Below are 454,396 nucleotides of genomic sequence, written 5' to 3' on the forward strand. Positions count from 1 at the left end.
GCGCCTGGACGATGGGGCTGATGCCGTGCAGCAGATCGAGCAGTCCCGGGTACGCGTCCTCGGCGGCACCGTGGAACCGGACATACAGCACGGCCCGCTCCCGGGTCCCCGGACGGGGTCCGGTGCCGGGGGCGCTTCCCCCGGGCGCCGAGGGGACGGACCCGGGCGCGGTGGCGTCCGGGCTCTCGCCCGCCGGTGGCGTGCCCTGGTCGGCGGAGCCGTCCGCGTCGGTGTCCGGGGGCGCCGAACGGGCGTGCCCGGAGGGTGCGTCCCGCTCCGCCGGGTCCGCTCCGGTGCCCGCGAGGGCCGGGCCGGGCGCCACGGCGGGGGCCGCCGCCGTGGCGCCACCCGTCCCGTCCGGGGCGGGACCGGACGTGCGGGCCGGGGCGGACTGTTCGTGCTCGTTTCCGTGGCCGTGGGGGACGTTGGTGTGGGCGTGGGTGTGGCCACGGCCCGCGCGGTGGCCCGGGCGGCGGTGGCGGTGTTCCGTCGTGGTCATCCGGCGCTCCCCGGGCTGGCGTGCCACAGCTTGCGCGGTCCTGCGGCGTCGCCGGCCGGGCGCAGGTCGGCCCACGGGTGCAGTGCGTACCCTCCCAGCTCGATCGTCCGTCCCCCGCCGCGGGGAGACCGCTCACCCTCCCCGTCCCGCTCCGGACGCGGCGCGAGGCGTTCGGCCACCGCCTCAAGTCCTCCGGTGCGGCGCAGTCCGGCCAGTTCGGCGAGGTCCCAGGCGGCTTCGCCGACCACGCTCAGGCTGCGCGGCCCGCGCCGCTGGACCGTTCCGCGCACCAGCAGCAGCCACGAGTGGAAGACCGTGTGCGCGCACGCCTCGTGGCTGTCGTCGAAGAAGGCCAGGTCCACCAGGCCCGTCAGATCGTCCAGCGTGGCGAAGATGACCCGCTTGCCGGACCGGATCGGCGGCGTCTGGGTGGCGGCCTTGGCGCCGGCGACCAGCACCGTGGTGCCGTGTTCGGCGTCGCGCAGCGCGCGGGCCGGTACCACTCCCAGCTCCCGCAGGAAGTCCTGGTGCCCGGTCATCAGGTGGCCCGAGGCGTCCATGCCCAGCACACCGAGTTCGGCCTCCGTACGTTCCTCCGCGTCCAGGTCGGGCAGGCCGGCCGGGGCGGTGCGCGCCGCGTCCGCCAGTGGCAGCTGCCGCGCGCCGCGCGTCTGGCGGCTCTGCTGCCGGTGGAGTTCGGCGATGTGCAGCAGCAGGTCGCGGCGTCCTGCGCCGAAGGCGTCGAGCGCTCCGGTGCGGGCGAGCCGTTCGGCGGTGGGCCGGGCGGGGCGGGCCCGCGCGTACAGGTCGCTGAGTGAGGCGTACGGCCGCCCGGCCGCGATCCGTTCCGCTTCCGCCCCGGTGATCCCCTGCACCTCGCTCAGCGCGAGCCGTACGCCCAACATCCCTGATTCGCACTCCAGTTCGATTCGATAGTTCGCGTCCGAGTGGTTCACGTCCAGCGGCAGGATCGGCACTCCGCGCCGCCGCGCGTCCGCCAGCAGCAGCCGCTTCGGGTACATCCCGGGATCGTGCTCCAGCAGCCCCGCGTAGAAAGCCGCCGGATGGTGCGTCTTCAGCCACGCCGACTGGTACGTGGGCACCGCGAAGGCCACCGCGTGCGCCTTGCAGAAGCCGTAGCTGCCGAACGCCTCCACGATCTCCCAGGTACGGGCGATCACCTCGGGCGCGTACCCCCGTTTGCCGGCCTCCTCCGCGAACCACGCCCGCACCCGCCCCTGCCGCCGCGGATCGGACAGCGCGCGCCGCCCCTCGTCCGCCATGCCGCGGTCGCAGCCGGTCATCACGCTCAGCACGCCGATGATCTGCTCGTGGAAGACCACCACCCCGTACGTCTCACGCAGCACCGGCTCCAGGTCGCGGTGCGGGTAGCGGGCCGGCTGCTTCCCGTGCCGCGCGGCGATGAAGGGCCGCACCATGTCGGCGGCGACCGGGCCCGGCCGGAAGAGAGAGATGTCCACCACCAGATCGTGGAAGGTGCGCGGCTGGAGCCGGCCGACGAGATCGCGCTGGCCGGGTGATTCGATCTGGAAGCAGCCGAGCGTCTCGGAGGAGCGGATCAGCTCGTAGGTGGCCGGGTCCGGCGGGCCCTGGGTCACGGCGCCGTCGAGGTCGACGTGTTCGCCGGTGGCGCGTTCGATCTCGGTCAGCGCGTACGCCATGGCGGACTGCATCCGTACCCCCAGCACATCGAGCTTGAGCAGCCCCATGTCCTCGACGTCCTCCTTGTCGAACTGCGACATGGCGAAACCCTCGCCGCTGGTGGGGACGACGGGAGTCCGGGCGCGCAGCGAGCGGTCGGAGAGCAGCACGCCGCAGGGGTGCATGGCGACGCCGCGCGGCAGGGCGTCCAGGGACTCCACCAGCTCCCACAGCCGCGGGTCGTGTTCCTCGGCGGCGATGCCGCGCAGCTCCGGCAGTTCGGCGAGGGCGGAACGGGCGTCGCGGGCGCGGATGTGCGGGAACGCCTTGGCGAGGCGGTCGGTCTCGGCCGGGTCGATGCCCAGGGCCAGGCCGACATCGCGGATGGCGTGCCGTACGCGATAGGTCTCGGGCATGGCGACGGTCGCCACCCGCTCCTCGCCGAAGCGGTCGAAGATGGCGCGGTAGGCGTCGAGGCGGCGGGCGGATTCGACGTCGATGTCGATGTCGGGCAGGACGGCGCGGCGGGTGGAGAGGAAGCGCTCCATGAGCAGGCCGTGTTCGACGGGGTCGGCGAGGGAGATGCCCAGGAGGTGGTTGACGAGGGAGCCCGCGCCCGAGCCCCGGGCGGTGACGCGGATGCCGAGGTCGCGGACATCGTCGACGACCTGGGCGACGGTGAGGAAGTAGGAGGCGAAACCGAGCCGGCCGATGGTGTCCAGCTCCTGGTCGAGGCGTTCCCAGCGGGTACGGTCCCGGTCGTAGCGGCGGACGACCATGCCGGCGACGCAGCGGGAGCGCAGCACGCGGTCGGCGGTGCGGGCGTGGGCGCCGACGAGGTGGGGCTCGGGGAAGTGGACGCTGCCGATGCCGAGGTCGTCCTCGGGGTCGACGCGGCACTCGGCGGCGGTGTCGGCGGTCTGCTGGAGAAGGCGGTGGGCGGCGTCGCGGCGCAGGCCGGCGGCCTCGGCGACGCGGAGGGCGGCGTCCGCCATGGCGCCGGGGTCCTTGAGCCAGTGTTCGCCGTTGTCGCGGCCGGCGCCGCGCGGGTCGATGGGGACCAGGCGGCGGGCGGAGTCCAGGACGTCGGCGACCGTGCCCTGGCCGGGGTCGGCGTAGCGGACGGCGTTGGTGAGGACAGGGACGACGCGCTGTTCGAGGGCGAACCCGAGCGTCCTGGCGGCGGCGCGCGTGGTGGCCGAGGCGTCGACTTCGAGCCGGAGTCCGGGGCCGAACCGGTCCCGCCAGGGGGCCAGGAGGCGGGCGGCACGGTCGGGGCGGCCGGCGGCGAGGGCGCGGGCGACCTCGGAGTCGCCGCCGAGGAGAGCCAGGATCGCGCCGTCGGCCGACGCGTCCGCCGCCGTGGCGCTCAGGTCCTCCCGCAGCAGGAAGGGGCGCTTGCCGTCCCGGGCGTGGGCGGCGGTGACCAGCCGGCACAGCTGCGCCCAGCCGGCGGCGCCGTTGCGGGCGAGGAAGAGGGCGCGGGGCGCGGATTCGTCGGTGAAGGCACCGCCCCGGACGGGGGTACGGCGGCGGGCGGCGGCGGGCGTGCGGTCCTGCGCGCCGTCCGGGTGCAGGTGAACGGCCAGATCGACCCCGTACAGCGCCCGCACCCCGGCCCGGCCGCAGGCCTTGGAGAACCGTACGGCGCCGGCCAGGGTGTCCCGGTCGGTGAGGGCGAGGGCGTCCATGCCGCGTTCGGCGGCGCGTTCGGCGAGCCGCTCGGGGTGGGAGGCCCCGTACCGGGCGGAGAACCCGGACACGACGCGCAGCTGTGTGAAGCCGCTGCCGTTCGCCGTCATTCCGCACCTCCTGCCTGCCCGTCCGGTCCACCATAAACCAGACATCGAACAAACGTCCGATTATCGCGAATCGGCAGCTCACGGGGGCTGCGCGGGAGCGGGCCCGTGTCCGAAAACACCTCTTGCGGCGGGGTGAGCCATCCGGCGACGGTGGAGGCGACACCAGAAGAGGGAGGCCATCGCATGGCGCGGGGGCGCGGAAACTACCGCCGTAACGACGATGACCGCGGAGGGCGGGCGGCCCGGGAGCGGCGCGAACGCGAGCGGGACCAGCGGCGGGACCGCGAACAGCGCCGCGACATGGACCGCGGGCGCGAGTGGGACCGTGACCAGGAACGCCGCGCGGACCGCTCCCTGGACCGCGAGCTGGACCGCGACCGCCGCCGGGAGGACGAGCGCGAACGCCGCCTGGACCGCGCCACCCGCCGCGACATCAACCGCGACCGCGACTACGCCCGCGCCGCGCGCCGCACGAGCCGACGCGGCGGAAGCGGCAGCGGCGCCCCGGTGGCGATCGGCCTGGTCCTCTTCCTGGCGGCACTGCTGGCCCTGCTGGGCTGGCTGGTGCTGGGGTAACCCCCGCTCTCGCTTCCCGCGCGCACGGCACCCACCGCACAGCAGCGCACCGCAACCCGATCCTTCCGGGCACAGGATGTCGGGTCCGGCACAGTGGTCCTTTCCTAGCGTGGTCGACACGAAGGAAGGAATCCGGGGTGCTGGAGCGGTTGAATCAGGCGATGGAGTACGTCGAGGGGCATCTCGATCAGCGGATCGAGGTGCCCGAGCTGGCGCGGATCGCGCTGACGTCGGAGTACCACTTCCGGCGGATGTTCTCCGCGCTCGCCGGGATGCCGTTGTCCGAGTACGTACGGCGCCGGCGGCTCACGCTCGCCGGTGCCGAGGTGCTGGCCGGGGAGCGGACCCTGCTCGACATCGCCGTCCGTTACGGCTACGGCTCGGGTGAGGCGTTCGCCCGCGCGTTCCGTGCCCTGCACGGGGTCGGGCCGGGTGAGGCCCGCCGTACCGGGGCCGTGCTGCGCTCACAGCCCCGGATGTCCTTTCGCCTCATTGTCGAAGGGAGCAGCAGCATGCGCTATCGCCTGGTCGGGAAGGACGCGTTCACGGTGGTCGGCCGCAAGGCCCGGGTTCCGCTGGTGTACGAGGGCGTCAATCCGGCGATCGCGACGTTCATCAAGAGCATCGGTGCGGACACCATCGAGCGGCTGGAAGAACTGTCCGATCAGGATCCGGCCGGAATCGTCGCCGTGACGGCCAATTTCGAGGACCGTACCGGGCCGGAGGGTACAGAACTGGACTACTACCACGCGGTGGTGACCAGCGCGGCGGCCCCGCCGGATCTCGATGTCCTCGCCGTACCGGCCGGTACCTGGGCGGTGTTCGAGAGTTCGGGGGCGTTCCCGGCCGCTCTCCAGGTCATGTGGCGGGACATCTACACCCAGTGGTTCCCGTCCAACCCGTACCGGAGCGCGCCGGGGCCCGAGATCCTGCGGACCCGGCTCTCCCCGGACGGCACCACGGCAGACGCCGAGCTGTGGATCCCCGTGGAACACGCCGGCGGCGCCGACGCGGGCACCGGTCAGACGCCGGGCAACGTGTCCTGATCGACCTCGGTCACCCGGGGCCGGGGGGCTCCGCGAAGTCTCAGCTTCTCGCGGCACTCCGGCCCCAGCCCCCACGTACGGGCCTCGCGGCCGGTCAGCGGCCGGCCGCAGAGCCGGCAGAAGACGGGGGACCGTTCCGCACGGGGGTCCACGCCCGGCAGCAGCGGTTCATCACTGGGAGACATGCGACAGGTCTATCACTCCGGTTCCGTGCCCGCCTTGTCCCCCACCTCCCGCGTCTCCTCCCCCACCCGGCGCGGCGGCTCGCCGCGCGCCCGGCGGACGGCCCGGCCCTCGCGCGCGGGCACGGACGAGCCGGTGGCGCAGCGCGCCGGGCGGCCGGGCCACGGGTGTGCCCGCTGAACGGACGACGGAGCACGACCACACGCCCTTTCCTCACCTCCGCACGCCCGCCGATCGTGGGCATGGCAAGACAAGCTGCACGAAGGTGAGGACGATGGCGTACTGGAGGAAGCCCTACCAGCGCAAAGACGGCACACGAGTACGCGGACACTGGGTCACTCAGAACCCCCGGCAGCGGTCAGGCTCTTCCCTGGGGCCGGTTCTCCTGCTGGCGGCGGTGGTCATTCTGTTGCTGGCGGTGGTGGGCTGACGCCGGAAGCAGCGGGTCGGATGCCCGGCAGCGTGCCCTGGTCCCCTCCCGCCCGGCGGGAGCCGGGGCACCACCTGCGCGGCCAACTCCTCACGCTGCTCGGACAAGGACGATCGAGAACGTAAGAACACGTGCGCACCCATACCCCTGAAGGGTGATTTGCCATCCGTTGCGATCCCCGATGGGTTCTGGACACTCTCCACGGGGTACAGTCCTTGATGGAGCCCTTCGGTGGGCTGCCGGGAACCGGCCGGAACCAGGCAACTGGATCCTCCACCCCAGAGGTGGCAGTGGCCCCCGGAGCCCTCCAATGGGCTTCATCCGTGTCAGGCGACCTCCCATTTCTTCCACCAGCAACGGTCGGTCACAAAAGAATCCGCGCCTGTCGGCCCCATGACCTTCACCCCGTAGCCGTGCAGGCGCCCCTGGGGTGAGCGGTACAGCTGATGTTTGACCAACAGCAGGTTCGCCGCACATGCCTCGTCCTCGTAGGCGCCGCTCAAAGCGGCGTTCAGCAGACCGGCGTGCAGGTCGGCAAGCTGGATGCCGTTCCAGTCGGTACCCGACCAGACCGGCGGCCAGGTGATTCTGTCCCACGGGGGCGGTCTCCACTTGTCGTGATGTCCCTGGCGCACCCGATCGAGATAGCTCACGGTCTCGGTGTGGTCCATGCCCTTCACCGCGCCGAGCCGCACTACCGCACGCCGGGGTCCGCCTTCCCACTGTTCCGCCGCCCACGCGACCCGCTCCAGCAGGTAGCGGGTGGTGTAGTTGTAGAAACGGCCTCCATCGGCGAGACCGGGGTAGGAACGTATGGCGTCCTTGGGAACGATGACATGGACAACCTTGGCCGAGGGCATACTCGCAAGCTCGATGGCAGCCATGGACCGGCGTTTCGGATGTTTCTTCTTGAAGTGATCCACCCAGTGGAGAGGGGCCGTGGCTGCGGGGTGCGAGGCGTGAACAGCCGCGCGGAGACCGGCGGCAGTGGCGATGACGCTCCAGTTGTCCTCGAAGGGCACCAATAACCCCGTCATCGCGAAGAACGGCGAGGACTTGGCCGACAGCCCTCGATCGCCGGTCTCATCGATATAAACGTTGAGGCCACGCGGGCCGGAAGCGGAACCCGAAAGGGCGGATCGTCGGCTCATGCCAACCTGCCTCGGCAGGGCGGACCGCACAACACCTCTGGGAATACGCACACCACGGGAGACGCCACGGGAGAGTCAGCCCTTCGATCCAGCCCTCGGGCTCTCCCCCAGGGCACACTTCGTCGTGGTCCGGTTGCTCACACCCCCCGTTCGCGTCCGGACACAGCACGTTACACCCAGCTGCGGGCTTGTCGGGTATTTCATATGCACTGGGCATGGTCACTGCCGTGGTGCGTCTATCATCCCAGGTGAACTGCCCATCCATCACATGGAGTTCACCGTGACTCACATGGTGTGCGCGGTGGCGTGAAAGGACCAGGGGACGGGGGGAAGCACACATGAGGCTGGGGCGGGCGCTCAGGCGGGCGTGGGTGCGGAGTGGGCCGGGGCCCGTGGTCGAGGTGGTGCGCGAGGAGGGCACGGGGCGGGTGTACGAGGTGCGCGGCGCGCCGCTCGTCGCGAGCGCCGCGCGGGGCAGTGCCGCCGACATCCCGTTCGCCAACGCCGAACAGGCGCCCGCCGCCACGGTGATCCGGCGCAAGACGGACGGACACTGGACGGATGTCACCGCCGCCGCCTTCGCCGCCGAGGTGCTGGCCGTCGCCAAGGGGCTGATCGCCACCGGCGTCCGGCCCGGGGACCGCGTCGCGCTCAAGGCGCGCACCCGGTACGAGTGGGCCGTCCTCGACTTCGCCCTCTGGGCAGCCGGCGCCCAGAGCGTTCCCCTCCACCCCGCCACCTCCGACGGGCAGACCGCCCGGATCATGGAGGACAGCGGCGCCGAACTCCTGCTCACCGACGACGATCTCGACGCCGGCCGCCTCGGCGAACTGATACGGCTGGGCGCCGACATCGGCGACGAGGAGGTGCACCGGCGCCGCATCGCGCTCACCCCGGAAGCCACCGCCACCGTCGTCCACACCCCGGGCACCACCGGAGGCCCCCACCTCCACGCCCTCAGCCACGGCCAGTTGCTCGCCGAGGCCGGCAACCTCACCGAACTCCTGGGTCCCGCCCTCGACATGGCCGGACGCCGGCGCCCCACCGCCCTCGTCCTCCTCCCCCTCGCCCACCTCCTGGGCCGGACACTTCAGCTCGCCTGCCTGTCCGCGCGGATCGTCATCGGCCACACGACCGGCGGGCGTCCGGCCGCACTGCGCTCCGAACTCGCCGCCTTCCGCCCCACCTTCCTCGTCGGCGCACCCCAGCTCTTCGAGAACATCCACGCCACCGCCCGCGCCTGGGCCGAACGCCCGAGCCGCGCCCTCTCCTTCGCCCGCGCCGAACGGCCGGCCGTCGCGTACCGGCGGCGACCCCTGCGGTACGGCCTCGGCGGACGCGCGCCGCGCCCGCGCCTGCGGCCGGCCCACGCCGTCCACGACCTGCTCGTCCACCGCCGCGTCCGCGCCGCGCTGGGGGGCCGGCTGCGGTACGCGCTCAGCGGCGGCGCGCCGCTCGACGCCCGCCTCCAGCGCTTCTTCCTCGGCGCCGGTATCACCGTCCACGAGGGGTACGCGCCGACCGAGACCGGCACGGCGGTCACCCTCGTGCCCCCGCTCGCGCCGCGCCCGGGCACGGTCGGGCAGCCGCTGCCCGGCACCGCCGTACGGATCGCCGCCGACGGCGAGATCGAGGTCAAGGGCCCCACCGTCGCCGTGGACGGCTGGCTGGCGACCGGCGACCTCGGCGCACTCGACGCCGACGGCTATCTCACGGTCACCGGACGCAAGAAGGACCTGATCGTCACCAGCGGCGGCAGAACCGTTTCCCCCGCTCTCCTGGAGAACCGGCTGCGCGCCCATCCGCCGCTCGGCCCCTGCCTGGTCATCGGCGACCGGCGCCCCTTCGTCGCGGCGCTGATCACCCTGGACCCCGACGCGCTCACGCACTGGCTGCGCACGCGGCGGCCCCCGTACCCGCCCGACACCCCCTTCGCCACCCTGCGCGAGGACCCCGCCCTGCGGGCCCACGTGCAGCGCGCCGTCGACGCCGCCAACTCCGCCGTCTCCCCCGCCGCGTCGATCCACGCCTTCGTCATCGTCGAGGGCGCCTTCACCGAGGAGAACGGCCTGCTGACCCCGTCGCTGAGGATCCGCCGCCCGGCCGTCGCGAAGGCGTACGCGCGCGACATCGCCCGCCTGTACACGGAGTTTCCGGCCGTGCCCGCTACACGTAACTCCCGGCCGGTTCGATCGCCGTCCAGTCGATGATCTGGACGGCCGCCCCCGCCGCCTCAAGACCGCGGCACCGGGAGTGGTGCCGCTGGTGGATCTCCTCCAGCCGCAGCTGATCACGGAAGGCGGGCAGCGCCAGCAGCCGGCGCGCGTACGCCCACAGCCACGGGTGACCGGCGATCCGCCGCACGGTGTCCGCGCCCAGGTGCCAGCGGTGCACCGTGTCCAACTGCACCAGCGTCACCCACAGATGGACATCGGCTGCGGTGACCGACTCCCCCAGCAGATACGGGCCGCCCGGCTCGGCCAGCCGCTCCTCCACCCGGTCCAGCGCGGCCAGCAGCACCTCGACGGCGCCCGTGCCGGCCTCCCGCTCCCCGGCCCGCTGGGCGGCCCCGTTGATGCCCTCCTCGAACAGCTCGCCCAGCTCCGCGATCTCCGCCTCGGCGGCGGACGGGTACAGCTCGGGAGCGTCGCCGCCCCGGAAGCGGGTGGCGAGATCACGCAGGATGTGCGGCGCATGGTTGCTGACGATTCGCCCGGTCCAGCGGTCGCGCAGCACGGGCGCGACGGCCGGGCCGGTGTGGCCGTGCCGGGTGGCGGTGTACGCGCCGTGCAGCGCCGCGTACCCGCTGCCGGTCCCGTCGGGAACGGCGGGGAGGGTGGTGAGCGCGACGGTGTCCGTCAGGCCCAGCAGTGCGTGGGTGATGGCGACGCGCAGACAGCTGGGACAGGCGAGCGAAAGGTAGAGGTGGTAGCGGTGGGGTGCGGCGTGGAAACCGCTGCGGGCGTCGGAAAAGATCCGGCCCCGGAACTCCGGCGGCGTGTGCGACATGGCTCTCCTCGGGGGCGCGCGGGCATGCGAAGAAGCGGCCACTCACAGGAGGGGCCGCTCGCGGGGAGGGGTTACGCGGCGCTGGAGGTGCGCAGCAGATCGATGTGCCGGCGGGAGGTGAGCGCCGGACGGCGGATGGCGCCGGTGGCGCTGTCCGCGCAGGAAGTGGTCGCGCAGGAAGTGGTCGTGCGGGAAATGGCCGTGCGGGAAATGGCCGTGCGGATGGTGACGCCGGTCGTGGCCGGGCGCGTGGCACAGCCGGCCTCCGGACCACCACCGTTCATGAACAACCCCGCCCGTCCGCTCGTTCCGCCGGTGTGCGTCCTGCGCCGGGACCAGCCCGGCACAGGACCATGACCTCAGTTCACGGCGAGCTGCGCATCGCGCTTGGCCACTTCCTCCCGGACGATCGGGATGACGTGGCGGCCGAAGTCGATGGCGTCGCCGAGCAGGTCGTAACCCCGCGCCGAGATGATGTCCACTCCGAGGTCGTAATAATCCAGCAGGGCCTGGGCAACTGTCTCCGGAGTGCCGACGAGGGCATTGGAGTTGCCGGCACCGCCGGTGGCGGCGGCGGTCGGCGTCCACAGCGCGCGGTCGAAGCGCTCACCGCGCTCGGCGAGGGCGATCAGCCGCTGTGAGCCGGTGTTCTCGGGCGCCTGGCGCAGCGCGCGGTGGGCGCGGATGGCGCCGACCGTACGGTGTGCCTTCTCCCAGGCCAGTTCCTCGGTCGGGGCGATGATCGGCCGGAACGCGACCTGGATGCGGGGCACTTCCTTGCGTCCGGCGGCGGCAGCGGCCTGCCGTACGGACTCGATCTGCTGGGCGGTCTCGGCGAGCGGCTCGCCCCACAGGCAGTAGACGTCGGCCTCGGCGCCACCGGCGGCGTACGCGGCGGGCGACGATCCGCCGAAGGAGACGTCCGGGCGCGGCTGCCGCACCGGGAACACATCGCTCACGTAGTCCCGGAAGCGGTAGAAGTCCCCTTCGTGGTCGAAGGGTTCGCGGCTGGTCCAGATCTTCTTGACGATCCGGATGTACTCGCGGGTGCGGGCGTAGCGTTCGTCCTTGGTGAGGGTGTCGCCCTCGCGCTGCTGCTCGTGGTCGTTGCCGCCGGTGATGAAGTGGACGGTCAGCCGGCCGCCGCTGAGCTGGTCGAGGGAGGCGAACACGCGGGCGGCGTAGGTGGGGTAGGAGATGTTCGGCCGGTGGGCCAGCAGGATCTGGAGCCGGTCGAGCCTGCTCGCGAGCAGCGCGGCGCCGGTGGCGGGGTCGGGTGAGCCGGAGCCGTAGGCGAACAGCACCCGGTCCCACCCGTGATCCTCGTGGGCGCGGGCGAGTCTGAGCGTGTACTCGGGGTCGAACGCGCCGCCGGAACGCGGGGACGTCTCGGAGCCGTCATGGGTCGCGGCGATGCCAAGGAATTCCACGGGCATGGTGAAGAGACCTCTCGGGGAGGGAGAAGACAACGGTGAGGTGAAGGTGGGCTTGTGTGCCGGGGTCCGACCACGCCATCAACAGGCCGCGGACCACACCCGACCGAAGTCGATATGTCCGCGGATCACCAACCGCCGCTGGGGCCTCATCCCCTCAGTCCACCAGCGCCTTCGCTGTCCGTCAACCACTCCACGGCCGGTGCCGACCGCTGGGGGAACTCCTTGGCCGCCTCGTCCCGGGCCTGACAGCCGAAGAGCAGCACGGCGAGACCGGCGGCAATCCACAGGCAGCGCTGGATGAAGAAGTACGTGTCCGTGCGCTCGTGATACTCGGGGTTCCGGTACTTCATGGGGCCGTACACCTTCCACACCCGCCGGGGCCCGATCGCAGCGACAACGAGCACCACGAACCCGACGAAAATGAAGCCGTCCCCGGTCTGCACTCTCTCCCCTGCCCCCCATGACCCTTACGAGGCGCTCAGACTACCGGCCGGCCCGCGGGCTGGACCGGGCTGCTGTTGGCGGTGGTCGCGCATCGGCTCTGATCCACGCCGACGGACCACCCGGGCGCCGGACGGCACCACCACCGGGGCCACCGCCTCCGTCTGCTCGGCGGATGTGCTGCGGCTGTCCGTGGAGGACCCCAACGCCGGGGCCGGCTCGGTGATGTACACGCCGGCGTTCACCAACACCGGTGACAGCGCCTGCACGCTGACCGGCTTCCCCGGGGTGTCGCTGCTGACCGCAGAGGGCGGCGAGCAGATGGGTGCCCCGGCCCTGCGCGGCCCCGAGGGCGGCGAACCAGAGCGGGTGGAGCGGGAGCGTCGGATGACATGAACTACCTCCTGGCACATGAAATGTGGGGGTGTCAGGGTGACGGGACGAGTACGGGGCCCGGCCGGAACCGGGTCAGGGCAGGCCGGGCCGCCGTCTCGTCATGGTCGTGGCGCGTGAACCGTGGGGGGCGTTGGGCGCTCACCGTGTCCTGGTGTGAGCGCGCCGGCAGTCACGCACACCAACCCGCCATGCCTGAAGGGAGTTCGGGATCTCTTCGTGGTACAGCCCGCTGGCAACGCCGCTGACGTGGTGCAAGGGGCTTAGACTCAGCGAATTCTCGGCGTCCGGAAACGCCGTCGGCCGGGCTCAGCAGCTTTCGCAGGTGAAGTACAGCCCCTCCCAGTGGTCGCTCATCTGCGTGAAGTAGTTGCCCATGCCCGTCCAGTACCGGGGCACGTCGTCATCGGGGCGATTCTCTATGAACCTGTAGTTGTTCACCACGAAGTCTTCGAGGCAGCTGTTGAACGAGTAGTCCAGCCGGAAGCCCTCCGCGTGGCTGTAGGGCTCGGACGGGTGGCCGCGTTCCGTGCCGCCGACGATATTGATGTCGCAGCCGCTGCGGAGCTTGAGGACTTGCGCCGCCCGGGCCGTATCCCAGTTGAGCTCCTCGAAGGACGTACACGCCTGGTCTTCACGGTCGGAACAGTTGCCGACGGACGACCAGGTGATGCCCACCTCCTCGAACATCTCCACGGCGCGCTCGTGCGAAATCTTCTCCGGCTCGAACATCACGGCGGCGCGCTCGTGCGACATCTTTTCCGGGTGCACCGTCACCTCAGAGCCGGTGGCCGCCCCGGCCGTGGCCGGGGCGGCGACGAGAGCGGTACCGCTGAGCGCCAGGGCCGCGATAACCGATCGGATACGCATGAGTGGGAAACCTCCTGCTGTGGGGAGCGCCCGAAATGGGCGCGTGTGCGTCAGATGGCCATGTGGCCGATTGGCGTGCAGGTGGTGCCCGGTCATGCTGCCCGAGAGCTCCGGGCATTTGCTATGCCAGCCCGGGCAGTCTGGCGGTGCCGCCCCGGGCAGCCATGCGGGCAATGGCCCCGGGGTGCGTTTGTCGGCCATCGGCCGGTGGTATTGGCCCGCACCGCCGATGGGTCGGCGGCGCCCGGCCCGCTTTCGTCACCCGAAAGCGCGGACGGCCTCAGCAGCCGCCGCAGTTGTAGTAGGTCACGTCCCAGTGGTTGCCCTCACGGGTTCCCAGACGCCGACCGGTGCTGGGCCGCGCCGTCGCTCCGGTTGCCGACGGGTCCGCGACCAGGGCGGCCCCGGTGAGGGCGAGGGTGGCGCCCAGCGCGAGCACCCCGAGTACGCCTACGCGCCCACCGCGCTGGACGCGGTGCGCGGCGCCGATCCGGTCGTGCTCGCCTCCGAGTGGCCCCAGTACACCCGCGACCCCAAGCTGCGCGCCCTGGCCGCCGAACTCGTCGGCTGGCTGGGAGCTGCGCGGCCGCGATGAGCGGCGCTCGCGTCCGGCTACTTCTTCCTGGTGTCCCAGGGGTTGGCGCCGAAGGTGCGCAGCAGGACGATGAGCGCGGCGCCCAGCCGCCAGTCCACCTCCGGGGTGTGCAGATGCAGCTTGTCGCCACGGGTCCGGAACTCCAGCGGCATCCGCCCGCCCGCACGCCACCTGATCCTGCGGGGACCGCGGGCGACGCCGCCCTCGTTGCCGGCGACGCTGTCGAAGATGGTCATCAGCAGGATCATCACTTGCAGCGGCAGCAGCAGCCACCACAGGCACCACCACAGGATCCGGCCCTTGAAGCCGACCACCTCGGGGCCGCCGGCGGGCGTCACCGTCCAGCGGGTACGAACTCCCCTGCCGCGCAGCGCCTTCTCCCGCTTGAACATACCGAGGTGCTCGCCGCCCGCGCCGAGCACCTGGAACGTCGCGACGCCACCGGCGGCGGACCGGGTCACCAGCGTGGCCACACGTTCCCGACGGTGCTCGTCCGCCCACAGGACGAACGAGCGGGTGCCGCTACGGTGCGCCGCCAGGTACGCGGGTACGCCGCCCGGCGGCAGTTCGCGCTCCACGTAGGCGATGACCTGGGCCGGGCCGGATGCGCCGGTGAGCTCGACCACGTTCTTGACGGGTGCGGACGGGTCGCCGCTGTCCAGGTACGGGGAGATCTTCAGCGTCAGTACGTTGCTCATGCGGGCGTCCTCCGTGGTCGGCCGGCTGCTGGATCCGGCCCCACCCACTCGACGCCGTTCGTGAGGGCCGTAGTTGCGGTGTGGTGCGGAAAGCCGAAGGATCCGCCGAGCCGGAGTCCGCCCCTGAAGCGGCCGGGACGGGGCGCGGCGGGACGGTGAGGACCCGTCAGAGGTGGCACGACGCGCGGATGACATCCGTCGGTCTCCGTACGGCGACTGTGGGTCGGGGGTGGAAACCGTGGTTGACCTTCACCTTGGGGCAGCCCGCAGCATCGGTGAGGCCGGGCGACGCGCTCGGTATGAGGAGGAACGAGCATGGGGTTGCTGACCATCGGGGCGTTCGCGAAGGCGTCCCGGCTGTCACCGAAGGCACTGCGTCTTTACGACGAGCTCGGTCTGCTGACCCCCGCCCGTGTCGACCCGGTGACCGGCTACCGCCGCTACGCACCGGAACAGTTGGAACAGGCCCGACTGGTCGCCTGGCTCCGGCACCTGGGCATGCCCCTGGCCCGCATCCAACACGTCTGCGCGCTGGACCCGGGCCCGGCGGGCCAGGAGGTCCGCGCGTTCTGGGCCCAGGTCGAGGCCGACACCGCCGCACGGCGGGACCTGGCCACCTTCCTCATCGACCACTTGTCCCGAAAGGACCCCGCCATGTCCGCGAACGCCACGCCCCTGGCCATCCGTTACGCCGCTCTTTCCGACACCGGCCTGGTCCGCGAGAGCAACCAGGACACCGCCTACGCCGGGCCCCGGCTGCTCGCCGTCGCCGACGGCTGCGGCAGCCGGGGAGGCCCGGCCGGCGCGGCCGCCATCGGCGCGCTCAAGCACCTTGAGACCGGCAGCCTCCCGGCCGGAAATCTCCTCAACGTTCTCGAAGACGTCGTCGACCGGGCCCAGCAGGCCGTCCACTCCGTCGCCGGAAGCGGGTCTTCGGCCGGGGGCACCGGCACGACGCTCACCGCGATGCTCTGGACGGGATCGCAGCTGGCCCTCGTCCACATCGGCGACTCCCGCGTCTACCTCCTGCGTGAGGGAGAACTGTTCCGGATCACCCACGACCACACCCTGGTCCAGTCGATGGTCGACGAAGGACGCCTCAGTCCGGAGGAAGCCGCCTCCCATCCTCAGCGGTCGCTGCTGGCCCGGGCCCTGGGCCAGGGCGCCGATGCCACCCCCGACATGCGCCTTCACGACGCGCGGCGGGAGGACCGGTACCTGCTGTGCTCCGACGGCCTGTCGACCGTCGTGCCGGACCAAGACATCCGCCACGTGCTCGCCGGGATGGGCGAACCCGAACAGGCCGTCCGCGAACTCATCGCCCTCGCGAACGCCTCCGGCGGCCCCGACAACGTCAGCTGCGTGATCGCCGACGTCGTGGAGGAGCAGCGGTAGAAGCGAACCGGCAGCGACCACATATCCGGCAAGGGGGCGAGACGCACGCCCGTGCTCGGCGGTCCTGGCCCTGAGGGCTCAGGGTGTGTGTTCCGTCGTGCGGGTTCCGTCCGGGTGGGCACCCTCGGTACGGGCGTCCGGCGCGCCGGTGTGCGGCGCGCGCCGCTGCTGCCGCACCCGCTGCGTCATGACGACCCCCGGGACGGCAAGCGCGATCAGGAGCGGCAGCGCGGCGGCTATCGCGACCCAGAGAATGAGGGCGAGGTACCCGTAGGCGGCGTTCCCCGTGTCCCGGTCCGCCACCACGAGCAGGACGACGCTCGCCAGGAACGCGACCACCATCAGGGCGCCGAGGGCGATGGCGAGGCCGAGGAGGATGCCCGCCCATCGCCGGTAGGCGTCGCTGACTCCCCCGGCCCGCGGTGTCACGTACGCCACGGGCGCGGCGGTCATCGGGTCGGGGTGCGGGGCTGGCTGCTGGTCGGACATGAAGCCCCATTCTCCTGTGCACTGCCCCCGAACGCCAGCCTCGCCTCTCCGGCCCGTACCGGTGCGCGGGCGGCAGTGGAGCACGCTGCCGCCCGCTGCGCTCACAGCAGGTGGTCGGCCTTGCCGGCCTTGATCTCCCGGATCATCGTGGCGAGGGCCTCGCGTGAGTCCGAGATGGACAGGTGCTCCTGCCCGGCGACCGCTATGTAGGCGTTGCCCTCGCCATCGGTTCCCAGGCGGAAGCAGTTGTTCCCTTCGCCGCAGAACGCCTCTTCCCAAGTGATCTCACTCAACTGAACTCCTCTACAGTTCGCGGATGATGCCGTGAATGAAGTCGCGCGAAGCCTCGGCTGACAGTGTCTCTCTGTCCATCCACCGCAGGTGATCACGGTACTTGGCGAGCTGCGCCTCGCTGTGCAGAAACTCGGGCCCGTGGGCCGAGTCGAGCTGTGCGGTGTCGAGCTGAGGAACCGCCCCTTCCGAGTACAACAGGGCGTGTCCAGCGCCGGGGAAGCTGCCACGCTCAACGGGGATGATCCGAATGGTGACGTTGTCCCGCTCACTCGCTTTGAGCAGCGCGTTGAGCTGATCCAGGGTGGCCTCACGACCGCCGAACCGCATGCGGAGAGCCGCCTCGTGTATGAAGCTCACGTAGGTCATCGGCTGTTCCCGGGCCAGCACCTTCTGTCGGTCCATACGATGGGCGACCCGGAGTTCGATCTCCAGGCGCGGGAGTTCGGGCAATACTGCCGCGAAAATGCTGCGGGCGTAGACCTCGGTCTGCAGCAGTCCCGGTACATGCACCGTCTGAATCGTCTGGATTCCAGCCGAATGCCATTCCAGCTCGGCGATGTCCAGAAGCCCGAGCGAGACCCTCCCCCGGTATTCGTCCCACCAGTACCCACGCGGGTTCTCTGTGAACTCGATCAGGGCCGTCACATAGGCCTCGTCCGTGCATTCCGCATGGGTGGCCAACGTGCGCAGCCGTTCGGGGCTGATGTTGCGGACCCCCGACTCGATGTTGGAGATCTTGCCCCGATCCGTACCGAGCAGCCCCGCTGCGTATTCGGCCGACAGACCCGCGCCCGTACGAATCTTGCGGATCTCTGCTCCGAGTCGCTTCTGCCGCTGACTGGGCATCGTCCGTGGAGGCATGGAGGTCCTTCCTGTGCGCTTCCTGCTCAGTCTGCCGAGCATCACCCTAGCCCAACAGGGGTGGTGTATTTATCCCTCGCTATGTGGCGCATGATGGCCACCATGCTCTACCGTTGGTGATGTGGCGCTCGCGCACAGCGAGCACCGCCTGCGTCCCCCTGCGTATGGGGAAACGATCGGTGATCCGCCGGGTGTCGCAGTGACTCACGCTTTCCACCAGCCATCCAGCAAGCGGAGTTGCCATGTCCGAATCTCAGACCCATGGTCTGGTCGCCGTCCCACCGGGCGGGCTCGTGCCGGTGAGTGTCGGGTGCCCCGTCGCGGGGGCCGATCAGGTGGAGCCCCGGGAAGGGGAGTTGGCCTACGGGTTCACCCTCCCCGCCTCCGCCGCCGCCCCGGCGATCGCACATGAGGCCACCGAGGTCATCCTCGACGTGCACCGGGTGTACGCACTCGCCGATTCCGCACTGGAGCTGGTGCGGGAACTGGTCACCTACGCCTGTCGGTTCAGCGGTGACGGCCAGGAGGTGCACCTTTCCCTGCGGCACCGGGACAGGGTGCTCAGCCTGGCCGTGTACGACCCCCATGTCTGTCACTCCTGCCCCACTCGGCGGCCGGACCGGCTGCGACAGGCGTTGTCCGTCGTGCGCCGGCATGACGGGGCCTGGGGGCTGGAGTCGGGCGCCGGGACCCGGACCTGGGCAACGCTTCCGGACGCCCCGCGCCGCTGGGCCGCCTGAGTCAGCGCAGGCGCAGGCTCTCGGGAGGGCCGAGGTAGCTGGGGCGGAGGCCGCCGGTGTCCGCCACCAGTTTCTGGACGACCATCGTGGGGTCCACCATCCACAGCTTCAGGGTGTGGCGGCCGGCGGTCGTGAGGGTGTGGTCGGTCGCCGTCAGGTTGATGTTGTCCGAGGTGTTGCGCTCCCACCCCTTGTTCATCGCCGTGTCGTCGGCGCCCGTGGCGGCCGTGATGTTCACCGCCTGCGGCGGCTGGTCGTCGAAGGAGACCGCGTACGTCAGGCCGTCCGTCGGCAGGACGTTGTTCCTCGGGGAGGCGTACACCCACAGGCGCAGCCGCCCCGCGCCGAACAGCGTCAGGTCGTACTCCAGGCACGGCCCGGCCCCCGGGGCGAAGCGGGCGGCGGTCACCGGGAAGGGGGTCATCGCGGCGCCGGTACGGCCCGCGTCCGGCAGGCGGTGCCAGCGGACGCCGCCCGCGCCCACCGCGCGGGTGTGGTGGTCGGCCTCCATGGCCACGTAGCCGCCCGCCTCGATGAAGCCCTTCAGCTCGTGCCGGTTGACCTCCGGCCGGTGGACGGGGGCCAGGACGCGGGCCTTCGCGCCGTTCGGGCCGCGCACCGTGATCGAGGCCCGCGTCCGGCCGCGAGGCGCCTTCGCCCAGTCGATCGTCACCGTGACCCGCAGCTGGTCGCCCACCGGTCCGCCGGAGTGGGAGACCTTCAGCCACTTCTCGGACGGCGTCACCGTGCAGGAGAAGGGCCGCTGTCCCCGGTTGAAGATCTCGATGTACTGCTCGGGGGCGGTCTGGTAGGGGGAGAACTCCGGGAGGACCAGCGGTTCCTCCGTATCCGGCCACCACGCGGTCGAGCCGTCCACCGCCACCCCCAGCTCGGCCCGTTCCGGCACGTCGATGCGGCGCGGCGCGGGGTGGATGGCGTCCGGCAGCGCTTGGTGGTCGGGGGTCTGGGGCTGCTGCCAGCCGGCGTCGGGTCCATACCGTTCCACGTCCCCGTAGCCGATCTTCGGCTGGGTCTGGAAGCCGCTCCACTTTCCGTCGGCCAGCGTGGTGTTGTAGTAGTCCGACATCGCGCGGTCGTCCGCGAACCGGGCCTCGGCCGCGTCCGCCAGCGCGTTGGTGGCGGCCCGCCCCTGTCGCGCGTAGAGCAGGCCGGTGAACTGGGCGGCGCGCAGGGCGTACAGGTTCGCCGTGGCCTCCACCTGGTACTGGACCAGCTGGTAGTAGGCGTCGCGCTGTTCGGCCGGGAGGGTGTGCGCGATGCGTTCCGCCCGGTCGTCCAGGTGTTCCCACTCGGCCGTGACGCGTTCCAGTTCGCGGTAGTTCTCCAGGGAGTAGGGGGTGGCCGCGTCGTCGTGGAGCACCTCCCCCGTGTCCGGGTCCACGGTGATGCGCCGGTTCAGCAGTTCCGGCTTGCGGCGGGACTGGAGGACCCCGTACGTGTGCAGGACCTCGGCGATCTCCGCCGCGTGGCGCGGGCCGAAGTTCTCCTCCGCGTAGGCGCGTTCCCACTCCCCCAGCCGGTCCATAGTCCAGCGTCCGGGGTCCCAGGCGTAGTCCAGGAAGAATTGCAGCGGGAGTTCCTCCGCCTTCATGTCGCCGCAGTTGACCACCCACAGGCGGTCGACGCCGTACTGGTGGGCCAGGTGCAGTTGTTCCCAGGTGGAGGCGAGGTTGACGGTGTCGACCCACTTGTAGTTGCGGCCGACGCCGACGTAGTCGAAGTGGTAGTACAGGCCGTAGCCGCCGGAGCGTTCGGGCAGGCTCTGGTCGGGGAGCTTGCGCAGGTTGCCCCAGTTGTCGTCGCAGAAGATGACCGTGACGTCGTCCGGCGGGCGCAGGCCCTGGTCCCAGTAGCGCTGCACTTCCTTGTACAGGGTCTGGACCTGCGGGACGTCCAGGTGGCCGGCGTCCTTCAGGATGGCGCGCTGCGCGGCCAGGATGGATTCCATCAGCTCGATGCCGTCGCCGTCCGGCAGGCTGACGTCGCCGTTGCCGCGCATGCCGAGGGTGACCACGCCCTCGAAGTCCTCCTCCTTCATGCGGCGGATGCCGTCCGCCCAGTAGCGTTCGACCGCCTCACGGTTGCGGCGGTAGCTCCACTCCCCGTTGCCGCCGTACGGGTCGGTGCCGCCGCCGGCGTGCCGGTTCCACTCCTCGATGCCGCGCATCATCGGCCCCTCGTGGGAGGTGCCCATGACGATGCCGTACTCCTTGGCGGTGGCGTGGTTGGCCGGGTCGTCCTCGGCGAAGGCCCGGCCCCACACGGCCGGCCACAGGTAGTTGGCCTTCAGGCGGAGCATGACCTCGAAGACGCGGGCGTAGAAGGCGCTGGTGAAGCCGCCCGGGTGGCCGGGCGCGTGGCCCGGCCCGAAGTGGCGCGGTGCCCAGGTGCCCAGGGCCGGGTTCTCGTCGTTGATGAAGAAGCCCCGGTACTTCACGGCCGGGGTGCCCTGGGTGTGCCGGCCGGGCAGGATGTACGCGCGCTCGCGGCGCCGGGCGGGGACGTCGTTCCACCAGTACCAGGGGGAGACGCCGAGCTGGCGGGAGGTCTCGTACACGCCGTAGATGGTGCCGCGCTGGTCGCTGCCCGCGATGACCAGGGCGCGGTCCACGCCGGGGGCCGGGTCGTCGACGATCTGCTGGAGGCTGGTCTCCCAGCGGCCCTCGATGCCGCTGACGTCGAGCCGGCCGCCGGCGATCAGCCGGTCGACGAAGGGGCTGCGGCCGATGGTGCCGATGATGACGATCTCACGGGCGGCCGTGGCGGGGAGTCCCTCGTGGTGGTCGTGGTGGTCGTGGACGGCGGGTGCGGCGCCGGTGACCCGTTCGATGTCGTCCCGCAGGTCGCCGGTGACGCGCAGCACGCCGGGGTGGTCGGCGGAACTCACCACCAGCGGAGCCGCTTTGCCGCTCGCGGCCAGGGTGAGGGAGCCCGGCTGCCAGGTGGAGGCGATGAAGGTGGCGCTGCGGTGCCCGGTGGCGTGGGCGGGGGTGGCGGCGGGCACGGCGGCGGCTGTCGCCGCGGTCAGCGGAAGCAGGCCCAGAAACGCACGGCGGCTCGTCATGTACGCGATAATTTCCGGAATTCTTCCGGAAGGTAAGGGGGTGGGAGCCCTGAAAGTTTTCCGACGCCGCCCCTCCGGACCCGCGAATCCGGTGTCCACCCGGGACGGCCTGTGCCCGCCCCGCCGCACACCACCGGGCCGGACGGCGGGGCGGCCGGACGGTGGGGGCGGCGGGGCCGCGGGTCAGGGTTCCGACAGCATCGGGAGCGAGGCCAGGTACTCCTCCGGCAGCCCGAACGCGTCTCCCAGACACGCCAGATGAGGGGCGAGCCGGGCGATCGTTCGCTCCACGGCGGCCGGGACATCCCTTACCTGCTCGGCTGTCAGATGGCCGTCCGCCAGCAGTTCCCCGGTTCGGCCCGCGAGGGTCCGCAGCAGGAACAGGCGGCGCAGATCGCTCAGTACGGCCCGGGTCGGGCCGTGCCCGACGGTGGCCTCCGCCGCGGCGAAGGCGTCCGCCGCACGGCCGGCGGCGTGCAGCGCGACGAGTTCGAGGACGGCCCCCGAGGCGCCGTTCCAGCGGGCCAGTGAATCGCCGCGCGGCCCCGACCGCAGATCGGCACGGGCCCGCTCGTGCCAGCACGTCTCCGCCGCCGCCAGCAGCGCCCGCAGCGCGTCCGGGTCCGCCACGTCGCTCGTGCCGGGCGGGGCGGCCGGGAGGACGGAGGGGGTGGGCGCGAACAGCAACTCGGCCCCGGCCTTGCACCAGATCGCCAGATTGTCGCCCTCGGCGGTGATCGCCCCCTCCGTGTTGGCCGCGTGCTCGGCCAGCCCGTTCACAGGGAACAGCCCCCGGGCGCCGCAGCGTTCACGGGCCTCGGTGATGATCTGCCGCGCCTGCCAGGTGATCCAGCCCTTGGCGATGGCCGCCTCCCGCTCGGCCTCGGCCCGTTCCACCGCGGGCGCGTCGATCACGGCGGCGGTCGTCCGGCGGTGCAGGAACGTCATGGCGCAGGCGTGCGCCACCGCCTCCAACAGCCGGCCGGTGTGGCTGCGGTGCGCCGCCAGGGGCACCCGGCGGCCGGCCGCCGGCGCGGAGATGTGGCGCTGGTGGGCGTGGCGGATCGCGATGGCCAGCGCGGCCCGCGCGCCGCCGAGGGTGGCGGCGCTCATGCACAGCTTGCCGGTGGTCACCCGGCCGATGGCCGACAGGAAGCGCCGGCGCGGGCTGCGTACGGCGCTGTCGAACCGGCCGTCGGGGGTGAGCGTGCCGTGGGCGCCCTGGAGGAGCGCGGTGTACGGCAGCCGCACGCCGTCGAAGGTGGTGGCGCAGTGGTCGACCGGGCTGCCGACGCGGTCGGGGAGTTCCTCGATCCGGATGCCGGGCAGCGGGCCGTCGGCGTCCGAGAGCGGGGTGAGGAAGAGGAAGACACCGTGGTCCTCACCGGCGACCAGCAGCCGTGCGGCGACCACGGCACTCTTGGGGCCGCCCGCGGGGCCGGTGTTGGGCATGTACTTGCGCGCGCCCCGGTCCGGGGTGTGCAGCACGAAGCCGTGCGATTCCGGGTCGTGGCGGGCGGTGGTGCGCAGCGCGGCGGCGTCGTTCCCGTGGTCGTACTCGGTGCACAGAAACGTTCCGACACGGTCCATGGCCGTGATGTCCCGCAGGTCCCGGGGAGCGGAGCGGTCATCGTCCAGCAGGCTGCCGAGGAACAGGTTGTAGTGGATGCCGGCCACCGTCGCCAGGGCGCCGTCCGCCACGGCCAGCCACTCGTGGGCGGCGGCCAGCCCGCGCGGGTCCCGGGCGAGCGCGATGGCGTCCCCGTGGCGCTCGTTGACCAGGTGCAGCCGGTCGTAGGTCTCCCGGTGGCGTTCCTCCCGCCGCAGTCGCGGGTGGTGGTGCAGGCGCTCGTCGCGCAGCAGGCCGCGCCAGAACGCGTGGGGGTTCCCCGGGCCGTCCCGCAGCAGCAGGGCGGTCAGCGCCCGGGAGTCGGGGAGACCGGATGCGGTGGGTGCGCGATACGGAGCGGGGACGACGGTGCGGAGCGGGCCCGTGGTGGCGCCGGTCATGGGCAGATCCATTTCACGCAGAGCAGTGGGTTGCTCGCGCTAGGTTAAGGCCATGGGCTGTGTTACCCCAACACGCCCTGGTGGAGGGGGAATCGGGTGCTTCCGCGGCGGGCGGAGGCGCGTCGGCGGAAACGGCCCGTCGCCCGCCGGGCGCGGCTTCACGGGGAGTGGCGGCACGTGGCGGGGTCCGGCCGGCCCATCGTCGAGGTGATGCCCGATGCGGCATGATGGCCGTATGGGACGGGTCACGGAGCGGCGGCGGGTGATACGGATCCGGGACGGGGCGGTCAGTGAGCGCCCCGACACCCTGGTCGGCGAGGAGCCACTGGAGATCCGGGTCAACGGGCGTCCGCTGGCCATCACCATGCGCACGCCGGGCGACGATTTCGCCTTGGCCACCGGCTTTCTGGTGAGCGAGGGCGTGGTGGCGGCGGCCGACGAGGTCACGCGCGTCGCCTACTGCGCCGGGGCCACCGCGGACGGCTCGAACACGTACAACGTGGTGGACGTCCGGCTGGCCGACGGTGTCGCGCCGCCGGACGCGTCCCTGGAGCGGAAGGTGTACACCACCTCCTCCTGCGGGCTGTGCGGCAAGGCGTCGCTGGACGCGGTGCGCACCACGGCCCGCTGGCCGCTGCCGCTGGCCGGCGGCCCGGTGCTCACCCCGGCGCTGCTGTCCGCGCTGCCCGAGCGGCTGCGCGAGCACCAGCGGGTCTTCGAGCGGACCGGCGGGCTGCACGCCGCCGCGCTGTTCGACGGCACGGGTGAGCTGCTGGACGTGCGGGAGGACGTGGGGCGGCACAACGCCGTCGACAAGGTGGTGGGGCGGGCGCTGACCGCTGGGCGGCTGCCGCTGGCGGACACCGTGCTGCTGGTGTCGGGGCGGGCCTCCTTCGAGCTGGTGCAGAAGGCCGTGATGGCCGGGATCCCGGCGCTGGCCGCGGTGTCCGCGCCGTCCGCCCTCGCCGTGGAGCTGGCGGAGGAGGCCGGGCTGACGCTGGTCGGCTTTCTGCGCGGCACCTCGATGAACGTCTACTCGGGGAGTGAACGGCTGGTGCTTCCCGGCGACTCGTCCTCCTCCGACCAGCGGCGGGCCAGGAACGCGCACACCAGCAGCTGAAGCTGGTGGAAGAGCATGAGTGGGAGCACGGCCAGCGCCGTCTGTTCGGGGAAGATCACCCCTGCCATCGGCAGGCCGGCCGCCAGTGACTTCTTGGATCCGGCGAAGGTGATGGCGATCCGGTCGGCCCGTCCGAAGCCCAGGCGGCCGGCGCCGTGGGTGGTCAGCAGCAGCATGATCGTCAGCAGCACCCCCTCGACCGCGAGCAGCGCCAGCAGCCGCCCCCAGCTGGCCTGGGACCAGATGCCCTCGTTCATGCCCTCACTGAACGCGGCGTAGACGACCACCAGGATCGAACCGCGGTCGACGATCTTCACCAGCACCCGGTGGCGGGCGATGAAGCCGCCGATCCAGCGGCGCAGCAGTTGCCCGGCGAGGAACGGCAGGAGCAGCTGGGCACCGATCGACAGCAGCGCGTCGGCGCTGAAGCCCGAGCTCGCGCCGATGAACGCGGCGGCCAGCAGCGGGGTGATGACGATCCCGGCCATCGAGGAGAAGGACCCGGCGGCGATGGCCCCGGCCACGTTGCCGCGCGCGATGGAGGTGAAGGCGATCGAGGACTGCACGGTGGAGGGGACCAGGCACAGGAACAGCAGCCCGGTGTACAGGTCGTCGGTGATCAGCCAGGGGGTGAGGCCGCGGGCGGCGAGACCGAGCAGCGGGAAGATCAGGAACGTGCAGGCCAGGATGGTCACATGGAGTCGCCAGTGGCGTACCCCGTCCATCGTCTCCTGGGTGGACAGCCGGGCTCCGTAGAGGAAGAACAGCAGTCCGATGAAGATCTTGGTCGCCCCGTCCACGGCTTCCGCGGCGGAGCCGCCGACCGGGAACAGCGCGGCCAGGCCGACGGTGGCCATCAGCAGCAGGATGAAGGGGTCGATGAACCGGGTCAATGCACGCACTCGCGCCATTGTGCCCTCCGCCACTGAGGGCTGCGCCGCCGGGCCGGATCATGGACGATAGGCAAACGACTACCAAGTGATCGGCTCTCGATCAGAAGAAGGAATGATTCGTACGTGAGCAGCGTCCCCCATGTCACTCTGAACAACGGCGAAGAGATCCCCCAGCTGGGCTTCGGCGTGTGGCAGGTCCCCGACGACCAGGCGACCGACGTCGTGAGCAGCGCCCTGGAGGCGGGCTACCGCCACATCGACACCGCGGCGAGCTACCACAACGAGGTCGGCACCGGCAAGGCGCTGGCCGCCTCGGGGCTGCCGCGTGAGGAACTGTTCGTCACCACCAAGCTGCGGAACGCCGACCACGGCTACGACGACGCCCTGCGCGCCATCGACGTCTCGCTGGAGAAGCTGGGCCTGGAGTACGTCGACCTCTACCTGATCCACTGGCCGACCCCGATGTACGACCAGTACGTCGAGGCGTGGAAGGCCATGGAGCACATCTACGGCGAAGGCAAGGCCAAGGCCATCGGTGTCTCCAACTTCCGCCCCGCGCACCTGCGCCGGGTCATCGACGAGGGCACCATCGTGCCGGCGATCAACCAGATCGAACTGCACCCGAACTTCTCGCAGGCCGAGTCGCGCGGCGTGCACGCCGAGCTGGGCATCGCCACCGAGGCGTACTCCCCGCTGGGCTCGGGCAAGGGGCTGCTGGATGACCCCAAGCTGGCCGAGATCGGCGCCAAGCACGGCAGGACCCCCGCCCAGGTCGTGCTGCGCTGGCACCTCCAGCTCGGCAACGTCGTCATCCCCAAGTCCGTGACCCCGGCGCGGATCAAGGAGAACATCGACGTCTTCGGCTTCGAGCTGGACGCCGATGACATCGCGGCCATCGCGGCGCTGGACACCAACACCCGCGTCGGTTCCGACCCGGAGACCGCCGCGTTCCGGTAAACGCGGACCCATCCGGGCCGCTTCCGGCTCCGAATGACGGGTGGCATCCGCGTGCGGCGCGGGTGCCACCCGTTCTGTCCGTCTGTCACCGGAGACCACGTATGGAGCCAGTGCCCACCCCCCTGTCCGCTCCGGGCGGGCCCGCCCCCGACCTGGGAGAGCTGCTCACCCAGGTGGCGGCGGGCGACCAGGACGCCTTCGGCGCCGTCTACGACCGGGCCGCCGGCCCGGTCCACGGGCTGGTGCGCAGCGTGCTGCGCGACCCGGCGCAGTCCGAGGAGGTGACCCAGGAGGTCTTGGTCGAGGTCTGGCGCCGGGCCGCGTCCTACGCCCCCGAGCGCGGTTCCGCGATGGCCTGGGTCATGACCCTCGCGCACCGCAGGGCCGTGGACCGGGTGCGCTCCGCGCAGGCCGCCAGCGACCGCGAGCACCGCGCGGCGCTGCTGGACCACACCCCCGCCTACGACGAGGTGACCGAACAGGTCGAGGCCAGCCTGGAGCGCGAACAGGTGCGCCGCTGCATGGGCGGGCTCACCGAACGGCAACGGCAGTCGGTGACCCTCGCCTACTACCGGGGCCTGACCTACCGCGAGGTGGCCGAAGTGCTGTCGCTGCCGCTGGGCACGGTGAAGACCCGGCTGCGCGACGGACTGATCCGGCTGCGCGACTGCCTGGGAGTGACGGCATGAATGTCGAGGATGTGCACACCCTCAGCGGGGCCTACGCGCTGGACGCGCTGCCCCCCGTGGAGCGCGAGGAGTTCACGCGCCATCTGAACCGCTGCGAAGCCTGCGCCCGGGAGGTGAGGGAACTGTCGGAGACCGCGGCCCGGCTGGCCCGTGCGGTGGCCGTCCCCCCGCCGCCCCAGCTGCGCGAGAACGTCATGCGGCGGATCGCGACCGTACGGCAGGACCCGCCGCCCGGCGCCCTGCGCGCGCTGCGCCGCCGGACGCGGCGCGTGCTGCCCGGCTTCGCGCTCGCCGCCGCACTGGCCGCCGCCGTCCTGGGCGGCACCACCGTGTGGCAGTGGCAGTCGGCGCGCGAGATGCAGCAGGAGATGCAGCAGGCCCAGGAACAGGCGGCGCTGCTGGCCCAGGTGATCGCCGCGCCGGACGCCGTGGTGAGCGGCGGCGTGCTGCCGGGTGGCGGAACCGGCACGGTGGTGGTCTCCGCCGGCATGAATCGCGCGGCGTTCGTGACCTCCGGAATGCCGGCCCCGCCGGACGGCATGGTGTACCAGTTGTGGTTCGACGATCACGGTGCGATGCGGCCCGCCGGAATGCTCGACCCGGCGGCCACCGACGAGGCCATGCTGATGGACGGCACGCTGGACGGCGCGGACGGCATGGGCGTCACGCTGGAGCCCGCGGGTGGTTCTCCGCAGCCGACATCCGATCCGCTGGCCGTCATGGAATTCCCGACCACCTAGCGAGGAGCGAGCGGACGATGGATGTCGCCGTGGTTGTGTTCACCAGTGATCTGCGACTGCGCGACCATCCCGCGCTGCACGCGGCCCAACGCGCCGCCGAGGCGGTGGTGCCGCTGTTCGTCCGTGACCGGGGCGTGGACGGAGCCGGCTTCGCCACGCCCAACCGGCTCGCGTTCCTGGCCGACGCGCTCACCGACCTGGACGCCGGGCTGCGCGAGCGCGGCGGCCGGCTCGTGGTGCGCGAGGGGGACGTGGTCGAGGAGGTGTGCGCGGTGGTGCGGGACACCGGCGCGGGCGAGGTGCACCTGTCCGCCGGGGTGAGCGCGTACGCGCGGCGCCGCGAGGAGCGGCTGCGGGCCGCGCTGGAGGAACTGCGCTGCCCGCTGCGGGTGCACGACGGCGCCGTGACGGTGGTGCCGCCGGGCGCGGTCACTCCGGCCGGGCGGGACCACTTCGCGGTGTTCACGCCGTACCACCGCCGCTGGCGGGAGAGCGTACGGGACGCCCCGCTGCCCGCGCCGCGCCGGATCCGGGTGCCGGACACGGCCAAGGGGCAGGGGCCGCCGGAGCGCGGCGGGGTCACCGGGGTCTCCCCCGGCGTCCCGCGCGGTGGTGAGCAGGAGGGCCGCCGGCGGATGACGGCCTGGCTGCGCTCGGACATCGACGCGTACGAGGAGCGGCACGACGACCTGGCGGGCGACGCCACCTCGCGGCTCTCGCCGTACCTGCACTTCGGCTGCCTGTCGGCGTCCGAACTGACCCACCGGGCGCTGCGGCACGGCGGGACGGGCGCGGAGGCGTTCGTACGGCAGCTGGCCTGGCGGGACTTCCACCACCAGGTGCTGGCGGCCCGGCCGGACACGTCGTGGGCCGACTACCGGCCCCGGGGCGACCGGTGGCGGCACGACGAGCGGGAGCTGACCGCCTGGCGCGAGGGCCGCACCGGCTACCCGATCGTGGACGCCGCGATGCGGCAGCTCGCGCACGAGGGATGGATGCACAACCGGGGACGCCTGCTGGCGGGCAGCTTCCTCACCAAGACGCTGTACGCCGACTGGCGCGAGGGCGCCCGGCACTTCCTGCGGCTGCTGGTGGACGGCGACATGGCGAACAACCAGCTGAACTGGCAGTGGGTGGCGGGCACCGGGACGGACACCCGCCCCAACCGGGTGCTCAACCCGGTGACGCAGGGCCGGCGTTACGACCCGGACGGCGCGTATGTGCGGCGCTGGGTGCCGGAACTGGCCGGGGTGGGCGGCTCCGCGGTGCACGAGCCGTGGAAGCTGGACGCCTCACAGCTGCGCGCCGGCGGCTACCCCGCGCCGCTGGTGGACCTGGCCGTCTCCCGGGACCGTTTCCTGACGGCGCGGCACAAGGAATGACACCGCGGCGGCCCGGTACGGCGGAAGGAAATCCACCTCCTCCGCCGTACCGGGCCGCCGGGTTCAGCCGGTCATTCGGTCAGCCGGTCAGCCGGTCACCCGTCCGACGGGGCACGCGGGCCGCGCGGCGGGCGGGGGAAGAATCCGCTGGTGCGGGCGGCGTACGCGGCCCAGCCGGGCCGGTCCGCCATCCGCCGCTCCAGCAGGGCCTTGCCGCTGCCGAAGATCAGCAGCGCGCTCATCACCAGCGGAGCGGGCAGCGCCACCAGCGCCGCCGTCCATCCCGAGCAGGCCAGCAGGTACAGCCCCCACCACACGGCGAAGTCACCGAAGTAGTTGGGGTGCCGGGTCCAGCTCCACAGCCCACGGTCCATCAGCCGGCCCCGGTTCGCCGGATCGGCCCGGAACCGCGCCAACTGCCGGTCCCCGACCGCCTCGAAGAACATCCCCAGCGCCCACAGGGCGATGGCCGCCACGGTGAGCGGCAGCGGCGGTGCCCCCGCGTACAGCGCGATCTGTACCGGCGCCGACACCAGCAGGATCAGCACCCCCTGGAGCAGGTACACCTTGCGCAGCGCGTACACGTGCCGGTTGCCGGGGGCCTTGTCCAGCATCCGGGCGTAGCGCGGGTCCTCCCCGTGTCCCCGGCCGCGCCAGGCGATGTGCGCCGCCAGCCGCAGGCCCCACACCGCCGTGAGCACCGCCACCAGCAGCCGGTGGGCGTCCTCGCCCTGGCCGGTGGAGGCGATCCAGCCCGCCACGGCCAGCGCGGCGAAGCCCAGGCCCCAGGCGCTGTCCACCACCCGGTGCAGCCCGCCCTTCGCCATGGCCACCGCGAAGGTCGCCGCCATGAGGACGAGCAGGACGACGGCCGACAGCGCCGCGTTGCGGGCGAGATCCGCCCAGGGGAGGCCGCTCACCGCTCGCCCGCCCGGTACCAGTCGGCGGGCGTCGGCTCCATGCCGCTGCCGCCGGCGTCCCCGGGGCGCACCGCGAGGATCTGGTCCACACCCATCCGCCGCTGTTCGAACGACAGCGCGGCGCCGGTGAGATACAGCCGCCAGACACGGCAGGTGCGCTCACCCACCAGGGCGGCGAAGTCGGCCCACTCACGCTCCAGGGTGGCGAGCCAGGCGGCCACCGTGCGCACGTAGTGCTCGCGCAGCGCCTCCACCGAGCGCACCTCGAGACCGGCGGACTCCAGCATCCCCACGGTCTGCCCCGCCGGCCGCATGTGCATGTCGGGCGCGATGTAGGTCTCGATGAACGGTCCGCCGGCCGGCACGTGCGACCCCCGCGACATCTGCTGGAGCAGCAGCCGCCCGTGGGGCCGCAGCATGCCGTGCAGCAGGGAGGCGAACCGCGGGTACTCCTCGTCGCCGACATGTTCGCCCATCTCGATCGAGGTGACCGCCTCGTACCAGCCGCCGCGGATGTCGCGCCAGTGGCACAGCCGGACGTCCACCCACTCGGTGAGCCCGCGGCGCTCGACCTCCGCCCGTACGTGCCGCGCCTGTTCGGCGGAGAGCGTGACGGCGGTGACCTGGGCCTTGTACTCCTGCGCGGCGTACAGGCTCAGCGAGCCCCAGCCGCAGCCGACATCGAGCAGCCGCATCCCGGGGCGCAACGCCAGCTTGCGGCAGATCAGTTCGAGTTTGTCGCGCTGGGCGTCGGCGACGCCGTACGCCCGGTCCTCGGGGTCGCCGCGCCAGTAGCCGCACGAGTAGGCCATGGAAGGGTCGAGCAGCCGGGCGTAGAAGTCGTTGGACAGGTCGTAGTGGTGGGCGATCGCCTGGCGGTCGCGCGAGCGGCTGTGCGGGATGCCGCGCAGCCGCGCCCCGCCGGCGGGGGCGGGCGGCCGGGGGCCCAGCGCGCCCAGGGCGGCGAGGGTGCTCACCATCCTCGCCCGGTCGGCCACCGTCAGCCGCGGTGGTGTCAGCCGTTCCTCGCGGGAGGCCGTCCACACGGTGCGCAGGGAGGCTCCGAGGTCGCCCTCCACGTCCAGATCACCGCAGATGTAGGCGTCGGCGAGCCCGAGTTCACCGGGCTGCCACAGCAGTCTGCGCAGCGCCCGGCGATTGCGCAGCACCACCACCGGGGCGTGCGCGGGCCCGGTCTCCGAACCGTCCCAGGCGCGCAGCCGGACGGGCGGCCGGCCGGCGAAGAGCTGGTGCAGCAGCGGGGCGAGGCGGGCTGCGGCGGTCATCGGGGGCCTCCCTTGAGGAGCTGGAACTGCTGGACGTCGAGGTAGCCGGAGCGGAACCCGGCCTCGCAGTAGGCGAGATAGAAGGTCCACATGCGGCGGAACGTGTCGTCGAACCCCAGCCCTTCGACGGCCGGGGCCTGTTCGGTGAAGCGTTCGCGCCACAGCCGCAGGGTCTCGGCGTAGTGCGGGCCGTAGCGCTCGCGGCGGGCGACGGTCAGCCCCGCGTGCCGGGCGGCGCCGTCGGTGATGGCCTCGGTGGAGGGCAGTTGCCCGCCGGGGAAGATGTACTTCTGGATCCAGGTGTGGGTGGTGTGGGAGGCCACCATCCGGTCGTGGGGCATGGTGATGGCCTGCAGGGCGATCCGGCCGCCGGGGGCCAGTACCCGGTCCAGGGCCCGGAAGTAGCCGGGCCAGCCGCGTACGCCGACGGCCTCGATCATCTCGACGCTGACGACGGCGTCGTAGCCCGCGCCGGGAGCGGCGGCCAGGTCTCGGTAGTCCTGGAGCCGGATCTCCACCCGGTCGGCGACGCCGGCCTCGGCCACCTTGCGCAGCGCGAGATCGCGCTGGGCGGCGGACAGCGTGATGGTGTCGACGTGCGCGCCGCGCCGGGCGGCGCGCACGGCCAGTTCGCCCCAGCCGGTGCCGATCTCCAGCAGCCGGGTTCCCGGTCCGGCCCCGGCCAGGTCCAGCAGCCGGTCGATCTTGCGGTGCTGGGCCTGCTCCAGTTGGTCCCAGCGGGCGGGCAGGGTGCGGAAGACGGCCGAGGAGTAGGTGAGGGTGGGGTCGAGGAAGAGGGCGAAGAGGTCGTTGGACAGGTCGTAGTGACGGCGGATGTTCTCGCGCGCGTCGTCGGGGGCGTTGTGCTGCGAGGCCGGCTGGGGCGGGGCCCACCAGCCGCGCAGCCGCTGGAGCGGCGCCGGGATCAGGGCGCCGGCGTGGCCGGCCACCACGGTGAGCGCGGCGACCAGGTCGGGGGCGTCCCACTCTCCGGCGAGGTAGGACTCGCCGAAGCCGATGGTGCCGCCCGTGCCCAGGCGCCGGTGGAACGCCGCGGGGTCGTGGATCTCGATGCGCGGGCCGCCCGGGCCCGGCAGCGGGCCGTCCGGGGTGACGACGCGCAGCGGGAGGCGGGAGACGGCGCGCCGTACCAGTCGTTCGGTGACCGCGACGCGCGGCCGGGAGGCGGCGGGCACGGCGGCGACGTCCGGCCAGGTGACGGGATCGACGGGCAGGGGGTGGGAGGGGGTGAGCCGGTTCATGTGCTGCCTCGCTGGGGACGGCGGGGGTCGGGGTCGTGGGTGTTGTGGGGCGGGCCGGTGCGGTGCCCGGCCGCGCTGCCGCCGGGGGCGGGGCCGTCCGGCGGGCCGGACGCGTGGGATCGCTCCGGTACGGGGTGCTGCCGCTCGGGGACGGGGTCGTGCCGGCGTACCCGCAGCCCGCGCAGGTACAGGGTGATGCCGTGGGCACGGATGGCGGCGGAGACGGCGAGGGTGGACCACGGGTGCCGGACGGCGGCGCGCAGCAGCCCCCGGGCGCCGGCGGGCCGCCGGACTCCGGTGACGGCGGCCGTGAACGGCTTCTCGCCGGGCTGGTCCAGGGTGACGGTCAGCCGCAGCCGGTCGCCGGGCACCGGCAGCCGCATCCGGTACCGTCCGGCGACCGTGAAGAACGGCGAGACGGCGAGCCTCTTGTCCGTCACCGCCCGCCCGGCGCCGTCGGGGTGCAGCAGGTAGGCGTGCCGCTTCCCGTAGGTGTTGTGGACCTCGGCGACGACGCAGGCCAGGGAGCCGTCGCGGTGGTGGCACCAGTAGAGCGTCAGCGGGTTGAACACGTAGCCGAACACCCTGGCGTGGGCGAGCATCAGCGTGGGGCCGCCGGGCGGCGGCTCCCCGTGGTCCGTCAGAAAGCGCTCCAGACCGGCGGCGATGCTGGGGGCCGTCCCGTCGAAGTGATCCCGCGGGTCGAAGCGCGCCAGAGCCCGCAGCCCGCGGGGCGGGACCGGCACGGCCGCCGGGTCGATCAGCCACAGATAGGTGCGGTGCCGCAGCGTGTGCCGCAGCGGGGAGCGCCGGGCATGACGGATCTCGCACCGGTACAGGGCGGGCACCGGCGGGGCCTCGCCCGCCGGGCCGTCGCTCACCAGGACACCCCCTGGGCGGCGGCGGCCAGCACGCCCGACCGGCAGCCGTCCTCGTGGAAGCCCCAGCCGTGGTACGCGCCGGCGTAGGCGGTCACCGGCCCGCTCAGCGCGGGCAGCCGCAGCTGCGCGGAGACCGACTCGGGGGTGTAGACGGGGTGTTCGTACACCATGCCGGCGAGAATCCGGCCGGGGTCGATCCGGTCCTCGGCGTTCAGCGAGACCACGTAGCGTTCCTCGCCGGGCTGCTGCGGCAGGCGCTGCAACCGGGTCATGTCGTAGCTGACCGTCACCCGCTCCGGTCGGGCCCGGCAGCCGGGCAGCAGATAGTTCCAGGACGCCGACGCCGCCCGGCTGCGCGGCAGGACCGAGGTGTCGGTGTGCAGCACCGTGGCGTTGCGGGAGTAGGTGAAGGCGCCCAGCGCCTCGCGTTCGGCACCGGTCGGGTCGGCGAGGAGGCGCAGCGCCTGGTCGGCGTGGGTGGCGATGACGACGGAGTCGAAGGAGTGCGCCGCGCCGTCGGCGGTGGTGATCTCCACGCCCCCGCCGGTGCGGCGCACGGTGCGCACCGGGGTGGCGGTACGGACGGCGTTGATCCGTTTGGCGGCGCGCTCCACGTAGCTGCGCGAGCCGCCGGTGACGGTCCGCCACACCGGTGAGCCGGTGACGGACAGCAGCCCGTGGTGGTCCAGGAACTGGAAGAGGTACCGCGCCGGGTAGCGCAGCGCGGTCTCCGGGGAGCAGGACCACACGGCGGACACCAGCGGGGTCATGAAGTGTCCGGTGAAGTAGGCGGAGAAGCCGCCCGCGCTCAGGAACTCCCCCAGGGTGACGGCGTCACCGGCGGTGGAGCGCAGCACGGCGCGGGCCCGGCGGTGGAAGCGCGGCACCTCCGCGAACATCCGCAGCGCGGCGGGACGCAGTGCCGTACCGGGCCGGGCGAACAGGCCGCGCGGCCCGCGGGCCCCCGCGTACTCCAGGCCGCAGCCCTCGCACCGCACCGACATGCTCATCTCCGACTCCTGCGTGCTCACGCCCAGTTCGCGGAAGAGCCGCAACAGCTGCGGATAGGTGCGGTCGTTGTGGACGATGAATCCGGAGTCCACCGCGTGCATGCGTCCGGGGCCCGCCACGTCGTGGGTGTGCGCGTGGCCGCCGAGCCTGCCGTCCGCCTCGAAGAGCGTCACCTCGTCCCGTTTGCTGAGCACATGGGCGGCGGTGAGTCCGGAGACCCCCGCCCCCACCACCGCGGTACGGCGTGCCGTGCCCGTCATCTCGCTGCCTCCTCGTGCCTCTTCCGAGCAGTTTTCGGGAAGTGTTCGGAACCGGTGCCGACCTGGATGGGTGTGGCCGCCGGATTCACCCGTTGCGGGGAGCCGGCAAGTTTTTTCCGCACCGGACCCATCCGCCGGGGGCCGGGCCGCGAATACGGGATGTGAGCAACGAGCGGACAGCGAATGGGAAGAGGGCCCTCGCCCGGCTGCGGGAGGTCCTCCCGACGGCCGCCGTCGGGAGTGTGGCGGGGCTGCTGGCGGCGTTCACCTCACTGGCAGTCGCCGAGCTGGTGGCCGCCTGGGTGCGGGAGGAAGCCCGGCCGGTGAACGCGGTGGGCGGGGCGGTCATCGACCGCACCCCGGCCGCGGTGAAGGACTGGGCGATCGAGAACTTCGGTACCAACGACAAGCTGGTGCTCCAGCTGGGCATCCTGGTGCTGCTCGCGCTGTTCGCGGTCGCGGTGGGCGCGCTGGCGATGCGGTTCCGCCGCTCCGCATCGCTCGCGGTGCTGGGTTTCGGGCTGTTCGGCGCCGTGGTGGCGGTCGGGCGGCCCGAAGGCGCCGGGGCGGACGCGGTTCCCTCCTTGACAGGAGCGGTCGCGGGGGCCGCGGTGCTGTACGTCCTGACCGGCCAGGGACTGCGGATGGTCCCGGGCCGGTCAGGGCCGGGAGAGCGGGAGGGCCACGACGGCCGCGCCGAGCGGCCGGACACCGCGGCCGCGCGGACCCTGAGCGGCCTGGAACGGCGGCGGTTCGTCGTGGCGGCGACCACGGTGGCCGCGGCCTCGGCCGGGACCGGGCTCCTCGGGCAGCGGCTGAACGCGACGGGACACGCGCAGGCGGCTGCCTCGCGCGCCGCGCTCGGCCTTCCCGCTCCCTCCTCACCGGCCGGCGCGGTCCCGGCCGGCGCCGAACTCGCCGTACCGGGCCTCGAACCGCTCATCACGCCGAATCGTGATTTCTACCGCATCGATACGGCGCTGACCGTCCCCCGGATCGACGCGGAGGGCTGGCGGCTGCGCGTGCACGGCCTCGGAGTCACCAGACCTCTGGAGCTGAGCTTCGACCAGTTGCTGGATCGCGAGCTCATCGAGCGCCGCATCACCCTCACCTGTGTCTCCAATCCGGTCGGCGGACGGTACACGGGGAACGCCGGCTGGATCGGGGTGCGACTGGCCGAGATCCTGGAGGAGGCCGGGGTCCGGCCGCCCTCCCGGGGCGGTCCGGCCGACCAGCTGATCGCCCGTTCGGTGGAGGGCATGACGCTCGGCTCCCCGGTGGAGACCCTCATGGACGGCCGTGACGCGCTCCTTGCCGTCGGCATGAACGGTGAACCGCTGCCGTTCGACCACGGCTTCCCCGTCCGGATGGTCGTGCCCGGCCTGTACGGCTACGTGTCGGCCTGCAAGTGGCTGACCGAACTGGAGCTGACCACGTTCGACCGTTACGACGCCTACTGGGTGGAGCGCGGCTGGTCCGCCGAGGGCCCGGTCAAGACGCAGTCGCGCATCGACACCCCGCGCGGCCTCGCCGAGCTGAGCGCCGGTCCCGTACCGGTCGCCGGCGTCGCCTGGGCACAGCACACCGGGATCGACCGGGTGGAGGTGCGGGTGGACGACGGGCCGTGGTCGCCGGCCGAACTGGCCGAGGAGGACGGCGTGGACGTGTGGCGGCAGTGGGTGTGGATGTGGGACGCCACGCCCGGGCGGCACACGCTCCAGGTTCGGGCCACCGACCGCTCCGGCGAGACCCAGACCGCCGACCGGGTGGATGTCGTGCCCGACGGTGCGACCGGCCGCCATTCGGTGGTGGTCACCGTGGGCTGACCCCGCGCCGCCCAGCCGGCGCTCCCCTCGACCCCTTCGTCCGCGCACAGTCGCCCGGATCAACCGTCACAGACCAGGAGTATCTCCCATGCGTATCAACCGAATCCGCCGCGCCGCCGTCGCCGTCACCGCCGCCGCCGTGCTGCCGCTGAGCCTGTCTGCCTGCTCCTCCGACGACAACTCCTCGGAGAACAGCTCCTCCGGCGACGGCATGACGGAGGACATGACGGACGACGACATGACGGACGACATGACGGACGACGACATGATGGACGACGGCATGGGCAGTGCCGCCCAGACCTTCGGCCCGGCCTGCGCCGCCACTCCGGAAGATGGCCCCGGCAGCTTCGACGGCATGGCGATGGACCCGGTGGCCACGGCGGCGAGCAACAACGAGGCGCTGACCACCCTGGTGAGCGCGGTGGACGCGGCCGGGCTGGTGGACACCCTGAACGACGCGGACGGCATCACCGTCTTCGCCCCCGTCAACGACGCCTTCGCCGCGATCCCCGAGGAGGACCTGAACGCGGTGCTGGCCGACCAGGACATGCTGACCTCGATCCTCACCTACCACGTGGTGGGCGAGCGGATCTCGCCCGACCAGCTGGCGGAAGGCACCTTCGAGACGCTCCAGGGCGGCACCGTCACCACGGCGGGCTCGGGCGAGTCTTTCACCGTCAACAACGAGGCCGCCGTGGTCTGCGGCAATGTGCAGACGGCCAACGCCACGGTCTACCTGATCGACACCGTGCTGATGCCGTAACGGAGCGGGCCCCAGGGGCCTCAGTCCGCAGCGTGGCCCGCCGCGATCTCCTCGATCCGGCGGGCCAGTTGCGCGTCCAGCTCGGTGACCTTGCCGCCCACGCTGTGGGTGTTGAGCGCCACGCCGAGGCGGTTGTAGACCAGCGTCAGTTCGGCGTGGTGGTTCAACTCCTCCTGGGCCACCGAGATGTGGACCAGCAGGGCGACCGCCGCCGGGTGGCCCGGCAGCGTGTACGAGCGCACCAGGTGGTCGTCCTCCGCCCGCCAGCCGGGCATTCCGCTCAGCGTCTCGGCGATCTCCAGCTCGGTCAGCGGCTGCGGCGCCATCGGCGCGCTCCCTTCACCCGGTGCGGTTCGTTCACGGCGATGGCCACCCTAGTGTGCGGCCCGGCCCGATCGGGGGAGGAACGGCCCGGCGGGCGCCGCGCCCACCGGGCCCGTCACGCGGGCGACGGCGCGTCGGTCCGCCCGGACAGCTGCGCCGACTCCGCCAGCCAGCGGCGCAGCACCCGGTGCACCGACTCGGCACCGACGAGCTCGCCGCCGGCCGCCCCCTCCCCGTCACCGGGCAGCGGGTCGGACAGGGCGTGCGGGGAGAGCAGGAACGCGTGGCTCTGCTCCCCGCCGAGGCCGCCGTGCGACCCCACCTGGTCCTCGAAGGCGTGGATGGCGCCGGAGACCGGGTCGACCGACGAATTGATCATCAGATCGGCGGTGTGCGGGAACCGGTCGGTCCGCAGCACCGCTTCCGCCGCGCCCGCCCCGAACGGTGCCAGCGGGTCGGGCCCGATGACCTCCCCGCTGACCAGCCGGTGTTCACCGCCGCCCCCGCCCAGCACCACCGCCCCGTACCGCTGGTCGCGCACCAGCACGAAACCGATCCCCGGATGCTCGGCCAGCGTCGACAGCAGCGCCGGATAGCGGGAGGCGATCTCGGCCCGCGTCGCCCGCCCGGCGATCTCCGGGAAGGACACCAGACCCAGATTGCCGGAACCCAGCACCACCGGCGCCCGCCGCCGCTCCTCCCCGGGAGCGGCCGCCGCACCGGGAACAGGCTCGGGTGGCTCCGGCGGCTCCTCGGGACGGTGCAGCGCGGACCGCGCCACCGCCCGCGCCTCGGCACCGCTCTCCGCCCGCCGCTCGCGCCGCTTGTGCCGCGCCCGCCGCGGTTCCCCCGCCAGCGGCCGACCGCAGCCGATCCGTACCAGCTCCTCCAGCGAGTGGCCGTACGCCGCCTCGAACGGCTCGCCCTGACTCTGCCCGTGGTCGGAGAGCAGCACCAGATGGTACGGGCGCGGTGCGTACGCGATGGCCTGCCCGATCGTGGCCACGCAGTCGTCCAGGCGGCGCAGCACCTGCCGTACGTCGGGCGAGCGCGGCCCGGAGTGGTGCGCCACCTCGTCGTACGCCACGAGATCCGCGTAGACGGCCGTGCGGCCGGTCAGGATGTCCCCGACGACGGACGCGGTGACCACATCCCGCTCGACGACGGTGGCGAACGCCCGGATCATCGGGTATAGGCCGCCGCGCCCCACCCGGGGGGTGACTCCGCGCAGCCGGGCGCGTACCGACTGGAAGACCTCCCGGGCCAGCTCGGCGGCGAAGGACAGCACGGTGCGGGCGGCGTGTGCCGGGTCGGAGAAGTACGCGAAGTACCCGGCACGCGAACGCTCGCCCTTGCCGCGGCGGACGGCGATCGACACCACCAGCGCGGCCTGCCCGGCGCCGCCGGTGAACAGATTGCCGCGGCTGGCCCCGTCCGCCGCGAGCAGCCCCGGATGCCCCGCGCGGGCGGCGGCGCGGCGCTGGAGCTCGGCCGCGCTGGAGGGCCGGTTGCTGACGATGACCTCGCCGCGCTCCTTCTCGTACCAGCGGAAGGCCGGCACGTCCTCGTTGCTGCCGTGCAGGATGCCCAGCTGGGAGGCACCGGTCTGGCTCGACCAGTCGGTGCGCCAGCGGGTGAGCCGGTGGCTGGTGCCGCACAGCGCGGCGACGGATGGCATCAGCGGGCGGTCGCCGGCGATCGCCTCGCGCAGCAGCGCGTGCCCGATGCCGTCGAGCTGGAGGAAAACGGTGCCGGCGGGGCGCGGCACCCCCGCCGCGTCGGGGCCGCCGGCGTCGCGCGCCCTCCCCCAGCCGCCGGCCGTGTGCCCCCACGGGGCCATCCGGTGCAGCCGGCGGCGCTGCGCGCCCTGGTCACGGACCGCGAGCCAGGTGCTCGTGGCGGAGGAGGTCAGCGACATGACGGCGGCCACGATCACGGCCGTCTGCGGACTGGCCTCGCCGCGCCCGTACGGGATGAGGCTGAGCGCGAACAGCAGCAGGGAGCCGTTGAGCAGGAAGACCAGGCAGGCCAGGGCGAGCGCGGGCACCAGCAGCAGGGTGCGCACCAGCCAGGGCCACACCAGGGCGGACAGGATCCCGAAGGCGCCGGCGCCGAGCAGCGCGGTGGCGGCGACCCGGGTGAGACTGTCGCCGTCCGGGGACTGGAGCCGGAAGTCGGGCAGGATCACGGCGAGCACCACCATGGTGGCGGCGCTGACGCCCCACACCACGAGCACCCGCAGCAGCGCCGCGCCGCCGCTTCTCACCCCTGCCACCGTCCGGCCCTCCCTGTCACTGGTGTCGCCGCCTTCTCCGATGTCGCTCACGCCGCTTTCGTCCCGTCCATCCTGCCCGGCCGCTGCGTGTGCACCGGACGGACGTCACCGGGCAAACACACGTAGGCTTCCGGTAACGGAACTACGTCCGGACGGGTGAGAGGAGTTCCTGGTGCCGGTGGAGATCACCTGGTGGGGCCACGCCACCGCCACCATCCGGGACTCCGGCGTCGCGGTGCTGACCGATCCGCTGGTGACCCGGCGCTGCGCCCATCTGTGGCGGCGGCGCGGGGCACTGCCGACGGCCGGGGCGCTGGCGGCCGATGTGGTGCTGATCTCTCATCTGCACGCGGATCATCTGCATCTGCGGTCGCTGGCGCGGCTGCCCTACGGCACCCCGCTGGTGCTGCCGCGCGGCGCGGTGCGGGCGGTGCCGGGGCTGCGGCGGCTGGCGGCGCGGCTGCCGGTGTACGAGATGACGCCCGGCGAGTCGCTGCCGTTCGGCCCGGTCACGATCCGGGCGGTGCCGGCGGCGCACGACGGGCGGCGGCTGCCGGTGGGGCCGCGCCGGGTCTCGGCGCTCGGCTACGTGGTGGAGGGCGCGTCGCGTACGTACTACGCCGGCGACACCGGGCTGTTCGACCAGATGGCGCGGGAGACGGGTCCGGTGGACACCGCGCTGCTGCCGGTGGGGGGCTGGGGCCCCGGTCTTGGCCACGGACATCTGAACGCGGAGCGGGCGGCGCTGGCGCTGGCCCGGCTGCGGCCACGGGACGCGGTGCCGGTGCACTACGGGACGTTCTGGCCGCTGGGGCTGTCGGCGGTGCGGCCCCACGAGTTCCACGCGCCGGGGGACGAATTCGTCCGGCACGCGGCGCGCCTGGCGCCGGAGGTGCGGGTGCACCGGCTGGGGCACGGGGAGCGGGTACGGCTGTCGGCGGGCCCGGTCGGGCCGGCGGTCACCGGGTGAGCCACGCCGCCGCACTGCCCTCGCTGACGCCGCTGTCCTCCCTGGCCTCGTGGTCCCCGCTGGTTCCGCTGGCGGCGACGCCGGGGGTGGTGGCGCAGGAGAGCACGGAGCAGGCGATCGGGCTGCCGTCGCTGTTCCTGCTGGTGCTGGTGGGGTCGCTCATACCGGTCGTGCCGACGGGCGCCCTGGTCAGCTCGGCCGCCGCGGTGGCGTTCCACCACAGCGACCCGGTGGTCTTCTCCGCCCTGGTGTTCGCGGCGGCGTCCCTGGCGGCGTTCAGCGGGGACGTGTTGCTGTACGCGCTGGGCCGGGGCGGCTCACGCTGGCTGGGGCGCCTGCGGGAACAGGCGGCGCCGGGCGCGGTGCGCCGTGCCCAGCGGCAGCTGGCGGAGCGCGGCACGGTGGTGCTGGTGGTGTCCCGGCTGGTACCGGCGGGCCGCATCCCGGTGATGCTGGCGGCGCTGCTGGCACGGATGCCGCTGACGGCGTACATGCGTGGCTGTCTTCCGGCGGCGCTGGCGTGGGCGGCGACGTACCAGCTGATCGGAACGCTGGGCGGGGCCCTGTTCCCGCACGCCTGGCAGGGGGTGCTGGCGGCGGTGGTGCTGGCCCTGCTCTTCGCGGTCACCCCACCCCTGTGGCGCCGCGCGACGGGGCCACGCCCCTGAGCCGTCTCTTCCGGATCCTGGTTCAGCCACCCTAACGGGGTAATGCCTGACAGATCACCGGACAGTACAGTAGGGACGGCACCGAAGAGGACACGTGACTGAGCTTCAGGCATTCCTTCGTCCGAGCACCCCACGCGGTTTGCCCCCGTACCAGTAGCGGAAACGCGAACCAGGGGCTGACATCCCGCTTCTGTTCCCCCTCCCCAGGACATGACCGGCCGCAGGAACACGTAGCCGGATGACAATCGACGTCATGGCGAGCGGTCCGCCAGGCGGTCTTCTTCCGCTCCCCGGTGCGCGGCCGGCCTCAGGTCCACCGGTATCCCTCAACACGCCCGCCCAGCTCGGCTTTCATCCATTGGCCGACGAGCCGGCGCACCACTCCCTCGTGCTCCCACCGCGCCAAGGCCGCATGGCGCACGCGGCCACAGTCACCACCACACCTCACCACAGGAGTTGACCCATGAGTGGATGCGGCTGCGGGCAGTCCCCCATCTCCATCGGCGGCTGTCAGCCCGCCAAGCCGGCCTGTCCCCCCGTCTCTTGCCCCGACACCAAGCCGCGCGAGCACTGCGAGACGACCCCACTGCGCGACTCCGCGCCCTACCGGGTCCCAGCGACCGCGATCAGCACCGACCCGTCGCCGTACTACACCATCGCCAACACCCATGCCGCACTGGACCCTGTCGTCGCTCAGACCATCCTGAACAGCGGCACGGGCACGTTCCCGGCCGACGACGGGACACACAACGGCCAGCACACCTGGCTCGCCGGCATCGTGCACATCGACCCCGCGTCACTGCGCGGCAACCCCACCAGCGTCACGATCAGCGCCTCCGTCCATGTCCGCAACGACGGCGGGAGCACGGCCTGCCGGCTCTACGGCCGCTTCGCCCTGTGGAACGGCACCACCCCGATCCGCACCGATCTCCTGGGCCCACCCGATCTGCCGGCCGGTGGTGACGACAACGGCGTCATCCCGCCGACCACCGTGTCCCTCGCGGACGTCCTCGCGGGAAAGATCGTCGTCGAGCTCAACCTGGAAACAGGCAACGACGACACCTGCCGAGTCGGACCAAAGCAGTGGACCGTCGACAGCTTCGTCCTCACCGTCGAGGCGTCCGCCCCGGGCTGCGGCAGGACGTTCCTCCGTACGACCTGCCGCAACTGCGACGGCGCGGTCACCTGCACGACCGACACCCTCGACGGCTCGACTCCCTACGCCGCGGTCCCGCCGGTCGTCCCGGTCACCTCCTGCGGGGACGGATGCGCCCCCGTCCGCCCCCCGTGCCTCTCCACCGACCGGGGCAACGCCATCACCCGGGGCAGCGACGGATGTCTGTACGTGCCCGACACGCCTGCTCTGGACCCGTCCCCGTGCAACGCCGCGCGGAACACGACCGGTGGCCTGCTCGTGCCGCGGATCGACGTGACGGGTATCGCTCCCGGCGGCAACAGCGGCAGCGAACGGTCGGTGGACATCGATGTCACCGGGACGCCCGGCTGCCCCGAGAGGTGGGAGATCGGCGCCCGCCTCACGCCGGTGAGCGCTTTCCTCAACGCCGAGAGGCAGCACGCCGACCTGCTGGCCAGGGCAGGCACCGACGTGCCGATCCCCGAGTCCGACATCGTGCTCCCGGAAGCCGGGGTGTACCACATCGACAGCGATGTACGGTACGCGCTCGGTTCCGCCACCGGCGGCAGCGGCTACATCATCGGCTGGCTCAGGGACGAGACCACGGACACCCTCCTGACGAGCTTCACCCAGATCGCGGCGATCAACGCGGCGAGGCAGGAGCAGCAGGGCGGAACCACACACATCATGACCGAGTACACGGTCGCCTCCGGCCCCCGGACGGTTCGCCTGCACCTGATGTTCGTCCTCACCGGCGGCAACATCTCCAGCGCCGAGGCCGGCGGCACCGACAGCAATGGCGCAACCCGGATGCGCTTCCTCAAGGTCAGGGATTAGGTCCTCGCTTCGCGAGGTGTGTGGGCGGTGGCCGGGTGACGGTGTCGGGCTCGTGGACGCGGTCGAGCACAAGCCCTCCAGCGGAGCGTTGCGGCGTTCCAGGCAGTGCGGAAGCGGTCTGTCACCGGGGCCCGCGCCGTCCCGGCCGTGGTGGGGCCCGGGGCCGGGGAAGCTTCCCCGGCCCCGCGGCGGGTCCGTACGGCGACGCCGGGGCCCCGGTGCCTCAGGGGCGTCAGGGCCTCAGGGCGTCAGGGCGTCAGGGCGTCAGGGCGTCAGCTCCCAGGCTCGCCGTTCCGCCCCGCGTACGTCCTCCTGTTCGATCCAGCGCGCTCCGATGCGCATCGTGTTCGGGTGATCCCGGGTGTACGGGCGCCAGCCGGGATCGCCGGTCCGGACGAAACGCACCCAGGACCCGTGCGTCCGGCCGGCCAGATCGGCGGGCGGCGGCTGGGTCCCGAGCAGTGCGCGCGGTCCGCGCAGCAGCGCGCCGCCGAGACCGAAGACGAAGGGCAGCTCCGTGGCGTGGGCGGCGCCGAGGGCCCCGTCCAGGGCGTCCGAGCGCCACTCGAAGAGGTAGCTGTACGTCGCCCCGGCGCGGTGCGCGGCGTGCGCCCTGGTCAGGGCACGGGTTCCGGCGCCGAACAGGGCGTCTCCCAGAAGGGCGGAGCGCAGTTCGGCGGGCCCTGCCTGCGGGCGCGCCGCGCGGTACGCCGCCACCAGCGCGTCCGGATCGGGGTGGGCACGGGCGGCCACCGCCCGGACATCGGCGTCGGTCGAGGCGGCGTACGCGCCGGAGGGGACCAGGTAGAGATTGCCCTCCTCCGCGTTGGTGCCCAGGAGCAGGTCGAGGTCCGCGCCCCGCCCGGCGGCGACCGTGTGCGCGGGCTGCTCCGCCAGGACCACGCCCAAGGGGCTGAGCCCCTGCAGCGGGTCGTAGGCGGTCGCCGTACGCAGGTCGAGACCGCCGAGCCCGGCCGCGACGGCCACCAGCCGGTCGTCGGGGACGGCGTCGAAGGCGTCGGCGCGCGGGGCGACGCCCAGCGCGTCGACCGCCGCACGGGTGACCCGCCCGGCCTGTTCCGGAGTGAACGCCCCCAGCCCGCTGCCGCTTTGGATGATCGCGCGGCGCAGCAGCCCTGCCGACTCGGGCGCGGCGATGACGGCCCCGACCAGCGTGCCGCCGGCCGACTGGCCGCCCAGCGTCACGCGGTCCGGGTCGCCGCCGAATCCGGCGATGTTCTGCTGTACCCAGCGCAGCGCGGCGATGACGTCCAGGAGTCCCCGGTTGGGCGGCGCCCCGGGCAGGTGAAGGAAACCGGGAACGCCCAGCCGGTAGTTCACCGTCACCAGCACGACGCCGTCGCGGGCGAACGCGGCCCCGTCGTACAGCCCGCCCCGCGTCGAGCCGGCCACCAGGCCGCCGCCGTGCACGAAGACCAGCACCGGCAGGCTCCGGCCGGCCGATGGGGCGGGGGACCGAATGGTCAGGGTGAGGTAGTCCTCGCCGCGGACCCAGCCGGGGCCGAAGAACGGTGCCATATCGATGGCGCCCAGGTTCCGTTCGGACTGGGGAGCGGTCGGCCCGGGGACGGTGGCGTCCCGGGCACCCGCCCACGGGGCGTGCGGACGTGGTGGGGCGAAGCGCCCGCTGTCGGCCGGGGGCGCCGCGTACGGGATGCCGTGGAAGACGGCCGTGCCGTCCTCGTACCGGATGCCGGTGACCGCTCCCCGGTCGGTCCGCACGCTGCGGGTGGAGGTGGGGACGGAAGCAGCGGGGGAAGTGAAGGGGGCGGTGATGGTCATGCGAACGGCGCCCATTCCCTGATGGCGAACCCGGTGCCGTTCCGCTCGACCTGCGCCGCGCCGTGGCCGCCCAGATGCGCCGGTACGACCAGCGCCCGCTGGTCGGCCGCCCAGCCCAGGACGCGGCGCCGGGTGGCCCGGGCGCGGACGGGGTCCTCGCAGAAGCAGCTGTTGTGGTCCGGCTCCAGTATCTGTACGGGGCTGTGCAGCAGGTCACCGACGAACACCGCCCGGTCCGTGCCGCTCTCCAGGGTGAGCACACAGGAGCCGGGTGTGTGCCCCGGCGCAAGGTCCAGGCGCAGCCGGCTGTCGATGCGGTGGCTGCCCTCCCACAACCGCATCCGTCCGGCGCGGTGGACGGGGGCGACGCTGTCCTCGAAGACGTTCTGGTTGCCGCGTCCCAGTGCCGTGCGGTGGTTGTTCTCCGGGTTCCAGAAGTCGAAGTCGTCCTTGGCGACCAGATAGGTGGCGTTGGGGAAGGTGGGGACCCATTCCCGGTCCTCCAGGCGGGTGTTCCAGCCGACGTGATCCACGTGCAGATGGGTGTTGACGACGAGGTCGACGTCCTCGGGTGTGACGCCGGCCCGCGCCAGGCGGTCCAGGAAGTCGGTCCGCAGGTGGCTCCAGATCGGTGAGTACGGGCGTTCCTTGCCATTGCCCGCGCCCGTGTCGACGAGGATGGTCCGGCCCTCGCTGCGCACCACCCAGGTCTGGACGGCCGCGTTGACGATGCCGGTGTCCGGGTCGAAGAAGTCGGGCGCGAGCCAGGAGGAGTTGGCGTGCCAGGTCTCCTCCGAGTCGGTGGCGAGGAAGGTGGCGGGCGTCATCCCGAGCGGGCCGGCGTACTCCGTCACCCGGGTGATGCCGACGCCGCCCAGCTCCAGGTGATCCGTGCGGTGCGTGCGACCTGTGTGGTCCGTACGGTCCATCGGGTCCGTGTCGTCAGGGGAGTTCATACCGACCACCCTCACCGGGTGCGCCGGAGCGGGCCACACCCTGTGCTGCGTACCCCTGCCAGGGTCAGGCTGACGCCGGTCCGGCCGGGCACACTGGGAGGCATGAGTGCGAGCGAACGCGGTCGGCTCGGCGACTTTCTCCACACCCGGCGTTCCCGGCTGCGACCGGCGGATGTCGGCCTGCGGGACTACGGGGGCCGGCGACGGGTGACCGGACTGCGCCGCGAGGAACTCGCCCAGCTCGCCGGGGTGAGCGCCTCGTACTACACGCGCCTTGAGCAGGGGCAGTCGGTGGGTGCCTCCCCCGAAGTGCTGGACGCCCTGGCCCGTGCGCTGCGGCTGAGCGCGGCGGAACGGCGCCATCTGCACGATCTCGCCGAGGCCGCCAAGCGGCCTGCCCGGGGCCGTACCGCGCACCGTCCGCCCCCTGAGCACGCCGGTCCCGCCACGCTCGCCCTGCTCGCCACCCTGGAGCAGGTCCCGGCGCTGGTCAGCGGGCGGCGGGCCGACGTCCTGGCCTGGAACGGGCTGGGCCACGCCCTGTTCGCCGGCCATCTGGACCGCGGCGCCCCGGGGAACCCGGCCGGGAGGCCCAATCTCGCGCGGCTGATCTTCACCGACCCGCACACCCGGGCGCTGTACGCGGACTGGCCCGCCAAGGCCAGGGCGGTGGTCCGCAATCTGCGCATGGTGGCCGGACGGTACCCCGATGACCCGCTGCTCGCCTCCCTCGTCGGCGAACTCACCGTCAAGAGCCACGAATTCTCGGCGATGTGGAACGACCACGGCGTCGGTCCGTGCGAGCTGGCCAGCTATGAGATGCGGCACCCGCTGGTCGGCTCGCTCACCGTGACCCAGCAGAGCCTGGCGATCCCGCAGGAGGAGGACCAGCTCCTGGTCCTGGCGGTCACCGAACCCGGCTCGCCCTCGCACGAGGCGCTGCGGCTCCTCCCCCACTGCGCCCCGTCCAGGGGCCGGGGTGCGGAGGTCAGGGGCTCTCGGGAGCCGGGGCGGGGGGAGCGGCGTCCTCGGCGGTGACCTCGGCGGTGGCCTGCTGAAGCGCCTCGCCGGTGGCCACGACCCAGCGCCCGATGACCCGCAGCTCCTCCGGGGTGAATCGCTCGGTGACCCGGCTCATGTGCGCGGCCAGGGGTGCCATCGCCTCCGCGGTGGAACGCCGGTGGCCGGTGGTGGGGCGCAGGGTCACCTTTCTGCCGTCGGAGGGGTCACGTTCCCGGCTCACGTGGCCGAGGTGCACCAGCCGGTTGGTGATCTTGGTGATGGCGGCGTGGCTGAGCCCCGTCGCGGTGGCCAGCTGTCCCGGTGTCACGCCGGATCGCGCGCCGATGAGGCCCAGGACCTTGTGCTCCGTGGCGTTGACCCCGAGCCGGGCGGCGACGGCCTCGTGGAAGACCACCACGCGCAGGCTCAGCTCACGGCCCAGCCGGGCTCCCTCGGACAGCTGACCGTGTTCGGAGTCCATGGCAGCTCAGGCTAGCCGTTCCTTCACTCCGGTGAAAAAAACTCTTTCACTTTGGTGAAACACATGGCAGGGTGAACGCCATGACCATCGCCTCCTGGGCCGCCACGCGCCCCCGCGGCCGGCCCTCGCCCACCGCCCTGCTCCGCACCTACGGCGCCGGACTCATCGCTTATCTGCCACTCCTGGTGCTGCTGCTGAGCCCCACCCTGCGCAGCCGGGTCACCTCGGAGACCGCGATGGCGATCAGCGTCACCGTGCTGCTCGTGCTCGTCGTCGCCGCGGTGGTCCTGGCACCCGAGGTCAGCGCCTTCGCCGCCCCGGCGGGTGAGCGATGGCGCCTCGGCCGCGCCCGCGCGGCGACAAGCAGCCTGCTGCGCGGGGCGCGCCGGACCCACCTGTGGCTGCTCGCCGAGTTCGCCGTCCTCTACGGCGCGGCGCAGGGCGCCGGCGCGGTGATCGCGTGGATGATGCCGCACGTCTGGGCCAACCCGGCGCACGCCCTCGACCCGGCCGCGCCCGCCTGGGAGTTCCACTACCCCCACTACGCCGCCCAGGCGGTCACCCTCTATCTGGTGATCTGCTTCGCCGCGGCCTGGTATGCCTGCCGGGTACGGCACGCCGTGCTCGGCGAGCGGCACACTCCCTGACGGATCACCCGGCCCGCGCCGCCGGGCACCCGTGGCCGCACCTAGAAGCCGCGTGCCTCGCGGGCGCCGTCCTCCAGGACCCGGGAGGCGCCGATCGGCAGGTCCCACAGATCCTGGCGGGGCCGCCCGGCTGCCTCCCAGGCCGTGCGTACCCGGTCCAGGGGTTCCAGCGGAGGCTCGGTGGACAGCAGGAACGTGCTCCAGTGCATCGGGGCCATCCGGGTCGCGCCGACGTCCTGGCAGGCGGCGACAGCCTCCTCGGGGTCGGTGTGCACCTGCTGCTGGAGCCGGCGGGGCGCGTACGCCCCGATGGGCAGCAGCGCCAGATCGATCCCCGGGTAGCGGGCGCCGATCTCGGTGAACCAGTGGCCGTAGCCGGTGTCCCCGGCGAAGTACACCCGCCGCCCCGAGCGGGCGGTGAGCACCCAGCCGCCCCACAGCGTGCGGCAGGTGTCGGCCACACCGCGCCGCGACCAGTGGTGGGCGGGCACGAAGTCGAACCGTACGGCGGCGGTACGGCCGTCCGGCGCGGGCAGTTCGGCGGCCTCCCACCAGTCCAGCTCGGTGACCCGGATGAAGCCGCGGCGCCGGCACCAGGGGGCGAGGCCGGCCGGGACGAACAGCGGGGTGGCGCGCGGCAGCCGTTTGAGGGTCGGGGCGTCGAGGTGGTCGTAGTGGTTGTGGGAGATGACGACGGCGTCGACGGGCGGCAGGTCGTCCCAGGCCACCCCGGGCGGGGTGACCCGGGCCGGGGTGCCGAGGATCTTGCGGGACCACACGGGGTCGGTGAGCACGGTGAGGCCGCCGACGCGGATCACCCAGCTGGCGTGGCCGACCCAGGTGACAGCGAGCGCCCCGGCCTCCGCCTCCGGCAGCGGCGCCGGGGCGAACGGCAGCTCGGCGGTCTGCCGCAGGGTGTCCTGACCCGGCCGCAGCCCGCCGTTCTGCCGGGCGGTGCGCAGCAGGGCGGTGAGCCCGGGGCGGGGGCTGGTGAGCCGGTCCATGAAGCTGCGCGGCCAGGTGCGGCGTTCGCCCAGCGGGCGCGGGGCCTGCTGGGCGGGAGCATGCGGTTCGGTCATACGGGGCCTCCCGGGTGCTGTCTCCATACAGGGCGAGGTCGCCCCGGACGGCAATCCCGGTGGGCCGTCACGGTGACCCGACTCCCAGGTCGTCCATATGCCGGACGGATATGGCCCACTATCCGAGACGGCGAGCAGACTGGCCGGCATGGCGAACGACGCGACGTACACCCATGGCCACCACGACTCCGTCCTGCGCTCGCACCGCTGGCGCACCGCCGAGAACTCCGCCGGCTATCTGCTGCCCGAGCTGCGGCCCGGCCGGCGGCTGCTCGATGTGGGCTGCGGGCCGGGAACCATCAGCGCCGACCTGGCGGACCGGGTCGCCGGGGACGGCGGCGAGGTGGTGGCGCTGGACGCGGAACCCGGCGTACTGGACCAGGCGAGGGCCGCCGCCCAGCGGCGCGGCACCGCCAACATCCGCTTCGCCACCGGCGACGCACTGGCCCTGGAGTTCCCCGACGAGGCGTTCGACGTCGTGCACGCTCACCAGGTGCTGCAACACCTCGCCGACCCGGTCACGGCCCTGCGCGAGATGCGCCGCGTGACCCGTCCGGGCGGGGTGGTGGCGGTGCGGGACGCCGACTACGCGGCCATGACCTGGTATCCGCGGGTGCCGGGCCTGGAGGAGTGGCTGACGCTGTACCGGAAGGTGGCCCGGGCCAACGGCGGCGAACCGGACGCCGGACGCCGCCTGCTGTCCTGGGCGCGCCGGGCCGGCTTCACGGACGTGCGGTCCTCCGCCACGGTGTGGACCTTCGCCACCGAGGCCGAACGCTCCTGGTGGAGCGGCCTGTGGGCGGAACGTACCGTCGCCTCCGCCTACGCCGACCGCGCGGTGGAGGGCGGGTACGCCACCCGCGCCCAACTGGAGCGGATCGCGCAGTCCTGGCGGGAGTGGGGCCACGCGGCGGACGGCTGGTTCGCGGTCCTCAACGGTGAGGTGCTGTGCCGGGGCTGAAGGGGAGCCGCGGCCGTGGAGTCGGGCCGTACGCGCGGCGGGCAGCACGGGCGACGGCCCGGTCCCGTACTGCCTCGGGGCTCACGCTTCGTTCCAGGGCGGTCAGGACCGGAGTCCGCCGCCGATAATCTGCTGGGCGCATCGCCCGTCGCACAGAGGAGACGTATGAAACTGTTCATCGGTGCGCTCCTCGTGCTGCCGGCCGTGTTCCTGACCGCCGCCGGGGTGGCCGCCCTCACCCGGGGCCGGGTGCTGCCGACGAGCCGCCGCGCGGTCCGCAGCCCCCGCCGCTACGGCTGGGGCCAGCTGATCGTCGCCGTCGCGCTGTGCTGGCAGGCGGTCTTCCTGCTCCTGGTCGATGACATCGCCACCCGCCAATGGGGCACCCTGTCCGGCAGCGCACTGCTGCTGGCCGGGGTGCTGGTGGCGTTCACGGGCACCCGGCGGACGCAGAACGGGGCCGGGGACGTCCGGGCCGCTCAGAGGTAGTCGGCGACCGGGCCCAGGGTCAGCAGACCGCTGCCCGCGCCGGCCAGTTCGCCGGCGGCGGGGGCGAGTTCGGCCCGGGCCCGACGCAGCGTCTCCCGGTCCCCCAGCAGCGCGGCGGCCCTCGCCGTCAGGCACCACATCGCCTCGTACAGCAGGTCGTAGGGGGGTGGTGGGAGGGCACGCAGCGCCGCGGCGGCCTCGGCGCGGCGGTTGCGGGCCAGCAGGAGCAGCGGGCGGGTCCACGGTGCGTACGGGCCCCAGTCCGCCGCCCGGAACGCCGCGCCGGGCGCCGCCGCCTCCGGCTCCAGCTCCGGCTCCGGCTCCGGGGGAAGGCCGTGCCGTATCCGCAGGCCGAGCAGGGCCAGCGGCAGCAGGCCCGCCGCCAGGCCCGGCATTCCGGCGTCGGGCAGCCCGTCGGCCGCCGCCCGGTACGCCGCCTCCGCCTGGGGTACGGTGCCGGTCTCGGCGAGCTTCAGCGCCCCGTACCACTGCGTGAACACCCCGACCAGCGGTCGGTCGTAGCGTTCGGCGAGCCGTTCGGCCGCCGCAGCCTGGGCGTCCGCCCCGGCGAAGTCGGCCCGGGCGCACCGCGCCTGCAGGCGGATCAGCCGGCCGAGGATCCCGTAGCTGGGCAACGCGTGGCGTTCGCCGAGCGTCACCAGCTCGGCGCCGATCTCCTCCCGCCGGCCGGCGAGCCCCGACCCCCGGCAGCTCTGCATGAACAGGCCGTTCAGCGCGAACGCCAGCAGCGGCGCGTCGCCCAGCTCGCGCGCCAGCCGCACCGCCTCCCCCGCGGCCCGCGGGCCCCGTGCCGACCGTGTTCCGCGCGACTCGACGGCGACGGTGGCCAGCAGCCGGGCCCGCGCGGCCGGGTGCGCGTCCGGCGGCAGGGCGGCCAGGGTGCGCTCGGCGGAGGCCACCACCCGGGCGGCCTGCTCCGGGTCGTCCACCCGGGTCCAGATCGCGGGGACGTCGTACGCGCCGATCACCCGTGCCGTCAGTTCGGGGTCGCCCAGCTCCTCCGCCGCCGCGACGGCGGCCGTCCGCTGATCGCGGGCGGCCTCCAGGCCGCCGCCCCCGGTGACCGCCAGCTCGCGCAGCAGCCCCACCGTCGACTCCAGCCGGACCCGGGAGCCGCCGCCCACCGCGCGGTCGTAGGCGGCGGCCGTGCGTTCCCACACCTGCTCCACCCCGCCCGCCGTGCCCTCCAGGTGCCCGGACTGGGCCAGGATGTCCGCCTCCAGGCGGCGCAGCGCGGGCCCGGGGTCCACCCCCAGTTGCTCGACCAGCAGCGCGCGGGCCCGGCGCAACACGGCCAGCGCTTCGCCCTGGCGGCCGGTGCGGTAGAGGGCCAGGGCCAGCAGCCGCCAGCCGTCCTCGCGCCAGGGGTGCTCGGCGGCGTGGGCGTCCAGGTCGGGGACGGCCTCGGCCGCGCGGCCCCGGTCCAGCAGCAGCGCGGCGCGGCGCTCCACGGCCTGCAACCGCAGTTCGCCCAGCCGGGAGCGTTCGGTACGGGCCCAGGGGGCGTCGGCGACGTCCGCGTAGGCCGGTCCGCGCCACAGGGCCAGGGCCTCGGCCAGCGCGTCGGGGGTGGTGGCGGCGGCGACCGCCGAGGAGAACCGCTCGGCGTCCACCGTCGCCGGGTCGGCGCGCAGCGCGTACCCGGGGCCCTCAGTGATCAGCAGCCGGGCGGGGGTGCGGGGCGGGCGGTCCGGCTCCAGGGCGCGGCGCAGGGCGGCGACGAAGGTGCGCAGGGCCGGTACGGCACCGGCCGGCGGCTCGTCCCACAGGTCGGCGACCAGCCGGGGAACGGGGACGACGCGGCGGCGGGCGACGAGCAGCCGGGCGAGGACAGCGCGGTGGCGCGGCCCCTTGAGGGCGATCGGACGCCCGCTGTCCGCGTCCCGTGCCGTGACCGGCCCCAGTACCTCGAACTCCACCCGCACCCCCTCACGGTACTCACCGGCCGCGCGCCCGCGCCCCGAAGGGTGACGGCACGGGTCCTTCCGAGCCGCGCGCTCGGCTCCACCCGCCGCGCGCCGGGGGACTCAGTCGGCGTCGGGGGTCATCTGGGCGAACGAGGTGACGAATGTGGTGATGAGCCGGGCGAACTCGGACCGGTCGGTGTCGGGCCAGTCCGCCATCACCCGCGCGAAGACCTCCTGCCGGAACCGGTGTGTGCGGTCGAGTTGTTCCTGCCCGGAGCCGGTCAGGGTGATCAGCGTGCGCCGGGCATCGGACGGGTCGGTCCTGCGCTCCAGCAATCCTTCCCCGACGGCACGGAGCACCAGCCGGCTCGCCCTCGGCTGGTCGACGCCGAGCGCGGTGGCGACGTCCGTGACGGAGCACGGTGTGTCACGGTCCTCGATGACATCCAGCACGCTGAACAGCGTGGGGTCGATCGGCCTGCCGCCATCGCGTGGCGCCAGCCGCCCCAGTGACCGGCGGGTCTGGCTGCGGCGGATCGCCACCATCGCCCGTTCGACGGCGGCGACCGCCTCGTCCTGTTCCCTCTTCGACATGCATGCTAGATTACAACAGTTGTCAAAATACATGCATAGGGGTGATGGTCATGACCGGCCTGCCCCAGCAGCCCAACGTTCGCGAGCAGCGGCCGTTCGGCTACTGGCTGAAGCACATCGACAGGGCGATCGAGGAGCACATGAGCCGGCTGTTCGCCAGGGACGGTCTGAACCGGCGGGGGTGGCAGGTACTGAACACCCTCTCGTACGGCCCGATCACCGTCGCCGAACTCGACGACACGATGGCCGCGTTCCTCTCTCCCGACGAGCCGACCACGCGCCCGTGCGTCGACCGGCTTGCCGAGCGTGGCTGGACGTCCACGGCTGAGGACGGGGCTGTGACACTGACCGGCGAGGGCCGACGGGCGCACCAGAGGATCTCCGAGCAGACCGGGGTGCTGAGAGTTCGGATGATGGAAAGTCTCTCGCCCGAGCAGTACACGGTGTTGATGGAACTGCTCCAGAGGGTCGCCACCCATCTCGACGCCCTGGCGGTCGAAACGCCCGGCCGGTAGCCGTCAGCGGTGCGCAGGGCCGGTACGGCACCGGCCGGCGGCTCGTCCCACAGGTCGGCGACCAGCCGGGGGACGGGGACGACGCGGCGGCGGGCGACGAGCAGCCGGGCGAGGACGGCGCGGTGGCGCGGCCCCTTGAGGGCGATCGGACGCCCGCTGTCCGCGTCCCGTGCCGTGACCGGCCCCAGCACTTCGAAGTCGACCCGCACCCGTTCACCGTACTCATTGGCTGCTCGTTCGCGCCGTGGAGGGTCGCAGGGGTCGGCTGGGGTCACTTCATGGCCGAGGAGGCGCCGGCCGGGGTGGCGGCCCGGCTGCGGGAGCGGCTGGCCCGATGGACGCGATGGAGGGGCCCGGCCGGCCCGCCGGGCCCGCGGCGTGTCTCAGCGCGGGTCCTTGCGCATGCACCAGGTGCGGGGGCCGTCGTCGGGCAGGCGGACATCGGCCGTGACCCGGAAACCGAGCCGCTCGTAGAAGGTGACGTTGCGCTCGCTCGATGTCTCCAGGAACACTGGCACTCCCGCCTGTCCGGCTTCCCGGAGCCCTGGGAGCAGCACCGCGCTGCCCAGGCCCCGGCCCTGTGCCTCGGGGGCGGTGGCCACCGTCTCCAGGAACCAGCCCGGTTCCTGCGGCCGGTGGGGTGCGAGGGCCTCTTCCGCCGAGGCGTAGGCGGCGGCCCGGTCGCCGCTGAGTTCGGCGAAGACGGGTGCGAGTGCCTCGAAGGCGGGTGACGGGTCCTGGCCGGGCACCGCCCAGACGGCCACGGCACGGCCGCCGTCGGCGGCCCACACGCGGCCGTACTCCCTGCCGATACGGGTCAGACACAGCTCCTGGAAGCGCCGGACCCGGTCCTCGTGGCCGTCCGCGGCGATGACGTGCCGCGTGAACGGGTAGTCGGCGAAGGCCCGGGCGAGGGTGTCGACGGCGGTGGGGACGTCGGCGTCCGTGAGGGGGCGTACGGAGGCGGAGCGGGGGTCGGGCGAGCTGATCACCGGACCATCCTCACCATGCCTCGTCGCGGCGGCAACCGTTTTTGCCGGCCGTGCCGCAGGCCCGGGTCCGGGTGTCCGGGCCGGGCCCCGGCCGGGCTCGGGGCGCTGTCCGGCGCGCGCCGCTCATCCCGCGCGCCCGGCGGCGGGGCCGCGCGCCCACAGGTACAGGGCGAGGGCCGTCAGCAGGACGGTGAGCGCGCCGAGGACGGCCCGCGCGGTGTTCCAGGCGGTCCAGCGCGGCGCGTAGTCGGCCCACAGCCGCGCGGCGTGCTCGGCCGATTCGGGGGTACCGGCCGCCGCCAGCACGTCGTTCAGCGGAACGTTCACCATCGCGGTGGGGGCGAACGCGCCCAGCACGTACGTCCCCGCCGCCGCGAACAGCGCGAGCGCGGCGCCCCTTTCCCCCAGGAGCAGCAGCACGACGCCGCCGCCCGCCGCCAGCAGCGGCACGCCGACGAAGGCCCCGAGGAAGAGCGGGTTGAGGATGCGTTCGTTGACGCTCTGCATCGCCGTGACCGAGTGCGCGGGGTCCACGGCGTTCAGGCCGGGCATCACCGCCACCGAGAAGGCGAAGAACACGCCCGCCACACAGGCGGCCGTCAACAGGGTCGCGGCCAGCAGGGCCGCCGCCAGGATTGCCATGCCGGCCAGTCAAACGCGCGGAGCCGCGCCTCTCCATCGTCGAGAGGCGCGGCTCCATGCGTGAGCGTCCAGCGCGTTACGGGGTGACCACGATCTTGCGGCCTACGCCCTTCGCGAACTGGTCCAGCGCCTGCGGGTACTGGTCCAGCGGGAGGCGGTCGCTGATGAAGATCTGCGGGTCCAGGATGCCGCTGGCGAACAGGTCGGCGGCCCGCTCGTAGCTGTGCAGCACCGCCATGGAGCCGGTGATGGTGATCTCCTGGTTGTAGATCTTGTACGGCTCGATGGTGGCCGTGGTCGCGTAGTCGGCGACGCCGAACTGGAGGAACGTGCCGGCCTTCGCGACCCGGCCCAGGCCGTCCTGGATGGCGGCGGCGTTGCCGGTGGCGTCGATGACGATCTCCCAGCCCTGCGGCCGGTCCAGCTCGTCCGCCGAGCCGGCCGCCGCGCTGACGCCCAGGGTGCGGGCGGTGGCCAGGCGCTCGGGGTTGATGTCGACGATGTCCACGCCGCTGGCGCCGGTGCGCTTGGCCAGCTCCAGCATCATCAGGCCCATGGTGCCCGAGCCGTAGATGAGCACGCGCGCGCCGAGCACGGAGTTCATCACGTCGTAGCCGCGCACCGCGCAGGACAGCGGCTCGATGAGCGCCGCGTCCTGGGTGCTGACGTGCTCGGGCAGCTTGACGCAGTTGGCGACGGGCGCGACCGCGTACTCGGCGGCCCCGCCCGGCACCGACACGCCGATGGCGCCCCAGCGCTCACACATGTTGGCGTGGCCGTTGCGGCAGAAGCGGCACTCGTAGCAGTACAGCGACGGGTCGACCGCCACCCGGTCGCCGATGGCGACCTCGGTGACGTCCTTGCCGATGCCGACGACCTCGCCCGCGAACTCGTGGCCCGGGACGATCGGCAGGGTCGGGGCGAACTCGCCCTGGAGAATGTGCAGATCGGTGCCGCACAACCCGCAGGCAGCGACCTCCACCACCACATCGCGCGGCCCCGGGGTGGGGTCGGGAACGGTGGTCAGGGAGACCTTGCCCACGGACTCGATGAGTGCGGCTTTCACTTGACTGCTCCTAGCGACAGGCCCTGGACCAGCTTGTCCTGGGCGGCGAAGCCGGCGGCGAGCACCGGCAGGGAGATGGCGAGGGACGCGGCGGACACCTGGGCCAGGAACAGGCCCTGGCTGGTGATGAAGCTGGTCAGGAACACCGGCGCGGTCTCGGCCATGACACCGGTGAGCACCTTGGCGAACAGCATCTCGTTCCAGCTGAAGATGAAGCAGATCAGCGAGGTGGCGGCGATGCCGGGCGCCACGACGGGCCCCACCACCCGGAAGAGGATGACCGGCAGCTTCGCGCCGTCGATCTGCGCCGCCTCGATGAGCGAGGGCGGCACCTCGGCCAGGAAGGACTGGAGCATCCACACCGCGATCGGCAGGTTCATCGAGGTGTACAGCAGGACGAGCAGCCAGATGTTGTCCAGCAGACCGGTGTTCTTGGCGAACAGGTACAGCGGCAGCAGACCCGCGATGGCCGGCAGCATCTTCGTGGACAGGAAGAAGAACATCGCGTCCCGCCACCCCTTCACGGGGCGGATGGACAGCGCGTACGCGGCGGGCAGCGCCAGCAGCAGCACCAGCAGCGTGGAGGAGAGCGACGCGGTGAGCGAGTTGATCAGCGGCGGCCAGGGGCTGGCGCCGTCCGAGCTGAAGAACTCCCGGTAGCTGTCCAGGGTCAGCGGCGCGGTCAGGGCCGGCGGGTTGCTGGCGGCGTCCGACTCCGCGTGGAAGGAGGTGAGCACCATCCAGGCCACGGGGAGGAAGAAGACCAGGCCGGCGAACCAGGCGAGGAACGCCGGGATCGCCGACAACACCCGCCGCGGGCGGCGCGGGGTGCCGGTGGCCGGCTTGCGGGCCGGCGGGGGCGTCTTGGCCGGCGGCGTGACAGTGGTCGGGGTTGTGGTCGTGCTCATGCTCGGCTTCCCTCCTCGCGGAAGAGCGAGGACACCACGCGCAGGGCGAACATGGCGATGATCAGGGAGCCGATGACCACCAGCACACCGGCCGCCGAGGCCACCCCGTACTCCTGCGCCTGGTAGAACTCCTGGTAGATCGCGAACGGCAGGTTGGCCGTGTCCAGGCCGCCCCGGGTGATGGTGTACACCGCGTCGAAGTTCTGCACGATGTAGATGGAGCCGAGCAGCGCTCCCAGTTCCAGGTAGCGCCGCAGGTGCGGCAGCGTCAGGTGGCGGAAGATCTGCCAGTTGTCCGCGCCGTCGAGCCGGGCCGCCTCGTACTGCTCCAGCGGGCGGCTCTGCAGGCCGGCCAGCAGGATCAGCGTCATGAACGGGGTCCACTGCCAGATCAGCGACACCGCGACCGCCGGCAGCGGCATCTCGGAGATCCAGTCGGGCTGCGGCGGGGTGAAGCCCAGCAGGTCGCCGAGCCACACCAGCATGCCGTTGAGCAGGCCGTACTCCGGGTTGTACAGGACGTGCTTCCACATCAGGGCGGCGGCCACCGGCACCAGCAGGAAGGGGGTGATCATCATGGTGCGCACCAGGCCCCGGCCGCGGAACTTGCGGTCCAGCAGCAGGGCGATGGCGAGGCCGAGCACGAGACTGATGAGCACGACGGACGCGGTGAGCACGGCCGTGGTGACGACCGAGGACCGCAGCGCGTCGTCGGACAGCACGGTGGAGAAGTTGCCGAAGCCGTTGAAGGAACGGTCGTCGGGGTAGAGGGCGTTCCAGTCGAAGAGCGAGATCACCAGGGTGGCCACGAAGGGCAGCTGGGTGACCACGATCATGAAGATGAGGGCGGGCAGCAGCGGGGCGCGAAGGGCCCACGCCTTCGCCCGGGAGGAAGCCCCGGGCGAAGGCGTCGCCGCCGTAGCGGTCGGCGTGGTCATCGGTTGCGGTACTCCTCGGCCACTGCGTCGGCCAGGGTCTGGGACTTGGCGAGGGCCTGCTCAACGGTCTGCCGGCCGGCGATCGCGGAGCTGATCTCCTGGGAGACCTTCGTGCCCAGGTCGGCGAACTCCGGGATGGTCACGAACTGGATGCCGGGCACCGGGCGGGGCTGGACACCGGGGTTGATCGGGTCGGCCGCGGCGATGGCGTCGTGGGTCACCTGGTAGAAGGCGGCGGCGTGCTCCTGGTAGTCCGCGTTCTCGTAGGTGGAGGCGCGCTTGCCGGCCGGGACGTTGGACCAGCCGAGGGTCTCACCGACGAGCTCCTCGTACTCCTTGCTGGAGGCCCAGGAGATGAACTCCCAAGCGGTGTCGGCCTTCTGGGAGGCCGCCTGGACGCCCCAGGCCCAGGTGTACAGCCAGCCGGAGGAGTCGGTCTGCTCGACCGGGGCGGGCACGTAGCCGATGTTGCCGGCCACCGGGGAGTCGTCCGCCTCCAGGGAGCCGGCGCCGGCGGTGGCGTCGTACCACATGGCGGTGTTGCCCTGGACCATGTTGTTCAGGCACTCGGCGTAGCCGGCCTGGGCGGCGCCGGACTGGCCGTGCTCGCGCACCAGGTCGACGTAGAACTGGGTGGCCTCGGTGAACTCGGGCGAGTCCAGCTGGGCTTCCCAGTCCTCGGTGAACCAGGTGCCGCCGAAGGTGTTGACGACGGAGGTGAGCGGGGCGATGACCTCGCCCCAACCGGGCAGGCCGCGCAGGCAGATGCCCTTCATGCCGGACTCGGCCGCGTCCACCTCGGCGGCGAGCTCGGCGACCTCGGTCCAGGTGGGCTGCTCGGGCATGGTCAGCCCGTGCTCCTCGAAGACGTCGGTGCGGTACATCAGGAAGGAGGACTCGCCGTAGAACGGCTGGGCGTAGAGCTTGCCGTCCTCACCGGTCAGCGACAGCTGGATGGGGGTGAGGATGTCCTGGACGTCGTAGCCCTCGTCGTCGCGCAGGTACGGGTCCAGCTCGTGGAGCCAGCCGTTGCGGGCGTAGATCGAGGTCTCGTAGTTGCTGATGGTGGCGACGTCGTACTGGCCGGCCTGGTTGGCGAAGTCCTGGCTGATCTTGTCGCGGACCTCGTTCTCCGGGAGGACGGTGAAGTTCACCTTGATCCCGGTGTCCTTGGTGAAGTGGTCCGCGGTGAGGCGTTGCAGCTGCGTCATCTGCGGGTTGTTGACCATCAGGACGTTGATGCTGTCACCGTCGCCCGAGCCGGAGCCTCCTCCGGCTCCGGCGCAGGAGGCGAGGAGGGCCCCGGCCACCGTGACGGCGGCGGCGGTACGGATGGCGCGTCGGCTCTGACTGCGGCGCATGGTCGGTACTCCTGGTGATTCCGGGCGTGCGGCGTTGCACCGCCCGCGGGGGTGTGCGGAGAAGAGAGCGGGGTTCTCGTGGTTCAGACGCGGATGACCTGCGGGCCCTGGAGGGTGTAGCGGTGGGCCTCGGCGGTGGAGAGGCTGTTGCTGGTGACGATCACATCCAGATCGGTGACGGAGGCGAAGCGGCAGAAGCTGGCGGCACCGAACTTGGTGTGCACGCCGGCGAACACGCGGCGCCGGGAGGCGCGTACGGCCTGCTGCTTGACTTCGCTGACGGCCGGATCGGGGGTGGTGAGGCCGTGCTCGCGGGAGATGCCGTTGGCGCCGATGAACGCCAGGTCGATGACGAAGCCGGACAGCATCCGGGTGGTCCAGTGGTCGACGGTGGCCAGGGTCCCGCCGCGCACCCGGCCGCCCAGCAGCAGGACGTTGAAGCCGGGCACGGTGGCGAGGGTGCCGGCGATCGCCAGGGAGGCGGTGACGATGGTCAGGGTGCGGTCCCTGGGCAGGGATTCGGCGATGAGCTGGGGGGTGTAGCCCTCGTCGATGAAGATCGTCTCGGCCTCGCCGGTGAGTTCGGCGGCGGCGGCCGCGATGCGCCGCTTCTCGGGGACGTGCATGGTGGAGCGGAAGGCGAGCGTGGTCTCGAAGCCCGCGCTCTCGACCGGGTAGGCGCCGCCGTGGGTGCGGCGCAGCAGTCCGTGGGCCTCCAGGGCGCGCAGATCGCGGCGTACGGTCTCCTTGGCGACGCCGAGTTCCTCGGCGAGGGCGCCCACTTCGACGGAGCCGGCCCGCCGTGCCGCGCCGACGATGGCGCGCTGGCGTTCCTCAGCGGTCATTGACGTCCACGCTCCTTACCCGCACAGCTGCGTTGCTGTCGCTGCCCGTTCGGGCCGCACGGAGAGTTCTACCGTCGGGAACGGGGCGCGGAACAGAGCAGCTGTTCGGGTTTTCCTGCCCGATTGTGCCCGTTCGGTCGCAGGGGTGGTCGCTTCGGGCCGTTAGCGGACAGCGCTTTCCATGTGCCGTACGGGCGCCCGTACGGGCACGGAGGGATGCCCGTTTCGGGCCCGTACGGCTCGGCGGGACGTGCCCGTACGGTCGTTCAGGCGGGTTCCGGGCTCCCTTCGGAGCGCATCCGGAAGTCGTGGTGAACGGGCAGCGGGTCCTCGGTGAGGGCGGCCCAGGTGGTGTGCAGGGACTCCTCACCCTCGCGCAGATCCGGGATCTCGAAGTCCTCATCGAGGAGGGCGCGCGCGGTGTCGCGTTCGCCGAGGGCGAGCGCGGTGCGGGCGGCCAGCAGCCGCAGCCGGCCGCGGGCGCGTACGGTTTCGGGCAGCCGTTCCAGCAGGGTGCGGGCGGCGTCCGGGCGTCCGGCGGTCAGCAGGGCGGTGACCGCTTCGGTGACCAGGGCGGTCACCGCGGGCCCGGCGGCGCTGTCGGCGGCGGGGCCGGCGGGCGCGGCCAGGGCGAGTTCGGCGGCGGTCAGCGCCCGTTCCGCGGCGCGGTCGTGCTGCCCGGAGCGGGCATCGGCGACGGCCAGGGCGCGCAGCGGCCAGGGGCTGGGGCCTTCGGCCAGGGCCCGTTCCCAGCTGCGGGCGGCCTGGGCCAGGTCGCCGGCGTGCCATTGGGCGATGCCCAGGTGGTAGTCGGTCAGCGGTCCGCCGGGGGTGGCGCATTCGAGCTTCTCGCGCCAGGCGCGGGAGACCAGGGTGGGTCCGGGCGGGGTGGCGGGCAGGGCGTGACCGGGGAGCCGGCCGCTCTCCAGGAGTTCCAGCCAGGGGCACTGCTCGGGGCCGAGGGCGTCGGGGCCGAAGGGGGTGCCGGGCAGCTCGTAGCCGCCGCGGGCGACTTCCAGGGCGCCCCAGCCGCTGCCGGTGTGCAGGAGGTCCGCGGGGTCCAGGTCGGCGTGCGGGAGCCAGGCGGCGTGGGCGGCGTCGAGGGTGGCGGCGGGCAGTGCGGCGTCCAGGGCCCGTTCGGTGTGGGCGCGGGCGTCCGCCCAGTCGGGCCCGTGCGTGTGGGCCGGGTCGGCGTGCAGCGGGCCGTACGCCTCCAGCCAGCTGAGTTCCTCGCCCGCGGGGAGCGGGAGGTGTTCGAGCTGGGTACGGGCGAGGCCGGCCTGGATCTCGGCGTAGCCGGTGGTGCCGGGTTCGGTGAGCCAGCGCTGCCAGCGGCGGCCGCCGGGTCCTGTGCCCCACACGAACAGCTTGCGGCCCGGGAGGGCGGCGGTGGAGGTCTGGACGAGGCCGTGGCCGTCCTCCCGCAGGGCGGCGATCCACTTCCGGGCGGTGGCGGGCACGTCGTAGAAGTAGTCGGCCGGGTGGTGATCGCCGTGGGCGGGGCGGGTGCGGTCCGGCCCGCCCGGGTCGCCGGGGACGGGCACCGTGCGCAGCGCGCGCCGGTAGCCGAAGTGCCAGGCCCGCTCGGCGGGGACCAGGACCCGGGTGCCGGAGTGTTCGGGGACGGCGGTGTTGGACCACCAGTAGACCGGTGTCGTGCCGTCCTGGGGGTTGCGGATGCGAACGCCGACGTAGAGGAAGTCGGATCCCCGCGGGAGCCACAGGTCGACCTGGAAGGGGGTGTCGCGCAGCCGTTCCCACTCCCACAGCCGCAGCATCTGTCCGCCGTCGGGGGCGGGCACGGCGGCGGCGTGCAGCGGGGCGCAGGACAGGGCGGTGTGCCCGGTGGCGCCGATGTTCCATTCGATGCCGCCGGAGAACCAGGCGCCGTTGAGGGCGAAGTTGGCCGGTTGCAGCACCGGGTTGCGGTACAGGAGTTCGCGCCCGGTGGCCTTGTGGAACAGGGAGTGGACGCGCCCGCCCCAGCCGGGCAGCACGGTGGCGCGCAGCCGGTCGTTCTCGATGACGAGGGTGGGGATCCCGGTGGCGGCGCGGGCGCGGCCGTAGCCGTCGTACAGCGGGGCGGGCAGGACGGAGGTCAGCGGCGCGTACGCGGCCTGCCGGGCGGCGTCGGGCGGCAGCACCGCGAACTCCGCCGGGTCGAGGCGGTGGGGCTCGTCCGGCGGGAGCAGCGCGGGCAGCGGATTGGGCGGGCCCAGCGGCGCGGCGGGGAGCGTGAGCGTGCCGCGCCGGACGGTCGTCCCGGGTCCTGCGGCGGCGCCGGCCGTGCTTCCGGTTCCTGTCATGAAACCCCTCGCTCCCCTCACCCCCGGCCGGGTGACCGGCGCTGTGATGACCATGGAACACGGTCACCCACTCGGGTGAAAGAGGGCCCTGGGGGTTTATCTTCTGCGGTGCGTCAGATACATGCCGAGGAATAGGCCGATCAGGGCGGTGGCCAGCAGCGCCAGCCACAGCGGCATGATGACCTCGGGGATGAGGACGCGGATTTTGGTGCGCCCGGTGTTCTGGAAGACGAAGATCAGGACAAGGACGGCGACCACCAGGGCGACGATCCGGCCGGGGGTGAAGAAGTCCCCCAGCGGGGTGCTGCCGCTGGCCTTCCGGGGTCTGGGATTGGATGCCATGCTCCCAGCATGGCCGCCCCCGCCGCCGCCCGCCCGGCGAGCGGCGCGGCGAGGTGCGTCCCGGGGATCTGCCGGGCGGGTGGCTCAGGATGTGGCGTAGACACGCTCGACGAACGTGGCCACCTGGTCGTCGGTGAGCGTCCTGGCCACGTCGGCCTCACTGATCATGCCGACCAGCCGCTTGTCGTCACCGACGACCGGCAGCCGCCGGATCTGGTGCGTCTCCATCTCGGCGAGCGCGTCCTCCGCGCTGGCGTCGGCGGATATCCAGCGCGGAGTGCCCTCGCACAGATCCCCGGCCCGGACCTTGGAGGGGTCGTGGCCGGCGGCCACACACTTCACGACGATGTCGCGGTCGGTGACGATGCCCTGCATGCGCTCGTTCTCGTCGCAGACCGGCAGCGCGCCCACGTTCTGTTCACGCATCAACTGGGCGGCGCGGTCCAGGGTCTCGTTCATCGGGACGCACTGGGCGCCTTGGCTCATGATGTCCGCGGCGGTGGTCATGGCGGGACTCCTTTGCGTTCGCGTTCGCGATGTCGCCACGCGGGCCGCGCGAAATGGGAGCCCATCGCGGCGTTCCCTCCACCGTAGTCCGGCTTGTCCCGGTTCGCTACTCCCCCGTGACACCGTCCGCCAGCTCGCGTACGACATCCAGGTGACCGGCGTGCCGGGCGTACTCCTGGAGCAGGTGGAAGAGGATCCAGCTCAGCGCAGGCGCCGGCGCCTGCCCGGCCGGGTCGAACCGGCCGCCCCCCTTGGCCCGCGTCTCCAGCGCGACGTCCGCGGTGATCGCCCGGGAGTCCGCGACGTACCGCTGGAAGGTCTCCAGCACCTCGGCCGTGCTCACCCCGTCGGGCACCGCCCAGCGCTCCGGGCCCGAGGGCCCGTGGAACCAGTCGGCCCACGGCTCCTCGACCTCCTCGCCCAGAAATCCCCAGCGCAGCCAGCGGCGCTCCACATGGGCCAGATGCCAGATCAGCTCCACCGGGGCCCACCCGGACGGCAGCCGGGAGCTGCGCAGTTCCTCCTCGGAGAGCCCGGCCAGCTTCGACACCACCACCTCGCGGTAGTAGTCGAGGTAGTCGAGCAGCAGCTGACGCGGGTCGGCGATGTGCTTCCCGGGCTCGCTCGGTACCGTCGGATTCTCGCTCATCGTTTCTCTCCTTCGCCGGAAGCCCCGGAGCGGGCCTCGCGGGGAGCGCGGCACACCCGGCCGGAGCCGCACGGATCGTCCACACCCCACCGCCGCCGAGCATACGGACCGCCCTCCCCTCGCCACTCGGACGGGCCCTAGGGTCGGGTCATGGATCACGAGCCGATGCGACGCGTTGCCGAGTTCCGCGAGACGTTCGACGGTCAGGCCGTGGGCGAGCTCCCCGAAACGGCCGAACACCGGCGGACGTTGCTGGACGAGGAAGCACACGAGGCCGCCGAGGCCCTGACCGCCCTCGCGAAGGCCCTGCGCACGGGCGAGGACCCGCTCGGCGCGTACCGCGCCGTGGCCAAGGAACTGGCCGACGTCCTCTACGTCACCTACGGCACCGCGGATGCGCTGGGGATCGACCTGCCCGCCGTGTTCACCGAGGTCCACCGGTCCAACATGAGCAAGGTCGACGCCGAAGGCCGTGTCCTGCGCCGGCCGGACGGCAAGGTACTCAAAGGGCCCGGCTACCAACCGCCGGTCCTCGACGGCCTCGTCGCCTGGCCGCCGGCCGGCTCCTGACCGTCCCATTCCGCACCAGGCCGGGGAGGCCCCCTGTGCACCACCACGAACCCGACGACTACCACTGCCCGTTCTGCCACCTGACCCCGGACCGGGAGCCCGACGTGGTCTACCGCGACGAACGGGTCTTCGCGCTGATCTGCCCCCAGTGGTGGCCGAAGAACGCGGGCCATCTGCTGATCATCCCCCTCGCCCACCACGAGAACCTCTACGACCTCCCCACCGCCGACGGCCACGCGGTCTTCGACGCCACCCGCACCCTGGCCCGCGCCCTGCGCACCGCCTACGACTGCGCCGGGGTCTCCACCCGCCAGCACAACGAGCCCGCCGGTGACCAGCACGTCTGGCACTTCCACCAGCACCTCTTCCCCCGCTACCCCGGCGACGACCTGTACGCCACCCCGCCACAGCCCGACCGGCTCCCCGCCGACCGCCGCCACGCCTACGCCGCACGCCTGCGCGCCGCGCTCAACGCCCAGGCAGCGGGTGTGTGACGGATCAGCCGCCCCCGTGCCCTGTGCTGTGCACCTCCGCACGCCACAAGCAGCGATATTGAGTACGCGCCAGTGAGGCACTCCATCATCGGGAGGGTTCGTGAACCGGATCGGGGAGGACAGGGCCGCCGGGGAAGCAGCAAGCAGAATGAGGACCAGATCATCCGAACTGTTTGTCGAAGTACAGCGCGCTGACGGCAAGGCAGCCGCCCTGTGTGGGCTGGCCGGGGGGTTGCTCGCGGCTGACATCGCGGCGCTGTCGAACTGGGGCAACGCCGCCTGGCCGGCGAAGGCCTCCCTGGTGGTGGCGTGCGGCTTGCTGGTTTCAGCACTCGTTGCGGCTCTGGCCGCCCTTCGGCCATCGCTGCCCCGCCATATCCGCTCAGCGATGGAGGGTCCGGCGCGAGGCGGGTGCGCGCAGGCGCTCGTGACGTCCGTTGTTGCCATGAGCAGCGAGGAGCGGCTGCATGCGGATGCGGTCCGGGTGATACGGCTCGGAACGCTGGCCCACCGGAAATTTCGGGCGGTCAAAGTGGCTGTTGATCTCATAGTGCCGGCCCTGTTCATGGCCGGAATTGGGTTATTGATCGCCTACACGACTTCTTGAGAGCGGCCCGCGTGAAGCGGGCGCCGTGACTCGGGGGGAGCGATGTATCAACCGCGCAGCACGGTCATCGGCGAGCGGCTGCGGCCCAAGTTGTACGGGCTCTCCCCGGTGCGGGTCCGGCAGCCCGCGGCGTCCTTCTGAGGCGGGGGGGACCCAGGGTCCCATGGCACGACACAGACGGCTGCCCCCTTCCGGCGCAGTCTGCGAAGAAGACCTCACGGCACACCGCTCGCGGAGATACCACCGCCGGCGAGGTCGGTGGCACCGGCGCCGGGTCCTGACCGGTCAGGACCCGACGCCACGTCGGCCGCGGTTTCTCGCCGACCGGATAGCGGCGGTCCGTGCGGGGGATGCGGGCCTGCCCGGGTGGTGAGGCCGGGCAGGCCCGGTACGCGAGCCACCGCGGGGGATCCGCGCCCGGGCCGCCGGTGGCCGTGCGGCGGACGGGCCCGGGTCGGAGCGGTCAGAACTGGGTGAAGAACTGCCAGGTCTCGCCGGGGAGCCAGGTCCGGGAGCCGCTCTCACCCGGGGCTCCGTCCTGCGGGGCGGCGATGTGCCCTCCGTCGAAGGCCGCCCAGGTGACGGGCTTCCCGCCGGCGCACCCGGAGTAGGTGGTGGTGATGTGCCCCAGGCTGCCCTGCGCGGGCTCGGGCGGGTTCTGCGCGGCGCAGCCGTTGTTCTGGACGAACCGGTCGCGCAGGGAGCGTCCGGTGGCGATGTTGTCGCCGGTGCCGTGGGCCGCGAAGTAGGCGACGGCCCCGGTCCCGCCGCTGCATCCGCTGATCTGGCCGGGTGCGCCGTAGACGGCGACGGCGCGGAAGGTGTCGGGCCGGGAGCAGGCCAGGGAGTAGCTCATGGCACCGCCGTAGCTGAAGCCGAGGGCGAATCGCCTTTCGGTGTCGACGCAGAGGTCCGCCTCGATGTGCCGCAGCAGGTCGTCGACGAAGGTGACGTCCTCGCCGCCGGTGTTGGGCCAGCCGTTGTCGATGCCCTGGGGTGCGACGAAGACGGTGCTGTCGCCGGCCAGTCGCTTGAGGCCGTAGTAGGACCAGACGTCCCGTTCCACGGTCTGGCCCGTGGCGACATCGGTGGCGGTGCCGCCCCACCAGTGGAAGCCGAGGACCAGCCGGTGGGGGCGGTTGGGGTCGTAGCCGTCGGGGACGTCCAGGATGAAGCTGCGGTTCTTGCCGCCGCTTTGGATGGTGTGGTTGCCGTCGCCCAGCGTGGGCGCCTGGCCGCATCCGGCGGAAGCCGCGGCGGGGGTCGTGGAGGTGCCGTGGCTTTGCCCGCCGCCCACCGCTGGGCCGCCCGTGGCCATGACGAGTGCTGCCGCGAGGGCGACTGGGGTGAGGAGAAGGGTGCGCAGGGACATCGGATGACTCCGTGGGGGTGTGGGGGGACAGGGGGGTGCGGGGGGACAGGGGGTGCGGGGGGTGTCTCCTGGTCAGGGGGTGGTGAGTTCGAAGCGGTTGACGGTGACCGCGCCGCCGAGGGCCTGCGTGGCGTGGTTGAAGATGGCGTAGCGGTAGCCCATGAAGAACTGCCAGGCGTTGTTGAGCGTGAAGGCGGGTCCGAGGCCGGTGAAGGTGATGCCGTCGGTGCTGTAGGAGAAACGCGCCTGGCGGCCCGCGCCCGGGCGGATGTCCGCGGTGGCTCGCAGCTGGATCCGGGTCCCGGTGACAGGGGCGGTGGCGCGTTCGCTGCCGGTGCCGGTGGTGTTCCAGTTGGAGTCCATGGTGAGGCCGTCGACCATGACGAGACGGGTGGCCCCGTTGTCGCGTTTGAGGCCGATCCAGGCGGACGCGTCGCGGAGCATGGCCAGGCCGGCGCGGTCGCCGTCACGCATCTGCTGGTGGTCGAGGGTGATGGTCGCGGTGGACGTGGGGCCGGGCACACGGTGGGTGAGCGTGTTGCGGGCGGAGTAGAGGTCGCCGGTGACGGTGGCGGCGCGCAGGGTCAGCCCGTTGTTGACGGTGTAGTGGGCGGGGTCGGGGTTGTGGTTCCACTCCCACTTGGGTGTGAGGGTGGTGCCGGGGAAGGTGTCGACACCGGTGAGGGGCTCGACCTGGCGGGGCGGGGGCGGGAGGTTCGGCACGGGGTAGGCGGCGCCCCAGGCGCCGCCCACGAGCTGGAGCTGGGGCCAGCCGTCGCCGGTCCAGGTGATGGGGGCCAGAGCCGGGACGCGCCCGCCGGGGTAGGCGTCGATGAAGGCGAGGTAGTACCAGTCGCCGTTCTGGGTCTGCACGAGACCGCCCTGGTGGGGGACGCCGCCGCCGGGGATGGGCCCGGGCAGGTCGAGCAGGATCTGGCGCAGGGTGTAGGGGCCGAAGGGCCCGCTGGTGGAGCGCAGGATGTACTGGCCGTTGGCCGGACGGGTCAGGAAGATGTAGTAGGCACCGTTGATCTTGTAGAAGCGGGCGCCCTCCAGCGTGCCGATGCCGGACGGGGTGGAGAACACCTGCTGGGAGCGGACCTGGCTTCTTCCGTCCGGGGACAACTGGGCGACGTGGATCTGGGTGTTGCCATGGGCGACGTACATCGTGTCGTCGGAGTCGACGAGCAGCCCGGCGTCGAAGTAGACCTGCGGGAGTTCGGCGTGCCGGCTCCAGGGGCCCTCGACGGAGGTGGCGGTGTAGATGTAGGTGCGGGCGAAGTCGATCTGGCCCAGCCAGTAGAAGGTGCGGTTGCTCGGCCGGTAGGCCAGGGACGAGGCCCAGACGCCCCGGACATAGCCGCGGCCACCGCTGAGGTCGTACTTGGCGCCGAAGTCCAGGCGTGGCACCGAGTGGCCGGCGAACTCCCAGTTCACCAGGTCGTAGGAGCGCAGGATCGGTGCGCCGGGCGAGTAGTGCATCGTCGAGGCCGAGTAGTAGTACGTGTCCCCGACGCGGATCACGTCGATGTCGGCGAAGTCCTGCCAGAAGAGCGGGTTCGTGAACGACGCCGCGGTGCCCGGAGGTTCCTGGGCAGCCGCGCCGGGTAACCCGGCCGCAGCGGCGTGGGCGCCGGCCAGGGGCAGTGAGGTTCCCGCGACCAGAGCGGTCGCCGTGGTCAGCAGCCGCCGCCGGCTCGGGTGGTGCGGATCTCCAGAAGCGGACATGGGGTCACCTTTCTCTGTGCGGGGGTGCGCGATCGCGGTCGCCGCCGGAGCGGCCCGCCGCGCCGACCGGCACACGACGCGGGACCAACGGCGCGGGAGCGCTCCCATCGCGGCCCGCGCGTGGGGAGACCGCTCGTCAGCGCGACGGTCCTGTCCGCGTGATTCCGGGATGCGTTCCACCGGTCGTCGGGGCGGTGAGGGGACCGTAGAACCACCCTCCGGCGCCGTCAACCCTCGCCGCCGGACGGCGTGGGTACGGTACGGTCTCCCGCTTCCCGCCGCGCGCACCTCCGAGTGCGGTGGGGCTCCATGCAGGGCGCGTGGCCCGGCCTGCCACCTCGCCGACAGCTCGGGGCAGTTTGGGGTCTCGGGCCGCGGCAGGACCGGATCGTGAGGACGGGCAGCAAGGCGAAGGAGGAGCAGCGGGCGGGAGGACCCACCCGGCCGGCCGCGTCGGTCCGCGTGCTGGCACCATGCCCGGGATGGAGCTGACGATCACTTCCCAGGGGGTAGGGCTTCCCGCCACCCTGACGCTGCCGAAGGGTCCTGTGCGCGGCGGTGTCGTCCCGCTGCACGGGTCGCACGCCGGTTCACGGGATTTCCTTCTCTATGAGCATCTCGCGCAGGTCCTGCCCGCTCGCGGAATCGCGGTGCTGCGCTACGACCGGCGGCCGTCCCGCTCCGGCCGTTCCGTTCCGTTCGCCGAACAGGCCGCCGACGCGCGGGCCGCGATGGCCGTGCTGCGCCGGCACATCCCCGAGATGCCGGTCGGACTGTGGGGGTACAGCCAGGGTGGCTGGGTCGCGCCACTGGCTGCCGCGAACCGGCCGGACGAGGTGGCGTTCCTGACGCTGGTCTCACCGGTCGGCGTCACTCCCGGGGCACAGATGCGCTACGGCCTGGCGCAGCAACTCCGTCAGAACGGCTTCGCCGACCGGCTCGGAGAGCTGAGCCGCTTCCAGGACGCGCTGGAGGCGTATGTGCGGGGGACCAGTGACGCGGACACCCTGCGCGAGGAGTTCGCGGCGGCGGGACGACAGCCGTGGTGGCCACTGCTCGGCTACGACGCGGGCGCCGCCGACCTGTTCAGTGTGCCGCCGCGGGAGTTGTGGGTGGACATGGATGCCGATCTGAGTGACGCGTACGAGGCGGTGCGCTGCCCGGTCCTCACCCTCTACGGGGAGACCGACCAGTGGCTGTCCATCGAGGACAGCACGCGCCTGTGGCGCGAGGCCGCCGGGCGGGCGGGCAGGCCGGCGCCGGATGTCGTGCGGTTGGCCGGCTGTGACCACTCCCCCACCATCGCCGCCGAAGGTGCCGAGGGGGGCACCGTCCGGATCAGTCCCGGGTATGAACAGGCGCTGCTGGAGTGGCTGGACGGGGCACTGAGGGGGTGACCGGAGTCAGCGGCGGTGGGGGCGCGGTGCAGGCGGATTCCGTGCCCGTGGTCCGTCGCCCATCCGCCGAACCGGCGGCGCGTCACGGTGCCTCAGCGATCGGGCCCGGGTGGACGGGAGGGCTGTCCGGCGGGCGGGCCCGAGGGGCGGAACGCGAGATGTGACGTGCCCCGGCCCGGTCCCGGCCGGGGTACGTATCGTCGGCGTATCGGGAATCCCATACGGGCGGGCAACACCGCTCCGCCTTGACTGCCGGTGTGAACGACAGAGAACCCAACCGGGCAACCCTCCGCCGCAGCCGGTCACCGGCCGTTTCCCCGTCCTCGGCACCGGGCGTCACCGTCTACGGCTGCGACGCGGACGAGGCCGCTCTGTTCCGGGAACTGGCGCCGCGTTTCGGTGTGACACCGACCATCACCGGGGCACCGGTCTCCGGGGCCACCGCCGGGTCGGTGAACGGAAACCGCTGCGTCAGCGTCGGTCACCGGCACCGGATCAGCCGGCCCGCCCTCGCGGCACTGAGCCGGGCGGGCGTGAGGTACATCTCGACCCGGAGCATCGGATACGACCACATCGATGTGGAGTACGCCGCGCGTCTCGGCCTGTCCGTGGAGAATGTCCGCTACGCGCCCGACGGCGTGGCCGACTACACCCTGATGCTGATCCTGATGGCGGTGCGCGGCGCGGCGCCCATGGTCCGGCGCACGGACCGCCACGATTACCGGCTGCCCGACAGGCGCGGACGGGATCTGCGCGATCTGACCGTCGGGGTCCTGGGCGCCGGGCGCATCGGGACGGCGGTGCTGGACCGGCTGCGGGGCTTCGGCTGCCGGGTCCTCACGCACACCAACGGCGGCGCCGTGGCCGGCAACGTCCCGCTCACCGAAGTGCTCCGGCACAGCGATGTGGTCACGCTCCACACACCGCTCACCGCCGCGACCCACCACCTGCTGGACCGCGACCGTATCGGACTCCTGAAACACGGCGCGTTCGTCATCAACACCGGACGCGGAGCGCTCATCGACACCGATGCCCTGGTGTCCGCGCTGGAAAGCGGCCGGGTGGGCGGCGCGGCCCTGGACGTGGTCGAGGGCGAAGAAGGAATCTTCTACGCCGATCACCGGGACCGGCCGCCGGACACCGCCTCGCTGGTCCGGCTGCAACGGCTGCAGCGCATGCCGAATGTGCTGATCAGTCCGCATTCCGCCTACTACACGGAGCGCGCCCTGCGCGACACCGTGGAGAACTCGCTCATCAACTGTCTGACGTTCGAAAGCGACCACCACCATGACTGAAGTGAAACTCGGCATCGTCTTCGGAGGCCGCTCCGAAGAACACGACGTCTCCGTCAAGTCCGCCCGGGAAGTGGCGAAGCATATCGACCCCGCCCGGTACGAACCGTTCTTCATCGGCATCACCAGGAGCGGCGCCTGGAAGCTCTGCGCCGATCCCGGCCCGGGCTGGGACCAGGGCGAGGGCCCCGGCGCGGTGCTGTCGCCCGATGGCACCGCCGGCGGACTGCTCGTCCTGGAGCGGGGCCGGTACGGCACCGTCGCCCTGGACGCGGTGCTGCCGGTTCTGCACGGCACCCACGGTGAGGACGGTGCGATCCAGGGGCTGCTGGAGCTCTCCGGCATTCCCTACGCCGGCTGCGACATCCAGAGTTCCGCGCTGTGCATGGACAAATCCCTCACCTACCTCGTCGCCCGGAGCGCGGGCATCGCCACCCCGGAATTCCGGGTCGTGACCGCGGGTGAGTCCGTGGACGCCGACCGGCTGGGGTATCCCGTCTTCGTGAAGCCGGCCCGGTCGGGGTCGTCTTTCGGCGTCAGCAAGGTGACCCGCGCGGACGAACTGCCGGCGGCCGTGGAGACCGCTCGGCGGTACGACTCCAAGGTGCTGATCGAAGAGGCTGTCGTCGGTGGAGAGGTCGGCTGCGCGGTCCTCGGCAACGGCCCGGAACCGATCACGGGCGAGGTGGACCGGATGGCGCTCTCCCACGGCTTCTTCAGAATCCACCAGGAGGAGGATCCGGAAAGCGGCTCCGAGAACTCCACTCCCCTGGTGCCCGCCGACATCCCGGCGGCCTCGCGCGACCTCGTCCGGGAGACCGCGAAGAGGGTCTACCGTGCCCTGGGATGCCGGGGACTCGCCCGGGTGGACATGTTCCTCACCGACGAGGGCACGGTGGTGCTCAACGAGGTGAACACCCTGCCCGGCCTGACCTCCTACAGTCGTTACCCGAGAATGATGGAAGCCGCCGGGATCCCGCTCTCGGCCGTGATCGACCGCGTGGTCTCCCTGGCGCTGTCGGGAGAAGCCCGTGCGTGAGGACTTCGTCTTCCTGGACGAGTACATCCCCGGCATCCGCTGGGACGCCAAGTACGCCACCTGGGACAACTTCACCGGTAAACCGGTGGACGGGTACCTGGCCAACCGCGTCGCCGGTACCACGGCGCTGTGCGCGGCCCTGACGCGGGCACAGCAGGAGGCGGCCTCCCTCGGCCTCGGGCTGCTCCTGTGGGACGCCTACCGTCCCCAGCGCGCCGTGGACGGCTTCGTCCGCTGGTCACGGCAGCCGGAGGACGGCCGGACCAAGGCCCGGCACTATCCGAACATCGACCGGGCTGACATGTTCGAGCACGGCTATGTGGCCACCAGGTCGGGTCACAGTCGCGGCAGTACGGTCGATCTGACGCTCTACCATCTGACCACCGGTGAGCTCCTGTCCATGGGCGGCGACCACGACCTCATGGATCCGCTCTCCCATCACGGGGCGGTCGGGGTCACCCGGGCCGCGGCGGGGAACCGGCGGCGGCTGCGTTCCCTGATGGAGTCCTGCGGCTTCCAGCCGTACGCGAGCGAATGGTGGCACTACACCCTCAGGGACGAGCCGTACCCGGACACCTACTTCGACTTCCCGCTGGTGCCCGGGGTTGCCGTCATCGCCCGCGGCTCCGTCGCCGCATGACGAGGTCGAAGGCCCGGTAGACCGCCGGCCGCAGCGGCAGGTCCCACTCGCCCACGTACCGCACCGCCTGGCCACCGGTGCCGGTCTTGAACTGGATCAGCCCGGCCTGCGGGTCGTCCGTGTCCAGGGTCGAGGTGATGCCGCGCAGGTCGTAGACCTCGCAGCCGCCCGCCAGCGCGTCCCGGATCATCGCCCACTGGCAGGCGTTGGAGCCGCGCACCTCGCGCTTCACCGTGGAGGAGGCGCCGTAGGTGTACCAGGCGTGGGTACCGACCCGCACCAGGATCGCCCCGGCCACCGGGTCGCCCCGGTGGCGCGCCATGTAGAGCCTGATCCGTTCGGGGTCCTCGGCGTTCAGCTCGGCGAACATGGCGGTGAAGTAGTCCAGCGGCCGGGGGGTGAAGCGGTCCCGCTCGGCGGTGTGGAGGTACAGCTCGTGGAAGGCCGCCAGGTCCCTGGCCGCCGCGGCCCCGGCGGAGGTGACGTCCACACCTTCCCTGTCCGCCTTCTTGATGTTGCGGCGCCAGAGCTGGTTCATGCCGCGCAGCAGGTCCGCCTCGCTCCGCCCGGCCAGCGGAATCTCGTACGTGTACTGCGGCTGGCCGGCTCCGAAACCGTCCGCCGGGCTCTGCGGCAGCCAGCCGGCCGCCGCCAGCCGGTCGCTCACCGTGGTGCCGAGCGGGTCCTTCCGCCGGGCGGAGAGGTCGGTGAGCCGCTTGACGCCCGGGGCGGCGATGCCCTGCTTGACCTCCTGGGCGCTCCAGGTGTCCGTGCGCAGCGGCGGGCCGAGTCGTATCGCGAACGCGCCGTGTGCCTTCAGATGGGCGGCGAGCGGGTCCAGCCAGGGGCCGAGTGCGCCGTTCCACTCGATCGCCGGGCCCTGGGCGAGATAGGCGAGTGTCCAGCGTTGGAGGCGTGGCACGGGGCGGTGCAGGACGAGGCCGGCGCCGACCAGGCGTCCGTTCTCGTACCAGCCCAGTGACTCGCTGCGCCACTCGCTCTTGAGGCGGCCCCAGGCCGGGGTCTGGAGGAAACTCACCGACGTCCTGGCCCGGATGAAGGCGAGGTGCTCGGTCGTGGTGATCGGCGCGACGGTCAGCCGTCGTGCTGGTTCGCGTTGGGGGGAGGTCATGCCGCCCAGTCAAGGCAGTGCTGTGTTACGCGCTCGTATGCGGTTTTCGATATGCGGACGACAGGCGGTGCGCGGGGGACAGTTCCACGGTGACGCGCAGCCCGCCGGCCGGGCGCGGGGTGAGGGTGAGGCGGCCGTCGTGCGCCTGGGTGATGGTGCTGGCGATGGCCAGGCCGAGTCCGACGCCGCCGTGGCCGGCGGAGACGCGGTCGGTGCCGCGTCGGAAGGGTTCGGTGAGGGTCGCGGCCAGTTGGGGGGTGATGTGCTCGCCGGTGTTCTCGACCGTGAGCGTCACGGCATCGGAACAGGCATGGGTACGGACCCAGACGCGGCCGCCCTTTGGCAGGTTGTGGACGACCGCGTTGTGCACGAGGTTGGTGGTCAGCTGGAGCAGCAGCGCCGGAGATCCGGTGGTGGGGGCGACATCGCCGCCGGTTTCGAGGGTGACGCCGTGCTGCTCGGCGAAGGGCAGCAGTGTTTCGGTGGCTTCTTCCGCCAGCAGGGACAGGTCGAGGTGTTCGCGGGCGAAGGCCCGCCCCTCGGCGCGGCTGAGCAGGAGCAGGGCCTCGGTGAGGTCGATCGCCCGGGTGTTCACGGTGCGGAGACGTTCGACGAGTTCTCCGGTGACACGGTCAGGATCGGTGTGGGCCACGTCGAGGAGGGATTTCGAGATCGCCAGCGGGGTGCGCAACTCGTGCGAGGCGTTGGCCGCGAACCTCTGCTGTTCGGCGACGTGCGCCTCGACCCGTGCCAGCATCGTGTCGAAGGCGTCGGCGAGTTCGGCGAACTCGTTCTGGCGGCCCGGGAGCCGGATGCGGTGCGAGAGCGATCCCGTGGCGGCCGTGCGGGTGGCGTGGGTGATGCGATCCAGCGGGGCCAGCATCCGGCCTGCGAGGATCCAGCCGCCCACGAGGCCGAACAGGAGCAGGAACACCATGACGGCGGCCGCCACCGGCGCGAAGCCGCGCACGAAGTCGGTGCCCGGAGTCACCCGCCACGCGCCTTCGTCATTGGTCTGCAACCACCCCTCGCGCACCAGGAATGCCCCCACGGCGGCGAGCAGCAGCCCGCCGGCCAGCATCAGGAACCCCGCGTAACTGAGGGTGAGCTTGAAGCGGACACTCAGCCCGGGCGCTCTATCCACGGTGCGGTTCCTCGCGTCCGCCCCGGGGCAGCACGTCGATGCGGTAGCCGACGCCCGGGACGGTGGCGATGATCCAGGGTTCGCCCAGGCGCTTGCGCAGGGCCGAGACGGTGATGCGTACGGCGTTGGTGAACGGGTCGGCGTTTTCGTCCCAGGCCCGTTCGAGGAGTTCTTCGGCGCTGATGACGCCGCCCTCGGCCGCGACGAGGACTTCGAGTACGGCGAATTGTTTTCTGGTCAGTGCGACATAGCGGTCGTCGCGATAAACCTCGCGGCGGAAGGGATCCACACGCAGTCCGGCGATTTCCCGTACCGGGGGCCGGCTGTGGGCCCGCCTGCGGTCGAGTGCTCTGAGCCGCAGGACGAGTTCCTGCATGTCGAAGGGTTTGGTCAGATAGTCGTCGGCGCCGAGTCCGAAGCCGGACGCCTTGTCGTCGATTCGATCGGCGGCGGTGAGCATGACGATCGGCGTTCCGCTGCCCGAGGCCACCATGCGTCTGGCGACCTCGTCCCCGGAAGGGCCGGGAATGTCCCGGTCGAGGACGGCCATGTCGTAGGCGTTCGTGCCCAGCAATTCCAGCGCGGTATTTCCGTCACCCGCGATATCGGCGGAGATCGCCTCCAGACGCAGACCATCACGGATCGCCTCCGCCAGATAGAGCTCGTCCTCCACGATCAGTACACGCATACGATTGATGTTACAAGCCAGCACATATGGTCCTCGTATCGGAAAATTCATACCCGCCGGCAACAGCCCGCCTCCTTGACTGGCGGCATGAACCACTCCTCGCCGTCGGCACCGCCCCGCCGGGCGTCGCGACCGCAGATCTGGACACGCGGGCCGGTGCTCACGGCGCTGGCCCTGCTGCTCGGCCTCTTCCTGCTTCTGCATTCCTGGATCCCCGACCGGCCCGGGGGCCTGGGCAGCCTGGTGGAGACCTTCCTGCCCTGGTTCGGCCTGTTCGTCCCGGTGCTGCTGGCCGGGGCGCTGTGGCGCCGCTCCGCCCCGGCGGTGATCGCGCTGCTGTTGCCCGCCCTGGTGTGGCTGAACCTCTTCGGCGGCCTGCTGGGCGACAGATCCTGGGCCACCGGCGCGGCGGAGGGCCTCACCGTCGTCAGTCACAACGTCGACGCCGACAACCCCGACCCGGCGGCCACCGCCCGCGAGCTGGCCGCCTCCGGAGCGGACATCCTGGCGCTCCAGGAACTGACCGAGCAGGCCAGGGCCGGCTACGAACAGGAGCTGGCCTCCGGCTACCCCTACCACGAGGTCCGGGGCACGGTGGGGCTGTGGAGCAGGCTGCCGCTGTCGGACACCGAGGCCGTGGACATCGGCATGCTCCCGGCCCGGGCGCTGCGCACCACGGTGGCGACGGACCGGGGGCCGCTGGCCGTGTACGTCGCCCATCTGGGGTCGGTACGCGTCGTCCCCGGGAGCGGCTTCCGGACGGGCACCCGGGACGTGGGGGCGCGGGCGCTGGGTGAAGCGGTCACAGCGGAAGGGGTCGAGCGGGTGGTGCTGCTGGGCGATCTGAACGGCACCATGGACGACCGTGCCTTCGGCGCTCTGACCGAGCAGTTGGACTCGGCTCAGGAACAGGCCGGGGCGGGCTTCGGCTTCAGCTGGCCGGCGCGCTTCCCGGTGGTGCGGCCCGACCAGATTCTGGTGCGGGGCGTGGAGACGAGCAGCGCGTGGGTGCTGCCGGCCACCGCGAGCGACCACCGCCCCGTGGCGGCCCATGTCGTCTGGTGAACCCCTCAGGGGGGTACCGGACGTGTCCTGCGACACCACGTCGCCGCACCGCACGCCGGTCGGGCCGGCGGGTTCCGTGGCCGTGCCCGGGTGAGGGTCCCGCCGGTGAGCCGGTGGCCAGGTGTACGGATCACGAGTGTGAACAACGCTCGTGGTCCCTCCACCTGGCTCGGGGAGGGCGAACGCCCCGCCGGGGTGCCGGACCGGTCCGGGGAACGCTGCTGATAGAACTTCCAACAGGCCGCTCCATCGCGGCAGTTGATGTCATCGACGAGGCTCGCGAACCCGAGGGAAGGACAGCAGATCCATGACGGACGACGCCGAGAGCAGTGTGCCGCCCGCCCCGTGCCCGGGCACCCCCCAGGAGTGGCGGGCATATCTGGCCGAGTACAGCGAGTGGTATCTGAGCAGCCTCGACGAGGACGAGCCGGGCGAGGTGACGCAGGAGCAGCTCGACGCGCGCTGGCTCGGGCACGACCCGGCGGACGAGCGGGCGATCGCCGCGGCGGAGGAGCGCCTCGGGGTGGCGCTGCCGCCGAGTCTGCGATCCTTCCTGCTCACCAGTGACGGCTGGGGGCGCGTGGCGGAATGGATCGACGCGCTGCGTCCGTGCGCCGAGTTCGCGTGGTTCCGCGACGAACACACGGGCTGGGTGAGCGAGGACGGTGGCGAGGAGGAGGACGTCTTCCGGTACGGCCTCCAAATCACCCGGGGTGAGGATGTCTTCCTGCTGGACACCAGCGATGTCCTGGAGAACGGCGAGTACCGGGCCTACCTCCTCGCGGTGAAGTACGGCGAGCTGTCGGACCCCTGCGACAGCTTCAGCGAACTGCTCACTGTGGGCCGGGAGGAGATCCAGGAACTCATGGACTAGCGGCCCGCGTCACCGGGTCGGCGGGCGGGTCCGGGGTCAGGGTCCCCCTTGCGGCGTCCAGGGTGGCCGGGACGCCGAGGGGGATCGTCCAGGGCTGGGGGCCGTGACCGAAGCCCAGTTCCTCCACCACCGGCACGCCGAGCGGCACCAGCCGGTCCGCCAGGACGGCACGGACCTCCTCGTACGGGCCGCACTCCCGCCAGGAGCCGAGGGCGATGCCGGCCACCCCGTCCAGCCAGCCGGCGTTCAGGAGTTGGGTCAGCGCCCGGTCCAGCCGGTAGGGCTCCTCGCCGGTGTCCTCCAGCAGCAGGATGCCGCCGGCCGCCGAGGGTCTGACGTAAGGGGTGCCGATCCCGGACGCCAGCAGGCTCGCGCACCCTCCCAGCGTGATCCCGCGCGCGGTCCCGGGGACCAGGGCACGGGCCGCCGGGGAGCCGATCGGTCGGGGGTCGTGCGGGGTGAACAGGGCGCGGCGCAGGCGCTCCTGGGCCACCGCGTCGTCGGTGAACGCCGCGGTGCCCGGCATCGGGCCGTGCCAGGCGGGTACGCCCAGGCGGAGCGCGAACGCCTCGTGCAGTGCGGTGATGTCGCTGTAGCCGAGCAGGATCTTCGGCGCTGCGGCGGCCAGCGCGTCCCAGTCGAGCAGGGGCAGCAGCCGCTGGGTGCCGTAGCCGCCCCTGGCGCAGATCACCGCCGCGTTGTCCGGGTCGCACCAGGCCCACTCGAGGTCACGGGCCCGGTGGGCGTCGGCGGCGGACAGGTGGGGCAGGGGGGCCGGGCCGCCGTCCAGGGCGGAGGGGGCGATACGGACCATCAGTCCCCAGCCGCGCAGGATCTCGGTGCCCGCCATGAGGACGTCCCGTTCCACCGGGCCCGCCGGGGCCACCACCGTGACCGTGTCACCGGGGCGCAGCGCCGGGATCACCGGCGCAGTTCCAGCAGCGGCGCGTCCGGTCGGGTGATGCCGAAGGCGTCCAGGTACAGGGCCAGTTCGGACTCGATGGCGGTCACGATGGTGTTGGCGCGGCGGAAGCCGTGGCCCTCGCCCTCGAAGGTGAGGTAGGCGTGCGGCACGGCGGGCCCGGGGCGCTGGGCGAGCGCGGCCAGCAGCCGGTCGGCCTGCTCGGGCGGGCAGATCACGTCGTCCAGTCCCTGCAGCAGCAGGAACGGTACGGTGATCCGCTCGGCGTGGTGCACCGGCGAGCGGTCGTGGTAGCGCTCGGGGACCTCGTCGTAGGGGCCGATCAGTGAGTCGAGGTAGCGGGATTCGAAGTCGTGGGTGCCCGCCCCCGTCCAGCTCGTCAGGTCGAGGATCGGGTAGCTGATGGTGCCGCAGCGGTAAAGACCGGCGGTGCCGGTGTCGGTGAGGGAGGCGGCGGCGGTCCAGCCGCCGGCGCTGCCGCCCCGGATGGCGAGCCGGTGCGGGTCGGCGGTGCCCTCGGCGGCGAGTCCGCGGGCGACGGCGGCGCAGTCCTCGACGTCGACCACGCCCCACTGTTCGCGCAGCCGCTCGCGGTAGGCGCGGCCGAAGCCGGTGGAGCCGCCGTAGTTGACCTCGGCGACGCCGATGCCGCGCGAGGTGAAGTAGGCGATCTCCAGGTCGAGGACGACGGGGGCGCGGGAGGTGGGGCCGCCGTGCGCCCAGATGACGTACGGCGGCAGTTCGTCCTGCGGCTGCGGGACGGCGGCCAGCGGATGGGCGGGCGGGTAGACGGTGGCGTGGATCTCCCGCCCGTCCGGGCCGGTGAAGGTACGGGCGGCCGGCTGCGGGTAGTAGGCGGGGTCGACGGGGTCGTGGTGGCGTTCGGCGAGCACCCTGGTGCGTCCGGTGGCGGTGTCCAGTTGCACGATCTCCCAGCCGGTGTGCGCTCCGGCGGCGATGCCGGTGACCCGGCTGCCCTGTACGGCCAGTCCGGGCGCCCATTCGCCGTGGCTGCCGGGGGCGTCGGCGAGTTCACCGGTGGCGGGGTCCAGGATGCCCAGCCGCAGCCCGCCGCGCCCGTGCAGGACGGCGACCAGCCCGCCGTCCAGCGGCGCGAACCAGCGCCAGCCGATGCGCCACAGCCCTTCGGCGAACTCCTCCTGGCGGGCGCACAGCGGCACGGCGGTGCCGGAGTCGGGGTCGACGCGGTGCGGGTTCCACCAGCCAGTGCGGTCGGTGGTGGCCAGCAGGGTGCCGTCCGGGGCCCATTCGGCCTGGGCGATGGCCTCGTCGGGGCCGCCGGCCAGGGTGCGCGCCCCGGTCAGGCGGCCGTCCTCGCCCAGGTCGGCGATCAGCAGTTCGGTGCCTTCCCAGGGCATCCGGGGGTGGTCCCAGGCCAGCCACACGGCGCGGCGTCCGTCCGGGGAGGGCCGGGGGGTGGTGACGAACCGGTGGGCGGCGGGGGTGAGTTCGCGCAGCGCGTCCGGGTCCTGGGCGGCGGATCCGTCCAGCGGTACGGCGACGGCCACGCGCCGTACGGTGCCCGCCCGGTGCTCTTCCAGGACGGCCCACACCTCGCCGCGCCCGGGGCGCGGGAGCAGGTCGCACCAGCGCAGCTCGCGGTCGGCGGTGGAGGGCGGGGTGAGCGCGCGCGGCGCCGGGCCGCCGGGGGCGTCGGGTTCGACGGCGTGGATCCGCTGGTCGCCGTGGTCGGTGAAGACCACCAGCGGGCCGCCGGCCGGGCGGGCGATGCCCGCCCAGGGATGGCCGCCGTACTCGATGACGCGGTTGCGGACGTTCCACGGCGCGGGCAGGACCGTTTCGGCCACGCCGTCCCCGTCCGGGCGCAGCCGCACCAGGGCGCGGCGGCCGCCCTCGGCGGGGCGGGGCGCCGTCCACCACAGTTCCTCGCCGACCGCGCCCAGGAACTCGGGCTTGCCGTCGTGGGCGGCGACCAGGGCGGCGTCGATCGGCGAGGGCCAGGTTCCGTAGCGGTCGTGCGCCATCAGCTGCCTCCAGGGCGGTGTCGGTGGGGTCTTCACCAGCTCACCCGGGGATCGTTCCACGACCTCGGCCGGTGCTCCAGGCACCGGCCGGGTGTGTTTCGCCCGGAGTGGGCGCGGGACGACGGGCGTGCGGCGGAGGCGAGTTGGGGCCCGGGCCCGTCAGGTCAGGCTCCGGGGCCCGCGGCGAGGCCGGCCCGCAGCAGCTGGAGGTAGGCGTCGGTGGCCGCCGGGCGGCGCTCCTCGGGGTGCTCGCTGATGGCGTGGATCAGCCCGCAGAACAGTTTCAGCAGGTTCTCGCCGGTCAGCGCCGGGGCCGGGTCGATCCGTCCGAGCAACTGTGTCGCCCTGGCGGCCAGTTCTCCCTTGGCCTCGCGCAGCGAGTCCGTTTCGTCGGTGAGGGTGATCAGGACGGTGAACAGGCCCGGCCTGGCGAGCGCGGCGGCCAGCGCGGAGCGCAGGAACTCCTCCAGCGCCCGGTGCGGGTCGGATTCGGTCCCGGCCTCCTCGGCGAGCCGGATGAGGTCGCGGGCGGAGACCTCCAGGACGGCTTCGAGCATCGCCCGCTGGGTGGGGAAGAGCCGGTAGACGGTCCCGACGCCGACCCCGGAGCGGCGGGCGAGTTCGTTCAGGGTCAGGTCGGTCTCCCCGGCGGCGATCGCGCGGTGCGCCTCGTCGAAGATCCGCTGTCTGTTCCGCGCCGCGTCGGCCCGCATGTGTCTCCCCTCGCTCCAGCAAGTGGATAGGTTATCAACTTTACTGCTACGGTGAAGTGGATAGCTTATCCACTTCACCTCATGGAGCAGCCATGACCGTTGTGTTCGTGCACGGAGTGCCCGAGACGCCCGCCCTGTGGAACGCCCTGCGCAACCACCTCGACCGGCCCAGCACGGCCCTGCGCCTGCCCGGCTTCGGCAGCCCGCGCCCGGCCGGGCCACGGGGCAAGGAGGCGTACGCCTCCTGGCTGGCCGACGAGCTGCGTGCCATCGGCGGCCCCATCGACCTGGTGGGCCACGACTGGGGGTCGCACCTGACCATGCGGGTCGTCTCGGCCCACGACGTGCCGGTGCGCAGCTGGGTCGCCGACGTCGCGCACGGCTGGCACCCCGACTACCAGTGGCACGAGGCGGGCGCGCTGTGGCAGCGCAGCCCGGAGGGCGAGGAGTCACTGGCCGGACTGCGGGAGTCGGCCTCCGGCAGCGGGCACACCTTCGGCGACCTGCTCCAGCCCCGGGGCATGACACCGGAGCTGGGCAAGGAGGTCGACGCGATCCACGACGAGGAGATGAGCGCCGCCGTCCTGGACCTCTACCGCTCGGCGTGGCCCAACTTCGCCGCCGACTGGGGCAAGGACTTCGACCGTCCCGCCGCCGCGCCCGGCATGGTCCTGGTACCGACCGGGGACCCCATGGCACGGCCGGCCATGGACGCCGAGGTGGCGCGGCCCCTGGGGGCCCGGGTGGTCGAGCTGGAGGGCCTGACCCACTACTGGATGCTCCAGGACCCCGGGCGCGGCGCCCGTGTACTGCGCGAGTTCTGGGACGGCCTCGGCGGGTGACCCGCCGCCCCTCCCCCGCCGCGGGCCGGACATGGCGGGGGAGGAGGACCGGGAACGGGCACCGGCCCGCCCGCGCCTACAGGGCCAGCAGCGTACGGTCCAGAACGCGGGTGCCGAAGTGCAGCGCGTCGACGGGGACCCGCTCGTCCACGCCGTGGAACATCGCCTGGTAGTCGAAGCCCTCGGGCAGCCGCAGCGGCATGAAGCCGTAGCCCTGGATGCCCAGCCGGGCGAACTGCTTGGCGTCGGTTCCGCCGTACATGCAGTACGGGATGACGTGCGCGCCGGGGTCGAAGTGCTGGAGTGCTTCACGCATGACGGCGAACGCGGGCGTGTCCACCGGGGCCTCCAGGGGCGGCTCGTGGTGGTAGAAGTCCCAGTCCACGTCGGGTCCCGTGAGCTTGTCGAGGGTGGCCGCGAACTCCTCCTCGGTGCCCGGCAGCAGCCGCCCGTCGATGTGGGCGGTGGCCGATCCGGGGATCACGTTCACCTTGTAACCGGCGTCCAGCATGGTGGGGTTGGTGCTGTTGCGCAGCGCGCCGGCCACCAGCGTGCCGGCCCGGCCCAGCTCGGCGACCAGGCGTTCGACGGCGGCGTCGTCGTCGAGGTCGGGCAGCGGCAGCCCGTACAGCGCCGCGAGTTCGGCGAGCGCGGCGCGCACCGTCGCGCTCAGGCGCAGCGGCCAGCGGTGTTCGCCGATGCGCGTGACGGCGGCGGTGAGCCGGGAGACGGCGTTCTCGTGATTGATGCGCGAGCCGTGCCCGGCCCGGCCGGCGGCGGTGAGCCGCAGCCAGCCGGTGCCGCGCTCGCCGGCCGCGACCGGGTAGATGCGGCGGCCGTCGCCCGGGTGGAAGGTGTACGCGCCGGACTCGCTCAGGCCGATGGTGCAACCGTCGAAGAGCTCGGGGCGGTGGTCGGCGAGGAAGCCGGAACCGACATCGGCCGAGTCCTCCTCGTCGGCGGTGAAGGCGAGCACGACATCGCGGCGCGGACGGACGCCCGCGCGGGCCCAGGCCCGTACGGTGGCCAGCACCATGGCGTCGGCGTCCTTCATGTCGACGGCCCCGCGGCCCCACACGACGCCGTCCCTGATCTCCCCGGAGAAGGGGTGGACGGACCACTCGGTGGGGTCGGCGGGCACCACGTCCAGGTGACCGTGGACCAGGACCGCGTCGGCGGACGGGTCGGTGCCCTCGATGCGGGCCACCACATTGGTGCGCCCCGGGGCCTTCTCCAGCAGTATCGGGTCGATCCCGGCCTCGGTCAGCCGCTCGGCGACGTATTCGGCCGCCGGGCGCTCATGGCCGTCGCCCTGCCCCCGGTTGGTGGTGTCGATCCTGATCAGGTCGCTGGTGAAGGTGACGGCCTCCTCCAGCGCGATCTGGTCGATGTGGTGCGAGGCGCCGGGGGTGTGCGGGGCGCGGGGGGCGCGTGGTGCGTGCGGTGCCTGTGGGTGGTGCTCAGCCATACCATTCCTCAACTGCGTTGGATACCAGCGTGGTCAGCGCCTTGAAGCAGCGGATGCCCTCGTACATGGTGGGGGCGGTGTAGCCGACCCGGCGCGGCCCGATCCGCTCCACGCCGGGGATGAAGGTGGCGGCCCCGGCCAGCTGTTCGGCGTCGAACTCCACCTCGATCGTCCGGTCCCTGGGCGGGGCCGGGTCGTGCCGGTGCGCCAGCACGGCGCCGCGCGCGGCGGCCGTCCGGATGTCGGCGGCGGTGCGGGCGGGGGTACGGCAGATCGCGGCGTACCGCGAGACGTGGTCCTTGACGGCGACGGCGGGCGCCCGCGGGGCGTACCCCTGGGCGTCGACGCAGGTGAGGTCATCGCCGGTGACCAGCACCACGGGGGTGCCGTACTCGGCGACGATCAGGGAGTTGAGCAGGCCCTCGCTGGCGCGCACCCCGTCGACGAAGACGCCGGTGATGCAGCTGCCGAGGTAGGTGTGGGCGAGTACGCCCTCGGCGCCGGCGGCGCAGTGGTAGCCGACGAACGCGATGCCGTCGACATCGCCGCGCTGGACGCCCTCGACCATGCCCAGTTCCTTGTGGCGGCCGGTGAGCAGGACGGCGCGGTCATCGAGCTGCTCGACCAGGAGGTTGCGCATGGTCATGTGCGCCTCGTTGACGATGACCTCGTCGGCGCCGCCGTCGAAGAACCCGGCGACGGCCGCGTTCACATCGGAGGTGAAGACCGGCCGGAACCGCTGCCACTCGGGCCGCCCGGGCAGACAGTCGGCGGGCCAGGTGACGCCGGTGGCCCCCTCCATGTCGGCGGAGATCAAGATCTTCATGCCGCGTCAGGCTACGCGGTCGCCCTGTCCGGGGGAAGGCACTTTCACGCGACCGGCCCGCGATGGCGCCCGACCGGCGCAGGGGAGGGAGAGGGCCCGGGGACGAGACGCCGGCGCGGTGGGGTGGAGGTACGGCGGTGCGGCGCGGGACGCCCCGGCCGGGGGCCCGGGGCCCGGGGCCTGCCGGCCGAGCTCCAGGACGGGGCGCTCCAGGCCGAGAGGCGTTCGACGATGACGCCGCTCTCCAGCGGGACCGTACCGGGCGTGGTCTCCGGCGGGCCGGGGGCGAGGTCCTGGGCGCGGGCGACGCCGGTGTGCCGGGGGGCGCGGGGCCCGCGCCGGCACTCGACGAGTGATCACGAACACATGTTCGATTGCGCGGCCGTTCGCCGCGCACGATGCGCTGCCTGTGGTTAGCGTGGAAGAGGAGGATTATCTCGATTTTGCACGCCCATACTTCCTTGTGGAGGCGGTACCGATGGCGGAATTCCCCGAAGGAGCACCGATCTGGGCCGATTGCGTGGTGAACGATCTCGGCGCGGGAAAGACCTTTTACCGGGAGATGTTCGGCTGGGACTTCATGAGCGCGGGTCCGGATTACGGCGGATACACGATGGCCACCCTGGACGGGAAGCCGGTGGCCGCACTCATGCCCCCGATGCCGGGCCAGGAGCTGACCCCGACCTGGACGCTGTACTTCGCCACCTCCGATGTGCAGGCGACCGCCGGGCGCATCCGGGAGAACGGCGGCACGCTGCTGATGGAGCCGATGAGCGTCGGTGAATTCGGCCGGATGCTGATCGCCCAGAGCCCGGACGGGCTCACCTTCGGCTGCTGGCAGCCCGGCACCCACGAGGGCTTCGGCCTGATGGGCCAGGAGGGCTCGGTGTGCTGGAGCGAGGTGGTGACCCGGGACGCGGCGGCGTTCGACACGTTCTTCAGCGCGGTCTTCCCGGTGGAGATGCACGCGGTGGGCGATCCCGCGTCCTTCGACTACAAGACCGTGCGGGCGGCGGGCGAGTCGGTGGCGGGGCGGATGCCCATGCCCAGCGGCACGCCGGCCGGCAGCGAGACGTACGCGCGGCTGTACTTCGGCGTCGACCACTGCGACGACGCGGCGGCCACGGCGGAGAAGCTCGGCGGCCAGGTCGTCAGCGAGCCGCAGGACAGCCCGTTCGGCCGGTGGGCCGAGTGCGCGGACGACAACGGCGCGCGGTTTACGGTGATCGACATGTCGACCACGAAGGGCGAGAAGCCCGCGATGTGAGCCGGGCCGGTACGGCACGCGCACGCCCTGCCGCACGGACGGCGGAACGGACCAGCGGAAAGGCGGTGGTGGGATGACCAGAGCGAAGCGTCCACGCCCGCCGGAGCCGGACTACCCGGTGTATGTGGGCTCCTTCGGCGACGACCACCGCTACCGGCTGGTCTGGCTGCGCGGGATCGGCTGGGAGCCGTTGTCCGAGGAGGAGTTCGAGCCGCGTATCCGGCAGGTCTTCCCCGACATCGACCTGGAGGACCCGGAGCAGGTGCACTGGGCCGACCACCCCCAGGAGTGGCCGGCCTGGCACCCGGGCGCCGCGTAGGGCGCCCGCGCGGGGCGCGGCCGGGCGCTTCCGGCCGGGGCGGGCGCGGACCGTCGGACGGAACCGGGGGCAGCGGGACAGGTCACAGCGCGCGGGGCGCACCGCGCGCCCCGCACACGGTCGCCGCCCGCCTGGCCGGCGGGCGGCGCGGTCGCGTGGCGGCGACCACTGGCTACTTGCCGCCGGTCTCCACTTCCTTGGCCAGATTGGCCAGGATCTGCTCGTAGAAGCCGTTCAGGCCACGCGGCGCGAAGATCCGCTCGAAGAACCCGCCGATGCCGGGCGCCCCGTCCCAGGTGCTGCGGATCGTCACGCTGGAGGTGTTCTTCACCGAACCGGGAACAGCGGTGAAGGTGGTGACCAGGGTGGAGTTGCGGTCCGTCTCCACCACGGTGTGATCGTCCGGCTCGGTGACCTCCATCAGGCACTCCCGGACCCGTTTGGCCGTGGCGTGCAGCCGGAAGAAGACCACCGTCCCCTCACCGTCGCCCCCCTCCCGGACCTCGTAGTCGGTGAACTGCTCGGGAAGCAGCCGGGGGTGCACCTCCCGGTAGTCCGCGATCGCGTCCAGCACATCGTCCGGCTCCGCATTGATCTCACGCTGAGTAACCACTTCAACCTGCGCCACTGCAATCCTCCTGGCGATCTACGGACTTGGCGGCAAGCCAACCATCTGGGCGGCCCTCCCCCAAAATCCGCGCTTGACAGACCGGAATCGAACCGGTGTTCTATTTACATGCGCTGGAACAACCTGAGCGAGGACGGCCGGGCCGCCAGCCCTGCCCTCTTCGGCTCCGAAGTCGTCACCAGGACGTTCGACACCCCGGAGTTCCGGGGGATCACCTTCCACGAGGTGCGGGCGCGTTCGATCCTCAACCGGGTGCCGGGCGCGTCCCGGATGCCGTTCGAATGGACGGTGAACCCCTACCGGGGTTGCTCCCATGCCTGTGTCTACTGCTTCGCCCGCAAGACCCACAGCTACCTCGACCTGGACACCGGCATCGGTTTCGACTCACAGATCGTGGTCAAGGTGAACGCCCCGCACCTGCTGCGCAAGGAACTGGGCGGGCGGCGCTGGCAGGGCGAGCACGTCGCGATGGGCACCAACGTCGATTGTTATCAGCGTGCGGAAGGCAAGTACCGGTTGATGCCGGGGATCATCTCGGCGCTGCGCGACTACGCCAACCCCTTCTCGATCCTCACCAAGGGCACACTGATTCTGCGCGATCTCCCCCTGCTGCGGGAGGCCGCCGCCGTCACCGAGGTCGGCGTCTCGGTCTCGGTCGGCTTCACCGACCCCGAGCTGTGGCGCACCGTGGAGCCGGGCACCCCGGCACCGCAGCGCCGCCTGGACGTGGTGCGGGCGCTCGCCGACCACGGCATCGGCTGCTCGGTGCTGATGGCCCCGGTCATCCCCTACCTGGCCGACTCCCCCGAGCAGCTGCGCGCCACCGTACGGGCGATCGCCGCCGCCGGAGCCACCTCGGTGACCCCGTTGGCGCTGCATCTGCGCCCCGGCGCGCGCGAGTGGTTCATGAGCTGGCTGGCGCGGCACCACCCGGGCCTCGTACGGCGCTACGAGGTGCTCTACGAGGGCGGCGCGTACGCCCCCACCTGGTACCAGCGGCGGATCACCCGGCAGGTGCACGAACTGGCCGCCGAGTACGGCATCGGCCCGGCCGGGCGGGGCGCCGCGCGGCGCCTCACCCCGGCGCCCCGGGCCGTGCCCGTACCCGGTCAGGAACATGGGGCGGCGGCCGGAACGGAGCCGGCCGCCACTCAGCTGACCCTGCTGTGAGCGGCGGTCAGCCGCGCACCGGGGCGAGTTCGAGGCGGTCGATGTCGGGGGCGTGGGCGGTGGGGTTGGACAGGGTGAGGGTGTGGGTGCCCGCGCTCAGCTCGATGGGGACGGCCTTGCCCCAGAAGTTCTGCCAGCCGTAGGAGTTGCGGAACGTCGCCGAGGTGGTGGCGCCGTCCACCTGGATCTCCAGGGTGCGGGAGATGACGTCGGAGTTGTAGGCGTGCCCGTTGTCGGCGCGCTCGTCGTTGGCGTAGTGCACGATCAGCAGGTGCGGCCCCGCCTGCTCGGCCCGCACGGTGAAGGCCGCGGTGTTGTCCGCCCCGTCGCCGAGCCAGCGCAGATACGTTCCCTCGCTCGCGTGCGGGCCGGCCGCCAGCTCGGTCGTGCCCGCGAGCCGGGCATCGGCCGCCTGGTAGGTGGCCAGGCCCGTCCGCTCCCCCGCGCCGGCCACCTCCAGGGCCGTCAGCGCGACGTGCCCGGCGGCGGTGGCGGTGATCCGGTTGTTGCCGGCCGCCAGCAGCACCCGCTGCTCCTGGCCGGCCGGAGCGGTGAATCGCTCTCCGTGCGCCTCCAGGGTCACCGTGCCCCCGCCGGTGTGGCGCGGGGTCAGCCGGTAGTAGCCATCACGTGGCGCGTACACGTCGAAGACCGCGCCGTCCGCCGCTCCGTCCAGCACCAGGGCGCCGGTGCCGGTGCCCGCCGCCGAGGCGTAGTCGTACCCGGGGGCGCCGGTGGTGTCCGCGAGCGTCGCCTCGTACGCGGTGAACGGCTCGGCGGCCTCGGTCAGCTCGATCTTGTCCAGGGTGACCTCGCCGTCGCCCTTGGCGAGGGTGAGGGTGTGCCGGCCGGCGCTCAGCGTCAGCGGCACGGTCACGGTGCCGCGATAGGTCCAGTTGAGGGTGGCCGGGTAGGTGACGGGGGCGGGCTCGCCGCCGTCCACCGTCAGCAGTTGGGTGGCCGGCGCGTCGCTCTGATTGCCGTGGAAGACGGTGAGGTCGTACGTGCCGTCCGCGGGCACCTCGACGGTGAACTCCACCTGGCTGTCCTCGCGGTTGAGCGAGCCGACGTCCCGGGTGCCCGAGGTGGCGTAGCCATTGGCGTCGGCGACGGTGCCGTGGGTGCGGATCTCCCCGCCGGTGATACGGGCGTCCTCCGCCTCGTACGTGCCGCGCCAGCGCTCGGCCGGCTGGTCCGGGGCGCCGGTGCCGGCCGGGGTGAGCACCACGCGGTAGGCGGACATCCGCTCCAGGCCGGTGAGCGGGACCGTGACGGTGCCGTCCGCGCCGACCGGCGCCGTGGCGCGGCCGATCACCCGAGGGGCGGGGTGCGCGCCCTCGTAGCCCGACCAGCGGGTCTCGGCGACGGTGACGCTGACGCGGTCTCCGAAGAGGGCCGGGTCGATCTGCTGGAAGACGACATCGGCGGGGCCGTCCGCGCCGCCGAGGAGGGCCTGGGCCTGGCGCTTGGCGGTGTCGAGGGAGGCGAGGCCCTGGAGGGTGTCGATGGTGTCGGGGCTCGGCGGGGTGACGCGTACGGTGTCGCCGGTCAGCGCCGCGTACCAGCGGAAGAACCACCAGCCGCCGTTGGGGATGTTGTCGCGGACCACATTGCCGTCGAGGTTGCCGGCCATGTCCCAGTACGCCTGGTCGGCGAAGACCTTGTTGCGTTCGAACATGCCGACCCACTGGACGAGTTGTCCCGGCACCGACAGATCGCGGCGGTTGGCGTACTCGTCGATGTTGACGGGCAGCGGGCCGAAGCCGATCTCCCGTTCCAGGGCGCGGTAGTGGTCGTGGTTGCCCTGGAAGTCACGCAGCGAGTCGGGGGACAGCTCGTGCCAGGTGGTGACGTCGGGCAGCACGTCGTGGTCGTACGCGTAGCGGTAGAAGTCGGGCAGGAAGCGGCGGTCGTAGCATGCCTCGTTGGGCCCGGCGATGCGCAGGGTGGGGCTGATGGCGCGGATCCGGTCGTGGACGGTGGACCAGTCGGCGAGGAAGCGGTCCCGGTTGCGCTCGTACTGGGCGGTGTCGGCGACATCCAGCCGGTACCAGATCTGGTCGGGCTCGTTGAAGGGGACCACGACGAAGCGGTCGGCGCGCGGGTGGGCGGCGATCTCCTCGATGATGCTGTCGACCTTGGGGAGGTAGTCGTCCAGGCCGAGGTCCTCGTACGGCCACTCGGCGTAGATGTCCTGCATCATCACGTAGATGTCGCCGCCGCCGTTGCGGAAGAAGGAGTCGGAGACGGTGAGGGCGTCGCCGTTGGGGTGCTGGGCGCCGCCCTCGGGCTTCTGGGTGATGGTGGAGAGCTTGAGCGGGGCGAGGATGGCGTCGCTGGGGACGCCGTCGTCGCTCAGGCCGTACAGCGCCCCGTTGGCCCCGTACAGCAGCGGGCCCTCGGAGGCGCCGAGGTCGACGGTGAGGGCGGGGACGGCGGCCGGTTCGCCGGCGTCGCCCCGGTCCGGGGCGGCGGCGGCACCCAGGGTGGCCGCGGTGACGGCGGCGGCGATGGTCATGCGGAGGAGTTTCCTTTTCGCTCGGGGTGCGCCCGCGGTTCCGTGCCGTGCCGTGGACATGCTCATGTGGGGTGAGGTCCTTTCCTTCGCGGCGGCTTACTTGACGGCTCCACTGGTGATTCCGGACACGATCTTTCGCTGGGCGACCAGGAAGACCACGATCATCGGCAGGCTCATCAGCACCACGTAGGCGAAGATGAGGTGCCAGTTGTTGAGGTACAGCTGGGCGCTGGCGACCTGGAAGAGCTTGATCGGCAGCGTGGCGGCGTCGCCTCCGCCGAGCACGAAGAAGGAGTAGAAGACGTCGCTCCAGGCGTAGAGCATCACCATGATGGTGGCGGTGGCGATGACCGGGCGGAGCAGCGGCAGCACGATCCGGGTGAAGATCCGCAGCGGCCCGGCGCCGTCCATCCGGGCGGCCTCCTCCAGTTCGTGGGGGATGGCCCGGATGAAGCCCGTCATGAAGAAGATGGCCGTGGACAGGTACATGGCGGTGTAGACGGCGATCATGCCGGGGCGGGTGCCGGCCAGGCCGAGCTGCCGCAGTTGCAGCACGATGGTGATGATGGCCGGGGGTAGCAGCAGTCCGCTGATGCACACGGTGTACGCGGCGGTGACCAGCCGGCCCCGGCGGCGCGCGAACACCCAGGCGGCGGCCGCCCCCAGCACGAGGACCAGGACCACGGCCGGGACGATGACCAGCAGGCTGTTGAGCAGGCCGCGCAGCATCTCGCCCTGGCTGAGGGCGTCCGCGTAGTTCTGGCCCGTCTGCCACTGCCCGGGCGGCGCCAGGTCGGGGCGTACGGCCTCGCCCTGCGGCTTGGCGGCGGTGGCGATCACCAGCCACAGCGGTACGCCCACGGCGAGCGCGGCGAGCACGATCACCAGGACCGGCCGGCCCCAGCGCCAGACGTTGGCAGAGGCGTTCACAGCAGTTGCTCCCTCTTGCGCAATCCGGTCACCAGGGGGATGGCCAGGGCGACGACCACCAGGAACAGCACCAGGCTCATGGCGGAGGCCTGCGCGTACAGGCCTTGGCCGAAAACGCGGAACATGTAGATGTTCATCACCTCGGTGGCGGCGGCCGGGCCGCCGCCGGTGGTGGCCTGGACGATGTCGAAGGTGTTCATCGAGCCGAGCAGCGAGGTGGTGACGTTGAAGGTGACCGCGGGCGCCAGCAGCGGGAAGCGGATGGCCCAGAACAGCCGCCACGGTCCGGCCCCGTCCGCCCGGGCCGCCTCCAGGGTGTCGCCGGGGATGCCCTTGAGCCCGGCGAGGTAGATCAGCATGGCCAGGCCCATCCACTTCCAGCCGTGGACGGCGGCGACCAGGACGACGGTCCAGGTGGTGCTGCCCAGCCAGGGGATGGTGGTGCCCAGTGCGCTGTTGAGGGCCCCGTCGGTGTTGAGCAGGGCTTGGAAGATGTAGCCGACGGCGAGCGCGGAGATGAGGACGGGGAGGAAGAAGACGGTGCGGAAGAAGCGGTTGAAGCGGGTGTCCCGCTCCAGCAGCAGGGCGAGCAGCAGCCCGAAGAGGTTCTGGAAGAACGCGGCGAGCAGGGCGTAGACCAAGGTGGTGCGGATCGCCCGGAAGAGGGTGCCGTTGTCGATGATGCGGCGGAAGTTGTCGAGCCCCGCGTAGGAGATGTCGCTGTGGTATGCGGACCAGTCGGTGAAGGGGTAGACGAAGTTCAGCAGATTGGGCAGCAGGAAGAAGCCGCCGAAGACGAGGACGGCGGGCAGCGCGAACCACCAGGGGTGGTGGACGGCCGCCCCGGATATCCGGCCGGGGGCACGGGCCACGGTGTCGGCCTCCTTTCTCAGAAGCCTGCTGCGCCCTGGGCCTGGGCGATCTCGGAGAATTGGTCGTCGACGAACTGCGCCACCGCTTCGGGGGACTTCTGTCCGTAGATCAGCTCGGCGAGCCCGGTGTGCAGTTCGGGGGCGACAATGGCCTTGGCCTGGAAGACCCCGTGGGCCTGGGGCAGCGCGGCGAGTTGGTCGAGGGCGATGCGCGGCAGTCCGTCGGGGGTGGGGACGGCGGGCTGTACGGAGGTGATCTTGCGGGCGTCGAGATAGTCCGGGTAGCCGGGGCCGAGCCAGTACGCGAGGAACTGGCGGGCGGCGTTCTGCCGCGTCTCGTCGCCGGTGCGGAAGGCGACGACGCCGTTGGCCTGGTCGGGCGAGTACAGGCCGCGGGCGTCGGAGTTGGCCACCGGGAACCAGCCGATGGTCGCGTCGATCTCCGCCGTGGTGTGCTGGGCCTGGAAGAGGGTCTGGAGGGCGGTGACGTTGAGCGCCATGGCGGCGTCGCCCTCCCACAGCGCCTCGGCCTGGCCGGTGAAGGTGCCGGTGCGGTAGTCGTCCTGGGCGAGGCCCGCGCCGAGGAGTTCGTCGCGGTAGGTGGTGATGGCGTCGACGACGACGGGGTCGGTCCAGTGTTCCTCGTTGCGGTTCAGGCCCTCCCACCAGTTGTCGGGGAGGTCGGTGAGCTGGGCCTGCACCTGCCATTGCAGCGGCCACTGGTCGCCGCCCGCCTCGTAGAAGGGCGCCGCGTCCGTACGGTCGCGGACCGTGTGGCCCAGCTGGAGGAGTTCGTCGTAGCTGTGCGGGAAGTCGGCCTCGCTCAGGCCGGCTTCGGCGAAGACCGCCTTGTTGTAGTAGACGCCGAGCATGGCGGGGCTGGAGACGACGGCGGCGAAGCGGGTGCCGTCCAGGACGCCCAGGGATGCCTCGGTGGGGCCGAGTTCGGCCACCCAGGGCTCGTTGTCCAGTGGCAGCAGATGGCGCTGCGGGTGGATGAAGGGCAGCGTGGAGATGCTGGGCTGCCAGAACAGCAGGTCGGGCATGTCGCCGGCGGCGAGCCGGGTGGGCACGTTCTGTTCGTACAGGTCGGGGATGGCCTCGGTGCGTACGCTCGCCCCGGTCGCCGCCTCGAACGCCTCGATGACGGGGGCGGCCGTCGTGGCGGTGGACTGGGCCGTCCAGAGGGTGAGGGTGACGCCGGACAGATCGCCGAGCGGGTCGACCGGCGTCATGCGGGCCGCCTCGTCGGCGTGGTCGATGACGGAGCTGTCGGAGCAGCCGGCGGTCAGGGTCAGGGCTCCGGCACAGATGAGCGCCAGGGCGGCGGATGTCCTCTTCATCGTGGACTCCTGGGGGCGGGCGGTGGTGCCGGGCGGGCGGCGCCGTACGTCAGCGGGGCGGTCGGGGTGCGGGTCCGGTGCTCTCGCGGATGATCAGCTCGGGCGGGGCGACGGGGTGCGGGGTGACGGGCTCGCCCGCCTCCAGCAGGCCGTGCAGCAGCGCGAAGGTGGCGCGGCCCAGGCCGGTGAAGTCGAGCCGGACGGTGGTGAGTGCGGGGGTCAGATACGCGGAGTGCGGGGCGTCATCGAAGCCGGCGACGCTGATGTCGCGCGGCACGTCGCGGCCGGCCTCGCGCAGGGCGCGCAGCACGCCGAGTGCCAGGGCGTCGTTGCCGCACAGCACGGCGGTCACCTCCGGGTCGCGTGCCAGGAGGTGACCGGCAGCGTATCCGTCGGCGGGTTCCCAGCCGGCCGGGCGCGGTTCGGGGATCGGCCGCCCGGCCTCGCGCAGCGCGTCGCGCCAGCCGGCGGCGCGCTGGGCACCGTCGCCGGTGCCGGTGCTGGTGGTGGAGGCGCTGGAGGTGTCAGTGATGGAGGGGATGGCGAGGTAGTGGACGGTGTGGTGGCCCAGGTCGAGCAGATGGCGCGTCATGCGGTGGGCGGCGGCGCGGTCATCGGTCCACACCCACGGGCTGCCGGGCGGCGGGGTGCTGGCCGGGGTCTCCACGGCGGCCACCATCCGGGCGTCGTCGGGGACGTGTCGCAGGGCGCGGACGCCGGGGCGGTCGTAGGCGATGACGATCAGCCCGCCGCCGGAGTCGGTGGCCCGGCGCACCGTATCGCGTACCACCGCGTCCTCGTCCGATTCCAGGACGGAGATGCCCACGGCGAAGGAGGCGGCGCGGGCGGCCTCCTCGATGCCCTGGAGCGCGGCGGCGTAGCCGTAGTGGGTGGTGTTGGAGGTGAGGACGGTCAGCGCCCTGGTCCGGCCGCTGGCCAGGGCGTGGGCGGTGGCGCTGCGCCGGAAGCCGAGCGCGGCGACGGCGGCTTCGACCCGGGCGCGGGTGGCGGGGCGCACGCTGGGGTGTCCGTTGATGACCCGGGAGACGGTCTGGTACGACACCCCGGCGGCGTCGGCGACGTCGCGGATGCTGGCGGGGCGGCGGCCGCTCCTTGTGTGACCGGTCACAGACATGCCAGGATTGTGACCGGTCACACAGGGGCCGTCAAGACATGGGGAAACCGGGAATTCACCAGGGGGAGCACTGTGTCGAGCGATGAGCGGACCACTGCCGCCGCCACCGAAACCACCATCAGGTGGGGCCACTCGGCGCTGAGCGCGGAGTTCGCGGCAGGGCCGGACGGGGTGCTGCGGACGGTACGTGTGGGGCCGCCGGACGACGACGTGCCGCCGGCTCCGCTCGCCGCCGCGCTGCCGGTGGTGGAGTTGCTGGCGGCCGGCACCGGCACCGAGCGGTCGGGACAGCGCGGCATCGACACGGCGGTGGGCCGGCGGCTGCGGCTGCGCTCGCACCGGACGGAGACCGTGGGGCCCTGGCACCGGCTGCGTCTGAACCTGGCGGACGAAGTGAGCGGACTGGCCGTCACCTTGCTGCTGGAGTCCCCCGAGGGGACGGCGGTGCTGCGCGGCTCGGTCACGGTGACCAATGAGTCGGACGGGGTGCGCACGCTGTACGCGGTCTCCTCGCTGGCCCTGGGCGGGCTGCCGGACCCCGGCGAACTGGAGCTGCACTGGGCCGAGAACGACTGGCTGGCCGAGTGCCGCTGGCGGCGCGAGCCGCTGCGCCGCCGGGTGCCGGACCTCAACCACGCGCTGCACCAGCAGGATTCGCGCGGTCGGGTGGCGTACAGCAGCCGCGGCAGCTGGCCGACGGACGGTCATCTGCCGATGGGCGCGCTGACCTCCGGCTCGGACCGAGGTCAGGGGGCGGCGTGGCTGTGGCAGATCGAGTCGCCCACCGGCTGGACCTGGGAGACGGGTGAACGCGGCGCCGCCGGCTATCTGGCGCTGTGGGGCCCGACCGACACCGAGCACCAGTGGAGTGAACGGCTCGCCGCCGGAGCCTCGTTCACGACCGTGCCGACCGCGCTCGCCCTCTCGCGCGCCGGGTTCGAGGGCGCGCTGGCCGAACTGACCGCGTACCGGCGCTTGGTACGCCGGCCGCATCCGGACCACGCCGCACTGCCCGTCGTCTTCAACGACTACATGAACACGCTGAACGGTGATCCGACGACCGCGAAGCTGCTGCCGCTCGTCGACGCGGCGGCCTCGGCGGGCGCCGAGTACTTCGTCATCGACGCCGGCTGGTACGACGGCGACGCCGGGGGCTGGTGGGACACGGTGGGCGCCTGGCAGCCGGCCGCCGCCCGGTTCCCCGGCGAACGCGGCATCCACGAGGTGCTGGACCGCGTCCGCGCCCACGGCATGGTGCCCGGGCTGTGGCTGGAGCCCGAAGTGGTCGGCGTGCGCAGCCCCATCGCCCCGACCCTGCCGGACGCCGCGTACTTCGCGCGGGACGGCGTACGGGTGCGGGAGAACGGCCGCTTCCAGCTCGACCTGCGCCACCCGGCGGCGCGCCACCACCTGGACGCGACGGTGGACCGGATCGTCGGCGCGTGGGGAGTGGGGTACCTCAAGCTGGACTACAACATCTCCGTCCCACCCGGCACCGACACCGGAGGCACCACCAGCCCGGGGGCCGGTCTGCTGGCACACGCCCGGGCGTATCAGGACTGGCTGCGCGCCGTACTGGAGCGCCATCCGCGTCTGGTGATCGAGAACTGCGCCTCGGGCGGCATGCGGATGGACGGCTCGTCGCTCGCGCTGACACAGCTGCAATCCACCAGCGACCAGCAGGACTTCCTGCGCTACCCGCCGATCGCGGCGAGCGCCCCCACGGCCGTGCCGCCGGAACAGGGCGCGGTGTGGGCCTATCCGCAGCCGGAGTTCACGGACGACGAGATCGCCTTCACGCTGGCCGGGGCACTGCTGGGCCGGATCCATCTGTCCGGCCACCTGAACCGGATGACCTCCGGTCAACTCGCCCTGGTGCGGGAGGCGGTAGGGGTCTACCAGGGACTGCGGGCCGACCTGCCCGGGGCGGTGCCGTTCTGGCCGCTCGGTCTGCCGGACTGGGAGGAGCCCTGGCCCGCGCTCGGCCTGCGCGCGGCCGACGGCACCACGTACCTGACGGTGTGGCGCCGCGGCGGCGGCCCGGTGCGGACCCTGCCGCTCCCCGCGTGGCGGGGCCGCGCGGTCGAGCCGGAGGTCCTGTACCCGGCCGTCACCGCGGGCACGGTCGACTGGTCGGCTCCGGAGGGCGAACTGACCGTCACCCTCCCCCGCTCCCCGGCCGCGCTGCTGCTGCGCCTGCGGGCGCGATGACCACGGTGCTGGTCAACGGCCTCCCGGGCGCGGGCAAGACCATCCTTGCCCGGGAGCCGGCCGGGTACCTCGGGCTGCCCCTGTTCAGCAAGGACACCGTGAAGGAGACCCTCGCCGACAGCCTCGCCCCGCTGCGCCCGGCCGTTACAGGCGAGCGGTGAGTTTCAGCTCGACCAGCAGTTCGGGGAAGGCCAGGCGGGGGGTGCCGATCATGGTGCTGGCCACCTGGGGGTCGGGGCGGCCGTACGCCTCCTTGCGCACCGGTCCCGCGGCGGCGTCGGCGGCGGGCACGTCGACGGCGTAGATGACCTCGTCCACGACGTCGTCCAGGGACGCGCCGAAACGCTCCAGCAGGCGCGCCGCGTTGGTGTAGCACTGGCGCAATTGGGCGCCGGTGTTGGTGACATCGGTGACCTTTCCGGCGGCGTCCACCGGGGCCGGGGCGACGAGTTCCGGTCCGTCGTGCGCGACCTGTCCGGAGAGGTAAATCGTGTCACCGTGCTGGACCGCCTGGACGTATCCGTAACTCTCCTCCCAGGGGACGTGGTGGATTTCGGTGCGGCGTGCGGGAGTCATGAGGGCTCCGATCGTGCGGACGGAATCGCTTCGGGATGTACGGAAACCGTAGGAGCGCCGGGTCGGGGCGCACCAGGGGCGGCCGTGCCACAGGGCGCAAGGATCGTGCCGCGCTCCGGGGCTGTCGCCCCTCCCCCGTACGCTGGGCCCTGGGTGGGCTGACCTGGGAGGATCGTTGGGGACCACGGACGAGGGGCGGAGCGTGGCGATCCTCGCGGTGCCGCGCGCGTACACGCTGGACATCGGCATCGCCACGCATGTCTTCGGCCGGCACCCGGGTTACCGGGTCCTGGCCTGCGCCGAGGACGCCGGCCCCGGCACGCCGGCCGCAGGAACGGTCACCGACCTCGGCCCCGCACACCCGCTCTCCGCGGCGGAGAGCGCCGATGTCCTCGTCGTACCGGGTTATGACGATCCGCTGCGTCCCCTTCCCTCCGCCTATGCGAGAACCCTGCGCGTCGCGACGGAGAAGGGAGCGCGCGTCCTTGCGATCTGCACCGGGGTTTTCGCTCTCGCGGACATCGGGGCGCTGAACGGAAGGACCGCGACGACGCACTGGCGGCACACCGCCGAACTGCGGGAGAGGTACCCGGAGGTCGGCGTGGTCGAGAACCGGCTGTTCGTGGAGGACGGCCCGTTTCTCACCTCGGCCGGCGCGGGCGCGGGAATCGACGCCTGCCTCCACGTCGTACGCGGTGACTTCGGCTCGGCGGTCGCGGACGGGGTGACGAAGGAGGTGGTGCTCCCGGCCGCCCGTGGGGCGCAGGAGCCGCAGTACGTGGACGGGCCCGCCGCCTCCCGCGAGGATCTGCGGGCGACCCGGGAGTGGGTGCTGGCGCATCTCGGATCGCCGCTCACCGTGCAGGGGCTGGCGGAGCGCAGCCTGCTGTCCCGCAGGACCTTCATCCGGCGGTTCGCGCGCGAGACCGGGATGCCGCCGATGCACTGGGTCGCCGTGCAGCGGATCCTGCGGGCGCGCCGGCTGCTGGAGACCTCCGGCTGGACCGTGGAGAGGATCGCCCGGGAGACGGGGTTCGGGTCGGCGGCGAACTTCCGCACGGCCTTCCGCCGGGAACTGGGCATGACCCCGAGCGCGTACCGCGCGGCACACGGTGGCCGGCAGGACTCCGGCGTCCCCAGCAGGTCAACCCGTTGACGCGAGGGATCCCGTGCAGGTGAACCACGCCGGGAATGGCACGTCCGGTGTCCGCGCGATCACTAGGCTCGGGGGTATGGCCAAGCGCTGGGACTTCGAACTCGAACCGGAAGTGCTGGAGTGGGTGCACGCCCTCCCTCCCTCGCAGCATCGTGTGGTCGAGCGGCAGGCCGATCGTCTCGCCGACGCCCCGACCGCGCTGGGGGACCCGTACACCCGGCATCTGGGCGGTTCCCTGCGCGAGTTGCGGTTCGTCCTGGGCAACGAGCCGGTGCGGCTGACCTACTGGCTCGCCCCGGGCCGCCGCATCGTCTTCCTGACGGTCTTCCGCAGGGCCAGGCTGCGCGAGGAGGACCAGATCCGGCGCGCCCGGCAGAAGCAGAAGGAGTGCGGCACCGAGCATCCGCGCTCGCGGCGTTCGGTCATCGCGTGGACGCGGACCGACGCCGGCGGGGGACGCGGATACCACGGGAGCTGGCGCATCCCCGACGAGCACCGCGCCGATCCCGCCTATGTGGAGGCCGGGGCGGCGGTCGCGCTGGGGCAGGCCGTGTACGACCGCCGTACGCAACTGGGTCTGAGCCCGGCCGAGCTGGCGGTCCGCGCGGGTCTGTCGGAGGCGGACATCGAGTGCATCGAGGGCGGCGCGATCGCTCCGGCCGTGTCCTCGCTGCGCACCCTGACGACGGCCCTGGACGCCCGGCTGGATCTGCGCATCGTCTCCGACATGACGACGGTGGAGTTCATCACGCGGGCGGTGTGATCCCCACCCGTCCCGGGACGGCGGCGGCGGCCTCCGCCAGCGCCTTCAGGCCGTGCTGGATCAGCGGGTGGTCCCGGCTGCCCTCGCGGACGCAGGTGAGGATGCGCCGGGTGAGGGCCGGTTCGCCGGTCAGGGGCAGCCTGACCACCGCGTGCTCGGGCGGGGTCGGGGCCATCCTGGGGACCAGGGAGACGCCGAGTCCGGCGCCGACCATCGCCGAGATCGCCATCCAGTCCCGGACGTAGTGCGCGACCTTGGGGGTGAACCCGGCCACCGCGCAGAAGACCACCACCCGCTGATGGTGGTCGCAGCTGCCCGGCGCCGCCAGGATCCACTCCTCGCGCGCGGTGTCCTCCAGCCGTACGCCCTGGGCCCCGCCCCGGGTGCGCCCCACCAGCGGGTGGCCGGCGGGGACGAGCAGATCCAGCGGCTCATCCAGCAGGGTGCGCTGGTCGAAGCGGGCGTCGCCGGGGTGCGGGAAGTCCTCGGAGGGGGCGAGTACGGCGATGTCGGCGTCGGTGGCCAGCAGCAGATCGAAACCGGTGGGGGTCTCGCACTCACTGACCTCGATCGTCAGCTCGGGGTTCGAGGCACGCAGCAGGGCGGCGGCCGGGGCGATCAGCGCGGCGACGGCGCTGGGGAAGCCGCACATCCGCAGCAGCCCCGCGGTCCCGGAGCGGTAGGACTCCAGCGCGGCTTCGGCCCGCTCCCAGCGCGCGACCATGGCGTCCCCGTGCTCGATGACCACGTGCGCCGCCCCGGTGAGCCGGATGCGGCGGCCCTGCGGCTCGATGAGCCGGACCTTCAGTTCGCGGGAGAGTTCACGCAGATGGTGCGAGACGGCCGAAGGGGTCAGATGCAGGGCCGCCGCTGCGGCGGTGACCGTGCCGTGCTGGTGGACCGCCCTGAGCACCTGGACCCGCCGCAGATCAATCATGCAGCGATTGTGCACATACACCCGGGGAAACATTCAATGGACGCGAACGGTCGAACCGTCCAACACTGGTGCCATGACCACCTCAGTGAACCGTGCGACACAGGCCGAAGAGACCGTGATCTCCCGCCACCTGACCAGCGAGGGCACCGTCGTGTGGACCCGCGACACCGAGGGCCACCCCCGCATGACGCTCTACCCGCACTCCCCCGGCGCCCGCCCCCGCACCACCGCCGGCGGCGCCGCGCGCGACGGCGGCCGGCGCCGCTGAGCCCTCAGCCGCCCAGCCGCGCCAGCAGTCCGGGCAGGGCGCTCAGGGTGGTGATCCGGTGCGGGGGCACCTCGGCGGCCGTGCCGGACTCCCCGCGATCCAGCCAGATCCCGCACAGCCCGGCCGCCGTCGCGGCCTGCGCGTCCGTGATCCGCTGGTCCCCGACGTACGCCACCTCCCCCGCAGACAGGCCCAGCGCCTCGCAGGCCGCCGCGAACGCCTCGGGCGCCGGCTTGGCGTGGCCCAGTTCCTCCGAACACAGCAGCATCTCGAACCGGTCCCTGACGCCCAGCCTGCGCAGCTTGTCGTCCTGGTGGGCGAGGTTGGAGTTGGACAGCAGCCCGTGCCGGTAGCCCGGCGTGAGCGCGTCCAGCGCCGGCAGCACGTCCGGGTACAGCCGCCAGGCCGCCCGCATCCGTGCGCTGAACCGGTCGAACCACTCCTGCGCCGCCCCGTCCGGAAGGCCGGGGTCGCGCAGGAAGGCGCGCACCCGCTCCCGGCGCTGCTCGGCGAAGGCCAGTTCGCCCGCCAGATAGCGGTCGTAGTGCTCGCGCATCAGCGCCGTCCACCGCGCCACCTCGGCCGCGGTGGCGGGCAGCCCCTCGGCCGCGAAATGGGCGAGCGCGCCCGCCTCGTTGGCGCCGGTGTAGTCGAAGATCGTGTCGTCGATGTCCCACACGACGGCCCGGATGCCCGCACCTGTCAGCATGTCCGGGACCGTACCATCGGCTTGTGCGCTTCCTGACGTGGAATCTGTGGTGGAGGTTCGGTCCCTGGGAGCGGCGGCAGGCGGCGATCACGGCCGTGCTGCGCGCCGAACAACCCGATGTGTGCGGGCTCCAGGAGGTGTGGAGCACCGCGGAGGGGCATCTGGCGGAACAGCTCGCGGCGGAGCTGGGCCTGCATCTGGCCTGGGCCCCGGCGGCGCTGCCGCCGCACTGGAGCGAGCGGATCCCGGCGTCCGCGCCGCCCGGCCTCGGGGTGGGGCTCGCCGTGCTCAGCCGGTGGCCGATCGAGGAGTCGGCGGTGGTGCCGCTGCCGCGCGGGGACGGCCCCGACGAGGGGCGGGTGGCGCTGTACGCGCGGATCGCCGCGCCCGGCGGCCCGGTGCCGTTCTTCACCACCCATCTGCACTCGGGCCCAGCCGGGTCCGGGGTGCGGTGCGCGCAGGTACGGGCGCTGGCCCGGATGGTGGCGGACCGGCGCGGCGGCGGGGCGTTCCCGCCGGTCATCACGGGCGACTTCAACGCGGAGCCGGACTCGGACGAGATCCGGCTGTTCGGCGGGCGGCTGACGGCGCCCGCGGTGCCGGGGCAGATGCTGCTCGACGCCTGGCGGTACGCCGATCCGGGGCAGCCCTCGGCCACCTGGGACACGGCCAACCCCTATCTGGCGGGCGGTCTGGGGCTGAACATCCGGGTCGACTACATCCACACCGGGCTGCCGGCCGCGGACGGCACCGGCCGGGTCCGCTCGGTGCGCCGGGCGGGGGACGGGCCGGTGGACGGGGTGTGGCCCTCGGATCATCTCGCGGTGGTGGCCGAGCTGGAGGCGTAGGCGGCCGGGGGGTGCCCAGGGTGGCGTCCCGTACGGTCCCGATCCGGGACCCGGCCCGGCACCGGCCCGCGCGCACCTCAAGAATGGTCAGATGACCGTATCGATACGGGAAATGACCGAGGCCGACACCGACGACGTCGCCCGGCTCCGGGTTCTGGGCTGGCGGCACGCCTACCGGGGCATCATGCCGCGGCCCTACCTCGACGCCCTGGACCCGCTGCCGTTCGCGGCGGGGCTGCGGCGGGGACTCGCCGGGCCCACGGCGCGCACCGGCCATCTGGTGGCGTCGGGGCCCTCGGAGCCCGGCCGGATCATCGGCTGGGCCTGCCAGGGCCCCTACCGCCCGCACGAGGCCGGCTGGGGCGAGGTACGCGCCCTGTACGTCCACCCCGGGTTCATCGGCACGGGCGTCGGCCGGGCCCTGCTGGAGGCCGCCACGGCCCGGCTGTCCGCCGACGGGCTCCCCCGCGTCCGGCTGTGGGTGGTGCGCGGCAACATGCGGGCGCTCCGCTTCTACGAACGCGCCGGTTTCGCCCCCGACGGCGCCGAACAGTCCGAGGAGATCCAGGGCGTCAGCGTCACCGAACTGCGGTACGCGCGGGGCTGACGGCACCGCATCGGCAATGGTCAGCGGGGGGCGGGGGGATGGAGTACGTTCGCTTGCATGGTTCAGCCCGTGAAGTCCGACCGTCCGCAGATCTCCCAGCGCCTGAAGGTGCGCCGGGCGCTGGCCGCCGCCGCCATGGAGCTGTTCGCGACGAAAGGGTACGCGGCCACCACCGTCGACGAGATCGCCGCGACCGCCGGAGTGGCCCGCAGAACCTTCTTCCGGCACTTCCGTTCCAAGGAAGAGGCCATCTTCCCGGACCACGACGACACCCTGGTGCGTGCCGAGGAGGTCCTGGAGGCGGCCCCCGAGCGGGAGAACCCGATCGACACGATCTGCCGGGGCATCAAAGAGGTCATGAAGATGTACGCGGCCTCCCCCGCCCTGTCGGTCGAGCGCTACAAGCTGACCCGGGAGGTCCCGGCGCTGCGCGAACGCGAGATCGCCTCGGTCGCCCGGTACGAGCGGCTGTTCACCCGCTATCTGCTGGCCCGGTTCGACGAGAACTCGCACAACGGCGACGAACCGCTGCTCGCCGAGGTGGCCGCCTCCTCCGTGGTGACGGCGCACAACCACGTACTGCGGCGCTGGCTGCGCCGGGGCGGGCAGGGCGATGTGGAGGCGGAGCTGGAGCACGCCTTCACGATCGTGCGCAGTACCTTCGGCGCGCTGCCGGTGTTCGCCGGCGGTGCCACGGCCGCGCCCGCGCCCCCGGTGGCGGCGGCCGAGGTGGCACCGGCGGGCGGGGGCGGCGGCGAGGTGCTGGTCACGGTGGCCCGTACCGACGCACCGCTGAACGAGGTCATGCGCACCATCGAGCAGGCCCTGCGCGACTGCCGCCGCTGACCCCTCCCCTCCTTTCCCCGCCGCACGTCCTCGTCCCGTCCCCCGCTCTGGAGGCCCGTATGACCGTCCCCGGCTCCCCGGGGCAGCGCCCCTCGCGCTCCCGCCGCTCCGTGCTGGCCGTTCCGGGCAGCAACCCGCGCTTCCTGGAGAAGGCGCAGGGCCTGCCGGCCGACGCGGTCTTCCTGGACCTGGAGGACGCGGTGGCGCCGCTGGCCAAGGAGCGGGCCCGGGACGCCGTCGTCGAGGCGCTCAACGAGGGCGACTGGAGTGGCAGGACGCGCGTGGTGCGGGTGAACGACTGGACCACGCCGTGGACATACCGGGACGTGATCACGGTGGTGGAGGGTGCGGGTGCCCGGCTGGACGCGCTGCTGCTGCCGAAGACACAGAACGCCGAGCAGGTGAAGGCGCTGGACCTGCTGCTGACCCAGGTCGAGCGGACGGCCGGCCTGGAGGTGGGGCGGATCGGCATCGAGGCGCAGATCGAGGACGCCGGCGGACTGGTGAACGCGGACACGATCGCAGCGGCCTCACCCCGGCTGGAGAGCCTGGTGTTCGGCCCCGCCGACTTCATGGCATCCATCAATATGAAGTCACTGGTGGTCGGCGAACAGCCGCCCGGCTATCCGGCGGACGCCTATCACTACATCCTCATGCGGATTCTGATGGCGGCCCGCGCGCACGGACTCCAGGCGATCGACGGCCCCTATCTCCAGATCCGCAATCCCGACGGGTTCCGTGAGGTGGCCGGGCGGTCGGCGGCGCTGGGCTTCGACGGGAAGTGGGTGCTGCATCCGGACCAGATCGCGGCGGCGAACGCGATCTACTCGCCCTCCCAGGAGGATTACGACCACGCCGAGCTGATTCTGGACGCGTACGACTACTGGACCTCGGCGGCCGGCGGGGCACGGGGCGCGGCGATGCTCGGCGAGGAGATGATCGACGAGGCGAGCCGGAAGATGGCACTGGTCCTCGCGGGCAAGGGCCGGGCCGCCGGCCTGGCCCGCACCTCGGCCTTCACCCCGCCCTCCCCCTGAGCACACGGCCGGCGACGGCGGGTGACGAGGGCCCGACCGGCGTTGGCCGAGGTTTTACCAAATGATGGCGGGCCGGACCCGCGCCGGCCGCGCATCACGTTGCGCGTGTGGAAACTCACGCTGTGCCGTGGTACATCTCGGAATTCGCCGGGCGATCCAGATTCCCCTCTCCCGTTCGGGCGAGTTCTCCCGTATGGTGGCCAGGGCTGAATGTCCTCTATCTGGGCATTATTGAGACACGCAGATCGACGCCAGAACAGGACTTATGGCCGTACTCGGCCTGCTGGCTTGCCGAGTTACCGTCCGAAGCCGCTAGCATCGGCTTAGTCGCGCCGCTTCGGGATGCGCGGCTTTCCCCGCTACGAAGGTCTCCCATGCCGCTCCGCTCCTCGTCCGTACGCCTCGCCCGCGGCGCCTCGCCGTGGCTGCTGCCGACGGTCGCCACGGCCGCCGTTTCGCTCGCCAAGGCCCGCCACTCCGGACGCTGGGCGGCGGCCGCCGTCCCGGCCACCGCGCTGGCCGCGGGCATGCTGTGGTTCTTCCGTGACCCGGAGCGGGAGATCGGACAGGGGCGGGTGATCTGTCCGGCGGACGGCGTGGTGCAGAGCATCGTGCCGTGGGAGGACGGGCGCACCCGGGTCGCGATCTTCATGAGCCCGCTGAACGTCCACGTGAACCGCGCGCCGGTCGCCGGCACCGTGGCCTCCGTGGAGCACGTGCCGGGCGGTTACGTTCCGGCGTTCGACAAGGAGAGCGAGTTCAACGAGCGCGTCGTGTGGCGCTTCGACAGCGAGCTGGGCGACATCGAGATGGTGCAGATCGCCGGCGCCGTCGCGCGGCGGATCGTGCCGTACGTGCCGCAGGGCTGCAAGGTCGAGCAGGGTGAGCGCATCGGGCTGATCCGGTTCGGCTCGCGGGTGGATGTCTATCTTCCCGAGGGCATCGAGCCGGCGGTCGAGGTCGGCGAGAAGACCACAGCGGGGGTGACACGTCTTGACCGTGATTGACCGCGGCGCGCAGAGCGCCTGGGTACCGGAGGCGGACGAGGACGAAGCGGATGAGCTTCCGCTGTCGATGCGACTGTCAATAGCGGACACCCTGACCCTGTCGAACGCCATCTGTGGCTTCCTCGCGGTCTACTTCACCACCACCGGCGTCCTGATCCCGCACCTGACGGGCAGCGGCGACGTCGGAGTGGTACGCAACAACGCGGCCACCGCCGTCCTGCTGATGCTGCTGGCCTCGGTCTTCGACCTGTTCGACGGCCTGGTGGCGCGCAAGCTGCGCAGCTCGCCGATGGGTGCGGAACTGGACAATCTGTCGGACCTGATCAGCTTCGGTCTCGCCCCCGCCTACTTCGTTCTCGTCTGGGGCATGGTGGTGGGCGACGCCCACGAGCCGGTCGCGGCGCTGGCGGCGATCACCGTACTGCTGGCGGTGGTGCTGCGGCTCGCGCGGTTCTCCTGCGTGACCATGCCCGACGGGGTCTTCCAGGGCATGCCCAGCCCCTTCGGGGCGCTGACGGTGGTCTCCATCGTGCTGCTCGAGCTGCCGTTCTGGCCGACGCTGCTGGCGATCGTCGGGGTGGCCTGGCTGATGGTGAGCCGGGTCGAGTACCCCAAGCCGCGCGGGCCGCTGGCGGGGGCGATGCTCGCCTGGATCGTGCTGAGCATGGCGCTGCTGACCGCGTGGGCCTTCGACGCGCCGGGCGGTGAGCTGATGCTCCAGACCGGCTGCTCGCTCCAGCTGGTGCTGGGGGCGGTGATCCCGCTGTTCGCCATGGTGCGGCGGGTGTACAACTTCCGCGATCTGCGGCGCGAGGCGCGGGCCGAGGCCCAGTCCTAGCGGACGGCCGGCCGCGCGCGCAGAGCGGGTCCAGGGGCCCGGGTGACGTCACCGTCACCCGGGCCCCTGGCGTTCGCCGGGTACGGGGCGGCGCGGGGCGCGGTGGTCCGGGGAGCGTCGCGGCTGCCGCTGTCAGTGGGCCGTAGCACAATGGCGGGCATGCAGCTCACCAAGAAGGGCCACTCCTGCGTACGGCTCACCCGGGACGACGGGCGGGTTCTCGTCATCGATCCCGGGCGGTTCAGCGAGGAGGACGCGGCGCTGGGCGCCGACGCCGTCCTGGTCACCCACGAGCACCCGGACCACTTCGACGAGGAGCGGCTGCGCACGGCCCTGGAGGCGAACCCCGCCGCCGAGGTGTGGACGCTGCGCAGCGTCGCCGAGCAGCTGGGCGCGGCCTTCCCCGGCCGGGTGCGCACCGTGGGGCACGGCGACAGCTTCACCGCCGCCGGCTTCGGGGTCGAGGTGCACGGGGAGCTGCACGCGGTGATCCACCCCGACATGCCGCGGGTCACCAACATCGGCTTCCTGGTGGACGGCGAGGTCTTCCACCCCGGCGACGCGCTCACCGTGCCGGACCGTCCCGTGCACACACTGCTGCTGCCCGTCCACGCTCCGTGGAACAAGTTCTCGGAGATCGTGGACTACGCCCGCGAGGTCGGCGCCCAGCGGGCGCTGGCGATCCATGACGGGCTGCTGAGCGACACCGGCCTGGGCGTCTACGGCCGCAATCTGGGGCCGCAGGGTCCGGGCATCGGCGGCACCGCCTACACCCGGATGACCCCCGGCGATTCCACCACCGTCTAAGAGTCTGAGAGATCCCGAGCCGATGCGCATCGCCACCTGGAACATCAACTCGATCACGGCGCGCCTGCCGAGGCTGCTCGCCTGGCTGGAGAGCAGCGGCACCGACGTGCTGTGCCTCCAGGAGCTGAAGTGCGCCGCCGAGGCGTTCCCCACCGAGCAGCTGCGGGCGCTGGGGTACGAGGCGGCCGTGCACGCGGACGGCCGCTGGAACGGGGTCGCGGTGGTCTCCCGGATCGGGATCTCCGAGCCGGTGACCGGGCTGCCGGGCGGCCCCGACTACGACGGGCTCAACGAGCCGCGCGCGGTCGCCGCCAGCTGTGACGGGGTGCGGGTGTGGTCGGTGTACGTGCCCAACGGGCGCGAGGTCGGGCATCCGCACTACGACTACAAGCTGCGCTGGCTGGCGGCGCTGCGCGAGGCGGTGCGCGCGGACGCGGCGGCGGGGCGGCCGTTCGCGGTGCTCGGCGACTTCAACATCGCGCCGGCGGACGAGGACGTGTGGGACATCTCGGCGTTCGAGGGGGCCACGCATGTGACGGCGGCGGAGCGGGAGGCACTGGCCTCGCTGCGCGGCACGGGGCTGAGCGATGTGCGGCCGCGCCCGCTGAAGTACGACCACCCGTTCACGTACTGGGACTACCGGCAGCTGGGCTTCCCGAAGAACCGGGGCATGCGCATCGATCTGGTGCTGGGCAACGCGGCGTTCGCGGGCGGGGTCAAGGACGCGTACGTGGACCGCGAGGAGCGCAAAGGCAAGGGCGCCTCCGACCACGCGCCGGTCGTGGTCGACCTGGAGGTGTAGGGCGCCCGGGGGCGAAATTCCGCCACGAACAAGAAGACGGGTGTGGCCCTGTAGTGCCCCGCGGGCCCGGGGTGGGACGCTGAAACGCATGAACATCCCTTTCCTGGACAACTGGCGCAAGCGGGCCGAACCGCGGCTGGGGGCCCCTCCGGGTCAGCGGGCGGGGGACGGCGCGCAGGGCGCCTGGGCCGACCCCGAGGGCGTGGCGCAACTGCTGTCCGAATGCGAGCTGCTGCGGGCCAGGGCGCTGGCCGCCGGGGTGGTGCTCGGGGACACGCCGGAATCGCTGGAGGCGCTGGACCAGTTGCTGCCCCGGTGGCGGGACGACCCGGAGGAGCTGGCCGGTCTGGGCACGGACGCGGGCCTGTACCTGGGCACGGTGCTGGTCCGTACGGTGCTGGGGGCCCGGTGGGTGCCGGGGGCGCACGGCGGGCCGGTGGTGGCGATGGGTTCGGGGCGGCGGGTGGATGTACTGACGGCCGGTCACGACTGGGCGGACACCGGAGTGCCCGAGCTGTCCCAGGTGTACGCGGAGAGCGCCGGGTTCTGAGCCGGTGCGCGCGCCGGCGGCTTTCTCGGCCGCCGAGGCTCAGCCGCCGGGAGTCAGCCGCCGAAGCCGATGGCGTACTCCAGGCGCCAGCGATCGCCCCGCAGGACGGTGTCGGAGGTCTCCACGGCGCGGTCGTGTTCGTCGTAGTGGGTGCGCTGGACGGCGGTGAGGCACTGGCCGGGCGAACAGCCCAGCGCGTCGGCCTCGGCCCCGGTGGCGGGCCGGGAGGCGACGGTCTCGGTGGCGCGGACGATCCGGATGCCGATCGCCGCGAACCGGCCGCGGACACCGCGCCGGGCATAGGGGCCGCGTTCCGGGTGCAGGACGTCGGTGCCCTTGGTGAGGGCCAGCGGCTCCCAGCTGGTGGCGAGTTGCAGGGGGCGGCGGTCCGCCAGGTACTCGTACTGGGTGCACATCAGCGGTTCGCCGACGCCGACGCCGAGGCGGGCGGCGATCTCCGGCGGTGCGGCGACGGCCGTGGAGGTGGCCTCCCACATCAGGTCGGGCTGTTCGCCGGCCGGGCCCTCCTGGTGCCCCTCCCCCGGGCCGTGACCGTGGCCATGGGCGTGCTCGCGACCGCCGGACAGGATCTGGATGCGGGCGGCGAGCGGGCTGTCGACGGCCCCGGTGGAGCGGAGGAGAACGCCGAGCGGTTCGCGGTCGCTGACGAAGACGCCGCGCCCGAACTGGCCGGTGGCGTATCCGGCGGCCTTCAGCACCCGTACGGCGCGGTCCACCGTCTGGTCGCTGGCGGTGTAGGTGCGTTTGAGCTCGGCGCGGGAGGGGATTCGCGCGCCCACCGCAAGCGTGCCCTCGTCGATCTGCTGCCGCAGATCGTCCGCGATGCGCTGGTATACCGGCCGGGCGTCGCCCATCCTCATCATCCTTTCCGCCGACGTCCAGGCTACGTCACTATGTCACGCGCGGTCAGAGGTCCTTACTCCTGGTGAGCTTGGGCTGGGGCACGGTCGCCACGCGGGTGACGTCCTTGACCAGTTCGACGACATCGGGACCGTACGCCTGGGAGTTGACCACCTTCAGCAGCAGGACGAAGGTGCCGCCCGAGCCGTATTTGCGGCTGAGGCGGGCGTTGTGGCGGGCGAGGTAGCGGGCGGCGGCCTGGTGGGTGATGGAGCGCTGGCCGCAGGCGAGGAAGACGGGGCGGCCCTCCTGCCCGGCGGTGAGGCGGGCGAGCAGGACGTGTTCGACGGAGCCGTTCTCCAGCCGGAAGCGCTCGCTGCCGATGACGAACGCCCCCCGGTCGGGTCCAGGGTCGGCGTCCGTGTTGACGGAGACCCCCGGCAGCAGGCTGTGGAGGTGCGCGGCGGAGCGGCGATTGGCCACCGGCGAGCCGAGGCAGAACTCGGTGCGCTCGCCGAAGCCCTGCCGGGCGGTCTCCCCGGATATCAGCTGGGCGCGGGCCCCGCAGTTGCGTATGACGGCGGAGAGTTCCAGCAGGGCCATCACATCGTTGCGGGCCACGGCGCCGTCCGTGCCGGTGTCGCGGCTGACCACCAGCATGCACTCGGAGTTGTCCGGCAGGCCGAAGAACTCCTGGCGGCGGCGGTGGGCGAGCGTGCTGAGCCGGCTGCGGGCGAACCAGCCCAGGGCGAGAGCGGCGAGGGCGGTCACGGCGATCGCGATCGCGAGGGTACGGGCGTCTTCGGTCATGGGCGGGGACTCTACCGGCGGGGTGTGACGTCCTCGACCCCCCTGAACGCCACGGCCCGCTCCCGGCGGGGCGGGAATCGCGGTGGGGTGGCAATCGCGGTGGATTCGGCGACGTAACGCTGATGCCCTTGCCACGGTGCGTGACGGATCCTACCGTCGCAACGGATCCGCTCCGCGTGTCCATCGCCCCATCCACAGGAGCAGCTGATGGCTGATGCTGATGTCGTACGCGCCGCGTTGGTGCAGGCCACCTGGACCGGCGACACCGAATCGATGATCACCAAGCATGAGGAGTACGCGAGGCAGGCGGCCCGGTCCGGGGCGCGGGTGATCGGGTTCCAGGAGGTGTTCAACGCCCCGTACTTCTGTCAGGTGCAGGAGGCCGAGCACTACCGGTGGGCCGAACCGGTGCCGCAGGGGCCGACCGTCGAACGGCTGCGGTCGCTGGCCCGCGAGACGGGCCTGGTGATCGTGGCGCCGCTCTTCGAGGTGGAGGACGCCGGGCACTACTACAACACGGCGGCGGTGATCGACGCCGACGGCACGGTCCTCGGCAGGTACCGCAAGCACCACATCCCGCAGCTGCCGGGCTTCTGGGAGAAGTTCTACTTCCGCCCCGGGAATCTGGGATGGCCGGTCTTCGACACGGCGGCGGGCCGGATCGGTGTCTCCATCTGCTACGACCGGCACTTCCCCGAGGGCTGGCGGGCGCTGGGGCTGGCCGGGGCCCAGCTGGTGTTCAACCCGTCGGCCACCTCGCGGGGTCTGTCGGCGCATCTGTGGCAGCTGGAGCAGCCGGCGGCGGCCGTGGCCAACGGCTACTTCGTGGCGGCGATCAACCGGGTGGGTACGGAGGAGTACGGCGACAACGACTTCTACGGCACCAGCTACTTCGTGGATCCGCGCGGGCGGTTCGTGGGCGAGGTGGCGAGCGACCAGGAGGAGGAACTGCTGGTGCGGGATCTGGACTTCGCGGCGATCGGGGAGGTGCGGCGGCAGTGGGCGTTCTACCGGGACCGGCGGCCGGACGCGTACGAGGGGCTGGTGCGGCCATGAGCGCGCGGACCGGCTCCCTGCACGAGCGGCACCGGGCCGTCCTGCCGCGGTGGCTCACGCTCTACTACGAGCGGCCGCTGGAGCTCACGCACGGCGCGGGCCGGCATGTGTGGGACGCGGACGGCAACCGCTACCTGGACTTCTTCGGCGGCATCCTGACGACGATGACGGCGCACGCGCTGCCGGAGGTGGCCAAGGCGGTCGGGGAGCAGGCGCAGCGCCTGGTGCACTCCTCGACGCTGTATCTGAGCCGTCCGATGGTGGAACTGGCGGAGCGGATCGCGGATCTGTCGGGGATCGAGGACGCCCGGGTGTTCTTCACGACGTCGGGCACCGAGGCGAACGACGCGGCGCTGCTGCTGGCCTCGGCGTACCGCGGGGGCGCCAACCAGGTGCTGGCGATGCGCAACAGCTACCACGGGCGGTCCTTCTCCACGGTGGGGATCACCGGTAACGCGGCCTGGTCGCCGACCACCCTCTCGCCGCTGCAGACCCTGTACGTGCACGGCGGTGTGCGCACGCGTGGCCCGTACGCCGCCTTGCCGGACGAGGAGTTCATCGCGGCGGCGGTGGCCGACCTGGAGGACATGCTGGCGCACACCCGCCCGGCCGGGGTGGCGGCGCTGATCGCCGAACCCGTGCAGGGGGTGGGCGGTTTCACCTCCGGGCCCGACGGGCTGTTCGCGGCCTTCCGTGAGGTGCTGGCGCGGGAGGGGATCGTGTGGATCAGCGACGAGGTGCAGACGGGGTGGGGCCGTACCGGTGACCACTTCTGGGGCTGGCAGGCGCACGCGGCGGCCGGGCCGCCCGACCTGCTGACGTTCGCGAAGGGCATCGGCAACGGGATGTCGATCGGGGGCGTGGTGGGGCGCGCGGAGATCATGGACGCGCTGGACGCGAACTCCATCTCGACGTTCGGCGGCAGCCCGGTGACGATGGCGGCCGGGCTGGCGAACCTGGGGTATCTGCTGGAACACGACCTCCAGTCGAACGCCCGCCGGGTGGGGGCGGAACTCCGCGAACGCCTGGTGGCGGGCGCGGAACACCTCGCGCTGGTACGGGAGGTACGCGGGCGCGGTCTGATGATCGCCGTCGAGGTGGTGCGGCCGGGGACCGGTGAGCCGGATCCGGCGGTGGCGGCCCTGGTCCTGGAGCGGGCCCGGGAGGCGGGGCTGCTGATCGGCAAGGGCGGCGGGCCCGGCGGGAGTGTCCTGCGGATCGCGCCGCCGCTGAGCCTGACCGGGGAGGAGGCGCGCGAGGGCGCGGAACTGCTGGTGGCCGCCCTGGCCGGGGTGGACGCGGAACTGGCCGGGCGGAACGGGTAGGAGGCAGCGGGGCGCCGCCGTAGGGTGTGCGCCCATGGATCAGTTGGTGGAACAGGAAGTCTCCGGCGGTCTGGGGCGGCTGACACTGAACCGGCCGGCCGCGCTGAACGCGCTGACGGCGGAGATGGTGGCGGCGATGGCGGGGGCGCTGGCGCGCTGGGAGGACGATCCGGAGGTCGGCGGGGTGCTGCTGCGCAGCGCCTCGCCCCGGGCGTTCTGCGTGGGTGGTGATGTGCGGGCGGCGCGCGAGGCGGTGCTGGCGGGGACGCCGGAGGTGGCGGACGCCTTCTACGCCGCCGAGTACGCGCTCAACGGCCTCATCGCGCGGTTCCCCAAGCCGTACGTGTCGCTGATCGACGGCCTGGTGATGGGCGGCGGGCTGGGGATCTCGGTGCACGGTTCGGTGCGGGTGGTGACCGAGCGGGCGGTGTTCGCGATGCCGGAGACCAGGATCGGGTTCTTCCCCGATGTCGGGGCGAGCTGGTTCCTGCCCGGGCTGGGGCTGCCGCTGGGCCGGTATCTGGGGCTGACCGGGGCCCGGCTGGACGCCGCGCGGGCGTTGGAGTGCGGCCTGGCCACCCACTTCGTCCCGCGGGAGGAACTCCCGGAATTGGAGGGGGCGTTGCGCACGCCGGCCGAGGGTGTGGTGGCGACGGTGGAGCGGTTCGCCCGGCCGGCGCCGCCGGCCGGAACGCAGTGGGCGGAGCAGCGCGAGCTGATCGGGCGGTGCTTCGCGGACGCCGACCCGCGACGGATTCTGGAGCGGCTGGCCGCCGAGCCCGGTGCGTGGGCGCGGGAGACCCGGCGGGAGCTGGCCGGGTTCTCCCCCACCAGTCTGTGGCTGACCTGCGAGCTGCTGGAGCGGGGCGCGGCGAGCGAGGACCTGGCGGTGTGTCTGGAGCGGGAGTTGCTGCTGGCGTGCCGGGTGGCGCGCGGCGCGGACTTCGCGGAGGGGGTGCGGGCGCTGCTGGTCGACAAGGATCAGCGTCCGCGCTGGCGGCCGGAGCGGCTGGATCAGGTCGATGTGGCGGGGTGGACGGCGGGCGTTCCCTGGTAGCGCGGCGGGCGGGCGCGGGCTGCGGGGCTTGCCCGTTCGTGCAGCGGACCGTGCCCTCGCCCCGTGCGGGCCGGGGTGCGGTGTCCCTGGACGGCGGCGGCCGGGGCGCCGACGCTGGAGAGGACGACGAGAGCCGACGAGGGCTGACGAGGGCCGAGGAGCCGGCAATGCGCGCGCATGAGCAGGGGAACGAGTTCGACGACGGGGCGGCGGAGGCCCGGCGGGAGACGCCGTGGCACCAGGAGGCGCTGCCGAAGCTGTACGGGGCGGCGGTCGCCGGGCGCCCGGACGTGGTCGGGACGGGTGGTGTGGGCGCCCTGCAGCGCGCCGTGGGCAACCAGGCGGTGGGGGCGATGCTGCAGCGGGACGCGGACCGCTCGGGCGAGGAGGAGAGCGGCCTCACGGGCGGCGGCCGGTCCTCGGTGCACGACGTGGTGGGTTCGGGCGGTGGCCAGGCGCTGGACACGGACACCCGCTCGGACATGGAGGCGCGGCTGGGTGCCGACTTCTCCGACGTCCGGGTGCACACCGACTCCCGGGCGCACGACTCGGCGAAGGAGGTGGGCGCGCACGCGTACACGGTCGGCAACGACGTGGTGTTCCAGCGCGACGCCTACGCCCCCGGTTCGGACGAGGGCCGCACCATGCTGGCGCACGAGCTGACCCATGTGATCCAGCAGCGCAGCGGCCCGGTGGAGGGTACGGAGGCGCCCGGCGGGATCCGGGTGAGCGATCCCTCGGACCGGTACGAGCGGGAGGCGGTGGCCAACGCCGAGCGGGCGATGGCGGAACCGGTGCCCTCCTCCCCCGCCGGGGCGGAGGCCGCCGCACCGGTGTCCGCGCCGGCCCCGGCGACGTCCGCGGCCGTGCAGCGGACGGAGGAGGACGAGGGCGAGGACGAGGAACCGGCGGACGTCCAGGGTGCCTTCGTCCAGCGGGAGGCCGAGGAGGAGGAAGAGGAGGAGGCGACCGGGGACGCCCCGTAGCCTCCCGAACGGGCTGGATCCGGCTGGATCGGGCTGAGTCGGGCTGGATCGCGGCCCGGGCCGGGTGAGGTCACCTCGGCCCGGCGCGTACGCCTCAGCTCGTTCGGCCCGGCGCGCCCCGGTGATCTCGTCCCCGGTCGGCGCGCCCCGGCCGCCCCTCGTCGCCTCAGCCCTCCGGCGGCGCGGTGAGCGTGCCCGACAGGAACAGCGCCTCGGAGCACTCCGAGGGCGCGCTGCTGGCCACCGGCCGCCCCACCTCGCGGCAGTTGAGCGTGATGGTGATCTCCTCGCCCGCCGGCACCGCGATCGGGGTGACGAAGTGGTAGTCGGTGTCGCGGAAGTTCTCCAGGGCCAGGGTGAGCAGCGGCGCGCCCTGACTGGAGATGGTCAGGTCGCCGGCGTCGCCCTGCGGGTTCTGCACCACGATGTCGGTCAGCTGGAACGTCATGCCGGACGGCACCTCGTACGCGCTGCGGGTGGTGGCGCCGCCGCCCGGGCCGTCCCGTACCTCCACGCGGGCGCTGGTGGGCAGGCCGGGGCCGCCCGGCTCGCCGGCGGCTGGTGAGCCGCTGCCCCCGCCCGCTCCGTCGGCGCCGCCGTCCGCGCCTCCGGCGCCCTGACCGGCCGGGTCACCGCCGCCGCCCGCGCCGCCCGCCCCCGCGTCGGGCCCGCCGTCCTGACCCTGGGTCAGTCCGCCGTCGCGGGACGCGTCGATCTCCTCCACGGCGTCCTGGACGGCGTCGGGCACCGCGTCCCGCGCGGCGGACTGCACGGTGGGCCGCAGCACGGTGAACCACAGCCCGGTGAGCAGCGCGCCGATGAGCACCGCGGCGATCAGGGCGCGGGGCAGCCACTGCGGGATGATGGCCTGCTGCTCGTACACCCCGTCCAGGACGACGGGTTCGGCGCCGGTGGGTGGCGGGTCCGTGCTCCCTGCCTCCTCGGCTGCGGCCGGGGCGGTGCTGACGACCGCATGGAAGGGGTGGGTGACGGCGGCGCCGCGCCACACGCGCTTGGCGGGCTTGACCTTCAGCGTGGCGAACTGCGCCTGGCCCGGCGGGATCCGCAGGGTCGCGGGCTCGAAGACGGGGCGCACCCGGTCGGTGGACTGCTGGGTGGTGAGGTCGAGGGTGCTGGGGGTGTTGCCCCGGTTGTCGACGGCGATCCGGTGCCGGCCGCGCAGCCTGCCCTGCGAACCGCGCGGCAGCAGTTCGGCCGTGACCTCGGCGTACGGCTCGACGGTGACGGTGCGTTCGGGCACCTGGGGGTGACCGTCGTCGCTGGTGTGGGTGACCCGCAGGCCGAGCGGGACGGTTCCGGGGGTGATGCCGGGTTCGCGGGGCGGGCGCAGACGGAGCACGGCGGTGCCCGTGGATCCCGGGTACAGGGAGAGGGTTTCCGGTTCGACCGTGGTCCAGGCGGCACACGGCCCGACCACCTCGAATCGGACCTCTTCGACGATGGTGCCGGAGTTCAGCACCCGTACGGGGAGGCCGGCCTCGTCTCCGGGTGACACGGAGAGGGGCGACTCGTCCAAGCTCGCTGACACGGTCATAACGGGCACGGTAGGGGGCGGTGAACGCTCGGGGAGCGGCCGTACAGGAACACTTTTGGGCAAGATGTGGTTCTCTCCCAGCCATCGTGACTGCGCCGGGGATTACCCCTCCTGGCCCGGAAGCACCTCTTATGGGGGTGGGTGGGGCAATCTCCCGATTGGCATATGACGCGATCATGACATGACTTAATTCAACAGGGGGAGGACGACGCGACGTGCAACAAACAGTCACGGACCGCATCACCGTGGACCTGCGGGCCCAGGATCCGATCTCACAGGCCGGCATCGCCAGCCACCTCAGGACCCGGCCGGAGGTACGCATCGTCGACCGGGACGGATCCTGCGACACCGCGCAGGTGGTGGTCGTCGTGGTCGACCTCATCGACGACGGCGCCCTGCGGATCCTGCGACAGGCACAACGGACCGGCACCCCGCGCGGGGTGCTGGTGGTCACCCAGATCGACGAACAGCAACTGGTGAGCGCCGCCGAGTGCGGCTTCGTGGGGGTGGTACGGCGCACGGAGGCCACCCCCGAACGGCTGGTCGCGGTGATCGGCGCGGTGGCCAAGGGCGAGGGGTACGTGCCACCGGATCTGCTGGGCGGCCTGCTGACGCAGGTCGGCCGCGTACAGGGCCAGCTCCTCGCCCCGCGCGGACTGAACTTCACCGGACTCGCGGCGCGCGAGATCGAGGTCCTGCGGCTGGTCGCGGAAGGGTTCGACACGGCCGACATCGCCGTACGCCTGGCCTATTCCGAACGGACGATCAAGAACGTGCTGCACGCGGTCATGACCCGGCTCAATCTGCGCAACCGCTCCCACGCGGTGGCGTACGCGCTGCGCCAGGGCCTGATCTGAGACCGGAGGCGCAAACGGCCTTTCGGGAAGGAGCCCCTTCCCGAAAGGCTGGCTCCGCTCTCGCTGCGCCGCCCACGCGCGCGGGAGACGGTGGGGACCCAAGCGATCTCGAGTGAGGTGGACCGTGCGGGGGCTGGCACTGGGGCAGTGGGCGGCGGGGCGGCCGGGGGGCGGCGACGGCCGGTGGCGGGTGGCACTGAGTACGGTCCTGATCCTGCTGGCGGCATCGATCTCCGGCTCGGCGGCGGGCGGCGCGGCGTACGCCGCCGCGGTGGACCCCGGCCCGGGCACGGCCCCGGGCGGCGTGACGCGCGAGGCCGACCCCGGCGAGACGATCGAGGCGGACAAGGAGATCCGCACCCCGGTGGTGCCCCCGCGGCCCGATGTGGTGCTGCTGGTCGACGGCACGGGGAGCATGCAGCCGACCATCGACCGGCTGCGCGAGACCCTGACGGTGGTCACCGACCGGGTACGGCAGGAACAGCCCGATTCCCGGTTCGCGGTGATCAGCTTCGGCGACGACAACGATGAGACGGACGGCAGCCGGACCTTCGAGGTGCACACTCCGCTGACGTACGACCTGACGGCCGTCCAGGACGGTGTCGACGACATCGAGGCCGACCGGGGAGGGTGGAGCGGCGGACCGGCCGAGGACTGGATCAACGCCCTGTGGCAGATCGGCACGGGCGCGGGCGGGGCCACCGAATTCCGGGACGGCGCGAGCCCCATCGTCGTCCTGATCGGCGACGCGTCCAGCCACGACCCGAGCATGGGCCACCACCTCAGCGATGTGATCACCCTCCTGCGGAACATCGGCGCGCGCACCGTGGCCGTGGACATCGACACACCCGACGGCGACGGGCTCAACGGCGACGGCACCCACCCCGATTGGGGAACCGACCCGCCGCACCCGCCGGGCCAGGCCGACGCCCTCGTGGCGGCGACGGACGGGCAGCTCATCGAGGGCATCGACGCGAACCGGGTGAGTGAGGCCATCGTGCAGGGGCTCACCAACCTCTCCACCACCGTCACCCATCAGTCGCTCGTCTGCGACCCGGCGCTGACCGTGGTCCTGACACCCGAGGCCCGTACGGTGACGAGCGGCGCATCCGCGGCGTTCGCCGAGACCATCACCGTCGCCGGGGGAGCCCCGCAGGGCGCCACGCTGACCTGCGTCGTCCAGTTCCTGCTCAACGGCCGGGCGCCGAACGGCATTCCACCGGAACTCCTCGACCCGGACGCCCCGCCCCCGGCGGCCCCCGAGGACGACGAGGAGACCGACCCGGACTACCGCCAGACCATCACCATCACGGTCAACGACCTCGGCGCGCCCGTCGTGACCATCGACGACCGCACGGTGCGGGCCACCGAGGAGGACGGGGTCCGGATCGAGTACACCGCCACGGCGGAGGACGCGGTGGACGGCGCACTGCCGGTGGAGTGCGAGCCGCCGTCCGGGGCGGTGTTCCCGGTCGGCACCACGGAGGTGGTGTGCACCGCCACCGACTCGGCGGGCAACACCGGCACCGGTACGGCGACGTTCACGGTCCTGCCGGTCCTGCCCGACCCGCCGGCACCGCCCCCGCCGCCCTCGGCCGATGTCGCGGTGACGGCGGCGGTGGACCCCGTACCGGGGTCCACCGGCCTGCCGGTCACCACCGAGTTCACCCTCACCAACGCCGGCCCCGACACGGCCGAGGGCCTGGTCCTGGCGACGGCCTGGCCGCGCCGCCCGGACCCCGCCGACCGCACGGTGGAGATCCAGTCCGCCTGCACGGTGGCCGCCCCCTGCACGGTGGCACCGGGCGAACGCATGACGGTGACCCAGACGGCGACGTACGGCCTGCCGCTCAGCGGCGAACTGCGCGCCACCGTCAGCGGGACGACCGCCGACCCGGCCGGCGCCGACAACGCGACGACCGCGCGGATCGACATCGTCCAGCCGGAACTGACCGTCACCCCCGAGGTCGGCACCCCCGGCTCGGTGGCGATCGTGCGCGGCGAGAACTTTCCGCCCGGCACGGACGTGGCGCTGAGCTGGGAGCCCGGCATCACGGCGGCACAGGCACCCGTCCGGGCTGCGGCCGACGGAACGTTCGAGACGCAGGTGCTGGTGCTGCGCAAGGACCAGTTGGGCGCGCGCGTCCTGCGGGCGGAAACGGCGGAGTTCGAACCCTTCGAAGAGGACTTCCTGGTGGTGCAGCGGACGCTGCGTCCGCCGGACTTCATCGGGCGCAGCTGACGGCGGACGGGCGGAGCACACGATGATCCATGAGGTGGACGAGGCCCTGCGCGGCATGCTGCGGACGGATGTGATCGCGGGTGCGCAGATCGCGATCGTCTTCGAGGCGCCGACGCGCGAGTGGGCGGCGAGGGTCAACGCCCCGACGGTGAACCTGTACCTGTACGACATCCGCGAGGACATGCGGCGGCGGGAACGCGGGCTGCACAACGAGTACAACGAGGCGGGTGTTGTCGTGGCCCGGCGCCGGCCGCCGCGCTACTTCAAGCTCTCGTACCTGATCACCGCCTGGACCAAGCGCCCGGAGGACGAGCACCGGCTGCTGTCCTCGCTGCTCATCTCGCTGCTGCGCCAGGACGCGCTGCCGGCCGTCCATCTGACGGGCGCGCTGGCGGAGTTGGGTATCGCGATTCCGATGACGATCGCGCTGCCGCCGCCGGAGGACCGGTCGTTCGCGGATGTGTGGAGCGCGCTGGGGGGCGAGTTGAAGCCGTCCCTGGACCTGGTGATCAGCGTGCCGGTGACCGAGTCCCCGGTGTACCCGGCGGGCCCGCCGGTCACGGACGGCGGGGTCAGCGTGGGCATGACGAACACGGCGGAAGCCGGCGGCGGGGCATGACGGCCGGGCATCTGCTGCACCGGGCCCGCCGGGTGGAGCAGCGCATCCGGGCGGCGGTGGCGGAGCGCAGGCGGACCGACCCGGACCCGGACGATGCCTTCCGGGGCCTGTACCTGAGTGAGGAACGGATCCAGTGGCTGCTGGACGAGGGCCGCCCGGCGGGCGGATCCGCTCCCGGCGACATCGACGAGGACGACGAGCCCGCCGAACCCTCCCGACTGAACGCGCTGCGGGCGACGTTCGGTTTGTCCCGCCGGGACGTGGACATCCTGCTGATCGCGCTCCTGCCCGACCTGGACGACCGCTTCGAGGCGTTCTACGGCTATCTGAACGACGACGTGACGCGCCGCCGCCCGTCGATCGGCCTGGCACTGGGCCTGTGCGGTGTCTCACCGGCGGACGCGACGGCACGGGACCATTTCGCGTCCGGGTCCCCCTTGATAGACGGCGGCCTGCTGCTGACGGAGGACACGGACCGCCCGTTTCTGACCCGGGCGCTGCGGGTCCCGGACCGCGTGACGTCCCACCTGCTGGGGAGCGACACCCCGGACCCGCGCATCGCGCACCTGCTGACGCGGGAGGACGCGCCCTTTCCCGGCGACGCGGCGGACGCGCTGACAACGGCCCTGACCCGGGGCGTGCGCCTGGTCCACCTGAAGTCGCCCCTGGGCGGGGCCGCCCACTCCATGGCCACACAGGCGCTGCGGAACGCGGGCAAGTCCACCCTGACGGTGAACCTGCACCGGCTGGCTGAGGACCCGGCACCGTCCCAGGCCGTCCGCACCCTGATCCGCGAGGCACGGCTGACGGACGCGGGCCTGATCTGCTCACCCCTGGAGGCCTTGCTCCCGCACCACGTCCCCACGCTGCGGTTGCTCACGCAGAGCGGGCCGCCCCTGATCCTGACGGGATCGATCCCGTGGGACGCGGACTGGTCGAGCGACCAGCCGCTGCACCTCGCCGCCCCCCGGGTCGAACCGTCCCAGCGCGCCGACATCTGGACGGCGGCGCACGGACGCCCGGTCCCGGCGGACCTGAACCTGACGGACCTGCTGTCCCCGTTCCTCCTCACCCCGTCCCAACTGGCGGGCGCGGCCCGCACCGCGGCGCAGTCGGCGCTCCTGACGGACGGCGTACTGCGACCGGAGCACATCAGCGCGGGTGCCCGGGCCCAGAATGCGGCCGGGCTCGATCGCCTGGCCCGGCGCATCGAACCGTCCGTCACCTGGGATGACCTGGTGCTGCCGGCGGACGCCCTGACCCAGCTCCACGAACTGGCGGCCCGCGCCCGGCACCGCGACCAGGTCCTGGGCACCTGGTCCATGCGCCCGGGCGGTGGCCGGGGCCGCGGGGTGTCGGCGCTGTTCGCGGGCGACTCGGGGACGGGCAAGACGATGTCCGCGGAGGTCATCGCGGCCGATCTCGGCCTGGACCTCTACACGGTGGATCTCGCCACGGTGATCGACAAGTACGTCGGCGAGACGGAGAAGAACCTGGAACGCATCTTCACGGAAGCGGCCGGAATCAACGGCGTCCTGCTCTTCGACGAGGCGGATGCCATCTTCGGCAAACGCTCGGAGGTCAAGGACGCCCACGACCGCTACGCGAATGTGGAGAGCGCCTACCTGCTGCAACGCATGGAATCCTTCGACGGCCTGGCCATCCTGTCGACCAACCTCCGGGCCAACCTGGACGACGCGTTCACCCGGCGCCTGGACCTGGTCATCGACTTCCCGTTGCCGGACGCCGAGGATCGCAGACGCCTGTGGACCAAGTCCCTGGGCACCCACGTCCCGCTCTCCCCCGACCTGGACCTGGACTTCTGCGCCGAGTCCTTCGAACTGGCCGGCGGCAACATCCGCTCGATCGCCATCACGGCGGCCTACCTGGCCGCGACAGCGGGCACCGAGATCACGATGCCCCTGCTGATCCGCGCCACCCAACGCGAATACCAGAAGCTGGGCCGCCTGACCCTGGCCTCGGAGTTCGGCTCTTACATGAACCTGCTTGGAAGTCAGAACGACATCAGTCCATAAGACGGACGACGTGCCATTGACCTACTCCAATACCCGGGTCAGACTGGCAAAGTTCCGCACTTCGTCGGTGCCAACCCTGTGCTAGCGACGAAAGGCCCACCGGATGGATCTAGGACTGGTCACGACGCTCGGGGCTATCGGAGCAGGTGGAGTCGCCTTGCTCGCCAAGATTCTTCATAGACGCCGATCTGGACTGCAACAAGGGCCAGAACAAGAAGTCTTGGTCGATTATCCAGACCATGACGATCTCATTTCATATGCGCAGAACTACAGAGGCTGCCTCACCAACCTCCGCAAAGCATACATTGAAATCACTCTAGTCGATGATGAGACTGGCGAAGAAATCTCCGAACTTCTCGCTAATGCAAGACGCCTCTGGGATGAATCATCCGAGGGGCTAAAAAAGTCCGACAGCGCCATGCTTCTGCAACGGCCTGAGACAGTGAGAGAAATGGCCACCGAAGCGTCGAGCAAACTGAGCGACTATAGCATTGCCATACATAGGGCAATTGATTCCATCGCAATCAGGGAAACATCACGCGAGAATCACATGCAAGCCGCCAAGGAGATGTACATCCTGGCATACAGAGCCTATCTCGATTTTCTCTACGTGGCAGCAGAAATATATGGAGACGATGAAATTCTCCGCCTGCAAATATGAGCATCGCATTCAGGGGAGCGAGGACTTCCCGCCTCGCGGAATTCTGAGCATAGTCCTTTCTATGGCGCTACCCAGGGATATTCCAATGTCTTCCAGTGCCGACTCTCCCTCGCGGAACCTGCGCATCTCGCCCTTAGGGATGAGGGGAACTGATTCCCTGTCCACCACTTGGCTCAACCATTCTCTCACCATTGAATTGGCATGCAGGGAAGCCACCTCAACACGCTCGGCGTTAAGCACATGATCATCCCCCCAGTCCGCTCCATAATATCGGGATAAGCCGAGAGCAAGCGATGTCATCGCATCTCTCGCACCTTTAGATCTCTCGCCGTAGGCTCTCGAGTGCTCGTCACCGTCCGCCCCCTGGTAGCCGCCGCCCTTTCGAACTACGATCTCAGGTATACCTCGCGCCGTCGCATGGGCACTCTCCAAAGAGACGACAAGATTGACTACGGGAGTCTTATCCACATGCCCCACCTCACCCGAAACAACCTGATGGATTTCGAGCAATGTTCCGGAAAGCCCGAGAGCAAAAACGTGATCACCTCGCTTCGGGCCATTATTTTGCCCAGTTCTCCTGTCGCGCGGATTGACCGCTCCGTCAATTATGTAATATTGCCTACCCTCTGAGTCGCAATCAACCGTCAGTGCCAGTTCTGTCATTCGATGGCGCTGTTTTATTGCAGGAATATGCTGGCGCACTTCACTTTCATGCATGCCCTTTTTGAAAAGGCCCTCAGTTGCATTGAGGCCAGCATTTAGATCCCGCTTCTTCTCTCCCTCTGTCCGCCCCCCGGTGACACTATCGCGACCATTACCCTCTCCGTTCTTTTGATTTCTTATCTTCCTCCAAAGTTTCTTACCAGCCCGGGCAATTCGGTCGATGATTTTGTCGATGGCGCGGCCGACCGGGCGGGAGACCTTTTGGAAGACGTTGCGGACCTTGTTGGCCAGGCTCCCGATGCCCAGGAGGGCGGCCAGGAAGCCTAGGAGGACCGGGATGCTCGTCGAGAGGGCTGATTCGATGAGTTTGGGGACGCCCGCTGCCGCGCCGTCGGCGATGGCGATGACCGCGTCGAGGATCGCGTTCATGAAGTCGGTGATCTGGGCGGCCTGGGTCACGATGAAGGTGACGATGTCGATGATTCCCTTGACCGCGCGCACGAAGGCCGAGGCGGGGGTCAGGAGGGAGACGATCCAGGCGATGCCGGCCACGATGACCGTGGGGATCAGGTAGGACTTCAGGTCGTCCAGGATGGTTTTCTTCAGGTCACCCGATTCGCCGGTGATCTCCTTGGTGAGGCCGGCGGGGCCCTCGCGTTGCAGGGCCTGGGCTTCCGGGATCGTCTTCTCGACGGTCGCCATGGCCTTGTCCGGGACGCCCTTGCGGACGATCTTGGCGCGGATGGTGTCCCAGGTGAGGCCGAGGAGGGAGGCCAGGAGCTGGACGATGCCCTTCGCGTCGAACTTCGCCGGGATCTCCAGGCCGGTCTTGACGGCCGTGCCGAGCAGCCAGGAGACCAGGCCGGTCTTGAGGTGCTGCTCGATGTTCGCGGTGAACAGGTTCAGGCCGTCTCCGACGAAGCGGACCACGTTGCCGAGGAAGCCGATCGGGTCCTTGATGATCTTGGAGACGGCAGTGGCCGCCTTGGCCAAGATGCCCATCAGCGCGTTGGTCAGCTCGATGATCGTCTGGATGACGCCGACCACCGCGTCCTTGATCCGGTCCCACAGGCCCTTGTTCGCCTCCTGGAGTTCCTTGATCTCCTCGTCGATCGCGTCCAGCGCCTCGGTGTACTTCTGGGCGAGGTCCTGGACGAGCTGCTCGGACTTCTCGTCGACCGTCGTCTCCAGGTCGTCGAACTTGCCCGAGAAGTCCGCCGCCGCTTCCTCGCCGAACCGGCGCAGGTCCGCCGGGAGCTTCTCCACCTCCGCCTGGAGCTCCGTGCGCCCGCGCTCGATGCGGCTCTTGGCGCGGCCCAGTTCGCGGCCGATCGTGTCGGCGATGTCGGAGATGACGCCCTGCATCCGGTTGACGTAGAGCTTCCTGGACTCCTGGTAGAGGTCATTCGCCTCATCGGGGAGGCCCGCGAACTTGTCCTTCACCCAGCGGGCCTTGCCCCGCAGGCCTGAGTAGCGCTTGTCCTTGTACGCCTTCATCCGGCGTTCGTGGTCCGCGGTGAAGTCGTCCCTGGCGCGTTTCTCGCCGTTCGTGAACTGGGTGTCGACCTTGCCGTCGAGGCCGTCCAGCGTCTTCTCCACGTCGGTCTTCGTGTCGTCGAAGACCTTCTGGAGCTTGGCCGTGACCTGTTCGCGTTTCTTCTCGTCCGCCGACTTGGTCTCGGTCTTGCCCGAGTCGACCTGCGCGCCCGTCTCCTGGCGGGTGGCCGTCAGGCCGGCCATGGCCTGGGCGCCCGCTGCCGCCGCGCCCGACTTCGCAGTCTGGATCTCGGCGTTCTCCGCGGCTCTCGCCTGGCCGGGCGCCGCAGCGGTCTCCTCCTCGCCCTGTTTCTTCTCCGACAGGGCGTTGTCGAAGTCCGGTTCGTTGCCCCTGGCCAGCTGCTCCTCGGTGACGTCGGCGTCGGCCATCTGCTGCTCGGCGTCGCGTTGGCCCTCCGAGAAGTCGGTGACCTCCTCGGGCTGACGCGCGGGAACCGCGTCCGAGGCGCTCGGGGCACCCGGGTTACCAGGTGGCTGGTCCGCGGTGAGCGGGGTGACCTCTTTGTCCGTGGTGTTGGAGGTGTCCGGGGCCTCTCCTGTCGTGGTCGCGATGTCCTCCGCCGAGGACTCGGCCCCGTCCGTGACCTGGCCGTCGACCTCGTCCTTGATCCGGTCGGCGTTGCCGGAGTCGGAGAAGTTGTCCGCCTCGTCGAGGTTCTTGGGCGCCTGTGCCTCGACCGCCTGGTTCACCGCCGTGATGAAGGCCGCCTTGTCGAAGTCGCCCGGCTCGGCGGCGTTCATCTTCTCGGCCTGCTGGGTCTTGGCCTGCGCCTGTTTGTCGTCCGGCGGGGCGACGGCCGCGTCCTGGGCCGCGCGGGACTCGGCAACCGGCGCGGGGTGCGCGGAGAGTTTCTGCCGCTTCGCCCCGATGTCCGCGTTCACCCGGCGCAGTCCGGGCGCCTGCGCCGGCGAGGGCTTCACGGGCGGCGTGTAGCGCTGCGCCACCAGCCGCGCGACCGCCGCGTTCCCCGCGCTGCGTTGCAGTTGGTGCAGGGCCGCGGCGGGAAGCGGTGCGGATGTGGCTGCTGGGGTTCTGGTGTGCTGCTGTTCCGGGAGGGGCTGTTTCCCGCTCTCCGTCCGCGCCATGTCCTCCACCGTGCCGCTCGGCGGCGGGGAGCGACAGACCGGCACGGTGACGCGTTTCTTTCACCATGGGGCAGCCTCCTGTGCGCGCTTGGGCGGCCGTTTGGACGTTCCGCAAGATCCCTCGGACGGCGAAAAATCGGTGCTCCCCGGCCGAGGAGAGTGGCATGCCGTCGTACCTGTCCCCGGGTGTGTACGTCGAAGAGGTGGAGTCAGGGAGCCGGCCGATCGAAGGGGTCGGCACGGCTGTGGCCGCCTTTATCGGGTTCGCCCAGAAGGGGCCGTTCAACGAGCCCACGCTGGTCTCCAACTGGAGTCAGTTCGTCAGCGTCTTCGGTGATTTCGTTGAGGGCACCTATCTCGCGTCGTCCGTGTACGGCTACTTCGCCAACGGTGGCGGTGTGGCGTATGTGGTGCGCATCGGGCAGGGCGGTGAGAGCGCCGAGCCGGCGCAGGCCGAGCTCGGGCCCTACACGGTGCGGGTCCTGCCGGGGGTGACCGGGGAGATCGGCGTCGAGGTCGTGCATCCCGAGGGCGAGGACGCCGATGACGGCCTGTTCACGCTCGTGGTGAGGAAGGATGGCGAGGCCGCCGAGACCTATCCCGGGGTCAGCACGAAGCGGAACAAGGACAACGTCGCCACCCAGGTCAAGGCCCGGTCCGCGCTGATCCGGCTGGAGATCGCCCAGCGCGGGGCCGTGGCCGTACGCCCCGAGGCGCAGTCCGTGACGCTGCCGGTCGCGTCGGCGGATCCTCCGCGGGAACTGTCCGCCGACTCCTTCGTCGGCGACCCCGACACCCGCACCGGCTTCGGCGGTCTGGAGGCCGTCGAAGAGGTCACGATGGTGGCCGTTCCGGATCTCATGAGCGCCTACCAGCGGGGCGTACTGGATCTGGAGTCGGTGGTCGCCGTTCAGCAGGGCCTCATCGCCCACTGCGAGGCGATGGGCGACCGGGTCGCGATCCTCGACGCGCTGCCGGGGCTGAGCCCGCAGCAGGTCAAGACGTGGCGGACGGAGACCACCGGATTCGACTCCAAGTACGCCGCGCTGTACTACCCCTGGATCAAGGTGCTCGACCTGGGGCAGGGACGGAACGTCTTCGTGCCGCCGAGCGGGCACATCGCCGGGGTGTGGGCCCGCAACGACGACTCGCGCGGGGTGCACAAGGCGCCCGCCAACGAGGTGATCCGGGGCGCCGTGGCCCTGCAGACGCAGCTCACCAAGGGCGAGCAGGATCTGCTGAACCCCGTCGGTGTGAACTGCGTGCGGTTCTTCGCCGGCCGGGGCATCCGGGTGTGGGGCGCGCGGACGCTCTCCAGTGACCCGGCCTGGCGCTATCTGAATGTGCGCCGGCTGTTCAACTACCTGGAGGAGTCGATTCTCGCGGGCACCCAGTGGGTGGTGTTCGAGCCGAACGACGACGCGCTGTGGGCGCGGGTGCGGCGCACGATCCAGGCGTTCTTGACGAACGAGTGGCGCAAGGGCGCCCTGTTCGGGCTGACGCCGGACGACGCGTTCTACGTGAAGTGTGACCGCGAGACCAATCCGCCGGAGAGCATCGACGCCGGACAGGTCATCTGCGAGGTCGGGGTGGCCCCGGTGAAACCCGCCGAGTTCGTGGTGTTCCGGCTCGCGCAGTTGTCGGGTGGTTCCGGCGCCGTGGACGAGTGATGTGAGGGGAGGAGACCGTTATGCCGCTGCCTGATCTTGACAGTTCCGTGGGGCATTCGTTCGGCCTGGAGTTCGACAGTGTGCTGATCCGGCAGATCACCGAGGTGAGTGGTCTGAAGATGGAACAGGACGTCATCGAGCTGAAGCAGAACACCGCCGACGGCAAGTACGCCATCAAGAAGCTGCCCGGCCGCCCCAAGGCCGGGGAGGTCACCGTCACCCGGGGTCTGACGGAGGACAACAGTTTCGAGCGGTGGGTGAAGGACTCGCGCTTCGGGCAGATGAGCAGCGCCCGGCGCAACGGCTCGATCATCGTGTACGACTACGAGGGCATTCCGATCAAACGGTACAAGCTGGTCAACGCCTGGCCGAAGTCGCTGGAGATCAGTGCCCTGAAGGCCGGGGACACCTCGGTACTGACCGAGAAACTCTCCATCACCTACGAGAGCCTGGACGTCGAGTGATGCGGCGCGGCATTCCCGCCGTGTCGGGTGGCACGTCCTCCCCCACGGCGGTGCGGGAGCGGGAGCGGGACGAGGGCCTGTTGCGGACGGAGTTCGCGTTCGAGCTGCCCCGGGGGTACGTGGACGGGTCCGGGACCGTGCACCGGTCCGGGGTGATGCGGCTGGCGACGGCCCGCGACGAGTTGGTGCCGCTGCGGGACGACCGGGTGCGGGAGAACTCCGCCTATCTGTCGGTGGTGCTCATCTCCCGGGTGATCACGCGGCTCGGGTCCATCGAGGACATCCACCCGGGGGTGGTGGAGGACCTGTTCGCCTCGGATCTGGCGTTCCTCCAGGACTTCTACCGGCGGATCAACTCCGAGGGGCACACTCGGGCGTCCGTGACGTGCCCGTCCTGTCAGGAGAACTTCGCCGTGGATCTGGCCGGCGGCGGCGGTGGTCGCCTGGGGGAATCGTGACGTACGCGGCCGATCGTCTCCACGAGGAGGTCGCGTACCTGGCCTATCACTTCCACTGGCCGCTGGATCAGATCCTCGATCTGGAGCATGCCGACCGGTTGAGGTATGTCGCGCAGGTCGCCCGGCTGGGCGGGAAGTGAGGCGGGCTCGTCGTGGGGCTGTTGTCGTGGCTGGGGTGGGGCCGGGGCCGGGAGAAGAGCGGGCTGGGCGGGGTGCCGGAAGCGGGGGCACCGTCGGCAGTCGCCTCCGGCGGTGGGTGGCGCGAGGTGCCGCCCGTGCAGCGGATGACGGGCGCGGGCGTGCCGCTGGTGACCGATCCCACGGCATTCCGGGGCTCGTTGAGCACCTGGCAGAACGTCTCGGTGACCGGGGAGCTGGGGCATCACGTCGATGAGGCGGCCCCGGGCGGGGTGGGACACGCTCTCGCCACTCCGTCCGTGCAGACGTTCGCTCCCCGGGCTCCGCACGTTCCGGACCGGGCGGGCGGGGGCGAGGACAGCTCGGGGGCGATGGCGACTCCGGGGTTCGGTTCTGCTCCTGGTGGTGCGGCCGGGTCCGTGGTGAGTGCCGAGTCCGGTGAGGGTGCTCCGCCTGTCCCCGTCCAGCGGCTCGCCGACACGTCGACGTCGGCGGGGGAGGTGCCGCTGCCGGTCCTGCGGCGGCTGGCCGTGGTCCAGCCCGATCCGTCCGTGGCGCCCCAGGATCCGGGGTCGCCGCCCACGGTCGAGCGGGGCGGGCTCGGACTGGGTGAGCCGCTCACCGCGCTGCCGCCCACCGCCCAGCGGGATGTGGTCGCCCGGAGCACCGCCCCCGGCTCCGAGATCGGTTCCCGTGCCGGATCCGACCCCGATGCCGGGGTGGTCTCCGATGGGCGGGAAGGGGAGACCACCGCTCCCCTGCTCGGGGATGCGCCGTCCCTCTCCGTTCAGGGGCTCGGGTGGGAGGAGGGTGGCGGGGCGGAAGCGCCGCAGTCGGGGGAGGCTGCCGCCGGTGGGCTGGAAGGGCTCGGTGCCGGGCCGTCCGGATCACTCAGCGTCTCCCGTTCGTCCGGTTCGTCCGGCGCGTTCGGCTCGATCGGTTCCGGGGGTTCCTCCGGGCCCGCCGGTCCTCCCGGCTCGGTCGGCGGCACGTCGTCCTTCTCCCCCGTGCCCCTGCAACGGCACGCCGACGACGACGCCACCCCGGAACACGCACCCGCCGTACTGCCGTTGGTCGCCCAGCGCTCCGTGACCGTCCTGCCGTCCTGGGAACACCCCGCCGCCGAGCCCTCCCCCACCCCGCCCTCCGTACCCGTGCGGTGGTTGGACGAGGGAGGGGACGCGGAGCGTACGCCGACCGTCGAGAGCGCGCTCCGCAGGGCGAACCCCGCGCCGGCCGTGCAGCGGTCCTCGCCCGCCCCGGCCACTCCCCCGCCGGTGCCGGCCGATGCCGGGTCCGTGGCGGTCACCGCCGGGATCGCGCAGCGGATGGCGGACGGTTCCGTGGTGTTCCGGTCCTCCCCGTCCCCGGGCCCCTCCGCCGTGCCGGCCCCTCCGCCCGCATCACCGGGACCGGCCGTCCAGCGAGATGCCGACACCGCGGAACCGCCCGTGCCCGAGGCGGAGTTCACGCCCAGCTTCAACACCTCGGAGCAGCCCGAGCCCGTAGCCGATCCCACCCCCGAGACCACCACCGCGTCCGGCACCGGGCCGTCCGCGCCCCCGGACGACGGCGCCGGCGGCGATGCGTCGCCCAAGGTCACCGACGAGCTGGTCCGTGCCCTGTTCGCCCCGCTGAGCCGCCTGCTGCGCGCCGAGCTGCGACTGGAGCGGGAGCGCTCCGGCCATCTCATCAACACCCGGCACTGACGTACCGAAAGACCGAGCCACCGAAGGTCCGAACGACCGAACCGACGAAGCGACATATGAGAAAGAGAGGTCCCGCCCATGGCCGCGAGCGACGAGGATCCGGCGGTCAGTGTCTGTTTCGTCGTCACCATCGACGGGATCGAGCTGGGCTCGTTCAACACCTGCGACGGACTGGGCTGCGAGGTCGTCCTCGAACAGCGCGAGGAGGGCGGCAACAACGGCCACCTGTGGCAGCTGCCGACCCGTCTCAAGTACTCCAACGTCAAGCTCTCGCGCCCGCTCACCCGGGAGACGGAGAAGGTCGCCCGCTGGTTCGCGAGCATGACCACCGGCTTCACCCGCAAGACCGCGCACATCGAGGCCCGCAGTCCCGACGGCCGCACCGTCGCCCAGTGGGGCCTGCTGGAGGTCGTCCCGGTGCGCTGGACCGGCCCCTCCTTCAGCCCCGAGTCGCCCAAGGTCGCCATCGAGACGATCGAGATCGCCCATCACGGCTATGTGCTGGGGGACTGATCGGGGCCATGAGTTCACCCATCGCGTTCAGTGCGGCAGGCACCGGGACCGGGAACACCGGCGGGGCGGGCGGCGGCGTGCGGCCCAAGCTGGAGCACGCGTACCTGGAGTTGCGCACCCCGCCGCCCGGCGGCAGTCTCACCCCGGGCGCGCCGTGCGGCCGGATCGATTTCCAGTTCAATCCGAAGGAACTCAGTCTCACCAAGGCCGCCGCCTGGAAACGCACCCCGGCCAAGGGCGCCAAGAGCGCGGGCCCGCCGGAGTACCAGGGGCCGCAGCCCAGCAAGCTCACGGTGGAGATGTTCTTCGACGCCAGCGCCACTCAGGACACGAGCGTGGTGACCGCCGTGGAGCAGTTGTTCGCGTGCTGCGTGCCCACCAGTGAGACGCGGCAGGCGCAGCGCGCCTCGCCGCCGTGGGTGGTCTTCCACTGGGGCGGGCTCACGGGCTTTCCCGGGTATGTGGGCCAGGTGCAGGTGAAGTACACCCTGTTCACCACCTCCGGGGTGCCGATCCGCGCGACCTGCCAGGTGACGGTCGAGGAGATCAGCGGCGAGACGCCCGGGCAGAACCCCACCTCCGGATCGCTGCGTCCGCGCCGCGTGCACCGGGTGCTGTCCGGTGACACGCTCCAGGCGCTGGCCTGGCGGGAGTACGGGGATCCGGCGGCCTGGCGGCTGATCGCGGAGGCCAACGGCATCGACGATCCGCTGCGGCTGACGCTCGGGCGGGAACTGCTGCTGCCCGCGCGCGACGAAGCGGGGCGGTGAGGAGGGCCGATGGCGGGTCAGGGTGTGGCGAAGGCACTGGTGGTGGAGTTCGGGGGCGCGCCGCTGTCGGCGGCGCTCACGAACACGCTGGTCGACGGGTACGTGGACGACAGCCGTACGTTGCCGGATCTGTTCGTGCTGCGTTTCCGTGACCCCTCGCGGGTGCTGCTGGAGCAGACGGGGCTGACGGTGGGGACGCCCGTACGGCTGCTGGCCTCGGCCGGGGACGGCGGCTCGGTGGCGGCGCGGCCGCTGCTGACCGGGAGTGTCACCGCGCTGGAGATCGAGATCGATGACATGGGGACGTTCACGGTGGTGCGCGGCCTGGACGAGTCGCACCGGCTGCTGCGCGGGCGGCGGGTGGCGAGCTACCAGAACATGACGCTGGCCGACATCTGCGCGCAGGTCGCGCGGCGGGCCGGTCTCAAGCCGGGGACGGTCGATGTCGCCGGCCCGGTACTGGAGCACGTGGCGCAGCCCAACTGCACCGACTGGGAGTTCCTGCGCGCGCTGGCCGCCGATGCCGGGGCGCAGGTGTACGTGGCGGACGGCATGCTGCACGTGGTGCGTCCCGCGGAGGCGGGCGGGGCGCCGGATCCCTCGGCGCGGGCGCGGCACAGTCCGCTGGTGCTGGAGGCCGGGGACAACCTGCTGCGCTGCCGGGCGGGGATCTCGGCCGCCGAGCAGGTGTCGGCGGTGGAGGTGCGGGGCTGGGACGTGCGCACCAAACAGCCGCTGGTGGCACGGGCGGAGGCGGGCACGGCGGCGACGCTGGACCTGGGGGTGACGGCGGGGCAGGTGAGCGAGCCGTTCGGGGCGGCGGAGTTCGTGGTGGCGGGGGCCTCGTACGGGACGCAGGCGCAGGTGGATCAGGTGGCGAAGGCGCTGGCGGCGACGATCGCGGGGTCGTTCGCGGAGCTGGAGGCGGTGATCCGCGGGAATCCGGAGGTACGGGCGGGGAGCGCGGTGACGCTGACGGGGGTCGGGGCGCCGTTCGAGGGCCGGTACACGGTGACGACGTCGCGGCATGTCTTCGATCCGCTGCGCGGGTACGAGACGTGGCTGACCGTCTCGGGGCAGCAGGAGCGGTCGCTGTTCTGGCTCACCGGTGGTGGCGCGGGCGGGGACGGCGTTCCGAGCGGTGAGAGTGCCGGGGGCCTGGTCAGCGGGACGGTGACGGACACCAAGGACCCGGAGGGGCTGGGCCGGGTGAAGGTGTGTTTCCCGTGGCTGTCGCAGGAGTACGCGAGCGATTGGGCGCGCACCGCGCAGACGGGCGGCACGGGGGGCGGGGACGGCTTCATCCCGGAGGTGGGGGACGAGGTCCTGGTGGGGTTCGAGCAGGGCCGGCTGGACCGTCCGTACGTGCTGGGCTCGCTGTACAACGGGCAGGACCGTCCCTCGGGAGGCGGTGCGGGTGACGGTGCCGGCGGCGTGAGCGGCGACGGGGATTCGGGCGCGATCGACGAGGCGAGCGGCGCGGTCACCAAGCGTTCCTTCGGGTCGAAGGGCGGCAACAAGCTGGAGCTGCGGGACGCGGCGAACGGCCCGCAGGGCGTCCGGCTGCTGACCGGGGACGGCAAGTTGCTGATCGATCTCGACAAGAAGGGCACGACGATCGTCATCGACAGCGAGGGCAACGTCGAGATCACGGCCGGGCAGCAGGTCACCGTCACCGCGGGCAGCGGCGCCAGCATCGACGCCGGCGACGGTGTGCTCGAACTCAGCGGCGCGGGCGTCCGGCTGACGGCCCGCCGGGACGGCGTGGAGGTGGACGGCGGCGAGGGCAGCCTGCGGCTGGCCACCGGCGGCGCGGTGGAGGTGCGGGGCGGGCGGGTGGAGGTCAGGGGCACCCAGCGCACCGAGGTGCGCAGCGACGGGTCGCTCACCGTGCAGTCCCCGATGGTGCGGATCAACTAGAGCGACGAGGCGTTACCCAGGGAGGGTTCATCATGTCCGCAGCAGGTGGCGGGAGCGCGGCGCCCGCCGCGCAGGCCGCACGCGTCGGCGATCCGACCGGCCACCCGGGGACCGTCGGGCCGCCGGGACACGGCACGGTCCTCATCGGGGGGCGCCCCGCCGCCACCGTCGGCACCGCCCACCAGTGCGCCTCCCCCGCCGCGCACCCGGCGTCGGTGATCACCGGGCCCGGCAGCCGCAGCGTCCTGATCGGCGGCCGTCCCGCCGCCCGGGCCGGTGACCGGGCGGGCTGCGGCGCCACGATCACCACCGGCTGCGCGACCGTACTGATCGGCGGGTGAGGGCGCGTCATGGGGCAGCAATTCGTCGGCTCGGGCTGGGCGTTCCCGCCGCGCACCGACGCCACCGGCAGCATCGCCCTGGTCAGCGGGGCGCAGGAGATCGAGGAGTCGATCCGGCTGATCCTGGCCACCTCGCCCGGCGAGCGGCCGATGCGCCCGGAGTTCGGCTGCGCGCTGAACGACTACGTCTTCGCCCCGGCGGACGCGGGCACGGCCGGGCAACTGGCGTACGAGGTGCGGCTGGCCCTCGAACGCTGGGAACCGCGCGTCACGGTGGCGGACGTGGCGGTGCGCTTCGACCGGGTGCACGACGGGGTGCTCTACATCGACATCAGCTACTCGGTGCGGGACGCGAACGACCCGCGCAACCTCGTCTTCCCCTTCTATGTCATCCCGCAGCACGAGGAGCACGAGGAGAGCGCATGACGTCGTTGCCGAGCCCGAACCTCGATGACCGGCGGTTCCAGGGGCTGGTGGACGAGGCCAAGCGCCTGGTGCAGCAGCGCTGCCCGGAGTGGAGCGACCACAACGTCTCCGATCCGGGGGTGACGCTGATCGAGGCGTTCGCGACGATGGTCGACCAGCTCGTCTACCGGCTCAACCGCGTCCCCGACAAGAACTATCTGACCTTTCTCGACCTGATCGGGGTGCGCCTGTATCCGCCGACGGCGGCGCGCGTCCCGGTGACCTTCACGCTGTCGGCGCCGCAGCCCGAGCCGGTACGGATCCGGGCGGGTACGGAGGTGGCGACCGTGCGCGGGGAGACCGAGGAGGCGGTCGTCTTCACGACCGTCCGGGAATTGTCGGTGCCACCGTGCACCCTGGAACACCTGGTGACCTGGCAGGCCGGAGGGGAGGCGATCGATCGCACCGGGGAGCTGGCGCTGGAGCGCGACGTGCCCTGCTTCAGCGGCTCGGTGACGGCGGGCGGAAGCGGGGGCGGGGCCACCGGGGTGGCGCCGACGCCCGGCGACTGCCTGTATCTGGGGCTGTCGGGGCCGGTGCCGGGCGGCGTGGTGGTGCTGCGCCTGGACTGCCGGGTGGACGGGGTCGGCGTCGATCCGCGCCGGCCGCCGCTGCGCTGGGAGGCGTGGGACGGCTCGGCGTGGGCGGGGTGCGAGGTGGAGCGGGACGGGACGGGAGGGTTCAACAAGGCGGGCGACATCGTCCTGCATCTGCCGGATGTGCACGCGCGCTCGCGGGTGGCGCGGCACGAGGGCGGCTGGCTGCGCTGCCGGCTGATCGAGGCGGCGGAGAACCAGCCCGCGTACCGGGCCTCGCCGACCGTGCGCGGCGCCAGGGCGTTCACCATCGGCGGGCGGGTGGAGGCCGTGCACGCGGAGACCGTCGGCGAGGAACTGCTCGGCATCTCGGACGGGCTGCCCGGGCAGAGCTTCCAGGTGGCCAGGCCACCGGTGGTGCCCGGCGAGGAGCCGTTCGTGCTGGAGGTGTCGGAGGGCACCGAGTGGCGTCAGTGGCAGCTGGTGGAGAGCTTCGCGCACTCCACGGTGTACGACCGGCACGTCACCCTGGACCGCAACGCGGGCCGGGTCGACTTCGGCCCGGCGGTGCGTGAGGCGACGGGCGGGCTGCGGCTGTTCGGCGCGATCCCGCCGAAGGGCGGCGGGATCCGGGTGCGTTCGTACCGCACCGGCGGCGGCCGGCGCGGCAATGTGGCGCGCGGCGCGCTGCGGGTGCTGCGCAGCTCGCTGCCGTACGTGGCGCGGGTGACCAACCGCGCGCCGGCGGTCGGCGGGGTGGACGGCGAGAGCGTGGAGAACGCCCGGGTGCGCGGCCCGCTCACGCTGCGCACGCTGCACCGTGCGGTGGTGCCCCGGGACTACGAGCAGTTGGCGCGTGAGGTGGCGCCGGAGGCGGCGCGGGTGCACTGCGTACGGGCCGGGGAGCAGGAGAGCGAGGCGCTGCGGCTGCTGGTGGTGCCGGGCGGGCACAGCGACGAGCAGGGGCGGGTGGGCTTCGACCAGCTGAGGCCAGGACAGGAGACGCTGACGGCGATCACCGATCACTTGAACGAGCGGCGGCCGGTGGGCAGCAGGCTGCTGGTGCAGCCGCCGCTGTACCAGGGGCTGACGATCGTCGCGTCGCTGCAGTCGGTACGGGGCGCGGCGCTGGAGCGGCTGCGGGAGGCGGCGCTGACCGCGCTGTACACGTACTTCAACCCGCTGATCGGCGGCCCGGAGGGGCAGGGCTGGCCGTTCGGGCGGCCGGTGCAGTCCGGCGAGGTGTTCGCGGTGCTGCAACGGGTGGCCGGGGTGGACCTGGTGGAGGACATCCGGCTCTTCCCGGCGGACCCGCTGACCGGGGAGCGGGCCGAGCCGGTGTCGCGGATCGAACTCGACGCCCATGCCCTGGTGTTCAGCTACGAGCATCAGCTGCGGGTCCGGGAGGGCGGCTGAGATGCGCGGCGCGTACCCGCGGCTGCCGACGCCGCATCCGCTGGTGGACCTGCTGCCGGCCGTCTACCAGGACCAGGACTTCGTGCGGCGGTTCACCGGCGCCCTGGACGAGGTGCTGGCGCCGGTGCTGCTGTCGCTCGACAATCTGCCCGCCCATCTGCATCCGCGCACCGCGCCGGAGGACTTCCTGCGCTGGCTCGCCGGGTGGGTGGCGGTCGAGGTGGACGAGGAACGCCCCGTCAACCAGCGCCGGGCGGTGGTGGCCGGCGCCGTGTCCCGGCACGGCCGGCGCGGGACGCGGGCGGGGCTCGCGGCGGCGGTACGGATCGAGACCGGGGCGGAACCGGAGATCGAGGAGAGCGGGGCGGCCGGGTGGTCCCCGTACCCGGGCGGCCCGGTGCCGGGAGCGGAACGGGCGACGGTGACGGTGCGGCTGCGGGTGCCGGACCCGGACGGGTTCGACCGGGTGGGGCTGGAGAAGCTGATCGCGCAGGAGGTCCCGGCGCATGTGCCGTTCCGGCTGGAGGTCCTGCCCGCGGCGGGGCCGGACGGAGCGGCGGGGCGGGCGCGGGAGGGCGGTGGGGGCACGTGACCACCTGCCCGGAGTGCGGACACCGCAACGCGGAGGGGGCGCGGTTCTGTGACGCCTGCCATGTCTTCCTGGACTGGCAGAGCGACACGCAGGCGGAGGCGGCGGCGGAGGGCGGGGGCGGTGGCCTGGCGGCGGCCCGGGGCACGGGGCAATCGGCGGCGCCGGGCGCCCCGTACGCACCACCCGGACCGACCACCCCCACCCATCCGCCTTCCGTGCCCGCCCCGGGGCCCGCCCCGGGCGCGGGACACCACGCCCCGGGAGTGCTCGACCCGCCTCCCGGGCCGGCGGGGGCACCGGGACAACCGGCCGGCACGGGGGCGGCGGCGTGGTCGCCACAAACCCCGCACCGGCCGGGAGAGGCCACCGGCACCGGGCCACCGGCACCGCCCGGGACGGCCCCCACGGCTGCGCAGCCGCCGCCCCCCGGCCAACACGCCGCGCCACCCCACGCCGCGCCGCCTCCCCCGGTGGGCGGGCCCGCCCCACCACCGTGGCCGCCGCCCCCGCCGGACCGGCCGGGGCCGGAAGCAGGTGCGGCATCGCGTCCACCCGGCGGCCCGGGAACGGCACGCCCGCCCGGGGACCCGGACGCCCCCCGCGACACGTCCTCACCCCGACCCCCCGCCCGGCCACCGTGGCCGGCGCGGGGAGAAGGTTCGGAGAGTTCGGCGGCCGACCGCGAGAGGCAAGTACCGCCGCCGGTACCGGACGGCCGCGCGGGTGAGCCGCCGCGGCCAGGGCCGTCGTGGGCGCGGGCGGACGACGGCGAGGCGGCGAAGGCCGCGCCGCGGCGGCCGGGCGAGCGGGAGGAACGGCCCGTCGACCGGGGTGCCGACGCCCCCGAACCCGAGGCACCGGCCGAGGCGGCCCCCGAGCAGGTCGCCGCCCCGCCCCGGGACTGTCCGAGCTGTTCGGCGCGGAACGAGGCGGGGCGCCGGCTGTGCGAGCGGTGCGGAACCCTGCTGACCGAGGCGCCGCCCGAGGCTGTCGTGGCGCCGCCGCCCTGGTGGCGGCGGATCTTCCGGCGCGGGCCGCACGCGCCGCTGGAGGCCGGTACCCGCCCCGCCGGACGCCGCAGGCGGCGGCCCCGGCTGCTGATCCCGGTCCTGATCGTCCTGCTGGCTCTGTCGGCCTGGTTCGGACGCGACCAGATCGCCGAACTGTTCGACTCGGCCCGCGACCGTACCGGGGAGCCCGAAGCCCTGCACCCCACCGCCGTGCGTGCCTCCAGCGAGGCCCCCGCCCACCCCGCGACCGACGCCTTCGACGGGTTCAGCAACCGTCACTGGTCGCCCGCCGCGACGGGTTCGGGCGAGGGGGAGTATCTGGAGGTCGATTTCGGTGATCCGGTCCGGCTGACCCATGTGCTGATCACTCCCGGTGCCTCCGCCCACCAGGACGAGTTCCTCGCCCAGGGCCGGCCCGAGAGCATCACCGTCGCCCTCACCGACACGGACGGTACGACGCACGAGCAGACGATCAGCCTGCGCGACGAGCCCGGCGGGCAGAGCTTCGAGGTGACCGGCTCGGATGTCGTCGTCCTCCGCCTGACCACGGAATCCGCGCACGGGACGCGGGATGACACCCGGCTGGCCATCGCGGAGGTGGAACTCTTCGGCCGCCGCTGACCCCTGCCCGCCACTCCCACCCCACGGCTGCGGGCGGGCGGACGGCGGTGTGCCACGGCGATGGTGGTGTCGTACCGGGCGCGGGGCGGCGCGCGCCGGACATTCCCGGCGCACGTTTCCCCGCGCCGCTCCGGCGGAATGAAACGTTTAACACACTGCGCCGTACACGCATGCCCTGCCCCGCCGTGCACAACCCCCGGCGCGGCCGACCGCCCCGAACCGTGCCGCCCTCCGCAACCCGACCCCTTCCCACCCGGGGCACACCGACCAACCCCTCCCGAAAGGTGATGACTTGACCTCCGATACCCGCACAGCACTGGTGGTGCGCGGTGGCTGGGACGGCCACCGCCCCGTGGAGACCACGGACCTCTTCCTCCCGTTCCTGCGGCAGCACGGCTTCCGGGTGCGGACCGCGCAGTCCCTCGACGTCTACGAGGACGCCGAACACCTGGCCGCCACCGACCTGATCGTCCAGTGCTGGACCATGGGCGAGATCAGCCGGGAGCAGTGCGCGGGCCTGGCCGCCGCCGTGCACGCCGGGACGGGCCTGGCCGGCTGGCACGGCGGCATCGTCGACGCCTTCCGGGGGACCCCGGAGTACGCCCTGCTGACCGGCGGCCAGTTCCTCATGCACCCGCCCGGCTTCAGCGACCACCGCGTCAGCCCGGTCGCCGCCCGTGCCGACCACCCGGTGATCGCCGGCCTGGACGCCTTCGACGTGCACACCGAGAAGTACTGGGTCGCCACCGACCCGCTGAACGACGTGCTGGCCACCGTCACCTTCGACGCGGACACCACCCGGCCACGCGCCGCCGTCGTCCCCGCCGTGTGGACCAGGGAGTGGGGCCAGGGCCGGGTGTTCGTCTCCACCATCGGCCACAAGCCGGACGACTTCGACGTCCCGCAGGTCCGCACCCTCACCGAGAGGGGCCTGCTGTGGGCAAGCCGCTGAACATCGGCGTCATCGGGGCCGGAGCGATCAGCGGCGCCTACGCCGCGACCCTGAAGGACCTGGACTGCCTGCGCGTGGCGGCCGTCACCGACCTCGACCGGGCGCGGGCCGAGCGGCTGGCCGGCACGCTCCCCGGAGAGGTCGCCGTCGCCGGCACGGCCGACGCCCTGCTGGCCCGTGACGATGTGGACGCCGTCCTCAATCTCACCCTCCCCGCGGTCCACGCGACGGTGAGCCTGGCCGCGCTGCGGGCCGGCAAGCACGTCTACAGCGAGAAGCCCCTGGCCGGCCGCCGGGAAGAGGCCGATGTCCTGCTGGCGGAGTCCCGTGCGCGCGGGCTGCGGGTGGGGTGCGCTCCGGACACGGTGCTCGGTACCGGCATCCAGACCGCCCGCCGGGCGGTGGACGACGGGGAGATCGGTACGCCCGTGGCGGCCACGGCGTTCATGACCACGGCCGGGCACGAGAGATGGCATCCGGACCCGGAGTTCTACTACCGGCCCGGGGGCGGCCCGCTGCTGGACATGGGTCCGTACTATCTCTCCGCCCTCGTCCACCTGCTGGGCCCGGTCGCCCGGGTCGCCGGGGCGGCGTCACGGTCCCGGACGGAGCGCCTCATCGGCAGCGGCCCGCGCGCCGGAACCCGCTTCCCGGTCGAGGTCGACACCCATGTGACCGGCCTGCTGCACCACGTGGGCGGCGCCGTGACCACGCTCGTCATGAGCTTCGACATCCAGGCCGCGCGGCTGCCCCATATCGAGGTCTACGGGACGACGGGCTCGCTGTCCGTCCCGGACCCGAACACCTTCGACGGGGTCACCTCCCTCAGCCGGGGCACCGGGGAGTGGGAGCCGCTGCCCACCTCCGCCGGATACCGGCCCGGCGCGCGCGGAGCCGGTCTCGCTGACCTGGCGGACGCGCTGGCGACGGGCCGCCCCCACCTCGCCTCGGCCGAACTCGCCGCCCACGTACTGGATGTGATGCTCACGCTCCTGGATGCCGCCGAGCAGGGCGGCACCCTGCCCGTCACCCGCGCCACCGGCCGCCCGGACGCCGTCCCGGGGCCGGTCACCACCTTCCGGTCGGCGGACTGAGCGGCGGCGGCACTGTTTCCCGGCGTCCGTGGTGGGTGCGCCCCCGGGGAACGCACCCACCGGCGGCCGGGTCGCTCAGGGGGTGCAGACGTTGGTCAGCTCGCCCGCCGCGTCCCGCAGGGGCGTCATGTCGGGCGAGGTGTCCCCCTCGGCGACCGCCGTCTGCATGTTGTTCACGGCCTCCTTCAGGTTCTCGACCGCCTGGGAGACATCGGCGTCACTCGTCTTGTCGCCGAGGTCGGCGAGGGTCCCGTCGATCTCGGTGAGCGAGGTGTCGAGCTGGGTGGGGTCGTCCGACACCTGCTCGACGCTGCGCTGGAGGTCATCCACCTGCCCCGCGATGGTGTCGGCGGCCCGGACACAGTCCATGGCCTTGTCGACGGCGGCGCAGCCGGTGGTGGTGAGGGCTGCGACGAGCGCGGCGCCGGCCGCGAACGTCAGAGCAACGGGACGGGTCATTCGCTTCACCATGGATACCTCGATCCGGTCAGGTGTGATCACGATGGCGGCAGCGTGACGGACGGACCGCCGCTGCCGCTGTGGGGAGTGGTGTGGAGTGGTGTGGACTGCTGCGGACGGCCCCGCGAAGCTCCGTGCACGGCACGGGAGTTCGTGAAGGGATACCCGGGGCGGCCCCGGTTCCCGTCACGGTCCACGACGCGGCGGGCGGGGCGGGAGAGCGGAACGGAGTCACCCGGAATCCCCGGGGCCCCTCCTGCGGCCGGGCGGGTTCAGCAGCGCATGACCCGGGTTCCGGCGAGGGGCGGCCGCTCGGTCGCGGAAGAGGGCGCCGGCCGGGCCTGTGCCGGGAAGGTGGCATGGAAGGACGCGCCCGTGGGCTCGGCGGCGCCCTGGTCCTCGATCGAAGCGGCGTTGTCGTCGCTCGTCTCGCGGTACCTGCGGTGTGCCGCGCCGTCCTTGTCGGTGCTCTGCGACTGGAGCAGATCCAGGTCGCCGTGCCGGGGAGCGGAGCCGGCCGGGAAGGATGACGCGGACTCGCCCGGCTGAAGCGTCGAGCTCATCCCGCCGAACAGGAACACGGCGAACATGAAGAGCGCGGCCAAACCCCCGCACAGCGTGCGTGCTCCGCGCGCGTTCGCCTTCATGGCCGCCCGTCTTTTCGATCCGGTTCCGCTGCCGCCGGCAGCAAGACTTCCCGAGTCCTCCGGAATGTGCCTGGACAGGATATGCACCGGTTCTGAAGCCCACCTGAACAAGAGGTGTACAAACCGTGTGGGAGTCGCCCCGCGGCGTCACCGCCGTGATCTGCGGCCCCTCGGCACGGTGAGACGGCCGGCGAGCGGTACGGCGGTGCATCGGGGCGACTCGCCGCAGTTCGAGACGGTGCTGGAAGGCATCCGGTTGCCCCGGCTCGGGCTGGGACGGCCGCGTAACCGGCCTCGCCGGGTACGCGCGGACAAGGCGTACGCCTCTGCCAAGAACCGCGCCTACCTGTGCCGACGTGGGATCCGCTGCACCATCCCGGACAAGGCCGACCAGGCGGCCAACCGCAAGAAGCGCGGCTCGCGCGGCGGTCGGCCGCCCAGGTTCGACAAGGCCGACTCCAAGGAGAGGCAGGCGGTGGAGTGCGGCATCAACCGCCTGAAAAGACACCGCGCCATCGCCACGAGGTACGACAAGCTCGCTGTCCGCTACGAGGTGACCGTCCTCGTCGCCGCCATCAACGAACGGCTGTGACCAGCACTTTCGAAGTTCGGCAGACCTGGGCAGTTGGACTTCCCTACTCGCTCAGCCGGCGTGGAGGATCCGAAAGCGGTCGGGTTCCGCCGGGTCCCGATCAACGACTTGGATTGGTGTCCAGGCCCATTGCCAAACGCTGATGCCCGGCGTGCGGGAGAACTGGATCGTCCTGCGGGTGCCCTCGACCGCCACGCGCGGCCATGACTCGGCGATGGCCGCCCGGTCCGTGCCGTGGGAACGCAGCACCGCAGCGAGGACGGCGACGGTGTCCCAGCCCTCGAAGGCGACGAAGGAGGGCGCTTCGCCAAGCCGCTCGCGGAGCTCCTTCCCGACGCGTTCACCGAGCGGACCGAGGCGCTCGGGCAGGTAGCGCAGGAACGGGATCCCGGCGCCGTCCTCACCCAGCGCCGCGGCCCATTCGGCGAACTCCGGTTGTCCGGCCGGAGCGCCGATAAGGATCTCCGCGAGCCGCCGGTCGCCCCGGACGGCCCGGACGATCGGCACCGCCGGCTCCGGATGGCCGACCAGCAGCAGGAGCGCCGTCGCGCCATGGTCGACGAGCGCGTCGCACAGAGCCTCGGGCGTGAGCGTCGCGTCGAGTTCGAGGACGGTGCCGCCGCGGGGAGCGAGGTGGTCCCGCAGGACGCGGGTCCCGGACGCCCAGTAGACGCTCGGCTGGGTCGCCACGGCGATCCGCCGCCGGCCCGCGTGGAGGAGGAAGTCCGCGTAGATCCGCCAGCCGTAGGACTGGGCCGGGGCCAGACGCGCAACCCACTCCGTCGGTTCCTCGGTGAGCGCGTCGAGCACCGCGGACGAGCAGAGAAACGGCACGCCGAGGGCGTCGGCTCGGGCGGCGGCGGCGCGGGCGACCACGCTGTGATACTCACCCACCACGGCGGCCACGCCCAGGTGGGCCAGTTCGTCCACGGCCGCCGCAGCCCGCTCCGGATCGGCCGCGGTGTCCCGGACCACCAACTCCAGTGGTCTGCCGTCGATCCCGCCGGCGTCGTTGACCTCGCGAACGGCCAGGTCGAGTCCTGCGAGCAGGTGTCGGCCCGCCTCGACCCAGCCGGGCCGCGTCAGCGGGACGAGAGCACCCAGGCGGATGGATGACCCGTCGGTGTGCTCCGCCCCGTACGGCGATGGTGGCGTGTTCATCGGGTGGCGTCTCCCCTGGGACGATGCGGTCGCGGTCCGCCCGGATCGCGCGCCGGCCGCTGACGGTGCGCGATCATCACATCCCGCCGAGGCAGGCGCGCCCGGGTGACCATGCCGGCCATTGGATCCAACACCCGCGCCCCTAGGCAACCGAGATGTCGCTCGCTGAGCCGCCAAACTTCATCGTCATCGGCACCAGCGAGGGCCTGCACCCAGAAGGTCACTTCCGCAACACGCTCTGGTTGCGGACCGAGATGGTCCGGCTGCTGGAGGAGCCGGAGAAGAAGCGGGTGTCGGAGCTGGAGCGGCTGCGGTTGGGCCCGATGCGGGTGTCTGGCAAGGCTATGGAACCGGCCCTGGACCGCGCCCGCGAGGTGCGGGATCTGAGGGCTGGCGCGGTGGACGCCGGACGGGTTCCGGCCGCGCGGACGACCGGGCCGGTCCGGTACGGGCTGACCTCGAAGGCGCCGTCGAAGCTGGCGCTCCCGTCGTTCAGGCCCTCAAACGGCCCCTGGATCTGATCGGCCGCAAGAAGGTCGGCGCCGAAGAGGTTGCCGCCGATCTGGTGACGGGCTCGTGGCGGCGGCTGGTGTTCGCCAACCCCAACGTGCCGCCCGGCTTGGTCGACAAGGCCGCGTACTCGTTCTGCGTCTTGGAGCATCTGCACCGCCCGCTGCGCCGGCGGGACGTGTTCGCCAAGGACGGCGACCGCTGGGGCGACCCCCGCGCCAGGCTGCTGGCCGGGGAGAAGTGGACAGCCGCCGAGCCGGAGGTGCTCACCGCGCTCGGTCTGGAGAGCGAACCGGCCGGACACCTCGCCGAACTCGCCTCCGCTCTGCACGCCGCGTACGTCCAGGTCGCTGCCGGGCAACACGGCGCTGGAGGCAGTGGGCAGGAAGTTGAAGCTGGGCAAGCTCGACAAGGCGGAGGAGCCCAAGCTCATGCGGCCGTTCCGGCAACTGGTCAACGGCATGCTGCCGAAGGTCACCGAGTTGACCGGGATGGCGGACGCGTTCACGCACATCTCCGGCGCCGACTCCCGTGGGGAAGGCTTCACCACCGGTTTGTGCGCCGTCCTGCTGACGGAAGCGTGCAACGTCGGATTCACCCCGGTCATCAAGCCGGACGTTGCGGCGCCCGGCCGGGGTCGTCTGGTTCACGTCGATCAGGGCTACTTCCGGGCGGAGAACATTTCGGTGGCGAACGGCCTGTTCATCGAGGCCCGGGCAAAGATGGACGTCGTGCGGGCGTGGGATGGCGGCCTGGTCGCCCCGGCTGACGGGGTCCGCTTCACCCTGCAGACCTGGTACGCGGGTTCGAACCCCCGGATTTCGGGTTGCGGCACAAGGGCGCCACCTGGCTGAACGTGGTAAACGACCAGGTGACGGGGCTGGGCGGTTGGTCGTGCCGGGCACGCTGCGCGGCTCGCTGTTCATCCTGGACGCCATCCACGCCCGCGGAGGCGGCCCCAATCCGGAGACCGTCATCACCGACACCGCGTCGTACTCCGACATCGTCTTCGGCCTGTTCGCGATCTGCGGCTACCAGTTCTCGCCCAGGATCGCCGACATCTCCGACGCCCGGCTGTGGCGGACGAACACCGCAGCCGACTACGGGCCGCTCCAGCCGGTCTCCCACCACACCATCCGCCTGGACCGGATACGCGCCCACTGGGGCGACATGCTCCGCGTGGCAGGGTCCCTGGCCCTGGGCGAGGTCCGCGGACACGACCTGATCCGCATGCTCTCCCGCGACGGCAAGCCCACCGGGCTCGCCGACGCGTTCGTCCACTACGGACGGATTTTCAAGACCCTGCATCTTCTCCAGTTCGTCTCCGACGAGGGATACCGCCGGATGATCGGCGCCCAGCTCAACGTCACCGAGGCCCGCCTCCGCCTCGCCCGGAAGATCTTCTGCGGACAGCGAGGCGAACTACGGCAGCATTACAGCGAGGGCATGGAAGACCAGCTCGGCGCCCTCGGACTGGCCCTCAACTGCGTAGTCGTGTTCAACAGCCGTTACATCGACGCCGCCGTCAAACGGCTGGCCGCTGATGGCTTCCCCGTCACCGACGAACTGCTCCCCCGGCTCTCCCCACTCCAGTACGACCACATCAACTTTTATCTGGCCGATTTTCCGTGTGGGGGACTGGCTCAACTTCAAGTGCCCTTGATCGAGACCAGCTCCGGCACCTACCGCCTCCAAGCCACCGAGGCCGAGCGTTGGGACGCCAGGTCGAGGGCGGGCCGGACCGCTCGCTCCGTTGCAGCTCGGTCGTGACGCCCCGCGGTCACCGACCTGACCGGTGCCCGCCGTCGCGCTGATCCACGAGGCGGACGGTCAGGTCGGGCCAGCGCTCCGACCACCGCGCCAAATCACCCGCAGTCAACGACCATCGCGGACGCAGGGCTTCGTCCGGCAGGAAGTGGACGCAGGTTCCTGTGGTCCCGTCGGCCTCGACGGGCTCCAGGTCGGTCACCGGGACGCCGTGCTCATAGCGCTGGCTCCAGGATCCGTTGAGACGGCGGTTGGTATGAATCAGCCACTTGCTGAGCGCTGCGACGACGGACATGCCGCGACGCGGGTGTCCGTCCGGAAGCCGTTCCGTCTCCGGGAGGTCGAAGAACCGAAGGTCCTTCGTGGCCATGACCGGCTTCTTCACCACCCGGCCATGCTCGTCGGCCCGAGTGTCGGTGCCCCGTCCATTATCTCTCACCGAAACAGAGCCATCGGTATGCAGCGTGACCACACACCGTCCGCCGCCCCGGCTCGCTGCCTCGTCAGCGGCATAAGCAACGACCTCAAGAACGAGGTGTCCCGGCCCGCCCGGAGCGAACTGGGCAGATTCCTGGCGGATCTGACCGAGATGGTCTGCGTCCACGGTGTCGGCCCAATCGTGCGTGGTGTTGGCCCAAGAGGCCCTTGATCCGTCCATTCGACAAGTATCAGGCGGGCTCTCGTTCAGGCTGCCGAAGGCAACCGCTCAGCAGTGATCGTGAGGGCCGGGCTCGGCGCTCTCTCCGAGATCGGCGAGGAGGCCGCGGATCCGTTCGGCGATGGCGTTGTGCCGTTCGATCTCGCGGGGCCAACCGCGTTCAACGGCGTCCTGGACGAGTTGCTGTTCACGGGCGAGCCGGGACCGCAGTCGCGGTGCGTACTCGCTCGTGGTGAGGAACTTCGGGCAGCGGAGGTAGAGGTCGCACTCGCAGTACCCCTCAGCGGGGTGCCCGCAGGCAGTGGCCGAGTTCGAGTTCTGTCTTGAAGAGATTGGTCTTGAGCCTGTTCAGGGTGTCCTCCCCGATCCGGCTGGTCAGCAGTTCCTCCGCGGCCGGGCCAGCGATCCGTCCACCGGCGGCGATGACCTTCTCGTACTGCTCCTTCAGGACGGGATCGCTGATGTGGGAGTACGTTGCCGACATCTGCGCGTTGCGGTGCCCTAGGATCGCAATGATCGTCTGAATCTGGGCGCCGCTCTCGGCGAGCTGCGTGCCGACCGTGTGGCGAAACCGGTGGGCGGTCACGGTGGGATTGCCGTCGCCGTCGACGAGCCCGGCCTTGCGGCAGGCGATCTCCAGGGCTTCCTCATAGAGAAAGTGACGGCCCATGGGTTGCCCCGCCGCATGAAAAGGTAGCGGACCGACCGCTGGGCCCATGCATCATGGCGGGCTGCGGCGTTCGCGGCCTTGGCAGCGTCGATCAGTTCGCGGAGCGCGTCCGCTGCTTGGGGGTGCAGGGGGACCATGCGCTCGGTGTACGTCTTGCCGACCGGGATCCGCAACCGCGGATAGCCGTCGGGGGTAGGCGTCCAGGCAGTCCAGGGTCAGCCGTGCGCCGTCGTACTCCTCGGCGACCACCGCCCAGTCGTAGAAGCTGGCGACCGCGGCCAGAATCCGGTTCACCGTCGCCGGCGCGAGCAGACTGCCTGGCGCCTCCGGACCGCCGACCACCGTCGTCAGACCGAGCCGCTGGGCCGGGCGGCGCGAGGGCGCCCGCCGCGGGAACGCCAGCAGCCGCAAGGCATCCGGGCCCCGGAACCCGCGCCAGTCCATGCCCTCAGCAGCGAGAAAGGTGAACAGGCGCCGCAGGTCGTACGCGTACGCGCAGATCGTGTGTGGCGAGAAGCCCCGGTCGAGCAGGTGATCCAGGAACCGGCAGGCAGCCGTGACCTGTTCACCATCGTCGTCGACCAACCGAACTCGCCGTAGGACACTGCCATCGCGTTCCTTGACCACCCGCACACCGCCGGCATCCCCGCCCCTGCAACTCGGGTGGCCCAACGAACCCCGCACCGCGATCGCCACGGCGCCGGTTCAGGTGTTACTCGAAGGTGTCCAGATGAGGAGATCCTCGGCCGCTACACCTTCACCCGGCCGGCTGCGCCGGGCCTGCGGCAGCTGCGTCACCCGCACACCGATGACGAGGACGACGGCGGCGAGCAGGACTGAGCGTCCCCGATCCGAAGGCTGACCGGAGTGCTGCCCGCCACCGCTTTCGTCAGCCGCTTCGCGGCGGTCACAGCCGGTACGTGGCCGGTGCGTTCGCGCCGATCACGCCCTCACCCGGCTTGAGGTGCGCTTCAGGAGAACGTGTACCCGGCGAAGTCGGCGATGTGGGCATACCCAAGGCGCTGGTAGAGGGCGTTGCTGGTGGGGTTGTCCGGGTCCGTGAACAGGACGACGTCCGTCGCGCCCGCGGCCAGCGCTGCCCGGCTCGCCTGGACCGTCACGGCGCCCGCGTAGCCGCGGCCCCGGAGGTGGGCCGGGGTGTAGACGGGGTCGATCCGGACCATGCCGCCGATGACTGAGGTCGCGGCTGCCATCGAGACGGGGGTGCCGTCCGGGGTCTCCCAGAAGGTGAAGTGCCGGTCGCCGAAGCGTGAGTTGTCCCAGGAGCCGGCGTCGATCAAGTCGATGGAGGACTGCTCCCCGACATCGACACAGAACTCGCGGCACCAGCGCACGACGTGTTCGCGGTCTGTCCCGTCCGTGAGACGACCCCGGCCGTCCGGGTGCTGCTGCGGCGGGGTGAGTGTGCCGAGACGGTAGAGATGCGTCCGCCAGAGGAGTGCCGGCGCCGCGCCCGTGTGCCGCTGCCAGGAGTCAGCGAATGCGGTGGCGGTGTCGTGGTCCGCGATGACGTTGGCGGGCGAGTGGCCGAGGACAGTCAGATGGGCGGCGAGGGCATCGGTCTGCTCGACGGACAGAGGAGTGAGCCCCAGGCGGCCGCGCGAAGTGAGATAGAAGACCGCGTGGACCTCGCCTCCGGCCTCCAGCCGGCCGAAGACCGCGGTGACGGGTCCGTGTGCGCCCGGCCTGCGTATCCGCAGCTTCTCGATGTCCGTCAGCGGCGTGTTGTGCAGGGCGGGGCGCGAGCGCAGGAAGCCCCCGGCTCGGGCGAGGAAGTCGTCAACGTCGTGGGTGAGGTGCCAGTCATCCGGGAGCATGCTCCATGATCCCGGGTCTCCTAGACTCGGGGGGCACTTGCTCAACTCCTTTCAGCCACGTGACATGGCTGCCCCGGTCAGCCGCAGGCTCTTGTCGGCAAAGGATCGTTTGACGACAGGCAGGCGGCGCGTCCGATGAACCCATCCAATCCGCGAACTGCTCATCTACGCGCGCCCCGGCGACACCGTGCACATCTGCGAGACGTTCCGCCTCGTACGCGGCGCCCGCCACATCCTCGACGTGCTCGATGTCCTCCACCGCGACCGCCTCGCGCTGCGCATCCACGACGGCGCGTTCTCCGCGATGGACCTCACCGCCCGCCACCCGCGCACGGGCGAGCCGCTGTCCACCGTGAAGTTCATGGTGCAGAACCTCGCCGCCGGCGGCGAACTCCAACCGCGTCAGCGCCCTCATCTCGACCGGACCATGATCCGGGTCGGCGGCTACCGTCGATTTCCGTTCGGCCCCGAGGGCCGGCCTGGCTCCGCGCGGACACGGCGGACTTGCCCCTGACGCCGACGTCAGGTTCTAGGGTGACCGGCGTCGGCGCCCACCGACCGTCTCACGCCCCCTTGACCTTGCGAAACGGCCGGTCCCGGCCGCGCGGAGAGGCAGGATGTCATGCGCGCAGTCCGCTATCACGAGTACGGCGGTGTGGAGACCCTCGTGGTCGAGCACGTGCCGGACCCCCATCCAGGGCCGGGCGAGATCCGCGTCCGCGTCACGGCGGCCAGTGTCAATCCGATCGACTGGAAGGTGCGTTCCGGCGCGGCGCGCGAGCTGCTTCCCCTTGACCTGCCCGCGATTCCCGGGCGGGACGCCGTCGGTGTGGTCGACGAGATCGGTGCGGGGGTGCGCGGAGTGAGCGTCGGCGACCGCGTCTTCGGGCTGGGCGGCGTCACCGGCGCGACGGCGGAGCTGGCCGTGCTCTCGGCCTGGGCCCACGCTCCCACCACGTGGACCGACGAGGAGGCCGCCGGTGCCGGGCTGGCGTCCGTGACCGCGCTCGGCGGACTGAACGCGCTCGGCGGACTGCGAGGGCGCACCCTGCTCATCGAGGGCGCCGCCGGAGGTGTGGGCAGCGCCGCCGCCGAGATCGCCGTGGCCCGGGGCGCCACCGTGATCGGGACGGCCGGCGAGCGCAACCACGCGTTCCTCACCTCTTTGGGAGCCGTCGCGACCACCTACGGCACCGGCCTCGCCGAACGCCTCGTCGCCTTGGCTCCCGGCGGTGTCGATGCCGCCCTCGATACCGCGGCCTCCGGATCCCTTGCCGATCTCGTCGCGATCGTGGGCGACCCGGCTCGCGTGTCGACGGTCGCCGACCACGCGAACGCGGAGCGCCTGGGCGTGCGCGTGGTCAACGCGGAGAACGACTCCTCGCTCCTCGCCGAAGCGGGCGAACTCGGACGGGAGGGCCGCTACACACCGCGCGTCGAATACAGCTATTCCCTCGACCGGATCGCGGAAGCGCACGCGTACGCCGAGCTCGGACACACCCGGGGGAAGATCGTGATCCGCCTCTGAGCCGGCCCGCTCCCTCCGCGAGGGCCTCGGTGCTCCCGGCGGCCCACCTCCTGCCGGGCGGTCACCGGTGGCGGCCCCGGCTCGGGTGAGCCGGGGCCGCCGGTGGCTCAGAGGAACAGGTCCTTGCGCCGGAACAGATGGACCGAGACGGCCGAGACCGCCACGGAGGCGGCGGTCAGACCCAGCACCACGGCCGCGAAGACCCCGGTGTTGCCGACGTGACGGTCGACGTCGAACAGGGAGAAGACCGTGAAGTACCGCAGGAAGGACAGGTGCGGGCTCAGCGGCTCCACCATGCTCAGGAAGTACTGGAATATGACCAGCCCGGTGGAGCCCGCGAGCGCCTCGACACCGGTGTTCGTCAGCATCCGGATCAGGAAGACGACCGAGCCCAGGAAGAGGAACAGCACCAGCAGATTGACGTTGAGCACGACCATGCCCCGCCATTCGATGGGCGAGCCCCAGTCGAAGACCAACTGGCCCAGCACCATGGAGGCCAGCGAGACCACGGCGATCCCCACCGACGCGAGCAGGAAGAACACCAGACGGGCGATCAGGTAGGAGGCCCTGGGCAGGGCCCCGTTGAGGAAATAGTTCAAGGAGGTGTCGTCGATCGGCTTGGACACCAGCCGGTGCCCCAGCAGCAGGACGAGCGCCATCATGAAGTAAAGGTGCAGCGAGTTGTAGTAGTTGGCCGTCAGAAACCCGAAATACTGGGTCTGGTCCCCCGATACCCCCAGCGCCTGCCGCAGCTGCTCGGGGATCGTGTCCAGCATCTCCGTGTAGGTGGCGTCGGCGGAGAGCAGCGGGAAGAGCCACGCCAGCGACAGCACCATCGAGCCGATCACCACCGCGGCGGCGGCCAGCAGCGGCGCGTTGGTGAGGAACGAATACCTCAGAACGGTCCGGTTCATCACGCCACCTCTCCTCGGTACGCCTCACGGAAGTAGTCGCGGAAGGACTGGCGTTCGGTCTCCACGTCGGCAACGGGGTGCGGTGCCAGGGCTCTGACGATCTCCCCGGTGTCGCCGCGGGGCTGGAAGACCAGGGTGCGCGGGCCCGCCTGTTCCACCGCGAAGCCCGCGAAGGACGCGGCGCTCACCTTCTCCGTGAACGTCACCTTCAGGGCGGTCCGCAGGGCGGTGCGGACCGATTCCATCGTCTGGGTGGAGACGATGCGCCCGTCCCGGATGATGCTGATGCGGTCCGCGACGGCCTCCACCTCCTCGAAGATGTGGGAGGAGAGCAGGATCGTGGTGCCCGCCCGCTTCGCCTCGACGAGCAGCGCGATCAGCTCGTCCTGCATGAGCGGGTCGAGACCGCTGGCGGGTTCGTCGAGGATGACGACCTCGGGGTCGGTCATGAAGGTCGCGATGATGGCGAGCTTCTGCTTCATGCCCTTGGACATCTTGCCGATCGGCGTGTCCAGGCGCAGCCGGAGCCGGTCGACGAGTTCGTCCCGCCGCCGGGTGTCCGTGTGCCCGCGCAACTCCCCCTGCATGCGCAGGAAGGTCCGGGCCGAGACGCCCTGGGGGAAGCCGATCTCACCCGGGAGGTAGCCCAGGCGTGCCTTGGCGGCCACCGGCTCGTGCCAGCAGTCGTGGCCGTCGATCTCGGCGCGCCCGGCGTCCTGTTGGAGGTACCCCATCAGATGGCGGATGGTGGTGGACTTGCCGGCTCCGTTCGGGCCGATGAATCCCAGCACCTCCCCCCGTCCCACCTCAAGGTTGACCTCGAACACGCCCTGGAAGGGTGTGAAGCGCTTGGTCAGCCCTTCGACCTTGATCATCGTGTCTCCTTTCCCTGCTGTCGTGTCCGGCCGCCGGCGAGGGCACCCGGACGGTGTACGGCTGTCCTCGCCGGGCCGGTCCGGGCCGGCGAGCGCGGTGTGCGGCTCGCCGGCCCGGCGCGTCACCGTGGGGCGCCGCAGTGTTCGTCGAGGAGCCTGGCGACCTCGGTGACGTGCGGCGAGCGCAGCATCGAGGCGTGGTCGCCGGGGATGTCGACGAAGGTGACCTCCCGGGTGGTGTACCGGGACCAGTCGGAGAACAGGCCCGCGACGTCGCTCGCGTGCTGTCCGGTGCGGAAGACGAAGACCGGGATGTCCAGCTTCCGGTCCGGCAGGGCCACGTCGCGCGAGTACATCAACTGGTGCATCTGCAACCGCAGGAACCGGTCCAGGTACTCCGCGCTCAGGAACGCCGCGACCCGGGGGTCCTTGCGTGCCCGGTCGAGCAGGACCCGCTTGGCCTCCTCGTACGGAAGCTTCCGCAGGAGGTCGCGGTCCTGGTCGAGCATGCCGCCGATGCCCATCGCGAGGATGAAGACGCGGGTCTCCTCCTCCGTCAGGTCGGCGTCCGCGACCGGAATGTCCCCCAGGTTCGGCGGGGTGTCGAGGATGATCAGCCCCTTGGGCTTCACTCCCTTGTCGATGAGCGTCGCGGCCAGGTGGAAGGCGATGTGGCCGCCCAGCGAGTGCCCCCCGACGTATCCGCCGTCGCCGAGCACGTCCTCCGCCGCCTCGAAGCAGAAGTCGACCGCTTCCTCGAAGCTCGGCAGGACCAGGGACTCACCGGCCGCGAGACCGGGTGCCTCCACCCCGTGGACCGCCCCGAACCCCCGCAGGTGGCGGGCGAGTTCGATGTAGCCGAGCACCGTTCCGCCGGCCGGCGGGGCGAAGACGATGTCCGGACCGTCCCCCGGGGTGGGCCGCAGCCGCACCAGCTTGGCGGCCGGCCGCCCGCCACGGGCGGTGACCTGCTGCTCGTGGTCCTCCAGGGCCGCGGCGAGGGTGCGCACGTCCGGGTAGAGGAACACCTGCTTGGGGTCGACCAGGACGTCTTCCTCCCGGAGCAGTGCCACCAGCTTGATGGTGAGCAGCGAGTCGCCGCCCAGTTCGAAGAAGGAGTCGTCCGGGCCGACCCGCGGGAGGTTCAGCACCGACGCGTAGGCGGCCAGCAGGCGCTCCGCGCGCGGGGCGAGGGGCTCGGTGGAGGCAGCCGCCGGCTCGGCCGCCGGGGTGTCGGCGGCGGTGCGCAGCAGCGACACGTCCACCTTGCCGCTGCTCTTGAGCGGCAGCGCGTCGTAGACCTGGATCACGGAGGGCACCGCGTACGGGGGGAGCAGTCCGCGCACCCTGGTGCGCAGTTCGGCGGGGTCCGTCCCGTCGGCGGCGACGTGCGCGGTGAGCGCGCCGCCGGCCTCGGCGACGCTGAGGACGAACGCGTCGCGGACCCCCGGCAGGGAGCACAGCGCGGCCCGTACCGCGTCCAGTTCCACCCGGTGGCCGCGGACCTTGACCTGCCCGTCGCGGCGGCCCCGGTAGTGGACCACGCCGTCGGCGTCGAGCGTCGCGAAGTCGCCGGTGCGGTACAGGCGTTCCCCCGGAAGGGCCGGGATCTCGGTGAACCGCCGCGCGGTCTCTTCGGCGTTGCCGACATAGCCCAGGGCCAGTCCTTCGCCGCCGACGTACAGCTCGCCCTGGACGCCGAACGGCACCACCTCGCCGTGGTCGTCGACGACGAGGGCGGTACGGCCCCGGATCGGCCGGCCGACGGGCACGGCGCCGTGCACGGGAGCGGTCATGGTGTGCGTGGTGGTGAACGTGGTGTTCTCCGTGGGCCCGTAGCCGTTGGTGATCCGCGTTCCGGGGCACCGTTCCAGCACCCGGTTGACGTGCTCGGGCGCGACCACGTCCCCGCCCACCAGCAGGTCCGCCACGCCGGCGAACAGCGCGGGGTCGGCGTCGGTCAGCTGGTGGAACAGCGGGGCGCTCACCCACATGAGGGTGGGACGCGAGCGCTCGATCTCCGCGCGAAGCCGGGTGACATCGAGGATGTTCTCCTTGTCCGTCAGGACCAGGGTGCCGCCGTTGAGCAGCGGCGCCCACACCTCCAGGGTGGCCGCGTCGAAGGACAGCGACCCGGTCTGCAGGACCCGTGTTCCCTCGTCGAAGGTGATCCAGTCCGGATCGCGGACCAGGCCCACGATGCTGGAGTTGGCGATGGCGACGCCCTTGGGCACCCCGGTGGTGCCGGAGGTGAACATCACGTACGCCTCGCAGGACCCGGCGATGTCGCGGTCCGGGGCGGTGTCCGTGGTGGAGCGGAACGGGATCTCCCGTACTTCTCCTTCGGGTTCGCCCGCCGCGTCGACGGCGACCCAGCCGGTGGCGGTGAGGTGGCCGCGGATCTCGCCGGCCCGCAGGACGGCCGAGGTCACCGACGCCGGCTGGTCGGGGTCGACCGGGACGTAGGAGGCGCCCAGGCGCAGGATGCCGAGCATCCCCACGACCGTCTCGACCCGCTTGGCCGCGTCGAGCGCCACCCGGTCGCCGGCCGTCACGCCGTGCGCGGCGAGGTGCGCCGCGACGCCGGCGCTGTGCGCGTCCAGCTCGCGGTAGGTGAGCGTCTGTTCGCCGTGGACCAGTGCGGTGCGGTCGGCGAAGGTGCGCGCCGTGGAGGCGAACGCGACGGCCACCGAGCCCTGTTCGGGCCTCTCGCGGGTGTTGCGGCCCAGCCGCAGGGCGGCTTCCCGTTCCCCGGCGGGGATGGCGGGCAGCCGGGAGACCGTCCGCCGCGGGTCCTCGGCCATGGCCTCCAGCAGGGTGCGGAACGCCCGCTGCCAGCCGAGTACGGTCTCTTCCCGGAAGAGCGCGGTGGCGTACTCGAAGGCGAGAACCAGTCCGTCCTCCCGCTCGTAGGCGTGCAGCGACAGCTCGAAGCGGGCGATGCGGTGCCGCAGTTCCAGCGGGGACCTGGTGGTGCCGGCGAACTGCGGGAAGTCCTCCGTGGGCACGTAGTTGAACATGGTCTGGGCCAGCGGCGGGCGGGAGGTGTCCCGTTCGGGGGCGAAGTTCGCCACCATGTGGTCGAACGGGTAGTCCTGGTGCCGCAGCAGCTCCGTCATGCCCTGCCGGACCGCCGCGCACTGCTCGTGCACCGTCCGGTCGGCGGGCACCGACATCGGGTACGGGAGGGTGTTGACGAACATGCCGACGGCCTCGGCCAGTCCCGGGTCGTCGCGGCGCATCGCGGGCATCCCGAGGAGGAAGTCCTGCCGCCCGGTGAGCCGGGACAGCAGCACACCGAAGGCGGTGGCCAGCCAGACCGCCGTGGAGACGCCGACGCCTGCCGCCGCGGCGCTGATCCGCCGCACCTCGCGCGGATCGAGCCGGAGGAAGAGGGTGTCCCCCGCGTAGGACTGCATCTGCGGCCGGGGGTGGTCCAGGGGCAGTTCCAGCGGGGCGATGTCCCGTTCCAGCAGTTGCCGCCAGTGGTGCGCGGAGCTGTCGGAGGCGGCGCCGGCCGCGTCCTGGCGGCGCACCGCCGCCGGGACGTCCGCCGGGACCGCCGGCAGGTCCGGCATGTCCTGTGCCGCCAGCGCGTTGTAGACCAGGACGAGGTCGCGCATGAAGACGCCCAGCGACCAGCCGTCGGAGGCCAGATGGTGGTGCGAGACGATCAGCACCGACCGTTCGCGCGGCAGTTGGGCGAGGGTGCAGCGGGCCAGCGGGGCGGCGGCGAGGTCGTACTTGTGCCGCAGTTCCGCGTCGAGGACCTCCGACAGCCGGGCCCGCGCCTCCTCCTCGTCCAGTTCCGCGAGCGGGGCCCGGTGCAGCGTGACGTCGGGCCGCTCCACGACGCGGGTGACGGGGGTGCCGCCGACCGTGTCGAAGACCGTCCGCAGCGCCTCGTGCCGGCGGGTGACGAAGGCCAGGGCCTTCTCCAGCAGGCCGGCGTCGATGCCGCCGGTCAGCTCCCAGGCCGCCACGATGTTGTACAGGGCCAGGCCGGGTTCGACGTTCTCCGCGAAGAAGATGCGGCGCTGGGCTGCGGACGGTCCGTCCCCGGGCTCCGTGCCGGGCGCGGTGGCGGATCCGGGGTCCGGTGCGGGGCGCGCCGACTTCTCGTCGATCACCCGGGCGATGGCCGACAGGGTCGGGTCGTCGAACACCTCGTGCAGGGCGAGGGTGACGCCGAACTCGGCGCGGATGTCGTTCCCGAGCCGGGCCGCCATCAGCGAGTGCCCGCCGAGGGAGAAGAAGTCGTCGTCCCGTGCCAGGTCCTCGGTGCCCAGGATGCGTTCCCACACGGCCGCGAGCCGGCGTTCCGTCTCCGTCGCGGGGCGGTCGCCGGTGGCGCGGGTGCCGGCCGACTGGAGCAGCCGGACGGTGTCCACCTGCCCGTCGCGCCGCCGGGGGATCTGCGGCACCAGCGCGCTCTCGGTCCCGGGCGCGAGGGCGGCGATCTCGGCGGCGGGTATCTCGCCGTCCGCCGCGTAGTAGTAGGTGGGGACCAGCCGCCAGCCGGGCTTGTGCCGTACCTGCGCGGCGATGTCGGTGTGGGCACCGTCCAGGCCGACGTAGGTGACCGTGCGGTCGTGGCCGAGCGCGAGGAGCAGGGACTCCAGGGCCAGGTCGGGGTCCAGGGACAGGAAGCCGCGCCGTTCGATCGGCACGGTGTTGCCCTTCGACATGCCCAGGTCCGTCCACGCGCTCCAGCCGAGCGAGACCGCCGCACGGTGGCCCTGGGCGCGCAGGACGCGCACCGCCTCGTTGAGCGCGCTGTTGGAGGCGGAGTACTCGGTGTGCCCGACGCCGCCGAAGTAGGCATTGACGGAGCTGAAGGCGATCAGCGGGGCGGCCGGTCCCGCCACCGCCGCCAGCGCGAACAGGCCGCCCACCTTCACCGCCGTGTACCGGGCGAGGCGTTCGGCGTCGACCGTCCGCTGCCCGTCGAGGCCCTCCAGCGTCTGGGCGCCGAAGGTGCCCAGACCGGCGAGGTGGAACGCCCCGTCGACGGCCCCGGGTCCCGCGGCCTCCCGCAGCCGCGCGGCGGCGTCGGGCGCGGCCAGGTCCACGGCGAGGTAACGCACCTCGGTCCGGGCCGCCAACGCGTCCAGTTCCCGGCGGCGTTCGGCGTCGAGACGTTCCAGGGGGGTACTGCCCACCAGAAGGAGGCGGGCCTGGTGGCGGTCGGCGAGGAAGCGGCTCACCTCGCGGCCCACCCCGCCCAGTCCGCCGCTGACCAGGTACGTGCCGCCGGCCGTGAGGACCGGTGCGGCGGCCCCGGGCGTGCCGGGGGCGACGGCGGGTGCGGGGGCCAGGGCGCGCTCGGAGCGGACGCCGGCGCGGTGGGCGACCACCGCCGCTCCCGAGGGGGCGGTCAGTTCGGCGGCCAGCGCCGCCGTGTTCGCCTCATCGAGGGTGTCGAGATCGCACCAGATGACCGCCGGGTCGTGGGCGTCGCCGTGCACGCTGCGCACATAGCCCTGGAGGGCGCCGAGGTGGGCGCGGGCGGCGGCGTCGCGGCCCCGGTCGCCGACGCTCACCAGCAGGATCTTCCGTGCCCGGCCCGCCGGTTCGGCGGCCTGCCGCTCGGCGGTGGCGGTGATCAGCCGGAGCACGTCCGAGGCGTCCCAGCCGTCCCGGGTCAGCGTCAGGTCGACCACGGCGTCGAGGGTCTCGGCGGGCTGTTCGGCGGCCGGGCCCGAGACCACGGTCAGCGTCTGCGCCAGGGCGCGGCCGACCGCTTCCCGGTCGGCCGGGGAGCCGCCGGTCAGGGTCAGGTCCACCGGCCGCCCCGCGGGGGCCGGCAGGACACGCGGGTGGCTGGTCTCGGTGAAGAACCACGGCGGGATCACGCGCTGCCGGGCACCGCGCAGCTGGGCGGTCGCCCGCAGCTCCTCGTCGTACTCCCCGGCGGCGAGCCGGGAGACGAGCTTGCCGCGCTGGATCTTGCCGATGCTCGTCTTGGGGATCCGCTCGGTGCCCAGCGGCACGACGTAGCGCGCCGACAGGCCGAACTCGCGCCGCAGGACGGACTGGATCTCCTTGATCTGCGCGGTGACGCGGGCGGGGCCGGTGTCCTGGGGGACGTAGAAGACGGCCAGGTGGTCGGTCACATCGTCCGCGTCGCGCACCGAGCAGGCCGCGGCGAAGGTGGGGACCACCCCGGGGACGGTTTCGACCAGCGCCTCCAGGTCGACGTTCTGGTAGTTGAGGCCGTTGACGATGATCCGGTCGGCGCCGCGTCCGGTGAAGGTGATCTTCCGGTCGCGGACGAACGCCAGGTCGCCGGTGTCGAACCAGCCGTCCTCGCGGAAGAACCGCGCGTTGGCCTCCGGGTTGTTGAAGTACTCCAGCAGCCGGGTGGCGCCACGGACCTGGAAGGTGCCGATGCGGCCCTCCGGCACGAGGGCGCCCTCCTCGTCGACCACCCGGGCCTCCACGCCGGGGTACACCCGTCCGCACTCGACGAACCGGCCGGCGGTTCCGCCGGGGCGGTCGGCGAAGTCCAGGGCGCCGTCCGGGTGGATGCGGCGCACGTCCTGCACGCCGGTGGTCCGGCCCCGCTCCAGGGTGTCGGAGACGATCACCATGTTGCAGGTCTCCGACATGCCCCACTCGGGCTTGATGGCGCCCGCCGGCAGACCATGGGGTTCCAGCAGCGTCAGCAGGCGCTGGCAGGTGCCGTAGTGCACCTGCTCGCCGGCGTTGATCCAGCGGCGCACGGCCGACAGGTCCCACCGCCGCTCGCCGCCGTCCGCCACCGCGTCGGCGAGCAGCGCGAGCATGGAGTTGGGGCCCCAGGTGTTCGTGGCCCGGTGGGCGCTGGCCAGTTCGGCCCACCGGGTGGGCTCGCCCAGCACGTACGCGGTCGCGGCGTGCACCTGGGCGGCGCCCAGGTAGACGGGCAGCAGATGGGCGTGGACCAGACCCACCACGTGCTCGATCGCGAGCCAGTTGAGGAAGACGTCGTCGGCCGCGTAGCCGCTGTGCTGCACCGCGGCCCGCTGCTTGTTCAGGAGGTTCGCGTGCGACTGCACCACCCCCTTGGGGGTGCCGGTGCTTCCGGAGGTGAACAGGATCAGCGCGGGCGACGCGGGCTCGATGTCGACCGGCCGGGGCGACCCGTCGTACGCCTCGGCCTCGGACAGGGACAGCGGCGTGGCGCCCTGAAGCAGCCGCTCCGCCTCCGGGAGCAGGCCCGCGGTGGCCAGCACCCGGGGCCGGTGCGCGGTGGTCCAGATCCGGCGCAGGGCCTCGGCCTCGGTGCGCCGCTCCCGGTAGTCGGCGGAGGGGGTCACCGGTACGGCGGTCGCGCCGCACAGCAGCGTCCCCCACAGGGCGACGGTGAACTCCTCCTGGCTGCCGGCCAGCAGCAGCACGAGGTCACCGGCGGCCACCCCGCCCGACTGGAGCCGGGCGGCGACCCGCTCGGCCCGTGTCAGCAGGCGGGCGTAGGAGACGAAGACGGTGTCCCCCGCGGCGTCCACGAAGTGGCAGCCGGTGTCCTCGCCGGCGCGTGCCGCGCGGTGCAGCGTGGCGGGCAGCGTCCTGGCGTCGCCGGGTACCTCCAGCAGGGGCGGGCCCTGGACGTAGGCGGGGACGGCCTGGCGCGGGCTCGCCTGCGGGGCCGTACCTCCCGGGGCGCCGTCGCCGGCCGCCGGGGCGGACGGCGTCACCGGGGAGCCGTGGTCGTACACCTCGCGGTGGAGCAGGACGCTCTCGCGCAGCCCGTGCGCCTCCCGCCAGCGGGCCTCGCGTTCGCGCAGCGGCTCGCGGTCCAGGACGGCGGCCTGGCGCAGCAGCGGGTAGTCGACCCGCCCGTGCCGGTCCAGCGGCAGGCTCGTGACGGTGATGACCTCGTCCACCGGCACGCCGGGCAGGTCATCGGCCGTGACGGCACGGCCGGAGGAGGTGCGCACGAAGGCGACGGCCCGCGGGGAGCCGTCCGCCGTGCGGCACTGGACGGCGGCGCACTCGGCGACGTCCGCGGCCCGCAGGGCGGCGGCCTCCACGGTGGCGACCGGGTAGCGGCGCCCCCGGTGGCGGATCAGTTCGGACGCTCTCTTGGCATGACGTGTGGTCATGGTGAATCCCCCGATTCCTGGTGATCAGTCGTCCAGCTTGATGGTGGTGCCGTCCACCCACATGCCACCGTCTCCGGTGGGGTAGAGGAACGGGCTGGGTGAGGGGAAGCCGGGTGCGATGACGCCCTCGGCCATCCACTGCGCCCACTCCCCGTCGGCCGGCAGCGCGGCCGGGGAGTCGGCTCCGGCGTAGATCTCGCCCCGGACGCCTGCCGGGCACGGGCGCCCCTGCGGGTCCAGCACGTAGACCGGGCCGGTGAAGCGGGCGAAGAACTCCCGCTGGTCCTCGTGTGCGGCGATCACCGTCGGCGTGTTCTCCGAGCGGCGCAGCAGTTCGGCCACCTCGCCGGGGTCGCTGCCGTCGATGTCGGCCACGGTGGCCCGTCCTTCCGCGATCTGCGACAGGCAGGAGCGGAAGACGCGGGCGAACACGGCGACCCACTCGGGGTCGACGGTTCCGGTCGTCGAGGAGAACCGGACGGTGAGTTCGTCGCCGGGTACCGCGACGACGGTGAGCCGGTAGTTGGTGCGCTCGTGGCTGGCGAACTCCCCGATGCCCAGGCGCTGCGAGCTGAGGTGCTCGGGGCCCAGCGGGTAGTTCTCCAGGATGAAGAGCACGTCGAACAGGGAGCGTCCGGTGCCGACGCCGGCGCTCTCCAGGATGTGGGTGGTGGCCAGGTCACCGTGTTCCATCGCGGCGAAGCCGTCGCGCTGGAGCCGGTGGAGCAGTTCGCCGACCTTCTCGTCGCCGATGGTCTCCACCCGGACCGGCAGGGTGTTGATGAGCAGGCCCACGATGCGTTCCACGTCCGGCACCTCGGGGGTGCGTCCGGAGACGGTGGTCCCGAAGATCACCTCGTCGGCGCCGGAGACGATGCGCAGGGACAGTGCCAGCGCGGCCTGGAGCACCGTGCCCAGTGTGCAACTGGAGGCGGCTGCGAACGTCCGGACGGCGCTCGTCTCCTCGGAGCCGAGGACCAGGTTCAGCTGGCTGAAGCGGTCCTCTCCCCCGCCCTGCGGGGCGGCTTCCGGCGGCAGGGCCGAGGCCTTGGCGCCGTTGAGGTGTTCCGCCCAGTAGGCGCGTGCCGCGCTCAGGTCCACGCCGTGCTGCCAGCGGACGAAGTGCCGGAAGCCGGGTGCCGGGGCGGGGAGGGCCTCGGTGGTGTCGGCGTCGTAGAGCTCCATGGCCCGGCTGAGCATCCGGAAGACGCTCCAGCCGTCCAGGGACAGATGGGGGAAGCTCAGGACGAACGTGTGCTCCTGGGGGCCGGTCCGCAGCAGGGCGATGCGCAGCAGCGGTCCGCTCGCGAGGTCGAAGCCGCGGGCGATGTCCTCGGCCAGGGCCCGGTCGACCGCCGCGCGCGGCCCGGCGGGGTCGCCGTGGGCCGTCAGGTCGCGGTGGGTGACCTCGATGTCCGGGTCGCGCAGGACGACCTGGACGGGCCGGGGCAGGTTCTCCCAGCTGTAGACGGTCCGCAGCATCTCGTTCTCGGCGACGACCGTGCGCCACGCGGCCTCGAACTGATCCCGCCGCAGGTCGCCGCTGAGGGTGGTGACGATCTGCCCGAAGTAGTCGCTGCCGCCGGGGTTCATCAGCTCGTGGTAGAGCAGCCCTTCCTGGGTGGTGGTCAGCGGCAGCACGTGCTCGACGCGGTCGCCGTACCGTTCGCGCAGCAGTTCCCGCTCGGTGTCGCCGAGGGCCGGTTCCCCGGCGGGCTGCCCGGGGTGGGCCCCGGTGGGGGTCTCCTCCAGCAGCCGGGCGAGGTCGAACAGGCCCTGCTCGTAGCCGGCCAGCAGCCGGGCCACCTCCGGCCGGTCCGCGAAGCGCCGGTCCACCCGTACGGAGACCTTCAGTTCGTCGCCGTAGCGGAAGATGTTGACCTCGATGGCGCACTCGCGCCGCGAGTCGGGGGCGCGGAAGAGGCCGTAGGCGGCGTCCGCCAGGACCATTCCGGCCGGCATGGCGCCCAGGTAGTTGAACGCGACGGGGATCGCGGCGGCGGGGTGGCGGACCGCGCCGGTGAGGAAGGCGAGGGCCCCGTAGTCGCGGCCACCGGCCGGGATGCCGTCCAGGTGGGCGCGGCAGGCCAGGACGGCGGCGATCGGGTCCTGCCGGGGGCCGGTGGGCAGCACCGTGGGATAGATGCTGGTGAACCAGCCGACGGTGCCGGACAGGTCGAGGTCGTCCACGACGTCGGCCCGGCCGTGGCCCTCCAGCAGCACCGGCAGTTCCCGCGTGCCGAACGCCTCGCCGTACGCGGTGGCCAGCGTCGCCAGCAGCGCGTGCTGGAGTTCGGCGCCGGGGAAGCCGCGCCCGATGCGCGACAGGGTCTCGGTGGCCCGCTCCGGGAGGTGGAACTCCCGGTCCACGGTGGCCTCTTCGGTGAGCACCACGTGGGGGAACGGGCTGCGGACCCGGTCGGTGACGTCGGACCAGTAGGCCACCTGGTCCTGTCGCGGTGCGGAGTCGGCGTGCAGGTGGGTGGCGGCGATCCACGAGGAGTAGGTGGCCGTGCCGGTGGTGGCGGGCGGCGTGCCGGTCTCCTCCCGCAGGGCCGTGCGCAGGTCGCGGGCCAGGATGCGCAGCGAGACGCCGTCGCTGATCAGGTGGTGCACCGCCAGGACGAGCTTGTGCCCCTCCCCCGTGGTCACCTTGGCCGCCTGGAGCATCCGCCCGCGGGCCGGGTCCAGTGTCCGCTGGAGTTCGGTCAGTTCGCCGGTGATCTCCGCGAGGTCGGTCACCGCCCAGGCCCGGACGGGGACCTCGGCGGCGGGCAGGTCCTCCTCGTAGTGCCAGACGCCGTCCACCCGGTGCAGCCGGGAGCGCAGCGCGGGATGCTGGGCGGCCACCGCGTGCAGCGCCGCGGCGATGCGCCGCGGGGGGTGGTCCTCGTCGAGGTCCAGCACCAGCGGGAGGTTCCAGTGGTCCAGCCATTCCTCCTCGCCCAGGGCGTCGAGGATCCAGGCGTGCATCGGCGCCAGTTGCGCGGTGTCCTGCCGTTCGACGACGGCCGCCGCCGTCCGGCCCGGGCGCAGGACGCGGGCCAGCTTGCGGATCGTCTGGTTCTCGAAGACGTCCTTGGCGGAGAGGTGGTAGCCGGAGCCGCGCAGCCGGTTGGTCATCTGGATGACCTGGATGGAGTCGCCGCCGAGGCTGAAGAAGGTGTCGTCGGCGCCGAACGCCTCGGTTCCCAGGAGTTCGGCCCACACCCGGCGCAGTTCGGCGGCCTCGGGGCCCAGTTCGTCCACGGCCGGCCGGTCGCCGGTGGCGCCCTCGGGCCGGGCGGGAGCGATCTCGACGCCGGCCAGCGCACGGCGGTCGACCTTGCCGTTGCGGTCCAGCGGCAGCCGCTCCAGCGGCACCAGGACCGAGGGGACCATGTAGTCGGGCAGCAGTCGTTCCAGGTCGGCGCGGAGGTCCCGGTCGCTCTCACCGGACCAGAACCCGACCAGCCGCAGTCCGCCGCTCGCGCCCTCGCGGGCCTCGACGACGATCTCCCGCACGTACGCAAGGGAGCGCGCGACGCGTTCGATCTCCGGCAGTTCGACCCGGAAGCCGCGGATCTTGACCTGGTGGTCGACCCGTCCGATGAACTCGATGTCGAGGTCCTCGTTGAGCCGCACCAGGTCACCGGTGCGGTACATGCGCCCGTTCGCGGTGAAGGGGTCCCGGGAGAACGCGGCGGCGGTGAGGTCGGGGCGGTTCAGGTAGCCCAGCGCCACCCCCCGGCCGCCCACGTACAGTTCGCCGGGGACGCCGACGGGCTGGAGCCGGCCGGAGCCGCTGAGCACGTACGCCGAGGATCCGCCGATGGGGCGCCCGATGGGGACGGGCCGGTCATCGGGGTGGTCGGCGGGGATGGGGTGCGTGGTGGAGAAGGTGGTGTTCTCGGTCGGGCCGTAGCCGTTGATGACGCGCACGCCGGGGTCGGCGTCGAGGACGGCGCGGATGTGCCGCGGTGACAGCACGTCGCCGCCGACCAGCAGTTGCCGCAGCCCGGTGAAGGCGGCCGGGTCGGCGTCCACGATCTGGTTGAACAGCGGGGCGCTCGCCCACATCACGGTGGCGCCCGTGTCCCGGACGGCGGCCCGCAGGGTGGTCGCGTCCAGCAGCACGTGCTCGTCCACCAGGTGCAGTCGCGCCCCGTTCAGCAGCGCTCCCCACACCTCCAGGGTGGAGGCGTCGAAGGTGAGCGATCCGGTCTGGAGCACCACGTCCCGCTCGCCGAGGGTGACGAAGGTGGGTGCGTGCACCAGGCGCAGGATGTTCTCGGCGGAGACCACCACGCCCTTGGGACGCCCGGTGCTGCCGGAGGTGTACATGACGTAGGCGGCCGTGGTGGCCGCGTCGCCGGCGTGGTCGGGCCGGGCGGCGGCGCCGTCGCCCGGCGGCACGTCGTAGACGCCCAGCGTCAGCTGCGGCACGGCGGTGTCCGGGTGCTCCGCCTCGTCGAGCAGGAGCACCGCCTCGGAGTCCGCCAGTACCAGGTCACGGCGCTCGGCCGGGTCCGAGGGGCGCAGCGGTACGTAGGCGGCGCCCAGGCGCAGCGCGGCGACCATGGCGATGATCACGTGCGGCGAGCGGCGGGCCATGACCGCCACCCGGCTGCCGGCCCGTACGCCCCGGGCGCGCAGCCGCTCGGCGCAGGCGCCCGAGCGGTCCCACAGCTCCGCGTAGGTGAACCGCTCCGCGCCCATCACCAGTGCCGTCGCGTCCGGCCGCGCCCGTACCACCTCGGCCAGCCGGGCCGGGATGGACGCGGGCAGCGGGCCGTCGAGCGGGCCGTTGATGGACAGGGCGCGCCGCCGTTCGGCGGGGCCGGCGATCTCGATGCCGCCGACCCGCGGGTCGCGCAGGCCGGGGAGGTCGCCGAGCACCGTCAGATAGGCCTCGCTCCAGCGCTCGACGTCGCGGCGGGCGAACAGGTCGCGGCGGTACTCGAAGACCAGGTCGAGACGCCCTTCCCGCTCGAACGCCTGGACCGACAGGTCGAATTTGGCGGTCTCGCTCTCCCAGATCCGCAGCCGCCACGACGCCTCGGGGGTGGTCACCTGCTCGATCTGGGCGTTCTGCAGCGCGAACAGCACCTGGAAGAGCGGGTTCCTGTTGTGCGCCCGCTCCGGCTGCAGCACCTGCACCAGGGAGTCGAACTGCACGTCCTGGTTGTCGTGGAGGCCGATCACCTTGCGCTTGACCTGGTCCAGCAGCGCCGAGAAGGGCTCCGTGTCATCGACCCGGAGGTCCAGCGGCAGCGTGTTGGCCAGGAACCCGACCATTCCCGCGGTGTCGCCGAGGCCCCGGTTGGCGACGAGTGTGCCGAGCCGGACGTGGTCGCTCAGGGTCAGCCGCTGGTGCAGCACCGCGTAGGCGGCGAGCAGCAGCACATAGAGCGAGACGCCGTGCTCGCGCGCCAGCCGGCGCAGGCCGGCCAGGACCTCGGGGTCCACGACGGTGGTGATGTGGTCGCCCGCCGAGCCGGCCGGCTCGCCGCCGGTCACCCGGCCGGGCAGCTCCGCCGGGACGGTGACGTCCCCGAGCTGCTCGGTCCAGTAGTCGAGCTGTTCACGGTGGGCCGGGGACCCCTCGTACGCGGTCACCTCCGTGACGTACCGGGGGTAGAGACCGCGGATCGGGTCCAGCCGCACCACGCCGTGGGCCAGCAGGTCGCCGTGGATCGCGGCCAGGTCGGACAGGATGACGCCCATCGACCAGCCGTCGGAGACGATGTGGTGGATCGTCAGCACGATGGTCGCCCGGTCCTCGCTCTCCCGGACGACGGCGGCCCGCACCGGCGGCTCGGCCGGCAGGTCGAAGGGGATCGCGGCGCAATCCGCGATGATCCGCTCCACCCGCGCCGCGCGTTCCGCCTGCGGCATCGCGCGCAGGTCGTGCTCGGTGAGCTCCAGGCCCAGTTCCTCCACGGGGACGAGGCGCTGGACGATCTCGCCGTCCTCGCCGGCGCCGAACCGTACCCGCAGTGCCTCGTGCCGGTCGATCAGCTGCATCACCGCGACCTTGAGCAGCGGCGCCGCGACCTCGCCGGTCACCGTGATGGACACGGTGTTGTTGTAGTACGGGCTCTGCGGGTCGGCCTCGAAGAGGAACCACAGGCGGCGCTGCTGCGGGGTCAGCGGGCTGTCGCCGTCCGCCCCGCTGCGCGGCGGTGCGGGCTCGCCGGCGCGCTCGGGCGCGGTGTGCTCCGCCCCGGCCACCGCCTGCTCCGCCAGGTGCCGGATCGTGGGCTCCGCGTAGAACGCCTGGTGGGAGACCTGGACGACGTTCTCGTCACGCAGCCGCGCCAGCAGCTGGATGGTGGCGATGGAGTCGGCGCCGACATCGAAGAGGTTCTCGGTGACGCCGATGGTGTCCACCCGGAAGACCGCGCGGCAGATGTCGCGGATGCGCTCCTCCAGGGGGCCGCGCGGGCCCTCGACGGTCACCTCGCCGCGCAGCACGTCCAGCCGGCTGAGCACGGCGGAGCGGTCGACGGCGCCGTTGCGGTCCAGCGGCATCTCGTCGAGGAGCGCGTAGCGCGGGGGCCGGTCGCCGTGGTCGGGCCGCAGCACGTCGGCGAACTCCGCCGCGCGGGGGGCGAACACCTCCTCGAAGGTGGCGAAGTCGGTGACCACGCACACGTCGTCCAGGTCGGGACGGTCTTCCCGCACGGGCAGCGAGGACGGCAACCGGGCCCCGTCCACCCCCAGATGGACGCCTGAGGCGTCGGTGCCGACGGCGCGGGACAGTGCGAGCAGGGCCCGCAGCGGGTCCATCGTCGCGATGCCGCGGCGGCTCAGCGACCGGTTGACGCGCAGGTTGCGGCTCATGCCGGTCTCGTCCCACACGCCCCAGGCCACAGAGGTGGCCGCCAGCCCGCGCGAACGCAGGTGGGCGGCGTGGTGGGCCGCGAAGTCCGAGGCGGAGACGTAGCCGGAGACGGTGGTGCCCGGGGCCAGGCTCCGGGCGCTGGCGAAGGCGACCAGGAACGCGTCCGGGTGCCGCTCCAGCAGCAGTTCGCCCAGCAGGTGCAGGGCGCGGACCTTCGGTGCGTACACCGCCCGCAGATCGGCGACCGACTGCTCGGCGATCAGGGCCTCGTGGATCACCCCGGCGAGGTGGAACACGCCCTGAAGGGGCAGCCCCGAGGACGCGGCGTGTCCATCGACCGCCGCCCGCAGCGCGCTCGCGTCGCCCAGGTCGCACCGGCGGTAGGTGAACGCGCCCCCGTGCTCGCGCGCGAGCGCCCGCAGTTCGGCGATCTCCCGCTCCGCCCGCTCCGGGTCGCGCCGCCCCAGCACCAGGACGTCCCGTCCGAAGTGCCGCAGCAGGAACGCGGTCAGCAGCCGGCCGATGCCGCCCAGACCACCGCTCACCACGACGAAGCCGTCCCGCAGCGCCAGCGGTGAGGGACCCTCGGGCAGCGGCAGCGCCTCAAGTCCCTGGAGGTGGCGGACACCGTCCACGTACGCCACCGACGTGCCGTCCGCGGCCGTGGTCTCCTCGCGGCGGACGGCCTCCACCACATCGCCGCCCGTTCCGGACAGGTCGATGTGCACGGCGGTGTGCCCCTCGGCCACGGCACCGCGCACGAACGCGGAGACCGCGGCGGCCCGGTACCCCGGGTTGGCGTCCAGCGGGCCCAGCGCGGCGCGGGTGACCACGGTGGTGCGGGTGAGGGTGATCCCGGCCTCGGGCAGCAGCCGCCACAGGTTCTGCAGGCTGAAGACGCCCCGGTCCTGCGCGTCGAGCACGTCACGGTGCCCGTCGTCCCCGGTGTCCATGGCCCACAGGTGCGCCACGGCGACGGTGTCGGCGCCGGCCGCGCGCAGCGTCGAGCCGAGCGAGCGGTACGCCTCCTCGTCGCGGGGGTCGACCTCGGTCACCAGGACGCCGGGCGGCACCACGGCCGAGTCCGCCCCGGGTGCCTGCGGGGTGTGCGCCCAGACCACGGTGCGTGCCGGGTCGGCGGCGAACCGCCCGGCCACGGTGGGGTCGTCGGTGAGGACGAGCAGCGTCCTCGCCTCGTCGGGCGCCGCCTGCTCGGGCGGGCCGGACGGTACCAGGATGTCGCGGTAGGCGCCGATCGGCGCGGGGACCGCGGGGACGAGCGGGCCCGGGGCGCCGGGTGTGGTGAGCGCGGTGAGCAGATCGCCGTCCGGGTGGTCCGCCAGACCGCTCCCGAAGGCCATCTCGTGGACGGTCACACCGGAGCGCCTGAGCCGGCGGGCGAGGCGTTCGCGGACCGCCTCGCGGTAGTCGGGGTGGTCGAGCCGGGTCTCCACGGCGGCCAGCGCGCCGCGCGTCCCGGGCAGCAGCACCTCGGAGGTCCACACCCGTACGTCCACCACGCCGGGCAGAGCGCGTACGGCGGCCTCGAGAGCCTCGTCGCGGGTCCATGCGCCGCCAAGACCGCCCAGCACAGGTGCGGGCGCCGGCCCTGGGGGTACGGAGCGGCCCGCCTCCGCCTCCTGCGGGGAGGCCGTCAGATAGCGTCCGGGGCCGACCAGGGAGGCCAGCGTCTCACCGGCGCGCGCCCGGCCGCCGCCGGACTCGCCCACGGCGCGGTCGGCGAACTCGCCGTCCCGGAACCGGGCGCCGAGCTTGGCGCGCTGGATCTTGCCGAGGTTGGTCTTGGGGATGTCGCGGCGCCGTACGGGGACGACCGCGTGCAGCCGTACGCCGATCCTGCGCAGCACCTGGGCGCGGATCTCCTCGACGGGCGGGTCCTCCATGCGCTCCTCGCGCGGCACGAAGAAGACGATCGCCCGGTCCTCGCCCGAGGTGGGGTCGGTGTGCGCCCAGGCGGCGGTGAAGCTGGTCTCCACGCCGGGCAGTTCCTCGATCGCCGCCTCGACCTCGGAGAGGTCCACGTTGAGGCCGTTGACGACGAGGATCTGCTTGGCCCGGCCGGTCATGGTGACCTCGCCGTCCAGGATCCGGGCGAGGTCACCGGTGCGGAACCACCCCTCGGTGGTGAACGCCTCGTGGTTGACCTCGGGGTTGCGGAAGTACGCGGGGGTCACGCACGCGCCCCTGACCACCAGGTGGCCCACCTCGCTCTCGGGGAGGATGTCACCGGCCGCGTCGAGAACGGCGACCTCCAGTCCGGGAATGGGGCGCCCCAGGGAGACGAACTGCGCGGTGCGCGCGCCGTCTTCGCCGTCCGCACCGGGCGCGGCGCCGGCGAGCGGGCGGAAGTTCCGGTTGTAGAGCACCCCGGAGCAGGTCTCGGCCATGCCCCAGACCGGCACGAAGACATCGGGCCGCAGTCCGTGGCCGGCCAGCGCCTCGCACAGCAGGCCGGTCAGCCGTGCGTTCACCATCTCACCGGCGTTGATGACCTGGCGCAGGCAGGACAGGTCCCAGTCGGCGTGTTCGCGGGCCCGTACCAGGTTGTTGAGGAGTGAGTAGGCGAACTGCGGCGCCCAGGTGTAGGTGACGCGGTGCCGGTCGACGAGGTCGAGCAGGGTGAGCGGGTCGGCCAGGATGTGCCCGGGCGCGACCTGTACCTGTTCGGCCAGCCGGAACACGCCCCGCAGATGGGACATGAGGATGCCCGCGGCGTGCTCCAGCGGCATCCAGTTGAGCTGGATGTCGGTCGCCGGGCCGTCGTCCTGCAGGACGGCGGCCTCCCGCGCGAGCATCGAGCGGTGCGTCTGCACGGCGCCCTTCGGTGTCCCGGTGCTGCCGGAGGTGAAGAAGATGACCGCGGCGTCGTCCCCGGGCGCGGTGGCCGGCCCGGTCTCCGGGTCGGGGACGGCGGGCAGTTCGGCGGCCGGAGGGAAGGTCAGGACCGATCCGGGGTCGTGTCCCAGGAGCTCCAGGACCGGGGGGTACTCCTCGGCGATGGCCGTGCCCACCAGGATCCGGCCGGTGCCGAGCGTCTCCAGGACCCGGGAGACCCCTTCGAGGGTCTCGCGCCGCAGGACCGGGGGGACGCTCATCGGCACGGCGACGACGCCGGCGTGCATCGCCGCCCAGAACAGGGGCAGATATTCGTGGCCGTCGGGTATCTGGAGGACCAGATGGTCACCGGGCCGCAGACCGGCCTCGCCGGTCAGCCACCGGGACAGCCGCAGTGCCTCGTCGCGCAGACCCGCGTAGGTCGTACTGCGGTACGCGCCCCCGGCGTCGTAGAAATGAATCGTGGTGTCCGGCGCCCGGTGGGCCGCGTCCCGCAGTGCCGCGAAGACATGGGTCCAATTCGGCGCATGAAGAATCTCGCCGCCCGAGACATGTGACATCCCGGCGACGCTGAAGTGATCAGCCATCTTTCTTTTGTTCCCCCGAACTTGTTTTACGTTCTCGCCGCTATCAGTTGAGTGATGCTGTGGAGATTCTCGTCGATGAAGAAATGACCGCCGGAATACATGCGGAAGTCAACGACGGATGAGGAGATCCGGAGCCAGTCGGCATGACATACCGCGTTGGCGGTGTCGTCGTCCTCGCCGTTGAGAACGGTGACGGGGCTGCGGACCGGAACGGTTTCGTCGGCCGTCGCCGCGCCGTCCTCGAGAAGCCGGAAATCGGCCCGGATGACGGGCAGGAACAGCGTGGACATGAGGTCGTGCTCCGCGAGGGAGGCCGGCAGGCCGCCGAAGGCCGCCAGCTCCGACAGCAGACGCGCGTCGTCCAGCGCGCTCACGGGCGCGCCGAGCACGTCGCGGTACCGCGGTGAACCGCGCCCGGAGAGGTAGAGGTGCCGGGCCCGCAGTCCCATGGACTCCAGGCGCCGTTCCAGCTCCAGCGCGAGGTAGGCGCCCATGCTGTGCCCGAACAGGGCGAAGGGCTGTCCGGTGGCGAGCAACGGCAGGGTGCGGTGGGTGAGATCGTCCAGCGCCTCGGCGAACGAGGCGTACAGGGGTTCGCCGACGCGGTCGCCGCGTCCGTTCAGCTCCAGCGGTACGACATCGAGGTGTGCCGGCAGCAGGGCACGCCAGCGGTGGTACCGACTCGCACTGCCCCCGGCGTGGGGCAGGCATATCAATTTCACGTTCATGAACGAAAGACCCCCGTTGCCGCACGCCGTCGGCGTACCGCAGTCTTTGCACCCCCGAAGGGCGCGACCGCCCCATTCATCAAACAGCGCGGTAGAGCCCTGCGAGGCCCCGCATCCGGCTGGATACGGCTCACAGGAAACCCCACGGTGAGGTCCGCGGTAATTCCCCACCGCGTTCCGCTTGCGCCGTGACGGATACTAACAGAGCCCCGCTTCGGAGCGCCAGCGTCAGTTTTCCGGGCCCCCGGCACCGCCGCCCACCTGCACGGAAGAACTACTCCGGACGCATTCTTTACCAGCGAGTAACCAATAGCCGCGCGAAATAAAAGCAATGCCCACCGCAATACGCGAACGGGTGTCTTATTCGGCCGGGGGGTCGCTTGCCATGCCCGGCACCATGACCGGGTGGATGAGCACGGTCACGGCGCCCGGCGGGCAGCACGGGACCCGCGGCAACGCGCCGCGCGGGCCCGCCGGCTGACCGCCCGGCATCTCTGCCTTCACACACGCTTGATCACCCGTCACCGGTTCCCGCCGTTCCGCACTCCTTCCGCACTCCTTCTGCACCGGCCCGGTCCCCGGCGGAACGGAGCACGCCACCGGCCGGTACGGGGAGTTCACCCGGGGTGGCGCGTCCCCCGGCGTCGCGGCAGGTCGCCCTCCGCCCGCCCGGAGAGATCCCCGGCACCGCCCCACGGGTGGGCGTTCAGCGTTCTCCCAGTACCGCCAGTGCCGCGTCGAGCGCGACCGGCGTGGTGGTGGCGTGCACGCTGAAGCGGATGCGGTCCGCCCCGTGGGCGGTCGCGCTCACCCCCGCCGCCCGCAGCCGCTCGTTGACCGCCGGGGCGTCGCCGCCCGCAATCCCCGCCACCACCAGGCCCGCGCGGTCCCGGGGAGCGACGGGCGACAGGACCGGCACGCCCGCGGCGCGGAGCCGGTCGATGAACACGGTCACCGTGTCCTCGATACGGCGCCGCACGGTGGCGACCCCGACCGACTCCAGCTGGGCGAGCGCCGTCGCGAGCGCCCCGGAGGCGAACGGTGATCCGTTGGTGACCGACAGACCCGGTGCGCCGGGAAGCGGCTCATGGAGCACACCGTCGTACCGGGAGGGGTTCTCGACACCGGTCCAGCCGCCGAGTACGGGCCGCAGGCGCTCCGTGCCCCGGGGGGACAGCGCCACGAAGCCCGTGCCCCACCCGGCCCGCAGCCACTTCTGGCCGCCGACCACCAGGGCGTCGGTCACGGTCCAGTCGGTGTCCAGGACACCGAACCCCTGAATGCCGTCCACCACGAGGAGCCGGTCGCCGATCACCGCACGGATGCCGGCCAGATCCGCGCGGAACCCGGTACGGAAGTCGACCGCGCTGACCGCCACCGCGACCGTGTCCGGGGTGAGGGAGGCCGCGACACGGTCCGGTGTCACCGGGGCCAACGCGTCGCCGGGCACGGCGGGCAGGGTGCGCACGGTGGTGAGCCCCGCGTCCTGGGCGCGCCACCACGCGTAGAGATTCGAGGGGAACTCGGCGCTGCTGACGAGCACCGCGCCGCGCGGCAGGCCGAAGGCGACCTGCAGCAGGCCGAACGAGGTGCTGGACGTCAGCACCAGTGCGTCACGGTCGAAGCCGGTCAGGCGCGCGAGTGAGGCGAGGGCGTTCTCGTCCTCCGCGTGCAGTCCCACCGAGGGGATACCGGCGGCTGCGTCCGCCGCGAGGCGGCCCATGGTCTCCACGACGGCGCGCGAGGGCGGCCCGTAGCTGCCGAAGTTCAGGTAGCCGGCCGGCTCGGAGAAGGAGGCGAGATAAGCGTCGAACTCCGCCGTCATGAAGGTACCTTCCGCGTCATCGGTGCCGCGGTGGCGGCCGGAGCACCCGCACCCGCGGATCCGGCCGGCCGCCGCCGGCGATCGTCAGCAGGGTGATGTCCGTGCACGCGCCGATGCTACGTGCCGCCCCCTCACCCGCCCAGGGCCGGCCAACATCCGGCGGGTGACCGGCGGGTTCTCGGTGCGGCCGGAGCCCCGCGGGGGGTACGGGGCACCGGCGGGACGCTCACCGCAGCGGCGGCAGCACCACCCGCTGGACCTCCGTGGTGTTCCCGGCCCGGTCGGTGGCGCTGAACTCCAGGGTCTGCGGTTCCTCGCGCAACGCCCGGGTGAACGGCTCCTGATAGACGCCCCAGAACGTCTCCGGGGTGCGCCACCGCACGCGGTCCACGCCGGAGACGTCGTCCTCGGCGTAGAGGGTCACCTCGACATTGCTCGGGCCCAGCGGACGGACCTCGGCCCGTACCGACGGGGGCCTGGTGTCCACGGCGACCTCGCGGGTGGCGTGGACGGTGCGGCCGGCGGAGTCGGTGGCCCGGCCCCGGATCACCTGCCGCCCCTCCCGGACCGGGGTGCTCGCGCCCGTCGCGGGCTGCCACGGGCCCCCGCCCACCGCGACCTCCACGGTGGCGGACCCGACCGAGGTCACCACGCATCCCGGCTCCCGGGTGTACCACCCGGACGGGGCCCGGTCGCCGGTCACCTCCACCCGGACCACCGGCAGCGGATCCCCGCGTCCGATGTCCGGCGGCAGCGACCAGTGGACGACGTCCTCCACCGGCTGCCCTGTCGCGGAGGTCAGCCGGGTCACGCGCGGCGCGTCCGCCGCGTTGGGGCCGAGCACGCCGCGGCGGGGCACGGTGGGGTCGTCGAGGGTGCTGGAGGCCGCCGCCATGAGCACGGCCACCGCCTCCTCCCGGCTCAGCAGCCCGGAGCGGGCCGCCCGCACCACTCCCCGGTGCACGGCGGTGAAGAACGCGTCGATGTCGGCGTAACCGCCGTCCGCCCACAGGCCGGTGAGGAAGGACCAGCCCTCGGCGTCCTTGCGGTCGGGGACCCCGGGCGCGCTGCCGGGGAAGGCGATCTCCGGCTCGGCCAGCCGCAGATACATGTGGTGCCGGTGGTCGCCGCCGGACCAGGCGGGTTCGAAGGTCCGGCCGAACACCGAGACCAGGTCGCCCTCGGCGGTGTGGCCGGCGATGGTGCCGTCCAGGCGCCGGTGGGCGGCCGCCGCGACCGGCAGCGTGGTGGTGGCGTCGTCGCGGGCCAGCAGCACCGTGGGGCCGAGCTCCACGCTCACCAGGGTGGGGTCGTCGGGGGTGGGCACCAGCCGCAGTGGCAGCGGCAGTTCGAGTGCGACGGTGTCGCCGGGGCGGAAGTCGCGCCGCAGGGCAACGAATCCGGACGCCGGCACCGGCACGGCCACCCCGTCGATCCGGGCACCGGCGGCCCACGGCGGTATGCGCAGGCACAGTTCGCCCGAGAAGGCGGTGCCGAACTCGACCGCCACCCTCCCGTCGCGCGGATAGCGGGTCCGCAGTGTCACCTCCCCGCCGGCCAGGCGCAGCCGGGAGGGCACGTACTGCGTCACGTACAGCTTCCCGGGCGCGTGGAACCACACCGATTCCTGGTGTTTGACGTGGCTCTCCAGGCCCGTGCCGCCGCAGCAGGTGCCGGCGTTGTCGTACTCGCGGACCGCGCCCGGGTCCACCGGGTACATGTACAGGACCTCGGGGCTGGTGTCCGAGGAGAGGTCCGCGCGGGAGCCGACGATGTGGTTGAGCGAGGCGCGCTCGGCGTAGTCGGCGTACCGGGCGTCCCGGGTGTGCCCGAACAGCGAACGGGCGATCTTCAGAAGGTTGTAGGTGGCGCAGGTCTCGGCGTTGCGCCGTTTGACGAAGCCCGCCACGGTGTCGGCGGGGCCCCATAGTTCGCCCTCGCCGGTGCCGCCGTGCGCGAAGGTCCGGCCGGGCACGATCCGGTCCCACAGGGCGAGGACCGCGTCGAGGTAGCGGCGCTCGCCGGTGGCCTCGTACTGGCGCAGATGGCCGACGAGCATGGGCAGGTGCTGGTTGGCGTGCATCCCGTCGAGCACGTCGCGGCCCGCGAGGGCGGCGTCCAGCAGGCTGTCGAGCTCGAAGGCCCCGGCGGCGCGCAGGAACGAGGGGTCGCCGGTGATCCGGTGCAGGGCCGCCATGGTCTCGTTCATGCCGCCGAACTCGCCGGCGATGTACAGCGACCACATGCGCTGCAGGTGTGCCCGCTCCAGCCGCAGCACCCGTCCCGCCACCCAGTGGCCCATGCCGGTGACGAGGTCCAGCGCCTGCGCGGAGCCGGTCAGCTCGTACGCGTCCAGCAGCCCGGCCATGATCTTGTGACAGGTGTAGTACGGCGCCCAGATCTCGCCGTAGGGGGCCAGGTCCTCCAGGCGGGCGAACTGCCACTCGCCGTACGCCGCCAGGAATCCGGGGTGGCTGTACCGCCCGGTCGCCGCCAGCGCGTTGCGGACCTCGGCCAGGCCGGCGACCATCTCGTCCGTCTTCTTCCGCAGGGCCTCCTCGCCGGTCGAGGCGTACGCCAGCGACAGCATCGACAGGAAGTGCCCCGCGTAGTGTCCGCGCAGCAGGCTCGCGGTGGGGGCCACGCCCGGGCCCGGGTAGTCCTCCCCCGACCACGCGCGCTCGTCGGGATGGCCGAAGTCCTCCCAGGTGCCCGGCGGCAGGGCCCCGCGGGTGTCGAGTCCGGCGTTGGCCCGGAAGACGGCGAGGAGCCGGTCCACCGGGAACTCCCGTGCCAGGTGCAGCATCTGGTCCCGGGTCCGGGAGTGCACCCCCGCCAGGAGGTCGACGTCGCGCAGGGGGAAGGGATGTGCGCGGGTCATCGGGCGGCCCATTTCTCGAGCCCGGCGGCGTCGATCGGCAGCGCGCCCGACAGCACCTCGTGTCCGGTGCCGGTGACCAGCAGGTCATCCTCCAGGCGTACGCCGATGCCGCGCAGTTCGGGGGGCAGGGTCTCGTCGTGGGCGTGGAAGTAGAGGCCGGGCTCGACGGTGAGCACCATGCCGGGCCGCAACGGGGCACCCTGGTACCGCTCGTACGCGGAGGAGCCGCAGTCGTGGACGTCCAGGCCGAGGTGGTGGCCGATCCCGCAGACGAGGTACCGGCGGTGCTGCTGGCCCTGGGGGGCGAGCGCCTCGTCGACGGAGACCGGCAGCAGCCCCCAGTCGTGCAGGCCGCGGGCGAGCACTTCCATGGCGGCGAAGTGGAAGTCGGTGTAGGTGACTCCGGGGCGTACCTGCTCCATGCCGGCCCGGTGCGCGGCCTCGACCAGGTCGTGCACGCGGCGCTGGGCGGGGGTGAAGGTGCCGCCGACCGGGATCGTGCGGGTCACGTCGGCGGTGTACAGCGAGTTCGCCTCGACGCCCATGTCCAGCAGCAGCGTCTCGCCGGGCAGCACCGGGCCGTCGCAGCGGACCCAGTGCAGGATCGGCGCGTGCGCGCCGGAGCCGACGATGGTGCTGTAGCCGGGCCCGTTGCCGAAGGTGCGGGCATGCCGGTCGAAGGTGCCCTGGAGCCAGCGTTCCCCCAGGCCCTCGGCGACGGCGCGCGGTATCTCGTCGGCGACGGCGGCGAATCCAGTGACCGTGTGGTCCACGGCCTCGCGCAGTTGCCCGATCTCCCAGTCGTCCTTGATCATGCGCAGGTCGGAGAGGACCGCGCGGAGGTCATCGGGTGGGCCGGGGTGCGGGTCGCCGAGGTCGCCGATCGGCCGCACCGGCAGGTCCAGCGCCGCCGACCACGCCGCGAGGCCGGCCGAGGGGCCGACCCACAGCTCGCCGTGCGTCGCACTGGCGTGGAAGTCGCGTTCGCCGGGCCGGGCCGGGGCGGGCAGATACAGCACCGCGTCGTGGCCGCCCGGACGGGGCGTCATCACCAGGACGGCGCCCTCGGCCTGGCACGAGGTGGCCCACAGGAAGTCGCTGTCCACCCGGAACGCGTAGTCCGCGTCGCCGTTGCGGCGCGGGGCCCGGCCGGCGGCCAGGACCACGGTACGGTCCGGCAGCCGGTCGCTGAGCCGGGCCCGGTGTTCGGCCGCCGCCCGCGCGGCGGCCCGCGTCACCGGTGCCGGGATGTCGCGCTCGGCCCAGCCCTGCCCGATGCGGGCCAGGAAGCCGGGGCTCTGGTCGGCCAGCCGCGGCGGCCTGGTCCCGGCGTACGGCGCTCTGGTCGGCTCGGTCAACGCCTTTCGCCTCCTTGGTCGCGGATCATCTCCCGCAGCCGGCGGAAGACCCGGCCGTCGGTGATGCCGTCGTGTTCGTACTCGTTGGTCACCCAGGTGTGCGTGTTGCCGACCCGGGCCAGGGTGTCGCGCTGCAGCCCGGCGTCGACGAACACGTCGTCGGCGTACACGGCGGCGGCCAGCGGGACGTCGTTGGCCGCGAGCCGGGCCGGATCGTAGAGCGGGCTCCACACCCGCTGTTCGGCGAGTTCGGCCATGGCGGGCGCGAACGGCCGCAGGGCGCGGATCTCCTCGAACATCCACGGGAACGTCATCTCGGAGGTGAACAGCAGCGGCCGGCGGTCCTCGGCGAACTGCGGGCGCCTGTCCCGTTCGCGCTGGGCGGCCCAGCGGAAGGGGCCGTTGGCGCCGTCGCCGTAGATCGACTCCTGGAGCGTCCAGAACAGCGGGTTCCCGGCGGTGGACGTCCGCACCAGCGCGGTCTCCAGGAACGCGTCGGAGAGCCTGCCGTCCGGGCGGACGGCCTCGCCGACCAGCCAGTGCAGGCGCTGGTGGCCGGCTCCGAAGCCGAGGTCCCCGCCCAGGGTCTGGAACCGGCGCACCGACAGCGGCGAGCCGTCGGGCAGCGTCACGCCACCGGCGGCGAGCCGGTCGGCGATCGCGGCCACCGCGGCGACGTCCTGGGGGTAGCGCCGGTAGAAGTCGGCGGTCTTGCCGGCCACCCGGTCGAACGTGCGCCGGTAGACCTCCTCGGGGTCGGGCGGGGTGCCGGGGATCCCGCCGCACACGTAACAGGCCGTCAGCGCCTCGGGGGCGTGGGACAGATAGGTGAGGGTGATCCAGCCGCCGAAGCTCTGCCCGAGGGTGGCCCATCGCCTGCCGCCGTAGTGGTGGGTCCGCACGTGTTCGAGGTCGCGCACGATGGAGTCGGCGCGGAAGCGCAGCAGGTGGTCCGCCGCCGCCCGCGCGTCGGGGAAGGCCGCGATGGCGGTTCCGTCGAGCGGGGTGCTGCGGCCGGTGCCGCGCTGGTCGACCATGACGACCCGGTAGCGCGCCAGGGCTTCGGCCAGCCAGCCGCCCACCGGGGCGGGCCGCGGGTTGGCGCCGCCCGGGCCGCCCTGGAGGTAGGTCAGCAGCGGCAGGTCCTCGTCGCGGCGTTCGGGGTCGCTGAACTCCCGGACGAACAGCTCGATGCTCTCGCCGCCGGGAGCCGACCAGTCCAGTGGCACGGTGACGGTGAACTCCCGGACCCAGGCTCCGGGCAGCGGGTAGGCGACCGCGTTCATGCGCGTGCTCCTTTCGCCCTGCGCCGGCGCGCCTCCCACTCGGGACGGATCCGCGGCACGGCGGCCAGCAGGGTGCGGGTGTACTCGTGCTGCGGATTCTCGAACACGGCGTCCCGCTCGCCGGCCTCCACCACGCGGCCGGCCGTCATCACCGCGACGCTGGTGGCGATCTGCCGCACCACGGCGAGGTCATGGGCGATGAACAGGCACCCGAAGCCCTCCTCGCGCTGGAGTTCGCGCAGCAGATTGATGATCTGCGCCTGGACCGAGACGTCGAGCGCCGAGACCGCCTCGTCGCAGACCAGGACGCGCGGGCCCACCGCGAGCGCGCGGGCGATGCCGATGCGCTGCGCCTGCCCGCCGGAGAACTGCGCGGGGTAGCGGTCGATGTGATCGGGGTCGAGCCCGACCCGTTCCATGAGCGTGCGGGCGACCGTCCGGGGGCCGCCGGGGATCGGGCGTTTCTGGTAGCGCAGGGGCGCGGTGACGATCCGTTCGACGGTGTGCCGGGGGTTGAGCGAGGAGAACGGGTCCTGGAAGACGACCTGGACCTGGCGGCGTACCTCGCGCAGCCCGGGCCCGCGCAGGGCGGTGATGTCGCGGCCGTCGAGGTGGACGGTGCCCGAGGTGACGTCGATGAGGCGGGCGGCGAGCCGCGCGGTGGTCGACTTGCCGGAACCGGACTCCCCCACCAGGGCGAGGGTGCGGCCCGCGTGCAGGTCGAAGGAGACGGAGTCCACGGCGGTGAACCTGCGCGCGGGGCGCAGCAGGCCGGCCGTGCCGGCGATGGGGAATTCCTTGACCAGGTCCCGGGCCCGCAGCAGTGGTTCGGGGCTCATGTGTCCTCTCCCAGGGTCTGGAGCGCGCCGATCTCGTCGTCGATCCGCGGGACCGCGTCGAGCAGCGCCCGGGTGTACGGGTGGCGCGGGTCGGAGAAGATCTGCTCGGCGGTGCCGGACTCGGCCACCTTGCCGTGCCGCATGACGATGAGGCTGTCGGCGACCTCGCTGACCACGGCGAGGTCGTGGGTGATGAGGATGAGGGCGGCCCCGGTGTCGCGGCGTACCTCGGCGAGCAGATCGAGGATCTGGGCCTGGACGGTGACATCCAGGGCGGTGGTCGGCTCGTCGGCGATGATCAGGTCGGGCTCGGTGCTGAGCGCCATCGCGATCATGACGCGCTGGCGCATGCCGCCGGAGAACTGGTGCGGGTATTCGTCCACGCGGCGGGCCGCGTCGCGGATGTGGACGCGTTCCATCGCCTCGATCGCCGCCCTGCGGGCCGCCTTGCGGGTGACGCCGGAGCGGTGCGCGCGGTAGGCCTCGGTGATCTGGGCGCCCACCGTGTAATAGGGGTTGAGCGAGGAGAGCGGGTCCTGGAAGACCATCGCGATCTTGTCGCCGCGCACGGCGCGCATCCCGCGTTCGTTCAGGGCGGTGAGTTCGCCGCCGTCGAAGGTGACGCTGCCGGCGCGGGTGGCGCCCTTGGGCAGCAGCCCCATGATGGCGAGGCTGGTCATCGACTTGCCCGAGCCGGATTCGCCGACGATGCCGAGGGCGCCGCCGCGCGGCACGGTGAAGTCGATGGCGTCGACCACGGGCACGCCGTCGAAGGCGACGGTCAGTCCGCGCACGCGCAGCAGGTCGCTCATGCGGCCACTCCCACCCTGACCCGCGGGTCGATCGCCGAATAGACCAGGTCCACGAGCATGTTGCCGACCACGACGAAGAACGCCGCGAGCAGCGTCACCGCCAGAATCACCGGCTGGTCGTTCTTGGTGATGGAGTCCGCCGCGAGTTTGCCGACGCCGTTGATCCCGAAGACCGATTCGGTGATCAGCGCGCCGCCGAGCAGGCCGGCGAAGTCCATGCCCGCGATCGTGACGACCGGGGTGAGCGCCGGGCGCAGCGCGTGCCGGCGCCACACCAGGTGCGGGCGCAGGCCCTTGGCCCGCGCGGTGCGTACGAAGTTCTCGTCCAGGGTCTCGATCACGTTGGCGCGGGTGAGCCGGGTGTACGCGGAGGCGTAGCCGATCGCCAGGACCGTCCAGGGCATGATGAAGTTGAGGAACCACTGGCCGGGGTCGTCGGCGAACCGTACGGTCTGCGGGAACGGCAGCCACTGGAGCCACACCACGAGCACGTACTGCATCGCCAGGGCGAGCACGTAGTTGGGGACGGCCATGCCGCCCAGGGTGAGCCCGGTGATGAACCGGTCGGTGAACCGGCCCTCGCGCACCGCGCTGAGCAGCCCGCCGATCACCCCCATGAGCAGCCAGAGCACGGCCGCGCCGAGGGCGACCACGGCGGTCACCGGCAGCCGCTGCGCGATCATGTCGGTGACGAACTGCGAGGTCTGGAACGAGTAGCCCAGGCAGGGCGCCTCGCAGAAGACGGTGGCCGGTCCGCTGCCGTACTCCCGGCCCACGAACAGCCCTTGCAGGAAGTGCAGGAACTGGGTGAGGAACGGGTCGCTCAGGCCGAGGTTCTCGCGGATCCGGTCGATGCGCTCGGGGGTGCAGTTCTTGCCACAGATCTGTACGGCCGGGTCCGGCGAGAGGGCGAAGAAGATGATGTAGGTGAACAGGCAGACCAGGAAGAGCACCAGCACCATGCCCAGGAGGCGGTGCACGACGTAGCGGGTCATGAGCGGCCCCCCGGCTCGACGGCGGTCCGCAGGCGGTCACCGAGGACCATGAAGGAGAGCACCAGCAGCGCCAGGAAGGCGCCCGGCACCAGGAAGTAGGTGGGGACCACCGCGTACCAGTTCACCGAACTCGCGATCATCTGGCCCCAGGACGGGGTGGGCGGTGCCAGTCCGACGCCGAGGAAGGACAGCCCGGCCTCGGTGCCGATGTACCCGGGTATCGCCAGGGTCACCATGACCAGGATCGTCGAACGCAGGTTGGGCAGGATCTCGGTGAACACGATGGTGGTGCGGGAGGCGCCGGAGGCGCGGGCCGCCTCGACGAACTCGCGTTCCTTGAGCGACATGGTCTGTCCGCGCACGATCCGGGCCAGATAGGGCCAGCCGAAGACGGAGATGACCACGATCAGCAGGTACCGCCGGTCCTCGGCGGGCAGTGCGGACAGCACGGCGATCATGAAGATGAGCGCGGGGAACGCCATCAGGAACTCCATGACGCGCGAGATCAGCATGTCGGTCCGGCCGCCGAAGTAGCCTGCCAGCAGGCCGAACACGACACCGAGCGCCGTGGTGAGCACGGTCGCGCCCAGGGCGATGACCAGGGAGGAGCGGGCGCCGTACACGATCCGGGCGAACACGTCCCGGCCGCTGCCGGGTTCGACACCGAGCCAGTGCGATCCGGAGATGCCGCCCCAGGACCCGGCGGGGATGCCGCCGAGGTCGGAGTCGATGGCGCTCTGGTCGAACTCGTAGGGGTTCCATCCGCTGATCCGGACGATGAGCGGTGCGCACACGGCCATCAGGACGATCAGGGCGATGTAGCCGAGGCAGGCCGCGGCGACCGGGTCGCGCAGCAGGGTACGGGTCACGCCGCGGCGGGGGTCGGGGGCCGCCCCGGCGGTGCCCGGTGGGGACACCGCCGAGGGCCGCGGGCCGGTTGACGGGAGCGTCATGTCAGCCCTTCGCCGGGTCCTTGAGACCGATGATCCCGTAGTCGAGGTCGCCGCTGGGCGCGACCGCGCCGGCCACGTTGGTGCCCGGCAGGTAGATGCGGTTGTCGACGTTCAGCGGGACGATGGGGGCCAGGGTCATGATCGTCTTGTCGAGTTCGCCCCAGGCCGCGTTGGCCTCGGTCAGGTCGGTCATCGCGCCGATCCGGTCGATCTCGGCGTTGATGGCGTCGTCGTCGAGCTGGGCGAGGTTCTGGTTGCCCTTGTCGGTGATGTCCCGGCCGTCGAACAGGGGCGGCAGGAAGGTGGAGGCGCTGGACGCCCAGTCCGGGCACCAGCCGGTGATCGCCGCGTCGTGCTGCTGCGAGGGGGTGCCGATCGTCTCGTAATAGGTCGCGGCGTCGATCACGTTCAGCTCGACCGTGATGCCGGCCCGCCCGAGCGCCTGCTGGATGGCCTCGCCCTTGCGCTGCTCGACGTCGCGCGCGCGGACGTCCACCGTCATCGTGAATCCGTCGGGGAGACCCGCTTCGGCGAGCAGCCGCTTGGCCTCGGCGACGTCACCTGCGTCGTCCTCGCTGGGGTAGGGGTTGTAGTCGGTGTGTCCGGAGACGGTGTGCGGCAGGATGCTGTGCGAGATCGTCGTGAACTGGCTGCCACCGGTGGCGTTGAGCACCGAGCCCTTGTCCACCGCGTAGTTGACGGCCTGGCGCACCCGGACGTCGTCCAGCGGCGCCTTCGTCGTGTTGAGCCCCATGTAGGTGAGGCAGGTCGAGGGCGCCTTGAGGATCCGCTCCTGGAGCTGCGGTGTCTGCAGGCGGGCGATGGTGGCCGGCTGCACGCTGCCGGCGATCGCGTTGATGTCGGTGCCCTGGCCGGCGATGAGCCGTTCGTCGATGGTGGCGCCCTCGACGCCGATGGTGAAGCGCCACGCGTCCGGGTAGGCCTTGCGGACCGGGTCGGTCCCCGCGTCCCAGTGCGGGTTGCGGGTGAGCTGGATGAGGCTGCCCGGGGTGAACTCCGCCAGGTCGTAGGGGCCGGAGGAGACGACGTCGTTGATGAACTCGTCGCCCGCGCCGGTGCCGACCGGGAAGGGGGTGCCGCTCGGCTGGGAGAGCGCGGCGTCGAACTCGGGGAAAGGGGCCTTGAGATGGAAGACGATGGTGCGCTCGTCCGGGGTCTCGATGGTCGGCAGGTCGCCCGACCGGTAGGGCCCCTCGTAGTCGTCCGGGGCGTCGATGAGCTGCTTCATGTACGGCGAGCCGATGCCTATCTCCGGATCCCAGCTGCGGCTGATGCCGAACTTGACGTCCTGGGCGGTGATCGGGGCGCCGGTGTCGAACGTGATGCCGTCCTTGAGCCGGTAGGTCCAGGTGAGGCCGTCGTCGGAGACCTCGCCGAGGCTCTCGGCGAGGTCGGGGACCATCGCGTTGGGGTCCTCGGCGTCGTTGGGGGCCTTGGTGACCAGCTGGCGGTACAGCAGGCGGTACAGCGCGTTGACGCCGCCGTCCCAGCCGCGGGCGGGGTCGAGGTAGGAGAAGTCGGTCGACTGCAGGACCTGGACGGTCCCGCCCCTGACCGCGTTCCCATCGCCGCTGCCGGAGCCGGAGCCGGTGGGCGAGGTGCCGCCCCCGGAACAGGCCGTGAGGGTGAGTACGCCGGCCACCAGCCCAGCGAGTGCCGCTGAAGACGGGGTTCTCTTCATGGGGTCCTACCTTCCGGTCGGGTGCGGGCAGCCGCGCCGTCCGGGAAGGGGACGGGGAACGGGCCGGCGGGCCAGCGACGATGAGGCGAAGCGGGGAGCAGATGCACTGCGGGTCCGGTGGGCCGGCGGGCGGAGCGGCCACGACCGGGACCACGGAGCGGTCACGATCTCTGCGATCCCGACCACGAGAGGGACAGTAGTATGTGACACCTCTCTGGAGAAGAGTTTGCGCGAGAATTTACCGCGCCGACATTCCGGCCCGGAGCAGCACGAAGCCCGCCCGGCACAGCCGGGCGGGCTCGTTCACAACAGTGGCTCAGTCCTCCGAGCGGCCGTTCCACCACCCGAGCACGTGACCGATGTGAGCGGTGAGCAGCGTTTCCGCACCCCGCCCGTCACGCGCCTCCAACAGGTCGACCAGGCTGTGGTGTTCGGCGGCCGAACGGGCCAGCTCGGCGGTACCGATCATGTCGGCCAGGCCCACCATGCGCGTCTGCTGCCGCAGATCCTTCACCATCGCGACCAGCCGGTGGTTGCCGTGCAGTTCGAGCAGCCGCAGGTGGAAGGCCATGTCGGCGGCGAGGTAGGCCGGCAGATCGGCCGCCGCCGCGGCGTCGACGATGCTCTGGGCCCTGCCCCGCAGGTCGGCGACGGCCTCCGGTTGCAGTACCCGCGCGATCTCGCGCATCGGCGGCGCCTCCAGCATCTGGCGCAGCCGCACGATCTCCCACAGGTCCTGCTCGCTGACCTCGGTGACCCGGAAGCCCTTGTTGCGCACCACGTCGACGAAGCCACGCTCCTGCAAATTGAGCAGGGCCTCGCGGACCGGCGTGGCGGAGATGCCGAACCGGGTGGCCAGCGTCGGCGCGGTGACCAGGGTCCCCGGGGGGAGTTCGCCCGAGACGATGGCCGCGGCCACCGCGTCCTCCACCGTGCCGCGCAGGCTGGCCCCCACCGACACCGGGCCGATGATGAATGAACTCATCCTGCGCCGCCCTCCCAGGACTGGAATGTCACACCCCACCGGTCCTCGTCGGCCGATGCGGTGCTGAAGTATCGCATTCGACGGTCGTCGCGCGTGCGGGGGACATCGGCAGTGGTGTCCACTGCCGTGTCACCGGCTGCTGGAGGCACGCGTGGCGGTGCGTGGCGGTGCCGATCGGAACGACCTGCGCCCAGCGTAACCCGGCGGCCGAGAGCCGCGCGACGTCCGTCATCGCTCTCAGAACTCGAAACCGGCCGGGTAGGGATCGGTCGGATCCAGCATGTACTGGCCGATCCCGGTCACCCAGGCCCGGCCGGTGATGGTCGGCAGCACCGCGGGCCGGCCGGCCACCGTGGTCTCCCCCACCAGACGGCCGGTGAACCGGCTGCCGATGAACGACTCGTTGACGAAATCCTGGTGCAGCCCCAGCTCGCCCCGGGCGTGCAGTTCGGCCATCCGGGCGGACGTGCCGGTGCCGCACGGCGACCGGTCGAACCACCCGGGGTGGATGGCCATGGCGTGCCGTGAGTGCGCGGCGTCCGAGCCGGGCGCGATGAACTCCACGTGGTGGCAGTGCCCGACACCCTCGATCTCCGGGTGTTCGGGCGGCGCCGACGCGTTGATCGCCCGCATGATGGCCAGTCCGGCGCTCAGGATCTCGTCCTTGCGCGCCCGGTCGAACGGCAGCCGCACCGCGTCGAGGTCCACCATCGCGTAGAAGTTCCCGCCGAACGCCAGGCTGTACCCGATCCCGCCGAGGCCGGGCACCTCGACGGTCGCGTCCAGCCGCTCGCAGTAGGCGGGCACGTTCTCCAGCGTGACGCTCTCGGCGTGCCCGTCCCTGACCGCCACCCGGGCCACCACAAGACCGGCCGGGGTGTCCAGCCGGATCGTGGTCACCGGCTCGAGGACCTCCACCATCCCGGTCTCCACCAGCACCGTGGCCACCCCGATGGTGCCGTGCCCGCACATCGGCAGGCATCCGGAGACCTCGATGTACAGCACGCCGAAGTCCGCGTCGGGGCGGGTCGGCGGCTGCAGGATCGCGCCGCTCATCGCGGAGTGGCCGCGCGGCTCGTTCACCAGCAGCCTGCGGACGTGGTCCAGGTGCTCGACGAAGTACAGCCGCCGCTCGTTCATGGTGGCGCCGGGGATCACCCCGATGCCGCCGGTCACCACCCGCGTCGGCATGCCCTCGGTGTGCGAGTCGACGGCGGAGAACAACCGTGACGTGCGCATCTCAGGCCGCCACCGCGCGGCGCGCCTCCAGGGCGGAGACGGCCCGCCGCATGTCGGCGCGCACCTGGGCGTCGTGCTCGGCGGACAGCGGACCGCGCGGGGGGCGGCACGGGCCGCCGTACCGGCCGACCATGTCCATGCCGAGCTTGATGGCCTGCACGAACTCGGTGCGCGAGTCCCAGCGGAACACCGCGACGAGCTGCTTGTACAGCTCACGGGCCTCCTCGAAGCGGCCGGCCACCATGTGGTCGTAGATCTCCACCGACTCGGCGGGGAAGGTGTTGGGGAAGCCGGCGAACCAGCCGACCGCCCCGTCGGCCATCAGCTCGAAGAGCACATCGTCGGCCCCGGCCACCACGTCGATGTCGCACCGCTCGGTGATCTCGAACAGCCGCCGCACGTCCCCGCTGAACTCCTTGATCGCGCTGACGTGGGGCAGCCGGGCGATCTCGGCCACCAGATCGGGGACGAGATCGACCTTGGTGTCGATCGGGTTGTTGTAGATCATGATGGGCAGACCCACCTCGTCGATCTTCGTGAAGTGCTCGACGACCTGTGCGCGGTTGGCCCGGTACATCGTGGGGGGCAGCGCCAGCACGGCGTCCGCGCCGTCCTCGGCGGCCAGTTCGGCCCAGCGCCTGGCCTGGTGCCACCCGGGCCCGTGCACCCCGGCGACCACGACGCCGCGCCCGCCGACCGTCTCGACGGCCACCTGGACGACCTTGCGGCGCTCCTCATCCGTCAGCGCGGAGTACTCACCGAGCGATCCGTTGGGGCCCACGCCGCGGCAGCCGGAGGCGATGAGCCAGTCGCAGTGCTCCGCGTACCGGTCGTAGTCGACCTCGAGGCCGGCCGGGGCCGAGGGGTTCTCCTTGAAGGGCAGCGCGGTGGCGACGATCACGCCGCGCAGGTCGGTCGGTGCGGTACTCATGGGAGGTCCTCTCGGTTGCGGGTCCTGGTCGAATCGGAGAGTTCACCCAGGCGTACGGGGATGGCGATCGGCCGGTGGGCGGTGCGGCCCGGGTCGAGCAGCTCCACCCCGTTCGCGCCGGTGAGCAGGTCCTCGACCGTGCGGCCACAGGTACGGCCCTGGCACAGGCCCAGGCCGGCCCGGGTGGTCAGTTTGAGCGAGCGCAGCCCGCGGGATCCGGTCAGCTCGGCGGTCCGGCGCAGCGCCCCGGCGGTGACGTCCTCGCAGCGGCACACCACGGTCCCGTCGTCCACCCAGGCCTGCCAGCCGGGGCGGATGCCGTGCGCGGCGGCGAGCCGTGCGGCGAACCTCCGGAAGACCGCCCGCTCGCGGACCGCGCCCGGTGCGGGCGTGCCGCCGGCGGCGACGCTTCCGGCGATCTCGCCCTCGGCCAGGGCCAGGTCGACCCCGCCGATGCCGGTCAGCTCACCGGCCGTCAGGACCCCGGGCACGGAGGTCAGCTGCCGCGCGTCGACGGTGACGGCGCCGTCGGCGCCCACCGCGCAGCCGGCCGCGGTGGCCAGCTCGGTGCGCGGGAGGAAACCGTGGCTCACGCAGACGGCGTCGACCTCGATCCGCCGTTCGGTGCCGGGGACCGGCGCCCACTGGCGGGTCAGACGTGCCACGGTCACCGCCTCCACCCGATCGGTGCCGTGCGCCGCGACGACGGCCGCCCCCGTCCGGTAGGGAATCCGGCGGGCGGCCAACTCGCGTGCGTAGCCGGCCAGCTCACCGGCCTTGCGCCGGGCGGCGAGCAACTCCCAGGGCCGGGTCGCCCAGCCCGCGGCGAGCTGCGCGGGGCGGGCCGCCTCGGCCACCTCCGCGACCTCGGCGCCGACGCGCAGCAGACTGGAGACGACGGGCAGCAGGAACGGTCCGGCGCCGGCCACCAGGACGCGGCGGCCCACGGCCACCCGCTCGCCCTTGGCCAGCGCCTGCGCCGCCCCGGCGGTGAAGACGCCCGGCAGGTCCCAGCCGGGGAACGGCAGGGTGCGCTCGTACGCCCCGGTCGCCAGCACCAGGGCCGCCGGGTCGTAGGTACGCGGCTCGCGCCCCTGCCCGTCCGGCTCGCCGACGACCACGTGCACCAGCGGCGGGGCACCGTCGCGCCGGTCGACCGACCAGACATGGGCGCCGGTGACGATCTCGCAGTCCGCGTCGTCCCGCAGCGCCGCGCGCAGGGCGAGGAAGCGGTCCCAGCCGTGGTGCCAGTGCCGCTCGCCGGCGTCGGCGCGCCCGGCCGGCAGATGCCGCCAGTACTGGCCGCCGATGTCGTCGCCCGCTTCGAGGAGGACGACGCGGGCGCCGTGCCGGCGGGCGGCCAGCGCCGCGGCCATCCCGGCGGGCCCGCCGCCCACCACGAGTACCTCAGTCACGATCGTCCTCCTGCAGGTCGACCTTGTCGCCGTCCGCGGCGCGCCGCTGACAGGCCCGCACATCGCGCAGCCCATTGACCGTCACCAGGCAGTCGAAGCAGGCGCCGATCCCGCAGAAGACCCCGCGGGGGCGGCCGGTGCGGGTACGCCGCCAGGCCGCCCGCCCGTCCGCGAGCAGCACCGCGGCGATGGTCTGCCCGGCCAGGCCGGGGACCGGGTCGCCGTCGACCTCGATCCGTATCCGCGTCATGGGGCGCTCCCTTCGAGGTACGGCAGCAGGGTGGGGCGGTCCGGGCGGAACTCGGCGGCCGCCGGGTCCAGGTCACCGTCCGCGGTGCCGAGCAACTGGTCGCGCAGCAGGTCGGCGGTGGCCAGGCTCAGTCCGATCCCGGCCCCCTCGTGCCCGGTCGCGTGCCAGAGCCCCGGCAGCCTCGGGTCGGCGCCGATCACCGGCAGATGGTCGGGGACGAACGGGCGGAACCCCCCGTACGCCCGCATCGCCTGCACGTCGGCCAGGAAGGGGAACAGCAGCAGCGCCTTGGCGGCCAGCGCGGCGAGCACCCGGGCCTCGATCCGCTCGTCGAAGCCGCGGCGCTCGCGGGAGGAGCCGATCAGCACGGTCCCGGCGGCGGTGGACTCGACGACGCTGGAGACCTGCAGGTCGGCGGAGCCGGAGCCGACCGCGCCCACGTAGTCCGCGTCGTACACCTTGTGCCGGATGCGCGCCGGCATCCGCGAGGTGACCAGCACCGTGCCGCGCCGGGGGCGCACCGGGAGGACGACGCCGAGCCGCTCGGCGACCAGGCCGGACCAGGGTCCCGCGGCCACGACGACGGCGTCGGCGGGCAGGGTGGTGGAACCGGCCCGGACGCCCACCAGCCGGCCCGAGGAGAGCACAGGGCCGGTGACCTCGACGCCCTGCCGCACGCGTGCCCCGTGCCGGCGGGCCGCCGCCAGCAGCGCCTCCGTCGCGGCCACCGGCTGCACCTGAAGGTCCTCCGGGTAGTACACGGCACTTGTGTGATCGGGCGTCAGATCGGGTTCGAGCTCCTGGGCGCGGCCCTCGTCCACGGTCTCGGCCCGCACTCCGGCGGCCCGCTGGGTGTCGGCGAAGGCCAGCAGGTTACGCGCGCCCGCCTCGGTCGTGGCGACCACCAGGCCGCCCTTGCGCTCCAGTTCGAGGCCGGGGAACCCGGCGGGGAGCTCGTCGCGCAGTTCGTCCCCGATGCGCGCCCAGGCGGCGAGCGAACGCTGCGCCAGCCGCAGTTCGGGGCCCGGCTCCTTGTCGGAGACGAGCAGATTGCCTTCACCGCCGGCGGACGTGCCCCCGGCCGTGGCGCCGCGGTCGACGACGGTCACCTCGCAGCCGGCCCGGGCGAGGACGCGGGCGACCGCCGCGCCGACGATGCCGGCGCCCACGACGACGACTCTCAGAGCGGTGGACACGCGCAGTACTATGTCACATGTTGCTCGCGAGCGGGAGACCCCTGATTCACGGATCCCCGCCGGTTGTTCCCGGGGCCGAGACGGGTTCGGCACCGGTCATCGCGGTCGCAGGCGGACCACGTCCGAACCGCCCGCACGCCTGTCCCGCACACCGCCCCGTCGCAGCGGCCCGGACACAAGTTCCCGGCACCTCATCGGAACTTCGCCGCCGGTGCTCCCGACGATTCCCCCATGAGCTTCCGCACGATCCCGTCAACCGCTGCCCTGTGCCTGCTGGGACTGACCGCAGCGTGCTCGAACGGCACCACCGGCCCGGACACCACCGCGACGCCCACGCCCCAGGGCCCCGCGTCCCGCACGGCCTACCCCCTGACGATCGACAACTGCGGCCACCCGATCACCTTCGAGGAACCGCCCAGCCGCGTGCTGCTGCTCAACGGCACTTCCGTCGCCGAGGTCGAGTCCTTCATCGCTCTCGGTCTTGAGGACCGGATCCTCGCCAACAGCCAGTCCTACGGGGTCTCCGACGACCCCGAGATGGTGGAGAGGATCGCGGCCCTGCCCACCGGCGGTCTGAGCCTGAACGAGAACTTCGAGGTGCCCCGGGAGCAGGTACTGGCCCTGGAGCCCGATCTGGTGATCTCCACCTGGGCCGGCGGCTTCGACGCCGCGACGGGATCGGCCACCCGCGACCAGCTCGACGCGGCCGGCATCAACAGCCTCGTCACCCCGGTCAACTGCGCCTACGGCAACCCCGCGGCGCGGCCCGAGGACCAGCAGCGCTACGACGCGCAGTCGGTGGAGTCCTCCTTCGAGCTGCTGTACGCCCTCGCGGAGATCTTCGACGTGCCCGACCGCGCGGCGGCCCATGTGGAGCGGACCCGTGCCGAACTGGCGGACATCGCCGAGGCGGTGGAGGGGGTGGAGCCGGTCAGCGTCCTGGTCGTCTATCCGGGCATGGCGATGATGAACAACAACGGGCTGCCGGCCGTCTTCGCCGGCGGCCTCTTCGACGACATCGTCGAACGCGCGGGAGGCGTCAACGTCTTCGCGGGCCGCACCGGCCCGGAGCTGGCCGACATCAACGTCGAGGCGCTGGCCACCGCCGATGTCGATGTCCTGGTCATCGGCCTCTTCGAGGAGGACGAGGACGGTGAGCGATACGCCCGGGACCTGTTCGAGCGGTTCCCCGCCTGGAACGCCTCCCGGACCGGGACGTACACGACCGTCTCCGACAGCTTCTACCTCGGCCCGCTGAACGCCCTCGCCGTCGCCAGGATCGCCGATGCCGCGCACGACCTCCCGTAGCCCCCACCTGATCTCGGGCCGCAGCTATCCGCCGGCCCTCGCCGTACTGTCGGGTGCGCTGCTGCTCTGCGTCGCGGTGGCGATCTCGGTGGGCACCGTGCACGTCCCTCTCGCTCAGGTCCTCGACGTCCTGGCCGCCAACCTCACCGGCGGCGGCCGGGCGCAGGATCCGCTCACCCAGCAGATCGTCTGGGACTTCCGTACGCCGCGCGTGCTGCTGGCGGCGCTCGCCGGGGCCGGACTGAGCCTGGCCGGGGTGTGCCTGCAAGCACTGGTGCGCAACCCGCTCGCCGATCCATACGTCTTTGGGGTCTCCGCCGGGGCCTCGCTCGGCGCGGTCCTCGCCATGACCACAGGGGTTACCGCCGTGGCCGGGCTCGGCGTGAGCGGCGCCGCCTTCGCGGGTTCGCTGCTGAGCCTGCTCGTGGTGTTCGCGCTGGCCCAGCACAGCGGGCGGCTGCTGGGCTCCAGCCTGATCCTGGCCGGCGTGGCCATCGCCTACCTCGGCAACGCCGTCACCGGCTACCTCCAACTCCAGGCCAACCCCTCGGAACTGCGCGCCGTGATGTTCTGGCTGCTGGGGTCCGTGGCGGGCGCCTCCTGGCCGGACCTGACCCTTCCGGCTGTGGCCGTCGCCGTGTGCACCGTGGTGCTGCTGACCCAGGCCCGCCCCATGAACGCCCTGGCCACCGGCGACGACACCGCCGCCGGGCTCGGCGTCGGCGTGCACCGGTTGCGCTTGCTGCTGCTGATCGTCTCCTCGCTGCTGACCGCCGTCATCGTCAGCGTCGCCGGCGGCATCGGCTTCGTCGGCCTGATCGTCCCGCACGCCGTGCGGCTCCTCGTCGGTCCCGACCACCGCAAGGTCATCCCCGTCTCGCTGCTGCTGGGAGCCCTCTTCCTCGTCCTCGTGGACCTGCTCAGCCGCACCCTGGACCGACCCAACGAGATCCCCATCGGCATCGTCACCGCCATCCTCGGCGCCCCCTTCTTCCTTGCCCTGCTCCGCGGCCGAAAGCGGGTCCTGCGATGAGAGTCGACATCCACGGACTGACCGTGCGGATCGAGGACCGCGCCCTCCTCGGCGACGTGTCCCTGACCGCCGCCCCTGGCACCGTGACCGGCCTGATCGGGCCCAACGGCTCCGGCAAGAGCACGCTGCTGCGCTGCGTCTACCGCGCGCTGCGTCCCACCGGCGGGCGGGTCCTGATCGATGACGACGAGGTGTGGAAGCTGTCCTCCCGGGCCGCGGGGCAGCGGACGGCGGTGGTCACCCAGGACCACGACCTGGACAACAGCTTCTCGGTGGAGGAGATCGTCGCCATGGGACGCCTGCCCCACAAGCGGTTCCTGGAGCGCGACAGCGTCGCGGACCACGACACCGTCCGCGCCGCACTGGCCGGGGTCGGGATGGAGTGGGCCGCCGGCCGGGTGTTCGCCGGGCTGTCCGGCGGCGAGCGGCAACGCGTCCTGCTCGCCCGTGCGCTGACGCAGCGGACACCGGTGCTGCTGCTGGACGAGCCGACCAACCATCTGGACATCGGCTCCCAGCTGGAACTGCTGGAGCTGGTCCGCGCGCTGGACCTCACGGTCGTGCTCGCGATCCACGACCTGGGGCACGCGGTGGCGTACTGCGACCAGTTGGTGCTGCTGCACGAAGGGCGGCTCCGCGCGGCCGGGTCCCCGCGCGAGGTACTCGATCCCGACACGGTGGCCGAGGTGTTCGGCGTGCGCAGCGCCATCGTCCCGCACCCGCTGACCGGCCGGCCGCACCTGGTGACCGCGCCTTTGGCCCCCTGAGGACGGCGGCGGGCCGACGCCCGCCGCCGTCCAACTCCTCGCCCAGCGGTCGGCGTCCTCGCCCCGGTCAGCACCAGGAGCGCGAAGCGAACGGGGACGCCTTCCCCTGGCTCCGCAGGTCACAGAGGATGGCGCGATGCGGCATGGTGGCTCCTCCCCCTCCGGCACCTCCCCCAGCACCCCACGCCGGATCGCCGACGCCTACGTCGACCAGCCCGTCGAGCTCAACCCCCTGATCGGCGCCCTGTTCGGTGTCAGCCCCGGTGCGGACGGTCTTCCCGACTGCTCGCCGGACGGCCACGCCGCACTCGAACGCGCCACCCTGGCGACGTGGACGAGCGGCGCGCGGCCCGGCTGCTGCGCGAACATCTCGGCGCCTCGCTCGCCCTGGAGGAGACGGGGGAGAATCTGCGGGATCAACAACGTCTTCTGCCCGGTGCACCAGCAGCGTGCCGTCTTTCAGCTGAATGCCCACCGCCACCGACGAGGACGGGGCGGTGGTCGGCCGCCGACTCCGTAACGCCCCCGCCGCGCTGCGCGGGGCGAGGCATTCGACCTGAAGGCGTGGCACATGGCCGCCCTGTCCCTCGGCTCGCTCGGCCCGGACGATCCGGCGGACGAGCTCGCCGCGCTGTGACGGTGCCGGTGACCACGCCCTGACCCCCGCCCAAGGTGACCCGGTGCGGGTCCGCTCGGGCAGGGTGCCCGGCTGGGTGAGCGGTGCCGGCGGACCGGGGTTGCTCTTCGCGACCCCCTGCGGATGTCCCTGTACGCGTCGTGGGGTTGCCCGGCCGAGTTCCCGGCCCGGGCCATCACACGGCTTACGTACGAAGCGCGCCGTGGCCGGTGGGGCCGCCCGCCGAAGCCGGTGAGAGCATGAGCGCACCATGCGATTGGACGGCGCGGTGCGCGGCATCAGGGCGGCGGTGTTCGCCGGTGTCTGTGTCGTGCTCGCTCTGGTCGGCCACGTCCAGGCGTCCGGCGCGCCGGTCCCGGCGCTCGTCGCCCTGGCGGCCTTCGCTGCCGTCGCCGGCGCCGCCTGGTGCTGTGCCGGTACGGACCGCGGGCCGCTCACGGTCACCTTGGCGGCCCTCGGCGTCCAGGGCGGCCTCCACCTGGCCTTCTCCGCGGGCCAACAGGCCGCATCACCGATGGCAGGAGCGCCGGCCCCCTCCGCGGTTCAGGAGCTCGCGCGGACGCTGCTCTGCGGTGACGCCCTGTGGGCCCGGTTGTCGCACGACGAAGCCGCGGATGTGGTCGCGGCCGCGGGCCTCACCGTGCCGGGGGCCGGTCACGGCGCCCTGGGCCACCACGCGGTGGAGGCGGGCGCGCATGTCGCGCACAGTGCTCAGAACCACCACTCCGGCTGGATGCTCCTGGCACACCTGGGGGCGGCCCTGGTCTCGGGCCTGTGGCTGGCGTGGGGCGAGCGGGCGGCCTGCGCCGTGCTGGGGCTGCTCGGCCTGTGGCTGGTCGCGCCCCTGTGGCTCGCCCGGCTGTGGTCGGTGCCCGTCCCCCACCTTCCCGGGCCGGTCTGTGTGCCTTCGGTGGAGGTGCCGGTACTCCGGGCGCGCCTGTTGCTGCACACCTTGATCTCACGGGGTCCGCCCCGTCACGGGGCTGTCGTCTGACGACAGCGGGCATCCACGACGCCCCCGACCGCGTCGTGAGGCCGGGCCGCACCACGGCCCGGCGGACACCCGACGAGCCGCGCACCGGTTCGTCCTCCTCTTGCACGAGTGACGAGGTCATCCCATGCTCACCCCTGCCCTGACCGGAAGACCGTCAGGCCCTCCCCCACCGGTCGCCCCCTCCCCTGGTCACCGCACCACCGGGAACGGCGCCACACCGGCCGCTGCTCCCGTTCCCGATGACGCCAGGACGCTTCTGGCGCTGGCGGCGGCCCGTTCGGGATCTCCCGAGGACACGGCCCGGTTCGTCGCCGCCTTCGAGTCCGATGTCACCCGCTACATCACGTTCCTGCGCCCCGACACCGACAGTGTGGAGGACTTGGTCCAGGAGACGATGCTGCGCGCGATCGTGGCGCTGCGGCGGTTCGAGGGCCGCTCGTCGGCGCGCACCTGGCTGCTCTCCATCGCCCGCCGCACTGTGGTGGACAGCGTCCGCCGGGCCGCCGCCCGGCCCAGGATCACCGACGGTGAGGACTGGGAACGGGAAGCGGAACACCGTCAGACGCGTGGCGTCCCGGGCCTCGACGAGGGCATAGCGCTGCGGAATCTGCTCGGCGCGCTCGCCGAGGAACGGCGCGACGCCTTCATCGCGACGCAGTTGTGGGGCATGTCCTACGAGCACTGCGCTTCGCTCAGCGGCTGCGCGGTGGGAACCGTCCGTTCCCGGGTCTCCAGGGCCAGGGCCGATCTGGCGAAGATGCTGCGCGCCGCCGAGCGCGCCTGAAAGAGGGTGGGGCGGGTGCCGGCCGGCACCCGCCCCACCCTTCCGCCCGGGAGTCGCACGCGGTGGTGACGCTCCGTGCGACTCCCGCGTCCTTCCTCAGCTGCCGGGTGGCACCACCACGGCGGACACCGGGATCTCGCCGGACTGGCGGAAGCGCAGGACGAAGTCGATCCGTTCCCCCTCGATCAGGGGGCGGTCCGGGGACAGCATCACGTTGGGTGTGAAAGGGCTCATGTCCAGCGTGCTGCCAGCGGGTACGGTGATCCGCGGAATCATGATCATCCGGCCGGCTCCGGTGGTCAGCTCGCGGTCGGAGAACATCGCCCGCCCACGCTCCGTGCTGACCTCCAGGAGTTGTTCGTCCGAACCGCCGGTGTTCGTGACCTCGAAGAAGACCCCGGTCGTGTCCTGGGTGTCGAGGATGGGCAGGAACACCCGGCCCTCGGCGACCTCGATCTCGGCGGGGCTTCCCGCCCGGCCGGTCCCGGTCCACAGGATCAGGCACAGCAGCGTCAGCGATCCCGCCGCCAGCGGCACGAGGGCCGCGCGCAGCGCGCCGGTCCAGCGGGAACGGAGGGAGGAACGCGCACCCCGCGGTGCGGCGATCGCCTCATCGGTGGGGCGCGGGTTCATCCGATGCTCCTCGGGCCGGGGCGGCGGTCGCGTGCGGGGGCCGGGGTCCAGGCGCGCAGCCGCAGACTGTTGAGGACGACGAGCAGCGAGCTGAGCGACATCGCGGCCGCGGCGACCATGGGGTTGAGCCAGCCGGTGGCGGCCAGGGGAAGCATCAGGGCGTTGTAGGCGAACGCCCACACCAGGTTGGCCCGGATGGTGGACAGGGTACGGCGGGCCAGCGCGGCGGCGTCGGCGAGCGCCGCCAGGTCGCGCCGTACCAGGGTGACATCGGCGGCGCCGATCGCGGCGTCCGTGCCGCTGCCCATGGCGATCCCCAGATCGGCGGAGGCGAGCGCGACGGTGTCGTTCACCCCGTCGCCCACGACCGCCACGCGCCGTCCCCGTTGCCGCAAGTCGGCCACCAGGCGGGCCTTGTCCTGCGGGGTGCACCGCGCGTGCACCTCCTCGATGCGGAGCTCGGCGGCCACGGCGCGCGCCGTTCCCTCCACGTCCCCCGTCGCGAGGACCGGGCGCAGGCCCAGGCGCCGCAACCGGTCCACGGCCCGGTAGGCGCCGCTGCGGACGACATCGCCGATGCCCACCACCGCCTGCGGAACACCGTCCACGACGATCACGACCGGGGTCAGCGCCTGGGCCTCCGCCCGCGACACCGCCGTCTCCAGTTCCGGCGGGAGGCAGCCCGCGACGGGCGCCGCACACACCTGGACCCGGTGTCCTTCCACCCGTGCGGTGACGCCATGACCGGGGACGGCGGTGAACTCCCGTGCCTCGGGCAGGTTCTCGCGAAGACCCGCGACATGCGACACCAGGGCCCGGCCCAAGGGGTGTTCCGAGGGCCGTTCCGCGGCGGCGGCCAGCCGCAGCACCTCCGTCTCCCCGGCACCGCCCTCCCGCACCACACAGCGCACCACCGTCATCCGGCCGGTGGTCAGCGTCCCCGTCTTGTCGAGGACGACGGTGTCCACCTGCCGCAGTGCCTCCAGGGCCTGGGGGCCCGAGATGAGCACGCCCAGTTGGGCCCCGCGCCCGGTGGCCGCCAGCAAGGCGGTGGGGGTGGCCAGACCCAAGGCGCACGGACACGCCACGACCAGGACCGCGACCGCGGCGGTGAGCGCGGCCTGCGGGTCGGCGCCCGCACCGGCCCAGAAGCCGAGCACCGTGACCGCGATGGCCAGGACCGCGGGCACGAAGCCGCCCGCCACCTGGTCGGCCACCCGCTGGGCCCGCGCCTTGCCGGCCTGCGCGTCGGCGACAAGGCGGGCGATGCGGGCCAGTTGCGTCTCGTTCCCGACGGCGGTCGCCCGCACCCGTACCAGGCCGCCGCTGTTCACGGCGCCGCCGAGCACCGGCGACCCGGGGGCCACCTCGGTCGGCTTGCTCTCGCCGGTCATCAGCGAAGCGTCCACGGCGGACCGGCCATGGACGACGACCCCGTCACCTGCGACGTGCTGGCCCGGGCGGACCACGAACACGTCCCCCACCGCGAGCCGGTCCGGGGTGACGGTCCGTTCGCTCCCGTCGGCGGCCCGGATCGTCACCTGAGCGGGAGCCAGGTCGGCCAGCGCCCGGAGCGCGGCACCGGTCCCGGCTTTCGCACGGCTTTCCAACGACCGCCCCAGCAGGACGAACAGCGGCACCGCGACGGCCGCCTCCAGGTAGATGTGGGCGACGCCGTCGGAGGCCGAGGGCAGGAAGCTGAACGGCATCCGCATGCCAGGCTCCCCGGCCCCTCCGAAGAAGAGGGCGTACGCCGACCACAGGAAGGACGCCGTCACCCCGAGGGAGACCAGGGTGTCCATCGAGGCGGAGGAATGCCGCAGCCCTCGCAGCGTCGCCGCGTGGAAGGGATGGGCGCTCCACACCACGACCGGTGCGCTCAGCGCGAAGCACAGCCACTGCCAGTTGGTGAACTGCCAGGCCGGAACCATCGACAGGACGATCACCGGCAGCGAGAGCGCCGCGGTGACGGCGAGCCGGCGCAGCTCACCGTCCCGGCCGGACGCGGTGGCGGGCGGCGCCGCTTCCTCGGTGACCGGTGTCGCCGTGTAGCCGGCGCCCTCGACCTGACGGACCAGATCCTCGGGGCCGATGTCCTCGGGGTGGGTCACCCGGGTGACACCGGTGGCGAGGTTCACCGTCGCGCGCACGCCGTCCAGTTCGGCCAGCCGCTTCTCGACCCGGTTCACGCAGGCCGCGCAGGTCATGCCCGTCACGGTCAGGTCGGTCGTCACCGTGGTCCGCGTGGTCACCGGGCCTCCCCGTGACCGTGCCCGCCGCCCTCGCCGACGGTCGCGGGGGTTCCCGCGCCGGGGTGCATCCCCGGTGCCACGGGGCCCAGTTGGGAGCCGGTGGCGTACGCCACGGCGAACAGAGCGAGGAGCAGCGCGGCGAAGCCCGCGGCCGGGGCGCGGCGCGCCCCGGCCCGGGAGGCCGGGCGGCGGGTGGTGAGCAGGTTCATGGACGGTCTCTCGGAACGAGGTCAGGTTGCACCGGCACGGACGCCGGACGGCCCCGAGGCACGTCCGGCACCCGAGTGACCCGGCCTTGAGTGGGTCGGGGCGTGGCCTCACCGGGTTCCCGGTGACCCGCCGTCGCAGGGCGGGTCGGTGGACGGACCCCGTTCCCGTGATGTTTCGGGCCGGGCGGGGCGGGCTCAATCGCGGACGAAGACCGACCAGACCATGCGGATCGGCCGCAGCCGGGAGATGAAGTGCAGTTTGTGCCGCGCGGCGGCCGGTTCGGTGGTGAGCGCCAGGTCGTGGCGGTGCTCGGCCACGGCCTGGGCCGCCTGGCTGGTGGAGTCCGCGGTGGCGACCTCGGACACCCGGTAGGTGTCGGGCAGCAGTTGGTCCAGCAGGGGGCGCGGTGAGGGGTGGGTCACCACGCTCGGGCGGTCGGGCAGCGGACCGCCGCCGGCGCGCCGGGCGACGCCGTACAGCGGGGTGTCCATGACGAAGATGCTGGCCAGTGCGATGTCGTCGGCCATGTAGAAGTGGTGGATGTCCCGGTAGGCGTTGGCGACGACCACATGGCTGACCGTGCCGGCCGTCACATCCTCCAGGGCCTGTTCGTAGGTCTTCCTGAGCACGATCGGCGCTCTGCCGGTCAAGCGGGTCCGCAGCAGCCGCGCGGCCTGCTCGCTGCTCGTGCCCTCGGGGCCGAGGGTTCCGATGGCGGGCGACCCCGCCGGTGCGGGCCGGACGTCGATCCAGCCCAACTCGACGGTCATGTCTCACTCCTCGATGTCTGCGACGACCCAGGTGCTGATGGCGCTCCACAGGGCCGCGGATTGCTGGTGGAAGGGATGGTCCAGATAACGGCGCAGGGTGTCCTGGTCGGGCAGCAGGCCGATCGCGGCGAAGTCGTAGGCGATCGGCCGGTCGGCGGTGTTGCGGCCGACCTGCCAGTGCAGAAGGCCGGGCACGCGTTCGCCGACCAGTTGTGAGGACCGCTCGGCGGCGAGGGCCGCGGGGTCCCGCCAGTGGACGCCGGGCTTGAATTTGAACAGCACGATGTGTCTGATCATCGCCATCCTTTTCGGGGTGCGGGGGCGGCGCGTCACCGTGTGACGGCGCGCGGGCGGTCCGGGGAGGCGCAGGGCGATTCCGTACCCGCCCACGTCTCCGTCGGGTCGGCTATCGGGTGTGCTCGCGTGTTCACCCGGACGACGGTGCCCGGATCGGCGTTCCGGCCGGGGCGGAGGCCGGCTGTCAGGCGGCGGAACCGGCGGCCCGGGGCTCGGCCGTCACGAAGGAGGCCAACCGGTCGAGTCCTTCGTCGATGGACGCGTCGTCGAGCAGGCTGAAGGACAGCCGGATCTGGTGCGAGAAGGTCATGCCGTGGTGGAAGTGGTGCATGGGGGTCCAGAGGACGCCGTGCTCGCGCGCCGATCTGCGCAGCGCGTCGTCGTCCACGGTGAACGGCACGGTGAGGACGACGAAGAACCCGCCGGAGGGGGTGTTCCACGTCACCGGGCCACTGTCCCCGAACCGCGCGGTGAGGCCGGCCAGCATGCGCCGCAGGTTGGCGCGGTACACCTCGATCTCACGCTTGTTCGCGGCGATCATGCTGCATCCGTGGCGCAGGAGTTTGCCGCCGATGACGGCCTGGGCGACGGGTGAGGTGTTCAGCGTGACGTTGCTCTTGATCAGCGACAACTGGTCCGCGAGCGTGCCCGCGGGACGTCCGCCCCTGACGACGGGCTGGTCGGCCACGACGAATCCGACGCGGGCGCCGGGCAGTCCGGTCTTGGCGAAGGAGCCGACGTGGACGACCTGGTGGCGGGTGTCGAGCGCCTTGAGGTTCGGGGGTCTGGTGCCGGGGTCGGCCTGGAAGACGCCGTACGGGTTGTCCTCGATGATCAGCAGATCGAGGTCGGCCGCGAGGTCGAGCAGGGCGATCCGGGTGGCCAGGTCCAGACTCACTCCGGTGGGGTTGGAGAAGTCGGGGACGAGGTACAGGGCGCGCGGTCGCTGCCCTTGGGCGCGCGCCGCTGTCACCCGACGCTCCAGGTCGCCGAGGTCGAGGCCGCCCTCCGCGTCCCCGACGTCGAGCACGGGCATGTCCAGCAGGCGCGCGGCACCGGTCAGCCCGAAATACGTGGGCGCGACGGCCAGGACGACGTCCTGCGGGGTGGCGCGCAGGGACCGCAGCGTCAGGAACACCGCCTCCTGGCTGCCGACGGTCACCACGATCGCGTCGGGGTCGACGGCGATGCCCTCGTCGATCTCCAGGTAGCGCGCGACCAGCTCGTGGATGATGCCCTTCGTCCGCCCGTACTGGAAGACGGTCCTGCGGGCCTGCTCATCCGTCAGTCCCACCACGTCGGTGAGGTGGGCGACGAAGGTGCCCAGATAGTCGTGAAGCTGCTCGACCCGGAAGAAGTTCTCGTACGGCCGGCCGGCGGCGAAGGACACCGCCCGCGGGTGGTCCGAGGCGATGTCGTTCAGCAGATTCATCGAGAGCAGGACGGGATCGTCCAGTGAGGGGTGCAGCTGGGTCAGAGCTAATGCGGCCACGTCGGTGAGTTCCCTTTCCTCTCGCGTGCGCGCGCTGCGTGCTCGGGCGGGTCTCCGCCGACAGGGCCGTACGCGTCCGTCCGCGCAACGGCACCTGAGTCCGGGTCATGTCACTGAGCATCGGCTGCGTCGCTTCACGCATCGGTGCGGCCCCCGCGTCGCGGTGGCGACCCCGCACCGGTCAAGTAGTTGACTTATCATCTACATTACCGCAAGCCGTTGATGCGTCAACTTATGCACGGGCGGGGTGGCAGCGCGGCGTTCCCGGACCGTTGATCACGGGCCGTCAGCCGGTGCGGCGGGCGCGCGCAGCCGTCATCAGCGGCCGGCGGATCGGCGGAGGACCTCGATGTGGTCGCTGAAGCCCTGCACGGACACCCTCCCGGCCGGACCGTGCCGGTCAGGAACTGGAGCGCGTGACCAGTTCGGTGGGCAGGATCAGGGAGTTGGCCTCCTCGCCCGCGACGAGCCGCACGAGCAGGGCCGCCATCTCGCGCCCCAGAGCCTGGATGGGCTGGTGGACCGTGGTCAGCGATGGTTCGGTGATCTTCGCGATGTCCAGGTCGTCGAAGCCCACGACGGCGACGTCACCGGGGACGGAGCGGCCCATCTCGCGCAACGCGCGCAGGGCGTCGGACGCCATGTTGTCGTTCGCGGCGAAGACCCCGTCGAGATCCGGCTGCCGGTCCAGCAGTTCGGCCATGGCGACGGCGCCGCTGGATCGGGTGAAGTCGCCGCACTCCGGCGGGAGAGGGTCGAGCCCGGCGAGGACCATGGCCTCCCGGTAGCCGCGGTACCGTGCTCGGCCGACCTGGGTGTCCAGGGGACCGCAGATCATGACCACCCGCCTCCGACCACGGGCGATCAGGTGTTCCACGGCCTGGCGCGCACCACCGACGTTGTCGACATCCACGTACCACGGCGCTTCGAACCCCACCGGGCGCCCGCCGAAGACCACGGGCAGCTCCGTCTCACCGACGATGCGCAGCACCGGGTCGTTCTCCCGCACCGCCATCAGCATGACGCCGTCGACGCCACGGGCGCGCAGAAGTTCCTCCAGGCGCCGTCGGCTGCGCTCTGCGGCCGCGAGACACAGCATCAGATGCAGACCGGCTTCCTCCAGGGCGGCGGACGCGCCGACGATCACCCTGGCGAAGAACGGGTCCGCGAAGATCGACGGGGTCTCCCCCGAGATCACGAGAGCCGCCACGTTCCGCCGGCTGGTCGCCAGCGCCCGGGCGGTGGTGTCCGGAACGTAGTCGAGTTCCCTGATGGCACGCTGGACGGCCTCGCGCTTGTCGCGCCTGACGTGGGGCGCGTTGTTGAGCGCCCGGGAGGCCGCCGAACGGGAGACGCCGGCACGCTCGGCCACCTCGTCGAGAGTGGGCCTGCGGCGCGGCGCGGCTGTCATGGGTCGCGGGACCTTCCCTCTGCGTCGCGAAGCACCCCGAAAAACTGGGAGCGCTTCCAGTTATCGGCCCCAAGCCTGCCACCAGAGCCCCGCCGAGGGTAGCCCCGCGACAGCTCTTGACAGTCTTCAACAGCGCACACACCATACCGAGGAAGCTACCTCGGAGCGCTCTTCGATCTGGGAGCGCTCCCAGAACCAGCGGCACGTCCCGGCGCGCCACTTGGGTCCGGATGCCGCAGCCCCGGCGCCACCACACGCTCAGGACGAGAGCGGCGTGGCGCCTCCCGCCCACACGAAGTGAGGTACATCCGTGCGCAAGCTTCTCCGCGGGGCCGTGGCGGCCCTCTTCGCCCTGCCACTCTTCCTGACCTCGTCGCCCGCGCAGGCGGCACCGGCGGCCGACCCGATCACGATGACCAGCGGCTTCTACGTCGACCCCAACTCCAGCCCCGCCGCCTGGGCAGCCGCCAACCCCGGTGACGGACGGGCCTCCGCGATCCGGGACTCCATCGCGCGTACCCCCATGGCCCGCTGGTTCGGCTCCTGGAGCGGCGACATCCGCTCCGCGGTCAACTCCTACACCGCCGCGGCCCAGTCGGCCGACAAACTGCCGATCCTCGTCGCCTACAACATGTACGGCCGCGATGCCTGCGGCGGACACTCGGGAGGCGGCGCCCCGTCCCCGTCCGCGTACGCGAGCTGGGTCTCCGCCTTCGCCGGTGGGATAGGCAACCGTCCGGCCGTCGTCGTGCTGGAGCCCGATGCCCTCGGCGACTACAGCTGCATGTCCCAGGGCCAGATCGTCGAGCGGCAGAACATGCTCATCAACGCCCTCACGCAGTTCCGCTCCGCCGCGCCGAACGCCTGGGTCTACCTCGACGGGGGCAACCCGGGCTGGATCGACGCCTCGACGATGGCCGATCGGCTCAACTCCTCCGGGCTGAGCCTGGCGAGGGGCTTCTCCCTCAACGTCTCGAACTTCTACCGCACCGATGAGGCCGCGTCCTACGCCGGCCGCGTCAACCAGACCCTGAGCCAGCGCTACGGCTACTCCAGGGCGTTCGTCGTGGACACCAGCCGCAACGGCAACGGCTCCAACGGCGAGTGGTGCAACCCGGCCGGCCGCAGGATCGGGACGCCCACTCAGCAGGGCGGCAACGGCGCCGAGATGCTCCTGTGGATCAAGACGCCGGGTGAGTCCGACGGCAACTGCGGCGTCGGGGCGGGCTCCACCGCCGGGCAGTTCCTGCCGGAGGTCGCCTACCGGATGGTCTACGGCTACTGACCCCGCACGCCGGTTACCCGGCTCCGGCACGCCCCGCCGGAGCCGGGCCCGGTCGCAGGACGCCCGGAGCCGGTGGCCACCGCCCGCCCTTCCGTGCACGCCGGCCCCGCCATCGGCGACCTGCCACCACCTCGCCCGCGGCCGGCCGCGGCGCTGGGGATCGACCGGCCGTCGACCGGCTCCCCTCCGACAGCGCCACGAGGTGTGCACGCCCCGCGGCCTGCCGGCACGCTTTCCGGCACCCGAGCCGACATCGCCTGTGGGCCGGCGGCAACACGCCCATCCCCTCATGGGACGTGACATCGTTGCCACACTCAGTGACATCGGTCTACGGTCGTCCCCTTCCATGCCGACAGCGGTGAGGGAAAGGTGAGGCACGTGGGACGGACGATCGTCCGCGGCGGGCTGGTGGTCACCGCCGCCGATGAGATCGAGGCCGATGTCCTCATCGAGGACGAGAAGATCGCCGCCCTCGCCACCCGGGACAGCGCCGCCGGCGAGAGCTGGAGCGCCGAACACGTCATCGACGCCACCGGCAAGTACGTCATCCCCGGCGGCGTCGACGTCCACACCCACATGGAACTGCCCTTCGGCGGCACCGCGGCCTCCGACACCTTCGCCACCGGCACCGTCGCCGCCGCCTGGGGCGGGACCACCACCATCGTCGACTTCGCCGTCCAGGGGCGGGGGCAGGCGCTGCGCGAGGGGCTGGACACCTGGTTCGCCAAGGCCGAGGGGCAGTGCGCCGTCGACTACGCCTTCCACATGATCCTCTCCGACGTGAACGACGCCTCCCTCCGGGAGATGGACCGTCTGGTCGCCGAGGGCATCACCTCGTTCAAGCTCTTCATGGCCTACCCGGGGGTGTTCTACAGCGACGACGGCCAGATCCTGCGCGCCATGCAGCAGGCCGCCGGCAACGGCGCGCTGATCATGACGCACGCCGAGAACGGCATCGCCATCGATGTCCTCGTCGCCCAGGCACTGGCCGCCGGCCGCACCGACCCCCGGCACCACGGTGAGGTGCGCGCGGCCCTGCTGGAGGCCGAGGCCACCCACCGCGCCATCGCGCTGGCCCGGGTCGCCGGCGCCCCGCTGTACGTGGTGCACGTCTCCGCCCGGGAGGCCGTCGCCGAACTGGCGCGCGCCCGCGACCTGGGGCTGCCCGTCTTCGGCGAGACCTGCCCGCAGTACCTGTTCCTGAGCACCGATCAGCTCGCCGAACCCGGCTTCGAGGGCGCCAAGTACGTGTGCAGCACCCCGCTGCGGCCCCGCGAGCACCAGGCGGCGCTGTGGCGCGCGCTGCGCACCGACGATCTCCAGGTGGTGTCCACGGACCACTGCCCGTTCTGCTTCAGCGGCCAGAAGGACCTCGGCCGCGGCGACTTCTCGAAGATCCCCAACGGCCTGCCCGGCGTGGAGAACCGCATGGACCTGCTCCACCAGGCCGTCCTCGACGGGCACCTGACCCGGCGCCGCTGGATCGACCTCGCCTGCGCCGCGCCGGCCCGGATGTTCGGGCTGTACGGACGCAAGGGCACCCTCGCCCCCGGTGCCGACGCCGACCTCGTCGTCTATGACCCCGCCGCCGTCCAGACGCTCTCGGCCGCCACCCACCACATGAACGTCGACTACTCCGCGTACGAGGGCCGCCGGGTCACCGGCCGGGCCGAGACCGTGCTCTGCCGGGGATCGGTCGTCGTGGACCAACGCCGCTTCACGGGCCGGGCCGGGCACGGCCGGTTCCAGCCGCGCGGCCTGAGCCAGTACACGGAGCACTGAATGGACTTCGGACTCGTCCTGCAGACCGACCCGCCCGCCACCGAGACCGTCTCCCTCATGCGGCGCGCCGAGCGGCACGGCTTCCGCCACGGCTGGACCTTCGACTCCGCCGTCCTGTGGCAGGAGCCGTTCGTCATCCACAGCCGGATCCTGGCCGAGACCGAGCGGCTGATCGTCGGCCCGATGGTCACCAACCCGGGCACCCGCACGTGGGAGGTCACCGCCTCCACCTTCGCCACGCTGAACGAGATGTACGGGCCGCGCACCGTGTGCGGCATCGGGCGCGGCGACTCGGCGATGCGGGTGGCGGGGCGCAGCCCGAACACCCTGGCCCGGCTGGGCGAGGCGATGACGGTGATCCGCGATCTCGCCGAGGGCCGGGAGGCGGTGGTGGACGGTGTGCCGCTGCGGCTGCCGTGGGTACGGGGCGGCCCGGCGGCGCGGCTGCCGGTGTGGATGGCCGCGTACGGGCCCAAGGCCCTGAAGCTGGCCGGTGAACGGGCCGACGGGTTCATTCTCCAGCTCGCCGATCCGTTTCTGGCCGAGTGGATGATCAAGGCCGTGAAGTCGGCGGCGGCGGAGGCCGGGCGTGATCCGGACGCGGTGACGGTCTGTGTGGCGGCCCCGGCGTACGTCACCCCTGACGCGTCCGGTGCCGCGCTGGAGTACGCCCGCGAGCAGTGCCGGTGGTTCGGCGGCATGGTCGGCAACCACGTCGCGGACCTGGTGGCGCGCTACGGGGAGCGCTCCGGGATGGTGCCCGAGGAGCTGACCGCGTACGTCAGGGAGCGGCAGGGCTACGACTACGCGCACCACGGCCGTTCGGGGAACCCGGACGCCGCGTTCGTCCCCGACGAGATCGTGGACCGCTTCTGTCTGATCGGGCCGGTGGAGGCGCACGTGGCGAAGCTGCGGCGGCTGCGCGATCTGGGCGTGGACCAGTTCGCGGTGTACGCCATGCACGACGCCCGCGAGGAGGTCATCGACGCCTACGGCCGGGCCGTGATCCCCGCCCTGGGCTGAACCGCGCTCCCCGGGACCGCCCGGTGCCGCGCGGCCCTGCGCGTACGCTTCGCCGCATGGTCACCACACGCCCCACCCTGCAAGGCACCTTCGGCATGGTCTCCAGCACCCACTGGCTGGCCTCCTCGTGCGCCATGGCGGTCCTGGAAGACGGCGGCAACGCCTTCGACGCCGCCGTGGCGGCCGGCTTCGTGCTGCACGTCGTCGAGCCGCATCTCAACGGCCCCGCCGGGGACGTCCCCATCATCCTGGCGCCGGCGGGTGGCCGGATACAGGTGCTGTGCGGGCAGGGTCCGGCGCCCGCCGGTGCCACCATCGGCCACTACCGGGACGCGCTCGGCCTGGACCTGGTGCCCGGCACGGGGCCGCTGGCCGCCGTCGTGCCCGGCGCGGTGGACGCCTGGCTGACGCTGCTGCGCGACCACGGCACCAAGAGCCTGGCGCAGGTGCTGACGTACGCCATCGGCTACGCGGAGGACGGCCACCCGGCGGTGGACCGGATCGGCCTGACCGTGGAGTCGGTGCGGGAGCTGTTCGAGAAGGAGTGGACGTCCTCGGCGCAGGTGTACCTGCCCGGCGGCGCCGCGCCGAAGGCGGGCGGCATGCTGCGCAACCCGGCGCTGGCCGCCACCTGGCGCCGGCTGCTGAAGGAGGCGGCGGGACCGGGACGCGGCCGGGAGGCGGAGATCGAGACGGCGCGGCGGATCTGGCGCGAGGGCTTCATCGGCGAGGCGATCGCCGCGCACGCCGCCCGCCCCGCGATGGACTCCTCGGGGGAACGCCACGCCGGCGTCCTGACGGGCGACGATCTGACCGGCTGGTCGGCCGAGTACGAGGAGCCGGTCAGCTACGACTGGCGGGGCTGGACGGTGTGCAAGGCCGGGCCTTGGACCCAGGGCCCGGTGCTGCTCCAGCAGTTGGCGCTGCTGGACCCCGGGCTCGACGCGGCGGCGTACGGCACCCCGGAGTATGTCCACACGCTGATCGAGGGCGGCAAGCTCGCGATGGCCGACCGTGAGGCGTGGTACGGGGACAGCGGTGAGGTGCCGCTGGAGTCGCTGCTGTCGGCGGAGTACAACGCGCGGCGGCGCGAGCTGGTCGGCGAGCGCGCCTCGTTCGAGCTGCGGCCGGGGGCGCCCGGTGGCCGCAGGCCGCGGATCGCGGCGGCGGCGCTGGCCGGCGCGGAGCGCTCCGGTGGCGCGCCGGTGGCCGGCTCCGGCGAGCCGACCGTGGACCGCAGCGGGGAGACCCGGGGCGACACCTGCCACGTCGATGTCGTGGACCGCTGGGGCAACATGATCAGCGCCACGCCCAGCGGCGGCTGGCTCCAGTCGAGCCCGGTGATCGAGGAACTCGGCTTCCCGCTGGGCACCCGGCTCCAGATGACGTGGCTGGAGGAGGGCCTGCCCGCCTCGCTGACGCCAGGACGCCGGCCCCGCACCACGCTCAGCCCTTCGCTGGCGCTGCGCGACGGCGAGCCGGTGCTGGCGTTCGGCACCCCGGGCGGGGACCAGCAGGACCAGTGGCAGCTGCATTTCTTCCTGGCGGCGGCGCTGCGGCCCGCGGTGCGCGGCGGGCTCGACCTGCAGGGCGCGATGGACGCCCCCAACTGGCATCAGGACAGCTTCCCCAGCTCCTTCTACCCGCGCGGCACCCGGCCGGGCAGCGTCACCGTCGAATCGCGGATCGGCGAGGAGACGATCGCCGAACTGCGGCGGCGCGGGCACGAGGTGACGGTGGGCGGGCCCTGGACGGAGGGCCGGCTGTGCGCGGTGGGCCGCGATCCGGAGCGCGGAGTGCTGCTGGCGGCGGCGAATCCGCGCGGCGCGCAGGGGTACGCCGTGGGCCGCTGAGTCCGGCGGGCACCGGCCGGGGCCGGCCGGGGGCCCCGGTCGGACCGGGGCGTTCCGGGCACGGGGCGCACCGCAGAGAGCGATCGGAAAAACTCCCGTAGCGCGCCGGTAACACGATCCGTAACACGGTTGGATTCAGTAGCGGCTATGGCAGATGCGCCCATGGCCCAGCGGGAAGCGGCGGCCGGACTGGCCGCGTTCACCGGCGAGCTGCGGAGGATCACCGCCGCGCTCGACCCGGCAGCCGGATGGTACGCGGCCTTCTCCAGACGCGGACCCGAGGAGTTGGCCGGCTGGCTGGCGGGCCGGGAGCTGCCGCCGTGGGACGTGGTCGCCGATCTGCTGCAGGATCTGGCGGTGCGCAGCGGTACGGACGCCGCCGAGCGCACCGGCGGCCGGCTGCGGGCGCGGTACGAGAGCGCGGTGCGCGCGCTGGACGCGCTGCCCGGCGGCCGGGCCGCGCTGGAACGGGCGCTGGCGGCGGCGGACACGGCGCGGCGGGCCGCCGCCGGCCGCTCCGCGCAGTTGTCCGACGCGCTGCATCTGGCCCGCCGGGTGGGGCAGAGCGGCGAGGAGGAGCGGCTGGCCGCGCAGCGGCTGTGGGCCAGGGACGACGAGCACCGGGCGCGGGCCCGGGAGGCCGAACTGCTCTCCCGGCTGGCGGCGCTGCCCGCCCCGCGCCCGGCGGCCGCCGCGCCCGGGACGTCCGGCGCACCCGTGGTGAGGGCGAGGAAACGCCCGCCGCGCGGGGCGCGGTTCGCCGGGATCGAGGCGCAGGACGAGGTGGTGGTGCCCGCGCCGCAGGCCGCAGGTGACGCCGTGGAGCCACCGGCGGCGCCGCCGGGCGGCTCGCGGTTCGCGGGGGCGCTGCACGAGTCCCGGCAGGAGCGGCGGCAGCGGCTGACCGAGGAGGACCAGCAGGCGGCCCTGGCGATGGCCGCGCGGCTGGCGGAACTGCGTGCGGCGGGGGCCAGCGGCCCGGCGCACATCGTGCTGAGCGAGGCCGTGGGGGGCCCGGCGGCTCGGCTGCCGGTCATGCTGGAGGCGCTCGCCCGCATGGGCCTGGCCTCGGACGTGGCCACGTTGCTGTGGGAGGCGGCGTCGCTGCCGCCGGGGCCGCTGGCGGCGGTGGCGGAGGCGCTGGCCGGCGCGGGCCGCGAACGCGACTGCGCCGCCCTGCTGCGCCAGGCCGCGGCCCGCCCGGCGGCCGAGGCCGGAGTGATCGCGGCGGAGTTGTGGCAGGCGGGCCGCTCCGAGGAGGCGGTCACCCTGCTGACGGCGCTGGTGGGGGCCCGCTCGGCGGAGGAGGCGGCGGGGGCGGCACTGTCCTCGCCCGAGGTGGTGGTGCCGTTGCTGGTGACGGCGGCTCAGGCGCTGTCCCCCCGCCACCACTACGCGATCACCAGCGAGCTGCGCCGCGCGAACCTGGCCTGACCAGGGCCCTCCCGGCACCCCCCAGTAGGCTGCTCGGCATGGCTGCTTGGGGGGCGGCGGGGTTCCGTCGCGTGGTGGGGCGCGGGCTCGGGCCCGTGGTGTCGCTGGCGTTGCTGCTGCCGATGGGGGTGGTGCTGTGGCGGGCGGAGCCGACGCGCGCCTGCTGGGACGTTCCGGAGGAGATCGCCGCGCTCGCCGATGACCCGCCGGCCGCCACCGCCCATCTCGACCCCGGCCCCGACACGGGCACCGGTACCGGAGCGGTGGCCGAGCTACTGGCGCCCCGGCACTGGGTCACCTGCGCGGGACCTTCGGGCCCCGAGCTGCTCGGCTCCATCCTGGTGGCCGCCACCACGGGCCAGACCGTGGACGACCAGGACGGTCCGGCCCTCGTGCACACCGAGGCCATGGCGTCCGTGCTCTACGACATAGTGGAGGTGCTCGGCGCGCCCGGGGACGACGCGGTCGCGCCACCGCGCCTGCGGTCCTGGGGCGGCCCCGGCCCCGTCGTTCCGCACGGTCTGGAGCCCTATGTGGCCACGGTGCTGGCCGCCTATGTGACGGACCTGGCCGATCCGCTGGAGAGCGGGCTGCCGCTGCGCACCCTGGCCGACGGCGAGACGGGCGAAGCCCGGTCCCTGTTCCCCCTCATCGGTACCGACCTGGTCGAGGTCGACGCGGAGGACGGGACGACCCTCCAGTCCTGGCATGCCGCGCTGCCCACCCTCGTGGAGCGGATCGCGTCCCACCCGCGGGCCTTCGCCATCCTGCACGACGCCTACCGCGCCTACGCCGCGCATTATCTGGACCATCTGACGGTGGCCGGCAGCGGTGAGCTGGTGGCCGGTGTCGGCCTTCCGCCGGGCGCGGCTGCCTTCGACGTCCTCCCGGAGATGACCACCGGCCTCGCGGAACTTGCCTATCTGCGCGGCCGGTTCTTCGAGGACGGCACCATCGGGGACCCCGCCGCGTTCGACGCCGCCGTGCGTGAACACAGCCGGGGAACCTATCTCGCCGTCGCCGATCCGCCCGCCCTGCCGGTGGCCACCGGTGATCTGGCCCGCCGCGCCCCCGCCGCCGAGACCGGCGACGTGCCGGTCCTGGAGGGGCGGGAGCACCTGCTGAGCGTGCTGGAGCGGTGGGCGGAGCTGCGCGGGCTCCCCGAAGCCGAGCGGGTCCCGCTGCGTGCCCTGCTGAGATACGGCTTCACGCGCGGCCTGGGGTGGACGCAGTGGAGCTGGTCCTACTCCTGAGCGGCCGGCAGTACGGGCGGCTCGCAGCCGCGCCGTCCGGCCTGGTCGATGGCGAAGGCGGTCACGATCGCCCGTAGCTGCTCCCGGGTCAGTATCAGGGGCCCCTCCGCCCCGGCACGTGCCTGGAAGTACGCGAACTCGCCGTCACAGGTGGTGAAGGCGTTCGCCTGCACGTCATCCGCCCGGGGCTGCCACCGCTCGGACAGCGGGGCGTGCGGCCTGTCGGGCTGCTCCTCGTCGATCCACCCCGACCAGTTCCGTATTACGTTCTCGGACTCCGCCCGGGAGCTGTAGGAGGCGTGGACCACCAGTGTGTCGTCGCCCGGTCCGAAGGGCACCGCACAGACCCCGAACGGGCCATGGTCAGGGGCGGCCTCGTGGACGCGCCAACCGCCGTCCGGGGCATCCGGCGGCAGCTCCGGCAGGAGCACGGTGCACGCGGAGTCCGGTGCCAGCAGGGCCGCCGGGACGCCGTCGTCATGGCGGCGGATCGGGTCCTCGGGAAACGGCAGGGACGGCTCACCGCAGCCGAGTAGCACCGAGGCGGTGTTGGCGGCGCTCACGGCCGCGCGCAGCATCTCCTCGTCGTGGCCGCGGGCCCGCTGGGTCTCCAGGCTCACCAGCAGGCCGCGCTCCGGCGCTGCGCAGGGCGGCAGCAGCACGATCCGTGACGTCGTCCGTGATTCCTCGAAGAACAGCCCGGGCAGTGCCTGCGGCAACATCGCCCAGCGGGTCGAGGGCTCCCAGCTCACGGCCCCGAGCAGCGCGACGTCCATGTCCTCGAGTCGGCTGGTCACCGACAGACTCAGCCACTCCTCCTCCCCACCCACGCTCTCGCGCAGCAGGGTGCAGGTGAGCCGGTGCAGGTGCGGGGTGTGGGCGAGGTGCTGGGAGCGGACCTCGTCCCAGCCGGACATGGCGCTCAGCTCCGCGCGGGGCAGGAGCCCCGCGCAGGGCTGGAGACGGATGGCGTCGGCGGCGGAGTACCGTCCGCCGGTGCCGGTTTGCAGGCCGGCGAGCAGGATCACCACCAGGCCGAGCGTGATCCAGCGTTCCCGTGCCGAGCGGCACATTTCCCGTACGCGTCCCATGGCCCCGCCCCCGATGCGGCCTCGTGTCCCGTCCCCGACCTGCCTCAGTGTGCCCTCCGCCACGGGACGCTGACGCTCCGGGGTGGCCGGTGGCGTGCTTCGATGGGGGACATGATCGATGAACAGCTCGCCCTGAAGGTGGAAGAGGCCATCCGCACCGTTGCCGCCGAGGAGATCATGCCGCGCTGGCGGCGGCTCGCCGCCGATGAGGTGGAGACCAAGTCGGCGCCGCACGATCTGGTCACCGTCGCGGACCGCCGGGCCGAGGAGCGGCTGACGGAGATACTGGCGCAGTTGCTGCCGGGGTCCGTGGTGGTGGGCGAGGAGGCGGTGGCGGCCGACCCGGCCGTGTACGGGGCGCTGGCCGGTGACGCGCCGGTGTGGATCGTGGACCCGGTGGACGGGACGCGGCAGTTCGTGGAGGGGGACGAGGGCTTCTGCACGCTGGTGGGGCTGGCCCACCGGGGGGTGCTGGAGGCGTCGTGGACGCACGCTCCGGCGCTCGCGCTCACCGCGCACGCCCGGCGCGGGGTGGGGGCGTTCGTGGACGGGGAGCGGGTGTTCGCGGGTTCGCCCGAGCCGGGCAGGCCGCTGACGGTGGCGCACGCGCACCCGAACTACACCTCGGAGGAGGAGAAGCGGGTGCTGGCCCGGCTGGAGGTGGCGGGGGTCGCGCCGCGCGAGTGCGGTTCCGCCGGCCTGGAGTACGTCCGTGTCGCCCGTGGCGAGCTGGACGCGGTGGCGTTCAACTGGGAGTCGGCCTGGGACCACGCGGCGGGGCTGCTGATGGTGCTGGAGGCGGGAGGGACGCACGAGACGGTGGCGGGGGTTCCGTTCGCGATCGCGGGCGGCAACGCGCTGCCGTTCACCGCGGCGCGGGACGAGCTGACGGCGCGGCGTATTCTCTCCTTGCTGAACGGAGCGTGAACTCACCGGCGAGGGGAGCCGTAACGTGCCGACCATGCGGGACGCGGTGGTGGTGGGAGCCGGCCCGAACGGGCTGACCGCCGCCGTGGAACTGGCCCGACGGGGGATGTCCGTCGAGGTCTTCGAGGCCAAGGAGACGGTGGGCGGCGGGTCGCGCACCGAGGAGCTGACGCTGCCGGGCTTCCGGCACGACCCCTGCTCGGCGGTGCATCCGATGGGCGCGGGGTCACCGGCGTTCAAGGCGATGCCGCTGGAGCGGTACGGCCTGGAGTGGCTGCACGCGGAGCTGGCGCTGGCGCACCCGTTCCCGGACGGCAGTGCGGCGGTCCTCGCCCGGGAGGTGGGGGTGACGGCGGCGTCGTTCGGGCCGCGCGACGCGGAGGCGTACCGGCGGTTGATGGCCCCGTATCTGGGCCGGTGGGACGCGCTGGCCGGGGACTTCCTGAAGGTGCCGTGGGACGGGCTGCCCCAGGGGCCGCTCACGCTGGCGCGGTTCGGGCTGACGGGTATGCAGCCGGCGGCGTGGGTGGCACGGACCCGGTTCAGGGACGAGAAGGCGCGGGCGCTGTTCCACGGTCTGGCGGCACACGTGATCTCGCCGGCCGCCACGACGCCGGCGACCGCCGCGATCGCGATGGTGTTCGCGCTGGCGGCGCACGAGGGCGGCTGGCCGATCGCCCGGGGCGGTTCGCAGTCGATCGCGGACGCGCTGGCGGGATATCTGGCGGCGCTGGGCGGCACCGTGCACACGGGGGTCGAGGTGCGGCGGCTGGACGAGCTGCCGCCGGCCAGGGCGTACATCTTCGACACCTCCCCCACGGCGATGGCGCGGATCGCGGGCCTGGGGCAGGCGTATCCGCGGTTCCGTTACGGGGCGGCCTCGTTCAAGATCGATTTCGCGATGGACGGTCCGGTGCCGTGGACGGCGCCGGAGGCGCACCGCGCGGGGACGGTACATCTGGGGGCGACCAGCGCGGAGATCGAGACGGCGCTGCGGGCGGCCACGGTGCGGGGGGAGGGACCGGAGGTGCCGTTCATGATCACCTCGCAGCCCACGCTCGTGGACCCGTCCCGGGCGCCGGCCGGCAAGCACGTCTTCTGGGCGTACGGCCATGTGCCCAACGGCTGGGACGGGGACCTGACGGAGGCGCTGGAGGCGCAGATCGAGCGGTTCGCGCCGGGGTTCCGGGACCGGGTGCTGGCGCGTGCGGTGGCGGGCCCGGCCGAGCTGATGCGGCGCAACGCCAACTATGTGGGCGGGGACACCGCGTGCGGGGCGTTCAGCGGCTTGCAGACGATGTTCCGCCCGCGCCCGGCGTGGTCCCCGTACACCACCGCGCATCCGGCGGTCTTCCTGTGCTCGCAGGCGGCCTGGCCGGGGCCCGGGGTGCACGGGATGTCGGGGCACAACGCGGCGAAGGCCGTGTGGCGGCGGCTGCGGCAGCGCTGAGGGGAGGACGGGGCGGCCCGGTGGCCGCCCCGTCGCCTCACTGGTCCTGCGGCGGGTTCTCGGGAGGCCGGCCCGTGCCGTCCTGCCGGTCGAGCACATTGCCGGCGGTCCGGCGCAGCCGCCAGTGCCGTGGCCCGCGGGCGCGTTCCTCGACGGCCTCCCCGACCATCGTGCGGACGGCCTCGCGCAGCCCGTGCAGCGGCATGTTGCGGGGGGCTCCGGCGCCGGGGTCGGTGCGCAGTTCGGTCACCAGCGCCCAGCACATGGCGAGCATGACCACCACGAACGGCAGCGCCACCAGGATGGTGCCCGAGCGCAGGGCGTCCAGGCCCCCGGCCACCAGCAGGACGGCGGCCACCGCGCCCATCAGCACGCCCCAGGCGACGACCAGCCATTTGCGCGGCTGCAGCGCGCCGCGGCTGGTGAGGGAACCCATCACCAGGGAGGCGGAGTCGGCGCTGGTGATGAAGTAGAGCATCACCAGGATCATCGCGACGAAGGCGGTGAGGGTGCCCAGCGGCAGCGCGTCGAGCAGGGCGAACAGGGCGGATTCCTCACCGTTGTTGTTCACCTCACCGGTCAGGTCGGCGCCGCCGGTGGAGTCGATCCGCAGGGCGCTGCCGCCCAGGATCGAGAACCAGAGGACGGAGGCGCCGGAGGGGATGAGCAGCACCCCGATGAGGAACTCCCGGATGGTGCGGCCGCGGGAGATCCGGGCGATGAAGGTGCCGACGAAGGGCGCCCAGGACATCCACCAGGCCCAGTAGAAGATGGTCCAGGTGCCCAGCCACTCCTCATTGCCGAACGCCCCGGTGCGCGAGGAGAGCACCAGCAGTTCTTCGAGGTAGATGCCGACACCGGCCGGTACGACGCCCAGGATGTACACGGTGGGCCCGAGCACGAAGATGAACAGCGCGAGCGAGATGGCCAGCACGATGTTGATGTTGCTGAGCCATTTGACGCCCTTGTGCAGCCCGCTGGAGGCGGAGACGACGAAGGCGGCGCCGAGCGCGCCGATGATGATCATCCGCAGGGTGAGGGTGTCGTCGATGTCGGTGGTGATGTTGAGGCCCTTGGAGACCTGGAGGGCGCCGAGCCCCAGGCTGGTGGCGGTGCCGAAGACGGTGGCGAAGACGGCGAGCAGATCGATGAGCCGGCCCGGCCAGCCGGCGCTGAGCCGGGCACCGAGGAGCGGGACGAAGACGGAACTGATCTGGTTGCCGCGCCCCTTGCGGAAGGTGGCGTACGCGAGGCCGAGCGCGGCGACGCCGTAGATGGCCCAGGGGTGCAGGGTCCAGTGGAAGAAGGAGTACTCGAGGGCAGCGCGGGCCGCTTCGGGGCTGCCGGGCTCGATGTCGCCGAAGGGGGGTGGGTCGGCGAAGTGGAGCAGGGGTTCGCCCACGCCGAAGAACATCAGGCCGATGCCCATGCCGGCGGCGAACATCATGGCGATCCAGGACAGGGAGGAGAACTCCGGCTCGTCGTCGTCCCGGCCGAGGCGGATCCGGCCGAAGCGGCTGAAGGCGATGACGAGACAGGTCACCAGGAAGACGTTGCCGGCGATGATGAACAGCCAGGAGAAGTTCCCGAGGACCCAGTTCAGGGAGTGGTCGGTGACGGAGGAGAAGTTGTCCTTGCCGAACGCCGCCCAGGCCACCACCCCGAGGACGGCGGCCATCCCGAGGACGATGACCGTGGCGTCGGGTGGTGGGTCGGGCCGTCTCCGCTCCCCGGTCCCGGCGTCCGGGGGCTGGGGCGGGGAGTGCGCATCCGTGGTCATAGTGCACCACTATGTGGTGGATCGCTGCGTTCACCCGGTCGGCACGCCGCGATGTGACCGTCCCGGCAGCGGACAGGCATGGTCCCCGGCGGCGCACGGCGGGTAGGGTCGCCCGGGCATGACCGCCCGGACAACATGCACCGAAGCGACCACAACAGGGGCAGAACATGGCTCAGACGCCGCGCGTACTCATCGCCGCGGACAAGTTCAAGGGCTCACTCACCGCGGCGGAGGTCGCCGCCCATGTGGCGGTAGGGCTGCGCCGGGCCAGGCCCGGCGTGACGGTGGAGGCCCTGCCGGTGGCCGACGGGGGCGACGGTACGGTCGCGGCGGCCGTGGAGGCCGGGTTCACGCTCCACGAGGTGGAGGTGACGGGCCCGCTGGGCACCCCGGTGACCGCCGGGTTCGCGATGCGCGGCACGACCGCGATCGTGGAGATGGCCGAAGCGTCGGGGCTGCGGCATCTGCCGCCCGGGGTCTTCGCCCCGCTGATCGCCACCACGTTCGGCACCGGCGAGCTGCTGAGCGCGGCGCTGGACACGGGCGCGCGCACCATCGTGCTGGGGGTGGGCGGTTCGGCCACCACGGACGGCGGGGCCGGGATGCTGGTGGCGCTGGGGGCGAAACTGCTGGACGTGGACGGCGACCCGCTGGCGTACGGGGGCGGGCCGCTGCGTGAGCTGGTGAGCGCCGATCTGACCGGGCTCGACCCGCGGTTGAAGGACACCGAGATCATTCTGGCCAGCGATGTCGACAATCCGCTGACCGGTCCGCAGGGCGCGGCGGCGGTGTACGGGCCGCAGAAGGGCGCGGACGCGCAGGCCGTCGAGGCGCTGGACGCGGCGCTCGGTCACTTCGCCGAGGTGCTGGGCCGTACCGATCTGGCCGGCGCGCCGGGCGCGGGCGCGGCGGGCGGCGTGGGCTACGGCGCGCTGCTCGGCCTGAACGCCGTCTTCCGGCCCGGTATCGAGGTGCTGCTGGAGGTGCTGGGCTTCGCCGCGGCGCTGGAGCGGGCCACGCTGGTGATCACGGGCGAGGGTTCGCTGGACGAGCAGACCCTGCGCGGCAAGGCACCGGCGGGTGTGGCGGCGGCCAGCCGCGCGGCGGGCCGCCCGGTGGTCGCGGTGTGCGGCCGGCTGGCCATCGACGCCGCGAGCCTGCGGGCGGCGGGCATCGAGCGGGCGTACCCGCTCTCCGCGCTGGAGCCCGATCCCGCCACCTCGATGCGCAACGCGGGCCCGCTGCTGGAGCGCGCGGCGGAACAGCTGGCCCGGGACCAGCTGTAACCGCCGCGCGCGACCGCCGGATTCAGCCGGACCGTACCCGCCCCGCCCGGGGCAGCAGGGCGAGACCGGCCGCGAACACCGCGGCCGACACCGCCCAGGCGGCCTCGTCCCCGGGCGGCATCAGGAGCACCGTCCAGGGGTAGGGGTGGCCGAGGCTGCTGTACCCGACGAGGGTGATCAGCACGAGCCACAGCACGGGTACGGCGCCGGCCGAGCGCTCGTCGGCGAGGCCCCGGGCCAGCAGCATCAGTCCGCACAGGAACAGCAGGGTGCGGCCGGTGGCCGCCAGCGGTGGGAAGTCCAGCCACTCGGCGAGGCGATACCCCAGCGGCGCGGCCGGTGCGACGGCGGCGGCGCACAGCACCATGTCGTACCGCCACGTGCGCCGTACGCCCGTGCGTTCCTGACCGTGCAGCCCTTTGCCGAGGCAGTGCAGCAGGGTGAGAACGATCAGCAGCGGTACGAACAGCGCCAGCGCGGTGGCGGGCGGGGAACCGGAGAGCCCCGGCAGCGGTACCCGGCGGTCGTTCAGGAGCACGAGGCCGAGCGCGTACAGCGGGAGCGCGAGGGCGAGCAGCCACAGCTGCCGGGCCCGGGCCCAGAGCATCACATGACCTCCGGCACGCAGGTGGTCAGCGGCTTCTTGAGCTCCTGGAACCAGGCCTGTTGCTCCGCGGCGGGGAGCTTGCGGATCTCCTCGGCCACGGCGAGGGTCTCCTCCTCGTACCGGTCAGAGGTGCGCGGCGCGCCGGCGGTGAGCCACAGCCAGGCCCGCGCCAGTTTCTCCGCCTCCCAGTCGGTGGCCATGCCGGAGGCGCAGCGGGCATGCGGCGGCAGCGGGCTGTGGGCGATCGATATCCGGTGCTCCTCGTCGGTCAGGTGGGGGTAGGAGTGGAAGAGCCAGGTGTTTGCGGGCAGCGGCGCCCGCTCGGACTGCATCACGATCCGCTCCGGGACGGTGAATCCGGCCGCGGCCAGCAGCGGCACGACCTCGTCGGCGGCCTGCCGGGCGCCGGGCAGCGTCGCGCGGAACTCGGGCGGCACACAGACGGCGGGTGCCTCCCCCGCGCACACCGGGGTGACGGCGCGCGGCACCGTCGGGGGGTGGTACTCCCAGTCCGCGACGATGGCGTACGCGCCCAGGGCGGCGGCGGTGACGCAGCCGGCCGCGGCCGGCGCGCGGACCGCCACGCCCCGCAGGACCGGGGCGACCGCCGCCATGGTGCCGGCGATCAGGCCGAGAGCGAGCAGTCCGGGGGCGGTCCAGCTGCCCACGGCGAAGGACTCCGTCACCCAGATCGATTCGATCGGCAGGCCGTTGAGATAGCGCAGCGGCGGCTCCATCGCGCCGGGGAGGCCCATCCACAGATAGCTCGCCAGCAGCATCAGCGGGGTGGAGAGGAGGCCGGGCAGCAGGCTGCCGAGCAGAAACCCGACCGCGCTGTGGGAGGCGAGAACGAGGACACCGGTGAGCAGCATGGGCACGCTGGCGAGGTCGGGCACCGCACGCAGCTCCACCCACGCGGAGGCCAGCGACACGAGCAGGCCGGCGGCACCGAGGAAGGCCACCGGGGCGAGGGCGTTGGCCGCGATGAGATAGCGGCCGCGCCCGTGCGGCAGCCGCCAGATCCCGGCCCGGCGCAGCCGCCACGCCTCCCAGGCCGCGCAGCCGGCGCAGGCGGCGGCGGGCACGAAGATCGCCTCCAGTGCGGAGTTGGCCGCGGCGGCCCCGTACCCCTGGACGGCGAACCGGGTGCGGTCCTCGGTCATGATCCAGGAGGCCAGCAGGGTCGGCAGCAGCGCCCAGGCGACGCTGGAGATCCGCAGCGAGGTCAGGAAGCGCATGCCGGCTCCGGTGCGGTGAGGGCGTGGAAGGCTTCCTCCGCGCGGCGGGCGGCGGGGGTGCCGGCCGGCGCGTGGTCGAGGAAGCCGGCGACGGGTCCGGTGAACAGCACCTCACCGGCGTCGAGTACGACGACCTGCTCGAAGTCGGTCTCGACGTCGGCCACGTCGTGGGTGGAGACGATGGCGTGCACATGCGGGGGCAGCTGGTGCAGGACGTCCTGGAAGACCCGGCGCTGGCGCAGGTCCAGCCCGGCGGTGGGTTCGTCCAGGAGCAGCACCTCGGCGTCGTGGACGAGGGCCTGGGCGATGGCGACGCGGCGCAGTTGTCCGCCGGACAGCTGGGTGGTCCGGTGGTCCGCGAACTCCTCCATCTCGACCTGGGCCAGCGCCTGCGGCGCCCGCTGCCGGGCGTCCCCCTGGCGCATGCCCTTGAGCCAGCCGGCGTAGGCGACCTGTTCACGGACGGTCAGTCCGGGCACCGGGCTCACCTGCTGCGGCAGCCAGGCGACCTGGCGCCGGTACGTGCGCAGATCGGCGCGGCGGTCGGTGCGCAGCGCGCCGTGCCGGACGTGGCCTGCGGCGGGCCGCAGGACGGTGGCGGCGAGGGAGAGAACCGTGCTCTTGCCCGCGCCGTTGACGCCGAGGAACACGGTGCGCCCGGTGGGGAAGGTGAGCGTGAGGTCATGGAGGACGGGGCGGTTCCGGCGGTAGCCGAAGGCGCAGTCCTGAAAGGTGATCGGCATGATCACCAGACCTTATGATCAACCTGTCCATGCTTCAACACGCGCTGCACACAGGCGAGTTGACATCGTGGAGGGCTCAGGTACACATCGTGGAGGCGGCGGCGAACCCGGCGGAGTCCCGTCGTGGGTGCGGGTCCACGGCGATCGTCCGTTGGGCACCCCCGCCTCTTCCGCCCCACCGCACGGCCGCGCGGGTCGGTCGTGGAAGCGCTGGGCGCCCCCGCCGGTACGGGCCCCGGCCGATGACCCGGCGGAACGTGCCCCGAGTCCATCCTCAGACGGTATTCCGAGTGGTCGTCCGGTGGTTGAGTAGGGGCCCGGGCGAGTGGACCCGGGGGTGTTCGGCACGAGGAGGGGGTCGCGATGGAGCCGCTGGCGGCGGGGGATCCACGGCGGATCGGCGGGTTCGTGCTGCGGGGCCGGCTGGGTGCCGGGGGCATGGGCGAGGTGTTCCTGGGCCGGTCGCCCGGCGGGCGGGCGGTGGCGGTGAAGGTCGTTCACCCGCATCTGGCCCGACAGCCGGAGTTCCGGCGGCGCTTCGCCCGGGAGGTACGGGCGGCACGGGCGGTCAGCGGGGCGTTCACCGCACCCGTGGTGGCCGCCGGACCGTCGGACGATCCGCCGTGGTTCGCCACCCTCTACATCCCCGGGCCTGATCTGGCCACAGCCGTGACCAGCGCCGGGAGACTGCCGGAAGGAGCGGTGTGGCCGCTGATGGCCGGACTGGCCGAGGCGTTGCAGACCGTCCATGCCGCGGGCCTGCTCCACCGGGACCTCAAGCCCTCGAACGTGCTGCTGGCCACGGACGGTCCCCGCGTGATCGACTTCGGGATCGCCCGGACCCTGGAGAGCACCGCACTGACCGGAACCGGTCAGATCATCGGAACGGCCGGCTTCATCTCTCCCGAGCACATCGAGGACCGGCCGGTGGGGCCGGCCAGTGACGTCTTCGCGCTCGGAGCCGTCATCGCCTTCGCCGCGACCGGCTCCGAGCCGTTCGGCCAGGGGATGCCGCTGGCGGTTCTGCATCGCGTCCTCCACAACGCCCCGGGCCTGGCCGGCCTGCACGGAGCGCTCCACGAACTGACCGCCGCATGCCTGGCCAAGAACCCGGACGACCGCCCCACACTCTCCGAACTGCTGGACCGGATTCCCTCCCACTGGGATCCACCGGAGGACGTCCGCATCGTCTCCCCGTGGCCGGACGCCGTCACCACCTTCATCCATCACCGCGCCGTACCTCCCACCGCCGCCTACACCCAACCGGCCGGCCCCGTCCCGGATCACGCCGCGCCGACCCTCACCGCCCCGCGCCGGGAAGACCCGGCAGGCGACGCGGCACACCCTCCTCCCCCGGGTGGCGGCGAGGACCCCGGCGACACCACACGCCGGATGACAGAGCTGATCGCCGACCGGGAACGTGACCTGGGACCCGACCACCCCAAGACGTTCACCGCCCGGTACGACCACGCCTTCCACCTCGGCGAAACGGGAAGGCCGGCCGAAGCCGCCGCGCTCTTCGCGCAGCTGGCCGAGGACCACGCGCGTGCCCTGGGCCCCGACCACCCCGACCCTCTCGTGGCCCGCAGCGCCCACGCCTACTACCTCGCTCTGGCGGGGAGCGACGTCGAGGCCACGCCTGTGCTGGCCCAGCTGATCACCGACCGCGAACGCCTCCTGGGGCCCGACCACCCCGAGACACTCGCGGACCGTCTCGTCCACGCCCACTGCCGCGCCCGGACCGCGGACGCCGCAGAAATCGCCGCGCTCTTCGGCCGGCTGGCCGAGGACCACGCACGCGTCCTGGGGCCCGACCACCCCGACACCCTGGCCGTCCGCAGCGCCTTCGCTCTCCACCTGGGGAGGGCCGGAGACGCGGTGGCGTGCCTGCGTCTGCTGTCCGAGGTCGTCACCGACGAGGAACGTGTCCTGGGCCCCGACCACCCCGACACCCTCGAACACCGCATCCTGATGGCCGAGTTCACCAGCGGGCTCCGTGGCCCGGCAGCCGGGCTCGCCGCGTTCACGGACCTGCTCACCGCCTGTGAACGCGCGCTGGGGCCGGACCATCATCAGACGCTGAAGGTGCGCGGCGAGCTGGCGCGCTTGCGGGGGCAGACGGGCGACGCCACCGGCGCGGTCGCCGAACTCGCCGCCCTCCTCACCGATCACCTGCGCGTACTGGGCCCCGACGACCCCCGCACCCTCGTGCTGCGCGAGCGGCTCGGCTCGATGAGGGCGCTGGCGGGGGACCACGCGGGCGCCCGGGCGGATTACGAGGACCTCGTCACGGCCCACCTGCGGGAGGGCGGCCCCGACCACCCAGAGGCGCTCCGGGCACGCCGCCACCTTCTCGACCTCGAAGGGGAGCTGGCCTGGCTGCGGAACGAGGAGGATGCCCCCCGCCGGATGATGCGGGAGTACGCCCGCCTGCTCTCCGACCACCAGCGCGTGCTGGGCCGCGACCACCTCGACAGCCTCGACCTGTGGGGAACGCTCATCTCGCTGAGGAGCGAGGCGGGTGACCCCGTCGGAGCGGTCCTCGCCTACCGCGACTTCCTCGACAGGGTGGCCCATGTGGCGGGAGAGGACCACTTCGCCACGGTCAAGGCCCGCTCCGAGTTCGCCGACCTGCTCCTGAAAGCAGGCGAGTTCGAGGAAGCGGCCACGGTGTACGAGGAAACGCTCGCCTTTGCCCGCCGCATGTGGGAGGGCGAGCATCTCCTCACGCTCATCTGCCGTGCCGGCCTGGCCGACGCACGGGGACGGGCGGGCGAGGACGTGGCCGTGACCACCGCACTGTTCGAGGAACTGCTCACCGACTGCCTGCGGCTCGTCGACGCGGACAGCCCCCTCGTCCCCGCCGTCCGGGACTGTCTCCAGGGCCTGCGCGAGCACGCCGAGGACCCGGGCACGCACCGCCACCCCGCGTTCGACAAGCTCTACGAGTTCCACGACCGGGCCGCTCGTCTCCGGGCCGAAGGGCCCCCGCCCCCGACGTGAGGGATGTGCGCGGGCCCGCGCCGGTGAGGACCCGGCCGGTCGTTCCCCCGGCAGCCGGGGGCCGCCGCCCCGCTCCGCGAAGCCCGGCGTGCCACGCGCGGCGGGGCCGGTCACTGTCCGCGGGGGTGCGCCCCGTGCCTCGGCGGCCGCCCGCGGACGGGCGCGCCGGTGGTGGGCCGGGTCAGGGTTCGGTCGTGGAGACCACGTACACGCGGGGGTTCTCGTCCTTGGTGATGTCCACCGTGATCGTCACCTCGGGCTCGGAGGCGGAGCCCGGGATCACCGTGCTCGCGAAGGTACGGCCCGGGTCGTCGAAGGACCAGCCGATCACGTCCGCCTGGCTGGGGGCGATGGCGATGGTGCCCTCCCGCAACGCCGCCCGCTCGGTGCCGGCCTCCTCCAGGAAGACCGCCAGCTGGCCGGGCGTGGTGCGGAACTGCACGTACATCGTGCTGCGCTGCCAGGCGTTGGTCTCGTAGTAGCCGACATAGGTGGAGCCGTCCGGGATCGGGACGTCGTAGATCCGGCGCTGGACCTTGCTCGGCCACTCGTAGATCAGCGCCCGCGCGGACGCCGATCTGGCCTTGTCCTCGCCGCTCTCCCGGCTCTGCCACGCCGACATCGCGAGATAGCCCGCCGGGATCGCGATCAGCAGCACCACCACGATCGCCGTCAGCCAGCGGTGCCGAGGGCGGTGCGGCGGGCGCTCGGTGTCGGTCGCCGTGCTCATGAGCTGATCGACCACGATCGTGGCAGGCTCAGGTCGAAGCCGCCGCCCCGGTGGATGCGCTCCGCCCGGCGGCGGTTGGCGCGGCGGAAGCGGCGGGCCACCAGGCGGGCCAGGTCGGCGGCGCCGACCATGCCGGCGTCGGTGCCCAGCTGGGCCCGGACGATCCGCGCCTCCGGGCGGTAGCCGCGCCCGGTGAGCTGGCGGCGGAACGCGTCCCGCGCCGGCCCGATCAGCAGATCGTCCGCCTCGCTCACGCCTCCCCCGATGACGAAACAGGACGGGTCGAGGGCGGCGGCGAGGTTGGCGATACCCACCCCGAGCCAGTGCCCGATGTCCTGGAGCAGCTCCACGCACATCGCGTCGCCGTCCCGGGCCAGCTCGGTGATCATCGGCCCGGTGATCTCGCTGATCTGGCCGCTGACCCGCTCCAGCGTGTGGTGCGCCACCGGGGAGTCGGCGGCGGCCAGCTCGCGGGCCTCACGCACCAGCGCGTTGCCCGAGCTGTACTGCTCCCAGCAGCCGCGGTTGCCGCACGGGCAGCGGTGCCCGCCCGGCACCACCTGCATGTGACCGAACTCCCCCGCCACCCCGTACTGGCCCCGCTTGACCCGGCCGCCCTCCAGTATGGCGCCGCCGATACCGGTACCCAGCGTGATCATGACCAGCTGGTCCTGGCCGCGCCCGGCGCCGAAGCGCCACTCCGCCCAGGCCGCGGTGTTGGCGTCGTTGTCCACCATGACCGGGACCGCCAGGCGCGCGGTCAGCGCGTCGCGCAGCGGCTCGTTGCGCCACGCCAGGTGCGGGGCGAACAGCACCTTGGAGCGGTCCGCGTCCACCCACCCGGCCGCGCCGATGCCCACCGCGTGCACATCGTGCCGGTCGGACAGGTCCAGCACCAGCTCGGCGATGGTGTCCTCGACGACCTTGGGGCTCTTGGACTTGTCCGGGGTCTCGGTGCGCACCCGCTCCAGCACGGTCCCGTCCGCGTCCACGACCCCGGCCATCACCTTCGTGCCGCCGATGTCGATACCGACGGTGGGCACCCTGGGCGCCGACAGATGCGAGCGGCGCTCTCGGGTGGCGATGGTGCGCAGCACCGTCGCCCTCGCCGATGACCGGTGCACTCGCTCACGGTAGGTACTCATCGGCTTGATTCTGCCTTACCGCGCCCTAGGCGGCGTCCGTGGGATCTCCCCGCCGCAGTTCGTGCCCCAGCTCCGCCAGCTCCGCGCCGCCCGCCATCTGCCGGGTCAGCTCGTCCAGGGTGATCTCGTCCGCCCGGTGGCTGCCGGCCATCGTGCCGCGCTTGAGCAGCACGAACCGGTCCGCCACCAGATGGGCGTGGTGCGGGTTGTGGGTGATCAGGACGACCCCCAGGCCCGCGTCGCGGGCGGCGGCCACGTACCGCAGGACGACTCCGGCCTGCTTGACGCCGAGCGCGGCGGTCGGCTCGTCCAGCACCAGCACGCGGGCGCCGAAGTGCACGGCGCGGGCGATGGCCACGCACTGCCGCTCACCGCCGGACAGGGTGCCGATCGGCTGGTCCACGTCCCGCAGGTCGATGCCCATCCGCGCCAGGGCCGTACGGGTGGTGGCGCGCATGGTCGCCACGTCCAGGCGGCGCAGCGGGCCGCGGCCCTTCACCGGCTCCGAGCCGAGGAAGAAGTTACGCCAGATGGGCATCAGCGGAACGACGGCGAGGTCCTGGTAGACGGTGGCGATACCGCGGTCCAGGGCGTCGCGCGGGGAGCCCAGGTGCAGCTCGGTGCCCTCCAGGCGGTACGCGCCGGAGTCGTGCCGGTGCAGCCCGGAGATGATCTTGATGAGGGTGGACTTGCCGGCGCCGTTGTCCCCCAGGACACAGCTCACCCGGCCCGCCTCGACGGTCAGCGAGACATCGGTGAGCGCCCGGATGTTGCCGTACAGCTTGCTGACCCGCTCCAGCTCCAGCAGAGGTGCGTGGTCCGTCATGGGGTGGCCTCCGCCCGCTTGCGGATCCAGGCGTTCAGCAGCGTGGCCAGCAGCAGCATCGCGCCCAGGAAGAACTTGAACCAGTTGGGGTCCCACTGGGCGAAGACGATGCCCTTGTTGGTCATCCCGAAGATGAACGCGCCCACCGCGGCGCCGATCGCCGAGCCGTAGCCGCCGGTGAGCAGACAGCCGCCGATGACGGCCGCCGCGATGTAGATCAGCTCGTTGCCGATGCCCTCGCTGGACTGGATGACGTCGTAGCTGAAGAGCAGGTGCTGCCCGGAGATCCAGGCGGCGAACGCCACGCCCAGGTAGAGGCCGATCTTGGTACGGGTCACCGGGACGCCGACCGCGCGGGCCGCCTCGGGCGCTCCGCCGACCGCGAAGATCCAGTTGCCGGCGCGGGTGCGCAGCAGGATCCAGGTGGCGAGGGCGATCAGGCCCAGCCACCACAGGACGGTGACGTTGATGCTGGCGCCGCCCACCTCGTAGCGGGCGGCGAAGACGGAGCGGGCGGAGTCGAAGCCGTCCATGTCGCCGATGCTGCGGGTGGTGACGGTGCCGCTGATGACCTTGGTCAGGCCCAGGTTGATGCCGGTGAGCATCAGGAAGGTGCCCAGCGTGATGATGAAGGAGGGCAGCTTGGTGCGCACCAGCATGAAGCCGTTGAACAGGCCCACGGCGAGGGTGACCAGGAGCGAGACCCCCACGCCGACCCACACGTTCGCGGTGAGCTGGTAGCTGACCATCGAGGAGACCAGCGCCGAGGAGGTGACCAGCACGCCGGTCGACAGGTCGAACTCGCCGCCGATCATCAGCAGCGCCACCGGGACGGCCATGATGCCGATGGTGGAGGACGCGTAGACGATCGTGGACAGCGAGCCGAGCTTCAGGAAGCTGTCGGCGACGATCGCGAAGAAGACGAACAGGGCGGCGGCGCCGATCACCGCGCCCAGTTCGGGGCGGCCCAGCAGCCGGCGCGGCAGCGAGCGGCGTATGAGGCGGTCGTCCCCGTCCGGGCGGCCCGCGGCGGGCGGCGGGGTGGCTGCGGTCGTGGTCTCGGTCACCGGGTGCCTCGCTGGGCGTACTCGATCAGGGCCTCGGCCTCGTCCTGGGTGACGATCTGCGGTCCGGTCAGGACCGGCTCGCCGCCGCCGAGCATGTTGCCGTTGGTCAGGTGCAGCCACAGCAGGTCCACCGACTCGTACCCCTGGAGGTAGGGCTGCTGGTCCACGGCGAAGGCGATGGAACCGTCCTGGAGGCCGACCGCGACCTGGGCGTTCAGGTCGAAGGTGACGATCTCGGCGTCGCTGCCGGCCTGCCGGGCGGCCTTGGCGGCCACCGGCGCGAACGGGGCGCCGAGGGTGATGACGGTGTCGAGCGAGGGGTCGGTGATCAGCTGGGCCTCCAGGGTGGACTCCACCGCGGGCATGTTGGTGCCGTCCGCGTAGAGGTTCTCCACGCTCCCCTCGAACGTGTTCCGGACACCGTCGCAGCGCTGTTCGTGGCCGACATTGCCCTGCTCGTGGAAGAGGCAGACGGCCTTGCTGGCGCCGCGTTCGTTCAGCTGCTCGCCGACCGCCTCGCCGGCCAGCACCTCGTCCTGGCCGATGTGGGCCAGCGCCCCGTAGCCGGCCGAGACCTCCTGGCCGGAGTTGACGGTGATCACCGGGATGCCGGCGGCGACGGCACGCCGTACGACGTCCTCCATGGCCTCCGGCTTGGCGAGGGTGACGATCAGCCCGTCGACGCCCTGGTCGATGGCGGTCTGCACCAGCTGGGCCTGCTGCCCGGCGTCGCTGTCGTGGGAGTAGAGGAAGTTGACGTTGTCCTTCTCGGCCGCCACCTCGGCACCGCTGCGCACGATGTCCCAGTAGGTGTCGCCGTCGCCGGAGTGCGTGACCATGGCCAGGGTGTAGCCGCCCGCGCCGGTACCGGCGGCGCTCCCGCCGCCACCACCGCCGCCACCGCCGGAAGCGGTGCCGGCGTCCGCGGTGGGATCGGCGTTCTCCGCCCGCCGGCCGCCCGTGGAACTGCATCCGGCCGTCGCCAGCAGAATCGAGGTGAGCAGCAGCACGGCGGTGGCGGCCCGGCCCGTGTGCCTGCCTCGTCGTCGGCTCATCCGCACCTCACCACGCGGCCCCGTCTCCTTCATCGTCTGTTTCATCCGGCATGTATCCGGCTGAGGGTCCCGGCCAAGTATCCGCCACGCCGTCCGGAACGCTACCGGCGGGATCCCGCCATGCGCATGCCCGCCCCCGCAGCCGCCCTCACGCGGGCGGGGAGCCCGCCGGGAGCAGGCGGTTCACCAGGGCCTCGATCGGCTCCCGCTCACGGTGTCCGGCGAGCGGTTCGGGGACGGTCGGTTCGTCGACCATGAGCCCGAGCATGACCAGGCACAGCGGGCACGCCCCGCCGCGCCCGCCGAGCGCCGCAGCTCCCGTACGCCGGCGGCTGCCCCGGCAGGCCCGGTGGGGGCATCCACCGGTGAACGGACCGTTCAGACCGCCCCCGGCCCGACCGCGTCCGGCGCGCCGCCTCCGCCCACGTACGTCCCGCGCCACTTCGCGTAAGCGCGCCGGCGCCGGGCGCGGACCAGCCGTTCGAGGAGGAGGGCCGCCGGGGGCCAGGGCGCTCCCGGTGCCCGGCCCGCACCGAGGCGGGCGAGCTGCCGCGACGTGGCGGCCTGAACGGCCGCGGCGGCCAGCGCCTTGTTCCGGATACGAGTGCGCGGCGGACGGGCGTGCGCATCACCGCCCGCGAGCCACAGGCGCGGCAGCGTGGGGTCGATGGCCAGCGCCGTGGCCACGCCGACGACGGCGATACCGGAGTCGAGCACCCGCTCGGCGACCTCCCGGCGCCGGATCCCTCCCGTCAGCAGCAGCGGCAACGGCGCGGTGGCGGTGAGCTGCTCGGCGAGGCCGAGGAAGTACGCCTCCCGGGCGAGGGTGCGGCCGTCCGCCGGGGAGCCCGCCGTCGCCAGGCTCTCGATGCTGCCGCCGGAGAGTTCGACCAGGTCGGCCCCCACGCCGGCGAGCAGGGTGATCACCGCACCCGCGTCAGCGGTGTCGAACCCGCCGCGCTGGAAATCCGCCGAGTTCAGTTTCACCCCCACCGCGAAGCCGGTGCCCACCCGCTCGCGCACCGCGCCCACCACATCGAGGAGGAAACGGGCGCGGTGGTGGAGGCTGCCGCCCCAGCGGTCCTCGCGGCGATTCACCAGGGGCGAGAGGAACTGGGAGAGGAAGTAGCCGTGGGCCGCGTGGATCTGGACCCCGTCGAAACCGGCCTGCTGGGCGCGGAGCGCCGTCACGGCGAAGCGTTCCACCGTCTCCTCGATATCCCGGGCACTCATCGGCCGGGGCGTCGGGTACATGCGGGAGAAGCCGCCGGCGTCGATCGGTACCGCCGAGGGGCCCCAGGTGATGTCGGCGAGGTCTTTGGGGACGACCCGGCCGGGGTGGTTGAGCTGCATCCATATCCGTCCGCCCGCCGATCGCCCGGCCGCCGCCCAGCGCCGGAACGGTTCCAGCGGCGTCCCGCGTTCCAGGACGACATCGCCCGGCTGGGCGACGGCTGCGCCATCGATCATGACGTGGCCGGTGATCAGCAGCCCGGCCCCGCCCGCGGCCCAGCGGCGGTACAGCGCGAACAGTCGGTCACCCGGCAACTGGCCGGGCGCCGCGAGCAGTTCCTCCATCGCGGCCTTCGCGATGCGGTGGGGCAGCGAAGCGCCGTGCGGCAGGCGCAGCGGTTCGTTCAGTGCGGTCATGTCCGTCTCCGGGGCAGGGGTCCGAGTGGTACCGGTGGGGCTGTCGTCGCCGGCGTCCGTTGTCGCGCGGCGGGCCCCGTCACGTGGTGGCCGGGCCGAGGTCGCTCACGTCGTCGAACCCGGCTCTGCGGTTGAGGCGGCCGGTGATGCGGGCCACTGTGGTGCGCGGCAGCAGGCGTGACACCCAGGTGCCGGCGCGGTGCGAGGCACGTCCGGGGAAGGAGCGGGACCGGCCGCGGGCGAAGTCGTCGAGTGTTCCGGCGGCGACAGTGGCGGGCGAATCCGTGTGCCTCGGGTCCATGGAGGCGGTCGTGCCGTCGAAGAACCCGGTGGCGGTGGCTCCCGGATGGGCTGCCATGACGCGTACGCCGGTGCCGCGGAGCTCCTCGGCGAGCGCCTCGGTGAACGAGAGCACGAAGGCTTTGGTGGCCGCGTAACCCGCCTGGTACGGCATGGGCTGGAAGGCGGCGGTGGAGGCGATGTTGATGATGCCGCCGCGACCGCGTTCGAGCATGCCGGCGCCCAGGACGTGGACCAGACCGGTCAGCGCGGTGACGTTCACGTCGACGGACCGGAGATGGGGTTCCAGGGGACGGCCGAGGAAGGGGCCCACCGAGCCCGTTCCGGCGTTGTTGACCAGGAGGTCCACCTCCAGGCCGAGGGCGCCGATGGCGTCGGCGACCGCCTGCGAGGCGTGCCGCTCCGTCAGGTCAGCGGTGATGACGTCGACGCGGACGGCGTGTGCCTGCCGGAGTTCCCCGGCGAGGGCGTGGAGCGCGCGGGCCGAGCGGGCGACCAGGACGAGGTGCGCGCCCCGGGAGGCAAGTTCCCGCGCGTATGCCGCGCCCAGTCCCTTCGAGGCACCGGTGACCACTGCGGTGATGTGCTGGTAGCCGTCCATGAGTGCGGGCGTCCTTTCGGGTCGGCCGCCAGGCACGGCGCGCCATTTACTTCGAGTCTCGAACGAAGGTAACACTTCGAGTATCGAAGTACATGGCGCTAGGGTGAGGCCATGACGCGAAGCGATCTCGAAGCGGTGGTGGTGGCGAACCACGAGATCTTCCTGCGGACCAGCGACCGGATCGAGGCCGTCCTGGCCGAACACGGGCTGACCCACTCCACCGCTCAGGCGCTGTGGGCCATCGACCCGGACGAGGCGCCACCCCCGATGAAGGAGCTGGCCGGCCGCCTGTACTGCAACGCCCCCAACCTCAGCTTCATCGTCAACCAGCTCACCCGCCGGGGGCTCGTCGAACGCTCCGCCGACCCCGCCGACCGCCGGTCACGCGTCGTGGCGCTGACGGACAGCGGACGACGCGTACGGTCCGCCGTGATCGGGGGAACGCTGGCGCTCACCCCTTTCGCCCGACTGGAGCCGGACGATCTGCTCACGCTCGCGGGCCTCTTGGGGAAAGCCCTCGCACCGACGGAAGAACCGGACGCGGCGGACGGCAGCACCGCCCCCGGGTAGGCGGCTCCGCCCGGTCGGCCGGCCATCGCCCCGCCGCCGATGGCCGCCCGGCCGGCCGGGCGGTCACCCGGCCCGGTGCACCGGCGGCTTCCAGCGGACCGGGAGCCGTACCGGGCCGCGGACCAGGGACCCGTCCCGCCAGGCGATGGCGGCCGGGTGGATGTCCAGGGTGAGATCGGGGGCGCGGTCGAGCAGCAGGGCGCGCAGCGCGATCCGGCCCTCCATGCGGGCCAGCGGGGCGCCCAGGCAGTGGTGGATGCCGTGCCCGAACGCGAGATGCCCTCCGCTGTCGCGCCGCCTGATGTCGAACCGGTCCGGGTCGGCGAAGCGTTCGGGGTCCCGCCCCGCGTCGGCGATGGCCGGCAGCACCACTTCGCCGCCGCCCGGAATGACGGTTCCCCCGATCTCGTACGGCTCGCGGGTGAAGCGGTACGTGGGGGTGCTGATCGGGCCCTCGTACCGCAGGATCTCCTCCACCGCACCGTCCAGCAGGGTGGGATCCTCGCGCAGCAGGGCCAGCTGATCGGGGTGCTGGAGCAGCGTCAGCACGCCGTTGCCGATCAGATTGACGGTGGTCTCGTGCCCGGCGATCAGCAGCAGCCAGGCCATGCCGATGAGTTCGGCGTGCGTGAGCCGGTCGCCGTCCTCGTCGGCGGCGTGGATCAGCCCGCTCATCAGATCGTCGCCGGGATCCTCGCGTTTGGCGTCGATGAGCCCCTGGAGATAGCGGCTCATCAGCGACACCGTCTCCTGCTTGGCCTCCTGGTCGAGCGTGGCGCCGAGCAACTGGTTCGACCAGCCGCGGAACCGCTCGCGGTCCAGGGAGGGCACGCCCAGCAGTTCGCAGATCACGGTGATGGGCAGCGGGAAGCAGAACGCGTCCACCAGATCCGTGGCGCCGTCCGGAGCGGCCAGCATCGTGTCGAGGAGTTCATCGGTGATGGCCTGGACGCGCGGTGCCAGGGCCGCGACCCGGCGCGGGGTGAACTCCCGCGCCACCAGGGCGCGCATCCGGGTGTGGTCCGGCGGGTCGGCGCCGAGCATGTGGGTGGCCGGGGAGACCCTGGCCCCGCGCAGCCGCGGGTGGGCGTACTGCCACTGCTTGGTGAGGCGGCTGTCGGACAGCACGGCGCGGGCGTGCCGGTGGCCGACCACCAGCCAGCCGTCCGTGCCCTCGGGGAAACGCACGTGGTGGACGGGGCCGCGTTCGCGCAACGCGGCGAAGACGGCGTACGGATCGCGGGTGAAGTCGGCGCCCACGGCCTGCTGATCGACGAGATCGATGACGTCATCGTCTGGGGTCATGCCTGAGACTTCACTGTCGCACACGGCCGTAAACGTTTTTTTTCCGGCCGGAGTGACAGCGCCGGGGCGCCGCGCAGATGTGGGGTACGCGGGCCCCGGCGCCGTCTGTGGGGGGACGGCGGTCCTAGGGGTACGGCCCGGTTCAGCAGCCGTAGTTGATCAGGCGGAAGGAGGCGTAGTGGTCGGCGGTGTAGTAGTCCTCGCGCGTGGAGTTCCCGGTGACGATGCGCCGGGCACCGCGCGTGCTGCTGCCGGGCGTGATGACCGTGTACTCCTTGTAATACCCACTCGACTGGGGCGGCAGCAGTCCTTCACGGTTGTAGAAGGTCGTGCCGTCCTGCGGGAAGGGGTACGGGCCGCCGCGGGCGATGAGGTTGAGGGTGTCGTACGCCTGGGCGGGCAGCGCGCTGTAGCAGACGTTGCCCACGGCGGTGGGGGCGATGTCGGACGCGGTGGGGGTGGTGGGGGGTGTGGGGGAAGCGGTGGCGCCGGCCGTGGCCGCGCCGCCGCCGATGAGCAGCCCGGTGGCGAGGGCGCCCATGGCACCGGTCCGGACGATCCTGGAGATGAGGTTCATGCCCATGCCAATAGTGTGACGCGCGTAGCGTGACCGCCGTCAACCACGCCTGCCGTAATTTTCCCAGGAGTTCACAAGCGGGCCGGGCAACTCCACAGCATCTCCCGGTCAGGTGAGCGAACCGTACAGACGGAGTCTGGCGACACCGCCGTCCGGGAAGACGTCGAGCCGGGCGTGAGTGGCGGCCGGCACGCCGGACAGGACGAACCGGTGCACGGAGTCCGGCAGCAGCGCCGTACGCGGCAGTGCCTCACGCCACTCCCCCGTCTCCCCCTCCCGGACCGAAAGCGCCGCGTGGCCGGGCGCGTTGCCCTTGTAGCAGCCGGTGTCGATCTCCACGGCACGCACCACGGACCGCCCGGCGAGCCGGTAGCGCACCCAGTCGTGCCCGTCGTCGCGGCGCCGTCGGGTCTCCCAGCCCTCGGCCATGGTGCGTGAGCGGCCGGGGGTGATGGTGTTCAGCGGCGAGGAGTAGAAGCGGTCGGAGGCGTCCTCGGCGAACCCGCCGTTCTCCAGCGCCACCAGGTCGAACGTACCCAGGGCGGCCAGCCACGCCGGGTCGGGCCGGACCTCGCCGAACACCCGCAGCCGCGCGATGCCGCCGTCGGGATACTGCCGCAGCCGCAGATGCGTGAACCGCCGCCCCCGGGCGGCGGCGTCGACCGCGAAGACGTTGGCGGCGTGCCCGCCCACCTCGGTGCGCGGCACCAGATCGGTCCACCGGGTGGAGCCGGCGAGCAGCGTCGCCGCGTCCGGATGCCCGTCGACCTCGGCGGCCTCCACCCGGACGGCCTGCGGATGGTTGCCCCGGAAGTGGGCGGTGTCCACCAGCACTCCGTGCACCACACCGGGCGCGCCGAGCCGGATCAGCGCCCAGTCGTGCTCGCCGGGGACGGCGGTGCGGCGGCGCCGGGACTCCCAGCCGTCCATGATCTTGCCGCGGACGCCGAAGGCCGCCGGGTCGAAGTGGGCCGGCTCCGGAGCGAGCAGATGGTCGCGTTCGGCGAAGAACTCGTCGGAGGCCGCCAGGACGGTGCCACCGATCCGCCGGTCGGCGAGATCGGCGAGATCGGTGAACGGCAGCGCGGCCGGGTCGGGGGCGCGGTAGTCGGCGTACGGGTCGCCGCCGGCGTACGGGGCGGCGGGGCCGGTGAAGTGGACGGGGTTCATGGGGTGACGGTGCTCCTCACGGGGATGTCGGCCGGTTCCCGGGGACGTTCGATGAGCTCTCCGGTTCTGGCCAGGACGCGGCCGCGCACGGCGATGAGTTCGCCGCGCAGCCAGGTCTCCCGTACCACCCCGTGCAGGGTGCGGCCGGCGTAGGCGGTGACGGGGTTGCGGTGGTGCAGGGCGGTGGGGTCGACGGTGAAGGCGGCCTCGGGGTCGAGCACGGTGAGGTCGGCGTCCATGCCGGGGGCGAGCGCGCCCTTGCGGCTGCTCAGACCGGCCAGGTGGGCCGGCCCGGCCGCCATCCAGCGGGCGACGTCGGCCAGGCCGTACCCGCGGGCCCTGGCGGCGGTCCACACGGCGGGGAGGGTGAGCTGGAGCGAGGAGATCCCGCCCCAGGCGGCGCCGAAGTCGGGCACCTTGAGGTCGGCGGTGGACGGTGAGTGGTCGGAGACGACGGCGTCGATGGTGCCGGCGGCGAGCGCGGCCCACAGCGCGTCCTGGTTGGCGGTGTCCCTGATGGGCGGGCAGCACTTGAACTCGGTGGCTCCGTCGGGGATCTCCTCCGCACTGAGGGTGAGGAAGTGCGGGCAGGTCTCGACGGTGACCCGCGCTCCCCCGGCGCGGGCGGCGGCGATGGCGGGCAGGGCGGTCGCGGCGGACAGATGGAGGATGTGGATGCGGGCGTCGTAGCGGCGGGCGAGGGTCAGCAGCAGCTCGACGGCGGCGTGTTCGGCGGCGGGCGGGCGGGAGGCCAGGAAGTCGGCGTACCGGCGGCTGCCGTCCGGCGCGGGTGCGGCGGCGAGGTGGTGCGGGTCCTCGGCGTGCACGATGAGCAGCGCGCCGAGGGCGGCGGTCTCGCGTACGGCGGCCTCCAGCGCCACCGGGTCCAGGTGCGGGAACTCCTCGACGCCGGACGGTGACAGGAAGCACTTGAACCCGAACACCCCGGCGGCGTGCAGCGGCGCCAGCGAGCCGAGGTTGCCGGGCACCGCCCCGCCCCAGAAGCCGACGTCGACGTGGGCCTGTTCGCGCGCGGTGGCGCGTTTGACCGCGAGGGCGGCCGGATCGGTGGTGGGCGGCAGGCTGTTGAGCGGCATGTCCACGAGCGTGGTGATGCCGCCGGCGGCCGCCGCCGAGGTGGCTGTGGTGAAGCCCTCCCAGGCGGTACGGCCGGGGTCGTTGACATGGACGTGGGTGTCCACGAGCCCCGGCAGCAGGGCGGCGTCGCCGTAGTCGCGCAGCACGGCGCCGGGGGCGAGGGCTGCGGCGTGGTCCCGTACGGCACGGATCCGCCCGCCGGCCACCTCCACGGCGGCGGGCCGCACTCCGTCGGGCAGGACGACGCGGGTGGAGCGCAGCACGAGACCGGGACCGGCGCGCACACCGGTGACGCCGGGCATCCGGGGGACAGCGGACAAGGGGCATCCCTTCGCCGTGGCCTGCTTCAACGCTTTGTTGAAGAGATCTTCGGCGGGCCCGGGCGGCGCGTCAAGGACGGGTAGGCTGCGGTCATCGGCTGGGAAAGGAACGCGACGTGCCGCCGTCCGACGTGCGCAAGCCCTCCGCCAACAGTGGCGGGGTCCAATCCCTCGAACGGGCTTTCGGCCTCCTTGAGCACATGGCCGACGCGGGCGGAGAGATCGGACTGAGCGAGCTGGCCACCACCAGCGGGCTGCCGCTGCCCACCATCCACCGCCTGATGCGGACGCTGGTGAGCTGCGGATACGTACGGCAGCAGGCCAATCGCCGTTACGCGCTGGGACCGCGGCTGATCCGGCTGGGTGAGAGCGCCGCGCGCCCGCTGGCCACCTGGGCGCGCCCGCAGCTGGCCCGGCTGGTCGAGGAGACCGGCGAGACCGCGAACATGGCGCTGCTGGACGGCGACGAGGTGGTGTACGTGGCGCAGGTGCCCTCGCGGCACTCGATGCGGATGTTCACGGAGGTGGGCCGCCGGGTGCTGCCGCACACCACCGGGGTGGGCAAGGCGCTGCTGGCGGATCTGCCGGAGGATCAGGTGCGGGCCCTGCTGGCGCGCACCGGGATGCCGGCCTCGACGGAGCGGACGATCACCACGCCGGAGGCGTTCGTGGCGGCGCTGCGCACGGTGCGGGAGCGGGGCTACGCGGTGGACGACAACGAGCAGGAGATAGGGGTGCGGTGCATCGCGGTGCGCGTCCCGGACTCCCCGACCGCGACCGCCATCTCCATCTCGGGCCCGGCGGGGCGGGTGACGGAGCACTCGACGGAGCGCTTCGCCCCGATCCTGAGAACGGTGGCCGCCGAGCTGTCGTCGGCGCTGGCCGGTCCGTAAACCGGTAGATCGCGATGACCCGATCGGCTGACAAAACCACGCAGTATCGATTCGCCTTCGCACCCGGTCCGTAGCGTTCGGATGGGTCGCTTGCCCGCGACCGACCGACCGCCCAGACTACGGAGGAGGTGTCCCGTGACGACCGCACTCACTTTGGAGGCCCCGGTGAACGTTCCGACAACGGAACCCCCGGAAGCGAGCCTTGCCGAAGCGCTGTGGCAGGCGTGGATCTCCCTGGAACTCCCCGAGGGCTACCGCGCCGAGATCATCGAGGAGTCCATCGAGGTGTCCCCCACCGGCCGTTTCCGCCACGCCGCGGTCAGCAACCGCCTGCGGCGGGCCCTGGAGGACTACCTCCCCGCCCCCCATGTCGTGTACACCGACGTCAATGTCATCCACGACCTGCAGGTCTTCATCCCGGACCTGGTCATCGCTCCCGAGGACGGCACGGCGGAGCTCGCCGCCGAGGGACTCGGACTCGATGTGTCCTGCGTGGAGCTCGTGGTGGAGGTCGTGTCGCCGGGGCGGGCGGGCACCGTGCGCGACCGGGAACGCAAGCGGGCCGCCTACGCCCGCGCGGGGATTCCGGTCTACGTCCTCATCGATGACCACGACATCCACGGCACCGTCTCGATCCTGACCTCCCCCTCCCCCACCGAGGCCGTCTATCAGGCGTCGATCCGCGTGCCCTACGGGGCGGAGGCCGTGATCCCCGACGGACCGGCGAAGGGCTTCGCCATCACCGAGGCCATCACCGGGCCGGCCCGGGACTGAGGAAGAGAGCGCCTGCCCTGAACGGTGTCATCGGTGTCCTGCTCGCCGCAGGTGGTGGCAGGCGGCTGGGCGGGAGTGGGAAGGCGCTGCTGCGCGTCGGAGGGCTGCCGCTGGTGGAGCGGGGGGTGCGGGCGCTGCGGGACGGGGGGTGCCGGCCGGTGGTGGTCGTCCTGGGGGCGCGCGGAGATGAGGTGCGGCGGCTTCCGGCGCTGCGCGACGCCGTGCTGGCCGACAACCCCGACTGGGAGACGGGGATGGGTTCCTCCCTGCGCGCCGGGCTCGACGCCGTCACCGCCGCCGGCGGGGCGGCCGCCCTCGTCACGCTCGTGGATCAGCCCGGCATCGGGGCCGCGGCCGTCGCACGGGTGCGCGCCGCCCACCGGTCCGCCGCCACACTGGCCTGTGCCGCGTACGGGGGGCGGCGCGGGCATCCGGTGCTCCTCGGCGCCGATCACTTCGCCGGGGTGCGGGCCGCCGCGGTCGGCGACCGGGGCGCCCGGGACCATCTGCGGTCCCACGCGGCCGCGCTCACGCTCGTCGAGTGCGGTGACATCGCCGACCCCGCCGACATCGACACCCCCGGGGATCTGGCGGTGTTCGAGAGACATCATTGAGGTTCCGCGATGAGGAAACTAGTATCCGTTTTCCACGCTGGGAGCTCGTCGAAGGAGTGAACGCCATGGCCGTCACCGCTGTTGTCGACCGGCAGGAGGAGGTGCTGACCGGCGAAGCCCTGGCCTTCCTCACCGAGCTGCACCGCAGGTTCACCCCCCGGCGGGACGAACTGCTCGCCGCGCGGGCCGAACGGCGGGCCGAGATCGCCCGCACCGGCACGCTCGACTTCCTGCCCGAGACCGCCCACATCCGGCAGGGCGAGTGGCAGGTCGCGCCCGCCCCCGAGGCGCTGCTGGACCGGCGGGTGGAGATCACCGGCCCCACCGACCGCAAGATGACCATCAACGCCCTCAACTCGGGGGCGCGGATCTGGCTCGCCGACTTCGAGGACGCCTCCTCCCCCACCTGGGCGAATGTGATCGGCGGTCAGCTCAGCCTCGCCGACGCCTACCGCCGCCGCATCGACTTCACCGACGAGCGCGGCAAGCGCTACGCGCTCAAGCCGGAGGCCGAGCTGGCCACGGTCGTGGCGCGCCCGCGAGGCTGGCATCTGGACGAGCGTCATCTCGTCCTGGACGACCGCCCCGTGCCCGGCGCGCTGGTCGACTTCGGCCTGTACTTCTTCCACAACGCGGAACTGCTGCTCGAACTCGGCAAGGGCCCGTACTTCTACCTCGCCAAGCTGGAGTCGCACCGCGAGGCACGGCTGTGGGACGACGTGTTCACCTTCGCCGAGGAGTACATCGGCATCGACCGCGGCTCGATCCGGGCCACCGTCCTCATCGAGACGATCACCGCCGCGTTCGAGATGGAGGAGATCCTCTACGAACTGCGCGCGCACGCCTCGGGCCTGAACGCCGGACGCTGGGACTACCTCTTCTCCCTCATCAAGAACTTCCGGGACGCCGGCCCCGCGTTCGTGCTGCCCGACCGCAACGCCGTGACGATGACAGCCCCCTTCATGCGCGCCTACACCGAACTGCTGGTGCGCACCTGCCACAAGCGCGGGGCCCACGCGATCGGCGGCATGGCGGCGTTCATCCCGGCCAAGGACGCGGAGGCGAACGCCGTCGCCTTCGACAAGGTCAAGGGCGACAAGGACCGCGAGGCCGCCGACGGCTTCGACGGCTCCTGGGTGGCGCACCCGGGCCTGGTGCCGGTGGCCCGCGCCTCCTTCGACGCCGTGCTCGGGGACCGTCCGCACCAGAAGGACCGGCTGCGCGAGGACGTGAAGGTGAGCGCGGCCGATCTGCTGGACATCGGCTCGCTCGACGCCCGCCCCACCGAGGCCGGAGTGCGCAACGCCGTTCAGGTGGGCACCCGTTACCTGCAGGCCTGGCTGGCGGGCCGGGGCGCGGTCGCCGTCTTCAATCTCATGGAGGATGTCGCCACCGCCGAGATCTCCCGCTCGCAGCTGTGGCAGTGGATCGACGCGGGCGTGGAGCTGGCGGACGGGCAGCGGGTCACCCGCGACTACGTGCGGACGGTCGCCGGTCAGGAACTGGCCGCCATCCGCGAGGAGGTGGGTGAGGAGGGCTTCGCCTCGGGCGGCTGGCAGCGGGCCTTCGATCTGCTGCTGCGCATCGCCCTGGACGAGACCTACGTGGACTTCCTGACGCTGCCCGCCTACGAACTGCTCGACTGACGCCCACTGTTGCGGGTATCGCTTGGCGGGTACACATCACGCCATGCGTATCACCGTTCCCCTCGCCGCACTCCTGGCGCTCGCGATGACCGCGCTGCTGACCGTCACGGCCGCTCCCCCGGCGGCCGGGGCGGCAGCGGCCGTCGGCTCGTACACCGTCTTCAACATGCCGGCCGACGGTCAGCCCGACCACACCATCGAGAACCATCTCGTGGACCTGATCGACGGCGCTCCCGCCGGATCCTCGATCCACGGCGCGATGTACACCTGGACGCGTACACCGGTGGCCGAGGCGCTGGCCCGCGCCCAGGCGCGCGGCGTCGCCGTGCGGCTGGCCGTGGACAAGGAGGGCGAGGGCGGCAGCAACTCCGCCCCCGACAACGCCGCCATCGGCGTCCTGAAGAACGCCGGGCTGACCCGTCTCGTGCTGTGCGGCAACAGCGCCGCCGGCAACTCCTCCTGCATCGCCAACCGCTCCAACTCCCTCAACCACAACAAGTTCTTCACCTTCTCCGCGACCGGCGACCTGTCGCAGGTGGTGTTCGTCAGCTCGGCCAATATCACCAACCCGCAGCTGCGGCTGTTCAACAACGCGGTGGTGATCCACGGGGACGCGGAACTGCGCGGCGCGTTCCTGCGGCACATGGACAACCTGCTCGCCCAGCGCCGGAACAACAACTACTCCGCCTCCGCCGACGGGTACTTCGCCTCACCCGTGAGCGACATCCGGGTCTTCTTCCCGCCGCGCGCCGACTCCTCGGGCGGCACCGGGGCCGAGGCGTCCACCGACCTGGTCGTCGGACGGCTGCGCTACATCACCCGCTATCAGTCCGGCTGCTCCCTGGATGTGGCGCACGCCCAGTTCACCGGGCCGCGCGCACCGGTCGCCGACGAGCTGATCCGGATCGCGAACCTCGGCTGCCGGGTGCGCGTGGTCGGCGGCGACAACATGACCGACTACATCCGGGACCGGCTGGCCGGCCACGCCAACATCACGGTGCGCGGACTGGACAGCCTGCACTCGAAGTACATCGTCTACACCGGCAACTACAACGGGGCGGCCGGCCGCTCCCTGGTCTTCACCGGCTCGCACAACCTCACCGGCCCGTCGCTGCGCGCGCACGACGAGACGATGATCCGGGTGGAGCTGCCCGGCATCGCCGACAGCTACCGGGCCAACTTCACCCAGCTGTGGTCCCGGGCCGGCTGACCGGCCACCGCGGTCCTCGGCCCTCGGCCGGTCAGGCGACCGTCACGGGATGGCGTACCACCGCGTCGAAGAGATAGCCCTGGGTGTTGTGCGCGGTGCGCTCCGGCTGGGTGGTGCCGTCCACGTCGGTGGCCCTGGCCAGCAGTTCGGTGCGGCCCGGGGTGCGCGGGGTCCAGCGCAGGGACCAGCGCACCCAGCCGCCGGGGCGCGGCGCGTCGTGGAGGGTGGCGGGGCGCCACGCGGTGCCGCCGTCGACGCTGATCTCCACGGAGCGAACCCCGCGCCCGCCCGACCACGAGCGGCCGGTGAGCACCTGGGCGCGGCCGGCGCTCAGCGGCGCCTCCCACGGGAGTTCGAAGGCGCTCTTGAGGGTCTGCCGGCTCAGCGGCGCGCTGCCCTCCTCGGGGTGGCCGGGGCCGAAGAGGCGGTAGAGGTCGGTGTTCCAGGGCGAGTAGAGCGGGGTGGCCGACACCTCGATGTCGCCCAGCCATTTGATCGAGGAGATGCCGATCCAGGACGGCACCAGCAGCCGTACGGGGTGGCCGTGGTCGGGCGGCAGCGGCGCGCCGTTCATCTCGTACGCCAGCAGGACGTCGTCCAGCGCCTTCGCGACGGGCAGCGGGCGGCGTACCCGGCCCAGGTTCACGCCGCCGGAGAAGAACGCGTCGTCCAGGCCGCGCGGCTGGATGTCCACGGCGTGCGGGGACAGGCCGGCCCGGCGCAGCACCTGCGCCAGCCGGACGCCGCGCCAGCGGGCCATGCCGATGGCGCCCAGCGACCAGGCGGTGCCGGAGACCGGCTCGCCCTGCTGGCGGTCGAAGAAGCTGCGGCCGTTGCCCGCGCACTCGAGGAAGACGGAGCGCTCGACGGCGGGCAGGGCGCGCAGGTCCTCCAGGGAGAACTCGGCGGGCCGGGCGCCGCGCAGCCCGTCGCCCCAGATCCGCAGCCGCCAGGTGGCGGCGTCGAGGGCGGGGGTGACGGTGTGGTTGCGGACGAAGAACAGGTCGTTGGGGGTGTGGTAGCCGGTGCCGCGCAGCGCGGACCAGCGGGTTTCGGCGTTGGTGCCGTGGATGACGAACCGGTCCGGGGGCAGGGGCTTGACGATCCCCGCCGCCCTCGCGCCGGGCGCCGCCGCGGCCGGTGGTGCCGCCGCGCCGACCGTGGCCGTCCCCACTCCGGCCGCCGCCAGCAGCCGCAGCAGATCGCGCCGTTCGATGCCCTCGGCCCGCGCCGTACCGGCCAGCCACTGGCCGAGCCGCCCGCGGTCGTACGCCCGCTCGTCGTTTGTCATGGGACCGATCCTGGTGGTGATCGGCCACCCTCACCATTGACGCACTATGAACAATCCGCCAGCCGCCGGGATTCGGTGCGCGCGGCGCGGGCGATCTCGTGCTCGTCGGCGGTGAGGAGCCGCCCGTGTTCGACGACCGGCCGGCCGCCGATGAGGGAGAGGGTGACGGGGGCGGGCGGGCCGAGTACCAGGGCGGCGACCGGGTCGGCGATGGTGGAGTGGCCGAGCCCGTCCAGTTGCCACAGCACGACGTCGGCGAGCTTGCCGGGCTCCAGCGAGCCGGTCCCGTCGGTGCGGCCGAGCACCTGGGCGCCGCCGTAGGTGGCCAGCCGCAGTGCCTGGCGGGCGCTCAGGGCGGCTTCGCGGTGCGGCCCGAGGCGGTTGATCAGCAGGGCGTTGCGCAGTTCGGTGTGGAGTTCGCCGGATTCGTTGGAGGCGGTGCCGTCCACGCCGAGGCCGACCGGGACGCCGGCCGCCAGCAGATCGGGGACGCGGGCGATGCCGGCGGCGAGCCGCGCGTTGGAGGAGGGGCAGTGGGCCACGCCGGTGCCGGTGCGGGCGAAGGCCGCCACGTCGGCGTCGGTCATGTGGACGCAGTGCGCCATCCACACGTCCTCGCCGAGCCAGCCGGTGGACTCGAAGTAGTCGGTGGGGCCCATGCCGAACCGTTCGTGGCAGAACGCCTCCTCCTCCACGGTCTCCGAGCCGTGGGTGTGCAGCCGCACCCCCTTGCGGCGGGCGAGTTCGGCGGCCTGCCGCAGCAGCTCGGTGGACACGGAGAACGGTGAGCACGGCGCGACCGCGATCCGCAGCATGGCGGAGAACCCGGGGTCGTGGTGGGTGTCGATGGCCGCCTCGGTCGCGGCGAGGGCCTCGTCCGTGCTCTCCACGGCGAAATCCGGGGGCAGTCCGCCGTCGGAGGCGCCCAGGTCCATCGAGCCGCGGGCGGCGGTGAAGCGTACGCCGATCTCCCGGGCGGCGGCGATCTCGGCGCCGAGCAGGTCCCCGGTGCCGCGCGGGAAGATGTAGTGGTGGTCCACGGCGCTGGTGACCCCGCCCCTGACCATCATGGCGAGGGAGGCGCGGGCGGCGGTGTGCACCATCCGCTCGTCGATGCGGGACCACCAGGGGTAGAGGGCGACCAGCCAGTCGAAGAGGTGGGCGTCCTGGGCCAGGCCGCGGGTCAGCCACTGGTAGAAGTGGTGATGGGTGTTGACCAGTCCGGGTGTGGCGAGCGCCCCCGAGGCGTCGACGCGGCGCAGCGGGCTCCCGTCGTCGGGGAGTTCGCGGGGTGCGGGGCCCGGGCCGACCGCCTTGATCCGGTCGCCGGCGATCACCAGGTGACCGTCGGCGTACTCGGTGCCGGCCGCGTCCACGGTGGCGATGGCGCAGTGCTCGATGACCGTCGTCATGGCGGTGGCGTCCTCAGAGGTTGGTGGCGTCGACGGGGATGCGGGCGGTGGCGCCCTCGCGCAGCACGGTCGCCTCGATCAGGCCGTAGGGGCGGTCGGCGGCGAAGTAGACGGCCCCCTCCGCGGTCTCGTTCTCCATCCCGAAGGGGGTGAGGTCCGCGAGGAAGTGGTGCTTGTTGGGCAGGGAGAGGCGGATCTCGTCGATCTCGGGACGGTGGTCTATCACCCGGGAGCCCATCGCGAACAGCGTCTGCTGGAGCGAGTAGGAGTACGTGCGGGCGAAGGCGTCCAGCAGATGGCCGCGGGCGGCGGCGTGGCTGGCGTCCCAGTCGGGGGTCGCTTCCTGCGGGCCGCTCCAGCGGTGCCGCCACAGCGCGGTGACGTCGGTTGCCAGGACGCGGTCCCGGGTCTCGGGGAGTGTGGTGTAGCGGTCCTTGAGGAAGCCGTGGAACTCGGAGTCGGTGGAGTTCAGCACGGTGAGCGCGGTCAGTCCCGACAGGGCCTCCCAGCCCTCTTCCCGGTCGTGGGTGATCTGCGCGGTGCGCACCCCGCGTCCGTCGCGCAGGAAGGAGTGTTCGCCCTCGCCCGGGGTGGCGATCCGTTCCCAGGCGTAGCTCTCCATGCGGATCCGGGCCCGGGTGACGGTGGGCTGGGACTCGGTGAAGTGCCGGGCGAGCAGGGTGCCGAAACGTTCCGGGGAGCCGATGCCGTACTCCTTGGCGAAGGCGAACACCGTGTTCTTGGTGGCGTCGGTCGTCAGCACGGTGGCGTTGGAGCCCGAGTAGTGCACCTCGTCCATGTCGCCCGACAGGGCCACGGAGACCTTGAGGTCCTCCAGGTGGTGGGTGGTGCCCTCCCGGGTCACCTTGACGATCCGGGTCTCCGCCTTGCCGTACTGGTTCTGGCCGAGTGTGGGCATGGCGGGTCAGCTCCCTCGGTAGACGGAGTAGCCGAACGGGCTCAGCAGCAGGGGTACGTGGTGGTGCTCGCCGGGGCGCAGCGAGAACGTGGTGGTGACCTCGGGGAAGAAGGGGCCGCTGACCGCGAAGCGCAGCCGGGCGGCGGTGACGCTCCCGGGCAGCGGGGGGAGTTCCTTGCAGCGGCCGTCCGGGTCGGTGACGGCCGTGGCGTGCACCGTCCAGCGGGTGCCGGTGCCGGTGGCCGCGTGCTCCCCGTCGTCGTCAGGTACCGACAGTTCCACCGTGACGCCGGCGGCCGGGCGGCCGGCGGCGGTATCGAGGATGTGGGTGGAGACGGTGGTGGCGGCGGGGGCCGGGGTGGCCAGCAGCCGGGTGAGCCGGAGCCGGTTGATTTTCGCCAGCTCGGTCCGTACCGTCTCGCCCTCCTCCCCCGAGGTGTGGTCGAGCCGGGCGCGGAGCGCGTCCCGCAATTGTTCACCGCTCAGTCCGGTGGCGCAGATGAGGAAGACCTGGCCGAACCGGTCCTGGTAGGCGAGGTTCAGCTCGTGCATCTCGGCGGCGAGTTCGGGCGTGGCACCGGCCATGCCGCGCTGTTCGCGCGCCGAGGTGGGATCGCCCGGGGCGGGTGCGCCGATCGGGGGGTGCGCGGCGAGCGCCTGGCCGATGCCGGTGGCGTCCAGCTCCGCGGTGGCGGCGTCGGAGGCCGCCAGCAGCCGGTCCACCCCGGGGTACGGGCGCCCCGACACCAGTGCCCCGGCCCACGACGGCGCGGCACAGATGTCGTGCAGCGCGTCGAGCGCGGTGCGCTCCGGCGCGTTGTTGAACCAGTCGAGGCGCGTGGGAGGCGCGGACGGCGAGGGGAGGGGCATGGCCCCAGCTAACCGGCCACTCCGAGTGACGTCAACAGTTTGTTGAGCTTCCCCCTTGTGGGGGACGTCTGCCGACGTCAGCCGCCCTGCTCGCGGTTGAGGTAGTTGTATACGGTGAAGCGGCTCACGCCGAGGGCGCCCGCCACCGTCTCCACCCCGTGCCGCATCGCGAACGCGCCCCGCGCCTCCAGAGTCCGCACCACCTGCTGCTTGGTCGAGCGGTCCAGATCCGCCAGTGGCATGCCGTGCCGCCGGCGCAGCTCGGACAGCAGATGGTCCAGCGAGCCGGACAGAGCGGGCAGCCGTACGGCCACCGCCTCCCGCCCCGCCCAGGACAGCACCACGTCCTCGGGCCCCGCCCCGGCAGGGGCGATGAGCTCCCCGCCAATGGCGTCCACCAGGGGCGCGACCCCGGCTATGAAGGCGTCGGCGTCGGCGTCGGCGGCACCGCGGTCAGTCATGAGGCGGAGCCCTCCGGGGCGCGGGGACCACTGCCCTCGACCACATTCAGCTGGAGCGAGATCCGGGTGGCGCCGACGGCCAGGGACTTGCTGAGCAGCTCGCCGACCAGGGTGAGCACCTCGTCGGCGGAGCCCTCGACCGTGTTGCCGAACGGGCCGACGTCCACGGTGTCCAGCGCGGCGCCCAGGGCCACCTCGCGCGCCATCACGGCATGCGCCGGGGGCTCGTCCAGATCGAAGGGCTCGGTGGTGAACTCAAGTTTCAGTCGCACCCCGCCAACCTAACCCGGCCGAGCCCTCCGACCGTGGGTCAGGAGGCGCCGTGCCGCACGTGCGGCAGCACCCGGTGACGCGGAACGCCGAACAGCTCGACCGCCTCCCGCAGCTGGCTCACGGCCGGTGCCAGCGCGCTGACCGATCCCGCGGCCGCCGCGATCCGCAGCAGCGCGGTGCTCAGCGGGGCGTCCTCGGGAACCCCCGCGTCCAGCAGTCCGAGCAGGCCCGTCAGCTCACGCTCGGCCACCTCCCGGTCCGCCAGCGGGGCCTGATAACCGCTCAGATCCGCCCACAGCCGCTCCACGGCGGCACGCAGGGACATGAGGCGGGGATCTTCCCCGTCGGCCACCGCGCCCGCGGTGACCCGCGCGACCTCAGCTTCGCCTGTCGCCACTCGGCCCTCCCCTGCCGTCCACACCACCCAATGCGCCCGCGCCCGCCGGGGCGCATGCTTGGCGCCCGACCGCAACGAACGACGACAGTAAATATCACTGTCCGCACATTGCGCCATACGGAGGGCGAAAGTCCCGGTCACATTCACATGAACGCTCGCGACACCTTCGGCGCACCCGGATGACGTACAGCCACCAACGGTGAGCATACTCCTGCGTGATCAAGGGGCCGTAAGGAACACTGAGATGGCCCAGTGCCGGCCCGGGAGCGATCCATGACGAACAGCAGGCCCGTACGGTGCCCGGCGTGTCGCCGTGAACACGTCTATGTGCCCCCGGAGTACCCATGCTCCTGCGGGGCACCTGTGTCCGTGCCGGTCCAGTGGGACGGTGCCCCCGCCCAGATACACCACCGGTCGTGGGAGGCGTCCTGGGCCCAGCTGGACTGCCCTGCCTGCGGGCGGTCGGGGCAGTGGCCGCAGCCGGAGTTCGACTGCCCGTGCGGGGTCACGGTGCGGCTGTCCGCCGACCGCCCGGAGCCGGGCGCCGGGCGCGAGGAGTCCGGCGACCGGCCGCCGTTCCAGCCGCTGACCATCAGGACCGGGTACGACGCCGTGGCCTGCGCGGCGCAGTTCCTGCGCTGGCTGGGATTCCGGAACGTGCGCACCGCCATGCCGCGCCCGGAGTCGGGGGTGGATCTGCACGGCGCCGGTGTGGTGGGCCTGGTGGACACCACCACCGAGCCGACCGGGCCCCGGGAGATCGAGACGCTGTGGATGCACGGACTGCTGGAACCGGCCCGCGCGGTGGCCTTCTCGCTGGCCGGGTACGACCGGCGGGCCCGGGCCCGCGCCGATGAGCTGCGACTGCCGCTGTTCGTCCTGGATCTGACGGGTACGCCGCAGCCGGTGAACGATCCGGCGGCCGGGCTGCTGCGGGACGGCGCGGGGACCGACTGACCGGCCGCCCCGCCGACGGGACCCGCGCACCGCACCGCACCGGGAACCGTCGATGAGAATGGCCGGAACCGGACGGTCCCCCGCTGCGTCGCGTCGCCCCGGCCTCCCCGCGCGCACCCCCGGAGCCGGCACGGCGCGGCCTTCAACCCGTGCGCAGCGTCCGGTGGATGCGGGGCGCGTGACCACCGGTCAGCGGATGGCCCGAGGCGCGTTCGCGGGTGGCCACGATCTCGGCCGTGATGGACAGCGCCGTCTCCTGCGGGGTGCGGGCCCCGATGTCCAGGCCGATCGGGGAGCGCAGCCGGTCGAGTTCGCGCTCGGTGAGCCCGGCCTCCCGCAGCCGGTCCATCCGGTCGGCGTGGGTACGGCGCGACCCCATCGCCCCGATGTACGCGACGGGCAGCCGCAGCGCGATCTCCAGCAGCGGTACGTCGAACTTGGCGTCATGCGTCAGCACGCACACCGCCGTCCGCTCATCGAGCCGCCCGGCGGCCGCCTCGCCGGCCAGGTAGGTGTGCGGCCAGCGGACCACCACCTCGTCCGCGCCGGGGAACCGGGCCGGCGTGGCGAAGACCGGGCGGGCGTCGCACACGGTCACCCGGTGTCCGAGGAAGGACCCGGCGGTGGCCAGCGCCGCCGCGAAGTCCACCGCGCCGAACACCAGCAGCCGTGGCGGCGGCACCCGGCTCTCCACCAGCAGCGTCAGCTCCGCGCCCAGCCGCAGCACCCCGGTGCGCCCGGCCCGCAGCATCGCACCGGCGCGGGCCGCGGCCGTACGGTCGGTCTGCGCGCCGTGCCCCAGCGACCCGCACGCATCACCGCGGGCCGGTACGTACAGCGCGCCACGGCCCGTCAGCGGGCGGACCAGCGCGCCGTGCTCCGCCGTCACCGCCCGCGTCAGCGGCGTGCGCAGCGCGGAGCACTCCGGGACCGGCGTGACCAGCACCTCGATACTGCCGCCGCAGGTCAGCCCGGCCGCGAAGCCCTCCGCGTCGCTGTAGCCGAAGCGCTCCACCCGCACCGCGCCGTCCGCCAGGGCGGCGCGGCACAGCTCGTACACCGCGCCCTCCACGCAGCCCCCGGAGACGCTGCCGATCACGGTGCCCGCGCCGTCCACGGCCAGCGCCGCGCCGGGCGGGCGCGGGGCGCTGCCGTGCACCGCGCTCACCGTGGCCACCGCGAACGCCCGCCCGTCCGCCAGCCACTCCCCCAGTTCCCGGGCGATCTCCAGCATGCCGCTACGCCGTACCGGTGAGGTGTTCCGGGCGCACCGGCACCCGGACCAGGTCGAGCCCGGTGGCCTGCCGGACGGCGGCCACGATCGCCGGGGTGGCGGAGAGGGTGGGTGCCTCGCCCACGCCGCGCAGACCGTACGGGGCGTGTTCGTCGGCCAGTTCGAGGATGTCCAGCGGCATGCTGGGCACGTCCAGGATGGTGGGGATCAGATAGTCGGTGAAGGAGGGGTTGCGGACCCGGCCGTCCGGGCCGACCACGATCTCCTCCAGGACGGCGAGGCCGAGCCCCTGGGCGCTGCCGCCGTGGATCTGCCCGGCGACCGACAGGGGGTTGAGCGCCTTGCCGACGTCCTGGGCGGCGGCCAGCTCGATGACCTTCACCAGGCCGAGTTCGGTGTCCACCTCCACCACGGCACGGTGCGCGCAGAAGGAGTACTGCACATGGCCGTGGCCCTGCCCGGTGCGCGGGTGGAAGGGCCGGGTGGGCCGGTGCCGGAACTCCCGTTCCAGCTCGATCGCCCCCTCGCCCAGCACCTCCGCCAGGGTGGCGATCACCTCGCCGTCGGCCGCCACCACCTTGCCCGCCTCCAGGCGGACCGCCGCCGCGCCGAAGCGTTCCCGCGCCCGGTCCAGGACCTGCTCCCGTACCGCCTCGCAGGTGTGTTTCACCGCGCCGCCGGTCATGTACGTCTGGCGGGAGGCGGAGGTGGAGCCGGCCGAGCCGACCGTGGTGTCGGCGGGGAGCAGGGTGACGCGGGTGACGCCGAGTTCGGTGCGGGCGATCTGGGCCTGGACGGTGACTCCCCCCTGGCCGACCTCGGCCGCCGCCGTGTGCACCACGGCCACCGGTTCGCCGGCCACCACCTCCAGGCGGACGCGGGCGGTGGAGTAGTCGTCGAAGCCCTCGGAGAAACCGACGTTCTTGATGCCGACGGCGTAGCCGACGCCCCGCACGACGCCCTCCCCGTGGGTGGTGTTGGACAGTCCGCCGGGCAGTTCCCGTACGTCGGCGGTGCCGGTCGCGTTCTCCCAGCGCCGGGGCGGCGGGAGCGGCCGGGCGGCGACCGCGGCGAGCAGGGCGGCGACCGGGGCCGGGGAGTCCACCGGCTGTCCGGTGGGCATCACGGTGCCCTGCCGCATGGCGTTGTGCTGCCGCAGCGTCACCGGGTCCATGTCCAGTGCGGCGGCGAGCTTGTCCATCTGGGCCTCGTAGGCGAAGCACGCCTGCACCGCGCCGAAACCGCGCATGGCGCCGCAGGGCGGGTTGTTGGTGTAGAGCGCCAGGGCCTCGATGTCGGCGTTCGGGATCTCGTAAGGGCCCAGGCCCAGTGAGGCGGCGTTGCCCACGACGGCCGGTGAGGAGGAGGCGTAGGCGCCGCCGTCCAGGACGATGCGGCAGGTGACGTACAGCAGGGTGCCGTCGCGCAGCGCGCCGTGCTCGTAGCTGAGCCTCGCCGGGTGGCGGTGGACATGCCCGAAGAAGGATTCCTCCCGGTTGTAGACCATCTTGACGGGGCGCCCGGTGCGCAGGGCCAGCAGGCAGGCGTGGGCCTGCATGGACAGGTCCTCGCGGGCACCGAAGGCGCCGCCGACGCCGGAGAGGGTCAGCCGTACCTTCTCGGCCGGCAGGCCCAGGACGGGGGCGATCTGCTTCTGGTCCACGTGCAGCCACTGGGTGGCGACGTAGAGGTCGATGCCACCGTCCTCGGCGGGAACGGCGAGCCCGGACTCGGGGCCCAGGAACGCCTGGTCCTGCATGCCGACCTGGTAGGTGCCGCGCACCACGACCTCGGCGCGGGCGCGGGCGGCGGCCACGTCGCCGTGCCGGACGGGCTGGCGGTGCACGATGTTGGGGTGCGGGCTGTCGGCGGCGTGGTGGTCGGTGCGGTCCGGGTGGAGCAGCGGAGCGCCGGGGGCGGTGGCGGAGGTCTCGTCATGGACGACGGGCAGTTCGCGGTACGCGACGGCGATGGCGGCGGCGGCGCGGCGGGCGGTCTCGGGGTGGTCGGCGGCGACGACGGCCACCGCCTCGCCCTGGTAGCGCACCACGTCCCGAGCGAGGACGGGCTGGTCGGAGAACTCCAGGCCGTAGTGGGTGGCGGCGGGCAGGTCGTGGTGGGTGAGGACGGCGTGCACGCCGGGGAGCGCGAGGGCGGCGGCGACATCGATGCCGAGGATCTCGGCGTGCGGGTGCGGGCTGCGCAGCGTGTGGCCCCACAGCATGTCCTCGTGCCACAGGTCGGAGGAGTAGGCGAACTCGCCGGTGACCTTGAGGGTGCCGTCCGGGCGGCCGGTGGATTCGCCGACGCCGCCGGCGGTGCCGCGTGCACTGCGCTGGCTGAGGGTTCCGGGACGGAGCGTCATGCCGGTCGGCCCTCCACAGCGGTGCGGCGGGCGGCGGCCAGCCGGACCGCGTCCATGATGTGCTCATAGCCGGTGCAGCGGCACAGATTGCCGGAGAGCGCCTCGCGGATGTCGGCGTCGGAGGGCTCGGGGACCCGTTCGAGGAGTTCCTCGGTGGCCATCAGCAGACCGGGGGTGCAGAAGCCGCACTGCACGGCGCCCGCGTCCAGGAAGGCGCGCTGGACGGGGGCGAGCGCGCCGTCCTCACCGGCCAGTCCCTCGACGGTCCGCAGGTCGGCGCCCTCGGCCTGGCCGGCGGCGACCAGGCAGGCACACACAAGGTCGCCGTCCATCCGGATGGTGCAGGAGCCGCATTCGCCCTGTTCGCAGGCGTTCTTGGAGCCGGGCAGGCCGAGCCGCTCGCGCAGCACGTACAGCAGGCTCTCGCCCTCCCATACGTTGTCGGCCACGCACGGCCGGCCGTTGACGGTGCAGGTCACGCGCACGGTGTCAGCCCCTTCCGGTAGGCGTCCCAGGTCCAGTCCAGGGTGCGGCGGGCGAGTACGCCGATGGCGTGCACCCGGTAGCGGGCGGTGCCGCGTACGTCGTCGATCGGGCGGCAGGCGGCGCCGGCCAGTTCGGCGAAGCGGCGCACCACCTCGGGCGCCAGCGGCCCGGGGCGCTCCCACGCCCCGGCGCCGGCCAGCGCGCCGGCGAGGAAGTCCTCCGCGTCGTGGGCGCGGACGGGGGTGGGGGCGGCGGAGCCGATGCCGGTGCGGACGGTGCCGGCGCCGGGGTGCAGCGCGAGCGCGAAGGCGCACACGGCGATGACCATGGCGTTGCGGGTGCCGACCTTGGCGAACTGCTGCGGCCCGGTGGCCCGTTCGATGTGGATGGCGCGGATGAGTTCGTCGGGGGCGAGGGCGTTGCGTTTGACGCCGGTGTAGAAGGCGTCGATGGGGATGCGGCGGGTGCCGCGCACGGAGGCGGCCTCCACCTCGGCACCGGCTGCCAGCAGCGCGGGGTGGCTGTCGCCGGCCGGGGAGGCCGCCCCGAGGTTCCCGCCGACGCTGCCGCGGTTGCGGATCTGCGGGGAGCCGACGGTGCGGGCGGCGAGCGCGAGCGCGGGCAGTTCGGTGGCCAGGTGCTCGATGACGGCGGCGTAGGGGACGGCGGCGCCGAGCCGTACGGTGCGCTCGCCGGTCTCCCAGGTACGCAGTTCGGGGATGCGGGACAGGTCGAGGAGCCGTTCGGGGCGGCGCCGGTCGAAGGTCAGCTCGACCATCACGTCGGTGCCGCCGGTGAGGGGCACGGCGTCGGGGTGGGCGGCCTTGGCGGCCAGCGCCTCGGACCAGCCGGCCGGGCGGAGGAAGTCCATGCGGCGGTTCTCCCTGTCTGGTGGTGCAGCCAGTACAACGGTCGTTGCGCGCCGGGGGCAGTCACGGAAGGGCCGAAGCACCCATTCGCCGGACCCCCCCACATCTTGTAGGTTCGTACGAGGAAGCGGCGCGGGCAATGGGGCGGCAGCCCCCGGGCAACACGGACGACATCGGCGGACGGACATGCGACTGCGCACACTGCTGGCGGACGACGCACTCGGGTTGCGGCTGCTGCACGGCGCGGGCCGCCTGGAGGCCCGGGTGCGCGGGGTGATGACGACCGATCTGCGCGACCCCAGCCGCTATCTGCACGGCGGCGAACTGGTGCTGACCGGGCTCGCCTGGTGGCGCGGCCCCCAGGACTCCGAGCCCTTCGTACGGATCCTGTCCCGGGCGGGCGTGACCGCGCTGGCGGCGGGCGAGGCCGAACTCGGCTCGGTCCCCGACGATCTGGCCGCCGCCTGTGCCCGGCACGGGCTGCCGCTGTTCGCCGTGGCGCAGGAGGTAGCGTTCGCCGAGATCACCGAGCGGGTGGTGCGGCGGATCTCCGGGCACCGGGCCGGGGACCTGGCGGCCGTCGTGGACCGGCACCGGCGGCTGATGGCCGCCGGTCCCGCCGGGGGCGGGCCGCAGGGCGTGCTCGATCTGCTGGGCGCCGAGCTGGATCTGCCGGCCTGGCTGCTGTCGGCCACCGGCCGGGTGATCGCCGGTTCGGGGCGGGTGCCGCTGCCCGGCGCGGTGGCGGCGGAGTTGGCCGCCCACCGGATGACGGCGGCGCTCGCCGGCCGTCCGGGCCCGTACCGGGTGCCGTCCGGCGCCGGTGACCAAAGCGGGTACGCGCTCTTCCCGGTGCCCGGCGACGCCCGGGGGCGGGCCGCCGCGCTCACCGGCCGGCAACTGGTGGTACGCGCCGATGGCGGCGAGTGGCCGGACGAGCGGCGCGATCTGCTGGCGGGCGTGGCGGAGCTGATCGCGGCGGAGCACGACCGGCACGAGGCGTCCCGTACGGTACGGCGCCGCCTGGCCCGGGAGATCGTGCGGCTGCTGCGGGACGGGGCGGTGCCCGCCGAGGTGGCGGCGCGGCTGCGGGTGGCCGGTCCGGTCCTGGGTCACTCGCTCGCCGACCCGCGCTGGCAGGTGGTGGTGGCCCGGGTGGAGGGCGTCGACGGGGGCGGAGCCGGGGACGAGGGGGCAGACGCGGGTGGCGGGGTGGCGGCGGCGCTGCTGGAGGAACTGCTGACCGGTCCCGGCGGCACCGAGCCGGCCCTGGTGGCGGGCGCGCCGCCCGACGGCGGGGCGGTGGCCCTCGTCCCGCTGCCCGCGCTGCCCGGCGAGGGCGCCGCGCTGCGGGCCGAGAGCGTCCTGGCACCGGTGCGTGGGGTCCTGTCCGCGGGGCTCCGCGACGGCGGCCGGCTGACGCTGGGGGTGAGCGCCCCGGTCGGGACGGCCGGCGGGCTGCGCGGCGCGCTGGAGGAGGCGCGGCACGCTCAGCGGGTGGCCGCCGCCGGGAACGGGGCGGTGCGCGGGGCCGGTCACGACGAACTGGCCTCGCACGTCCTGCTGCTGCCGTTCGTCCCGGAGGAGGTGCGGCTCGCCTTCACCGCGCGGCTGCTGGATCCGTTGCGCGCCTACGACCGGCGGCACCGTGCGCGGCTGATCCCCACCCTGGAGGCGTTCTTGGCGGCCGACGGCTCCTGGACGCGGTGCGCGGCCCACCTGCACCTGCACGTCAATACGCTGCGCTACCGGATCGGCCGGATCGAGGCGCTCACCGGCCGGGACCTGAACCGGCTGGAGGACAAACTGGACTTCCTCCTCGCGCTGCGGCTGAGCCGGTGAGGGGGCGGGCCGGGCGCCGTGGCGGATGGCCCGCGGCGCGCGGTCAGCGCGTCCAGGGCCGGATGCCGAGGAAACCGCCGTCCGAGACGGTGCGGTAGGGCATCTCCTCGTTCCATCTGCGGCGCCCGCCCAGCAGCGAGGCGAGGAGCGTCACCACCACCCCGGCCACCGCCCAGATGCCCAGCACCACCAGCGGGTTGGTGAGGGCATGACCCTGGAAGTACGCGATGGACCGGGTCGCCCACGTTCCGGCGCCCGGGATCATCGCCGAGCCGATGCCGCGCCAGAAGGTGGGCAGCAGGGAGGTGCCGATCGCGCCGCCCGCGCTCGGATTGCCGAGGACCACCACGATCAGCAGCGTCAGCCCGATGCCGGCGGCCCCCAGCAGCGCCTGCAGCGCCAGGGTCACCGCCCCGGTCGCGAACACCACCAGCGCGCCCACCAGCGCCAGCGCCACCAGCCGCCCGGGCAGCGCGTCCAGGACCGGGCCCACGATCACCGCGCCGCCGAGCCCGGACAGCAGCGAGAAGATCAGCAGCGCGCCCAGCCGGAACAGCGCGCGCGACACGGTGGAGGCCCGGCTCCCGGCGCTGATGGCGAGCACGGCCGCGCACAGATAGCCGCCCACCACCCAGCCGATGACCAGGAAGAAGGAGGTCAGGCCGCGCGCGTCACCGGCCGCCGTGGGGGCGACGTCCCGCACGTCCAGGGTGCGGTTCTGCGCGGCCTCCAAGGACAGCATCAGCTGCGCCAGCACCTCCGCGGTCGAGGTGCCGCCACCGGTCGCCACCAGCAGGGTGTCCTGGGTGCCGGAGCCGTCCACGATCAGCGCGCCGTCCACGTCCCGGTGCCGCACCATGCGCAGCCCGTCCGCCTCCTCGGTCGAGGTGTGCTTGACGTGGAGCGGGTCACCCGGCAGCCCGTCCAGCTGGGAGACCAGCTGACCGGCCATCTCCTGCGGGGCCACCAGCGCGATCGGGATGCGGTGCGGCTCGGGACGGTGCAGCGCCCCCACGTACGAGGCGATGAACGCCCACTGCAAGAGCAGGGCGCCCAGCACCAGCAGCGCGGCGCGCGGTGTCACGGCGCCGCGCAGCGAGGTCCACAAGCCGCCGCGCGCGTATCCGGATATCGGCTCCATACCTCGCATCGTGCGGGCGCGGCGGGGCGGACGCCCAGCGGGAATGGGCCATTGGGTGGCCGCCTAGGGCCTGTCGTCAAAGTCCCGCCTGCCCCACAGCGCCTGGCACGGCACCTCGCTGCGTTGTCGCATCGCCCGAATAACCCGCTATGAGGGCGACCCTCCGCCTTGCGATGCACCGCACCAGACACCGCGGGGCCCGCCCTTCGGGCGGACGGCGCTACTTTGACGACAGGCCCTAGGGGCCCGGCCCGGATTTGTGAACTGATTCACGCACGCCTCTTGGCCGGGCCCGGTGGCCCGTGCTGAGATTCCTCCACAGTCACGTACGCACATGCACGAGTGCACCATCGGCTCAATGACGCGCCTGGAGGGCAATGTGGCGGACACCGCCATACCACCGACCGTTCCCCTGGACAGCGCGGTATGGCGGCTTCGGTCGCGTGGCTGCTGGCAGGACGCGGCGGCGCTGCTGGAGACGACCGCGGCCGCCTCACCGGCGGCGGCGTTGCACCGCACCACACTGCTGGTGGAGTGCTGCATGTTCACCGGCGAGGGGTGGGAGCGGGCGGAGGACGCGCTGCGCGCGGTCGAGTCGATGCCGCTGACGGACGAGGAGCGGGGCGCGGCGGCGGGTGAGCGCGGGTACCTGGCGTACGCCTCGACGTTATTGCGGGTGCGCGATCGTACGGATGAGGCACGGGCCGCGCTGGGCCGCGCCGCCGCGCTGCTGGCCCCCGACTCGCCGGGGCGGGCCCTGCTGGATTTCCGGCGCGGGCTGATGGCCCAGCATGTGAGCGGCAACGCGGAGGCGGCGGAGGCCGCTTTCCGGCGGGCGCACGTCGAGGCGGTGGCGCGCGGGGACGCGCTGCTCAGCTCGTACACCTGGCGGCATCTGGCGGCGCTGGCGCAGGAGAAGGGCGATCTCGACCGGGCCAGGGAGGGTTTCACCCACAGTCTGCGGCTGCGCGAGGAGACCGGGTTCCTGGTGGGGATCGCCCCGGCCCTGGTGGCGCTGGCGGAGGTTCAGCCGGAACCGGAGGCGGCCCGGCTGCGTACCGAGGCGAGCCGCCTGTTCCACCTGCTGGACCGGGTGCCCCGCTGGCTGGCCCCCCACTTCGCACCCCGTGCGGCGGCGGACTGAGCCGCCGCGCCCGGGTGACCCGGTGCTCCGCGCGCAGGCGCCCCGGCTGTGTCACCGGTCCTGGACGCCGGTGAAGTGCTCGGTTGCCAGTTGCTGCGCCGCCGGCACGTCGTGGCGGCGCAGCGCGTCCAGCAGGGCGGCGTGTTCCAGGGCGTCGGCCAGGAGTTCGGCGGTGCCCGGCAGCGGGCCCTGCGAGGCGGGGCTCTGGGAGCGCCGGTGCAGATCCTCGGCTATCAGCACCAGTTGGCGGTTGCCGGTCAGATGCAGCAGGGCGCGGTGGAAGCAGCGGTCGGCCTCCGCGTAGGCGGCGCGGTCCCCGCGGGTGGCGGCGGTGACGGTCGCCTCGGCCAGCGGGCGCAGCTCGTCCCAGCGTTCGGGGGGCAGGGTGTGGGCCAGCCGCATGATGGCGGGCACTTCGAGGGCGGCGCGCACCTCGGCGAGTTCGGCGGCGTCGCGCGGGGTGTGGCCCGCGATCCGGAAGCCCCGGTTGGGGACCGTCTCCACGGCGCCCTCGCTGGCGAGTTGCTGCATCGCCTCGCGCACCGGGGTCGCCGAGACGCCGTACCGCTCGGCGAGCACCGGCGCCGAGTACACCTCGCCCGGCGCGAGTTGGCCGCTGGCCAGCGCGTCGCGCAGCGCGGCGAGCACCTGGGCGCGCACGGAGTGGCGTTCGGGCAGCGACCGGGGCCGTACGGGAAGGGGCGGCCGGTCGGGGCGCACCACCGGCGCGGCAGGGGCCGTCGCTATGTACGCATCCACGCGGGCGCCCCCTCCACCGGAAAAAGTGATGCCGAGCACCCTAGGCCGATATGGGCCGAGATCAAACCCCCTCCGTAATCGGGTAAGGTAAGCCTTACCTCTCCGTTTCGCCCTTGCACTTGATTCGGTGGCACCATGCACGTCTCCGCTCTCGCCCCGGCCCATCCGCTGGCACCCGCACTCGATCGTGCGAATGATGTCCTGAGCACCCTCCGGTTCACCCAGGAGGAGCCGCGCGGCGGCCCGGGCTGGGTGCGCGGCAGCGATCTCGCCGAGGCGGGGCCGGTGCTGGAGGACTTCCTGACCTGGGACGACGAACGCATTCTCGCCGACTACGGACAGCGGGGCCGGCCACAGGTCGTGGCCAGTTTCGCACTGCACCGGTACGCGTGGCCCGCCGCCGTCCTGTTCACGCTCCCCTACTTCCTGCTGCGCCGGGTGCCGTGGCTGGCGCCGGAGGATGTCGCATTCCATCGCGCCGATGGCCTGATCACGGCAGCCGCCCGCACCTTCAGCTGTCTGCCCGACGATCCGCTGGCCGGTCATCCGGATGCCCGGGTGGTCGCGGACGAGGAGGCGCTGCGGGCGGCGGTGCGCGAGGCGGCGGCCGCCCATCTGGGGCCGGTGCTCGAGGGGTTCCGGCCGCGGATGCGCCGGGGCAGCCGGGCGCTGTGGGGCATGGCGACCGATGAACTCACCGAGAGCCTTTGGTACCTGGGTTCGCTGCTCGGTGAGGAGGAGCGCGCGCTCGCCGAGGCGCAGTTGCTGCTGCCCGGTGGCACCACCCCCTATCCGGGTGGTGCCGCGTTCCGGGACCTCACCGGTCCGGATGGCGCGGTGCTGCGCACCCGCGACCGGGTGAGCTGCTGCCTCTTCTACACACTGCGCCCCGAGTCCACGTGTGTGACCTGCCCGCGCATGTGTGACAGCGAACGGGTCGAACGGTTGACAGCCGTTCGCTAAAGGTTTCGCAACAAATAGCACAACCCCTTTCCGCGCCTCACCCATTGGTGGGGCCGGGTTGTCAACCCCACCAGCGCAGCCCTCCGTTGACGCAGGATGCTGGCGGAAACACAGCCGCGAAAGACGGCCTCCCGAGCCGGGTAAGGTGCTCCGCTATGACCGACATAGAGTTCAGCTGGGTGATCGCAGGAGCCGTGCTCCTGGCGGGTGCCCTTGTCGCGGTGACCCTGATGAGCAAGGGACGCAAACCTGCGGCAGCGGCTGCCGACGGGGGGCAGAGCGACTCGTGGGAAGTGATGGAGGAGCGCCGCCGGCGCAAGGAGCGCGCGTACGCGACCGCCTCCTACCTTCTGCTCTTCTGCTGCGCCGGAGTGGCGGCGGCGCTGTCCTTCCAGGGGCTGGTCGGCTTCGGCCGGGAGAACCTGAACCTCTCGGGCGGCTGGGAGTACCTGGTCCCGTTCGGCCTGGACGGCGCGGCCATGTTCTGTGCGGTGATCGCGGTGCGCGAGGCGAGCCAGGGCGACGCGTCGCTGGGCTCGCGGATGCTGGTGTGGCTGTTCGCCGGTGCCGCCGCCTGGTTCAACTGGGTGCACGCGCCGCGCGGTGAGATGCACGCCGGTGCCCCGCAGTTCTTCGCCGGGATGTCGCTCTCCGCGGCCATCCTCTTCGACCGCGCCCTCAAGCAGACCCGCAGGGCGGCGCTGCGTGAGCAGGGCCTGGTGCCGCGTCCGCTGCCGCAGATCCGGTTCGTCCGGTGGATGCGGGCGCCGCGCGAGACGTTCGGTGCCTGGTCGCTGATGCTGCTGGAGAACGTCCGCACCCTGGACGAGGCGGTGGAGGAGGTCCGCGAGGACCGCCGTACCAAGGAGTTGGAGAAGGCGCGCCGCAAGGAGCAGCGCAAGCTGGAGAAGGCGCGGATCAAGGCGCTGGGCCGCAACCAGCGGGTCGAGGTCGCGGTGGAGCAGGCCGGCGGGGACCGTACGGAGCCGGCGGCGCTGGAGTCCGGTCAGACTCCCGGCGGACGGCGGGCGCTGGACGCCCCGGGCAGCGGCGGCACCGCCACCGCGACGGCCGCGTCCTCCCGTACCGATCTGTCCGGTGCGGACGGCCGGCTCAACTCTCTTGAGGAGAAACTGGCCCAGATCGAGCGTCAGTTCGGCTGAACCTTGACCCGGATGCGGCGCCGCTGATCGATATGCGGCAGCCTGGGGCCCATGGGGATATGGCAGCTGTCGCTGGTGGGCCTGGTGATGCTGTTGGGTCTGCTGGGCATCATGGTGCCCGGGGTGCCGGGATCACTGGCGGTGTGGGCGGCGGTGTTCTGGTGGAGTTCCGCCGAGGGCACCTCGCAGGCGTGGTGGGTGCTGGTCACCGCCACCGCGTTATTACTGGTTCATCAAGTGGTGCAGTGGCTGCTTCCGGCCGCCGGCCGGCGGGAGGCCGGGGTACGGAAGCGTCAGCTGCTGTTCGCCGGGGGGACGGGGATCGTCGGTTTCTTCGTCCTGCCGGTGGTCGGGGTGGTACCGGGGTTCATCGGGGCCCTGTACGGGTGGGAGCGGGCCCGGCTCGGTGACCACGGCGCGGCGGTGTCCTCCACCCGCGTCATCATGCGCTCGGTCGGGCGCCGGATGCTGGTCGAACTGGCGGCATGTCTGCTGGTGACGGGGTTGTGGCTCGGCGTGCTGCGGTGGGGCTGAGGCCGGGCCGTGGCAGGCTGCCGCCATGAAGGAGCAGGTTGAGTTCAGCCCCGCCGAGCGCGCCTACCTGGCCACCCAGCGGCTGGCCCGGCTGGCCACGGTGGATCCCGCCGGACGCCCGCAGGCCAAGCCGGTGGGCTTCTTCGCACAGGTCGACGGCACGCTGCTGATCGGCGGCCAGGCGATGGGCGCCTCGGTCAAGTGGCGCAACCTGACGGTCAATCCCCATCTGTCGCTGGTCGTGGACGACCTGGCGAGCGTCACCCCCTGGCGGGTGCGCGGGGTGGAGATCCGCGGGATCGCCCAACTGCTGGTGGGCGAGGTGGATCTGGGCCCCGGCTTCAGCCCGGAGGTCATCCGGGTGCATCCGCGCCGCATCCTCAGCTGGGGACTGCCCGACTGAACCCGACGGAACCCGGCTGATACGGTCCCGCCCGGTCCGCTCGCCCGCCGCCCCGGGCCGGCGTCAGTCGCGATCGCCGGTCCGCGCCGCCGGGGTGACCTGCCACAGATGGTGGACCGCGTACGAGCGCCACGGCCGCCAGCCCTCGGCGTCGGCCGCGGTGGCGCCGATACCCGCCAGACCGTGCCGCACCCCCGCGTCCCCCGGCAGAAAGACATCCGGATCGCCCAGCGCCCGCATCCGCAGATAGCCGGCGGTCCACGGGCCGATCCCGGGCAGCGCGAGCAGCGCGGCCTCCGTCGCGTCACGGTCGGCGCCGGGGTCGAGGGTCACGGTGCCGTCGGCGAGCGCGGCGCACAGCGTGCGCAGGGTGCGGCGCCTGGCCCCGGGCATGCCCAGCTCGCCGAGCGGGGCGCCGGCGAGGGCGTCGGCGGTGGGGAAGACATGGGTGAGAGCACCGTCGGGGGCCGGCAGCGGCTTGCCGTACGCCGCGACCAGGGTGCCGCCCAGGGTCCGGGCACCGGCCACCGTGATCTGCTGGCCGAGGACGGCGCGCACCGCCAGTTCGTGCGGCTGGGCGGCGCCGGGGGACCGCAGCCCGGGGCGGGCGGCGGCGAGCGGCCCCAGATGCGGATCGGCGGCGAACCGCTCGGCGACCGCGTACGGATCGGCGTCCAGGTCGAACAGCCGGCGCAGCCGCTGCACGGCCGTGGTGAGATCCCGCAGGTCCGTCAGCATGAGCCGGGCGGGCAGCCAGCCCTTCCCGTCGTGCTCGCCCACCTCGGCGATGCCGCTGCCGTGCGGCAGGTCGAGGGAACGGCGGTAGAGACGGTCGCCCGGCTCCCCCGTCATCTCCTCGATGCCCGTGATGGCACGGCGGCCGAGGAAGTCGAAGATCTCCCGGGCGGCGTACGGACCCCGGTGGGCCAGCCGCAGCGGGACGCCGGCCCGGTCCTGGGGCGGGGCGGTGCGGCCGCCGCGCACCTCGGTGGGGGTGCGGGCGTAGACCTGCCGGATCGTGTCGTTGAACTGCCGGACGCTGGAGAAGCCGGCCGCGAAGGCGATCTCGGTGATCGGCAGCGCGGTGCTCTGGAGCAGGATGCGGGCGCTGTGCGCGCGCTGGGCGCGGGCCAGCGCGACGGGTCCCGCGCCGAGTTCGGTGGTGAGCTGGCGCTGCACCTGGCGGGGGCTGTAGCCGAGCCGGGTGGCGAGCCCGGTGACGCCGTCGCGGTCCACGACACCGTCGGCGATCATGCGCATGGCGCGCCCGACCGCGTCGGCGCGGACGTTCCACTCCGCCGATCCGGGGACGGCGTCGGGGCGGCAGCGCCGGCAGGCCCGGTAGCCGGCGGCCTGGGCGGCGGCGGCCGAGGGGTGGAAGGTGACGTGGGCACGTTTGGGGGTGACGGCCGGGCAGCTGGGCCGGCAGTAGATGCCGGTGGTGCGCACGGCCGTGTAGAAGACCCCGTCGAACCGCTCGTCGCGGCTGCGGACCGCCTCGTACCTGCTGTCGTCGTCCATCACACTGCCCAGTGTGCGCCCGGCGCGGGCCCTCCACTGGCGGAAAACGGACACGGCCGTCGGGGGCCGGAAACGCTGCGGGTCGCGGCGGGCGGGGCCCGCGCCGGAGGCGGTGGGGTCCACTCCGGGACGGCGTGTACGGGCTACTGCCCGGCGGGCGCACCGGGGTGCGGGGGGCGGTGGTGCTCGTGCAGGACGGTGAGCAGGTGCGTGAATTCGTCCCGCTGGCCGGGGGTGAGGGGGGCGAGGAGTTCCTGCTGGGCGTCGGCGATGAGCTGTTCGAGGCGCTCCAGCCTGCGGCTGCCGGCCGGCGTGAGGGTGATGACATTGCGGCGGCGGTCGGCGGGATCGGGTTCGCGGTGGATGTACGCGGCGGCGGCGAGGTCGTTGAGGACGGCGACCATGTCGCTGCGGTAGATGCCGGTGCGGCGACTGAGTCCGGCCTGGCTGGCGGCGCCGGGCTCGGAAAGTGCGGCGAGCACGGCGAAGTGCCACTTGTGAGCGCCTTCGGCCGCCAGGCGCTCACCGACGAGCCGGTCGGCAACGATCGTGATCCCGGCGAGCAGGCGGCTGGGGATCGCGCGCAGGCGGGTCGGCGTGGGTTCTGGGGTCGGGCTCATCCATCCTCCTTGCGTTAGTGACACTAACGGTCTAATTTCGTTAGTGGCACTAACGTTCATGTCGCACGTGATTCCTCATGGAGTGAAGATCATGATCCAGCCGTTTCGCATCGACATACCCCAGAGCGACCTCGACGATCTGATGGATCGTCTCTCCCGCACCCGTTGGCCCAACGAGGTCGCCGATGCCGGGACGGACTACGGCTTTCCGCTGGCACGGCTGAGGGAGCTCGCCGAGTACTGGCGCACCGGCTACGACTGGCGCGCGCAGGAGGCCGCGCTCAACGAACTTCCCCATTTCACCACCGAGATCGACGGCCAGAACATTCATTTCGTCCACGTCCGGTCCACGAAGCCGGACGCGCTCGCGCTGATTCTCACCCATGGCTGGCCCGGATCGTTCCTGGAATTCCTCGATGTGATCGAGCCGCTCTCGCGCGACTTCCACCTGGTGATCCCGTCCCTCCCCGGCTACGGCTTCTCGGGACCGACCCACGAACGGGGCTGGGACATCGTGCGCGTGGCCCGGGCCTGGGCCGAGCTGATGCGCCGTCTCGGCCACCAGCGCTACGGTGCGCAGGGCGGCGACTTCGGCTCGGCCATCTCGCTCGCCCTCGGTGCGGTGGCACCCGAGCGGGTCGTCGGCGTCCACGTCAACTACCTGCCGACCGCGCCGGACCCGGATGCCGGGATCGCGTTGACGGACGGGGAGGAAGCCCGGCTCGACCGGGTGCGGCAACTGATGGCCGCCCGTCCCCCGTACCAGGCCCTGCAGGCCACCACTCCGCAGACCCTCGGCTACGCCCTGACCGACTCCCCGGTCGGTCAGCTCGCCTGGATCGCGGAGCGCTTCGCCCAGTGGTGCGACCCGCGCACGCCGGTCGGCGACGAGCGGATGCTCACCGACATCTCCCTGTACTGGCTGACCGCGACCGCGGCCTCCTCGGCGCGGCTGCACCGCGAGGCGCCGCGGCGGATCCCGTCGTGTCCGGTGCCGCTCGGCGTCGCGGTGTTCGCCCACGACATCACGCAGTCGGTGCGACCGCTGGCCGAGCGGCGGTACGACATCAGGCACTGGTCGGAGTTCGAGCGCGGCGGCCACTTCGCCGCGATGGAGGTGCCCGAGCTGTTCGCCCGGGACGTCCGGGACTTCTTCCTCACCCGCATCGCGCCCTGACCGGGCACATCTCCCGGACCGCACGAGGCGACCGGGGTCAGGCCGGCCGGGCCGGGAAGCCGCCGGTGGCGATCGGGCCCCAGTGGGTGGGGGTGATCCGGATCAGGGACTTGCCCTGCTTGGTCATCGCCGCGCGGTACTCGTCCCAGTCCGGGTGCTCGCCGGCGATGTTGCGGTAGTAGGTGACCAGCGGCTCCAATGCCTCGGGCAGGTCCAGCACCTCGGCGGTGCCGTCGACCTGGACCCAGGGGCCGTTCCAGTCGTCGGACAGGACGATCAGGGAGACCCGCTCGTCACGGCGGGCGTTCCGCGTCTTGGCGCGCTCGGGATACGTGGAGACCACGATCCGTCCGTCGTCGTCCACCCCGCAGGTCAGCGGGGAGCCCTGCGGGGTGCCGTCCGCGCGCCGGGTGAGCAGGATGGCGCGGTGCCTGGGGCGGACGAACTCCAGCAGTTCAGGAAGTTCGACACGGGTGTTGGTGGCGATGGAGGGACTCATGGCGCCCGACCCTAGTCCGTCTCTTCTGGATCTTCGAGGGCCGCGCCGCCGGCTGCGGCACCTCGCTGCGTTGCCGAACTGCCCGAAGGACACCACCCTGAGGGCAGCCCGGCGCCTTGCGATGCACCGCATCCGACAACGCGGACTGATCCACGAAGATCCAAAAGAGACGTCCTGGTCCACCAGTGGCCCCTCCCCCGGCGGGCGCCGGGGGAGGGCGTGGCATCAGGCGGCCATCGCCACCTCGGTGCCGGCCGGGGTCAGCGCCAGCTCCAGCACCTGGCGGACATCGGTGACCGGGTGCACCTCAAGGTCCGCCAGCACCTCGCGGGGCACATCGTCCAGATCGGGCTCGTTGCGCTGCGGGATGATCACCGTGGTGATGCCGGCCCGGTGCGCGGCGAGCAGCTTCTGCTTGACGCCGCCGATCGGCAGCACCCGGCCGGTCAGCGAGACCTCACCGGTCATCGCCACGTCCGGCCGCACCTGGCGCCCGGACAGCAGCGAGGCCAGCGCGGTGGTCATGGTGATGCCGGCGCTGGGGCCGTCCTTGGGCACCGCCCCGGCGGGGATGTGCAGATGGACGCCGCGTTCCTTGAGGTCACCGACCGGCAGTTCCAGTTCGGCGCCGCGCGAACGCAGGTAGGACAGGGCGATCTGGCCGGACTCCTTCATGACGTCGCCCAGCTGGCCCGTGAGGCTCAGCCCGGCGCCGCCGGTCTCCGCGTCCGCCAGCGACGCCTCGATGTAGAGCACGTCGCCGCCGGCGCCGGTGACCGCGAGCCCGGTGGCCACGCCGGGGACCGCCGTACGCCGCTGCTCGGGCGACTGGGCCGCCTCCGGCGTGTGGTGCGGACGGCCGATGAGGCCGCGCAGATCGTCCTCGGTGACGGTGTGCGGCAGCGTCAGTTCGCCCAGCTCGTTGCGGGCGGCGACCTTGCGCAGCAGCCTGGCCAGGGAGCGTTCCAGGGAACGCACGCCCGCCTCGCGGGTGTACTCGCCGGCCAGCTTGCGCAGCACGCCGTCGGTCACCCCCACCTCGGCGGGGTCCAGGCCCGCCCGCTCCAGCTGGCGGCGCAGCAGGTGCTCCCGGGCGATGGTGACCTTCTCGTCCTCGGTGTAGCCGTCGAGCTGCACCAGTTCCATCCGGTCCAGCAGCGGCTGCGGGATGCCCTCCAGCATGTTGGCGGTGGCCAGGAAGACCACGTCGCTCAGGTCGAGTTCGACCTCCAGGTAGTGGTCGCGGAAGGTGTGGTTCTGGGCCGGGTCCAGCACTTCGAGCAGCGCGGCGGAGGGGTCGCCCCGGTAGTCGCTGCCGACCTTGTCGATCTCGTCCAGCAGGATGACGGGGTTCATCGACCCGGCTTCCTTGATGGCGCGCACGACGCGTCCGGGCATGGCGCCCACGTACGTACGGCGGTGGCCGCGGATCTCGGCCTCGTCGCGGACGCCGCCCAGCGCGACCCGGACGAAGCTGCGGCCCATGGCGCGGGCCACGGACTCGCCCAGCGAGGTCTTGCCGACGCCGGGCGGGCCGACCAGGGCGAGGACGGCGCCGCCGCGCCGGCCGCCGATGACGCCCAGGCCCTTGTCGGAGCGGCGCTTGCGCACGGCCAGGTACTCGGTGATGCGTTCCTTGACGTCGGTGAGCCCGGCGTGGTCGGCGTCCAGGACGGCCTTGGCGCCGGTGATGTCGTAGGCGTCCTCGGTGCGGTGGTTCCAGGGCAGTTCGAGAACGGTGTCCAGCCAGGTGCGGATCCAGCTGCCCTCGGGGGAGGCGTCGGAGGAGCGCTCCAGCTTGTCGACCTCCTTCAGGGCCGCCTCGCGGACCTTCTCGGGGAGGTCGGCGGACTCCACGCGGGCGCGGTAGTCCTCGCCCTCGTCCGCGGCGTCGCCGTTCAGTTCGGCCAGTTCCTTGCGGACGGCCTCCAGCTGGCGGCGCAGCAGGAATTCGCGCTGCTGCTTGTCGACGCCCTCCTGGACGTCCTTGGCGATGGACTCGGCGACATCCTGTTCGGCCAGGTGGTCGCTGAGCAGGCGCACGGCCAGCCGCAGCCGTTCGACCGGCTCGGTGGTCTCCAGCAGGGTCAGGCGCTGCTCGGTGGTGAGGAACGGGGAGTAGCCGGCGTTGTCGGCCAGGGCTCCGGGGTCCTCGATCTGCTGGAGCCGGTCGACGACCTCCCAGGCGCCGCGCTGGCGCAGCCAGGCGGTGGCCAGGGCCTTGTACTCCTTCATCAGCTCGGTGACGGCGCCGGGCAGCGGGGTGGGCTGCTCCTCGGCGACGGGGGTGCCCTCGACCCACAGGGCGGCGCCGGGTCCTGTGGTGCCGGAGCCGATCCGCACCCGGCGCAGGCCGCGGATGAGGGCGCCGGGGCCGCCCTCGGAGAGCCGGCCGACCTGTTCGACGCGGCCGGCTACGCCGGTCGCGGCGTAGGAGCCCTCGATCCGCGGCACCAGCAGGACGCGGGGCTTCTCACCGGCGGGGGCCGCCGCCTGGGCGGCCTCGACCGCGGCGCGGACCTCGGGGTCGGACAGTTCCAGCGGGACGACCATGCCGGGCAGCACGACCTCGTCGTCCAGGGGCAGCACGGGCAGGGTGAGTGTGTCGGATGACGATGTCGGTGCCATGACCTCTCCCTCAGCAGACAAGTTGAGTTCACTGCACTCAATGCCGGAGGGCGGCGGGATGTTCCCCGGAGGCCGGACGTTCGCTGTGAGCGATCAGAGCGGGACCGTACGCGTCCCCGCACGGGCACGCGCCGGGGAACCGCGCGGGTGACCGTGCCCGGACGCGCGGGCCGGTCAGCTCTCCCGCAGCAGCCGCTCCAGGAAGGCGGCGGTGGCGGCCGGCGGCTCGGCCTGGAGCACGACCTGGTTCATCACGTGCCGGTACTGCTCTATCTCGGCGGGCTTGTCCGGGTAGACACCGCCGTTCAGCTGCTCCAGGTACACCACGTCGGGCAGCTCGGCGCCCGGCGGGCGCAGCACCGTCACCGGGCCGCCCACCGCCGCGTGCCCGCCGGCCGAGAACGGCAGCACCTGGATGCTGACGTGCGCCAGCCGGGAGATCTCCAGCAGATGCCCCAGCTGCTCGCGCATCATCGCCGCGCTGCCCATGGAGCGGCGCAGCGCCGCCTCGTCGATCACCGCCCACAGATGGGGCGGGCCCGGCCGGTGCAGAATGCGCTGCCTGGCCATCCGCAGCTCGACCCGGCGTTCCAGCAGCCCGTCCTGCGGCTCGGGGGTGAGCCGGTGCACGGCGCGGCTGTATCCCTCGGTCTGGAGCAGTCCCGGGATGAACTGCTGCTCATACGTACGGATGACCACGGCCGCCTGCTCCAGGCCGAGGAAGACGTTCAGCCAGCTGGGCACCACATCGTGGTACGCGTGCCACCAGCCGGGGGTGTTGGACTGCCGGGCCAGTGCCAGCAGGGTGGCGCGCTCGGCGGAGTCGGTCACCCCGTACAACGTCAGCAGGTCATCCACGTCGCGCAGCTTGAACCCGGTGCGGCCCATCTCCAGCCGGCTGATCTTGGAGTGCGAGGCGCGGATCACCTCGCCCGCCTCCGCGCCGGTGATCCGGCGGGCCTCGCGCAGCTTGCGCAGCCTGGCGCCCAGGATCATGCGGGGGACGGTGGGCCCGGATCTGCGGTCGTCCAGGGGTCCCCCGACGCGCTCACTCACGGCTCTTGTCACGCCCATGTCCGCTCCCATGCCGTAGCCGCGAACGCCTCACTGTACTAGAACCCTTACCCCGCGATCCGGCGCGCACCGTGACGGACTTGGCGCCCCGGCGGTCGGTGCCCCGGATGCGCCGGCGGCGGTCGTCGCCCGCCCGGCGCATGCGCTCCAGCTCCTCCCGCAGCTCCCCGCGCTGCCACGCCTTCGCCCAGCGGCGCGCGGTCACCATGGGATCGTCCGGCTCCGGGATGCCCTGTGCCTCGGCCCGCGAACGGCGGGACTTGACGGCCGCCACCATCGCCGCCGCGGCTGCGGCGCGGGCGCGCTCGCTCTCGGCACGGGCCGCGGCGATGGTGGCGGTGGGCCAGATCCGGTCCACGGCGGCGTTCAGCGCGGCGCCGACCAGCACGGCGAAGGCGGACAGGGCCAGCCACAGCAGGATCGCGACCGGCACCGCCAGCGACCCGTACATGCTGGGCCCCTCGACCGTCGCGCGCAGATACGCCTTGAGGGCGTACGCGCACGCCGCCCAGATGGTCAGCGCCACCAGCGCGCCGGGGATGTCTTCGCGCCAGGGCGACCGCACCGGCACCGACACGTGGTACAGCGTGGTGAGGAAGGAGACGCACAGCAGCAGCAGGAGCGGCCAGTACGTGTAGCGCAGCGCCCCGGACAGCTGCGGCACCCACTCGGCGACCATGCCGGGGCCGATCACCATGGCGGGCACGGCGATCGCGCCGACCACCATGCTGACCACGTACATGGAGAACGCCAGCAGCCGGGTGGTGGCCGGGTTGCGGTGGCCGTCGAGCCCGTACATCACGGTGATGGTGCCGACGAAGACGTTCATCGCCCGCGAGCCCGACCACAGGGCGACGATGAAGCCGAAGGACATCACGTCGGGGCGGGGCCCGGAGACCAGATCGTTGATCAGCGGCGTGATGACCTCGTCCACGCCCCGGTCGGAGAGCATCGCCCCGGACAGCTCCAGGATGTGGCCGCGCACGGTGGGCAGCGCCGTGGTGCCGGCCACCGCGTCCAGGCTGGAGAGCAGCCCGATCAGGCCCAGCAGCAGCGGGGGCAGGGAGAGCAGGGTGAAGAACGCCGCCTCGGCGGCCATGCCCATCACCCGGTGCTCCGAGCAGGAGGTGATGGTGTCCTTCAGCAGCAGCCAGGAGAGCCTGCCCTTGGGAATGTTGCGGTAGACGGCGCTGCGCGAGGGGCGTCCGAGGCGTCTGCGCTCCTGTTTCTCCCGCTTCTTCTCCTGCTTTGTGTCGCGTCTGTCCTGTCTGTCGTGCTCCGTGCCGGGCCCGGGGTCCGGCGTCCGGCCCCGCGCCCCGTCCCCGGTCGTCCCCCGTGGTGCTTCCCCCCGCTCCGCCGCGCGCTGCCTGCGCTGTCCCTCCGGTATGGGTGCTGACTGTTCGGCGTTCACGCGCATAACGTAACCGCATGACCTCCACCTCCAGCACGCACCGGGTGACCAACCAAGTTCCGCCCCTGGTGGGCCACGACGTCTTCGGCGCGGACGCCGCGCTGCGGGAGGCGGTGGAGCGCCACAGCGGTGACCCCGGGCAGGAGGCGCGCAGCGCGGCGGAGTTGAGCGAGCTGGGCCGGGCGGCCGGCTCGCGGGAGGCGCAGGAGTGGGGGCGGCTGGCCAACGAGAATCCCCCGGTGCTGCGCACCCACGACCGCTACGGCGAGCGGATCGACGAGGTGGAGTTCCACCCGTCCTGGCACCGGCTGCTGGAGCGCGGGGTGGCCGCCGGCCTGACGGCGGCGTGGCCGCGTACGGACGGCCATCTGCGGCGCGCCGCCGCGTTCGTGGTGTGGTCGCAGGTGGAGGCGGGGCACGGCTGTCCGCTGTCGATGACGCACGCCGCGGTGCCCGCGCTGCGCGCCGAGCCCGCACTGGCCGCCGCGTGGGAGCCGCTGCTGACCTCCACGGTGTACGAGCCGGGGCTGCGCCCGCCGGCCGGCAAGGCGGGGGTGCTGGCCGGGATGGGGATGACGGAGAAGCAGGGCGGCTCGGACGTCCGGGCCAACACGACCGAGGCCGTACCGCTCCAGGAGGACGGGGCCTACGCGCTGCGCGGTCACAAGTGGTTCTGCTCGGCGCCGATGTCGGACGTGTTCCTGGTGCTGGCGCAGGCGCCCGGCGGCCTCACCTGTTTCCTGCTGCCCCGGGTGCTGCCGGACGGCAGCCGCAACACCTTCCTCGTCCAGCGGCTGAAGGACAAGCTGGGCAACCGTTCCAACGCCTCCGCCGAGGTGGAGTTCGACGGTTCCACGCTGGCGTGGCGGGTCGGCGAGGAGGGGCGCGGGGTGGCCACCATCATCGGGATGGTGGCGGCGACCCGGCTGGACTGTGTGGCCGGGTCCGCGGCGATCATGCGGCAGGCGGTGACCCAGGCGGTGCATCACGCGGAGCACCGTTCGGCGTTCGGCGGCGCGCTGATCGACAAGCCGCTCATGCGCAACGTCCTGGCGGATCTGGCGCTGGAGTCGGAGGCGGCGACCGTGCTGACGATGCGGCTGGCCGCGGCGTACGACCGGGCGGCGGCGGGCAGCGCCTCGGAGCGGCATCTGCTGCGGCTCGCGGTGCCGGCGGCCAAGTACTGGGTGACCAAGCGCTGTACCCCGCTGACGGTGGAGGCGCTGGAGTGCCTGGGCGGCAACGGCTACGTGGAGGAGTCCGGGATGCCGCGGCTGCTGCGCGAGTCGCCGCTGAACTCGATCTGGGAGGGGGCGGGCAATGTGCAGTCCCTCGACGTACTGCGGGCGTTGCAGCGTGAGCCGATGGCGCTGAACGCGTTCCTGACCGAGGTGGGGCACTCCTCGGGCGCCGACCACCGGCTGGACGCGGCGATCAAGGACGTGCTGACGGAGCTGTCGGACCTGGAGGGCATCGAGGGGCGTGCGCGCCGGCTGGTGGAGCGGCTGGCGCTGGTGCTGCAGGGGTCGCTGCTGGTCCGGTACGCCCCGGCGGCGGTGGCCGACGCGTTCTGCGCCTCGCGGCTGGGCGGGGAGGGCGGGCTCGCCTTCGGGACGCTGCCGAAGGGGCTCGACCTGGAGGCGGTGGTGGAGCGGGCGCTGCCCCGGTAGGGGTGGGGCGCCTGTGATGGAATGACGGGAATGAGCACCTCGCCGCCCCCGGACCCCGCCCGCGACGCCGGCGCCCCCGCCGCCCGTGTCACCGTCACCACCTGGTACCTGGAGCAGACGGAGCCGCGGGAGCCGGGCCCGGCCCGCCGTCCGGCGCCCGGCGCGGAGGTCCGGATCGAGCGGGCGGCGGTGCCCAGCCCCGAGTTCAGCCGCTTTCTGTACACGGCGGTGGGCCAGGACGTCGCCTGGACCGACCGGCTGCCGTGGGACCTGGCCCGGTGGCGGGCGCATCTGGAGCGGCCGGGGGTGGAGACCTGGGTGGTGTACGAGTGCGGCACCCCCGGCGGCTTCGTCGAACTGACCGCCCAGGACGCCGGGGTGGTGGAGATCAGCTACTTCGGGCTGCTGCCCGCCTTCCGGGGCCGTGGCCTGGGCGGGCTGCTGCTCGCCGAGGGCACCGCCCGCGCCTGGGATCTGGCCGGGCGGTGGCCGGACCGCGAGCCGACCCGGCGGGTGTGGGTGCACACCTGCTCGCAGGACGGGGAGCACGCCCTGGAGAACTACCGGCGGCGCGGTTTCCGGCTGTACGACACCCAGGTCGGCCAGGAACCGTACGCGGCGCAGCCCGGGCCCTGGCCGGGCGCATAACGGGGCTCTCACCAGCACGTCTCTGCATATGAGACTCATCCGTCCACATCACGGACGACTCTGGACTGCCCGACAGCGCCCGTGCGACGCTGACCGGCATGTCGCGAGCTGGAACCGCCCTGGTGAGCAGGCGCCACATCGACCTCGGTCGCATGTGCAGCGCCATGTGTCCGCACTGCTGAGCGCCACCGCGCGCCGGCCGCCCTTCCCCGGTGTGTCTCCCTGACAACCGGCTGCCCGACGTCGACTCTGCCCCGTTCCGCCGCTTTCGCGCGGCCCCTTGTGGGTCAGAGCCTCTTTGCCGCCTGCCGAAGGACGAACGAAGCATGTCCGAGCCCGCGAAGAAGTCCGCTGCCCCCAACCGCCGCAAAGCCGGACGCCACCGCGGCGAAGGCCAGTGGGCCGCAGGACATTTCACCCCGCTCAACCCGAACGAGCAGACCAAGAAGGACGACGACGGTCTCAACGTACGGACGCGCATCGAGACCATTTACGCGCAGCGCGGGTTCGACTCCATCGACGGCGCCGACCTGCGCGGCCGGATGCGCTGGTGGGGGCTGTACACGCAGCGCCGCCCCGGCATCGACGGCGGCAAGACCGCTGTCCTGGAGCCGGAGGAGCTGGACGACGAGTACTTCATGCTGCGGGTGCGCATCGACGGCGGCCGGCTGACCACCGCCCAGCTGCGCGTGATCGCCGAGGTCTCGCAGGAGTTCGCCCGCGGCACGGCCGACATCACCGACCGGCAGAACATCCAGTACCACTGGATCCGCATCGAGGACATGCCGGAGATCTGGCGCCGCCTGGAGGGCGTGGGCCTGTCCACCACCGAGGCCTGCGGCGACACCCCGCGCGTCATCGTCGGCTCCCCGGTGGCCGGCATCGCCGCCGACGAGATCCTCGACGGCACCCCCGCCATCGAGGAGATCCAGCGCCGCGTCATCGGCAACAAGGCGTTCTCCAACCTCCCGCGCAAGTTCAAGGCCGCCATCTCCGGCTCCCCGCAGCAGGACGTGGCCCACGAGGTCAACGACATCGCGTTCGTCGGCGTCCAGCACCCCGAACGCGGCCCCGGCTTCGACCTGTGGGTGGGCGGTGGACTGTCCACCAACCCCAAGATCGGGGTGCGGCTGGGCGCCTGGGTGCCGCTGGAAGAAGTCGCCGACGTGTACGAGGGAGTCGTGGGCCTCTTCCGCGACTACGGCTACCGGCGGCTGCGTACCCGGGCCCGGATCAAGTTCCTGATCGCCGACTGGGGTCCGGAGAAGTTCCGGCGGGTGCTGGAGGACGAGTACCTGCTGCGCCGGATGGCCGACGGCCCCGCCCCCGCCGCCCCGGTGGACCAGTGGCGCGACCACATCGGGGTGCACCCGCAGCGCGACGGCCGGTACTACGTCGGCTTCGCCCCCCGGGTGGGCCGGGTGGACGGGACGACCCTGGCGAAGATCGCCGACCTCGCCGAGTCGCACGGCTCCGGCCGCGTGCGGACCACCGTGCAGCAGAAGATGCTGATCCTCGATGTCCCAAAGGACCGCGTCACCTCGCTGACCGAGGGCCTGGCGGCGCTGGACCTGACCGCGCGGCCCTCCCCGTTCCGGCGCGGCACCATGGCCTGCACCGGCATCGAGTTCTGCAAGCTGGCGATCGTGGAGACCAAGGGCCGCGGCGCCTCGCTGATCGACGAACTGGAGCGCCGGCTGCCGGGCTTCACCGAGCCGCTCACCATCAACATCAACGGCTGCCCCAACTCCTGCGCCCGCATCCAGATCGCCGACATCGGGCTCAAGGGCCAGCTGGTGACGGACGCCGAGGGCCGGCAGGTCGAGGGATTCCAGGTGCACCTGGGCGGATCGCTGGGTCTGGAGCCCGGCTTCGGCCGCAAGGTGCGCGGCCTGAAGGTCACCTCCGCCGAACTCCCGGACTACATCGAGCGGGTGCTGCGCGCCTTCGAGGAACAGCGCGCCGAGGGCGAGTCCTTCGCGACGTGGGCGGCGCGGGCCGACGCGGAGGCGCTGTCATGAGCGAGCGGGCCGCCCCGTACTACTGCCCCTACTGCGGCGACGAGGACCTGCGCCCCTCCGAGGAAGGGCACGGCGCCTGGGAGTGCGCGGCCTGCAACCGCGCCTTCCGGCTGTCGTTCCTGGGACTGCTGGCGAGCGGGCTGCGGCAGCGACCGCCGGGAGAGGAACCGATATGAGCGCCCCCCGTACCGCCACCGAACTGCGCGCGCTCGCCGAACGGGCGGGCCGGGAACTGGAGGAGGCCCCGGCACTGGAGATCCTGCGCTGGGCCACCGGCACCTTCGGCCCGCGGTTCTGCGTGACCTCCTCCATGGAGGACGCCGTCGTCGCCCATCTCGCCTCCCGGGCGCACCCGGGCGTCGACGTGGTCTTCCTCGACACCGGCTACCACTTCCCGGAGACCATCGGCACCCGCGACGCGGTCGAAGCGGTGATGGACGTCCGCCTCATCACCCTCACCCCGCTGCGCACCGTCGCCGAACAGGACGCCGAGTTCGGCCCCGCGCTGCACGACCGCGACCCCGACCGCTGCTGCGCGCTGCGCAAGGTGGCCCCGCTGGAGCGGGGGCTGGCCGGGTACGACGCGTGGGCCACCGGGCTGCGCCGCGACGAGTCCCCCACCCGGGCCGGCACCCCGGTCGTCGGCTGGGACGAGCGCCGCGGCAAGGTCAAGGTCTCCCCCATCGCCCGCTGGACCCAGGACGACGTGGACCGTTACGTCGCCGAACACGGGGTGCTCACCAACCCGCTGCTCCAGGACGGCTACACCTCCATCGGCTGCGCGCCGTGCACCCGCCGGGTGCGGGCCGGCGAGGACGCCCGCGCCGGGCGCTGGGCCGGGCGCGCCAAGACCGAATGCGGACTGCACGGCTGATGGCGCAGTTGAACACAGATGACAGCGGACGTCCGGGAGTGGGAGAAAAGGACTCGATGAGCGAGCAGGGTCAGGGCAGTGGCGGCGCCACCGTGTGGCTGACCGGGTTGCCCAGCGCCGGAAAAACCACCATCGCCCGGGCGCTGGGCGCCCGGCTGGAGCACGAGGGCCATCGGGTGGAGGTGCTGGACGGTGACGAGATCCGCGAATTCCTGTCCGCCGGGCTCGGCTTCGGACGCACGGACCGCGACACCAATGTGCGGCGCATCGGCTTCGTCGCCGAACTCCTGGCCTCGCACGGGGTGCTGGCCTTGGTCCCGGTGATCGCCCCGTACGCGGACACCCGGGCGGAGGTGCGCCGGCGGCACGAGGAAGGCGGCACGGCGTACCTGGAGGTGCATGTGGCCACGCCGGTCGAGGTCTGCTCACGGCGTGATGTGAAGGGCCTGTACGCGCGGCAGGCCGCGGGCGAACTCTCCGGGCTGACCGGGGTCGACGACCCCTACGAGGAACCCGCCGCCCCCGATCTGCGGCTGGCCACCCAGGACCGCGGCGTGAGCGAGTCGGCGGACGCCGTGTACGAGCTGCTGACGGAACGGGGGCTGCTGGCATGAGCGTCGGCGAATCGTACGCGCTGACCCACCTGGACGTGCTGGAGTCGGAGTCGGTCCACATCTTCCGGGAGGTGGCCGGGGAGTTCGAACGCCCGGTGATCCTGTTCTCGGGTGGCAAGGACTCCATCGTCATGCTGCATCTGGCGCTGAAGGCGTTCGCCCCGGCGCCGGTGCCGTTCACCCTGCTGCACGTGGACACCGGGCACAACTTCCCCGAGGTTCTGGACTACCGCGACCGGATCGTCGCCCAGCACGGACTGCGGCTGCACATCGCCTCCGTACAGGAGTTCATCGACCGCGGCGAACTGCGCGAGCGCGCCGACGGCACCCGCAACCCGCTGCAGACGGTGCCGCTGCTGCACGCCATCCGCGCGCACCGCTTCGACGCCGTGTTCGGCGGTGGCCGGCGCGACGAGGAGAAGGCCCGCGCCAAGGAACGGGTGTTCTCGCTGCGCGACGAGTTCGGCGGCTGGGACCCGCGCCGCCAGCGCCCCGAGCTGTGGCAGCTGTACAACGGACGGCACGCGCCCGGCGAACACGTACGGGTCTTCCCGCTGTCCAACTGGACCGAGCTGGACGTGTGGCAGTACATCGGCCGGGAGAAGATCGAGATCCCCGCCATCTACTACGCCCACGAGCGGGAGGTGTTCGCCCGCTCCGGCATGTGGCTGGCGCCGGGCCACTGGGGCGGGCCGCGCGACGGCGAACGCACCGAACGCCGCCGGGTCCGCTACCGCACCGTCGGCGACATGTCGTGCACCGGCGCCGTCGAGTCGGACGCCGAGACCATCGAGCAGGTCATCGCCGAGATCGCCGCCTCCCGCCTCACCGAGCGCGGCGCCACCCGCGCCGACGACAAGCTGTCCGAGGCCGCCATGGAGGACCGCAAACGCGAGGGGTACTTCTGATGACCGACACCACCTCCCTGCTGCGCTTCGCCACCGCCGGATCCGTCGACGACGGCAAGTCCACCCTGGTGGGCAGGCTGCTGCACGACTCCAAGTCGGTGCTCTCCGACCAGCTCGCCGCCGTCGAGGCCGCCTCCCGCAACCGGGGACAGCAGACCCCCGACCTGGCGCTGCTCACCGACGGGCTGCGCGCCGAGCGCGAACAGGGCATCACCATCGATGTCGCCTACCGCTACTTCGCCACACCCCGGCGCCGGTTCATCCTGGCCGACACCCCGGGGCACGTGCAGTACACCCGCAACATGGTGACCGGCGCCTCCACCGCCGATCTCGCCGTCGTCCTGGTCGACGCCCGCAACGGCGTCGTCGAGCAGACCCGAAGGCACGCCGCCGTGGCCGCCCTGCTGCGGGTCCCCCACGTCGTGCTGGCCGTCAACAAGATGGACCTCGTCGGCTACGCCGAGCGGGTCTTCGCGGACATCACCGGTGAGTTCGGCGCGTACGCCGCCTCGCTGCGCATCCCCCACGTGACCGCGATCCCCATCTCGGCGCTCGCCGGGGACAACGTGGTCACCCCCTCGGCGCACATGGACTGGTACGGCGGCCCCACCGTGCTGGAGCACCTGGAGACCGTGCCGGTGGACCACGGGCCCGCCACCGGGCCGGCCCGCTTCCCGGTCCAGTACGTGATCCGGCCACAGACCGCCGAGCACCCCGACTACCGCGGGTACGCGGGGCGGCTGGCCGCCGGAGTGCTGCGGGTCGGCGAGCCGGTCACCGTCCTGCCCGCCGGTCGCACCAGCACGGTCGCGGGCATCGACGCGCTGGGCACCACGGTGGACGAGGCCAGGGCGCCGCAATCGGTCACCGTCACGCTCGCCGACGACCTGGACATCTCACGCGGTGACGTCCTGGTGCCGGCCGGCGAAGGGCCGCTGCCCACCCAGGACATCACCGCCACCGTGTGCCATCTGCACGACCGGCCGCTGACCCCGGGAGCGCGGGTGCTGCTCAAGCACACCACCCGCACCGTGAAGGCGATCGTCAAGGAGATCCCCTCGCGGCTCACCCTGAACGACCTCTCCCCGCACCCGGTGCCGGGCGAGCTGGCCGCCAACGACATCGGCCGGGTGGTGCTGCGCACCTCGGAGCCGCTGCCGCTGGACCCGTACGCCGTCTCCCGGACCACCGGATCGTTTCTGCTGATCGACCCCGCGGACGGCTCCACCCTCACCGCCGGCATGGCGGGCGACGCCTTCGCGGCCCCGGCGGCGGACGGTGCCGGCGCCCCCGGCACGCCCGCCGACCACGAGGGGTGGGACTTCTGATCATGCTCAAGGATGTCTTCTCGACCTTCGCGAAGGAGGGCGGCCGGGTCGGCAGCGGCGCGCTGGGCGCCGGCCACGGCGGGATCGCGCGATGTGCGGACCACTGAGCTCCCACGCCGCCCGTCCCGTACGACCCTCCCGCTGCCTCCGGCCGGGAGGCGACCCCAACCGGCCGGTGCCGCCCCGGCACGCCGTCCGGTCTCGCGAGAGGACTCCCCCTTGACCACCGCGCGCCGCTCCCTGCTGACCGCCGCCGTCGTCGCCCCGCTGCTCATCGGCGCGACCGCCTGCGGCTACGGCTCCAACTCCTCCGACGAGGGCAAGAAGACCTCGCAGGAGAGAACCGGTGAGAAGCTGTCCACCGACAACGTCAACATCGGCTACTTCGCCAACATCACCCACGCCACCGCCGTCATCGGACTCCAGGACGGCGGGCTGATCGCCCAGGAGCTGGGCGGTACCGGCTTCACCCCCTCCGTCTTCAACGCCGGCCCCTCCGCCATCGAGGCGCTCAACGGCGACTCCATCGACGTGACCTTCATCGGCCCCAACCCGGCCATCAACGGCTGGGCCCAGTCCGGCGGCCGCAACCTGCGGATCGTCTCCGGGGCGGCCTCCGGCGGCGCCTCCCTGGTCGTCAACCCCGACCGGGTCTCCGGGCTGGATGACCTGGCCGGCAAGACCCTGGCCACCCCGCAGCTGGGCAACACCCAGGACGTCGCGCTGCTGAGCTACCTCGCGGACCAGGGCTTCGAGGTCGACGCGAGCACCGGCGCCGGCGACGTGGACGTCGTCCGTGTCCCCAACGCCGAGATCCCGGCCGCCTTCGAGGGCGGCGACATCGACGGCGCGTGGGTGCCCGAGCCGACCGCCGCCCGGCTGGTCGCCCAGGGCGCGGTGGAGATCCTGGACGAGGGCGAGCTGTGGGAGAACGGCCAGTACGTCGTCACCCATGTCATCGCCTCGCAGAGCTTCCTGGAGGAGCACCCGGACGTCGTGGAGGCCATCATCCGCGGGGTGGTGCGGACCAACGCCTGGATCAACGAGCACCCCGAGGAGGCCAGGGAGCAGTTCAACACCGCCATCGCCGCCCTGCCCGGCGGCAGTGAGCTGCCCCAGGAGGTCCTCGACCCGGCCTTCGACCACGTGGAGTTCCTGAACGACCCGCTGGCCGACTCGCTGCGCGTCAGCGCCGAGAGCACGGTCAACGCCGGGCTGCTGGACGAGGTCGACCTGAACGGGATCTACGACCTCTCGCTGCTGAACAAGGTGCTGGCCGAGGAGGGCCAGGACCCGGTCGGCGACGGCGGCCTCGGTGTCGAGTGACGACCTCTCCCGCAGATTCGACGACCACGAGGTGACAGCGATGGCCACCGCACTCAACACATCGGACGCACCGGCCCCCACGGGCCGGGAGGGGGCCGCGGACACCCCGGCCGTACGGCTGGACCAGGTGTCGAAGTCCTTCGGCCGGGCGGGACGGGCGCAGCTCGTCCTGGACACCATCTCGCTCGATGTCGCACCCGGCGAGTTCGTGACCCTGCTCGGGGCGTCCGGCTGCGGCAAGTCGACGCTGCTGAACCTGGTCGCCGGGCTCGACGCGCCGACCTCCGGGACCATCTCGGTCCCGGGGGGCCGGCCGGCCCTGATGTTCCAGGAACACGCGCTGTTCCCGTGGCTGACGGCCGGCAAGAACATCGAGCTGGCGCTGCGGCTGCGCGGTCTGCCCAAGGCGGAGCGGCGTCCGGAGGCCGAACGGCTGCTGGAACTGGTGCGGCTGACCGGCTCCTACGGCAAGCGGGTGCACGAACTGTCCGGCGGCATGCGGCAGCGGGTGGCGCTGGCGCGGGCACTGGCCCAGGACAGCAGCCTGCTGCTGATGGACGAGCCGTTCGCGGCGCTGGACGCCATCACCCGCGACGTGCTGCACGAGGAGCTGACCCGGATCTGGTCCGAGACCGGCGTCTCGGTGCTGTTCGTGACGCACAACGTACGGGAGGCGGTGCGGCTGGCGCAGCGCGTCGTGCTGCTGTCCTCCCGGCCCGGGCGGATCGCCCGTACCTGGCGGGTGGACATCCCGCAGCCGCGGCGGATCGAGGACGCCGCGGTGTCGGCGCTGTCCGTGGACATCACCGACCAGCTGAGGGGGGAGATCCGGCGCCATGGTCAGCACTGAGAAGACGGACGGGACCGGGAAAACCGCGAAGACCGCGCAGACCGCCGAACCGGCGGAGCCGGCCGGGGGCCACCACGGGGACCTGGCGGGCCTCGAAGCGGGCCTGGACGCCCTGGAGACCAGGGCGGCGGACGAACGGCTCCCGCTGGGGCGGCTGCTGCTGAGCAAGCTGGTGCCCCCGCTGGTGGCGGTGGCGCTGGTGCTGGCGGTGTGGCAGCTGGCGTACGCGGCGGAGATCAAGCCGGACTACATCCTGCCGGGCCCGCTGGACGTGTGGGCCGCCATCGAGAAGATGTGGCTGGACGGGGTCCTGCTGGGATACATCTGGACCAGCGTCTCGCGCGGCGTGCTGGGCTTCGCCATCGCCATCGCGGTCGGCACCCCGCTGGGGCTGCTGGTGGCGCGGGTGAAGGTGGTGCGGGCGGCGATCGGGCCGATCCTCACCGGGCTCCAGTCGCTGCCGTCCATCGCCTGGGTGCCGGCCGCGCTGATCTGGTTCGGGTTCACCGACGCCACGATCTACACGGTGGTGCTGCTGGGCGCGGTGCCCTCGATCGCGAACGGCATCGTGGCGGGCGTGGACCAGATCCCGCCGCTGTATCTGCGGGCCGGACGGATGCTGGGCGCGCGCGGGCTGACCAGTGTGCGGCACATCCTGCTGCCGGCCGCGCTGCCCGGCTATCTGGCCGGCCTCAAGCAGGGCTGGGCGTTCTCCTGGCGCTCGCTGATGGCGGCGGAGCTGATCGTGAACTCGGCGAAGCTGGGCACCGGGCTCGGTCAGCTGATGGACGGCTTCCGGCAGATGCAGAACATGTCCGGGGTGCTGGCCACCATCATCCTGATCCTGCTGGTGGGGATCGCGATCGATCTGCTGTTCTTCTCCCCGCTGGAGCGGCGCGTGCTGCGCAGCCGCGGTCTGCTGGCGAGGAACAACTGACCGGCGCGGCCCCGCTGCTGCTGATCGCCCACGGCAGCCGGGACCCGGGGCACGCGGCGACCGTGCACGCGCTCGCGGCGCGGATACGGTCGCTGCGCCCCGGGCTCCGGGTGACGGTGGGCTTCCTGGAGTTCAACGGCCCCCGGGTGCGGGAGGCGCTGGCGGGTCTGTACGGGGACGGCGAGCGGGAGGTGACCGCGGTGCCGCTGCTGCTGACCCGGGCCTACCACGCGAAGACGGACATCCCGGCCGCCCTGGCCGCCTGTGCCGGGGCGCTGCCGGGCATGACGGTCCGCCGGGCGGAGGTGCTGGGGGGCGATCCCCTGCTGCTCGCGGCGCTGGAACGCCGGCTGGCCCGGGCCGAGGTGCTGGACCACGGCGCGCGGGTGCCGGACGTCACCGGCGCCGGGATCCCCGGTGCGCGGTGGCCCGGGCCGCTGTCGGCCCCGGCCACCGCGCGGTGCCCCTCGCCCGGTCATCGCGCGCGGTCCCGCACGGGCGTCGTGCTGGCCGCCGCCGGGTCCTCCGATCCGGCGGCGATCGAGGCGGTGGGATCCCTGGCGCGCCGGTGGGCGCGTGCCGGAGGCTGGGGCGCCGTGCGGCCCGCGTTCGCGGCCGGTGCGCCGCCCGGCACGGCCGATGCCGTCCGCGCGCTGCGCGCGGACGGCATCGAACGGGTGCTGGTCGCCCCGCTGGTGATCGCGCCGGGCCGGCTGCCGGCCCGGATCGCCGCCGGGGCCCGGGAGGCCGGCGCGGACGCCCTGGCGCCGGTGCTGGGCGCCGCCCCGGAGCTGGCGGCCCTGCTGCTGCGGCGGTACGACGAGGCGAACGCGGTCGCCTACCGCGCGGCGGGCACGTACTTGTAGCCCACCCGCCGGACCGTCACGATCCGCTCCCGGTACGCCGCGCCGAGCTTGCGGCGCAGCCGCGCGACGTGCACGTCCACGGTCCGCTGGTCGCCGACCGGGCCGTAGCCCCAGATGGTGGAGACCAACTGCTCGCGGCTGTACACGCGGTGCGGGTGCCGCATCAGATGGGACAGCAGCTCGAACTCCAGGTAGGTGAGCTCCAGCGGTGTCCCGTCCACGCGGGCGGTGCGCTCGTCCTCGTCGATGGTGATGCCCGGGCCGCGCTCGGCCCGGCCGGCGGGCGCGGCGGCGTGGGCGGCGGGCGCGGCGGCGTGGGCGGCGGGCAGCGAGATCAGCTCGGACAGCTGGGTGCCCGCGGGAGCGAGGACCAGATAGCCGACCAGCGGTACGGAGCTGTCCACGCCTTCGGGGACAACGGTGATGGTCATGTCGGACAGGTCTGACAGGGGTGTGGTCAGCTGCGGCATGATCGGCTCCTGCACGGATATGGGGCGGTCGAAGCCTTGGACGGTCATGCGGTCGGTGCCTTTCCGGAGGTCACTGAGGTCACTGCGGCAAGGGCGCGGAACCGGCGGCGGTGGACGCGGGGAGCGCTTCGATGAAGTCGTCGATCGCGTCGAACAGGCGCAGTTCGGCCTCGGGACGGATCTGCGCGGATCCGTCGGGGCGGCGGGCTATGTCGTCCTCCAGCTGGTAACAGCCGCCGACGACGTGCCGGGCGCGCAGTGCGGTGAGCACCGGGCGCAGCGCGTAGTCGATGGCCAGGACGTGGGCGTAGCCGCCCCCGGTGGCCAGCGGCAGCACCGTCTTGCCCGCGAGACCCGACTGCGGCAGCAGATCGAGGAAGGTCTTCAGCAGGCCGGTGTAGGCCGCCTTGTACACGGGGGTGGCGACGATCAGCCCGTCCGCGACGGCGACATCCTCCAGCGCGCGCCGCAGCACGGCGCCCGGCCGGCGGATGCCCAGCAGTTCCTCGGCCGGCAGTTCCCGCAGTACCAGGTGCCCCGCGTCGAATCCGGTGAGCGAGAGCCGGTCGATGGCGTGCTGCACCAGTGCGGCGGTGCGCGATTCCCTGGTCGGACTGGCCGATACCGCGAGAATGTGCGTCATGAATCACTCCGGGTTCATCGAAAACCAGATTAGGGCCGGGGAAATCGGGCATGGCGGGGCAGGGCCGGGTGGTGCGGTGGCGCGATTTCCGGATGGAGCCGCGGGAATGACGGGATACCGCCCGCCGGCGGTGGGGATTCAAAGACGCGGCTGGTGCCGGAGATTCACGGCCGCTGCGGGCCGGAGAAGGTCAGCTGTGCTGTGTTCAGTGGCCGTTGGCACAGATAGCGCTGGCCTGCCGTCGCAGATCGACGTGCAGGCGCGTCACGAGAACGTCAGCTTGACTCACAGTACGTGAGCTTGCCAGCAACCTCCGGTCGCCGTCAAGGTATTGCCGCTCCGTCTCAATTGCTGGAACAACGGCAAACGGGAGTGGGTCATATTTCGCCGGATGACGTCCGTGAAAAGTCGGGGCCGCTTGACCGGGGCGCGGGTGGGCTGCCAATGTGACCCCCATGTCGACCGGCAAGCGCTTCTTTACCAGGCAGCACGTGGACTTTGTCCGCGTGGCCAGCGCGCTGTGTCGCCGCGGCCGTCCCTGACGGTCGCGCCCGGTGTCAGCCGTGGGCGCGGCGTCCCGCATTCCGCCCACCGCATCCGGCACCGCGCAAGAGGTCATCCATGTCTGTTTTCTCCGCCCCGCCCCGTTCGTCCGCGGCCACCGAGGTCCCCTTCTCCCCCGCCCGGCTGGCCGAGACCGTGCGCCGGGTCGCCGCCCGGCCCGAGTCGTGGCGGGCGCTGGCCCGCTTCACCTCGCCCGAGCGCTGGTACCACCGGCTGCACCGCGCCGAGGGGTACGAGGTGTGGCTGCTGACGTGGCTGCCGGGACAGGGCACCGAGATCCACGACCACGGCGGCTCGGCCGGGGCGTTCACGGTGGTGGAGGGGACGCTGAGCGAGGAGACCTTTCCGGGGGCGCGACGGCTTCCGGTGGGCGGGCTGCGGTCGTTCGGCCCGCGCTATGCGCACCGGGTGAGCAACCGCGGCACCGAGCCGGCGCTCAGCGTCCACGCGTACGGGCCGGCGCTGGCCTCGCAGAACTACTACCGGCTGGGGGCGGACGGCGCGCTGCTGCTGGACCGCACCGACACGATCGACGACTGAGACCGGGAACGCACGGGGAGTTGAGGCTGAGCCATGACGACGATCGATGAGCATCTGACCGCGGTGCGCGCGGGCCTGGACCGGCTCGATCCGCACGCGGCGCAGGCGGCGCGGCGGGCGGGCGCGGTCCTGGTGGACACCAGGCCCGCCTTCCAGCGGGAGGCGGACGGCACCATCCCGGGCGCGCTGATCATCGAGCGCAATCATCTGGAGTGGCGCTGCGACCCGGCCAGTGGCGCGTCGGTGCCGGAGGCCACGGGGCGTGATGTGCACTGGATCGTGCTGTGCGACGAGGGGTACGCCTCCTCGCTGGCGGCGGTCTCGCTGCGGGCGATCGGGCTGCGCAGGGCCACCGATCTGATCGGCGGTTTCCAGGCGTGGCGGCGGGCCGGGCTGCCCGTGACCGTCCCAGACCCGACCGGCGATTCCCCCCTACGCGGCGACACGCAGCTCAACCACCGGCCGGGTCCCTCTCCCACCCCGGCGGGTCCGTCATCGTAAATGGTACAGACCGATTACCGCCAGTGGGCGCCCTGATACAGACGGAACGGGCAGGATGACCGGCATGCCCGCGCTAGCCGAACCCCTGCCCTTCTTCGTCTACGGCACCCTGCGCGCCGGGCAGCGCCACTACGCGTGGACGCTGCGCGGCCGCACCGCCCGGGAGGAGCCCGCCGTCCTGGCGGGCGCGATGCTGTACGAGGGGCCCGGCTTCCCGTACGCGGTGGCCGTCCCGGACGGCGGGCACGAGGCCTCCCCCGCCCGAGGGGCCCGGGCCACGATCACCGGGGAGCTGATGTACGTCGCGGAGCCGGCCTTCGCCGAGGTGCTGGCCACTCTGGACCGGCTGGAGGGCCCGGACTACGACCGGCTGGTGGTGCGCGTCCTGGACGGCACCCGGGCCTGGACGTACCTGGCGGCGGACCCCCTGGCCACCCGGCTGCGCACGACGGGCACCCCGATCCCGAGCGGCGACTGGCTCGCCCGCTGACGCCGGAACGGGGTCAGCCCGGCTCCTCCCCCGCCAGCTCCAGCAGCTTCTGAACGGTGCGCCAGTTCCGCCCGGTGGCCACATGGCCCTTCAGCGCGCCGGTGAGGGCGTCGCCGAGCTTGCTGCGCCCCATGCCGTCCGGGAAGTACGCGAAGACCTCCCGCTCACCGGCCCGGAAGGTGTCGGGCGCGTAGCGCCCGGGGTCGAGGCGGTCCAGGGCTGCGGGGTCGGGGGCGCGGTCGAGGAAGAGCACCAGCAGCTTGGCCGGGTCGAGCCCGTCGGTGTCGTACGGGCAGCGCCGTACGGTGGCGCGCAGTTGTTCCGCGCTGAGCACGAGGGTGTCCACGGCGAACTCGAACCGCCGCTCCAGCGCCGCCGCCAACTCCTGGCCCAGTGCCCGGGGGTCGGCGCCCGGCGCCGTTGTGAAGACCGCGTTGCCGCTCTGCAGATGTGTGCGCGGTGCCCCGTACCCCAGCTCGGTGAGCACCGCCCGCAGGTCGGCCATCGGGACCTTGCGGTGTCCGCCGACATTGATCCCGCGCAGCAGCGCCACGAACCGGGCGGGCCGCGCTTCGGTACCTTCCGTCATGCCCGCAGCTTAGGAGCCGCCACCGACAGTGCCCCGCAGCCGGACGAGCGCCCTGCCGTACCCGGCCAGCCAGATCACCCACAGCAGCCAGCCGATGAGGCCGAGCAGGCCCAGCGGACCGTCGCCGCCCGTGATCAGCGGGGTGAGGGTGGCCGAGGCGAAGTGGAGGGTGGCGGCCAGCAGTCCGAGCCCGCCCAGCCGGCGCCCGATCACCGCGGCGCGCACTCCGGCGAGGGAGAAGCCGGTGAGCGCGAGGCCCAGGAAGGTGCCGTTGAGGAGGAAGAGCGCGTCCTGGAGCGCCCACAGTCCGCCGGTGCCGGCGCCCCCGTCGGCCAGGGCCAGGCGCAGCGCGGTGACCGCCGCGAAGGTGCCGTTCTGCAGGAGGACACCGGCGAGGCCGACCAGTGACCAGGCGGTGGCGTGGACGTGCTCGGCGCGCCACAGCACGGCGACGGCCGCCGCCGCGAAGACGGTCGACAGCGCCCAGGTCAGGGGCCCCAGGGCCAGGACGGCCGGCAGCGCGGCCGGGGCGGACCCGTAGAAGTCGCGCGCTTCCGCGAGCCCGGCGCCGGGGGTGGGCAGTCCCATGGGGACCAGCACCGCGTTACTGAGGACGATCATGGTGGCGAAGCCGAGGGCGGCGAACCCACCGAGCCGGGAGAAGGGCAGGGCGCGGCGCCGTCGGCCAATATTCACTAGAGTAGCCATATATTCAATATAGACAGCGACAACCCAAGGAGGCTCCACCCCCATGGCCAGCGAACCGGCCAAGCGCCGCTACGCGTCCCTGCACCGCACCGCCCAGGCCCACCGCACCCGGGCCCGGATCGCCGAGGCCGCGCGCCGGCTGTTCACCGGCCAGGGCTGGGCCGCCACCACCGTGCGGGCGGTGGCGGACGAGGCGGGGGTCTCCGTGCCGACCGTCTACGCGGCCTACGGCGACAAGACGGGGCTGATCCGGGCGGTCGCGGACGCCGCCGACCTCTCCGCCGGGGTGGACCGCCTGGTGGCCGAACTGGAGGCGGCGGAGGGCGATCCCGTAGGGCAGCTGGCGGCGATGGCCGCCTACGACCGGCGGCTGTACGAGCGGGCCGGTGAGGTGATCCTCCTGCTGCGCGAGGCGGGCCGCACCGAGCCCGAGCTGGCGACGGCGTACGAGGAGGGGCGGCGGCGCGGGGACGCGACCCGGGCGCAGGTGTTCGCCGCGTGGCCCGACGGCACGCTGCGCGCGGACCTCGACATCCCGTCGGCCATCGACATCTACGCCGCGCTGTGCACCATCGACGTGTACACCACGCTCACCGCCGAGCGCGGCTGGCCGCCCGGGCGGATCGAGGAGTGGTGGGGCGCGGCCCTGGTCAGGGAGTTGCTGGCAGCTCCGCCTCGATGAGGTCGGCGGCGTGCGGGGCGCCGCCCTCGGCGGCCATCCCCCGCCGGATCTCCCGCAGCCGGGCCGCGACCTGCGGATCACCGGCGAGGCCGAGCACGGCGGCACGCAGGGCCTCGGCACTCGCCTCGGCCTTGGGGAGGTGCCGGGCCACGCCGAGTCCGGCCAGCAGCTCGGCGTTGCCGAACTGGTCGGCGCCCTGGGGCACCGCGACCATCGGGACGGCGTTGGCCAGTCCTTCCTGACTGCCGCCCATGCCCGCGTGGGTGATGAACGCGTCGGCCTGCCGCAGGATGGACAGCTGCGGCACCCAGGAGTGGGTCTCGATGTTCCCCGGGAGCCGCTCCCCCTCGTCCACCAGTTGCTCCGCGCTCACCCTGGAGCCGATCTGGAGCACCACGTACCAGTCGGGCAGATCGCCGAACGCCCGCACACAGGCGCGGTAGAACTCCGGCTCGTCGGTGTAGGAGGAGCCGAGGGAGATCAGCAGCAGCCGCTTGCCCGCGGCCGCCGCCGGGCGCACCCACTCCTGCTGATGGGCGCGGGTTCCCTGGCAGGCGCCGACGAAGGTGGCGACGTCCGTGTCCACGAGGTCGGCGTTCGGCTGCATGGCCCGGGGGATGAGCGCGAGCGTACGGCCGGGGCGCGCCATGAACTCCAGCGGTGCGAGACCGGCGAAGCCGTTCGCGTCCAGCCAGCCCTGGAAGCGGTCCAGGTAGGCGCGACCGCGCTCACTGCCCCTCATGTCCTTCTCCTGCTGGGCCACGACCTCCTCCAGGCCCTTCCAGCCGACCATGCACGGGGAGAGCTGGACGGTCGGCACCTGCCAGCGGCGCGCGAGTATCCGGGCGCAGAACGGGGCGATGTCGAACAGCACCAGATCGGGCTCGTCGCCCGCGTACGCCTTTGCCAGCTGGGGCAGCATCCGGATGTTGTCCTCCAGGAAGGGCTCCACCTGGTCCAGGTACTCCTCGCCCCACTCCTGTTCGACGCCGAGGAGCGAGGAGTACGTCTTCGGCTCGGCCCCGGTTTCCGCGACGGTGTCGGCGAAGGACTCGGGGATGGCGTAGGTGACACGGTGGCCCCGGGCGACGAGTTCACGGATGACCTCAAGGCTCGGGAAGATGTGGCCCGGGGCCGGGATGCTGAACATGGCGATGTGGGCGCGGCGGGCCGGCGCGGCTGCGGTCATGCCGCCAGCGTAGCGAGACGATACGTCTCGTGCAACTGGAAGGGGGCGCGGTCGCTCAGCCGGCCACCGGTGCGCCGGACTCCGCGGCTTCCTCCTCCTGGGCGCGCCGCCGGCTCTCGGCCGCGTCGAAGGAGTCCAGGGTGCGGGCGAAGTCCCGGGTGGACAGGAGCAGCTTGTAGATGATCGCCAGCTCGAAGACGAGCAGCAGCACGCCCGCGCCGATGGTCACCGGGACCACGGCGTTCAGCGCCGGGGCGACGATGAACACCGCCATCTGGAACTCGATGCCGCTCACCAGGTGGGTACGGATCCGGTGCCGCAGGAGGAAGGCACGCAGGCGCAGATAGCCGGGGAACCGGGAACGGAACTCGCGGTGCAGATCGACGATGGCGGTCACCGGACGGCCGGGCCGGGCGTCCCCCTGCGGGGCGGGAACGGTGACCGGGACGACGGCGGAGACGGAGGGGGAGGCGGAGGCGCGCTGGGCGGGCACCCCGCGCTCCTCGGCGGCCTCGGCCGCCGTGTCCGTTTCGCCTCCGTGATGGGCGGCGACGGCATCGGCGTCGGCCTCCGGATTCTCTCGCAGGAGATCTTCCATGAAAGCCAGTTCGGTGGCGTTCTCGGCTTCCCTGGCGCGGCGGGCCCGGGCCTTGATCTGCTTGCGCATCCCGTGCCGGATCTTGAAGATCTGGAGCGCGTCGATATACCGCAGCATGTCGAGGAAGACCACCGCGAGCGCCAGCCAGAGATAGATCACATCATCGGTGCGGGAGAATTGGCCACCCATCAGGGCGACCGCGCACACCAATACCCTGATCCGGTCAAACACATAATCGAGCCAGGCGCCGAATACTGAGCCGGTCCCGGTCAGCCGGGCGAGTTTCCCGTCCATGCAGTCCAGGACGAAACTCACGTGATAGAGCAGGGCGCCGACCAGCAGCCAGTTCCAGGTGCCGAAGGCAAAACAGCCGGCGGCACCGAGACCGAAGAACAGGGCCAGCCAGGTGATCTGATTCGGCGTGATCCTGGTCCACAGCGCGGTCCAGCGCACCAGGGGGGTGGCGAGCGGGTCCACCAGCAGGACGGTCCACCACGCGTCCCGTTTCTTCTGCGTGGTCCGGCGCACCTCTGTCAGGGGGGGAATGTCGTGACGCATGGTCTGCTTCCAGGCGGAAATAGGACCCGAAAGACGCTACCACTTTCACACGGAGCGCGATGTCACGAAACCGGCCGGGAATTCTCCCAGGCCCATTCGAACTCTTCACGGTAGGTTTCGAAAAGCGTGATTTCGCCATCCGCGGCCGCGTCCGTTCGGTGCGGTATCTCCCGGCCCGTGCGCCGGAGAACGAGAACCGGGGTTTCCATTCCCCGTATTCTCCTTAGATATGACTGAACCACGGCCACCCCGTCCGGGCTGTCACCGTCCACGAAATAAGCACTGAATCGGGGGATCTCATCGAACACATGAATGTCGAAAGCCTCGGGATCGCGCACCTTGCTGCGCACCCGGCGCACCTGGAGGATGTTGGTCTCCACCGAGCGCCCCAACTCCCCCCGCTTGAGCCCCAGCTCGCGCTCCCGGCGCCGCATCGCCCCGCTCGCCGGGTTCAGGAACAGCAGCCGCACCCGGCACCCCGAGGCCGCCAGATGCGCCAGCCGCCGCCCCGGATAGTTCTGCACCAGCAGCCCCAGCGCCGTCCCCATCGCGTCCAGCCGCCTGGCGCCCCCGAACAGTTCCTCCGGCGGCAGCTGCCGCTGCAACCGCACCCGGTCCGGATGCACCCCCGCCACATCCGTGAACCGGTCCCCCACCAGCCGCTCCACCGCGTCCGCCGGCAACCGTCCGGCCTCCGCGGGCGCCCCGGAGTCCAGCAGCCGCAGCAGCCGGGCGCAGCCGCGCTCGGCCTGCTCCAGCACGGCCCGGCTCATCCCCCGGTTGCGGCTGACCGCGCTGCGCGCCACCTCCAGCTCGTCCAGCGTCAGTTCCAGCTCGCGACGATTGTCCAAATACGGGGCGAAACAGGGCCAGTGCTGCACCATGAGTTCACGCAACTGAGGCAGCGTCAGGAAGGCGAGCACCGTGTCATCGGCCGGATCAAGCACCAGCCCCTTGCGGCGGCTCACCTCCCGCAGCGCCGCCGCCCGCTGCACCCACTCCTGTCCGGCGGGGCCCGCCGCCGCGATCTCCCACTCCTCGCCGTGCACCGGCTCGTACACCGGGCGCAGCACCGCGGCCACCACCGAGCGCAGGCGCTGTTCGACCAGATTGAGCCAGACATATGCCCGCCCGGCACGCTCCACCCGGGTGCGTACCTCGGACCAGTCCGCCTCGCTCCAGCCCAGATCGGCCCCGATCTCCACGGGACGCGGCACGGGCACCGCCTGGGTGGGCGCCTCCGCGGTCTCACCCCCGTTCCCCGAGGGCAGCTCAAGCCCGGACGAGCTCACCGCCTGCACCGCCTTCCACCCCGCCGTTGGATCAAGGAAGCCTACTGCGCGCGCGGTCGGCCGCGCAGCACGGTACGGACTCAACCACGCCGTGGGACACGGCAGTCGGAGCGGGCGGCGGTCATGACACAGGTGCCCAGAACCCCCACCGCGACCTACCGCCTCCAGCTGGAGCCCGGCGCCGGATTCGACGCCGCGACCCGGCTCCTGCCGTACGTCGCCTCGCTCGGCGTCTCCCACCTGCACCTGTCGCCGGTCCTTGAGGCCGTGCCCGGCTCCCGGCACGGCTACGACGTGACCGACCACACCCGGGTGCGCGCCGAACTCGGCGGCGAGGCCGGCCTGCGCGACCTGGCCGAAAAGGCCCGGGCCCGCGGGCTGGGAATCATCGCCGACATCGTGCCCAACCACATGGCCTTCCCCGCCGACACCCGGCTCAACGCCCCGCTGTGGCAGCTCCTGCGGGACGGCCCCGGCTCCCCCGCCGCCGCCTGGTTCGACATCGACTGGGCGGCGGGCGGCGGACGGCTGCCCCTGCCGGTACTGGGCGCACCCCTGCGGGAGGAGTGGGACGCGCTGCGGGTGGAGGGCGGCACGCTGCGCCACGGCGACCACCACCGTTTCCCGCTGCGCCCCGGCACCGAGTCCCTGCCGCTGCCGGCGCTGCTGGACGCGCAGCACTACCGGCTGGGCTGGTGGCGCACCGGCCTCGCACAGCTGACGTACCGCCGGTTCTTCACCGTCAGCGACCTGATCGCGGTACGCGTGGAGGACCCGGCCGTCTTCGAGGCCACCCACGCGACGGTGCTGCGGCTGGTCGCGGAGGGCGTGATCGGCGGACTGCGCGTCGACCACCCCGACGGGCTGGCCGACCCCGAGGGCTACCTGCGCCGGCTGCGGCAGCGGGCCGGCCCGGACGTGTGGGTGGTGGCCGAGAAGATCCTGGCCACCGGCGAACACCTCCCCACCGGCTGGCCGGTGGCCGGCACCACCGGCTACGACGCACTGCGCCACGTGGACGCCGTCCTCACCGACCCGGTGGGCGCGGACCGGCTCACGGCCGACCACCGCCGGTTCACCGCCGCCCCGGCCGATCTCGGCGGCGCCTGGGAACCGACCGTACGGCGCGCCGCACGCGAGATCCTCGCCGAGGAGCTGTGCGCCGAACGCGACCGCCTCCTGCGCACCGCGCACCGCCTGTGCGGCGACCTGCACACGCCGGAGGCGCTGCGCACCGCCCTGAGCGAACTCCTGGTGCACCTCCCGGTCTACCGGCCCTACCTCGCGGCGGACCGCCCGCCCTCGCGGCAGGACACGACCCTGCTCGCGCGCACGGCCGACCTCGCCCGGTGCGCCGTCACCACCGCGGCGGAGGCCCGGGCGGTGGACGCGCTCCACGCGCTGCTCCAGGGTCCCGACACCGCTGCGGCCGACCCGGCCCGGTCCCCGGGACGGACCGCGCCCGGCGCCCCGTGCGACCCGGTGGGCCCCGCGGACCCGGCCGGCCGCTCCGCCGAAGGGCCGGCACGGACGGCCGGAACCACCGGGGATCAGGCGCTCCGTGACCGGGGTGACGCCGGACTCCGTACGGCGGATGCGACAGGCGGCGGAACCCCGGCGCGGGAAGGGGCCGGGTCGCCTCCGGAGCCGGACGCGACCGCACGGGCACGGACCGCCGGCCGGGTGGCCCCGGACGAGGGCGGGTCAGGCGCCGACCCGGCCCTGCGGGTCCGGACGGCTGTGCCCGACGCCACGTCACCCGCCATCGCGGACACCGGCTTCCACCTCCTCGCCGAGAGCACCGCGGACACCGGCCCCGGCGCCTGCGCCACGAGCGACGCGCAGGACTTCCGGGCGCGGTTCGGCCAGGTGAGTTCCGCCCTGCGGGCCAAGGCCGTCGAGGACTGTGCCGGATACCGCTTCACCCCGCTGCTGTCCGCCGCCGAGGTCGGCGGTGATGCGGGCGAACCCGCCCTGCCGGTGTCCGCCTTCCACGCGCACTGCGCCCGGATCCAGCACGCGTGGCCGCTCACCGGCACTGTGTACGCCACCCACGACACCAAGCGCAGCGGTGACGTCCGCGCCGCCCTCACCACGCTCACCGAACATCCGCTCGGGTGGGCGGAACTGCTCACCGAGGTGACGGAACGCGCCGCGCACGCCGGGGTGTCCGCCCCCGACCCGCACCTGGCGTGGAGTTGCTGGCAGACGGCGTTCGCGCTCGCGCCGGACCCCGACCCGTCCCGGCTGCTGGACGCCACCCTCAAGGCCGCACGCGAGGTAGCCCTGCGCACCACCTGGACGGACCCCGACGCCGATTACGAGGCGGCGGCGGACCGCTTCGTACGGGGCGGCCCCTGCGGCGCGCCCGGATACGCGGTGGCCCGGTTCGCCGAGGAACTGGCGCCGCAGATCCGGGCCAACGTTCTGGGGGCCGCGCTGCTGCATCTGACGATGCCCGGGGTCCCCGACCTCTACCGGGGCGGTGAGAGCGTCTACCGGGCCCTCGTGGACCCCGACAACCGCCGCCCGCCGCGGCTCCCGGAGCGCCCGCTGTCCGGCGCGGCCGACCCCGGCTCCGCCCCCGCCCCGGGGGCCGGCGCCGGCCTGCCCGCCGAGAAGCTGTGGCTGACCGCGGTGGCGCTGCGGCTGCGCCGCGCACACCCCGAGTGGTTCGGCGCGCACGCCGGCTACGAGCCGCTGACCGCCGAGGGGCCCACCGGGGACCACGCGCTGGCGTTCACCCGGTCCGGGCAGGTGCTCACCGCCGTCAGCCGGCTCACCAGGACGCTGGAGGCCGCCGGCGGCTGGGACAGCACCGTGCTGCCGCTGCCGCCCGGGCGCTGGGACGACGCGCTGGCCGGCCGGGACACGGGCCGGACGGCGCGGCGGCCGGCGTTCCAGGGCAAGGCCCGGCTCGCCGAGATGTTCGCCGACCGCCCGGTCGCCCTGCTGGTGCGCCGGGACGGGTTCTGACGCGCCGTCTTTACAAGCCGTTGCTCTGCCCGCACACTGGGAGCGCTCCCACGGGCACGATCACCCACGGAACTCCGGTCTGCCGACCCACACCACCAGCCCCCGCTCGGGCGGCAGACCGGCTTCCGCGGCGGGGTCGGGCCCCGGCGCCACCGGCCTGCCGGGCGCGGGCTCAGTACCCGCTCACCGCAGGCTCAACCGGTACGAGACGGCGCCGAAGCGCACCTCGTCCCCCGGCCGCACGGGCAGCGTGTCGGTCACCCGCCGGCCGTTCACCCAGGTCCCGTTCGCCGAGCCCAGATCCCGTATCAGCCACCCGCCCACGTCGGCCGTCAGCTGGGCGTGGAAGCGCGAGACACTCCCGTCGTTGAGCCGCAGCGCCGAGCCCGGCGCCCGGCCGATCGACAGCGGGTGCGGCCCCGGGGTGGGCAGCACCAGCTGCGGCAGCCGCTCGGCCCGCCACGCCGCGGACATCCGGTGCTGGAAGGAGGCGATCCGGCCCACCGTCTGCACCAGCCAGCCGGTGCGTTCGGCCGGGCCCTCGCAGGCGGGCAGGTCCCGCAGCGCCAGGGCGAGCTCCTCCGGACGCCGGGCCCCCATGACCTGTTCCATCCGCCGCTCGAAGGTGTCGTGGGACAACCTTCCGTCCACCATGCCCTCGCGCAGCGCGCCGAGGGCACGCTCACGATCCGCGTCGGATATCCGCGGAGAGGGCACACCGGACTCGATCGAGGTCATGAAACAAAGTTTCCGGGACGGGAGTTGGTTCTGTCCAGATAACTCGTTGGCCCTCCCCCGCTGCACCGGGGTACGGTGCTGGCACGCCCACGGACCGGGAAGGAGGCGTTTGCCATGTGTGTCACCGCATCGCGCGTGTCCCGCTTCCGCCTCCTCGTTCCCGGGCGTGTTCTCTGACCGGACGGAAGCCGCGCGCACTCCGTATCCGGAAGGACCCCTTTCCCTCATGACCGATCTGGTCTTCCGCTGCCTCGCCGAGGGCGAGAGCAGCACCCTTTTCACCTCGCTCCCCGACGCCGGTCTGGTCGGCCGCGCGCTGCTCGACCCGCCGCACAACGTGGTCCGTACGATCGCCGAGGGCGGCGAGTACCGCCCCGAGTGGGTATGGCTGGCGCTGCGCGACGGGGAGGTCGTGGCCCGCGCCGCCTACTGGGGCGGGCCGGACGACACCAAGCCGGTCGCCCTGGACTGGTTCGACTTCACCGACCCCGAAGCGGGCACCGCCCTGCTGCGGGCCAGCGGTCTGCGCCCCGGGTACGAGCTGATCCTGCCGCCCGGCTGGCGCTCCGACCCGCTCGCCCGGGCGGCCGGCGGGGCACGGATCTCGGCGGCGGTCGAGGCCGGCTACGAGCCGCTGGTGGAACGTTTCCGCTACACCTGGACCCCCGAGTGCGGGATCCCCGACGCGCCGGGGCGCCTGGTGTTCCGGCCCGAGCCGGACGACGACGTGGTCCTGGACGTCCTGCGCCGCATCCACAGCACCACGCTGGACGCCCACGCGCTGCGGGCGATCGCGCAGGACGGCCCCGACGGGGCCGCCCGGCAGGAGCTGGAGTTCCTGAACTGGTGTCCCTCGCCGCGTGAGTGGTGGCGTATGGCGTACACCCCTGCGGGTGAGCTGGTCGGCTTCCAGGCGCCGGCCCACAATCCGAGCAGCCCGGTGGTCGGCCTCATCGGCGTGGTACCGGAGCAGCGCGGTCACGGCTACGCGTACGACCTGCTGGTGGAGTGCACCCGGCAGCTGGCGGCGGAGGGCGCGGAGCGGATCCACGCCGCCACCGACCAGGGCAATGTGCCGATGGCCAAGGCGTTCGCCCGGGCGGGCTATCCGGTGACACAGCACCGCTACTGCCTGGCGTGAGGCCGGGGCGGGCCCGAGCATGGTGTCCATGCGCTTCGAGGTGTGGGCACCACGGGCCCGCCGGGTCTGGCTGTGGCTGGAGGGTGCGCGGCTGCCGCTGCGTGAGGACGCGGGCGGCTGGTGGCGTACGGACGCGGCGGCCGGGCCAGGTGCCCGCTACGGCTTCGTGCTGGACGACCCCCAGGGCCCGGTGCTGCCCGACCCCCGGGCCCGCCGGCTGCCGGAGGGCCCCGAGGGCCCGGCGGCGGTGACGGACCCGGGGGCGTACCTCTGGCGGCATCCGTGGGCGGGGCGCGGACTGCCGGGGGCGGTGCTGTACGAGCTGCACATCGGTACGTTCACGGCCGAGGGCACGTTCGACGCGGCGGCGGAGCGGCTGGAACGCCTGGCGGAGCTGGGCATCACCCATGTGCAGCTGATGCCGGTGAGCCCGTTCCCCGGCCGGCACGGCTGGGGGTACGACGGGGTGGCGCCGTGGGCGGTGCACGAGCCGTACGGGGGCCCGGAGGGGCTGGCGCGGCTGGTGGACGCGGCGCACGGGGCGGGTCTCGGCGTGGTCCTCGACGTGGTGCACAACCATCTGGGGCCCTCGGGCAACCGGCTGCCGGAGTTCGGCCCGTACTTCACCGACCGGCACCACACGCCGTGGGGTTCGGCGGTGAACCTGGACGGGCGCGGTTCGGACGAGGTACGGGCGTACTTCGCGGGCAGCGCGCTGGCGTTCCTGCGGGACTTCCGGCTGGACGGGCTGCGGCTGGACGCGGTGCACGAGCTGGCGGACGACCGGGCGCTGCCGTTCCTGGCGGAGCTGTCGGCGGCGGTGGACGCGCTGGCGCTGGAGGTGGGCCGGCCGCTGTTCCTGATCGCCGAGTCGGACCGCAACGACCCGCGGACGGTCGCGCCGCGCGAGCGCAACGGTCTGGGCCTGCACGCGCAGTGGACCGACGACTTCCACCACGCGCTGCACGTGGCGCTGACGGGTGAGGCGGGAGGCTACTACGCGGACTTCGCACGGACCCCGATGGCCGCGCTGGCCAAGACCCTGACCGGGGGTTTCTTCCACGACGGCGGCTACTCGGCGTTCCGGGGCCGGGGGCACGGACGGGCGCTGGAGCGGGCGGCGACGCCGGCGTACCGGCTGGTGGGGTACGCGCAGACGCACGATCAGATCGGCAACCGGGCGCTGGGCGACCGGCTGACGGCCCAGGCCGGGCCGGCGCGGGCGGCGCTGGGGGCGGCGCTGGTGCTGTGCGGGCCGCTGACGCCGATGCTGTTCATGGGCGAGGAGTGGGGGGCCGGCTCCCCGTGGCAGTTCTTCACCGACCATCAGGACCCGGCGCTGGCGGAGGCGGTGCGGCAGGGCCGGCGCGCGGAGTTCGCGGCGCACGGCTGGGCGGCCGGGGACATCCCGGACCCGCAGGACCCGGCGACCCGCGACCGTTCCGTGCTGCGGCATCCTGCGGCGGAGGACCACCGGGAGCTCACGCGGTGGCACCGGCGGCTGATCAGGATCCGCCGCGCGCTGCTGACGCCGGGGCAGCCGCTGTCGGCGGTGACGGTCCGGTACGACGAGGACGAGCGGTGGCTGACGGTGTGCCACGGTCCGCTGGTGGTGGCGGTGAACTTCTCGCCCGACCGCCCGGCGACCGTGGCCGTCCCCCCGTGCCTGCTCACGCTGCTGGCGGCCACCCACCCCGTACCCCCGACCGCCCCGGAGGCGGGCCTGCGGCTGCCGCCGGAGTCGGCGGCGGTCCTGACCCCGGCCGACGGCCGGGACGTGTCCGGCGCGTGGTGAGCACGCCCGGCGATGGGCCGGCGGTGTAGCGAAGGTCCCGGACGCCGTGGCCCGTTGGCTTGCGCACCCGTTGCAGGACCTCCGGCGACTCCGCTTCGCGGGTCGGCGCCCGGGCGAGTGCCAGGCGTTCCTCCGGCGCCTCCGTCCACGGGAACGCTGTTCGGCGCCGTGACCTGGCCGTCACGGCGACCGAGCGGCATTCCGGACCTCCGGCCGGCACCGCCGGGGTGGGGGGCTCTCCACCGCCGCACCCCCGCCGCCGCTCCCCCGGTCGAGCCGTTTCGCTGGCATCATCGGTGCCATGGGCCACACGAACGAACCCTCGTACGACGTCCTGGTGGTGGGTGCCGCCGGGGTGGACACGATCGTGCGGGTGCCGCGTCTGGAGGTGCCGGACGCCGACCTGCTGCACGTCCCGCCGATCCGCGACTACGTGGCGCACACCGGTACCGGGGCCGCGCTGGGTTTCCACGCGCTGGGGCTGCGCACCCACTTCCTGGACTTCCTCGGCGAGGATCTCCAGGGCGACCTGATCCGGCGCCGCTTCACCTCCGCCGGGCTCGGCTTCGATGTGCTGCCCGCGCCCAACGGCACCCCGCGCAGCGTCAACCTGGTGGACGAGGCGGGGCGCAGGTTCTCCTTCTACGACGGCCGGCATCCGGCGGATCTGCTGCTGCCCCCGGAGTTCGTGGGGCCGCATCTGGACCGGGCGCGCCATGTGCACGTGTGCCGTTCCGGGTTCAACCGGGAGCTGTTCGGTGAGCTGGAGCGCCGAGGTCTGCCGTCCTCGACCGATCTGCACGCCTGGGACGGGGTCAATCCGGACAGCCATCCCTGGGCGTTCCGCACCGACTACGTGTTCCTGAGCGCGGCCGGGGTGCGGGGCCGGATCGAGGAGACGCTGCGGCTGATCCTGGAGCGGGGGAAGGCGCGGCTGGCGGTGGCCACGGACGGGGAGCGCGGCTGCCATCTGCTGAGCCGGGAGGGGGACGGGGCCGTACAGCACTTTCCGGCGGTGACCCCGGCGGCGCCGGTGGTGGACAGCAACGGGGCGGGCGACGCGTTCGTGACGGCGTTCCTGTACACGCTGTTCGCGGGCGGGGATCTCGGTGAGTGTGCGCGGGCGGGCACCGTCTCGGGGGCGTTCGCGTGTACCCAGGTGGGCACCCACGAGCGGCAGATGACCGCTGCCGAGCTCGCGGCGGAGCTGGCCGGTGCGGGCGGCGGGGACGGCGCGGCGGCCGTCAGTCCAGCGTGAACACCCGGCCGCGCGCGCTGCCCTCCACGGCCTCCAGGTAGCACACGGCGACCTCGTCCAGCGGGGTACCGGGGGCCGGGTCCATGTCCAGGGAGATCAGCGTCTCGCGGATCCAGCCGGGGCTGACGGTGTTGAGCCGTACGCCGCGCGGCAGTTCCCTGGCGGCTGCGGGGACGAAGGCCTCGATACCGGCGTTGATGAGGCGGCCGAGCGCCGCGTCGCGCAGCGTGTCCGGGATGGTGCCGCTGGTGAGGGTGATCGAGCCGCCGTCGCGCAGCTGGGGCAGGGCCCTGCGGACCAGCTCGACCTGCCCGGTGAGCTTGCCGTCCAGGCCGCTGAAGAACGCGGCGTCGGTGGAGCCGGCCACCGGGGCCGTGCCGCCGCTGGCCGCGCAGCACACCACGGCGTCCACCGGCCCGTGCGCGGCGAGCAGCGCGTCGACGGTGGCGGGCTCGGTGAGATCGACGCGCGCCGGGCCGCGCCGGGAGGCACGGACCACCCGGTGGCCGTGTGCCTCCAGCGCGCCGGCGACGGCGGCACCCACGGTGCCGCCCGCGCCGATCACGATGACGTCGAGCGTCACCCGGCCTCCGTCCCCGGCTCCGCCTCCACGTGCCGGATGGCGATGGAGTTGATGCAGTACCGCAGGTCGGTGGGGGTGCCGTAGCCCTCGCCCTCGAAGACGTGGCCCAGGTGCGAGCCGCAGGTGGCGCACAGCACCTCGGTGCGCGGGCGGCCCGGCAGGGAGGTGTCGATCCTGGTCTCCACGGCGTCGCTGTCGGCCGGGTCGTAGAACGAGGGCCAGCCGCAGTGCGACTCGAACTTGGTTCCGGAGCGGAACAGCTCGGCGCCGCAGGCGCGGCAGTTGTAGACGCCGACGGTCTTGGTGTCGGTGTACTCGCCGGTGAAGGCCCGCTCGGTGCCCGCCTCGCGCAGGACCCGGTACTCCTCGTCGCTCAGTTCCTCGCGCCACTGCGCGTCGGTCTTCTCGACCTCGTAACCCATGGTTCCGCTCTCCTCATTCACAACGATTACCGCGCCAGCCGGTCCAGGATCTTCGGTCCCAGGTCGGTGACGTCCCCGGCCCCCATGGTGAGAACGAGATCGCCGGGCCCGGCCATTCCCGCGATGACCTCGGGCACGGCGTCCTTGCCGCCCTCCGGTTCGGAGTGCACCCGAGCGCCGTGCCGGGTGGCGGCGTCGGTGATCAGCGCGCTGGTGACGCCGGGGATGGGGTCCTCGCGGGCGGGATAGATCTCCAGCACCACGGAGGCGTCGGCCAGGGCGAGGGCCTGGCCCATCTCGGTGCCCAGTTCCCGGGTGCGGCTGAACAGGTGCGGCTGGAAGACCACCAGCACCCGGCCCTCGCCCGCCGCGCCGCGCACCGCTTCCAGGTCGGCGGTCATCTCGGTGGGGTGGTGGGCGTAGGAGTCGATGACCTGTACCCCGGCCGCCTCGCCCTTGAGCTGGAGGCGGCGTCCGACGCCGGTGTAGGAGCCGAGCGCCGTGGCCAGTGCGGCGGCCGGGACCCCGGCCGCGACGCCGGCGGCGAGCGCGGCCACCGCGTTGTGGGCGTAGTGGCGGCCGGGTACGGAGACGCCGAAGGCCAGCTCGGAGCCGTCGGCCAGTCGCACGGTGACGGTGCTGGTCAGGCCGTGCGGGACGACGTCCAGGACACGGACGTCCGCCTCGGCCGACTCGCCGTAGGTGACGATCCGCAGGTCGGCGCGGCCGCGCAGTCGGGCGGTGAGGACGCGGGCGCCGTCCTGGTCGGCGTTGATGATCAGGGTGCCGCCGGGGCGCACGGCGGCGGTGAACGTCTCGAAGGACTCGTAGATCTCGTCCATCGAGGCGTAGTTGGCGTGGTGGTCCAGCTCGACGTTGAGGATCACCGCGACCTCGGGGGTGTAGCGGTGGAAGCTGCGGTCGCTCTCGTCCGCCTCGGCGACGAACAGCTCGCCCTTGCCGTGGTGCGCGTTGCTGCCCGGGCCGTCCAGGTCGCCGCCGATGGCGTAGGAGGGGTGCAGGTCCAGGGTGCCGAGCGCGACGGCGAGCATGGAGGTGGTGGTGGTCTTGCCGTGGGTGCCGGCCACCGCGATGGCGCGGCTGTCGGTCATCAGGGCGGCGAGTGCCTCGGAGCGGTGCACCACGGGGATGCCCTGGGAGCGGGCGGCGGCCAGCTCGGGGTTGTCGTCGCGGATGGCGCTGGAGATGATCACGCAGCTGGTGCCGTCAGCGAGGTGTGCGGCGTCGTGGCCGATGCGGACGGTGGCGCCGAGCTCGCGCAGGGCGGCGGCGGTGGCCGATTCACGGAAGTCGCTGCCGGCCACGAGGGCGCCGCGCTGGGTGAGGATCTTCGCGATGCCCGACATGCCCGCGCCGCCGATGCCGATGAAGTGGGGCCGTTCCATGGCGGGCGGGATCGCCGGTGTCATGCGTGTGTCTCCCTTGTCCCTGGTCATCCCTGGTCTGCGCCGATCATCCCTGGTCTGCGCTGCCGCTCGATTGTCGCACTCCGGTCCGGGGGCGGGCGCACCGCGCGGGTCACTCCGCGTGGGCGAAGAGTTTGAGGACCGGCACGTCGACCTTGTGCCGGGCGCGGGAGGCCCAGTCGCGGTGGAAGAACTCCTCGACCAGGTGCGGTGCGGTCAGGACGATGACCTCGTCGGCCGAGGTCTCGGCCACGACGGCGGTGAGCAGTTGCAGCGGGTGGCTGTCGACGAGTTGCCCGACCGCGTGCGCGCCGGCCTCGCGCAGGGCGGCGACGGAGTGGGTCAGCGCCCGTTCGGCCGGTTCGCGGGCGGCCTCGTCCTCGGGTTCGTCGGCCTCGCGTCCGGCGTCGCCGAATTCGCCGAGGGCCACGTCGTCGAGGGCGCGCAGCAGCCGGTCCTGGTCACCGCGTGGCTGCATGAGGACGATGAAGGACATCTCCTCGTCCCCGTGGAGCGTGGTGACGAGCTCGACGTCGGTGGGCACCAGTGGCTTTTCGATCATGAGGATGCTCGTGAACATGGTCAGCGCCCTTCTTCGCGGCCGGGTCCCGCCCGGTGCAGCAGAAACCATCCTTCCCCGTGGACGCACGGGGTGTCGCGCCATCAGTCTGCCCACATCAGGATAAGCGGAACGTTCCATTCCGCAGATTGTCAGACCCTCCGGTATCGCCCGAACAGAAAGCCGGACTCCTCCAGCAGCGAGGTCAGCTCCAGCTCGCGCGGCACCTCGATCCCCGGGCCGCTCATCACCCGCCCGGCGGTACCCACCGCGTACCGCGGCGAGGTGGTCAGACACAGCTCGTCCAGCGCCCCGGCCTCGGCGAAGGCCCCCAGCAACCGCGGACCGCCCTCGGTCAGCAGCCGGGTATAGCCCCGCCTGACCAGCTCGGCCTTCACCCGCAGCGGATCCACCTCGGCCCCCTCCCCCACCGTGATCACCTCCGCGCCGGCCGCCCGGGCGGCGTCCAGGCCGTGCCGCGGGGCGGCGGGACCGGTGATCAGCATCGTGGGCACCACCGGCTCCGTGAACAGCGGCAGCGAGAAATCCAGGTGCAGGCTCGCCGAGACCACCGCGATCGCCGCCACCGGCGTCTGCCCCTCCTCCGCCCGGCGCGCGGCGAACTCCGCACGCTCCCGCGCGGGCCGGTAGCGCTCCTGCCGTACGGTCTCGGCGCCCACGATCACCACATCGGCCAGCGCCCGCAGCACCCCGAAGATCCGCATGTCCGCCGGGTGCGACAGCGGCTGGGAGCGACCGCCGTGATGGGCCGCGCCGTCCACCGAGGTGACCATGTTGGCGCGCAGCCAGCCCTGCCCGTGCAGATGCTCCTGCGGGTAGGCGTAGACCCCGGCCAGCTCGGCCGGCTCCCAGGGACGGTCGAGGGCGTCATCCGGAACATCGAGGGCGGGAGGCAGCAGGCGTCGCATGGGGCGCAGTGTGACATACGGTCCCACCACGGCCGGCGCGCACGCCCCGTAAAATGGAGGATTGTGTCCAGCACCGCCATACCCGAGTCCAGCAGCGGGACGACCGCCCCCGCCGCGCTTGCCGACCGAGCGCCCCAGGTGCCCGCCGACCGGCTGGTGGCCGAGCTCGTCCCGCCGCCGCGCTTCGACGCGGTGCGCTTCGCCACCTACGTACCGGACCCCGGGCAGCCCTCCCAGGCCGCTGCGGTGGAGGCGCTGAGCGGCTTCGCCGCCGGTCTCGGCGCACCGGCCGCCAAGGCCGGCGGGCGGCGCGGCCTGTGGCGGCGCGCTCCGCGCACCCCCGCGCCCTCCGGCGCCCGCGGCATGTACCTGGACGGCGGCTACGGCGTCGGCAAGACCCATCTGCTCGCCTCCCTGTGGCACGCCACCGACGCCCCCACCGAGCTGAAGGCGTTCGGCACCTTCGTGGAGCTGACCAACCTGGTGGGCGCGCTCGGCTTCCAGCAGACGGTGAAGACCCTGTCCGGGCACCGGCTGCTGTGCATCGACGAGTTCGAGCTGGACGACCCGGGCGACACCGTGCTGGTGTCCTCACTGCTGGGCAAGCTGGTCGCCGAGGGTGTGGCGCTGGCCGCCACCTCCAACACGCTGCCCGGCAAGCTGGGCGAGGGCCGGTTCGCCGCGGCCGACTTCCTGCGCGAGATCCAGGGCCTGTCCGCGCACTTCACGCCGCTGCGCATCGACGGCGAGGACTACCGGCACCGCGGGCTGCCCAAGGCACCGGAGCCACGCACCGACGACGAGGTGACGCGGGCCGCGTACGCCACCCCCGGCGCCTCGCTGGACGACTTCGGCGATCTGCTGGACCACCTGGCCCGGGTGCACCCCAGCCGGTACGGGGCGATGTGCGAGGAGCTGACGGCGGTGGCGCTGACCGGCGTACGGCCGGTGGCCGACCAGTCCACCGCGCTGCGCCTGGTGGTGCTCGCCGACCGGCTGTACGACCGGGAGGTCCCGGTGCTGGCGTCCGGAGTGCCGTTCGACGAGCTGTTCGGCGAGGAGATGCTGCGCGGCGGGTACCGCAAGAAGTACTTCCGGGCCATCTCCCGGCTGACCGCCCTGGCCCGCGACGCCGGGCGGCTGGTGCCCGCCCCCTGACCGCCACCGACTGATCCCCACCGCCCGACCCCGGTGGCGGGCCCGCCCGGGCGGGCCCATCATCGGGACATGGCGACCGAGCTGCGTGACCTGCTGCGGGTGACGCCGGGCGGCAAGGCGGAGCTGACCGGCCGCGACCCGGACGACACCCCCGGATTCAAGGGCAAGAAGGCCAAGGCCCGCACCGAGCTGGACGCGATGGCGCCGGTCCTGGCCGACCTCCAGGAACGCCTGTTCGCGGCGAGCACCGGCGGCGACCGGCACCGGGTACTGCTGGTGCTCCAGGGCATGGACACCGCGGGCAAGGGCGGCACCGTCAAGCATGTGATCGGGCACCTCAACCCGGCCGGCTGCCGGATCAGGGCGTTCAAGGCACCCACCCCGCAGGAGCTGGGGCACCACTTCCTGTGGCGGATCAGCAACGGCCTGCCGGGCGCCGGGGAGGTCGGCATCTTCGACCGCTCGCACTACGAGGACGTGCTGGCGGTGCGGGTGCACCATCTGGTCGACAAGGAGGTCTGGTCGCGGCGGTACGCGGAGATCAACGCCTGGGAGGAGGCGCTGACCCGCGACGGCCTGGTGCTGGTGAAGGTCTTCCTGCACATCGGACGGGACGAGCAGCGCGACCGGCTGCTGCGCCGCCTGGACCGCAGCGACAAGCACTGGAAGTTCAGCCGCAACGACATCACCGAGCGCGCCCTGTGGCCGCACTACCGCAAGGCGTACGAGGCGGCGCTGGAACGCTGCTCGACCCGGGCCGCACCCTGGTACGTCGTGCCAGCCAACCACCGCTGGTACCGCAACTGGGCGGTCAGCCGGCTGCTGCTGGAACATCTGCGCGAGATCGACCCGCGCTTCCCGCCCGGCGACTTCGACGTGGAGGACGCCCGGCGCCGGCTGCTCGCCGAGTGAGACGGGGCGTCCGGTTCAGCCGGGGCGCCGCGCGGCGCCCCGGGCCACCGCCGCGAACACCGCCGCGGTGATCAGCGCCGCGATCAGCCGCAGCAGGGGTGGACTTGCCGCTCCGGTTCCACCCTCGATGCGGATCAACGCGCCCGCCGGCAGGGCCAGTTCGACCTCACGCAGGGTCCAGGGCCCCACGCGTCCCCGGCGGCGCCCCACCCCATCGGGTCGCATGGCGGGACGGTACGCCATCGCGCTGCCCCGCCTACACTTTCCCCTCGTGCAGGAGATCGAATATCAGCTGCGGCAGCGCCGGTCCTCACTGATCATCGCCTGGGTGCTCGGCGGCGCCGGGCTGCTGTCGCTCGCGGTGATCACCGTGCTGCTGGCCACGGGGCGGGAGCGGGAGTGGCCGGTGCTCCTGGTCATGTGCAGCTTCCCGGTGATGATGAGCCCGGCGATCCCGTGGATCATCTGGCTCGCGCACGGCCGCACCGTCGTCGACGCCCACGGCATCCGCACCTCACGCCCGCTGCGGCACCGCTCCTGCCCCTGGCAGGACGTCGCCCACATAGGGATCAGGCGCAGCGGATTGCCGGGCCAGGAGGAGCTGAAGATCGTCGTCACCCGCACGGACGGCCGGCCGCTGAAACTTCCGGCGCCGCGCGACTACACCGCCGCGCCCGATCCCGGTTTCCCGCAGGCGTTCCACGAGATCGTCCAGCGGTGGCGGACGGCCACCAACCCGTACCGGCGGCCGTCCCCCTGACGTACGCCGCTCAGGCGAGCGAGGCCACCAGTTCGGAGACCGACTTGCGGCGCCCGGTGTAGAACGGGATCTCCTCCCGCACGTACAGCCGCGCCTTCGAGCCGCGCAGGTGGCGCATCAGGTCGACGATGCGGTGCAGTTCGTCCGCCTCGAAGGCCAGGATCCACTCGTAGTCGCCGAGCGAGAACGAGGCGACGGTGTTCGCCCGGACGTCGGGGTAGCCGCGCGCCATCTTGCCGTGCTCGGCCAGCAGCGTGCGCCGCTCCTCGTCCGGCAGCAGGTACCAGTCGTAGGAGCGCACGAACGGGTAGACGCTCACGTAGTCGCGGGCCTGCTCGTCGGCGAGGAACGCCGGGATGTGCGACTTGTTGAACTCGGCGGGGCGGTGCAGCGCCATGTTCGACCACACCGGCTCCAGCGCGCGGCCCAGGCGGGTGCGGCGGAAGAGGTTGTACGCGTCCTGGAGGGCGTCCGAGGTCTCCGCGTGCCACCAGATCATCACGTCGGCGTCGGCGCGCAGCCCGGAGACGTCGTACGTGCCGCGTACGGTGATGTCCTTGCCGGCCAGCTGCTCGAACAGCTCCGTGACTTCCTCCGCGATACCGTCGCGGTCCTCGGGCAGCACGTCGCGCAGCCGGAACACCGACCACAGCGTGTAGCGGATGACCTCGTTCAGGTCCTTGGCCCGCTTGCCGGCGTTGGGGGTCTTGTCGGATGCAGTCGTCATGTCCGTCATCTCCTACTCTCCTGTGTCCTCGCGCGGGCCCGGAGCCACGGTGCGCAGCAGTTCCTCGGCGGCCCGTGTCCCGCCCGCCACGCATGCCGGGATGCCGATCCCGTCGTACGAGGCGCCGCACAGCCGCACTGCGGGCAGTGCCGCCAGATATCCGCGCACCCGGGCCGCCCAGGCCACATGGCCGACCTGGTACTGCGGCAGCCCGTCGTACCAGCGGGTGACCACCGAGTCGACGGGTTCGGCCGCCAGGCCGGTCGCCTCGCCGAGGTCGGCGAGGGCGGCGCGGACCAGTTCGGCGTCCTCCCACTGGAGCGGGGTGCTCTCCCCGTAGCGGCCGATGGAGGCGCGCAGGACGAACAGTCCGGGGTCCGCCGCGGCGGCCCAGCCCCACTTGGCGCTGGTGAAGGTGGCGGCCTTGATGGTGCGGCCCTCGACGGCGGGCACCAGGAAGCCGCTGCCGCGCGGCAGCCGGGCCAGGTCGGCGCGCCGGAAGGCGAGGGTGACCAGGGCCATCGACGCGTAGTCCAGGGCGGCGAGTTCACGGCCCGCGGCGGGTGCCTCGGCCGCCAGCAGCCGGGCGGCGGCGCTCGCGGGCACGGCCAGGATCACGCCGTCCGCCGTCAGCGAGCGGCCGTCGGCCAGCTGGGCGGCCCAGCCGCGCGCGGTACGGCGCAGGCCGGTCACCGCGACGCCGCTCTCCAGGGTGGCGCCGGCCGCCCGGCAGGCGGCGGCGACGGCTTCGGGGAGCCGGCCGATGCCGCCCTCGATGCCGTTGAAGACCGGGCCCGCGGGCTTGCCCTCGCGGGCCTCCTCCTGCTGCCGCTGCACGGCGCGCACGGCGGCCAGCAGCGAGTCGTGGGTGCGGGCGGCCTCGTAGAGGTGGGGGACGGCGGCGCGCAGCGAGATGCGGTAGGCGTCGCCCGCGTAGACGCCGCCGAGCAGCGGCTCGACCAGCCGGTCCACGACCTCGTGGCCCATCCGTTCGGCGACCAGGGCGCCGATGCCGATGTCCTCGCCGACCCGCAGCGGCGGCAGTTCGCTGTCCCGGGCGATGCGGGCCACACCGGTGTCGGAGAGCACTCCGGTGAGGGCGGCGGCGGTGCCGGGCACGCCCATCACATGGCCCTTGGGCATGGGGCGCAGCGCGCCGCCGGTCCAGATCGCGGCGCCGACGGGGGCCGGCGGGTGCAGCGCGCCGCCCAGGCCGGCCGCCTCGGCGAGGTCGATGGCCTCGGGGCGGCGGGCGAGGATGGATTCGGCGCCCAGGTCGACGCGCAGGCCGGCCACCTCGCCGGTGCGCAGTTTGCCGCCGAAGCGGCGCTCCGCCTCCAGGACGGTGACGCGGACGCCGGATCCGGTGAGCCGGTGGGCGGCGGCGAGTCCGGCGATGCCGCCGCCGATGACGATCACCTGCATGGTCAGCGGGCGGTGCGCTCGTGGACGTACTCGGTCAGCCGGGTCAGGGCGTCCGGGTCGGTGTCCGGCAGGACACCGTGGCCGAGGTTGAAGATGTGGCCGGGCAGTGCGGCGGCGGCGTCCAGCACCCGCTGCGCCTGGGCCTCGACGGCGGCGCGCGGGGCGAACAGCACGGCGGGGTCGAGGTTGCCCTGGACGGCCTTGCCGCCGCCGATGCGGCGGGACGCCTCGTCCAGCGGGATGCGCCAGTCGGCGCCGACGACATCGGCGCCCGCCTCGCTCATCAGCCCGAGCAGTTCGCCGGTGCCGACGCCGAAGTGGATGCGGGGCACGCCGTGGTGCTCGACGGACCGGAAGACCCTGGCGGAGTGCGGCAGCACGTGGGCGCGGTAGTCGGCGGGGGCCAGCGCGCCCACCCAGGAGTCGAAGAGCTGGACGGCGGAGGCGCCGGCCTTGATCTGCACGTCGAGGAAGGCGGAGGCGATACCGGCGAGCCGGTCCAGCAGCGCGTGGAACAGCTGCGGGTCGCCGTACATCATGGCCTTGGTGTGCTCGTGGTTGCGGGAGGGCCCGCCCTCGATGAGGTAGCTGGCGAGGGTGAACGGCGCTCCGGCGAAGCCGATCAGCGGGGTGGCGCCGAGCTCGGCGGTGGTGAGCCCGATGGCCTCGGTGATGTACGGGACGTCGTCGGGCTCCAGGGGCCGCAGCTGCTCCAGGTCGGAACGGTCGCGGATGGGGCGGGCCACCACGGGGCCCACGCCCGGCTTGATGTCGAGGTCGACGCCGATGGCCTTCAGCGGGACGACGATGTCGCTGAAGAAGACGGCGGCGTCCACGCCGTGCCGGCGCACCGGCTGGAGGGTGATCTCGGTGACCATGTCGGGCCGTGTGCAGGAGTCGAGCATCGTGGTGCCGGCCCGCAGCTTGCGGTACTCGGGCAGCGAGCGCCCGGCCTGGCGCATGAACCACACCGGGGTGTGCGGCACCGGTTCCCGGCGGCAGGCCCGCAGAAACGGGGAATCGGTCAGGGCGCGGTCCTGCGACTGGCTGCTGTGGGTCACACGGGAAAGTTTCGCACGACGCGCGGATTGACCCGCACCCCCGGGGTGTGCTTCGCGGTACGGGGCCCGGGCGGCGTGGCCTCGCGGTGATCGGCGCGGCGAGGACCTAGGGTTACCGGCCATGGCAGCGTCACGAATTGAGCCGACGGAGGATTCCGGAGACATGAACGGCCCCGGCGCTGAGGCTCCTTACGCGTTCCGGCGGGCGGTGGCGGCGCTCGGCGCCGCACGGCCGCGGCCCGAGGTGCGGCTGGCACCGATGCCGGCCCCGCGCCGGCTGGCCCCGTACGCGCACGCTCTGGAGGCGGAGGTGACGGTCGACGGCGCGGAGCTGGCGGACGGCCGGTTCATCCTGCTGCACAGCCCGCAGGGCGACGAGACCTGGCGCGGGGACTTCCGGGTGGTGACCTTGGCCCGTGCCGATCTGGACCCGGAGCTGGGCGCCGATCCGCTGCTGCCCGAGGTGGCCTGGTCGTGGCTGATGGAGGCGCTGGAGGGGCGGGGTCTGGCCCCGCTGGAGGAGAGCGGCACGGTGACCCGGGCCGGCTCGTACTTCTTCGGCGGGCTCGGTGACCGGCCACCGCGTACCGAGGTGGAGCTGCGGGCGTCGTGGACCCCGCGCGACCCGGAGGAGGCGGGCGGCCATCTCCTGGCCTGGTGCGCGCTGTTGGCGCAGTGCGCGGGGCTGCCTCCGGAGACGGCGGGGGGCACGGTGGCGGCTTTTCCCCGCCGGCGGGGGCCCCGGCCGGTGTAGGGAGGCAGGAAAGCGCACAACGGGCCGTATGACAAGGAGAACCGAAGGAGAAACCTACGAATCACCGGTTCGTGATCATTCTCTAAAGGCCCAAGGAGTTCATGCCGAAGGAGTCAATGACCCTTCCATCCGGATCGCCCCGGCTTCACCAGATAAGTCGGCTCCGTCCCCATCCAGCCCGGAGGCCCGGTGTCAGTTCTCCTCGAGCACCCCACAAGCCTGGTGGCGTACCGCCCCAACAAGCCCACCGCGATGGTCGTCGTCGCCGACCCGCGTGTGCGTTCCACCGTGACCCGCCATCTGTGGGCGCTGGGGGTGCGCGACGTGATCGAGGCGTCGTCCATCGCGGAGGCGCGCCCGCGGGTGGCCAATCCCCGTGACATCTGCGTCGCCGATGTCCACCTGCCCGACGGTTCGGGGCTGACCCTGCTGTCGGAGACCCGGGCGGCGGGCTGGCCCAATGGGCTCGCGCTGTCCGCCGCCGACGACATCGGCGCCGTCCGCAACGCGCTGGCCGGCGGCGTCAAGGGGTACGTCGTCACCGGTACCCGCAACAACCTGGGCCCGCCGGCCCGGCACGGCGCGGCGCAGATCGGCGCCGCCGCCCGGATGCACCACCACCGCCGTCCGCCGGGCGCGCCCGCCCACCAGGGTGGCTACCGCGAGCTGTCCGGGCGGGAGGTGGAGGTGCTGCGACTGGTGGCGGAGGGCCAGTCCAACAAGGCCATCGGGGTCTCGATGGGCCTGTCGGCGCTGACGGTCAAGAGCCATCTGGCGCGGATCGCCCGCAAGCTCGGCACGGGCGACCGGGCCGGGATGGTGGCGGTGGCGCTGCGCACCGGCATCATTCACTGAACGTCCGGCGGCCCGGCCGCCGGCCTTCGCCCCGCTGCCCGCGGTGTCCCGGTCGGGACGCCGGCGGGCAGCGGGGCGTTTGCGGTCGGATACGGTCCGACACCGCGCACCGTACGCACACCGTTACCCTTGATGGGTGACCGACGCTCAGCAAACCGCCGATGACGCCGCCCCACCGACCACCGAGGAGACCGGTCCGGCGGCGGTACCGTTGCTGGCCCCCCGGGAGGGCGTTCCCGAGGTCACGGCCGAGGACGCGGCGCTGGAGTCGGTGGTGGCCGCCTTCGCGGCCGGGAGCGGGCCGGTGGCGGTGGACGCGGAGCGGGCGTCCGGCTACCGGTACGGGCAGCGCGCGTATCTGGTGCAGCTGCGGCGCGAGGGCGCGGGTACGGTCCTGATCGACCCGGTGGCCTGCCCCGATCTGAGCGCGCTGGGCTCGGCGCTGTCCGGTACGGAGTGGGTGCTGCACGCCGCGACGCAGGACCTGCCGTGCCTGCGTGACATAGGGATGGTTCCCGAGCAGCTGTTCGACACCGAGCTGGCGGGCCGGCTGGCCGGGTTCGCCCGGGTGGGCCTGGGCGTCATGGTGGAGAACGTGCTCGGCTACAGCCTGGAGAAGGGGCACTCGGCGGTGGACTGGTCCTCCCGTCCGCTGCCCGAGCCGTGGCTGCGGTACGCGGCGCTGGACGTGGAGCTGCTGGTCGATCTCCGCGACGCGCTGGAGGAGGAGCTGACCAAGCAGGGGAAGCTGGAGTGGGCGCACCAGGAGTTCGCGGCGATCGTCGCCGCTCCCCCGGCGCCGCCGCGCAAGGACCCCTGGCGGCGCACCTCGGGGGTGCACAAGGTGCGGCGCCGCAGACAGCTGGCGGTGGTGCGGGAGCTGTGGACCACCCGCGACCACGTGGCGCAGCGGCGTGATCTGTCCCCGGGCAAGGTGCTGGCGGACGCGGCGATCGTGGCGGCGGCGCTGGCGGTGCCGGCCGATGTGACGGCGCTTGCGGCGCTGCCCGGTTTCGGGCACCGGATGGGGCGGCGGCAGCTGCAGCAGTGGCAGGCGGCGGTCGACCGGGCGAAGCGGCTGCCGGAGTCGCAGCTGCCGCAGCCGGGGCAGCCGGTGACGGGTCCCCCGCCGCCCCGGTCGTGGGCGGACAAGGATCCGGCGGCGGCGGCGCGGCTGGCGGCGGCGCGGGCGGCGGTGACGGCGCACGCGGAGGAGCTGCGGCTGCCGCAGGAGAATCTGCTGGCGCCCGACACGGTGCGCCGGCTGTGCTGGGAGCCGCCGGCGGGTGCCGAGCCGGAGCTGGTGGCCCAGTCGCTGCGCTCGCTGGGCGCGCGGGAGTGGCAGATCGAGCAGACGGTGCCGTTGCTGACCCAGGCGCTGGCGGCCGACGCCTGACCGGCGCGTGCGCCCGGCGCGTACGGCTCTGACGGCGCCCGAACGTGCTCCCGCACCCCGGGAGGTGTCGCCGGCCCGGCGCTCCCGGGGATCGCGGATTCCGTGGGCATTGAGGTGCGGATCGCCCTTGCCAGGCAGTTACCCACGAGTAGCATGGGTGGTGGACCGCACACTCCCGCCGGGGCACGTCGCCGAGCCCCGTACTGGCTGACCCCGGCCGGGATCCCACGCGTGGAGGAGAGCCAACGTGCCCCGTACCGTCAGGGATGTCGTCTTCGTCGACGGCGTCCGCACCCCGTTCGGCAAGGCGGGCCCGAAAGGGATCTACCACGAGACCCGCGCCGATGACCTGGTGATCAAGTGCATCAGGGAACTGCTGCGGCGCAACCCCGGACTGCCTCCCGAGCGGGTGGAGGAGGTGGCGATCGCCGCCACCACGCAGATCGGCGACCAGGGGCTGACGCTGGGCCGCAGCGCCGCGATCCTGGCCGGGCTGCCCTCGTCCGTACCCGGCTACTCGATCGACCGCATGTGCGCGGGCGCGATGACGGCGGTGACCACGGCGGCCGGGGCGATCGCGTTCGGCTCCGCCGACGTGGCGGTGGCCGGCGGCGTGGAGCACATGGGCCGGCACCCGATGGGTGAGGGCGTGGACCCCAACCCGCGGTTCGTCTCCGAGCGGCTGGTCGACGAGTCGGCGCTGTTCATGGGCATGACGGCGGAGAACCTGCACGACCGCTTCCCGCACCTCACCAGGGCGCGGGCGGACGAGTACGCGGTGCGCAGCCAGGAGAAGGCGGCCAAGGCGTACGCGGACGGAAAGATCCAGGACTCCCTGGTGCCGGTCTCGGTGCGCCGCACCAGCCCTGAGGGCGGCGAGCTGGGCTGGGGCCTGGCCACCGAGGACGAGCCGATGCGCCCGGGCACCACGCTGGAGGGGCTGGCCGGGCTCAAGACGCCGTTCCGCCCGCACGGCCGGGTCACCGCGGGCAACTCGGCGGGCCTGAACGACGGGGCGACCGCCTCGCTGCTGGCCGACGAGGACACCGCGCGGGAGCTGGGGCTGACCACGCGGATGCGGCTGGTGTCGTACGCCTTCGCCGGGGTGGATCCCGAGGTGATGGGCGTGGGCCCGGTCCCGGCGACCGAGAAGGCGCTGGCCAGGGCGGGCCTGTCCATCGGGGACATCGGGCTGTTCGAGGTCAACGAGGCGTTCGCGGTGCAGGTGCTGGCGCTGCTGGACCACTTCGGGATCGCGGACGACGACCCGCGGGTCAATCAGTACGGCGGGGCGATCGCCTACGGTCACCCGCTGGCGTCCTCGGGCGTCCGGCTGATGAACCAGCTCGCCCGGCAGTTCGAGGACCAGCCGCAGGTCCGGTACGGGCTGACCACCATGTGCGTGGGGCTCGGCATGGGCGGCACCGTGATCTGGGAGAACCCGCTGTGGGAGGGCAAATGAGCACCACCGTCGCCACGTCCGAGCTGCTGAAGGGCGCCGCGGAGCGGTTTCCGGGTGAAGTGGTCACCCAGGCGCAGGTACGTCATCTGGATCTGCCGTCGAACGGCGGCAGGTTCGCGCTGATCACGCTCGAAAACGGCTTCGACCACAAGAAGCCCACCACCTTCGGGCCGCGTTCGCTGGCGAACATCGACGCGGCCATCGACCAGGTCGCGGCGGAGGCCGCCGACGGCTCGATCGTGGGGGTCGGGATCACCGGCAAGCCGTTCGTGTTCGCGGTGGGCGCCGACCTCAAGGGCGTGAGCGAGCTGCGCACCCACGAGGAGGCGCTGGCGATCGGACGCGGCGGACACGAGGTGTTCAAGCGGCTGTCCGCGCTGCCGGTGCCGACCTTCACCTACTACAACGGCGCCGCGATGGGCGGCGGGGTCGAGATCGGGCTGCACTGCACCTATCGCACGGTCTCCCGCTCGATCGGCGCGTTCGCGCTGCCCGAGGTGTTCCTCGGTCTGGTGCCCGGCTGGGGCGGCTGCACGCTGCTGCCGCAGCTGATCGGCGCCGAGCGGGCCGTCTCGGTGATCATCGGCAACGCCCTCAACCAGAACCGGCAGCTGAAGGGCCCCCAGGTCCACGAGCTGGGGATCGCGGACGCCCTGTTCGACGCGGCGGACTTCCTGGAGCAGTCGCTGGTGTGGACCTCGGCGGTGCTGCGCGGCGAGCTGGTGGTGGCGCGCCAGGAGCCGGACCGCGGCGAGGCCTGGGACGAGGCGGTGGCGGGGGGCCGGGCGCTGGCCGACTCCAAGGTGCACGGGGCGGCACCCGCCGCCTACCGGGCGCTGGACATCATCGACCAGGTGCGCGACGGCGACATCGCCGCCGGGTTCGACGCCGAGGACCGGGCGCTGGCCGACCTCATCCAGGGCGACGAGCTGCGCAGCGGGATCTACGCCTTCAACCTGGTGCAGGGCCGCGCCAAGCGCCCGGCCGGGGCACCGGACAAGTCGCTCGCCCGGCCGGTCACCAAGGTCGGCGTGGTGGGTGCGGGGCTGATGGCCTCGCAGCTCGCGCTGCTGTTCGCCCGCCGTCTCGAGGTGCCGGTGGTGCTCACCGACATCGACCAGGAGCGGGTGGACAAGGGTGTCGGCTGGGTGCACGAGCAGATCGACATGCTGCTGCTCAAGGGCCGGATCAAGCAGGACCGGGCGAACCGGCTGAAGGCCTCGGTCACCGGATCGCTGGACAAGGCCGCCGCCTTCGCGGACGCGGACTTCGTCATCGAGGCGGTCTTCGAGGAGATGGGCCTCAAGCAGCAGGTCTTCGCGGAGCTGGAGGCGGTGGTGCCGCCGCACGCGATCCTGGCCACCAACACCTCCTCGCTGTCGGTCACCGAGATGGCCGCCAAGCTGGAGCACCCCGAGCGGGTGGTGGGCTTCCACTTCTTCAACCCGGTCGCCATCCTGCCGCTGCTGGAGATCGTGCGGGCGGAGCGTACCGATGACGCGGCGCTGGCGACGGCGTTCGCGGTCAGCCGGAAGCTGAAGAAGACCTCGGTGCTGGTGAAGGACGCGCCGGCGTTCGTGGTGAACCGCATCCTGACCCGGTTCATGGGTGAGGTGCTGCGGGCGATCGACGAGGGCACCGAGGTGCCGGTGGCCGACCGGGCGCTGGCGCCGCTGGGGCTGCCGATGTCGCCGATCGAGCTGCTGGAGCTGGTGGGCCCCGCGGTGGCGCACCATGTGGCGGGCACCCTGGAGCGGGCGTATCCGGACCGGTTCACGGTCTCGGCGAACCTGGGCCGGGTGGTGGAGGCCGGGAAGAAGACCTTCTACCGCCACGAGTCGGGCAGCCCGGAGCTGGACCCGGAGGTGCTGGCCCTGTTCGAGGTGGCCGACGCGGCGCTGACGGAGGAGCAGGTACGGGACCGGGCGCTGGACGCCATCGCCGAGGAGATCGGGCTGATGCTCGACGAGGGTGTGGTGGCCGAGCCGCAGGACATCGATCTGTGCCTGATCACGGGTGCGGGCTGGCCGTTCCACCTGGGCGGCATCACCCCCTACCTGGACCGGGCCGGGGTGTCCGAGCGGGTACTGGGGCGGCGGCTGCTGCCCCGGGGCGTCGCCTCGGTACCGCAGTAGCGGGAACGTGGGGGGCGCCCGGCGGTCTGCGGACCGGCCGGGCGCCTTCGCGCGTGGGGCCTGGCAATCCGGCGAGCCGGACATATCATCGGTTGACATGCCATACCTCACGTTCCGTCTGTCGCGCAGGCTGCGTCACATCCTCGGCTGGTCCCTGGCCGGGCTGCTGGTGGTCGCCGCAGGCACGGGGTTCTGGTTCTACCGCCAGATCAACGGCAATCTGCGCAGTGTCGACATCAACGCCGAGCTCGGCGAACAGGACCGGCCGCAGCCCGACCCGGAACAGCCCGCTCAGGACGTCCTCGTGCTCAGCACGGACTCCGAGGCCGGCCAGCAGTCCGCCATGGTGGTGCACCTGCCCGACGACGGCGGCGCGGTCACCGTCGTCGCCCTGCCGGGCGACGCCCCGGTCCCCCTGCCGCGCTGCGCCGGAACGGACGGGGAGGCGGCCGGCGGGGAACTGGCGTTCGGGGACATCTACGCACTTGGCGGCCCCAGCTGCGTGGTCCGCAGCGTCGAGAAGATGAGCGACATCCGGATGGACCACTATCTGGAAGTCGATTTCGCGCGCTTCGGCCAGCTCGCCGACGCGGTCGGCGGAGTGACGCTCAGCCTCCCCGAGCCGGTGTACGCGGCGGACGGCGGCCTCGTCCTCGACAGCGGCACCCACACCCTCAGCGGCGCGCAGGCGCTGGAGGCGGCGCGCGCCGCGCAGCCGGCCGAAGGCGACCCGGAGCTGCGCGAACGGATGCTGCTCGCGCTGCTCACCGAGGTCGACTCCGAGGGCATGCTCTCCAGCCCCGCCAAGCTCTACCGGCTGGCGGACGCCGCCACCAAATCGCTGACCACCGACGCGGAGCTGGGCTCGCTCACCGACCTGCTGGACTTCGCCCAGCGGCTGAGCGGGGCGAACACCGGCGAGCTGCGGACCGTCGCCCTGCCCGCCCCCGGCGCGGCGGCCGACAGCGTGTGGGAGGCGCTGCGCACGGGGACCCCGGTGGAGGAGGACGCCGCAGGACAGGCGCCGTGACCCCGGCGCCCCGTGTCGGTGGAGCCGTCCGGGCGAACGTCGGCGGAGGGTGACGCGGGCCCGAGCGGGGCGGAGCGGTGGTTGCGGGACCGGCTGCGGGGTACCCGCCGCCGGTGGCCGGGGTGCTGGTCCTCGCGGGCACCGCCCGCGCCGTGGCCCCGGGCCGAACCGCGCGGGGCGGGCGGGCCGACCGGCCTGTCAGGCCCGGGAGACGGACCCGGGCACCGACGTGGGCTGCCCCGTCGTACGGAGTTCCGGCCGGTCCCGGGAGGGCGGCCGGCATTCCCCCGCCGCGCGGCGATGAGTTCCGCGCTCCGCCCGGGTCTGTACTCACGAGGGGGCCGCACCGCGGCACCGCGACCGTACGATTCAGGAGGCAACGGCCATGGCCAACACGAACATCTTCGTCAATCTCCCGGTCCAGGATCTCGACCGCTCCAAGGAGTTCTACAGCCGGCTCGGCTTCACCCAGAACGAGCAGTTCTCGGACGAGAACGCCGCCTGCTTCGTGATCGAGGAGAACAGCATCTACGTGATGCTGCTGGTCAAGCCGTTCTTCGCGAAGTTCACCGACAAGGAACTCGCGGACACCGAGCGGACCGCGGCGGTGATCACCGCACTGTCGGCCGACACCCGGCAGGGCGTGGACGACCTGGCCGACCGGGCACTGGCGGCCGGCGGGAAGCACTCGAAGGACCCGATGGAGGAGGGCCCGATGTACGGGCGCAGCTTCCAGGACCCCGACGGTCACCTGTGGGAGGTCATGTGGATGGACCCGGCGGCCCTGCAGAACGGCTGAACCGGATCACCCGCGACGGGGGGCGGGAGGCTCGCGGTGGGCAGTCCGGCCAGGGACGACCGCGAGCCTCCCGAACAGCTCAGGCCCCGGCCCCGGCCGGGTCGTAACGGCCGTCCACGCGCGCCACCAGGCCGGTGACCTGCCGGGCGATGTCCGGCCCGGTCAGCCCGATCTCGGCCAGGATCTCCTTGCGCGAGGCGTGGTCCAGGAAACGCTCGGGGATGCCGAAGTCGCGCAGCGGGATGTCCACGTCGGCGTCGCGCAGCGCCTGCGCGATCGCCGAACCGACACCCGCCGAGCGGCTGTTGTCCTCGACCGTGACGACCACCCGGTGCTCGGCCGCCAGGCCGGGCAGCGCCGCGTCCACCGGCTTGACCCAGCGCGGGTCGACCACGGTGGAGGTGATGCCCTGCTGCTCCAGCAGTGCCGCCGCCTCCAGGGCGACCGGGGCCAGCGCGCCGATGGACACCAGCAGCACATCGGGGCGGTCGGTGCCCGCGTGCCGCAGCACGTCCATGCCGCCGACGGTGCCCACGGCGGGCACGTTCTTGCCGACCGAGCCCTTGGAGTAACGGACCACGGTGGGCGCGTCGGAGACCTGCACCGCCTCGCGCAGCTGGCGGCGCACCTCCTCGGCGTCGCGCGGGGCCGCGATCCGCAGCCCGGGCACCACCTGGAGGATCGACATGTCCCACATGCCGTTGTGCGAACCGCCGTCGGTGCCGGTGACCCCGGCGCGGTCCAGCACGAAGGTGACCCCGAGCTTGTGCAGCGCCACGTCCATCAGCAGCTGGTCGAAGGCGCGGTTCAAGAAGGTCGCGTACACGGCGAACACCGGGTGCAGTCCGCCGGTGGCCAGGCCGGCGGCGGAGACCGCGGCGTGCTGCTCGGCGATGCCGACGTCGAAGACCCGGTCCGGGAACTCCTCGGCGAACGCCTGGAGGCCGACGGGGCGCAGCATCGCGGCGGTGATGGCCACGATGTCCTCGCGCTCGCGGCCGAGCTTGACGATCTCCTCGCCGAAGACGGAGGTCCAGTCGGCGCCGGGGGCGGCCACCGGCAGGCCGGTGTCGGGGTGGATGACGCCCACCGCGTGGAACTGGTCGGCCTCGTCGTCACGGGCGGGCTGGTAGCCGCGGCCCTTCTCGGTGATGCAGTGCACGATCACCGGGCCGCCGAACCGCTTGGCGCTCTTGAGGGCCGATTCCAGCGCGGCGATGTCGTGGCCGTCGATGGGGCCGACGTACTTCAGGCCGAGGTCCTCGAACATGCCCTGCGGGGCGATGACGTCCTTGAGGCCCTTCTTGGCGCCGTGCAGCGTGTCGTACAGCGGCTTGCCGACCACCGGGGTGCGGTTGAGCATCTCCTTGCCACGGGCCAGGAAACGCTCGTAGCCCTCGGTGGTGCGCAGCGTGGCGAGGTGGTTGGCGAGGCCGCCGATGGTCGGGGAGTACGAGCGTTCGTTGTCGTTGACGACGATGACCAGCGGGCGGTCCTGGGCGGAGGCGATGTTGTTCAGCGCCTCCCAGGCCATGCCGCCGGTGAGCGCCCCGTCGCCGGTGACGGCCACCACGTGCTGGTCGCGGCCGCGCAGCTCGTTGGCCTTGGCCAGGCCGTCCGCCCAGCCCAGCACCGTGGAGGCGTGGCTGTTCTCGATGATGTCGTGCGGGGATTCCTCGCGCGAGGGGTAGCCCGACAGGCCGCCCTTGGCGCGCAGCCTGGAGAAGTCCTGGCGGCCGGTGAGCAGTTTGTGCACGTAGGACTGGTGCCCCGTGTCGAACAGGATCGAGTCCGCCGGCGAGTCGAAGACCCGGTGCAGCGCGATGGTGAGTTCCACGACGCCCAGGTTGGGGCCGAGGTGACCGCCGGTTCTGGCGACGGACTCGATGAGGAAGGTGCGGATCTCCTGAGCCAGCTGGTCCAGCTGCTCGGGAGTGAGCCCGTCCAGATCGCGCGGTCCCGTCAGACGGGTCAGCAGCGCCACCGTTCCTCCTAGCTGTCGAGCGTTCGACGGTTCGGCCTGATGCCGGTACGTCAAGCAGTTTATGGTCCCCTGCCCGCAGGCAGGGGTCTCAGTATGCGAGATACGTCACCGGGCCCCGGGGCTGATCGTCCATGGGGCGTACCGACCGCGCAGAGCCCGGTGATGATCCGCTCACCTTACGGCGTCAGGTGCGCCCCGCGGTGCGCTGGGTGCGCCGGGACACGGAGTCGAGCACGACCGCCAGCAGCAGCACCGCGCCGGTGATCATGTACTGGATCTCCGCGGCCATGCCCAGCAGGTTCAGTCCGGTGGTGATGGACTGGATCACCAGGGTGCCCAGCAGGGCCGACCACACCCAGCCGCGACCTCCGAAGAGGCTGGTGCCGCCGATGACGGCGGCGGCGATGACGTTCATCAGGAGGTTGCCCGAGCCCAGGGACTTGGACGCACCGCCGGCCTGCGCCGCCCAGAACAAACCGCCGAGAGCGGCCAGCGAGCTGGCGATGGTGAAGACGGTCATCCGGACCCGGACGACGTTGATGCCGGCCCGGCGGGCGGCCTCGGCGTTGCCGCCGACCGCGTAGATCTGCCGGCCATAGGTGGTGTGCCGCAGCACGAAGTGGCCGGCGAACAGGATGCCCAGGAAGATCACCAGGGCCAGCGGCAGGCCGCGGTGCTGGTTGAGGGTGTACGCGACGGTGAAGGAGGCCAGCGCCACCAGAGCGCCGCGCAGCACGATCTCGGCGACCGGGCGGGTGGCCAGGGCGGCGCGCTCACGGCGGCGTTCGGTGCGCAGCAGGGCCAGGACGTAGCCGGCGGTTATGAGCGCGGCGAGCCCGTACGCGAAGGCGATGTCCGAGAAGTAGTGGGTGGTGAAGTCGCGCACCAGGGAGTCGCGCGGGATGTTGATGGTGCCCTCGTTGCCCATCACCCAGATCTGCAGGCCGCTCCAGCCGAGGAAGCCGGCGAGGGTGACGACGAACGCGGGGACGCCGATCTTGGCGAAGAAGAAGCCGTGGAGGGTGCCGACGGCGGCACCGGCCGCGATGGCCAGGGCGATGGCGAGCAGGTCGTTCACGCCGTGGGTGACGGACAGGACGGCCCACAGGGCGGCGGACAGGCCGGCCATGGAGCCGATGGACAGATCGATCTCACCCAGCAGCAGCACCAGCACGATGCCGACCGCCATGATGCCGGGGCCGGCGATGTAGACGGAGATGTTGCTGAGGTTGCCGGGGGTGAGGAAGGTGCCGGTCTGGATCTCGAAGACGACGGCGATGATGACGAGGCCGACGACGACGGGCAGCGAGCCGAGTTCGCCGCCGCTGATGCGGCGGCGGAAGTCGGTGAGGTAGCCGGCCAGGCCGCGTTCGCGCACCAGCAGCCGGGGGTCGGGGGCGGGCTCGGTCATGACTGTTCCTCCTGCGGCCGCTCATCCGGCTCGGGCGTGGCGAGGCGGTCGCGGCGGCGGCTGACCGCGTTGTCGGCGGCGCCGGTGATGGCGGCGATGATCGTCTCGTGCGAGGTGCCGGACACCGGGAAGACCCCGTTGTTGCGGCCCAGGCGCAGCACCGCCACCCGGTCGGCGACGGCCTGGACATCGGCCATGTTGTGGCTGATGAGGATGACGGCGAGGCCGCGTTCGCGCAGCCGCTCCACCAGATCCAGGACCTGCGCGGTCTGTTCGACGCCGAGGGCGGCGGTGGGCTCGTCCAGGATGACCACCTCGGGCGAACCGATCAGGGCCCGGGCGATGGCGACCACCTGCCGCTGGCCACCCGAGAGGGAGGCGACCGGGATCCGTACCGAGGGGATGCGGATGGAGAGGGTGTCCAGCAGTTCGCGGGAGCGCTGCTCCATGGTGACGTGGTCGAGCGTCCCGTGGCGGCGGATCTCGCGGCCCAGGAAGAGGTTGGCGACCACATCGAGGTTGTCGCACAGCGCCAGGTCCTGGTAGACGGTGGCGATGCCGAGTTCCTGGGCGTCGTGCGGCCGGGCGATCCGCACCGGCTGGCCGCGGAAGTGGATGGCACCGGAGTCGATGGGGTGCACCCCGGCGATGGTCTTGACGAGCGTGGACTTTCCGGCACCGTTGTCGCCCACCAGGGCGGTCACCTCGCCGGGGCGTATCTCCAGTTCGACATCGGTGAGCGCCTGTACGGCGCCGAACCGCTTGGAGACACCGCGCAACTCCAGTACGGGGGCGGCGGTCATGTGAGGGTCGTTCTCCTTGGTGATGGGGCCGGGCGCGGGTGCGGCCCGGCCCCGGGGGTGGGGGTGGGGCGGGAACGGTCAGCCGATGCCGGCGGCGGCGCAGGCGTCGGCGTAGTCCCCGGTGCAGATCGACTCGGCGGCGTAGAACCCGTCCGCGATGACCGTGTCGTTGATGTTCTCGACGGTGACGGTGACCGGGGTCAGCAGCGCGCTGGGAACGCCCTCGGTGGTGGGCGAGTCGATGGCGTCCGGAGTGAGGTCGGAGAAGTCCTCGCCGCGCAGCACCCGGACCGCCACCTCGGCGGTCAGCTCACCCTGCGGGACGAGCGCCTTGTAGATGGTGAAGGTCTGCTCACCGGCGATGATCCGCTGGAGGCCCGCCAGTTCGGCGTCCTGGCCGCCGACCACGACGTCGTGCAGGTTGGCGGCGTGCAGGGCGGTGATGATGCCGGCCGCCATGCCGTCGTTGGCGGAGTACACCGCGTCGATGGCGTCGCCGCCCAGGGACTCCACGGCGCCGGTCACGTCCTCGTTCGCCAGGGCGGCGTCCCAGCCGTCCACGTCCGACTCGTAGACGATGTCCACGACCCCGTGCAGGACCTCGTGGGCGCCCGCCTTGAACATGGCGGCGTTGGGGTCGGTGGGCGAGCCGTTGATCATCACCACGCCGGCGCCCTCGGCGTCGTCGCCCAGCGCCTCGATCAGCGCCTGGCCCTGGAGGCGGCCGACCTCGAAGTTGTCGTAGGAGACATAGGCGGCCACGTCGCCCTCGGCGAGCCGGTCGTAGGCCACCACGGGAACGTCCTGGGCGGCGGCCTCCTCCACCCACGAGGCGGTGCTCGCGGAGTCCACCGCGTCCAGGATGATCACGTCGACGCCCTGGGTGAGCATCGCGTCGAACTGCTGCTTCTGGAGCGCGGTGTCCTCGTTGGCGTTGTTGTACTGGACCTTGCAGTCCGGACACAGCTCGGCGATCTTGCCCTCGATGGACGGCCGGTCGAAGGACTCGTAGCGGGTGGTGGAGTTCTCCGGCAGCAGCAGTCCGATGGTGCCGGACTCCTTGCCCTCCCCGCCGCCCTTGCCGTCGCCGTCGCTTGAGCCACCGCCGCCGCCCGCTTCGCCGCAGGCGGTCAGGGCCGCCGCAAGACCGAGGGACACGATGCCCACGGCTATCGGGCGCAACTGCATACGCATGATGTTCTCGCCTCCTGTCCCGGCTGCCACGGTGCGGCCGGTGTCGGCGACAGAGATAACTCCGCGAATTCGCCGCCGTCAATACTTAAAACAGGCATCTCGCAAAACGATACGGATTCGCCGTCCAGCCTGCGGGCGTGCTTTCAAGAGGTGAACGCGGATTGCCCGTTCGGGCGATTTTCCGGCCTCTTTCTGTGGTTTTCCGGACCGCTTTCTCAGCGGTCCACCCATGCCGCGTCGCCCACTTCGCTCAGCGCCAGGGCCAGCGCGCCGAGGACTTCCGCGCGCCCGCCGAGCGCACCGGGGACGAGAGTGAGGTTACGGGCGGCGGAGGGGATCGAGTAGCGGCTGACCGAATCGCGGATCGGGGTGAGCGCGACCTCGCCCGCCTCGGCCAGATCGCCGCCGAGCACGACGCGCGAGGGGTTGAGGAGGTTGCACAGATGGGCGACGCCCGAGCCGATGTGGCGGCCGATGTCGGCGACCACCCGGCGGCAGCCCGGATCCCCCTCGCGGGCCAGCTGCACCACCCGGCGCATCGTCAGATCGGGGCCGTGGCTGGCGTGCAGCAGCGGCAGGACGTGGCGGGCGGCGGTGAAGGTCTCCAGGCAGCCGCGGTTGCCGCAGCGGCACACCGGGCCCGATTCGTCCAGCGTGATGTGGCCTATCTCCCCGGCGGTGCCGCCGGGGCCCCGGTAGATGCGGCCGTCCATGACCAGGCCGGCGCCGACCCCGGAGGCCACCTTGATGTAGGCGAGGTCGTCGCAGCCGCGCCCGGAGCCCCACACGAGTTCGCCGAGCGCGCCGAGGTTGGCGTCGTTGTCGACATGGACCGGTACGCCGGTCCTGGCGGCGAGTTCCTCGCGCGGGTTGGTGCCGCGCCAGCCCGGCAGGATGGCGGTGGAGCCCAGGATGCCGGTCGCCACGTCGATGGGCCCGGGCACGCCCAGGCCCATCCCGAGGATCTTGGCCCGGTCCACCCCGGCGGTGCCCAGCAGCCGGGCCACCAGCTTCTCGGCCCGGTCGAACCCCTCTGCGGCGGAGGCGTCCACGTCGAAGGGCTCGGCCTCCTCGGCGAGCACCTGGTGGGAGAGGTTGCCCACGGCCACCCGCAGATGCGAGTGGCCGAAGTCGATGCCCACCACGATGCCGGCGTCGGCGGCCAGCGAGACGCTGCGGGCCCGGCGGCCGCCCGCCGAGGTGGTGCGCACCTCGACGTGCCCGCCGTCCTTCAGTTCCCGCACGATGTTGGACACGGTGGCCGCCGACAGCCCCGTGGTCCGGGCGATGTCCGCCTGGGTCAGGGCTCCGGCGGTACGCACCGCGCGCACCACCCGTTCCAGGTTGGCACGGTGCAGTGACGACTGCGACCCCGGAGTCTGCACGGCTCACGCTCCCCTTGTCTCACCGCCCGCGTACACTATTTGACCGCATGCGGGGCCGGAGGGGAAGCGGCCGGTTACCGCACGGCTCCGGCGGTAAGGCCGGACTGCACCTGCCGCTGGAAGGTCACATAGACCACCAGGACCGGCAGCATCGCCATCGAGACGCCCGCGTACAGGGCTCCCCAGTCGCCCTCGTACTGCTGTTGCACCATCAGGGCTGCCAGGCCCTGCGGGAGCACCGCGTCCTCCGGGGAGCCGATGTTGAGCACCTTGGGCAGCACGAACTGGTTCCACTGCCCGAGGAAGTTGAAGATCCCGATGCTGATCAGCCCCGGTCTGGCCATCGGCATCATGATCTGGAAGAAGATCCGCGTGTGGGAGGCACCGTCCAGCAGGGCGGCCTCCTGGACGGCGCCGGGCAGGGTGCGGAAGAACGACACCAGAAAGAAGACGGTGAACGGGAGGGAATAGGCGATATAGACCAGAATCAGGCCCTGCCGCGTGTTCAGCAGTCCGAAATTGTCGAGGACGAAGAACAGCGGCACCAGGGCGAGAAAGACGGGGAACATCAGGCCGCCGGTGAACAGCAGATGCACCGCCCGGTTGCCGCGGAAGTCGTAGCGGGCGATCACATAGGCGGCCATCGCACCCAGCAGCATGGTGCCGGTGAGCGAACCGGAGAGGATGATCAGCGAATTGAGGGTGTAGCGGCCGATGTTGGCGGTGGTCCAGGCGTTGGTGAAATTCTCCCAGTGCAGCGCGGTGGGCCACCCGAAGGGGTCGGAGACGATGTCCACGTGCGGGCGGAAGGCCGCCAGCAGCACCCAGATGAGCGGGCCGGCCGCCAGCAGGGTCCACAGCACCAGGAAGGAGTGGGCGAAGACATTGAGCGCCCCGCCCTCGGCGCGGCGGGTGTCGCCGCGGGTTCGGCTCATGCTCTGAGGCTCCTTCACAGTTCGATCCGCTCCCTCCGCGCCAGGCGCATCATGAGGCCGGCGAACAGCAGGGTGACGGCGAACAGCACGACCCCGACGGCGGTGGCGTAGCCGGCCTGGCCGTCCCGGAACGCCTTGTCGTACAGGTAGCTGGGCAGCACGTCCATGCCGTGTTCGGGGACCATGATGGAGACCAGCGCGAAGGCGTCCAGGGCCTGGATGCCCATGTAGATCCAGCCGGTGCGCACGGTGCCCCAGGTCAGCGGCAGGGTGATGCGGAAGAACGTCACCGGCCGGGTCGCCCCGTCCAGCAGCGACGCCTCGTAGATCTCGTGCGGGATGGAGCTCATCGCGGCGGAGAACAGCACCACGTAGAAGCCGACGAAGGCCCAGCACAGCACGGCCAGAACGCAGTACACCGCGAATCTGCCGCCGAGCCAGTCGCTCTGCCGCAGCGAGTCCAGACCGACCGTGCGCAGCCCCTCGTTGAGGATGCCGCTGCGCGGCGAGTAGATCCGGGACCAGATCACGGCGATGATCGCGATGGACAGCACCTGCGGGAAGAAGTAGAAGATCTTGTACAGGCGGGTGCCGGACACCCCGGCGATGGCCTGCCCGCCGCGCCTGCGTCCGCCCGCGTTGAGCATGAAGGCGAAGAACAGGCCCAGCGACAGGGTGATCAGCGGGGCGAGCACGAGCAGCAGCAGGCTGTTGCGCAGCGCGTCCCAGAACTTGGCGTCGTTCCACAGCCGTTCGTAGTTCTCGGTGCCGGTGAAGGTGAACTCGGCGCTGTAGCCGGTCCAGTCGGTCATCGAGTAGAAGAACGCCTGGGCGAACGGCGAGACCACGAAGACCGCGAACACCAGCACCGGGGCGGCCAGGAACCAGCCGATGAAGCGGTACTGGTCGATGGTGCGGTAGTGCCGGCTGCCGCGTATCCGCCGCGGGGTCAGGCGGGGCGGCAGGAAGAGCGCCGCCCCCAGCAGCAGCCGGTCCCCCCACCCCATCAGATGTGCTCGAACTTGACGAGGGAGTCGTCCGCGGCGGCGGCGTCCGCCGCGCGCTGGCAGCGGGTGATCGCCTCGTCGGGGTCGATGTCGCCGGCCATCATGGCGGCGATGGCGCCGCCGATCTCCTCGTTGTTGAGCTGCCGGTACCAGTCGGGCATCCGCGGGGTGACGAGGTGGTCGCCGGCGGCGGCCAGGGTGTCGTTGGCGGAGGTGAGGCCGGGCGGCAGGTCCAGGCCGTCGACCGAGTCGCGGACGCAGGTGAGGGAGGACACCAGCTGGGTGAAGTTCCGGGCGGACTCGCGGCCCAGCATGATGCGCAGGAACTCCATGCCCCCGGCGACGTTGGCGGCGTCGGCGGGGACGAAGAAGGGCTCGCCCGGGGAGGCCCAGATGGTCTCGAAGGGCATGGCGTCGGAGGCGTCCAGCGAGGTGGGCGGGCCGACTGCCATGTCGAAGTCGGCCGGGGTGTTCTTGGCGGCCTCGTTCTCCACCCAGGAGCCGTTGGGGATGAACAGGGCGCGCCCGGCGCACCACTCGTCCTGGGACTCCTCGTGGCTGAGCCCCGGGCTGCCCTCCAGCACGAAACCGCGCGCGGTCAGTTCGTGGTACGCCTCGAAGGCGGCGCGGACCGCCTCGTGGCGCCAGGCGTTGGGCTCCAGGTTGTCGATGGCGCGCAGTACGTCGGCGCCGCCGATCTTGGCGATGAACGGGTACAGCGTGAAGTTGAAGTAGTACGGGTACTGCCCGGCGTACGTCCAGCCGGCCATGCCGGCGCGCTTGGCCTTCTCGCAGACCGCGATCATTTCGTCCCAGGTGCGCGGGTACTCGGCGTCCAGGCGGTCCAGGGCGGTGCGGGAGTACCACTGGCCGTATACGTGGTACGCGTAGTTGATGCGGTAGACGGCCTGGGTGCCGAACTGGCCCATCTCCACGGTGCCGGGCTGCAGGGTGTCGCGGACGGTGACGGACGGGTCGTCCAGCGAGGGGGCGTCCAGGAGTTCGGTGAGGTCGTGCACCTGGTCGTTGCGGATGAGCGCGGCGATGTCCATGGCCTCGGCGCCGGAGTTGTCGATGACGTCCGGCGGATCGCCCTTGACCATGCGCGGCTGGATCCGGGACTGGATCTCCTGGGTCTTGACGTGGGTGACGGTGCCGAAGCGCTCCTCGTAGAGCTTCTCGGCGTCGATGGCGTACTGGTCGCCGAAGCCGCCGTCGAAGATGACGACCTCGATCTCCCCGTCGGGGTGGGCGCCCAGCGGGTTGTCGGCGGTGGGGTCGACGCGTTCCACGTTCGTGTTGCCGCCGCTGCCGCTGCCGCCGCTGGCGCAGGAGGTCAGGGCGCCGAGCGCGGGGATGCCGAACAGGGAGGCGGCCGCGGTACGGGTCAGCAGGGTGCGGCGGCCGACGTACCGGGGGTGGGGGGTGTGCGGACTGTGCGGACGTGACGTCATGGCTCAAGTCCTCGCCTTCATACGGAACTCGGGCGGCGGGCCCCGCCCGGGTGCCGACAGGTATAGTCCACTCGCCGCGGCCGGGGAAGGTCGCCAACGGTGCTTGTGGGAAGGCTTTTCCGAGTTGAGATCTGCGGGATACACGCGAAAGGGCCGTCCTTCCCCCGATCGGGGGGAAGGACGGCCCGTCGACGCGTGGCCCTCGTGGGTCACTTGCGCAGCAGCGACCTCAGCACGTACTGCATGATCCCGCCATTGCGGTAGTAGTCCGCCTCGCCGGGGGTGTCGATCCGGACGGTGGCGTCGAACTCCACGCCGGTGTCCGTGGTGACCTTGACGGTCGCCGGGACGCGGCCCTCGTTCAGCTCGGTGACACCGGTGAAGGAGAAGGTCTCCTCACCGGTCAGCCCCAGCGACTCGGCGCTGGCGCCGGCCGGGAACTGGAGCGGGAGGACGCCCATGCCGATGAGGTTCGAGCGGTGGATGCGCTCGTAGGACTCGGCGATGACGGCGCGCACGCCCAGCAGCGCGGTGCCCTTGGCGGCCCAGTCGCGGGAGGAGCCGGAACCGTACTCCTTGCCGGCCAGGATGGCCAGCGGGACGCCGGCGGCCTGGTAGTTCTGGGAGGCGTCGTAGATGAAGGAGACCGGCCCGTCCGCCTGGGTGAAGTCGCGGGTGTAGCCGCCCTCGGTGCCCGGCGCGATCTGGTTGCGCAGCCGGATGTTGGCGAAGGTGCCGCGGATCATCACCTCGTGGTTGCCGCGGCGCGAGCCGTAGGAGTTGAAGTCACGGCGGGTCACGCCGTGCTCCGTGAGGTACTTGCCCGCCGGGGTGTCGGCCTTGATGGCGCCGGCCGGCGAGATGTGGTCGGTGGTGACCGAGTCGCCCAGCTTGGCCAGGACCCGGGCACCGGTGATGTCGGAGACCGGGGTCGGGTCCATCGTCAGGCCCTCGAAGTACGGGGGCTTGCGGACGTAGGTGGACTCCGGGTCCCACTCGAAGGTGGAACCGGTGGGGATCGACAGGGAGTTCCACTGGGCGTCGCCGGCGAAGACGTCGGCGTAGCTCTGGCCGAACATCTCCTGGCCGATCGCGGACGCCACGACGTCCTCGATCTCCTTCTCCGTGGGCCAGATGTCGGCCAGGTAGACCGGCTTGCCCTCGGAGTCGGTGCCCAGCGGCTCGGTGGTGATGTCGATCTTCATCGAGCCGGCCAGCGCGTAGGCGACCACCAGCGGCGGGGAGGCCAGGTAGTTCATCTTGACGTCGGGGTTGATCCGGCCCTCGAAGTTGCGGTTGCCGGAGAGCACCGAGACGACGGCGAGGTCGTTGTCGTTGACGGCCTGCGAGATTTCCTCGGGCAGCGGGCCCGAGTTGCCGATGCAGGTGGTGCAGCCGTACCCGACCAGGTTGAAGCCGAGCTTGTCCAGGTACGGGGTGAGGCCGGCCCGGTCGTAGTAGTCCATGACGACCTTGGACCCGGGCGCCAGGGTGGTCTTGACCCAGGGCTTGCGGGTGAGGCCGCGCTCGACCGCCTTCTTGGCCAGCAGCGCCGCGCCGACCATGACGGACGGGTTGGAGGTGTTGGTGCAGGAGGTGATGGCGGCGACCGTGACGGCGCCGTGGTCCAGTTCGAAGGTCGAACCGTCGGCGGTGGTCACGGTGACCGGCTTGGAGGGCACGCCGTTGGAGACGGCGGGGGCGTCGGAGGCCGGGAAGGACTCCTTGCCCGCCTCGTCGATGTCGGCGGCCGAGACGTAGTTGCGCACGTCCGCGCCGAACTTCTGCTTGGCGTCGGCCAGCGCGATGCGGTCCTGGGGGCGCTTGGGGCCGGCGATCGAGGGGACGACCGTGGCCAGGTCCAGCTCCAGGTACTCGGAGAAGACCGGCTCATTGTCGGTGTCCAGCCACAGGCCCTGCTCCTTGGCGTACGCCTCGACGAGCGCCAGCTGCTGGGCGTCGCGGCCGGTGAGCCGCAGGTAGCTGATGGTCTCCTCGTCGATCGGGAAGATCGCCGCGGTGGAGCCGAACTCCGGCGACATGTTGCCGATGGTGGCGCGGTTGGCCAGCGGGATGGAGGAGACGCCCTCGCCGTAGAACTCGACGAACTTGCCGACCACACCGTGCTTGCGCAGCATCTCGGTGATGGTGAGCACCAGGTCGGTGGCGGTGGTGCCGGTGGGCAGCGCGCCGGTGAGCTTGAAGCCGACCACGCGCGGGATCAGCATGGAGACCGGCTGGCCGAGCATGGCCGCCTCGGCCTCGATGCCGCCGACGCCCCAGCCCAGCACGCCCAGGCCGTTGACCATGGTGGTGTGCGAGTCGGTGCCGACCAGGGTGTCGGGGTACGCCTGGCCGTTGCGGACCATGACGGTGCGGGCCAGGTGCTCGATGTTGACCTGGTGCACGATGCCGGTGCCGGGCGGGACGACCTTGAACTCGTCGAAGGCGGTCTGGCCCCAGCGCAGGAACTGGTAGCGCTCGCGGTTGCGGCCGTACTCCAGTTCCACGTTCTGCTGGAAGGCGTCGGGGGTGCCGAACTTGTCGGCGATGACCGAGTGGTCGATGACCAGCTCGGCGGGAGCCAGCGGGTTGATCCGGGCCGGGTCGCCGCCCAGCTCGCGGACCGCCTCGCGCATGGTGGCGAGGTCCACCACACAGGGCACGCCGGTGAAGTCCTGCATGATCACCCGGGCGGGGGTGAACTGGATCTCCTGGCTGGGCTGGGCGTTCGGGTCCCAGGAACCGAGCGCGGTGATGTGCTCGGCGGTGATGTTCGCCCCGTCCTCGGTGCGGAGCAGGTTCTCCAGGAGCACCTTGAGGCTGTACGGGAGGCGGGCGGCGCCCTCCACCTTGTCCAGCCGGAAGATCTCATACGACTCGTCGCCCACTCGCAGCGTGGCGCGGGCGTCGAAGGTGTTGGCCGACACGACTTTCTCCTTCAGGGACCCTACTAGATATCTCGATGTCGAGATAACTCTAGTACATCGGGCCTGGGCCCACACGTTGAGGGGCCCGTGTTGAGCGGTCCCGGGTGCGGACACGCCGAAGAGACGGCCCGGTCGGGGCCGCCTGAAGGCTGCGGAGAAGGGGGCGTGAGGGTCGGCGCGCTACAGGCCCGTCCTCCCCGTAGCCCAGTACGGCTGGGTGCGGATGCTGCGGCGGTCCAGCCCGTGGACGGTGCGCAGCAGGTCGCGCTGGACCTGGACGGACTGGCCGCGCCCGGCGAGGTACACGGCGCCGGGGGCGAGCCGGGACACCACGTCAATCGCCTCCACCATGGCCAGGCCGGGGGCGTCCGCCCGCCCGTGGCGGCGGAAGAGGACGGTGGCGCGGCCCGCGGCGGGATCCAGCGCCTCGGGGGTGCCGTGCCGGAAGTCGCGGGCGGCGATCCGGAAGGCGGTGACGTCGCAGGGCCCGGGCTGCACGGCCCGCGGCCCCTCACCGGCCGGCTCGACCCCGTCCACCCGGGTGACGAAGCCCCGCCGTTCCGCGTAGTCGGCGAAGAACGTCGGGATGCGCGCCATCGATGATCTCCCACGATCGGCCGGACAGTGAAACGAAGGTTAGCCTCACCTAACTATCTGAACGACCCCCGGCCCCCCGATCCGGGCACGGACCGGCGTTTCGCCGGGCCATGGCGGGCCCCTCACCCGAATGGCCCCCGCCCGGATGCCTCATCTCATATCTGAGATAGGGTCGCTCACATGACCGATGACTACCTCGCCCGGATCGGGCAGCTCATCCGGGACGCCCGCCAACATCGTGGCTGGACGCAACTGCAACTCGCGGACGCGCTCGGCACTTCGCAGAGCGCCGTTAACCGGATCGAGCGAGGGAACCAGAACATCAGCCTTGAGATGATCGCGCGCATCGGGGAAGCCCTCGACAGCGAGATCGTCTCCCTCGGCTACGCCGGGCCGATGCATCTGCGAGTGGTGGGCGGACGCCGGCTCTCCGGGAGCATCGACGTCAAAACGAGCAAGAACGCGTGCGTCGCACTGCTGTGCGCCTCGCTGCTCAACTCCGGCCGCACCGTACTGCGACGGGTCGCCAGGATCGAAGAGGTCTTCCGCATCCTGGAGGTCCTCAACTCCATCGGCGTCCGCACCCGCTGGATCAACGGCGGCGCCGACCTGGAGATCCAGCCCCCGGCCCAGCTCGACCTGAACGGCATGGACGCGGACGCGGCCCGCCGCACCCGCAGCATCATCATGTTCCTCGGGCCCCTGCTGCACCGCGAGACCCACTTCAAGCTCCCCTACGCGGGCGGCTGCGACCTGGGCACCCGCACCATCGAGCCGCACATGACCGCGCTGCGCCGCTTCGGCCTCGAGATCACCGCCACCGAGGGCATGTACCACGCCACGGTCAACCGGCAGATCAACCCCGAGCGCCCGATCGTCCTGACCGAGCGCGGCGACACCGCCACCGAGAACGCCGTCCTGGCCGCCGCCCGGCGCGACGGCGTCACGGTCATCCGCAACGCCTCCTCCAACTACATGGTCCAGGACCTGTGCTTCTTCCTGGAGGAACTGGGCGTCCGCGTCGAGGGCGTGGGCACCACCACCCTCACCGTGCACGGCGTACCCGACATCGACCGCGACGTCGACTACTCCCCCTCCGAGGACCCGGTCGAGGCCATGAGCCTGATCGCCGCCGCCGTCATCACCGAATCGGAACTGACCATCCGGCGGGTGCCGGTGGAGTTCCTGGAGGTCGAACTGGCGGTCCTGGAGGGCATGGGCCTCAACCACGACCTGTCCGCCGAGTACCCGGCCGACAACGGCCGCACCCGGCTCGCCGATCTGACCGTACGGCCCTCCAAGCTGGAGGCGCCCATCGACAAGATCCACCCGATGCCGTTCCCCGGCCTGAACATCGACAACGTCCCGTTCTTCGCGGCCATCGCGGCCTCGGCGCACGGCTCGACCCTCATCCACGACTGGGTCTACGACAACCGCGCCATCTACCTCACCGACCTCAACCGCCTCGGCGGCCGCCTCCAACTCCTGGACCCGCACCGGGTCCTGGTCGAGGGCACCACCCGCTGGCGCGCCGCCGAGATGATGTGCCCACCGGCCCTGCGCCCGGCCGTGGTCGTCCTCCTGGCGATGATGGCGGCCGAGGGCACCTCGGTCCTGCGCAACGTGTACGTGATCAACCGCGGCTACGAAGACCTGGCCGAACGCCTCAACTCGGTCGGCGCCCAGATCGAAACCTTCCGCGACATCTGACCACCGACTGCCCCGCGCCTCGTCCGACCCACCACGTGGGCTCGGACACGGGGCGCGGCGTCATTGGGCGCCGGGCCCGTGCGTGGGCAGACCGTCCCCGCGTGTGCGGGGACCACAGCGCGGGCACGTGAAATCCCCATGGATCACGAGGACCATCCCCGCGTGTGCGGGGCCTACGTCATGCGCTGGCATGCCGCGTGTGTCGAAGTCGGACCATCCCCGAGTGTGCGGGGCCTACGTGGGTTTGCCGATTCCGGACCCTATTCGGGGGGGACCATCCCCGCGTGTGCGGGGCCTACCTTGGCCATGTCGCGAAGAGAGGTGAAATCCTCGGACCATCCCCGCGTGTGCGGGGCCTACCCGTACGGCGCTCACCGCCGGCCCCAACGGCGGGGACCATCCCCGCGTGTGCGGGGCCTACCTGCGGCGGGGCCTCAAGCCGGTGGTCGTGAAGGGACCATCCCCGCGTGTGCGGGGCCTACCCTTTTGGAGCTGAGGGTTTATCGGGGGGAGGGGTCGTTTTCATTCGGTTGGGATCGGGTGGGGTCAGCGGCGGTTGCGGGCGGAGAGGATGAGGCCGTCGTAGTCCACCGGGCGCCAGCGGTCCCGGCCGGCGGTTCGGACAGCCCAGCCCTGCTCGTTGTTGGCCCGCTCCACGAGAACCGCTTGGCCGTCGCCGATCCGGGTGGCGAGGAGTTCCCACAGGCGATCGCGCACCCGACTGCTCGGGTTGCCGACAAAGACACCTGCGTCAACTTCCACCATCCAGCGTGTGAGGTGGCCCCGCAGCCCCTCCGGGGCGGCGATGAGAACAATAACGGTCATCGTGGGGGCTCCGGAGGGTCGGCCGGCTCGTCGAACTCGGGGCCGATGACGGCGATGTGTTCGTCGCCCATGTCCGCCGTGCGGGGAGCCGCGTCCGGCGGTGCGTCGCCGTCCCGCGGGAACGCGCCGCTCCCGTCCGCCCAGTTGACGCCGGAGGGCACGGCGCCCAGGCGTTCGTCCCACAGTTCACCGACAGCCGGCGCGTCGATGTCCGCTCCGTCTGCCGCGATCAGAGCCTTGATGTCCGTCACGATGCGGCCCAGGAGTTTGGTCTCGGCGATGCTGTCCCGGAGACCGAGCCGTGCGTCCCGTTCCTCTCTCAGCCCCTTTGCCGCCAGGTCGAAGGCGAGCGGGATGGTGTAGTCGGCCTTGTAGAGGTCGGCGATGTCGAGGACGAAGGAGATCGCCGAGCCGGTGTGCACGAAGCCCAGGCCTGGGCTGGCCCCGATGCCCACGATGACGGCGTGGCAGATCCCGTAGAGGGCCGCGTTGGCGGCGGAGAGCATGCGGTTGAGGTCGTCACCGGCCGCGAACGCGTCTCCGGCCTTGTAGACGCGTCCGTCCCAGGGCACACCGGTCCGGCGGGCGTGTTCCCGGTACAGCCTGCGGATGCGGGTCCCCTCACGTCCGCGCAGTTGTTGCATGGTGGCGGTCGACACGTCCTCGCCGGGGAAGCGCATCCCGTACATGGCGCGGGCGACCGACAGGCGCTCCTTGGGCCGGGTGACGAGCCAGGCCTGCCGGTGGAGCAGCCCGGCACCCCTGGCCGGCCCAAGACCGGCGGCGTACATGCGTACGCCCTGTTCCCCGACCCAGCACACGGCCGTGCCCGAGTCGGCGAGCAGCCGTATCGCGCCGTGGGTCACCCGGGTGCCGGGGCCGAGGAGCACGACGGCGATCATCGCGGCCGGGAGGCGCACCGTCTGTTTCTTGTTGACGATGACGACGGCGTTCTCGTCACGGTCGAGGTGGCTGCGTTCGATGTAGACGCTGGAGACCCGGTCCACGACGCGATGCAGGTCGTGGGGGTCGGCCTTCCACCAGATGTCGCCCATGGCGTCAGCGGCTCCCTTCGGGCAGCGGGGCCAGGGTGAGCAGTCCGCAGCCGTACGCCTTGGCCGGGCCGATGCCGTTGAGCAGCCGGTCGGTGAAGAGCGCCGGGTCGGTGACGCGCAGCCGGCCCTCGAAGGTCGCGGTGGTGAGCGTGACACGCGGTCCGCCGCGGGCGCTCTGTTCTTCCTTCTTCGTGAAGGAGTGGCGGCGCCGTTCGGTGATGCGCAGGTCACGCGGTACGTCGGTTTCCGGGGACGTCGCGATGTCCTCCTCCGAACCAGGCGGCACGTGCCGGGCCGGCGGAACGGTGAAGCCCCACCGCTCGGTCCGCTCGAGGAACCATCGCAGCTGCGCGTTCGCCGTGCGGTGGCCGATACGGAATCCGCGCGGCCGCGTGGTCTGCTCCGAGGCCGCCGCGGCGTCCAGCCGACGCTGCTGCTCCGGGGTGGCCCGGAGCGGCTTGAGCGTGTTCTGCACCGGGTTGGCGGTCAACCGGAAGGCGAACTCGCGCCCGAGCGCGATGCGTTCGAAGAGAGCGGTGTAATCGCGGACCGCGGCGTGTTCGCCGTCCGCGTCGGGCCATCCGGCGCTCTCGACGATGTGTGTCCAGTCCGGCTTGGAGCGGGTGAGGACGAAGAGATGAGGACGGTGGGGATTGTCGGCGTCGAGTCGCCACAGCACCCGCTCGGAGTCGGGGCCTCCCGGGATGCCGCCGGCCACCGCACCGTGCGTGGCGCGGGGGCTGGCCAGGAGGGTGCGGCCCATGGCCCGCAGGGGGTTGACGCGGATGCGAGAGAGGTAGGTCATGGTGTCACCAGCCGAGGAGCGCGAAGGGGTCGTGCCCGGTGGCGTCTTCCGGGCTGTCAGGGGTACCGGACCCGGGCCGGCCCGGGAAGCCGGTGGGGACGGAGAACCAGTCGTGACGCACCCTGCGGTCGGCGAAGGAGCGGCGCAGCGGGTCGAACGAGAGCGGAACGTCGTTGAGTACGTCGGGGCCCTCGGGGTCGTCGAGGGTGACCGGGCAGGGAACGGTCGCCGGCACGGCGGAGCGTGCCGCCCCGTGCTCGCGGCGCCACCGGGCGGCGTACCGTTCCCGGGCCTGCCGGGACACCTGCCACGGTGTCTCGCGCAGTGCCGTTTCCGTGTCGGTGTCCCGGATGCCCAGGCAGAGCGGCTGGGTGGGCGGGCACGACCGGCGTCCCAGGGCCAGCGGGAACGCCGGGTTGCGGACCGCGTGCTGCAGGCCGTGGAGGAGTTCCGCTGGGCCCGCTACGGCGGCGAGGAACACCGCGTCCTGCAGGTAGTACCGGATGGTCACATGGGTGTGCTTGGCGGGCGAAGTGGGTTTCTGGATGCCCTTGGCCGAGACGCCCGCCTGCGGCAACGGTGTTCCCCGGTAGTCGCTCACCGTGTGGTAGTCGCGCAGCAGGCTTCCCGGCTGGTCCACACGGATGCCGAGCCCCAGGTGGGACAGGTCATCGACGGGGTCCTGGCGGGCCCGGCCGGCCGCGGCGGCGAGCAGGCCGATGACTCCTGACTTGGTGGGTGTGGGGCGGGTCTCGCGCCGGTTGAAGGTGCTCCGGTCACCCCACGCCTGGAGGGGGCCGGCGAGCCGCAGGAGGAGTACCGCCTCGGCCCGGGGAGGCGTGGTGGCCATCAGGCGTCACCACCGGTGAGGTGGGTGCGCACGTCGGTCAGCAGCGCGTCGAAGGACCGGGGCGTGCCGAACGCTTCCTCCAGGGCGCCGACGGTCTCGCCGTGCTCGGGGGCGAGGGTGTGGCAGTGGGCGGTGAAGGCGGGCGCGTTGCCCCAGGCGCGGACGGCGGTGAGCTGTTCGCGCGCCAGGCGCTGGATGGAGGCCGGGGCGATGCCGGCGCGGGTCTCGGTGGCGGGGGTGACCGGTTCCTCGAAGGCGGAGACGAGGTTGACCGGCTGATCGGTGCGGACCGTGACGGCGACCAGGCGGGGAAGGGTGTGGTGGGCGAAGGAGTTCTGGTAGCCGGTGGGCATGGAGCGGGCGAAGGAGGTCAGGAACTGGACGACCGCGTCGGCGGCGCTCTTCTCGTCGGAGAGGTTGTCCACGAGTTGGTGCATGCCGACGGTGGCGTAGCGGTAGAGCGTGGCGGAGTTGAAGCCGATGGTGCCGATCATGCCGGCTCCGGTCTCCTCCTTCTCGTTCTCGTCGTCGACGGCCGTGTAGTAGTCGAACTCCAGCTCCGTGGTGTGGGTGGACAGCGCGTGGGCGACCTGCACGGCGGCGTCGACGTTGAGGGCGGGGATGTCGGCGACCATCCGGCCGAAGAGCGCGACGTCGATGGGGTGTCCGGTGCGGAAGGTGTCCCGTACCGGCAGTTGCTTGATCTCGGCGGCCAGCTTCTCGTCGTCGAGGGCGGCGAGTTCGGTGGCCCGGTCCCCGACGAGGGCGGCCACGGCGTCGAGCTGTCGCCGGCCGTAGAAGAAGAGGTAGGCGGTGTCTCCCTCCTTCCGTCCCGCCGTGATCCCCAGGGGGGTGAGGAGGGCGCCGGTGAGGCGGGCCGCGGTGGCGGTGTCCACCTGGGCGATGTCGCCGATGCGTTCGGTGAGCTTGCCGGCGATGCGCTTGGTGCGGGTGCCGAGGTCCTGCGGGGAGATGCGTTCGGTGAAGTGCAGGCGGGTGGCGCGCTTCCATGCCTGGGAGGACACCCGGGAACGGCGGGTGCCGCCGAAGTGGGCTTCCTTGGGGTTGCCCTGGTCGTCGCGGTTGAGGTTGGCCGGCGGGACGGTCTGGATGATGTGCACGTCGATGTACTGGCGCGAGGTCATGGTGGTCTCCGGTACGGGGTTTCGTTGAGCTGTCATGAAGGCGGGAACGGCGGGAAAGCGCCCCCGCCGCGAGGGGGTACGGGTCAGCCGCGCGGTTCGGGCCGGCCGGCGTAGTACTCGAGTCCCCACCTGCGGCGCACGCGGCGGCGCCGATCGGGCAGGCGCCAGTCGTGGAGATCGCCGAGGAGCATGTCGTAGTCCAGGGGCTGCCCGCCGGTGCGCAGTTGGGTGACGAGCCCGCGCAGTTGATGGCGCAGGGCAGCCACGGAGGTGGCGTTGGCGGCGGCGTCGACTCGCCGGTCGAGTGCCTCGGCCCCGAATCGTCCGGAGTGCCGGAGGTTGGCCAGGGCGGTGCCGAGGCCGACCCGGGGCCGGTGCATGGGGTCGCGGCGGCTCTGCTGGTGCAAGCCGTAGAGGGCGAGGGCGGCGTGCTCGGCTTCCAGCAGTGCGGGAATGCGTCCGTCGCAGGGCGTCGTGTAGAAGGGCCACAGGGAGAAGACCTCGCCGACGGACTGGGCGAGACCGAGCCGCATGGTGGCCAGGTCCTCGCCCGGAGGGCTCGTCGGCCGGCCGGCGGAGTGGCGTCGCCAGGTACCACCGGCGGTGACGTAGCGGTTCCAGTAGCGGACGGTCTGCTCGGTGGTGTCCCCGGCCGCTGGTGCGGCGGTGTCGGCCGCTCCCGACGCTGGGGACGGCAGGGTGAGGGCGTGGGGGGTGTCTGTGGCGTCGGGGACGCCCGCGATGTTGGTGGCGTCTGTGGTCACAGGTTCGGTCGTCCTTCGCTGTCGGGGAGTTCGGCGTCCGGGGAGGCGGTGGTGGCCGCGGCTCGGCGGGCGGCGGTCCAGCGGGGCAGCACGACCGCCATGCGGGCGCGGAAGCTCTGCTCGGCCGTGGCCAGGCGGTAGACGCGCTCGGTCTTGTCCCTGGTCACCCTGCGTCCGGAGAAGACCCCGGGGGCGGTGGTGGCGAGCGTCTGCTCGGCGACCTTCCAGGTGTGCGCGGCGGCGTTGCGCTCCCACTTCTCCAGCGCGCGCTCGGTGGCCTCGAAGTCCTCCGGGGCGGCGCGGAGATCGAGCAGCAGCAGACGGGCCGGGGCGTCCAGGGCGTACAGGAGGGTTTCGCCGGGCCGTTGGCCCTTGTCCCACGGGATGGGTTCGCTGCCGGCCGCGCGCATCAGGTCGCCGGAGAGGTGGTTGAGGGCCGAGGCGAGTTGTTCGGCCTGTTCGGTCGCCTCCAGCAGTGAGGTACGCAGGGGGCCATCCGGATCGAGGGCGACGAGCGGAAGCGGGATGGCGTCGGCGTAGAGGTCCTCCACCACGGCGGACTGGTTGCCGTACGCGATCCCGGTCAGTTCCACGCGCAGCGGATAGTCGGCGGGCAGTCGGTCCCGCACTCCGCCGAGTTGATCCAGCAGGACGCTGGTACGGAAGCCGGATCGCTCGCCCCGCGCGTCGCGTTGCTCACGCTCCACCGCGAGGAACGCCTCCAGCCCTCGCCAGCCCGCCTTGCCGGTCTGGTGACGGCGGGGCAGTGCGGCGGGAACGGGCCGCTTCGCCGCGGCTCCCGTCCTCGGTCGCTTCGGCGCCGGGGGCAGTCTCCAGGCGGTGTGCGGTTCGTGGTCGGGGGTGGCGACCAGCCGGTCCCCGGCGGAGACGACGACCCGGGTCACCCGGGTACCGGCCGGGGTGTCCTCGGGGATCAGCCGTACGCGGCGGGACTGCCAGGTCCACAGGTCCAGGGGGCCGCGGGAGGCCCGTTCCTGCCAGGCCGGGAGGGCACAGGAGAGGGTGTCCTCGACGCGTCCTTCGGTCCGGCGCTGGCGCCACTGGGGGCGATCGTCGGAGAGGGGTGCCCGGCCGAAGGGGATGTTGAGCACGAGCGTTTCGAACAGCGTCCGGCCCAGGGGCATGACCACGCCCAGCTGCCCGAGGGGGCCGGTGGGGTTGCCGGTTGTCTTGCCCGCTTTGACGCGGGGGTCCCCCACCGCGCCGGTTTTGATGGCGGCGGTGTCCCAGCAGTGGGTGTGCAGCAGCCAGCGCGCCGCCTGGGCGGGGGTGAGTTCGAGCGGGTCGCCCTCGGTCCGGGAGGCGAACAGCGGCACGTTGTTTCCCGTGGCGGCGGTGGCCACCAGCAGGGCGGACCCCTTGGTCTCGCCCTTCGCGGTGCGCAGTCCGGCCACCTGCCCGAAGGGATCGTCCGGGTCGAAGAGGTCGAAGCGGGCCCGGTGCTCCTCCAGGTAGGCGGTGAGGAGGTCGCGGTGGGCGGGAGTCAGGGACCCGGCCCGTAACAGGGCCAATCCGTCGCCGACGTCGGCGGGGTACCCCAGAGCATCCACGAGGATCGGCAGGAGCACCTGCCGGAAGATGGCCGGCTTCTGGGTGGGGATGTCCACCACCAGGTCGCGGTAGCGCTCGGCGTGCAGCAGCAGTTCGCGCAGGCCGACCTCGACGGTGCCGCCCGGACCCGTGGCGTGGGGTCCCCCCGGGTCCACGACCTGGACGGACAGCCATGGTGCGTCGAGGAGGTTGAACGACGTCACGTTGCCCCCCTCTTCTCTGTCTGGTGCCACATCTCTCCTTGCGTCTCTCTTTCGTTCGGTGGGTACGTGGGAGAAGTCCTCCTGCCCACGCGAGGAACGCGCCTTTTCCTGGGCGCTGAGTGTCCCGGCGAGGGGCGCTCCTGGTTGTCCCGGCTCCCGGCGGCCCTGTCGCTCTCGGAGCGAAAGAGACGGGGCGGTGCCGGTCTCGGGCGGGGCCGTCAGGTGGCGGTGAGCTGTCGCTGCAGCAACCCCAACGCGCGGTCGTAGGTCACCTCGTACTCCCCCAGGACGGCCGTGCGGCGGTGATCCAGCTCCAGGGCCGGGCAGTACCGCAGGCGGGCATGGCCGTGCCAGCCCGGAAGCGGGCGCAGTTCCCGCAGCGCGGCCTCGGTGAGGGACTGGGGCAGGCGGACGGTGCCGGCGAGGAGATCGTCCAGCAACTCCTCCCCGACATCACCGTTCACGGACAGGGCCCGGCCGTTCAGGGTGTGGGGTACGGATCCCTCCCGCACCACCAGGATCACCTCGACCGTCGGCGCACCGTCCCGCACCAGCCACTCCGCCGTGGCGTCGTCGCCGTTCTCGGCCCGTCCCGCGACATGCAGGCCCGCCAGGGTGCGCGCCTCGCGGTCGCCACGTCTGGTCAGCAGGGACGCGCTCGCCGTCTCCGCGCGTTGCCGCTCGGTCGCCTCCCACTTCATGCGGGCGGTTTCGGCCGCCTCCCGCCACCGGGGAGGCAGAGCGGCGTCCGACGTCTCGTATCCGGTGGCGACCAGGTCCGGTACCTGCCCCGGTACGCGCCAGCCCGCCGCCCCGTCCCCTGCCTGCGGACCGTTGAGCGCCTGGCGCACCTGGGCTGCCGACCGCAGCAGAAGGAAGCGTCCGTACACGGCTTCCGAGACGCCCGGGAACCTGGGCGCTCCGGAGTCCAGTGCGGTCACCCCGGTGACCACCACCCGAGGTTCGGCCAGCCGGTCCGGGCGCTGGACTCCGTCGTGCCGGTGCAGGCGCCCGATTCGCTGGAGGAGCAGGTCAACGGGAGCCAGATCGGTCACCAGCAGATCGGCGTCCACGTCGAAGGACTGCTCCGCGAGTTGCGTGGCCACCAGGATCAACCGCCTGGGCCGCTCCTCCCCCGTCTCGCGCACGGAACCCAGCAGGCGCAGACACCGCGCCGTCCGGTCCGCCCGGTCACCGGCGGCGAGCCGTCCGTGCAACAGGTGCACCTCCGCGCCGTACCGCTTGCGCAGCAGCGTGTGGAGCTTCTGGGCCCGGGCCACGCTGTTGCGGATGACCAGGGCGCAACCGCCGGTGGCGAGTTCCCGTTCCAGCAGATCGGCGACGGCTCGGGCCGCCGCTTCTTCGGCCTCGTCCCGTTCCTTTCGCTGCGCGTGGGGCGGGGGCACGGCCTCGGGGAGGATGTCGAGGGCCACGGAGAGGTCGGTGCGCCACCCGGGGCAGTGTTCGACCAGGTAACGGGGTTCGGGGCTGCCGTCCACCTCCGCGGGGTGCCCCGCCCGGACGGCCGGCCATGCGGCGGTCACCGAGGGGTATCCACCGGGCTCGGGCAGGCCGTCCGCCGTGTACTCCTCGCGGGACAGGGCTCCGGCCAGGTAGGAGCTGACGAGGTCCTGCCGCTGCCGGGGCGGCAGGGTCGCGGACAGGAGCACCACCGGAACCCCCGCCTGCCCCAGCCAGCGCAGCCCCTCCATGAGGAACTGAGACATGTGGATGTCGGCCGCGTGCACCTCGTCGAGGATCACGACCTTGCCCATCAGGCCGGCCATACGCAGCATCACGTGCTTCGTCCTGGTTGCGGCGAGCAGCAGTTGATCGATGGTTCCGACGACGAACGGACAGAGCAGTCCGCGTTTGCGTCCGAGGAACCACTCGGCGGGGCCACGCGCTCCCGGCCCCGCAGGCGGGCTCGCCCCGCCCCAGCCATCGGAGGTGACTCCGTACGGATCGTCGTCCCAGCAGTCCCCGTACTCGTCCACTCCGCCGAACCGGGAGGCGTCGTCGTCGTTCTCGGAACCCGCCACCATCGCGCGCCATTCGGGATTGAACATCCGCTTGCCGTGCAACAGCGCCACCCGGGGCGGCAGTTCCTCGTCGATCCGGCCCAGCCACGTGCGGACCTGACCGAACATCGGGTCGCTGGTGGCCTGGGTGGGCATGCCGACGAAGACCCCGTCGGCCCCGAACCGGGCCGCGAGGATCTCCGCCGCCACCAGCGCGGACTTGGTCTTCCCCTCGCCCATCGGCGCCTCGACCACCAGGAGACCCGGCGCGGTCATGCGCCGTGCCGCCTCGATCACCATCGTCTGAGAGGGGCGGGGGTGCTGGCCGAACCGGTCGTGGAAGGCCTCGGGACCGGGGAGATCGTGGCGCCCCCAGCCCCGGTGCAGCCCCAGGGCGGACCATGCCTTCGCGGCCCGGTCGCGGGCGGCCTCGAACGTCACCAGGCGCGGATCGTCCACCCCGGCGAAGTGCTGCTCGTCGCTGGCGATCCAGTCCGCCATCACGATCAGGCCGCTCAGGTGCAGCTGAACGGCACGGCTGGGCATGCGGGCGGGAGCGGCGGCCGCGATGTTCTCGAAGCCCAACTCCGTTGTGAAGCGCTCCAGGAGAGCACGCTGTACGAGGGGCCAGGAGCCGGTGCCGGCCAGGTGGCCCCTCGCGGTACGGGCGGGGGTGAGTTCCCTTCGGGTGGGAAACCTGCCGTGGTGTCCGGCGATGAGCGGCCAGAGCCAGTCGATCTGCTGCTCCGTCCAGCCCGCCGCGGCCAGATCGCGGCACAACAGGTGCCCGCCGGCGCGGTCGTGACGCCACGTCTTGCGTAACAGGAGGTGGTCGTACCAGGTCAGCCCGGTTTTCCGTACGGTCTCGGCGCCCTCGGGCCACATGCGTTGGAAGGCGGGCGTGGCCTTGCCGTAGTCGTGCACGCCACAGAGCCACGAGAAGAACCTCCGCCCCTTCCCCGGCCCGCCCGCGATCTCGTCAAGCACCAGCTGGGTGGACGGCGCCAGAAACCCTTCCCACAGGCGCTCGGCCACGGCGGCGGTATCGAGGAGGTGCGAGAGCAGCACGTTTCTCCTGCCCCCGGCCTTCTCGGCCGACTTCCCCCACAGGGCGCCCACCATGTCCTCGATGCCGGGGTCCACCGCCCCGCCCCACTCATCACTCAACGTGCCACCCCTGGTACAACTAGCAACTCTGCTTGGGTTGCAGACCTTAGAGCAAGGCACTGACAATCGACGGCGATTCCGCTGAACCGGGTCCGTTCCGCCACCGAGCGGGGAACGCCAACCGGAGGGGCCACGAAAACGTACCGAATGAAAACCCGCCCCCTGCCCGGCAAACCAGCAGGTCAAGAAGTGTCGTCCCCGCACCTGCGGGGGTGTTTCGCGGGTGCAGCAGGCGAACTCCGACTCGCGGAAGTCGTCCCCGCACCTGCGGGGGTGTTTCCTCCATCGACCGCCGCATCACCGGCGTCACCGTGTCGTCCCCGCACCTGCGGGGGTGTTTCTCCATAGATCCGGCTGCGCCCGCCGGGGCCCTGGTCGTCCCCGCACCTGCGGGGGTGTTTCGCGGCGGCCGGTGACGCGGCAGGTGTCGGCGTCGTCGTCCCCGCACCTGCGGGGGTGTTTCGCCGTCGCTGGTGGCGGTGCGGGCGACGGCGAGGTCGTCCCCGCACCTGCGGGGGTGTTTCTGCCCCTGCCGAGGGCACCGAGGTCGTCCTGGCGTCGTCCCCGCACCTGCGGGGGTGTTTCCAGCTCGCCGACGTAGTTGGGGAGGTTGAAGGTGTCGTCCCCGCACCTGCGGGGGTGTTTCCGTCCGACAGCACGACTGCGTTGCGTCTGCCGCGTCGTCCCCGCACCTGCGGGGGTGTTTCAGTCCCACACGTGGCAACAGATCTGGGACTTCAAGTCGTCCCCGCACCTGCGGGGGTGTTTCGAAGGCCGCGACTCAGGCCGCGAAGGATGCCGCGTCGTCCCCGCACCTGCGGGGGTGTTTCGCGCCATCGGGAGGTACCCGCGCTGCCGGAGCGGTCGTCCCCGCACCTGCGGGGGTGTTTCGGCCCGCCAGCGCAACCCCCGCGTCCGCAGCCGGTCGTCCCCGCACCTGCGGGGGTGTTTCCTCCCGCACCGGGTCAGGTTCCGGGGCGGGTTCGTCGTCCCCGCACCTGCGGGGGTGTTTCGCTGGCGCAGTCACCGCTCTTGTTCGGCATTGTGTCGTCCCCGCACCTGCGGGGGTGTTTCGCCGCGCCTTCCGGACAGGTGCGCGTCTGAGAGGTCGTCCCCGCACCTGCGGGGGTGTTTCCGGCACGTGGCGCGGTCGGCGGTGTCCGGGCGGGTCGTCCCCGCACCTGCGGGGGTGTTCCTCGGTTCTGGAACTCTGCCCAGGGGGCGTGCGTGTCGTCCCCGCACCTGCGGGGGTGTTCCGGTGATGCCGGGCATGGCGGGCGCGTCGTACTTGTCGTCCCCGCACCTGCGGGGGTGTTCCGGGCTTCACCGCGGGCGATGGTCCACCACCAGCGTCGTCCCCGCACCTGCGGGGATGTTCCAGCCGACCAGGGCGCCACCTTCACCGCGCTTCGCGTCGTCCCCGCACCTGCGGGGGTGTTCCGCGCCGGGGCGGCTTCAGTTAACGGTTGCCGCGGTCGTCCCCGCACCTGCGGGGGTGTTCCGTCCGAGCCGGGCAGAGCCGGGCTGTCCTGCTGGTCGTCCCCGCACCTGCGGGGGTGTTCCCGGCGTCGTCCCCCAGCAGGCGGCCCACGCGCTGTCGTCCCCGCACCTGCGGGGGTGTTCCCACGACCTGCGCCGGCCAGCCCGTGAAAACGGTGTGGTCCCCGCACCTGCGGGGGTGTTCCCTCTCCGGGCTGGACCTCATCCGTACGCTCAACGTCGTCCCCGCACCTGGGGTGTTCCCAGCGGGCCGGCTTCCGGATGTCCGAGGACGGCGTCGTCCCCGCGCCTGCAGGGGTGTTCCGTTTACGAACAGACGATTCAAGCGCCTGACTGTGTCGTCCCCGCGCCTGCAGGGGTGTTCCCTCCAGGCCGATCGCCCGCAGCACCCGCGCGTAGTCGGCCCCGCACCTGCGGGGATGTTCCGGGATACGACGCGACCGCCGTCCAGTTCTTCGGGTCACCCCGCCACGGGCGCTAACGTGCGCCTCTTGGCTGTCCGGGCCCGGGGTTTCCGGGCGGCGGGCGGGCCGAGCCGTCTGTTCAGTGCTGGGCCGCGAACCGTACGAACGGGGCCCAGGCTGGGCGGCTGATGGTGAAGGGCGGGTGGGTGGTGTCCTTGGAGTCCCTGATGTGGATGGCTTGTTCGGTGATCGCGATCTCCACACAGTCGTCGCCCTGCGTGCCGCTGTAGCTGGACTTGAACCAGGCGAGTTCTTTCGCGCCGCTGCTCATAGTTCTCCTCGCAGTCGCTCCAGCAGGTCCCGCGATTCGTTGGGGTTGAGGGCCTGCGAGCGCAGTGTGTCATAGCGTCGGCACAGCACACTCATCTCTTTCAGGTCGGAGATGAGCCTCCCGTTCTGTTGCCCCTCGGAGTACCCGAGTCGCCGTCCCTCAACGGTTTCCAGGATGCGCATGGGTCCGTCCAAACAGCCGTGAAGCTCTGCCTCCAACGGCACCACTTGCAGGGTCACGTTGCGGGAGGCGGTGAGGTCCAGCACGTGGTCGAGCATGGACGCCTGCACCTGGACTCCGCCCAGCCTGCGCCGGAAGACAGACTCCTCCACGATGAAGTCGAATGGCACGGTGGGCCTGTCCCGCAACATGTCTTGTCGCGTCATGCGAGCCGCGAGCTGCGCCTCTGCCTGCTCATCCGTCAGCAACGGAATGCTGTTGTGAAACACCGCCCGCGCGTACGTATCCGACTGCAACAAGCCCGGCACCAGTCGACATTCGTACGTGCACAGGCTCACCGCCTCGCGTTCCAGCCGTGCCCAGCGGCGGAACCATGCCGCCAACCCGGCCTCGCCCCGGGTGAGGTGGCGGGCGGCGCGGCGGAGGGCGCCGGTGTTGCCGAGGGCTTCTTCCGCGCGTTCCACGAACGCCTCGTCCGGCATCCGGCGGCCCAGTTCCACGGATTCGACGGTGTGCCGGGAGTACCGCACCCGCTCGGCCAGTTCGACGCGGCTGAGTCCGGCGTGTTCGCGCAGGGCCTGGACGACCGCGCCGAAGGTGCGCAGACTGTCGGAGGGGTGGGGTTCGCGTTCGTACTCCCCCGCCGGGGCCGGAAGTGCTTCCGCGACCGTGGCCGGGGCCGTGTTCTCTTCGGCGATGTCCATGCGCCGCCTTCCTCTCCGCGCCGCTCCGCGACGTGCTCCGAGCGCTGTCCCACGCGCCTCCAGCCTGCTGACACCGCCCGCGTACTGTCCACTCCGCGTGTGCGTACGTTGACGCCGTGTACGGGGCGAAGGGATCGCGGAGGGGCGGAACGGCCGCCAATCTGGCGGCATGAACCAAGCGACTCCACACGTCGGCGCCACCGTCCGCACCTCCACCCAGCTGTTCTCGTCCACCTGGCGCGGCGCCCGGCTCGCACGGCTGCTGGGTGTGGACGAACTGCGCTGCTGGGGCGCACCGGAGGATTTGGTCGAGCGGGCCGAGATCGTCATCGCGGAACTCGCCACCAACGCCGTGCTGCACGGCCGGGAGCCAGGACGTGATTTCCGGTTCGGGATGGTCTTCGCCCCCTCGGCCGGCTGTCTGCGGGTCGAGGTCACGGACGCCCGGGGGGATGTCTTTCCGCAGGCTCCCCCGGTGTGCGCGACGGTCGATGAGCTGCTGCCGTCAGGGCGTGGTCTGGCGCTGGTCGCGGCGCTCAGCGACCACTGGGATGCCGTTCCGTATCCCCCGAGTGGGAAGACCGTCCGGGCAGTGCTCTCGACGAGGAGTGGCGGGTGACGCGGGTGCCCGCCGGGCGGGGAGCGGGGTGCTCCTGCCCGGCGGGGGTGGTCGGTTGTGTCGCGGCGCTGGGTGTCACCCGATGGCGTGCGCTGCCGCGAGCGGTCAGGCGTCGCTTAAAGGTCTTAAGCGATGGGTTCCCTCGTGGCTGATCTGTCGGGGGCTGCCGCCGCGTTGTTCTCCGGTGTGCGCGGGCCGTTCGCCGCGAGGCGGGCGGCGAGGGCCTCGCCCTCGACGTCCACGGTGGGGATGAGGCGGTTCATCGCGCGGGGCATCCACCAGATGTGCCGGCCGATGATGAACATGACGGCCGGGACGATGAGCATGCGGACCAGGAACGCGTCGACCAGGACACCGACGGCGAGGGCGAATCCGATGGTCTTGAGGATGATGTCGTCGGTCAGGGTGAAGCCCGCGAAGACGCCGACCATGATGAGGGCGGCGGCCCCCACGACGCGGGCGCTGTGGGTGAATCCGTCGATGACGGCCTGAGGTGCCGGGGTGCCGTGGACGTACGCCTCCCGCATGCGGGTGACGAGGAAGACCTCGTAGTCCATCGCCAGGCCGAACAGGATGCCGGTCAGCAGGATCGGCAGCAGGAAGAGCACCGGGCCGGTGGCGTCGAGTCCGACGAGTTGGTTGAGCCAGCCCCACTGGAAGACCGCGACGGTCGCGCCCAGGGCGGCGCCGACGGAGAAGAGGAAGCCGAGGGCGGCCTTCAGCGGTACCCAGAGGGAACGGAAGACCGCGATCAGGAGGATAACGGCCAGTCCCACGACGACGGCGAGGTAGAGCGGGAACACGTCGATGAGTGCGTTGGAGATGTCGACGTCGACGGCGGTGAGGCCGGTGACCATCGCACGGGCGCCGGTCTGCTCGGGCAGGTCCGCCAGGGTGGTGCGGAGGTCGGCGACGAGGTCCTTGGTGGACTGGTGCGAGGGCCCGGCGACGGGAATCACCGTGAGGGTCGCGAGGCGGGCCGTGCTGAGCTGCTGCGTGTAGGCCTGTACCGCTTCGGGGTTGTCGCTGGTGAGCGCCGGGATGACGGCGGCGATGGAGGAGTCGGGGCGGGCGGCCAGCGTCGCCAGGGTCTGCGTGGCGGTGTCGACCGCCGAGGCAGGGTCCGGGGCCTGGTCGGTGTCGATGACGATGAGCAGCGGGCCGTTGGCTCCGGCGCCGAACTCGTCGGAGATGAGGTCGTAGGCGACGCGGGCGTCGCTGTCGGCGGGCTTGGTGCTGTCGCCGGGAAGCGCGAGTTGCAGGGAGGCCGCGGGGAGGGCGGCGACGGCGGCGATCGCGATCCCGGCCACGAGTGCGGGCCAGCGGTACCGGGCGAGGCCTTCGACCCAGCGGCGGCCGAGGGTACGGGGGCGGGTGGCGGGGGTGTCGTCGGCGTCGGACGCGGCGGTGGGCTTCTTCGGGGAGCGTCGTCCGGTGACGCGGGTGCCGGCGAAGCCGAGGAGTGCGGGCAGCAGGGTGAGGGCGACAAGTACGGCGATGGCCACGGTGAACGCCCCGCCCAGGCCCATCTCGGTGAGGAAGCCGATGCCGCACACGGAGAGGCCGACGAGCGCGATGATGACGGTGAGTCCGGCGAAGACCACCGCCGATCCGGCGGTGCCCACGGCGCGGCCCGCCGCCTCCTCCAGCGGGCGGCCCTGGCGCGCCTCGCTCTGGTAGCGGGAGAGGATGAACAGCGCGTAGTCGATGCCGACGGCCAGGCCGAGCATCGTGCCGAGCGCGGGGGTCGTGGTGCTCAGCTCGGTGAAGCCGGTCAGGGTGGCGATGGCGGTGACGCCGATGCCGACGCCGACCAGTGCGGTGAGCAGCGGCATGCCGGCCGCGAGGAGCGATCCGAAGGTCAGGGCGAGCACTACGAGGGCGATGGCGATGCCCATCAGTTCGGCGAGGGCCCCGTCCATCTCCACGCCGAGTACGTCGCCGCCGACGGTGGCCGTCAGGCCGGCCCGCTCGGCGATGTCGCGGGCGGTTTCGAGGGCTTCGCGGTCGGCCGGGGACAGGTCGGCGGCGCTGTGGGCGTAGCTGACCGAGGCGTAGCCGGTGCGGCCGTCCTCGGTGATCGCGCCGAGGGTGAACGGGTCGAGGACCGCGTGGACGTTGTCCGTCGTCAGGGCGGCGAGGGCTTCGGTCACCGCCTGTTGGCCGGCCGGGTCCGTCAGGGAGGTGTTCTCCGGTGCCTGGAAGACGATCCTGGCGGTGGCGCCGTCGGGGGCGGCCCCGGGGTCGCGTTCCTTGATGAGGTCGAAGGCCTGGGTCGATTCGAGGCCGGACAGCTCGAAGTTGTCGTTCGTCCTGCCGGAGAGGCTGGTCGCTCCGACGGCGAGGGTGAGGAGCAGCAGGGTCCAGATTCCCACCACGGTCCAGCGGTGCCGGAACGACCAGCGTCCGAGCCTGAACAACTGCCATGCCATGGCCATTCCTCCTGTGTGTGCTCGTCCGCGCCGCGTCGGGTGGGTGCGGTTTCCCGTGGAGTCACCTGCGTGAGCGGTCGCTGGAACGACCGTACCGTAAAAATATCCAGGTGGATATTTTCGTGGTCGCGGTCATAGGATCGGGCGGGCCGCGCCGCACCGGCCCGGCGAGCGCAGTGGAGGTGTGCCATGACCGACCAGGGCCCATCGGGCGACCGGCCGCCCCGGCAGGACGGCGAGGCCAAGCGGGGAAAGTACGCGAAGGGCCTCGCCCGGCGGCAGCAGATCATCGACGAAGTGCTGGCGGTCTACGACCGGCTGGGGTTCGAGGGAACGTCGCTGCGCGCCGTCGCGGAGGCGATCGGCGTGACGCATCCGGTGCTCAAGCACCACTTCGGCACCCGCGAACAGCTCTTCCTGGAAGTGCTCCAGGAGTACGACCGGCGCTTCCTCGACACCACCGAGCGGGACGCCGGCTCCTTCATCGACCTCGTCCAGCGCTCGGCCGAGCACAGCATGCGGGTACCGGGGCTGATGGCCCTGCTGAACAGCATGGTGGCGCACGCGCTGGAGGCCGGGAACGACCGCTCACGGGCGCACTTCTCCGAGCGGTACGCCCATCTGCGGGGCGAGATCCAGACGCTCCTCGAAGAGGGCCGGGCGGCCGGAACCGTCCGGTCCGACATCCCTCTGGACGAGGCGGCCTCCCTGGTCCTCGCCGTGGCCGACGGGCTCAGCACCCAGTGGCTGCTCGACGAGAGCGCCGACCTCAAGAGCGGTCTGCTGCTGCTGGAACGTCTTCTCCAGCCGCCGGACGTTCAGGCGCCGGCGTCCTGATCCGCCGCACGGCGCCGTTCACCGGGACCGGGCCGGGGCACCGGGGGTGGTGACGGAGTGGGCCGCACGCGGGGCCCGTCGTTCACAGGGTGGCGAACAGCTCCTCCAGCGGGGCGGGGACCTCGCGTGGCCCCAGGGCCTCGACCAGGACCCGGCCGTAGTGGATCTTGCGCCCCTTCTTCGTGCCGAGGAAGCGGCGTACTTGCTGATGCGCGGTGCGCTCGCGCTGGGCGGGCTGGCGTTCGAAGGTCTCCAGGGCCCGAAGGTCGCCCTCCGCCCGGATCAGCTCGCGCACCCGGGGCACGCCCAGCGCGCGGATCAGCTCGTCCTCCAGGTCGGCGGCGCAGACGAAGAACGAGCGCGGCGAGGCGGCCGTGGGCGCCAGCGCCTTCTCGTAGAAGGGGCGCTCCCGCGCGTCGCACAGCCCGGTCAGGCGCAGGCCCAGACCGTCAGGACCGAGCAGGCGGGCGAAGCGCCCGACGCTCATCGCGCCGCCGATGGGCAGGACGCAGACCCCCTCGGCGTCCAGCTTCCGGCCCCGGCCGGCGGCCAGCGCCTCGACCGCCGCGACATCGCTCGGGCCCTCCAGCAGGACGGCCGCCCGTACGGGCAGGCGCGCGGCCAGCTCGGCCGCCACGTCGCCGGGGCCACCGGCCGCCCACGCGATGACCGCCTCCCGGAAGGACTCCATGTCAGCCATGTCTCCGAGTCTCCTCCCCCACCGGGCGGCAGGACAGAGGTTTTCCCCGGGCACACCCATGTGTGGGAACTGTGCGATCCGGGCGCCCATCGGTGCATGATCGTGTGCGCGACGGGGGAAACACTTCCTCACGGACGGTCAACCATCTGACTGCGCTGAGGAGTTCCGTCATGAACCAGACGACGCATCAGGCATCAGGTCGTGCGATGGAGCACCGGACAGCCCGCTGGACACTGTTCCTGTTCGCCGCCACCGGCCTGCTCGCCCTGCTCGCCTCCCCCGTCATCGCCCTGTACGGGCTGCTGTTCGGCGCGGGTGGGCTGGTCGCCACCGGGGTGCTGGCGCGGCGGCACGACAGTGTCGCGACGACGGCCGCCACCGTGATCTTCGCCGGGCTGCTGGCGGGGAGCCTGCCCTATCTGCTGGCCGGGGCCTTCCTGCCCTGACCCGCACGGCCCCGCGCCCCGTGGGCGTCACAGCCAGTCGTTGCGGCGGAAGAGCACGAACAGCAGCACGGTGATGCCCACGATCAGTGTGCTGGAGGTGATCAGCCCGAAATGATCGCTGAAACCGGGGTACGGGACGTTCTGCCCGTAGAACCCCGTGATCGCGGTGGGCACGGCGATGATCGCCGCCCAGCTGGTCACCTTCTTCATGATGAGGTTCATCCGGTTGCTCTGGACGGACAGGTTCGTCTCCATCACCGAGGCCACCATGTCGCGCAGTGACTCGGTCCACTCGGCGGCCCGCAGCACGTGGTCGTAGATGTCCTGGTAGTACGGCATGAGCGGGCCGGTCACCAACCCCAGCCCGGGCCGCATCAGAGTGTTGACGACCTCGCGCATCGGCAGCACCACCCGGCGCAGCCCCACCAGGGATTTGCGCAGCTCGTACGCGTCGCGCTGCACCTGCCGGATCCGCCCCGGGTCCTCGGCGAACAGCAGCTCCTCCAGCTCCTCGATGGCGTCGTCCATCTGCTGGACGGCCTGGAAGTGCCCGTCCACCAGATGGTCCAGGAGCCCGTGCAGCAGAAAGCCCACGCCCTGGTCCGCGAGGTCGGGGCTGTCGTCCCAGCGGGCGACGACGTCATCGATGTCGAACCCGTCGTCCTGGCGCACGGTGATCAGCGCCTGGCCGGTGATGAAAGCGGCGATCTCGGTGGTGCGCAGCCCGCCGCCCGGCTCGACGGTGACCGCGTAGCCGCTGAAGAATTCGTGCGCCCGGTAGCGGTCGAGCTTGGGGCGCTGGCCGGCCTTGGCGGCGTCTTCCAGGGCCAGCTCGTGCAGGCCGAACTCCTGGCCGACCCGGGCGAGCTTCTCCGCGCTGGGTTGGAGCAGGTCCAGCCAGATCAGCGTGGCGGGATCGGCCAGATGATCGGAGATCTCCTGGACCGGGAAGTCCTCCCGGATCAGCGATCCGCCACGGTACAGCCTGCTGCGCGCCATGTTCCGACACTATGGGCCATCGGCCCGGAGCACACGGCGCCCCGGCCCGGGACACGGGCCCGCCCGCCCGCGCGGGCTGTCAGGAACCTGATCGCGCAACGGGAGGGGCAGCACGGGACGGATGACGCAGGATGGGGACATGACCTTCCATGTCGACTCCGAGACCGGGCGGCTGCGCCGCGTCATCCTGCACCGGCCCGGTCTTGAACTGAAGCGGCTCACCCCGAGCAACAAGAACGATCTGCTCTTCGATGACGTGCTGTGGGTGCGCAGGGCGCAGCAGGAGCACGACACCTTCGCCGACCTGCTGCGCGAGCGCGGTGTCACCGTGCATCTGTTCGGGGAGCTGCTCGCCGAGTCGCTGGCGATCCCGGCGGCCCGGGGCCTGGTGCTCGACCGGGTCTTCGACGAGCGCGAGTACGGGCCGCTGGCCACCGACGAACTGCGTTCGGTGTTCGAGGGGCTGCCGGACGAGGAGCTGGCCGAGGCGCTGATCGGGGGCATGACCAAGCGGGAGTACCTGTCCGCGCACCGCGAGCCGTCCTCGGTGCGGTTCCACGTGATGGAGCAGGACGACTTCCTGCTCCAGCCGCTGCCCAACCACCTGTTCACCCGGGACACCTCGGCGTGGGTGTACGACGGGGTGGCCATCAACGCGATGCGCTGGCCGGCCAGGCAGCGCGAGAGCGTGCACTTCGAGGCGATCTACGGGCACCACCCGCTGTTCGCCGGGCCCGGGGCCGGGGCGTTCCACCGGTGGTCGGAGGGGCAGGGCGGGCATCCGTCCACCATCGAGGGCGGGGACGTGCTGGTCATCGGCGGCGGCGCCGTGCTGGTGGGGATGAGCGAGCGGACCACGCCGCAGGCGGTGGAGCTGCTGGCGCGGCGGCTGTTCGCGACCGGTTCTGCGCGCGTGATCGTGGCGCTGGACATGCCCAAGCGGCGGGCGTTCATGCACCTGGACACGGTGCTGACGATGGTGGACGCGGAGAGCTTCACCCAGTACGCGGGGCTGGGGATGCTGCGCTCGTACACCATCGAGCCGGGCTCGGACGACGGCGGGCTGAAGGTGACCGACCATCCGCCGGAGCACATGCACCGGGCGATCGCGGCGGCGCTGGGCCTGGACTCCATCCGGGTGCTGACCGCGACCCAGGACGTGCACGCGGCGGAGCGGGAGCAGTGGGACGACGGCTGCAACGTGCTGGCGGTGGAGCCGGGCGTGGTGGTGACGTACGAGCGCAACGTGACGACCAATACGTATCTGCGGCGCAGTGGCATCGAGGTGCTGGAGATCCCGGGCAGTGAGCTGGGGCGGGGGCGGGGCGGGCCGCGCTGCATGAGCTGCCCGGTGGAGCGGGATCCGGTGAGCTGAGCCGGCCGGGCCCGACAGGCCTTGCATAGCCATGAGAGGGCCCGTATAGAATTCCAGCCATCGAACACCGTCAGTCATCTTTTCGGATCAGGAGCCCCTCATGGCGACAGAACTCACCGGCCGCCACTTGCTCAAGGAACTGGACCTCACCCCGGAGGAGTTCCGTTCCCTGGTCACCCTGGCCGCCGAGCTGAAGGCCGCCCGGCGCGCCGGGGCCGAGGAGCGGCGGCTGGTGGGCAAGAACATCGCGCTGATCTTCGAGAAGGCGTCCACCCGTACCCGCTGTTCGTTCGAGGTGGCGGCGGCCGACCAGGGGGCCGCCACCACCTATCTGGACCCCTCGGGCACCCACGTCGGGTACAAGGAGTCGGCCAAGGACACCGCGCGGGTGCTCGGCCGGATGTTCGACGCGATCCAGTACCGGGGCTCCGCCCAGCAGACGGTGGAGGAGCTGGCCGCGCACGCCGGGGTCCCGGTGTACAACGGCCTCACCGACGACTGGCACCCCACCCAGATGCTCGCCGACGTGCTGACCATGACCGAGCACAGCGACCGGCCGCTGGAGGAGATCGCCTACGCCTACCTCGGCGACGCCCGCAACAACATGGGCAACTCCTACCTGGCCACCGGCGCGCTGCTCGGCATGGACGTACGGATCGTCGCGCCGCGCGTGCTGTGGCCCGAGGACGCGGTGGTCGCCGCGGCGCGGGAGCTGGCGGAGCGCACCGGGGCCCGGATCACGCTGACCGAGGATGTCGCCCAGGGCGTGGCGGGCGCGGACTTCGTGGCCACCGATGTGTGGGTCTCGATGGGTGAGCCGGTCGAGGCGTGGGAGGAGCGGATCGGGCTGCTGACCCCGTACGCCGTCACCATGGACGTGCTGCGCGCCACCGGAAACCCGGACGTCCGTTTCCTGCACTGCCTGCCCGCCTTCCACGACCTGGGCACCCAGGTGGGCCGTGAGCTGCACGAACGCTACGGCCTCAGCTCGCTGGAGGTCACCGACGAGGTCTTCGAGTCGCAGCACTCGGTGGTCTTCGACCAGGCCGAGAACCGGATGCACACCATCAAGGCAGTGATGGTGGCGACCCTGGGCTGACGCCCCGGGTGACCGCCCGCGCCGGGAAATGCGTTGAGCGCGGGCGGGGTTGGCTGGTATCTGTCAGGGATGCTGACCGGAGATCTTGTACGACTGCGGGCGATGGAGCCCGACGATGCCGAAGCCCTGTGGCGTTGGAACCACGACCCGCAGGTGATGCGCTGGCTGGACACCTCCTATCCCCAATCGCTGGCGCAGACCCGCCGCCGGATCGAGGAACGGGAACCCAACAGCAGCTACGAACGGCTGCTGCTGGCCGTCGAGACCCGGGACGAGGGCCGGCTGATCGGGGTGACCGATCTGCGCGACTTCGAGGCCGAGAACGGCATGGCCGTGCTGGACATCTACCTGGGCGAGAAGGACTCCTGGGGCCAGGGCTACGGCACGGACGCCGTCCGCACGCTGTGCCGTTACGGCTTCGACCAGCTGCGGCTGCACTCCATCACGCTGTGGGTGGCGGCCGACAACGCCGCCGCCCGCCGCGCGTACGCCAAGGCCGGTTTCACCGAGGACGGCCGGCAGCGCGACGGCTTCCGCCGCGACGGGCGCTGGTACGACCTGATCCTCATGACCGTGCTGGAGAACGAGCTGCGGCCCCCGGAGCACACCGGCTGAGCCACCGCCGGGCGGCGGACGGGGGCCCTCGTGGCGCCCCTCCGCCGCACTGCGCCGCAGGACAGATCGCCATATTCTCCCGGTATCGCTTCCCGTGGAGGTGCCCATGTCCTATGGATCGATCGCCGGGCCCGGCGGAACCCTCGCCGCCACCGGGCTGGCCGCCGGACAGCTGTGGCTGGTGGTGGCCAGCGCCGCCTTCGTCCTGATGGGGGCGCTCGTGGTGCGGGTGTCCTTCCGGCGGCGGCGCGGGGCGCTCTCGCCGTGACACACCGGGCCCCGGGGGGCGGCCGCTGGCCGGGCGTCCCCGTACTGCACCGGGCCTGGCACCGTTCCCCCTGGCTGCTCGTCCCGCTGGGCCTGGTGCTGCTGACCGGCTTCGCCGCGTGGGTCATCGCGCACGCCGTGACCACCGTGCGCGAACTGCTGGGAGCGCACCCGGGCGGCCTCGCCGTTCCCTGGCTCGTCTCCTTCGTCCTGCTGTGGTGGGTGCCGCTCTCCTGGCTCGAACGCCCCAGGAGACCGGCCCCCGCCGCCGGCCATCACCCGGATGCCCTCACGGTGACGGTGCAGATCCCGGTCTACAACGAGGACCCGGCCATCCTGCGCGCCTGCCTGCACTCGGTGCTCGTGCAGTCCAGGCCGGTCACCCGGATCCGCGTCGTCGACGACGGATCGGCGCACCCGGACGGCACTCCCCTCACCTACGACGGCGTCCGCGAGACGTTCCTGCGGCGCGCGGCGGCCCGCGGCATCACCGCGACCTGGGACCGGACCCCCAACCGGGGCAAGCGGCACGCCCAGATGCACGTCCTGGCGCAGGACGACGCCGACATCTTCGTCACCCTCGACAGCGACTCCGTCCTGGACCCGGACGCCGTGGCCGAAGGGCTCAAGCCCTTCGCCGACCCAGCCGTGCAGTCCGTGGCGGGCCAGGTGCTGGTGCTCAACCACGACGCCAACGCGCTGACCCGGCTGATCACCCTGCTCTACCTGCCGTTCACCCGCGGCCTGCGCAGCGCCCAGTCGGTGCTGCGCCGGGTCACCATCAACTCGGGCACCCTCGCCTTCTACCGCGCCGGCCCGGTGCGCGCCGCCGCGGGCGTCTACGAAAACGAGCGGTTTCGCGGGCGGCCGATGCAGATGAACGACGACTCGATGCTCACCTTCTACGCGCTGCTCGCCGGGGACACCGTCCACCAGCCGTCCGCGCTGGTCTTCACCCTCGTTCCGCAGCGCTGGTCGCACTATCTGCGCCAGCAGATGCGGTGGATGCGCGGCACCACGGTGCGGCATCTGTGGTGGCTGCGCTACATGCCGGCCGGTGGCGTGGTGTTCTGGACCACGGTCGCCGAGTATCTGCACATCCTGCTCGGCCTCGTCATCCCGGTGGCCCTGCTCGCGCACCCCGGCTACCGGCCCCACCTGGGCACGATCGTGACGCTGGGCCTGCTCATCGGCGTCGCCATGAGCTATCTGATGGCCCTGCGCCTGTTCACGGTCGGGCGCACCGACATGACCGGGTGGCAGACCGCGCTGCTGTTCGCCGCCGCCCCGCTCGCCGCCGCCTGGCGCACGGTGGTGCTGCGTCCGCTGTATCTGTACGCCATGGCCACCTGCCACCGGGTGAACCGCTGGGGCACCCGCTCCGCGGTGGAGGTCGACCTCGTCACTCGCCGGGAGACGGCCGGGACCGGCGCCTAGGAGATGTCCGACGGCCGGCGCCGGGTGCCCACCACGGTGGCCAGGTCGGGGGCCAGGCGCAGTTCGGTGGCGCGCAGGGCGGGGTGGGTGAGCCAGTGCAGGCGGGCGTGGTCGACCGCTCCCCCGTGGGTGGGCGGCCAGGTGGTGGACGGTGTGAAGTCGTCGATGACCACCGTGCCGTGCGGGGTGAGCAGTTCCCGCGGGTCGGCCGGGGTGTCCCCGGGTGCCTTGCCCTGGCCGCCGCCATCCAGCACCAGCAGGTCGAACGGGCCGTGCGCGGCGAGGGCGGTCCACTCGGCGTGCACCACGGTGACCCGAGCGTCGTCCGCGAACACCTCGGCCGCCAGGGCGGCCCGCCGCGCGTCGCGTTCCACACTCACCAGCCGCACCCCGGGCCCCGCCCCGGCGGCCAGCCAGGCCAGCCCGACACCGCAGCCCGTACCGGTCTCCCCGATCGCCGCGCCGGCCCCGCCCGCCAGCGCGTACAGCAGCCGGCCCTGCTCCGGGCGGCACGAGAAGGCGAAGCCCGCCGCCCGTGCCGCCCGCAGGGCCCGCGCCACCGGCGGGGGCACATCGGTGAGTTGCTTGTAGGCGTTTGTCCCACGCTCCGTCATGGGGTGATGATGTCCCTGACCTACTCCTCGTGAACGAGGGGATTCACAGGGTTCCGCAACGAAGGAATCGGATGAGCCACCCTTATCTCTCCCATGATGTTGCAGGAGAAGGACCGGCGGTGCTGTTGCTGCACTCCTCGGTCTGCGACCGCCGGATGTGGGACCCGCAGTGGCGGGTCCTGATCGACGCGGGCTTCCGGCTGATCCGGCCCGACTTCCGGGGGCACGGCGACAGCGCGGCCCCGCTCGGTCCGCACAGTGACGCGGAGGACGTCCGGGATCTGCTCGATGAGCTGACCGTGGACCGGGTGGCCGTGGTCGGCTCCTCCTTCGGGGGGCGGGTGGCGCTGGAGTTCGCCGCCCGCTGGCCCGAACGGGTCGCCTCGCTCGCCCTGCTGTGCGCGGGCGCCCCCGGCCACCGGCCCTCGCCGTCGCTGGCCGCCTTCGACGACAAGGAGGACCAGCTGATCGAGGCGGATGACATCGCCGGAGCGGTCGAGCTGAACGTGAGCACCTGGCTGGGCCCGGACGCCGACGGCAACACCCGGGCGATGGTGCGGCTGATGCAGCGGCGGGCGTTCGATGTGCAGCTGGCGGCCGAGGAGTTCGACGCGCTGCCGCCGCCGGAGCCGCTGCGGCCGGCCCGGATCGGCGCCATCCCCGTGCTGGCGGTCTCCGGAGCCCATGACTTCGCCGACTTCCGCGAGATCGCCGCGTCCCTGCCGCACCAGCTGCCCAACGCCCGCCATCTGGAGCTGCCCTGGGCCGGCCATCTGCCGTCCCTGGAGCGCCCGGCGGAGGTGGCCGACCTGCTGGTGGGTTTTCTGCGCAACCCCTTGTGAGGAGGGCCGGAGCGCGGGCCGGACGGGCGGGGAAGCGATGGCCGGCGCGCGCTCCGGAGGTGGCGGCGCACCTCTGCCCTGCACGGCGGAGGTTCGCGGCACCGGTGCGATTCTGCCGGAGTTCCGCACGGCCCGCGCACCGCGACACCGTGATCAAGTCACGATGCGTAGCGCGACAGCTACATTCTGTTAAAGATTCAAGCTCATAGGTACGGTGCTCACCTGGGCCTTTGTCCGCCCGGGCATCACCACCGGGCCGCCGGGCGCCCCCACAACACGGCTGGAATTCACACCCGCAACACGGCTGCCAGCTCGGCGATCCTGGCCGGCCCCACCCGGCAGCAGCCACCGATCAGCCCGGCCCCCGCCGCCCGCCACTCCACGGCCAGCGCCGGATCGAACCGGTCGGGGCCGTACCAGCCGCCCCACGCCGCGTCCCACAGCTCACCGCTGTTGGGATAAGCGATCGCCGGTTTGCCGGTGAGCCGCACCGCCAGCCGTACCGCGTCCGTCACCTCCTCCGGCGCGCAGCAGTTCACCCCGGTGGCCACCACCTGCTCCTCCCCCGCCGCCAGCGCGAACGCCTCCGCCAGCGGCTGGCCGGCCCGGGTGCGCCCGCCGGCCACCGTGTACGACAGCCACACCGGAATGCCGCAGCCGCGGGCCGCCCGCAGCATGGCCCGGGCCTCGGTCACCTCCGGCACCGTCTCCAGCGCCAGCAGATCGGGCCCGGCCGACGCCAGCGCCTCGATGCGGCGCCGGTGGAAGGCGGTCAGCTCCGCCTCGGTCAGCCCGTACCCGCCCCGGTACTCGCTGCCGTCCCCCAGCACCGCCCCGTACGGGCCCACCGACGCGGCCACCCGCACCCCCGGGCCGGCCGCCTCGCGGGCCAGGGCCACGCTGTCGCGCAGCAGCCCGGCCGCCGCCGGAGCCGCGATCCCCCGGCGTGCGAAGCCCTCGAAGGACGCCTGATAGCTCGCGGTGATCAGCACTCGCGCCCCGGCCCGTACGTAGGCGCGGTGTGCCGCCAGCAGCTGCCCCGGACCGTCCGCCAGCAGCCGCGCCGTCCACAGCTCCCCGGACAGCTCGCACCCCTGGTCCCGGAGCCGGTCGGAGAGACCGCCGTCGAGAACCAGGGGCGCGGGGGGCGGCATCAGAGCTGGCTCTGCACCTGGGAGGCGATCAGCTCCAGATGGTCCAGGTCGGACAGGTCCAGGATCTGGAAGTAGATCCGGGTGGCGCCGAGTTCGGCGTAGCGGCCGATCTTGTCGACCACCTCGGCCGGCGAGCCGGCCAGTCCGTTCTCGCGCAGCTCGTCCGGCTGGCGGCCGATCGCCGCCGCACGGCGGGCGACCTCGGCGTCGTCCCGGCCGACACAGGCCACCAGGGCGTTGGAGTAGACCAGCTCGCCCGGGTCCCGGCCGATCTCGGTGGCGGCCGCCCGCACCCGGTCGAACTGGGCCGCGCTGTCGGCGACCGAGGCGAAGGGGATGTTGAACTCGTCCGCGTAGCGGGCCGCCAGCGCCGGGGTCCGCTTGGGGCCCAGGCCGCCGAGCAGCACCGGCACCTTCGCCTGCGCGGGCTTGGGCAGCGCGGGCGAGTCGGCCAGCTGGTAGTAGGCGCCGTCGTAGGAGAAGGTGTCGCCCGGCTGGGTCTCCCACAGGCCGGTCACGATGGCCAGCTGCTCCTCCAGGCGGGGGAACTTCTCCTTCGGGAACGGGATGCCGTACGCGGTGTGCTCCTCCTCGAACCACCCCGCGCCGAGCCCCAGTTCGACCCGGCCGCCGGACATGGCGTCCACCTGGGCCACCTGGATGGCCAGCACGCCGGGCAGTCGGAAGGTGCCCGCGGTCATCAGGGTGCCCAGACGGATACGGCTGGTCTCGCGCGCCAGGCCGGCCAGCGTGATCCACGCGTCGGTCGGGCCGGGCAGCCCGTCCACACTGCCCATCTTCAGATAGTGATCGGACCGGAAGAAGGCGTCGAAGCCGTATTCCTCCGTGGCCTTGGCGACGGACAGCAGGGTCTCGTAGCTGGCGCCCTGCTGCGGTTCGGTGAAGATACGCAGATCCATGGCCCCATTGTGTCCCCTGGAGATCACTGAACGGGAAAGCGCTCCTCGTTGCGGTCGATCTTGGCGTCGAGCGCGGCCAGCGGATCCACGCCCAGCACCGTGCACAGCTGCAGCAGGTAGGCGAGCACGTCGGCGATCTCGTCCTCGACCCGGGCGGCGCTCTCGGAGTCCTCCATGACGGTCGCGGACAGCTCGGGGGTGAGCCACTGGAAGATCTCCAGCAACTCCCCGGCCTCCACGTTCAGGGCGGCCGCCAGGTTCTTCGGCGTGTGGTACTGCCCCCAGTTACGGGCGGCGGCGAAGGCCGCCAGCCGGTCCTGGAGGGCGGCGATCCGGTGAGGGTGTGCGGAGTCGGTCACGCCCATGGGTTTATCACCGTCCGGGCGGGTGGCGGGCACCGGGCCCGCCACCCGGGCGGTACGGAACGCGCGGACGCGGCCCCTCAGCCGCCGCGCCGTGCCGCCGGTGCCCCCGGGGTCAGCAGCGCGGTCTCCCCCGGCGACACATCGGGGCGCAGCACCTCCGCGGTGCCTGCGGCGGGCCGGAACAGGGCGATCTGCCCCGGCGTCAGGGACGCGGCGAGCCGGCCCGCCTCCTCGCCCAGCACCCGGGCGGCCATCGGGGCGAACTGGGCGTCCAGCGCGAGGACGGCGTCCGCCCCGCCCCAGAAGGCCGAGTGCCGCGGCACCGCGCGGGTCACATGGAGCACGGTGCGCCACGGGCCCGCGGCGCACGCCACGGGCGGCGGGCGGCGGCGATCGCTGATCAGGGCCTGCGGACCGGCCTCCACGGTGGGCGGGGCGGGGGTGTGGGCGGGCCAGTCACCGGCGCCCTCGCCCTCCGTGAACTCCAGCCGGTCACCGGCGGCGTGGCGCACCCCGGACCACTGGTCCGGCACCCGGGTGCTCGCGGTGACCCGGGCACCGGCCGCCAGCAGCCGCAACGCGAAGAGCCGGCCGAACAGCGACTCGCCCAGCACCCCGATCCGGATGCCGGTGGCGCCGAGAGCGGGCACCGACACCGGCTGCCCGGCGTGGTCGGTCCCCAGGTGGATCCCGGCCCGTACCGGGAGCGGGTGAATCCCGCCGCGGCCCTCGTCCCGCCACCGCTGGGCGGGGATGACCGCCGGGGTGGCCCCCTGACTGCGCACGGCCTGCTCCTTTCGCTTCGTCCCGGTCACCGCGCGGCCCCCGACGGGACCAGACCCGCCGCCTCCCACACGGAGCGGGCGGGGTGGGCCAGGGGCAGGGTGGCCATCAGGCCGGCCCGCTGGTCCGCCGCAGGGGGGCCGACGACGCCGGTACGTACCAGGCGGTCGCGTTCGGCCGCGGCGTGCTGGGCGACGGTGGACACCAGCCGTACCGCCGTGCGCACCCGGATGCCGTCGTCGTGGGTGAGGGTGGCGGCCGTCACCACCCGGTCCGCCGCGCAGCCGCCCAGCGCGGTGATCAGCCGGGCCCAGTCGGCGGCGGCTGCGACCGGCACGGTCATGGTGCAGTGGGTGGCGCCCTTCCCCGCCCAGCTGCCGGGCAGCGCCCGGCCCTCGCCGGTGGCGTCGCCCATCTGCCGCAGCAGGGCGGCGGTCTCCTGCGGGCCCAGCGGATCGGAACGCATCCCCTGGGCCGCCAGCCGGGCCCGGAGCCGGGCCAGCGCCGCCACCACCGCGGCCCGTCCGCCGGCCGCGCCGCCGCCGCGGCGCAGCGCCGCCTGCGGCGCGTCCAGCGGCTCGTAGCGCAGCACCAGATAGGCCCGCACCGCGACCGGCCGTCCTCCTGAGGGCAGTTGCCGGTAGGCGACGGTGGGCTGGTAGCGGTAGTGGAAGTCCCATGGCGGCACCCCGAACTGCTCCACCAGGATCTGTGCGGCGGCCGGCCGCGCCGGGTCCTCGGTGAGCGCCCGCGCGATGAGGTCCACCGGCAGCGAGGGCACCGTGCCGCCGGGGAAGGCCAGCACGGCGGCGTGGCCCCGGCCGTCCGCGAGCACCCCCACCGGCGGGCCGTTGCGGTCCGCGACCGCGCTGATGTCCAGGGCGGGCAGCAGCGTCCGGGCCAGGCCCAGCGTCCCGCGCCCGTACGGCGCGTCCGGGTGGCCCTGCCCGGGGGCATCGCCCCCGGCCGTGACGTGGTGCCCGGTGTCCTGCCGCAGCCGGGCGGTGACCAGTTGGTCGGCCCACCGGCCGCGCCGCCGCAGCAGTGCGCCGGTCAGGGCCACGACGCCGCCGCCCACCAGCGCGCCGCCGGCGATGCCACCGACAGCGACGCCGGTCGCCGCCGCGCCGAGGCCGGCCTGGACGGCCACCCAGCGGGCCCTGCCGAATCCCCTGATCATTCCTGGTTTCCCTTCTGCTCGACCACGGCGGCGAGCGGGTCGAGCACGGGCCCGGCGGGCAGCAGCCCGACGAAACTGGCCGGCACGGTGGGCGCGGCACCCGGCGCGTACCGCAGCCGTTCCACCGCCTCGGGCGAGACGAACGGGTACGCCAGTCCGCCGTCGGTCACCAGGGTGTACGTGCCGCCCGCCCCGGCGGAGGTGGTGGCGCGCACGACCGCGCCCGACCCGGCCGGTACGTAGATCTCGTCCAGCGGTCCGAGCCGTCCGTCCCCGGCCCGGACCGGGGTGAGACCGCCGGGCTCGGGCAGGGTGGCGGGCAGGTGCACGGTGGCCTGCCACGGCGCGTCGCCGGGCTGGCCGCCGGGCGGGGTGCTGACACACACGGGCTGGTTGCGGCCGGGGTCGGTCGCCACGGGGCGGGCGTCGGGCCACGAGCGGTCACCGGGGGCGGATTCCGCCGAGCGCGGTGCCCGGGCGGCGGCGGTGGCGGTGATGGTGTGGTCGGTGGTGGCGTGCGCGCCCAGCAGGGTGTGCACGAGTTCCGGTACGGAGACCAGGCCGTCGGGACGGACCAGGAAGTACTGCGGGCTGCCGCCGCCGGGGTCGGTGTGCGCGAGGTCGTTGACGCCGGCGGGGAAGGGCAGTTCGACGTCGGGGGCGTCCCCGGTGCCGCTGCCCGGCTCGGGGATGGTGATCCCGGGGCCCTCGGGCAGGGTCGCGATGATCCGCAGCGGCAGCGGGACGGGGTCCCGGGTGAGGCTCAGCAGATCGCGGATGCCCTGTTCCAGGGAGTGGCGCCGGCCCTCGGTGAGGAGCCACAGGGCGCCCTCCTCGTCCTCGGCAAGCACCGTCGCGGGCTGCTCGGCGGTGGCGGCCGCCTCGGGGACGGAGACGTACAGGGCCGTGCGGGCCGGGTCGCCGCCGTTCTCGGCGGGGACGGCGCACAGCGTCCACACCTCGTCGACGAGTGCGTCGGCGCCGGGCAGCGCGTCGGGCGCGCCGGGGATGCCGACCGGGAGTCCGCGGGGGGCGGCGTCCAGGACGGACTGGCGTACCGAGGTGACCTCCCCGCCGCCCGCCAGCAGCGCGGAGGCGAGGTTGAGCGCCGGGTGGACGGTGCCGTCGCTGACGACGTAGCGGTCACCGCTGCCGCCCGCGACCACGGCTCCGGTGGCGGGCAGTCCGGGGCCGCGTCCCGCGCCGAGCATGCCGGCGATGCCGAAGCCGGCCATGATGAGAACGCCGATCGCGACGCCGCTGCCCAGCGCGCGGTTGAGGCGGCGGCGGGGGTCGGTTCTGGCCTCGTCGGTGCCCCGGAAGAGGCTGGTGGTGCGGCGGCGGTTGTCGTAGGCGTACGCCTCGGCCTGTTCGCGTGTGGTGGCCATGTATCAGGTCCGGTTCCGGGTGGAGGGCGGGGCGGTGGTGGCGTGCCTGCCGCGGGGGAGGCGGCCGGCCGGGGTGCCGGTGGAACGGGCGGCGGCCGGTGGGAGGTCGGTGCCGTCCAGCCAGTCGAGCCGGGTCCCGGCCGGGGGGCGGGGCGGGGGGTGGCCGGCGGGCGGTCCCTCGGTGGCGGTGTCGAGCGGTCCCGGGTGCCAGCCGCGGCGGGCGGCGCGGCGGACCGCGGGCGCCGCCAGCAGACCGAGCACCACGGACAGCAGCAGCCCGCCGCTGACCGCCAGCGCGGTGACGGCGGTGCCCGAGAGCGCGGGCTCGGGGCGCGGCACCGCCTGGACGGGGATACGGCCGGGGGTCGGCTCTCCGGTGTCGCCGGCCGCGGCGCCCCCTTCCAGACCGATACCGGTCACGGCGCCGAACGGGTCGACGATGCCCGCGCCCGTGAGGTCGTTGCGTCCGCCGCCGACCGGCGAGGCGGAGGCGATGAGCCGCTGGGCGACCTCGTCGGCGCTCAGGTCGGGGAAGCGGGACAGGACCAGGGCGGCGGCGCCGGAGACCTGCGCGGCGGCGAAGCTGGTGCCCGACTCGGCCCGGTAGCCGGAGCCGCCGGGCGCCACCACGGGCAGGTTCTCGCCGTAGGCCGCCAGGTCGACCCATTCGGCGGCGTTGGAGGACTGCATGGGCGCGCCCGTGCCGTCGACGGCGGCCACCGCGAGCACACCGTCGTAGGCGGCGGGGTACATGGACTGGGACGGATCGCGGTTGCCCTCGTTGCCGGCCGCGGCGATCACCAGCACCCCGGCGTCGACCGCCCGCTCGACGGCTTCGCGCACGGGTTCGCGGTCGCCGGGGATGGCGAAGGAGAGATTGACGACGGCGGCGCCGGAGTCCACCGCGTCGTCGATGGCGGCGGCCAGCGTCTCGAAACTGGCCCGGTCCACGCCGTCGGCCACCCGTACCGGGTAGACGGCGGCGTCGGGGGCGACGCCTGACATCCGGTCCCCCTCGGTGCGGTCGGCGGCGATCAGTCCGGCGACGGCGGTGCCGTGCCCCTCGCAGTCCTGTTCCGGCGCGGGGGTGGAGCGTGCGAAGCCCTGCTCGGCGGGGACCATGACGTACTCGCTGCCGGTGACGACGGCGTCCGCGAGGTCCGGATGGCGGGCGTCCACGCCGGAGTCGACGACGGCCACGGTCACCCCCGCGCCGGTGGCCAGGTCCCAGGTCTGGCGCAGGCCGAGCAGATCGATCAGCGGGTGGGGGCCGCCGTCGGGCAGGTCGGCCCCGGTGACCTCCTGCCGGCACGGTTCGGCGGCCAGCGCCGTGCCCGCCGTGCCGGGCGGGGCGAGCGGGGTCAGGGGGGCCAGGGTGAGCGCGGCGGTAAGGGTGAGCAGCACGGCCGCCCGGCGCCGTGCCGCTGCCGCCGCGGTGCCACCCCGGGCCGGGTGAGCGCTGGTCATCCGGGCCCTCACACCTTGAGGTCGAGCAGGGTGGAGTAGACCTGCCAGACCGCCAGCACCAGCGGCACCACGGACACCAGGACGACCGTTTCCAGCATGTCCAGGCCGCGCAGCAGCCTCGGGTTGACCCGGACCCGGCCGGCGGCGACCGCGACGCTGCCCGCCACCAGGGCGGTGACCAGGGCCAGCGGCAGGGCGATGCCCAGCAGCGCCAGGGTGTCGCCGGCCTGTCCCAGGACGAGGGCGGCGGCGCCGCCCAGCGTGACCAGCAGGGCGGTGACCAGGGAAACCGCCGCCTGGCGGGTCTCCTTGAACAGCCGGGCCCGCAGCATCATCAACAGCACCAGCACGCCGCCGAGCACGGTCGGGTAGACCCCGCCGGAGGCGAACAGCACCAGGGAACCGGCACCGGCCACCAGGTGACTGCCCAGCAGCATGCCGAGCAGCAGCCGGCGGGCCTGTTCGATCCGGGCCCGCAGCCGTTCGTGCTCCAGCTGGCTGGGCAGCTCCTCCAGGTCCTCGGCCGAGGCGGCCACGTACGGGGCGGGGATCCGGGCGAACCGCAGCGCGAGCGTGGGCCACACGGTGGTCAGGGCGAGGGCGAGGGGCGCGGCGACGGCGGCGCCCCGGGCGGGCTCGGCGTCCCACAGCACCGCGGCGAGCGGGGCGACGGCCCCCAGCGGACCGGCCGTGACCAGGGCGGTGAAGGTGCCCTCGCCGCCACCGACGAGCAGCGGCCCCACGGCGCCGATGACCGCGATGGTGGCGCAGCCGAGCAGCACATGGCCGGCGCCGAGACCGCCGAGGCCCGGATCGGTGCCCAGCAGCCGGACGGCGCCGAGAACGGCGAGCGGCGTGGCGAGGGCCGCGGCGAAAGTGCCCGCCTCCCGGTCGGCGAAGGCCCGGGACATCAGCACGCCGACCGCCAGCGCGAGCAGCGCCGTGGCCAGCCCGAGCCAGCCCGGCAGCCGGCCGGGGGCGGCGACCAGCGCGCCGCATGCGGCGAGGGTGGCGACGACCGCCATCCCGGCGGCGGTGCGCCGGGTGGCGGAGGACGGCCAGGGCCCGCGCACCCCGTGGTCGCCGATGACCTCGACCACGTCGTCGTACAGCGGCGGAGTGGTGTCGTCGTGGCCGTGCCCGAGGAACAGCAGGTCGCCCTCGCGCACGCCCTGCGCGGTGAGCGAGTCGGCGGCGTCCAGGGCGCTGCCGTCGTCCCGGCGCAGGATCCAGCCGCCGTGCCGCACCCCGCCGTCGGCTCCCGGCTCCTCGCCGGTGTGCCGCAGGAGCGTGGGCAGCAGCCGGGCCAGCGGCACGGTGGCGGGGACCGCCAGGTCGGCGCGGCCGGCGGGACCGGCCAGGCCGATGCGGACGAACTCGGTGGTACGGGCGGTGGGGGACGGCGCGTGCCGGGGCGTCACGGTCGCCGGGCGCTGGGTGGTGGGGACGCTCATGGCTGCTTCCCGGGGGTGGTGTCGTCGGTGGCCGGGGCGAGGGGTGAGGGGGTATGGATCAGCTGGACGGGGGTGTTGCCGAGCCGGCGGTGCAGCAGCAGGCCGCGGCCCTTCTTGCGCTGGGCGGGACGCACGCCCCAGATCGGCATCTCGTCCTTGGGGACGCTCATCAGCACGGCGGGGAAGTTGAGCTCCTTCATGCGGCCCAGCACCGGGTCGCCGACGGCGCGGGAGGCGCCGCCCGCCTGCCGGGTGACGTACAGGTGCAGCCCCATCTGCCGGGCCTGCGGCAGGTAGTCGATCAGGGGGCGCAGCGGATTGCCCCGGGAGGTGGCGACCAGGTCGTAGTCGTCGACCAGGACGTAGATCTCGGCGCCCTTCCACCACGAGCGGTCGCGCAGTTGCTCCGGGGTGACGTCGGTGCCCGGGATCCGCTTCTTCAGCCCTTCGGCCACCCCGCCCATGACCTCCGTGGAGCGTTCGTGGGTGGTGGAGTAGCCGAGCATGTGCGGGCCGTCGAACTCCCGCAGCAGGGACATCCGGTGGTCCAGGATGATCAGCCGGGCCTCGTCGGGGGTGCGGGTGGTCACGATCTGGCGGGCGATGGCGCGCAGCAGAGAAGTCTTGCCGGATTCGGTGTCGCCGACGGCGATCAGTCCGGGGTCCTCGCCGGGGCTGAAGACCACCGGCTCCAGGCGGTTGCCCTCCAGCGCCACGGTGACTCCGGGGCGGTCGGGGGCCGTTGCCTCGGCCAGGGTGAAGGACGTGGGCAGCAGCCGTACGCGGCGGGCCCGTTCGCCCTGCCACGCGCCGTCGATCCGGCGGACGAGGTCGGCGACGCCGTCCGAGACGCCCTCGTCGGAGTGGACGCCGTCCACGCGCGGCACGGCCGTGAGGAAGTGCAGCTTCTCGGCGGTGATGCCGCGGCCGGGACGCCCGGCGGGGATGCCGCGCTGCGCCTTGCGGTCGACCTCGGAGTCCAGGGCGTCGCCGAGCTTCAGCTCCACCTTGGTGCCGATGAGGTCGCGCAGGCCCATGCGCATGTCCAGCCAGCGGTTTCCGGTGATGACGAGGTGCACGCCGTAGGTGAGCATCCGGGCGGCGGCACCCATCAGGGCCGCCTCCAGGTCGGGGTAGCTCTGCCGCAGCACCTGCCATCCGTCGACGACCAGGAAGACGTCGCCGAACGGGTCGTCCGTGATGGTGCCCTCGGCGCGGGCCCGCCGGTAGTCGGCCATCGACTCCACGCCCAGGTCCCGGAAGCGGCCCTCGCGGCTCTCCATGACTTCCAGCACCTCGGCGACCGTGCGGTTCACGGACTCCGAGTCGAGCCGGGAGGCCACGCCACCGGTGTGCGGCAGCCTGGCGAAGGGAAACAGGGTGCCGCTGAAGTCCAGGCAGTAGAACTGCGCTTCGGCGGGGGTGTGGCGCAGGGCGAGCGAGGCGATGAGATTGCGTACGGCCGTCGACTTGCCGCTGTGCGGGCCGCCGACGACGGCCACGTGACCGCCGGCCCCGGCCAGGTTCAGCTCCAGGGGGTCGCGGCGCTGGTGGAAGGGGCGGTCCACGATGCCGATGAGCGCGGTGAGTTCGGGGCGCGCGGGCGAGCTGCCGAAGCCACGGCCGGGGCGTACCGCCAGGTCGCCGTGCAGGACGTCCAGTGGCTCCGGGTGGTCCAGCGGCGGCATCCACACCTGGTGGGCGCGCGGGCCCTGGCCGGTCATCTGCTCGACCATGACACCGAGCACGGTGCTGCCCAGCTCCTCGCTCTCCGCGAACTCATCCGCGCCGCGCTCCGGTTCGGGCTCCGCAGGGCGTTCGTCGGCGGGGACCGGTACGTAGCCGGCGGGGAACTCCCGCACGCCGGTCGTGCCGCCGAGGGCCGGGCCGCCGCCCTGATCCTCGCTGCGGTAGGGGCCGGAGACATAGGCGGCCCGGAACCGCTTGAGGGTGGCGGTGTCGGTCTTGAGATAGCCGTGACCGGGGGCGCTGGGCAGATGGTTGGCGTCGGGTACCCCGATGGCGGTGCGGCTCTCGGACTCGGAGAAGGTGCGCAGGCCCACGCGGTAGGACAGATGGGCCTCCAGGCCGCGCAGCCGGCCTTCCTCCAGCCGCTGGGAGGCCAGCAGCAGATGCAGCCCCAGGGACCGGCCGAGCCGCCCGATCTGGACGAACAGCTCGGCGAAGTCCGGCTTCTGGGTGAGCAGTTCGGAGAACTCGTCGACGACCACGAACAGGCTGGGCAGCGGCGGCAGATCGGCGCCGCGCTGCCGGGCCCGCTCGTAGTCCCGCACCGAGACGAGGTTGCCCGCGTCCCGCAGCACCTCCTGGCGGCGGTTCATCTCGCCGGAGAGGGCCTCCTTCATGCGGTCCACGAGGCTGAGGTCGTCCTCCAGGTTGGTGATGACGGCGGCGACGTGCGGCAGTTCCGCCATGCCGGCGAAGGTGGCGCCGCCCTTGAAGTCGACGAGCAGGAGGTTGAGCTGCTCGGAGGAGTGGGTGGCGGCCATCCCGAGGACGACGGTGCGCAGCAGCTCCGACTTGCCTGAGCCGGTGGCGCCGACCAGCAGCCCGTGCGGGCCCATGCCGTTCTGCGCCGATTCCTTGATGTCCAGGCTCAGGAGCCCGCCGTCGGCCGAGACACCGATGGGCACCTGCAGCCGGTCGCGCATCGGGCGCGGGCGCCACAGGGTGTCCAGGTCGAGCCGTCCGGGGTCGGGGATGTTCAGCAGGGCGGGCAGGGTATTGACGGCCGTGTCCAGGTCCTGGCTGTCGGCGACCGGGGAGGCCGTGTCCATCCGGTAGGGCGCGATCGAGCGGGCGAGCGCCTCGGTCTCGGGGAGGGACAGGCCGTCCGTTTGGCCCAGCACGTCCCGGGTCTCGCCCGCGAGCACGGCCAGTTCGTCGCCGTCGATGTCGAGCCGTACGCCGTGCGCGTCGGCCAGGGCCAGGGCCCGGCCGTCGAGGTCGAGGACCGTGACGCCCTGCATGCCGTGCGGGTCCAGCAGGGCTTCGCCGCCGGTGACGAGGCCGCCGTCGAGGACCACCAGCAGGTGCGGTACGTCCGGGTCGGGTTCGGCTGCTCGCTGGAAGCGGGTCCTGCGGGTCAGGTCGGCCCCGAGCCAGTCCTCCAGGACGGCCAGGCTGGTGTGGGTCATCCGGACGGGGCCCACGTGGTCGAGCTCCTCGGGGTGCTGGGCGTGCGGAAGCCACTTGGCCCAGCCCCACTCCTCCCCCTCGATGTCCCGGGTGCACACCAGGACCCGCAGGTCCTTCGGTGAGTGGAACGTCACGGCCTGGGCGATCACCGCGCGCAGCAGAGCGCGGGCACGGTGGCCGTCCTCGGTGTCGGTGACGGACACGGCGGCGAACCGGCGCAGGGCCAGCTGCACCGGCAGGTCGGGCACGACCGAGTGGGTGTCGACAAAGCGCTTGAGCGCCACGGAGGAGAGCGGGTCCAGATCCTCGACCGGCGCGGATTCCCCCGGCACCAGCGGGGTCGCCAGATAGCGGGGGCCGGACCCGACCCGTACCACTCCGAAGTCGGCGTCGGCGCTGCGGCGTTCCCACAGCCGGCGGCTGGCGGCGACACCCCACAGCAAGGCGGGGGCCGGCGCGTCCCACTCCAGCGCCTCACGCTGAGCGCGCGCCGTGCGGCGCACATCGGAGCGGGTGCGCTCCAGATACCGCAGGTACTCGCGCCGCTCATTGCGGGCCTGGCTCTTCCCGGCGCCGCGCTGCCGCACGACGGAGCCGATGACCATGGCGAGGCAGGAAACCAGGAACATCGAGCCCACGACGTACCCGATGGCACCGCGCCCCATGGTGAGCATGTACAGCACGGAGCCGAGCCCGCTGAGCGCGGGCAGCGCCGTCATCCAGACATTGGCGTCCTCGGGCTTGGGCAACTCGGGCGGTGCCTGGAGCACCAGTTCGTTCTGGGGAACGGCGGGGGCCGGCACCCGTGCGGGACGGCGGAACACCGTCGTGGGACTGCTCACGTATCCGTTCTCTCTTCTCGGCCGAGCCGGGGACAGCCGGCGCTAGAGACCGCGTCCTCGGTTGAACCCGTCCGTCAACTCGGAGGCGTAGTCGCCGTAGGCCTCGCTCCGGATGTCGATCACCGCGTTGTTGACCTCGGAAGGGGTGTAGTCCGACGTGGCCGGGTCGGGCAGCGTCGAGGTGCCGTACTTGTCCTCGACGATCTCGCGGGCCGACCGGTTGTCGGATGACCCCTGGAAGTCAGCCGCCGCAGCAGCGTTGGCGACGATGTAGTGCACGTTCGCGTCACCGGTCTCGATGGACTCAAGACGGGCGAGGTCGATTTCCTCGCCCGTGCCCACCATGTGCCGGCTGGCCTCGGCCACGACCCAGGAGCCCGCGGTCAGGGGGAGACTGGCCGGCCCGCTGAACCCGGCGAGCGAGTTGGCCACACCGGCCGCGGTGGTGAGGCCGCTCAGAACCGAGGTCTTCAGCGTGTCCTCGTCCATACCGTTCTCGATCGCCCGCAGATCAGCGGCTTCCTGAATGCCGCTGATCCTGCCCACCGCTCCCAGCACCGAGCCGATGTTCTCGCCCGTCTCGAAGGCGTTGTACGCGGTGACGGCCTGCCAGGCGGCGACCCCACCCCGGAATTCGTCGCGGACATGGTCGTCCGCCTCCGTCATGTACAGCATGACGTTCTCCCTCTCCTCCCGGGACAGCTCGAAGCCGTACCGGTGGTCCTGGCCGAAGAGATCCGCGAAGACCCGGGCCGCCGGGTCGTCGGAGTCACCCGGTTCGAGGAACCCGGAACCGTTCTCGTCGGAGAACTGCGAGATGAAGTCCATGTACCGAAGGGTCGTCTCTCCGATGGCCTGCTGCAGGTCGGATGTGTCCACAGAGGCCAGGTCGTTGAGACTGCTCATCCGGGGACCGTGCTCCCCTGTGTAGGAGAGCACGTTGTAGGCGGCTTCGAAGTACTTCCTGGCCTCGTCGCTGTTCGGATCGACGCCGTCGGGCACGGTCGTTCCGCTGCGGACCAGGCTCCCGGCTCCTGTCGAGTCGCTCCACTCGGCACGGAAGAGGTCGTCCCGGTAGTCCTCGTCGTTGAGCAGTTCCGCCGAGACGCCGGTGTTCAGGGAGACCGCTTCCAGGAGACCGCTGCTGCCGGTGTTGACCACCTCCGTGCTGTCCTCGTCGTAGAACCGCAGCTGGGCGAACTCCTGCCAGTCGATCGCGGCATGGCCCATATCCGTGGCGAAGGTGTCGGCGGGCGGCACGGAGGCATGGCCCATGATGTCGCCGAAGCCGTTGAACAGCTTCAGGTCCTCCGCGCCACGCTCGTTGCCGTTCTCCCAGTCGGGATACACGAAGGTGGAGATCGAATCGGGCACACGTCCGCGCTCCTCCGCCGGATCGATGCCGCCGATGTCCGGGTTGGTGAGCAGATTGATGCCATTGGCGAGGGCGATCCTGGCGTTCTCGAAGCCGGCGTTGCGCAGGGCCTCGTTCTCCGCCGCCATTCCCACGTCGGCACCGCCGCCCGGCCCCCCCTGTCCGGAGAGCAGCGCGAACGCCTCAGGGCTGAGCGTGTTGTAGAACTCCTCCAGGTAGGCCGCTTCCTCCGGGGAGAGGTTCCGGAGCGGATCGCCGGGGTTGTGCGGGTCCCCGTAAACGTTCTCGGCGATCTTGGCCAGTCCGGCCGTGTACCGCTCGACGATGTCCGGGTCCGGGTTGGGCTTGTTCAGCTCGATTTCGAGTTGCTCGGCCTCGTGGGCCGCCCGGCCCTCGGTGTACCAGAAGCCCACCGGGGAGCCGGCGACGTCGTAGCCGTACTCGTTCAGCTCTCCTTCCTTCTGGTGCAGGATCCCGTAGTAGTCGTCGATGCGCTCGAACATGCCGTCGTAGACGATTGATGCGAAGGAGGCGGCCAGGTCCAGGTGGGTCTTCCGCACGTGCTCCTCGACAGCGTTCATGGGAAAGGTGCCCTGGGCCCCGGTGAAGGTCTCCCCGTAGATCGTGTAGGACATCAGCTCTTCGGCTTTGGCGCCCTGCTCGCCGAGCCATGCCACGAAGGTGTCGTAGTCGCCGTTCGCCGAACTCTCGTGCCGTTCGACCTGCCAGTCCAGTCCGGTGGCGTGGGTGAGGGCGTTCTCGTTCGCCTCCAGGACCGTTTCCGCCTCGGTCGCCACCTGGTCGAGGATGCGGGAGATGTTCTCCAGGTTCTCGGCCCCGAGGTCCTCGTAGGTGCTCTGGAGATGCACGGCCGCCGAACCGTAGATCGGCTCGCCCCCCGCCGCGCCCGAGGACTCCTCCAGGGCGGACGCGTACGCCGCGACGCCGCCCGCCTCGTCTGCCTCGCCCGCGCCGGTCTTGAACACGCCCGACAGGGCCGTCATGGATTCCAGGTCGGTGTCCGAGGCGAAGTCGCTCTGGAGTTCCCAGGGATCGCATCCCGCGGCCTCGACCACGTCGTCCTTGGTGATGCTGATGTCGCCCATGCCTGAAGAAGCCCCCGGTGCGCGGTGATCGGTGGTGCGGTCGGTCAGATGCTGTCGGCGATGCCGCGGCTGTAGTCGGTGTTGGCGGCCGTGAACAGGTAGGAGTCGGCGAGCGCCTCCGTCTCGTCACCCATGTCCGCGGCGCCCAGCGCCCCCTCCCCGATGGCGTCCCGGCCGTCGCCGGCCCGCTGGGAGAGGTGGGAGCGGTCGGCTGCCGCCGCGGTGAGCGCGGTACTGAAGCCCGCCGCGCCATCCCCGCCGAACTGCGAGGCCGTGGCGCCGACGTTGCCGAGGCGGCGCGAGACGACTCCGGCGGAGTCCGCCGCGTCGTGGTGGTGCCGCGCGCTCTCCCGGAACTGCTCCGGGAGGTACTGCAGACTGTCCTCGCCGTTCATGCGAGCTTCTCCTGTTCTCCGAGGACACCGCCGAGTGCGTCCCGCCGCGAGGACCACACCGAGGGGTCCTCGGTCAGCCGGCTGGGCCGGCTCTCGCCGCTGTTGCGGTCGGGGCGGTTGCCCGCGGGCTTCGCGGCCGCCGCGCCGGGCGATGCCTGCTGTGCCAGCCGGCCGGCGGTGTCCGCCGCGCGGGAACCGCGCCACGTCGCGGCCGGCTCCCGCAGAGCGGTGCCCGCGCCCCGGCCGGCGGTGGTGCGCTGTCCCGGCCGGCCCGCCGAGCCGGGCGCCGGGGGCGCGGGCCGGGCCCCGCCCAGGCGGTCGGCGGCGCGGCCCGCCGAGGCCACCGCCGGGTTCGGCCGTACCGTCGAGGCCGGCGGGACGAGCCGGCCGGCCGCCTGGGTACCGCCCTGTTTCCCCACCCGGGTGGCGGCCGCGGCTCCCCGCTGCGCCGCCGCGCCGGGCGGCGGGCTGTACGGGCGGCCTCCCATGGCCGCTTCCCGCGCGGCGAAACCGCTGGCCACCGAGGCCCGGTGACTCAGATTACGCAACGCCTGCTGCATCATCGGGCCGCGCGCCGGGCCGGTGTGCCCGACGCTGGGCGGCATGGTGCCGCCGTAGAGCCCCGCCAGCCCTGCGGCGGCAGCGCCGCCCCCGACCGCTGCGAGCCCGCTGCCGGTGACGATCGCGCCCGGTCCGGTGCCCAGCCCGGAGAGCCGGGCGGAGTACTCGGTGACTTCGCCGAACGGCCGGCCCGTGACCGGATCGATCCAGCGGCCCGTCACCGGGTCGAACTCCCGGCCGGTCGCAGGATCGACAAGGAAGCCGGTGCTGGGGCTCTGCACCCAGCCCGCGAAATCACCCCGGTCGGGTCCCAGCACCCGGGCGTCCGGGTAGGTCCCCGGACCGACCTGGCCGCCGTTGGCCGTCGCGACCATCGCGGAGCCTTGACCCGTAGGGGCGGCGGCGACCGGCCCCCCCGAGCCGGCCGCCCCACTCCCACCCGCGGCGCCGGCGGAGATCCCCCCGCCACCGGCGCCGCCCCCGGCCCCTCCTCCGGGTGCTGTTACCTCTCCCCCGGTCACCTTGGAGAAGTCCGCCCCGAGGTCGCTCAACACGCGTGCGGCCTCGGTGATCAGACGGCGCTTCTCCTCCAGTTGCCGCTCGTAGAAGGCGTTCGCGGCCATCCCCACGTCCGATCCGGCAGGATCACCGCTGGTCTCCTCGTACTCGAAGAGCAGCACCAGCGCCTCTTCGGTTGCCTGCGCCGACGCGTCGCCGGCGGACTGGAGCTGCCCCGCGACCCGCCCCGCGAGCACCGCGATCTCCTGTGCGGTGGCCGCGCTGTTCTCCATCCGCTCGGCCAGCTCGATCAAGCCCACGCCCGGCTCGGCCGCTGTCTCCGCCGCCGCCCCGCTGAGCCAGTCGTCGGATGAGGCGGACAGGGAGGCCATCGCCAGCCACGCCCCGGCCGCACCGTAGATCTGCAGGTGCTCGGCGCTGAAGATCGTGACCAGCAGCTCTCTGAATTCACCGTCGGTCGACATGAGAAACCGTCAGTTCCCTTCCCATGGATGCACGGTCACCGTGGTCAGCTCCTCGCCCTCCAGCATCCGCTCGGTGTAGTCGAGGGATGTTCCGGCCGCTTCGCCGGTGAGGAGGAAGGTGTGCGCCGCCTCGTCCGTCTCGTCGGCGATGTCGGCCACCCCCGAGGCGCTGGCGCTGATGTCCTCGACCGTCACCTCGTTGGCGATCCACGCGTCCAGGACGCAGGCCGCGGCCGACGCCAGCGCGCTCTCGGCCGCTGCCCCCTCCGGCACGGAACCGAACAGCCCCTGGGCCGAGGCGATCCGGATCAGCGCGTCGCGGGCCGACTCCCCCTCGCCGCCCCCTCCGGTGGTCTCGGCGGCCCGGCGTGCAGCCGGGGCGTTGAGGATCTCCTCGCCGTCAGACACGTCGTCTCCCCGTTACCTTCCGCTTCCGCTTCCGCTCCCCGCCCGGCCCGCGCTCAGCGGCCCGCGGCCCGCTGGCGCATCAGCGCGCCGCCCTCGATGCCGCACTCCCGCACATTGCGGACGGCCTGGTTCTGCGAGGTGACGCCCTGGTCGTAGCAATCGGACTGCTGACGGAACTCGCGGTCCCGCTCGTCGATCACCTCGCCGAGCGAGGCGTCGACGAGACCCTGGTCGATCAGTCCGCGCAACTGGGCGCGGACTTCTTCCCAGATCTCCTGGTACTTCTGCTGCTGCCCCGCGGTCGAGGACTGGATGGTGTCGAGGTCCGCGGACCGGAACGTCACAACTCCGTCAAACATGGTGGTCTCTCTTCCTGTCCGAGTGAATCGCGCTGGGGTGTGTGGCCGGCGACGTGCTCAGCCGAAGACGGTGTTGTTCGCGATGGCCGGGTCGCTCTGCACCCGGGTGAGGATGGACGCGGCCTCGGCGTCGGTCTCCCGGCCCTGCGCGGAGGTGAGCCCGAGGTCCCGGGACAGCCCTTCGAGCGCGTCGGCGAGGGCCTGGCCGTTGCGTCCCAGGTTCTCGTAGTTCTCGACGCCCTGCGCGGTACCGCCGCCCCGGTAGCCGACGCTCAGCGCCTCGCCCTGCCCGCCGATGCCCCGCGCGACGTCCTGCATGTCCTGGAACGCCTGGTCGATGATCAACTCGACCCGGTCGACCTCTTCGGGGGAAAGCTTGACTTCGTCACTCATGAGATCCCTCCCTGTCCGCACTGTTCGCGTGTGCGACGCGCTGGAAGTGCGCAACGCTCCGACACATCGTGGCACCGCGGCCTGTTCCCGCGTAGGCAGAGCGCGTAGCAGCGGCGTATCAGATCGGTGGGAGCAACCGACCGGGGTGGATGTGCGCCTCTCGCCAGGTCAGCCGATCGCGTACCGCTCCTCGACCCGCACCCGCAAGTGCAGGTTCTCGCGGCTGTTCAGATCGTCGAGCACGGCTTTCGCCCGTGATTCCTCGGCCCGCGCGGGCTCTTCACGCCCGAGCCCACGCAGCGCCGCCGCCAGCCAGGTGCGCTGCTGCGCGGCCACGAAGGGGTCGAAGGGCTGCTCCGTGGCGTGCCGCAGGGCCCGGTCCGCCCAGCGCGCGGCTTCCTCGAACTCCCCGACCTCCAGGTGGTACTCGGCCAGCAGCCCGGCCGCGATGGTGCGCTCGTACGGCACCGTGACCGTCTCGTAGTTGGACGTGAACAACCGGTACGCCTGACCGTGCTCCCCGAGATAGAGGTGGCAGCGCCCGAGGTTGTTGATGATCTGGGCGCGGGAGTCCGTGTTCTCCAGATCCTCCGCCTCGGCCAGCACGCGGCGCCCCACCTCCACCGCCTCCGCCAGCCGGCCCGCCGAACCGAGGGTGGGCACCATGTTCATCATCGTGCCCAGCGCCTCCTCGCGCTCCCCCAGCGAACGGAACAGCGCCGTGGCACGCTCCAGCAGTGCCATCCCGCGCGACGCCTCGCCCTGCTGGCCCGCGGCCTTGCCCAACTGCCCGTGGGCCACCCCCTGCGCGAACACATCGCCCTGCCGCTCGCCCACCGCCAGGGCCAGTTCGCACAGCCGCCGCTGGGCCCGCCAGCTCAGCCGCAGCCCGAAGTACGTCTCCAGCGCCCGGACACTCTCCAGCGCGAAGCACGACAGCGGGCGCCCGGCGAGCTCCCGCCCCGTGTCGAACTCCGGCGCCGACAACTGGTCGGCCAGTGCCAGGACATCCTCCAGCACCTCGTCCGTCCACGGCAGCGACTCGTCGACGGAACGGAACGTGCGGCCCTGCGTGAAGCGCGCCTCCCCCCGCGCGTACCGCTTGGCGAAGCTCTGTGCCAGTGCCAGCGGGGCGTTCGAGCGGTGCAGGGATCCCACACACCACCCGGCCAGCCCGGCCAGCGCCTCCCGCGACCGCCCCGGCGGCAGCCGGTCCGCCTGCCAGGCCGCCGCCGACCGCACGAGATCGTGCAGGACGTACACCCCGGGTCTGGGGCAGGTGGCGATCTGGGCGTCGGTGAGCCGCTCCAGTGCCTCCCGGGCACGGCGGACATCGCAGCCGGCCAGTTCCGCCACCGACTCCGGGCTGTAGGAGAGCACGGCGGCCGCGCCCAGCAGCGGGAAGATCCGGGCGGCCGGTGCGTCCCCCAGCTGATCGATGCTCACCATCACACTGGTGCGCAGGTCCAGGTCGTCCACGGACAGTTCGTCCGTCCGCCGCCGCTCGTCGCGCAGGACCGCCGTCCAGTCCGCGACGCTCCACCGGGGCCTGGCGGCCATCCGGTTGGCGATGATGCGCAGCGCCAGGGGCAGATGTCCGCACAGCGTGACCAGTTCTTCCCACTGCGCCGGGGTGCCGCGCTCGGCGGCCCCCTCGGCGATGGACTGGACGAAGGTGATGGCGTCCGCCGTGGTCAGGGTGGACAGATGCAGATGGTGCCCGCCGTGCACCCCGGTCAGCGCGGCGCGGCTGGTGACCAGCGCGGCGCAGCCGGGTTCGGTGGGGAGCAAGTCGGTGACCTGCGCGGCGTCCAGCGCGTTGTCCAGCAGGACCAGCACCCGGCGGCCGGTGAACCACTCCTGGTAGTACGCGGCCGCCGCCTCCGGGTCGGCCGGGATCTCCTTGCCCGCGGCGCCCAGCGACGCCAGCAGCCGCTGCCGCGCCTCGGCGGGCGCCAGCGGCGCGTTGCGCGGATCGGCGCCGCGCAGGTCCACGTACAGCAGTCCGTCGGGGAACCGGTCGGCCACCTCCCGGGCGGCGCGCACCGCCAGCGCGGACTTGCCGACCCCGCCGGGGCCGTCGATCAGGCAGACGGCCGGCGCGGCCACCGCGTCGCTCAACCGGGCACGGATCCGGCCCAGTTCGACGGCGCGGGCGACAAAGGTGGCGATGGCCGGCGGGAACGCCGCCCGGCCACGCGCGGGAAAGGCCGCCGGGGCCGGGGCCGGCGGGGCCGCCGCCGGGGTGGGTTCCGGCACGGGCGCGGGAACCGCCAGCCGCGCGTCGCCGCGCAGGATCAGCCCTTCCAGCTCCCGCAGTTCGCCGCCCGGCTCGATACCCAGTTCGTCCACCAGCCGGCGGCGCGCCTCCCGGTAGACCGACAGCGCCTCCGCCGTGCGCCCGCCCCGGTACAGCGCGAGCATCAACTGCCGCACCAGCCGTTCACGCAGCGGATGGGCGCGCGCCGCGGCGGCGATGTCGTCCACGACGACGCCGTGCTCCCCGAGGTCCAGCTTCAGCCCGAACCGCTCCTCCACCGCGGTGAGATACAGCTCCGTCAGCCGGGTCCGCTCCACGGTGCGCAGCGGACAGTCCGGCAGATCGGACAGCGGGGTGCCGCGCCACAGCCGCACCGCCCCGTCCAGCAGGGCCGCCGCGCCGTCCGGCTCTTGCCCGGCCAGTTCACGGGCCCTGCCCAGCGCGGCGCGCAGCCGACCCAGGTCGGTCTCCTCGTCCCGGACGTCCAGCTGATAGCCGCCGGACACGGTGCGCAGCCGCTCCCCGGGGAGGGCCTTGCGCAGCCGCATGACGTAATTGCGCAGCGTGGTACGGGCGCTGGGCGGTACGTGGTCGCCCCACAGCCCCCGCGCCAGTTCGTCCACCGGAACCACCTGCCCGGCACGCAGCGCCAGGGCGGCGAGCGTGGCGCGCAGCATCGGGGCACTCACGCCGATCTCGGAACCATCGTCGGCCCGCACCTCCAGCGGACCGAGCAGCCGGATGTCCATGGAGCCCCCAAGCGGTCACCCCCGCCGCGTCAGCCGGACGCGGCGGAGCCTGCTGCCGTACCGGACCATTGTCCCGTACCCCGGTGGCAACACCACCCCCGTCCCGGCGCGGTGGCCACCGGCTCCGCCATGACCGGGGTGAACCGTGGGGCGTCAAGGGGTTCTTCGGCCGCCCGGCCGGGTGGGGGACGCCCGGATCTTCGAAGGAGCGCCACGGCCCCGCTGCCGGTGGCCCCGGCGGACGGTCACCATCACCGTGCGCACGGCGGCGCCCCGGGACGCGGGTGACGGGGCACCCTCGTCTCAAGCCTCGCCCGGCGAGCCGGGTGGGCCGGCGGCGCGGCGGTGTTCGGCGTTGATGCGCTGGGCCTCTTCGAGCTGGTCTTCCAGGATGACGATGCGGCAGGCGGCCTCGACGGGGGTCCCCTGATCGACGAGTTCCCGGGCGCGGGCCGCGATGCGCAGCTGGTAGCGGGAGTAGCGCCGGTGACCGCCCTCCGAGCGGAGCGGGGTGATCAGCCGGGCCTCACCGATGGCGCGGAGGAACTGGGGAGTGGTGCCGAGCATCGCGGCAGCCCGGCCCATGGTGTAAGCGGGGTAATCGTCGTCGTCGAGACGGCCGAAGGAGTCGTCCGCTGTCATCTTGCCTCTCTGTGGAACGCCTGGAGGGCCCTGGTGCCATACCGGCACCAGGGCCCTGAAGGAACTGCTACACCATCTGCCGGCCTCTGTTCCGCACCGGCCTTCTTGTTCCGCAGGTCCACCCGGGAGAGGGCGGGAAATGCGGAGATCGCGGATGTGTGACCGGGGATCACCTGGCTCGCGGTGTCCTGCGGTACCGGGCTCATGCCTGCCGCCCGGGCGATCTCGATGGCGCCGAGGTCCTCCGTTCTTCCCTCTGTAACCCTGACTCGTCAAACGGGCACTGCGTACTGTGCTGTGCTGCTGCAGCGGCGACGCCGAGGATGAAGCGCCGCCGCTCAGCCAATTTACCGCTCGCGGTGGCCCCTGATCACCGCGGGCCACCCGGTCCGGTCGTCAGCCCCGTCGCCCTGCGACAACTCCGGCTCCGACGCTCCACCACCGCACCGTCCTGCGAACTGCGTGTACTGCTGCCCGGCAGTTCGTGTCTGCCGGGCTTCCCTGATCTCCGCTACAAGAGAAACCATAACGGCACTGCCGTCGAAAAGCTACTCCAGACGACATAGATTTCTGCCTGCCCGAAGGTGAGAAACCCGCTTCCCGGTCCCGGGGCGCGAAGCTGCTTCGCGCCCGGACAGTTGCGGCCCTCGGAATACCGACCCGCACCGGCTCGAAAGGGCCCCTGGCCCCGGGCCGGTGCACGCGATGTGCACATGCCGAAGCCCGGCACACCGCTGATCGACATGGTCGATCCGGCAGGCCGGGCTGGGAGGCAGGGGCGGGGGCGTCCCGCGCCCCGGTCCCTTACGGGAGCGGGGCGCTCGTGGTCGCGGGCACCGCGTCGGGAAGAGAGCGGCAGGTGAAGCCGAGCCGCGTCATGGCCCGGAGGACCTCACCCGCGCTGAAGTCACGGCGGTCCTGGCGGGTGATGACCTGGCCGACCTGCTTGACCGGGTAGTGGCGGCGGCCGATGATCACCGATTCGCCGGTGATCGGTTCGGGCTTGACGCCCTTCATCGATGCCAGCACGCCGTCCTTGGTGAGCTCGAAGGGGAAACGGGCGATGACGCAGCGCATGTGACCTCACAGCGAGAAGGAGTGGGAAGGGGGTCCGACCGGAGACGTGACGGATCAGTGAGAACGGAGGAGCCCGCCCGGGGCACCGGCCCGCGGGCCGGTGCCCCGGCAGGAGCCCGCGGCGCGCTCGGTCACCGCCGCGGCGGTCATGGCTGAGGGAAACGCCCCGTGGTCACCGATGATGTCGCGCAGGCGGACGCGGTCCGTATACGCGGAGCATTCCCGCACGGCGGCGAGTTCGGCCCGGGTCACCGAGCCGGTGCCCTGGTCGTCCTGGTCACAGACGACCAGTCGGCCCGTGCCCGCGGCGGCCATGACGGCCCAGGCCACCTCGACACTCATGTCGTCACAGACCTGCGGCCCCGCCGGGTCCAGGTCCTGGTCCGGTGTCCTGCGCGCCGGGGCGGGGCTCGCCGGAGCGTACTGCGTCTGAATCGGCGTCACGGGTTCCTCCCAAGGGAAAGGGTCGGTTTCCTGATCAGGAGGTCCTGGCTAGGGCTTGCGTGCGGACGCGCGCCGGGCCGCCGCGGTGGGACGGCGCCTTCCCCGGGAAGAAGCGCTGCTCCTGGGGCGTTCGGTCGCCACCGGTGCCGCGACCACGACCGGGATGCCGGACGGGGCCTGGGCTCCGGTGATCTGGCTCAGGGCCGCGTCGCCCGAGCGGACCTGGGTGGTCTGCGGCTGGATTCCGGCGTCCGCCATGAGCCTGGCCATGGAGCGGCGCTGGTTCGGCGTGACGAGGGTGACGACACTGCCGGACTCGCCGGCGCGGGCGGTACGGCCGCCCCGGTGGAGGTAGTCCTTGTGGTCGGCCGGCGGATCGACGTTCACGACGAGGTCGAGGTTGTCCACGTGGATGCCACGCGCCGCGACGTTGGTCGCCACCAGCGCACTGACGTCCCCCGCCTTGAACTGCGCCAGCGTGCGGGTCCGCTGCGACTGTGACTTGCCACCGTGCAGCGCGGCGGCACGGACTCCGCTCCTGAGCAGATCCCGGGTCAGCCGGTCCACGGCGTGCTTGGTGTCCAGGAACATGATCACGCGGCCGTCACGGGCGGCGATCTCGGTCGTGGCCGCGTGCTTGTCTGCACCGTGGACGTGCAGGATGTGGTGCTCCATGGTCGTCACCGCCCCGGCCGAGGGATCGACCGAGTGCACGACCGGGTCGGTCAGATAGCGGCGCACCAGCAGATCGACGTTGCGGTCCAGGGTGGCGGAGAACAGCATCCGCTGCCCCTCCGGGCGTACCTGGTTGAGCAGCGCGGTGACCTGCGGCATGAACCCCATGTCGGCCATCTGGTCGGCCTCGTCCAGCACCGTGATGTCCACCTGGTTCAGTCGACAGTCGCCCCGGGTGATGAGGTCCTTGAGCCGGCCGGGGGTCGCGACGACGACCTCGGCCCCACCACGCAGGGCGCCGGCCTGCCTGCCGATCGACATCCCGCCCACCACCGTGGCCAGCCGCAGCTTGACGGAGCGGGCGTACGGGGTGAGCGCGTCGGTCACCTGCTGCGCCAGCTCACGCGTCGGCACGAGGATCAGCCCCAGCGGCTGGCGCGGCTCGGCACGCCGGCCGACGGTGCGGGCGAGCAGGGCGAGACCGAACGCGAGCGTCTTGCCGGAACCGGTGCGACCGCGCCCCAGCACGTCGCGGCCGGCGAGCGAGTTCGGCAGCGTCGCGCTCTGGATCGGGAACGGGGCGGTCACACCCTGCTTCCCGAGTTCGGCCAGGAGCTGCTGCGGCATGTCGAGATCGGCGAAGGCCGCGGCGGCGGGCAGCGCGGGGGTGACCGTCTTGGGGAGAGCGAACTCACCCTGCACCGCGGCGTTCCGGTGGCCGTGACCACCCGAGCGAGCGGGCCTTTCGGAACGGCGCGGCGCGGACGCTCCGAAGCGGCCGCCTCCCTTTCCGGCGCCCGCACCGGTGTGACGGGTGCTGACAGAACGGTCTTTCGTACGGGTGCGGTTCATGCGGAACCCTCCTTGATACGGCACATATCAAGGAATCCCGCGGCTATGAGCAGCCCGGAGAATACAAGTATGGACCGATGACAGATAAAGCCCTGACAGGGCCGGATGACGTTTATACCGGTGCGGTTCGAAATACGTGAGGCAATGGAGGCTTCATATCGGCGCGCCCAGCATTCTGGGAAATCATGCGCATTGCTCCGGTTCGCCGAACGAATGAGCACCGGATCACAAAACGCACGGAGCTGGGCTCGTACCCCGAAGGGTACGACCCCAGCTGCGTAACGTGCGTCAGCGTCAGGCCGGAACGATGTTCTCGGCCGTCGGGCCCTTCTGGCCCTGCGCGATGTCGAAGCTCACCTTCTGACCTTCGAGCAGCTCACGGAAGCCCTGGGCCGAGATGTTCGAGTAGTGGGCGAACACATCGGCGCCGCCACCGTCCTGCTCGATGAATCCGAAGCCCTTTTCCGCGTTGAACCACTTCACGGTGCCAGTAGCCATTTCATATCTCCTTTGAGGCAGTATATCGAGGCCCGCATTGCACGAACCCCGTATTGCCGCAATGATCAACCCGCCCGGAAATGACCGGAAATACAAAAGAGCTCTCGACCGGCGAAGCCGGCGAGGGCACTTGAAGTTTCGGGAACCACAACTGCAACTGAGACCGACAGTAGCACACGGGAACAGCGCCTGCCCGGTGAATAATTTCCCGTCACCCGCCACGGAAAAAGCCTCGCCGCACGGCCCGTGAAATTCTTACCTCACGGACACAGATATTGGTTCACGCGGAGTGCAACGTCGCGGTGACAGCGATCGCGCGGAAGCCACCACCGGGAGAACGGCCCGTGCGGCGACAACCGTGCGGAGTCCACGCGGGCGCGCGGCGGACCCCGGCCGTCACCGCTGCTCAGGCGCCTTTGGCCGCGGGCTCCAGGATCGCCACGCACTCCATGTGATGCGTCATCGGGAACAGGTCGAACGCCCGCAGGAAGCGCGGGACGTAGCCGACCGCGCGGAAGTGCGCCAGGTCACGGGCGAGGGCGGCCGGGTCGCAGGCGACGTAGCCGATGCGGCGGGCGCCCAGGGTGGCCAGGTGTTCCACCGTGCGCTTGCCGGCGCCCGCCCGGGGCGGGTCCAGCACGATCAGGTCGGCGCGGGTGATTCCGGTGCGCGGCAGCACCTGCTCGACCCGGCCGTGCTCGATCCGGACGCGGGGGGCGTCCGCCAGGTTGTGCCGGGCGTCCTCCACCGCGCGCTTGGAGGACTCGATGCCGACGACCGCGCCGGTCTCACCGACGCGTGCGGCCAGCGCGCCCGCGAACAGGCCCACGCCGCAGTACAGATCGAGCGCCGTCTCGCCCTTGCGCGGGGTGAGCCCGCGCATGAGGGCGTCCACCAGCAGCTCGGCGGCCTGCGGGTGCACCTGCCAGAAGCCGCCCTCGCCGACCCGCCAGGTACGGCCGTCGGCCCGCTCCCGTACGAAGGTCCGCCCGTGCACCGGGTGCAGGGTGCGCTGCCCGGGGCCACCGCCCTTGCCGCGCTTCTCCTGGGCGCGCATCACGGACACCGGCCGGTCCAGCTCGACCAGCGGCAGCCGCCCGCCGGGGCGCGGGGTGAGCACCACCATGCGGTCGTTGGAGCCGGTCGCGGCGATCGCGTCCACGGAGGCGATCTGCGGCCAGCTGCGTGCCTCGACGCCCAGCTCGCTGACGCCCTCGGCCGCGATCAGGCAGCGGTCGATCGGCTCCACCTCGTGGGAGCGGCTGCGGCGCAGTCCGGCGCGGCCCTCGGCGTCGATCGCGTACTGCACGCGGGTGCGCCAGGCGGGCACCTCGCCGGGGGCGACCTTGTCACCGGGGGCGGGCTCGACCGTGCCGTCCCAGCTGACCTCCTCGGGGGTGACCCCGGCCAGCTGGCCCAGCAGCTCGGTGAGGACCGCGGCCTTGAGCTTGCGCTGGGCGCCCGGTTTCACGTGCTGCCAGTCGCAGCCTCCGCAGCGCCCGGGGCCGGAGAAGGGGCAGGGCGCCTCGATGCGTTCCTTGGCGGGGTCGAGCACGGTGACGGCGTCGGCGCGCAGGAAGCGCGAGTCGGCACGCCCGTCGGTGACGCGGGCGATGACCCGCTCGCCGGGGAAGGTGTGCCGTACGAAGAGGACCTGGCCGCCGGGGGTGCGTGCCACGCAGTGGCCGCCGTGGGCGACCGGGCCGATCTCGACCTCGTACTCCTCGCCGACCAGCGACGCCGCCGTGGGGGTGGATTCAGGCATGGTGGCGACGGCTCCAGAGCGCGAAGAGGGGGTGAGGGAAACAACGGCCGCCCAGTCTACGGGCTCCCCCGCCGCCCGCCGAACGGCAGTGTCCCGCCTCACCGGCCCCCGGCCGGGCACCGTCGCCGTGCCCGGCGGCCCGTAGGCGGGCGGCGCACCGCGTGCCGGGCGCCCGGCCGGACAGTGCGGGGGCGGCCGGGTAGCGTGGTGCCGACGGGCCGGGTAACGGGTACCGGCCGGCGGAGAGAAGGTGCGGGCGCAACGGCTATGCACATCGTGATCATGGGCTGCGGACGCGTCGGTGCGACCCTCGCGCAGACCCTTGAGGAACGGGGGCATTCGGTCGCGGTCATCGACCAGGATCCCAAGGCGTTCCGCCGGCTGGGCTCCGGGTTCGGCGGCCAGCGGGTGACCGGCCCCGGCTTCGACCGGGACATCCTGGCCGAGGCCGGGATGGCGGACGCGGGGGCGTTCGCCGCCGTCAGCAGCGGCGACAACTCCAACATCATCGCCGCCCGGGTGGCCCGCGAGGTGTTCGGTGTGGAGAACGTGACCGCCCGGATCTACGATCCGCGCCGCGCCGAGGTGTTCGAGCGGTTCGGCATCCCGACGGTGGCCACCGTGCGCTGGACGGCGCACCAGATGCTGCGGCGGCTGCTGCCCGCCGGCGCCGAGCCGCTGTGGCGCGACCCCAGCGGCGGGGTACAGCTGTCCGAGGTGCACATCACTCCGGCGTGGGTGGGGCACAAGGTGAGCCACTTCCAGGAACGCACCGGTGTCCGGGTCGCCTTCCTCACCCGGATGGGTGAGGCGATGCTGCCGACGTCGCGCACCGTTCTCCAGGAGGGCGATCTGGTGCACGTGATGATGTACAGCGATCAGGTGGCCGATGTCGAGGCGGCCTGCCTCCAGGGTCCCGACGAGGGGCGGCAGCCATGAGGGTGGTGATCGCCGGGGCCGGCGCGGTGGGCCGTTCCATCGCCGGGGAGCTGCTGGAGAACGGCCACGAGGTGCTGCTGATCGACAACGCGCCCGAGGCGGTCGCGGTGGAACGGGTCCCGGAGGCCGAGTGGCTGCTGGCCGACGCCTGTGAGATCGCCACCCTGGACGAGGCGGCCCTGGAGCGCTGCCAGGTGGTGATCGCCGCCAGCGGCGACGACAAGGTCAACCTGGTGGTCTCGCTGCTGGCCAAGACGGAGTACGGGGTGCCACGGGTGGTGGCCCGGGTCAACAACCCCAAGAACGAGTGGCTGTTCAACGACGCCTGGGGCGTCGATGTGGCGGTCTCCACGCCGCGGCTGATGTCGGCGCTGGTGGAGGAGGCGGTGAGCGTCGGCGATCTGGTGCGGCTGCTGCGCTTCAGCCAGGGCGAGGCCAGCCTGGTGGAGCTCACCCTGCCGCAGGGCGCGGCGCTGGTGGGCACCCGGGTGGGCGAGGTGGCCTGGCCGCAGGACACCGCGCTGGTGACGATCATCCGCGGGGTGAAGGTGCTGATCCCGGATCCGGACGACGCGCTGGCGGCGGGCGACGAGCTGCTGTTCGTCGCCGCACCCGCCCGCGAGGCCCAGCTGCAGGCCCTGCTGTCGCCGCGCCCGCCCAAGGAGGGCGGGAAGAACACCGGGTGAACCGGGGGTTCTGTCCCGGCCGGGACAGAACGGGCGGAGCCGGGAAGGCTAGGGCATCTTCTCCGCGGCGGCCGCCCGCTTGCGCTCCGCCTCGCGCTCCTTCTCGGCCCTCTCCTCGGCCTCCATCTCGGCGACCACATCGATCGGCGCCGGGGCCTTCACCAGGATGATCCAGGTCAGATAGACGGCCAGCAGGAAGGGCGGGATGCCCAGCGCCACCCGCAGCCAGCCCAGCTGTGTGGCGTCCCCCCAGAAGTAGATGGGGAAGGTGATCGCCGACTTGGCCAGCAGGATCGCGCCCCACACATAGCTCGCCTTGACGTAGGCGGCCTTGCGCCCCGGGTTGCGGGTGCGCCAGGAGAGCATCTCGCGGAACACCGGGCCCAGGACCAGCCCGAGCAGGGGCACGCCCGCCGCCGCCGTGGCCACATAGGCGATGCCCAGGCCCAGGGTGTAGAGCATCCCGGGCAGGTAGAAGTTCTTGGCGTCGCCCGACATCATCGCGAAGACCGCGCCGAACGCCACCCCGAAGACGCCGCTGAAGGCGTGCTTGACGGTGTCGCGCTGGATCAGCCGGCTCACCGCGAGCACCGCGGAGATCGTCAGGGCGGCGATCGCGGAGATCTTGATGTCGCGGTTGATCGTGTAGCTGAGGACGAACACCAGGCCGGGCACCGTGGTCTCCACCATGCCGCGCACGCCGCCGAACGCCTCGAAGAACGCCGCCTTGGTGGCCGCCTGATCGGGTGCCTGCGGGGCCATGGGCGGTCGTCCGTCCGGGGACTGCTGGTCAGGTGGGGTCACCTGGCTACTCCTTGTCGAGGGGTCGCAGCTGGTATCGGGGGTTGAACAGCACCGGACGGCCGTGCGCCAGCGCGATCCGTCCGGAGGCGACCAGCTCCCGGCCGGGCACGATTCCGGCGATGGCGGCCCGGCCCAGCCAGACCACCTCGAGCCGGGCGGAGCCGTCGTCCAGCTCGGCGGCCAGGGCGGGCAGCCCCGCCACCGTCCGTTCACTCACCGAGCGCAGCGTACCGGTCACGCTGACCACCGGGCGGCCCGCCGGGCCCTCGGCGCAGTCCCTGATGGGGGTGCAGCGTGCCCGCTCGGCCTCGTCGGCCGCCCGCTCGGCGCCCTCGGCGGCGGCGTGTGCCTCGGCGGCCGACCTGCCGGGCCACCACCGTGGCCGGCCCCGCCGCCTGCCGGGGTGTTCCCCGGCCCTTTCACCCGCGCTCATGCCTTCAGCGTAACGTCCCGCTCCTCCCGCTCAGCGTTCGAAGCGGTAACCCATGCCCGGCTCGGTGACGAAGTGCCGGGGGTGGGCGGGGTCGGCCTCCAGCTTGCGGCGCAGCTGGGCCATGTAGACGCGCAGATAGTTGGTCTCGGTGCCGTACGCCGGGCCCCACACCTCCTGGAGCAGCTGCCGCTGGCTGACCAGCCGGCCGCTGTGCCGGATCAGGACCTCCAGCAGATGCCATTCGGTGGGGGTGAGCCTGATGTCGCGGCCCTCCCGGTGGATCTTGCGGGCGGCGAGGTCGACGGTGAAGTCGGCGGTGTGGATGACGGTGTCCTCCTCGGCGGCGGCCGGCTCCGCTCGGCGTACGGCGGCCCGCAGCCGTGCCAGCAGCTCGTCCATGCCGAACGGCTTGGTGACGTAGTCGTCCGCGCCCGCGTCCAGCGCCTGGACCTTCTCGTCGGAGGTGTGCCGGGCGGAGAGCACGATGATCGGCATCCGCGTCCAGCCGCGGAGCCGGGCGATGACCTCGGTGCCGTCCATGTCCGGCAGCCCCAGGTCCAGGATGACCGCGTCGGGGTGCCGCTCGTGGGCCAGCCGCAGCGCGGTGGCACCGTCCGGGGCGGTGTCCACCTCGTACTGGCGCGCCTTGAGGCTGATCACCAGGGCACGGAGTATCTGCGGCTCGTCATCGACCACGAGTACCCGGTGCATGGGCTCCCCCCTGTTCCCCTTGTTCGGATTCTCGTTCTGCGGGTGTCCCGGCTCCCGCGGCGGCCGGGGCCGGGATGTCGGTGGGCAGGGTGAGCACCATCGTCATCCCACCGCCCGGGGTGTCCTCGGCGTCCAGAGTGCCGCCCATGGCCTCGGTGAAGCCGCGGGCGACGGCCAGGCCGAGCCCCACGCCGTTGCCGCGCGGAATGTCACCGTGCCGCTGGAAGGGCTCGAAGATCCGGCCCTTGTCGGCGTCCGGGACACCGGGGCCGCGGTCGACCACACGCAGTTCGACCTGGTTGCCCAGCGCGCTGCCGCGCACCAGCACCCGGGTGTCCGGCGGGCGGTACTTCACCGCGTTCTCCACGATGTTGGCCACCGAGCGCTCCAGCAGCCCCGGGTCGGCGGCCACCCACGGCAGCGACTCGGGGACGTCCAGGTCCACGACGTCCACGGGCACCCCGGCCAGGGCCCGCAGCACCACCTCGTCCAGGCCGGTGCGGCGGATCAGCGGCCGTACGGTGCCGGTGTGCAGGCGGGACATGTCCAGCAGGTTGCCCACCAGCTGGTCCAGGCGGTCGGCGCCGTCCTCGATGCTCTCCAGCAGTCCGGCGCGATCCTGCGGGGACCACTCCACGTCGTCCGAGCGCAGCGAGGACACCGAGGCCTTGATGGCCGCCAGCGGGGTGCGCAGATCGTGCGAGACGGCGGCCAGCAGCGCGGTACGGATGCGGTTGCCCTCGGCGAGCTTGTGTGCGCGGGCGGCCTCGGTCAGCAGCCGCTGCCGGTCCAGGATGGTGGCGGCCTGCGCGGCGAACGCGCTGAGCACCCGCCGGTCCTCGGCGGGCAGCACCCGGCCGGAGAGCACGAGCATGGTGTGCTCGCCCACCGGCACGTCGACGTCGGCGTCCTGGGGCCGCAGCAGCGGGCGGGGGTTGTCGGCGATGGCGGAGACACTTCCCACACAGCGCCAACGACCGCCGTCGTGATCGCGTTCCAGCAGCGCGGCGCAGTCCATGCCGAAGGTCTCCCTGGCGCGGCCCAGCAGGGCGCGCAGGGTGTCCTCGCCGCGCAGCACGCTGCCGGCGAGCACGGTGAGGGTCTCGGACTCGGCGCGCAGCCTGGCGGCCTGCTGGGTGCGCTGGGCGGACATGTCGACCACCGAGGCGACGGCCAGGGCGATGGCGAAGAAGATCACGACGGTGATCACGTCGTGGCCGCTGCCCACGCCCCATTCACGCAGCGGTTCGGTGAAGAAGTAGTCGAGCAGCAAGGTGGCCAGCGCGGCGGAGACCAGGCCCGGGTAGAAGCCGCCGACCAGGGCGGCCAGCACGGTCACCGACAGGAACAGCAGCACGTCGCTGGCGAACTCGGCCAGCGGCCGCGGGGGCGCGGCCAGCAGCACGGTCAGCAGGGGCGGGCCGGCCAGGCCGATGAGCCAGCCGGCGACGGTACGGGAGCGGCCGAGCCGGGCGCCCCGGGCGTTGGGCAGGCCGCGCCCGCGCGCCACCTCGGCGTGGGTGACGATGTGAACGTCGAGGTCGGGTCCGCTGTCGCGGGCGACGCTGGCGCCCACGCCGGGCCCGAAGGCGTACTGCCAGGTCTTGCGGCGGGAGGAGCCGAGCACGATCTGATTGGCGTTGACGCCGCGGGCGAAGTCCAGCAGGGCGCTGGATATGTCGTCGCCGATGACGTGGTGAAAGGTTCCGCCGAGCTGTTCCACCAGGGTGCGCTGGCTGGCCAGTTCGCGCGGCGAGACGGCGGTGAGCCGGTCGGCGCGCGAGACGTGGACGGCCAGGATCTCGCCGCCGGAGCTCTTGGCGGCCATCCGGGCGGCCCGCCGGATGAGGGTGGAGCCCTCGGGCCCGCCGGTCAGCGCCACGACGATGCGTTCACGGGCGTACCAGGTGGAGCGGATGCCCTGCTCGGTGCGGTAGCGCTGGAGGTACGCGTCGACCCGGTCCGCGGTCCACAGCAGCGCGAGTTCGCGCAGAGCGGTGAGGTTGCCGGGACGGAAGTAGTGCGAGAGGGCCGCGTCCACCTTGTCCGGGGCGTAGATGTTGCCGTGTGCCATCCGGCGGCGCAGCGCCTCGGGGGTCATGTCGACCAGTTCGATCTGGTCGGCACGGCGCACCACGGCGTCGGGCACGGTCTCGCGCTGCCGTACCCCGGTGATGGCGGCCACCACGTCGGCCAGGGACTCCAGGTGCTGGATGTTGACGGTGGAGATGACGTCGATGCCGGCGTCCAGCAGGGTGTCGATGTCGCGCCAGCGCTTGTCGTGCCGGGAGCCGGGGGCGTTGCTGTGGGCGAGTTCGTCGACGCAGGCCACGGCCGGGGCGCGGCGCAGGACGGCCTCGGTGTCCATCTCGCCGCGGCCGGCCCCGGGGGGCGGGCGGCGCGGGACGGTCTCCAGGCCGCGCAGCAGGGCCTCGGTGCGGGGCCGGTCGTGGGTCTCGACGAAGCCGACGACGATGTCGGTGCCCCGCTCGGCGCGGCGGTGGGCCTCGCTGAGCATGGCGTACGTCTTGCCGACCCCTGGGGCCGCCCCCAGGTAGATGCGCAGTGTGCCGCGGCGTGCCATGGATCCATTGTCCGTGTCCGGCCGGAAAGCACGGCCGGGCAGGTGGGTGGGGCGTGGTGCGGGTGGTCAGCGGCGGGCGGCGCGCTCCTCGCGTCTGCGGCGCCTGATGATCAGCAGGTCGAGGAACGCGATCAGGGTCAGGACGCCGCAGACGACCGCCAGGGTGATGAGCGCGGGGCGTCCCGGGCTGGAGCCGGAGGTGGAGTTGCCGGCCCAGATCGCGAACAGCACGGTGGCCGCGGCGAACACCGGGATGAAGATCGTCGACAGCAGCTGGCGCAGCGGCAGATCGCTTTGGGCGGTGACCGGCTCGGTGCCGGAGCGCCGCCGCGGATCGCGGTTGTCCATGGTTCGGCCTCCTCGCAGTCCCGTGGCGGGTACCCGCGAGGAGGCCGGTGACACGGACGTCCGCGGCCTCGGCCCGGCCGTCGGACCAGGCCCTAGCGGACCTCGGAGATCTCCGGGCCGCGGCGCAGGTGGTCGAGGCCGCCGGCGAAGCGGGAGGTCTCGGTGGGCTCGCCCGCCGGCTCCTGCTTGACGCCGTCCGGCACCATCTGGGCGTTCTCCGGCAGCTTGAGGACGATCGGGTCGCGCGGAGCCATCGGGCCGTCGCCGCGCGCCACGACCGTGTCGCGGAAGATCTGCTCCAGGACCCCGGCGGCCTGCGGCTGCACGGCACCCTGGCCGGAGATCACGCCGCGCAGGAACCAGCGGGGGCCGTCCACGCCGACGAACCGCACGGTCTGCATGCCGCGCTTGCCGTCGGGCAGCTGGACGGGCACCTGCGCGCGCAGTTCCCAGCCCAGCGGGCCCTCGGTCTCGTCGATGACGCCGCCCTGCTGGGTGATGCCGGAGGCGATCTCCTCGCGGACCTCGGACCAGATGCCTTCCCGCTTGGGCGCGGCGAACGCCTGGAGCTGGACGGCGCTGTCCTTGAGGACGACGGTGGCGGCGACGATGGCGTCCCCGGCGACCTCGACCCGCAGCTCCATGCCCTGGACACCGGGGACGTACAGACCGCCCAGGTCGACCCGGCCCTCGGCGGGGCTGCCGACCTCGCTCAGATCCCAGGGCCCCTCGGGGCGGGGCGCGGGCTCCAGCTTGACCCGCCGCACCTCGGCCTCGTCGGGTGCCTCCTGCGCGGTCGCCTCGACCGCGTCCTCGGGCTCCTCGTTCTTGCGACGACGTCCGAACACGTCACTGTCCTTTCCGGCCGGCGATCCCGCCGGAGCCGACCGCAGCATAGGGGTTGTCCAGGCCGGAATGACCGCCCGTGGAGCCGAAACCCCCCGTGGCACGTACGGATTCCGGCAGCTGATCGACCTCGTGGAACCGCACGGTCTCGACCCGCTGGACGACCAGTTGTGCGATGCGGTCGAATCGTTCGAACCGCACGCTCTCCCGCGGATCGAGATTGATCGCGATGACCTTGATCTCACCACGGTACCCGGCGTCGATGGTGCCGGGGGAGTTCACCATGGACACCCCGCACCGGGCGGCGAGACCTGAACGTGGGTGCACGAAGGCCGCGTACCCCTCGGGGAGGGCCAGGGAAACCCCGGTGGGCAGGACGGCACGCTCGCCGGGGGCCAGTTCCGCGGGCTCGGTGGTGACCAGGTCGACGCCCGCGTCCCCGGGGTGCGCCCGGGAGGGGATCGGGACCTCCGGATCGATACGCCTCAGGGGGATGTCCAGGGCGGCTGGGTTCACAGGGTCACCTCGGGGAGGGTACGGCGAGCACTCACGGTGCAGACCCTACCGCCGCCCGCGACCGCCGGTGGCTGCCTGCCATGCTTGGCCGTATGAAGCCGTACGACGAACGACTGACCGTGCCCCGTTCCTGGTGGCTGATGGCCGCCGGGGTGGTGGCACTGCTGGCCATCTCGCTGCTTCCGCTGGGCACGGCGGGGCTCATCGCCGGTCTGGTGGTGGGGGTTGCGGTGGCGGGGGTGGCGCTGAGCAGCTACGGGGCCGCGCGGATCCGGGTGGTGTCCGGTGCACTGGTGGCGGGCGATGCCCGGATTCCGCTGTCGGCCCTGGGTGAGGCCCGGGCGCTCGACGCCGATGAGGCGCGCGAGTGGCGCACCCATCGTGCGGATGCCCGGGCTCATATGCTGCTGCGCGCCTACATCCCCACGGCGGTCCGGGTCGAGGTGACGGACCCCGAGGACCCGACGCCGTATCTCTATCTGTCGACCCGGCGGCCGGATCGACTCGCCGCGGCGCTTTCGGCCCGCCCGGACGTGGCCTGACGCCTGGGTCCGGGCGGACACTCACTCGCAGTCGCGGCAGATCGGCTGACCGTTGCGCTCACTGGCGAGCTGCGAACGGTGGTGCACCAGGAAGCAGCTCATGCAGGTGAACTCGTCGGCCTGCCGCGGCAGCACCCGGACGGACAACTCCTCGTTGGAAAGGTCCGCTCCGGGCAGCTCCAGGCCCTCGGCCTGCTCGAACTCGTCGACGTCGACCGTGGAGGCCGACTTGTCGTTCCGCCGGGCCTTGAGTTCCTCGATGCTGTCTTCGTTGACATCGTCATCAGTCTTGCGTGGACTGTCGTAATCCGTAGCCATGATTCTCTCCCCCTCTGGGTTCTGTGGTCTCTCCAGCGCGGTAACGCGGGAGGGTCGAACTTTGTGCCCGACCCGAGGCGGAGATTTTGCCTCACATCAAGTCCTGTTACTCAATCGACACCCGATCGAACGCCTGAAGAGGTGATCATCTCCGCCCGCCGACCGGGCTCAGGGCAGCGGACAAGCCAGTAATAACCGCCGCTATCCCCGAAAAATGGGGCTTGCTTATGCGATATATCACATATGGCTTATTTCCGCTCAATGCCGACCGAGATCCCGCCCGTGCATGATCTCAGACCGGCAGGGTCACCCGCATCACGAGCCCCCCACTCTCCCGGGGCACGGCCACCACATGGCCGCCGTGTGCCCGGGCCACCGAGCGGACGATCGACAGGCCGAGCCCGACTCCCTTGTCGCTGCCGGTGCGGTCCTTGCCGAGCCGCCGGAAAGGCTCGAACATATTATCGACCTCATAGGCGGGCACCATCGGCCCGCTGTTCTCGACGATCAGCACCGCCTGTCCCGGCCGGGCTTCCGTGTCCACCCGGACCCAGCCGCCCTCGGCGAGATTGTGCCGCACCGCGTTCTGCAGCAGGTTCAGCGCCACCCGCTCCAGCAGCACGCCGTTGCCCTGGACGTACACCGGGGGCCGTACCCCCGACAGCTCCACGCCCTTGGCCTGCGCCTCGCCACGGGTCTGCTCCAGCGCCTGTCCCGCCACCTCGGCGAGGTCCACCGGCTTGCGCTCCACGATCTGGTTGTCGCTGCGGGCCAGCAGCAGCAGGCCCTCCACCAGCTGCTCGCTGCGCCGGTTGGTGGCCAGCAGCGTGTTGCCCAGCTGCACCACCTCGGGAGACGCCTGCGGATCGGAGAGCTGCACCTCCAGCAGTGTGCGGTTGATCGCCAGCGGGGTGCGCAGTTCGTGCGAGGCGTTCGCGACGAACCGCTGCTGGGCGGTGAAGGCCCGGTCGAGGCGGTCCAGCATCTCGTCGAAGGTGTCCGCCAGCTCCTTCAGCTCGTCGTCCGGACCGTCCAGCTCGATCCGCCGGTGCAGATCCGACCCGGCCACCTGACGGGCGGTACGGGTGATCCGGCCCAGCGGGGACAGCACCCGCCCGGCCATCACGTAGCCGAACGCGAACGCCGCCACCGCGAGCCCCAGCAGCGCCATCAGTGACCGCCGCAGCAGCGCCTTGAGCGCCACGTCCCGCTGGATGTCCACACAGCCCGACAGCCAGTCCTTGAACTGGTCGCTGGTGACGTTCCCCGAGATCCCCTGGCAGGAGTCGGAGGTGATCTGCACCCGGGTGTCGCTGGTGATCAGGAACGGCAGCGCGTTCCCCTTGTGCAGTGCCTCGGCCGCCAGCAGATAGATGATCGTCAGCAGCAGCATCCCGGCGAACAGGAACATCCCGCCGTACAGCAGCGTCAGCCGGATCCGGATCGTGGGCCGCAGCCAGCTGCGCTGCGGATCGGCCTCCGGCGGGTCGAAGTCGGGGCGGGGCGGCGCGGTCGGCCGTCTGGGCGCCGGACGGCCGGAGGCGTACGGCGGCTGGGAGGGTGGTGGCGGTGGCGGCGGGGAGGAGGGCGAGGAAGCGGCGGCCATGGCGGTCAGATCCGGTATCCGGCGCCCGGCACGGTGGTGATCACCGGAGGCTCGCCCAGCTTGCGCCGCAGGGTCATCACCGTCACCCGGACGACATTGGTGAACGGGTCCGCGTTCTCGTCCCAGGCCTTCTCCAGCAGTTGCTCGGCGGAGATCACCGTGCCCTCGCCGCGCATCAGGACCTCCAGCACGGCGAACTCCTTGGGCGCCAGATGGATCTCCCGGCCGTCCCGGAAGACCTCCCGGCGGTTGGGGTCGAGCCGGATGCCGGACTGCTCCAGCACCGGCGGCAGCGCGGCCACCGAACGGCGCCCCAGCGCCCGCACCCGGGCCACCAGCTCGGTGAAGGCGAACGGCTTGGGCAGATAGTCGTCCGCCCCCAGTTCCAGGCCCGACACGCGGTCACTGACGTCGCCCGAGGCGGTCAGCATCAGCACCCGGGTGGGCAGCCCGAGCTCCACTATCCGCCGGCACACGTCGTCGCCGTGCACCAGGGGCAGGTCGCGGTCCAGGACGACCACGTCGTAGTCGTTGAGATCGATGCGCTCACCGGCCGCGGCGCCGTCGTACACCACGTCCACCGCCATGGCCTCCCGGCGCAGCCCGGTGGCCACCGCGTCCGCGAGCAGTTGCTCGTCCTCCACGACGAGTACGCGCACGTCCTTGATCCTTCCCTCGCACAGCCCCGACGGGACCCCGACGGGGCTCCCCGCTCCATCCTGCCTCGCCCGCCGGTAAACCGGTGGTAAGGGAACCCGGCCGCCCCCGGTGGCACGCGGGCGACCCGCGGGCGAATCCGGGATGGCCTCCGGGCGGCGCGAGGACTTTTCCGGGGGCACAGGTTTCCGGGCGGCGGGCGCCGGGGAAAAGCCCTCCAACCCCGCGATCACCCCCTGCAGGCAGCAAGCCCACGCGTGCTGCTGACCGGTCGGGCCCGCTGTGACCGCACCCACTCGGCACCTCCCCAGTGCCGCCGATCGAAGACGAGGGGGCGCATCATGGACGCGTTCACCGCTGGAATCCTGCAGCGCATCGAGAGCACCGAGTCCGATCTGTACCACGCTCGCGCGGCAGGAGATGTGTTCACCGTGGATGTCGAGCAGGCCGAGCTGGACGACCTTCGCCGGCTGGCCGCGGAACACGGTGTGCAGGTCGGCTCCGCCGTCTGACATCGGACAGGGCGAGGGCCCCGGGAGCTGCTGCTCCCGGGGCCCTCGTTCGTGCCGGTGCCGCACGGGTGACGCTGACGGTGACCGTACGGCTGCCCCGTGCCGGTGAGGGCCGGTCCCACGGGCTCAGTCGTGCCAGGCGCCCAGTTCCTCCAGCAGCGGCTGGAGCAGGTCGAAGACCGCCGGGGTGGCCGCCACCGTGAGCTCGCCGTCCGGGCCCTGCCCCGGTCGTCCGCCGGTACGGGCGCCACTCTCCCGGGCGATCAGGTCACCGGCCGCCAGGTCCCAGGGGAACAGGCCGCGCTCGTAGAACCCGTCGAGCCGGCCGCCGCCGACATCGCACAGATCGATGGCCGCGGAGCCCGAGCGCCGGATGTCGCGGACCTGCGGGATCAATCGCTGGGCCAAGGCGGCCTGAGCGGTGCGCACGGCGGTCACGTAGTTGAACCCGGTGCCGATCAGCGCCTGTTCGAGCGGGGCCGCCGGACGGCAGTACATCTGTTCGGGGTTGTTCCCGGTGCGCACCCGGAAGGCGCCACCGCCCCGTACCGCGTAGTACGCCTCGCCGCGCATCGGCGCCTCCACGGCGGCGGCCACCACCTCGCCGTCCAGCTCGGCGGCGATGGACACCGCCCACTGGGGCAGCCCGTAGAGGTAGTTGACGGTTCCGTCCAGCGGATCGATGATCCAGCGCACCCCGCTGGTGCCGGTGCTGGTGCCGCCCTCCTCACCGAGGAAGGCGTCCTCGGGCCGGTGCTCGGACAGATAGCCGGTGATCAGCTTCTCCGCGGCGATGTCCATCTCGGTGACCACGTCGATGGGGCTGGACTTGGTGGCGGCCACCCCCAGATCGGCGGGCCGCCCGTCCCGCAGCAGCAGACCGGCGCGCCGCCCGGCCTCCCGGGCGAGGGCGAGCAGTTCGGTCGGGGACACGGACTCGGGCATGGGCCGGGGCTCCTTGGTGGGTCGGTGATCAGGCATAGGGGCTGTCGGCTCCCGCGGCGGCCGGGCGCGGGGTGCGGGCGGCGCAGCAGCCGACCGGGCACAGGTCGTGGCCGGGGCCCAGCGTGCCGAGCGCGCAGCGCCGCGGGGCCTCCCCCCGCTCGGTTGCGGCCCGCTCCAGCACCAGGTCGCGGACGCCCTCGACGAACCGGGGGTCGGTGCCGACGGTGGCGGAGCGCACGGCGGGCAGGCCAAGCTCCGCGGCGACCGCCAGCGCCTCGGTGTCGAGGTCGTACAGGACCTCCATGTGGTCGGAGACGAACCCGATCGGCACCATCACCACGGCGGGGGCACCCTTGCCGTGCAGGGTGCGCAGGTGGTCGCAGATGTCCGGCTCCAGCCAGGGGATGTGCGGGGCGCCACTGCGGGACTGGTAGACGAGCTCCCAGTCGCGGGTGACGCCGGTGCGTTCGGCCACGGCGTCGGCGATCCAGCGGGCGGCGTCCAGGTGTTCGGCGACGTAGGCGCCGCCCGGGCCGTGCCCCCCGGGCGGGCCCGAGGTGTCGGCGGCCGCGGTGGGAATGGAGTGGGTGCTGAAGGCGAGGACGGCCCCGTCCCGCACCCCGGCGGGCAGCGCGTCCAGGGCGGTGAGCACCCCGTCGGCCATGGTCTCCAGGAAACCGGGGTGGTTGTAGTACACCCGCAGCTTGTCCACGCGCGGCAGCTCCAGGCCCTCCTCGGCGAGCGTGCCCAGCGCGGCGGCGAGGTCCTCGCGGTACTGGCGGCAGCTGGAGTACGAGGAGTAGGCGCTGGTGGCCAGGGTGAGCACCCGGCGGTGGCCGTCCCGGACGATCTCGCGCAGGGTGTCGGTCACGTAGGGCGCCCAGTTGCGGTTGCCCCAGTAGACCGGGAGGTCCAGGCCGTGGGCGGCGAAGTCGGCGCGCAGCGCGGCCAGCAGGTCGCGGTTGTGGCCGTTGATCGGGCTGACGCCGTCGAAGAGGTGGTAGTGGGCGCCGACTTCGGCCAGCCGTTCGCGGGGGATGCCGCGGCCCCGGGTGACGTTCTCCAGAAACGGCAGTACGTCGTCCGGGCCCTCCGGACCGCCGAAGGAGAGCAGCAGCAGGGCGTCATAGGGGCGGGGGTCGGTCGCGCGATCCATGCACCCGATCCTGCCACCCACCCGGCAGGATCGGGGGCCGAGGTTCCCCCGGGTGCCGCACAACGGTGTACTCCACCCGGGAAGACGGGGGACGGCCGGCGGGACCGGCCGCGCGGGCCATCCGATTTCACCGTCTTGGAGTGGATGACATCCGGAATGCCATGTTTTGCTCGGCGACCAACTCCCTTGTCCCGGGAGAACTTCCACGGCGCGGCGCCCCACTCCCATGGCCCAAATGGAGTAGTGTGAACATTCCTGGCCTCAGCTGCTGTCCGGACCGCTCGGATCGCCACATCCGCGCCGGTCACCACACGTGGCAAAGTGGTGACTGTGCCACAACGGACGTGTCGGGCCGTGGCCCGACACGCCGGGCGGGTCGGCAAGGTTGTGGCAGGCTGCACCCGGGCAGGTCACACTCGTCCAGCGGGAGCAGCGACGTACGTGACGTCGGCAGGCACCACCGGGAGGTCCTCGTGCCCGAACTGCGTGTCGTGGCCGTGAGCAATGACGGCACACGTCTGGTGCTCAAGGCTGCCGACAACACGGAATACACCCTGCCGATCGACGAACGGCTGCGCGCCGCGGTGCGCAACGACCGGGCGCGGCTGGGGCAGATCGAGATCGAGGTGGAGAACCACCTCCGCCCCCGGGACATCCAGGCCCGCATACGAGCCGGGGCCACGGCGGAAGAAGTGGCCCAGCTCGCCGGCATCCCGGTGGACCGGGTGCGGCGCTTCGAGGGTCCCGTGCTGGCCGAGCGCGCCTTCATGGCGGAGCGCGCCCGCAAGACCCCCGTACGGCGGCCCGGCGAGAGCGCGGGGCCGCAGCTGGGCGACGCGGTCGCCGAGCGGCTGATGCTGCGCGGCGCGGACAAGGACGCGGTGCGCTGGGACTCGTGGCGCAGGGACGACGGCACCTGGGAGGTGCTGCTGGTCTACCGGGTTGCCGGGGAGATGCACTCCGCGAGCTGGATGTACGACCCGCCGCGCCGGCTGGTGCAGGCCGTGGACGACGAGGCGCGGGCCCTGCTCGGCGAGAGCGAGGATCCGCCGGAGCCCAGCACCCCGTTCGTGCCGCGGATCGCGCGGCTCCCCCGGGAGGGCAGTGCCCCGCCCCGGCAGCAGCCGGAGAGCGAGCCGGACTCGCTGACCAGCCTGCTGGAGGCGGTGCCGAGCTTCCGCGGCGATCTGGTGGTGCCCGAGCTGACCTCGGGCACCGAGGACCCGCCGCTGGAGGCCGAGGCCGAGGAGACGGCCGTGGAACCGGCGGCCCCGGCGGCGAGCGCCGGTTCGGCGTACGCGGATGTGCTGATGCCACGCACGGTGGCCGGTCACCGCGACCGGCTGACGGGCAGCACGGACCGGCAGGCGGAGGCGGACGGCGTCCGCCCGGGCCGCCGGGCGGCCGTCCCCAGCTGGGACGAGATCGTCTTCGGCACCCGCCGCAAGAAGAAGGACTGACCGGGGCGGGCGGTCTGTCCCCCGGACAGGCCGCCCGTTGCACCGGTACCGACGGCGCGTAGGGGGTACGGGGGCCGTGCAGAGCCGTGCCGACCCATCCCGTTGGCGCTGCGGCCGGGATCCGCTGGCGCCGGCCGTCCGTCGACCGCGACCGGTGGCACCTGCGCCGCACGGTGCCGCGGCCGGGCGACGCCCCAGGCGGACCTGCCACCGTGCTCAGCCGGGGAGCGGGCCCGTCGCCACCGGGCGGGCGGGGTCGGCCGTCCACGCGCTCCAGGAGCCGGCGTACAGGGCGGCCTCGACGCCCGCGGTGGCCAGGGCCAGCACCGTGTGCGCGCCCGAGACCCCGGAGCCGCAGTAGACCCCCACCGCTGTGCCGTCCGCCGCGCCCAGGGCCGCGAAGCGCTCCCGCAGTTCCCGGGGCGCGCGCAGCAGCCCCGAGGCCGCCACGTTCTCGGTCGTCGGCGCCGACACCGCGCCGGGGATATGGCCTCCCACCGGGTCGATCGGTTCCACCTCGCCGCGATACCGCTCCCCCGCCCTGGCGTCCAGCAGCACTCCCTCGCGGGCCAGCCGGGCGGCGCCCTCCGCGTCCAGCAGCGGCAGCCCGCCGGGACGCGGCGTGAAGTCGCCGGGGGTCGGTCGCGGCACCTCGCGCGTCAGCTCGCCCTCCCAGGCGGCGAGCCCGCCGTCCAGCACCCGCACCCGCGGATGACCGGCCCAGCGCAGCAGCCACCAGGCACGCGCCGCGGCCCAGCCCTGCCCGCCGTCGTACACCACCACCGGCCGGTCCGCCCGTACCCCAGCCCGCCGCATCGCGGCGCCGAAGTCCGCCGGGTCCGGCAGCGGATGCCGCCCGCCGCTGCCCGCCGGCCCCGCCAGCTCGGTGTCCAGGTCCACGTACACCGCGCCCGGCAGATGTCCGGCCTCGTAGGCGGGCCGTCCGGGCGGTCCGCCCAGTTGCCAGCGCACATCGAGCAGGGTGGGGGTGTGAAGGTCTGCGGCGAGCTCCGTCGCCGTGATCAGCACGCTCATACGGCCATTCTCGCGCCCATCAGGCATGGCGAGGCGCCATAGCGGTAGGGACCTTGATCAGGGGACACTGGAAGTGAGCGGCACCGGCGTACGCCGGACCGCATCGATGAGGGTCACAAGGAGACGAGCATGACCGTAGGAACGCCGCCACCGAGACCGGGTACCCCGTGCTGGGCCAGTCTGATGGTGCACGACCTGGCAGGCAGCCAGGAGTTCTACCGGAGCCTGTTCGGATGGGAGTTCGAGGAAGGGCCCCAGCAGCTGGGCCTGTATGTCCGGGCGCTGCACGAGGGGCGTCCGGTCGCCGGGGTCGGGGAGATCGCCGCCGATCTCCGGCGTCCGTCCGCCTGGCTGCCGTACATCGCCACCGGCAACGCCGACGCCACCACCGCCATGATCCGGGACTGCGGCGGGACGCTGGCGGTCGGGCCGATGGACGCCCAGCAGGTCGGTCGGCTGGCCATCGCCGCGGATGTGTGCGGCGGCGCGTTCGGCATCTGGGAGGGGCGCACGTACCACGGTGCGCCGTTCCGGGAGACCCCGGGCGCCCCGGCCTGGACGGAGCTGATCACCCCGGAGACCTCGCTGGTCAGCAAGTTCTACTCGATGGTCTTCGGCTATGAGGCGGTGCCCACCCAGGCACTGCCCGCGGGCTCGGACCACCTGACCCTGCGGCTCGACGGCCGCTCGGTGGCCGGGATCGCCGGTGTGGGCTCCGACCTGCCGCACGACCGCGGGCCGCACTGGATGACGTACTTCTCGGTGCGCGACATCGACCGGGACGCGGTGCGGGTCGGCGAACTGGGCGGGCGGCTGCTGAAGGAGCCGCACGACACCCCGTTCGGGATCGTGGCGGCGGTGGAGGACCCGGAGGGCGCGCCGTTCGCCCTGGTGGACCCGAGCCGCCGGAAGAACGGCTAGCGACTGCCGGTGTGGGCGCTGTCGACCGGAAGGACCTCGGGAGACAGCGCCCCCGCGCCGGCCGTGGCCGCGGTCAGGCGGCGCCGGTGATGGCGCCGGCACAGCACCTCGTAGCCGATCTCGCCGCGCGTCCCCGCCGGGTCGCCGACGTCACCGACCACCACCTGGGCGCCCTCGATCACCATCCGGCCGCCCACCGTACGGGCGTTGTGGGTGGCTCTGGCGCCGCACCAGCACAGCGCCTCCACCTGGAGCACCTCCACCCGGTCCGCGAGCTCGATCAGCCGCTGCGAGCCGGGAAAGAGCCGGGTGCGGAAGTCCGTGGTGATGCCGAACGCGAAGACGTCGATGCCCAGATCGTCCACCACCCGGCCCAGCTGGTCGACCTGGTCCGGGGAGAGGAACTGGGCCTCGTCCGCGATCACGTAGTCGACCCGGCCACCGGCCGTGAGGTGCTTCACCAGATGCACGTGGAAGTCGAACTTCTCGTCCGCCTCGACGGCGTCCGTCACCAGACCGAGCCGGGAGGAGAGCCGCCCCTCCCCCGCCCGGTCGTTGCGGGTGAAGATCATGCCCGACAGCCCGCGCGCGGACCGGTTGTGCTGGATCTGGAGTGCGAGCGTGCTCTTCCCGCAGTCCATCGTGCCGGAGAAGAAGGCGAGTTCAGCCACGGATCAGTAGTTTCCCGTCAGGTGCGTACTTCAAGGAGCGGAACGAACTGCTCGGCGGCCGTGAGTGAGCCGTGCATCCCGGTCAGTGCGGACTCCTTGGGTTCGGTGAGCGTGGCCGTGACGGCGTGGTCGCCGGTCATCGCCACCACCACATCGCCTATCCGGCCGGCGACGCGCGGCGGAATCGGCTCGCCCGGCGGCCCGAACCAGCCCAGCTCCACGGCCTCCTCGCGGGTGACGACCCAGGCCTGATCGGCGAGCACCTCGCGCCACACGGCGTGCACGTCGCTGGCGGCGCCGGGCACCGCGTACAGATGGCGGGCCCGGGGCTCCCCGCCCAGCTGCGCCACTCCGGCGCGCAGTTCCCAGTCCTCGTCGAAGTCGTGCCGGAACTCCTCGCCGGGGGGCACGTCCACCATGCCGTGGTCGGCGGTGATGTACAGCGCGCTGCGCGGCGGGAGTTGCTCGGCGAGCCGCTGGGCGAGCGAGTCGGCGTAGCGCAGCTGACCGCGCCATGCCTCGGAGTCCATGCCGAACGGGTGTCCCGCGCCGTCCAGTTCGGCGTAGTAGGTGTACACCAGCGTGCGGTCGGCCGCCGCCAGCCGCTGGGCCGCGACATCCATCCGCTCCCCGGCGTCGACCCTGCCGAGGAAGGTGCCGCCACTGAGCGCCACCTGGGTGAGCGGGGTGTGCTCGAAGTGCGGTGCGGACACCTGGGAGGTGACCACCCCGGCGTCCTGGGCCCGTTGGAAGGCCGTGGGGTGCGGCTGCCAGTGGGTGGGCTCGGTCCAGGGGTTCCAGCGCAGCTGGTTCATCAGGACCCCGCGGTCGGGATCGCGCACCTTGTAGCCGGCCAGACCGTGCGCGGCCGGTGTCAGCCCAGTGCCCACCGAGGCCAGCGAGGTGGCCGTGGTGGAGGGGAAACCCGCGGTGATGGGCGCGCCGGTGCCACCGCGGGAGGAGGGCAGCAGGGAGGTGAGGAACGGCGCGAGATGCGGGTGGTCGCGCAGCGCCTGCCAGCCGAGGCCGTCGATGAGGAAGACGGCGACCCGGTCGGCGGGCTCCAGCGCGAAGTCCCCGCCGGCGGCACCGGAGGCCAGCTCCAGGACGGCGGCCGGCAGCAGATCGGCGAGAGACCCCGCGCCGTACGCCGGGGCAGGAGCCTGCCGCGGGTCCAGCGGGACCGGGTCCGGCGCGTGCTGATGGACGGGGACGCGCGTCACCTGCCGGCCGCCGCGGTGGCCTCCGACAGCGCCTGGGCGAACTCCAGGGTCTGCCGGACGGTTTCCGGGCCGTCCCCCGCCTCGCTGATCCGCAGCGAGAGATCATCGGCGGTGGTCGAGCCCGTATAGCCGTGGTCGGCCTCGCAGTTGGGATCGCCGCAGTTGGCGGGCTCCATGTCGATCCGGGAGACGGCGCCCCACCCGATGGTGAGCACCACCTCGCGGGGCAGGGTGCCCGGCTTGTAGGACTGCGGGTCGGAGACGACCCGGCTGAGCACCACGGAGGAGATCCGGTCGAGCTTCACGGACTCGGTGGAGGTGGTGGCGTAGGGCGCGGGTGCGGTGCTGTCGGCGGACTGCTCGTCGGTGTGGCTGACGATGAACCGGGTCCCGGTCAGCACCAGGACGGTGGCGTGCCGGCGCACCTCGTTGCTGTCGAACGTCGTTTCCTGGTGCACCACATAGGAGGCCACGGCCTCCCGGCCGACGGCGGCCTCCACCGCGTCGGCGACCAGCGCCGGGTAGTAGCCGCTGCGCTCGATCGCCTCCCGCAACCCCTGGGATGTCGTACCGGTCTTCGCCATGGAGTCCATCCTACGGGGCGCCACCGACACCCATGGGCCCCTTGCCCGGGTACGTGCCCGGGTGCGTGCCCCGGGCCCGGGCGCCGCGTCAGTACGCGGGAAGCCGGCGCGGGGCCAGGTCCGGGCTCGGAGGCGGCGGCGCCAGCGCGACGGTGGCGGCGAGCACACTCAGTCCGCGCGGGGCGACGACCACCGGTTCCAGGGTCACGGCGGCGATCTCGGGATGGTCCTCGACCAGCCGGCCGAGCCGCAGCAGGAGTTCCTCCAGGGCGTCGGTGTCCACCGGGCTGGCGCCGCGCCAGCCGAACAGCATCGGGGCGGCCCTGATGGACCGCACCAGGGCCGCGACGTCGCGGTCGGTGACCGGCAGCAGCCGGTGCGCGATGTCGCCCAGCAGCTCGGAGGCGGGACCGGCCAGGCCGAAGGAGAGGACGGCGCCGATCGCCGGGTCGGCGACGGCGCGCACGACGGTGTCCACACCGCGCGGGGCCATCGCCTGGACGACGGGGCGGGGCGCGTCGTGCGAGCCGAGTGCCACCAGTTCGGCGTGGGCCCGGCGCAGTTCGCCCTCGGTGGCGAGACCCAGCCGGACGCCGTCGAGGTCGGCGCGGTGCCGCAGCCCGGGGGCGGTGGCCTTCAGGGCGACCGGGAAGCCGAGACGGCGGGCGGCGCGGACGGCGGCGTCCGGGCCGGGGGCGGCCAGGGCGGGCAGCACGGTGATGCCGTAGGTGGCGAGCAGCCGCTGCGCGCGGTCGGTGGCCAGGGGGTGCCGGCCGGCCGCCTCACCCGCGCTCGCGGCGGCGATGATCCGGGTGGCGGCGTGTTCGTCGATGTCGTCGAAGGCCGGGACCGATCCGGGGACGGCGGCGTCGGCGCGCCAGCGGGCGTGCCGCACGGCGTGCGCCAGCGCGCGGACGGCGCGCTCGGCGGAGGGGTAGCCGGGGATGCCCCGGGCGCTGAGGGCGGTGGCGAGCCCGTCGATGGCCAGATGGGCGACCACCACGGGTATCCGGCGCCCGGGCACGGCGGTGATCGCGGCGTGCAGGGCGTCGGTGAGGGCGGGTGCGGTGAGCCCGGCACCGCCGGTGGGGACGGCGGTGACCACGACGGCGTCGGTGTCGGGGTCGGCGAGTGCGGCGCCGAGCGCGTGCCGGTAGTCCTCGGGTCCGGCGTCCGGGGGCAGCGCGGTGGTGGGCAGCGGGCTGAGGTCCTGGGCCCGGCAGGCGTCGTGGGCGACCAGGCCCAGGGCCTCCGCGTTGCCGAGGACGGCGATCCGGTGTCCGGGGGGCAGCGGCTGTCCGGCGAGCAGGACGCCGGTGTCCACGAGTTCGGTGACGGTGTCCGCCTCGATCACCCCGGCCTGCCGGATGAGGGCGGCGGCGGTGTCCTCGGGGGTGCTGGTGACGGGGACGACGTGGCCCGGTGGCAGCGCGCCGCCGCTGTGCCGGCCGCCGCGCACCACGACCACGGGCTTTCCTGCGGCGGCGGTGCGGCGGGCGAGACGGGTGAACTTGCGCGGGTTGCCCAACGACTCCAGGTACATCAGCACCACATGGGTGTCCGGGTCCTCGTCCCAGAACTGGAGGGCGTCGTTGCCGGACAGGTCGGCGCGGTTGCCGGCCGAGATGAAGCTGGAGAGTCCGGCGCCGGAGCCCTCCAGTTCCTCGAGGACGGTGATGGCGATGGCGGCGGACTGGGTGAAGACCCCGATCCGTCCGGGCGGCGGCAGGTACGGGGCGGGGCTGGCGTTGAGCCGGACGCCGGGGGCGGTGTTGAGCACCCCGAAGGCGCCGGGGCCGATCAGCCGCATCCCGTACGAGCGGGCTCTGCGCACCAGTGCGCGCTGGGCCTGTTCGGTGTGGCCGGTGGAGAGCACCAGCAGGCCCTGGACACCGTGCTCCCCGCAGTCGGTGAGCACCTGGTCAACCCGGTCGGCGGGCACCGCGAGCACGGCGAGGTCCACGGGCCCGGGTATCTCGCGCAGCGAGCGGTGCGCGGGGATGCCGTCGATCTCGGTGGCGTCCTCGGGCAGGGCGCGGTTGACGGCGTACAGCGGCCCGGCGAAGCCGCCCGCCCGCAGCCGGTCGAGGACCAGCCGGCCGGCGCCGCCCGGGGCGCGGCCGGCGCCGACGACGGCGACCGAGCGGGGGGCGAGCAGCCGCTGGAGGGAGCGGGCCTCGGCGCGCTGCTCACGGGCCCGCATGACGGCGAGCGAGGCGGCGGTGGGTTCGAGGTCGAGGGTGAGGTGGACGGACCCGCCGGCGAAGCTGCGCCGCTGGGAGTAGCCGGCGTCGGTGAACACCTTGATCATCTTGCTGTTGGCGGGCAGCACCTCGGCCTCGAACCGGCGGATGCCGCGCTCGCGGGCGACGGCGGCGATGTGCTCCAGCAGGACGGAGGCCAGTCCCCGGCCCTGGTGGGCGTCCTCGACGAGGAAGGCCACCTCGGCACGGTCGGCGACGGGGGCGTCCCCGGCCGGGGGGTGGGAACGGGAGGCGGGGCTGCCGTGCCGGTCGACGCGGTCGTAGCGGACGGTGGCCAGGAAGTCGTCGCCCACGGTGGCGGCGAGACCGACCCGGTCGTCGTAGTCGTGATGGGTGAAGCGGTGCACGTCCTTGTCGGACAGCCGGGGGTGGGGGGCGAAGAAGCGGTAGTACTTCGCCTCGTCCGAGACCCGCTCGTAGAAGCGGACGAGCCGCTCGGCGTCGGCGGGGGTGATGGGCCTGATCCGCGCCGTGCCGCCGTCCCGCAGCACGACGTCGGCCTCCCAGTGCGCGGGATAGACAGGCTGTTCGGGTGTCCGCATGGCTTCACAGTACGGTTGAGGGCAGCCGTGCGGGATGCCGAACGTCCTCGGGCGGCCTTGATCCACGCATGACAGGCCCGCGAGGGCCGTTCCGAGCTTGAAGGGCAACACCATGGCTGAGCGCCGCGTCACCATCGGCTGGGCGGAAGGGCTCCACGCCCGGCCCGCCTCGATCTTCGTCCGTGCCACGACGGCCGCCGGCGTCCCGGTCACCATCGCCAAGAAGGACGGTGCCCCGGTGAACGCCGCCTCGATGCTGGCGGTGCTGAGCCTGGGCGCCGAGGGCGGCGACGAGGTCGTGCTGACCTCGGAGGCGGACGACGCCGAGGCGGTGCTCGACCGGCTGGCGAAGCTGGTCGCCGAAGGGCTCGAGGAGCTCCCGGAAACCGTCTGAAGATTTGCCTTCTTTTTGCGGCGGAGCGGTTTTCGCGCAGGATGCGCGTGCCGCTCCGCCGACTTTTGTGACCGGGATATGAAATCCGGGCAGCAGAAAGGCGTCCCGGGAATATCACCGAGGGAATTCCGAGACTGACGACCAGGTGTATACGGCCGCTGTTAAATCTGGCCGCGTCCCGTGTTGACGGCAGGTTTCAGGACCCGCGCACCGGCGGCGCGCGTGACCTTGCGGGCCGGCGCCGTACGCTCCAGCTGCGTCGCCGTCAGCGCCCGCGCCCGCTCCGCGTCCCCCCGCGCGATCGCGTCCACCAGCGCGCCCCGCTCCTGCCAGGAGACCACCGCCCGGCCCACCGGCTCCGCCGCGTACAGCCAGGTGATCTTGCGGCGCAGCTGCACCAGCATCGAGGTGAGACCGGGGCTTCCGGTGGCCTGGGCGACCGTCTCGTGGAACCAGTCCCCCAGCGACCGCAGGTCCGCCTCCTGCCCCTGACCTGCGCGCTGCCTCCCCAGCCTGACCAGCCCCCGCAGCACCTTCAGGTGCGCCTCGGTGCGCCGCTGGGCCGCCCGCGCCGCCCCCAGCGGCTCCACCAGTGCCCTGATGTCCAGCAGGTCGGCGGCCTCCCGCTCGCCCGGCTGCGCCACACACGCCCCGGCATGCCGCTTGGAGACCACGAACCCCTCGGACTCCAGGGTGCGCAGCGCCTCGCGCACCGGCACCCGGGAGACCCCGTAGCGCTGCGCCAGCTGCTCCTCGGCCAGCCGGGATCCCGGCGGCAGCACACCGTTGACAATGTCGTCACGAATCGCCGTGCATACCGTGTGCGCGGAGATACGCATCAAAACCCCCATTGCCATTTCCGGCAAAGCCTTCTGCATTGCCACCGGTACTCAACCGAACTGTATGACAAGGGCGTCGGAATGCCGATAGGGCCCCGGGTGAAGGTGGTGCCTTTCGGCCCGCCACAGGGGAATTCAGGACACGGAACGGCCCCGGCGCCGTGCGGGCCGCCGGGGCCGTCCTGCCTGCTGTGTGCCGCCCCGGGCGGGGTCAGGCCTCGCCGTCGGCCTCGGCGCCGCCGTCGCTGAGGACGGTGACCTCGCCGATGCCCAGCTCCCGTACCGGTCCCTCGATCTGCTCGCGGTCGCCGACCAGGACGGTGACCAGGCGGTCCGCCGGGAAGGCGTTCACCACGGCGGCGGACGCCTCCACGGTGCCGGTCTCCGCCAGCCGCAGGTACAGCTGCGCCTGGAAGTCGTCCGGCAGCTCCTGCTCGACCTGGTCGGCCAGGGTGTTGGCCACCGCGCCGGCCGTCTCGTAGCGCAGCGGGGCCACGCCGACCAGGTTCTGCACGGCCTGGTCGCGCTCCTCGTCGGTGAGTCCCTCGGCGGCCAGGGTGCGCAGCACCTGCCACAGGTCCGCCAGCGCGGGCCCGGTGACATCGCTGGCCACCGAGCCGTGGATGGCCAGCAGCGAGAGCCCGGTGCCGTCCGCGGCCGAGCGCAGCACCTGGGCGCTGGCGCGCACGCCGTACGTGTAGCCCTTCTCCTCGCGCAGCACGCGGTCGAGCCGGGAGGTGAGGGTGCCGCCCAGGCAGTAGGTGCCGAGCTGCTGGGCGGGCCACACCCGGTCGTGCCGGTCGGTGCCGATCCGGCCCAGCAGCAGCTGGGTCTGCACCGATCCGGGGCGGTCCACGATGACGACCCGGCCGGTGTCGTCCGCGGTGACCGGCGGGATGGCGAACGGTACGGCGGGCTCCGCCTGCCAGGCGCCCAGCGTGTCGGCCAGCACCGCGTCCAGGTCGATGCCGGTCAGGTCGCCGACCACCACGGCCGTGGTGGAGGAGGGGCGCACATGGGTCTCGTAGAAGGCCCGTACCGCCTTGGCGTCGATCCGGCGCACGCTCTGCGCCGTGCCCTGCCGGGGCCGCGACATGCGGTGCTCGGCCGGGAACAGCGAGGCGGACAGCGCCATGGCGGCCCGCCGCGACGGGTTGGCCAGCTCGTGCGGGATCTCATCGAGCCGGTTGCGCACCAGCCGCTCGATCTCGTGCTCGGGGAAGGCGGGGACGCGCAGCGCGTCGGCGAGCAGCCCCAGCGCCTTCACCAGCCGGGAGGCCGGCACCTCCAGGGAGACCCGTACGCCGGGGTGGTCGGCGTAGGCGTCCAGGTTGGCGCCGCAGCGCTCCAGCTCGGCGGCGAACTCCTCGGCGCTGAGCGTGTCGGTGCCCTCGGACAGGGCGCGGGCCATGATGGTGGCCACGCCCTCCTGCCCGGCGGGCTCCGCGGTCAGCGGGGCGAGGAGGTTGACCTCGACCGCGATGACCTGCTGGCCGGGGCGGTGGCTGCGCAGCACGGTGAGCCCGTTGGGCAGCGTGGAGCGCTCGGGGGCCGGGAAGGCCCAGGGCTTCGGCTCACCGCCGGCGGGCTGGGGGTGCTGGTCCATGGTGGGAGTGATCGCGTCCGTCACCGGTCCGCCCCTTCGCTGTCGTCGTCGCTGTCCGCCCGGTCGGTGGTGGGCTCGTACACCAGCACGCCCCGGTTGTCGCGGCGCAGCCAGGCGGCGGCCGCCTCCCGCACCTCCTCGGGGGTGATCTCCAGCATCCGCTGCACGCCGCTGAGCGCCAGCTGGGGGTCACCGAACAGCACGGCGTACTTGCACAGTTCGTCGGCGCGCCCGCCGACGGTGGCCAGCCGGTCCAGCCATTCGCGCTCCAGCTGAGCCTGGGCGCGCTCCATCTCCTCGGGCGTGGGGCCCTCCTCGGCGAAGCGGGCCAGCTCCTCGTCGACGGCCGCCTCGATCTCGGCGATCCGCGCGTCGCCCGAGGTCTTCACGTCCAGCCAGCCGAGCGAGGGCGCGCCGGCCAGCCGCATCATGCCGAAGCTGGCGGCGACGGCGGTGCGGTCGCGGCGCACCAGCCGGTTGTGCAGCCGGGAGGACTCGCCGCCACCGAGCGCGGTGAGCGCCAGATCGGCGGCGTCGGCGGCCCGACCGCCGTCCTGCGGCAGCCGGTAGGCGGCCATCAGGGCGCGCGAGGGCACGTCCTCGTGGAGGGTCTCGCGCAGCTCGGTGCCGATGACACCCTCCAGCGCCCCGTCGCGCGGCGGCTGCTTGCCGTCGTGCGGCGGGATGGAGCCGAAGTACTTCTCGATCCAGGCGAGCGTCTGCGCGGAGTCGATGTCACCGACCACCGAGAGCACCGCGTTGCCCGGCGCGTAGTAGGTGCGGAAGAACTCCCGGGCGTCCTCCAGGGAGGCGGCGTCCAGGTCGGCCATGGAGCCGATGGGGGTGTGGTGGTACGGGTGACCCTCGGGGTAGATCTTGGCGACCAGCCGCTCGAACGCCGTGCCGTAGGGCACGTTGTCGTACCGCTGGCGGCGTTCGTTCTTGACGACGTCGCGCTGGTTCTCCATGGACTCCTCGTCCAGCGCGGTCAGCAGGGTGCCCATGCGGTCGGCCTCCAGCCACAGGGCCAGTTCGACCTGGTGGGCGGGCATGGTCTCGAAGTAGTTGGTGCGTTCGAAGCTGGTGGTGCCGTTCAGCGAGCCGCCCGCGCCCTGGACGAGCTCGAAGTGGCCGTTGCCCTTGACCTGCGCGGAGCCCTGGAACATGAGGTGCTCGAAGAGGTGGGCGAGACCGGTACGGCCGGGGACCTCGTGGCGGGAGCCGACGTCGTACCAGAGGCAGACCGCGGCGACCGGGGTGAGCCGGTCCTCGGAGAGCACCACCCTGAGCCCGTTGGCCAGCTTGTGCTCGGTCGCTGTCAGCCCGCCTGTGGTGTCCTGCGGGATGGCCGTGTGGCCCATGGGCATGAGGTCCCTTCGCTGTCGAGGGTGGAGACATGTGTCACCTTATGCAAGGTAGGCCGCGAGGTGTGAAGTTCCCGTACGGTACGGGACCGGCGGCCGGGTCGGATTCGGGCTGTCGGTGGGTCGGGCCACAATGGTCCGCAGCACCATGCCTGTTCACGGCCCGTTTGGTCGTTGGTTCGTACGTTCTGTTCAGTTCACACTAAGGAGCCCGCGCCCGATGGCCCGCCGCAGTTCGAAGACCCCGCCCGGCAGGGGTTCCGCCGGAACATCGTCCGGGGCCGATGTGGAGGAGCGCATCCTCGACATCGATGTCGTCGACGAGATGCAGGGCTCGTTCCTTGAGTACGCGTACTCGGTGATCTACTCCCGGGCGCTGCCCGACGCCCGGGACGGTCTCAAGCCGGTCCACCGCCGGATCCTGTACCAGATGCACGACATGGGGCTGCGCCCCGAGCGCTCGTACGTGAAGTGCGCCCGCGTCGTCGGCGAGGTGATGGGCAAGCTGCACCCGCACGGGGACTCGGCGATCTACGACGCGCTGGTGCGGATGGCGCAGCCGTTCTCCATGCGGCTGCCCCTGGTGGACGGCCACGGCAACTTCGGCTCGCTCGGCAACGACGACCCGCCCGCCGCGATGCGGTACACCGAGTGCCGCTCGGCGCCGGCCTCCTCGCTGATGGTGGAGTCCATCGACGAGGACACCGTCGACTTCGCGCCCAACTACGACGGCAGCGAGCAGGAGCCGGTGGCGCTGCCCGCCGCGTACCCGAATCTGCTGGTCAACGGCTCCAGCGGGATCGCCGTGGGCATGGCCACCAACATGCCGCCGCACAACCTGGTCGAGGTGATCCAGGCCGCCCGGCACCTGATCCGGTACCCGAACGCCGACCTGGACGCGCTCATGCGCTTCGTGCCGGGGCCCGACCTGCCGACCGGCGGTCTGATCACCGGCCTCGACGGCATCCGCGACGCCTACGAGAAGGGCCGGGGCACCTTCCGGATCCGGGCCACGGTCGCGGTGGAGACGGTGACGGCCCGCCGCAAGGGACTGGTGGTCACCGAGCTGCCGTTCGCGGTGGGCCCGGAGAAGGTCATCGCCAAGATCAAGGACCTGGTCAACGCGAAGAAACTCCAGGGCATCGCGGATGTGAAGGACCTGACCGACCGTGAGCACGGGCTGCGGCTGGTCATCGAGGTCAAGAACGGCTTCAACCCCGAGGCCGTGCTCGCCCAGCTGTACAAGCTGACGCCGATGGAGGAGACCTTCGGCATCAACAACGTGGCGCTGGTGGACGGGCAGCCGCTCACCATGGGCCTCAAGGAGCTGCTCGAGGTCTACGTCGACCACCGCTTCGAAGTGGTCCGCCGGCGCAGCGAGTTCCGCCGCACCAAGCGGCGCGACCGGCTGCATCTGGTGGAGGGCCTGCTGGTGGCCCTCATCGACATCGACGAGGTCATCCGGATCATCCGGTCCAGCGACAACGCAGCCCAGGCCAAGGACGCGCTGATGGAGCGGTTCGGGCTGAGCGAGATCCAGACCCAGTACATCCTGGACACCCCGCTGCGCCGGCTGACCCGGTTCGACCGTGTCGAGCTGGAGTCGGAACGGGACCGGCTGCGCGAGGAGATCGAAGAGCTGACGCGGATCCTGGACTCGGACTCCGAACTGCGCAAGCTGGTCTCCAACGAACTGGCCCAGGTCTCCAAGAAGTACGGCACACCGCGCCGCACCCAGCTGCTGGAGGGTGACGGCGCGCCGGCCCAGGCCGTGCCGCTGGAGGTCGCGGACGATCCGTGCCGGGTGCTGCTGTCCTCCACCGGGCTGCTGGCCCGTACCGCCGACGGGGACACCGACTTCGCCGAGCCGGCCGGGCGTGCCAAGCACGATGTCATCGTCTCCTCGGTGTCCTCCACGGCACGGGCCGAGATCGGGGTGGTGACCTCGACCGGGCGGCTGCTGCGGGTGGCGGTGATCGATCTGCCGCAGCTGCCGGCGTCCGCCACCGCGCCCGCGCTGGCGGGCGGCGCCCAGGTGTCGGAGTTCGTGTCGCTGGCCTCGGACGAGCGGGTGATCTGCCTGACCACCCTGGACGAGTCCTCGCCGGGGCTGGCCATCGGCACCGAGTCGGGTGTGGTGAAACGGGTGGTGCCCGACTTCCCGTCGAACAAGGAGGAGCTGGAGGTCATCGCGCTGCGTGAGGGCGATGTCATCGTGGGCGCGGTGGAGCTGCGCACGGGTGAGGAGGACCTGGTCTTCATCACCAACGAGGCACAGCTGCTGCGCTATCAGGCCGCGCAGGTACGGCCGCAGGGCCGGCAGGCGGGCGGCATGACCGGGATCAAGCTGGGCGAGGGCGCCCGGGTGCTCTCCTTCACGGCGGTCGATCCGGCCGCCGAGGCCGTGGTGTTCACGGTCGCGGGCGGCGAGGAGACGCTGGACGGCTCGCACGGCTCGGCCAAGGTGACGCCGCTCGACCAGTATCCGCGCAAGGGCCGGGCGACCGGCGGGGTGCGCTGTCAGCGCTTCCTCAAGGGCGAGGACCAGTTGGTCTTCGCCTGGGCGGGGGCGACCCCGGCCAGGGCGGCGTCCAGGACCGGCGCGCCGCTGTCGCTGCCGGAGATCGACCCGCGCAGGGACGGCTCCGGGGTGCCGCTGGAGAAGGCCGTGGCGGTCGTGGCCGGCCCCATGTGATCTCCCCCGGCTCACGCTGGGCGGCGCCCCGATGGGGGCGCCGCCGTCCGATGAACCGCGCACCGCGACCGGCCGGGATCCCTCGTGGAGGGGCCCCGGCCGGTCGCGTGGGGCCCTCGCCGGCCGCACGGGCTCCGGTGGCCCCCGGGCCGGGCGCGGCGGGAAAGGTTAGGCTCACCTGTGTGAGCATGTGCGCGACCGCGTCCTGGACGCGGGAGGAACCGCTGGCGGGCACCGCCGCCACCGCCATCACCTGGCTGCTGCTGGAACAGCCGGGGCCCTGGGGCCCGCAGGCGCTGACCGGCAGCCGGCTCGACCCCGTGCTCGGCGACGCGCTGGAGTCGGCTGCCCGGGGCACCGGTGTCAGGGTGGCGCTGATCCGCCGCCCCGGCCGCCCCGCGGCCGATGCCGCCGACCGGCCGCGCCGGGTTTATCTGGCCCACACCCGCCCCGGGCGCTCCTGGCTGCGCGAGCTGTGCGTCCGGGACCCGCGGCAACTGCTCGCCCTCGACTTCACCCGGCTGGGTGCCGGAGAACACGACGGCACGGGAGACCCGTACCACGGTGATCCGCTCGCCCTGGTGTGTACCAATGGCCGCCGGGACCGCTGCTGCGCCCTGCTGGGCAGGCCGCTGGCCGCCGAGCTGGCGGCCGGCGGCGGCGTCTCCGCCTGGGAGATCACCCATATCGGCGGCCACCGGTTCGCCCCGACCCTGCTGATGCTGCCCCACGGGTACGCCTACGGCCGGGCTTCGGCGCCGCTGGTCAAGGAGGTGGCCACCGCCCTGCGCGAGGGCCGGGTGGTGACCCGGCACTGCCGTGGCCGCTCCGTCTGGGACCGCCCGGGCCAGGCCGCCGAGCTGGCGGTGCGCGAACTGACCGGCGAGGAAGACCCGGACGCGCTCACCGTCGAAGCGGGCGGTACCCAGGGGGCGGCCGCCGCGGTGACCGTACGGCACACCGACGGCCGCCGCTGGGCCGTCACGGTCGATCAGGCGGCGGACGGTCCCGCGCTGCCCGCGAGCTGCGGGGCGGCGCCGCAGCCGCAGAGCCGGATGACCGTCACCGCCGTCCGTCCGCTGCCCTGATCTCCCCCGGTCAGGTGTCGATCCGCGACCGGTCCAAGGTGGCCGCCGAATTGGTGATGAACTCGCGGCGCGGCGCCACCTCGTTGCCCATCAGCAGGCTGAACGCCGTCTCCGCCGCCTCCAGGTCGGAGATGTTGATCCGCCGCAGCGTACGGAAGCGCGGGTCCATGGTGGTCTCCGCCAGCTGGTCGGCATCCATCTCGCCGAGCCCCTTGTAGCGCTGGATGGCGTCCTTGTACCGCGTCCCGCGCCGCTCCAGATCCAGCAGGGTCTGGCGCAGCTCGTTGTCCGAGTAGGTGTACAGGTACTTGTCCTGGCCCTTCTTCGGATTGCTCAGCTCGATGCGGTGCAGCGGCGGCACCGCGGAGAAGACCCGGCCCTGCTCGACCATGGGCCGCATGTAGCGCTGGAAGAGTGTCAGCAGCAGACAGCGGATGTGGGCGCCGTCGACGTCGGCGTCCGCGAGGAAGATCACCTTGCCGTAGCGGGCCTGGTCGATGTCGAAGGTGCGCCCGGACCCCGCTCCTATCACCTGGATGATGGCGGAGCACTCGGCGTTCTTCAGCATGTCGGAGACCGAGGACTTCTGGACATTGAGGATCTTGCCCCGGATCGGCAGCAGCGCCTGGAACTCGGAGTTGCGGGCCAGCTTGGCGGTGCCCAGCGCGCTGTCCCCCTCGACGATGAACAGCTCACTGCGGTCCACGTCGTCACTGCGGCAGTCGGCGAGCTTGGCGGGCAGCGCGGAGGACTCCAGGGCGGTCTTGCGGCGCTGCGCCTCCTTGTGCTGCCGGGCGGCGATCCGGGTCCTGGAGGCCGCGACGACCTTCTCCAGGACGGTACGGGACTGCTGCTTGTCGTCCCGCTTGGTGGAGGTCAGGAACGCCTTGAGCTCCTTGGAGACCACCTGGAGCACGATCCGGGCGGCGGCCGAGGTGCCCAGTACCTCCTTGGTCTGGCCCTCGAACTGCGGCTCGGCCAGCCGTACGGTGACCACCGCCGTGAGGCCCTCCAGGGCATCGTCCTTGACGACGTTGTCCTCGGCCACCCGCAGCAGCTTGGTGGCCCGCAGCACCTCGTTCACCGTCTGGGTGACGGCGCGCTCGAAGCCGGAGACGTGGGTGCCACCCTTGGGGGTGGCGATGATGTTGACGAAGGACTTGACCGTGGTGTCGTAGCCGGTGCCCCAGCGCAGCGCGACATCGACGTCCAGGTCGCGCTTGACCTCGGTCGGGATCATGTGGCCCAGGTCGTCCAGGACGGGGACGGTCTCCTTGAAGGTCCCGGAGCCGCGCAGCCGCTGGACGTCGCAGATCGGCTTGTCCTGCGCCAGGTACTCGCAGAACTCGCTGATGCCGCCCTCGTAGTGGAAGGTCTCCTCGGTGGGGGCCGCACCGTCGATGCCGCGCTCGTCCCGGACGACGAGGGTGAGCCCCGGGACCAGGAAGGCGGTCTGCCGGGCGCGGGCGTGCAGGGTCTCCAGGGACAGCTTGGCGTCCTTGAGGAAGATCTGCCGGTCGGCCCAGTAGCGCACCCGGGTTCCCGTCCTGCTCTTCGGGATCTTCTTGCCCTTGAGCAGGCCGCTGCCCGGGTCGAAGGGGGCCTCGGAGCCGGACTCGGTGAAGATGCCCGGGGTGCCGCGCCGGAAGCTGATGCTGTGGGTGGCCCCTCCCAGGTCGACCTCGACGTCCAGGCGGGCGGACAGGGCGTTGACGACGGAGGCGCCGACGCCGTGCAGGCCGCCGGAGGCCGCGTACGCGCCGCCGCCGAACTTTCCGCCGGCGTGCAGCTTGGTCATCACGACCTCGACGCCGGACAGGCCGGTCTTGGGCTCGATGTCGACGGGGATGCCGCGGCCGTTGTCGCGGACCTCCACCGAGCCGTCCTCGTGGAGGATGACCTCGATCCGGTCGCCGTGGCCCCCCAATGCCTCGTCCACGGAGTTGTCGATGATCTCCCACAGGCAGTGCATGAGCCCGCGGCTGTCGGTGGAGCCGATGTACATGCCGGGGCGCTTGCGCACCGCCTCAAGGCCCTCAAGAACGAGCAGGTGCCGCGCGGTGTAGTTGCCACCGGTGTCACTTCCGGTCAACAGTGCGGTGGACGGCACGGACGTGTCGGCGGTCACGCAGTTCGCTCCTCGCTGAATTCTTCTTTCGTGGCGGGTTCGCCGCACAGAGCGTACCGAGGCCCTGTAGAGCGGTTGTGCACTCCCCGGGGGAGTGTCCGGAACCGTCCGAAATCGATCCCCTGTTCGATAACTCTATCGGGTGACGTGTACATCACGTTCCCTTCGGGGCATGAACCATTTAGGCTCCGGGCACGTCCTCCTGAACAGAGCAGGACCCGATACACCGAAGCGGCCGACCACCATCCACGACTGTCCACACGCACTGCAATCCGGCCCATTCGCCGCCACCCGGCAGCGTTCGGCCACCTCGACCGGCGAATTTCGGGGAAGAAAGCCGCGAGCGGGAACGTTTTCGGCCTGGTTGGATGTTGACCCTGGTACGACAGCTCGTCGAGCTAGAGAAGAGGCGACGTGACTACTGTTCTGACTCCCGCGACCCCGCTGACGGCTGGGGACCGCTGCGACCGCTGCGGGGCCCAGGCGTATCTGCGCGTGGTCCTCACCAGCGGTGGCGATCTTCTGTTCTGCGCCCACCACGGCCGCAAGTTCGAGCCCGAGCTCAAGAAGATCGCGGCGGAAATACAGGACGAGACGGAGAAGCTCACCGCGACTCCGGGCACCGCGGGCGACGACGAGCGCTGACTCGTACGCCGTATCGCGTCCCCTGCCCTCACGACGGGCCGGTCCGGCCCCCGGCCGGACCACGGGCGGCCTTCCCGGTGACACCGGGAAGGCCGCCCGTTCCTGTCATGAATCCGTTCAATCGCTGACGCGGCCCTCCTGGTCGAGCAGGTCCGCGATCAACGACCCCCTGGTGTACACGCCGGGGTAGGCGGGATCCCCGCAACCGTTGCCCCAGGACACCAGGCCCACCAGCGCGCCGGCCGCCACCAGCGGGCCGCCGCTGTCGCCCTGGCAGGCGTCCTGGCCGCCCTGCGGGGCCGCCGCACACACCATCGACTCCGCATCGAAGCCGCCGCCCACGGCCTCGTAGGCGCGGGCACAGTCGTCGTCGGCGAGCATCCGCACGTCGGCGGCCCGCAGCAGATTCTCGTAGCCGCCGCTCCCGGTCGTGTCGCCCCAGCCGTGTACCAGGGCCTCGGTACCGGGGGTGTAGCCGGGGTGCCCGGCGCCGGCCACCCGGATGGCGTCGTCGGCGGGCAGCGATTCGGTGAGCGTGAGCACGGCGAGGTCACCGGCATTGGTGGCGGGGTTGTAGTCCGGATTGATCCGGACCTCACGCACCGCCACCTCGCGACCCGCGTCCTGAGCGAGATCGTCACGGCCGGCGATCACCGTCAGATCGCCGGGATCGTCGGCGTTGCGGCCCAGCACCTGGGGGCTCACACAGTGCGCCGCGGTGACCACCGTGTCCGGGCCGACCAGGGCGCCGCCGCAGAACTGCCCGGAGCGTGCCTCGCCGTACCGGTCCCGGCTGGCCAGGGCGACCACCCAGGGGTGATCGGTCACCGAGACGGGAGAGCCGCCGACGATGTGTTCGTCGGCGGCGGCATGGGCGGGCAGCAGGGCGGCGGACAGGGCCGTGAGCGTGGAGAGCAACAGCGGCCGATGAAAGTACGACATGGGGACTCCTGACCGTACGAGGTCGTTTCGTCGCCCAGCGTCATCGCGGTGGCCCGTTCGCGCATCCGGAACGGGCCACCGGGCGGTGTGTCAGTCGAGGTAGTCGCGCAGCACCTGGGACCGGGAGGGGTGCCGCAGCTTCGACATGGTCTTGGACTCGATCTGGCGGATCCGCTCCCTGGTCACGCCGTAGACCTTGCCGATCTCGTCCAGCGTCTTGGGCTGGCCGTCGGTGAGGCCGAAGCGCATGGAGACCACGCCGGCCTCGCGCTCGCTGAGGGTGTCCAGGACGGAGTGCAGCTGTTCCTGCAACAGGGTGAAGCTGACGGCGTCGGCGGGGACCACGGCCTCGGAGTCCTCGATGAGGTCACCGAACTCGCTGTCGCCGTCTTCGCCCAGCGGGGTGTGCAGGGAGATCGGCTCGCGCCCGTACTTCTGGACCTCGACGACCTTCTCGGGCGTCATGTCCAGTTCCTTGGCCAGCTCCTCCGGGGTGGGCTCGCGGCCCAGGTCCTGGAGCATCTGCCGCTGGACGCGGGCGAGCTTGTTGATGACCTCGACCATGTGCACCGGGATACGGATGGTGCGGGCCTGGTCGGCCATGGCGCGGGTGATGGCCTGCCGGATCCACCAGGTGGCGTACGTGGAGAACTTGTAGCCCTTGGTGTAGTCGAACTTCTCCACCGCGCGGATCAGACCGAGGTTGCCCTCCTGGATCAGGTCCAGGAAGAGCATGCCGCGGCCGGTGTAGCGCTTGGCGAGCGAGACGACCAGCCGGAGGTTGGCCTCCAGCAGGTGGTTCTTGGCGCGCCTGCCGTCCTCGGAGATGATCTCCAGCTCGTGCTTGAGCTTGGGGGCGATCTTGTCGGACCCGGCGAGCTTGTCCTCGGCGAAGAGACCGGCCTCGATGCGCTTGGCCAGCTCCACCTCCTGCTCCGCGTTGAGGAGGGGGACCTTGCCGATCTGCTTGAGGTAGTCCTTGACCGGGTCGGCGGTGGCACCGGCGGCGGCGACCTGCTGGGCGGGGGCGTCGTCCTCGTCCTCGTCGGAGAGCACGAAACCCTCGTTCTCGGGCTTGCCGTCGGGGCCCTCGACGAGCTTGCCGCCCTTGGCCGCGCGCTCGGCCGCCGACTCCTCCAGACCTTCCTCGTCGCCCTCGAGAAGCTCGTCGACGACCTCCTTCTTGGCGGAGGTCTTCTTCGCCGCGGTCTTCTTGGCGGTGGTCTTCTTCGCGGGCGCCTTCTTGGCGGCGACCTTCTTCGCGGTGGTCTTCTTCGCCGCGGCCTTCTTGGCGGCGGCCTTCTTCACACCGGCCGGGGACTCGTCCACGGAGTCGGCACCCTCGGTGTCGGTGACCGTGGCACCCGGGCGGGCGGTGGCGGTGGCCTGGTGGACGGAGACGGTCTTGGCGGCGACCGTCTTGGTCGCCGTGCGCTTGGCCGACGTCTTCGCGGCGGCACTCTTCCGGGTGCGCTTGGGGGCCTCGGCGGCACTCACCATCAGCGTCACGCCCTCCTCGTCGAGGATCTGGTTGAGGCTGCGCAGAACGTTCTTCCACTGGGTTGACGGAATCTGGTCGGCCTCGAAGGCCCGGCGCACGTCATCGCCGGCGATCTGCCCCTCGGCCTTTCCCCGCTCGATGAGCGCCATCACAGAATTGGATTCGGCGATCTCCGCGGGGAGAGTACGGGAAGTGCTGGCCGACACGAACAACCTCTCGGAAACTCTGGAAAACGGCTTGGGCACCACTCACGGGAAGCGGAGGCCCGACCGGCGGCCGGACGGGCCACCGGTGGCGGAAGCGGGGCGGTCCTGGAGACCGGCCACCGCTGCTACCTCTTGAATCATCGCGCTGCTTCCCGAAGTGTTACGCCGCTTTCGCGTGTCCCGAGTCACATCGCACACCCGACTGTATCGGGCGGAGGCCGCGACGGCGCCGGTGGCCTGCCCGGAAGGGCCCCGGAGGGCCCGTCCGACACCTGTCCCCGGCCGGACGGGGCGCGCCGGACAGGCCCTGCACCCGTTCAGTGCTCGCGGGGGGCGGGCACCACATGATCCGCGGATCCGGCCGGTGCGGCCGTCTCGGAGTGCACGGCGAGGAGCTGCCGCATGGCGGACTCGGCGGCGACGGGTTCTCCGGCGCTGATCGCGTCCAGGATCCGCTGGTGCAGGAGGAGGGACGCCTCGGTGGGGTGCTCGCATCCGGAGAGCGCTCCGCCGGAGACCTGCAGGGCGGCGCCCACGATGCCGGACAGGTGTTCCAGCATGCGGTTGCCCGCACCCTGGAGCAGCAGCGAGTGGAACTCGGCGTCGGCCCGCGAGAAGGTGAGCGCGTCACCCTGGCCGAGCGCGTGGTTCATGATCTCCACCATGTCGGCGAGCCGCTGGCGCACCTCCTCCCGGATGTCACCGGCGGCCAGCCGGGCGGCCAGCGGCTCGATGGTGAGCCGCAGCTCGCACAGCTCGCGGCGCTGGTCCTCGCGCTGCGGGCCGAAGGCGCGCCACTCGATGATGTCGGGGTCGAGCAGATTCCAGTCGCCCACCGGGCGGACCCGGGTGCCCACGTTGGGCCGGGCGCTGACCAGCCCCTTGGCCTCCAGGACCCGCAGGGACTCGCGCACCACCGTGCGGGAGACCTCGAACCGCTGCCCGATCTCCTCGGGCACCAGCGGACGGTCGGCGCCCAGGTCGCCGGAGACGATCATCTGGCCGAGCTGCTGCACGAGTTGACCGTGCAGCCCGCGGCCCCTGCTGCCGGCGGCGCGGCGGCCGACACGGCCGAGATCGGGGTCAGTTCCTTCCCACACGGGGGCGTTGGTGGTGCGGGCCGAGCCGGTGGACTCGGCGTAGGAGTAGCGGTCGAGGCCACCGGGACCGGCCGGGCCGGAGTCGGTGGAACGGGTGGCGGTCATCATCGAGTGCGCAAGGGTAGTCATGCCTCCTTTGTCGGCGGACCCCGCAACCACCTTGAGGTCTTTGGTGAAAAGCACACGAAAGGGTGATCGGCGACTCCCGCATAATTGACGCCTAATCGGACGGAAATGGACTTCTCGCTGGCAATGCCGGGTGGCTCCGACCAGTTGGGCGCACGCCCGGCGCCGTGCACGTCCCCAGGAGCGGGCCAACTCCCCGTCCCCCGCGGCCCGGGGTGTTGTTCCGGAACAGCCGTCCTAGACCTCGGGACGCAGCATCGGGGGGTTGAGGATGGTGGCGCCGCCGGCCCTGAACAGCTGGGCGGGACGCCCTCCCTGGCGCGTGGTGGTGCCGCCGACCGGCACCAGGAAGCCGGGGGTGCCGGTCACCTTGCGGTGGAAGTTCCTGGGATCCAGGGAGACTCCCCACACGGCCTCGTAGATCCTGCGCAGCTCACCCACGGTGAACTCGGCAGGGCAGAACGCGGCGGCGAGCGAGGAGTATTCGATCTTCGAACGGGCTCGCTCCACTCCGTCGGCGAGGATGCGCGCGTGGTCGAAGGCCAATTCCTCATCGGGGCCGCCGCTCGCGTCGCCGAGCAGCGAACGCACCGGCTTCCACTCGGCGCCGCCCGCGTCACCGCCGGCGACCGGGGCCGGCAGGTCGGGAGCCAGCACCAGATGCGCCACGCTGACCACCCGCATGCGCGGATCGCGGTCCGGATCGCCGTAGGTGGCCAGCTGTTCCAGATGCGCGCCGGCCAGCCGGCTCCCCTCGCCGTGCGCCCGCAGACCGGTCTCCTCGGACAGCTCACGGGCCGCCGCCGAGTCGAGGCATTCACCGGTTCTGACGAACCCGCCGGGCAGCGCCCATCTGCCCCGGTACGGTTCCTCGCCACGCCGCACGGTGAGCGCGCACAGCGCGTGCCTGCGGACCGTGAGCACGACCAGATCGACGGTGACGGCGAACGGCGGGAAGTCGGACGGGTCGTAGGGCATGCCGTGATCATAGGGCTCCCCATGACGCCACATCAGAGCCTTGGGACGGAGCGCTGCCCGCGCATGCAGCGGCGCAGCGGCTCGGGGTCCATGCCCTCGTTCATCGCCTGGTGCAGCAGTGCGGCGAACAGGTACTCCGGGTCCGTCTCCAGGGCCTTCATCAGGGCGATCCGGGCTCCCACCGTGTCCCCGGCGCACCAGGAGACCCAGCCGGCCAGGGTGAGCGGCGGGGCGGCGTGCCCTTCGTAGGCCGCGACGCAGCGGCGAGCCAGTGCCCGCCACAGCCGTAGGGCCGGCGCGGCGTCGGGGCCCTCCATCCACTCGGCGAGTGCGTCGCGCACGGTCAGGTCCTGGAGTCCGAGGATCATCCGGGCGGCTTCGTCCGAGGTGATGAGCGCGTCGTCGCGGTCGTCCGGACGGGCCGGCCGGTCCTTCTCGGGACGCTGCTCGTGCTCACCGCCCGCGGTCCGCTGGGCGGGGACGAGGGCCGGGCCCGGGGCCCGGCGCAGCCGGCTCACCAGCCGGCGGGCCAGCTCCAGCGTCTCCTGGCGTACCGCGGCCGCCTCGGGACCCAGCAGCCGGGGCATCAGCGTCCGCGCCGCCGCGTCCAGCTCCCTGATCTGGCGGGCGGCCGCCGGTCCGCGCAGTGGACGGAGCCGGCCCTCCAGTTCGCGCTGGGTGCCCTGGACCCGGATGCCGCTGACGGCCGAGGCCGCGGCCAGTTCGGTGGAACCGGCCTCGGGCAGCGGGGTGCCGTCGGCGTCGCAGCAGCCGCCACGGACGCAGAGATAGGACCAGAACCGGCGGTCGGTGATGAACAGGGCCTCGCACACCGGGATCTCCCGGGCCCCGCAGGCGGTGCGGAGCAACTGGGCCAGGGGACGCAGCCGTTCCATGCCCTCGCGTGCGGTGCCGGGGTCATCGGCGTTCGGGCACAGGTAGACGACGGCGCCGGTGAGCGGCTCGGGGCCGACCGGACCGCCGCTCACCAGGGCGGCGGCCAGCGCGTCGGCCTGGAGGGGCCATTCGGCCGGGTCGGCGGGCAGTGCGGCGCGGATCCGGCCGATGACCCGGCCGCGCGCTCCGTAGAGGCCGGCGATCACGATGCAGTCCTCGGGGTGGTAGCCGAGCAGATAGGGAAGGGCGTCCGCGAGGTCGCCCGGGCTGCGCAGGGTGACATCGGAGTCGAGGGCGGTGACGGGCTGCGTGGTGTTGCCGTGTGGAGTCATGCGATGACTGTGCCTGACATCACGCGATCTGCGCTGAAAGTTATCCACAACCCTGGACATACTGCTCTATTTACTGATGTTCGGCTCGGTTTTCCACAGCCCGCATTCGCATCCGGCCGCCCTTTCCGTTTGCATGGGGCGCATGGAGCAGCAGACCACCGCGGGGCCCGCCCCGCTCTCCCCGTCCGAGACCGAGGACCTGCGCGCGGCCGCCGACGCCGTGCTCGCGCGACTGGTGGCCGACACCACCGGCGCCGCCCGGCTGCGCCCCGATCAGTGGCGCGCCGTGGAAGCGCTGGTGGCCCACCGGCGCAGGGCCCTGGTCGTCCAGCGCACCGGCTGGGGCAAATCGGCCGTCTACTTCGTGGCCACCGCCCTGCTGCGCGAGCGGGGCCGCGGGCCCACCGTGATCATCTCGCCGCTGCTCGCGCTCATGCGCAACCAGATCGACGCCGCCGAACGGGCCGGCATCCGGGCCCGCACGATCAACTCGGCCAACCCGCAGGAGTGGGCCACCATCCGCGAAGAGGTGGCGGCGGGCGACGTGGATGTCCTGCTGGTCTCTCCCGAACGGCTCAACTCCCCCGACTTCCGTGACGAAGTGCTTCCCGAACTGGCCTCCTCCACGGGTCTGCTGGTGGTCGACGAGGCCCACTGCATCTCCGACTGGGGCCACGACTTCCGCCCCGACTACCGCAGGCTGCGCACCCTGCTGACCGAACTGCCCACCGGAGTGCCGGTACTGGCCACCACCGCCACCGCCAACGCCCGGGTGAGCGCCGACGTCGCCGAACAGCTGGAGACGAGCACCGCCGGCGACGGCGAGACCCTGGTGCTGCGCGGGCCGCTGGAGCGCGAGAGCCTGCGGCTGTCCGTCCTGCGGCTGCCGGACGCCGCGCACCGGCTCGCCTGGCTGGACGGACACCTGGAGCAGTTGCCGGGCTCCGGCATCATCTACACCCTCACCGTGGCCGCCGCCGAAGAGGTCACCGCCTATCTGCGTGCGCGGGGCCACCGCGTCTCCTCCTACACCGGCCGCACCGAGAACGCCGACCGCGAGGCCGCCGAAGCCGACCTGCTGGCCAACCGGGTCAAGGCGCTGGTCGCGACCTCGGCGCTGGGCATGGGATTCGACAAGCCGGACCTGGGCTTCGTCGTCCATCTGGGCTCCCCCTCCTCCCCCATCGCCTACTACCAGCAGATCGGCCGCGCCGGGCGCGCCCTGGAGCAGGCCGAGGTCCTGCTGCTGCCCGGGCCCGAGGACGAGGCCATCTGGCGCTACTTCGCCTCGCTGGCCTTCCCCGCCGAGGAACAGGTGCGCGGCACCCTGCGCGCGCTGGAGGACGCCGGCGCGCCGATGTCGCTGCCCGCGCTGGAGCCTCTGGTGGATCTGCGCCGCTCCCGGCTGGAGATGATGCTCAAGGTCCTCGATGTGGACGGCGCGGTACGGCGGGTGCGCGGTGGCTGGATCGCCACCGGGCAGCCCTGGGAGTACGACACCCGGCGCTACGCCTGGGTGGCCCGGCAGCGGGCGACCGAGCAGCAGGCCATGCGCGACTACGTCTCGGCGGACGGCTGCCGGATGGAGTTCCTGCGCCGGCAACTGGACGACCCGGAGGCCACCGCCTGCGGCCGCTGCGACAACTGCGCGGGCGCCCGCTTCGACGCGGTCGTCGCTCCCGGGTCCCTGGCCGCGGCCCACGGCGAGCTGACCAGGCCCGGAACCGCCGTGGAGCCGCGCCGGATGTGGCCCACCGGGCTGCCCTCGATCGGCCTCGACCTCAAGGGGCGCATCCCGCCGCGGGAACAGGCATCCCCGGGGCGGGCCCTGGGACGGCTCTCCGACATCGGCTGGGGCAATCGGCTGCGCCCGATGCTGACCCCGGACGCCGTGGACGGCCCGGTCCCCGACGATGTGGCCCAGGCCGTGGTCACCGTGCTCGCCGACTGGGCCAAGGGCCCCGGCGGCTGGGCCTCGGACGACCCGGACGCCCCCGCCAGGCCGGTCGGGGTGGTGGTACTGGACTCCAGAACCAGGCCGCGCCTGGTGCACTCGCTCGGCGAACGGATCGCCACCGTGGGCCGGCTCCCCCTGCTGGGCACCGTGCACCACAACGGCTCGGCGGGGCCGGTCGCACCCGGCAACAGCGCCCAGCGGCTGCGCGCGCTGCACGGCTCTCTGGAGCTGCCAGCCCCGCTGGCAGCGGCGCTGCGCTCGGCCGGGGGCCCGGTCCTGCTGGTGGACGACTACACGGAGTCGGGATGGACGCTGGCGGTGGCGGCCAGGCTGCTGCGTACCTCCGGCGCCACGGCGGTCCTGCCGCTGGTGCTCGCCGTGCAGGCGTGAGCGGGCCCCGGCGTCAGAAGAAGCCCAGCTGGCCGGCGTCCTCCAGCGACTCCCGCCCCGGAGCCTCCCGGTGCGGCGGCAGCTTCAGGTGGCGCCAGCGCGGCAGTTGGTCGAGGTAGGCCCAGGAAAGGCGGTGGTGTGCGGTGGGGCCCTGCTCCTCGAGCGCGGCCCGGTGCACCGGTGAGGGATAACCGGCGTTGCTGTCGAACCCGAAGGCGGGGTGCTCGCGGCCCAGTTCGGCGAGCATCGCGTCCCGGTGCACCTTGGCGATGACCGAGGCCGCGGCGACCGCCACGCAGGACAGATCGCCCTTGATCACCGTGCGGACCTGCCAGGGCGCGCCCAGATAGTCGTGCTTCCCGTCGAGGATCACCGCGTCGGGCCGTTCCGGCAGCGCCTCCAGGGCGCGCACCGCGGCCAGCCGCAGCGCGGCCGTCATGCCCAGCGCGTCGATCTCCTGCGGCGAGGCGTGGCCCAGGGCGTGGGACGTCACCCAGCTCCCGAGCACCTCGGCGAGCGCGACCCGGCGGGCGGGGGTGAGCAGTTTGGAGTCCGTCAGCCCCTCGGGCGGGCGGCGCAGTCCGGTGACGGCGGCGCACACGGTGACCGGACCGGCCCAGGCACCGCGGCCGACCTCGTCCACCCCCGCGACGATCCGCGCTCCGGTGGTGGCGCGCAGCGACCGCTCGACACGATGAGTAGGAGGTTCGTAGGCCATGGCACTTCCCAGCCTAGTCGGCGCCCGCGCAGGCCCCGTACCGCGGGGCCCGGGCGGGCTGTTCAGGAACGGCTGGGCGGTCTCGTACCGGCGCTCTCGAAGGGGCGTTCCGGAGTGTGCCAGTGCTCGAAGGGACGGTCGATGTGGTAGCGGCCGTCCCGTCCCAGACGCAGTTCCCTGGTCTCCCCGTTGCCCGGATTGGACAGCGACTCGAACTCGGCCACCGACCAGTGCAGCCAGCGCATGCAGAACAGCCGCATGGTCAGCCCGTGGGTCACCAGCAGCACATTGGGCGGATGGTCGGGCGACTCGAAACTGCGCCACAGACTCTCCAGAAAGGCACCCACCCGGTCGTACACGTCCGCGCCCGACTCCCCCTGTGCGAAGCGGTAGAAGAAGTGCCCGTAGGCGTCCCTGGCGCGCTTCTGCCGCCGTACGTCCTCGCGGTCCTGCCAGTTGCCCCAGTCCTGCTCCCGCAGCCGGGGCTCCTCGCGCACCCGTACCAGCGTGGGGTCCAGCCCCAGCAGATGGAAGGTCTGCAGGGTGCGCCGGTAGGGGGAGACGTACGCCGAGACGCCCTCCCCGTCGAAGACCTCCCGCAGCCGGGTGCCGGCCTCCGCCGCCTGATGGCGCCCCTTCTCCGTCAGTTCCAGGGCATGGTCGGGGATGCGCTCGTAGACCGAGTCGTCGTAGTTCCCCTGTGACTCTCCGTGCCGGAGCAGAACAATGCGCCTGGGCTGTGCCATGCGGTCAGCCTAGTTCCCGGCAGGCCGTGCCGCCCGTACCGCTCGAACGGGTCACACCGTCCAGGACGGCTCCACATCGATGACGTCACCGGTGAGCGAGGCGACGTCGTCCCCGGTCTGCGCGCGCACACCCAGCCGTTCCACCCGTTCGGCCCGGTACTTGGCGCGTTCGGCCGCCGAGTTCCACATCGACAGCACCAGGAACTCGTGATCCTGCGCCGCCTCGGCGAAGACCCCGCGCAGCATCCCGGGCGAACCGGCCATCGCCGGGTTCCACACCCGCTCCTGCATCAGCGCGAAGTGCTCGGCGCGGTCCTCGTGCACCCGGCAGTGCGCCACCCGCAGCAGGTCGGCGTCCGTGAACCGCGGCTCGAAGCCCATCTTCACGTCGAAGCGGTACTCGAACAGCCGCACCGCCATGTCCCGGTAACTGTCCCGGTGCGCGGCCGCCAACCGCTCGTGGGAGTGCGCCATGAAGGAGTCGTACAGCGAACGGCTCTCCCAGAACGCGAACAGATGCACCACCCCTGGTTCCCGCCGGCTCCAGCCGCCGCCCTGCCCCCGGAATCCCGGCTCACCGGGCAGAACCGCCCATCCCTGCTGCCCCCGATGAAAGCCGCTTCGGTCGATCACGGTGCAGCGCATCCACTTGACCAGCACCGCGCCATCGTACGGCCATCCGGGGGACCCTCACCGCATCGCGCCCCGCGCGGCCAGGAACTCCTCGAAAGTGCCCCGCCCGTCCGCGTGTTCCGGCGTGAGCAGCCCGCCCGCGCGCACCGCGCCGACGACCTTGCCCGGCAACCGCAGCGGGACCACCGGCCGGTGCCATCCCCGAGCCCGCACCGTCAGGCCGGTCAGCTCCCGCAGCGTACGGATCTGCGGCCCGCCCAGATCGGGCACCCGCCCGGCCGGCTCCCCCACCGCCAGCTCCGCCAGCCGCTCCCCCCACCTCCCGCACCTCCACCGGCTGCAGCCGGACCTCCCCACCCAGCGTGAACACCACCGGCAGCAGCCGCTGCGCCGTGGTGAAGCCGGCCACCAGATCGTGGAACTGCGTGGCCCGCAGTGTGGTCCACGGCAGCCCCGACTCCTCGACGAGACGCTCGCACGCCAGCTTGCGCCGGTAATAGCGCAGCGGCACCCGGTCGACGCCCACGATGGAGATGTACACCAGGTGCGGCCGGGTCCCGCGCCGGGCCGCCTCCAGCAGATGGCCGGTGGTGACCCTGTCGTCCTTGGCCGGGGCACTGGCGCAGTGCACCACCACGTCCGCTCCCGCCAGCGCGGCGTCCAGCCCCTCTCCGGTGGCGAGGTCGCCCACCGCCCACTCCCTGGGCGTCCGGTCGGCCCGCGGGTGCGGGTGCCGGCTGAGCACCCGCACCTCGTGCTCGTCCTCCAGCAGCCGCCGCACCACCTGCCGGCCCAGCGTTCCCGTCCCCCCGGTCACCACGATCGCCCCGCGCTTCGCCACCATGGCGCCATTGTGGGCGCGAACGCACCAAGGCCGGGGAAGAACCGCCGAACGGTCCTTCCCCGGCCCCGGGGCGGATCAGCTGCAGCCGCTGGTGGAGCCGCAGCCCTCGCACAGGTAGCAGCTGCCGGCGCGGCGCATCTTCGTACCGCAGGAGAAGCACAGCGGTGCGTCCGCGTTCAGCCCCAGCTGCATCTCCAGCAGTTCGGTGGAGCTGTGCGCCTCACGCGGCGCCGGGCGCTCCTCGGCCGCGACCTCGGGCTCCGGGCGCGGCGGGGAGGTGTCCGGGCCGCGCGGGGCGGACTGGGACAGCGCCTCGATGTCCAGCTCGTCGTCGCCCGGCTCGTAGGAGCCGGTCTCCAGGTGCCGCTGGCGTTCGGCGGCCGTGTGGATGCCGAGCGCCGAGCGCGTCTCGAACGGCAGGAAGTCCAGCGCCAGGCGGCGGAAGATGTAGTCCACGATGGACTGCGCCATCCGGACGTCCTGGTCGTCGGTCATACCGGCCGGCTCGAAGCGCATGTTGGTGAACTTCGAAACGTACGTCTCCAGCGGCACCCCGTACTGCAGGCCCACCGAGACCGCGATGGAGAAGGCGTCCATCATGCCCGCGAGCGTGGAGCCCTGCTTGGACATCTTCAGGAAGACCTCGCCCAGGCCGTCGTCCGGGTAGGAGTTGGCGGTCATGTAGCCCTCGGCGCCGCCCACCGTGAACGAGGTGGTGATGCCCGGACGGCCCTTCGGCAGCCGCTTGCGGACCGGGCGGTACTCGACCACCTTCTCCGGCTCGGCCGGCGCGGCGGGCTGCTCCGCCTTCTTCTCCTTGGCGGCGGTCTTCTTCGCCGACAGCGGCTGGCCGACCTTGCTGTTCTCCACGTAGACGGCCAGCGCCTTGGTGCCCAGCTTCCAGCCCTGGAGGTAGATCTCGGCCACATCGTCGACGGTGGAGGTGCTCGGCATGTTGACGGTCTTGGAGATGGCCCCGCTCAGGAACGGCTGGGCCGCCGCCATCATCCGCACGTGGCCCATCGGCGAGATGGTGCGCTCGCCCATGGCGCAGTCGAAGACCTCGTAGTGCTCGCTGCTCAGCTCCGGGGCGTCGACCACATTGCCGTGCTCGGCGATGTGCGCCACGATCGCCTCGACCTGCTCGGGCCGGTACCCGAGCCGCTTGAGGGCCTTGGGCACGGTGTTGTTCACGATCTGCATCGACCCGCCGCCGACCAGCTTCTTGAACTTCACCAGCGCCAGGTCGGGCTCGATGCCCGTGGTGTCGCAGTCCATCATCAGGCCGATGGTCCCGGTGGGGGCCAGCACCGACGCCTGGGCGTTGCGGAAACCGTTCTTCTTGCCCAGCCGCAGGACGTCCTGCCACGCCTCGGTGGCGGCGGCCCACACCGGGGTGTCCAGGTCGTCCATCCGCCGCGCGTCGGTGTTGGCCCGGGCGTGCTGCTCCATGACGCGGTTGTGCGCCTCGGCGTTGAGGGCGTACCCCTCGTACGGGCCGACGATCGCGGCCAGCTCGGCGGAGCGCCGGTAGGAGGTACCGGTCATCAGCGAGGTGATCGCGCCGGCCAGTGCCCGGCCGCCGTCCGAGTCGTAGGCGTGGCCGGTGGCCATCAGCAGGGCACCCAGGTTGGCGTAACCGATGCCCAGCTGACGGAAGGCGCGGGTGGTCTCACCGATCTTGTGGGTGGGGAAGTCGGCGAAGCAGATGGAGATGTCCATCGCCGTGATGACCAGCTCGACGACCTTGACGAACCGCTCGGCGTCGAAGGACTGGTGGCCCTGGTCGTCGTCGCTCAGGAACTTCATCAGGTTGAGCGAGGCCAGGTTGCACGAGGAGTTGTCCAGGTGCATGTACTCGCTGCACGGGTTGGACGCGCTGATGCGGCCCGACTCGGGCGAGGTGTGCCAGTGGTTGATCGTGTCGTCGTACTGGATCCCGGGGTCGGCGCAGGCGTGCGCGGCCTCGGCCATCTTGCGGAACAGCGCCCGGGCGTCGACCTCCTCGACGGTCTCGCCGGTCTTCCGCGCGGTGAGCGCGAACTTCCCGCCGCTCTCCACGGCGCGCATGAACGTGTCGTTCACCCGCACCGAGTTGTTGGCGTTCTGGTACTGCACCGACGTGATGTCGTCGCCGCCCAGGTCCATGTCGAAGCCGGCGTCGCGCAGCGCCCGGATCTTCTCCTCCTCCTTCACCTTGGTCTCGATGAAGGCCTCGACGTCGGGGTGGTCGACGTCCAGCACGACCATCTTGGCGGCCCGGCGGGTCGCGCCGCCGGACTTGATGGTGCCGGCGGAGGCGTCCGCGCCGCGCATGAAGGAGACCGGCCCGGAGGCGTTGCCGCCGGAGGAGAGCAGTTCCTTGGAGGAACGGATGCGGGAGAGGTTCAGGCCGGCTCCGGAGCCGCCCTTGAAGATCATCCCCTCTTCCTTGTACCAGTCCAGGATCGACTCCATCGAGTCGTCCACGGACAGGATGAAGCAGGCGCTGACCTGCTGCGGCTGCGCGGTGCCGACGTTGAACCACACCGGCGAGTTGAAGCTGAAGATCTGGTGGAGCAGGGCGTAGGCCAGCTCGTGCTCGAAGATCTCGGCATCGGCGGGCGAGGCGAAGTAGTCGTGCTTCTCGCCCGCTTCGCGGTAGGTGCGCACCACGCGGTCGATGAGCTGCCGCAGGCTGGTCTCGCGCTGCGGGGTGCCCACCGCGCCCCGGAAGTACTTGCTGGTGACGATGTTGACCGCGTTCACCGACCAGGTGTCGGGGAACTCGACGCCACGCTGCTCGAAGTTGACCGAGCCGTCGCGCCAGTTCGTCATGACGACATCGCGGCGCTCCCAGACCACCTCGTCGTACGGATGCGTGCCGGGGGTGGTGTGGATCCGTTCGATCCGCAGCCCCTTTCCGGTCTTGCTCCCGACGCCCTTGCCGCCCTTTGCGCGGGAGCCGCCCCGTGCCGGGCCGCTCGTCGTGTCAGTCATTCCGCCTCCATGTCGGGCACAACGCCCTGGTGTGACCGGATTGTTCCTCAGTCACGGTGTCTGTTCCGCCGACCGGGGCGCGGCTGTGCGCTCCGGCCGGTCTGTGGGGTCGCGGTTGCGGGCGCCGGCTATCCGGCGGCGGGCTCCACCGCGACCTCGGCGCCGGCTCCGCCGGCGGGGTCCCGCTCGCGAAGCTCCGCGATGGCCGCCTCGAAGTCCTCCAGCGAGTCGAACGCCCGGTAGACGGACGCGAACCGCAGGTAGGCCACCAGGTCCAGCTCGCGGAGCGGGCCCAGTATGGCGAGGCCGACATCGTGCGTGGACAGCTCCGCACTGCCGGTGGCCCGGACGGCCTCCTCCACGCGCTGGCCGAGCAGGGCCAGGGCGTCCTCGGTGACGGGACGGCCCTGGCACGCCTTGCGCACCCCGGCGATGACCTTGGTGCGGCTGAAGGGCTCGGTGACGCCGCTGCGCTTGATCACCATGAGCGAGGCGGTCTCCACCGTGGTGAAGCGCCGCGAGCAGCTCGGGCACTGGCGGCGCCGCCGGATCAGGGTGCCGTCGTCCGCGGTGCGGCTGTCGACGACCCGGCTGTCGGGATGCCTACAGAAGGGGCAGTGCATGCCGCCTCTCCCTTCTCCTGGCCGCGATGACGCAGCGTGCTCGCCAGCTGCTCTCCGACATGGCGTATCAAGCCTCACGGGGGCCACTGGCGTACCCCCTGAGCACTCCCCAGCATAGGCGATCCACTGCGCCGACGATGACGGGGGACCACAACTTGTGGGATGCCGCGCATCATCAAACCACTAGATCTAGGGTTACGGCGCGAACGCACCGGGACCGCGTGTCGTGCGGCGAAGGGGGTGGGCGGCGATGCGCGGCGGACACGCGCATGGGAGGCTATCGCATCAGCCTGTGACCGGTTGCCGTCGCATACACCTCGGTGACCAATCACGTCAGCTGATCAGCGATATTTCACTCGAACGTGTGTTTGGCGCAACCTTTCGATAGCAACTACCGTTGTGTGACTAGGGAGTACCACCACGAAGGGGCCGACATGACCACCGCAGCAGACGACGCCATCGCCGCCGCTGAGCGCCGCCAGGAGCGGCTGTCCGTACAGCACGGCGCGCCACTGCGCCCGGAGAACGGCGCCGCACGGTCACTGCCCGGCCGGCCACCCGGCATCCGCGCCGACAGCTCGGGGCTCACCGACCGCCAGCGACGGGTGATCGAGGTGATCCGTGACTCGGTGCAGCGTCGTGGCTACCCGCCGTCCATGCGTGAGATCGGCCAGGCCGTGGGGCTCTCCAGCACCTCCTCGGTGGCCCATCAGCTGATGGCGCTGGAGCGCAAGGGCTTCCTGCGCCGCGACCCGCACCGGCCGCGCGCCTACGAGGTACGGGGCGCCGAGACCCCCACCCCGCCCCCCGCCGACACCGCGGGCAAGCCCGCGGCCTCCTATGTGCCGCTGGTCGGCCGGATCGCCGCCGGTGGCCCGATCCTGGCCGAGGAGTCCGTCGAGGATGTCTTTCCGCTCCCCCGCCAGCTGGTGGGCGACGGAGAGCTGTTCGTGCTGAAGGTGGTCGGCGACTCCATGATCGACGCCGCCATCTGCGACGGTGACTGGGTCACCGTCCGCCGCCAGCCGGTCGCCGAGAACGGCGACATCGTGGCCGCCATGCTCGACGGCGAGGCCACCGTCAAGCGCTTCCGCCGTGAGGACGGCCAGGTCTGGCTGCTGCCGCACAACCCCGCCTACCAGCCCATCCCCGGTGACGAGGCCACCATCCTGGGCAAGGTCGTCGCCGTCATGCGGCGCGTCTGATCCGAGCCCGCGCCGCACCCTTCTCCCTCCCTGGCCCGCCTCAGGACGCGGCAGCGTTCCGCGCTGCCGCGTCGATCGCCGCCAGGGAGCGCCGTACCTGATTGCGGTCCGTGGTCGTCCAGAAGTCCGGCATCGACGACCGCAGAAAGCTTCCGTACCGCGCCTTCGCCAGCCGTGGATCCAGTACCGCCACCACTCCGCGGTCGCCGGTGGCCCGCACCAGCCGGCCCGCGCCCTGCGCCATCAGCAGCGCCGCGTGGGTCGCGGCCACCGCCATGAACCCATTGCCCCCCGCCTCCTCCACGGCCTTCTGCCTCGCGCTGAGCAGCGGATCGTCCGGCCGGGGGAACGGGATGCGGTCCATGACCACCAACTGACAGCTGGGCCCGGGCACATCGACGCCCTGCCACAGCGACAGCGTGCCGAACAGACAGGTGGGCGCGTCCTCGGCGAAGGCCCGGATCAGCTCCCCCAGCGTCTCCTCGCCCTGGAGCAGAATCGGCATCTCCAGCCGCCCGCGCAGTTCCTCGGCCGCCGCCTGCGCCGCCCGCATCGAGGAGAAGAGACCCAGCGTGCGCCCGCCCGCCGCCTCGATCAGCTCGGCCAGCTCATCCAGCATGTCCCCGCGGCTGCCCTCCCGGCCCGGGGTCGCCAGATGCTTGGCCACATAGAGGATCCCCTGCTTGGGGTAGTCGAAGGGGGAGCCCACGTCCAGGCCCTTCCACTCCGGGGACTCCTCGCCGTGTGCTCCCTCGGGTGCCAGCCCCAGCGAGGCCCCCACCCCGTTGAAGTCGCCGCCCAGCTTGAGGGTGGCCGAGGTCAGCACCACCGACCGCTCCGTGAACAGCTTCTCGCGCAGCAGCCCCGACACCGACAGCGGCGCCACCCGCAACGAGGACCCGTAACGGTCGTGGCGCTCGCACCAGATGACGTCGAACTCGGAGCTCTCCACCAGCCGCTCGGCGACCTCGTGCACGTGTTCCACCGAGGCCAGCGCCTGCTTGCGCACCGCGTCCTCGTCGCTCAGCGAGCTGTCCCGGGTGGCGCCCAGCACGGTGATCACGGTGCGCGCCGCGTCCCGCAGGGCCACCAGGGCGTAGGCCAGGTCCTCGGGCAGCTCGGTCAGCCGGCCCGGCTCCGCCGTCTCCATCAGCCGCTCGAAGGTCTCGGACGCGGTGAGCATCGCGTCCGCCGCCTTCTCGTCCACGATCTTCGCGGCCCGGCGCACGGCCCGGCCGACACCACCGGGGTTCAGCTCACCGGTGGCCACCCCCGTGACCCGGGAGACCAGCTCGTGCGCCTCGTCCACGATCAGCACCTCGTGGCCCGGGAGCACCGGCGCGCCCTCGATGGCGTCGATCGCCAGCAGCGCATGGTTCGTCACGATGACATCGGCCACCTTGGCGCGCTCGCGCGCCGCCTCGGCGAAGCATTCGGCACCGTAGGCGCACTTGCTCGCCCCCAGGCACTCCCGGGAGGAGACCGACACCTGCGACCAGGCGCGATCGGAGACGCCCGGGGTCAGCTCGTCCCGGTCGCCGGTCTCGGACTCGTCCGCCCAGTCCCGAAGGCGCAGCAGATCCTTGCCCAGCTTGCTGCTGGGGCCGCCGCCCCCGCGCTCGGCGGCAGCGGCCGGGCCTCGATGGGGGTCCCCCCGGACGAAGTCTGGGAGAGGGTCGAAGAGGCCCTGGTCCTCCTCCTGCGGCACCCCCTCGTGCAGCCGGTGCAGGCACAGATAGTTGGCCCGCCCCTTGAGGGTGGCGAACTCGGGGCGGCGGCGCAGCAGCGGACGCAGCGCCTCCACCGTGCGCGGAAGATCGCGCTCCACCAGCTGCCGTTGCAGCGCCAGCGTGGCCGTGGCCACCACGACCCGGTCGCCGCCGGCGAGCGCGGGCACCAGATACCCCAGGGACTTCCCGGTGCCGGTGCCCGCCTGCGCCAGCAGGTGCGTGCCGCCTTCGATCGCTTCCGCGACGGCCTCGGCCATCGCGATCTGGCCGGGCCGCTCGCTGCCGCCGACGGCGGTCACGGCAGCGTGCAGCAGGTCGGTGAGGGCCGGCCCCCCGGATGTGACAGTCATAGGCCAGCCACCTTACGTGGCACCACTGACAGTGCCGTCGGTCATCGGCCTCAGCCGGAGTGCAGCGGGTTCGCCACCGTGCCGTCGATCGCGGCGTGCGGCCGCTGCGCCCGGTCCCGGTAACCGTCCAGATGGAGCCGGTTGCGGTTCAGGCACAGCCGCTGGATCCGCGGGGCCAGGAGCTCGAAGGCGTCGAAACGGTTCTTCAGTTCGGGGAAGCGCTGCTGGTAGCGGAGAATCTCCGCCCGTACGAGTGACCAGAAGTCGTCCTCGCTCACGCCGAGCTGTTCCTCGCACAGGGGCGCCAGATAACGGAAGACCCCGACGAACAGCCCGGAGTGGATGAACTGCGGCAGGAAGTCCGCAGGTTCGGTCAGCAGCACCTCGCGCACCTCGTGCGGGATGCCGTCGAACTCCGGCAGCGGCTCAGCGCTCAGGTTCACGTCGTCCACGAAGTCCTTCACCGCCAGCCGCACCGGCACCTCGTGCTCGTCGAAGACCACGATCGCGTTCTCCCCGTGCGGCGAGAAGACCGTGCCGTACCGGTACAGGAAGTGCAGCAGCGGGGGCAGCAGCGCCGCGAACAGCCGCTTCAGCCAGACGTCCGCGGGGAGCCCCGAACGGCCCACCAGCTCCGCCGTCAGCGCCCGGCCGTCCCGTCCCCGCTGGAGCAGCGCCGCCAGGGTACGGGCCCGCTCCCCCGCGGCCAGCTCCGGCCCGATCGGCTCCCGCCAGATGCAGCCCAGCAGCTCCCGGAACTGGTAGGGCACCTGCGGCAGCCGGTCGTACAGCGGGTGCGCTACGGTCACCGAGGCCGTCTCGCCCAGCAGGATCACGCGTGTCTCGCGCAGATACGGGTCGGTGTCCCGTACCGCGTGGATCCAGTCGGTGACGGCGGGCGCGGCCAGCGTCCGTTCGGTGGGCAGCCCGCGCCACACCAGGGTGTTGAGGATGGACAGCGGCAGCTTCACGCTGCGCCCGGTGGGCCTGCTGATGTTGAGGAACGTTCTGATCGACTGCTGCGGCAGCCGCAGTTCCCCGTCGCTGGGCAGCTCGATCAGCAGGCCCGCCGCGAGCTGTGGGGCGTACAGCGGGGCGATGGTCTCGTCCCACTGCCAGGGGTGGACGGGCAGCCACAGGTAGTCGGACGGATCCTTGCCCGCCCCGGCGATGGTCTCGGTGAAGGCGCGGCGGACCTGCTCGGGCAGCTCCTGCGCGTACAGCGTCCCGGGGTCGGCCAGCGCCGGCACCCCGCGGTAGCGGGCGAGGTCCCGGTGCACCGCGAGCCAGGGCAGCGCGCGCGGGGTACGCGCCTCCGGCGCCCAGCGGGCCGCGTCCCCCGCCGAGAACCCGACCCGGCCCTTGTTGGCGACCAGCCACGGATGTCCACCCTGGCGGCCCTCCAGCGCGGCGTAGTCGAGATCGGCCAGCTCGGCGGCGGTGAGCGCCTCCTCGGCGAGCACCACGTCGGCGCTCAGGGTGGCGGTGAGTTCACGCAGCAGATGGCCCAGGGTGTCGCCGCTGAGGCCGAGCACGGTGTCGTGGGCGGCGGCGACGAAGGCGAGCGGGTCGGCGTCGGCGGGCAGCGACCCGGGATCGACGCGCCAGTGGCCGTACGCGCCGCGGTCGGCCCGGAAGCGGTAGACGGTGCCGGGGGCGACCGGCAGCCGGTACGCGCCGGGGCCGGCCGCGCCGTCCGGCTCCGGGGTGATGATGCCCTCGTAGGCGAACTCGGCGAGCATCTTGGCGAGCAACTGTCGCGCGGCGTCGTTCCAGGCCGCGGGGGATATGGGCAACGGAACTCCTCGGTCGGGGACATGGACGGCCGGGATCCGCGCTCAGCGGTCCCGGAGCATGATCACGGCGCGCTTGTCCGGCAGGTCGGCCTCGGCCGTCTTGCGGAAACCGGCGCCGCGGAAAGCCGCGATGGAGGCGGCGTTGCGGACATCGGGCTCGGCGACGATCCGCCCGCTCCGCGGGCGGTTCCGCAGCACCAGCTCGCACACCGCGCGCAGCAGTTCGGCGCCGAGTCCGCGGCCGCGGTCCCGGCCCGCGCCGATCAGCAGATGCAGCCCGGTGTCCTCGGGCAGCGCCGGGTAGTGGCGGGCGAGCGGGTCGAGATCGGCCCGGTAGATCTCCCAGTAGCTCATCGGCCGCCCGTCCAGCAGACCCAGGCACGGGACGCTGCGGCCGTCGCCCGCCAGCTGGGCTCCGACGTGTGCGGCGGTGCGCCCGCGCGGGCCCGCCAGGGCCCAGTAGCGGTCCACCGCCGGGTCGTTCATCCACCCGGTGATGAGCTCCAGGTCGCGCTCCGGGTCCACCGGCAGCAGCCGGAACTCCCCGCCCGCGGTCCCGGCCGGGCCCCAGTCACCGATGGCACCGACAGGTGGGGCGGGTGCGGCGGGGCGCGGCAGCTCCAGTTCCAGGGTGTCCTCGCAGCCCGGTTCGCGGATGGACACGGGCGCCTCCTAGCAGGTGGTGAGGGGGTTGGGGAGCGTGACGTACACGGACTGGCCGTCGACCGGACCCACGAGTTCGTCCAGGCCGCGCAGCCGGGTGAGCAGATTGCCCTTGCAGCGCAGGGTGGCGCTGTCCAGGAGGTGGCCGGCGAGCGGGGAGACCGGCTCGCCCCGGCCGGTGGCCAGGCCGCCGAGGAAGCGGCGGAACGCGGCGAGCAGCAGCGCCTCGTCCGCCAGGCGCTGGGAGCCGAAGGCACCGATCAGGCCGAGCACATTGTTGATGCCGAGGTAGTAGGCGAAGCGCTCATCGGTGACCTGGTCGCTGACGAAGGTGTCGGACCGCTCACCGATGCCGGGCAGCCGGCGCTGGAGGGCCTCCCGGGCCGACTCGCGGAAGTAGTAGCCCTGATTGTCGCGGTAGCGGCCGCCCACCGGCCAGCCCTCGGCGTCCAGCAGCACCAGGGTGTTCTGCTGGTGGGCCTCCAGGGCGACGCCGGCCCGCGCGTCCAGCCACAGGATGGGCCGGACCACCGTCTGCAGATAGCGCAGGAACCACTCGGCGGAGACCGAGGCGACGCCGCGGCCGCCGCGTTCGGCCAGGGTGCCCACGATGTCGGCGAGCCGGGAACGCAACCGGTACGGTCCGGCGCCCGGCCAGGGGCGCGGCGCGGTCAGCCCGGCCAGGCACACCGGGTCGTCCGCCGGTGTGAAGGGGTTGTGCCGCAGCAGGGTGTCCAGGCCCGGTACCGGGGCGCCGCTCTCGTCGTCCACCGCGAGGTAGGCGGGGTCGCGCACGATGTCGAAGCCGGGACCTTCGGGGAAGGCCGCACGCCACTGATCACCCAGGCCGCTGCCGAGCAGCCGGTGCACTTCCACGCCCCGGTGCAGTTCCTTGCGGAGGTTCTCCCGCCGGGAGTTGGTGATGCTCAGCCCGAGCGAGAGCTTGAGCATGAACGGCGTGCCGGGGCGGTGCACCGTACGCACCGAGGAGGTCGGGTGCCACGGGGCGCCGTGTTCGCCCAGGTCGTGCAGCGCGCCGGCGGCGACCAGCGCGGCGACGGCCGGGCGGTGCAGCACGTCGCGGGCCTGCCAGGGGTGCAGTGGCAGTGGTGCGGTGCCCTTGGGCAGCGGCAGTGCGGAACCGGCGAGCCGGGCGGCGAGTTCGGGCGCCGCGGTGATGGTGCCGTCGCCCGCGTGCCAGGCGGAGTCGGTGGCCAGCAGCTCCCGGTCGACGGCGAGCCAGTGCAGCGCGAAGGAACCGCGCAGCTCCGGGGAGTAGCGGCGGGCCTCGGCACCGGCGAGCCCTTCGCGGCTCTTGGGGGTGGGATGCAGCGGATGGCCGAGCAGCAGGGCCTGTTCGCCCTCCAGGAAGGCGTCCGCGTGGGCGGCGGAGCCGGGTTCCGCGCGGCGCTCGGTGAGGAAGACAGCGGTGCGCTGGACGGAGTCGGCGACCCGGCCGACCAGTGCGATCGACTCGCGTACGCCTCGCGCGCCGTGCGCGCCGGCCACCCCCTCCCGGGCGAGCAGCGCGGCGAGGGTGGCGGAGTCCACCGGGGCGGCGCCGGCCGGGGCGGGGTCCAGCGCCGCGGGGCCGAAGCGGTGCCAGCCGGTGGGCGACCAGTAGCGCACGGGCACGCGCAGGGTGCTGCCGGAGGCGGTGAGCGGCAGCCGCAGTTCGCCGTCGGCCGGACGCTCCACGCCGGTCTCCCGTACCCAGCAGCGCAGCAGGTTCTCGGTACCGGCGGCGTCGGCGGCCAGTTCGGGGTCCGGCTGCTCCAGCGGATCGGCGGTGAGCGAGGGGGGTACGGCGGCGCCCGGCCCGGTCTCGGAGTCCAGGGGGCGGCGGTGTCCCGGGATCGCCGGCTCCATCAGCCGGGCCAGCCGTTGGCGCACCGGCTCACGCTCGCGGTCCGGGCTGCGCTCCGGGCGGGGGCGTGCGTTCATCGGTGTTCGGCGCGCGCGAGCCGGGGATGAGCCGCCGCGCCTCCCTCCTTCGGCCATTGGTGTCTGTCATGTCTGCGGCATCCAGCCGCATAGGGAGTAACGACGCGACGGCGGCCGGAACACGGCCTGCGACAAGATCATTTACGCGGAACCGGCAGACCGCCCGTGCCCGCCCGCACATGTGGCCGGAACCGGGGACCCCGTGACCGCCGTCTACGGGAGCACCTGCATAGTGGGGGTGCTCCCGCGCTGTCGGGGGGCACATGACAAAACGCACCAAGCCACATGACTCCGGGGGAGTTCACGCATGTCATCGATACGCGGGCGGTTCGGACGCCGCCGCACCGCCCTGGCCGCCACGGCCATGGCGGCCGCACTCGCGCTCACCGCCACCGCCTGCAACGGCGATGACGACGCAAGCAACGACGCCAAGCCCAGCGACGGCACCGAGGTCCAGGACCTGCTGGACAACCTGCCCTTCGACGTCGACCTGGAAGCCTGGATCAACGGTGGCTGGGAGGACTGGGACACCGACACGTGGGTGCGTGACATCGGTGAGTTCTTCAACCCGATCATCGAGGGCCTGTGGGACTCCGACCGCATGGAGGAGGCCCAGGACCCCGACCAGGCGATCGACGACGACGAGATCCAGGAAGACGTCAACCCGCCGCAGAACGACGACCCCGAGTCCGACCGCGGGATCACCGACTCCGAGCCGTTCCCGGTGGAGGCCGAGCAGGTCGCCTTCCCCTACACGGACAACGCGGCGCCGATCGGCAAGGTGTTCTTCGACGCCCCCGAGGGATCCATGGTCTGCTCCGGCACCGTGGTGAAGGACCCCAACCGGCCCGGTCAGTCCAACCTGGTGGCCACCGCCGGGCACTGTGTGCACGCCGGCACCGAGGGCGGCTGGTTCCGCAACATCGCCTTCGTCCCGGCCTTCAACAACAACGGCTCCCCCGACCCGTACAGCGCCGCGTACGAGGAGATGGCTCCCTACGGCGTCTACTGGGCCGACTACGTCTCGACCACCCAGTACTGGATCGACAACGGCACCGCGATGGGCGGCGGCGGCGCGCCCGGCGACTTCGCCATTCTCGAGGTGAGCAACGAGAACGGCTCCGAGCAGTCCCTCGAGGAGACCGTCGGCAACGCCATCGAGGTCGACTTCGGCGCCCCCGCCGTCTCCGGCCTGGGCGATGTCACCCTCTACGGCTTCCCCGCCGCCGACCCCTACGACGGCAACCTCATGTACAACTGCACGGACACCCCCTCCCGGCTGTCCCTGGACGACACCATGCCCGGGATGTACTGGGCCGGCTGCACCATGACCGGCGGCTCCTCCGGCGGCCCCTGGATCCGCTGGGACGCGAGCAACGACCCCAAGCTGATCTCGGTCAACTCCATCGGCCCGATGGAGAGCACCTGGCTGGCGGGCCCGCGCCTGGAGAGCGAGGCCCAGGCGGTCCTGGACCACGTGAGCAGCGGCGCCGGCCGCTGACCCCGGCACATCGAACGGGCCCCGTGCCCTCCGCCGCGGCGGAGGGCACGGGGCCCGTTCGTGTCCGGAGATGGGTCAGGCGCGCGGCACGGCCAGCGGGCCGCGTACGGCGTCCCCGCCCGGCACCGGCTCCGAGGGGTCGGCGCCCAGGGACACCACCCGGTTGTCCGCGTCGACGTGCACCACGCGGGGCCGCAGCGACCGCGCCTCGGCGTCGTCCACCTGCGCGTACGAGATGAGGATCACCAGATCGCCCGGCTGCACCAGATGCGCCGCCGCCCCGTTGATCCCGATGACGCCCGAGCCGCGCTCGCCCTCGATCACATAGGTCTCCAGCCGGCTGCCGTTGGTGATGTCAACGATGTGCACCAGCTCACCGGCCAGCAGATCGGCGGCCTCCATCAGCTCCGCGTCCACGGTCACCGACCCCACGTAGTGCAGGTCGGCCTGGGTCACCGTGGCCCGGTGGATCTTGGACTTGAACATGGTTCGCAACATGTAGGAACTCCTGGAGCTCGGCTCCCTGCCTGCGCTGATGCGGGTCAAGGGCTCTCGTGCCACTCTACGACGCGTCACCCTTCGGGCAGCACCGCCGCGGGACGACGACGCCCCAGCCTACGCAGCGCCCTCGCGGGGCGGCACACCCCCCGGCCCACCGACGCTGAGCGTCCGCTTGGGCAGCCGTTCGATCACCGGGCCCACCAGCATCGCGGCGGCGACCAGGGTGGCCAGGACGATGAACACCGTGCGCGGGGTGGTGTCCAGCAGCCTCGGCGTCCACAGGGCGGCCGCGGCGGCGGCGCCCCGGGCGAGGGCCATGATCGAGCCCTGCGCCGTGGCTCGCAGCAGCGTCGGGAACGCCTCCTGCGACCAGACCTTGAAGATCGCCTCGAAGGCGAGGGCGGTGCCGAAGGTGCCGAGGATCTTGGCCAGGGCCAGACTCCACACATGGACGCCGAACACGGCGGGCAGCGCGAAGTACAGCACGAAGCCCACGGCGCCGATCGCGTACCAGCGCATCCGGTACCGGCCGTCCACGACCCGCATGAACAGCACGGCCATGCCGATGCTGAAGAAGAGGATCGCGAGGTTGACGGCGGAGGCGACCCGCACGGTGCTGCCGGCGACCTCGACGTACAGATACGTGGTGAACTGCCCCATGGTGTTGGCCGCGACCAGGGTCAGTACGTAGAAGGCGGCCAGCGACCCCACGGCCGCCAGGTGCGGCGGACGCAGCAACTGCCGCCCCGCGGTGAGGCGCCGGGCCTCGCCCGCCCGCAGCCCCCGGGCCAGCCGCCGCTGCGCCGACCACTGCCGGGACTCCGGCATCCGCAGCCGGAACGCCAGGACCGCGAGGGCCACCACGGCGACATGGGCGTACAGCACGCGGGCCCCCGTCGCCCCCATGCCGCCGGCCAGCAGCCCGATCAGCTGGGTGGCGCACATCCCCGCGTACCAGAGCACCTGGGTGAGGGCGACGAGCCGGCCCCGGTCCCCCTCGGGCGCCTCCTCCGCGATGAGCGCGATGGAGACCGGCAGGTCCGCGCCCGCCGCGAAGCCCATCAGGATCACGCCCGGGTACAGCCAGCCGCTGCCCGGCGCCGCCGCCAGCACGGCGGCGCCCAGGGCCAGCATCGTCACCGTGACGACGAACACCCGGCGGCGTCCGAAGCGGTCCCCCAGCCGGCCGCCGAGCAATGAGCCGGCGGCGATGGACAGGGTGAGCGCCGAGGACAGCGCCCCGATCGTGCCCGCGGTCAGGGACAGCGGCTCCTTGTACAGAACGAGCGCGGAACCGGTCGAGACGATCGCCGCGGCATCGAGGTAGGAGGCCATGCCGGCCACGCCGGAACGCACCCACAGCGATCGGGGTAAGGCGGGCTTTCCTGGGTCCACGGCGCTGGCTCCTCCTGGGCGGGCGTCGCGGGCCCGGCTGGGCGGGTTCGAGGGCGCGGGAAGGGCGGGGGACCACGCCATCCTAGATTGTCATGGCTTCGTCATGCCACACCAGAGGGCCGCATCCCCCGGACCGTACGGCGCGCCCCGCCCGTTCACTCCCCCGCCGGGCTCAGCCGCACCTCCCGTCCCCGCCAGCGCCCGCGCAGCCAGCGGTCGTGGCTGGCCACCACGACGGCGCCGGGCCCGCCGCCCAGCGCCTCCTCCAACTCGTCGCACAGCCGGGGCGACAGATGGTTGGTGGGTTCGTCGAGCAGCAGCAACTGCGGTGGCCGCGCCACCAGGAGCGCCAGGGCCAGCCTGCGCCGCTGGCCGGCCGACAGCCGGTGGACCGGCAGCCCCGCGTCGGCCTCACTCAGCAGCCCCAGCGAGAGCAGCGGAACCTCCTCCGCGCGCCGTGTCCCCAGCACGCGGGCGTAGATCTCGCGCGCGGTGCGCTCCGGATGGGCGAACCCGGTGTCCTGCGGGAGCAGTCCGGTGGTCAGCCCCGGGCTGCGGTACATCTCGCCCCGCGCCGGGAGCCGGCCCGCCAGGACCCACAGCAGGGTGGACTTGCCCGCGCCGTTGTCACCGGTGACCAGGAGCCGCTCGCCGGGACCGACGTCCAGCCGCAGGCGGGCCAGGCGGCCGGGTACGTGGACATCGTGCAGCGAGACCAGGTGGTCCGCGCCGTGGCCCCCGGCGGCCTCCGTGGCGGCGGTCACCGGCCCCGGCCGGAAGGAGAGCGGGCGCGGCGGGGCGGCGATCGCCTCGCGTTCCAGCTCGGCCAGCCGCCGGGCGGCGTCGCGCGCCCGGCGGGAGATCTGCCGCTGCACCCGGCCGCCGCGGTGCCCGTAGCCCATCTTCTCGTGATCCGTCCGGCCGCGATCCGGTGCCAGGCGGTGCGCGGTCACCCCCGCCGCACGGCGCAGATCCTCCAGCTCCTCCTGTTCCCCGGCGTATCGCCGTTCCCAGCGCCGGTACTCGGCCCGCTGGGCCGCCCGGTAGTCGGTGTAGTTCCCGCCGTACCGCACGGGGCCGCCGCCGGGCGCCGGATCGAGGTCGATCACCTCGGTGCACACCGCGTCCAGGAACGCGCGGTCGTGGCCGGCCAGCACGACGGCGCCGGGCAGGTCGCGCACCCGCCGCGCGACGAAGTCGGCCGCGTCGTCGTCGAGGTGGTTGGTCGGCTCGTCGAGCAGCAGCGCGCCGGGGCGCCGGACGAGCAGCGCGGCCAGGGCCAGCCGGCCGCGCTGTCCGCCGGAGAGCGAACCGAGCGTACGGTCGCGCGGGACGCGGTCCAGGCCGAGTCCGCCCAGGGTGATCGCCGCGCTCCGGTCGGCGTCCCACGCCTGCATCTCCTGGGCGTGTTCGAGCGCCCGGGCGTAGGTCTCCAGCAGGGCGGCGTGGTCCGGCGAGCCGTCCGGCGTCCGGCCCAGCTGTGCGGTGAGCCGGTCGAGTTCGGCCAGCGCGGCGCGGGGCTCGCGCAGCGCGTCGTCCAGGACGGTGGAGAGGGTCGCCCGGGCGTCGAAGGGCATCTCCTGGTGCAGGAAGCCCAGGTCGTCCGGGCGGGTGACCCGACCGGCGTCCGGTTGGTCCACCCCCGCGAGCAGCCGCAGCAGCGTGGTCTTGCCCACGCCGTTCTCGCCGATCAGGCCGATACGGCGGCCGGGAGCGGCGGTGAGGGAGAAGCCGTCGAGGATCCGGCGGCCGCCCCGGATCCGGACGAGGTCGTGCGCGAGCAGCGCGGGTCGGGACATGACGATCCACCTGGGGTGCGGGACGGACGGGGCCCGCCGGGCGTGCCGCCTCGGGCGCGGGCCGGAACGTACGCCGGGCTCACCCCTGGGGAGATCCCGTCTCCGTCAGGGTGCCGTCGGCCAGCAGCAGCCGGCGGCCGACCCCGATCCGGGCCAGGAACGGCTCGTCGTGGCTGACCACCACGAACGCCCCCCGGTACGCGGACAGGGCGCTCTCCAACTGGCCTGCGCTGAGCAGGTCGAGGTTGTTGGTGGGCTCGTCGAGCAGCAGCAGGTGCGGGGCCGGCTCGGCGCACAGCACGCAGGCCAGGGTGGCGCGCAGCAGTTCACCGCCGGAGAGCACCCCCACCGGGAGGTGGGCCCTGGCGCCCCGGAACAGAAAACGGGCGAGGAGGTTCATCCGCTCCGCCTCGGTGCGGTGCGGGGCGAACGCGGTGAAGTTCTCGGCGACGGTGCGCCCAACGTCCAGCAGGTCCAGCCGCTGCGACAGGTAGGCCACCCGGCCGTCGGCCCGGGTCACCTCGCCGGCGTCCGGTTCCAGGCCGCCCTCCAGCAGCCGCAGCAGCGTGGTCTTGCCGGCGCCGTTGGGGCCGGTCAGCGCGATGCGCTCGGGGCCGCGGACGGACAGGTCGACGCCTTCGGCGCCGAAGAGCTGCCGTTCGCCGTGGCGTACCCGCAGGCCGTGGCCGAGGAAGAGGTTGCGGCCGGCCGGGACGCCGGTGTCGGGCAGGTCCAGGGTGAGCCGCTGCTCGTCCCGTACGGCGCGGCCGGCCTCGTCCAGCCTGGCCTGCGCGTCGCTGACCCGGGAGGCGTGCATCTGACCGGCGCGCCCGGCCGACTCCTGGGCCCCGCGCGCCATGTTCCCCGCGAAGATCCGGGGCAGGCCCGCGTTCTTCAGGTTGCGGGAGGCGTTGCTCGCCCGGCGCTCGGCGCGTTCCCTGGCCTGCTGCAGTTCCCGCTTCTCGCGCTTGAGTTCCTTCTCGGCGTTGCGGAGGGTCTTCTCGGCGTTCTCCTGTTCGGCGCTGACGGCCTGCTCGTAGGCGGTGAAGTTGCCGCCGTGGAAGCGGAGCGCGCCGCGGTCGAGTTCGGCGATGCGCTCCATGCGGTCCAGCAGCGCGCGGTCGTGACTGACCAGCAGCAGACAGCCGGACCAGTCCTCCAGCACGTCGTACAGCGTGCGCCGGGCGTCCAGGTCGAGGTTGTTGGTGGGCTCGTCGAGCAGCAGGACATCGGGCCGCTTCAGGAGCTGGGCCGCCAGTCCGAGGGAGACGATCTGCCCGCCGCTGAGGGTCCCCAGGTCCCGGTCGAGGGTGAGTTCCGCGAGCCCCAGCCGGTCGAGCTGGGCCCGGGTGCGTTCCTCGATGTCCCAGTCGTCGCCGATCGTCGCGAAGTGCTCCTCGGCCACGTCGCCCGATTCGACGGCGTCCAGCGCGCGGATCACCTCGGCGACGCCGAGCACCTGGGCGACGGTGAGGTCGGCCGCCAGCGGCAGGCTCTGCGGGAGGTACCCGAGGGGGCCGGAGACGGACACGGTTCCGGCGCTCGGGCGCAGCTCGCCCGCGATGAGCTTCAGCAGGGTGCTCTTGCCGGAGCCGTTGGGCGCGACCAGACCGGTGCGGCCGGCGCCGAGGGTGAAGGTGAGGCCGTCGAAGACGGGGGTGTCATCGGGCCAGGAAAAGGACATACCGGTGCACGTGATGAAGGTGTCGGACATGAAGAACCTCGGTGAAGGAGAGGGCGCGTCTCGGCGCGGCCCGGCAGACGGGTGTCAGGGAACGACAACGAGGCCACCGCGATGCGCATACGCATCGGCCGGCGGCCTGCCCATCCGGGTATCACCCCGAGATGTCGTCTTCACCCACCACGTCTGTGTCTCCTCCGGAGCGGTTCTCGACCTGAGCGAGCCTACACGGCCGCGCTCAGCGGCGCCGGGGAACAACCCGGGCCGCGCGGCGTGGCCGTCGCCGGCAGGATGGGCGGATGACATCGCTGCGCGTCATCCAGGGGGATGCGACGGATCCGCATGCGGCGGGGCCGAAAATCGTCGCCCATGTCTGCAACGACCTCGGAGGCTGGGGCAAGGGCTTCGTCGTGGCCGTCTCCCGCCGCTGGCCGGAGCCCGAGCGGGCCTACCGCCGCTGGCACCGGGAGCGGGCGGACAACGATTTCGGGCTGGGGCGGTGCAGTTCGTGGAGGTACGCCGGGACATCACGGTGGCGAACATGATCGGCCAGCACGGGATGAGGACCGGGAGCAAGGGCAAGCCCATCCGCTACGAGGCGGTGGAGCAGTGCCTGCGGACGGTCGCGGAGGAGGCACGCGCCCGGAAGGCGTCCGTGCATATGCCGCGCATCGGCTGCGGCCTGGCCGGCGGGACGTGGGCGCGCATCGGACCGATCGTCGACGCGACCTTGTGCCGGCCCGGGATCCCGACCACCGTCTACGACCTGGGCTGACTCCCCCGCTGCCCCGCCCCGGGTACCGGCGGCCCGTCAGACCGGGTGCGGCGCGGGCACGTTCACCTGCGGCGTCCTGCGGCCCCGCCGGGAATCCCGGCGGGAGACGGCTTGAAGGACCGGGACGTATACGGGAAACTGCATCGAACTGTTGGCTTTTGTGAAAGGTGACCGTGCTCGCCGTCGCGGGTCCGGACGTTCATGACCAGTGTCGAGGAATCCTCGCGCACGGCACGGCACCCGCTGTCGTCCGTCAGCGCTTCGTGGCCGCTGGCGCCCTGTCCCGCGCTGGTGGTCGACGAGGCGGGCGCCGTTCTGGACGCCAACGCCCGGGCGGCTGACCTGTTTCCGGGCGCGGTACCCGGAGCCCGGCTGGAGGACGCCGTCCCCGGCTGGCTGGCGCGGGCGCACCAGGGGGTGGCACGGGACGGCGGGGCCGCGCCGGGACCGGTGCGCGGTCCGTACGGGGAGCGCTCGCTCGAAGCCCACGCGACGCCCGGCGCGAGCGGCGATGTGGTGTGGTGGCTCCTCGACGACACCGAACAGCGGCTCGCCGAACGGGCGCTGCGCAGTGAGCAGGAGCGCACGGCCTTTCTGGCGGAGGCGTCCACCCGGCTGCTGGCCTCGCTCAACACCGAGCGGTGTGTGGAGGAGGCCGTGGCGCTGGCCACCCGGCACCTCGCAGACGCCGCGATCCTGATCACCCCCGCCTCGGGCCGGGGTCATCACCTGGCCACCGGGGTCGGCGATGAGGTCGTCCGCCGCACCGAACGGATCGACCCGTCCGTCGTCCCCGGGCTCGCGGAGGCCCTTCAGGGCTTCCCGCCCGTGCCCTCCCGCTGGATCGACCCCGCCGTGCTGCCGCACTGGGCGGTGCCCGAAGGGCTCACCGAGCCGGTGGGATCGGTGGTGATCACGCCCCTGCCCGGGCACGGCTTCCCCGCCGGGGCGCTCATCCTGCTGCGGCGCAGCCGGCATGCCGCCTTCGACACCTCCGAGGAACTCTTCGCCCGTGTCTTCGCCGCCCGCGCGGGAGCCGCGCTGTCCGCCGCCCGTCTGTACCAGGAGCAGAACAGCATCACGGCGACCCTCATGGCGGAACTGCTGCCCCCCGTCCTGCACCGGGTGGACGGCGTCGAGTTCGCCGGCGGGTATCGCGCGTCGCGGGAGACCGAGCAGGTGGGCGGAGACTTCTACGACGTCCATCCCGGGGCCGGGGGCGAGCGGGAAACGCTGGCCGTGCTGGGGGATGTGTGCGGCAAGGGCCTGGAGGCGGCGGTTCTGACCGGCAAGATCCGCAATACGCTGCACGCCCTGCTGCCGCTGGCGGACGACCACCAGCATCTGCTGAGTCTGCTGAACGGGGCCATCCTGGCGAAGGGGAACACCCGTTTCGCGACGCTGGTGCTGGCCTCGGTGCGCCGCCGCGGCAGCGTCGTCGACATGCGGCTGACCAGTGCCGGCCATCCGGCGCCGCTCATCGTCCGCCGGGACGGCACGGTGGAGGAGGCGGCCACCGCCGGCACCCTGATCGGCGCGCTTCCCGAGGTCGGGGCGACGACGGCCGAGGTCACCCTGGAGCCGGGCGAGACCTGTCTGCTGTTCACCGACGGCGTCACCGAGGCCCGGGGCGGCCCGCTGGGCGACGTCATGTTCGACGACACCCGGCTGCTCGCCGCGCTGGAGGAGTGCGCCGGCATGCCGGCCGAAGCGGTGGTGGAGCGGATCCAGATGCTCGTGACGCGGTGGATCGACGGAAACCGGCACGACGACATAGCGGTCATGGCGATCACGGCTCCCCATCCGGCCGGCGCGCGGCCGGTCGCCGCAGGCGGCGGCTGACCGTACATGACCGACCCGCTCACCCCGGTCCGAGGCCGCGACGCCGTCCTGCTGCGGGCCCGCGAGGACCTGTGGCGGGCGGTGCGGTTCCGGGACGAGCACGCGGCGGCGGCGGCCGTCTTCGCCGCGCTGGACGACGGCGCCGGGGCGGAGGACGTCCTGCTGGAGGTCGTCGCCCCGGTCCAGCGCAAGGTCGGCACCGAATGGGCCGCCGACCGCTTCACCGTGGCGCAGGAACACGCCGCCACCGCCATCCAGGACCGGATCATCACCGCCATGGCCGACCGGGTCCCCGTCACCCGGCCGCGCGGGGGGCGCGGCACCGTGGCCGTGGCCTGTGTGGACGGCGACTGGCACGTCCTGCCCACCCGGATCCTGGCCGAAGTGCTGCGCCACCGCGGCTACCCGGTGGACTTCCTGGGCGCCCAGGTCCCCACTTCCCGGCTCATCGCCCATCTGCACCGGACCGCACCCGCGGCGCTGGCCCTGTCCTCCTCCCTCCCCACGCATCTGCCGGGCGCGCACACGGCCATCAGCGCCGCGCGGGCGGCCGGGGTGCCCGTGCTGGCCGGTGGGGCCGCCTTCGGCGCCGACGGCCGCTACGCCCGCCTGTTCGGCGCCGACGGCTGGGCGCCCGACGCCCGGGGGGCGACGGCGGTGCTGGACGGTGGGCTGCCCCGTCCGCACACCGGTGTCGTCCGGCAGACCGTGGAGGATCTGCCGCACCTCGCCGACCAGGAGTACACGCTGGTCGCCCGGAGCAGACGGCAGCTGGTGCGGAACACCATGGCCGGGCTCGAGGAACGGGTGCCCGCGATGCGCACGTACACCGCGGCCCAGCGGGAGCACACCGCCGAGGATGTGCTCCACGTCGTGGACTTCCTGGCCACGGCCCTGTACACCGATGACGCGCTCCTGTTCACCGGGTTCCTGCACTGGACCGGCGAGGTGCTGCGGGCCCGCGGCGTCCCCGTCCGGGTGCTCGCGCCCTGCCTGGAGCTTCTCCGGGACGACCTCAAGGACCTGCCGCGCGCCCGCGGGTTCCTCGCCCTGGGCCTTGCCGGCGCGCCGGCCGGACCTGTCGCGCGGGACGGATCCCCCGCGGACGGATGACCGTGCGGCACCGGCCCCCGCGCGGGGGCCGGTACGGCACGGGTGCGGTCAGCCCTTGAGCCCAGTGTGGGCGAGGCCCTCGACGAACTGACGCTGCATGACGATGAAGAACACCAGCACCGGCAGCGCCGTCATGGAGGCCGCCGCCAGCTGCACGTCCCACATCGGTCCGCCGTAGGCGTCGACGAAGTGGGTGAGCGCCTGCGGCAGCGTGAACTTCTCCGGGGTCGACAGGAAGACGATCGGCTCCAGGTAGAGGTTCCAGCTGTGCAGGAAGGTGAAGATGGCCACCGCGCCGAGCGCCGGCCTGGCCAGCGGCAGGGCGATCCGCCGGTAGACGGCGAACTGGCCGAGCCCGTCCAGGCGGGCGGCCTCCTCCAGTTCCCTGGGGATGGCGATGAAGAACTGCCGCATGATCAAGGTGGCCAGCACGCTGGGGGCGCCGAGGATCGGCACCAGGATCAGCGGCCAGTGGGTGTCGATCATGCCCCACTCGTTGAACATCTGGAACAGCGGGACGATCGTCACCTCGCTGGGGATCAGCAGGCCGGTCAGCACCACGAGGAAGAGCGCGTTCTGGCCGGGGAAGCGGATGCGCGCGAAGGCGTACCCGGCCAGGGAGGAGACCGCCAGCGTCCCGAGGGTGACCACCAGCGCGATGTACATGGAGTTCAGGTACTGCGCGGCGAACGGCTGCACCTCGAAGACCCGTTGGTAGGCGTCCAGCCGGGGACTGTCCGGCAGCAGCGAGGGCGGGAAGGCGAAGATCTCGTTGGCCGGCTTCAGGGAGGCCGTCACCATCCACCAGGTCGGGAAGAGGAAGGGGACGGACAGCAGCGCCAGCGTCCCGTAGACGATCAGCGCCGTGCGCCACGATCCGCCGCGTTTCGGCTTCCGGCGGGCCGGCTCGTCACGGGCCGGGCTGTTGCCCTCGGCGCCACGGGGGCGGCGGGTTGCGACCTCACTGCTCATGGAACACCCACTTCTTGCGCAACTGCCACTGGACGAACGTCAGCACGAAGACGATCGCGAACAGCAGCACCGACAGCGTCGCCCCGTATCCGAAGTGGTGGAACTGGAAAGCCTGCTGGTACAGGTAGTAGACGAGCACCGTGGTCGAGGTCCCCGGTCCGCCGCTGGTGAGCACATCGATCTGGGCGAACACCTGCAGGGAGCCGACGACCGTGATGATGGAGGTCAGCAGGATCGTCGGGCTGATCATCGGCACCGTGATGCGCACGAACCGCGTCCACCGGCCCGCGCCGTCCATCGTGGCCGCCTCGTACAGCTCCCGGGGCACGCCCTGCAGCGCGGCGAGGAAGAGCACCATGTTCAGACCGACGTTCTTGAAGACCTGCACCACGATCACCGAGAGCATGGCGGTGAACTCACCGCGCAGCCAGTTCGGCCCGGTCATGCCGAACACGTCGAGCAGCCCGTTGACGCCGCCGTTCTCCTGGAGCAGGAAGCGCCACACGATCGTCCACGCCACCAGCGAGACGACCACCGGGGAGAAGAAGACCGTGCGGAAGAACGTCGTACCGGCCAGCCGCCGGTTCAGCATCAGTGCCAGCCACAGCGCCAGGCTCAGGTTGAGCAGCACGAGGCCGATGGAGAACACAGCGGTCGCCGTCAGCACCCCCGGCAGCGAGGGGTCGTTCAGCAGCTGGTCGTAGTTGTCCGTGCCGGTGAACTCGAAGGAGCCCGCCAGCACGTTCCACTCGTGCAGGCTGTACCAGAACACCAGGATCAGCGGCAGCAGGACGAACACGGCGCTGCCGATCAGCTGCGGGGCGACGAAGAGGTATCCGGCGAGCGCCTCGCGGCGCCGGCCGGTCCAGAACGGGCGGCCGGGCGGCCCGGAGCGGTCCG

Annotated in this window: 401 protein-coding genes, 5 pseudogenes and 2 CRISPR repeat arrays (2 of these 408 running past the window's edge); of the genes and pseudogenes, 167 read left to right on the forward strand and 239 right to left on the reverse strand. The window is 72.5% G+C overall.

What is annotated here, in order from left to right; genetic code table 11:
* A protein-coding gene (locus tag H7827_RS03275) for a DNA polymerase Y family protein (protein ID WP_432742516.1) crosses the window boundary here: on the reverse strand, positions 1-499 show its 5' end (the start). 953 nt of this gene lie to the left of the window's left edge; only the first 499 of its 1,452 coding nucleotides appear in the window; its start codon is at positions 497-499; its stop codon lies off the left edge, out of view.
* Positions 496-3,963 (reverse strand): DNA polymerase III subunit alpha, encoded by a 3,468-nt coding sequence (locus H7827_RS03280; RefSeq protein ID WP_432742518.1) that lies wholly within the window; start codon positions 3,961-3,963, stop codon positions 496-498. Before H7827_RS03280 ends, H7827_RS03275 begins: the two co-directional genes overlap by 4 nt.
* A 183-nt stretch (positions 3,964-4,146) precedes the next feature.
* Between H7827_RS03280 and H7827_RS03285 the strand changes: the two genes are divergently transcribed.
* The gene (locus tag H7827_RS03285; protein WP_432742520.1) at positions 4,147-4,539 is read left to right on the forward strand and encodes a hypothetical protein; all 393 of its coding nucleotides are present in this window, start codon (positions 4,147-4,149) and stop codon (positions 4,537-4,539) included.
* A 137-nt stretch (positions 4,540-4,676) separates the two neighbouring features.
* Positions 4,677-5,585, forward strand: coding sequence for an AraC family transcriptional regulator (locus H7827_RS03290; protein WP_432742522.1), 909 nt, complete (start codon positions 4,677-4,679; stop codon positions 5,583-5,585).
* On the opposite strand, the gene H7827_RS03295 is transcribed toward H7827_RS03290, so the two are convergent.
* Entirely contained in the window at positions 5,561-5,770 is a 210-nt protein-coding gene (locus tag H7827_RS03295; protein ID WP_078635395.1) for a DUF6011 domain-containing protein, read from the reverse strand. The two genes, H7827_RS03290 and H7827_RS03295, sit on opposite strands and share 25 nt — an antisense overlap.
* On the opposite strand from H7827_RS03295, the gene H7827_RS03300 reads away from it, so the two are divergent.
* A complete protein-coding gene (locus H7827_RS03300; RefSeq protein WP_432742525.1) occupies positions 5,769-5,948 on the forward strand; it encodes a hypothetical protein in 180 nt (59 codons plus the stop codon). The two genes, H7827_RS03295 and H7827_RS03300, sit on opposite strands and share 2 nt — an antisense overlap.
* 576 nt (positions 5,949-6,524) lie before the next feature.
* Here H7827_RS03300 and H7827_RS03305 read toward each other — a convergent pair.
* On the reverse strand, positions 6,525-7,349 hold the full coding sequence (locus H7827_RS03305) for a DUF3800 domain-containing protein (RefSeq protein WP_432742527.1): 825 nt from the start codon (positions 7,347-7,349) through the stop codon (positions 6,525-6,527).
* A 338-nt stretch (positions 7,350-7,687) separates the two neighbouring features.
* Here H7827_RS03305 and H7827_RS03310 point away from each other — a divergent pair, with 338 nt between their 5' ends.
* Complete coding sequence (locus tag H7827_RS03310) at positions 7,688-9,559, forward strand: AMP-dependent synthetase/ligase (RefSeq protein WP_432742529.1); 1,872 nt, start codon at positions 7,688-7,690, stop codon at positions 9,557-9,559.
* Here the strand turns inward: H7827_RS03310 and H7827_RS03315 are convergent.
* Positions 9,516-10,358 (reverse strand): glutathione S-transferase C-terminal domain-containing protein, encoded by an 843-nt coding sequence (locus H7827_RS03315; RefSeq protein WP_432742531.1) that lies wholly within the window; start codon positions 10,356-10,358, stop codon positions 9,516-9,518. The genes H7827_RS03310 and H7827_RS03315 overlap by 44 nt on opposite strands.
* A 71-nt stretch (positions 10,359-10,429) precedes the next feature.
* A complete protein-coding gene (locus tag H7827_RS03320) occupies positions 10,430-10,570 on the reverse strand; it encodes a putative leader peptide (protein ID WP_432747930.1) in 141 nt (46 codons plus the stop codon).
* Between H7827_RS03320 and H7827_RS03325 the strand changes: the two genes are divergently transcribed.
* Positions 10,503-10,715, forward strand: a complete 213-nt coding sequence (locus H7827_RS03325; RefSeq protein ID WP_432748079.1) for a hypothetical protein — start codon at positions 10,503-10,505, stop codon at positions 10,713-10,715. The genes H7827_RS03320 and H7827_RS03325 overlap by 68 nt on opposite strands.
* A gap of 2 nt (positions 10,716-10,717) precedes the next feature.
* Here the strand turns inward: H7827_RS03325 and H7827_RS03330 are convergent, their stop codons facing one another.
* Positions 10,718-11,794, reverse strand: coding sequence for an LLM class flavin-dependent oxidoreductase (locus H7827_RS03330; RefSeq protein WP_432742533.1), 1,077 nt, complete (start codon positions 11,792-11,794; stop codon positions 10,718-10,720).
* A gap of 146 nt (positions 11,795-11,940) precedes the next feature.
* Positions 11,941-12,237, reverse strand: coding sequence for a hypothetical protein (locus H7827_RS03335; RefSeq protein WP_432742535.1), 297 nt, complete (start codon positions 12,235-12,237; stop codon positions 11,941-11,943).
* A 175-nt stretch (positions 12,238-12,412) separates the two neighbouring features.
* Here H7827_RS03335 and H7827_RS03340 point away from each other — a divergent pair, with 175 nt between their 5' ends.
* Positions 12,413-12,631 (forward strand): DUF4232 domain-containing protein, encoded by a 219-nt coding sequence (locus tag H7827_RS03340; RefSeq protein WP_432742537.1) that lies wholly within the window; start codon positions 12,413-12,415, stop codon positions 12,629-12,631.
* 306 nt (positions 12,632-12,937) lie between these two features.
* On the opposite strand, the gene H7827_RS03345 is transcribed toward H7827_RS03340, so the two are convergent.
* A complete protein-coding gene (locus H7827_RS03345) occupies positions 12,938-13,498 on the reverse strand; it encodes a hypothetical protein (protein ID WP_386540881.1) in 561 nt (186 codons plus the stop codon).
* Positions 13,499-13,814: 316 nt separating this feature from the next.
* Between H7827_RS03345 and H7827_RS03350 the strand changes: the two genes are divergently transcribed.
* Positions 13,815-14,093: a hypothetical protein gene (locus H7827_RS03350; RefSeq protein WP_432748080.1), complete on the forward strand. Its 279-nt coding sequence runs from the start codon at positions 13,815-13,817 to the stop codon at positions 14,091-14,093.
* Positions 14,094-14,110: 17 nt separating this feature from the next.
* Here H7827_RS03350 and H7827_RS03355 read toward each other — a convergent pair whose 3' ends face one another.
* Positions 14,111-14,791, reverse strand: coding sequence for a hypothetical protein (locus tag H7827_RS03355; protein WP_432742539.1), 681 nt, complete (start codon positions 14,789-14,791; stop codon positions 14,111-14,113).
* Between the two features lie 315 nt (positions 14,792-15,106).
* Here H7827_RS03355 and H7827_RS03360 point away from each other — a divergent pair, with 315 nt between their 5' ends.
* Positions 15,107-16,186 carry a MerR family transcriptional regulator gene (locus tag H7827_RS03360; protein WP_432742541.1) on the forward strand — a complete coding sequence of 360 codons (1,080 nt, stop codon included), beginning with the start codon at positions 15,107-15,109 and terminating at the stop codon, positions 16,184-16,186.
* A 78-nt stretch (positions 16,187-16,264) separates the two neighbouring features.
* Here H7827_RS03360 and H7827_RS03365 read toward each other — a convergent pair whose 3' ends face one another.
* From H7827_RS03365 to H7827_RS03375, 3 genes are all read right to left on the reverse strand, one after another.
* Positions 16,265-16,675, reverse strand: coding sequence for a hypothetical protein (locus H7827_RS03365; protein ID WP_432742543.1), 411 nt, complete (start codon positions 16,673-16,675; stop codon positions 16,265-16,267).
* Positions 16,676-16,776: 101 nt separating this feature from the next.
* Entirely contained in the window at positions 16,777-16,968 is a 192-nt protein-coding gene (locus tag H7827_RS03370; protein WP_432742545.1) for a hypothetical protein, read from the reverse strand.
* Between the two features lie 10 nt (positions 16,969-16,978).
* Complete coding sequence (locus tag H7827_RS03375) at positions 16,979-17,830, reverse strand: helix-turn-helix domain-containing protein (protein WP_432742547.1); 852 nt, start codon at positions 17,828-17,830, stop codon at positions 16,979-16,981.
* A gap of 242 nt (positions 17,831-18,072) precedes the next feature.
* On the opposite strand from H7827_RS03375, the gene H7827_RS03380 reads away from it, so the two are divergent.
* On the forward strand, positions 18,073-18,570 hold the full coding sequence (locus H7827_RS03380; RefSeq protein WP_386540889.1) for an ATP-binding protein: 498 nt from the start codon (positions 18,073-18,075) through the stop codon (positions 18,568-18,570).
* A gap of 1 nt (position 18,571) precedes the next feature.
* Here H7827_RS03380 and H7827_RS03385 read toward each other — a convergent pair whose 3' ends face one another.
* Together H7827_RS03385 and H7827_RS03390 are read right to left on the reverse strand one after the other, a co-directional pair.
* Positions 18,572-21,655, reverse strand: a complete 3,084-nt coding sequence (locus tag H7827_RS03385) for a glycosyl hydrolase 115 family protein (protein ID WP_432742549.1) — start codon at positions 21,653-21,655, stop codon at positions 18,572-18,574.
* A gap of 183 nt (positions 21,656-21,838) precedes the next feature.
* Positions 21,839-23,665, reverse strand: a complete 1,827-nt coding sequence (locus tag H7827_RS03390) for an acyl-CoA dehydrogenase (RefSeq protein WP_432742551.1) — start codon at positions 23,663-23,665, stop codon at positions 21,839-21,841.
* Between the two features lie 235 nt (positions 23,666-23,900).
* Between H7827_RS03390 and fdhD the strand changes: the two genes are divergently transcribed.
* Positions 23,901-24,785 carry a formate dehydrogenase accessory sulfurtransferase FdhD gene (gene fdhD, locus H7827_RS03395; protein WP_432742553.1) on the forward strand — a complete coding sequence of 295 codons (885 nt, stop codon included), beginning with the start codon at positions 23,901-23,903 and terminating at the stop codon, positions 24,783-24,785.
* Here the strand turns inward: fdhD and H7827_RS03400 are convergent.
* Positions 24,698-25,696 carry a bile acid:sodium symporter family protein gene (locus H7827_RS03400; RefSeq protein WP_432742555.1) on the reverse strand — a complete coding sequence of 333 codons (999 nt, stop codon included), beginning with the start codon at positions 25,694-25,696 and terminating at the stop codon, positions 24,698-24,700. The genes fdhD and H7827_RS03400 overlap by 88 nt on opposite strands.
* Before the next feature lie 105 nt (positions 25,697-25,801).
* On the opposite strand from H7827_RS03400, the gene H7827_RS03405 reads away from it, so the two are divergent.
* The 4 genes from H7827_RS03405 to H7827_RS03420 all read left to right on the forward strand — a co-directional run bounded on the left by H7827_RS03405 (position 25,802) and on the right by H7827_RS03420 (position 29,446).
* Positions 25,802-26,635: an aldo/keto reductase gene (locus tag H7827_RS03405; protein WP_432742557.1), complete on the forward strand. Its 834-nt coding sequence runs from the start codon at positions 25,802-25,804 to the stop codon at positions 26,633-26,635.
* A gap of 101 nt (positions 26,636-26,736) precedes the next feature.
* Positions 26,737-27,324, forward strand: a complete 588-nt coding sequence (locus H7827_RS03410; protein WP_432742559.1) for a sigma-70 family RNA polymerase sigma factor — start codon at positions 26,737-26,739, stop codon at positions 27,322-27,324.
* Positions 27,321-28,064, forward strand: a complete 744-nt coding sequence (locus tag H7827_RS03415) for an anti-sigma factor (protein ID WP_432742561.1) — start codon at positions 27,321-27,323, stop codon at positions 28,062-28,064. Before H7827_RS03410 ends, H7827_RS03415 begins: the two co-directional genes overlap by 4 nt.
* Positions 28,065-28,081: 17 nt before the next feature.
* Positions 28,082-29,446, forward strand: a complete 1,365-nt coding sequence (locus H7827_RS03420; protein ID WP_432742563.1) for a cryptochrome/photolyase family protein — start codon at positions 28,082-28,084, stop codon at positions 29,444-29,446.
* Between the two features lie 95 nt (positions 29,447-29,541).
* On the opposite strand, the gene H7827_RS03425 is transcribed toward H7827_RS03420, so the two are convergent.
* Genes H7827_RS03425 through H7827_RS03445 form a run of 5 tightly spaced genes read right to left on the reverse strand, consistent with a single transcriptional unit; the run spans position 29,542 to position 35,066 of the window.
* Positions 29,542-30,366, reverse strand: coding sequence for a DUF1295 domain-containing protein (locus tag H7827_RS03425; RefSeq protein ID WP_432742565.1), 825 nt, complete (start codon positions 30,364-30,366; stop codon positions 29,542-29,544).
* Positions 30,363-31,652: a class I SAM-dependent methyltransferase gene (locus tag H7827_RS03430; protein WP_432742567.1), complete on the reverse strand. Its 1,290-nt coding sequence runs from the start codon at positions 31,650-31,652 to the stop codon at positions 30,363-30,365. The genes H7827_RS03425 and H7827_RS03430 overlap by 4 nt, the downstream gene beginning before the upstream one ends.
* Positions 31,649-32,914, reverse strand: a complete 1,266-nt coding sequence (locus H7827_RS03435) for a class I SAM-dependent methyltransferase (RefSeq protein WP_432742569.1) — start codon at positions 32,912-32,914, stop codon at positions 31,649-31,651. The genes H7827_RS03430 and H7827_RS03435 overlap by 4 nt, the downstream gene beginning before the upstream one ends.
* Positions 32,911-33,795 carry a DUF1365 domain-containing protein gene (locus H7827_RS03440; protein WP_432742571.1) on the reverse strand — a complete coding sequence of 295 codons (885 nt, stop codon included), beginning with the start codon at positions 33,793-33,795 and terminating at the stop codon, positions 32,911-32,913. Before H7827_RS03440 ends, H7827_RS03435 begins: the two co-directional genes overlap by 4 nt.
* A complete protein-coding gene (locus H7827_RS03445; protein WP_432742573.1) occupies positions 33,792-35,066 on the reverse strand; it encodes an NAD(P)/FAD-dependent oxidoreductase in 1,275 nt (424 codons plus the stop codon). The genes H7827_RS03440 and H7827_RS03445 overlap by 4 nt, the downstream gene beginning before the upstream one ends.
* Before the next feature lie 206 nt (positions 35,067-35,272).
* Here H7827_RS03445 and H7827_RS03450 point away from each other — a divergent pair, with 206 nt between their 5' ends.
* Both H7827_RS03450 and H7827_RS03455 read left to right on the forward strand, forming a co-directional pair.
* Complete coding sequence (locus H7827_RS03450; protein ID WP_432747931.1) at positions 35,273-36,892, forward strand: molybdopterin-dependent oxidoreductase; 1,620 nt, start codon at positions 35,273-35,275, stop codon at positions 36,890-36,892.
* A gap of 88 nt (positions 36,893-36,980) precedes the next feature.
* Positions 36,981-37,655: a fasciclin domain-containing protein gene (locus H7827_RS03455; protein WP_432742575.1), complete on the forward strand. Its 675-nt coding sequence runs from the start codon at positions 36,981-36,983 to the stop codon at positions 37,653-37,655.
* A gap of 20 nt (positions 37,656-37,675) precedes the next feature.
* Here the strand turns inward: H7827_RS03455 and H7827_RS03460 are convergent, their stop codons facing one another.
* Entirely contained in the window at positions 37,676-37,981 is a 306-nt protein-coding gene (locus H7827_RS03460) for a 4a-hydroxytetrahydrobiopterin dehydratase (RefSeq protein WP_432742577.1), read from the reverse strand.
* A 113-nt stretch (positions 37,982-38,094) separates the two neighbouring features.
* A complete protein-coding gene (locus H7827_RS03465) occupies positions 38,095-40,182 on the reverse strand; it encodes an alkaline phosphatase family protein (RefSeq protein ID WP_432747932.1) in 2,088 nt (695 codons plus the stop codon).
* Between the two features lie 244 nt (positions 40,183-40,426).
* On the opposite strand from H7827_RS03465, the gene H7827_RS03470 reads away from it, so the two are divergent.
* The 3 genes from H7827_RS03470 to H7827_RS03480 all read left to right on the forward strand — a co-directional run bounded on the left by H7827_RS03470 (position 40,427) and on the right by H7827_RS03480 (position 43,864).
* A complete protein-coding gene (locus H7827_RS03470) occupies positions 40,427-41,224 on the forward strand; it encodes an MBL fold metallo-hydrolase (protein WP_432742579.1) in 798 nt (265 codons plus the stop codon).
* 68 nt (positions 41,225-41,292) lie between these two features.
* On the forward strand, positions 41,293-41,892 hold the full coding sequence (locus H7827_RS03475; protein WP_386534272.1) for a DedA family protein: 600 nt from the start codon (positions 41,293-41,295) through the stop codon (positions 41,890-41,892).
* A gap of 463 nt (positions 41,893-42,355) precedes the next feature.
* Positions 42,356-43,864 carry a hypothetical protein gene (locus tag H7827_RS03480; RefSeq protein WP_432742581.1) on the forward strand — a complete coding sequence of 503 codons (1,509 nt, stop codon included), beginning with the start codon at positions 42,356-42,358 and terminating at the stop codon, positions 43,862-43,864.
* 264 nt (positions 43,865-44,128) lie between these two features.
* On the opposite strand, the gene H7827_RS03485 is transcribed toward H7827_RS03480, so the two are convergent.
* Complete coding sequence (locus H7827_RS03485; RefSeq protein WP_432742583.1) at positions 44,129-45,667, reverse strand: carboxylesterase/lipase family protein; 1,539 nt, start codon at positions 45,665-45,667, stop codon at positions 44,129-44,131.
* Entirely contained in the window at positions 45,664-46,596 is a 933-nt protein-coding gene (locus H7827_RS03490) for an MBL fold metallo-hydrolase (protein WP_386534274.1), read from the reverse strand. Before H7827_RS03490 ends, H7827_RS03485 begins: the two co-directional genes overlap by 4 nt.
* 129 nt (positions 46,597-46,725) lie before the next feature.
* Between H7827_RS03490 and H7827_RS03495 the strand changes: the two genes are divergently transcribed.
* Positions 46,726-47,661: a helix-turn-helix transcriptional regulator gene (locus H7827_RS03495; protein ID WP_432742585.1), complete on the forward strand. Its 936-nt coding sequence runs from the start codon at positions 46,726-46,728 to the stop codon at positions 47,659-47,661.
* Here H7827_RS03495 and H7827_RS03500 read toward each other — a convergent pair.
* Positions 47,612-48,106 carry a MarR family winged helix-turn-helix transcriptional regulator gene (locus H7827_RS03500; RefSeq protein ID WP_432742587.1) on the reverse strand — a complete coding sequence of 165 codons (495 nt, stop codon included), beginning with the start codon at positions 48,104-48,106 and terminating at the stop codon, positions 47,612-47,614. The two genes, H7827_RS03495 and H7827_RS03500, sit on opposite strands and share 50 nt — an antisense overlap.
* A gap of 80 nt (positions 48,107-48,186) precedes the next feature.
* Here H7827_RS03500 and H7827_RS03505 point away from each other — a divergent pair, with 80 nt between their 5' ends.
* Positions 48,187-48,753, forward strand: coding sequence for a hypothetical protein (locus tag H7827_RS03505; RefSeq protein WP_432742589.1), 567 nt, complete (start codon positions 48,187-48,189; stop codon positions 48,751-48,753).
* A 41-nt stretch (positions 48,754-48,794) separates the two neighbouring features.
* Here H7827_RS03505 and H7827_RS03510 read toward each other — a convergent pair whose 3' ends face one another.
* Positions 48,795-49,832, reverse strand: coding sequence for an MBL fold metallo-hydrolase (locus H7827_RS03510; protein ID WP_386534136.1), 1,038 nt, complete (start codon positions 49,830-49,832; stop codon positions 48,795-48,797).
* 148 nt (positions 49,833-49,980) lie between these two features.
* On the opposite strand from H7827_RS03510, the gene H7827_RS03515 reads away from it, so the two are divergent.
* Complete coding sequence (locus tag H7827_RS03515) at positions 49,981-50,793, forward strand: methyltransferase domain-containing protein (protein ID WP_432742591.1); 813 nt, start codon at positions 49,981-49,983, stop codon at positions 50,791-50,793.
* Between the two features lie 165 nt (positions 50,794-50,958).
* Positions 50,959-51,282, forward strand: a complete 324-nt coding sequence (locus H7827_RS03520) for a hypothetical protein (protein WP_234389611.1) — start codon at positions 50,959-50,961, stop codon at positions 51,280-51,282.
* On the opposite strand, the gene H7827_RS03525 is transcribed toward H7827_RS03520, so the two are convergent.
* Positions 51,273-53,228 carry a BTAD domain-containing putative transcriptional regulator gene (locus tag H7827_RS03525; RefSeq protein WP_432742593.1) on the reverse strand — a complete coding sequence of 652 codons (1,956 nt, stop codon included), beginning with the start codon at positions 53,226-53,228 and terminating at the stop codon, positions 51,273-51,275. The genes H7827_RS03520 and H7827_RS03525 overlap by 10 nt on opposite strands.
* Before the next feature lie 102 nt (positions 53,229-53,330).
* Positions 53,331-53,804: a MarR family winged helix-turn-helix transcriptional regulator gene (locus H7827_RS03530; RefSeq protein WP_432053209.1), complete on the reverse strand. Its 474-nt coding sequence runs from the start codon at positions 53,802-53,804 to the stop codon at positions 53,331-53,333.
* Between the two features lie 50 nt (positions 53,805-53,854).
* Between H7827_RS03530 and H7827_RS03535 the strand changes: the two genes are divergently transcribed.
* Positions 53,855-54,319, forward strand: a complete 465-nt coding sequence (locus H7827_RS03535; protein WP_432742595.1) for a MarR family winged helix-turn-helix transcriptional regulator — start codon at positions 53,855-53,857, stop codon at positions 54,317-54,319.
* 8 nt (positions 54,320-54,327) lie between these two features.
* Here the strand turns inward: H7827_RS03535 and H7827_RS03540 are convergent.
* The 12 genes and pseudogenes from H7827_RS03540 to H7827_RS03595 form a co-directional block, all read right to left on the reverse strand.
* A pseudogene (locus tag H7827_RS03540) lies at positions 54,328-54,528 on the reverse strand (AfsR/SARP family transcriptional regulator); the annotation flags it as partial.
* Between the two features lie 174 nt (positions 54,529-54,702).
* Entirely contained in the window at positions 54,703-55,308 is a 606-nt protein-coding gene (locus H7827_RS03545; RefSeq protein WP_200368465.1) for a GNAT family N-acetyltransferase, read from the reverse strand.
* A 126-nt stretch (positions 55,309-55,434) separates the two neighbouring features.
* Positions 55,435-55,953 (reverse strand): DUF1772 domain-containing protein, encoded by a 519-nt coding sequence (locus H7827_RS03550; protein ID WP_432742597.1) that lies wholly within the window; start codon positions 55,951-55,953, stop codon positions 55,435-55,437.
* 76 nt (positions 55,954-56,029) lie between these two features.
* Entirely contained in the window at positions 56,030-57,019 is a 990-nt protein-coding gene (locus H7827_RS03555) for a zinc-dependent alcohol dehydrogenase family protein (protein ID WP_030730960.1), read from the reverse strand.
* The gene (locus H7827_RS03560) at positions 57,016-57,927 is read right to left on the reverse strand and encodes a carbohydrate ABC transporter permease (RefSeq protein ID WP_364242259.1); all 912 of its coding nucleotides are present in this window, start codon (positions 57,925-57,927) and stop codon (positions 57,016-57,018) included. Before H7827_RS03560 ends, H7827_RS03555 begins: the two co-directional genes overlap by 4 nt.
* Positions 57,924-58,865, reverse strand: a complete 942-nt coding sequence (locus H7827_RS03565) for a carbohydrate ABC transporter permease (RefSeq protein ID WP_030730954.1) — start codon at positions 58,863-58,865, stop codon at positions 57,924-57,926. The genes H7827_RS03560 and H7827_RS03565 overlap by 4 nt, the downstream gene beginning before the upstream one ends.
* On the reverse strand, positions 58,862-60,226 hold the full coding sequence (locus H7827_RS03570; protein WP_432742600.1) for an ABC transporter substrate-binding protein: 1,365 nt from the start codon (positions 60,224-60,226) through the stop codon (positions 58,862-58,864). Before H7827_RS03570 ends, H7827_RS03565 begins: the two co-directional genes overlap by 4 nt.
* 83 nt (positions 60,227-60,309) lie before the next feature.
* A complete protein-coding gene (locus H7827_RS03575) occupies positions 60,310-61,071 on the reverse strand; it encodes a DeoR/GlpR family DNA-binding transcription regulator (protein WP_030730950.1) in 762 nt (253 codons plus the stop codon).
* A 266-nt stretch (positions 61,072-61,337) separates the two neighbouring features.
* Positions 61,338-63,377, reverse strand: a complete 2,040-nt coding sequence (locus H7827_RS03580; RefSeq protein ID WP_432742602.1) for a DUF5107 domain-containing protein — start codon at positions 63,375-63,377, stop codon at positions 61,338-61,340.
* 96 nt (positions 63,378-63,473) lie between these two features.
* Entirely contained in the window at positions 63,474-63,719 is a 246-nt protein-coding gene (locus tag H7827_RS03585; protein ID WP_030730947.1) for a hypothetical protein, read from the reverse strand.
* A gap of 84 nt (positions 63,720-63,803) precedes the next feature.
* Positions 63,804-64,226, reverse strand: coding sequence for a CBS domain-containing protein (locus tag H7827_RS03590; RefSeq protein WP_386534163.1), 423 nt, complete (start codon positions 64,224-64,226; stop codon positions 63,804-63,806).
* Positions 64,227-64,332: 106 nt separating this feature from the next.
* Positions 64,333-64,875, reverse strand: a complete 543-nt coding sequence (locus H7827_RS03595) for a DinB family protein (RefSeq protein WP_432742605.1) — start codon at positions 64,873-64,875, stop codon at positions 64,333-64,335.
* Between the two features lie 150 nt (positions 64,876-65,025).
* On the opposite strand from H7827_RS03595, the gene H7827_RS03600 reads away from it, so the two are divergent.
* The 3 genes from H7827_RS03600 to H7827_RS03610 all read left to right on the forward strand — a co-directional run bounded on the left by H7827_RS03600 (position 65,026) and on the right by H7827_RS03610 (position 66,546).
* Positions 65,026-65,445, forward strand: a complete 420-nt coding sequence (locus H7827_RS03600) for a hypothetical protein (protein ID WP_432742607.1) — start codon at positions 65,026-65,028, stop codon at positions 65,443-65,445.
* Positions 65,446-65,480: 35 nt separating this feature from the next.
* Positions 65,481-65,939: an HIT family protein gene (locus tag H7827_RS03605; RefSeq protein ID WP_432742609.1), complete on the forward strand. Its 459-nt coding sequence runs from the start codon at positions 65,481-65,483 to the stop codon at positions 65,937-65,939.
* Between the two features lie 148 nt (positions 65,940-66,087).
* Positions 66,088-66,546, forward strand: coding sequence for a Pycsar system effector family protein (locus H7827_RS03610; protein WP_386534175.1), 459 nt, complete (start codon positions 66,088-66,090; stop codon positions 66,544-66,546).
* Between the two features lie 463 nt (positions 66,547-67,009).
* On the opposite strand, the gene H7827_RS03615 is transcribed toward H7827_RS03610, so the two are convergent.
* Entirely contained in the window at positions 67,010-67,918 is a 909-nt protein-coding gene (locus tag H7827_RS03615; protein WP_432742611.1) for an alpha/beta hydrolase family esterase, read from the reverse strand.
* A gap of 72 nt (positions 67,919-67,990) precedes the next feature.
* Entirely contained in the window at positions 67,991-69,646 is a 1,656-nt protein-coding gene (locus H7827_RS03620; protein WP_432742613.1) for a family 43 glycosylhydrolase, read from the reverse strand.
* Positions 69,647-70,128: 482 nt separating this feature from the next.
* On the opposite strand from H7827_RS03620, the gene H7827_RS03625 reads away from it, so the two are divergent.
* From H7827_RS03625 to vanX, 4 genes are all read left to right on the forward strand, one after another.
* Positions 70,129-71,043 carry an alpha/beta hydrolase family protein gene (locus H7827_RS03625; protein WP_432742615.1) on the forward strand — a complete coding sequence of 305 codons (915 nt, stop codon included), beginning with the start codon at positions 70,129-70,131 and terminating at the stop codon, positions 71,041-71,043.
* A 371-nt stretch (positions 71,044-71,414) separates the two neighbouring features.
* A complete protein-coding gene (locus tag H7827_RS03630) occupies positions 71,415-72,338 on the forward strand; it encodes an NAD(P)-dependent oxidoreductase (protein WP_432747933.1) in 924 nt (307 codons plus the stop codon).
* Positions 72,331-73,374: a D-alanine--(R)-lactate ligase gene (gene vanA / locus H7827_RS03635; RefSeq protein WP_432742617.1), complete on the forward strand. Its 1,044-nt coding sequence runs from the start codon at positions 72,331-72,333 to the stop codon at positions 73,372-73,374. The genes H7827_RS03630 and vanA overlap by 8 nt, the downstream gene beginning before the upstream one ends.
* The gene (gene vanX / locus H7827_RS03640; RefSeq protein WP_432742619.1) at positions 73,367-74,014 is read left to right on the forward strand and encodes a D-Ala-D-Ala dipeptidase VanX; all 648 of its coding nucleotides are present in this window, start codon (positions 73,367-73,369) and stop codon (positions 74,012-74,014) included. Before vanA ends, vanX begins: the two co-directional genes overlap by 8 nt.
* Here the strand turns inward: vanX and H7827_RS03645 are convergent.
* Genes H7827_RS03645 through H7827_RS03655 form a run of 3 tightly spaced genes read right to left on the reverse strand, consistent with a single transcriptional unit; the run spans position 73,986 to position 76,978 of the window.
* Positions 73,986-75,146 (reverse strand): lipid II:glycine glycyltransferase FemX, encoded by a 1,161-nt coding sequence (locus tag H7827_RS03645; protein ID WP_432742621.1) that lies wholly within the window; start codon positions 75,144-75,146, stop codon positions 73,986-73,988. The two genes, vanX and H7827_RS03645, sit on opposite strands and share 29 nt — an antisense overlap.
* Positions 75,147-75,171: 25 nt before the next feature.
* A complete protein-coding gene (locus H7827_RS03650) occupies positions 75,172-76,290 on the reverse strand; it encodes a sensor histidine kinase (RefSeq protein ID WP_432742623.1) in 1,119 nt (372 codons plus the stop codon).
* A complete protein-coding gene (locus tag H7827_RS03655) occupies positions 76,283-76,978 on the reverse strand; it encodes a response regulator transcription factor (RefSeq protein ID WP_432742625.1) in 696 nt (231 codons plus the stop codon). Before H7827_RS03655 ends, H7827_RS03650 begins: the two co-directional genes overlap by 8 nt.
* A gap of 87 nt (positions 76,979-77,065) precedes the next feature.
* Here H7827_RS03655 and H7827_RS03660 point away from each other — a divergent pair, with 87 nt between their 5' ends.
* Positions 77,066-78,043, forward strand: coding sequence for an endonuclease/exonuclease/phosphatase family protein (locus H7827_RS03660; RefSeq protein ID WP_432742627.1), 978 nt, complete (start codon positions 77,066-77,068; stop codon positions 78,041-78,043).
* 307 nt (positions 78,044-78,350) lie between these two features.
* Positions 78,351-78,917: an SMI1/KNR4 family protein gene (locus H7827_RS03665; RefSeq protein ID WP_432742629.1), complete on the forward strand. Its 567-nt coding sequence runs from the start codon at positions 78,351-78,353 to the stop codon at positions 78,915-78,917.
* Here the strand turns inward: H7827_RS03665 and H7827_RS03670 are convergent.
* The 3 genes from H7827_RS03670 to H7827_RS03680 form a co-directional block, all read right to left on the reverse strand.
* Complete coding sequence (locus H7827_RS03670) at positions 78,907-79,842, reverse strand: S66 peptidase family protein (RefSeq protein ID WP_432742631.1); 936 nt, start codon at positions 79,840-79,842, stop codon at positions 78,907-78,909. The genes H7827_RS03665 and H7827_RS03670 overlap by 11 nt on opposite strands.
* Positions 79,839-81,845: a prolyl oligopeptidase family serine peptidase gene (locus H7827_RS03675; protein ID WP_432742633.1), complete on the reverse strand. Its 2,007-nt coding sequence runs from the start codon at positions 81,843-81,845 to the stop codon at positions 79,839-79,841. The genes H7827_RS03670 and H7827_RS03675 overlap by 4 nt, the downstream gene beginning before the upstream one ends.
* 164 nt (positions 81,846-82,009) lie before the next feature.
* Positions 82,010-82,558 (reverse strand): TetR/AcrR family transcriptional regulator, encoded by a 549-nt coding sequence (locus H7827_RS03680; protein ID WP_432742635.1) that lies wholly within the window; start codon positions 82,556-82,558, stop codon positions 82,010-82,012.
* Positions 82,559-82,650: 92 nt separating this feature from the next.
* Here H7827_RS03680 and H7827_RS03685 point away from each other — a divergent pair, with 92 nt between their 5' ends.
* The gene (locus H7827_RS03685) at positions 82,651-83,400 is read left to right on the forward strand and encodes an alpha/beta fold hydrolase (protein WP_432742637.1); all 750 of its coding nucleotides are present in this window, start codon (positions 82,651-82,653) and stop codon (positions 83,398-83,400) included.
* A 76-nt stretch (positions 83,401-83,476) separates the two neighbouring features.
* On the opposite strand, the gene H7827_RS03690 is transcribed toward H7827_RS03685, so the two are convergent.
* Together H7827_RS03690 and H7827_RS03695 are read right to left on the reverse strand one after the other, a co-directional pair.
* Entirely contained in the window at positions 83,477-84,868 is a 1,392-nt protein-coding gene (locus H7827_RS03690) for a M20/M25/M40 family metallo-hydrolase (RefSeq protein ID WP_432742639.1), read from the reverse strand.
* Positions 84,861-85,694 carry a M55 family metallopeptidase gene (locus H7827_RS03695; protein WP_432742641.1) on the reverse strand — a complete coding sequence of 278 codons (834 nt, stop codon included), beginning with the start codon at positions 85,692-85,694 and terminating at the stop codon, positions 84,861-84,863. The genes H7827_RS03690 and H7827_RS03695 overlap by 8 nt, the downstream gene beginning before the upstream one ends.
* 478 nt (positions 85,695-86,172) lie before the next feature.
* Here H7827_RS03695 and H7827_RS03700 point away from each other — a divergent pair, with 478 nt between their 5' ends.
* On the forward strand, positions 86,173-86,961 hold the full coding sequence (locus tag H7827_RS03700) for a VOC family protein (RefSeq protein WP_432742643.1): 789 nt from the start codon (positions 86,173-86,175) through the stop codon (positions 86,959-86,961).
* 73 nt (positions 86,962-87,034) lie between these two features.
* Positions 87,035-87,280 carry a hypothetical protein gene (locus H7827_RS03705; protein WP_046725089.1) on the forward strand — a complete coding sequence of 82 codons (246 nt, stop codon included), beginning with the start codon at positions 87,035-87,037 and terminating at the stop codon, positions 87,278-87,280.
* 172 nt (positions 87,281-87,452) lie between these two features.
* Here the strand turns inward: H7827_RS03705 and H7827_RS03710 are convergent, their stop codons facing one another.
* Positions 87,453-87,908, reverse strand: a complete 456-nt coding sequence (locus H7827_RS03710) for an SRPBCC family protein (protein ID WP_432742645.1) — start codon at positions 87,906-87,908, stop codon at positions 87,453-87,455.
* Between the two features lie 108 nt (positions 87,909-88,016).
* Here H7827_RS03710 and H7827_RS03715 point away from each other — a divergent pair, with 108 nt between their 5' ends.
* Positions 88,017-89,078: an Rv2578c family radical SAM protein gene (locus H7827_RS03715; protein ID WP_432742647.1), complete on the forward strand. Its 1,062-nt coding sequence runs from the start codon at positions 88,017-88,019 to the stop codon at positions 89,076-89,078.
* A 7-nt stretch (positions 89,079-89,085) separates the two neighbouring features.
* On the opposite strand, the gene H7827_RS03720 is transcribed toward H7827_RS03715, so the two are convergent.
* From H7827_RS03720 to H7827_RS03740, 5 genes are all read right to left on the reverse strand, one after another.
* Positions 89,086-91,596 carry a CBM35 domain-containing protein gene (locus tag H7827_RS03720; RefSeq protein ID WP_432742649.1) on the reverse strand — a complete coding sequence of 837 codons (2,511 nt, stop codon included), beginning with the start codon at positions 91,594-91,596 and terminating at the stop codon, positions 89,086-89,088.
* Positions 91,597-91,692: 96 nt separating this feature from the next.
* Positions 91,693-92,526 carry a carbohydrate ABC transporter permease gene (locus H7827_RS03725; protein ID WP_432742651.1) on the reverse strand — a complete coding sequence of 278 codons (834 nt, stop codon included), beginning with the start codon at positions 92,524-92,526 and terminating at the stop codon, positions 91,693-91,695.
* Complete coding sequence (locus H7827_RS03730) at positions 92,523-93,398, reverse strand: carbohydrate ABC transporter permease (RefSeq protein ID WP_432742653.1); 876 nt, start codon at positions 93,396-93,398, stop codon at positions 92,523-92,525. The genes H7827_RS03725 and H7827_RS03730 overlap by 4 nt, the downstream gene beginning before the upstream one ends.
* 17 nt (positions 93,399-93,415) lie before the next feature.
* Positions 93,416-94,741 carry an ABC transporter substrate-binding protein gene (locus H7827_RS03735; protein WP_432742655.1) on the reverse strand — a complete coding sequence of 442 codons (1,326 nt, stop codon included), beginning with the start codon at positions 94,739-94,741 and terminating at the stop codon, positions 93,416-93,418.
* A 49-nt stretch (positions 94,742-94,790) separates the two neighbouring features.
* Positions 94,791-95,876 carry a LacI family DNA-binding transcriptional regulator gene (locus H7827_RS03740; RefSeq protein WP_432742657.1) on the reverse strand — a complete coding sequence of 362 codons (1,086 nt, stop codon included), beginning with the start codon at positions 95,874-95,876 and terminating at the stop codon, positions 94,791-94,793.
* A gap of 72 nt (positions 95,877-95,948) precedes the next feature.
* Between H7827_RS03740 and H7827_RS03745 the strand changes: the two genes are divergently transcribed.
* The gene (locus tag H7827_RS03745) at positions 95,949-98,087 is read left to right on the forward strand and encodes an alpha-galactosidase (protein WP_432742659.1); all 2,139 of its coding nucleotides are present in this window, start codon (positions 95,949-95,951) and stop codon (positions 98,085-98,087) included.
* On the forward strand, positions 98,084-98,248 hold the full coding sequence (locus H7827_RS03750; RefSeq protein ID WP_432742661.1) for a hypothetical protein: 165 nt from the start codon (positions 98,084-98,086) through the stop codon (positions 98,246-98,248). Before H7827_RS03745 ends, H7827_RS03750 begins: the two co-directional genes overlap by 4 nt.
* Here the strand turns inward: H7827_RS03750 and H7827_RS03755 are convergent.
* On the reverse strand, positions 98,232-98,663 hold the full coding sequence (locus tag H7827_RS03755) for a Rid family hydrolase (RefSeq protein ID WP_432742663.1): 432 nt from the start codon (positions 98,661-98,663) through the stop codon (positions 98,232-98,234). The genes H7827_RS03750 and H7827_RS03755 overlap by 17 nt on opposite strands.
* Before the next feature lie 202 nt (positions 98,664-98,865).
* Here H7827_RS03755 and H7827_RS03760 point away from each other — a divergent pair, with 202 nt between their 5' ends.
* Both H7827_RS03760 and H7827_RS03765 read left to right on the forward strand, forming a co-directional pair.
* Complete coding sequence (locus H7827_RS03760; RefSeq protein WP_432742665.1) at positions 98,866-99,819, forward strand: GlxA family transcriptional regulator; 954 nt, start codon at positions 98,866-98,868, stop codon at positions 99,817-99,819.
* A gap of 76 nt (positions 99,820-99,895) precedes the next feature.
* Positions 99,896-100,582, forward strand: a complete 687-nt coding sequence (locus tag H7827_RS03765) for a type II toxin-antitoxin system RelE/ParE family toxin (RefSeq protein WP_324604816.1) — start codon at positions 99,896-99,898, stop codon at positions 100,580-100,582.
* Here the strand turns inward: H7827_RS03765 and H7827_RS03770 are convergent.
* Entirely contained in the window at positions 100,566-101,519 is a 954-nt protein-coding gene (locus H7827_RS03770) for a LysR family transcriptional regulator (protein ID WP_432742667.1), read from the reverse strand. The genes H7827_RS03765 and H7827_RS03770 overlap by 17 nt on opposite strands.
* Before the next feature lie 73 nt (positions 101,520-101,592).
* Here H7827_RS03770 and H7827_RS03775 point away from each other — a divergent pair, with 73 nt between their 5' ends.
* Positions 101,593-101,787 carry a hypothetical protein gene (locus tag H7827_RS03775; RefSeq protein ID WP_432742669.1) on the forward strand — a complete coding sequence of 65 codons (195 nt, stop codon included), beginning with the start codon at positions 101,593-101,595 and terminating at the stop codon, positions 101,785-101,787.
* Positions 101,788-101,791: 4 nt separating this feature from the next.
* Here the strand turns inward: H7827_RS03775 and H7827_RS03780 are convergent, their stop codons facing one another.
* Positions 101,792-102,496 (reverse strand): HAD family hydrolase, encoded by a 705-nt coding sequence (locus tag H7827_RS03780; protein ID WP_386534247.1) that lies wholly within the window; start codon positions 102,494-102,496, stop codon positions 101,792-101,794.
* Between the two features lie 23 nt (positions 102,497-102,519).
* Between H7827_RS03780 and H7827_RS03785 the strand changes: the two genes are divergently transcribed.
* The 9 genes from H7827_RS03785 to H7827_RS03825 all read left to right on the forward strand — a co-directional run bounded on the left by H7827_RS03785 (position 102,520) and on the right by H7827_RS03825 (position 109,838).
* A complete protein-coding gene (locus H7827_RS03785; RefSeq protein WP_386534250.1) occupies positions 102,520-103,344 on the forward strand; it encodes an endonuclease/exonuclease/phosphatase family protein in 825 nt (274 codons plus the stop codon).
* A 91-nt stretch (positions 103,345-103,435) separates the two neighbouring features.
* Positions 103,436-103,951 carry a GNAT family N-acetyltransferase gene (locus H7827_RS03790; protein ID WP_432742672.1) on the forward strand — a complete coding sequence of 172 codons (516 nt, stop codon included), beginning with the start codon at positions 103,436-103,438 and terminating at the stop codon, positions 103,949-103,951.
* A gap of 57 nt (positions 103,952-104,008) precedes the next feature.
* Positions 104,009-104,797 carry a TetR family transcriptional regulator gene (locus H7827_RS03795; RefSeq protein WP_386534256.1) on the forward strand — a complete coding sequence of 263 codons (789 nt, stop codon included), beginning with the start codon at positions 104,009-104,011 and terminating at the stop codon, positions 104,795-104,797.
* Between the two features lie 59 nt (positions 104,798-104,856).
* Positions 104,857-105,834 (forward strand): HpcH/HpaI aldolase/citrate lyase family protein, encoded by a 978-nt coding sequence (locus H7827_RS03800; protein ID WP_030730866.1) that lies wholly within the window; start codon positions 104,857-104,859, stop codon positions 105,832-105,834.
* A 374-nt stretch (positions 105,835-106,208) separates the two neighbouring features.
* Entirely contained in the window at positions 106,209-106,841 is a 633-nt protein-coding gene (locus H7827_RS03805) for a phosphatidylserine decarboxylase (protein ID WP_030730863.1), read from the forward strand.
* Positions 106,828-107,679, forward strand: coding sequence for a CDP-diacylglycerol--serine O-phosphatidyltransferase (gene pssA, locus H7827_RS03810; protein WP_030730860.1), 852 nt, complete (start codon positions 106,828-106,830; stop codon positions 107,677-107,679). The genes H7827_RS03805 and pssA overlap by 14 nt, the downstream gene beginning before the upstream one ends.
* Positions 107,680-107,838: 159 nt before the next feature.
* Entirely contained in the window at positions 107,839-108,486 is a 648-nt protein-coding gene (locus H7827_RS03815; protein WP_386534263.1) for an MBL fold metallo-hydrolase, read from the forward strand.
* A gap of 22 nt (positions 108,487-108,508) precedes the next feature.
* Complete coding sequence (locus tag H7827_RS03820) at positions 108,509-109,288, forward strand: exodeoxyribonuclease III (RefSeq protein ID WP_432742676.1); 780 nt, start codon at positions 108,509-108,511, stop codon at positions 109,286-109,288.
* A gap of 88 nt (positions 109,289-109,376) precedes the next feature.
* On the forward strand, positions 109,377-109,838 hold the full coding sequence (locus H7827_RS03825) for a DUF6278 family protein (RefSeq protein WP_386541013.1): 462 nt from the start codon (positions 109,377-109,379) through the stop codon (positions 109,836-109,838).
* Between the two features lie 53 nt (positions 109,839-109,891).
* Here H7827_RS03825 and H7827_RS03830 read toward each other — a convergent pair whose 3' ends face one another.
* Both H7827_RS03830 and H7827_RS03835 read right to left on the reverse strand, forming a co-directional pair.
* Entirely contained in the window at positions 109,892-110,713 is an 822-nt protein-coding gene (locus H7827_RS03830) for a GntR family transcriptional regulator (RefSeq protein ID WP_432742678.1), read from the reverse strand.
* 52 nt (positions 110,714-110,765) lie between these two features.
* Positions 110,766-111,509: a hypothetical protein gene (locus H7827_RS03835; protein ID WP_030730845.1), complete on the reverse strand. Its 744-nt coding sequence runs from the start codon at positions 111,507-111,509 to the stop codon at positions 110,766-110,768.
* Positions 111,510-111,716: 207 nt separating this feature from the next.
* Here H7827_RS03835 and H7827_RS03840 point away from each other — a divergent pair, with 207 nt between their 5' ends.
* The 4 genes from H7827_RS03840 (at position 111,717) to H7827_RS03855 (ending at position 115,933) form a co-directional block, all read left to right on the forward strand.
* On the forward strand, positions 111,717-112,565 hold the full coding sequence (locus H7827_RS03840) for a nitrilase-related carbon-nitrogen hydrolase (RefSeq protein WP_432742680.1): 849 nt from the start codon (positions 111,717-111,719) through the stop codon (positions 112,563-112,565).
* Positions 112,562-113,890, forward strand: a complete 1,329-nt coding sequence (locus tag H7827_RS03845; protein WP_364242172.1) for an aspartate aminotransferase family protein — start codon at positions 112,562-112,564, stop codon at positions 113,888-113,890. The genes H7827_RS03840 and H7827_RS03845 overlap by 4 nt, the downstream gene beginning before the upstream one ends.
* A gap of 34 nt (positions 113,891-113,924) precedes the next feature.
* Complete coding sequence (locus tag H7827_RS03850; RefSeq protein WP_432742682.1) at positions 113,925-114,947, forward strand: enoyl-CoA hydratase/isomerase family protein; 1,023 nt, start codon at positions 113,925-113,927, stop codon at positions 114,945-114,947.
* Between the two features lie 167 nt (positions 114,948-115,114).
* Positions 115,115-115,933: an eCIS core domain-containing protein gene (locus H7827_RS03855; protein ID WP_432742684.1), complete on the forward strand. Its 819-nt coding sequence runs from the start codon at positions 115,115-115,117 to the stop codon at positions 115,931-115,933.
* A 166-nt stretch (positions 115,934-116,099) separates the two neighbouring features.
* On the opposite strand, the gene H7827_RS03860 is transcribed toward H7827_RS03855, so the two are convergent.
* Positions 116,100-117,488, reverse strand: coding sequence for a COG1470 family protein (locus H7827_RS03860; protein ID WP_432742686.1), 1,389 nt, complete (start codon positions 117,486-117,488; stop codon positions 116,100-116,102).
* A 245-nt stretch (positions 117,489-117,733) separates the two neighbouring features.
* On the opposite strand from H7827_RS03860, the gene H7827_RS03865 reads away from it, so the two are divergent.
* From H7827_RS03865 to H7827_RS03885, 5 genes and pseudogenes are all read left to right on the forward strand, one after another.
* Positions 117,734-118,345 carry a response regulator transcription factor gene (locus H7827_RS03865; RefSeq protein ID WP_386541015.1) on the forward strand — a complete coding sequence of 204 codons (612 nt, stop codon included), beginning with the start codon at positions 117,734-117,736 and terminating at the stop codon, positions 118,343-118,345.
* Between the two features lie 124 nt (positions 118,346-118,469).
* Complete coding sequence (locus H7827_RS03870; protein WP_432742688.1) at positions 118,470-120,587, forward strand: HYR domain-containing protein; 2,118 nt, start codon at positions 118,470-118,472, stop codon at positions 120,585-120,587.
* Between the two features lie 22 nt (positions 120,588-120,609).
* Positions 120,610-121,170: pseudogene (locus tag H7827_RS03875) on the forward strand (DUF4255 domain-containing protein); the annotation flags it as partial.
* A gap of 32 nt (positions 121,171-121,202) precedes the next feature.
* Complete coding sequence (locus H7827_RS03880) at positions 121,203-123,242, forward strand: ATP-binding protein (protein WP_432742690.1); 2,040 nt, start codon at positions 121,203-121,205, stop codon at positions 123,240-123,242.
* A gap of 103 nt (positions 123,243-123,345) precedes the next feature.
* Positions 123,346-123,903, forward strand: coding sequence for a hypothetical protein (locus tag H7827_RS03885; RefSeq protein ID WP_432742692.1), 558 nt, complete (start codon positions 123,346-123,348; stop codon positions 123,901-123,903).
* Between the two features lie 9 nt (positions 123,904-123,912).
* Here H7827_RS03885 and H7827_RS03890 read toward each other — a convergent pair whose 3' ends face one another.
* Positions 123,913-127,209 (reverse strand): hypothetical protein, encoded by a 3,297-nt coding sequence (locus H7827_RS03890; protein ID WP_432742694.1) that lies wholly within the window; start codon positions 127,207-127,209, stop codon positions 123,913-123,915.
* A gap of 164 nt (positions 127,210-127,373) precedes the next feature.
* Here H7827_RS03890 and H7827_RS03895 point away from each other — a divergent pair, with 164 nt between their 5' ends.
* The 15 genes from H7827_RS03895 to H7827_RS03965 all read left to right on the forward strand — a co-directional run bounded on the left by H7827_RS03895 (position 127,374) and on the right by H7827_RS03965 (position 141,878).
* Positions 127,374-128,879, forward strand: coding sequence for a phage tail sheath family protein (locus tag H7827_RS03895; protein WP_432742696.1), 1,506 nt, complete (start codon positions 127,374-127,376; stop codon positions 128,877-128,879).
* 20 nt (positions 128,880-128,899) lie between these two features.
* Complete coding sequence (locus H7827_RS03900; RefSeq protein ID WP_200363300.1) at positions 128,900-129,343, forward strand: phage tail protein; 444 nt, start codon at positions 128,900-128,902, stop codon at positions 129,341-129,343.
* On the forward strand, positions 129,343-129,801 hold the full coding sequence (locus tag H7827_RS03905; RefSeq protein ID WP_364242144.1) for a hypothetical protein: 459 nt from the start codon (positions 129,343-129,345) through the stop codon (positions 129,799-129,801). Before H7827_RS03900 ends, H7827_RS03905 begins: the two co-directional genes overlap by 1 nt.
* Positions 129,798-129,941 carry a DUF6760 family protein gene (locus H7827_RS03910; RefSeq protein WP_200363303.1) on the forward strand — a complete coding sequence of 48 codons (144 nt, stop codon included), beginning with the start codon at positions 129,798-129,800 and terminating at the stop codon, positions 129,939-129,941. The genes H7827_RS03905 and H7827_RS03910 overlap by 4 nt, the downstream gene beginning before the upstream one ends.
* Before the next feature lie 12 nt (positions 129,942-129,953).
* Complete coding sequence (locus H7827_RS03915) at positions 129,954-131,648, forward strand: hypothetical protein (RefSeq protein ID WP_432742699.1); 1,695 nt, start codon at positions 129,954-129,956, stop codon at positions 131,646-131,648.
* Positions 131,649-131,726: 78 nt separating this feature from the next.
* The gene (locus H7827_RS03920; protein WP_200363306.1) at positions 131,727-132,161 is read left to right on the forward strand and encodes a phage tail protein; all 435 of its coding nucleotides are present in this window, start codon (positions 131,727-131,729) and stop codon (positions 132,159-132,161) included.
* Positions 132,162-132,169: 8 nt separating this feature from the next.
* Positions 132,170-132,931, forward strand: a complete 762-nt coding sequence (locus H7827_RS03925) for a peptidase M23 (RefSeq protein ID WP_386540429.1) — start codon at positions 132,170-132,172, stop codon at positions 132,929-132,931.
* A 9-nt stretch (positions 132,932-132,940) separates the two neighbouring features.
* Positions 132,941-134,851, forward strand: coding sequence for a VgrG-related protein (locus H7827_RS03930; RefSeq protein WP_432742702.1), 1,911 nt, complete (start codon positions 132,941-132,943; stop codon positions 134,849-134,851).
* Between the two features lie 32 nt (positions 134,852-134,883).
* A complete protein-coding gene (locus H7827_RS03935) occupies positions 134,884-135,192 on the forward strand; it encodes a PAAR domain-containing protein (RefSeq protein ID WP_200363312.1) in 309 nt (102 codons plus the stop codon).
* A 9-nt stretch (positions 135,193-135,201) separates the two neighbouring features.
* Positions 135,202-135,618 (forward strand): GPW/gp25 family protein, encoded by a 417-nt coding sequence (locus tag H7827_RS03940; RefSeq protein ID WP_386540433.1) that lies wholly within the window; start codon positions 135,202-135,204, stop codon positions 135,616-135,618.
* The gene (locus H7827_RS03945; protein ID WP_432742704.1) at positions 135,615-137,609 is read left to right on the forward strand and encodes a putative baseplate assembly protein; all 1,995 of its coding nucleotides are present in this window, start codon (positions 135,615-135,617) and stop codon (positions 137,607-137,609) included. The genes H7827_RS03940 and H7827_RS03945 overlap by 4 nt, the downstream gene beginning before the upstream one ends.
* Before the next feature lies 1 nt (position 137,610).
* Complete coding sequence (locus H7827_RS03950) at positions 137,611-138,201, forward strand: phage tail protein (protein WP_432742706.1); 591 nt, start codon at positions 137,611-137,613, stop codon at positions 138,199-138,201.
* Positions 138,202-139,193: 992 nt separating this feature from the next.
* Entirely contained in the window at positions 139,194-139,832 is a 639-nt protein-coding gene (locus H7827_RS03955; protein WP_432742708.1) for a discoidin domain-containing protein, read from the forward strand.
* A 292-nt stretch (positions 139,833-140,124) separates the two neighbouring features.
* Complete coding sequence (locus H7827_RS03960; RefSeq protein WP_432742710.1) at positions 140,125-140,784, forward strand: ThuA domain-containing protein; 660 nt, start codon at positions 140,125-140,127, stop codon at positions 140,782-140,784.
* Complete coding sequence (locus tag H7827_RS03965; RefSeq protein ID WP_432742712.1) at positions 140,769-141,878, forward strand: Gfo/Idh/MocA family protein; 1,110 nt, start codon at positions 140,769-140,771, stop codon at positions 141,876-141,878. The genes H7827_RS03960 and H7827_RS03965 overlap by 16 nt, the downstream gene beginning before the upstream one ends.
* A gap of 75 nt (positions 141,879-141,953) precedes the next feature.
* Here H7827_RS03965 and H7827_RS03970 read toward each other — a convergent pair whose 3' ends face one another.
* Positions 141,954-142,337 (reverse strand): hypothetical protein, encoded by a 384-nt coding sequence (locus H7827_RS03970; RefSeq protein WP_234306834.1) that lies wholly within the window; start codon positions 142,335-142,337, stop codon positions 141,954-141,956.
* Positions 142,338-142,609: 272 nt separating this feature from the next.
* Positions 142,610-142,900: a hypothetical protein gene (locus tag H7827_RS03975; RefSeq protein ID WP_432742715.1), complete on the reverse strand. Its 291-nt coding sequence runs from the start codon at positions 142,898-142,900 to the stop codon at positions 142,610-142,612.
* Positions 142,901-142,925: 25 nt separating this feature from the next.
* Between H7827_RS03975 and H7827_RS03980 the strand changes: the two genes are divergently transcribed.
* The gene (locus tag H7827_RS03980) at positions 142,926-143,576 is read left to right on the forward strand and encodes a transposase (protein ID WP_432742717.1); all 651 of its coding nucleotides are present in this window, start codon (positions 142,926-142,928) and stop codon (positions 143,574-143,576) included.
* Between the two features lie 51 nt (positions 143,577-143,627).
* Here the strand turns inward: H7827_RS03980 and H7827_RS03985 are convergent, their stop codons facing one another.
* Positions 143,628-144,737: an ABC transporter substrate-binding protein gene (locus tag H7827_RS03985; protein ID WP_432742719.1), complete on the reverse strand. Its 1,110-nt coding sequence runs from the start codon at positions 144,735-144,737 to the stop codon at positions 143,628-143,630.
* 155 nt (positions 144,738-144,892) lie between these two features.
* Here H7827_RS03985 and H7827_RS03990 point away from each other — a divergent pair, with 155 nt between their 5' ends.
* From H7827_RS03990 to H7827_RS04000, 3 genes are all read left to right on the forward strand, one after another.
* On the forward strand, positions 144,893-145,258 hold the full coding sequence (locus tag H7827_RS03990; protein ID WP_432742721.1) for a hypothetical protein: 366 nt from the start codon (positions 144,893-144,895) through the stop codon (positions 145,256-145,258).
* Positions 145,259-145,636: 378 nt separating this feature from the next.
* Positions 145,637-146,101, forward strand: coding sequence for a Tn3 family transposase (locus tag H7827_RS03995; RefSeq protein ID WP_432742723.1), 465 nt, complete (start codon positions 145,637-145,639; stop codon positions 146,099-146,101).
* 40 nt (positions 146,102-146,141) lie between these two features.
* Positions 146,142-147,017, forward strand: coding sequence for a Tn3 family transposase (locus H7827_RS04000; RefSeq protein WP_432742725.1), 876 nt, complete (start codon positions 146,142-146,144; stop codon positions 147,015-147,017).
* A gap of 10 nt (positions 147,018-147,027) precedes the next feature.
* On the opposite strand, the gene H7827_RS04005 is transcribed toward H7827_RS04000, so the two are convergent.
* The 4 genes from H7827_RS04005 to H7827_RS04020 all read right to left on the reverse strand — a co-directional run bounded on the left by H7827_RS04005 (position 147,028) and on the right by H7827_RS04020 (position 150,180).
* Positions 147,028-147,384: a hypothetical protein gene (locus H7827_RS04005; protein WP_432742727.1), complete on the reverse strand. Its 357-nt coding sequence runs from the start codon at positions 147,382-147,384 to the stop codon at positions 147,028-147,030.
* A 568-nt stretch (positions 147,385-147,952) separates the two neighbouring features.
* The gene (locus H7827_RS04010) at positions 147,953-148,342 is read right to left on the reverse strand and encodes a tyrosine-type recombinase/integrase (RefSeq protein ID WP_432742729.1); all 390 of its coding nucleotides are present in this window, start codon (positions 148,340-148,342) and stop codon (positions 147,953-147,955) included.
* 51 nt (positions 148,343-148,393) lie between these two features.
* Positions 148,394-148,927, reverse strand: a complete 534-nt coding sequence (locus tag H7827_RS04015; RefSeq protein WP_432742731.1) for a site-specific integrase — start codon at positions 148,925-148,927, stop codon at positions 148,394-148,396.
* A 386-nt stretch (positions 148,928-149,313) separates the two neighbouring features.
* Positions 149,314-150,180: a GNAT family N-acetyltransferase gene (locus H7827_RS04020; protein WP_432742733.1), complete on the reverse strand. Its 867-nt coding sequence runs from the start codon at positions 150,178-150,180 to the stop codon at positions 149,314-149,316.
* A 187-nt stretch (positions 150,181-150,367) separates the two neighbouring features.
* On the opposite strand from H7827_RS04020, the gene H7827_RS04025 reads away from it, so the two are divergent.
* Together H7827_RS04025 and H7827_RS04030 are read left to right on the forward strand one after the other, a co-directional pair.
* Positions 150,368-150,694 (forward strand): hypothetical protein, encoded by a 327-nt coding sequence (locus H7827_RS04025; RefSeq protein ID WP_432742735.1) that lies wholly within the window; start codon positions 150,368-150,370, stop codon positions 150,692-150,694.
* Between the two features lie 108 nt (positions 150,695-150,802).
* The gene (locus H7827_RS04030) at positions 150,803-151,708 is read left to right on the forward strand and encodes an NADP-dependent oxidoreductase (RefSeq protein WP_432742737.1); all 906 of its coding nucleotides are present in this window, start codon (positions 150,803-150,805) and stop codon (positions 151,706-151,708) included.
* A 107-nt stretch (positions 151,709-151,815) separates the two neighbouring features.
* Here H7827_RS04030 and H7827_RS04035 read toward each other — a convergent pair whose 3' ends face one another.
* The 20 genes from H7827_RS04035 to H7827_RS04130 form a co-directional block, all read right to left on the reverse strand.
* Positions 151,816-152,622 carry a hypothetical protein gene (locus H7827_RS04035; protein ID WP_386542175.1) on the reverse strand — a complete coding sequence of 269 codons (807 nt, stop codon included), beginning with the start codon at positions 152,620-152,622 and terminating at the stop codon, positions 151,816-151,818.
* Positions 152,622-153,497: an ABC transporter ATP-binding protein gene (locus H7827_RS04040; RefSeq protein ID WP_052385186.1), complete on the reverse strand. Its 876-nt coding sequence runs from the start codon at positions 153,495-153,497 to the stop codon at positions 152,622-152,624. Before H7827_RS04040 ends, H7827_RS04035 begins: the two co-directional genes overlap by 1 nt.
* 122 nt (positions 153,498-153,619) lie before the next feature.
* Positions 153,620-161,584, reverse strand: coding sequence for an amino acid adenylation domain-containing protein (locus H7827_RS04045; protein ID WP_432742739.1), 7,965 nt, complete (start codon positions 161,582-161,584; stop codon positions 153,620-153,622).
* Between the two features lie 24 nt (positions 161,585-161,608).
* Complete coding sequence (locus H7827_RS04050) at positions 161,609-171,853, reverse strand: amino acid adenylation domain-containing protein (protein ID WP_432742741.1); 10,245 nt, start codon at positions 171,851-171,853, stop codon at positions 161,609-161,611.
* 26 nt (positions 171,854-171,879) lie between these two features.
* Positions 171,880-172,575 carry a thioesterase II family protein gene (locus H7827_RS04055; RefSeq protein WP_432742743.1) on the reverse strand — a complete coding sequence of 232 codons (696 nt, stop codon included), beginning with the start codon at positions 172,573-172,575 and terminating at the stop codon, positions 171,880-171,882.
* Between the two features lie 712 nt (positions 172,576-173,287).
* Positions 173,288-174,406, reverse strand: coding sequence for an aminotransferase class V-fold PLP-dependent enzyme (locus tag H7827_RS04060; RefSeq protein ID WP_432742745.1), 1,119 nt, complete (start codon positions 174,404-174,406; stop codon positions 173,288-173,290).
* Positions 174,407-174,632: 226 nt separating this feature from the next.
* Positions 174,633-177,287 (reverse strand): beta-L-arabinofuranosidase domain-containing protein, encoded by a 2,655-nt coding sequence (locus H7827_RS04065; RefSeq protein WP_432742747.1) that lies wholly within the window; start codon positions 177,285-177,287, stop codon positions 174,633-174,635.
* Entirely contained in the window at positions 177,284-178,645 is a 1,362-nt protein-coding gene (locus H7827_RS04070; protein WP_386538377.1) for an aminopeptidase P family protein, read from the reverse strand. Before H7827_RS04070 ends, H7827_RS04065 begins: the two co-directional genes overlap by 4 nt.
* On the reverse strand, positions 178,642-179,931 hold the full coding sequence (locus H7827_RS04075) for an alpha/beta fold hydrolase (protein WP_432742749.1): 1,290 nt from the start codon (positions 179,929-179,931) through the stop codon (positions 178,642-178,644). The genes H7827_RS04070 and H7827_RS04075 overlap by 4 nt, the downstream gene beginning before the upstream one ends.
* Entirely contained in the window at positions 179,928-180,770 is an 843-nt protein-coding gene (locus H7827_RS04080; protein ID WP_432742751.1) for an ATP-binding cassette domain-containing protein, read from the reverse strand. Before H7827_RS04080 ends, H7827_RS04075 begins: the two co-directional genes overlap by 4 nt.
* On the reverse strand, positions 180,767-181,582 hold the full coding sequence (locus H7827_RS04085) for an ABC transporter ATP-binding protein (RefSeq protein ID WP_432742753.1): 816 nt from the start codon (positions 181,580-181,582) through the stop codon (positions 180,767-180,769). The genes H7827_RS04080 and H7827_RS04085 overlap by 4 nt, the downstream gene beginning before the upstream one ends.
* Positions 181,579-182,577 (reverse strand): ABC transporter permease, encoded by a 999-nt coding sequence (locus H7827_RS04090; protein ID WP_200363349.1) that lies wholly within the window; start codon positions 182,575-182,577, stop codon positions 181,579-181,581. The genes H7827_RS04085 and H7827_RS04090 overlap by 4 nt, the downstream gene beginning before the upstream one ends.
* Positions 182,574-183,530 carry an ABC transporter permease gene (locus H7827_RS04095; RefSeq protein WP_386538381.1) on the reverse strand — a complete coding sequence of 319 codons (957 nt, stop codon included), beginning with the start codon at positions 183,528-183,530 and terminating at the stop codon, positions 182,574-182,576. Before H7827_RS04095 ends, H7827_RS04090 begins: the two co-directional genes overlap by 4 nt.
* A gap of 1 nt (position 183,531) precedes the next feature.
* Positions 183,532-185,232, reverse strand: coding sequence for an ABC transporter substrate-binding protein (locus tag H7827_RS04100; RefSeq protein WP_432742756.1), 1,701 nt, complete (start codon positions 185,230-185,232; stop codon positions 183,532-183,534).
* Between the two features lie 316 nt (positions 185,233-185,548).
* On the reverse strand, positions 185,549-186,217 hold the full coding sequence (locus H7827_RS04105) for a GntR family transcriptional regulator (RefSeq protein ID WP_386538385.1): 669 nt from the start codon (positions 186,215-186,217) through the stop codon (positions 185,549-185,551).
* Positions 186,218-186,454: 237 nt separating this feature from the next.
* On the reverse strand, positions 186,455-187,456 hold the full coding sequence (locus H7827_RS04110; protein WP_432742758.1) for a proline racemase family protein: 1,002 nt from the start codon (positions 187,454-187,456) through the stop codon (positions 186,455-186,457).
* Position 187,457: 1 nt separating this feature from the next.
* A complete protein-coding gene (locus H7827_RS04115) occupies positions 187,458-188,387 on the reverse strand; it encodes a dihydrodipicolinate synthase family protein (protein WP_432742760.1) in 930 nt (309 codons plus the stop codon).
* Positions 188,384-189,802 carry an NAD(P)/FAD-dependent oxidoreductase gene (locus H7827_RS04120; protein ID WP_432742762.1) on the reverse strand — a complete coding sequence of 473 codons (1,419 nt, stop codon included), beginning with the start codon at positions 189,800-189,802 and terminating at the stop codon, positions 188,384-188,386. The genes H7827_RS04115 and H7827_RS04120 overlap by 4 nt, the downstream gene beginning before the upstream one ends.
* Positions 189,795-190,052, reverse strand: a complete 258-nt coding sequence (locus H7827_RS04125) for a (2Fe-2S)-binding protein (protein WP_030732105.1) — start codon at positions 190,050-190,052, stop codon at positions 189,795-189,797. Before H7827_RS04125 ends, H7827_RS04120 begins: the two co-directional genes overlap by 8 nt.
* Positions 190,049-191,302 carry an NAD(P)/FAD-dependent oxidoreductase gene (locus tag H7827_RS04130; protein WP_432747934.1) on the reverse strand — a complete coding sequence of 418 codons (1,254 nt, stop codon included), beginning with the start codon at positions 191,300-191,302 and terminating at the stop codon, positions 190,049-190,051. The genes H7827_RS04125 and H7827_RS04130 overlap by 4 nt, the downstream gene beginning before the upstream one ends.
* Positions 191,303-191,479: 177 nt before the next feature.
* Here H7827_RS04130 and H7827_RS04135 point away from each other — a divergent pair, with 177 nt between their 5' ends.
* The 6 genes from H7827_RS04135 (at position 191,480) to H7827_RS04160 (ending at position 196,771) form a co-directional block, all read left to right on the forward strand.
* Positions 191,480-192,556, forward strand: coding sequence for an ABC transporter substrate-binding protein (locus tag H7827_RS04135; RefSeq protein WP_432742765.1), 1,077 nt, complete (start codon positions 191,480-191,482; stop codon positions 192,554-192,556).
* Positions 192,534-193,589: a FecCD family ABC transporter permease gene (locus H7827_RS04140; protein WP_432742766.1), complete on the forward strand. Its 1,056-nt coding sequence runs from the start codon at positions 192,534-192,536 to the stop codon at positions 193,587-193,589. The genes H7827_RS04135 and H7827_RS04140 overlap by 23 nt, the downstream gene beginning before the upstream one ends.
* Complete coding sequence (locus tag H7827_RS04145) at positions 193,586-194,356, forward strand: ABC transporter ATP-binding protein (protein WP_432742768.1); 771 nt, start codon at positions 193,586-193,588, stop codon at positions 194,354-194,356. The genes H7827_RS04140 and H7827_RS04145 overlap by 4 nt, the downstream gene beginning before the upstream one ends.
* 136 nt (positions 194,357-194,492) lie before the next feature.
* A complete protein-coding gene (locus H7827_RS04150; protein ID WP_432742770.1) occupies positions 194,493-194,876 on the forward strand; it encodes a hypothetical protein in 384 nt (127 codons plus the stop codon).
* Between the two features lie 367 nt (positions 194,877-195,243).
* Positions 195,244-195,987: a hypothetical protein gene (locus H7827_RS04155; RefSeq protein ID WP_432742772.1), complete on the forward strand. Its 744-nt coding sequence runs from the start codon at positions 195,244-195,246 to the stop codon at positions 195,985-195,987.
* Between the two features lie 124 nt (positions 195,988-196,111).
* A complete protein-coding gene (locus tag H7827_RS04160; RefSeq protein ID WP_432742774.1) occupies positions 196,112-196,771 on the forward strand; it encodes a sigma-70 family RNA polymerase sigma factor in 660 nt (219 codons plus the stop codon).
* A 96-nt stretch (positions 196,772-196,867) separates the two neighbouring features.
* Here H7827_RS04160 and H7827_RS04165 read toward each other — a convergent pair whose 3' ends face one another.
* The 7 genes from H7827_RS04165 to H7827_RS04195 form a co-directional block, all read right to left on the reverse strand.
* A complete protein-coding gene (locus H7827_RS04165) occupies positions 196,868-197,404 on the reverse strand; it encodes a copper chaperone PCu(A)C (protein ID WP_432742776.1) in 537 nt (178 codons plus the stop codon).
* Positions 197,401-199,656, reverse strand: coding sequence for a heavy metal translocating P-type ATPase (locus H7827_RS04170; RefSeq protein ID WP_432742778.1), 2,256 nt, complete (start codon positions 199,654-199,656; stop codon positions 197,401-197,403). Before H7827_RS04170 ends, H7827_RS04165 begins: the two co-directional genes overlap by 4 nt.
* Positions 199,653-199,865 carry a hypothetical protein gene (locus tag H7827_RS04175; protein WP_200363380.1) on the reverse strand — a complete coding sequence of 71 codons (213 nt, stop codon included), beginning with the start codon at positions 199,863-199,865 and terminating at the stop codon, positions 199,653-199,655. Before H7827_RS04175 ends, H7827_RS04170 begins: the two co-directional genes overlap by 4 nt.
* A 195-nt stretch (positions 199,866-200,060) precedes the next feature.
* Positions 200,061-200,636 (reverse strand): hypothetical protein, encoded by a 576-nt coding sequence (locus H7827_RS04180; RefSeq protein WP_432742780.1) that lies wholly within the window; start codon positions 200,634-200,636, stop codon positions 200,061-200,063.
* Positions 200,637-200,639: 3 nt separating this feature from the next.
* Positions 200,640-200,933: a Dabb family protein gene (locus H7827_RS04185; protein ID WP_386540731.1), complete on the reverse strand. Its 294-nt coding sequence runs from the start codon at positions 200,931-200,933 to the stop codon at positions 200,640-200,642.
* 184 nt (positions 200,934-201,117) lie between these two features.
* Positions 201,118-202,425 (reverse strand): PLP-dependent aminotransferase family protein, encoded by a 1,308-nt coding sequence (locus tag H7827_RS04190; RefSeq protein ID WP_432742782.1) that lies wholly within the window; start codon positions 202,423-202,425, stop codon positions 201,118-201,120.
* Between the two features lie 400 nt (positions 202,426-202,825).
* Entirely contained in the window at positions 202,826-203,836 is a 1,011-nt protein-coding gene (locus H7827_RS04195) for a LacI family DNA-binding transcriptional regulator (protein WP_386540734.1), read from the reverse strand.
* Between the two features lie 310 nt (positions 203,837-204,146).
* On the opposite strand from H7827_RS04195, the gene H7827_RS04200 reads away from it, so the two are divergent.
* The 6 genes from H7827_RS04200 to H7827_RS04225 all read left to right on the forward strand — a co-directional run bounded on the left by H7827_RS04200 (position 204,147) and on the right by H7827_RS04225 (position 212,466).
* The gene (locus H7827_RS04200) at positions 204,147-205,121 is read left to right on the forward strand and encodes a glycoside hydrolase family 6 protein (RefSeq protein ID WP_432742784.1); all 975 of its coding nucleotides are present in this window, start codon (positions 204,147-204,149) and stop codon (positions 205,119-205,121) included.
* Positions 205,122-205,499: 378 nt separating this feature from the next.
* Positions 205,500-206,903, forward strand: a complete 1,404-nt coding sequence (gene hydA / locus H7827_RS04205) for a dihydropyrimidinase (RefSeq protein WP_432742786.1) — start codon at positions 205,500-205,502, stop codon at positions 206,901-206,903.
* The gene (locus H7827_RS04210) at positions 206,904-207,926 is read left to right on the forward strand and encodes a TIGR03842 family LLM class F420-dependent oxidoreductase (protein WP_432742788.1); all 1,023 of its coding nucleotides are present in this window, start codon (positions 206,904-206,906) and stop codon (positions 207,924-207,926) included.
* Between the two features lie 56 nt (positions 207,927-207,982).
* A complete protein-coding gene (locus H7827_RS04215; protein ID WP_432742790.1) occupies positions 207,983-209,779 on the forward strand; it encodes a gamma-glutamyltransferase family protein in 1,797 nt (598 codons plus the stop codon).
* A gap of 147 nt (positions 209,780-209,926) precedes the next feature.
* Positions 209,927-211,213: a hypothetical protein gene (locus H7827_RS04220; protein WP_432742792.1), complete on the forward strand. Its 1,287-nt coding sequence runs from the start codon at positions 209,927-209,929 to the stop codon at positions 211,211-211,213.
* Positions 211,214-211,251: 38 nt separating this feature from the next.
* On the forward strand, positions 211,252-212,466 hold the full coding sequence (locus H7827_RS04225) for a hypothetical protein (protein WP_432742794.1): 1,215 nt from the start codon (positions 211,252-211,254) through the stop codon (positions 212,464-212,466).
* Here the strand turns inward: H7827_RS04225 and H7827_RS04230 are convergent.
* Positions 212,457-213,557, reverse strand: a complete 1,101-nt coding sequence (locus H7827_RS04230) for a hypothetical protein (protein ID WP_432742796.1) — start codon at positions 213,555-213,557, stop codon at positions 212,457-212,459. The genes H7827_RS04225 and H7827_RS04230 overlap by 10 nt on opposite strands.
* A 111-nt stretch (positions 213,558-213,668) precedes the next feature.
* Between H7827_RS04230 and H7827_RS04235 the strand changes: the two genes are divergently transcribed.
* Positions 213,669-214,484 (forward strand): inositol monophosphatase family protein, encoded by an 816-nt coding sequence (locus H7827_RS04235; RefSeq protein ID WP_375878765.1) that lies wholly within the window; start codon positions 213,669-213,671, stop codon positions 214,482-214,484.
* 25 nt (positions 214,485-214,509) lie between these two features.
* On the forward strand, positions 214,510-215,934 hold the full coding sequence (locus H7827_RS04240; protein WP_432742798.1) for a phytoene desaturase family protein: 1,425 nt from the start codon (positions 214,510-214,512) through the stop codon (positions 215,932-215,934).
* A 37-nt stretch (positions 215,935-215,971) separates the two neighbouring features.
* Here the strand turns inward: H7827_RS04240 and H7827_RS04245 are convergent, their stop codons facing one another.
* A complete protein-coding gene (locus H7827_RS04245) occupies positions 215,972-217,714 on the reverse strand; it encodes a BCCT family transporter (protein ID WP_432742800.1) in 1,743 nt (580 codons plus the stop codon).
* Positions 217,715-217,881: 167 nt separating this feature from the next.
* Between H7827_RS04245 and H7827_RS04250 the strand changes: the two genes are divergently transcribed.
* Positions 217,882-219,000 carry a glycerate kinase gene (locus H7827_RS04250; protein WP_432742802.1) on the forward strand — a complete coding sequence of 373 codons (1,119 nt, stop codon included), beginning with the start codon at positions 217,882-217,884 and terminating at the stop codon, positions 218,998-219,000.
* 22 nt (positions 219,001-219,022) lie between these two features.
* On the opposite strand, the gene H7827_RS04255 is transcribed toward H7827_RS04250, so the two are convergent.
* The 3 genes from H7827_RS04255 to H7827_RS04265 are packed head-to-tail and all read right to left on the reverse strand — an operon-like array spanning position 219,023 to position 221,588.
* A complete protein-coding gene (locus H7827_RS04255) occupies positions 219,023-219,607 on the reverse strand; it encodes a hypothetical protein (RefSeq protein WP_432742804.1) in 585 nt (194 codons plus the stop codon).
* On the reverse strand, positions 219,607-220,845 hold the full coding sequence (locus H7827_RS04260; protein WP_432742806.1) for a DUF7224 domain-containing protein: 1,239 nt from the start codon (positions 220,843-220,845) through the stop codon (positions 219,607-219,609). The genes H7827_RS04255 and H7827_RS04260 overlap by 1 nt, the downstream gene beginning before the upstream one ends.
* Complete coding sequence (locus H7827_RS04265; protein WP_432742808.1) at positions 220,833-221,588, reverse strand: ATP-binding cassette domain-containing protein; 756 nt, start codon at positions 221,586-221,588, stop codon at positions 220,833-220,835. The genes H7827_RS04260 and H7827_RS04265 overlap by 13 nt, the downstream gene beginning before the upstream one ends.
* A gap of 363 nt (positions 221,589-221,951) precedes the next feature.
* Between H7827_RS04265 and H7827_RS04270 the strand changes: the two genes are divergently transcribed.
* A complete protein-coding gene (locus tag H7827_RS04270; RefSeq protein WP_432742810.1) occupies positions 221,952-224,591 on the forward strand; it encodes a protein kinase domain-containing protein in 2,640 nt (879 codons plus the stop codon).
* Positions 224,592-224,772: 181 nt separating this feature from the next.
* Here the strand turns inward: H7827_RS04270 and H7827_RS04275 are convergent, their stop codons facing one another.
* The 7 genes from H7827_RS04275 to H7827_RS04305 all read right to left on the reverse strand — a co-directional run bounded on the left by H7827_RS04275 (position 224,773) and on the right by H7827_RS04305 (position 231,965).
* Complete coding sequence (locus H7827_RS04275; RefSeq protein WP_052385237.1) at positions 224,773-225,321, reverse strand: hypothetical protein; 549 nt, start codon at positions 225,319-225,321, stop codon at positions 224,773-224,775.
* Positions 225,318-226,466 (reverse strand): ROK family glucokinase, encoded by a 1,149-nt coding sequence (locus H7827_RS04280; protein WP_030730656.1) that lies wholly within the window; start codon positions 226,464-226,466, stop codon positions 225,318-225,320. The genes H7827_RS04275 and H7827_RS04280 overlap by 4 nt, the downstream gene beginning before the upstream one ends.
* Positions 226,467-226,491: 25 nt before the next feature.
* Complete coding sequence (locus H7827_RS04285; protein WP_200363415.1) at positions 226,492-227,292, reverse strand: ATP-binding cassette domain-containing protein; 801 nt, start codon at positions 227,290-227,292, stop codon at positions 226,492-226,494.
* Complete coding sequence (locus tag H7827_RS04290) at positions 227,289-228,359, reverse strand: ABC transporter permease (protein ID WP_200363417.1); 1,071 nt, start codon at positions 228,357-228,359, stop codon at positions 227,289-227,291. The genes H7827_RS04285 and H7827_RS04290 overlap by 4 nt, the downstream gene beginning before the upstream one ends.
* Complete coding sequence (locus H7827_RS04295) at positions 228,356-229,414, reverse strand: sugar ABC transporter substrate-binding protein (RefSeq protein WP_386540281.1); 1,059 nt, start codon at positions 229,412-229,414, stop codon at positions 228,356-228,358. The genes H7827_RS04290 and H7827_RS04295 overlap by 4 nt, the downstream gene beginning before the upstream one ends.
* Before the next feature lie 378 nt (positions 229,415-229,792).
* Positions 229,793-231,064 (reverse strand): NADH:flavin oxidoreductase/NADH oxidase family protein, encoded by a 1,272-nt coding sequence (locus H7827_RS04300; RefSeq protein WP_432742813.1) that lies wholly within the window; start codon positions 231,062-231,064, stop codon positions 229,793-229,795.
* A 79-nt stretch (positions 231,065-231,143) separates the two neighbouring features.
* Complete coding sequence (locus H7827_RS04305; protein ID WP_432742815.1) at positions 231,144-231,965, reverse strand: SDR family NAD(P)-dependent oxidoreductase; 822 nt, start codon at positions 231,963-231,965, stop codon at positions 231,144-231,146.
* Positions 231,966-232,076: 111 nt separating this feature from the next.
* On the opposite strand from H7827_RS04305, the gene H7827_RS04310 reads away from it, so the two are divergent.
* The gene (locus tag H7827_RS04310; RefSeq protein ID WP_432742817.1) at positions 232,077-232,535 is read left to right on the forward strand and encodes a MarR family winged helix-turn-helix transcriptional regulator; all 459 of its coding nucleotides are present in this window, start codon (positions 232,077-232,079) and stop codon (positions 232,533-232,535) included.
* 63 nt (positions 232,536-232,598) lie between these two features.
* On the opposite strand, the gene H7827_RS04315 is transcribed toward H7827_RS04310, so the two are convergent.
* The 4 genes from H7827_RS04315 to allB form a co-directional block, all read right to left on the reverse strand.
* Complete coding sequence (locus H7827_RS04315; protein ID WP_432742819.1) at positions 232,599-233,840, reverse strand: cytochrome P450 family protein; 1,242 nt, start codon at positions 233,838-233,840, stop codon at positions 232,599-232,601.
* A 142-nt stretch (positions 233,841-233,982) separates the two neighbouring features.
* Positions 233,983-234,417, reverse strand: a complete 435-nt coding sequence (locus H7827_RS04320) for a ribonuclease domain-containing protein (protein ID WP_030730641.1) — start codon at positions 234,415-234,417, stop codon at positions 233,983-233,985.
* 108 nt (positions 234,418-234,525) lie between these two features.
* A complete protein-coding gene (gene alc, locus H7827_RS04325; RefSeq protein ID WP_432742821.1) occupies positions 234,526-235,587 on the reverse strand; it encodes an allantoicase in 1,062 nt (353 codons plus the stop codon).
* Positions 235,584-236,987 (reverse strand): allantoinase AllB, encoded by a 1,404-nt coding sequence (allB, locus tag H7827_RS04330; protein WP_432747935.1) that lies wholly within the window; start codon positions 236,985-236,987, stop codon positions 235,584-235,586. The genes alc and allB overlap by 4 nt, the downstream gene beginning before the upstream one ends.
* A gap of 134 nt (positions 236,988-237,121) precedes the next feature.
* Between allB and H7827_RS04335 the strand changes: the two genes are divergently transcribed.
* From H7827_RS04335 to H7827_RS04355, 5 genes are all read left to right on the forward strand, one after another.
* The gene (locus H7827_RS04335) at positions 237,122-237,898 is read left to right on the forward strand and encodes an IclR family transcriptional regulator (RefSeq protein WP_030730633.1); all 777 of its coding nucleotides are present in this window, start codon (positions 237,122-237,124) and stop codon (positions 237,896-237,898) included.
* 135 nt (positions 237,899-238,033) lie between these two features.
* The gene (locus tag H7827_RS04340; RefSeq protein ID WP_432742823.1) at positions 238,034-238,672 is read left to right on the forward strand and encodes a Uma2 family endonuclease; all 639 of its coding nucleotides are present in this window, start codon (positions 238,034-238,036) and stop codon (positions 238,670-238,672) included.
* Between the two features lie 38 nt (positions 238,673-238,710).
* A complete protein-coding gene (locus H7827_RS04345) occupies positions 238,711-239,286 on the forward strand; it encodes a nucleotidyltransferase family protein (protein WP_432747936.1) in 576 nt (191 codons plus the stop codon).
* Between the two features lie 65 nt (positions 239,287-239,351).
* Positions 239,352-240,932 carry a malate synthase A gene (gene aceB / locus H7827_RS04350; RefSeq protein ID WP_432742825.1) on the forward strand — a complete coding sequence of 527 codons (1,581 nt, stop codon included), beginning with the start codon at positions 239,352-239,354 and terminating at the stop codon, positions 240,930-240,932.
* A gap of 43 nt (positions 240,933-240,975) precedes the next feature.
* Positions 240,976-242,142, forward strand: coding sequence for a phospholipase D-like domain-containing protein (locus H7827_RS04355; protein WP_432742827.1), 1,167 nt, complete (start codon positions 240,976-240,978; stop codon positions 242,140-242,142).
* Positions 242,143-242,173: 31 nt separating this feature from the next.
* Here the strand turns inward: H7827_RS04355 and H7827_RS04360 are convergent, their stop codons facing one another.
* The 7 genes from H7827_RS04360 to H7827_RS04390 form a co-directional block, all read right to left on the reverse strand.
* Positions 242,174-243,433 carry a sulfite oxidase gene (locus H7827_RS04360; RefSeq protein ID WP_432742829.1) on the reverse strand — a complete coding sequence of 420 codons (1,260 nt, stop codon included), beginning with the start codon at positions 243,431-243,433 and terminating at the stop codon, positions 242,174-242,176.
* Between the two features lie 44 nt (positions 243,434-243,477).
* Positions 243,478-244,845 (reverse strand): 8-oxoguanine deaminase, encoded by a 1,368-nt coding sequence (locus H7827_RS04365; RefSeq protein ID WP_432742831.1) that lies wholly within the window; start codon positions 244,843-244,845, stop codon positions 243,478-243,480.
* A gap of 13 nt (positions 244,846-244,858) precedes the next feature.
* Complete coding sequence (gene pucL / locus H7827_RS04370) at positions 244,859-245,764, reverse strand: factor-independent urate hydroxylase (protein WP_432742833.1); 906 nt, start codon at positions 245,762-245,764, stop codon at positions 244,859-244,861.
* 6 nt (positions 245,765-245,770) lie between these two features.
* Positions 245,771-246,634, reverse strand: coding sequence for a 2-oxo-4-hydroxy-4-carboxy-5-ureidoimidazoline decarboxylase (uraD, locus tag H7827_RS04375; protein WP_432742835.1), 864 nt, complete (start codon positions 246,632-246,634; stop codon positions 245,771-245,773).
* Between the two features lie 77 nt (positions 246,635-246,711).
* A complete protein-coding gene (locus H7827_RS04380) occupies positions 246,712-247,095 on the reverse strand; it encodes a helix-turn-helix domain-containing protein (RefSeq protein WP_432742837.1) in 384 nt (127 codons plus the stop codon).
* Positions 247,092-247,367 carry a hypothetical protein gene (locus tag H7827_RS04385; protein ID WP_432742839.1) on the reverse strand — a complete coding sequence of 92 codons (276 nt, stop codon included), beginning with the start codon at positions 247,365-247,367 and terminating at the stop codon, positions 247,092-247,094. The genes H7827_RS04380 and H7827_RS04385 overlap by 4 nt, the downstream gene beginning before the upstream one ends.
* Positions 247,368-247,405: 38 nt before the next feature.
* The gene (locus H7827_RS04390) at positions 247,406-247,765 is read right to left on the reverse strand and encodes a DUF5955 family protein (protein ID WP_432742841.1); all 360 of its coding nucleotides are present in this window, start codon (positions 247,763-247,765) and stop codon (positions 247,406-247,408) included.
* Positions 247,766-248,038: 273 nt separating this feature from the next.
* Between H7827_RS04390 and H7827_RS04395 the strand changes: the two genes are divergently transcribed.
* On the forward strand, positions 248,039-248,722 hold the full coding sequence (locus tag H7827_RS04395) for a hypothetical protein (RefSeq protein WP_432742843.1): 684 nt from the start codon (positions 248,039-248,041) through the stop codon (positions 248,720-248,722).
* 142 nt (positions 248,723-248,864) lie between these two features.
* Here H7827_RS04395 and H7827_RS04400 read toward each other — a convergent pair whose 3' ends face one another.
* Genes H7827_RS04400 through H7827_RS04415 form a run of 4 tightly spaced genes read right to left on the reverse strand, consistent with a single transcriptional unit; the run spans position 248,865 to position 253,678 of the window.
* The gene (locus H7827_RS04400) at positions 248,865-249,956 is read right to left on the reverse strand and encodes an XdhC family protein (RefSeq protein WP_432742845.1); all 1,092 of its coding nucleotides are present in this window, start codon (positions 249,954-249,956) and stop codon (positions 248,865-248,867) included.
* A gap of 4 nt (positions 249,957-249,960) precedes the next feature.
* Positions 249,961-252,321 carry a xanthine dehydrogenase subunit D gene (gene pucD / locus H7827_RS04405; protein ID WP_432742847.1) on the reverse strand — a complete coding sequence of 787 codons (2,361 nt, stop codon included), beginning with the start codon at positions 252,319-252,321 and terminating at the stop codon, positions 249,961-249,963.
* Positions 252,318-252,806: a (2Fe-2S)-binding protein gene (locus H7827_RS04410; RefSeq protein WP_030730594.1), complete on the reverse strand. Its 489-nt coding sequence runs from the start codon at positions 252,804-252,806 to the stop codon at positions 252,318-252,320. Before H7827_RS04410 ends, pucD begins: the two co-directional genes overlap by 4 nt.
* The gene (locus tag H7827_RS04415; RefSeq protein ID WP_030730590.1) at positions 252,797-253,678 is read right to left on the reverse strand and encodes an FAD binding domain-containing protein; all 882 of its coding nucleotides are present in this window, start codon (positions 253,676-253,678) and stop codon (positions 252,797-252,799) included. Before H7827_RS04415 ends, H7827_RS04410 begins: the two co-directional genes overlap by 10 nt.
* Before the next feature lie 184 nt (positions 253,679-253,862).
* Between H7827_RS04415 and H7827_RS04420 the strand changes: the two genes are divergently transcribed.
* Entirely contained in the window at positions 253,863-255,518 is a 1,656-nt protein-coding gene (locus H7827_RS04420) for a PucR family transcriptional regulator (RefSeq protein WP_432742849.1), read from the forward strand.
* A 43-nt stretch (positions 255,519-255,561) separates the two neighbouring features.
* On the opposite strand, the gene H7827_RS04425 is transcribed toward H7827_RS04420, so the two are convergent.
* On the reverse strand, positions 255,562-256,659 hold the full coding sequence (locus H7827_RS04425; protein ID WP_432742851.1) for a DUF3533 domain-containing protein: 1,098 nt from the start codon (positions 256,657-256,659) through the stop codon (positions 255,562-255,564).
* Positions 256,660-257,017: 358 nt separating this feature from the next.
* Between H7827_RS04425 and H7827_RS04430 the strand changes: the two genes are divergently transcribed.
* Complete coding sequence (locus tag H7827_RS04430) at positions 257,018-257,803, forward strand: hypothetical protein (RefSeq protein WP_432742853.1); 786 nt, start codon at positions 257,018-257,020, stop codon at positions 257,801-257,803.
* A gap of 51 nt (positions 257,804-257,854) precedes the next feature.
* Here the strand turns inward: H7827_RS04430 and H7827_RS04435 are convergent, their stop codons facing one another.
* Positions 257,855-258,562 carry a GntR family transcriptional regulator gene (locus H7827_RS04435; RefSeq protein WP_386536913.1) on the reverse strand — a complete coding sequence of 236 codons (708 nt, stop codon included), beginning with the start codon at positions 258,560-258,562 and terminating at the stop codon, positions 257,855-257,857.
* Positions 258,563-258,697: 135 nt separating this feature from the next.
* On the opposite strand from H7827_RS04435, the gene H7827_RS04440 reads away from it, so the two are divergent.
* From H7827_RS04440 to H7827_RS04455, 4 genes are all read left to right on the forward strand, one after another.
* Positions 258,698-259,525, forward strand: coding sequence for a (2Fe-2S)-binding protein (locus H7827_RS04440; RefSeq protein ID WP_386536911.1), 828 nt, complete (start codon positions 258,698-258,700; stop codon positions 259,523-259,525).
* A 155-nt stretch (positions 259,526-259,680) separates the two neighbouring features.
* Positions 259,681-260,688, forward strand: coding sequence for a DUF2637 domain-containing protein (locus H7827_RS04445; RefSeq protein ID WP_386536908.1), 1,008 nt, complete (start codon positions 259,681-259,683; stop codon positions 260,686-260,688).
* Positions 260,689-260,739: 51 nt separating this feature from the next.
* Entirely contained in the window at positions 260,740-261,222 is a 483-nt protein-coding gene (locus tag H7827_RS04450) for a DUF456 domain-containing protein (protein ID WP_432742856.1), read from the forward strand.
* 25 nt (positions 261,223-261,247) lie between these two features.
* Positions 261,248-261,625, forward strand: coding sequence for a PPOX class F420-dependent oxidoreductase (locus tag H7827_RS04455; protein WP_432742858.1), 378 nt, complete (start codon positions 261,248-261,250; stop codon positions 261,623-261,625).
* Positions 261,626-261,688: 63 nt separating this feature from the next.
* Here H7827_RS04455 and H7827_RS04460 read toward each other — a convergent pair whose 3' ends face one another.
* A complete protein-coding gene (locus H7827_RS04460; RefSeq protein ID WP_432742861.1) occupies positions 261,689-263,146 on the reverse strand; it encodes an AlkA N-terminal domain-containing protein in 1,458 nt (485 codons plus the stop codon).
* Positions 263,147-263,289: 143 nt separating this feature from the next.
* A complete protein-coding gene (locus H7827_RS04465; RefSeq protein ID WP_432742864.1) occupies positions 263,290-263,766 on the reverse strand; it encodes a MarR family winged helix-turn-helix transcriptional regulator in 477 nt (158 codons plus the stop codon).
* Between the two features lie 91 nt (positions 263,767-263,857).
* Here H7827_RS04465 and H7827_RS04470 point away from each other — a divergent pair, with 91 nt between their 5' ends.
* Positions 263,858-264,943, forward strand: coding sequence for an epoxide hydrolase family protein (locus H7827_RS04470; protein WP_432742867.1), 1,086 nt, complete (start codon positions 263,858-263,860; stop codon positions 264,941-264,943).
* A gap of 37 nt (positions 264,944-264,980) precedes the next feature.
* Here H7827_RS04470 and H7827_RS04475 read toward each other — a convergent pair whose 3' ends face one another.
* From H7827_RS04475 to H7827_RS04490, 4 genes are all read right to left on the reverse strand, one after another.
* Entirely contained in the window at positions 264,981-265,442 is a 462-nt protein-coding gene (locus H7827_RS04475; protein WP_432742870.1) for a PPOX class F420-dependent oxidoreductase, read from the reverse strand.
* Between the two features lie 225 nt (positions 265,443-265,667).
* Positions 265,668-268,070, reverse strand: a complete 2,403-nt coding sequence (gene lon / locus H7827_RS04480) for an endopeptidase La (RefSeq protein WP_046725035.1) — start codon at positions 268,068-268,070, stop codon at positions 265,668-265,670.
* A 174-nt stretch (positions 268,071-268,244) separates the two neighbouring features.
* Complete coding sequence (locus H7827_RS04485; protein ID WP_386536894.1) at positions 268,245-269,126, reverse strand: helix-turn-helix domain-containing protein; 882 nt, start codon at positions 269,124-269,126, stop codon at positions 268,245-268,247.
* Positions 269,119-270,555 carry a YihY/virulence factor BrkB family protein gene (locus H7827_RS04490; RefSeq protein ID WP_432742873.1) on the reverse strand — a complete coding sequence of 479 codons (1,437 nt, stop codon included), beginning with the start codon at positions 270,553-270,555 and terminating at the stop codon, positions 269,119-269,121. Before H7827_RS04490 ends, H7827_RS04485 begins: the two co-directional genes overlap by 8 nt.
* A gap of 17 nt (positions 270,556-270,572) precedes the next feature.
* Here H7827_RS04490 and H7827_RS04495 point away from each other — a divergent pair, with 17 nt between their 5' ends.
* From H7827_RS04495 to H7827_RS04550, 12 genes are all read left to right on the forward strand, one after another.
* Positions 270,573-272,225, forward strand: a complete 1,653-nt coding sequence (locus tag H7827_RS04495; protein ID WP_432742875.1) for an acyl-CoA dehydrogenase family protein — start codon at positions 270,573-270,575, stop codon at positions 272,223-272,225.
* A gap of 30 nt (positions 272,226-272,255) precedes the next feature.
* A complete protein-coding gene (locus H7827_RS04500; protein ID WP_432742877.1) occupies positions 272,256-272,873 on the forward strand; it encodes a GNAT family N-acetyltransferase in 618 nt (205 codons plus the stop codon).
* Positions 272,874-273,199: 326 nt separating this feature from the next.
* The gene (locus tag H7827_RS04505) at positions 273,200-274,894 is read left to right on the forward strand and encodes a nitrite/sulfite reductase (RefSeq protein ID WP_432742879.1); all 1,695 of its coding nucleotides are present in this window, start codon (positions 273,200-273,202) and stop codon (positions 274,892-274,894) included.
* Positions 274,891-275,070, forward strand: a complete 180-nt coding sequence (locus H7827_RS04510; RefSeq protein WP_030730543.1) for a hypothetical protein — start codon at positions 274,891-274,893, stop codon at positions 275,068-275,070. Before H7827_RS04505 ends, H7827_RS04510 begins: the two co-directional genes overlap by 4 nt.
* Complete coding sequence (locus H7827_RS04515) at positions 275,067-275,768, forward strand: phosphoadenylyl-sulfate reductase (protein ID WP_432742881.1); 702 nt, start codon at positions 275,067-275,069, stop codon at positions 275,766-275,768. Before H7827_RS04510 ends, H7827_RS04515 begins: the two co-directional genes overlap by 4 nt.
* Positions 275,769-275,824: 56 nt before the next feature.
* Positions 275,825-276,382 carry an adenylyl-sulfate kinase gene (cysC, locus tag H7827_RS04520; protein ID WP_386536878.1) on the forward strand — a complete coding sequence of 186 codons (558 nt, stop codon included), beginning with the start codon at positions 275,825-275,827 and terminating at the stop codon, positions 276,380-276,382.
* A complete protein-coding gene (cysD, locus tag H7827_RS04525; RefSeq protein ID WP_030730533.1) occupies positions 276,379-277,290 on the forward strand; it encodes a sulfate adenylyltransferase subunit CysD in 912 nt (303 codons plus the stop codon). Before cysC ends, cysD begins: the two co-directional genes overlap by 4 nt.
* Positions 277,290-278,618, forward strand: a complete 1,329-nt coding sequence (locus H7827_RS04530; protein ID WP_432742883.1) for a sulfate adenylyltransferase subunit 1 — start codon at positions 277,290-277,292, stop codon at positions 278,616-278,618. The genes cysD and H7827_RS04530 overlap by 1 nt, the downstream gene beginning before the upstream one ends.
* Before the next feature lie 219 nt (positions 278,619-278,837).
* Positions 278,838-279,944: an ABC transporter substrate-binding protein gene (locus H7827_RS04535; RefSeq protein WP_432742885.1), complete on the forward strand. Its 1,107-nt coding sequence runs from the start codon at positions 278,838-278,840 to the stop codon at positions 279,942-279,944.
* Positions 279,945-279,984: 40 nt separating this feature from the next.
* Entirely contained in the window at positions 279,985-280,794 is an 810-nt protein-coding gene (locus tag H7827_RS04540; RefSeq protein ID WP_030730525.1) for an ABC transporter ATP-binding protein, read from the forward strand.
* Positions 280,781-281,731 carry an ABC transporter permease gene (locus H7827_RS04545; RefSeq protein ID WP_432742887.1) on the forward strand — a complete coding sequence of 317 codons (951 nt, stop codon included), beginning with the start codon at positions 280,781-280,783 and terminating at the stop codon, positions 281,729-281,731. The genes H7827_RS04540 and H7827_RS04545 overlap by 14 nt, the downstream gene beginning before the upstream one ends.
* Positions 281,728-282,597 carry a sirohydrochlorin chelatase gene (locus H7827_RS04550; RefSeq protein WP_432747937.1) on the forward strand — a complete coding sequence of 290 codons (870 nt, stop codon included), beginning with the start codon at positions 281,728-281,730 and terminating at the stop codon, positions 282,595-282,597. The genes H7827_RS04545 and H7827_RS04550 overlap by 4 nt, the downstream gene beginning before the upstream one ends.
* Here H7827_RS04550 and H7827_RS04555 read toward each other — a convergent pair.
* The 3 genes from H7827_RS04555 to H7827_RS04565 form a co-directional block, all read right to left on the reverse strand.
* Positions 282,570-283,115: a winged helix-turn-helix domain-containing protein gene (locus H7827_RS04555; RefSeq protein ID WP_432742889.1), complete on the reverse strand. Its 546-nt coding sequence runs from the start codon at positions 283,113-283,115 to the stop codon at positions 282,570-282,572. The two genes, H7827_RS04550 and H7827_RS04555, sit on opposite strands and share 28 nt — an antisense overlap.
* Positions 283,116-283,146: 31 nt before the next feature.
* Positions 283,147-283,710, reverse strand: a complete 564-nt coding sequence (gene ssuE, locus H7827_RS04560; RefSeq protein ID WP_386536863.1) for an NADPH-dependent FMN reductase — start codon at positions 283,708-283,710, stop codon at positions 283,147-283,149.
* A 205-nt stretch (positions 283,711-283,915) separates the two neighbouring features.
* A complete protein-coding gene (locus H7827_RS04565) occupies positions 283,916-284,329 on the reverse strand; it encodes a putative leader peptide (RefSeq protein WP_432742891.1) in 414 nt (137 codons plus the stop codon).
* Positions 284,330-284,331: 2 nt separating this feature from the next.
* Here H7827_RS04565 and H7827_RS04570 point away from each other — a divergent pair, with 2 nt between their 5' ends.
* From H7827_RS04570 to H7827_RS04580, 3 genes are all read left to right on the forward strand, one after another.
* Complete coding sequence (locus H7827_RS04570; protein WP_386536860.1) at positions 284,332-284,814, forward strand: cysteine dioxygenase; 483 nt, start codon at positions 284,332-284,334, stop codon at positions 284,812-284,814.
* A gap of 33 nt (positions 284,815-284,847) precedes the next feature.
* On the forward strand, positions 284,848-285,315 hold the full coding sequence (locus H7827_RS04575; RefSeq protein ID WP_386536858.1) for a rhodanese-like domain-containing protein: 468 nt from the start codon (positions 284,848-284,850) through the stop codon (positions 285,313-285,315).
* Positions 285,316-285,379: 64 nt separating this feature from the next.
* Complete coding sequence (locus H7827_RS04580; RefSeq protein ID WP_432742894.1) at positions 285,380-285,805, forward strand: gamma-glutamylcyclotransferase family protein; 426 nt, start codon at positions 285,380-285,382, stop codon at positions 285,803-285,805.
* 13 nt (positions 285,806-285,818) lie between these two features.
* Here H7827_RS04580 and H7827_RS04585 read toward each other — a convergent pair whose 3' ends face one another.
* Positions 285,819-286,394, reverse strand: coding sequence for a DUF1697 domain-containing protein (locus H7827_RS04585; RefSeq protein WP_432742896.1), 576 nt, complete (start codon positions 286,392-286,394; stop codon positions 285,819-285,821).
* Positions 286,395-286,403: 9 nt separating this feature from the next.
* Positions 286,404-287,102, reverse strand: coding sequence for a 2-oxoglutarate/malate transporter (locus H7827_RS04590; RefSeq protein ID WP_432742898.1), 699 nt, complete (start codon positions 287,100-287,102; stop codon positions 286,404-286,406).
* Positions 287,103-287,145: 43 nt separating this feature from the next.
* Here H7827_RS04590 and H7827_RS04595 point away from each other — a divergent pair, with 43 nt between their 5' ends.
* Positions 287,146-287,784: a TetR/AcrR family transcriptional regulator gene (locus H7827_RS04595; protein ID WP_432742900.1), complete on the forward strand. Its 639-nt coding sequence runs from the start codon at positions 287,146-287,148 to the stop codon at positions 287,782-287,784.
* Here H7827_RS04595 and H7827_RS04600 read toward each other — a convergent pair.
* The 3 genes and pseudogenes from H7827_RS04600 to H7827_RS04610 all read right to left on the reverse strand — a co-directional run bounded on the left by H7827_RS04600 (position 287,753) and on the right by H7827_RS04610 (position 291,421).
* Positions 287,753-289,032 (reverse strand): annotated as a pseudogene (locus H7827_RS04600) (macrolide family glycosyltransferase). The gene H7827_RS04595 and the pseudogene H7827_RS04600 overlap by 32 nt on opposite strands.
* A complete protein-coding gene (locus H7827_RS04605) occupies positions 289,029-290,129 on the reverse strand; it encodes a CDP-alcohol phosphatidyltransferase family protein (RefSeq protein WP_432742902.1) in 1,101 nt (366 codons plus the stop codon). The pseudogene H7827_RS04600 and the gene H7827_RS04605 overlap by 4 nt, the downstream one beginning before the upstream one ends.
* Before the next feature lie 62 nt (positions 290,130-290,191).
* On the reverse strand, positions 290,192-291,421 hold the full coding sequence (locus tag H7827_RS04610) for an SAV2148 family HEPN domain-containing protein (protein ID WP_432742904.1): 1,230 nt from the start codon (positions 291,419-291,421) through the stop codon (positions 290,192-290,194).
* 123 nt (positions 291,422-291,544) lie between these two features.
* Between H7827_RS04610 and H7827_RS04615 the strand changes: the two genes are divergently transcribed.
* Entirely contained in the window at positions 291,545-294,397 is a 2,853-nt protein-coding gene (locus H7827_RS04615) for an alpha-amylase family glycosyl hydrolase (protein WP_432742906.1), read from the forward strand.
* Positions 294,398-294,580: 183 nt separating this feature from the next.
* Here H7827_RS04615 and H7827_RS04620 read toward each other — a convergent pair whose 3' ends face one another.
* On the reverse strand, positions 294,581-295,135 hold the full coding sequence (locus H7827_RS04620) for an FHA domain-containing protein (RefSeq protein WP_386536833.1): 555 nt from the start codon (positions 295,133-295,135) through the stop codon (positions 294,581-294,583).
* Between the two features lie 226 nt (positions 295,136-295,361).
* Between H7827_RS04620 and H7827_RS04625 the strand changes: the two genes are divergently transcribed.
* The 3 genes from H7827_RS04625 (at position 295,362) to H7827_RS04635 (ending at position 299,329) form a co-directional block, all read left to right on the forward strand.
* Entirely contained in the window at positions 295,362-296,276 is a 915-nt protein-coding gene (locus tag H7827_RS04625; RefSeq protein ID WP_432742908.1) for a GNAT family N-acetyltransferase, read from the forward strand.
* A 28-nt stretch (positions 296,277-296,304) separates the two neighbouring features.
* Positions 296,305-298,071, forward strand: a complete 1,767-nt coding sequence (gene treZ / locus H7827_RS04630) for a malto-oligosyltrehalose trehalohydrolase (protein ID WP_432742910.1) — start codon at positions 296,305-296,307, stop codon at positions 298,069-298,071.
* A gap of 301 nt (positions 298,072-298,372) precedes the next feature.
* Positions 298,373-299,329 (forward strand): carbohydrate kinase family protein, encoded by a 957-nt coding sequence (locus H7827_RS04635; RefSeq protein ID WP_432742912.1) that lies wholly within the window; start codon positions 298,373-298,375, stop codon positions 299,327-299,329.
* Here the strand turns inward: H7827_RS04635 and H7827_RS04640 are convergent.
* The 5 genes from H7827_RS04640 to H7827_RS04660 all read right to left on the reverse strand — a co-directional run bounded on the left by H7827_RS04640 (position 299,316) and on the right by H7827_RS04660 (position 303,249).
* Positions 299,316-299,912: a short chain dehydrogenase gene (locus tag H7827_RS04640; protein ID WP_432742914.1), complete on the reverse strand. Its 597-nt coding sequence runs from the start codon at positions 299,910-299,912 to the stop codon at positions 299,316-299,318. The genes H7827_RS04635 and H7827_RS04640 overlap by 14 nt on opposite strands.
* Complete coding sequence (gene msrB, locus H7827_RS04645; protein ID WP_432742916.1) at positions 299,909-300,334, reverse strand: peptide-methionine (R)-S-oxide reductase MsrB; 426 nt, start codon at positions 300,332-300,334, stop codon at positions 299,909-299,911. The genes H7827_RS04640 and msrB overlap by 4 nt, the downstream gene beginning before the upstream one ends.
* 26 nt (positions 300,335-300,360) lie before the next feature.
* Positions 300,361-301,764 (reverse strand): UDP-N-acetylmuramate--L-alanine ligase, encoded by a 1,404-nt coding sequence (gene murC, locus H7827_RS04650; RefSeq protein WP_432742918.1) that lies wholly within the window; start codon positions 301,762-301,764, stop codon positions 300,361-300,363.
* Positions 301,765-301,873: 109 nt separating this feature from the next.
* A complete protein-coding gene (locus H7827_RS04655; RefSeq protein WP_030730482.1) occupies positions 301,874-302,341 on the reverse strand; it encodes a hypothetical protein in 468 nt (155 codons plus the stop codon).
* Between the two features lie 131 nt (positions 302,342-302,472).
* Positions 302,473-303,249 carry a pyrimidine reductase family protein gene (locus tag H7827_RS04660; RefSeq protein ID WP_200363515.1) on the reverse strand — a complete coding sequence of 259 codons (777 nt, stop codon included), beginning with the start codon at positions 303,247-303,249 and terminating at the stop codon, positions 302,473-302,475.
* A 60-nt stretch (positions 303,250-303,309) separates the two neighbouring features.
* Between H7827_RS04660 and zapE the strand changes: the two genes are divergently transcribed.
* Complete coding sequence (gene zapE, locus H7827_RS04665; protein WP_386541771.1) at positions 303,310-304,407, forward strand: cell division protein ZapE; 1,098 nt, start codon at positions 303,310-303,312, stop codon at positions 304,405-304,407.
* A 69-nt stretch (positions 304,408-304,476) separates the two neighbouring features.
* Positions 304,477-305,319: a PPK2 family polyphosphate kinase gene (locus tag H7827_RS04670; RefSeq protein ID WP_432742921.1), complete on the forward strand. Its 843-nt coding sequence runs from the start codon at positions 304,477-304,479 to the stop codon at positions 305,317-305,319.
* Positions 305,320-305,334: 15 nt separating this feature from the next.
* Here the strand turns inward: H7827_RS04670 and H7827_RS04675 are convergent, their stop codons facing one another.
* Positions 305,335-305,544, reverse strand: coding sequence for a hypothetical protein (locus tag H7827_RS04675; protein WP_432742923.1), 210 nt, complete (start codon positions 305,542-305,544; stop codon positions 305,335-305,337).
* Between the two features lie 46 nt (positions 305,545-305,590).
* Between H7827_RS04675 and H7827_RS04680 the strand changes: the two genes are divergently transcribed.
* Positions 305,591-306,079, forward strand: a complete 489-nt coding sequence (locus tag H7827_RS04680; protein ID WP_432742925.1) for a PH domain-containing protein — start codon at positions 305,591-305,593, stop codon at positions 306,077-306,079.
* Positions 306,080-306,089: 10 nt separating this feature from the next.
* Here H7827_RS04680 and hemQ read toward each other — a convergent pair whose 3' ends face one another.
* From hemQ to hemE, 3 genes are read right to left on the reverse strand one after another with little or no spacing between them, the layout of a single operon-like run.
* Positions 306,090-306,806 carry a hydrogen peroxide-dependent heme synthase gene (gene hemQ / locus H7827_RS04685; RefSeq protein WP_432742927.1) on the reverse strand — a complete coding sequence of 239 codons (717 nt, stop codon included), beginning with the start codon at positions 306,804-306,806 and terminating at the stop codon, positions 306,090-306,092.
* Between the two features lie 12 nt (positions 306,807-306,818).
* Entirely contained in the window at positions 306,819-308,231 is a 1,413-nt protein-coding gene (hemG, locus tag H7827_RS04690) for a protoporphyrinogen oxidase (RefSeq protein ID WP_432742929.1), read from the reverse strand.
* Positions 308,232-308,233: 2 nt separating this feature from the next.
* Positions 308,234-309,259 (reverse strand): uroporphyrinogen decarboxylase, encoded by a 1,026-nt coding sequence (gene hemE, locus H7827_RS04695; RefSeq protein ID WP_386541773.1) that lies wholly within the window; start codon positions 309,257-309,259, stop codon positions 308,234-308,236.
* Between the two features lie 196 nt (positions 309,260-309,455).
* Here hemE and H7827_RS04700 point away from each other — a divergent pair, with 196 nt between their 5' ends.
* The 7 genes from H7827_RS04700 to H7827_RS04730 all read left to right on the forward strand — a co-directional run bounded on the left by H7827_RS04700 (position 309,456) and on the right by H7827_RS04730 (position 317,723).
* Positions 309,456-310,046, forward strand: coding sequence for a DUF3000 domain-containing protein (locus H7827_RS04700; protein ID WP_174864337.1), 591 nt, complete (start codon positions 309,456-309,458; stop codon positions 310,044-310,046).
* Positions 310,047-310,235: 189 nt separating this feature from the next.
* Positions 310,236-310,901, forward strand: a complete 666-nt coding sequence (locus H7827_RS04705; RefSeq protein WP_026047480.1) for a response regulator transcription factor — start codon at positions 310,236-310,238, stop codon at positions 310,899-310,901.
* 136 nt (positions 310,902-311,037) lie between these two features.
* Positions 311,038-312,297 (forward strand): HRDC domain-containing protein, encoded by a 1,260-nt coding sequence (locus tag H7827_RS04710; RefSeq protein WP_030730468.1) that lies wholly within the window; start codon positions 311,038-311,040, stop codon positions 312,295-312,297.
* Positions 312,298-312,544: 247 nt separating this feature from the next.
* Positions 312,545-313,759 carry a thiolase family protein gene (locus H7827_RS04715; protein ID WP_386533889.1) on the forward strand — a complete coding sequence of 405 codons (1,215 nt, stop codon included), beginning with the start codon at positions 312,545-312,547 and terminating at the stop codon, positions 313,757-313,759.
* A complete protein-coding gene (locus H7827_RS04720; protein ID WP_432742932.1) occupies positions 313,756-315,894 on the forward strand; it encodes a 3-hydroxyacyl-CoA dehydrogenase NAD-binding domain-containing protein in 2,139 nt (712 codons plus the stop codon). The genes H7827_RS04715 and H7827_RS04720 overlap by 4 nt, the downstream gene beginning before the upstream one ends.
* A 97-nt stretch (positions 315,895-315,991) precedes the next feature.
* Positions 315,992-316,924, forward strand: coding sequence for an LCP family protein (locus tag H7827_RS04725; protein ID WP_432742934.1), 933 nt, complete (start codon positions 315,992-315,994; stop codon positions 316,922-316,924).
* 385 nt (positions 316,925-317,309) lie between these two features.
* Positions 317,310-317,723, forward strand: coding sequence for a VOC family protein (locus H7827_RS04730; RefSeq protein WP_030730460.1), 414 nt, complete (start codon positions 317,310-317,312; stop codon positions 317,721-317,723).
* 79 nt (positions 317,724-317,802) lie between these two features.
* On the opposite strand, the gene dxs is transcribed toward H7827_RS04730, so the two are convergent.
* The 10 genes from dxs to H7827_RS04780 all read right to left on the reverse strand — a co-directional run bounded on the left by dxs (position 317,803) and on the right by H7827_RS04780 (position 331,423).
* Entirely contained in the window at positions 317,803-319,707 is a 1,905-nt protein-coding gene (dxs, locus tag H7827_RS04735; RefSeq protein WP_030730458.1) for a 1-deoxy-D-xylulose-5-phosphate synthase, read from the reverse strand.
* Between the two features lie 184 nt (positions 319,708-319,891).
* Complete coding sequence (locus tag H7827_RS04740) at positions 319,892-321,118, reverse strand: sugar ABC transporter permease (protein ID WP_432742937.1); 1,227 nt, start codon at positions 321,116-321,118, stop codon at positions 319,892-319,894.
* Positions 321,115-321,921, reverse strand: coding sequence for an ATP-binding cassette domain-containing protein (locus H7827_RS04745; protein WP_386533880.1), 807 nt, complete (start codon positions 321,919-321,921; stop codon positions 321,115-321,117). Before H7827_RS04745 ends, H7827_RS04740 begins: the two co-directional genes overlap by 4 nt.
* 78 nt (positions 321,922-321,999) lie before the next feature.
* The gene (locus tag H7827_RS04750) at positions 322,000-323,115 is read right to left on the reverse strand and encodes a substrate-binding domain-containing protein (protein ID WP_386533877.1); all 1,116 of its coding nucleotides are present in this window, start codon (positions 323,113-323,115) and stop codon (positions 322,000-322,002) included.
* Between the two features lie 215 nt (positions 323,116-323,330).
* A complete protein-coding gene (locus tag H7827_RS04755) occupies positions 323,331-324,500 on the reverse strand; it encodes an ROK family transcriptional regulator (RefSeq protein ID WP_386533874.1) in 1,170 nt (389 codons plus the stop codon).
* Positions 324,501-324,574: 74 nt separating this feature from the next.
* Positions 324,575-325,435, reverse strand: coding sequence for a carbohydrate ABC transporter permease (locus tag H7827_RS04760; protein WP_030730447.1), 861 nt, complete (start codon positions 325,433-325,435; stop codon positions 324,575-324,577).
* 14 nt (positions 325,436-325,449) lie between these two features.
* Entirely contained in the window at positions 325,450-326,442 is a 993-nt protein-coding gene (locus H7827_RS04765) for a carbohydrate ABC transporter permease (protein WP_046725020.1), read from the reverse strand.
* The gene (ngcE, locus tag H7827_RS04770) at positions 326,442-327,896 is read right to left on the reverse strand and encodes an N-acetylglucosamine/diacetylchitobiose ABC transporter substrate-binding protein (RefSeq protein ID WP_386533865.1); all 1,455 of its coding nucleotides are present in this window, start codon (positions 327,894-327,896) and stop codon (positions 326,442-326,444) included. The genes H7827_RS04765 and ngcE overlap by 1 nt, the downstream gene beginning before the upstream one ends.
* Before the next feature lie 209 nt (positions 327,897-328,105).
* A complete protein-coding gene (gene acnA / locus H7827_RS04775) occupies positions 328,106-330,826 on the reverse strand; it encodes an aconitate hydratase AcnA (RefSeq protein ID WP_030730438.1) in 2,721 nt (906 codons plus the stop codon).
* 180 nt (positions 330,827-331,006) lie between these two features.
* The gene (locus H7827_RS04780) at positions 331,007-331,423 is read right to left on the reverse strand and encodes an SIP domain-containing protein (RefSeq protein WP_432742942.1); all 417 of its coding nucleotides are present in this window, start codon (positions 331,421-331,423) and stop codon (positions 331,007-331,009) included.
* 180 nt (positions 331,424-331,603) lie between these two features.
* On the opposite strand from H7827_RS04780, the gene H7827_RS04785 reads away from it, so the two are divergent.
* A complete protein-coding gene (locus tag H7827_RS04785) occupies positions 331,604-333,133 on the forward strand; it encodes a helix-turn-helix domain-containing protein (protein WP_030730432.1) in 1,530 nt (509 codons plus the stop codon).
* A gap of 88 nt (positions 333,134-333,221) precedes the next feature.
* Positions 333,222-333,616: a CRISPR direct-repeat array (repeat unit 29 nt; unit sequence GGACCATCCCCGCGTGTGCGGGGCCTACC).
* Positions 333,617-333,679: 63 nt separating this feature from the next.
* Here H7827_RS04785 and cas2e read toward each other — a convergent pair.
* The 10 genes from cas2e to H7827_RS04835 form a co-directional block, all read right to left on the reverse strand.
* Positions 333,680-333,958: a type I-E CRISPR-associated endoribonuclease Cas2e gene (gene cas2e, locus H7827_RS04790; protein ID WP_432742944.1), complete on the reverse strand. Its 279-nt coding sequence runs from the start codon at positions 333,956-333,958 to the stop codon at positions 333,680-333,682.
* A complete protein-coding gene (cas1e, locus tag H7827_RS04795) occupies positions 333,955-335,013 on the reverse strand; it encodes a type I-E CRISPR-associated endonuclease Cas1e (RefSeq protein ID WP_432742946.1) in 1,059 nt (352 codons plus the stop codon). Before cas1e ends, cas2e begins: the two co-directional genes overlap by 4 nt.
* Positions 335,014-335,017: 4 nt before the next feature.
* A complete protein-coding gene (gene cas6e, locus H7827_RS04800) occupies positions 335,018-335,818 on the reverse strand; it encodes a type I-E CRISPR-associated protein Cas6/Cse3/CasE (protein WP_432742948.1) in 801 nt (266 codons plus the stop codon).
* Positions 335,819-335,822: 4 nt separating this feature from the next.
* A complete protein-coding gene (gene cas5e / locus H7827_RS04805; protein ID WP_432742949.1) occupies positions 335,823-336,668 on the reverse strand; it encodes a type I-E CRISPR-associated protein Cas5/CasD in 846 nt (281 codons plus the stop codon).
* Positions 336,668-337,813, reverse strand: a complete 1,146-nt coding sequence (gene cas7e, locus H7827_RS04810; RefSeq protein ID WP_432742951.1) for a type I-E CRISPR-associated protein Cas7/Cse4/CasC — start codon at positions 337,811-337,813, stop codon at positions 336,668-336,670. Before cas7e ends, cas5e begins: the two co-directional genes overlap by 1 nt.
* An 83-nt stretch (positions 337,814-337,896) precedes the next feature.
* The gene (casB, locus tag H7827_RS04815) at positions 337,897-338,577 is read right to left on the reverse strand and encodes a type I-E CRISPR-associated protein Cse2/CasB (RefSeq protein ID WP_432742953.1); all 681 of its coding nucleotides are present in this window, start codon (positions 338,575-338,577) and stop codon (positions 337,897-337,899) included.
* Positions 338,574-340,382 (reverse strand): type I-E CRISPR-associated protein Cse1/CasA, encoded by a 1,809-nt coding sequence (gene casA, locus H7827_RS04820; RefSeq protein ID WP_432742955.1) that lies wholly within the window; start codon positions 340,380-340,382, stop codon positions 338,574-338,576. The genes casB and casA overlap by 4 nt, the downstream gene beginning before the upstream one ends.
* Before the next feature lie 188 nt (positions 340,383-340,570).
* Complete coding sequence (gene cas3 / locus H7827_RS04825; protein WP_432742957.1) at positions 340,571-343,540, reverse strand: CRISPR-associated helicase Cas3'; 2,970 nt, start codon at positions 343,538-343,540, stop codon at positions 340,571-340,573.
* Positions 343,541-343,731: 191 nt separating this feature from the next.
* Positions 343,732-345,226: direct repeats of the CRISPR family, unit length 28 nt; unit sequence GTCGTCCCCGCACCTGCGGGGGTGTTTC.
* A 357-nt stretch (positions 345,227-345,583) separates the two neighbouring features.
* Entirely contained in the window at positions 345,584-345,775 is a 192-nt protein-coding gene (locus H7827_RS04830) for a DUF397 domain-containing protein (protein WP_432742959.1), read from the reverse strand.
* Complete coding sequence (locus H7827_RS04835) at positions 345,772-346,659, reverse strand: helix-turn-helix domain-containing protein (protein WP_432742961.1); 888 nt, start codon at positions 346,657-346,659, stop codon at positions 345,772-345,774. Before H7827_RS04835 ends, H7827_RS04830 begins: the two co-directional genes overlap by 4 nt.
* 169 nt (positions 346,660-346,828) lie before the next feature.
* Between H7827_RS04835 and H7827_RS04840 the strand changes: the two genes are divergently transcribed.
* Positions 346,829-347,278, forward strand: a complete 450-nt coding sequence (locus H7827_RS04840) for an ATP-binding protein (protein WP_432742963.1) — start codon at positions 346,829-346,831, stop codon at positions 347,276-347,278.
* A gap of 125 nt (positions 347,279-347,403) precedes the next feature.
* On the opposite strand, the gene H7827_RS04845 is transcribed toward H7827_RS04840, so the two are convergent.
* Entirely contained in the window at positions 347,404-349,710 is a 2,307-nt protein-coding gene (locus tag H7827_RS04845) for an MMPL family transporter (RefSeq protein WP_432742965.1), read from the reverse strand.
* A gap of 189 nt (positions 349,711-349,899) precedes the next feature.
* Between H7827_RS04845 and H7827_RS04850 the strand changes: the two genes are divergently transcribed.
* Entirely contained in the window at positions 349,900-350,547 is a 648-nt protein-coding gene (locus tag H7827_RS04850) for a TetR/AcrR family transcriptional regulator (protein WP_386533825.1), read from the forward strand.
* A gap of 82 nt (positions 350,548-350,629) precedes the next feature.
* On the opposite strand, the gene H7827_RS04855 is transcribed toward H7827_RS04850, so the two are convergent.
* Complete coding sequence (locus H7827_RS04855) at positions 350,630-351,247, reverse strand: TOPRIM nucleotidyl transferase/hydrolase domain-containing protein (RefSeq protein ID WP_432742967.1); 618 nt, start codon at positions 351,245-351,247, stop codon at positions 350,630-350,632.
* A 170-nt stretch (positions 351,248-351,417) separates the two neighbouring features.
* Here H7827_RS04855 and H7827_RS04860 point away from each other — a divergent pair, with 170 nt between their 5' ends.
* Positions 351,418-351,693 (forward strand): hypothetical protein, encoded by a 276-nt coding sequence (locus tag H7827_RS04860; RefSeq protein WP_381187730.1) that lies wholly within the window; start codon positions 351,418-351,420, stop codon positions 351,691-351,693.
* A 27-nt stretch (positions 351,694-351,720) separates the two neighbouring features.
* Here the strand turns inward: H7827_RS04860 and H7827_RS04865 are convergent, their stop codons facing one another.
* Positions 351,721-352,692: a magnesium transporter CorA family protein gene (locus tag H7827_RS04865; protein WP_432742969.1), complete on the reverse strand. Its 972-nt coding sequence runs from the start codon at positions 352,690-352,692 to the stop codon at positions 351,721-351,723.
* Positions 352,693-352,831: 139 nt separating this feature from the next.
* Here H7827_RS04865 and H7827_RS04870 point away from each other — a divergent pair, with 139 nt between their 5' ends.
* The 5 genes from H7827_RS04870 to H7827_RS04890 all read left to right on the forward strand — a co-directional run bounded on the left by H7827_RS04870 (position 352,832) and on the right by H7827_RS04890 (position 357,485).
* Entirely contained in the window at positions 352,832-354,067 is a 1,236-nt protein-coding gene (locus H7827_RS04870; RefSeq protein WP_432742971.1) for an arginine deiminase, read from the forward strand.
* A 100-nt stretch (positions 354,068-354,167) separates the two neighbouring features.
* Positions 354,168-355,166, forward strand: coding sequence for an ornithine carbamoyltransferase (gene argF, locus H7827_RS04875; protein WP_386533815.1), 999 nt, complete (start codon positions 354,168-354,170; stop codon positions 355,164-355,166).
* Positions 355,167-355,268: 102 nt separating this feature from the next.
* Positions 355,269-355,781 (forward strand): GNAT family N-acetyltransferase, encoded by a 513-nt coding sequence (locus H7827_RS04880; protein ID WP_234389644.1) that lies wholly within the window; start codon positions 355,269-355,271, stop codon positions 355,779-355,781.
* Between the two features lie 106 nt (positions 355,782-355,887).
* A complete protein-coding gene (locus H7827_RS04885) occupies positions 355,888-356,049 on the forward strand; it encodes a hypothetical protein (RefSeq protein WP_386533810.1) in 162 nt (53 codons plus the stop codon).
* On the forward strand, positions 356,046-357,485 hold the full coding sequence (locus H7827_RS04890; protein WP_432742974.1) for a glycosyltransferase family 2 protein: 1,440 nt from the start codon (positions 356,046-356,048) through the stop codon (positions 357,483-357,485). Before H7827_RS04885 ends, H7827_RS04890 begins: the two co-directional genes overlap by 4 nt.
* Here H7827_RS04890 and H7827_RS04895 read toward each other — a convergent pair.
* The gene (locus tag H7827_RS04895) at positions 357,482-358,099 is read right to left on the reverse strand and encodes a class I SAM-dependent methyltransferase (RefSeq protein ID WP_432742976.1); all 618 of its coding nucleotides are present in this window, start codon (positions 358,097-358,099) and stop codon (positions 357,482-357,484) included. The two genes, H7827_RS04890 and H7827_RS04895, sit on opposite strands and share 4 nt — an antisense overlap.
* A 71-nt stretch (positions 358,100-358,170) precedes the next feature.
* Between H7827_RS04895 and H7827_RS04900 the strand changes: the two genes are divergently transcribed.
* Entirely contained in the window at positions 358,171-358,941 is a 771-nt protein-coding gene (locus tag H7827_RS04900) for an alpha/beta fold hydrolase (protein WP_364246482.1), read from the forward strand.
* Positions 358,942-359,228: 287 nt separating this feature from the next.
* Here the strand turns inward: H7827_RS04900 and mmuM are convergent, their stop codons facing one another.
* The 22 genes from mmuM to H7827_RS05010 form a co-directional block, all read right to left on the reverse strand.
* The gene (mmuM, locus tag H7827_RS04905) at positions 359,229-360,095 is read right to left on the reverse strand and encodes a homocysteine S-methyltransferase (protein ID WP_432742978.1); all 867 of its coding nucleotides are present in this window, start codon (positions 360,093-360,095) and stop codon (positions 359,229-359,231) included.
* The gene (locus H7827_RS04910; RefSeq protein ID WP_030730374.1) at positions 360,095-361,015 is read right to left on the reverse strand and encodes an LLM class F420-dependent oxidoreductase; all 921 of its coding nucleotides are present in this window, start codon (positions 361,013-361,015) and stop codon (positions 360,095-360,097) included. The genes mmuM and H7827_RS04910 overlap by 1 nt, the downstream gene beginning before the upstream one ends.
* A 23-nt stretch (positions 361,016-361,038) precedes the next feature.
* A complete protein-coding gene (locus H7827_RS04915; protein WP_200363590.1) occupies positions 361,039-361,380 on the reverse strand; it encodes a nucleotide pyrophosphohydrolase in 342 nt (113 codons plus the stop codon).
* A gap of 77 nt (positions 361,381-361,457) precedes the next feature.
* On the reverse strand, positions 361,458-362,165 hold the full coding sequence (locus tag H7827_RS04920; RefSeq protein ID WP_432742981.1) for a hypothetical protein: 708 nt from the start codon (positions 362,163-362,165) through the stop codon (positions 361,458-361,460).
* A gap of 26 nt (positions 362,166-362,191) precedes the next feature.
* Positions 362,192-363,343: a type VII secretion protein EccE gene (locus tag H7827_RS04925; RefSeq protein WP_432742983.1), complete on the reverse strand. Its 1,152-nt coding sequence runs from the start codon at positions 363,341-363,343 to the stop codon at positions 362,192-362,194.
* Positions 363,340-364,731, reverse strand: coding sequence for a type VII secretion protein EccB (gene eccB / locus H7827_RS04930; protein WP_432742985.1), 1,392 nt, complete (start codon positions 364,729-364,731; stop codon positions 363,340-363,342). Before eccB ends, H7827_RS04925 begins: the two co-directional genes overlap by 4 nt.
* Positions 364,732-364,734: 3 nt before the next feature.
* Positions 364,735-366,198 (reverse strand): type VII secretion-associated serine protease mycosin, encoded by a 1,464-nt coding sequence (mycP, locus tag H7827_RS04935; RefSeq protein WP_432742986.1) that lies wholly within the window; start codon positions 366,196-366,198, stop codon positions 364,735-364,737.
* 8 nt (positions 366,199-366,206) lie between these two features.
* On the reverse strand, positions 366,207-367,652 hold the full coding sequence (gene eccD / locus H7827_RS04940) for a type VII secretion integral membrane protein EccD (RefSeq protein WP_432742988.1): 1,446 nt from the start codon (positions 367,650-367,652) through the stop codon (positions 366,207-366,209).
* Positions 367,649-371,653, reverse strand: a complete 4,005-nt coding sequence (gene eccCa / locus H7827_RS04945; RefSeq protein ID WP_432742990.1) for a type VII secretion protein EccCa — start codon at positions 371,651-371,653, stop codon at positions 367,649-367,651. Before eccCa ends, eccD begins: the two co-directional genes overlap by 4 nt.
* 42 nt (positions 371,654-371,695) lie before the next feature.
* Positions 371,696-374,134 (reverse strand): hypothetical protein, encoded by a 2,439-nt coding sequence (locus H7827_RS04950; RefSeq protein ID WP_386533780.1) that lies wholly within the window; start codon positions 374,132-374,134, stop codon positions 371,696-371,698.
* A gap of 44 nt (positions 374,135-374,178) precedes the next feature.
* Positions 374,179-374,529 (reverse strand): hypothetical protein, encoded by a 351-nt coding sequence (locus H7827_RS04955; RefSeq protein ID WP_386533778.1) that lies wholly within the window; start codon positions 374,527-374,529, stop codon positions 374,179-374,181.
* Positions 374,526-376,073: a hypothetical protein gene (locus tag H7827_RS04960; RefSeq protein ID WP_432742993.1), complete on the reverse strand. Its 1,548-nt coding sequence runs from the start codon at positions 376,071-376,073 to the stop codon at positions 374,526-374,528. Before H7827_RS04960 ends, H7827_RS04955 begins: the two co-directional genes overlap by 4 nt.
* A 9-nt stretch (positions 376,074-376,082) precedes the next feature.
* Positions 376,083-376,481, reverse strand: a complete 399-nt coding sequence (locus H7827_RS04965; protein WP_432742995.1) for a hypothetical protein — start codon at positions 376,479-376,481, stop codon at positions 376,083-376,085.
* Between the two features lie 53 nt (positions 376,482-376,534).
* Positions 376,535-376,840: a hypothetical protein gene (locus tag H7827_RS04970; RefSeq protein ID WP_386533770.1), complete on the reverse strand. Its 306-nt coding sequence runs from the start codon at positions 376,838-376,840 to the stop codon at positions 376,535-376,537.
* Positions 376,841-376,897: 57 nt separating this feature from the next.
* Positions 376,898-377,233, reverse strand: coding sequence for a hypothetical protein (locus tag H7827_RS04975; protein ID WP_386533768.1), 336 nt, complete (start codon positions 377,231-377,233; stop codon positions 376,898-376,900).
* Between the two features lie 168 nt (positions 377,234-377,401).
* Positions 377,402-380,242 (reverse strand): BTAD domain-containing putative transcriptional regulator, encoded by a 2,841-nt coding sequence (locus H7827_RS04980; RefSeq protein WP_432742998.1) that lies wholly within the window; start codon positions 380,240-380,242, stop codon positions 377,402-377,404.
* A 303-nt stretch (positions 380,243-380,545) separates the two neighbouring features.
* Positions 380,546-380,884, reverse strand: a complete 339-nt coding sequence (locus H7827_RS04985) for a MerR family transcriptional regulator (RefSeq protein ID WP_386533762.1) — start codon at positions 380,882-380,884, stop codon at positions 380,546-380,548.
* Positions 380,885-381,688: 804 nt separating this feature from the next.
* Positions 381,689-381,961, reverse strand: coding sequence for an SCO5918 family protein (locus H7827_RS04990; protein ID WP_043177201.1), 273 nt, complete (start codon positions 381,959-381,961; stop codon positions 381,689-381,691).
* A gap of 54 nt (positions 381,962-382,015) precedes the next feature.
* Positions 382,016-382,405, reverse strand: coding sequence for a CBS domain-containing protein (locus tag H7827_RS04995; protein WP_432743000.1), 390 nt, complete (start codon positions 382,403-382,405; stop codon positions 382,016-382,018).
* A gap of 48 nt (positions 382,406-382,453) precedes the next feature.
* Positions 382,454-383,932 carry a DEAD/DEAH box helicase gene (locus H7827_RS05000; RefSeq protein WP_432743002.1) on the reverse strand — a complete coding sequence of 493 codons (1,479 nt, stop codon included), beginning with the start codon at positions 383,930-383,932 and terminating at the stop codon, positions 382,454-382,456.
* A gap of 294 nt (positions 383,933-384,226) precedes the next feature.
* Entirely contained in the window at positions 384,227-384,430 is a 204-nt protein-coding gene (locus H7827_RS05005; protein ID WP_030730357.1) for a cold-shock protein, read from the reverse strand.
* A 406-nt stretch (positions 384,431-384,836) separates the two neighbouring features.
* On the reverse strand, positions 384,837-386,195 hold the full coding sequence (locus H7827_RS05010; protein ID WP_432743005.1) for a class I SAM-dependent RNA methyltransferase: 1,359 nt from the start codon (positions 386,193-386,195) through the stop codon (positions 384,837-384,839).
* Positions 386,196-386,462: 267 nt separating this feature from the next.
* Here H7827_RS05010 and H7827_RS05015 point away from each other — a divergent pair, with 267 nt between their 5' ends.
* Positions 386,463-387,134: a potassium channel family protein gene (locus H7827_RS05015; RefSeq protein WP_030730351.1), complete on the forward strand. Its 672-nt coding sequence runs from the start codon at positions 386,463-386,465 to the stop codon at positions 387,132-387,134.
* A complete protein-coding gene (locus tag H7827_RS05020; RefSeq protein ID WP_030730348.1) occupies positions 387,131-387,820 on the forward strand; it encodes a potassium channel family protein in 690 nt (229 codons plus the stop codon). The genes H7827_RS05015 and H7827_RS05020 overlap by 4 nt, the downstream gene beginning before the upstream one ends.
* Positions 387,821-387,868: 48 nt before the next feature.
* On the opposite strand, the gene H7827_RS05025 is transcribed toward H7827_RS05020, so the two are convergent.
* The 7 genes from H7827_RS05025 to dut form a co-directional block, all read right to left on the reverse strand.
* A complete protein-coding gene (locus tag H7827_RS05025; protein ID WP_386533892.1) occupies positions 387,869-388,582 on the reverse strand; it encodes a DUF3159 domain-containing protein in 714 nt (237 codons plus the stop codon).
* Positions 388,583-388,628: 46 nt separating this feature from the next.
* Entirely contained in the window at positions 388,629-389,057 is a 429-nt protein-coding gene (locus H7827_RS05030; RefSeq protein ID WP_030730342.1) for an OB-fold nucleic acid binding domain-containing protein, read from the reverse strand.
* A gap of 30 nt (positions 389,058-389,087) precedes the next feature.
* The gene (locus H7827_RS05035; protein ID WP_386533744.1) at positions 389,088-389,768 is read right to left on the reverse strand and encodes a response regulator; all 681 of its coding nucleotides are present in this window, start codon (positions 389,766-389,768) and stop codon (positions 389,088-389,090) included.
* Positions 389,743-392,352 (reverse strand): ATP-binding protein, encoded by a 2,610-nt coding sequence (locus H7827_RS05040; protein ID WP_043177200.1) that lies wholly within the window; start codon positions 392,350-392,352, stop codon positions 389,743-389,745. Before H7827_RS05040 ends, H7827_RS05035 begins: the two co-directional genes overlap by 26 nt.
* 66 nt (positions 392,353-392,418) lie before the next feature.
* Positions 392,419-392,700: a DUF6343 family protein gene (locus H7827_RS05045; protein ID WP_200363608.1), complete on the reverse strand. Its 282-nt coding sequence runs from the start codon at positions 392,698-392,700 to the stop codon at positions 392,419-392,421.
* A 92-nt stretch (positions 392,701-392,792) separates the two neighbouring features.
* The gene (locus H7827_RS05050; RefSeq protein ID WP_030730329.1) at positions 392,793-393,548 is read right to left on the reverse strand and encodes a DUF3710 domain-containing protein; all 756 of its coding nucleotides are present in this window, start codon (positions 393,546-393,548) and stop codon (positions 392,793-392,795) included.
* A gap of 1 nt (position 393,549) precedes the next feature.
* The gene (gene dut / locus H7827_RS05055) at positions 393,550-394,062 is read right to left on the reverse strand and encodes a dUTP diphosphatase (RefSeq protein WP_386533737.1); all 513 of its coding nucleotides are present in this window, start codon (positions 394,060-394,062) and stop codon (positions 393,550-393,552) included.
* Between the two features lie 92 nt (positions 394,063-394,154).
* Here dut and H7827_RS05060 point away from each other — a divergent pair, with 92 nt between their 5' ends.
* Positions 394,155-394,604: a DUF3093 domain-containing protein gene (locus H7827_RS05060; protein ID WP_174864336.1), complete on the forward strand. Its 450-nt coding sequence runs from the start codon at positions 394,155-394,157 to the stop codon at positions 394,602-394,604.
* A 21-nt stretch (positions 394,605-394,625) separates the two neighbouring features.
* Here the strand turns inward: H7827_RS05060 and H7827_RS05065 are convergent, their stop codons facing one another.
* From H7827_RS05065 to H7827_RS05075, 3 genes are all read right to left on the reverse strand, one after another.
* Positions 394,626-394,922 (reverse strand): DUF4193 domain-containing protein, encoded by a 297-nt coding sequence (locus H7827_RS05065; protein ID WP_030730311.1) that lies wholly within the window; start codon positions 394,920-394,922, stop codon positions 394,626-394,628.
* A gap of 292 nt (positions 394,923-395,214) precedes the next feature.
* A complete protein-coding gene (locus H7827_RS05070; protein WP_386533733.1) occupies positions 395,215-396,528 on the reverse strand; it encodes a sensor histidine kinase in 1,314 nt (437 codons plus the stop codon).
* Between the two features lie 5 nt (positions 396,529-396,533).
* Entirely contained in the window at positions 396,534-397,187 is a 654-nt protein-coding gene (locus H7827_RS05075) for a response regulator transcription factor (protein ID WP_386533730.1), read from the reverse strand.
* A 339-nt stretch (positions 397,188-397,526) separates the two neighbouring features.
* Between H7827_RS05075 and H7827_RS05080 the strand changes: the two genes are divergently transcribed.
* Positions 397,527-397,697: a hypothetical protein gene (locus H7827_RS05080; RefSeq protein ID WP_386533727.1), complete on the forward strand. Its 171-nt coding sequence runs from the start codon at positions 397,527-397,529 to the stop codon at positions 397,695-397,697.
* 126 nt (positions 397,698-397,823) lie between these two features.
* Here H7827_RS05080 and H7827_RS05085 read toward each other — a convergent pair whose 3' ends face one another.
* Complete coding sequence (locus H7827_RS05085) at positions 397,824-398,642, reverse strand: inositol monophosphatase family protein (RefSeq protein ID WP_376046852.1); 819 nt, start codon at positions 398,640-398,642, stop codon at positions 397,824-397,826.
* A gap of 28 nt (positions 398,643-398,670) precedes the next feature.
* The gene (locus H7827_RS05090; protein WP_432743012.1) at positions 398,671-399,798 is read right to left on the reverse strand and encodes a ferrochelatase; all 1,128 of its coding nucleotides are present in this window, start codon (positions 399,796-399,798) and stop codon (positions 398,671-398,673) included.
* A 473-nt stretch (positions 399,799-400,271) separates the two neighbouring features.
* Between H7827_RS05090 and sepH the strand changes: the two genes are divergently transcribed.
* Positions 400,272-401,258 carry a septation protein SepH gene (sepH, locus tag H7827_RS05095; protein WP_386533718.1) on the forward strand — a complete coding sequence of 329 codons (987 nt, stop codon included), beginning with the start codon at positions 400,272-400,274 and terminating at the stop codon, positions 401,256-401,258.
* A gap of 216 nt (positions 401,259-401,474) precedes the next feature.
* Here the strand turns inward: sepH and H7827_RS05100 are convergent, their stop codons facing one another.
* On the reverse strand, positions 401,475-402,293 hold the full coding sequence (locus H7827_RS05100; protein ID WP_432743014.1) for a sulfurtransferase: 819 nt from the start codon (positions 402,291-402,293) through the stop codon (positions 401,475-401,477).
* Between the two features lie 129 nt (positions 402,294-402,422).
* On the opposite strand from H7827_RS05100, the gene H7827_RS05105 reads away from it, so the two are divergent.
* Complete coding sequence (locus H7827_RS05105; RefSeq protein ID WP_386541177.1) at positions 402,423-403,214, forward strand: VOC family protein; 792 nt, start codon at positions 402,423-402,425, stop codon at positions 403,212-403,214.
* On the opposite strand, the gene H7827_RS05110 is transcribed toward H7827_RS05105, so the two are convergent.
* The 4 genes from H7827_RS05110 to H7827_RS05125 all read right to left on the reverse strand — a co-directional run bounded on the left by H7827_RS05110 (position 403,211) and on the right by H7827_RS05125 (position 408,498).
* Complete coding sequence (locus H7827_RS05110; RefSeq protein WP_386541178.1) at positions 403,211-403,885, reverse strand: thymidine kinase; 675 nt, start codon at positions 403,883-403,885, stop codon at positions 403,211-403,213. The two genes, H7827_RS05105 and H7827_RS05110, sit on opposite strands and share 4 nt — an antisense overlap.
* 17 nt (positions 403,886-403,902) lie before the next feature.
* Positions 403,903-405,108, reverse strand: a complete 1,206-nt coding sequence (locus tag H7827_RS05115; RefSeq protein WP_432743017.1) for an alkaline phosphatase family protein — start codon at positions 405,106-405,108, stop codon at positions 403,903-403,905.
* Positions 405,105-405,692, reverse strand: coding sequence for a DUF5998 family protein (locus tag H7827_RS05120; protein ID WP_030730283.1), 588 nt, complete (start codon positions 405,690-405,692; stop codon positions 405,105-405,107). The genes H7827_RS05115 and H7827_RS05120 overlap by 4 nt, the downstream gene beginning before the upstream one ends.
* A gap of 88 nt (positions 405,693-405,780) precedes the next feature.
* Positions 405,781-408,498 (reverse strand): GNAT family N-acetyltransferase, encoded by a 2,718-nt coding sequence (locus H7827_RS05125; protein ID WP_432743019.1) that lies wholly within the window; start codon positions 408,496-408,498, stop codon positions 405,781-405,783.
* A 112-nt stretch (positions 408,499-408,610) separates the two neighbouring features.
* Here H7827_RS05125 and H7827_RS05130 point away from each other — a divergent pair, with 112 nt between their 5' ends.
* A complete protein-coding gene (locus H7827_RS05130; RefSeq protein ID WP_030730278.1) occupies positions 408,611-408,892 on the forward strand; it encodes an HPr family phosphocarrier protein in 282 nt (93 codons plus the stop codon).
* Positions 408,893-409,053: 161 nt separating this feature from the next.
* Here H7827_RS05130 and H7827_RS05135 read toward each other — a convergent pair whose 3' ends face one another.
* The 3 genes from H7827_RS05135 to H7827_RS05145 form a co-directional block, all read right to left on the reverse strand.
* On the reverse strand, positions 409,054-409,731 hold the full coding sequence (locus tag H7827_RS05135; protein WP_386541181.1) for a GntR family transcriptional regulator: 678 nt from the start codon (positions 409,729-409,731) through the stop codon (positions 409,054-409,056).
* 211 nt (positions 409,732-409,942) lie between these two features.
* Positions 409,943-411,361, reverse strand: a complete 1,419-nt coding sequence (locus H7827_RS05140) for a M16 family metallopeptidase (protein WP_030730273.1) — start codon at positions 411,359-411,361, stop codon at positions 409,943-409,945.
* Positions 411,358-412,704, reverse strand: coding sequence for a M16 family metallopeptidase (locus H7827_RS05145; protein ID WP_386541182.1), 1,347 nt, complete (start codon positions 412,702-412,704; stop codon positions 411,358-411,360). The genes H7827_RS05140 and H7827_RS05145 overlap by 4 nt, the downstream gene beginning before the upstream one ends.
* Positions 412,705-412,921: 217 nt before the next feature.
* On the opposite strand from H7827_RS05145, the gene H7827_RS05150 reads away from it, so the two are divergent.
* Both H7827_RS05150 and H7827_RS05155 read left to right on the forward strand, forming a co-directional pair.
* On the forward strand, positions 412,922-415,396 hold the full coding sequence (locus tag H7827_RS05150; RefSeq protein WP_432743023.1) for a DNA gyrase/topoisomerase IV subunit A: 2,475 nt from the start codon (positions 412,922-412,924) through the stop codon (positions 415,394-415,396).
* A gap of 182 nt (positions 415,397-415,578) precedes the next feature.
* Positions 415,579-416,484 carry a sucrase ferredoxin gene (locus H7827_RS05155; protein ID WP_432743025.1) on the forward strand — a complete coding sequence of 302 codons (906 nt, stop codon included), beginning with the start codon at positions 415,579-415,581 and terminating at the stop codon, positions 416,482-416,484.
* 10 nt (positions 416,485-416,494) lie between these two features.
* On the opposite strand, the gene H7827_RS05160 is transcribed toward H7827_RS05155, so the two are convergent.
* Positions 416,495-418,612, reverse strand: a complete 2,118-nt coding sequence (locus H7827_RS05160) for a DNA gyrase/topoisomerase IV subunit B (protein WP_386541187.1) — start codon at positions 418,610-418,612, stop codon at positions 416,495-416,497.
* 414 nt (positions 418,613-419,026) lie between these two features.
* Here H7827_RS05160 and H7827_RS05165 point away from each other — a divergent pair, with 414 nt between their 5' ends.
* The gene (locus tag H7827_RS05165; protein ID WP_030730260.1) at positions 419,027-419,257 is read left to right on the forward strand and encodes a DUF7455 domain-containing protein; all 231 of its coding nucleotides are present in this window, start codon (positions 419,027-419,029) and stop codon (positions 419,255-419,257) included.
* Positions 419,258-419,374: 117 nt separating this feature from the next.
* On the opposite strand, the gene H7827_RS05170 is transcribed toward H7827_RS05165, so the two are convergent.
* From H7827_RS05170 to H7827_RS05190, 5 genes are all read right to left on the reverse strand, one after another.
* Positions 419,375-420,199, reverse strand: coding sequence for a serine protease (locus tag H7827_RS05170; RefSeq protein WP_432743028.1), 825 nt, complete (start codon positions 420,197-420,199; stop codon positions 419,375-419,377).
* Positions 420,200-420,289: 90 nt separating this feature from the next.
* Entirely contained in the window at positions 420,290-421,912 is a 1,623-nt protein-coding gene (locus tag H7827_RS05175) for an RNA polymerase sigma factor (RefSeq protein ID WP_386540379.1), read from the reverse strand.
* Between the two features lie 311 nt (positions 421,913-422,223).
* On the reverse strand, positions 422,224-423,189 hold the full coding sequence (locus H7827_RS05180; protein WP_078635363.1) for a FadR/GntR family transcriptional regulator: 966 nt from the start codon (positions 423,187-423,189) through the stop codon (positions 422,224-422,226).
* Positions 423,190-423,369: 180 nt separating this feature from the next.
* On the reverse strand, positions 423,370-424,143 hold the full coding sequence (locus tag H7827_RS05185) for an NUDIX hydrolase (RefSeq protein ID WP_375879320.1): 774 nt from the start codon (positions 424,141-424,143) through the stop codon (positions 423,370-423,372).
* Positions 424,143-425,339 (reverse strand): DUF4192 domain-containing protein, encoded by a 1,197-nt coding sequence (locus H7827_RS05190; RefSeq protein ID WP_432743031.1) that lies wholly within the window; start codon positions 425,337-425,339, stop codon positions 424,143-424,145. Before H7827_RS05190 ends, H7827_RS05185 begins: the two co-directional genes overlap by 1 nt.
* A gap of 133 nt (positions 425,340-425,472) precedes the next feature.
* On the opposite strand from H7827_RS05190, the gene H7827_RS05195 reads away from it, so the two are divergent.
* Positions 425,473-427,686, forward strand: coding sequence for a RecQ family ATP-dependent DNA helicase (locus H7827_RS05195; RefSeq protein ID WP_432743033.1), 2,214 nt, complete (start codon positions 425,473-425,475; stop codon positions 427,684-427,686).
* A gap of 13 nt (positions 427,687-427,699) precedes the next feature.
* Here H7827_RS05195 and H7827_RS05200 read toward each other — a convergent pair whose 3' ends face one another.
* The 6 genes and pseudogenes from H7827_RS05200 to nrdR form a co-directional block, all read right to left on the reverse strand.
* A complete protein-coding gene (locus H7827_RS05200; protein WP_432743035.1) occupies positions 427,700-428,404 on the reverse strand; it encodes a ribonuclease HII in 705 nt (234 codons plus the stop codon).
* 62 nt (positions 428,405-428,466) lie between these two features.
* Positions 428,467-429,150: a histidine phosphatase family protein gene (locus H7827_RS05205; protein ID WP_364246416.1), complete on the reverse strand. Its 684-nt coding sequence runs from the start codon at positions 429,148-429,150 to the stop codon at positions 428,467-428,469.
* Between the two features lie 51 nt (positions 429,151-429,201).
* Positions 429,202-429,810, reverse strand: coding sequence for a YdbC family protein (locus H7827_RS05210; protein ID WP_432743037.1), 609 nt, complete (start codon positions 429,808-429,810; stop codon positions 429,202-429,204).
* A gap of 30 nt (positions 429,811-429,840) precedes the next feature.
* Positions 429,841-430,627 (reverse strand): annotated as a pseudogene (locus H7827_RS05215) (SDR family oxidoreductase).
* Between the two features lie 75 nt (positions 430,628-430,702).
* Entirely contained in the window at positions 430,703-433,606 is a 2,904-nt protein-coding gene (locus tag H7827_RS05220) for a vitamin B12-dependent ribonucleotide reductase (protein ID WP_432743038.1), read from the reverse strand.
* A 128-nt stretch (positions 433,607-433,734) separates the two neighbouring features.
* A complete protein-coding gene (gene nrdR, locus H7827_RS05225; protein ID WP_200363649.1) occupies positions 433,735-434,229 on the reverse strand; it encodes a transcriptional regulator NrdR in 495 nt (164 codons plus the stop codon).
* 434 nt (positions 434,230-434,663) lie between these two features.
* Between nrdR and lexA the strand changes: the two genes are divergently transcribed.
* The gene (lexA, locus tag H7827_RS05230; RefSeq protein ID WP_046724992.1) at positions 434,664-435,434 is read left to right on the forward strand and encodes a transcriptional repressor LexA; all 771 of its coding nucleotides are present in this window, start codon (positions 434,664-434,666) and stop codon (positions 435,432-435,434) included.
* Between the two features lie 40 nt (positions 435,435-435,474).
* Here lexA and H7827_RS05235 read toward each other — a convergent pair whose 3' ends face one another.
* The 4 genes from H7827_RS05235 to H7827_RS05250 form a co-directional block, all read right to left on the reverse strand.
* Positions 435,475-437,514, reverse strand: coding sequence for an ATP-dependent DNA helicase (locus tag H7827_RS05235; RefSeq protein ID WP_432743041.1), 2,040 nt, complete (start codon positions 437,512-437,514; stop codon positions 435,475-435,477).
* Between the two features lie 50 nt (positions 437,515-437,564).
* Positions 437,565-439,256: an IucA/IucC family protein gene (locus H7827_RS05240; RefSeq protein WP_432747938.1), complete on the reverse strand. Its 1,692-nt coding sequence runs from the start codon at positions 439,254-439,256 to the stop codon at positions 437,565-437,567.
* Between the two features lie 96 nt (positions 439,257-439,352).
* Complete coding sequence (locus H7827_RS05245; protein ID WP_432743043.1) at positions 439,353-439,973, reverse strand: GNAT family N-acetyltransferase; 621 nt, start codon at positions 439,971-439,973, stop codon at positions 439,353-439,355.
* Between the two features lie 9 nt (positions 439,974-439,982).
* Entirely contained in the window at positions 439,983-441,917 is a 1,935-nt protein-coding gene (locus H7827_RS05250) for an IucA/IucC family protein (protein WP_432743045.1), read from the reverse strand.
* Positions 441,918-442,224: 307 nt separating this feature from the next.
* On the opposite strand from H7827_RS05250, the gene H7827_RS05255 reads away from it, so the two are divergent.
* The gene (locus H7827_RS05255) at positions 442,225-443,418 is read left to right on the forward strand and encodes a trypsin-like serine peptidase (RefSeq protein WP_432743047.1); all 1,194 of its coding nucleotides are present in this window, start codon (positions 442,225-442,227) and stop codon (positions 443,416-443,418) included.
* Positions 443,419-443,493: 75 nt separating this feature from the next.
* Here the strand turns inward: H7827_RS05255 and panD are convergent, their stop codons facing one another.
* The 4 genes from panD to H7827_RS05275 form a co-directional block, all read right to left on the reverse strand.
* Positions 443,494-443,916 (reverse strand): aspartate 1-decarboxylase, encoded by a 423-nt coding sequence (panD, locus tag H7827_RS05260; RefSeq protein ID WP_046724989.1) that lies wholly within the window; start codon positions 443,914-443,916, stop codon positions 443,494-443,496.
* A gap of 117 nt (positions 443,917-444,033) precedes the next feature.
* Complete coding sequence (locus H7827_RS05265) at positions 444,034-445,314, reverse strand: MFS transporter (RefSeq protein WP_432743049.1); 1,281 nt, start codon at positions 445,312-445,314, stop codon at positions 444,034-444,036.
* Between the two features lie 155 nt (positions 445,315-445,469).
* On the reverse strand, positions 445,470-447,113 hold the full coding sequence (locus H7827_RS05270; RefSeq protein ID WP_432743051.1) for an ABC-F family ATP-binding cassette domain-containing protein: 1,644 nt from the start codon (positions 447,111-447,113) through the stop codon (positions 445,470-445,472).
* A 79-nt stretch (positions 447,114-447,192) separates the two neighbouring features.
* Positions 447,193-448,827, reverse strand: a complete 1,635-nt coding sequence (locus H7827_RS05275) for an ABC-F family ATP-binding cassette domain-containing protein (protein ID WP_432743053.1) — start codon at positions 448,825-448,827, stop codon at positions 447,193-447,195.
* Positions 448,828-449,093: 266 nt separating this feature from the next.
* Between H7827_RS05275 and H7827_RS05280 the strand changes: the two are divergent.
* The 3 genes and pseudogenes from H7827_RS05280 (at position 449,094) to H7827_RS05290 (ending at position 452,524) form a co-directional block, all read left to right on the forward strand.
* Positions 449,094-449,569 (forward strand): annotated as a pseudogene (locus H7827_RS05280) (Appr-1-p processing protein).
* A gap of 201 nt (positions 449,570-449,770) precedes the next feature.
* Complete coding sequence (locus H7827_RS05285; RefSeq protein ID WP_432743055.1) at positions 449,771-451,411, forward strand: PP2C family protein-serine/threonine phosphatase; 1,641 nt, start codon at positions 449,771-449,773, stop codon at positions 451,409-451,411.
* A gap of 6 nt (positions 451,412-451,417) precedes the next feature.
* Positions 451,418-452,524, forward strand: a complete 1,107-nt coding sequence (locus H7827_RS05290) for a cobalamin B12-binding domain-containing protein (protein ID WP_432743057.1) — start codon at positions 451,418-451,420, stop codon at positions 452,522-452,524.
* A gap of 48 nt (positions 452,525-452,572) precedes the next feature.
* On the opposite strand, the gene H7827_RS05295 is transcribed toward H7827_RS05290, so the two are convergent.
* Both H7827_RS05295 and H7827_RS05300 read right to left on the reverse strand, forming a co-directional pair.
* Positions 452,573-453,325, reverse strand: a complete 753-nt coding sequence (locus tag H7827_RS05295; RefSeq protein ID WP_432747939.1) for a carbohydrate ABC transporter permease — start codon at positions 453,323-453,325, stop codon at positions 452,573-452,575.
* 160 nt (positions 453,326-453,485) lie between these two features.
* A protein-coding gene (locus tag H7827_RS05300; RefSeq protein WP_386540466.1) for a carbohydrate ABC transporter permease crosses the window boundary here: on the reverse strand, positions 453,486-454,396 show its 3' portion. 34 nt of this gene lie beyond the right edge of the window; the window shows 911 of its 945 coding nt (coding positions 35-945); the start codon falls outside the window, past its right edge — the gene reads right to left on this strand; the stop codon is at positions 453,486-453,488.

Source organism: Streptomyces sp. JH002 (genome assembly GCF_050916115.1).
Taxonomy (GTDB): domain Bacteria; phylum Actinomycetota; class Actinomycetes; order Streptomycetales; family Streptomycetaceae; genus Streptomyces; species Streptomyces xiamenensis.

Excerpts from the sequence above, each read along its gene's own strand:
- cas5e (WP_432742949.1), bottom strand. The coding sequence starts at position 336,668 with ATGGCCACCACGCCTCCCCGGGCCGAGGCGGTACTCCTCCTGCGGCTC.
- H7827_RS03505 (WP_432742589.1), top strand. The coding sequence starts at position 48,187 with ATGACCATCGCCTCCTGGGCCGCCACGCGCCCCCGCGGCCGGCCCTCG.
- H7827_RS03940 (WP_386540433.1), top strand. The coding sequence starts at position 135,202 with ATGGGGCAGCAATTCGTCGGCTCGGGCTGGGCGTTCCCGCCGCGCACC.
- H7827_RS03610 (WP_386534175.1), top strand. The coding sequence starts at position 66,088 with ATGAGGACCAGATCATCCGAACTGTTTGTCGAAGTACAGCGCGCTGAC.
- H7827_RS03465 (WP_432747932.1), bottom strand. The coding sequence starts at position 40,182 with ATGGTGGTGCTCGCCGTGATCCTGCCCGACTTCCGGCTCCAGTCCCCG.
- H7827_RS03740 (WP_432742657.1), bottom strand. The coding sequence starts at position 95,876 with ATGTCTGTGACCGGTCACACAAGGAGCGGCCGCCGCCCCGCCAGCATC.
- H7827_RS04660 (WP_200363515.1), bottom strand. The coding sequence starts at position 303,249 with ATGCGACGCCTGCTGCCTCCCGCCCTCGATGTTCCGGATGACGCCCTC.
- H7827_RS03655 (WP_432742625.1), bottom strand. The coding sequence starts at position 76,978 with ATGCGTGTACTGATCGTGGAGGACGAGCTCTATCTGGCGGAGGCGATC.
- H7827_RS04470 (WP_432742867.1), top strand. The coding sequence starts at position 263,858 with ATGATCCAGCCGTTTCGCATCGACATACCCCAGAGCGACCTCGACGAT.
- H7827_RS03695 (WP_432742641.1), bottom strand. The coding sequence starts at position 85,694 with ATGAAGATCTTGATCTCCGCCGACATGGAGGGGGCCACCGGCGTCACC.
- H7827_RS03590 (WP_386534163.1), bottom strand. The coding sequence starts at position 64,226 with ATGACCACCGCCGCGGACATCATGAGCCAAGGCGCCCAGTGCGTCCCG.
- H7827_RS04510 (WP_030730543.1), top strand. The coding sequence starts at position 274,891 with ATGAGCGAGCGGGCCGCCCCGTACTACTGCCCCTACTGCGGCGACGAG.
- H7827_RS03495 (WP_432742585.1), top strand. The coding sequence starts at position 46,726 with ATGAGTGCGAGCGAACGCGGTCGGCTCGGCGACTTTCTCCACACCCGG.
- H7827_RS04320 (WP_030730641.1), bottom strand. The coding sequence starts at position 234,417 with ATGAACCTCATCTCCAGGATCGTCCGGACCGGTGCCATGGGCGCCCTC.
- H7827_RS04225 (WP_432742794.1), top strand. The coding sequence starts at position 211,252 with ATGGCTGCTTGGGGGGCGGCGGGGTTCCGTCGCGTGGTGGGGCGCGGG.
- H7827_RS04440 (WP_386536911.1), top strand. The coding sequence starts at position 258,698 with ATGCACGTCTCCGCTCTCGCCCCGGCCCATCCGCTGGCACCCGCACTC.
- alc (WP_432742821.1), bottom strand. The coding sequence starts at position 235,587 with ATGAACCCCGTCCACTTCACCGGCCCCGCCGCCCCGTACGCCGGCGGC.
- H7827_RS03830 (WP_432742678.1), bottom strand. The coding sequence starts at position 110,713 with ATGGGCGACGCCCGGCCGGTATACCAGCGCATCGCGGACGATCTGCGG.
- H7827_RS04505 (WP_432742879.1), top strand. The coding sequence starts at position 273,200 with ATGTCCGAGCCCGCGAAGAAGTCCGCTGCCCCCAACCGCCGCAAAGCC.
- H7827_RS03855 (WP_432742684.1), top strand. The coding sequence starts at position 115,115 with ATGCGCGCGCATGAGCAGGGGAACGAGTTCGACGACGGGGCGGCGGAG.
- H7827_RS04595 (WP_432742900.1), top strand. The coding sequence starts at position 287,146 with ATGGCCAGCGAACCGGCCAAGCGCCGCTACGCGTCCCTGCACCGCACC.
- H7827_RS04310 (WP_432742817.1), top strand. The coding sequence starts at position 232,077 with ATGACGCGAAGCGATCTCGAAGCGGTGGTGGTGGCGAACCACGAGATC.
- H7827_RS03705 (WP_046725089.1), top strand. The coding sequence starts at position 87,035 with ATGACCAGAGCGAAGCGTCCACGCCCGCCGGAGCCGGACTACCCGGTG.
- H7827_RS04275 (WP_052385237.1), bottom strand. The coding sequence starts at position 225,321 with ATGAGCACGGCGACCGACACCGAGCGCCCGCCGCACCGCCCTCGGCAC.
- cas6e (WP_432742948.1), bottom strand. The coding sequence starts at position 335,818 with ATGACCTACCTCTCTCGCATCCGCGTCAACCCCCTGCGGGCCATGGGC.
- H7827_RS05145 (WP_386541182.1), bottom strand. The coding sequence starts at position 412,704 with ATGCCCATGGGCCACACGGCCATCCCGCAGGACACCACAGGCGGGCTG.
- hemQ (WP_432742927.1), bottom strand. The coding sequence starts at position 306,806 with ATGACGACTGCATCCGACAAGACCCCCAACGCCGGCAAGCGGGCCAAG.
- H7827_RS04955 (WP_386533778.1), bottom strand. The coding sequence starts at position 374,529 with ATGAACGGCGAGGACAGTCTGCAGTACCTCCCGGAGCAGTTCCGGGAG.
- H7827_RS03895 (WP_432742696.1), top strand. The coding sequence starts at position 127,374 with ATGCCGTCGTACCTGTCCCCGGGTGTGTACGTCGAAGAGGTGGAGTCA.
- H7827_RS04515 (WP_432742881.1), top strand. The coding sequence starts at position 275,067 with ATGAGCGCCCCCCGTACCGCCACCGAACTGCGCGCGCTCGCCGAACGG.
- argF (WP_386533815.1), top strand. The coding sequence starts at position 354,168 with ATGGCGACAGAACTCACCGGCCGCCACTTGCTCAAGGAACTGGACCTC.
- H7827_RS04065 (WP_432742747.1), bottom strand. The coding sequence starts at position 177,287 with ATGACCCGCGCACATCCCTTCCCCCTGCGCGACGTCGACCTCCTGGCG.
- H7827_RS04445 (WP_386536908.1), top strand. The coding sequence starts at position 259,681 with ATGACCGACATAGAGTTCAGCTGGGTGATCGCAGGAGCCGTGCTCCTG.
- H7827_RS04210 (WP_432742788.1), top strand. The coding sequence starts at position 206,904 with ATGGACTTCGGACTCGTCCTGCAGACCGACCCGCCCGCCACCGAGACC.
- H7827_RS04425 (WP_432742851.1), bottom strand. The coding sequence starts at position 256,659 with ATGGAGCCGATATCCGGATACGCGCGCGGCGGCTTGTGGACCTCGCTG.
- H7827_RS05105 (WP_386541177.1), top strand. The coding sequence starts at position 402,423 with ATGACCGTAGGAACGCCGCCACCGAGACCGGGTACCCCGTGCTGGGCC.
- H7827_RS05150 (WP_432743023.1), top strand. The coding sequence starts at position 412,922 with ATGGCCCGCCGCAGTTCGAAGACCCCGCCCGGCAGGGGTTCCGCCGGA.
- H7827_RS04230 (WP_432742796.1), bottom strand. The coding sequence starts at position 213,557 with ATGGGACGCGTACGGGAAATGTGCCGCTCGGCACGGGAACGCTGGATC.
- H7827_RS04100 (WP_432742756.1), bottom strand. The coding sequence starts at position 185,232 with ATGAAGAGAACCCCGTCTTCAGCGGCACTCGCTGGGCTGGTGGCCGGC.
- H7827_RS04880 (WP_234389644.1), top strand. The coding sequence starts at position 355,269 with ATGGAGCCCGACGATGCCGAAGCCCTGTGGCGTTGGAACCACGACCCG.
- H7827_RS04415 (WP_030730590.1), bottom strand. The coding sequence starts at position 253,678 with ATGGACTTCCTCCGCCCGGCCGGCTGGTCCGAGGCGCTGGCCGCCAAG.
- H7827_RS05205 (WP_364246416.1), bottom strand. The coding sequence starts at position 429,150 with ATGGCACAGCCCAGGCGCATTGTTCTGCTCCGGCACGGAGAGTCACAG.
- H7827_RS04035 (WP_386542175.1), bottom strand. The coding sequence starts at position 152,622 with ATGAACCGGACCGTTCTGAGGTATTCGTTCCTCACCAACGCGCCGCTG.
- H7827_RS05030 (WP_030730342.1), bottom strand. The coding sequence starts at position 389,057 with ATGAGCGCGGGTGAAAGGGCCGGGGAACACCCCGGCAGGCGGCGGGGC.
- H7827_RS04990 (WP_043177201.1), bottom strand. The coding sequence starts at position 381,961 with ATGCGCTGCGTCATCGCCCGTTTCCCCTTCGAGCTCACCAAGGACGGC.
- H7827_RS04180 (WP_432742780.1), bottom strand. The coding sequence starts at position 200,636 with ATGACCGTCGAGTTGGGCTGGATCGACGTCCGGCCCGCACCGGCGGGG.
- H7827_RS03720 (WP_432742649.1), bottom strand. The coding sequence starts at position 91,596 with ATGACCATCGCCGCCGCCGTCACCGCGGCCACCCTGGGTGCCGCCGCC.
- H7827_RS04745 (WP_386533880.1), bottom strand. The coding sequence starts at position 321,921 with ATGACCGCCGCCCCCGTACTGGAGTTGCGCGGTGTCTCCAAGCGGTTC.
- H7827_RS03620 (WP_432742613.1), bottom strand. The coding sequence starts at position 69,646 with ATGTCCGCTTCTGGAGATCCGCACCACCCGAGCCGGCGGCGGCTGCTG.
- panD (WP_046724989.1), bottom strand. The coding sequence starts at position 443,916 with ATGTTGCGAACCATGTTCAAGTCCAAGATCCACCGGGCCACGGTGACC.
- H7827_RS04885 (WP_386533810.1), top strand. The coding sequence starts at position 355,888 with ATGTCCTATGGATCGATCGCCGGGCCCGGCGGAACCCTCGCCGCCACC.
- H7827_RS05035 (WP_386533744.1), bottom strand. The coding sequence starts at position 389,768 with ATGCACCGGGTACTCGTGGTCGATGACGAGCCGCAGATACTCCGTGCC.
- ssuE (WP_386536863.1), bottom strand. The coding sequence starts at position 283,710 with ATGACGCACATTCTCGCGGTATCGGCCAGTCCGACCAGGGAATCGCGC.
- H7827_RS05125 (WP_432743019.1), bottom strand. The coding sequence starts at position 408,498 with ATGCGGACACCCGAACAGCCTGTCTATCCCGCGCACTGGGAGGCCGAC.
- cysC (WP_386536878.1), top strand. The coding sequence starts at position 275,825 with ATGAGCGAGCAGGGTCAGGGCAGTGGCGGCGCCACCGTGTGGCTGACC.
- H7827_RS04155 (WP_432742772.1), top strand. The coding sequence starts at position 195,244 with ATGCGATTGGACGGCGCGGTGCGCGGCATCAGGGCGGCGGTGTTCGCC.
- H7827_RS03645 (WP_432742621.1), bottom strand. The coding sequence starts at position 75,146 with ATGACCTCCCCCCAACGCGAACCAGCACGACGGCTGACCGTCGCGCCG.
- H7827_RS05170 (WP_432743028.1), bottom strand. The coding sequence starts at position 420,199 with ATGTCGTACTTTCATCGGCCGCTGTTGCTCTCCACGCTCACGGCCCTG.
- H7827_RS04185 (WP_386540731.1), bottom strand. The coding sequence starts at position 200,933 with ATGATCAGACACATCGTGCTGTTCAAATTCAAGCCCGGCGTCCACTGG.
- H7827_RS05000 (WP_432743002.1), bottom strand. The coding sequence starts at position 383,932 with ATGAACCGCACCCGTACGAAAGACCGTTCTGTCAGCACCCGTCACACC.
- pucL (WP_432742833.1), bottom strand. The coding sequence starts at position 245,764 with ATGCCCACACTCGGCCAGAACCAGTACGGCAAGGCGGAGACCCGGATC.
- H7827_RS03945 (WP_432742704.1), top strand. The coding sequence starts at position 135,615 with ATGACGTCGTTGCCGAGCCCGAACCTCGATGACCGGCGGTTCCAGGGG.
- H7827_RS04540 (WP_030730525.1), top strand. The coding sequence starts at position 279,985 with ATGGCCACCGCACTCAACACATCGGACGCACCGGCCCCCACGGGCCGG.
- H7827_RS03420 (WP_432742563.1), top strand. The coding sequence starts at position 28,082 with ATGGATGTCGCCGTGGTTGTGTTCACCAGTGATCTGCGACTGCGCGAC.
- H7827_RS04045 (WP_432742739.1), bottom strand. The coding sequence starts at position 161,584 with ATGACCACACGTCATGCCAAGAGAGCGTCCGAACTGATCCGCCACCGG.
- H7827_RS04580 (WP_432742894.1), top strand. The coding sequence starts at position 285,380 with ATGCCCGCGCTAGCCGAACCCCTGCCCTTCTTCGTCTACGGCACCCTG.
- H7827_RS04400 (WP_432742845.1), bottom strand. The coding sequence starts at position 249,956 with ATGCTGGAGATCGCCCGGGAACTGGGGGAGTGGCTGGCGGACGGGCGG.
- H7827_RS05080 (WP_386533727.1), top strand. The coding sequence starts at position 397,527 with ATGGACGCGTTCACCGCTGGAATCCTGCAGCGCATCGAGAGCACCGAG.
- H7827_RS05250 (WP_432743045.1), bottom strand. The coding sequence starts at position 441,917 with ATGAACGCACGCCCCCGCCCGGAGCGCAGCCCGGACCGCGAGCGTGAG.
- H7827_RS05025 (WP_386533892.1), bottom strand. The coding sequence starts at position 388,582 with ATGGCCCCGCAGGCACCCGATCAGGCGGCCACCAAGGCGGCGTTCTTC.
- H7827_RS04750 (WP_386533877.1), bottom strand. The coding sequence starts at position 323,115 with ATGCGTATGCAGTTGCGCCCGATAGCCGTGGGCATCGTGTCCCTCGGT.
- murC (WP_432742918.1), bottom strand. The coding sequence starts at position 301,764 with ATGACACCGGCGATCCCGCCCGCCATGGAACGGCCCCACTTCATCGGC.
- H7827_RS04975 (WP_386533768.1), bottom strand. The coding sequence starts at position 377,233 with ATGAGTGACGAAGTCAAGCTTTCCCCCGAAGAGGTCGACCGGGTCGAG.
- H7827_RS03690 (WP_432742639.1), bottom strand. The coding sequence starts at position 84,868 with ATGGCTGAGCACCACCCACAGGCACCGCACGCACCACGCGCCCCCCGC.
- H7827_RS03530 (WP_432053209.1), bottom strand. The coding sequence starts at position 53,804 with ATGTCGAAGAGGGAACAGGACGAGGCGGTCGCCGCCGTCGAACGGGCG.
- H7827_RS04075 (WP_432742749.1), bottom strand. The coding sequence starts at position 179,931 with ATGAACGCGGTCGCCTACCCGCTGCCCGGAGCCTGGGTCCGGGAGTTC.
- H7827_RS03890 (WP_432742694.1), bottom strand. The coding sequence starts at position 127,209 with ATGGCGCGGACGGAGAGCGGGAAACAGCCCCTCCCGGAACAGCAGCAC.
- H7827_RS03825 (WP_386541013.1), top strand. The coding sequence starts at position 109,377 with ATGAACATCCCTTTCCTGGACAACTGGCGCAAGCGGGCCGAACCGCGG.
- H7827_RS03685 (WP_432742637.1), top strand. The coding sequence starts at position 82,651 with ATGACCGTTGTGTTCGTGCACGGAGTGCCCGAGACGCCCGCCCTGTGG.
- H7827_RS05290 (WP_432743057.1), top strand. The coding sequence starts at position 451,418 with ATGACCGACCCGCTCACCCCGGTCCGAGGCCGCGACGCCGTCCTGCTG.
- H7827_RS05060 (WP_174864336.1), top strand. The coding sequence starts at position 394,155 with ATGAAGCCGTACGACGAACGACTGACCGTGCCCCGTTCCTGGTGGCTG.
- H7827_RS03800 (WP_030730866.1), top strand. The coding sequence starts at position 104,857 with ATGACCGTCCCCGGCTCCCCGGGGCAGCGCCCCTCGCGCTCCCGCCGC.
- H7827_RS03315 (WP_432742531.1), bottom strand. The coding sequence starts at position 10,358 with ATGTCGCACACGCCGCCGGAGTTCCGGGGCCGGATCTTTTCCGACGCC.
- H7827_RS03980 (WP_432742717.1), top strand. The coding sequence starts at position 142,926 with ATGAAGAGCGCGGCCAAACCCCCGCACAGCGTGCGTGCTCCGCGCGCG.
- H7827_RS05130 (WP_030730278.1), top strand. The coding sequence starts at position 408,611 with ATGGCTGAGCGCCGCGTCACCATCGGCTGGGCGGAAGGGCTCCACGCC.
- H7827_RS04150 (WP_432742770.1), top strand. The coding sequence starts at position 194,493 with ATGCGGCATGGTGGCTCCTCCCCCTCCGGCACCTCCCCCAGCACCCCA.
- H7827_RS04635 (WP_432742912.1), top strand. The coding sequence starts at position 298,373 with ATGGGCCACACGAACGAACCCTCGTACGACGTCCTGGTGGTGGGTGCC.
- H7827_RS03560 (WP_364242259.1), bottom strand. The coding sequence starts at position 57,927 with ATGAGCACGACCACAACCCCGACCACTGTCACGCCGCCGGCCAAGACG.
- nrdR (WP_200363649.1), bottom strand. The coding sequence starts at position 434,229 with ATGCACTGCCCCTTCTGTAGGCATCCCGACAGCCGGGTCGTCGACAGC.
- hemG (WP_432742929.1), bottom strand. The coding sequence starts at position 308,231 with ATGCAGGTGATCGTCATCGGCGGCGGCATCGCCGGACTCGCCGCCGCC.
- H7827_RS04220 (WP_432742792.1), top strand. The coding sequence starts at position 209,927 with ATGGCAGATGCGCCCATGGCCCAGCGGGAAGCGGCGGCCGGACTGGCC.
- H7827_RS03565 (WP_030730954.1), bottom strand. The coding sequence starts at position 58,865 with ATGACCACGCCGACCGCTACGGCGGCGACGCCTTCGCCCGGGGCTTCC.
- lexA (WP_046724992.1), top strand. The coding sequence starts at position 434,664 with ATGACCACCGCAGCAGACGACGCCATCGCCGCCGCTGAGCGCCGCCAG.
- H7827_RS03880 (WP_432742690.1), top strand. The coding sequence starts at position 121,203 with ATGACGGCCGGGCATCTGCTGCACCGGGCCCGCCGGGTGGAGCAGCGC.
- H7827_RS04670 (WP_432742921.1), top strand. The coding sequence starts at position 304,477 with ATGGCGACCGAGCTGCGTGACCTGCTGCGGGTGACGCCGGGCGGCAAG.
- H7827_RS03520 (WP_234389611.1), top strand. The coding sequence starts at position 50,959 with ATGAAACTGTTCATCGGTGCGCTCCTCGTGCTGCCGGCCGTGTTCCTG.
- H7827_RS04980 (WP_432742998.1), bottom strand. The coding sequence starts at position 380,242 with ATGGACATCCGGCTGCTCGGTCCGCTGGAGGTGCGGGCCGACGATGGT.
- H7827_RS05190 (WP_432743031.1), bottom strand. The coding sequence starts at position 425,339 with ATGACTCCACACGGCAACACCACGCAGCCCGTCACCGCCCTCGACTCC.
- H7827_RS04870 (WP_432742971.1), top strand. The coding sequence starts at position 352,832 with ATGACCTTCCATGTCGACTCCGAGACCGGGCGGCTGCGCCGCGTCATC.
- H7827_RS03460 (WP_432742577.1), bottom strand. The coding sequence starts at position 37,981 with ATGGCGCCGCAGCCGCTGACCGAGCTGGAGATCGCCGAGACGCTGAGC.
- H7827_RS04530 (WP_432742883.1), top strand. The coding sequence starts at position 277,290 with ATGACCGACACCACCTCCCTGCTGCGCTTCGCCACCGCCGGATCCGTC.
- H7827_RS04355 (WP_432742827.1), top strand. The coding sequence starts at position 240,976 with ATGCGTATCACCGTTCCCCTCGCCGCACTCCTGGCGCTCGCGATGACC.
- H7827_RS03935 (WP_200363312.1), top strand. The coding sequence starts at position 134,884 with ATGTCCGCAGCAGGTGGCGGGAGCGCGGCGCCCGCCGCGCAGGCCGCA.
- H7827_RS03580 (WP_432742602.1), bottom strand. The coding sequence starts at position 63,377 with ATGACAGGAACCGGAAGCACGGCCGGCGCCGCCGCAGGACCCGGGACG.
- H7827_RS03385 (WP_432742549.1), bottom strand. The coding sequence starts at position 21,655 with ATGACGAGCCGCCGTGCGTTTCTGGGCCTGCTTCCGCTGACCGCGGCG.
- H7827_RS03930 (WP_432742702.1), top strand. The coding sequence starts at position 132,941 with ATGGCGGGTCAGGGTGTGGCGAAGGCACTGGTGGTGGAGTTCGGGGGC.
- H7827_RS05070 (WP_386533733.1), bottom strand. The coding sequence starts at position 396,528 with ATGGCCGCCGCTTCCTCGCCCTCCTCCCCGCCGCCACCGCCACCACCC.
- H7827_RS04785 (WP_030730432.1), top strand. The coding sequence starts at position 331,604 with ATGACCGATGACTACCTCGCCCGGATCGGGCAGCTCATCCGGGACGCC.
- H7827_RS04430 (WP_432742853.1), top strand. The coding sequence starts at position 257,018 with ATGACGCGCCTGGAGGGCAATGTGGCGGACACCGCCATACCACCGACC.
- H7827_RS04140 (WP_432742766.1), top strand. The coding sequence starts at position 192,534 with ATGCCGCGCACGACCTCCCGTAGCCCCCACCTGATCTCGGGCCGCAGC.
- H7827_RS04305 (WP_432742815.1), bottom strand. The coding sequence starts at position 231,965 with ATGGACGGCTACCAGCACATCACCGCAGTGGTCACCGGTGCCTCGAAG.
- aceB (WP_432742825.1), top strand. The coding sequence starts at position 239,352 with ATGGCCGTCACCGCTGTTGTCGACCGGCAGGAGGAGGTGCTGACCGGC.
- H7827_RS03415 (WP_432742561.1), top strand. The coding sequence starts at position 27,321 with ATGAATGTCGAGGATGTGCACACCCTCAGCGGGGCCTACGCGCTGGAC.
- H7827_RS03585 (WP_030730947.1), bottom strand. The coding sequence starts at position 63,719 with ATGGCATCCAATCCCAGACCCCGGAAGGCCAGCGGCAGCACCCCGCTG.
- H7827_RS05240 (WP_432747938.1), bottom strand. The coding sequence starts at position 439,256 with ATGCTCGCCGAGTTCGCCTACGAGGGCATCATCACCCCGGAGCCGGAC.
- H7827_RS03770 (WP_432742667.1), bottom strand. The coding sequence starts at position 101,519 with ATGATTGATCTGCGGCGGGTCCAGGTGCTCAGGGCGGTCCACCAGCAC.
- H7827_RS03330 (WP_432742533.1), bottom strand. The coding sequence starts at position 11,794 with ATGCCCGTGGAATTCCTTGGCATCGCCGCGACCCATGACGGCTCCGAG.
- H7827_RS03490 (WP_386534274.1), bottom strand. The coding sequence starts at position 46,596 with ATGGACCGTACGGACCACACAGGTCGCACGCACCGCACGGATCACCTG.
- uraD (WP_432742835.1), bottom strand. The coding sequence starts at position 246,634 with ATGCCCCTCCCCTCGCCGTCCGCGCCTCCCACGCGCCTCGACTGGTTC.
- H7827_RS04115 (WP_432742760.1), bottom strand. The coding sequence starts at position 188,387 with ATGAGTACCGCACCGACCGACCTGCGCGGCGTGATCGTCGCCACCGCG.
- H7827_RS03820 (WP_432742676.1), top strand. The coding sequence starts at position 108,509 with ATGCGCATCGCCACCTGGAACATCAACTCGATCACGGCGCGCCTGCCG.
- H7827_RS03790 (WP_432742672.1), top strand. The coding sequence starts at position 103,436 with ATGACCGTATCGATACGGGAAATGACCGAGGCCGACACCGACGACGTC.
- H7827_RS03295 (WP_078635395.1), bottom strand. The coding sequence starts at position 5,770 with ATGTCTCCCAGTGATGAACCGCTGCTGCCGGGCGTGGACCCCCGTGCG.
- H7827_RS05135 (WP_386541181.1), bottom strand. The coding sequence starts at position 409,731 with ATGCGTATCTCCGCGCACACGGTATGCACGGCGATTCGTGACGACATT.
- H7827_RS04175 (WP_200363380.1), bottom strand. The coding sequence starts at position 199,865 with ATGAACCTGCTCACCACCCGCCGCCCGGCCTCCCGGGCCGGGGCGCGC.
- H7827_RS05005 (WP_030730357.1), bottom strand. The coding sequence starts at position 384,430 with ATGGCTACTGGCACCGTGAAGTGGTTCAACGCGGAAAAGGGCTTCGGA.
- H7827_RS03360 (WP_432742541.1), top strand. The coding sequence starts at position 15,107 with ATGGGGTTGCTGACCATCGGGGCGTTCGCGAAGGCGTCCCGGCTGTCA.
- H7827_RS04840 (WP_432742963.1), top strand. The coding sequence starts at position 346,829 with ATGAACCAAGCGACTCCACACGTCGGCGCCACCGTCCGCACCTCCACC.
- H7827_RS04295 (WP_386540281.1), bottom strand. The coding sequence starts at position 229,414 with ATGAGCCGACGACGAGGCAGGCACACGGGCCGGGCCGCCACCGCCGTG.
- H7827_RS03625 (WP_432742615.1), top strand. The coding sequence starts at position 70,129 with ATGGAGCTGACGATCACTTCCCAGGGGGTAGGGCTTCCCGCCACCCTG.
- eccD (WP_432742988.1), bottom strand. The coding sequence starts at position 367,652 with ATGAGCGTCCCCACCACCCAGCGCCCGGCGACCGTGACGCCCCGGCAC.
- H7827_RS04110 (WP_432742758.1), bottom strand. The coding sequence starts at position 187,456 with ATGCGCACGTCACGGTTGTTCTCCGCCGTCGACTCGCACACCGAGGGC.
- H7827_RS03905 (WP_364242144.1), top strand. The coding sequence starts at position 129,343 with ATGCGGCGCGGCATTCCCGCCGTGTCGGGTGGCACGTCCTCCCCCACG.
- H7827_RS04395 (WP_432742843.1), top strand. The coding sequence starts at position 248,039 with ATGACGAACAGCAGGCCCGTACGGTGCCCGGCGTGTCGCCGTGAACAC.
- H7827_RS04970 (WP_386533770.1), bottom strand. The coding sequence starts at position 376,840 with ATGTTTGACGGAGTTGTGACGTTCCGGTCCGCGGACCTCGACACCATC.
- H7827_RS04450 (WP_432742856.1), top strand. The coding sequence starts at position 260,740 with ATGGGGATATGGCAGCTGTCGCTGGTGGGCCTGGTGATGCTGTTGGGT.
- H7827_RS04765 (WP_046725020.1), bottom strand. The coding sequence starts at position 326,442 with ATGGGGTGGGGGGACCGGCTGCTGCTGGGGGCGGCGCTCTTCCTGCCG.
- H7827_RS05045 (WP_200363608.1), bottom strand. The coding sequence starts at position 392,700 with ATGGACAACCGCGATCCGCGGCGGCGCTCCGGCACCGAGCCGGTCACC.
- lon (WP_046725035.1), bottom strand. The coding sequence starts at position 268,070 with ATGGCACCGACATCGTCATCCGACACACTCACCCTGCCCGTGCTGCCC.
- H7827_RS03700 (WP_432742643.1), top strand. The coding sequence starts at position 86,173 with ATGGCGGAATTCCCCGAAGGAGCACCGATCTGGGCCGATTGCGTGGTG.
- H7827_RS04585 (WP_432742896.1), bottom strand. The coding sequence starts at position 286,394 with ATGACGGAAGGTACCGAAGCGCGGCCCGCCCGGTTCGTGGCGCTGCTG.
- H7827_RS03600 (WP_432742607.1), top strand. The coding sequence starts at position 65,026 with ATGGATCACGAGCCGATGCGACGCGTTGCCGAGTTCCGCGAGACGTTC.
- mycP (WP_432742986.1), bottom strand. The coding sequence starts at position 366,198 with ATGACCAGCGCTCACCCGGCCCGGGGTGGCACCGCGGCGGCAGCGGCA.
- H7827_RS04365 (WP_432742831.1), bottom strand. The coding sequence starts at position 244,845 with ATGACGACGGTCATCGAGCACTGCGCCATCGCCACCGTGGACGCGGCC.
- H7827_RS05010 (WP_432743005.1), bottom strand. The coding sequence starts at position 386,195 with ATGCCTGAATCCACCCCCACGGCGGCGTCGCTGGTCGGCGAGGAGTAC.
- H7827_RS04865 (WP_432742969.1), bottom strand. The coding sequence starts at position 352,692 with ATGGCGCGCAGCAGGCTGTACCGTGGCGGATCGCTGATCCGGGAGGAC.
- H7827_RS03595 (WP_432742605.1), bottom strand. The coding sequence starts at position 64,875 with ATGAGCGAGAATCCGACGGTACCGAGCGAGCCCGGGAAGCACATCGCC.
- H7827_RS04195 (WP_386540734.1), bottom strand. The coding sequence starts at position 203,836 with ATGACAGCCGCGCCGCGCCGCAGGCCCACTCTCGACGAGGTGGCCGAG.
- H7827_RS05120 (WP_030730283.1), bottom strand. The coding sequence starts at position 405,692 with ATGGCGAAGACCGGTACGACATCCCAGGGGTTGCGGGAGGCGATCGAG.
- H7827_RS04570 (WP_386536860.1), top strand. The coding sequence starts at position 284,332 with ATGTCTGTTTTCTCCGCCCCGCCCCGTTCGTCCGCGGCCACCGAGGTC.
- H7827_RS05100 (WP_432743014.1), bottom strand. The coding sequence starts at position 402,293 with ATGAGCGTGCTGATCACGGCGACGGAGCTCGCCGCAGACCTTCACACC.
- H7827_RS03885 (WP_432742692.1), top strand. The coding sequence starts at position 123,346 with ATGGATCTAGGACTGGTCACGACGCTCGGGGCTATCGGAGCAGGTGGA.
- mmuM (WP_432742978.1), bottom strand. The coding sequence starts at position 360,095 with ATGCCGCCCCCCGCGCCCCTGGTTCTCGACGGCGGTCTCTCCGACCGG.
- H7827_RS04850 (WP_386533825.1), top strand. The coding sequence starts at position 349,900 with ATGACCGACCAGGGCCCATCGGGCGACCGGCCGCCCCGGCAGGACGGC.
- H7827_RS04545 (WP_432742887.1), top strand. The coding sequence starts at position 280,781 with ATGGTCAGCACTGAGAAGACGGACGGGACCGGGAAAACCGCGAAGACC.
- H7827_RS04625 (WP_432742908.1), top strand. The coding sequence starts at position 295,362 with ATGACCGATCTGGTCTTCCGCTGCCTCGCCGAGGGCGAGAGCAGCACC.
- H7827_RS03480 (WP_432742581.1), top strand. The coding sequence starts at position 42,356 with ATGAGTGGATGCGGCTGCGGGCAGTCCCCCATCTCCATCGGCGGCTGT.
- H7827_RS04160 (WP_432742774.1), top strand. The coding sequence starts at position 196,112 with ATGCTCACCCCTGCCCTGACCGGAAGACCGTCAGGCCCTCCCCCACCG.
- H7827_RS03845 (WP_364242172.1), top strand. The coding sequence starts at position 112,562 with ATGAGCGCGCGGACCGGCTCCCTGCACGAGCGGCACCGGGCCGTCCTG.
- H7827_RS04060 (WP_432742745.1), bottom strand. The coding sequence starts at position 174,406 with ATGACGGCGGAGTTCGACGCTTATCTCGCCTCCTTCTCCGAGCCGGCC.
- H7827_RS05085 (WP_376046852.1), bottom strand. The coding sequence starts at position 398,642 with ATGCCCGAGTCCGTGTCCCCGACCGAACTGCTCGCCCTCGCCCGGGAG.
- H7827_RS03750 (WP_432742661.1), top strand. The coding sequence starts at position 98,084 with ATGACCACGGTGCTGGTCAACGGCCTCCCGGGCGCGGGCAAGACCATC.
- H7827_RS05185 (WP_375879320.1), bottom strand. The coding sequence starts at position 424,143 with ATGTGGCGTCATGGGGAGCCCTATGATCACGGCATGCCCTACGACCCG.
- H7827_RS04565 (WP_432742891.1), bottom strand. The coding sequence starts at position 284,329 with ATGACCTCTTGCGCGGTGCCGGATGCGGTGGGCGGAATGCGGGACGCC.
- H7827_RS04895 (WP_432742976.1), bottom strand. The coding sequence starts at position 358,099 with ATGACGGAGCGTGGGACAAACGCCTACAAGCAACTCACCGATGTGCCC.
- H7827_RS03680 (WP_432742635.1), bottom strand. The coding sequence starts at position 82,558 with ATGCGGGCCGACGCGGCGCGGAACAGACAGCGGATCTTCGACGAGGCG.
- H7827_RS04460 (WP_432742861.1), bottom strand. The coding sequence starts at position 263,146 with ATGGACGACGACAGCAGGTACGAGGCGGTCCGCAGCCGCGACGAGCGG.
- H7827_RS03975 (WP_432742715.1), bottom strand. The coding sequence starts at position 142,900 with ATGAGCTCGACGCTTCAGCCGGGCGAGTCCGCGTCATCCTTCCCGGCC.
- H7827_RS04950 (WP_386533780.1), bottom strand. The coding sequence starts at position 374,134 with ATGGGCGACATCAGCATCACCAAGGACGACGTGGTCGAGGCCGCGGGA.
- H7827_RS04040 (WP_052385186.1), bottom strand. The coding sequence starts at position 153,497 with ATGATCAAGGTCGAAGGGCTGACCAAGCGCTTCACACCCTTCCAGGGC.
- H7827_RS04085 (WP_432742753.1), bottom strand. The coding sequence starts at position 181,582 with ATGAGCGACCTGCTGCGCGTGCGCGGACTGACCGTCGCCTTCGACGGC.
- H7827_RS05040 (WP_043177200.1), bottom strand. The coding sequence starts at position 392,352 with ATGGCACGCCGCGGCACACTGCGCATCTACCTGGGGGCGGCCCCAGGG.
- H7827_RS04260 (WP_432742806.1), bottom strand. The coding sequence starts at position 220,845 with ATGCGCTTCCTGACCTCGCTGCGGATCTCCAGCGTCGCCTGGGCGCTG.
- H7827_RS03300 (WP_432742525.1), top strand. The coding sequence starts at position 5,769 with ATGCGACAGGTCTATCACTCCGGTTCCGTGCCCGCCTTGTCCCCCACC.
- cysD (WP_030730533.1), top strand. The coding sequence starts at position 276,379 with ATGAGCGTCGGCGAATCGTACGCGCTGACCCACCTGGACGTGCTGGAG.
- H7827_RS04780 (WP_432742942.1), bottom strand. The coding sequence starts at position 331,423 with ATGGCGCGCATCCCGACGTTCTTCGCCGACTACGCGGAACGGCGGGGC.
- H7827_RS04125 (WP_030732105.1), bottom strand. The coding sequence starts at position 190,052 with ATGACGCGGATACGGATCGAGGTCGACGGCGACCCGGTCCCCGGCCTG.
- H7827_RS04730 (WP_030730460.1), top strand. The coding sequence starts at position 317,310 with ATGGCCAACACGAACATCTTCGTCAATCTCCCGGTCCAGGATCTCGAC.
- H7827_RS04855 (WP_432742967.1), bottom strand. The coding sequence starts at position 351,247 with ATGGCTGACATGGAGTCCTTCCGGGAGGCGGTCATCGCGTGGGCGGCC.
- H7827_RS03755 (WP_432742663.1), bottom strand. The coding sequence starts at position 98,663 with ATGACTCCCGCACGCCGCACCGAAATCCACCACGTCCCCTGGGAGGAG.
- H7827_RS03775 (WP_432742669.1), top strand. The coding sequence starts at position 101,593 with ATGACCACCTCAGTGAACCGTGCGACACAGGCCGAAGAGACCGTGATC.
- H7827_RS04835 (WP_432742961.1), bottom strand. The coding sequence starts at position 346,659 with ATGGACATCGCCGAAGAGAACACGGCCCCGGCCACGGTCGCGGAAGCA.
- H7827_RS03280 (WP_432742518.1), bottom strand. The coding sequence starts at position 3,963 with ATGACGGCGAACGGCAGCGGCTTCACACAGCTGCGCGTCGTGTCCGGG.
- H7827_RS03430 (WP_432742567.1), bottom strand. The coding sequence starts at position 31,652 with ATGACCGCCGCAGCCCGCCTCGCCCCGCTGCTGCACCAGCTCTTCGCC.
- H7827_RS03840 (WP_432742680.1), top strand. The coding sequence starts at position 111,717 with ATGGCTGATGCTGATGTCGTACGCGCCGCGTTGGTGCAGGCCACCTGG.
- treZ (WP_432742910.1), top strand. The coding sequence starts at position 296,305 with ATGCGCTTCGAGGTGTGGGCACCACGGGCCCGCCGGGTCTGGCTGTGG.
- H7827_RS05020 (WP_030730348.1), top strand. The coding sequence starts at position 387,131 with ATGAGGGTGGTGATCGCCGGGGCCGGCGCGGTGGGCCGTTCCATCGCC.
- H7827_RS03575 (WP_030730950.1), bottom strand. The coding sequence starts at position 61,071 with ATGACCGCTGAGGAACGCCAGCGCGCCATCGTCGGCGCGGCACGGCGG.
- H7827_RS03920 (WP_200363306.1), top strand. The coding sequence starts at position 131,727 with ATGGCCGCGAGCGACGAGGATCCGGCGGTCAGTGTCTGTTTCGTCGTC.
- H7827_RS04495 (WP_432742875.1), top strand. The coding sequence starts at position 270,573 with ATGACCTCCACCTCCAGCACGCACCGGGTGACCAACCAAGTTCCGCCC.
- H7827_RS03860 (WP_432742686.1), bottom strand. The coding sequence starts at position 117,488 with ATGACCGTGTCAGCGAGCTTGGACGAGTCGCCCCTCTCCGTGTCACCC.
- H7827_RS05275 (WP_432743053.1), bottom strand. The coding sequence starts at position 448,827 with ATGTCCGACACCTTCATCACGTGCACCGGTATGTCCTTTTCCTGGCCC.
- H7827_RS04265 (WP_432742808.1), bottom strand. The coding sequence starts at position 221,588 with ATGCCGATCACCTTTCAGGACTGCGCCTTCGGCTACCGCCGGAACCGC.
- H7827_RS04255 (WP_432742804.1), bottom strand. The coding sequence starts at position 219,607 with ATGCTCTGGGCCCGGGCCCGGCAGCTGTGGCTGCTCGCCCTCGCGCTC.
- fdhD (WP_432742553.1), top strand. The coding sequence starts at position 23,901 with ATGGGACGGGTCACGGAGCGGCGGCGGGTGATACGGATCCGGGACGGG.
- H7827_RS04845 (WP_432742965.1), bottom strand. The coding sequence starts at position 349,710 with ATGGCATGGCAGTTGTTCAGGCTCGGACGCTGGTCGTTCCGGCACCGC.
- cas7e (WP_432742951.1), bottom strand. The coding sequence starts at position 337,813 with ATGACCTCGCGCCAGTACATCGACGTGCACATCATCCAGACCGTCCCG.
- H7827_RS04050 (WP_432742741.1), bottom strand. The coding sequence starts at position 171,853 with ATGGCTGATCACTTCAGCGTCGCCGGGATGTCACATGTCTCGGGCGGC.
- H7827_RS03985 (WP_432742719.1), bottom strand. The coding sequence starts at position 144,737 with ATGAACACGCCACCATCGCCGTACGGGGCGGAGCACACCGACGGGTCA.
- H7827_RS04605 (WP_432742902.1), bottom strand. The coding sequence starts at position 290,129 with ATGCGTCACGACATTCCCCCCCTGACAGAGGTGCGCCGGACCACGCAG.
- H7827_RS04700 (WP_174864337.1), top strand. The coding sequence starts at position 309,456 with ATGAACGGCCCCGGCGCTGAGGCTCCTTACGCGTTCCGGCGGGCGGTG.
- H7827_RS04165 (WP_432742776.1), bottom strand. The coding sequence starts at position 197,404 with ATGAACCCGCGCCCCACCGATGAGGCGATCGCCGCACCGCGGGGTGCG.
- H7827_RS04030 (WP_432742737.1), top strand. The coding sequence starts at position 150,803 with ATGCGCGCAGTCCGCTATCACGAGTACGGCGGTGTGGAGACCCTCGTG.
- H7827_RS03615 (WP_432742611.1), bottom strand. The coding sequence starts at position 67,918 with ATGTCCCTGCGCACCCTTCTCCTCACCCCAGTCGCCCTCGCGGCAGCA.
- H7827_RS04620 (WP_386536833.1), bottom strand. The coding sequence starts at position 295,135 with ATGACCTCGATCGAGTCCGGTGTGCCCTCTCCGCGGATATCCGACGCG.
- H7827_RS04615 (WP_432742906.1), top strand. The coding sequence starts at position 291,545 with ATGACACAGGTGCCCAGAACCCCCACCGCGACCTACCGCCTCCAGCTG.
- H7827_RS04465 (WP_432742864.1), bottom strand. The coding sequence starts at position 263,766 with ATGAGCCCGACCCCAGAACCCACGCCGACCCGCCTGCGCGCGATCCCC.
- H7827_RS04985 (WP_386533762.1), bottom strand. The coding sequence starts at position 380,884 with ATGACAGCGGACGACTCCTTCGGCCGTCTCGACGACGACGATTACCCC.
- H7827_RS04145 (WP_432742768.1), top strand. The coding sequence starts at position 193,586 with ATGAGAGTCGACATCCACGGACTGACCGTGCGGATCGAGGACCGCGCC.
- H7827_RS05295 (WP_432747939.1), bottom strand. The coding sequence starts at position 453,325 with ATGGTGACGGCCTCCCTGAAGCCGGCCAACGAGATCTTCGCCTTCCCG.
- H7827_RS04420 (WP_432742849.1), top strand. The coding sequence starts at position 253,863 with ATGCGACTGCGCACACTGCTGGCGGACGACGCACTCGGGTTGCGGCTG.
- H7827_RS03305 (WP_432742527.1), bottom strand. The coding sequence starts at position 7,349 with ATGAGCCGACGATCCGCCCTTTCGGGTTCCGCTTCCGGCCCGCGTGGC.
- H7827_RS03285 (WP_432742520.1), top strand. The coding sequence starts at position 4,147 with ATGGCGCGGGGGCGCGGAAACTACCGCCGTAACGACGATGACCGCGGA.
- H7827_RS03375 (WP_432742547.1), bottom strand. The coding sequence starts at position 17,830 with ATGCCTCCACGGACGATGCCCAGTCAGCGGCAGAAGCGACTCGGAGCA.
- H7827_RS03535 (WP_432742595.1), top strand. The coding sequence starts at position 53,855 with ATGACCGGCCTGCCCCAGCAGCCCAACGTTCGCGAGCAGCGGCCGTTC.
- H7827_RS03355 (WP_432742539.1), bottom strand. The coding sequence starts at position 14,791 with ATGAGCAACGTACTGACGCTGAAGATCTCCCCGTACCTGGACAGCGGC.
- H7827_RS03765 (WP_324604816.1), top strand. The coding sequence starts at position 99,896 with ATGGCCAAGCGCTGGGACTTCGAACTCGAACCGGAAGTGCTGGAGTGG.
- H7827_RS03380 (WP_386540889.1), top strand. The coding sequence starts at position 18,073 with ATGTCCGAATCTCAGACCCATGGTCTGGTCGCCGTCCCACCGGGCGGG.
- ngcE (WP_386533865.1), bottom strand. The coding sequence starts at position 327,896 with ATGACGTCACGTCCGCACAGTCCGCACACCCCCCACCCCCGGTACGTC.
- H7827_RS04380 (WP_432742837.1), bottom strand. The coding sequence starts at position 247,095 with ATGACTGACCGCGGTGCCGCCGACGCCGACGCCGACGCCTTCATAGCC.
- H7827_RS04235 (WP_375878765.1), top strand. The coding sequence starts at position 213,669 with ATGATCGATGAACAGCTCGCCCTGAAGGTGGAAGAGGCCATCCGCACC.
- H7827_RS03970 (WP_234306834.1), bottom strand. The coding sequence starts at position 142,337 with ATGACCCGTCCCGTTGCTCTGACGTTCGCGGCCGGCGCCGCGCTCGTC.
- cas1e (WP_432742946.1), bottom strand. The coding sequence starts at position 335,013 with ATGGGCGACATCTGGTGGAAGGCCGACCCCCACGACCTGCATCGCGTC.
- H7827_RS04675 (WP_432742923.1), bottom strand. The coding sequence starts at position 305,544 with ATGCGACCCGATGGGGTGGGGCGCCGCCGGGGACGCGTGGGGCCCTGG.
- H7827_RS04010 (WP_432742729.1), bottom strand. The coding sequence starts at position 148,342 with ATGGGCCGTCACTTTCTCTATGAGGAAGCCCTGGAGATCGCCTGCCGC.
- H7827_RS03510 (WP_386534136.1), bottom strand. The coding sequence starts at position 49,832 with ATGACCGAACCGCATGCTCCCGCCCAGCAGGCCCCGCGCCCGCTGGGC.
- H7827_RS04475 (WP_432742870.1), bottom strand. The coding sequence starts at position 265,442 with ATGAGTCCCTCCATCGCCACCAACACCCGTGTCGAACTTCCTGAACTG.
- H7827_RS04720 (WP_432742932.1), top strand. The coding sequence starts at position 313,756 with ATGAGCACCACCGTCGCCACGTCCGAGCTGCTGAAGGGCGCCGCGGAG.
- msrB (WP_432742916.1), bottom strand. The coding sequence starts at position 300,334 with ATGGGTTACGAGGTCGAGAAGACCGACGCGCAGTGGCGCGAGGAACTG.
- H7827_RS03815 (WP_386534263.1), top strand. The coding sequence starts at position 107,839 with ATGCAGCTCACCAAGAAGGGCCACTCCTGCGTACGGCTCACCCGGGAC.
- H7827_RS03795 (WP_386534256.1), top strand. The coding sequence starts at position 104,009 with ATGGTTCAGCCCGTGAAGTCCGACCGTCCGCAGATCTCCCAGCGCCTG.
- H7827_RS03925 (WP_386540429.1), top strand. The coding sequence starts at position 132,170 with ATGAGTTCACCCATCGCGTTCAGTGCGGCAGGCACCGGGACCGGGAAC.
- H7827_RS04860 (WP_381187730.1), top strand. The coding sequence starts at position 351,418 with ATGAACCAGACGACGCATCAGGCATCAGGTCGTGCGATGGAGCACCGG.
- H7827_RS03805 (WP_030730863.1), top strand. The coding sequence starts at position 106,209 with ATGCCGCTCCGCTCCTCGTCCGTACGCCTCGCCCGCGGCGCCTCGCCG.
- H7827_RS03990 (WP_432742721.1), top strand. The coding sequence starts at position 144,893 with ATGTCGCTCGCTGAGCCGCCAAACTTCATCGTCATCGGCACCAGCGAG.
- H7827_RS03735 (WP_432742655.1), bottom strand. The coding sequence starts at position 94,741 with ATGAAGAGGACATCCGCCGCCCTGGCGCTCATCTGTGCCGGAGCCCTG.
- H7827_RS05200 (WP_432743035.1), bottom strand. The coding sequence starts at position 428,404 with ATGGCCTACGAACCTCCTACTCATCGTGTCGAGCGGTCGCTGCGCGCC.
- H7827_RS03400 (WP_432742555.1), bottom strand. The coding sequence starts at position 25,696 with ATGGCGCGAGTGCGTGCATTGACCCGGTTCATCGACCCCTTCATCCTG.
- pucD (WP_432742847.1), bottom strand. The coding sequence starts at position 252,321 with ATGACGCTCCGTCCCGGAACCCTCAGCCAGCGCAGTGCACGCGGCACC.
- H7827_RS04095 (WP_386538381.1), bottom strand. The coding sequence starts at position 183,530 with ATGACGCTCCCGTCAACCGGCCCGCGGCCCTCGGCGGTGTCCCCACCG.
- H7827_RS03435 (WP_432742569.1), bottom strand. The coding sequence starts at position 32,914 with ATGAACCGGCTCACCCCCTCCCACCCCCTGCCCGTCGATCCCGTCACC.
- H7827_RS04960 (WP_432742993.1), bottom strand. The coding sequence starts at position 376,073 with ATGTCGACCGACGGTGAATTCAGAGAGCTGCTGGTCACGATCTTCAGC.
- H7827_RS03390 (WP_432742551.1), bottom strand. The coding sequence starts at position 23,665 with ATGACCGGCGCCACCACGGGCCCGCTCCGCACCGTCGTCCCCGCTCCG.
- H7827_RS04020 (WP_432742733.1), bottom strand. The coding sequence starts at position 150,180 with ATGCTCCCGGATGACTGGCACCTCACCCACGACGTTGACGACTTCCTC.
- H7827_RS04760 (WP_030730447.1), bottom strand. The coding sequence starts at position 325,435 with ATGAGCCGAACCCGCGGCGACACCCGCCGCGCCGAGGGCGGGGCGCTC.
- eccB (WP_432742985.1), bottom strand. The coding sequence starts at position 364,731 with ATGGCCACCACACGCGAACAGGCCGAGGCGTACGCCTACGACAACCGC.
- H7827_RS04740 (WP_432742937.1), bottom strand. The coding sequence starts at position 321,118 with ATGACCGAGCCCGCCCCCGACCCCCGGCTGCTGGTGCGCGAACGCGGC.
- H7827_RS03310 (WP_432742529.1), top strand. The coding sequence starts at position 7,688 with ATGAGGCTGGGGCGGGCGCTCAGGCGGGCGTGGGTGCGGAGTGGGCCG.
- H7827_RS04360 (WP_432742829.1), bottom strand. The coding sequence starts at position 243,433 with ATGACAAACGACGAGCGGGCGTACGACCGCGGGCGGCTCGGCCAGTGG.
- H7827_RS04555 (WP_432742889.1), bottom strand. The coding sequence starts at position 283,115 with ATGACCGTCCAAGGCTTCGACCGCCCCATATCCGTGCAGGAGCCGATC.
- H7827_RS05015 (WP_030730351.1), top strand. The coding sequence starts at position 386,463 with ATGCACATCGTGATCATGGGCTGCGGACGCGTCGGTGCGACCCTCGCG.
- H7827_RS05065 (WP_030730311.1), bottom strand. The coding sequence starts at position 394,922 with ATGGCTACGGATTACGACAGTCCACGCAAGACTGATGACGATGTCAAC.
- H7827_RS04925 (WP_432742983.1), bottom strand. The coding sequence starts at position 363,343 with ATGATCAGGGGATTCGGCAGGGCCCGCTGGGTGGCCGTCCAGGCCGGC.
- H7827_RS03660 (WP_432742627.1), top strand. The coding sequence starts at position 77,066 with ATGAACCACTCCTCGCCGTCGGCACCGCCCCGCCGGGCGTCGCGACCG.
- H7827_RS04080 (WP_432742751.1), bottom strand. The coding sequence starts at position 180,770 with ATGAGCCCCGAACCACTGCTGCGGGCCCGGGACCTGGTCAAGGAATTC.
- H7827_RS03850 (WP_432742682.1), top strand. The coding sequence starts at position 113,925 with ATGGATCAGTTGGTGGAACAGGAAGTCTCCGGCGGTCTGGGGCGGCTG.
- H7827_RS04315 (WP_432742819.1), bottom strand. The coding sequence starts at position 233,840 with ATGACCCCAGACGATGACGTCATCGATCTCGTCGATCAGCAGGCCGTG.
- H7827_RS03500 (WP_432742587.1), bottom strand. The coding sequence starts at position 48,106 with ATGGACTCCGAACACGGTCAGCTGTCCGAGGGAGCCCGGCTGGGCCGT.
- H7827_RS04135 (WP_432742765.1), top strand. The coding sequence starts at position 191,480 with ATGAGCTTCCGCACGATCCCGTCAACCGCTGCCCTGTGCCTGCTGGGA.
- H7827_RS04575 (WP_386536858.1), top strand. The coding sequence starts at position 284,848 with ATGACGACGATCGATGAGCATCTGACCGCGGTGCGCGCGGGCCTGGAC.
- H7827_RS03550 (WP_432742597.1), bottom strand. The coding sequence starts at position 55,953 with ATGGCAATCCTGGCGGCGGCCCTGCTGGCCGCGACCCTGTTGACGGCC.
- H7827_RS03675 (WP_432742633.1), bottom strand. The coding sequence starts at position 81,845 with ATGGCGCACGACCGCTACGGAACCTGGCCCTCGCCGATCGACGCCGCC.
- H7827_RS04285 (WP_200363415.1), bottom strand. The coding sequence starts at position 227,292 with ATGACGGACCACGCACCTCTGCTGGAGCTGGAGCGGGTCAGCAAGCTG.
- H7827_RS03515 (WP_432742591.1), top strand. The coding sequence starts at position 49,981 with ATGGCGAACGACGCGACGTACACCCATGGCCACCACGACTCCGTCCTG.
- H7827_RS04915 (WP_200363590.1), bottom strand. The coding sequence starts at position 361,380 with ATGGGCGTGACCGACTCCGCACACCCTCACCGGATCGCCGCCCTCCAG.
- H7827_RS04280 (WP_030730656.1), bottom strand. The coding sequence starts at position 226,466 with ATGAGTACCTACCGTGAGCGAGTGCACCGGTCATCGGCGAGGGCGACG.
- H7827_RS05285 (WP_432743055.1), top strand. The coding sequence starts at position 449,771 with ATGACCAGTGTCGAGGAATCCTCGCGCACGGCACGGCACCCGCTGTCG.
- vanA (WP_432742617.1), top strand. The coding sequence starts at position 72,331 with ATGACTGAAGTGAAACTCGGCATCGTCTTCGGAGGCCGCTCCGAAGAA.
- H7827_RS03900 (WP_200363300.1), top strand. The coding sequence starts at position 128,900 with ATGCCGCTGCCTGATCTTGACAGTTCCGTGGGGCATTCGTTCGGCCTG.
- H7827_RS05270 (WP_432743051.1), bottom strand. The coding sequence starts at position 447,113 with ATGTCCCGACCCGCGCTGCTCGCGCACGACCTCGTCCGGATCCGGGGC.
- H7827_RS03715 (WP_432742647.1), top strand. The coding sequence starts at position 88,017 with ATGCGCTGGAACAACCTGAGCGAGGACGGCCGGGCCGCCAGCCCTGCC.
- H7827_RS05235 (WP_432743041.1), bottom strand. The coding sequence starts at position 437,514 with ATGACTGTCACATCCGGGGGGCCGGCCCTCACCGACCTGCTGCACGCT.
- H7827_RS03485 (WP_432742583.1), bottom strand. The coding sequence starts at position 45,667 with ATGACCATCACCGCCCCCTTCACTTCCCCCGCTGCTTCCGTCCCCACC.
- H7827_RS04900 (WP_364246482.1), top strand. The coding sequence starts at position 358,171 with ATGAGCCACCCTTATCTCTCCCATGATGTTGCAGGAGAAGGACCGGCG.
- H7827_RS03950 (WP_432742706.1), top strand. The coding sequence starts at position 137,611 with ATGCGCGGCGCGTACCCGCGGCTGCCGACGCCGCATCCGCTGGTGGAC.
- H7827_RS04245 (WP_432742800.1), bottom strand. The coding sequence starts at position 217,714 with ATGACCACGGATGCGCACTCCCCGCCCCAGCCCCCGGACGCCGGGACC.
- H7827_RS04215 (WP_432742790.1), top strand. The coding sequence starts at position 207,983 with ATGGTCACCACACGCCCCACCCTGCAAGGCACCTTCGGCATGGTCTCC.
- allB (WP_432747935.1), bottom strand. The coding sequence starts at position 236,987 with ATGCCCGGCGTCACCGGTGTGCGCGCCGGTCCCGGTCTCGTGCTGCGC.
- H7827_RS05255 (WP_432743047.1), top strand. The coding sequence starts at position 442,225 with ATGTCATCGATACGCGGGCGGTTCGGACGCCGCCGCACCGCCCTGGCC.
- H7827_RS03570 (WP_432742600.1), bottom strand. The coding sequence starts at position 60,226 with ATGCGCCGCAGTCAGAGCCGACGCGCCATCCGTACCGCCGCCGCCGTC.
- H7827_RS04105 (WP_386538385.1), bottom strand. The coding sequence starts at position 186,217 with ATGAGTTCATTCATCATCGGCCCGGTGTCGGTGGGGGCCAGCCTGCGC.
- H7827_RS03835 (WP_030730845.1), bottom strand. The coding sequence starts at position 111,509 with ATGACCGAAGACGCCCGTACCCTCGCGATCGCGATCGCCGTGACCGCC.
- H7827_RS05195 (WP_432743033.1), top strand. The coding sequence starts at position 425,473 with ATGGGGCGCATGGAGCAGCAGACCACCGCGGGGCCCGCCCCGCTCTCC.
- H7827_RS04090 (WP_200363349.1), bottom strand. The coding sequence starts at position 182,577 with ATGACCCGCTACGTCGTGCACCGCCTCCTGGGCATGGTGCTGGTGCTC.
- H7827_RS03345 (WP_386540881.1), bottom strand. The coding sequence starts at position 13,498 with ATGCGTATCCGATCGGTTATCGCGGCCCTGGCGCTCAGCGGTACCGCT.
- cas2e (WP_432742944.1), bottom strand. The coding sequence starts at position 333,958 with ATGACCGTTATTGTTCTCATCGCCGCCCCGGAGGGGCTGCGGGGCCAC.
- H7827_RS05090 (WP_432743012.1), bottom strand. The coding sequence starts at position 399,798 with ATGGATCGCGCGACCGACCCCCGCCCCTATGACGCCCTGCTGCTGCTC.
- H7827_RS04270 (WP_432742810.1), top strand. The coding sequence starts at position 221,952 with ATGGAGCCGCTGGCGGCGGGGGATCCACGGCGGATCGGCGGGTTCGTG.
- H7827_RS04655 (WP_030730482.1), bottom strand. The coding sequence starts at position 302,341 with ATGTTCACGAGCATCCTCATGATCGAAAAGCCACTGGTGCCCACCGAC.
- H7827_RS03780 (WP_386534247.1), bottom strand. The coding sequence starts at position 102,496 with ATGCTGACAGGTGCGGGCATCCGGGCCGTCGTGTGGGACATCGACGAC.
- H7827_RS04455 (WP_432742858.1), top strand. The coding sequence starts at position 261,248 with ATGAAGGAGCAGGTTGAGTTCAGCCCCGCCGAGCGCGCCTACCTGGCC.
- H7827_RS04005 (WP_432742727.1), bottom strand. The coding sequence starts at position 147,384 with ATGGCCACGAAGGACCTTCGGTTCTTCGACCTCCCGGAGACGGAACGG.
- H7827_RS03665 (WP_432742629.1), top strand. The coding sequence starts at position 78,351 with ATGACGGACGACGCCGAGAGCAGTGTGCCGCCCGCCCCGTGCCCGGGC.
- H7827_RS05220 (WP_432743038.1), bottom strand. The coding sequence starts at position 433,606 with ATGACTGACACGACGAGCGGCCCGGCACGGGGCGGCTCCCGCGCAAAG.
- H7827_RS04500 (WP_432742877.1), top strand. The coding sequence starts at position 272,256 with ATGAGCACCTCGCCGCCCCCGGACCCCGCCCGCGACGCCGGCGCCCCC.
- H7827_RS04250 (WP_432742802.1), top strand. The coding sequence starts at position 217,882 with ATGGCTCAGACGCCGCGCGTACTCATCGCCGCGGACAAGTTCAAGGGC.
- H7827_RS03455 (WP_432742575.1), top strand. The coding sequence starts at position 36,981 with ATGCGTATCAACCGAATCCGCCGCGCCGCCGTCGCCGTCACCGCCGCC.
- H7827_RS04910 (WP_030730374.1), bottom strand. The coding sequence starts at position 361,015 with ATGGATCTGCGTATCTTCACCGAACCGCAGCAGGGCGCCAGCTACGAG.
- H7827_RS03445 (WP_432742573.1), bottom strand. The coding sequence starts at position 35,066 with ATGACGGGCACGGCACGCCGTACCGCGGTGGTGGGGGCGGGGGTCTCC.
- H7827_RS04300 (WP_432742813.1), bottom strand. The coding sequence starts at position 231,064 with ATGACCGCACTGAACGAACCGCTGCGCCTGCCGCACGGCGCTTCGCTG.
- H7827_RS04725 (WP_432742934.1), top strand. The coding sequence starts at position 315,992 with ATGCCATACCTCACGTTCCGTCTGTCGCGCAGGCTGCGTCACATCCTC.
- H7827_RS04830 (WP_432742959.1), bottom strand. The coding sequence starts at position 345,775 with ATGAGCAGCGGCGCGAAAGAACTCGCCTGGTTCAAGTCCAGCTACAGC.
- H7827_RS04590 (WP_432742898.1), bottom strand. The coding sequence starts at position 287,102 with ATGGCTACTCTAGTGAATATTGGCCGACGGCGCCGCGCCCTGCCCTTC.
- H7827_RS03365 (WP_432742543.1), bottom strand. The coding sequence starts at position 16,675 with ATGTCCGACCAGCAGCCAGCCCCGCACCCCGACCCGATGACCGCCGCG.
- H7827_RS03410 (WP_432742559.1), top strand. The coding sequence starts at position 26,737 with ATGGAGCCAGTGCCCACCCCCCTGTCCGCTCCGGGCGGGCCCGCCCCC.